Annotated in this window: 405 protein-coding genes, 9 tRNA genes and 8 pseudogenes (1 of these 422 running past the window's edge); 197 read left to right on the top strand and 225 right to left on the bottom strand. The window is 64.4% G+C overall.

Annotation, left to right across the window (positions count from 1 at the left end; translation table 11 throughout):
• The first annotated feature begins 182 nt into the window (after positions 1-182).
• Entirely contained in the window at positions 183-554 is a 372-nt protein-coding gene (locus tag ROV93_RS02405; RefSeq protein ID WP_072166733.1) for a hypothetical protein, read from the top strand.
• Positions 555-596: 42 nt separating this feature from the next.
• Here the strand turns inward: ROV93_RS02405 and ROV93_RS02400 are convergent.
• From ROV93_RS02400 to ROV93_RS02320, 17 genes are all read right to left on the bottom strand, one after another.
• Positions 597-672 (bottom strand) — tRNA-Gly (locus ROV93_RS02400).
• A 114-nt stretch (positions 673-786) separates the two neighbouring features.
• Positions 787-2,070, bottom strand: a complete 1,284-nt coding sequence (locus tag ROV93_RS02395) for a type II toxin-antitoxin system HipA family toxin (protein WP_072166735.1) — start codon at positions 2,068-2,070, stop codon at positions 787-789.
• A complete protein-coding gene (locus tag ROV93_RS02390; RefSeq protein ID WP_053501247.1) occupies positions 2,063-2,380 on the bottom strand; it encodes a helix-turn-helix transcriptional regulator in 318 nt (105 codons plus the stop codon). The genes ROV93_RS02395 and ROV93_RS02390 overlap by 8 nt, the downstream gene beginning before the upstream one ends.
• 155 nt (positions 2,381-2,535) lie before the next feature.
• Positions 2,536-3,642, bottom strand: coding sequence for an NAD(P)/FAD-dependent oxidoreductase (locus ROV93_RS02385; protein ID WP_312538519.1), 1,107 nt, complete (start codon positions 3,640-3,642; stop codon positions 2,536-2,538).
• Positions 3,643-3,869: 227 nt separating this feature from the next.
• Positions 3,870-3,945 (bottom strand) — tRNA-Gly (locus ROV93_RS02380).
• Between the two features lie 235 nt (positions 3,946-4,180).
• Positions 4,181-4,807: a CDP-diacylglycerol--glycerol-3-phosphate 3-phosphatidyltransferase gene (pgsA, locus tag ROV93_RS02375; RefSeq protein ID WP_005412825.1), complete on the bottom strand. Its 627-nt coding sequence runs from the start codon at positions 4,805-4,807 to the stop codon at positions 4,181-4,183.
• A gap of 18 nt (positions 4,808-4,825) precedes the next feature.
• On the bottom strand, positions 4,826-6,670 hold the full coding sequence (gene uvrC / locus ROV93_RS02370) for an excinuclease ABC subunit UvrC (protein ID WP_053500510.1): 1,845 nt from the start codon (positions 6,668-6,670) through the stop codon (positions 4,826-4,828).
• The gene (locus ROV93_RS02365; protein ID WP_053500512.1) at positions 6,667-8,079 is read right to left on the bottom strand and encodes a hypothetical protein; all 1,413 of its coding nucleotides are present in this window, start codon (positions 8,077-8,079) and stop codon (positions 6,667-6,669) included. Before ROV93_RS02365 ends, uvrC begins: the two co-directional genes overlap by 4 nt.
• Positions 8,076-8,564 carry a low molecular weight protein-tyrosine-phosphatase gene (locus ROV93_RS02360; RefSeq protein WP_072166737.1) on the bottom strand — a complete coding sequence of 163 codons (489 nt, stop codon included), beginning with the start codon at positions 8,562-8,564 and terminating at the stop codon, positions 8,076-8,078. Before ROV93_RS02360 ends, ROV93_RS02365 begins: the two co-directional genes overlap by 4 nt.
• Positions 8,561-9,334 (bottom strand): 3-deoxy-manno-octulosonate cytidylyltransferase, encoded by a 774-nt coding sequence (gene kdsB / locus ROV93_RS02355; protein WP_053500516.1) that lies wholly within the window; start codon positions 9,332-9,334, stop codon positions 8,561-8,563. The genes ROV93_RS02360 and kdsB overlap by 4 nt, the downstream gene beginning before the upstream one ends.
• Positions 9,335-9,409: 75 nt before the next feature.
• Positions 9,410-10,429 (bottom strand): tetraacyldisaccharide 4'-kinase, encoded by a 1,020-nt coding sequence (lpxK, locus tag ROV93_RS02350; RefSeq protein WP_072166738.1) that lies wholly within the window; start codon positions 10,427-10,429, stop codon positions 9,410-9,412.
• Positions 10,429-12,177 carry a lipid A export permease/ATP-binding protein MsbA gene (msbA, locus tag ROV93_RS02345; protein WP_061478481.1) on the bottom strand — a complete coding sequence of 583 codons (1,749 nt, stop codon included), beginning with the start codon at positions 12,175-12,177 and terminating at the stop codon, positions 10,429-10,431. The genes lpxK and msbA overlap by 1 nt, the downstream gene beginning before the upstream one ends.
• On the bottom strand, positions 12,174-12,596 hold the full coding sequence (locus tag ROV93_RS02340; protein WP_005415977.1) for a biopolymer transporter ExbD: 423 nt from the start codon (positions 12,594-12,596) through the stop codon (positions 12,174-12,176). The genes msbA and ROV93_RS02340 overlap by 4 nt, the downstream gene beginning before the upstream one ends.
• Positions 12,597-12,599: 3 nt before the next feature.
• Entirely contained in the window at positions 12,600-13,262 is a 663-nt protein-coding gene (locus ROV93_RS02335) for a MotA/TolQ/ExbB proton channel family protein (RefSeq protein WP_061478482.1), read from the bottom strand.
• Positions 13,263-13,265: 3 nt separating this feature from the next.
• Entirely contained in the window at positions 13,266-15,665 is a 2,400-nt protein-coding gene (locus ROV93_RS02330) for a DNA internalization-related competence protein ComEC/Rec2 (protein ID WP_180890294.1), read from the bottom strand.
• A 59-nt stretch (positions 15,666-15,724) separates the two neighbouring features.
• Positions 15,725-17,068: a HAMP domain-containing sensor histidine kinase gene (locus ROV93_RS02325; protein ID WP_072166740.1), complete on the bottom strand. Its 1,344-nt coding sequence runs from the start codon at positions 17,066-17,068 to the stop codon at positions 15,725-15,727.
• A 1-nt stretch (position 17,069) separates the two neighbouring features.
• A complete protein-coding gene (locus ROV93_RS02320) occupies positions 17,070-17,741 on the bottom strand; it encodes a response regulator transcription factor (RefSeq protein WP_072166741.1) in 672 nt (223 codons plus the stop codon).
• A 176-nt stretch (positions 17,742-17,917) separates the two neighbouring features.
• Between ROV93_RS02320 and ROV93_RS02315 the strand changes: the two genes are divergently transcribed.
• Entirely contained in the window at positions 17,918-18,202 is a 285-nt protein-coding gene (locus tag ROV93_RS02315; protein ID WP_053500526.1) for a hypothetical protein, read from the top strand.
• 96 nt (positions 18,203-18,298) lie between these two features.
• Here the strand turns inward: ROV93_RS02315 and ROV93_RS02310 are convergent, their stop codons facing one another.
• On the bottom strand, positions 18,299-18,439 hold the full coding sequence (locus ROV93_RS02310) for a hypothetical protein (RefSeq protein ID WP_176698758.1): 141 nt from the start codon (positions 18,437-18,439) through the stop codon (positions 18,299-18,301).
• Positions 18,440-18,621: 182 nt separating this feature from the next.
• Here ROV93_RS02310 and ROV93_RS02305 point away from each other — a divergent pair, with 182 nt between their 5' ends.
• Positions 18,622-18,924: a hypothetical protein gene (locus ROV93_RS02305; RefSeq protein WP_072166742.1), complete on the top strand. Its 303-nt coding sequence runs from the start codon at positions 18,622-18,624 to the stop codon at positions 18,922-18,924.
• 126 nt (positions 18,925-19,050) lie between these two features.
• Here ROV93_RS02305 and ROV93_RS02300 read toward each other — a convergent pair.
• The 3 genes from ROV93_RS02300 to uvrB form a co-directional block, all read right to left on the bottom strand.
• Positions 19,051-19,125, bottom strand: a tRNA-Val gene (locus ROV93_RS02300).
• Between the two features lie 98 nt (positions 19,126-19,223).
• Positions 19,224-19,298, bottom strand: a tRNA-Val gene (locus ROV93_RS02295).
• 106 nt (positions 19,299-19,404) lie between these two features.
• The gene (gene uvrB, locus ROV93_RS02290; protein WP_072166743.1) at positions 19,405-21,429 is read right to left on the bottom strand and encodes an excinuclease ABC subunit UvrB; all 2,025 of its coding nucleotides are present in this window, start codon (positions 21,427-21,429) and stop codon (positions 19,405-19,407) included.
• A gap of 92 nt (positions 21,430-21,521) precedes the next feature.
• Between uvrB and ROV93_RS02285 the strand changes: the two are divergent.
• Positions 21,522-21,992 (top strand): annotated as a pseudogene (locus ROV93_RS02285) (GspH/FimT family pseudopilin); the annotation flags it as partial.
• Here ROV93_RS02285 and ROV93_RS02280 read toward each other — a convergent pair.
• Positions 21,953-23,002: a bifunctional DNA primase/polymerase gene (locus tag ROV93_RS02280; protein WP_312538517.1), complete on the bottom strand. Its 1,050-nt coding sequence runs from the start codon at positions 23,000-23,002 to the stop codon at positions 21,953-21,955. The pseudogene ROV93_RS02285 and the gene ROV93_RS02280 sit on opposite strands and share 40 nt — an antisense overlap.
• Between ROV93_RS02280 and ROV93_RS02275 the strand changes: the two genes are divergently transcribed.
• From ROV93_RS02275 to ROV93_RS02260, 4 genes and pseudogenes are all read left to right on the top strand, one after another.
• Entirely contained in the window at positions 22,993-23,775 is a 783-nt protein-coding gene (locus tag ROV93_RS02275; RefSeq protein ID WP_312538516.1) for an AAA family ATPase, read from the top strand. The genes ROV93_RS02280 and ROV93_RS02275 overlap by 10 nt on opposite strands.
• Positions 23,776-24,225: 450 nt before the next feature.
• The gene (locus ROV93_RS02270; protein ID WP_312538515.1) at positions 24,226-24,726 is read left to right on the top strand and encodes a hypothetical protein; all 501 of its coding nucleotides are present in this window, start codon (positions 24,226-24,228) and stop codon (positions 24,724-24,726) included.
• On the top strand, positions 24,719-24,964 hold the full coding sequence (locus tag ROV93_RS02265; RefSeq protein ID WP_312538514.1) for a hypothetical protein: 246 nt from the start codon (positions 24,719-24,721) through the stop codon (positions 24,962-24,964). The genes ROV93_RS02270 and ROV93_RS02265 overlap by 8 nt, the downstream gene beginning before the upstream one ends.
• Before the next feature lie 102 nt (positions 24,965-25,066).
• Positions 25,067-25,426 (top strand): annotated as a pseudogene (locus ROV93_RS02260) (hypothetical protein); the annotation flags it as partial.
• Between the two features lie 99 nt (positions 25,427-25,525).
• Here ROV93_RS02260 and ROV93_RS02255 read toward each other — a convergent pair.
• Entirely contained in the window at positions 25,526-26,095 is a 570-nt protein-coding gene (locus ROV93_RS02255) for a DUF4468 domain-containing protein (RefSeq protein WP_312538513.1), read from the bottom strand.
• Between the two features lie 193 nt (positions 26,096-26,288).
• On the opposite strand from ROV93_RS02255, the gene ROV93_RS02250 reads away from it, so the two are divergent.
• Positions 26,289-26,771 (top strand): hypothetical protein, encoded by a 483-nt coding sequence (locus ROV93_RS02250; protein ID WP_312538512.1) that lies wholly within the window; start codon positions 26,289-26,291, stop codon positions 26,769-26,771.
• Between the two features lie 12 nt (positions 26,772-26,783).
• Positions 26,784-27,296 (top strand): hypothetical protein, encoded by a 513-nt coding sequence (locus tag ROV93_RS02245; protein WP_312538511.1) that lies wholly within the window; start codon positions 26,784-26,786, stop codon positions 27,294-27,296.
• Positions 27,297-27,436: 140 nt separating this feature from the next.
• Here ROV93_RS02245 and ROV93_RS02240 read toward each other — a convergent pair.
• The 11 genes from ROV93_RS02240 to grxD all read right to left on the bottom strand — a co-directional run bounded on the left by ROV93_RS02240 (position 27,437) and on the right by grxD (position 40,830).
• Positions 27,437-27,513 (bottom strand) — tRNA-Asn (locus ROV93_RS02240).
• Between the two features lie 80 nt (positions 27,514-27,593).
• Positions 27,594-28,016 carry a type IV pilin protein gene (locus ROV93_RS02235; protein WP_061478489.1) on the bottom strand — a complete coding sequence of 141 codons (423 nt, stop codon included), beginning with the start codon at positions 28,014-28,016 and terminating at the stop codon, positions 27,594-27,596.
• Positions 28,017-28,054: 38 nt separating this feature from the next.
• Positions 28,055-31,801 carry a PilC/PilY family type IV pilus protein gene (locus ROV93_RS02230; protein WP_312538510.1) on the bottom strand — a complete coding sequence of 1,249 codons (3,747 nt, stop codon included), beginning with the start codon at positions 31,799-31,801 and terminating at the stop codon, positions 28,055-28,057.
• Positions 31,802-31,812: 11 nt separating this feature from the next.
• Positions 31,813-32,328: a PilX N-terminal domain-containing pilus assembly protein gene (locus ROV93_RS02225; protein WP_072166745.1), complete on the bottom strand. Its 516-nt coding sequence runs from the start codon at positions 32,326-32,328 to the stop codon at positions 31,813-31,815.
• 2 nt (positions 32,329-32,330) lie between these two features.
• On the bottom strand, positions 32,331-33,491 hold the full coding sequence (locus ROV93_RS02220; RefSeq protein ID WP_061478492.1) for a PilW family protein: 1,161 nt from the start codon (positions 33,489-33,491) through the stop codon (positions 32,331-32,333).
• A gap of 2 nt (positions 33,492-33,493) precedes the next feature.
• A complete protein-coding gene (gene pilV / locus ROV93_RS02215) occupies positions 33,494-33,967 on the bottom strand; it encodes a type IV pilus modification protein PilV (RefSeq protein WP_049416379.1) in 474 nt (157 codons plus the stop codon).
• The gene (locus ROV93_RS02210; protein ID WP_061478494.1) at positions 33,964-34,479 is read right to left on the bottom strand and encodes a GspH/FimT family pseudopilin; all 516 of its coding nucleotides are present in this window, start codon (positions 34,477-34,479) and stop codon (positions 33,964-33,966) included. The genes pilV and ROV93_RS02210 overlap by 4 nt, the downstream gene beginning before the upstream one ends.
• Positions 34,480-34,640: 161 nt before the next feature.
• A complete protein-coding gene (gene ppnN, locus ROV93_RS02205) occupies positions 34,641-36,029 on the bottom strand; it encodes a nucleotide 5'-monophosphate nucleosidase PpnN (RefSeq protein ID WP_019659018.1) in 1,389 nt (462 codons plus the stop codon).
• Positions 36,030-36,282: 253 nt separating this feature from the next.
• Positions 36,283-39,504, bottom strand: coding sequence for a carboxypeptidase regulatory-like domain-containing protein (locus ROV93_RS02200; protein WP_072166746.1), 3,222 nt, complete (start codon positions 39,502-39,504; stop codon positions 36,283-36,285).
• A 232-nt stretch (positions 39,505-39,736) separates the two neighbouring features.
• Positions 39,737-40,513, bottom strand: a complete 777-nt coding sequence (locus tag ROV93_RS02195) for an SDR family NAD(P)-dependent oxidoreductase (protein WP_072166747.1) — start codon at positions 40,511-40,513, stop codon at positions 39,737-39,739.
• The gene (gene grxD / locus ROV93_RS02190) at positions 40,510-40,830 is read right to left on the bottom strand and encodes a Grx4 family monothiol glutaredoxin (RefSeq protein WP_005415957.1); all 321 of its coding nucleotides are present in this window, start codon (positions 40,828-40,830) and stop codon (positions 40,510-40,512) included. Before grxD ends, ROV93_RS02195 begins: the two co-directional genes overlap by 4 nt.
• A gap of 121 nt (positions 40,831-40,951) precedes the next feature.
• On the opposite strand from grxD, the gene ROV93_RS02185 reads away from it, so the two are divergent.
• Positions 40,952-41,530, top strand: coding sequence for a superoxide dismutase (locus ROV93_RS02185; RefSeq protein WP_032954072.1), 579 nt, complete (start codon positions 40,952-40,954; stop codon positions 41,528-41,530).
• 75 nt (positions 41,531-41,605) lie between these two features.
• Here the strand turns inward: ROV93_RS02185 and ROV93_RS02180 are convergent, their stop codons facing one another.
• The 3 genes from ROV93_RS02180 to purE form a co-directional block, all read right to left on the bottom strand.
• Positions 41,606-41,947: a carboxymuconolactone decarboxylase family protein gene (locus ROV93_RS02180; RefSeq protein ID WP_072166748.1), complete on the bottom strand. Its 342-nt coding sequence runs from the start codon at positions 41,945-41,947 to the stop codon at positions 41,606-41,608.
• Between the two features lie 131 nt (positions 41,948-42,078).
• Positions 42,079-43,227 (bottom strand): 5-(carboxyamino)imidazole ribonucleotide synthase, encoded by a 1,149-nt coding sequence (locus ROV93_RS02175; protein ID WP_072166749.1) that lies wholly within the window; start codon positions 43,225-43,227, stop codon positions 42,079-42,081.
• On the bottom strand, positions 43,224-43,727 hold the full coding sequence (gene purE / locus ROV93_RS02170; protein ID WP_005412808.1) for a 5-(carboxyamino)imidazole ribonucleotide mutase: 504 nt from the start codon (positions 43,725-43,727) through the stop codon (positions 43,224-43,226). Before purE ends, ROV93_RS02175 begins: the two co-directional genes overlap by 4 nt.
• Before the next feature lie 58 nt (positions 43,728-43,785).
• On the opposite strand from purE, the gene ROV93_RS02165 reads away from it, so the two are divergent.
• From ROV93_RS02165 to ROV93_RS02150, 4 genes are all read left to right on the top strand, one after another.
• The gene (locus ROV93_RS02165; RefSeq protein WP_072166750.1) at positions 43,786-44,055 is read left to right on the top strand and encodes a Trm112 family protein; all 270 of its coding nucleotides are present in this window, start codon (positions 43,786-43,788) and stop codon (positions 44,053-44,055) included.
• On the top strand, positions 44,052-44,903 hold the full coding sequence (nadC, locus tag ROV93_RS02160) for a carboxylating nicotinate-nucleotide diphosphorylase (RefSeq protein WP_005415952.1): 852 nt from the start codon (positions 44,052-44,054) through the stop codon (positions 44,901-44,903). The genes ROV93_RS02165 and nadC overlap by 4 nt, the downstream gene beginning before the upstream one ends.
• A 117-nt stretch (positions 44,904-45,020) precedes the next feature.
• Positions 45,021-46,010: a DUF2272 domain-containing protein gene (locus ROV93_RS02155; protein ID WP_072166751.1), complete on the top strand. Its 990-nt coding sequence runs from the start codon at positions 45,021-45,023 to the stop codon at positions 46,008-46,010.
• Between the two features lie 67 nt (positions 46,011-46,077).
• Complete coding sequence (locus tag ROV93_RS02150; RefSeq protein WP_072166752.1) at positions 46,078-46,428, top strand: DUF3301 domain-containing protein; 351 nt, start codon at positions 46,078-46,080, stop codon at positions 46,426-46,428.
• Between the two features lie 85 nt (positions 46,429-46,513).
• Here ROV93_RS02150 and ROV93_RS02145 read toward each other — a convergent pair whose 3' ends face one another.
• From ROV93_RS02145 to ROV93_RS02115, 7 genes are all read right to left on the bottom strand, one after another.
• A complete protein-coding gene (locus tag ROV93_RS02145; protein ID WP_005412806.1) occupies positions 46,514-46,966 on the bottom strand; it encodes a ClpXP protease specificity-enhancing factor in 453 nt (150 codons plus the stop codon).
• A gap of 84 nt (positions 46,967-47,050) precedes the next feature.
• Positions 47,051-47,686 (bottom strand): glutathione S-transferase N-terminal domain-containing protein, encoded by a 636-nt coding sequence (locus tag ROV93_RS02140; protein ID WP_005415948.1) that lies wholly within the window; start codon positions 47,684-47,686, stop codon positions 47,051-47,053.
• Positions 47,687-47,820: 134 nt separating this feature from the next.
• Entirely contained in the window at positions 47,821-48,570 is a 750-nt protein-coding gene (locus ROV93_RS02135) for a cytochrome c1 (RefSeq protein ID WP_072166753.1), read from the bottom strand.
• Complete coding sequence (locus ROV93_RS02130) at positions 48,563-49,822, bottom strand: cytochrome bc complex cytochrome b subunit (protein WP_005408840.1); 1,260 nt, start codon at positions 49,820-49,822, stop codon at positions 48,563-48,565. The genes ROV93_RS02135 and ROV93_RS02130 overlap by 8 nt, the downstream gene beginning before the upstream one ends.
• Positions 49,822-50,442, bottom strand: coding sequence for a ubiquinol-cytochrome c reductase iron-sulfur subunit (gene petA / locus ROV93_RS02125; RefSeq protein ID WP_004151998.1), 621 nt, complete (start codon positions 50,440-50,442; stop codon positions 49,822-49,824). The genes ROV93_RS02130 and petA overlap by 1 nt, the downstream gene beginning before the upstream one ends.
• A gap of 194 nt (positions 50,443-50,636) precedes the next feature.
• Positions 50,637-51,557, bottom strand: a complete 921-nt coding sequence (locus tag ROV93_RS02120; protein WP_072166754.1) for a lytic transglycosylase domain-containing protein — start codon at positions 51,555-51,557, stop codon at positions 50,637-50,639.
• A 45-nt stretch (positions 51,558-51,602) separates the two neighbouring features.
• Positions 51,603-52,571, bottom strand: a complete 969-nt coding sequence (locus ROV93_RS02115; RefSeq protein WP_312538507.1) for a WYL domain-containing protein — start codon at positions 52,569-52,571, stop codon at positions 51,603-51,605.
• An 80-nt stretch (positions 52,572-52,651) separates the two neighbouring features.
• On the opposite strand from ROV93_RS02115, the gene ROV93_RS02110 reads away from it, so the two are divergent.
• The gene (locus tag ROV93_RS02110; protein WP_072166756.1) at positions 52,652-53,272 is read left to right on the top strand and encodes a glutathione S-transferase; all 621 of its coding nucleotides are present in this window, start codon (positions 52,652-52,654) and stop codon (positions 53,270-53,272) included.
• A gap of 195 nt (positions 53,273-53,467) precedes the next feature.
• Positions 53,468-54,886 carry a tRNA (N6-isopentenyl adenosine(37)-C2)-methylthiotransferase MiaB gene (gene miaB / locus ROV93_RS02105; RefSeq protein WP_072166757.1) on the top strand — a complete coding sequence of 473 codons (1,419 nt, stop codon included), beginning with the start codon at positions 53,468-53,470 and terminating at the stop codon, positions 54,884-54,886.
• A gap of 79 nt (positions 54,887-54,965) precedes the next feature.
• Here the strand turns inward: miaB and ROV93_RS02100 are convergent, their stop codons facing one another.
• From ROV93_RS02100 to ROV93_RS02090, 3 genes are read right to left on the bottom strand one after another with little or no spacing between them, the layout of a single operon-like run.
• Entirely contained in the window at positions 54,966-56,078 is a 1,113-nt protein-coding gene (locus tag ROV93_RS02100) for an ABC transporter permease (protein ID WP_072166758.1), read from the bottom strand.
• A complete protein-coding gene (locus tag ROV93_RS02095; protein ID WP_065177389.1) occupies positions 56,075-56,998 on the bottom strand; it encodes an ABC transporter ATP-binding protein in 924 nt (307 codons plus the stop codon). Before ROV93_RS02095 ends, ROV93_RS02100 begins: the two co-directional genes overlap by 4 nt.
• 20 nt (positions 56,999-57,018) lie before the next feature.
• Positions 57,019-57,975 (bottom strand): HlyD family efflux transporter periplasmic adaptor subunit, encoded by a 957-nt coding sequence (locus ROV93_RS02090; protein ID WP_072166759.1) that lies wholly within the window; start codon positions 57,973-57,975, stop codon positions 57,019-57,021.
• 441 nt (positions 57,976-58,416) lie between these two features.
• On the opposite strand from ROV93_RS02090, the gene ROV93_RS02085 reads away from it, so the two are divergent.
• The 6 genes from ROV93_RS02085 (at position 58,417) to ROV93_RS02060 (ending at position 63,787) form a co-directional block, all read left to right on the top strand.
• A complete protein-coding gene (locus tag ROV93_RS02085) occupies positions 58,417-59,403 on the top strand; it encodes a PhoH family protein (protein ID WP_005415936.1) in 987 nt (328 codons plus the stop codon).
• Positions 59,400-59,885: an rRNA maturation RNase YbeY gene (ybeY, locus tag ROV93_RS02080; RefSeq protein WP_072166760.1), complete on the top strand. Its 486-nt coding sequence runs from the start codon at positions 59,400-59,402 to the stop codon at positions 59,883-59,885. The genes ROV93_RS02085 and ybeY overlap by 4 nt, the downstream gene beginning before the upstream one ends.
• Before the next feature lie 104 nt (positions 59,886-59,989).
• On the top strand, positions 59,990-60,559 hold the full coding sequence (locus tag ROV93_RS02075) for a hypothetical protein (RefSeq protein ID WP_072166761.1): 570 nt from the start codon (positions 59,990-59,992) through the stop codon (positions 60,557-60,559).
• 64 nt (positions 60,560-60,623) lie between these two features.
• Complete coding sequence (locus tag ROV93_RS02070) at positions 60,624-61,505, top strand: transporter associated domain-containing protein (RefSeq protein WP_005408827.1); 882 nt, start codon at positions 60,624-60,626, stop codon at positions 61,503-61,505.
• Positions 61,502-62,758 carry a DUF4105 domain-containing protein gene (locus ROV93_RS02065; protein WP_072166762.1) on the top strand — a complete coding sequence of 419 codons (1,257 nt, stop codon included), beginning with the start codon at positions 61,502-61,504 and terminating at the stop codon, positions 62,756-62,758. Before ROV93_RS02070 ends, ROV93_RS02065 begins: the two co-directional genes overlap by 4 nt.
• Positions 62,759-62,764: 6 nt before the next feature.
• Positions 62,765-63,787 carry a magnesium and cobalt transport protein CorA gene (locus ROV93_RS02060; protein ID WP_065195776.1) on the top strand — a complete coding sequence of 341 codons (1,023 nt, stop codon included), beginning with the start codon at positions 62,765-62,767 and terminating at the stop codon, positions 63,785-63,787.
• A 75-nt stretch (positions 63,788-63,862) separates the two neighbouring features.
• Here the strand turns inward: ROV93_RS02060 and ROV93_RS02055 are convergent, their stop codons facing one another.
• From ROV93_RS02055 to potA, 4 genes are all read right to left on the bottom strand, one after another.
• Complete coding sequence (locus ROV93_RS02055; RefSeq protein WP_072166763.1) at positions 63,863-65,227, bottom strand: NAD-dependent succinate-semialdehyde dehydrogenase; 1,365 nt, start codon at positions 65,225-65,227, stop codon at positions 63,863-63,865.
• Between the two features lie 83 nt (positions 65,228-65,310).
• Positions 65,311-66,153: an ABC transporter permease subunit gene (locus ROV93_RS02050; protein ID WP_005415928.1), complete on the bottom strand. Its 843-nt coding sequence runs from the start codon at positions 66,151-66,153 to the stop codon at positions 65,311-65,313.
• Positions 66,150-67,082, bottom strand: a complete 933-nt coding sequence (locus ROV93_RS02045; protein WP_072166764.1) for an ABC transporter permease subunit — start codon at positions 67,080-67,082, stop codon at positions 66,150-66,152. The genes ROV93_RS02050 and ROV93_RS02045 overlap by 4 nt, the downstream gene beginning before the upstream one ends.
• Positions 67,079-68,215 (bottom strand): polyamine ABC transporter ATP-binding protein, encoded by a 1,137-nt coding sequence (potA, locus tag ROV93_RS02040; RefSeq protein ID WP_072166765.1) that lies wholly within the window; start codon positions 68,213-68,215, stop codon positions 67,079-67,081. Before potA ends, ROV93_RS02045 begins: the two co-directional genes overlap by 4 nt.
• Before the next feature lie 291 nt (positions 68,216-68,506).
• Between potA and ROV93_RS02035 the strand changes: the two genes are divergently transcribed.
• A complete protein-coding gene (locus ROV93_RS02035; protein ID WP_242015857.1) occupies positions 68,507-69,895 on the top strand; it encodes an NAD(P)-binding domain-containing protein in 1,389 nt (462 codons plus the stop codon).
• 43 nt (positions 69,896-69,938) lie between these two features.
• On the opposite strand, the gene ROV93_RS02030 is transcribed toward ROV93_RS02035, so the two are convergent.
• The 3 genes from ROV93_RS02030 to ROV93_RS02020 form a co-directional block, all read right to left on the bottom strand.
• Entirely contained in the window at positions 69,939-71,048 is a 1,110-nt protein-coding gene (locus ROV93_RS02030; RefSeq protein ID WP_072166766.1) for a polyamine ABC transporter substrate-binding protein, read from the bottom strand.
• A gap of 91 nt (positions 71,049-71,139) precedes the next feature.
• Positions 71,140-72,537: a glutamine synthetase family protein gene (locus ROV93_RS02025; RefSeq protein WP_049416306.1), complete on the bottom strand. Its 1,398-nt coding sequence runs from the start codon at positions 72,535-72,537 to the stop codon at positions 71,140-71,142.
• Positions 72,534-73,295 carry a gamma-glutamyl-gamma-aminobutyrate hydrolase family protein gene (locus ROV93_RS02020; RefSeq protein ID WP_072166767.1) on the bottom strand — a complete coding sequence of 254 codons (762 nt, stop codon included), beginning with the start codon at positions 73,293-73,295 and terminating at the stop codon, positions 72,534-72,536. Before ROV93_RS02020 ends, ROV93_RS02025 begins: the two co-directional genes overlap by 4 nt.
• A gap of 200 nt (positions 73,296-73,495) precedes the next feature.
• Here ROV93_RS02020 and ROV93_RS02015 point away from each other — a divergent pair, with 200 nt between their 5' ends.
• Both ROV93_RS02015 and ROV93_RS02010 read left to right on the top strand, forming a co-directional pair.
• Positions 73,496-74,734, top strand: a complete 1,239-nt coding sequence (locus ROV93_RS02015; RefSeq protein WP_219629188.1) for an FAD-binding oxidoreductase — start codon at positions 73,496-73,498, stop codon at positions 74,732-74,734.
• A 222-nt stretch (positions 74,735-74,956) separates the two neighbouring features.
• Positions 74,957-76,549, top strand: a complete 1,593-nt coding sequence (locus ROV93_RS02010) for an MASE1 domain-containing protein (RefSeq protein ID WP_072166938.1) — start codon at positions 74,957-74,959, stop codon at positions 76,547-76,549.
• A 160-nt stretch (positions 76,550-76,709) separates the two neighbouring features.
• Here ROV93_RS02010 and ROV93_RS02005 read toward each other — a convergent pair whose 3' ends face one another.
• The gene (locus tag ROV93_RS02005; RefSeq protein ID WP_229766026.1) at positions 76,710-77,168 is read right to left on the bottom strand and encodes a hypothetical protein; all 459 of its coding nucleotides are present in this window, start codon (positions 77,166-77,168) and stop codon (positions 76,710-76,712) included.
• Between the two features lie 489 nt (positions 77,169-77,657).
• Here ROV93_RS02005 and ROV93_RS02000 point away from each other — a divergent pair, with 489 nt between their 5' ends.
• The 3 genes from ROV93_RS02000 to ROV93_RS01990 all read left to right on the top strand — a co-directional run bounded on the left by ROV93_RS02000 (position 77,658) and on the right by ROV93_RS01990 (position 81,206).
• Positions 77,658-79,220, top strand: coding sequence for an MASE1 domain-containing protein (locus tag ROV93_RS02000; protein WP_312538496.1), 1,563 nt, complete (start codon positions 77,658-77,660; stop codon positions 79,218-79,220).
• Positions 79,221-79,315: 95 nt separating this feature from the next.
• Positions 79,316-80,659 carry a diguanylate cyclase gene (locus ROV93_RS01995; RefSeq protein ID WP_049416322.1) on the top strand — a complete coding sequence of 448 codons (1,344 nt, stop codon included), beginning with the start codon at positions 79,316-79,318 and terminating at the stop codon, positions 80,657-80,659.
• A gap of 85 nt (positions 80,660-80,744) precedes the next feature.
• A complete protein-coding gene (locus ROV93_RS01990) occupies positions 80,745-81,206 on the top strand; it encodes a bacteriohemerythrin (protein ID WP_049416324.1) in 462 nt (153 codons plus the stop codon).
• On the opposite strand, the gene ROV93_RS01985 is transcribed toward ROV93_RS01990, so the two are convergent.
• Together ROV93_RS01985 and ROV93_RS01980 are read right to left on the bottom strand one after the other, a co-directional pair.
• Positions 81,187-82,488 carry an MFS transporter gene (locus ROV93_RS01985; protein ID WP_072166939.1) on the bottom strand — a complete coding sequence of 434 codons (1,302 nt, stop codon included), beginning with the start codon at positions 82,486-82,488 and terminating at the stop codon, positions 81,187-81,189. The genes ROV93_RS01990 and ROV93_RS01985 overlap by 20 nt on opposite strands.
• 243 nt (positions 82,489-82,731) lie before the next feature.
• Complete coding sequence (locus tag ROV93_RS01980; RefSeq protein ID WP_072166770.1) at positions 82,732-84,228, bottom strand: aldehyde dehydrogenase; 1,497 nt, start codon at positions 84,226-84,228, stop codon at positions 82,732-82,734.
• A 104-nt stretch (positions 84,229-84,332) separates the two neighbouring features.
• Between ROV93_RS01980 and ROV93_RS01975 the strand changes: the two genes are divergently transcribed.
• From ROV93_RS01975 to ROV93_RS01945, 7 genes are all read left to right on the top strand, one after another.
• A complete protein-coding gene (locus tag ROV93_RS01975; RefSeq protein ID WP_072166771.1) occupies positions 84,333-85,685 on the top strand; it encodes an aspartate aminotransferase family protein in 1,353 nt (450 codons plus the stop codon).
• Between the two features lie 63 nt (positions 85,686-85,748).
• Positions 85,749-86,627, top strand: coding sequence for a plasmid replication/partition related protein (locus ROV93_RS01970; protein ID WP_072166772.1), 879 nt, complete (start codon positions 85,749-85,751; stop codon positions 86,625-86,627).
• 124 nt (positions 86,628-86,751) lie between these two features.
• Positions 86,752-88,038, top strand: a complete 1,287-nt coding sequence (locus ROV93_RS01965) for a DUF445 family protein (RefSeq protein ID WP_072166773.1) — start codon at positions 86,752-86,754, stop codon at positions 88,036-88,038.
• Between the two features lie 245 nt (positions 88,039-88,283).
• Positions 88,284-88,598 carry a DUF3649 domain-containing protein gene (locus ROV93_RS01960; protein ID WP_053498676.1) on the top strand — a complete coding sequence of 105 codons (315 nt, stop codon included), beginning with the start codon at positions 88,284-88,286 and terminating at the stop codon, positions 88,596-88,598.
• Positions 88,595-90,232, top strand: coding sequence for a PepSY-associated TM helix domain-containing protein (locus ROV93_RS01955; RefSeq protein ID WP_072166774.1), 1,638 nt, complete (start codon positions 88,595-88,597; stop codon positions 90,230-90,232). The genes ROV93_RS01960 and ROV93_RS01955 overlap by 4 nt, the downstream gene beginning before the upstream one ends.
• Entirely contained in the window at positions 90,229-90,558 is a 330-nt protein-coding gene (locus ROV93_RS01950; protein WP_005415908.1) for a DUF3325 domain-containing protein, read from the top strand. The genes ROV93_RS01955 and ROV93_RS01950 overlap by 4 nt, the downstream gene beginning before the upstream one ends.
• 29 nt (positions 90,559-90,587) lie before the next feature.
• Positions 90,588-91,061, top strand: coding sequence for a hypothetical protein (locus tag ROV93_RS01945; protein WP_061478529.1), 474 nt, complete (start codon positions 90,588-90,590; stop codon positions 91,059-91,061).
• 121 nt (positions 91,062-91,182) lie between these two features.
• Here ROV93_RS01945 and rlmKL read toward each other — a convergent pair whose 3' ends face one another.
• A complete protein-coding gene (rlmKL, locus tag ROV93_RS01940) occupies positions 91,183-93,321 on the bottom strand; it encodes a bifunctional 23S rRNA (guanine(2069)-N(7))-methyltransferase RlmK/23S rRNA (guanine(2445)-N(2))-methyltransferase RlmL (protein ID WP_072166775.1) in 2,139 nt (712 codons plus the stop codon).
• A 145-nt stretch (positions 93,322-93,466) separates the two neighbouring features.
• The gene (locus ROV93_RS01935) at positions 93,467-93,994 is read right to left on the bottom strand and encodes an alpha/beta hydrolase (RefSeq protein WP_024958728.1); all 528 of its coding nucleotides are present in this window, start codon (positions 93,992-93,994) and stop codon (positions 93,467-93,469) included.
• A gap of 72 nt (positions 93,995-94,066) precedes the next feature.
• On the opposite strand from ROV93_RS01935, the gene ROV93_RS01930 reads away from it, so the two are divergent.
• Positions 94,067-94,633: an N-acetylmuramoyl-L-alanine amidase gene (locus ROV93_RS01930; protein WP_111007601.1), complete on the top strand. Its 567-nt coding sequence runs from the start codon at positions 94,067-94,069 to the stop codon at positions 94,631-94,633.
• 303 nt (positions 94,634-94,936) lie between these two features.
• Here ROV93_RS01930 and ROV93_RS01925 read toward each other — a convergent pair whose 3' ends face one another.
• The 3 genes from ROV93_RS01925 to ROV93_RS01915 form a co-directional block, all read right to left on the bottom strand.
• Positions 94,937-95,839: a sulfurtransferase gene (locus ROV93_RS01925; protein WP_312538495.1), complete on the bottom strand. Its 903-nt coding sequence runs from the start codon at positions 95,837-95,839 to the stop codon at positions 94,937-94,939.
• Entirely contained in the window at positions 95,836-96,639 is an 804-nt protein-coding gene (locus ROV93_RS01920; RefSeq protein WP_072166778.1) for a CoA pyrophosphatase, read from the bottom strand. Before ROV93_RS01920 ends, ROV93_RS01925 begins: the two co-directional genes overlap by 4 nt.
• A gap of 143 nt (positions 96,640-96,782) precedes the next feature.
• The gene (locus ROV93_RS01915) at positions 96,783-97,484 is read right to left on the bottom strand and encodes an FKBP-type peptidyl-prolyl cis-trans isomerase N-terminal domain-containing protein (protein ID WP_005408797.1); all 702 of its coding nucleotides are present in this window, start codon (positions 97,482-97,484) and stop codon (positions 96,783-96,785) included.
• Positions 97,485-97,651: 167 nt separating this feature from the next.
• Here ROV93_RS01915 and ROV93_RS01910 point away from each other — a divergent pair, with 167 nt between their 5' ends.
• From ROV93_RS01910 to rnt, 15 genes are all read left to right on the top strand, one after another.
• Positions 97,652-98,434 carry an enoyl-CoA hydratase-related protein gene (locus tag ROV93_RS01910; protein ID WP_049411256.1) on the top strand — a complete coding sequence of 261 codons (783 nt, stop codon included), beginning with the start codon at positions 97,652-97,654 and terminating at the stop codon, positions 98,432-98,434.
• Between the two features lie 4 nt (positions 98,435-98,438).
• Positions 98,439-98,792: a hypothetical protein gene (locus ROV93_RS01905; protein ID WP_005415900.1), complete on the top strand. Its 354-nt coding sequence runs from the start codon at positions 98,439-98,441 to the stop codon at positions 98,790-98,792.
• Complete coding sequence (gene nth, locus ROV93_RS01900; protein ID WP_053501078.1) at positions 98,792-99,481, top strand: endonuclease III; 690 nt, start codon at positions 98,792-98,794, stop codon at positions 99,479-99,481. Before ROV93_RS01905 ends, nth begins: the two co-directional genes overlap by 1 nt.
• A 196-nt stretch (positions 99,482-99,677) precedes the next feature.
• The gene (locus ROV93_RS01895) at positions 99,678-100,889 is read left to right on the top strand and encodes an OprO/OprP family phosphate-selective porin (RefSeq protein WP_049411264.1); all 1,212 of its coding nucleotides are present in this window, start codon (positions 99,678-99,680) and stop codon (positions 100,887-100,889) included.
• Between the two features lie 222 nt (positions 100,890-101,111).
• Positions 101,112-102,128 carry a phosphate ABC transporter substrate-binding protein PstS gene (gene pstS / locus ROV93_RS01890; protein WP_072166779.1) on the top strand — a complete coding sequence of 339 codons (1,017 nt, stop codon included), beginning with the start codon at positions 101,112-101,114 and terminating at the stop codon, positions 102,126-102,128.
• A gap of 408 nt (positions 102,129-102,536) precedes the next feature.
• Positions 102,537-103,625 carry a phosphate ABC transporter substrate-binding protein PstS gene (gene pstS / locus ROV93_RS01885; RefSeq protein WP_072166780.1) on the top strand — a complete coding sequence of 363 codons (1,089 nt, stop codon included), beginning with the start codon at positions 102,537-102,539 and terminating at the stop codon, positions 103,623-103,625.
• Positions 103,626-103,707: 82 nt separating this feature from the next.
• The gene (gene pstC / locus ROV93_RS01880; RefSeq protein WP_012479635.1) at positions 103,708-104,676 is read left to right on the top strand and encodes a phosphate ABC transporter permease subunit PstC; all 969 of its coding nucleotides are present in this window, start codon (positions 103,708-103,710) and stop codon (positions 104,674-104,676) included.
• On the top strand, positions 104,676-105,539 hold the full coding sequence (gene pstA / locus ROV93_RS01875; RefSeq protein ID WP_005415894.1) for a phosphate ABC transporter permease PstA: 864 nt from the start codon (positions 104,676-104,678) through the stop codon (positions 105,537-105,539). Before pstC ends, pstA begins: the two co-directional genes overlap by 1 nt.
• Positions 105,540-105,558: 19 nt before the next feature.
• Positions 105,559-106,389, top strand: coding sequence for a phosphate ABC transporter ATP-binding protein PstB (gene pstB / locus ROV93_RS01870; protein ID WP_049411272.1), 831 nt, complete (start codon positions 105,559-105,561; stop codon positions 106,387-106,389).
• Positions 106,390-106,465: 76 nt separating this feature from the next.
• The gene (gene phoU / locus ROV93_RS01865) at positions 106,466-107,173 is read left to right on the top strand and encodes a phosphate signaling complex protein PhoU (protein WP_005415893.1); all 708 of its coding nucleotides are present in this window, start codon (positions 106,466-106,468) and stop codon (positions 107,171-107,173) included.
• A 237-nt stretch (positions 107,174-107,410) separates the two neighbouring features.
• Complete coding sequence (locus ROV93_RS01860; RefSeq protein WP_069137970.1) at positions 107,411-107,764, top strand: hypothetical protein; 354 nt, start codon at positions 107,411-107,413, stop codon at positions 107,762-107,764.
• Positions 107,751-108,626 (top strand): DUF692 domain-containing protein, encoded by an 876-nt coding sequence (locus ROV93_RS01855; RefSeq protein ID WP_072166781.1) that lies wholly within the window; start codon positions 107,751-107,753, stop codon positions 108,624-108,626. Before ROV93_RS01860 ends, ROV93_RS01855 begins: the two co-directional genes overlap by 14 nt.
• A complete protein-coding gene (locus tag ROV93_RS01850; RefSeq protein ID WP_072166782.1) occupies positions 108,619-109,374 on the top strand; it encodes a putative DNA-binding domain-containing protein in 756 nt (251 codons plus the stop codon). Before ROV93_RS01855 ends, ROV93_RS01850 begins: the two co-directional genes overlap by 8 nt.
• Positions 109,375-109,399: 25 nt before the next feature.
• Complete coding sequence (locus ROV93_RS01845) at positions 109,400-109,921, top strand: DoxX family protein (RefSeq protein ID WP_072166783.1); 522 nt, start codon at positions 109,400-109,402, stop codon at positions 109,919-109,921.
• 230 nt (positions 109,922-110,151) lie between these two features.
• On the top strand, positions 110,152-110,736 hold the full coding sequence (gene rnt, locus ROV93_RS01840; RefSeq protein ID WP_005408782.1) for a ribonuclease T: 585 nt from the start codon (positions 110,152-110,154) through the stop codon (positions 110,734-110,736).
• Positions 110,737-111,068: 332 nt separating this feature from the next.
• On the opposite strand, the gene ROV93_RS01835 is transcribed toward rnt, so the two are convergent.
• The 3 genes from ROV93_RS01835 to ROV93_RS01825 all read right to left on the bottom strand — a co-directional run bounded on the left by ROV93_RS01835 (position 111,069) and on the right by ROV93_RS01825 (position 116,416).
• On the bottom strand, positions 111,069-114,095 hold the full coding sequence (locus ROV93_RS01835; RefSeq protein WP_180890284.1) for a ligand-binding sensor domain-containing diguanylate cyclase: 3,027 nt from the start codon (positions 114,093-114,095) through the stop codon (positions 111,069-111,071).
• Between the two features lie 176 nt (positions 114,096-114,271).
• Entirely contained in the window at positions 114,272-115,681 is a 1,410-nt protein-coding gene (locus ROV93_RS01830) for an ATP-binding protein (RefSeq protein WP_072166784.1), read from the bottom strand.
• Positions 115,682-115,687: 6 nt separating this feature from the next.
• Positions 115,688-116,416, bottom strand: a complete 729-nt coding sequence (locus ROV93_RS01825; protein WP_005415886.1) for a response regulator — start codon at positions 116,414-116,416, stop codon at positions 115,688-115,690.
• A gap of 204 nt (positions 116,417-116,620) precedes the next feature.
• Here ROV93_RS01825 and ROV93_RS01820 point away from each other — a divergent pair, with 204 nt between their 5' ends.
• From ROV93_RS01820 to ROV93_RS01810, 3 genes are read left to right on the top strand one after another with little or no spacing between them, the layout of a single operon-like run.
• Positions 116,621-117,874, top strand: a complete 1,254-nt coding sequence (locus tag ROV93_RS01820; RefSeq protein WP_072166785.1) for an efflux RND transporter periplasmic adaptor subunit — start codon at positions 116,621-116,623, stop codon at positions 117,872-117,874.
• Positions 117,871-119,829: a MacB family efflux pump subunit gene (locus ROV93_RS01815; RefSeq protein ID WP_072166786.1), complete on the top strand. Its 1,959-nt coding sequence runs from the start codon at positions 117,871-117,873 to the stop codon at positions 119,827-119,829. The genes ROV93_RS01820 and ROV93_RS01815 overlap by 4 nt, the downstream gene beginning before the upstream one ends.
• On the top strand, positions 119,826-121,265 hold the full coding sequence (locus ROV93_RS01810; RefSeq protein WP_072166787.1) for a TolC family protein: 1,440 nt from the start codon (positions 119,826-119,828) through the stop codon (positions 121,263-121,265). The genes ROV93_RS01815 and ROV93_RS01810 overlap by 4 nt, the downstream gene beginning before the upstream one ends.
• Positions 121,266-121,346: 81 nt before the next feature.
• Here the strand turns inward: ROV93_RS01810 and rlmB are convergent, their stop codons facing one another.
• The 3 genes from rlmB to rnr all read right to left on the bottom strand — a co-directional run bounded on the left by rlmB (position 121,347) and on the right by rnr (position 125,256).
• Positions 121,347-122,090: a 23S rRNA (guanosine(2251)-2'-O)-methyltransferase RlmB gene (gene rlmB / locus ROV93_RS01805; protein WP_072166788.1), complete on the bottom strand. Its 744-nt coding sequence runs from the start codon at positions 122,088-122,090 to the stop codon at positions 121,347-121,349.
• A gap of 94 nt (positions 122,091-122,184) precedes the next feature.
• Positions 122,185-122,667, bottom strand: coding sequence for a GFA family protein (locus ROV93_RS01800; RefSeq protein ID WP_072166789.1), 483 nt, complete (start codon positions 122,665-122,667; stop codon positions 122,185-122,187).
• Positions 122,668-122,790: 123 nt separating this feature from the next.
• The gene (rnr, locus tag ROV93_RS01795; RefSeq protein WP_072166790.1) at positions 122,791-125,256 is read right to left on the bottom strand and encodes a ribonuclease R; all 2,466 of its coding nucleotides are present in this window, start codon (positions 125,254-125,256) and stop codon (positions 122,791-122,793) included.
• A gap of 128 nt (positions 125,257-125,384) precedes the next feature.
• Here rnr and ROV93_RS01790 point away from each other — a divergent pair.
• Both ROV93_RS01790 and ROV93_RS01785 read left to right on the top strand, forming a co-directional pair.
• Positions 125,385-125,469: transfer RNA gene (locus tag ROV93_RS01790), tRNA-Leu, on the top strand.
• Positions 125,470-125,675: 206 nt separating this feature from the next.
• Positions 125,676-125,760: transfer RNA gene (locus ROV93_RS01785), tRNA-Leu, on the top strand.
• Between the two features lie 56 nt (positions 125,761-125,816).
• Here ROV93_RS01785 and ROV93_RS01780 read toward each other — a convergent pair.
• Positions 125,817-126,563 (bottom strand): sulfite exporter TauE/SafE family protein, encoded by a 747-nt coding sequence (locus ROV93_RS01780; RefSeq protein WP_072166791.1) that lies wholly within the window; start codon positions 126,561-126,563, stop codon positions 125,817-125,819.
• Between the two features lie 99 nt (positions 126,564-126,662).
• On the opposite strand from ROV93_RS01780, the gene ROV93_RS01775 reads away from it, so the two are divergent.
• Complete coding sequence (locus ROV93_RS01775; protein WP_072166792.1) at positions 126,663-127,562, top strand: LysR family transcriptional regulator; 900 nt, start codon at positions 126,663-126,665, stop codon at positions 127,560-127,562.
• 50 nt (positions 127,563-127,612) lie between these two features.
• A tRNA-Leu gene (locus ROV93_RS01770) sits at positions 127,613-127,697 on the top strand.
• A gap of 157 nt (positions 127,698-127,854) precedes the next feature.
• Here ROV93_RS01770 and emrB read toward each other — a convergent pair.
• The 4 genes from emrB to emrR are packed head-to-tail and all read right to left on the bottom strand — an operon-like array spanning position 127,855 to position 132,578.
• Positions 127,855-129,444 (bottom strand): multidrug efflux MFS transporter permease subunit EmrB, encoded by a 1,590-nt coding sequence (gene emrB, locus ROV93_RS01765; protein WP_312538490.1) that lies wholly within the window; start codon positions 129,442-129,444, stop codon positions 127,855-127,857.
• A 7-nt stretch (positions 129,445-129,451) separates the two neighbouring features.
• Entirely contained in the window at positions 129,452-130,633 is a 1,182-nt protein-coding gene (emrA, locus tag ROV93_RS01760) for a multidrug efflux MFS transporter periplasmic adaptor subunit EmrA (protein ID WP_061480663.1), read from the bottom strand.
• Positions 130,634-130,644: 11 nt separating this feature from the next.
• Positions 130,645-132,138 (bottom strand): multidrug efflux transporter outer membrane subunit EmrC, encoded by a 1,494-nt coding sequence (gene emrC, locus ROV93_RS01755; RefSeq protein WP_072166795.1) that lies wholly within the window; start codon positions 132,136-132,138, stop codon positions 130,645-130,647.
• Complete coding sequence (gene emrR, locus ROV93_RS01750; protein WP_005415875.1) at positions 132,135-132,578, bottom strand: multidrug efflux system transcriptional regulator EmrR; 444 nt, start codon at positions 132,576-132,578, stop codon at positions 132,135-132,137. Before emrR ends, emrC begins: the two co-directional genes overlap by 4 nt.
• Before the next feature lie 172 nt (positions 132,579-132,750).
• Between emrR and ROV93_RS01745 the strand changes: the two genes are divergently transcribed.
• Together ROV93_RS01745 and parC are read left to right on the top strand one after the other, a co-directional pair.
• Positions 132,751-133,632, top strand: coding sequence for a helix-turn-helix transcriptional regulator (locus tag ROV93_RS01745; RefSeq protein WP_180890278.1), 882 nt, complete (start codon positions 132,751-132,753; stop codon positions 133,630-133,632).
• A 59-nt stretch (positions 133,633-133,691) separates the two neighbouring features.
• Complete coding sequence (parC, locus tag ROV93_RS01740) at positions 133,692-135,935, top strand: DNA topoisomerase IV subunit A (protein ID WP_072166797.1); 2,244 nt, start codon at positions 133,692-133,694, stop codon at positions 135,933-135,935.
• A 252-nt stretch (positions 135,936-136,187) separates the two neighbouring features.
• Here the strand turns inward: parC and bfr are convergent, their stop codons facing one another.
• A complete protein-coding gene (gene bfr, locus ROV93_RS01735) occupies positions 136,188-136,676 on the bottom strand; it encodes a bacterioferritin (RefSeq protein WP_072166798.1) in 489 nt (162 codons plus the stop codon).
• A 123-nt stretch (positions 136,677-136,799) separates the two neighbouring features.
• On the opposite strand from bfr, the gene ROV93_RS01730 reads away from it, so the two are divergent.
• Positions 136,800-139,127: a penicillin acylase family protein gene (locus ROV93_RS01730; RefSeq protein WP_072166799.1), complete on the top strand. Its 2,328-nt coding sequence runs from the start codon at positions 136,800-136,802 to the stop codon at positions 139,125-139,127.
• An 82-nt stretch (positions 139,128-139,209) separates the two neighbouring features.
• Here ROV93_RS01730 and ROV93_RS01725 read toward each other — a convergent pair whose 3' ends face one another.
• The 8 genes from ROV93_RS01725 to map (ROV93_RS01690) form a co-directional block, all read right to left on the bottom strand.
• Positions 139,210-140,598, bottom strand: a complete 1,389-nt coding sequence (locus tag ROV93_RS01725; protein ID WP_312538488.1) for a cation:proton antiporter — start codon at positions 140,596-140,598, stop codon at positions 139,210-139,212.
• 101 nt (positions 140,599-140,699) lie between these two features.
• Positions 140,700-142,391 carry an asparagine synthase B gene (gene asnB, locus ROV93_RS01720; protein ID WP_072166802.1) on the bottom strand — a complete coding sequence of 564 codons (1,692 nt, stop codon included), beginning with the start codon at positions 142,389-142,391 and terminating at the stop codon, positions 140,700-140,702.
• A 377-nt stretch (positions 142,392-142,768) separates the two neighbouring features.
• Entirely contained in the window at positions 142,769-143,896 is a 1,128-nt protein-coding gene (dapE, locus tag ROV93_RS01715) for a succinyl-diaminopimelate desuccinylase (protein ID WP_072166803.1), read from the bottom strand.
• Positions 143,893-144,264: an arsenate reductase gene (locus tag ROV93_RS01710; RefSeq protein ID WP_172412123.1), complete on the bottom strand. Its 372-nt coding sequence runs from the start codon at positions 144,262-144,264 to the stop codon at positions 143,893-143,895. Before ROV93_RS01710 ends, dapE begins: the two co-directional genes overlap by 4 nt.
• 31 nt (positions 144,265-144,295) lie before the next feature.
• A complete protein-coding gene (locus tag ROV93_RS01705) occupies positions 144,296-145,162 on the bottom strand; it encodes a hypothetical protein (protein ID WP_072166804.1) in 867 nt (288 codons plus the stop codon).
• 2 nt (positions 145,163-145,164) lie between these two features.
• Positions 145,165-146,244, bottom strand: a complete 1,080-nt coding sequence (gene dapD, locus ROV93_RS01700) for a 2,3,4,5-tetrahydropyridine-2,6-dicarboxylate N-succinyltransferase (protein ID WP_072166805.1) — start codon at positions 146,242-146,244, stop codon at positions 145,165-145,167.
• On the bottom strand, positions 146,244-148,871 hold the full coding sequence (locus ROV93_RS01695) for a [protein-PII] uridylyltransferase (RefSeq protein WP_111007616.1): 2,628 nt from the start codon (positions 148,869-148,871) through the stop codon (positions 146,244-146,246). Before ROV93_RS01695 ends, dapD begins: the two co-directional genes overlap by 1 nt.
• A gap of 2 nt (positions 148,872-148,873) precedes the next feature.
• Positions 148,874-149,659: a type I methionyl aminopeptidase gene (map, locus tag ROV93_RS01690; protein ID WP_032955117.1), complete on the bottom strand. Its 786-nt coding sequence runs from the start codon at positions 149,657-149,659 to the stop codon at positions 148,874-148,876.
• 230 nt (positions 149,660-149,889) lie between these two features.
• Between map (ROV93_RS01690) and ROV93_RS01685 the strand changes: the two genes are divergently transcribed.
• The 16 genes from ROV93_RS01685 to bamA all read left to right on the top strand — a co-directional run bounded on the left by ROV93_RS01685 (position 149,890) and on the right by bamA (position 167,626).
• The gene (locus ROV93_RS01685; RefSeq protein WP_072166807.1) at positions 149,890-150,420 is read left to right on the top strand and encodes a spore coat U domain-containing protein; all 531 of its coding nucleotides are present in this window, start codon (positions 149,890-149,892) and stop codon (positions 150,418-150,420) included.
• Entirely contained in the window at positions 150,420-151,169 is a 750-nt protein-coding gene (locus ROV93_RS01680) for a molecular chaperone (RefSeq protein ID WP_072166808.1), read from the top strand. The genes ROV93_RS01685 and ROV93_RS01680 overlap by 1 nt, the downstream gene beginning before the upstream one ends.
• A 7-nt stretch (positions 151,170-151,176) precedes the next feature.
• On the top strand, positions 151,177-153,549 hold the full coding sequence (locus tag ROV93_RS01675) for a fimbria/pilus outer membrane usher protein (protein ID WP_312538487.1): 2,373 nt from the start codon (positions 151,177-151,179) through the stop codon (positions 153,547-153,549).
• Positions 153,546-154,583, top strand: coding sequence for a spore coat U domain-containing protein (locus ROV93_RS01670; protein WP_072166810.1), 1,038 nt, complete (start codon positions 153,546-153,548; stop codon positions 154,581-154,583). Before ROV93_RS01675 ends, ROV93_RS01670 begins: the two co-directional genes overlap by 4 nt.
• Before the next feature lie 153 nt (positions 154,584-154,736).
• On the top strand, positions 154,737-154,955 hold the full coding sequence (locus ROV93_RS01665; RefSeq protein ID WP_072166940.1) for a hypothetical protein: 219 nt from the start codon (positions 154,737-154,739) through the stop codon (positions 154,953-154,955).
• Positions 154,955-155,653, top strand: coding sequence for a molecular chaperone (locus tag ROV93_RS01660; protein ID WP_072166811.1), 699 nt, complete (start codon positions 154,955-154,957; stop codon positions 155,651-155,653). The genes ROV93_RS01665 and ROV93_RS01660 overlap by 1 nt, the downstream gene beginning before the upstream one ends.
• Before the next feature lie 219 nt (positions 155,654-155,872).
• Entirely contained in the window at positions 155,873-156,679 is an 807-nt protein-coding gene (gene rpsB / locus ROV93_RS01655; RefSeq protein WP_005408748.1) for a 30S ribosomal protein S2, read from the top strand.
• Positions 156,680-156,804: 125 nt separating this feature from the next.
• Positions 156,805-157,680 carry a translation elongation factor Ts gene (gene tsf / locus ROV93_RS01650; RefSeq protein WP_005415856.1) on the top strand — a complete coding sequence of 292 codons (876 nt, stop codon included), beginning with the start codon at positions 156,805-156,807 and terminating at the stop codon, positions 157,678-157,680.
• Between the two features lie 259 nt (positions 157,681-157,939).
• Positions 157,940-159,475 (top strand): GGDEF domain-containing protein, encoded by a 1,536-nt coding sequence (locus ROV93_RS01645; RefSeq protein WP_005415855.1) that lies wholly within the window; start codon positions 157,940-157,942, stop codon positions 159,473-159,475.
• Positions 159,476-159,595: 120 nt separating this feature from the next.
• A complete protein-coding gene (gene pyrH / locus ROV93_RS01640; protein ID WP_005415854.1) occupies positions 159,596-160,324 on the top strand; it encodes a UMP kinase in 729 nt (242 codons plus the stop codon).
• A 96-nt stretch (positions 160,325-160,420) separates the two neighbouring features.
• The gene (gene frr, locus ROV93_RS01635; RefSeq protein ID WP_005415853.1) at positions 160,421-160,975 is read left to right on the top strand and encodes a ribosome recycling factor; all 555 of its coding nucleotides are present in this window, start codon (positions 160,421-160,423) and stop codon (positions 160,973-160,975) included.
• A gap of 5 nt (positions 160,976-160,980) precedes the next feature.
• Entirely contained in the window at positions 160,981-161,748 is a 768-nt protein-coding gene (gene uppS / locus ROV93_RS01630) for a polyprenyl diphosphate synthase (RefSeq protein ID WP_049412139.1), read from the top strand.
• Positions 161,745-162,581 (top strand): phosphatidate cytidylyltransferase, encoded by an 837-nt coding sequence (locus tag ROV93_RS01625; RefSeq protein ID WP_061480179.1) that lies wholly within the window; start codon positions 161,745-161,747, stop codon positions 162,579-162,581. Before uppS ends, ROV93_RS01625 begins: the two co-directional genes overlap by 4 nt.
• A 2-nt stretch (positions 162,582-162,583) precedes the next feature.
• A complete protein-coding gene (locus ROV93_RS01620) occupies positions 162,584-163,774 on the top strand; it encodes a 1-deoxy-D-xylulose-5-phosphate reductoisomerase (protein ID WP_072166812.1) in 1,191 nt (396 codons plus the stop codon).
• A 55-nt stretch (positions 163,775-163,829) separates the two neighbouring features.
• Entirely contained in the window at positions 163,830-165,188 is a 1,359-nt protein-coding gene (gene rseP, locus ROV93_RS01615) for an RIP metalloprotease RseP (RefSeq protein WP_061480177.1), read from the top strand.
• A 74-nt stretch (positions 165,189-165,262) separates the two neighbouring features.
• Complete coding sequence (bamA, locus tag ROV93_RS01610; RefSeq protein ID WP_053497093.1) at positions 165,263-167,626, top strand: outer membrane protein assembly factor BamA; 2,364 nt, start codon at positions 165,263-165,265, stop codon at positions 167,624-167,626.
• Positions 167,627-167,979: 353 nt separating this feature from the next.
• Here bamA and ROV93_RS01605 read toward each other — a convergent pair.
• Positions 167,980-169,331, bottom strand: a protein-coding gene (locus ROV93_RS01605; RefSeq protein WP_312538352.1) for an IS3 family transposase whose coding sequence is annotated in 2 segments (ribosomal slippage) — positions 167,980-168,884 and positions 168,884-169,331 — 1,353 coding nt in all. Because the reading frame shifts where the segments join, the coding sequence is not laid out codon by codon here.
• Between the two features lie 164 nt (positions 169,332-169,495).
• Between ROV93_RS01605 and lpxD the strand changes: the two genes are divergently transcribed.
• The 8 genes and pseudogenes from lpxD (at position 169,496) to ROV93_RS01565 (ending at position 179,516) form a co-directional block, all read left to right on the top strand.
• Positions 169,496-170,518, top strand: coding sequence for a UDP-3-O-(3-hydroxymyristoyl)glucosamine N-acyltransferase (gene lpxD, locus ROV93_RS01600; protein WP_072166813.1), 1,023 nt, complete (start codon positions 169,496-169,498; stop codon positions 170,516-170,518).
• On the top strand, positions 170,515-170,973 hold the full coding sequence (gene fabZ / locus ROV93_RS01595) for a 3-hydroxyacyl-ACP dehydratase FabZ (RefSeq protein WP_312538481.1): 459 nt from the start codon (positions 170,515-170,517) through the stop codon (positions 170,971-170,973). The genes lpxD and fabZ overlap by 4 nt, the downstream gene beginning before the upstream one ends.
• A 16-nt stretch (positions 170,974-170,989) precedes the next feature.
• A complete protein-coding gene (lpxA, locus tag ROV93_RS01590) occupies positions 170,990-171,781 on the top strand; it encodes an acyl-ACP--UDP-N-acetylglucosamine O-acyltransferase (RefSeq protein ID WP_014036498.1) in 792 nt (263 codons plus the stop codon).
• A 92-nt stretch (positions 171,782-171,873) separates the two neighbouring features.
• A pseudogene (gene lpxB / locus ROV93_RS01585) lies at positions 171,874-173,037 on the top strand (lipid-A-disaccharide synthase); the annotation flags it as partial.
• Positions 173,034-173,693 (top strand): ribonuclease HII, encoded by a 660-nt coding sequence (locus ROV93_RS01580; RefSeq protein ID WP_049416727.1) that lies wholly within the window; start codon positions 173,034-173,036, stop codon positions 173,691-173,693. The pseudogene lpxB and the gene ROV93_RS01580, both read left to right, overlap by 4 nt.
• Positions 173,694-173,930: 237 nt before the next feature.
• Positions 173,931-177,518 (top strand): DNA polymerase III subunit alpha, encoded by a 3,588-nt coding sequence (gene dnaE, locus ROV93_RS01575; protein WP_072166815.1) that lies wholly within the window; start codon positions 173,931-173,933, stop codon positions 177,516-177,518.
• A 55-nt stretch (positions 177,519-177,573) separates the two neighbouring features.
• A complete protein-coding gene (locus tag ROV93_RS01570) occupies positions 177,574-178,443 on the top strand; it encodes a hypothetical protein (protein ID WP_072166816.1) in 870 nt (289 codons plus the stop codon).
• 113 nt (positions 178,444-178,556) lie between these two features.
• Entirely contained in the window at positions 178,557-179,516 is a 960-nt protein-coding gene (locus tag ROV93_RS01565; protein ID WP_072166817.1) for an acetyl-CoA carboxylase carboxyltransferase subunit alpha, read from the top strand.
• Between the two features lie 275 nt (positions 179,517-179,791).
• Here the strand turns inward: ROV93_RS01565 and ROV93_RS01560 are convergent, their stop codons facing one another.
• On the bottom strand, positions 179,792-180,247 hold the full coding sequence (locus tag ROV93_RS01560; protein ID WP_053497082.1) for a CopD family protein: 456 nt from the start codon (positions 180,245-180,247) through the stop codon (positions 179,792-179,794).
• A gap of 187 nt (positions 180,248-180,434) precedes the next feature.
• Here ROV93_RS01560 and ROV93_RS01555 point away from each other — a divergent pair, with 187 nt between their 5' ends.
• Positions 180,435-181,025: a class I SAM-dependent methyltransferase gene (locus ROV93_RS01555; RefSeq protein ID WP_072166818.1), complete on the top strand. Its 591-nt coding sequence runs from the start codon at positions 180,435-180,437 to the stop codon at positions 181,023-181,025.
• A gap of 93 nt (positions 181,026-181,118) precedes the next feature.
• Positions 181,119-182,426: a polyhydroxyalkanoate depolymerase gene (phaZ, locus tag ROV93_RS01550; protein ID WP_061480170.1), complete on the top strand. Its 1,308-nt coding sequence runs from the start codon at positions 181,119-181,121 to the stop codon at positions 182,424-182,426.
• Positions 182,427-182,536: 110 nt separating this feature from the next.
• On the opposite strand, the gene ROV93_RS01545 is transcribed toward phaZ, so the two are convergent.
• Both ROV93_RS01545 and ROV93_RS01540 read right to left on the bottom strand, forming a co-directional pair.
• Entirely contained in the window at positions 182,537-183,526 is a 990-nt protein-coding gene (locus ROV93_RS01545) for a sensor domain-containing protein (RefSeq protein ID WP_061480675.1), read from the bottom strand.
• Entirely contained in the window at positions 183,523-183,888 is a 366-nt protein-coding gene (locus tag ROV93_RS01540; protein WP_072166819.1) for a PadR family transcriptional regulator, read from the bottom strand. The genes ROV93_RS01545 and ROV93_RS01540 overlap by 4 nt, the downstream gene beginning before the upstream one ends.
• A 220-nt stretch (positions 183,889-184,108) precedes the next feature.
• On the opposite strand from ROV93_RS01540, the gene ROV93_RS01535 reads away from it, so the two are divergent.
• Positions 184,109-184,582 (top strand): hypothetical protein, encoded by a 474-nt coding sequence (locus ROV93_RS01535; protein WP_072166820.1) that lies wholly within the window; start codon positions 184,109-184,111, stop codon positions 184,580-184,582.
• A gap of 130 nt (positions 184,583-184,712) precedes the next feature.
• Positions 184,713-185,615 carry a peptidylprolyl isomerase gene (locus tag ROV93_RS01530; RefSeq protein ID WP_072166821.1) on the top strand — a complete coding sequence of 301 codons (903 nt, stop codon included), beginning with the start codon at positions 184,713-184,715 and terminating at the stop codon, positions 185,613-185,615.
• Between the two features lie 565 nt (positions 185,616-186,180).
• On the opposite strand, the gene ROV93_RS01525 is transcribed toward ROV93_RS01530, so the two are convergent.
• On the bottom strand, positions 186,181-187,053 hold the full coding sequence (locus ROV93_RS01525) for a DMT family transporter (protein ID WP_072166822.1): 873 nt from the start codon (positions 187,051-187,053) through the stop codon (positions 186,181-186,183).
• Between the two features lie 115 nt (positions 187,054-187,168).
• Between ROV93_RS01525 and ROV93_RS01520 the strand changes: the two genes are divergently transcribed.
• Both ROV93_RS01520 and ROV93_RS01515 read left to right on the top strand, forming a co-directional pair.
• The gene (locus ROV93_RS01520) at positions 187,169-188,113 is read left to right on the top strand and encodes a LysR substrate-binding domain-containing protein (protein ID WP_072166823.1); all 945 of its coding nucleotides are present in this window, start codon (positions 187,169-187,171) and stop codon (positions 188,111-188,113) included.
• Between the two features lie 68 nt (positions 188,114-188,181).
• Entirely contained in the window at positions 188,182-188,475 is a 294-nt protein-coding gene (locus ROV93_RS01515) for a hypothetical protein (RefSeq protein WP_005415831.1), read from the top strand.
• A 31-nt stretch (positions 188,476-188,506) separates the two neighbouring features.
• Here the strand turns inward: ROV93_RS01515 and ROV93_RS01510 are convergent, their stop codons facing one another.
• Together ROV93_RS01510 and ROV93_RS01505 are read right to left on the bottom strand one after the other, a co-directional pair.
• Positions 188,507-189,319 carry a DUF4349 domain-containing protein gene (locus ROV93_RS01510; RefSeq protein ID WP_072166824.1) on the bottom strand — a complete coding sequence of 271 codons (813 nt, stop codon included), beginning with the start codon at positions 189,317-189,319 and terminating at the stop codon, positions 188,507-188,509.
• Positions 189,316-189,672: a GFA family protein gene (locus tag ROV93_RS01505; protein ID WP_072166825.1), complete on the bottom strand. Its 357-nt coding sequence runs from the start codon at positions 189,670-189,672 to the stop codon at positions 189,316-189,318. Before ROV93_RS01505 ends, ROV93_RS01510 begins: the two co-directional genes overlap by 4 nt.
• A 112-nt stretch (positions 189,673-189,784) precedes the next feature.
• Here ROV93_RS01505 and ROV93_RS01500 point away from each other — a divergent pair, with 112 nt between their 5' ends.
• Entirely contained in the window at positions 189,785-191,593 is a 1,809-nt protein-coding gene (locus tag ROV93_RS01500) for a DUF885 domain-containing protein (RefSeq protein WP_072166826.1), read from the top strand.
• A gap of 84 nt (positions 191,594-191,677) precedes the next feature.
• Here the strand turns inward: ROV93_RS01500 and ROV93_RS01495 are convergent, their stop codons facing one another.
• The 3 genes from ROV93_RS01495 to ROV93_RS01485 form a co-directional block, all read right to left on the bottom strand.
• On the bottom strand, positions 191,678-191,914 hold the full coding sequence (locus ROV93_RS01495; protein ID WP_072166827.1) for a hypothetical protein: 237 nt from the start codon (positions 191,912-191,914) through the stop codon (positions 191,678-191,680).
• Positions 191,915-192,094: 180 nt separating this feature from the next.
• Positions 192,095-193,927 carry a multidrug efflux ABC transporter SmrA gene (gene smrA / locus ROV93_RS01490; RefSeq protein ID WP_312538470.1) on the bottom strand — a complete coding sequence of 611 codons (1,833 nt, stop codon included), beginning with the start codon at positions 193,925-193,927 and terminating at the stop codon, positions 192,095-192,097.
• A gap of 155 nt (positions 193,928-194,082) precedes the next feature.
• Positions 194,083-195,645 carry a serine hydrolase gene (locus tag ROV93_RS01485; protein WP_072166829.1) on the bottom strand — a complete coding sequence of 521 codons (1,563 nt, stop codon included), beginning with the start codon at positions 195,643-195,645 and terminating at the stop codon, positions 194,083-194,085.
• 110 nt (positions 195,646-195,755) lie between these two features.
• Here ROV93_RS01485 and ROV93_RS01480 point away from each other — a divergent pair, with 110 nt between their 5' ends.
• Complete coding sequence (locus tag ROV93_RS01480) at positions 195,756-196,199, top strand: VOC family protein (RefSeq protein ID WP_072166830.1); 444 nt, start codon at positions 195,756-195,758, stop codon at positions 196,197-196,199.
• Complete coding sequence (locus ROV93_RS01475) at positions 196,196-197,068, top strand: DUF72 domain-containing protein (RefSeq protein WP_111008399.1); 873 nt, start codon at positions 196,196-196,198, stop codon at positions 197,066-197,068. Before ROV93_RS01480 ends, ROV93_RS01475 begins: the two co-directional genes overlap by 4 nt.
• Here the strand turns inward: ROV93_RS01475 and ROV93_RS01470 are convergent.
• Complete coding sequence (locus ROV93_RS01470; protein ID WP_072166832.1) at positions 196,989-197,603, bottom strand: Pr6Pr family membrane protein; 615 nt, start codon at positions 197,601-197,603, stop codon at positions 196,989-196,991. The genes ROV93_RS01475 and ROV93_RS01470 overlap by 80 nt on opposite strands.
• A gap of 79 nt (positions 197,604-197,682) precedes the next feature.
• Here ROV93_RS01470 and ROV93_RS01465 point away from each other — a divergent pair, with 79 nt between their 5' ends.
• On the top strand, positions 197,683-198,630 hold the full coding sequence (locus tag ROV93_RS01465; protein WP_005415820.1) for a DMT family transporter: 948 nt from the start codon (positions 197,683-197,685) through the stop codon (positions 198,628-198,630).
• A gap of 30 nt (positions 198,631-198,660) precedes the next feature.
• Here ROV93_RS01465 and ROV93_RS01460 read toward each other — a convergent pair whose 3' ends face one another.
• The 6 genes from ROV93_RS01460 to ROV93_RS01435 form a co-directional block, all read right to left on the bottom strand.
• Complete coding sequence (locus ROV93_RS01460; RefSeq protein ID WP_072166833.1) at positions 198,661-199,821, bottom strand: AAA family ATPase; 1,161 nt, start codon at positions 199,819-199,821, stop codon at positions 198,661-198,663.
• A 117-nt stretch (positions 199,822-199,938) separates the two neighbouring features.
• Positions 199,939-201,009 carry a sensor domain-containing diguanylate cyclase gene (locus ROV93_RS01455; protein WP_005415818.1) on the bottom strand — a complete coding sequence of 357 codons (1,071 nt, stop codon included), beginning with the start codon at positions 201,007-201,009 and terminating at the stop codon, positions 199,939-199,941.
• A 134-nt stretch (positions 201,010-201,143) separates the two neighbouring features.
• Positions 201,144-201,866: a pseudouridine synthase gene (locus tag ROV93_RS01450; protein WP_019659152.1), complete on the bottom strand. Its 723-nt coding sequence runs from the start codon at positions 201,864-201,866 to the stop codon at positions 201,144-201,146.
• A gap of 34 nt (positions 201,867-201,900) precedes the next feature.
• Entirely contained in the window at positions 201,901-203,565 is a 1,665-nt protein-coding gene (locus ROV93_RS01445; RefSeq protein ID WP_072166835.1) for a GGDEF domain-containing protein, read from the bottom strand.
• Between the two features lie 108 nt (positions 203,566-203,673).
• Positions 203,674-206,097: an EAL domain-containing protein gene (locus ROV93_RS01440; RefSeq protein WP_072166836.1), complete on the bottom strand. Its 2,424-nt coding sequence runs from the start codon at positions 206,095-206,097 to the stop codon at positions 203,674-203,676.
• Positions 206,098-206,315: 218 nt separating this feature from the next.
• Positions 206,316-208,262, bottom strand: coding sequence for a DEAD/DEAH box helicase (locus ROV93_RS01435; protein ID WP_053497041.1), 1,947 nt, complete (start codon positions 208,260-208,262; stop codon positions 206,316-206,318).
• 268 nt (positions 208,263-208,530) lie between these two features.
• On the opposite strand from ROV93_RS01435, the gene ROV93_RS01430 reads away from it, so the two are divergent.
• Complete coding sequence (locus ROV93_RS01430) at positions 208,531-208,752, top strand: RNA-binding S4 domain-containing protein (protein WP_014036469.1); 222 nt, start codon at positions 208,531-208,533, stop codon at positions 208,750-208,752.
• Positions 208,753-208,763: 11 nt separating this feature from the next.
• Here the strand turns inward: ROV93_RS01430 and ubiM are convergent, their stop codons facing one another.
• From ubiM to ROV93_RS01410, 4 genes are all read right to left on the bottom strand, one after another.
• Positions 208,764-209,942 (bottom strand): 5-demethoxyubiquinol-8 5-hydroxylase UbiM, encoded by a 1,179-nt coding sequence (ubiM, locus tag ROV93_RS01425; protein WP_072166837.1) that lies wholly within the window; start codon positions 209,940-209,942, stop codon positions 208,764-208,766.
• A 79-nt stretch (positions 209,943-210,021) separates the two neighbouring features.
• The gene (locus tag ROV93_RS01420) at positions 210,022-210,411 is read right to left on the bottom strand and encodes an MAPEG family protein (protein ID WP_072166838.1); all 390 of its coding nucleotides are present in this window, start codon (positions 210,409-210,411) and stop codon (positions 210,022-210,024) included.
• Between the two features lie 11 nt (positions 210,412-210,422).
• On the bottom strand, positions 210,423-210,968 hold the full coding sequence (locus tag ROV93_RS01415) for a DUF4019 domain-containing protein (protein WP_072166839.1): 546 nt from the start codon (positions 210,966-210,968) through the stop codon (positions 210,423-210,425).
• 59 nt (positions 210,969-211,027) lie between these two features.
• A complete protein-coding gene (locus ROV93_RS01410; RefSeq protein WP_061479514.1) occupies positions 211,028-212,191 on the bottom strand; it encodes a hypothetical protein in 1,164 nt (387 codons plus the stop codon).
• A gap of 534 nt (positions 212,192-212,725) precedes the next feature.
• Here ROV93_RS01410 and ROV93_RS01405 point away from each other — a divergent pair.
• The 3 genes from ROV93_RS01405 (at position 212,726) to ROV93_RS01395 (ending at position 216,192) form a co-directional block, all read left to right on the top strand.
• Complete coding sequence (locus tag ROV93_RS01405) at positions 212,726-214,204, top strand: DNA-3-methyladenine glycosylase 2 (RefSeq protein WP_072166840.1); 1,479 nt, start codon at positions 212,726-212,728, stop codon at positions 214,202-214,204.
• Positions 214,201-214,692, top strand: coding sequence for a methylated-DNA--[protein]-cysteine S-methyltransferase (locus ROV93_RS01400; protein WP_072166841.1), 492 nt, complete (start codon positions 214,201-214,203; stop codon positions 214,690-214,692). Before ROV93_RS01405 ends, ROV93_RS01400 begins: the two co-directional genes overlap by 4 nt.
• A gap of 249 nt (positions 214,693-214,941) precedes the next feature.
• On the top strand, positions 214,942-216,192 hold the full coding sequence (locus tag ROV93_RS01395; RefSeq protein ID WP_072166842.1) for an ectonucleotide pyrophosphatase/phosphodiesterase: 1,251 nt from the start codon (positions 214,942-214,944) through the stop codon (positions 216,190-216,192).
• 99 nt (positions 216,193-216,291) lie between these two features.
• On the opposite strand, the gene ROV93_RS01390 is transcribed toward ROV93_RS01395, so the two are convergent.
• The gene (locus ROV93_RS01390; protein WP_004150462.1) at positions 216,292-216,471 is read right to left on the bottom strand and encodes a 30S ribosomal protein THX; all 180 of its coding nucleotides are present in this window, start codon (positions 216,469-216,471) and stop codon (positions 216,292-216,294) included.
• Positions 216,472-216,581: 110 nt separating this feature from the next.
• Positions 216,582-216,995 carry a MerC domain-containing protein gene (locus ROV93_RS01385; RefSeq protein WP_005415804.1) on the bottom strand — a complete coding sequence of 138 codons (414 nt, stop codon included), beginning with the start codon at positions 216,993-216,995 and terminating at the stop codon, positions 216,582-216,584.
• Positions 216,996-217,130: 135 nt separating this feature from the next.
• Between ROV93_RS01385 and ROV93_RS01380 the strand changes: the two genes are divergently transcribed.
• From ROV93_RS01380 to ROV93_RS01365, 4 genes are all read left to right on the top strand, one after another.
• Complete coding sequence (locus ROV93_RS01380) at positions 217,131-219,338, top strand: TonB-dependent receptor (protein WP_072166843.1); 2,208 nt, start codon at positions 217,131-217,133, stop codon at positions 219,336-219,338.
• 258 nt (positions 219,339-219,596) lie between these two features.
• Entirely contained in the window at positions 219,597-220,163 is a 567-nt protein-coding gene (locus tag ROV93_RS01375) for a TetR/AcrR family transcriptional regulator (protein WP_005415802.1), read from the top strand.
• Positions 220,163-221,836, top strand: coding sequence for an MFS transporter (locus tag ROV93_RS01370; protein ID WP_312538462.1), 1,674 nt, complete (start codon positions 220,163-220,165; stop codon positions 221,834-221,836). The genes ROV93_RS01375 and ROV93_RS01370 overlap by 1 nt, the downstream gene beginning before the upstream one ends.
• A 10-nt stretch (positions 221,837-221,846) precedes the next feature.
• Positions 221,847-223,001, top strand: a complete 1,155-nt coding sequence (locus tag ROV93_RS01365; protein ID WP_072166845.1) for an HlyD family secretion protein — start codon at positions 221,847-221,849, stop codon at positions 222,999-223,001.
• Positions 223,002-223,095: 94 nt separating this feature from the next.
• On the opposite strand, the gene ROV93_RS01360 is transcribed toward ROV93_RS01365, so the two are convergent.
• The 7 genes from ROV93_RS01360 to creB form a co-directional block, all read right to left on the bottom strand.
• Positions 223,096-223,587: a Fur family transcriptional regulator gene (locus ROV93_RS01360; RefSeq protein WP_005415799.1), complete on the bottom strand. Its 492-nt coding sequence runs from the start codon at positions 223,585-223,587 to the stop codon at positions 223,096-223,098.
• Positions 223,588-223,621: 34 nt separating this feature from the next.
• A complete protein-coding gene (gltX, locus tag ROV93_RS01355) occupies positions 223,622-225,025 on the bottom strand; it encodes a glutamate--tRNA ligase (protein WP_072166846.1) in 1,404 nt (467 codons plus the stop codon).
• 200 nt (positions 225,026-225,225) lie between these two features.
• Positions 225,226-226,818, bottom strand: a complete 1,593-nt coding sequence (locus tag ROV93_RS01350) for a M20/M25/M40 family metallo-hydrolase (RefSeq protein WP_072166847.1) — start codon at positions 226,816-226,818, stop codon at positions 225,226-225,228.
• A 155-nt stretch (positions 226,819-226,973) separates the two neighbouring features.
• The gene (locus ROV93_RS01345) at positions 226,974-227,384 is read right to left on the bottom strand and encodes a hypothetical protein (protein WP_072166848.1); all 411 of its coding nucleotides are present in this window, start codon (positions 227,382-227,384) and stop codon (positions 226,974-226,976) included.
• A gap of 10 nt (positions 227,385-227,394) precedes the next feature.
• On the bottom strand, positions 227,395-228,714 hold the full coding sequence (creD, locus tag ROV93_RS01340) for a cell envelope integrity protein CreD (protein WP_072166849.1): 1,320 nt from the start codon (positions 228,712-228,714) through the stop codon (positions 227,395-227,397).
• 81 nt (positions 228,715-228,795) lie between these two features.
• Positions 228,796-230,256, bottom strand: coding sequence for a two-component system sensor histidine kinase CreC (creC, locus tag ROV93_RS01335; RefSeq protein ID WP_005415794.1), 1,461 nt, complete (start codon positions 230,254-230,256; stop codon positions 228,796-228,798).
• Between the two features lie 3 nt (positions 230,257-230,259).
• Complete coding sequence (gene creB, locus ROV93_RS01330) at positions 230,260-230,985, bottom strand: two-component system response regulator CreB (protein ID WP_072166850.1); 726 nt, start codon at positions 230,983-230,985, stop codon at positions 230,260-230,262.
• A 35-nt stretch (positions 230,986-231,020) separates the two neighbouring features.
• Here creB and rlmJ point away from each other — a divergent pair, with 35 nt between their 5' ends.
• From rlmJ to ROV93_RS01310, 4 genes are all read left to right on the top strand, one after another.
• On the top strand, positions 231,021-231,878 hold the full coding sequence (gene rlmJ, locus ROV93_RS01325; RefSeq protein WP_072166851.1) for a 23S rRNA (adenine(2030)-N(6))-methyltransferase RlmJ: 858 nt from the start codon (positions 231,021-231,023) through the stop codon (positions 231,876-231,878).
• 95 nt (positions 231,879-231,973) lie between these two features.
• On the top strand, positions 231,974-232,519 hold the full coding sequence (locus ROV93_RS01320; protein ID WP_004150340.1) for a GNAT family N-acetyltransferase: 546 nt from the start codon (positions 231,974-231,976) through the stop codon (positions 232,517-232,519).
• Between the two features lie 149 nt (positions 232,520-232,668).
• Positions 232,669-236,133: a transcription-repair coupling factor gene (mfd, locus tag ROV93_RS01315; RefSeq protein ID WP_072166852.1), complete on the top strand. Its 3,465-nt coding sequence runs from the start codon at positions 232,669-232,671 to the stop codon at positions 236,131-236,133.
• A gap of 45 nt (positions 236,134-236,178) precedes the next feature.
• Positions 236,179-236,796, top strand: a complete 618-nt coding sequence (locus ROV93_RS01310; protein WP_061479525.1) for an HD domain-containing phosphohydrolase — start codon at positions 236,179-236,181, stop codon at positions 236,794-236,796.
• A 69-nt stretch (positions 236,797-236,865) separates the two neighbouring features.
• Here ROV93_RS01310 and ROV93_RS01305 read toward each other — a convergent pair whose 3' ends face one another.
• The gene (locus tag ROV93_RS01305; protein WP_180890270.1) at positions 236,866-238,959 is read right to left on the bottom strand and encodes a M13 family metallopeptidase; all 2,094 of its coding nucleotides are present in this window, start codon (positions 238,957-238,959) and stop codon (positions 236,866-236,868) included.
• A gap of 209 nt (positions 238,960-239,168) precedes the next feature.
• Complete coding sequence (gene gpmA / locus ROV93_RS01300) at positions 239,169-239,918, bottom strand: 2,3-diphosphoglycerate-dependent phosphoglycerate mutase (protein WP_005415787.1); 750 nt, start codon at positions 239,916-239,918, stop codon at positions 239,169-239,171.
• Positions 239,919-240,012: 94 nt separating this feature from the next.
• Here gpmA and nfi point away from each other — a divergent pair, with 94 nt between their 5' ends.
• Positions 240,013-240,687 carry a deoxyribonuclease V gene (gene nfi, locus ROV93_RS01295; protein ID WP_065179783.1) on the top strand — a complete coding sequence of 225 codons (675 nt, stop codon included), beginning with the start codon at positions 240,013-240,015 and terminating at the stop codon, positions 240,685-240,687.
• A 38-nt stretch (positions 240,688-240,725) separates the two neighbouring features.
• Here nfi and ROV93_RS01290 read toward each other — a convergent pair whose 3' ends face one another.
• Positions 240,726-241,706, bottom strand: a complete 981-nt coding sequence (locus tag ROV93_RS01290; protein WP_065179784.1) for a cation diffusion facilitator family transporter — start codon at positions 241,704-241,706, stop codon at positions 240,726-240,728.
• A 140-nt stretch (positions 241,707-241,846) separates the two neighbouring features.
• Positions 241,847-244,096: a TonB-dependent siderophore receptor gene (locus ROV93_RS01285; RefSeq protein WP_072166941.1), complete on the bottom strand. Its 2,250-nt coding sequence runs from the start codon at positions 244,094-244,096 to the stop codon at positions 241,847-241,849.
• 286 nt (positions 244,097-244,382) lie between these two features.
• On the opposite strand from ROV93_RS01285, the gene ROV93_RS01280 reads away from it, so the two are divergent.
• Positions 244,383-245,798 (top strand): GGDEF domain-containing protein, encoded by a 1,416-nt coding sequence (locus ROV93_RS01280; RefSeq protein WP_072166854.1) that lies wholly within the window; start codon positions 244,383-244,385, stop codon positions 245,796-245,798.
• Between the two features lie 101 nt (positions 245,799-245,899).
• Here the strand turns inward: ROV93_RS01280 and ROV93_RS01275 are convergent, their stop codons facing one another.
• Positions 245,900-247,105, bottom strand: a complete 1,206-nt coding sequence (locus ROV93_RS01275; protein WP_255299096.1) for an MFS transporter — start codon at positions 247,103-247,105, stop codon at positions 245,900-245,902.
• Positions 247,106-247,192: 87 nt separating this feature from the next.
• Here ROV93_RS01275 and ROV93_RS01270 point away from each other — a divergent pair, with 87 nt between their 5' ends.
• The 15 genes from ROV93_RS01270 to map (ROV93_RS01200) all read left to right on the top strand — a co-directional run bounded on the left by ROV93_RS01270 (position 247,193) and on the right by map (ROV93_RS01200) (position 259,827).
• Positions 247,193-247,642: a helix-turn-helix domain-containing protein gene (locus ROV93_RS01270; protein WP_072166856.1), complete on the top strand. Its 450-nt coding sequence runs from the start codon at positions 247,193-247,195 to the stop codon at positions 247,640-247,642.
• A 73-nt stretch (positions 247,643-247,715) separates the two neighbouring features.
• Entirely contained in the window at positions 247,716-248,843 is a 1,128-nt protein-coding gene (locus ROV93_RS01265; protein WP_072166857.1) for a metallophosphoesterase, read from the top strand.
• A gap of 131 nt (positions 248,844-248,974) precedes the next feature.
• Entirely contained in the window at positions 248,975-249,658 is a 684-nt protein-coding gene (locus ROV93_RS01260) for a response regulator (protein ID WP_008265770.1), read from the top strand.
• On the top strand, positions 249,655-251,034 hold the full coding sequence (locus tag ROV93_RS01255) for an ATP-binding protein (protein ID WP_072166858.1): 1,380 nt from the start codon (positions 249,655-249,657) through the stop codon (positions 251,032-251,034). The genes ROV93_RS01260 and ROV93_RS01255 overlap by 4 nt, the downstream gene beginning before the upstream one ends.
• An 80-nt stretch (positions 251,035-251,114) precedes the next feature.
• Complete coding sequence (locus tag ROV93_RS01250) at positions 251,115-251,951, top strand: alpha/beta fold hydrolase (protein ID WP_005415777.1); 837 nt, start codon at positions 251,115-251,117, stop codon at positions 251,949-251,951.
• A 1-nt stretch (position 251,952) separates the two neighbouring features.
• Positions 251,953-252,312, top strand: a complete 360-nt coding sequence (locus ROV93_RS01245) for an EamA family transporter (RefSeq protein ID WP_021202495.1) — start codon at positions 251,953-251,955, stop codon at positions 252,310-252,312.
• Positions 252,309-252,707: a DMT family transporter gene (locus ROV93_RS01240; protein ID WP_069139135.1), complete on the top strand. Its 399-nt coding sequence runs from the start codon at positions 252,309-252,311 to the stop codon at positions 252,705-252,707. Before ROV93_RS01245 ends, ROV93_RS01240 begins: the two co-directional genes overlap by 4 nt.
• Positions 252,708-252,717: 10 nt before the next feature.
• Positions 252,718-253,920, top strand: coding sequence for a DegT/DnrJ/EryC1/StrS family aminotransferase (locus tag ROV93_RS01235; protein WP_072166859.1), 1,203 nt, complete (start codon positions 252,718-252,720; stop codon positions 253,918-253,920).
• Between the two features lie 174 nt (positions 253,921-254,094).
• Positions 254,095-254,811: an MtnX-like HAD-IB family phosphatase gene (locus ROV93_RS01230; protein ID WP_312538451.1), complete on the top strand. Its 717-nt coding sequence runs from the start codon at positions 254,095-254,097 to the stop codon at positions 254,809-254,811.
• A gap of 64 nt (positions 254,812-254,875) precedes the next feature.
• The gene (locus tag ROV93_RS01225) at positions 254,876-256,276 is read left to right on the top strand and encodes an aminotransferase class III-fold pyridoxal phosphate-dependent enzyme (protein ID WP_061479537.1); all 1,401 of its coding nucleotides are present in this window, start codon (positions 254,876-254,878) and stop codon (positions 256,274-256,276) included.
• 28 nt (positions 256,277-256,304) lie between these two features.
• The gene (locus ROV93_RS01220; RefSeq protein ID WP_072166860.1) at positions 256,305-257,369 is read left to right on the top strand and encodes a GNAT family N-acetyltransferase; all 1,065 of its coding nucleotides are present in this window, start codon (positions 256,305-256,307) and stop codon (positions 257,367-257,369) included.
• 3 nt (positions 257,370-257,372) lie between these two features.
• Entirely contained in the window at positions 257,373-258,257 is an 885-nt protein-coding gene (locus ROV93_RS01215) for a hypothetical protein (protein ID WP_072166861.1), read from the top strand.
• Positions 258,258-258,397: 140 nt separating this feature from the next.
• Positions 258,398-258,757: a VOC family protein gene (locus ROV93_RS01210; protein ID WP_072166862.1), complete on the top strand. Its 360-nt coding sequence runs from the start codon at positions 258,398-258,400 to the stop codon at positions 258,755-258,757.
• A gap of 67 nt (positions 258,758-258,824) precedes the next feature.
• Positions 258,825-259,037, top strand: coding sequence for a ParD-like family protein (locus ROV93_RS01205; protein ID WP_006425741.1), 213 nt, complete (start codon positions 258,825-258,827; stop codon positions 259,035-259,037).
• A gap of 7 nt (positions 259,038-259,044) precedes the next feature.
• On the top strand, positions 259,045-259,827 hold the full coding sequence (gene map / locus ROV93_RS01200) for a type I methionyl aminopeptidase (RefSeq protein ID WP_072166942.1): 783 nt from the start codon (positions 259,045-259,047) through the stop codon (positions 259,825-259,827).
• On the opposite strand, the gene ROV93_RS01195 is transcribed toward map (ROV93_RS01200), so the two are convergent.
• Positions 259,824-260,438, bottom strand: coding sequence for a LysE/ArgO family amino acid transporter (locus tag ROV93_RS01195; protein ID WP_072166863.1), 615 nt, complete (start codon positions 260,436-260,438; stop codon positions 259,824-259,826). The two genes, map (ROV93_RS01200) and ROV93_RS01195, sit on opposite strands and share 4 nt — an antisense overlap.
• 105 nt (positions 260,439-260,543) lie before the next feature.
• On the opposite strand from ROV93_RS01195, the pseudogene ROV93_RS01190 reads away from it, so the two are divergent.
• The 5 genes and pseudogenes from ROV93_RS01190 (at position 260,544) to ROV93_RS01170 (ending at position 266,220) form a co-directional block, all read left to right on the top strand.
• Positions 260,544-261,438: pseudogene (locus ROV93_RS01190) on the top strand (LysR family transcriptional regulator ArgP).
• Between the two features lie 78 nt (positions 261,439-261,516).
• Positions 261,517-262,924: pseudogene (locus tag ROV93_RS01185) on the top strand (TolC family protein).
• Positions 262,917-263,930 carry an efflux RND transporter periplasmic adaptor subunit gene (locus tag ROV93_RS01180; RefSeq protein ID WP_072166865.1) on the top strand — a complete coding sequence of 338 codons (1,014 nt, stop codon included), beginning with the start codon at positions 262,917-262,919 and terminating at the stop codon, positions 263,928-263,930. Before ROV93_RS01185 ends, ROV93_RS01180 begins: the two are co-directional and overlap by 8 nt.
• On the top strand, positions 263,915-265,102 hold the full coding sequence (locus ROV93_RS01175; protein ID WP_072166866.1) for an ABC transporter permease: 1,188 nt from the start codon (positions 263,915-263,917) through the stop codon (positions 265,100-265,102). Before ROV93_RS01180 ends, ROV93_RS01175 begins: the two co-directional genes overlap by 16 nt.
• Positions 265,099-266,220, top strand: a complete 1,122-nt coding sequence (locus ROV93_RS01170; RefSeq protein WP_072166867.1) for an ABC transporter permease — start codon at positions 265,099-265,101, stop codon at positions 266,218-266,220. Before ROV93_RS01175 ends, ROV93_RS01170 begins: the two co-directional genes overlap by 4 nt.
• 50 nt (positions 266,221-266,270) lie before the next feature.
• Here ROV93_RS01170 and ROV93_RS01165 read toward each other — a convergent pair whose 3' ends face one another.
• From ROV93_RS01165 to ROV93_RS01125, 9 genes are all read right to left on the bottom strand, one after another.
• Positions 266,271-267,785, bottom strand: coding sequence for a hypothetical protein (locus ROV93_RS01165; RefSeq protein WP_180890263.1), 1,515 nt, complete (start codon positions 267,783-267,785; stop codon positions 266,271-266,273).
• 4 nt (positions 267,786-267,789) lie between these two features.
• Positions 267,790-268,158: a glycine zipper 2TM domain-containing protein gene (locus ROV93_RS01160; protein WP_005415760.1), complete on the bottom strand. Its 369-nt coding sequence runs from the start codon at positions 268,156-268,158 to the stop codon at positions 267,790-267,792.
• A gap of 164 nt (positions 268,159-268,322) precedes the next feature.
• Positions 268,323-270,545 carry a methyl-accepting chemotaxis protein gene (locus tag ROV93_RS01155; protein WP_072166870.1) on the bottom strand — a complete coding sequence of 741 codons (2,223 nt, stop codon included), beginning with the start codon at positions 270,543-270,545 and terminating at the stop codon, positions 268,323-268,325.
• Positions 270,546-270,755: 210 nt separating this feature from the next.
• Positions 270,756-271,148 carry a hypothetical protein gene (locus tag ROV93_RS01150; RefSeq protein WP_072166871.1) on the bottom strand — a complete coding sequence of 131 codons (393 nt, stop codon included), beginning with the start codon at positions 271,146-271,148 and terminating at the stop codon, positions 270,756-270,758.
• Positions 271,148-272,035 carry a DUF2628 domain-containing protein gene (locus tag ROV93_RS01145; protein ID WP_072166872.1) on the bottom strand — a complete coding sequence of 296 codons (888 nt, stop codon included), beginning with the start codon at positions 272,033-272,035 and terminating at the stop codon, positions 271,148-271,150. The genes ROV93_RS01150 and ROV93_RS01145 overlap by 1 nt, the downstream gene beginning before the upstream one ends.
• Positions 272,036-272,165: 130 nt before the next feature.
• Complete coding sequence (locus ROV93_RS01140; RefSeq protein ID WP_227836636.1) at positions 272,166-272,573, bottom strand: hypothetical protein; 408 nt, start codon at positions 272,571-272,573, stop codon at positions 272,166-272,168.
• 232 nt (positions 272,574-272,805) lie between these two features.
• Positions 272,806-273,099, bottom strand: a complete 294-nt coding sequence (locus ROV93_RS01135; protein WP_141653540.1) for a hypothetical protein — start codon at positions 273,097-273,099, stop codon at positions 272,806-272,808.
• 635 nt (positions 273,100-273,734) lie between these two features.
• Positions 273,735-286,016 (bottom strand): hemagglutinin repeat-containing protein, encoded by a 12,282-nt coding sequence (locus tag ROV93_RS01130; protein WP_180890262.1) that lies wholly within the window; start codon positions 286,014-286,016, stop codon positions 273,735-273,737.
• Positions 286,017-286,037: 21 nt separating this feature from the next.
• Entirely contained in the window at positions 286,038-287,792 is a 1,755-nt protein-coding gene (locus tag ROV93_RS01125; protein WP_072166877.1) for a ShlB/FhaC/HecB family hemolysin secretion/activation protein, read from the bottom strand.
• Between the two features lie 370 nt (positions 287,793-288,162).
• Here ROV93_RS01125 and ROV93_RS01120 point away from each other — a divergent pair, with 370 nt between their 5' ends.
• From ROV93_RS01120 to ROV93_RS01095, 6 genes are all read left to right on the top strand, one after another.
• Positions 288,163-288,555: a barstar family protein gene (locus tag ROV93_RS01120; RefSeq protein ID WP_072166878.1), complete on the top strand. Its 393-nt coding sequence runs from the start codon at positions 288,163-288,165 to the stop codon at positions 288,553-288,555.
• A gap of 823 nt (positions 288,556-289,378) precedes the next feature.
• Positions 289,379-289,681: a helix-turn-helix transcriptional regulator gene (locus tag ROV93_RS01115; RefSeq protein ID WP_074900852.1), complete on the top strand. Its 303-nt coding sequence runs from the start codon at positions 289,379-289,381 to the stop codon at positions 289,679-289,681.
• Complete coding sequence (locus tag ROV93_RS01110; RefSeq protein ID WP_312538448.1) at positions 289,656-290,660, top strand: reverse transcriptase family protein; 1,005 nt, start codon at positions 289,656-289,658, stop codon at positions 290,658-290,660. Before ROV93_RS01115 ends, ROV93_RS01110 begins: the two co-directional genes overlap by 26 nt.
• 200 nt (positions 290,661-290,860) lie before the next feature.
• Positions 290,861-292,429: a recombinase family protein gene (locus tag ROV93_RS01105; RefSeq protein ID WP_312538447.1), complete on the top strand. Its 1,569-nt coding sequence runs from the start codon at positions 290,861-290,863 to the stop codon at positions 292,427-292,429.
• Positions 292,426-293,322, top strand: coding sequence for a plasmid partitioning protein RepB C-terminal domain-containing protein (locus tag ROV93_RS01100; RefSeq protein WP_312538446.1), 897 nt, complete (start codon positions 292,426-292,428; stop codon positions 293,320-293,322). The genes ROV93_RS01105 and ROV93_RS01100 overlap by 4 nt, the downstream gene beginning before the upstream one ends.
• Positions 293,319-294,221 carry a plasmid partitioning protein RepB C-terminal domain-containing protein gene (locus tag ROV93_RS01095; RefSeq protein WP_312538445.1) on the top strand — a complete coding sequence of 301 codons (903 nt, stop codon included), beginning with the start codon at positions 293,319-293,321 and terminating at the stop codon, positions 294,219-294,221. Before ROV93_RS01100 ends, ROV93_RS01095 begins: the two co-directional genes overlap by 4 nt.
• A 782-nt stretch (positions 294,222-295,003) precedes the next feature.
• Here ROV93_RS01095 and mobQ read toward each other — a convergent pair.
• Complete coding sequence (mobQ, locus tag ROV93_RS01090) at positions 295,004-296,527, bottom strand: MobQ family relaxase (protein ID WP_312538443.1); 1,524 nt, start codon at positions 296,525-296,527, stop codon at positions 295,004-295,006.
• 259 nt (positions 296,528-296,786) lie between these two features.
• Here mobQ and ROV93_RS01085 point away from each other — a divergent pair, with 259 nt between their 5' ends.
• From ROV93_RS01085 to ROV93_RS01065, 5 genes are all read left to right on the top strand, one after another.
• Entirely contained in the window at positions 296,787-297,053 is a 267-nt protein-coding gene (locus ROV93_RS01085) for a hypothetical protein (RefSeq protein WP_164125397.1), read from the top strand.
• 189 nt (positions 297,054-297,242) lie between these two features.
• On the top strand, positions 297,243-300,206 hold the full coding sequence (locus ROV93_RS01080) for a TerB N-terminal domain-containing protein (protein WP_312538442.1): 2,964 nt from the start codon (positions 297,243-297,245) through the stop codon (positions 300,204-300,206).
• Positions 300,203-301,501, top strand: coding sequence for an ATP-binding protein (locus ROV93_RS01075; protein ID WP_312538441.1), 1,299 nt, complete (start codon positions 300,203-300,205; stop codon positions 301,499-301,501). The genes ROV93_RS01080 and ROV93_RS01075 overlap by 4 nt, the downstream gene beginning before the upstream one ends.
• A gap of 2 nt (positions 301,502-301,503) precedes the next feature.
• Positions 301,504-303,684, top strand: a complete 2,181-nt coding sequence (locus ROV93_RS01070) for a DEAD/DEAH box helicase (RefSeq protein WP_312538440.1) — start codon at positions 301,504-301,506, stop codon at positions 303,682-303,684.
• 182 nt (positions 303,685-303,866) lie between these two features.
• Positions 303,867-304,427 carry a hypothetical protein gene (locus ROV93_RS01065; RefSeq protein ID WP_312538438.1) on the top strand — a complete coding sequence of 187 codons (561 nt, stop codon included), beginning with the start codon at positions 303,867-303,869 and terminating at the stop codon, positions 304,425-304,427.
• Positions 304,428-305,368: 941 nt separating this feature from the next.
• Here ROV93_RS01065 and ROV93_RS01060 read toward each other — a convergent pair.
• A complete protein-coding gene (locus ROV93_RS01060) occupies positions 305,369-305,749 on the bottom strand; it encodes a DUF6624 domain-containing protein (RefSeq protein WP_312539395.1) in 381 nt (126 codons plus the stop codon).
• 438 nt (positions 305,750-306,187) lie between these two features.
• On the opposite strand from ROV93_RS01060, the gene ROV93_RS01055 reads away from it, so the two are divergent.
• From ROV93_RS01055 to ROV93_RS01040, 4 genes are all read left to right on the top strand, one after another.
• Positions 306,188-307,585, top strand: coding sequence for a site-specific integrase (locus tag ROV93_RS01055; RefSeq protein WP_312538437.1), 1,398 nt, complete (start codon positions 306,188-306,190; stop codon positions 307,583-307,585).
• 121 nt (positions 307,586-307,706) lie between these two features.
• Positions 307,707-308,075 (top strand): H-NS histone family protein, encoded by a 369-nt coding sequence (locus tag ROV93_RS01050; RefSeq protein WP_312538435.1) that lies wholly within the window; start codon positions 307,707-307,709, stop codon positions 308,073-308,075.
• Positions 308,076-308,233: 158 nt separating this feature from the next.
• Positions 308,234-309,190 (top strand): hypothetical protein, encoded by a 957-nt coding sequence (locus ROV93_RS01045; protein WP_312538434.1) that lies wholly within the window; start codon positions 308,234-308,236, stop codon positions 309,188-309,190.
• Positions 309,191-309,275: 85 nt separating this feature from the next.
• Entirely contained in the window at positions 309,276-310,049 is a 774-nt protein-coding gene (locus ROV93_RS01040) for a hypothetical protein (protein ID WP_312538433.1), read from the top strand.
• 126 nt (positions 310,050-310,175) lie between these two features.
• Here the strand turns inward: ROV93_RS01040 and ROV93_RS01035 are convergent, their stop codons facing one another.
• Positions 310,176-310,790 carry a hypothetical protein gene (locus ROV93_RS01035; protein ID WP_312538432.1) on the bottom strand — a complete coding sequence of 205 codons (615 nt, stop codon included), beginning with the start codon at positions 310,788-310,790 and terminating at the stop codon, positions 310,176-310,178.
• A gap of 1,097 nt (positions 310,791-311,887) precedes the next feature.
• On the opposite strand from ROV93_RS01035, the gene ROV93_RS01030 reads away from it, so the two are divergent.
• From ROV93_RS01030 to ROV93_RS01000, 7 genes are all read left to right on the top strand, one after another.
• Positions 311,888-314,959, top strand: a complete 3,072-nt coding sequence (locus tag ROV93_RS01030) for a UvrD-helicase domain-containing protein (RefSeq protein ID WP_312538429.1) — start codon at positions 311,888-311,890, stop codon at positions 314,957-314,959.
• Positions 314,956-315,774 carry a GIY-YIG nuclease family protein gene (locus ROV93_RS01025; RefSeq protein WP_312538428.1) on the top strand — a complete coding sequence of 273 codons (819 nt, stop codon included), beginning with the start codon at positions 314,956-314,958 and terminating at the stop codon, positions 315,772-315,774. The genes ROV93_RS01030 and ROV93_RS01025 overlap by 4 nt, the downstream gene beginning before the upstream one ends.
• 103 nt (positions 315,775-315,877) lie before the next feature.
• Positions 315,878-316,402, top strand: a complete 525-nt coding sequence (locus ROV93_RS01020) for a GNAT family N-acetyltransferase (RefSeq protein ID WP_152906208.1) — start codon at positions 315,878-315,880, stop codon at positions 316,400-316,402.
• Entirely contained in the window at positions 316,371-317,345 is a 975-nt protein-coding gene (locus ROV93_RS01015) for a hypothetical protein (protein WP_312538426.1), read from the top strand. Before ROV93_RS01020 ends, ROV93_RS01015 begins: the two co-directional genes overlap by 32 nt.
• Positions 317,317-317,679, top strand: a complete 363-nt coding sequence (locus ROV93_RS01010) for a hypothetical protein (protein ID WP_312538425.1) — start codon at positions 317,317-317,319, stop codon at positions 317,677-317,679. The genes ROV93_RS01015 and ROV93_RS01010 overlap by 29 nt, the downstream gene beginning before the upstream one ends.
• Positions 317,680-317,717: 38 nt before the next feature.
• The gene (locus ROV93_RS01005; protein WP_312538424.1) at positions 317,718-318,518 is read left to right on the top strand and encodes a hypothetical protein; all 801 of its coding nucleotides are present in this window, start codon (positions 317,718-317,720) and stop codon (positions 318,516-318,518) included.
• Between the two features lie 600 nt (positions 318,519-319,118).
• Positions 319,119-319,322 carry a hypothetical protein gene (locus ROV93_RS01000; protein WP_312538423.1) on the top strand — a complete coding sequence of 68 codons (204 nt, stop codon included), beginning with the start codon at positions 319,119-319,121 and terminating at the stop codon, positions 319,320-319,322.
• Between the two features lie 86 nt (positions 319,323-319,408).
• Here the strand turns inward: ROV93_RS01000 and ROV93_RS00995 are convergent, their stop codons facing one another.
• Genes ROV93_RS00995 through ROV93_RS00985 form a run of 3 tightly spaced genes read right to left on the bottom strand, consistent with a single transcriptional unit; the run spans position 319,409 to position 321,171 of the window.
• A complete protein-coding gene (locus ROV93_RS00995) occupies positions 319,409-319,903 on the bottom strand; it encodes an ABC transporter permease (RefSeq protein WP_312538422.1) in 495 nt (164 codons plus the stop codon).
• A gap of 45 nt (positions 319,904-319,948) precedes the next feature.
• Positions 319,949-320,311, bottom strand: a complete 363-nt coding sequence (locus ROV93_RS00990) for a hypothetical protein (protein WP_312538421.1) — start codon at positions 320,309-320,311, stop codon at positions 319,949-319,951.
• On the bottom strand, positions 320,308-321,171 hold the full coding sequence (locus tag ROV93_RS00985; RefSeq protein WP_312538420.1) for a hypothetical protein: 864 nt from the start codon (positions 321,169-321,171) through the stop codon (positions 320,308-320,310). The genes ROV93_RS00990 and ROV93_RS00985 overlap by 4 nt, the downstream gene beginning before the upstream one ends.
• An 87-nt stretch (positions 321,172-321,258) precedes the next feature.
• Between ROV93_RS00985 and ROV93_RS00980 the strand changes: the two genes are divergently transcribed.
• Entirely contained in the window at positions 321,259-321,672 is a 414-nt protein-coding gene (locus ROV93_RS00980; RefSeq protein WP_312538419.1) for a helix-turn-helix transcriptional regulator, read from the top strand.
• A gap of 86 nt (positions 321,673-321,758) precedes the next feature.
• Positions 321,759-322,526, top strand: coding sequence for a hypothetical protein (locus ROV93_RS00975; RefSeq protein WP_143568479.1), 768 nt, complete (start codon positions 321,759-321,761; stop codon positions 322,524-322,526).
• Between the two features lie 116 nt (positions 322,527-322,642).
• Here the strand turns inward: ROV93_RS00975 and ROV93_RS00970 are convergent, their stop codons facing one another.
• The 3 genes from ROV93_RS00970 to ROV93_RS00960 all read right to left on the bottom strand — a co-directional run bounded on the left by ROV93_RS00970 (position 322,643) and on the right by ROV93_RS00960 (position 327,527).
• Positions 322,643-325,096 (bottom strand): KAP family NTPase, encoded by a 2,454-nt coding sequence (locus ROV93_RS00970; protein ID WP_312538417.1) that lies wholly within the window; start codon positions 325,094-325,096, stop codon positions 322,643-322,645.
• 275 nt (positions 325,097-325,371) lie between these two features.
• Complete coding sequence (locus ROV93_RS00965) at positions 325,372-326,595, bottom strand: hypothetical protein (RefSeq protein WP_312538415.1); 1,224 nt, start codon at positions 326,593-326,595, stop codon at positions 325,372-325,374.
• 224 nt (positions 326,596-326,819) lie between these two features.
• Positions 326,820-327,527: an HNH endonuclease signature motif containing protein gene (locus tag ROV93_RS00960; protein ID WP_312538414.1), complete on the bottom strand. Its 708-nt coding sequence runs from the start codon at positions 327,525-327,527 to the stop codon at positions 326,820-326,822.
• A gap of 364 nt (positions 327,528-327,891) precedes the next feature.
• On the opposite strand from ROV93_RS00960, the gene ROV93_RS00955 reads away from it, so the two are divergent.
• The gene (locus ROV93_RS00955) at positions 327,892-329,121 is read left to right on the top strand and encodes an HNH endonuclease signature motif containing protein (RefSeq protein ID WP_312538412.1); all 1,230 of its coding nucleotides are present in this window, start codon (positions 327,892-327,894) and stop codon (positions 329,119-329,121) included.
• Between the two features lie 238 nt (positions 329,122-329,359).
• On the opposite strand, the gene ROV93_RS00950 is transcribed toward ROV93_RS00955, so the two are convergent.
• The 4 genes and pseudogenes from ROV93_RS00950 to ROV93_RS00935 all read right to left on the bottom strand — a co-directional run bounded on the left by ROV93_RS00950 (position 329,360) and on the right by ROV93_RS00935 (position 331,937).
• The gene (locus ROV93_RS00950) at positions 329,360-329,767 is read right to left on the bottom strand and encodes a hypothetical protein (protein WP_057502566.1); all 408 of its coding nucleotides are present in this window, start codon (positions 329,765-329,767) and stop codon (positions 329,360-329,362) included.
• 248 nt (positions 329,768-330,015) lie between these two features.
• Positions 330,016-330,288: pseudogene (locus ROV93_RS00945) on the bottom strand (histone-like nucleoid-structuring protein); the annotation flags it as partial.
• A gap of 77 nt (positions 330,289-330,365) precedes the next feature.
• A complete protein-coding gene (locus ROV93_RS00940; protein ID WP_197656421.1) occupies positions 330,366-330,623 on the bottom strand; it encodes a WYL domain-containing protein in 258 nt (85 codons plus the stop codon).
• 369 nt (positions 330,624-330,992) lie between these two features.
• A complete protein-coding gene (locus ROV93_RS00935) occupies positions 330,993-331,937 on the bottom strand; it encodes a hypothetical protein (protein WP_312538411.1) in 945 nt (314 codons plus the stop codon).
• Positions 331,938-332,329: 392 nt separating this feature from the next.
• Here ROV93_RS00935 and ROV93_RS00930 point away from each other — a divergent pair, with 392 nt between their 5' ends.
• The 3 genes from ROV93_RS00930 to ROV93_RS00920 all read left to right on the top strand — a co-directional run bounded on the left by ROV93_RS00930 (position 332,330) and on the right by ROV93_RS00920 (position 333,740).
• Positions 332,330-332,704, top strand: coding sequence for an HNH endonuclease (locus ROV93_RS00930; RefSeq protein WP_312538408.1), 375 nt, complete (start codon positions 332,330-332,332; stop codon positions 332,702-332,704).
• A gap of 127 nt (positions 332,705-332,831) precedes the next feature.
• Positions 332,832-333,215: an ankyrin repeat domain-containing protein gene (locus ROV93_RS00925; RefSeq protein ID WP_312538407.1), complete on the top strand. Its 384-nt coding sequence runs from the start codon at positions 332,832-332,834 to the stop codon at positions 333,213-333,215.
• Positions 333,216-333,239: 24 nt separating this feature from the next.
• Complete coding sequence (locus tag ROV93_RS00920) at positions 333,240-333,740, top strand: hypothetical protein (RefSeq protein WP_312538405.1); 501 nt, start codon at positions 333,240-333,242, stop codon at positions 333,738-333,740.
• Positions 333,741-333,839: 99 nt separating this feature from the next.
• On the opposite strand, the gene ROV93_RS00915 is transcribed toward ROV93_RS00920, so the two are convergent.
• Positions 333,840-334,076 carry a hypothetical protein gene (locus ROV93_RS00915; RefSeq protein WP_312538403.1) on the bottom strand — a complete coding sequence of 79 codons (237 nt, stop codon included), beginning with the start codon at positions 334,074-334,076 and terminating at the stop codon, positions 333,840-333,842.
• Between ROV93_RS00915 and ROV93_RS00910 the strand changes: the two genes are divergently transcribed.
• The 4 genes from ROV93_RS00910 (at position 334,060) to ROV93_RS00895 (ending at position 337,637) form a co-directional block, all read left to right on the top strand.
• On the top strand, positions 334,060-334,983 hold the full coding sequence (locus tag ROV93_RS00910; protein ID WP_312538402.1) for a DUF4113 domain-containing protein: 924 nt from the start codon (positions 334,060-334,062) through the stop codon (positions 334,981-334,983). The two genes, ROV93_RS00915 and ROV93_RS00910, sit on opposite strands and share 17 nt — an antisense overlap.
• A 60-nt stretch (positions 334,984-335,043) precedes the next feature.
• Entirely contained in the window at positions 335,044-336,456 is a 1,413-nt protein-coding gene (locus tag ROV93_RS00905; protein WP_312538401.1) for a hypothetical protein, read from the top strand.
• Positions 336,457-336,511: 55 nt separating this feature from the next.
• On the top strand, positions 336,512-336,751 hold the full coding sequence (locus ROV93_RS00900) for a hypothetical protein (RefSeq protein WP_312538400.1): 240 nt from the start codon (positions 336,512-336,514) through the stop codon (positions 336,749-336,751).
• Between the two features lie 112 nt (positions 336,752-336,863).
• Positions 336,864-337,637: a hypothetical protein gene (locus tag ROV93_RS00895; protein WP_312538399.1), complete on the top strand. Its 774-nt coding sequence runs from the start codon at positions 336,864-336,866 to the stop codon at positions 337,635-337,637.
• A gap of 395 nt (positions 337,638-338,032) precedes the next feature.
• Here ROV93_RS00895 and ROV93_RS00890 read toward each other — a convergent pair whose 3' ends face one another.
• The 4 genes from ROV93_RS00890 to ROV93_RS00875 form a co-directional block, all read right to left on the bottom strand.
• Positions 338,033-339,760, bottom strand: coding sequence for a patatin-like phospholipase family protein (locus tag ROV93_RS00890; protein WP_312538398.1), 1,728 nt, complete (start codon positions 339,758-339,760; stop codon positions 338,033-338,035).
• 342 nt (positions 339,761-340,102) lie between these two features.
• Positions 340,103-340,546: a hypothetical protein gene (locus ROV93_RS00885; RefSeq protein WP_312538396.1), complete on the bottom strand. Its 444-nt coding sequence runs from the start codon at positions 340,544-340,546 to the stop codon at positions 340,103-340,105.
• A 134-nt stretch (positions 340,547-340,680) separates the two neighbouring features.
• Entirely contained in the window at positions 340,681-341,454 is a 774-nt protein-coding gene (locus ROV93_RS00880; RefSeq protein WP_312538394.1) for a nucleotide-binding protein, read from the bottom strand.
• An 11-nt stretch (positions 341,455-341,465) separates the two neighbouring features.
• Entirely contained in the window at positions 341,466-343,361 is a 1,896-nt protein-coding gene (locus ROV93_RS00875) for an integrase (RefSeq protein ID WP_312538393.1), read from the bottom strand.
• 202 nt (positions 343,362-343,563) lie between these two features.
• Between ROV93_RS00875 and mutS the strand changes: the two genes are divergently transcribed.
• From mutS to katG, 3 genes are all read left to right on the top strand, one after another.
• Complete coding sequence (gene mutS / locus ROV93_RS00870) at positions 343,564-346,119, top strand: DNA mismatch repair protein MutS (protein WP_172412125.1); 2,556 nt, start codon at positions 343,564-343,566, stop codon at positions 346,117-346,119.
• A 206-nt stretch (positions 346,120-346,325) separates the two neighbouring features.
• Positions 346,326-346,925, top strand: coding sequence for a DUF937 domain-containing protein (locus ROV93_RS00865; RefSeq protein WP_061479156.1), 600 nt, complete (start codon positions 346,326-346,328; stop codon positions 346,923-346,925).
• A gap of 147 nt (positions 346,926-347,072) precedes the next feature.
• Entirely contained in the window at positions 347,073-349,310 is a 2,238-nt protein-coding gene (gene katG / locus ROV93_RS00860; RefSeq protein ID WP_072166880.1) for a catalase/peroxidase HPI, read from the top strand.
• Between the two features lie 219 nt (positions 349,311-349,529).
• On the opposite strand, the gene ROV93_RS00855 is transcribed toward katG, so the two are convergent.
• Positions 349,530-349,937 (bottom strand): RNA-binding S4 domain-containing protein, encoded by a 408-nt coding sequence (locus tag ROV93_RS00855; protein WP_005415742.1) that lies wholly within the window; start codon positions 349,935-349,937, stop codon positions 349,530-349,532.
• A 9-nt stretch (positions 349,938-349,946) separates the two neighbouring features.
• Positions 349,947-350,186 (bottom strand): hypothetical protein, encoded by a 240-nt coding sequence (locus tag ROV93_RS00850; RefSeq protein ID WP_061479154.1) that lies wholly within the window; start codon positions 350,184-350,186, stop codon positions 349,947-349,949.
• 62 nt (positions 350,187-350,248) lie between these two features.
• On the opposite strand from ROV93_RS00850, the gene ROV93_RS00845 reads away from it, so the two are divergent.
• The gene (locus ROV93_RS00845) at positions 350,249-351,721 is read left to right on the top strand and encodes an MATE family efflux transporter (protein ID WP_072166881.1); all 1,473 of its coding nucleotides are present in this window, start codon (positions 350,249-350,251) and stop codon (positions 351,719-351,721) included.
• A gap of 68 nt (positions 351,722-351,789) precedes the next feature.
• On the opposite strand, the gene ROV93_RS00840 is transcribed toward ROV93_RS00845, so the two are convergent.
• The 10 genes from ROV93_RS00840 to ffh form a co-directional block, all read right to left on the bottom strand.
• Entirely contained in the window at positions 351,790-352,197 is a 408-nt protein-coding gene (locus ROV93_RS00840; RefSeq protein ID WP_072166882.1) for a DUF1801 domain-containing protein, read from the bottom strand.
• Positions 352,198-352,235: 38 nt separating this feature from the next.
• The gene (locus ROV93_RS00835) at positions 352,236-352,670 is read right to left on the bottom strand and encodes a DUF1801 domain-containing protein (protein WP_072166883.1); all 435 of its coding nucleotides are present in this window, start codon (positions 352,668-352,670) and stop codon (positions 352,236-352,238) included.
• 78 nt (positions 352,671-352,748) lie between these two features.
• Positions 352,749-353,129 carry a DUF6404 family protein gene (locus tag ROV93_RS00830; RefSeq protein ID WP_072166884.1) on the bottom strand — a complete coding sequence of 127 codons (381 nt, stop codon included), beginning with the start codon at positions 353,127-353,129 and terminating at the stop codon, positions 352,749-352,751.
• Between the two features lie 82 nt (positions 353,130-353,211).
• Positions 353,212-353,613, bottom strand: coding sequence for a 50S ribosomal protein L19 (rplS, locus tag ROV93_RS00825; protein ID WP_005415736.1), 402 nt, complete (start codon positions 353,611-353,613; stop codon positions 353,212-353,214).
• Positions 353,614-353,767: 154 nt separating this feature from the next.
• Positions 353,768-354,526, bottom strand: coding sequence for a tRNA (guanosine(37)-N1)-methyltransferase TrmD (trmD, locus tag ROV93_RS00820; protein ID WP_005415735.1), 759 nt, complete (start codon positions 354,524-354,526; stop codon positions 353,768-353,770).
• A gap of 8 nt (positions 354,527-354,534) precedes the next feature.
• Positions 354,535-355,047: a ribosome maturation factor RimM gene (rimM, locus tag ROV93_RS00815; RefSeq protein ID WP_005415734.1), complete on the bottom strand. Its 513-nt coding sequence runs from the start codon at positions 355,045-355,047 to the stop codon at positions 354,535-354,537.
• A gap of 44 nt (positions 355,048-355,091) precedes the next feature.
• Positions 355,092-355,352, bottom strand: coding sequence for a 30S ribosomal protein S16 (gene rpsP, locus ROV93_RS00810; RefSeq protein WP_005415733.1), 261 nt, complete (start codon positions 355,350-355,352; stop codon positions 355,092-355,094).
• Positions 355,353-355,439: 87 nt separating this feature from the next.
• The gene (locus ROV93_RS00805) at positions 355,440-356,252 is read right to left on the bottom strand and encodes an aminotransferase class IV family protein (protein WP_072166885.1); all 813 of its coding nucleotides are present in this window, start codon (positions 356,250-356,252) and stop codon (positions 355,440-355,442) included.
• Positions 356,249-357,325 carry a nitronate monooxygenase gene (locus tag ROV93_RS00800; protein WP_072166886.1) on the bottom strand — a complete coding sequence of 359 codons (1,077 nt, stop codon included), beginning with the start codon at positions 357,323-357,325 and terminating at the stop codon, positions 356,249-356,251. The genes ROV93_RS00805 and ROV93_RS00800 overlap by 4 nt, the downstream gene beginning before the upstream one ends.
• A 148-nt stretch (positions 357,326-357,473) precedes the next feature.
• Positions 357,474-358,850 carry a signal recognition particle protein gene (gene ffh, locus ROV93_RS00795; RefSeq protein WP_005408591.1) on the bottom strand — a complete coding sequence of 459 codons (1,377 nt, stop codon included), beginning with the start codon at positions 358,848-358,850 and terminating at the stop codon, positions 357,474-357,476.
• Positions 358,851-358,972: 122 nt separating this feature from the next.
• Here ffh and ccsA point away from each other — a divergent pair, with 122 nt between their 5' ends.
• Entirely contained in the window at positions 358,973-359,767 is a 795-nt protein-coding gene (gene ccsA, locus ROV93_RS00790; protein ID WP_072166887.1) for a cytochrome c biogenesis protein CcsA, read from the top strand.
• Between the two features lie 41 nt (positions 359,768-359,808).
• Here ccsA and ROV93_RS00785 read toward each other — a convergent pair whose 3' ends face one another.
• The 4 genes from ROV93_RS00785 to radA all read right to left on the bottom strand — a co-directional run bounded on the left by ROV93_RS00785 (position 359,809) and on the right by radA (position 366,151).
• On the bottom strand, positions 359,809-360,267 hold the full coding sequence (locus tag ROV93_RS00785; protein ID WP_072166888.1) for a hypothetical protein: 459 nt from the start codon (positions 360,265-360,267) through the stop codon (positions 359,809-359,811).
• A 92-nt stretch (positions 360,268-360,359) separates the two neighbouring features.
• A complete protein-coding gene (locus ROV93_RS00780) occupies positions 360,360-362,666 on the bottom strand; it encodes a tetratricopeptide repeat protein (RefSeq protein ID WP_072166889.1) in 2,307 nt (768 codons plus the stop codon).
• A 49-nt stretch (positions 362,667-362,715) separates the two neighbouring features.
• The gene (locus ROV93_RS00775; protein ID WP_072166890.1) at positions 362,716-364,572 is read right to left on the bottom strand and encodes an ATP-binding protein; all 1,857 of its coding nucleotides are present in this window, start codon (positions 364,570-364,572) and stop codon (positions 362,716-362,718) included.
• Positions 364,573-364,774: 202 nt separating this feature from the next.
• A complete protein-coding gene (gene radA, locus ROV93_RS00770) occupies positions 364,775-366,151 on the bottom strand; it encodes a DNA repair protein RadA (RefSeq protein ID WP_005408586.1) in 1,377 nt (458 codons plus the stop codon).
• A gap of 151 nt (positions 366,152-366,302) precedes the next feature.
• Here radA and ROV93_RS00765 point away from each other — a divergent pair, with 151 nt between their 5' ends.
• Complete coding sequence (locus ROV93_RS00765) at positions 366,303-368,360, top strand: bifunctional diguanylate cyclase/phosphodiesterase (protein ID WP_072166891.1); 2,058 nt, start codon at positions 366,303-366,305, stop codon at positions 368,358-368,360.
• A 158-nt stretch (positions 368,361-368,518) separates the two neighbouring features.
• Here the strand turns inward: ROV93_RS00765 and cyoD are convergent, their stop codons facing one another.
• Genes cyoD through cyoA form a run of 4 tightly spaced genes read right to left on the bottom strand, consistent with a single transcriptional unit; the run spans position 368,519 to position 372,535 of the window.
• Positions 368,519-368,860, bottom strand: coding sequence for a cytochrome o ubiquinol oxidase subunit IV (gene cyoD, locus ROV93_RS00760; RefSeq protein WP_005415725.1), 342 nt, complete (start codon positions 368,858-368,860; stop codon positions 368,519-368,521).
• Positions 368,860-369,498 carry a cytochrome o ubiquinol oxidase subunit III gene (gene cyoC, locus ROV93_RS00755; RefSeq protein WP_005408583.1) on the bottom strand — a complete coding sequence of 213 codons (639 nt, stop codon included), beginning with the start codon at positions 369,496-369,498 and terminating at the stop codon, positions 368,860-368,862. The genes cyoD and cyoC overlap by 1 nt, the downstream gene beginning before the upstream one ends.
• Complete coding sequence (gene cyoB / locus ROV93_RS00750; RefSeq protein WP_061479143.1) at positions 369,495-371,492, bottom strand: cytochrome o ubiquinol oxidase subunit I; 1,998 nt, start codon at positions 371,490-371,492, stop codon at positions 369,495-369,497. Before cyoB ends, cyoC begins: the two co-directional genes overlap by 4 nt.
• A gap of 2 nt (positions 371,493-371,494) precedes the next feature.
• The gene (gene cyoA / locus ROV93_RS00745) at positions 371,495-372,535 is read right to left on the bottom strand and encodes a ubiquinol oxidase subunit II (protein ID WP_005415723.1); all 1,041 of its coding nucleotides are present in this window, start codon (positions 372,533-372,535) and stop codon (positions 371,495-371,497) included.
• A 353-nt stretch (positions 372,536-372,888) separates the two neighbouring features.
• Here cyoA and ROV93_RS00740 point away from each other — a divergent pair, with 353 nt between their 5' ends.
• Positions 372,889-373,524, top strand: coding sequence for a GyrI-like domain-containing protein (locus tag ROV93_RS00740; RefSeq protein WP_072166893.1), 636 nt, complete (start codon positions 372,889-372,891; stop codon positions 373,522-373,524).
• 20 nt (positions 373,525-373,544) lie between these two features.
• Positions 373,545-373,739, top strand: a pseudogene (locus ROV93_RS00735) (hypothetical protein); the annotation flags it as partial.
• Positions 373,740-373,784: 45 nt separating this feature from the next.
• Here the strand turns inward: ROV93_RS00735 and ROV93_RS00730 are convergent.
• A pseudogene (locus ROV93_RS00730) lies at positions 373,785-374,261 on the bottom strand (bifunctional DNA primase/polymerase); the annotation flags it as partial.
• A 63-nt stretch (positions 374,262-374,324) separates the two neighbouring features.
• Positions 374,325-374,621: a helix-turn-helix domain-containing protein gene (locus ROV93_RS00725; RefSeq protein WP_072166903.1), complete on the bottom strand. Its 297-nt coding sequence runs from the start codon at positions 374,619-374,621 to the stop codon at positions 374,325-374,327.
• A 633-nt stretch (positions 374,622-375,254) separates the two neighbouring features.
• Here ROV93_RS00725 and ROV93_RS00720 point away from each other — a divergent pair.
• The 3 genes from ROV93_RS00720 to ROV93_RS00710 all read left to right on the top strand — a co-directional run bounded on the left by ROV93_RS00720 (position 375,255) and on the right by ROV93_RS00710 (position 376,710).
• Positions 375,255-375,386: a hypothetical protein gene (locus tag ROV93_RS00720; protein ID WP_255299097.1), complete on the top strand. Its 132-nt coding sequence runs from the start codon at positions 375,255-375,257 to the stop codon at positions 375,384-375,386.
• A gap of 93 nt (positions 375,387-375,479) precedes the next feature.
• Entirely contained in the window at positions 375,480-375,800 is a 321-nt protein-coding gene (locus tag ROV93_RS00715) for a helix-turn-helix transcriptional regulator (protein ID WP_072166904.1), read from the top strand.
• A gap of 34 nt (positions 375,801-375,834) precedes the next feature.
• Positions 375,835-376,710: a reverse transcriptase family protein gene (locus ROV93_RS00710; protein WP_072166905.1), complete on the top strand. Its 876-nt coding sequence runs from the start codon at positions 375,835-375,837 to the stop codon at positions 376,708-376,710.
• Here the strand turns inward: ROV93_RS00710 and ROV93_RS00705 are convergent.
• A complete protein-coding gene (locus tag ROV93_RS00705; RefSeq protein ID WP_134972496.1) occupies positions 376,707-377,162 on the bottom strand; it encodes a hypothetical protein in 456 nt (151 codons plus the stop codon). The genes ROV93_RS00710 and ROV93_RS00705 overlap by 4 nt on opposite strands.
• Before the next feature lie 89 nt (positions 377,163-377,251).
• On the opposite strand from ROV93_RS00705, the gene ROV93_RS00700 reads away from it, so the two are divergent.
• From ROV93_RS00700 to ROV93_RS00685, 4 genes are all read left to right on the top strand, one after another.
• The gene (locus ROV93_RS00700) at positions 377,252-377,542 is read left to right on the top strand and encodes a helix-turn-helix transcriptional regulator (RefSeq protein WP_072166907.1); all 291 of its coding nucleotides are present in this window, start codon (positions 377,252-377,254) and stop codon (positions 377,540-377,542) included.
• Positions 377,543-377,708: 166 nt separating this feature from the next.
• Complete coding sequence (locus ROV93_RS00695) at positions 377,709-379,166, top strand: site-specific integrase (protein ID WP_312538386.1); 1,458 nt, start codon at positions 377,709-377,711, stop codon at positions 379,164-379,166.
• Positions 379,167-379,213: 47 nt separating this feature from the next.
• Positions 379,214-379,507: a hypothetical protein gene (locus tag ROV93_RS00690; protein ID WP_140222701.1), complete on the top strand. Its 294-nt coding sequence runs from the start codon at positions 379,214-379,216 to the stop codon at positions 379,505-379,507.
• Between the two features lie 133 nt (positions 379,508-379,640).
• Positions 379,641-380,117, top strand: a complete 477-nt coding sequence (locus ROV93_RS00685) for a GIY-YIG nuclease family protein (RefSeq protein ID WP_140222702.1) — start codon at positions 379,641-379,643, stop codon at positions 380,115-380,117.
• Here ROV93_RS00685 and mobF read toward each other — a convergent pair.
• The 21 genes from mobF to ROV93_RS00580 form a co-directional block, all read right to left on the bottom strand.
• The gene (gene mobF, locus ROV93_RS00680) at positions 380,107-383,004 is read right to left on the bottom strand and encodes a MobF family relaxase (RefSeq protein WP_312538385.1); all 2,898 of its coding nucleotides are present in this window, start codon (positions 383,002-383,004) and stop codon (positions 380,107-380,109) included. The two genes, ROV93_RS00685 and mobF, sit on opposite strands and share 11 nt — an antisense overlap.
• Before the next feature lie 63 nt (positions 383,005-383,067).
• Positions 383,068-385,035: a type IV secretion system DNA-binding domain-containing protein gene (locus ROV93_RS00675; RefSeq protein WP_140222704.1), complete on the bottom strand. Its 1,968-nt coding sequence runs from the start codon at positions 385,033-385,035 to the stop codon at positions 383,068-383,070.
• Between the two features lie 915 nt (positions 385,036-385,950).
• Positions 385,951-386,460: a hypothetical protein gene (locus tag ROV93_RS00670; RefSeq protein ID WP_279735627.1), complete on the bottom strand. Its 510-nt coding sequence runs from the start codon at positions 386,458-386,460 to the stop codon at positions 385,951-385,953.
• Positions 386,460-388,298 carry a TraM recognition domain-containing protein gene (locus ROV93_RS00665; protein ID WP_111205806.1) on the bottom strand — a complete coding sequence of 613 codons (1,839 nt, stop codon included), beginning with the start codon at positions 388,296-388,298 and terminating at the stop codon, positions 386,460-386,462. The genes ROV93_RS00670 and ROV93_RS00665 overlap by 1 nt, the downstream gene beginning before the upstream one ends.
• Positions 388,295-389,533: a DUF5710 domain-containing protein gene (locus tag ROV93_RS00660; RefSeq protein ID WP_312538383.1), complete on the bottom strand. Its 1,239-nt coding sequence runs from the start codon at positions 389,531-389,533 to the stop codon at positions 388,295-388,297. Before ROV93_RS00660 ends, ROV93_RS00665 begins: the two co-directional genes overlap by 4 nt.
• 16 nt (positions 389,534-389,549) lie before the next feature.
• Entirely contained in the window at positions 389,550-389,993 is a 444-nt protein-coding gene (locus tag ROV93_RS00655) for a hypothetical protein (protein ID WP_279735630.1), read from the bottom strand.
• 83 nt (positions 389,994-390,076) lie between these two features.
• Entirely contained in the window at positions 390,077-390,937 is an 861-nt protein-coding gene (locus ROV93_RS00650) for a hypothetical protein (RefSeq protein WP_279735631.1), read from the bottom strand.
• A complete protein-coding gene (locus tag ROV93_RS00645) occupies positions 390,934-391,347 on the bottom strand; it encodes a hypothetical protein (RefSeq protein ID WP_279735632.1) in 414 nt (137 codons plus the stop codon). The genes ROV93_RS00650 and ROV93_RS00645 overlap by 4 nt, the downstream gene beginning before the upstream one ends.
• A 62-nt stretch (positions 391,348-391,409) precedes the next feature.
• On the bottom strand, positions 391,410-392,081 hold the full coding sequence (locus ROV93_RS00640; RefSeq protein WP_279735633.1) for a hypothetical protein: 672 nt from the start codon (positions 392,079-392,081) through the stop codon (positions 391,410-391,412).
• A gap of 38 nt (positions 392,082-392,119) precedes the next feature.
• Complete coding sequence (locus ROV93_RS00635) at positions 392,120-392,497, bottom strand: hypothetical protein (RefSeq protein ID WP_279735634.1); 378 nt, start codon at positions 392,495-392,497, stop codon at positions 392,120-392,122.
• An 864-nt stretch (positions 392,498-393,361) separates the two neighbouring features.
• On the bottom strand, positions 393,362-393,805 hold the full coding sequence (locus tag ROV93_RS00630) for a hypothetical protein (protein ID WP_140222714.1): 444 nt from the start codon (positions 393,803-393,805) through the stop codon (positions 393,362-393,364).
• Positions 393,802-394,188: a hypothetical protein gene (locus tag ROV93_RS00625; protein ID WP_140222715.1), complete on the bottom strand. Its 387-nt coding sequence runs from the start codon at positions 394,186-394,188 to the stop codon at positions 393,802-393,804. The genes ROV93_RS00630 and ROV93_RS00625 overlap by 4 nt, the downstream gene beginning before the upstream one ends.
• 21 nt (positions 394,189-394,209) lie before the next feature.
• Complete coding sequence (locus ROV93_RS00620) at positions 394,210-395,046, bottom strand: hypothetical protein (protein ID WP_140222716.1); 837 nt, start codon at positions 395,044-395,046, stop codon at positions 394,210-394,212.
• A 186-nt stretch (positions 395,047-395,232) separates the two neighbouring features.
• Positions 395,233-396,066 carry a hypothetical protein gene (locus ROV93_RS00615; protein ID WP_140222717.1) on the bottom strand — a complete coding sequence of 278 codons (834 nt, stop codon included), beginning with the start codon at positions 396,064-396,066 and terminating at the stop codon, positions 395,233-395,235.
• A gap of 104 nt (positions 396,067-396,170) precedes the next feature.
• The gene (locus ROV93_RS00610; RefSeq protein ID WP_312538382.1) at positions 396,171-396,548 is read right to left on the bottom strand and encodes a hypothetical protein; all 378 of its coding nucleotides are present in this window, start codon (positions 396,546-396,548) and stop codon (positions 396,171-396,173) included.
• A gap of 1 nt (position 396,549) precedes the next feature.
• Entirely contained in the window at positions 396,550-396,954 is a 405-nt protein-coding gene (locus ROV93_RS00605) for a hypothetical protein (protein WP_140222719.1), read from the bottom strand.
• Between the two features lie 276 nt (positions 396,955-397,230).
• On the bottom strand, positions 397,231-397,371 hold the full coding sequence (locus ROV93_RS00600) for a hypothetical protein (protein ID WP_172617716.1): 141 nt from the start codon (positions 397,369-397,371) through the stop codon (positions 397,231-397,233).
• Positions 397,372-397,428: 57 nt separating this feature from the next.
• Positions 397,429-397,797, bottom strand: coding sequence for a hypothetical protein (locus ROV93_RS00595; RefSeq protein ID WP_140222720.1), 369 nt, complete (start codon positions 397,795-397,797; stop codon positions 397,429-397,431).
• Positions 397,794-398,243: a hypothetical protein gene (locus ROV93_RS00590; RefSeq protein WP_140222721.1), complete on the bottom strand. Its 450-nt coding sequence runs from the start codon at positions 398,241-398,243 to the stop codon at positions 397,794-397,796. The genes ROV93_RS00595 and ROV93_RS00590 overlap by 4 nt, the downstream gene beginning before the upstream one ends.
• A gap of 243 nt (positions 398,244-398,486) precedes the next feature.
• Positions 398,487-398,972 (bottom strand): hypothetical protein, encoded by a 486-nt coding sequence (locus ROV93_RS00585; protein ID WP_140222722.1) that lies wholly within the window; start codon positions 398,970-398,972, stop codon positions 398,487-398,489.
• 18 nt (positions 398,973-398,990) lie between these two features.
• A complete protein-coding gene (locus tag ROV93_RS00580; protein ID WP_140222723.1) occupies positions 398,991-399,392 on the bottom strand; it encodes a hypothetical protein in 402 nt (133 codons plus the stop codon).
• Positions 399,393-400,572: 1,180 nt separating this feature from the next.
• Between ROV93_RS00580 and ROV93_RS00575 the strand changes: the two genes are divergently transcribed.
• The gene (locus ROV93_RS00575; protein ID WP_140222724.1) at positions 400,573-400,860 is read left to right on the top strand and encodes a hypothetical protein; all 288 of its coding nucleotides are present in this window, start codon (positions 400,573-400,575) and stop codon (positions 400,858-400,860) included.
• A gap of 57 nt (positions 400,861-400,917) precedes the next feature.
• On the opposite strand, the gene ROV93_RS00570 is transcribed toward ROV93_RS00575, so the two are convergent.
• From ROV93_RS00570 to ROV93_RS00525, 10 genes are all read right to left on the bottom strand, one after another.
• On the bottom strand, positions 400,918-401,289 hold the full coding sequence (locus tag ROV93_RS00570; RefSeq protein WP_140222725.1) for a hypothetical protein: 372 nt from the start codon (positions 401,287-401,289) through the stop codon (positions 400,918-400,920).
• Complete coding sequence (locus ROV93_RS00565; protein ID WP_140222726.1) at positions 401,286-401,672, bottom strand: hypothetical protein; 387 nt, start codon at positions 401,670-401,672, stop codon at positions 401,286-401,288. The genes ROV93_RS00570 and ROV93_RS00565 overlap by 4 nt, the downstream gene beginning before the upstream one ends.
• 203 nt (positions 401,673-401,875) lie before the next feature.
• On the bottom strand, positions 401,876-402,070 hold the full coding sequence (locus ROV93_RS00560) for a hypothetical protein (RefSeq protein WP_140222727.1): 195 nt from the start codon (positions 402,068-402,070) through the stop codon (positions 401,876-401,878).
• 191 nt (positions 402,071-402,261) lie between these two features.
• Positions 402,262-402,600, bottom strand: a complete 339-nt coding sequence (locus ROV93_RS00555) for a hypothetical protein (protein ID WP_109336934.1) — start codon at positions 402,598-402,600, stop codon at positions 402,262-402,264.
• A 275-nt stretch (positions 402,601-402,875) separates the two neighbouring features.
• The gene (locus ROV93_RS00550; protein ID WP_109336935.1) at positions 402,876-403,277 is read right to left on the bottom strand and encodes an H-NS family nucleoid-associated regulatory protein; all 402 of its coding nucleotides are present in this window, start codon (positions 403,275-403,277) and stop codon (positions 402,876-402,878) included.
• A gap of 98 nt (positions 403,278-403,375) precedes the next feature.
• Positions 403,376-403,891 (bottom strand): hypothetical protein, encoded by a 516-nt coding sequence (locus tag ROV93_RS00545; RefSeq protein ID WP_140222728.1) that lies wholly within the window; start codon positions 403,889-403,891, stop codon positions 403,376-403,378.
• Complete coding sequence (locus ROV93_RS00540) at positions 403,888-404,466, bottom strand: ParA family protein (protein ID WP_140222729.1); 579 nt, start codon at positions 404,464-404,466, stop codon at positions 403,888-403,890. Before ROV93_RS00540 ends, ROV93_RS00545 begins: the two co-directional genes overlap by 4 nt.
• Positions 404,463-404,747, bottom strand: a complete 285-nt coding sequence (locus ROV93_RS00535; RefSeq protein ID WP_140222730.1) for a hypothetical protein — start codon at positions 404,745-404,747, stop codon at positions 404,463-404,465. Before ROV93_RS00535 ends, ROV93_RS00540 begins: the two co-directional genes overlap by 4 nt.
• 91 nt (positions 404,748-404,838) lie before the next feature.
• Positions 404,839-405,282, bottom strand: coding sequence for a hypothetical protein (locus ROV93_RS00530; RefSeq protein WP_140222731.1), 444 nt, complete (start codon positions 405,280-405,282; stop codon positions 404,839-404,841).
• Complete coding sequence (locus ROV93_RS00525) at positions 405,279-405,461, bottom strand: hypothetical protein (RefSeq protein ID WP_140222732.1); 183 nt, start codon at positions 405,459-405,461, stop codon at positions 405,279-405,281. The genes ROV93_RS00530 and ROV93_RS00525 overlap by 4 nt, the downstream gene beginning before the upstream one ends.
• Before the next feature lie 85 nt (positions 405,462-405,546).
• Between ROV93_RS00525 and ROV93_RS00520 the strand changes: the two genes are divergently transcribed.
• The 3 genes from ROV93_RS00520 (at position 405,547) to ROV93_RS00510 (ending at position 409,939) form a co-directional block, all read left to right on the top strand.
• Complete coding sequence (locus tag ROV93_RS00520) at positions 405,547-407,259, top strand: type 4 pilus major pilin (protein ID WP_140222733.1); 1,713 nt, start codon at positions 405,547-405,549, stop codon at positions 407,257-407,259.
• A gap of 96 nt (positions 407,260-407,355) precedes the next feature.
• Complete coding sequence (locus ROV93_RS00515; protein ID WP_140222734.1) at positions 407,356-409,152, top strand: YadA-like family protein; 1,797 nt, start codon at positions 407,356-407,358, stop codon at positions 409,150-409,152.
• A gap of 118 nt (positions 409,153-409,270) precedes the next feature.
• Entirely contained in the window at positions 409,271-409,939 is a 669-nt protein-coding gene (locus tag ROV93_RS00510) for a hypothetical protein (RefSeq protein ID WP_140222735.1), read from the top strand.
• A 25-nt stretch (positions 409,940-409,964) separates the two neighbouring features.
• On the opposite strand, the gene ROV93_RS00505 is transcribed toward ROV93_RS00510, so the two are convergent.
• A complete protein-coding gene (locus ROV93_RS00505; protein WP_109336943.1) occupies positions 409,965-410,207 on the bottom strand; it encodes a hypothetical protein in 243 nt (80 codons plus the stop codon).
• Between the two features lie 121 nt (positions 410,208-410,328).
• The gene (locus tag ROV93_RS00500; protein ID WP_109336944.1) at positions 410,329-410,802 is read right to left on the bottom strand and encodes a hypothetical protein; all 474 of its coding nucleotides are present in this window, start codon (positions 410,800-410,802) and stop codon (positions 410,329-410,331) included.
• A gap of 159 nt (positions 410,803-410,961) precedes the next feature.
• Here ROV93_RS00500 and ROV93_RS00495 point away from each other — a divergent pair.
• Together ROV93_RS00495 and ROV93_RS00490 are read left to right on the top strand one after the other, a co-directional pair.
• Positions 410,962-412,313, top strand: a protein-coding gene (locus ROV93_RS00495; protein WP_312538352.1) for an IS3 family transposase whose coding sequence is annotated in 2 segments (ribosomal slippage) — positions 410,962-411,409 and positions 411,409-412,313 — 1,353 coding nt in all. Because the reading frame shifts where the segments join, the coding sequence is not laid out codon by codon here.
• Between the two features lie 99 nt (positions 412,314-412,412).
• Positions 412,413-413,279, top strand: a complete 867-nt coding sequence (locus tag ROV93_RS00490) for a hypothetical protein (protein WP_140222738.1) — start codon at positions 412,413-412,415, stop codon at positions 413,277-413,279.
• Positions 413,280-413,321: 42 nt separating this feature from the next.
• On the opposite strand, the gene ROV93_RS00485 is transcribed toward ROV93_RS00490, so the two are convergent.
• The 5 genes from ROV93_RS00485 to ROV93_RS00465 form a co-directional block, all read right to left on the bottom strand.
• On the bottom strand, positions 413,322-414,308 hold the full coding sequence (locus ROV93_RS00485; RefSeq protein ID WP_109336946.1) for a zincin-like metallopeptidase domain-containing protein: 987 nt from the start codon (positions 414,306-414,308) through the stop codon (positions 413,322-413,324).
• Complete coding sequence (locus ROV93_RS00480; protein ID WP_140222739.1) at positions 414,305-414,565, bottom strand: hypothetical protein; 261 nt, start codon at positions 414,563-414,565, stop codon at positions 414,305-414,307. The genes ROV93_RS00485 and ROV93_RS00480 overlap by 4 nt, the downstream gene beginning before the upstream one ends.
• Positions 414,566-414,697: 132 nt before the next feature.
• Complete coding sequence (locus tag ROV93_RS00475; protein ID WP_140222740.1) at positions 414,698-416,347, bottom strand: DUF5906 domain-containing protein; 1,650 nt, start codon at positions 416,345-416,347, stop codon at positions 414,698-414,700.
• 53 nt (positions 416,348-416,400) lie between these two features.
• Positions 416,401-416,559 carry a ribbon-helix-helix protein, CopG family gene (locus ROV93_RS00470; protein WP_140222741.1) on the bottom strand — a complete coding sequence of 53 codons (159 nt, stop codon included), beginning with the start codon at positions 416,557-416,559 and terminating at the stop codon, positions 416,401-416,403.
• Between the two features lie 326 nt (positions 416,560-416,885).
• The gene (locus tag ROV93_RS00465; protein WP_172617717.1) at positions 416,886-417,041 is read right to left on the bottom strand and encodes a hypothetical protein; all 156 of its coding nucleotides are present in this window, start codon (positions 417,039-417,041) and stop codon (positions 416,886-416,888) included.
• Positions 417,042-417,096: 55 nt separating this feature from the next.
• Between ROV93_RS00465 and ROV93_RS00460 the strand changes: the two genes are divergently transcribed.
• Together ROV93_RS00460 and ROV93_RS00455 are read left to right on the top strand one after the other, a co-directional pair.
• On the top strand, positions 417,097-417,534 hold the full coding sequence (locus ROV93_RS00460; protein WP_140222742.1) for a hypothetical protein: 438 nt from the start codon (positions 417,097-417,099) through the stop codon (positions 417,532-417,534).
• 433 nt (positions 417,535-417,967) lie between these two features.
• On the top strand, positions 417,968-418,138 hold the full coding sequence (locus tag ROV93_RS00455) for a hypothetical protein (protein WP_172617718.1): 171 nt from the start codon (positions 417,968-417,970) through the stop codon (positions 418,136-418,138).
• 33 nt (positions 418,139-418,171) lie between these two features.
• Here the strand turns inward: ROV93_RS00455 and ROV93_RS00450 are convergent, their stop codons facing one another.
• The 4 genes from ROV93_RS00450 to ROV93_RS00435 all read right to left on the bottom strand — a co-directional run bounded on the left by ROV93_RS00450 (position 418,172) and on the right by ROV93_RS00435 (position 421,517).
• A complete protein-coding gene (locus ROV93_RS00450; RefSeq protein WP_180846394.1) occupies positions 418,172-419,821 on the bottom strand; it encodes a hypothetical protein in 1,650 nt (549 codons plus the stop codon).
• A 19-nt stretch (positions 419,822-419,840) separates the two neighbouring features.
• Positions 419,841-420,365: a hypothetical protein gene (locus ROV93_RS00445; protein ID WP_140222743.1), complete on the bottom strand. Its 525-nt coding sequence runs from the start codon at positions 420,363-420,365 to the stop codon at positions 419,841-419,843.
• A complete protein-coding gene (locus ROV93_RS00440) occupies positions 420,365-421,348 on the bottom strand; it encodes a hypothetical protein (RefSeq protein ID WP_109336951.1) in 984 nt (327 codons plus the stop codon). The genes ROV93_RS00445 and ROV93_RS00440 overlap by 1 nt, the downstream gene beginning before the upstream one ends.
• Before the next feature lie 93 nt (positions 421,349-421,441).
• Positions 421,442-421,517, bottom strand: a tRNA-Thr gene (locus ROV93_RS00435).
• Between the two features lie 200 nt (positions 421,518-421,717).
• On the opposite strand from ROV93_RS00435, the gene ROV93_RS00430 reads away from it, so the two are divergent.
• The gene (locus ROV93_RS00430; protein WP_109336952.1) at positions 421,718-422,506 is read left to right on the top strand and encodes a hypothetical protein; all 789 of its coding nucleotides are present in this window, start codon (positions 421,718-421,720) and stop codon (positions 422,504-422,506) included.
• 214 nt (positions 422,507-422,720) lie between these two features.
• Positions 422,721-423,920, top strand: a complete 1,200-nt coding sequence (locus ROV93_RS00425; protein WP_140222744.1) for a hypothetical protein — start codon at positions 422,721-422,723, stop codon at positions 423,918-423,920.
• Between the two features lie 90 nt (positions 423,921-424,010).
• On the opposite strand, the gene ROV93_RS00420 is transcribed toward ROV93_RS00425, so the two are convergent.
• The 3 genes from ROV93_RS00420 to ROV93_RS00410 all read right to left on the bottom strand — a co-directional run bounded on the left by ROV93_RS00420 (position 424,011) and on the right by ROV93_RS00410 (position 428,848).
• Positions 424,011-424,553 carry a DNA N-6-adenine-methyltransferase gene (locus tag ROV93_RS00420; protein ID WP_140222745.1) on the bottom strand — a complete coding sequence of 181 codons (543 nt, stop codon included), beginning with the start codon at positions 424,551-424,553 and terminating at the stop codon, positions 424,011-424,013.
• A gap of 319 nt (positions 424,554-424,872) precedes the next feature.
• Positions 424,873-425,877, bottom strand: coding sequence for a 2-hydroxyacid dehydrogenase (locus tag ROV93_RS00415; RefSeq protein ID WP_072166908.1), 1,005 nt, complete (start codon positions 425,875-425,877; stop codon positions 424,873-424,875).
• Between the two features lie 97 nt (positions 425,878-425,974).
• The gene (locus ROV93_RS00410) at positions 425,975-428,848 is read right to left on the bottom strand and encodes an autotransporter outer membrane beta-barrel domain-containing protein (RefSeq protein ID WP_072166909.1); all 2,874 of its coding nucleotides are present in this window, start codon (positions 428,846-428,848) and stop codon (positions 425,975-425,977) included.
• Positions 428,849-429,084: 236 nt separating this feature from the next.
• On the opposite strand from ROV93_RS00410, the gene ROV93_RS00405 reads away from it, so the two are divergent.
• The 5 genes from ROV93_RS00405 to ROV93_RS00385 are packed head-to-tail and all read left to right on the top strand — an operon-like array spanning position 429,085 to position 435,094.
• Positions 429,085-429,612 (top strand): sigma-70 family RNA polymerase sigma factor, encoded by a 528-nt coding sequence (locus ROV93_RS00405; RefSeq protein WP_072166910.1) that lies wholly within the window; start codon positions 429,085-429,087, stop codon positions 429,610-429,612.
• Complete coding sequence (locus ROV93_RS00400) at positions 429,609-430,577, top strand: FecR domain-containing protein (protein WP_072166911.1); 969 nt, start codon at positions 429,609-429,611, stop codon at positions 430,575-430,577. Before ROV93_RS00405 ends, ROV93_RS00400 begins: the two co-directional genes overlap by 4 nt.
• An 11-nt stretch (positions 430,578-430,588) precedes the next feature.
• Entirely contained in the window at positions 430,589-433,387 is a 2,799-nt protein-coding gene (locus ROV93_RS00395) for a TonB-dependent receptor (protein WP_072166912.1), read from the top strand.
• Positions 433,388-433,433: 46 nt separating this feature from the next.
• Complete coding sequence (locus ROV93_RS00390) at positions 433,434-434,390, top strand: hypothetical protein (RefSeq protein WP_072166913.1); 957 nt, start codon at positions 433,434-433,436, stop codon at positions 434,388-434,390.
• Positions 434,387-435,094 carry a hypothetical protein gene (locus ROV93_RS00385; protein ID WP_072166914.1) on the top strand — a complete coding sequence of 236 codons (708 nt, stop codon included), beginning with the start codon at positions 434,387-434,389 and terminating at the stop codon, positions 435,092-435,094. Before ROV93_RS00390 ends, ROV93_RS00385 begins: the two co-directional genes overlap by 4 nt.
• A 59-nt stretch (positions 435,095-435,153) precedes the next feature.
• Here ROV93_RS00385 and ROV93_RS00380 read toward each other — a convergent pair whose 3' ends face one another.
• From ROV93_RS00380 to murJ, 7 genes are all read right to left on the bottom strand, one after another.
• Positions 435,154-435,843, bottom strand: coding sequence for a lysoplasmalogenase (locus tag ROV93_RS00380; RefSeq protein ID WP_072166915.1), 690 nt, complete (start codon positions 435,841-435,843; stop codon positions 435,154-435,156).
• Entirely contained in the window at positions 435,840-437,723 is a 1,884-nt protein-coding gene (locus ROV93_RS00375) for a M61 family metallopeptidase (protein ID WP_072166916.1), read from the bottom strand. Before ROV93_RS00375 ends, ROV93_RS00380 begins: the two co-directional genes overlap by 4 nt.
• 200 nt (positions 437,724-437,923) lie before the next feature.
• Entirely contained in the window at positions 437,924-438,874 is a 951-nt protein-coding gene (gene ispH, locus ROV93_RS00370) for a 4-hydroxy-3-methylbut-2-enyl diphosphate reductase (RefSeq protein WP_072166917.1), read from the bottom strand.
• A 27-nt stretch (positions 438,875-438,901) separates the two neighbouring features.
• Positions 438,902-439,426 carry a signal peptidase II gene (lspA, locus tag ROV93_RS00365; RefSeq protein WP_005408564.1) on the bottom strand — a complete coding sequence of 175 codons (525 nt, stop codon included), beginning with the start codon at positions 439,424-439,426 and terminating at the stop codon, positions 438,902-438,904.
• Entirely contained in the window at positions 439,426-442,257 is a 2,832-nt protein-coding gene (gene ileS / locus ROV93_RS00360) for an isoleucine--tRNA ligase (RefSeq protein ID WP_072166918.1), read from the bottom strand. The genes lspA and ileS overlap by 1 nt, the downstream gene beginning before the upstream one ends.
• Positions 442,254-443,201: a bifunctional riboflavin kinase/FAD synthetase gene (locus ROV93_RS00355; protein WP_069139084.1), complete on the bottom strand. Its 948-nt coding sequence runs from the start codon at positions 443,199-443,201 to the stop codon at positions 442,254-442,256. The genes ileS and ROV93_RS00355 overlap by 4 nt, the downstream gene beginning before the upstream one ends.
• Positions 443,202-443,276: 75 nt before the next feature.
• Positions 443,277-444,881, bottom strand: a complete 1,605-nt coding sequence (gene murJ, locus ROV93_RS00350) for a murein biosynthesis integral membrane protein MurJ (RefSeq protein ID WP_111201651.1) — start codon at positions 444,879-444,881, stop codon at positions 443,277-443,279.
• Between the two features lie 117 nt (positions 444,882-444,998).
• On the opposite strand from murJ, the gene rpsT reads away from it, so the two are divergent.
• Complete coding sequence (gene rpsT / locus ROV93_RS00345) at positions 444,999-445,268, top strand: 30S ribosomal protein S20 (protein ID WP_005408560.1); 270 nt, start codon at positions 444,999-445,001, stop codon at positions 445,266-445,268.
• Positions 445,269-445,482: 214 nt separating this feature from the next.
• Here rpsT and cgtA read toward each other — a convergent pair whose 3' ends face one another.
• The 3 genes from cgtA to rplU all read right to left on the bottom strand — a co-directional run bounded on the left by cgtA (position 445,483) and on the right by rplU (position 447,303).
• Positions 445,483-446,535 carry an Obg family GTPase CgtA gene (gene cgtA, locus ROV93_RS00340; protein ID WP_065196548.1) on the bottom strand — a complete coding sequence of 351 codons (1,053 nt, stop codon included), beginning with the start codon at positions 446,533-446,535 and terminating at the stop codon, positions 445,483-445,485.
• Between the two features lie 177 nt (positions 446,536-446,712).
• On the bottom strand, positions 446,713-446,976 hold the full coding sequence (rpmA, locus tag ROV93_RS00335) for a 50S ribosomal protein L27 (protein ID WP_005415704.1): 264 nt from the start codon (positions 446,974-446,976) through the stop codon (positions 446,713-446,715).
• Positions 446,977-446,994: 18 nt separating this feature from the next.
• Positions 446,995-447,303: a 50S ribosomal protein L21 gene (gene rplU / locus ROV93_RS00330; protein ID WP_312538363.1), complete on the bottom strand. Its 309-nt coding sequence runs from the start codon at positions 447,301-447,303 to the stop codon at positions 446,995-446,997.
• Between the two features lie 339 nt (positions 447,304-447,642).
• On the opposite strand from rplU, the gene uvrA reads away from it, so the two are divergent.
• The 3 genes from uvrA to ROV93_RS00315 all read left to right on the top strand — a co-directional run bounded on the left by uvrA (position 447,643) and on the right by ROV93_RS00315 (position 451,859).
• Entirely contained in the window at positions 447,643-450,636 is a 2,994-nt protein-coding gene (gene uvrA / locus ROV93_RS00325) for an excinuclease ABC subunit UvrA (RefSeq protein WP_061480766.1), read from the top strand.
• Positions 450,636-451,043 carry a thioesterase family protein gene (locus ROV93_RS00320; protein ID WP_061480767.1) on the top strand — a complete coding sequence of 136 codons (408 nt, stop codon included), beginning with the start codon at positions 450,636-450,638 and terminating at the stop codon, positions 451,041-451,043. The genes uvrA and ROV93_RS00320 overlap by 1 nt, the downstream gene beginning before the upstream one ends.
• Before the next feature lie 90 nt (positions 451,044-451,133).
• Positions 451,134-451,859 carry an enolase gene (locus ROV93_RS00315; RefSeq protein WP_088496139.1) on the top strand — a complete coding sequence of 242 codons (726 nt, stop codon included), beginning with the start codon at positions 451,134-451,136 and terminating at the stop codon, positions 451,857-451,859.
• A gap of 45 nt (positions 451,860-451,904) precedes the next feature.
• Here ROV93_RS00315 and ROV93_RS00310 read toward each other — a convergent pair whose 3' ends face one another.
• Positions 451,905-452,798: a mechanosensitive ion channel domain-containing protein gene (locus ROV93_RS00310; RefSeq protein WP_072168080.1), complete on the bottom strand. Its 894-nt coding sequence runs from the start codon at positions 452,796-452,798 to the stop codon at positions 451,905-451,907.
• A gap of 145 nt (positions 452,799-452,943) precedes the next feature.
• Positions 452,944-455,322: a phosphoenolpyruvate synthase gene (gene ppsA, locus ROV93_RS00305; RefSeq protein ID WP_053499806.1), complete on the bottom strand. Its 2,379-nt coding sequence runs from the start codon at positions 455,320-455,322 to the stop codon at positions 452,944-452,946.
• A 144-nt stretch (positions 455,323-455,466) separates the two neighbouring features.
• Between ppsA and ROV93_RS00300 the strand changes: the two genes are divergently transcribed.
• Positions 455,467-455,725, top strand: partial view of a pyruvate, water dikinase regulatory protein gene (locus ROV93_RS00300; protein WP_005417170.1) — the 5' end (the start) only. Its footprint extends 563 nt past the window's final position; the window shows 259 of its 822 coding nt (coding positions 1-259); its start codon is at positions 455,467-455,469; the stop codon falls past the right edge of the window.

The raw sequence follows: 455,725 nt of genomic DNA, 5'->3' as shown, positions 1-455,725 counted from the left end.
CCGTGCGATTGTGGAGCGAACATGGAGAATTGGTCCGAAAACGGTCACAACACGCGTGCGGTTCAGGCAACGCCGACCCAGCCTTTCACTACGCTTTCAATGCGTTCCCGGCACGGAACACTGGACCACTTTCACGGCGTATTGCACATTGCGGCAATTCCTTGCTTCGATGCTGCACGAGCATGAAACACCCTCGCCGTTGGCTGCTGATTGGCTCGATCACGACAGCGACTGTCGGTGTGATCGTGCTCGTCCTGACCACCCCACTGGTCTCGAACGCCCTGCTGCTACTGATGGAGCGCAGCAACTTCATTCCCGCCGAATCCTCGATCCTCACCTTCGAGCCGTATGCGATCAACGACGGTTCGTCGAACTACTGGTTGTATGGGAAGGACCGCACCTACTACTACCACTTCACCTACGAGATGACGTTCCCTACGTCTACATCCCGCAGGACAACAGCTCCCCCGGTTTCGACCGGCAGAATGCCCGGACCTGGTGCAGCGCCCTGCCCGGCAAGGCACGCTGGCGCGGTGGTGGTGCAACCGGTGTGACAAACGAAAAACGCTCCCTTTCGGGAGCGTTCTTCTTGAATCTGGAGCGGGAAACGAGACTCGAACTCGCGACCTCAACCTTGGCAAGGTTGCGCTCTACCAACTGAGCTATTCCCGCAGATTTCGTTCGACCTGCGTCGAAGGAGCGCTATTGTGTCGATATTGCTGCACGGCGTCAACAGGAATTTTCGGCCGCATTGTGGGGCGGCGTTCAGGCCCTTGGACCCGGCCCTCAGGGCCGCAGGCCACGCCGGACTTCCCGCAACAGAGCTACGTTCTCGTTGATGCGCCCCTGGATCATGATCAAGGTGTCTTGAGCAATAACGTTTGAGTACATGCTGTTGGCGATTTCCGTGAATTGGCTGGCCACGTCGCAAATGCTGCCAATCGCCAGACTGGCGTCCGCGTGCTGCACTTCTGCCTCTTCGGCAAGGCGAAGCAGGTCAGCACGGGAAATCTCCAGTGCCTCCCCCATGACGTCCATCTGGTGATATCCGTTGGGTCCTTCGCAGAAGGTCACGTCGTAGGCCGGAGCCAAACGCCATTGCCCATCCGGCGACATGATGTAGGCAAAGTTTTTCGGATGATCGTCCCGGTTGTTGAACGCAACGTTGAAGACCGCACGTTCAAAGGCCACGGCCATTTGCCGCACGTCATTGGTGCACAACCGGGTCGCGCGCAGGAAGTTGACATAGTCCAACGACCCCGCCGTCTGGTAGCTGGCGCCCGTGAATGCAGCAAGACTCTGCATCGGCACACGCAACCCATCGTGGCGATCAAAGCGCTTGCTGGCAAACGCGGCCAGCCCGTTGGGCAGGCTGAAGTACTGCGTGTCCGGGGTCTCGATGCCACACCTGCGCAGGCACTCGGCGTAGACCATTTCGATGGCGCACACCTCGGCATGCTCTTCTCTGGCGGGGAACTTGATCAACCAGGCTTCGAAGCCGGGCGTGACGGCCGTGGTGAACGCGCCCGATCGCGGATCGCGATAGACCAGGGCCTTGGGCCTTGCACCTTGGGGCGAACCACCCACCAGCAGCAAGGTCTGCAGGAATTCACCACCTTCTCCGTGGAGCACCTGCTGCACTTCCGCGGAAAGCTGCTCGAGCGGTATATGGACCTTCGGCGCCTCACCTTCGGGCGCCACGGGCTCAAACGTCATGGCCCCCATCGCGTTGCCACCGATATAGGCCAGCCGCTGGAGCGGGCCAATGCGTGCTGCGTTGATTCCGCGGCGCCTGAACATGCGGTCCATCAGCAGCATGCCCCAGCCGTCTGGCAACGCGTCATACACAGGCCCGGGCAGTTGCAGCTGATGGTCCGGAAAATCCCGCCGCAACGGAGGGCCGGCCAGCGGCAGCTTGTACGAAGACAGTTCCAGTCCCCTTCGCCGGGCCTCGTTGCTGTACTCGAACGCGATCAGCGGCCGACCGGTCAGGGCGATGCTGGAGATCAGCGTTCCCCAGTGCCATCGCTCTCCCCACCCTTCGTAGAAGACCTTCACCTGTTCAGGCATTACGGGGCTTCCTCTTCGTCCGGAGGCGGTTCGCAGCCTCTTCGTAGCGCCGAATGTCTTCGATGCTGTCCAACTTTGGCTGGAACAGGCCTTCGAGCTCGTTGATCCGACCAAGGACCATCGCCACGCGGACCACCGCCTCGAAGCCAACATTGCGCCCGGCCTCCAGGTTGGACACGGTGTTGGTACCAATGCCGGCACGCCCGGCCAGATCCGACTGTGTCATGCCCAACGCCATGCGCTCTGTGCGCAAGCGCCCGCAGAGTCGCTTGACGACCTCGCTGGGCTTGCTGAAGCTTAAATCCAACATAGCGCGTATCATCCCCTCTCTATGCCGTTTAACACCCAAAATTATAGAATTAATCCCAATTCCATTCAATTGATTTAATTCCCGAATTCTGTGTTTTATTTGGGAATTCAGTTATATAAATACAGAATTCTGGAATTACATTGGCAAAGCGCACGTCACGTGCGCAGGCCGCGGCGGTGGAAGTAGACCTGCTCGGCAATGCGCCGCGTGGCCGCCGTGTGCAGCGGTGCGTTGAACGGCCATTCGGCCTGCAGATGATCCATCGCCCAGCGCAGCAGGCGCTTGCCATGGAATGCCGGCGCCACCTGCCGCGCCACCCGTTCCGCTTCCGGCCCCTGCCCACGCAGATGGCGGGCCATCGCCTCGCCGACCGCCCAGCCGTGCCGCCACGAGGAGTGGATGCCCCCTGCGGAGAGCGGCGAGACGATGCCCGCCGCGTCGCCGGTCAGGATCACGCGTTGGCCGGTGATCGGCCCATCCGGTCGGCCGCAGGGCACCAGGCCAGCGCGGGTGGCCGAGGGACGCGCAGATGGCGGGATGCCGACCACATCGCGCACATGCTCAAGGAAACCATCAATATCCAGCGGCCGCGCCTGTCGCGGATCATGACGAAGGGCCAGCCCGACCTGCAGGCCGGTCGGATTCTGCGCGACCCAGCCGATGTAGCCCGGTGCAAAGCGCTTGCTGAGGAAGCAATGCAACGCGTCGCCCTCTGTCACCTGCAGGCCGGCGAACTCACGCTCGACGCCGTAGAGGTTGTCACGCACCTGACCAAGCCCGGTGCGCTGGGCAACGCGTGAGCGTGCGCCATCTGCGCCGACCAGATAGGCGCAGCGCCCTGTCCCTTCGACCTGCCAGCCGTCACCACAGCGGCGAGCGTCGGTGAAGGACTGCTGCAGGCGCAGGTCGACACCGTTCGCGCGCAGTTCGCTGGCCAGCCAACGCATCAGGTTCGGCGTATCGGTGGTGAGGAAGTAATAGCCCGGTGCGGCCAGCAATACGCTGCGCAGGTTCGGCGCATAGAGGCGCACGTTGGCGACCCGCTGCACCAGATGTTCGGGCATGCGCCCCAGCCAGGTCTGCTCCACCGCTTCCTTCACCACGATGCCCGTTGTGTGCAGGCGTTCGCCGGGGTCGGTCTTGCGTTCCAGCACGCAGACGCGCAGGCCGTATTGAGCAGCAGCCAACGCGCAGGCGGCACCGGCGAAGCTGGCGCCGACGATGACCACATCGTGGTCGTAGGCGGAGGGAGTTTGGGGCATGGCTGCATCGCCGTGGAGAATCGGAGATGCAGGTTCGCCAGCGCGGATGGTAGGGCGATGGGGTGTGGGTGAAGTGGGGATGAAGCGGTGGACTGTTGGCGAGGGATGGCGGATTTCAGACATCACCGGCATGCGTTCGCGTGCATCGGCGCAGGACGAAGACTGATTGCCGGCGGGACGACCGCAGAACGAAAAACGCCCCCTTCCGGGAGCGTTTTTCTTGAATCTGGAGCGGGAAACGAGACTCGAACTCGCGACCTCAACCTTGGCAAGGTTGCGCTCTACCAACTGAGCTATTCCCGCTTGGGAGGCGAAATTCTACCTGTTCTGGGAATGGCGTCAAGCGGTTTTTTCGAGGCCTGCGAGGCGCCTTGCACCGCGTATCCACGCATGGCGTGGATCTACTACAGCATCCCCGCAAACCGATAGATTCGCATCCTTCGTGGATGCAGCATTTCCAGTAGATCCACGCCATGCGTGGATGGGCGCATCAATGGGGTCAGAGCCCTTTCCTTCGGAAAGGGATACGACCCCGGGCTCAGTTGCCCAGCTTCTTCTGCCGTGCACGCTCGCGCGCGGCACGCTCGTCATCGCGCAGGCTCGGCCAGGCCGCGTGCAGGTACTGCAGGCCCGACCACAGGGTCAGCACGGCGGCAATCGCCAGGGTCCAGTCGCCGATGTGGAACACCGGCCAGCCCATCCAGATGTCTTCCACCGGCACGTTCGGTGCCACCGAATACAGCAGGCACAGCAGCGCGACCATCTGCGCGGTGGTCTTGATCTTGCCGATCATCGCCACGCGCACCTTGGCGCGCTGGCCCAGCTCGGCCATCCATTCGCGCAGCGCCGATACCGCGATCTCGCGGCCGACGATCACCGCCGCCCAGAATGCCATCCACGGCGTCGGATGGCCCTGCACGATCAGGAACAGCGCTACTGCCACCATCAGCTTGTCCGCAACCGGGTCGAGGAACGCGCCGAAGGCCGACTCCAGCTGGTAACGGCGTGCGATCCAGCCGTCGAGCCAGTCGGTGATCGCGGCCAGGCCGAAGATCGCCGCCGAAGCGAAGTTGGTCCAGGTGTAGGGCAGGTAGAACACCAGCACCAGCACCGGGATCATCACGATCCGCAACAACGTCAGCCAGGTGGGCAGGGTCAACTTCATGCTTGCGTGCTTCTCTCTCTACTCGGCCGCATCGGGCGTGGCCAACCCGTGCAGGTTAGCGTAGATACGTGCCGCGAGGGCGTCATTGATGCCTTCCACCTTGGCGATTTCCGCTTCACCAGCGGCTTTCAGGCCCACCAGGCCGCCGAAATGCTTGAGCAGGCTGGCGCGGCGGCGCGGCCCGATGCCGGGGATATCCTCCAGCTTGCTGGTCATCCGTGCCTTCTGGCGGCGCCCACGGTGGCCGGTGATGGCGAAGCGATGCGCCTCGTCGCGCACCTGCTGGATGAACTGCAGCGCCGGGTTGGCCGCGCCCGGGCGCAGCTCGCGGCCATCGGGCATCACCAGCGCTTCGTGGCCGGCGCGGCGCTCCACGCCCTTGGCCACGCCCACCAGCAGCACGCCTTCCACGCCCAGGTCGGCCAGCGCGGCCTGCGCCTGCGCCAACTGGCCGGCGCCACCGTCGATCAGCAGCACATCCGGCAGCACGCCCTGCTCTTCCACCGCGCGGCGGAAACGGCGGTCGATGGCCTGGCGCATGGCGGCATAGTCGTCGCCCGGCTCAATGCCGCTGATGTTGAAACGGCGGTACTGCGCGCGCACCGGACCGGCGGCGTCGAACACCACGCACGAGGCCACGGTGGCCTCGCCCAGCGTATGGCTGATATCGAAGCACTCGACCCGCTTGACCGGCTCGGCCAAGCCCAGCATCTCGCGCAGTGCGTCGCTGCGCGCGTGCTGCGCGTTGCGGCTGTTGAGCTCGGTGGCCAGGGTCAGCTGCGCGTTGCGACTGGCCAGCTCCACGTAGCCGGCACGCTCGCCGCGCACGTTCCACTTCAACTGCACCTTGCGCTCGGCCGAGGCGGACAGCGCGGCGACCAGCAGGTCGGCATCGGGAATCTCGCGATCCAGCAGGATCTCGCGCGGTGGCTCGAATTCGATGTAGTACTGCGAGACGAACGCGGCCAGCACTTCCTCCGGACTCTCCTCGCCGTTGGTGCGCGGGAAGAATGGGCGGGTGCCGAGGTTGCGGCCATCGCGGAAGGCCAGCAGCAGCACGCAGGCCTGCGAACCCTGCATGGCCACCGCCAGCACGTCCAGGTCGGCGGCGCGGCCGTCCACGTACTGGCGGGTCTGCATGCTGCGCAGCGAGGAGATCAGGTCGCGCAGGCGCGCGGCCTGCTCGAACTCCAGCGCCTCGCTGGCGGCCTGCATCTGCTCGCCCAGCTCGCGGGTCAGTTCGTCGCTCTTGCCTTCCAGGAACAGCGCAGCGCGGCGCACCGACTCGGCGTAGTCCGCGGCCGGCACCAGTTCCACGCAGGGCGCGCTGCAGCGGCCGATCTGGTATTGCAGGCACGGCCGCGAGCGGTTGCGGAACACGCTGTCCTCGCAACTGCGCAGCTTGAACAGCTTGTGCATCAGGTTCAGCGTTTCGCGCACTGCGGTCACGCCCGGATACGGCCCGAAATAGCGGCCGGGAATGGCGCGCGGGCCACGATGCAGGGCGATGCGCGGCCAGTCCTCGCGGGTCAGCAGCACATGCGGGTAGGTCTTGTCGTCGCGCAGCGAGACGTTGTAGCGCGGCGACAGCGACTTGATCAGCTGATTCTCCAGCAGCAACGCCTCGGCTTCCGAGCGCGTCACGGTCACGTCCATGCGCGTGATCTGCGAGATCATCGACATGATCCGCGCGTTCTTCGGACTGCCGTTGAAATAGCTGCCGACGCGGTTGCGCAGCGCGCGCGCCTTGCCCACGTACAGCAGGGTGTCGTCGGCCGCGTACATGCGGTACACGCCGGGGGCAGTGCTGAGCTGGGCCGCGAAGGCCTTGCCGTCGAAGGCCGGGGCGGGAACGTCGGTCATTCGCTGATCGGGACTTCGCTGAGCACGCCGCTGTCGGGGTCGAATCGCAGCACGGCATGGGCGTCGGTCTCGGCGATCCACACCGCACCTGCGCCCACGGCCAGGCCAGCCGGGCCGTGCAGGCGGCGCGGCAGCGGCTGGGTGGTCAGTTCACCGCCGCCCAGGCGCAGCGTGCGCAGGCGACCGTTGCCGGTGTCGGCGATCCACAGCAGCGGGGCGTCCGCGCCCAGTGCGATCGCCTGCGGGAACTGCAGGCTGGCCTGCGCGCGCGGGCCGTCTTCACTGCCGAAGCGCCACGGCCCCTGCCCGACCAGTGTCTGCACCAGGTCACCACGCAGTTGCAGTGCACGGATCGAGGATCCCAACGCATCGGCGACGTACAGCACCTGCTGCACCACGGCCAGCGCGGTCGGTTGCGCGAAGGCAGCCAGATGGCCACTGCCATCACGCTCGTCGATGGAACCACTGCCGGCGCGCCATTGCAGGCTGCGCTGACCCAGGTGATAGCTCCAGATGCGGTTGTCGCCGGCCATCGCGATGTGCAGCTGATTGTCGGCGATGGCCAGGCCAACCGGATGGTCCAGCGAGACCTGCCGCGCCTGCGCGACCGGGCCTTCCACCGGCGCACCGGGTCGCCCGTTGCCGCACAACGTGTCGACGATGCCGGTCAGCAGGTTGATACGGCGCACCGCGTGGTTGCCGGTGTCGGCGACGTACAGCGAATCGCGCTCCAGCACCAACGCCTGCGGGCGGTGGAATGCCGCTTCGGCGAGGTTGCCGTCCATGAAATCGGCGGTGCCGAGGCCAAACTGGCGCAGGATGCGGCCGCCATGGCTGCATTCGAGAATGCGGTGATGGCCGCTGTCGGCGATGTACAGGCGTTCGGTGCTGACCGCCAGGCCCTGCGGGAAGCGCAGGGCCTGGCGCGGTTCCGGATGCAGTTCGCTGCCGCCACGCGGCGGCGCCGAAGGTGCACCCTGGCACAGCGCGTTCAAGGCGCGCTCCAGTTCACCGGGCGCGCCCTGCCCGACCAGCCGTTGCTGTTCGCGGCCCTGCGCGTCCAGCAGCACCATCGTCGGCCAGGCGGTAACGCCGAAGCGGCGCCAGCCATCCCAGTCGGCATCGAGCAGCACGGGCATGCTCAGGCCCTGACGGCGCAGCAGCTTCAGTGCGGCCGTGGCATCGCGTTCGAAATCAAAACGCGGCACCTGCAGCACCAGCGGCTGCAGCTTGCCCGGGTGGCGCGACATCCATTGACCGAACTCGGCCAGGCGTTGCGCACTCCAGGCGGAGGCCGCATTGACGAACAGCAGCGCGACCGGTCGGCCGCGCAGTTCGGTCAGGGTGCAGGGGGTGGCATTGAGCCAGGTGGCGAATTCGGGCAGGTCCGGGACGGGCTGGACGTTCATGACCTGATTATGCCGGAGTCGGCGCCATGCAACAGTCGTGCCACCGCACGTTTTGCAGCATCGTCGACCAGCGACCAGACCTGTTCGAAATGATCGCTGCCGCCGGTGTAGGGGTCAGGGATGGCTACCCGCCCCTGCCCGCCGGACCAGGGCAGGTACAACGCCAGCCGTTCACGCTGGGTCGCCGACGCCAGGCGCCCGGCATCACGCAGGTTGGTCTCGTCGGCACACAGGATCCAGTCGAAACGGTCGAAATCCACCGCCTGCAGCTGACGTGCGCGCAGGCCGCCAATGTCCACGCCGTGTCCGGCCGCGCAGGCGATCGCGCGGCGGTCCGGCGGCTCGCCCACGTGCCAGTCGCCCGTACCGGCCGAATCGACCTGCACCCGCCCGGCCAGCGGCGAGGCATCCAGGCGTGCGCGCAGCGCCCCTTCGGCCATCGGCGAACGGCAGATGTTGCCGAGGCAGACGACCAGCAGCCTCATCGCGCGGCCATCGCCTGCAGCAGCCCCTCGGCGCGCTCCAGGTCCTCGGGCGTATCGATGCCCGGCGGGAACGGCTCGGGCGAGATCGCCACGCTGATCGGGTAGCCCGCTTCCAGCACGCGCAGCTGCTCCAGCGATTCGACCTGCTCCAGCTGGCCCGGCGGCATCGCCGCGAACTGCTGCAGGAAGCCGGCGCGATAGCCATAGATGCCGATGTGGCGCAGCCAGTGGTGGCCGTCCGGCAGCGTGTCGCGGCTGCGTGCGAAGCCGTCGCGGTGCCAGGCGATCGGCGCGCGGCTGAAGTACATCGCCTCGTTGCGCACGTTGCGCACCAGCTTCACGACGTTCGGGTCGAACAGGGTGTGTGCGTCCTCGACGGTCGTGGCAAGAGTCGACATCGGCGCAGTGCCAGCGACCAACGCATCTGCCACCGCGCGGATGCCGGTCGCCGGCGCGAACGGTTCGTCGCCCTGCAGGTTGACCACCACCGTGTCATCGGCCCAGCCGGCAATGCGTGCGCACTCGGCCAGGCGATCGGTGCCCGAGGCATGCGTGGTCGCGGTCATCGCCACCTTCACCTCGGCCAACCCGGACAGTGCATCGGAAATGCGTTGGTCGTCGGTCGCCACCCAGACCTCGCGGGCACCGGCCTGCAGCGCGCGGCGCGCCACATGCAGCACCAGCGGCTCACCGCCCAGCGGGCGCAACGGCTTGCCCGGCAGCCGCGAGGCGGCAAAGCGGGCCGGAATGGCGACGACGAATTCGGTCATGCGGGCGGTTCTCGGCAGGCTCGTTACAACGGGAATGCGGCCAGCGGCGCGTGAATGCAAGCGCCGCGGCGCCGCTCAGTTCGGTCGCAGCTTGTCCAGGCGATCGGTCAGCGCCACCCAGAACGCGGCGGGCAACTCGGCGCGCAGCGGAACCGCGTAGTGCCAGTCGTTGCCGAACGCCCGGCATTTCACCGCATCCTTTTCGGTCATCAGTACCGGCAGCTGGCTGCCGAAGGACAAGTCCTGCGGCTGGTAGGCCTGGTGGTCGGCGAATGCATGCGGCACCACGCCGATCCCGCGCGCGCGCAGCATGTCGAAGAAGCGCTGTGGATGGGCGATGCCGGCCACCGCGTGCACGCGCTGGCCCTTGAAGTACGCCAGCGGGCGCGCGCGGCCACCGGCCAGCGGCTGCGCACTGTCGATGTGCAGGGCCATTGGCCACTGGCCGAAGCCACAGGCCTGCGCCGCAGTCTCCTCATCGGCCTGGCCGAGGTTCACCACGCGGAAATCGCACTCGCTGGCGCGGCTGACCGGCTCGCGCAACGGCCCGGCCGGAATCATCCGGCCATTGCCATAGCGACGCTGGGCATCGACCACTTCGATCTCGATGTCGCGCGCCAGCCGGTAGTGCTGCAAACCGTCGTCGCAGACGATCACATCGCAGCCGGCCTCGATCAGCGCCTTGCCCGCAGCAACCCGATCACTGTCCACGCGCACCGGCACGCCGGTCTTCCACGCGATCAGCACCGGTTCGTCACCGCCCTTCGCGGTTGGCGTATCGGCCTGCACCCACAGCGGCTTGTCGGCGTCTTCGCGACCATAGCCGCGGCTGGCCACGCCCGGCTTCCAGCCGGCCGCACGCAGGCGTTCGACCAGCGCAATGGTCAGCGGCGTCTTGCCGGTACCGCCAGCCGTGATATTGCCGACCACGATGACCGGCACCGGCAGCGAATGGCGCTTGCGCCAGCCACGGCGATAGGCGCGCCGGCGCAGCGCGGTGACACCTGCGTACAGCGGCGCCAGCAGGCGCATCGCCCACGGAACCGGGGTGCCGTCGTACCAGTACGGCGGGGTCTGGGTGCCCTTGCCGGCCATCAGTCCTGCCTTTCGCGGAACTGCATGCTGTGCAGATGCTGGTACAGACCGCCCAGTTCGAGCAGCTCCTTGTGCGTGCCGCGTTCAACGATGCGGCCATGATCCATGACCAGTACCTGGTCGGCATGCTCGATGGTCGACAGCCGGTGCGCGATGACCAGCGTGGTGCGTTCGGGCATCAGGCGCTGCAGCGCGTCCTGCACCAGGCGCTCGGATTCGTTGTCCAGCGCCGCAGTGGCTTCGTCGAGGATCAGGATCGGGGCGTCGCGCAGGATCGCGCGGGCAATGGCCAGGCGCTGGCGCTGGCCACCGGACAGCAGCGCGCCGTTCTCGCCCACCGGGGTCTGCAGCTGCTGCGGCATGCGTGCGATGAACTCCCACGCGTTGGCGGCCTCGGCCGCCGCGCGGATCTGCTCGTCGGTCGCTTCCATGCCATAGGCGATGTTGGCGGCGATGGTGTCATCGAACAGCATGACCTTCTGCCCGACCATTGCCACCTGCCGGCGCAGGTCGGCCAGCGGGTAGTCGTCCAGTGCCACGCCGTCGAGGGTGATGACACCGCCGCTGGGCTCGTAGAAGCGTGGCACCAGCCGGATCAGGCTGGTCTTGCCACTGCCGGAACGGCCGACAATGGCCGTCACCGTGCCTGGCCTGGCAACGAAGCTGATGTCGTCCAGGGCGATGCCGCTGTCCTCGCGGTAACGCAGCATGACGTGGTCGAACGCCAGTTCGCCCCGCACGCGCTGCACGCGTCGCTGCCCCTGGTCGCGCTCCACTGGCATGTCGAGGATGCCGAACAGGCGCTCGGCAGCGGACACACCGCGCGAAATCGAGGTCTGTACGCTGGTCAGGCGGCGCAGCGATGGAATGATGGCCATCATCGATGTCATCAGGCCCATGAACTGGCCGGCATTGAGCCGGCCGGCCAGGGCTTCGCGGGTCGACACCCAGACGATCACCGCCAGCGCCAGTGCGGCCAGGAACTGCACCACGCTGGAGGCGGCGGCGCGGGTGACCTCGACCTTCATGTTCAGCGCCAGCATGCGGTTGGCCAGGCGCGAGTAGCGCGAGATCTCATGCTGCTGGGTGCCGTGCACCTTCACTTCCTGCTGCGCGGCCAGCGACTGCTCGGCAGTCTGCGCCATGGTGCCCATGCCGTCCTGGATGCCACGGCTGATGCGCCGGTAGCGCTTGCCCACGTAGGACACGATGCCACCGATCAGCGGCACCACCAGCAGCATCGCCAGGGTGACCTTGACACTCATCTGCAGCATCACCGCCAGCATCGCGATGATGGTGAGGGTGTCGGCCACCACGGTCTTCAGCGCGTCGGCGCTGGCCTGGGTGACCTGCTCGGTATCGAAGTTCAGGCGGCTGACCATCACCGGCGTCGCTTCGGTATCGAAGTGCGACGACGGCAGGTGCAGGTACTTCTGCAGCACCTGCTCGCGCAGGTCGCGGACCACGCTGCGACCGGTCTTGGCCAGCGTGTAGTCACTGACCCAGGTGGCCACGCTGCGCATCAGGAACAGGCCGAGGATGGTGAGCGGCAGCACCACGGCCGCGCGCGGCTGCGGGTCGACGAAACCTTCGTTGACCAGCGGCTCCATCAGCTTGGTGAAGTGGTAGCCGGCCAGGGCCTCGACCACCATGGCGATGACCGCGCCCACCATGAACACCCAGTAGGTGCGGGTGTAGCCCAGCAGACGTTTGTAGATCGGCCACACCGGCGCGTGATGGGAACTCATGGACGCACCTCTGGCGCAGTTGCAATGGCGATACGACGGAAACCGAGTTGACCGAGCGCGTCCTGCGCAGTCACCACGGCCTGGTAGGGAGTGCGTGCGTCGGCGCGCAGCAGTACGGGCTGGCTGCGGTCACTGCCGGCCACGGACGCGATGGTCTGCTTGACCGACTCGACGTCGCTGCGCAGCACTTCCTGGTCATTGATGAAATAACGGCCTTCGGCGTTGATCAGCACGCTGAGCGAACGCGGCGGCTCGTTGTTGGGCTGCTGGCTGGCGGTAGGCAGCTGCACCTGCAGCGTCGAGCGCGCATCGAAAGTGGTGGTGACCACGAAGAAGATGATCAGCACCAGGATGACGTCGATCAGCGGGACCAGATCGATATGCGGTTCATCCTGGGAGCGGTCATTGCCGATACGCATCGATCAGGCCTTCGCCGCAGCGGCGTTGGCCGGTCGCGCCGGCGCGACCGGGTTCATCACCCCGGGGCGACCGTCGAGTGTGTCCAGCAGGGCACTGGCTTCCTGCTCCATTTCCACCACGTAGCCGTGGATGCGGCCCTTGAAGTAGCGATGGAACATCAGTGCCGGAATGGCCACGATCATGCCCGTGGCGGTGCACACCAGCGCCTTGCCGATACCGCCGGCCAGCTGGTTCACGTCGCCCACCCCATGGTCGAGGATGCCCAGGAACATCTGGATCATGCCGATCACGGTGCCCAGCAGGCCCAGCAGCGGGCCGGCCGAGGCAATGGTGCCCAGCGCGTTGAGGAAACGTTCCATGCGGTGCACCAGGTGGCGGCCGGTGTCCTCGATGCGCTCGCGGATCTGGTCGCGCGGACGATTCCGGGCTTCCAGCGCGGCCGCGAGCAATGCCCCCAGCGGCGAGTTGGCACGCAGGGTCTGCAGGTGCGCCGGGTCAAGCTTGCCGCGTGCGGCCCAGTTGCGCACTTCCTGGCCGAGGCCGGGCGGCAGCACTTCAGTCCGCCGCAGGGACCAGAAACGCTCCAGGATGATCGCCAAAGCCAGTACGCCCAACAGCAGCAGCGGCACCATCGGCCAGCCACCGGCCTTGACCAGTTCCCACACGTTTCAACCCTCCGGCCCAACGGCCGCTTGTTTGATCGGCGATAGGATAACAGCCGACCGCGCCCGCCCAGCGGCATCCCACCACCGGGATGCATGGATACGCTGTTCACGCAGCTGCAGCCCTTGTGCGCCAAGCCATACGCGGATCGCCCCGGACTCCGCAGTGGACACCACCTCGGCTCCCTGCGCCTGCCAGCGCCGGACCACGTCCCGGCGCGGGTGGCCGAAGCGGTTCTGGTGCCCTGCCGAAACCAGCGCCAGCCGGGCTGACACCGCCGCCACCCAGGGCGCGCTGGAGCTGCCGCCGCTGCCATGGTGCGGCACCAGCACCACATCCGCCTTCAGCGCCGCCGGAGACGCCCGCAGCAGCGCCTGTTCGGCCGGGCGGCCGATGTCCCCGGGCAACAGGACCCCACCATGCGCGCTGGCCACGCGCAGCACGCAGCTGTCCTCGTTTCCAGCCCGCTGGCTGCCGGCATCGGGGTGCAGCACCTGGAAGTCGACGCCGTCCCAGCGCCAGCGCAGGCCGCGCTGGCAGCGCCCGGCCCCGGCGATCGCGCTGCCCGGCGGCGCCAACAGGGGCAGCTCCGGCAACTGAAGGCGCAGGCTCGGCAGGTTGCCGGCATGATCGAGATCGTCGTGACTGATCAGCACGCGGTCGGGCCGTGCCTGCCCCAGCGCGCGCAATGACGGAACCAGGACCCGCTCACTGCCCTCACCCCCGATCGGCGGTCCCACGTCGTACCAGAGCGCATGCCGCGCGGTGCGCAGCAACACCGCCGTGCCCTGCCCGACGTCGTGTACCAGCAGCTCCAGCTCCCCCTCGGCCGGCCGCTCGCGCAATGGCCACAGCAGCGGCAGGCACAGCAGGAGGCCAGCCAGCCCGCCCCCGGCACCACGTGGCAGCAGCCACCAGAACACGCCCAGCAGCGCCGCCGGCACTGCCCAGGCCGGTGCCTCGGCCAACCACCACATCGCCTGTGGATGCGCCGCCAGTGGCTGCAGGGCCTGCCAGCTGGTTTCGAACAACCACGCCGCTGCACGCCACGCCCAGCACCCGGCGCCGTCATGCAGCACCTGCAGGGCGGTGCCCAGCAGTGACAAGGGCACCACCAGCAATGTCCACCACGGGATGACCGGGAGGTTCACCAGCGGCCCCAGCCAGGCGGTGCCACCGAACAAGGCGATGCCCAGCGGCAACAGGCCGACGCTGGCCACCCCTTGTGCGGCCAGGAACCCGCGCAGGTTGGCGACCACCCCACGCGGACGTCCCTGCGGCAGGCACCAGACCAGCCACAGGACGCCGCCGAAGCTGAGCCAGAAGCCCGCGGACAGCACTGACAGGGGCGCCGGCAGCAGCAGCGCCAGCGCCGCCAGGGCAAGCCCCTGCACGAGACCCAGTGGGCGCCGCCCGCTACGCGCCAGCGCCACCAGCCCGATCATCAGTGCGGTGCGCACGGTCGGCAATTCACCGCCAGCCAGCACCGCATAGCCCGCTGCGGACAGGGCCGCAGCGCAGGCCGCCGCCTGGGGGCGTGGCCAATGCCGGGCCAGCAGCGTACACAGCCACCACAGCCCTCGGCACAGCAACGCCCCCAGTCCCGCCACCACCCCGACATGGAACCCGGAAATGGCCACCAGATGGGTCAGGCCCAGCGCCCGCAACTGATCCCAATCGGCGTCGGACAGGCCACGCGTATCGCCCAGGGCAAGCGCCTGCACGAAGCGCGCAGCTGGATGGGCCACCTGCACGGCGATGGCGGCGCTGGTGCGTTCACGCCATGCCGGCAGGCCATGCGCGGCTTGAAGCTCGCACGCGCTGGCCGGCGCCCGCACCGTGCCGTTGCCGGACACGCCGCGCAGCAGCGCATGGCGTTCACCGTCGAAACCACCGGGATTGATCCGCGAACGCGGCGCCCACACGCGCAGGGCCAGATGCCACTGCGCGCCGGCCAGGACCTGATGGCGCCCACGCCCGGCGTCGGTGCCATCAGCGGCACGCCAGGCATCGTTCCACGTGACCTGCAGGCGCTTGCCGCGCAGCGATGGCAGTTCGCTGCTCTCGCTGACCTGCAGCAGGAAGCGGGTGTGCGCGGCTCCATGGTCCGGCAGGTCGATGACCCGTCCACTGACCACCACATCCCGTGCTGGCTGGCCTGGCGGCAGCTGTTCCTGCATTGCCCAGTGCCCGTGCATCGCCGTCCATCCGGCGCCCAGCAGCACGACCGCGGGCAGGCGCCCCCGCCAACGCAGGCCCCACCCCGCCATGCCAAGCACGATCATCACCATGCAGCCCCACAGCGGCGGCAGCTGTGGCAGCTGCACGCAGGCCAGCGCCCCCAGTGTCAGCGCCGCAGCGGCGCCACTGCCCAGCAAGGGAGAAGGGGAACGCTCGACGGCCATGGGTCCAGCCTGCCGCTACCGGCGGCAGGTTGCCTATCGGGACTTGCCCCGCAAACGCGTCAGCGCCGGACGCTGCCGCGATGGAAATTGACCCGGAAGCTTGCGCCGCCTCCCGCAGCCTCACCGACACTGACCGAGCCACCGTGGTGCTGCACGATCTCCTTCACCAGGTGCAGGCCCAGGCCACTGCCGCTGCCCGCCGCGCGCAGGCGATGGAACGGCTCGAAGATCGCCTCGCGGTCGCCCACTGGAATGCCCGCGCCCTGATCGCTGACCTCCAGCAAGCCGCGCGCATCCAACCGCACGCAGATGGTGCCACGGCCACCACCATGCACGATCGCGTTGTGCACCAGGTTGGCAATCACCCGCCCCAGCGCCAGACTGTCGCCGTGGATCCACACCGGCGATTCCGGCGCGTCCACTTCGAATCCATAGCCGGCGCCGACCACCAACGGCGCCAGGTCCGCGGCGGCCTCACGCACCAGCAGCGCCAGGTCCAGCTGCTGCAATGCGCCGACATTGCGGTCAAGGCGCTGCAGATCGAGCAGGTGCTCGGCAACATTGCCCAGCCGCGCCACGTCGGTCAGCAACTGCGATTTCAACTCACCCTGTGGCAGCTGCGCCAGGCGCGCCTGCACCACGGCGATCGGCACGCGCAGCTCGTGCGCCGCGTCGGCGAGGAACTTGTCGCGCGCGGCGTAGCCCTGCTGCACCTTGTCGATGGCATCGTTGAACGCTTCCACCAGCGGCGCCACTTCCGTGGAGACCAGCCGCGCATCCAGCCGAGCACCGGGCTGGCCGATGTCCAGTTCCTTGGCCTGCTGCGCAGAACGGCGCACACCGCGCATGGCACGGTGGATCACAGTCGGCATCACCAGCAGGGTGACCACGATCAGTGGCAGGAAGAACCACAGGCCGATCAGGCGCAGCACCATCAGCGCGCCATCCAGCAGCCCGCCCTTGGGCGCGCCACCGACCATCACGGTGATGCGGCGCCCGTCCTCGTTGCGGATCATCACCCGCGCCACGTCCAGGTAAGGGGGCACCAGCGAGCCCAGTTCCGTGGCGCCCACGGTCGGCAGCCGCGCCAGCATCGGCGCGTGGATCGCTGGGATGGTGCCGCGCTCCAGCCACATGCCCTTGTCATCCACCGCGGCGAACCAGAGATTTCCCCCGGCGTTGGCATCGAGCTTGTCCCAGCGCGCCTGGTCCAGCACCAGGCGGCCGCCTTCGCTGTGCACCGCCTTGGCCACCGCCTCGGCAACGAACATGTCCATGCCCCAGGAGTCCTTGTCACCCCAGGTCAGGATCAACGCGACCACCGCGAACAGTACGGTGAAGGCCTGTGCCAGGAACAGGCGCCAAGCCAGGCCAAGGGTGATCGAACGGATCGGACGGGCCATCTCAGGCCTCCGCCAGCAGGTAGCCGACGCCGCGGATCACGTGGATCTCCACCCCCGCCCCGGCCTGCTGCAGCGCTTTGCGCAGCTTGGAGATATGCGCATCGAGCGCATTGGACTGGATCTCATCATCGAACCCGTACACTGCAGCCTCCAGGGCACTGCGGGTCACCGTGCGGCCCTGCCGCATCGCCAACGCCTGCAGCACCAGCACCTGCCGACGTGGCAATGCCAGGGGCTGGCCCTCCACCTGTGCCTGCAGCGATTCGAAATCGAACTCGAGCCGCCCCAGCCGCAGGCTCGGCGTCACCATCGCCGAAGGCCTGCGCGATACCGCGCGGATGCGTGCCATCAGTTCCTCGATCGCCACCGGCTTGACCAGATAGTCATCGGCGCCGACGTCCAGGCCTTCGACCTTGTCCGACAGCGTCCCCTTGGCGGTGAGCATGATCACCGACAGGTTCGGCCGCAGCGCACGCGCCGACGCGACGAATCCAGCACCATCGCCATCGGGCAACTGTCGATCGAGCAGCAGCAGCTGGTGCACCGGTTCGCGCAACGCAAGCGCGGCCTCGGCCAGGCTGCCGACCACGTCGGCGACCACGCCCTGCCGCTCCAGGCCCGATTGCAGGGCGCGGGACAGATCAGGATCGTCTTCGACCAGGAGGATGCGCATCAGGGACTCGTCAACCGGAAACGCTGCCGATCATAGTGCCTGGGGCCATGGTTTTGCGCCCATGCATGCCAGCGGTTGCAGGCGCAATGTTCTGACAATGTTGCCCCTTCAGCATGCGCAGCCATCACCCGCAATGTGGCCGAACGATGCTGTCGCTGCCCCTGACAAGGACCCCCATGGCCTCCGTCTCCCCCACCGCAGAAGCTCATGCGATCCTGCGTGCACCGGACCTGGACAGCGCAGAACGCGCCTATCTGGGACTGATGCCCGACCTTGAACATGTGAATGCACTGGCCCGCCGTGCAGTGGGCCTGTCACGCGTTGCCGACGCGGCACGCGGCTATGCGTTGTCGATGACTCTGGTCGGACTGCGCCTGCAGGAGCTGGAGATGGGCGAGCCAACGGCCAGGGAACATCGCCAGGCCACCCTGCGCAGCCTGCGCCAGGCCTTCAGCGCCTGACAGCACCCGCACAGGCACTGCCGCCGCACCGGTGGCAGCGGGAGTGATCGGGTCAGCAGGTCCCGCCACCCGGCAGGCCCGGCGCGGCAGCGTCATTCAGCGCAGCGTGGTCCACGCCAGCAGCGCGCTCAGGATTGCGCCCCAGATCACTGCCTTGAACGTGCCTTCCAGCATGTTGCCGCCGAACAGGCGTTCCATGAGCGGATTGGGCCTGGACACCGGGACGTGATCACTCATGCGGCAGTTCCTTGCAGTAATTGCGCAGTTGCGCAGTAGCGCCGAGTCTACGCCTGCGCGGCCCGGATTCATCGCCATCTGCCTGCCTTTGGCGGCCCAATCCCCGCCTTCGTCGCAGGCCGGCTGCGGTGCCCGGCCGACCATGCCAGCCTGCACGCACTTTCCCGCTGGAGCACCGTGCCATGCCGATGCTTGCCCTGATCCTGCTGTTCTCCAGCCTGTTCGGCGACGGCTGCGGGCCCACCGAGGATGCCCTGCGCAGCCAGATCCTGCGCACCGAGGATCCGCAGGCCATGCATGAAGCGCAGCCCCTTCAGCTCTATCACCTGCGCCAGGACCGCGTGCTGCGGCTGGGCAGCCAGCAATCGCCAGACGACACTGGCGCCAGCCCTCATCCGGCACGGGCCCCGGTACGTGTGGCGCAGCTGTGGGAACGCGTCGACGGCCAGTGGCGCATCCAGCGTTCGATCAGCATTACCCACTGATTTCATGCCAATGAACCGGCACGGATGCAGCTTCGCGGGAACGCCAGGCTCGCCGGAACGAAAAAAGCCGGCCCCGGGGCCGGCTTTCATCGTTTCCACCGCTTCACCGGCAACGCCGGGAGCAGGTGGTGGGCGGTACAGGGTTCGAACCTGTGACCCCTACCATGTCAAGGTAGTGCTCTACCGCTGAGCTAACCGCCCATCTTGTTCTTGCCGCCCGAAGGCTGGCCTTGCTACGTAAAAACCCGGCGCCAGGGCCGGGCTTTGCAGTTCACGACAACCCTCTTCCGAGGGTTTCGTGGTGGGCGGTACAGGGTTCGAACCTGTGACCCCTACCATGTCAAGGTAGTGCTCTACCGCTGAGCTAACCGCCCGTTTTGCTTCTGCATTTCCGCGATTGCGTCGGTGCAGGCCGCGTATATTACGGATGCGGGCCGTGAAGCGCAATACTTTTGTGAAGATGATGCTGCACTGCCACGTTCAGCCCAGGCTGGCTTCCTTCAGCTGCCGGATCTGGTCACGCACCCGTGCGGCATCCTCGAATTCCAGGTCCTTGGCGTGCTGGTACATCTGCTGTTCCAGCGCCTTGAGACGGGTCGCCAGCTGCGCCGGAGACAGCGAACGATAGTCGGCCGCTTCTTCGGCCACACCCGCCCGGCCCTTGCCCTTACCCTTCTTGGCTTCCTTCTCGGCGGCATCCGAACGCGCGCCTTCAAGGACATCGACGATCGGGCGCGCCACCGAGCGCGGCACGATGCCATGTTCTTCGTTGTACTCGACCTGCTTGGCACGGCGCCGGTCGGTCTCATCGATCGCCGCCTGCATCGAGCGGGTGATCTTGTCGGCGTACAGGATCGCCTTGCCGCGCACGTTGCGTGCGGCGCGGCCGATGGTCTGGATCAGCGAGCCGGTGGAGCGCAGGAAGCCTTCCTTGTCGGCATCGAGGATCGCCACCAGCGATACCTCGGGCATGTCCAGGCCCTCGCGCAGCAGGTTGATGCCGACCAGCACGTCGAACTTGCCCAGGCGCAGGTCGCGGATGATCTCCACGCGCTCGACCGTATCCACGTCCGAGTGCAGGTAGCGCACGCGGATACCGTGTTCGGTGAGGTACTCGGTGAGGTTTTCAGCCATGCGCTTGGTCAGCGTGGTGACCAGCACGCGGTCGCCCGCCTTGATGCGCGCGTTGGCCTCGCTCATCAGGTCGTCGACCTGGGTGCCGACCGGCCGGATCTCCACCACCGGGTCGATCAGGCCAGTCGGGCGCACCACCAGTTCGGTGATCTCGTCACCGGCTTCACGCAGTTCATAGGGCCCGGGCGTGGCCGACACGTAGATGCTGCGCGGGCACCGCTCCTCCCATTCCTCGAAGCGCAGCGGGCGGTTGTCCAGCGCCGACGGCAGGCGGAAACCGAACTCAACCAGGGTTTCCTTGCGCGAGCGGTCACCCTTGAACATGGCGCCGATCTGCGGAATGGTCACATGCGATTCGTCGATCACCAGCAGCGCATCCGGCGGCAGGTAGTCGAACAGGGTCGGTGGCGGCTCGCCGGCATTCTTGCCGGTCAGGTGCCGGGAGTAGTTCTCGATGCCGTTGCAGTAACCGACCTCGGCCATCATCTCCAGGTCGAACTGCGTGCGCTGCGCCAGGCGCTGCGCCTCCACCAGCTTGTTCTGCGCGTAGAGCTGCTCCAGCCGCTCCTTCAGCTCTACCTTGATCGTCTCGATCGCCGCCAGCACGCGCTCGCGCGTGGTCGCATAGTGGGTCTTCGGGTAGACCGTGAAGCGCTGCATGTTGCGCAGCGTCTCGCCGGTCAGCGGGTCGAACAGGGTGATCTTCTCGACCTCGCCATCGAACAGTTCAAGGCGCAGTGCTTCGCTGTCCGACTCGGCCGGGAACACGTCGATCACTTCGCCGCGCACGCGGAAGGTACCGCGCTGCAGCTCGTACTCATTGCGCGTGTACTGCAGCTGGGTCAGGTGGTTGATCAGGTCGCGCTGGTCGATGCGCTCGCCCTTGGACAGGATCAGGCGCAGTGAAAGGTAGTCTTCCGGCGCACCCAGGCCATAGATCGCGGACACCGTGGCCACCACGATCGCGTCCGGGCGCGACAGCAGGGTCTTGGTCGCGGCCAGCCGCATCTGCTCGATGTGTTCGTTGATCGAACTGTCCTTCTCGATGAAGGTGTCCGACGACGGCACGTAGGCTTCGGGCTGGTAGTAGTCGTAATAGCTGACGAAATACTCCACCGCGTTGTGCGGGAAGAACGCCTTGAATTCGCCATACAGCTGCGCCGCCAGCGTCTTGTTCGGCGCCATGATCAGCGTCGGCTTCTGAATGTTCTGGATGACGTTGGCGATGGTGTAGGTCTTGCCCGAGCCGGTCACGCCCAGCAGGGTCTGCTTGGCGATGCCGGCCTCGAAGTTGCTGGTCAGCTTCGCGATGGCGTTGGGCTGGTCGCCCGCCGGCGAATACGGCGAGACAAGTTCAAAACTGTCGCTCATGGTGTTGCCAGTTCCCGGGAAGGGTGAGTATACGGGGCGAGGAGTGACGGCCGGCTGAGGGGTTGCCGGGCAGACCGCTACGGGGATTCCCGATGGCGGCCGCACAGCCGGGCGCGGAGGCTGGATGCATGCGCACTCACCGCTCTTCCGGTTGCGCCGCGTCGCGCGGCATGCACCTGATCGAAATCCTGGTCGTCACGGCGGTACTGGCCGTGCTGCTGGCCGCCGGCTGGCCCTCGCTGCAGGCGCTGCTGCTGCACCAGCGCGCGGAAGCCACCCGGTTCAGCCTGCAGGCCGCCCTGGCAACGGCACGCACCCAGGCCATCATGCGTCGCGAACTGATCGGCCTCTGCGCCAGCGCGGACGGCCAGCGCTGCGGGGACGACTGGAGCCAGGGCTGGATTGCCTACCGGGCCGCAGGCGCATGGCAGCCCCCATCCACGGCCGATGCCATTGTCCTGCATCAGGGCGGCCGTCCGGACGTCACGATCAATGCCGCCAGCAACAGCGGGCGACCGCAACTCTATTTCCAGCCGGATGGCCGCAGCCCCGGCAGCAACCTGACGCTGCGCGTCTGCGTGAGGGGGCGCGAGCACGCGCGGATCATTGTCAGCAACAGTGGGCGGATGTCGGAACCGGCCTCGTTGAGGCGCCTGCGCAGCGTCGCAATGGTCACGGCGCCGTCGCAGTCGGCGTGCAGCGAGTCCCACCGGCGGCCGACGATCCAATCGTGGTCCGCGAACTTCGGGTCAGACGTGCTCCAGTCGATGAACTCCTGCCGCCCCGCGCCGTCGGTGGCGTGGTGGCAGGCCATCATCAGCTCGCGCCATGCGTCGTGCTCGCGGAAGTCCGTCGGGTCCAGATGCTCCAGCGATGCGGCCAACTGCTCGGCGGTGATCTCGCCTGCGCCCGTGGCCCGCTTCCTCTCCGGCCTGCGCGCCACCTCGATCAGCCTCGCGGGCAGTTCCGGCATGTCTGGTAGCTGCGGCGAATCAGGTGCCCAACGGTACAGGCCGCCGGTCGGATGCACGGAACCCGCCGCGACGACCTGGCGGCCGAGCGACTTCAGCTCCACACCCTCGAAGCCGTCCACGCTCTCCAGCAGCACGGCGCCCGCGGGCTTGTGGAAGTAGAAGTGGTGGCCGGGGTGGGACAGGTTGCCGGTGAGGACGTGCGGTGCAGACGCGAGCGGCAGGTCGAACGCCGCGGCCAGTTCGGCCAGGCTGTCGCGCCCCGCGGGGAAGTTGCGCGGGTCCACGTCCACGACGACCACGTCGGCGGGCAGGCGCACGCCTAGGTTCAGGCCGTCACGCTTCGCGCGCTCCAGCACCTCGCCCCGGTCGTAGTTGCGTTCCTGCCAGCGCTTGTCGGCGGGCACCTTGTCGCGGCGGCGCAGGGGGATCAGGTCGAGCCGGGCGCGGCGGTACTCGGACGCGGCCTCAAATGATGGCGTCGCGGCGGCGTGCCCCGCGGCATCATTGATCCCGTGAGTCTTGGACAGCTCACTCTCCTGGTCGGTCGTACCCTTGCGCCCACGGTCTCGCACGCCGTGGGCGTTTTCATTTGCGGCCATCGGTCAGCCCTCCATGGTGGCGCCGCGGCGCTTCATGTGGGTCCGTAGGTCGCCCATGCGGTATCGAATCGTCCGCGAACCTCGCGGCCGAGAAGGACGGCGGTGCACGCGCTTTCGCCCAGGCCGTCGCCGACGAGCTGGGGCCGCTGCGCCTGATCGTCATCGACACCCTGAACCAGACGGCCGCGGGCGCCGACGAGAACTCGGCGAAGGACATGGGCCGCTACATCGCGAGCATGAAGCTGCTGCGCAACGCCACGGGCGCGGCGGTCGTCGTGGTGCACCACTCGGGCAAGGACCTAGGCAAGGGGATGCGCGGCAGCTCGGCGCTGCTGGGCGCGATGGACACCACTGTCGAGGTGGAACGCGCCAGCGACGGCCGATCGATCAAGGTCGCGGTGAAGAAGCAGAAGGACGCCGAGCGCGAGTCCCCGATGCGATTCAACCTGGAGAAGGTCGGCGACTCCCTGGTGCTGCGCCCCACCGTGATGGACGTTCCGGAGGGTGAGTTCGCCGGGGGCATGGACCCGATCCTGGAGCTGGCTCGACAGGAGGCGAGCGAGCGCGGCGGCAGCATCCCGCTGAAGGAGCTGGCCGCGATCGTCTGCGAGCGGGACGGCGTCTCGGACAAGACGGCGAGGCGCAAGATCGAGCAGGCCGTGCCCGACGGACGCAGCAACGCCAGGGCGTCGATCGACGGGTTCCTGGTGTGGCTGGAGCCGATGGACGAGCGCAACCCGAGGCTCGGAATCCTGGTCAGGACGGAGGGGTGAACGCGCGATTTCGATTGTCACGGGGCGCGACTTTCGGAGCTCGATTGTCGCGCCCAGTGACAATCAGATCGTCGCCGAAAGTCAGTTTCGATTGTCAGCGCGACAATCTAAGCGCGGCAAGCACTTAGGCCACTTTCGGCCACCCGATTGTCAAAGCGAAAGTCACTGGCGGATTCGATTGTCACGGCGTTCGTCAGTCTATAGACGACGAACGTGACAATCAGGCCGACAATCGAAAAGCGATCCCCTCCACGTCATCGAAAGCGCGTGGACGGATGCGTCCAACCGCGCGCCGAACCTCTCCCTCACGCGCGAGGAAGCTGGCCGCCTAATCAGGGATTCGAGGGCCGCAGAATCCCAAGCGGCTGATCTGAAAGCACAAGTGCTGGCGTGCCTCGCGCGCATGACACGGCACGATCAAGTTCAACACCACCTTTCGGGAGTCGGGCCGTGGCCACGAAGAAGTTCACCCCCGAGGTGCAGGAGCTGTTCCTTCAGATTCTGGAGGACACCGCGTCGCCTAAGCAGGCGGCCCAGGTGTGCGGCATCTCCAGGCGCCTCGCGTTCGAGTACAAGCAGAACGACCTGGACTTCAGGCGCCGCTGGGAACAGTCCATCCAGATCGCGATGGACGCCCTGCTGGAGGAGGCGTACAGGCGCGCGGTGGTCGGCGTGGACGAGCCCGTCATCTACCAGGGGCAGGTCTCGACGGCGCGCGACCCCAATACGGGCGAGGAGCGCGCGCTCACGGTGAAGAAGCACAGCGACCGCCTGCTGGAGGTGATGCTTAAGTTCCACTATGGGGACGAGATGGCGGAGCGCCTGCGGGTGAAGGTCGAGGATACCGGCCTGTCGTCCGAGGGGCTGCTGCGCATGCCCGCCGCCGAGCGCGCGCAGCTCGTCGCCCTGCTGGGCAAGTACAACGCGAACAAGGAGCAGGACGATGAGTGAGAACCTGACGGTGGCCGAGGCGCTCCAGCAGGCCGCGCAGATAGAGGGCATGCTCGACGCCATCGAGGGGACCGCGCCCGAGACCGTGGCATCCCTAGGCGGTCGCGACGCACTGACCGTGAGCTGCGAGATGACATGCATCGGCCCGGTCCCTCGGCTCGACGCCGCCACCTGGGAGCGCATGAGCGCCGAGTACGAGGGCGCCCGTGAGCATGGCAGCACCAACCGCGGCGAGTAGCGGCCTCAACGGGCGCGCAGTCCCCGTCCGCATCGACGGGCAGGTTTACCCCTCCGCCAGGCAGGCGGCGCTTGCCGTCGGCCTCAGCTCCAACACCGTCGTCGGCCGCTGCCACAGCCCAAGGCGACCGCGAAGCGCGCAGAGCCGAAGGCCGAGGCCGCCGAGTCGCCCGAAGCCACCGAGAAGAAGCCGCGCGGTCTCGGCGTCGGCCGACTCGCCCGCGAGCTGCTCCTCTACGAGACCGGCTACCCGCACGCCGTCATCGCGGACGTCATCAACGACCGGATACCCGGCGCGAGGGCGACGTCCAAGTCTGTGCGCTGGTATGCCAACGCCATGCGCAAGAGCGGCGTCCACGTCCCGGAACGCCGGAAGCACCACCCGGCGTACATGGACGAGGAGCAGTCGGCCGAGGCGCTGTCCACGGTCCGGGTGGTCGAGCCCGCGCCATCCGACGACTGACGCCGTTCTCCCGTCGTGTACGAAAAAGGGCCACCGTCGCGGTGGCCCTTTCTTTTCATGCGCTTGTGCGCGATCGCGTCCCGACCGTGGATTAGGCGGCTACCAATCGTCTGAGGTCGCGGCCTTGCCCATGCTCGCTTGGATTCGCTCGCCGAGCTTCAGGAGTTCTGGCCTGATCTTCTCCATGTCCGACCGCTGGTTCACGGGGCCATCGTGCGCTGGCGTCACTATGCCTGACCCGTAGCTCGCGGGCCACGCGAGATGGACGTTGGTGAACGTCAGCCGGAACCTGCCGTCCTTCGACTCCACGCGCATGGTGAAGGGAACGGTCCAGTCCGCCTTGGCCATGCAGGAGAACGCGCCTCCGCAGGGGTAGTTGATGATTCCGTTTCCGATGATCGTCCCCTCGTCCCTGTTCTCGTACTCGATGACGGCCTTCGCGGACTTGAAGTTCTCCGCGATCCACATCCTCGCCGAGCTATACACCTGATCCTTCGTGTAGCCGGGCACCTCGAACACCTGCACGATCGTGCGGTCCTCCTCCGTGAGCGGCACCCTCTTCGCCGACGCCAGCCCCGATGTGGTCGTCAAGAGCAACGCCGCTATTAACGCCCCAAACCACTTCATAGGCTCCCCCTCTGTGAATGTGACCCCGCGCAGATATGCCATGTCCCCGACGACCTGTCAGTAGCCCCCTGCGATGTCAATCATTATTCCCGAGATTTGCTGGGCAAACGACAGTTTCAACAAATCATGGGTTACTGCCATTGACGGGCTTCCGATACTGCATCCCATCGCGATGACATCGGGTCAGCCGGGGACGCCCGGCTCCCATCACCTCACGAATCAAGGAGCAGTACCTATGAATACCAACAACGAGACGGACACCACGAAGATCCCGGTCGTCCACGAAATGGTCCGCCCAATGCTGTTCGCCGCGATGTTCGACCTGCTGGACTGGCGTGGTTCGCCCGAGCGCATCGTGTCGGCGTGGCAGACGCTGGGCGAGAGCCTGGACGATTACGAGCCAGGGGAGCGCGAGTTCGCCGACAACCTGGGCAGCTCGGTGTGGAGCGACCTGGACCACGCGACTGCAGTGCATGGACTGGAGGATCGCAGCGAAATCGAGTGGTACGACCGCTACATCCGGCTGGCTTACGCATACGGCGCCGAGGAGTGGCCCGCGGCTGCACTCGTGGATTACCTGCGGCTCTTTGAGGGACTCGACCGCGAAAGTGCCGAAACGATGGCAAGGCGTTCGTGGGAGAGCGCACGACTCCGCTACGCGACGTTCAAGTCTTCGCAGTTCGCGAAGGCTGCCTGCACCACCGAAACCAACATCTAGGAGAAAGACATCATGGCCAACGCCAACAACATCACCAAGCTGGTTTACGAGAACGTCATCAAGTCACACCTGGGCCAGATCGAGCTGGTCGGACTGGAGCTGGAGCACGCATCCGGCGTCCGTGCGATCGCGGCCGACACGGCCATGCGGGAGCGCGGCGGCCGCGAGCACTTCGACGCTGACCTCCTGTTCGACGCCGTCGACAAGCTGGTGGGCAACGACCGCTTGTTCGAGTCGTACAACGACCCGTGCAACCCGAACGCCGAGAAAGAGGAACTCGAACTGGGCCAGGGCTGCCCGTTCACATCGCTCGACGCCTACCTCGACCTGCGCGAGCTGTTCGGCGCGGAGTGGCTCACGCTGACGATGTTCGAGTACGCCAAGCGGCTGGCGGAGGGAGAGCTGCGCGGCGCCGGAATGGTGCAGGCGACGGAGCCGGTGAGGCGCGCCCGCGAGGAGTACGCCAAGGCGAGCGCCGCCGACTTCGAGCGCTTCTTCGGACATACGAAAAAGCGGGCGGCATAACAGTCTGTGAAAGCAGGAAGGGCAGCCCACAAGGCTGCCCTTCTTTTGCACGGGCGCGCGTCTTGTGTTGCTTTCGTGTTTTCACGAGCCCACAAAAGACGAAGGCCGCGACGATGCGCGGCCTAAGTACATGATGCATATGGCGCCCGAAGTTGGACTCGAACCAACGACCCCCTGATTAACAGTCAAGTGCTCTAACCGGCTGAGCTATTCGGGCGGGGACGCGCATTGTAATCACGTCGAACAGGGAGTGCAACACTCCCGTTCACATGCTTGCATTCTCTGTTTGCGGCAGTGTCACCAGCACTCGGACAGCGTGGTCTTGGCGGTCTTCACGTTGGCCTGGTTGAGCGTCAGGTTTCCACACTTGTCCTTCGCCTGCGCGTTGACCGCGGTGGCGGTGAAGGTGAATGTCGACTGCGCGGTCTGCATGGACAGAGTGTAGGCCGCCGTGCCGCCCTCGCGCGGGGAGTTGATCGAATCGGCGTTGCCCGGGAACTTGAAACCGACATAGGTGTTGTTGACCGTGTGGAAGCGCTCGGCCAACTGTGCGTATTCGACCAGGTCGGCCTTAGCCTGGGCCCGTCGCGACTTGCGCACATGTTCGCTGTAGTTCGGGTAGGCGATCGCGGCGAGGATTGCCACGACCGCCACCACGATCATCAGCTCGATCAGGGTGAAACCGCGGGCCAGGCGACCCGCCGCGAAAGATTGGCGCATTGCACGGGCTCCTGCTGCCGGGGAAGGATGGACGCCGGTCACTGGATCTGCCTCCAGGACTGGCGGCCACAGGGGTATGGCAGGTACATCGGATCAGCACCGGCCACCGAGATCTGCATCAGGCACGCCTCACCGGGCGGCTGCGGCGGCGGATTGCCGGGAGTGCTGTCCGGCGGCGCCAAGCGCGGCACCACCGACGTCGTCACGTCCCTCACCGGCGCGTTGCCGCCCGTGTTGAGAGCAACGCCGGCCGTACCCGCCCCCGGCGATCGGCCGTCGGGGGCTCCGAAGCGCACCTGCGACATCGCGGCCTGGCCGGTGCTGGCCTGCAGGCCGAGCAGCCAGTTCGCACCGTCCACCGAGCAACCCTGAGCGTCGGACGGAATATAGGTCGGGAAGAACACCACGCCGGACACGATCCTCGGATTACCGACCGCACGCTCCTTGTTGGCCAGCACCACGGTCCAGCCGCGGCTGACCGTAGGCACGGTCCCGCCACGCAATGTCCGCACGCCGGAACCAATCTCGGCCGTATACGAGCTCAGGTTTGCCGAGGTCAGCGTCGTCGTCGGCTGGCCCGCTGCGGTGTCGTTGATACCGTACAACGCCTGCACCGCCGTATCGTTCTCGTCACCGTAGTAGGAGAAGCTGCCGGTGCCGAAGATCAGCATCACGCCACCGGACGGCCCGGTGGTCACCGTCATGCCACCGGTGATCGGCTGGCGGTATGTCCGGCGGTCGGCGGGATCGACATGGGTATTGGTGGTGAACAACGGTACGGTTGGCGCGGTAGTCCCGCGCAGGTCGAACTTCCAGATAACGCCACGCTTGTCGGCGCCATAGACCGTATCGGCCAGGCCATCGCGCACCCGCGCGTTCTGCCCGGTTCCACCCCAGCGATCAACCACCACGATGTTGCCCAGCCCGTTGCTGCCCGACGGCAGGTTGGTACCCGACTCGATCGCCTCGATCATGCGGATGGTCGGCGTGCGGCCTGCCACCATGTCAACCACGAACAGTACCGCCTTGCCACTCCTACTCTCGTAGCCGTTACCGAAGATCGCCTTGAAGCCCACCGAACCGTCGGCGTTCTTCACCGGCACGATCACCGGCTTGCCCAGCACATGGCCGATGTTGGCGCGCACAGCATCGTCAAGCGAAGCGTCGAGGTCACTGATCTCCCACAGCAGGGAGCCGGTGGCGCCGAAGTTGCCCGGATCGGACACATTCAGCGCGAACACACTGCGGCCGCCGGCACCGGCCGTGCCCACCAGTGACGTGGTCCACCCGTTGCTGCCGTAGGTGTCGCTGATCGTCACCGGGCCATCGACGTAGTAACGGTGCTGGAAACGCTGGGCGTTCTGGTTGGTGGGGTCGTTAGGCAGCAACAGGTTGCCCATGTGGCCCAACGCGGTCGAGGGAATGTAGGCGAACCGCTCCTTGCCACCGTCGGCGTCCATCTGGCCGTCGGCGCCCATGCCACCATCGAAGGCATGCAACATGCCGTCGTTGGCGCCGGCGTAGACCATGTAGCGGCGGCCATTGCGCTTGGTGGTCATGTAGGCGGCGTAACTGCTGCCCATCGTGCCCGGAAGGCGGCCAAACCCATAGTCATCCAGAGGCGAACTCAGCACCGGGGTGGAGGTGATGATGTCGCCAAGTACCGTGCTGCGATCACGCAGCTTGCCGCCGTTGCGCTTCTCGCTGGAGGTTTCACCACGCAGGTAGGCCACGGCCGTGGCGGAATCGGTGGCTAGGCCAGCCAGCTCGGACGCGCTGCAGATCAGGATGCCCGGATACAGCGTCGACGACTTGGTGCACAGATTGGCCAGGCTGACATTGCTGCCGGTGAAGTCTTCCAGCGCGCCGTTGCGCCAGAACCGGATGCGGCGTGATGCAGGCGCCGGCATCTTCGCAGATGCTTCCCAGGCCTCTTCCGAAACGATCTTGCGGGTGGACGGCTCGACGCTCAGCTTGAAGGCGCGCAACTTGCTGTACCAGTCGGTGCCGTTGTTGGTGGCCTCGTAGAACGGCTCCACCGACAACGAGCCGACGCCGATGCGTGCGCCGGTCAGCGAACGCGAGCCGGACGGCGTGGCGCCCTGGGCGACGTTGCTGATGATACGGCGCATGGCTGCGGTGATTTCGGCCGGGCGCGTGGCGTTGACCATTTCGCCACGGGTGTCATAGACCGCGTTCCACAGCTCATCAACGGCCTCGGGCTTGAGGTCCTGCGTCGTCGTCGGGAAGTTGGGCTTGACGACGTACGGGTCCGGGCTGAGCACCCACGGGCGCAGTGGATCCGGCAGGTACCGGACGCCGAACTCCTTGCCCTGCGTGCCCAGCGTCACGCCGTAGAAATTCATATGCAGGTGGGTCTTGCAATCCAGCGACGGATTTGGATTCGGCCCCTTGCACTCGGCCGGCACCGGCACGGAATTGGTCTCCTTGCCCGGCACGAGAGAACTGTTGTAGTACGGCGCTACGAGATCCTTCATCAGCGTCGTGTTGCCGGACTCATTGATATAGCCATCGGTGAACAGCATGCCCGCATTCTTCTGGCATGACAGGAGCACCGGCGCGTTCTGATCCGTGCGCTGGAATTGTTCGCCAAGGTACTGTGCGGCGGAACGATTGGGCGTACTGCTGCTGGCACGCATTTCGCCGATGATCTGGCTGAGCAGCTGCTGCTTCTCCGGCTCGTTGGTCATGTTGAACATGGTCACCGCGCGGGGGCCATTGATACGGAACCAGCCCACGCGCAGATTAGTCGTGTCGTACAGCGCATTCGTAGCCGCACCGATCAGCGCTTCGCGTCGCGTCCGGTACAGGCTGAACCAGTTGGCGAAGCTCTGCATGGCAGCGTTGTACTTCGCTTGATTGTTGCCGAAGTTCGCAAGCTTGATTTCGTACTTGTACAACGTACCCGGCCGGCCGCCCGGAGGATTTGCAACGGCAACAGGAGCCGCGGTGTACCCATATTCCGCCGGCAGCGTAGACGGATCTGCCAGGAAGAACGTAGCCGGATAGAAGCCGACGGCAGCATCGCAGCTTGAGCTGCTGATGGTAGTCTGGCGCGTCACGTTGTCGAACGAGCCTTCCTGCCGGACAGCCCCCCCGCTCAGGTTGCATCGCCCACGCTCAATACGGGTTCCGACCGGCAGCGTCATGCCGGAACGGAAGCGGAAGCGCCAGTTCGCGCCGGTCCGCCCGCCGGTGTCCATGCTGGTCAGCAGCGAGTCCACAGTCAGGTCCAGCGCGCCAGCGATCTTGTTCGGTGCATTGCCCGGACGCGGGTCCAGCGGCGCGCTGGACGCCCTGATGTCCAGATAGTTGGCAAGGGCTGTATCGGACAAGCCGGTCTTCCAGCCAGGATAGATCTCACGCGGGTCGTAGTAGGACGGGTTGACGTCCGGTGATCGGGCGAAACCGAAGCTGTCGAGCGGCGGGATGGCCGCCTGGTCGTCGCGTCCATAGCTGGGGAAGACGTACAGGTAGCGCTGCCCAGACCCATCGTAGCCGTTGACGGCACCCTGGTTGTAGAAGCCACTGCCATCCCAGCGGTACACGCCATCGCGCGTGTTGTTCAATGTTTCCCACAGCATCGAGCCGGAATCATCCAGCGCCATCAGGAAGGCCGGCGGCGTCTGCACCTGGATGTTCAGCGGCGCCTGCGCCAGCGTGCCCTGGGCCTGGGCCGCCATCAGGCTGTAGATGACATAGCCGCCCCCGAGCGCCAGTGCGGCGCCGCCTGCGGCCATGAAACGGAATTTGCGCGAAGCCATGGCCTGCGTCCTCAGAGTTTGAATACGGTATCGATGACCACCGACGACGAGCTCGCATCGGCATCGTCGGTCGCGAAGCCGGTGATCTGGTAGATCGGCGTGACGTCTTCCAGCGGACGGCCCATGTCGAGCGACGATTCGCCCATCACACAGCTGTCAATCTGGCGGACATTGACCGCAGGACGCGTCTGGTTGCGGCGGCTTTCGGCCCAGATGGCCGGATCGAAGCCGTCATCGCAGACCCGCGACAGAGTGCTGGACTGCACCAGGCTGTCGTTCCCCACATCCTGACGGTTGGCGATTTTCTCCACCGAGCGTTCGGCCGCACGCACCACGCCCTCCGAGTTCTGGAAGGCCCGGTTGGCGGCGCGGTAGTTCGCTGCCATCTTCTCCTGCATGCCGGCCACCTGCATGCCCGCAATGCCGAGCAGCGCCAGCAGGATGAGCATGATCAACGCGACATAGAGCACGGCGCCGCGCTGGGTGCGAGCGGAGGCGGGCCTGAACGAACGTGAGAAGGTCGTCATGATCAGTTCCCGAACAGGCGATTGCGCAGTGCAATCGAGACTTCATAGCTGGAGCGGTAGCGGCCGTCAGGCTTGTCACTGCTGGCAAAGCCAACGCCGAGTACCGACAGCGGGTTGGCCGGCGTGCTCGAAGACGACGGCGTCGGGCTGCGTGCCAGCAGCCCCACCTGCACCTGCCCCACCCGCAGCCACTGCGCGGCACCGGCAGCGTTAGCGTTGCTGCTGACGCCAGTCGCGGCGGCCAGGCGGGTGATGTTGCCGGCCGGCGGCGTGCCCAGGCTGATGTTGGCGGTACTGTCCAGGCCATACAGCAGCTGCAGACTTTCGATGCCTTCCACAAGTTCTTCATTGACCGCATAGGCGCCAGCACTGTTGGCGCGCGCACGACGCAGGCCCGGCTGACCGGTCTCCGGATTGATGCCGACGTAATAGACCATCGACTCGGCGCGATAGAGCATCGTCTGCCCGGTCGGCTGCGCGGCATAGCGCGACAGGTCCAGCGAGGGCGCGGTCACACGTGCCGCACTCAACGTACCGGCGAAGATGTCCGCATGGGCACAGTCGGCGATGCCGAACAAGGTCGGTGCCGCCACGCCCCCCGAGGTGAGCCTGGCCACCCGGGTGCTGTCCATGTCCAGTAGCGCATTGCCGCCGCTGGACGAAATGCCGGTCACCGGCACCCCCTCAGGGGCCAGGTAGCGCAGTACCAGCACATCGCTTCCGCCTGCCGGCGCAGGGCTGAGCCGGGTGATCGCTGCCGGCAACGCTGACGGTGCGGACCATGTCGCCCCGAGTGCGAGCCTCCCGCCCGGCGCGGTTCCCGGTGCATCGAAGCCCTGGATGGAAACGCTGAAATCAAGCGGGCTGCCATCGCCCGAGGATGCACCCAGATGCGATACCGGATCGCCTTGGTTCTTCACCACGTGGGCCTGGTCGTTCACGCAGCCCATGTGCCCGGCCATGCGGATGTCTCGCTCAAGGAAATCCAGCGCGAAACGGGCGTTCTCCTGCACGCGCGAGGCCCCCTCGGACAGGCGCGAGGCAGCCTGCGAGGCCATGAAGACCTGCACCACCCCCAGCATCAGCACCAGGCTGATTACCAGGGCGATCATCAGTTCCACCAGCGACAGGCCGGCCATGGTGGCACGTCGGTTCAGGCGCATGCTCACAGCTCCGTAGCCAATGCAAAGGTGGTGGCCTTGTCCGGGTCATCCGGATCCCAGCGCTGGTCGCCCCAGGTGATCGCCACATTGACCACGCCGCCATTGAAGGTGACATCGGCGCCTGCATCGTCGCCCAGCGCCTTCACCACCTGGCATTGCCAGCGCGCGATCTTCTTTTCAATGGAGACGTCGCCGGTATCGCTGGTGCACGCGGTGGCGGCGGTCTTGCTGCCTGCCGCGAACGACGCGCCGGTGTACCAGGCCGCCTGGAAGCGGTTGCTGCGCATCTGCTCGGTCAGGTCGTACGCAAGGTTGGTGGCCTGGGTTCGATAATTGGCGCTCTGCACGAATCGGACGTTCATGGTCTGCAAGAGAGCAAAACCCAGCAGGCCGAACGCCAACACGATGATGGCGATCAGTACTTCAAGCAGGGTGAAGCCCCCGGCCTGGCGCGCACGGAAGGTACGGGTGGTCATGGACAGGCTTCCTTAGTGCTGCGGATCTGCCCGGAGGCGTTCACCGTCAGTGTGCGCTTGTGCAGTGCGCCCTTGCTGCAGACGTCCGGCTCCAGCCGTACATCCTGCTCGGCGCTGGCGCGGCGACGGCCGCGCCCGTCAAAGGCGATCTCCGTGGCCGGCCCAGTGATCTTCAGCTTGGGATTGCCACTGACGAAGCGCAGGACGGTTTCACCTGCCGACAGCGCACCGTCGCCATTGGCATCGGCAAAGGCCAGCATGCCGCCCGACCAGCCACCATCACAGCTGGCACCGTCGCTGCTTCCACAGACGCCGCCACCGCGGTTGCTGCGGATCGCCTCGCTGCGGGCAAGACTGAGCAGGCCCAGGACCTCGTTGTTGGTCGAGCTCACCCGGCTCGAACGGATCGTGCTCTGGAAACTTGGAAAGGCGATCGCAGCCAGGATCGCCACCACGGCGATGGTGATCATCAGTTCAACCAGCGTGAAGCCGTTTTGCCGGCGCAAAGACATTGGACGCTCCCCAGCGTGTTGGTGGCCACGATGGGCCATCGCCCCGCCACCGGCAAGCGGCGGCAGGACGAACGGTCAATCCGGGGCGACGGGCGTCAAAGGCTTGACGACCCGTCCTCCCCTGCCATTGCCGGCGCGATCCCCATCACGCCGGCCCGGGTTCAGGCCAGCACCTGGTAGCAGGGCTGGTACTCGCCGGAGATCTTCATCCGGCGCTGCTCGACGAAGGCGCGAAGCAGCGCATCCAGCGCCTGCATCATGTCCGGGTCACCGTGGATCTGGAACGGCCCGAACTGCTCGATGCGGCGCATGCCGTCTTCCTTCACGTTGCCGGCGACGATGCCCGAGAACGCGCGGCGCAGGTCGGCCGCCAGCGCGTGCGGGGCACGCCCGTGGTGCAGGTCCAGCGCCGCCATCGCTTCGTGGGTGGGTACGAACGGCTGCTGGTACTCCCACGGAATCTCGATCGACCAGTTGAAGAAGAACGAGTCCTTCTGCGCCAGGCGGTGCTCGCGCACGCGCTTGATGCCGGTGGCCATCTTCTTCGCAACCGCCACCGGGTCGCCGATGATGATCTCGTAGCGCTCGGCAGCCGCATCGCCCAGGGTCAGGCGGATGAAGCGATCAATCTGCTCGAAGTACGGTGCCGCTACCGTCGGGCCGGTCAGGATCAGCGGGAACGGCAGGTCCTTGTTCTCCTCGCGCAGCAGGATGCCGAGCAGGTACAGGATCTCTTCGGCGGTACCGACGCCACCGGCGAACACGATGATGCCGTGGCCGATGCGGACGAAGGCCTCAAGGCGCTTCTCGATGTCCGGCATGATCACCAGGTGGTTGACGATCGGGTTCGGCGACTCGGCGGCGATGATGCCCGGCTCGGTCAGGCCGATGTAACGCGTCACGGTACGGCGCTGCTTGGCGTGGGCGATGGTGGCACCCTTCATCGGGCCCTTCATCGCACCCGGGCCACAGCCGGTGCAGATGTCCAGGCCGCGCAGGCCCAGTTCATAGCCCACCTGCTTGGTGTACAGGTATTCGTCGCGCGAGATCGAGTGTCCGCCCCAGCACACCACCAGGTTCGGATCCCCCGGATTGAGGATGCGCGCGTTGCGCAGCAGGCCGAACACCGCGTTGGTGATGCCCTCGGATGACTCCAGCTCGGCCGCGTAGGCCGGGCCCATTTCGATGGCCATGTAGGCCAGGTCGCGCACGACGGCGAACAGCAGTTCGGCGACACCGCGGATGATCTCGCCGTCGACGAAGGCCATCGCCGGTGCGTTGACCAGATCGATGCGCACGCCACGATCCTGCTGCGCCACCTGGATGTCGAAATCAGGGTAGAGATCGCGCGCGGCGCGCGGATCGTCCGAGGCGCTGCCGCTGGTCAGCACGGCCAGCGCGCAGCGGCGCAGCAGCTCATGCATGCCGCCGGCGGAGGCATCGCGCAGGCGTGCCACCTCGGCCCGCGACAGCACATCCAGCCCACCGCGCGGGTAGATCCGGGCATCCTGCACCGGCAGTGCACGGGCCGATTTTTCGTTCGTGGTCATATCCAATTTTTTCGCTTCCTTCAAGGTTTCCGACTGTACTGCCGCCCCCTTAAAAAGCAAAACGGCCGGGAAACCCGACCGTTGGATGTGTGCCACCCGCGTCCGCCATTCCGGGACCGCATCGGCGGCGTTGGCACCGCGCACATTTCCGGATGCTACGCCGTTGCCCCACGCCCTGCAAGGACTTTCGCCTGAACGGGAAACGGCCGGGTTTCCCCGGCCGTTTCCACTTACCGCTTCAAGCGCTGATGGATCAGAACTTGTACTTCAGGGTCAGCTGCATCGACCAACGCGACACGGCGGTGTTGCCCTTGTCGTTGTTGTTTTCCTGCACCGACGGGTTGTCGGTCGAACCAGTGAAGGAGTACACGTACTTGCCGGTGGCCGGATCGATACCTGCGTAGTTGGCAACGCGACGGGTCGAGTAGAAGCCGTAGTCGTCGATCAGGCCCCACTTCTTGTTCAGCAGGTTGCCGACATTCATGATGTCCAGGGCGACTTCACCCTTGTGCCCCTTCATGAAGCCCGGGAATTCCTGGCTGACGCGGACGTCGAAGCTGTTGACCCACGAGGCGCGGTGGCGGTTGGCCGGGACCACGCTGCCACGGTAGGCATCGAGTTCCGGGTTCTGCGCCAGCCAGTCGAAGAACTGCTTCTCCATCGCGGCACCGCCGGTGAACAGCACGTCGCCCGGACCCTTCGGCACGTAGAACAGGTCGTTGGTGGCAGCACCGTCGCCGTTGGCATCGTTGTAGAAGATGTAGCTGTACGGACGGCCCGAACGGCCTTCGTAGAACAGGCCGACGCGGGTGGCGTTGTCACCGAAGAAGTTGTGCTTCCACTCCAGGGTGCCGGTGACGCGGTCCTTCATCGCATAACGCGAGTTGTAGGCCACGTTCTCGTTGGCATTGAAGATCAGCGTGTTGTTCCAGTTCGAGGTGTTCTGCGAGCTGGACAGCGGGCTGACTTCGGTGGACTTGGTGTAGGTGTAACCCAGCGACCAGCCCCAGTTCTCGGTCAACGGCTTGGCCAGCGAGAAGGTGGCCTGGGTGCCGCGGCCCTTGTCGGTGTTGCGCAGGACCAGAACGTCGCCGATGTCGGACGGACGGTTGGCGCGGTCAACCGCACCCTTGGTACCGGTCGACATGCCGTAGTCGACACCCTTGTCGATACGGGTATTGGCCTGGTTGCGGCCAGCGGCGTTCCAGTAGATCGCGCGGCCATCCTGACCGAAGGCGGTCGGCGCCGACACGTCCAGACGGTCGAAGTAGATGCCGTCCTTGACCTTGGTGAACAGCACTTCGGCCGACGCGACGATGCCGTACCACGGCAGCTCATGGTCGAACGCCAGGTTGGCCTTCCACACCGACGGCAGGCGGGTGCCCGGCGCGATGATGTCGACGTTCTGACGGGCCGAAGCCGGGCCACCGGCCGGGATGTACGGGTTGTTGCCGTCCGGAGTGAAGGCACCGGCCGGGATGCTGCGCTCGTCGTACTCGATGTAGTTCAGGCCGGTGTTCTGGTAGGCACCTGCCAGCCACACGTTCGGGGCGGCGCCGCCGAACAGGCCCACGCCACCGCGCAGCTGGGTCGGGCGATCGCTGTCGAAGGTGTAGTTGAAGCCGACGCGCGGCTGCACCAGGTTCTTGTCGACCAGCTTGGTGTTGTTGAAGCCGTACAGCTGCTCGATGCGCGGGTTGTACAGGCGCTGGGTGCTGAAGTCAGGCATGTCGATGCGCACGCCGAACATCAGGTTCAGGTTGTAGTTGATCGCCCAGGTGTCCTGCACGAACACGCCGGTGTTCTTCAGGGTGAAGTCGGCCGGGATGTCGCTGCGGCTGCCATCGGCGCGCGGAGCACGCAGCTGGTAGCGCGAAGCCTTGCCCGCCAGGAAATCGTTGACGCTGTTGAATTCGTACACGCCGTTGAGGTTGCGGCCGTAGAAGTTCATCAGGTCATTCTTCGAGTAATCGAAGCCGAACTTGACGGTGTGGTCACCGATGTACCAGGTACCGGCACCAAAGGCGCTCAGTTCCTTCGACTCGACGATGTTGACGTGGGTGTTCTGTTCGGTACCGACGTACAGCGAATCGTTGCCCGACTTGATGCGGATCTGCGGCATGTCCACCAGCGGGACGCGGTTGGCCGAGTAATCCTTGTGCGAGACCTTGAACTCGGTCGAGAAGTTCTCGGACCAGTCACTGAACAGTTCGCCCATCCAGGTTTCGTACTGGGTCGGCTGCTGGTACCAGAAGTTGCTCAGCGAGATGGCGCTGCTGCTGACCTGCGGGAAGCGAACGACGTTCTGCTCCATCTTGTTGTAGCGCAGGGCCGCACGGTGGTTCTCGTTGATGTTCCAGTCCAGCTTGACCGCATACTCTTCGATCTCGGTCTTGCTGTTCGGCGCCGCCAGGCTGCCCGGGTCGTAGCCCAGCTTGCCCAGGAAGTTCTGGACGTCGGTGATCTGCTGCTGGGTGATGGTGCCACGGCCGATCGGCGTGTCGCTCAGGGCGACGCCGGCAGCCGAGCGCTCGTACTTTTCATAGTTGGTGAAGAAGAACAGCTTGTCCTTGACGATCGGACCGCCGAAGGTCATGCCGTAGGTCTTCTCGTCCTCGAAGCCGTTGAAGTCCTGCTTGTCACCTTCCAGGCGCGAGCGGACCATGTCCTTGTCGCGGTACGAACCGTACACGGTGCCGTGGAATTCATTGGTACCCGACTTGGTCACGGCGTTGATCACCGCGCCGGTGCCACCGGCGATGGTGGTGTCGTAGTTGGCCAGGTCGATGTTGATTTCCTGGATGGCGTCCATCGACACCGGCTGACGCTCGGTCGGCAGGTTGTTGGAACCCAGGCCGAACGGATCGGAGGCGCTGATGCCGTCGATGCGGATGGCGTTGTAACGGGTATTCTGGCCGCCGGCCGAGATCGCGCCGTCCGCCTTGCTGACCTGCGAGATGCGCGGGTCGAGACGCACGTAGTCCTGGATGTTGCGGCTGGCCGACGGCAGCGCATCCATCGTTTCGCGGGTCACGTTGGTGCCGGTGCCCATCTTGTTGGCACTGAACAGGTCCAGGCCGCCGGCGGTGGCAACAACGTTCACCGCGTCCAGGTTGGTTGCAGCCAGGTCACCGCCCAGGTTGGCGTTGACGGTGTTGACCTGGTTCAGGTTCAGGTAGACACCTTCCTCGGTCTTGGTGCCTTCACCGGACTTGGTGATGGTGATGGTGTACGGACCACCCACGCGCAGGCCGCGCGCGTTGTATCGGCCCGACGCATCGGTGGTGGCACGCGAAACAGTGCCCGACTCGGTGTGCGTGATGGTGACTTCAGCGCCGGCGACAGGCTGGCCTGCAGCGGACATCACCTGGCCGCCGACACCGGCGGAGGTGCTGCTCTGGGCGAAGGCGGGAGCGGCAGCAAGTGCAGCCACGAGACCAAGGGTAAGCTTGGACATCCGGAGTGGGTGGGTCATTTTTCGGTAGCCTCGATGCGAGTTGGCGATGGCGGAAAAAAAGCGCATCCAAGCAGCCCTGCGGGTGGCTGATCGGAGAGTTATCTGGGGTTCCCTACCGCTCGGCTGAAGGCAGCCCTAACGGTTAACACTAGATTAACACGCTACGCCATCAATGTGACGGTTGTGCGACAAACGGCACCGGTTCGCAACGCAATCGTGACGGGTTCTTCACTCCGTCTTTCCACAGGGCTCACCTTTCCCGGGGCGTCTCACTGGCATCGAGAATCTGCCCGCGCCAGGTGCTCCCAGCGGCGGACAGCAGGGTCACCGCGGCGGCCGCCGCGGCTTCCGGGCCTTGCGCAGCCGGGTCCTGGTCCACGGAATAGGCGCGGGCCCGAAGCGCCGTGCGCAGGGGGCCGGGGTACAGGCCGCTGACCCGGATGGGACTGCGGCGCAGTTCATCGTGCAGGCTGGCGATCAGGCCACGCAGGCCGTGCTGGGCCACGCCATACCCCCCCCAGTAGGCCTGTCCGACCCGTTCGGGAGCATCGACCGCGAACACCAGAGCGGCATCCTCGCGTTGCCGCAGCAGCGGCAGGCAGGCCTGGGCCAGCCAGGCCGGCGCGGTCAGGGTGACATGGACCGCACGGGCGAAACTGGCCGGGTCAGCCAGTTCAAACGGAGTCAGCCCGGGGAAATGCGCGGCGCAGACCAGCAGTCCATCCAGCCGCCCCAGCTCGCGCTGCAGGGCCTGGGCCAGTTCGGCATAGTCATCGGGACTGGCGCCTTCCAGGTCCAGCGGGTACAGAAGCGGTTCCGGACCGACCGCCTGGACCTGGGCATAGACCCGGTCCAGCCGGCGCGGCTTGCGTCCCAGCAGGACCACGGTGGCACCGGCTGCGGCTGCGGCGACCGCCGCGGCACTGCCCAGCCCTCCCCCGGCGCCGGCGACCAGTACGACGCGATCCTGCAACGGGCGGCCATCGATCGCCCCGTCAGTCGGTGACGTCGACGGCCAGGCACTCATCCCTGGGTCGCCTCTTCGACGATGCGCTTGAGCTCGCCGGATTCAAACAGTTCCATGACGATGTCGCAGCCGCCGATCAACTCACCGTTGATGAACAGCTGCGGGAAGGTCGGCAGATTGGAAAAGCGCGGCAGGTTGGCGCGGATCTCCGGCTCTTCGAGCACGTTGACAGTGCGCAGGGTGACGGCGCCGGCTGCCATCAACGCCTGCACGGCGCGACTGGAAAAGCCGCACATCGGGTATTGCGGGGTGCCCTTCATGAACAGCACGAGCGGGTAACGATCGACCTCGGCCTGGATTTGCTGCATTACCGCCACAACCACACTCCTTGCTTCGCCGGACAAACCGACCGTGATGGTCGGCTAGACTGCCCACGGTAGCCGCCATTGTAAGCGGATGGAACAGGCTACCGCCGTCCCCCTGGCCACGAACCTGTCCATGCCCGTCGAATTGCCTGCCCTGCCCTACCTCCCCGGCTCCCTGCAGCCCCACCTGTCCGCGCAGACCGTTGAGTTGCATCACGGCCGCCACCACCGCGCCTACGTTGACGCGGTCAACGCCGGCACTCTCGGCACCGAGTGGGAGGAGGCGTCACTGGAAGAGATCGTGCGCCATGCCCAGGGCACGCTGTTCGATGCGGCCGCCCAGGCCTGGAACCACGGCTTCTATTGGCAGTGCCTGCGCCCGCGCGGCGGCGGCGAGCCGCAGGGCCGGCTGGGCGAGCTGGTCAAGCGCCAGTTCGGTGATGCGCAGCGCCTGCGTGAGGAATTCAACCGCACCGCGCTGGGCCTGTTCGGCTCGGGCTGGGTGTGGCTGGTGCAGCACCCCGGTGGCCAGCTCGGCATCCAGGCCACCCGCAACGCCGGCACGCCACTGACCGGCGAAAGCACCCCGCTGCTGTGCTGCGATGTCTGGGAGCACGCCTACTACACCGATTACCAGAATGATCGCGCGCGTTACCTGGATGCCTTCTGGCAGATGGTCAACTGGGAATTCGCCGAAAGCCAGCTGCGCTGACCGCCTGTAGGGCCGAGCCCATGCTCGGCTGGCCGGACAGCAGCCGAGCATGGGCTCGGCCCTACAGATGAAGCTTCACGCGTTCTCGTGCGCAGCCACCGCGTCCATCACCCGCGCCGAGTACACCAGCGCCGCGCCGGCATTGAGCGACACCGCCACGCCCAGTGCTTCGGCGATTTCCTCGCGACTGGCGCCCTGCTTCAGCGCAGCGTCCACGTGCACGGTGATGCAGCCGTCGCAGCGGGTGGTCACCGCCACCGCCAATGCGATCAGCTCACGGGTCTTGGCATCCAGGTGGTTGGTCTGGGCACCGGCATTGGCCAGGGTGGCGTAGCCCTTGACCGTGTCCGGCGAGAGCTTGCCGATCTCGCCGATGCGGCCCGTCAGTTCCTTGCGGTAGGCATTCCAGTCAAGCATGGTCGTGACTCCTGTGAAAGGAGCTCCACGCTACCACCGGCAATGGTGCGCCGATGCCTGCACCGGCGCGCCACACCGTTGCAGGCATACAGGGTTGGGGGGGGGGGGGGGGGGGGCCGGCACGCCCGGGCTCAGCGGTTGCGCAGCGCGTGCACTGCCGGCGCCACCTGGGCCTGGCGGTCCAGCTCCAGGCCGACCTGGTCCAGCGCATCGGCCAATGCAGCGGCATCATCGTCGCGCAACGTGGCGTGGCCGACCTTGCGACCTTCGCGCGGCTCCTTGCCGTAATCGTGCCAATGGCCACTGGACTGACCCAGCACCGGCGCCGGATCGGGCATCGCGCCCAGCCAGTTCAGCATGCAGGCATGGCCGAGCATGCGGGTGCTGCCCAGTGGCAGGCCCAGCACGGCACGCAGGTGATTCTCGAACTGCGAGGTCTCGCTGCCTTCGATGGTCCAGTGCCCGGAGTTGTGCACGCGCGGTGCCATCTCGTTGGCCAGCAGTTCGCCGTCGCGACAGAACAGCTCCAGTGCGAACACGCCCACATACTGCAGGTGCTCGGCGACGCGGCGGGCATAGCCGATCGCTGCCTGCCGCTCGGCGTCGGACAGCACCGCTGGTGCCACGCTGGCCGACAGCACGCCGTCGACATGCCAGTTGCCGGTGACCGGCCAGGCTTCGAAGCTGCCATCGCGGCCACGCACGGCCACCACGCTGACCTCGCGTTGGAAGGCCACGAAGCCCTCCAGGATCAGTCCGGTGCGCTCCACCTGGGCACCGAGCGCATCCCATGCGGCGTCGATGTCGGCTTCGCTGCGCAGGCGGAACTGACCCTTGCCGTCGTAGCCGAGGCGGCGGGTCTTGAGGATGCACGGCAGGCCGAACTCAGCCGCCTTCGCCGCCAGCTCGTCGCGGTTACGGATGTCGGCGAAGGCCGGCAGCGGAATACCCAGCTGCTGGAACAGGGTCTTCTCGCTCAACCGGTCCTGGGCCACCGCCAGCGCGGCCGGCGGCGGATAGACCGGCACGCGGTCGGCCAGGAACTGTGCACTGTCGGCAGGTACGTTCTCGAAATCGAAGGTGACCACATCGACCTTGGCGGCGAAGTCCGCCAGGGCCTGGCGGTCATCGAAGGCGCCCACGGTGAGCGGCGCCAGCGGGCCGCTGCAGGCGTCGGCGGCCGGGTCGTACAGTTCGAAGCGAAGCCCCAGCGGCGCACCGGCCAGGACCATCATGCGGGCGAGCTGGCCGCCGCCCAGGATGCCGACGGTCAGGCTCATTGGCGCGGATCGTCGTGGGCCATCACGTCTTCGGTCTGGCGTGCACGGAAGGCATCGAGCGCCTGGCCGATCGCCGGCTGGTCGCTGGCCAGCATCGCCGCCGCGAACAGCGCGGCGTTGGAGGCGCCGGCGTTGCCGATGGCGAAGGTGGCGACCGGGATGCCGGCCGGCATCTGCACGATCGACAGCAGGGAATCCATGCCGTTGAGGGCCTTGGACTGCACCGGCACACCCAGCACCGGCACGGCGGTCTTGGCCGCGATCATGCCTGGCAGGTGCGCGGCCCCGCCGGCACCGGCGATGATCGCGCGCAGGCCACGCGGGCCCGCCTGCTCGGCGTAACTGAACAACACATCCGGCGTCCGATGCGCGGACACCACCTTCACTTCGAACGGAACACCCAGGGCTTCAAGCTTCTGGGCGGCGTGCTGCATGGTTTCCCAGTCGGAACGGGAACCCATGACGATGCCGACAAGCGGCGCGATCGGGTTGGGGGTCATTGGCCGTCACCTGCCTTAAAGACGTATTCTAGCCGTCTTCCACGCAAGACGAAGAACCATGGATCGCAAGCTGCTCGACCTGCTGGTGTCCCCGGACACCCGCCAGCCCCTGTCCCTGCTGGATGGCAAGGGCCTGGAAGCCCTCAACAAGGCCATTTCCGCCGGTACGTTGACCAAGGCCGATGGCAACCCGCTGGCGCAGCCGCTGCGCGAGGCGCTGGTCACCCGTGACCGCAAGCAGGTGTTCCGCGTCGACGACGGCATCCCGGTGCTGCTGGCCGAGGAAGCCATTCCGACCGCCCAGATCGCCGACTTCCCGACCGCATGAGCACGCTGCCGACGCCGGATGCGGCCGTTGTCGCCGCCGATGTCGCGCGCGCGCTGGCCGAGGACCTGGGCAGCGGTGACGTCACCGCCGCCCTGCTCCCCGACCAGGCCGACAGCGCCTACCTGCTGTGCAAGCAGGATGCGGTGATCGCCGGGCGCCCCTGGTTCGACGCCACCCATCGCGCGCTCGACCCTGACGTGCGCATTGAATGGCACATCGCCGAAGGCGATGCCGTCACCGCCGGCACCGTGCTGGCCCTGCTGCACGGGCGCAGCCGCAGCCTGGTCAGTGCCGAGCGCACGTCGCTGAACTTCCTGCAGACGCTGTCCGGCACCGCGACCACCACTGCCCGCTACGTGGCCGCGGTGGCCGGTACCGGTACCCGCATCCTCGACACCCGCAAGACCCTGCCCGGCCTGCGCCTGGCGCAGAAGTACGCGGTGCGCTGCGGCGGCGGCGAGAACCACCGCTTCGGCCTGTACGACACGGTGATGCTGAAGGAGAACCACATCCGTGCCGCCGGTTCGCTGGCCGCGGCGGTGGCCGCCGCACGCCGGCAGTGGCCTGCGCTGCCACTGGTGGTCGAGGTCGAAGACCTGGCACAGCTGCGCCAGGCGCTCGAAGCCGGTTGCGAACGCATCCTGCTGGATGACTTCAGTCCCGACCTGCGCCGCGAGGCGGTGCGCATCACGGCCGGGCGCATTCCGCTGGAAGTCTCCGGCAGCGTCGGCCTGGGCGGCCTGCGTTCGATCGCCGAGGATGGCGTCGATTGCATCTCCATCGGCGGGCTGACCAAGCATGTGCAGGCCATCGATCTGTCGTTGAAGCTGGGCCCGCCGCCGGCTTGAGGCCTACGCGACCTTGTGGAGCCGAGCGTAGGCTCGCCTCTACACGACCCGGGCGCCTTCACGGCTCGGCTACGCCAGCCTCTGCGACGCTGCGGGCATCCCCCACAGGAGCCGCGCATGCGCCGGATGCTCTTGCCTGCCTGTCTGCTGCTCGCGGCAGCCCCCTTGTCCGCCGCAGCCGCTGAAGCCTGCGATGTCCCTCCCCGCTTCGGCCTGAGCCCATTGGCGGTGGCCATCCGCAATACCGCCTGCAATGAACACCGGCTCTGGTTCCGGCCCTTCATCGATCGCGATGGCCGCGCGGCGAGTCTGAGTGTCACCGAGGCCGAGAACGAACACCTGGCCGACAACGGGCTGATTGCCTGGCAGCGCGTGGCCGGCTACTGGCGCAACAGCGGCACGCTCAACGCGATGGGCAGCATCGCCGGTGCCAGCAGCTGCGTGGCACCGCTGGGTACGCGCTACACCGACAGCGACTGCCGCGCCTTCCTGATCGACAATCCGTGGTCGGCCGCTTTCATTTCCTGGGTGATGGTGCAGGCCGGCGTTCCCGGCTTCAACACGTCGCCGCGCCACATCGACTACATCCGTGCCGCGTACCAGGGCGGCCCCTCGGGCGTGCCGTACCGGCTGGTCGACCCGGCCACGGCCAAGCCCGCACCGGGCGATCTGTTGTGCTTCCTGCGCGACCGCAGCACGACGCTCAGCTACAGCGGGCTGGTGCAGGCGCTGGGCAACGGTTCGGTGGGCCACTGGAAATCGCATTGCGAAGTGGTGGTGGCTGCCAACCTGGGGGGCGACCAGACCCTGTACCTGGTCGGTGGCAACGTGATGAACACCGTGGCAATGCGCCTGCTGCCGCTGGACCGTACCGGATTGATCAAGCTGCCCCCGGCACGCGAACGCAACAGCACCGGCATCGACCCCAGCTGCACGCCGGGCCGCGAGGACGAATGCAGCTTCAACCGCCAGGACTGGGCGGCCCTGCTGCAGTTGACCGCGACCGCGCCATTGGTGATGCCGTCACCCTCCGCAGCGCCGATGCAGGCCGTACCGGCCAACGCGCCCGCAGCACCGATGACGGGCCAGCCACCGCCGAGCCGGTGATACCCGTGCTTGATCCAGCGCGCGTTCGCCGCCATCTTTGCCGGATCGACCTCTGACGGCTGACGCCATGCCTACCCTGCTGCTGTTGCTGATTGCCGGCGGAATCATCTACTTCTTCTGGAACGCCGCACGCTCGGCCGCCGAGCGCGCGGTCGAGCTGGGACGCAATGCCTGCCGCGCCGCCGACGTGCAGTGGCTGGACCAGGCGGTGCACGCCACCGGCCTGCGACTGTCGCGTGGCGAGGATGGCCGGCTCGGTTTCGAGCGCACCTTCAAGTTCGAGTATTCCTACGATGGCATCGATCGCCACGTGGGCCGCATGGTGCTGCGTGGCGACCAGCTGATTTCGTTCACCGGCCCCGGTGCCGCGCGGATCAGCCAGATCCGGCCGGATGCGGAGGATGCCGAGGATGCCTAGGGTTTGAAGATGTGCCGGCCAACGGTCGGCACCCACCGCCAAACGGGCAAAGAAAAACGCCGCCCATCGGGCGGCGTCAGAATGGTTACTTGACCACGCGCAGGTTCGGGCGGCCCTTCGGTGGCGGACTGGCCGGCGGCGTGTCGTCCGGCGGCGTGCCTTCCTCGTGCAGCAGCTCATCGCTGGTCGGTGCGGTTTCGTTGCCCGGAATGTCATCCGGCAATGCCATGCCCTGCCCGGTCTCGCGGGCGTAGACCGCCAGCACGGCGCTGATCGGCACCTGCACCGGGTAGCTGGTTCCGGAGAAGCGGGCCGAGAAGCTCACCATTTCGTTGTCGATCATCAGCCGCACGACAGCACGTTCGGCGATGTTGAGCACGACCCGGCCATCCTTGACCGCCGAAGGCGGGACCTGCACGCCGGGGACGCCGGCGTCGACCAGGATGTGCGGGGTCAGCTGGTTGTCGTTGATCCATTCCACCAGCGCCCGCAGCAGGTACGGGCGGTGGCTGGTCATGTGGAAGAAGTCTTCGGTCATGCGTGAAGTGTACGCGCCCGGCGCCCCGCCGGGGCGGATCGTCTGCACGCCGGTCGGCCTGCAGACGGGTAACGCGGGGACGGATCAGACCGGCAGATCGCGCAGTTTCTTTTCCTGCTCGGTCAGGCTGCGGACAAATCCGGGATGGCGGAAGATGCGGTTGCCGTAGTCCTCGATCGCCTTGCCATCCTTCGGCAGCGGCACATCCAGCGACTGCAGGCGCCAGATGATCGGCGCCATCGCGCAGTCGGCCAGGCTCATTTCCGGATTGAGGAAGAATTTGCTGGCCTTGAACAGCGGCAGCGAGGCGGTCAGCAGTTCCTTCAGGCGCTTGCGCCCGGCCTCGGCCTGGGTCTTGTTGCCCAGCTGGATGGCCTGCACCTGCGGCACCCAGTCGTGCTCGATGCGCAGCATGGCCAGGCGGATGCGCGCACGCGACAGCGGGTCGACCGGCATCAGTGGCGGATGCGGGTAGCGCTCATCCAGGTATTCGCTGACCACCGATGCGGCGTACAGCACCAGCTCGCGTTCGACCAGGGTCGGCACCGAGTGGTACGGATTGAGGTCGATCAGGTCTTCAGGCGGGTTCTGCGGATCGACCGGAACGAAGTCGAAGGTGACGCCCTTGGCCGCCAGGACCAGGCGTACACGGTGGCACAGTACGTCGTCGTTCGAGGAAAACAGCGTCAGTGTATTGCGCATGCGTACGCTCGCCGCCATCAAAGGCTCTCCCACGACAGGAGACCGCCTGCCGCATCGGCGCCGCCGGCACCGTGCCAGCGGTCGACTCCTCCCCGAGTGTGCAACCGACCATCACAAAAGCCAATAGGCCCACGCGATGGCCGGCGCCAGAATCAGTGAACGTCCTTCCAGTATTCCTTCTTCAGCAGATACAGCAGGAAGGTCAGCAGGGCCAGGAACAGGATCACCCACACGCCCAGCTGCTGGCGCTTGAGTGCGGCCGGTTCGCCGGCGTATTCGAGGAAGTTGGTGATGTCCCGCACGGCCTGGTCGTACTGCCCGGCATCGACCGATCCCGGCGTTTCAATCTTCAGGCCGGTCACCGGCGGGTCCATGCCGGGCGCTTCCGCCTTGCCGTGCACCGCATGCTGCAGCCCCTGCATCTCCCACAGCGGGTTGGGCATGGAGGCGTTGGCGAACAGCGCGTTGTTCCAGCCCAGCGGGCGGCTGCTGTCCAGATAGAACGACTTGAGATAGGTGTAAACCCAGTCACTGCCCCGCACGCGCGAGATCAGGCTGAGATCGGGCGGCATCTTGCCGAACCACTTCTCCGCGTTTTCCTTGGGCATCGCCACCGGGATCGGGTCGCCGATCGCCGAGCCGGTGAAGTTGAGGTTGTTCATCACCTCTTCTTCGGTCAGGCCCAGGTCCTGCGCCATCCGCGAGTAGCGCAGGTACTTCAGCGCATGGCAGCCGGAGCAGTAGTTCATGTACAGCTGCGCACCCCGCTGCAGCGAGGCGCGGTCACCGAGGTCGTTGCCGGCCTGCAGCAGCGTGGTGCCGCCCTCGGCGGCGGAGGCCAGGAAACTGCCCAGCATCAGGGTGGCCGTCAGGGCCAGCCGGACCATCCAGCGCTCAGTCATGCGTGGTCACCCTCTCCGGTACCGGCTTGGTCTTGTCCAACCTTGTCCATAGCGGCATGGTGATGAAGAACGCGAAGTACAGGAAGGTCAGCACCCGCCCGATGTAGGTTTCATGCACGTCGGTGCCCGGGCCGGAGCCGATCACGCCCAGCCACACGAAGCACACCGCCAGCACGCCCAGCATCACCTTCGAGATCCAGCCGCGGTAGCGCACCGACTTTACCCTGGCCTTGTCCAGCCACGGCACCAGGAACAGGATCGCAATGGCCGAGAACATGACCAGCACGCCACCGAGCTTGTTCGGTACCACGCGCAACATCGCGTAGTACGGCGTGTAGTACCAGACCGGCTTGATGTGTTCGGGGGTCACCAGGCGGTTGGCCTCGGTGAAGTTGTCGTGTTCCAGGAACAGGCCGCCGAAGCCCGGTGCGAAGAAGATGATGAAGGCGGCGATGATCAGCAGGAAGCCGGCGCCGACACCATCCTTGAGCGTGTAGTACGGGTGGAACGGAATACCGTCGGCCGGCGCATTCGGCGACCAGCGGTTGCCCTTCGGTCCTTTCTTGATCTCCACGCCATCGGGGTTGTTCGACCCCACTTCGTGCAGCGCGCCCAGATGCAGCACCACCAGCAACAGCAGCACCAGCGGCAGTGCGATGACGTGCAATGCGAAGAAGCGGTTGAGCGTGGCGTCACTGGGCAGGTAGTCGCCCATGATCCATTCGGTCAGGCCGTTGCCGATCACCGGTATCGCGCCGAACAGCGAGATGATCACCTTGGCGCCCCAGAACGACATCTGGCCCCACGGCAGCACATAGCCCATGAAGGCTTCGGCCATCAGCACCAGGTAGATCAGCATGCCCAGGATCCACACCAGCTCGCGCGGCTTCTGGTAGCTGCCGTACAGCAGGCCACGGAACATGTGCAGGTAGACCACGATGAAGAACAGCGAGGCGCCGGTGGAGTGCATGTAGCGGATCAGCCAGCCCCACTCCACATCACGCATGATGTATTCGATGGAGCCGAACGCCTCCGCGGCGCTGGTCTTGTAGTGCATCGTCAGGAAGATGCCGGTGACGATCTGGTTGACCAGCACCAGCAGTGCCAGCGAGCCGAAGTAGTACCAGATGTTGAAGTTCTTCGGCGCGTAGTACTCGCTGACGTGCTTGCGATAGACCGGCATCAGGCCCGGCGCGCGGGCATTGACCCAGTCGGCGACGCCGCTGGCGGTACGGCTGAGGATATTGGCCATCAGGCAGCCCCCTGCGGATCGACACCGATGATGATGGTGTTGTCGTCCTGGTAGTGGTGCGCGGGCACCTTCAGGTTGATCGGCGCCGGCACATCCTTGAAGACGCGGCCGGACATGTCGAAGCGCGACTTGTGGCACGGGCAGAAGTAACCGCCCTTCCACTGCGGGTCATAGGGCTCGGGCCGGATCTCGGCGACCATTTCCGGCGAGCAGCCCAGGTGCGTGCACAGGCCGACCAGCACGGAGATGTCCGGCTTGATCGAGCGCAGCTCGGGGTTCTGCTTCAGCACGTAGTCCGGCTGCTGGTCCTTCTCGCCGGACTCGGGGTCCTTGAGGCGGCCATCCAGCCCGTGCAGTGCATCCAGGATCGCCTTGGACCGCTTGACGATCCAGATCGGCTGGCCACGCCACTCCACGATCAGGCGTTGGCCTTCCTGCAGGGCGCTGATGTCGGCCACGACCGGTGCACCGGCAAGCTTGGCACGGGCACTGGGATTCCAGGATTTGATGAAAGGAACGGCGGTGAATCCGACGCCGACGGCGCCAACCACAGCAGTGGTGGCAGAAAGAAAACGCCGACGTCCGGTGTTGACTGGATCGTGTACCCCATCGTTGGCCATCCGGCACTCCGATATTGATTAGGTAGCTTTAAGGCTGCCAGCGGATCCGGTGGGGGCCAGAGCCGCATTGAATCATGGGCGAGTGTAGCGGAACCGTCGCGCGCCACACAACGCATTGCAACAACATTGATTACGGGGTTGCCGGCCAGCGGCCTGCACTACCTTTCAAAGGAGTGCCGACCAACGGTCGGCACCTACTGGTGACTCAGGGCGGTGCGGTAACGCTCGGCCAGCTGCCCAACCCGGCGCACGTAGTACTGGGTCTCGCTGTAGGGCGGCACGCCACCGTGGCGGTCGACCGCGCCTTCGCCGGCGTTGTAGCCGGCCGCAGCCAGGGTCAGGTCGCCATTGAAGCGCTTCAGCAACCACGCAAGATACTGCACGCCACCACGGATGTTCTGCGCGGCATCGTAGGAATCGCTGACCCCGAAGCGGGCCGCGGTCGGCGGCATCAGCTGCATCAGGCCCTGCGCGCCGGCGCGGCTGAGCGCGGTCGGGTTGTAGGCCGACTCGGCGTGGATGATGGCGCGCACCACGGCTTCTTCGACGCCGAACTCGCGTGCGGCCGAGGTGATCTCGGTCTGGAACGCGGTGGTGTTCAAGCGCACCGAACCGAAGTCCACGCGTGGGTTGACGCCACAGGCATAACAGCGCTCCATGAAACTGTAGCGGATGGTACGCACCGGGCCGAGGTTGGCGACCTGGGTCGGCCGCGCACTGGTGTAGTGGCGCACCCCATCCTTCATGAAGGAATAGACCTGGCCGCTGACCATCCGCCCGGCCCGCGAGGCCGTCGGTGCCGCGGCAGGCGCGGGTGCAGCAGGCGTCGGCGCGACCGCAGCGGGCGCAGCAGCGCTGGCCGCCATAGCGACCGGATTGCGTTCGATGCTGGCCACCGAGGTCGGCGCAGGCTTCGGTGCGGCCACCACGGGGCGCGGTGCCGGGCGGGTATCGCGGCTGTAGCTGATGCTGCTGCAGCGCGCGCCGGCCACTCGCTTGCTCACGTAGCTGGTGACCCCGTCGGCGCCCTGGCACTTGTACAGGGTGCCGGCGCTGGCCGGCGCAGCGGTCAGCGCAGCGATGATGATCGCCGTTGTCCCCAGTATCCCCTTCATGCCGCGAGTGTCCCAGCTTCGCCGGGGCTTGCCAAGCGACGCGGCTCAGCCTGTGACCGGCGGCACAGCCAGCACCTGGCCCAATCCGGCCAAACGCTGTGCCAGCTCATCGCGCAGGCCCGGCGGTGTGGTCCACAACGCCACCGGCACCCGGTCCAGGCTGAGGATCTGCGCCAGCATCATGCCGCCGCTCTCGGCGCCCATGCGCAACAGGCAATGGTCGGCGCCATCAGCCTCCAGCACGCCACACCACGGCGGGATGCGCCCTTCCAGCTCGGTGCGGCTGCCGGCCAGGCGGACGATGGCCTGCAGCGCGAAGGGCGCCTGGCTGACCGCCTGCCGCACCATCACGTCCGGGGGCGCGGGCGTGCGTCGATGCATGCCCGGCCCGGCGCATTCGCGCACCGCGCCCATCCGGTCCACGCGCAGGGTGCGCCAGTCCTGCCGGCCCAGATCCCAGGCCAGCAGGTACCAGCGCCGCCCATAGTTGACCAGGTGCTGCGCCTCGACCTCGCGCTGGGTCACCGCCTCCCGCGCACTGCGGTACTCGAAGGCCAGCCGTGACGCCTGCCGGCAATGCTGGGCCAGCCGTCCCAGCAGGCGTGCGTCGGTGGAGGGAAGGTCGGACAGGGTGGCCGTCGCCGCATGCACCTCGCCGGCCTGCTGGCGGCGACGGGTCGGCACCAGCGGGTCGAGCTTGGACAACAGGCCCCGGGCGGTGTCGTCGATGCCAGCGACGGTCGCGGACGCGGCCCGCAGCGCGATCGCCAGGGTGGTCGCCTCTTCCTCGTCCAGCAGCATCGGCAGTACCGGTGCCCCGGCCCCCAGCTGATAGCCGCCACCGACCCCCGACGAGGCCCGGACCGGATAGCCCAGTTCGCGCAGCCGCTCGATATCACGCCGGATGCTGCGCCGGTCCACGCCCATGCGCTCGGCCAGCTCAGCCCCGGACCACTGGCGGCGGGCCTGCAGCAGGGCGATCAGGCGCAGCAGTCGATGGGCGGTATGGCGCATGAAGAATCGAGGACAGAAGTCGTCCGCAATGGTGCCCCAGGATGGCTTCCAGTTCACCACCCACCGCAAGGAGCAATGCCATGACCTCACGCCAGATCACCCTTTACCACGCCGCCCGATCCCGCTCGAGCGGCGCCGTGGCCCTGCTCGAAGCGCTGGGTGCCGACTACCGCATGCAGGTGCTGGACCTGAAGGCCGGCGCCAACCTGGCCCCGGCCTATCTGGCCATCAACCCGATGGGCAAGGTGCCGGCCATCGTCCACAACGGCGCGCTGGTGACCGAACAGGTGGCCATTTATCTGTACCTGGCCGACCTGTATCCGGAAGCCGGGCTGGCGCCGCCGATCGGCGATGCCCTGCGCGGGCCCTACCTGCGCTGGATGGCCTTCTACGGTGCCTGTTTGGAGCCGGCGATGATCGACAAGGCGATGCACCGCGAGCCGCCGCCGCGCATGATGTCGCCGTACAACGACGCCGAGACCGTGCTGCAGGTGGTCGAGGCCCAGCTGGCACAGGGTCGCTACCTGCTCGGCGAGACGATGAGTGCCGCCGACGTGCTGTGGGGCAATGCGCTGGCCTGGACCACGGCCTTCGGTCTGGTGCAGCCTGCGCCGGCCACGGCTGATTACATCGCACGGATGAGCGCGATGACCGCCTTCGACCGTTCGCGGCAGATCGATGCGGAGCTGGCGGCGGCATAAGCAGCGCCGGCTGGCTTTCCTTGTAGAGCCGAGCCCACGCTCGGCTGGCTTCAGTAGAGCCAGGCCATGCCAGGCTGCCCCATGGGAAGCGGGAAGAGCAGCCGAGCGTGGGCTCGGCTCTACAAGGGCGCGGCGGCTGGCGCGGGATGCGGGTAGAATTGCCCGCTTTCCCGCCACCCGAATGGATTAAGCGCCATGACCGGGACGCCAGACGTCTTTCCGCCCGCCACCCCGGGCGGTACCCCGCTCGTTGCCCTGCCCGCTGGTCCGCGCAAGCCCGACCAGGTCAAGGGCAAGCTGTACATCAAGACCCACGGTTGCCAGATGAACGAGTACGACTCGGCCAAGATGGCTGACGTGCTTGCCGCCAGCGATGGCCTGGAACTGACCGACAGCCCGGACGACGCCGACGTCATCCTGGTCAACACCTGCTCCATCCGCGAGAAGGCGCAGGAGAAGGTGTTCAGCCAACTCGGCGTGTGGAAGGGCCTGAAGAACAAGGGCCGCGAGGTCATCATCGGCGTGGGCGGCTGCGTTGCCTCGCAGGAAGGCGAAGCGATCATCAAGCGCGCCCCGTTCGTGGACCTTGTGTTCGGCCCGCAGACCCTGCATCGCCTGCCGGAACTGATCCGCGCGCGGCGCGAGCAGAAGCGCCCGCAGGTGGACATCAGCTTCCCCGAGATCGAGAAGTTCGACCGCCTGCCCGAGCCACGCGCCGAAGGTGCCTCGGCGTTCGTGTCGATCATGGAAGGCTGTTCCAAGTACTGCTCGTTCTGCGTGGTGCCCTACACCCGCGGCACCGAAGTCAGCCGCCCGTTCGAGGACGTGGTGGTGGAAGTGGCGCAGCTCGCCGCGCAGGGCGTGCGCGAGATCAACCTGCTCGGCCAGAACGTCAACGCCTATCGCGGCCCATATGGAGACGGTGAGTTTGCCGACCTCGGCCTGCTGATCCGCACCATCGCCGAGATCGATGGGGTCGGCCGCATCCGCTTCACCACCTCGCACCCGCTCGAGTTCAGCGATTCGCTGATCGACGCGTTCCGCGACGTTCCGCAGCTGGCCAACTTCCTGCACCTGCCGGTGCAGGCCGGCAGCGACCGCGTGCTGTCGGCGATGAAGCGCGGCTACACCGCGCTGGAATTCAAGTCGAAGATCCGCAAGCTGCGCGCGGTGCGCCCGGACATTTCCATCAGCTCGGACTTCATCGTCGGCTTCCCCGGCGAGACCGATGCCGACTTCGAGAAGACCATGAAGCTGATCGAGGACATCGGCTTCGACCACAGTTTCTCCTTCATCTATTCGCGTCGACCGGGTACACCGGCGGCCGATCTGGAGGACACGATCAGCGATGCCGAGAAGCACGCTCGCCTGTCGCGCCTGCAGGAGCGCATCAATGCGCACGCCGCCAGCATCTCGCAGAAGATGGTCGGTACCGTGCAGACCGTGCTGGTGGAAGGGCCGTCGCGCAAGAACCCGAACGAACTGACCGGCAAGACCGAGAACATGCGGTCGGTGAATTTCCCGGCGCCTGCGCGGTTGATCGGCCAGTTCGTGGATGTGCTGATCACCGAAGCGCTTACCAACTCGCTGCGTGGGCGCGTGGTGGCGGAATAAGGCTAGGGTGTGCCGACCAACGGTCGGCACCCACCGGAAATGATGCCGGCCAGCGGCCGGCACTACCGAATGACAGGCCTCAATCCAGGCGCTTGCGGAAACGCAGGATCGTCAGGGTCATCATCACCACGATGAAGGCCAGCAGCGCCAGTGCGTCGTGCCACAGCTCCCATAGCGAGGCGCCGCGCAGCATGATGCCGCGCACCAGGCGCAGGAAGTGGGTCAACGGCAGCACTTCGGCCAGCCACTGCACCGGCCGCGGCATGCCGGCGAACGGGAACATGAAGCCCGACAGCAGGATCGACGGCAGGAACAGGAACAGGGTCATCTGCATCGCCTGGAACTGCGAACGCGCGCGCGTGGAGATCAGCAGGCCCAGCGCCAGGTTGGCCAGCACCAGCAGCACTGCGGCCAGGTAGATGTCGAGCAGGCTGCCGCGGATCGGCACCTGGAACAGCCAGGTGCCCAGCACCAGCACCAGCGTGGTCTGCAGCATACCGATCGCTGCATAGGGCAGCACCTTGCCGACCATCAGTTCGCTGCGTGATACCGGCGTGGCGATCAGCAGTTCCATGTTGCCGCGCTCGCGTTCGCGCACCACCGCCACCGCCGTGAACATCACCAGGGTCATGGTCAGGATCACCCCGATCAGGCCGGGCACGATGTTCACCGCCGAGCGCCGTTGCGGGTTGTAGAAACTGGTCACGCTGACCTGGCCACCGGCAATGCTGCCTTCGCGCAGCGGCCGCGTATTGCTGGTCGGGCGCGTATCCAGTGGCACCTGCGCCAGCTGGATCGCCGCACTCTGCACCACGGTGTCGCTGCCATCGACCAGCACCTGTACCGCTTCGCGTCCATCGAAGCGGCGACGCTCGAAGTCCGCCGGCACCACGATGCCGACGCTGATCTCGCCGCGGCGCAGCGCCTGCATCAGCTGGTCCGGCGTGTAGGCCTCGCTGCGTGGCGTGATCACGCCGGTGGCGACCATGTCCTGCACCAGCGCGCGTGAGGCGGCGCTGTTGGCCTGGTCGGCGATACCCGCATCGAGGTGGCGCAGGTTGAGGTTGATCGCATACCCGAACAGCAGCAGCTGCATCACCGGAATGCCGACGATCATCGCCAGCGTGATGCGGTCGCGGCGCAGCTGCCGCAGCTCCTTGAGCATGATCGCCCACAGCCTGCGCAGGTTCATGCCGCTGGCTCCCTGCCACGGCCACGGGTGGCGGCCACGAACACGTCCTCCAGGTTCGGCGCCACGATTTCGATATGCGCTTGCGGGTCGGCGCTGGCCAGCGCGCGCCGCAGCGCCGCGACATCCGCTGCGCCTTCGTTGCACAGCACGCGCAGATGGGTGCCGATCTGCGCCACGCTCAGCACGCCGGGCAGCTCGGCCAGCACGCGGCTGGCCTGGCGTGGCTGCGATGACGTGACCTGCAGCGTTCGTCCTTGCAGCCGAGAGCAAAGCTCGGCCGGCGTGCCGTCGGCCACCAGTGCGCCGCGATCAAGGATCGCCAGGCGATGGCAGCGCTCGGCTTCGTCCATGTAATGGGTCGACACCAGCACCGTGGTTCCCGCGTCGGCCAGTTCAAACAGGGCCTCCCAGAAATCGCGGCGCGACTCGGGATCGACCGCGCTGGTCGGCTCGTCCAGGAACAGCAGTTCGGGCGAATGCACCACGGCGCCGGCCAGGGCCAGGCGCTGCTTCTGCCCGCCGCTGAGCGTACCGGCCAGCTGCGGCTGCCGGTCCTGCAACCGGTACTGCTGCAGCAGCGCATCGACCCGTTGCCGGGCCTGGTTGCGCGGCAGGTCCTGGATGGCGGCGAGGAATTCCAGGTTCTCGCGTACCGACAGGTCTTCGTACAGCGAGAAGCGCTGGGTCATGTAGCCGATGCGCCGGCGCAGTGCTTCGGCCTGCTCGGGAACCGCCAGGCCCAGCACCTCGATCTGCCCCGCACTGGGTTCCAGCAGGCCGCACAGCATGCGGATGGTGGTCGACTTGCCTGACCCGTTCGGGCCCAGGAAGCCGTACACCTGCCCGCGCGGGACGGTCAGGTCGACCTTGTCCACGGCCAGCAGTTCACCGAAGCGGCGGGTCAGGCCCTGCGCATGCACCGCGATGTCCGCACCGGTGTTCAGAAGCGCACCTGCACCGGCAGTCCGGCCGGAAGCTTCTGCATGTCGCTGGCTGCATCCACGTCGATCTCGGCGAGGTAGCTCAGGCGCTCGACGTCATCGCCGGTCAGTGCGTAGTACGGGGTGAATGAAGGCTCGCTGCGGATCGCGCGCACATGGCCCTTCAGTACGGTGCTTCCTCCCTCCAGCTGTATCTGCGCCGGCTGACCGACCTTGACCTGCAGGCGCAGCGGCTGCGGCAGGTAGACGCGCGCATAGGGGCGCTCGCCGACCAGCATCACCGCCAGCGGCGCCCCGATCGGTGCCTGGTCACCCTGCCGGTAGGGCAAGGCATCGATCACGCCATCGCGCGGTGCGCGCAGCTGCAGCTTCTGCAGGTTGACGCCCTGCACCACCTGCTGCGCCTGTGCGGCGTCGGCGGCCGCCTGGCCCTGGGCGATGTCCTGCGCGCGACTGCCGTGCACCCGTTCCAGCCAGGCCTGCTCGGCGGCACGCACGCTGGCCGCGGCATTGCCGGCGGCCGCTCGTGCACGGTCCAGCTCGGCGGCGGCGATCAGGCGCTGGCGTGCCAATGGTTGCACCCGACGATAGTAGGCAGTGGCCTCAGCAGACTGCGCGCGCAACGCGGCCAGTTGTGCCTGGGCCTGTGCGATCTGTTCCTGGCGCGGGCCAAGCTTCAGCTCTTCCAGCTGGGCCTGCGCGCGCGCCGTGTCGGCCTGCGCCGCCGCGAACTGCGCGTCGCCGCGGGCGGGGTCGAGCTGCATCAGCACGGCCCCGGCCTTGACCCGCTGGCCCTCGCGCACCTCCACCGTGGCGATCACCTCGGCCGCCGGCGCCGGCACCGTGATCCGGTCCCACTCCAGCGTGCCCAGCGCCGTTGGCGTTGACTGCCCACAGCCCGCCAGCAGGCCGATGCCCACCAGCCCGAGTCCACGCATCCCGTTGCCGATGCCCATGCCATTCCCTCCTGCGACGGCGACACGGTGCCACCTGCCCCGTGCACCCTCAATGATTCCGATCAGCCCTGACGGTTTTTTCGCCACGCGCGGACAGGCCTTTTGCTGCAAGGTTCCTCGCCACCTATCCACAGCTTGATTCAGCATCATTCCACAGCCGGTGTGGAGAACCGGACGGGGGCAGCCGTACTGGGTGCCTGGCAGCGGAAGATGCGCTGCCGTCACAGGCGCCGGCCGACCGTGACGGTTTTTTCACCACCACCTCATCCGCCTTGTGGCACAAGCACTGCGAAGGCCTATCCACAGCTTTTCGCGCCCCCCGTCCACACCGGGTGTGGAAAACCGCGTATCGGCCCGCCGCTGGCCGCATGCCCGGTACGCGCGTAACCTTGTCACCCCGAGTCCATCGCGGTGGACGGCGACCCCGCCCCACCCCAAGCAATGAAAAGCATCGATCATCGAGACTTCACCCTGTCGCCGGAAGACAACGAGCGACTGGCCAACCTGTGCGGCCCCTTCGATGGGCACCTGCGCCAGATCGAGCTGAAGCTCGGCGTGGAGATCGCCAATCGTGGCTTCGTGTTCCGCATCAGCGGGCCCAACGAAGCCATCGTGGAGGCGCAGAAGCTGGTTGAAGCGCTGTACGCCGAAGCCGGCGAAACCACCTTCGACAACCACGCCATCCACCTGCGCCTGGCGCAGGCCAACGTCGAGCAGATCGCCGAGCGCTCCTACGAAGCGCAGGACGTGGCGATCAAGGTCAAGCGTGGCACGGTACGCGGCCGCGGCGCCAACCAGGGCCGCTACCTGCACCAGATCGCCACGCATGACATCAACTTCGGCATCGGCCCGGCGGGAACCGGCAAGACCTTCCTGGCCGTGGCCAGCGCGGTCGAAGCACTGAACGAGTCGCGGGTGCAGCGCCTGATCCTGGTGCGCCCGGCGGTGGAAGCCGGCGAGAAGCTGGGCTTCCTGCCCGGCGACCTGAGCCAGAAGGTCGACCCCTATCTGCGACCGCTGTACGACGCCCTGTACGAGATGATGGGCGTGGAAAAGGTGGTCAAGCTGCTGGAGAAGAACGTCATCGAGATCGCGCCGCTGGCCTACATGCGCGGCCGCACGCTCAACGATGCGTTCGTGATCCTGGACGAGGCGCAGAACACCACCATCGAGCAGATGAAGATGTTCCTGACCCGCCTGGGCTACGGCTCCACCGCGGTGGTCACCGGTGACCTGACCCAGACCGACCTGCCCAAGCACGTGAAGTCCGGCCTGCGCGACGCCATCGATGTGCTGCGCGAGGTCGAGGGCGTCAGCTTCACCTTCTTCGAATCCCGCGACGTGGTCCGGCATCCGCTGGTGGCGCGCATCGTCAGCGCCTACGACCGCCGCGACCTGCATCAGATCCAGCCTGGAGCGACGCCATGACCCGTGGTCCCGTGCGACTGGACGTCGCCGTCAGTTATGCCCTGCCGCGTACCGGGCTGCCGGCGGCAGTGAGCTTCCGCAAGTGGGTGGCCGCTGCGTTGAAGGGCCGCATCCGCGAGGCCGACCTGGCCATCCGCGTGGTCGATGCCAAGGAAGGCCAGTCGCTGAACCGCCATTACCGTGGCAAGGACTACGCCACCAACGTGCTCAGCTTCCCGGCCGAAGTGCCCGAAGGTCTGCCCAAGGGCGTCAAGTTCCCGCTGCTGGGTGACCTGGTGATCTGCGCACCGGTGGTGGCGCGTGAAGCCGACGAACAGGGCAAGGCGCTCAATGCCCACTACGCGCACCTGACCGTGCACGGCGTGCTGCACCTGCTTGGCTGGGACCACGAGGACGACAAGGAGGCCGAGGCGATGGAACAGCTGGAGCGCGAGATCCTGGCCGAGCTGGGCATTGACGACCCGTACGCGGGCGAGCGCTAAGGCCTATACAGCCGCGCCTACGCTCGGCTCCAACGCATCGCCCCCCGCAAACCTGACCGAAATGCAGCCGAGCATGGGCTCGGCTCTACAACGGGAATTTCTTTGTGCTGCTGCGTATTGCCCTGCCCCTGCTGCTCGTCGCGTCCGCCCCGGCCGCTGCCTTGGATCTGCCGGCGCTGATCGAATGCCGCCAGGGCGTGGCCGAGCAGACAGCGCTGGCGCCGCTGCTGGCCGACCCGCTGAAGGCCGTGGCCCGGGGCCTGCAGCCGCTGCCGCAGGGCAACCAGTTCATGAGCGAGTACCGGCTGGCCAGCCCGATCACCGTCTTCGGCCAACAGACCGAGCGGGTAGCGGTGGCCGGCGCCAGCATCATGGCCGTCCTCGACCAGGCCGACCCTCGGCCTCTGGCCAAGCGGCTGGCGCTGGAGACCGGCTACGACCAGAACGGCAAGTTCATGGCCGGCCGCGAGCTGGTCAGCCGCGACGTTACCGACCCGCAGAGCGGCGAGGCCCAGATCGAGTCGATCATCCTCAGCGTCTCCACCGTGGCCTCCCATCCGGGGAAAACGCTGGCCGGCTGTACCTACAGCCTGGACCTGCCTGAAGAAGAAGCCCCTGCCCGGCCTGAACTGGCCCCGCCGCCGATCACCGGACCGGGCAGCGACGGTCACTGACAGGCCGCCACATCCTGCTAGACTTGGGCCAACGCCCGGCCTGCCGGGTGCCTTTTTTCCAGAGATGTCAGAAGACGACAGTAGTAGCTCCCCTGCGGAGCACAGTGAAAAGAAGCGCGGTTGGCTTGAACGCCTGACCTCGGCCTTCTCCGGCGAACCCCACACCCGCGACGAGCTGGTCGCTGTCCTGCACACCGCGCAGGAAGAGGGTCTGATCGCCGCCGATACCCTGAAGATGATGGAAGGCGCCATTTCGGTGGCCGAGCTGACCGTGGGCGACGTGATGATCTCGCGCTCGCAGATGGTCTCGCTGCCGGTCGAAGCGCCCTTCCTGGAACTGATGAAGCAGGTGGTCGAATCGGGCCATTCGCGCTTCCCGGTGCACGGCGAGAACAAGGACGACATCCTTGGCATCCTGCTGGCCAAGGACCTGCTGCGCGGCGTGGTCGCCGACAACGGCCCGGCCAACGTGCGCGAGCTGCTGCGCCCGGCGGTGCTGATCCCGGAGGCGAAGAAGCTGAACGTGCTGCTGAAGGAGTTCCGCCTGTCGCGCAACCACATGGCCATCGTGGTCGACGAGTACGGCGGTGTCGCCGGCCTGGTCACCATCGAGGACGTGCTGGAGCAGATCGTCGGCGAGATCGACGACGAGCACGACGAGGCCGAGGATCCGTCCGCGCAGATCGCCATCCAGTCCGACGGCCAGTACGTGGTCGACGCGCTGACCCCGATCGGCGACTTCAACGAGCGCTTCGGCGCGACGTTCTCCGACGAGGACTACGACACCATCGGTGGCTTGGTCACCGAGGCCGTGGGCCATCTGCCGGAAGTCGGCGATGAGCTGGCGCTGGACCGCTTCATGTTCCGCGTGGCCCGCGCCGATGCGCGCCGGGTGCAGGCCTTCCACGTGACCGTGCTGCCGCCGGACGCGCAGGACGACGCTTGAAGCGCCGCGGTCTGATCCTGACGGCGTGGCTGGCACTGTGTGTGCTGGCCATGACCATGGCCCTGCCACTGGCCGCCTTCGCGCAGCCGGCGGCAGCCGTGCCCGCACCTGCCACCGCCAACGCCGAGGCCCCGGTCCCGCGTATCGGCGTGGTGACCATGCAGCCGGGCACCGTGTTCTTCGAACGCTTCGGGCATGATGCCATCGTGGTGATCGATCCGCTCAGCGGCCAAGCGACCTCATACAACTTCGGCTACTTCGATCCGTCCGAGGACGATTTCATCAGCCGCTTCGTGCGCGGCGACATGATGTATTACCTGGTGGCGCTACCGCTGCAGCAGGACCTGTCGTACTACGACGAGACCGGCCGCGGTGCCAGCGTGCAGTGGCTGGACCTGCGCCCCGACCAGGCGCGTGCCCTGGCCGCTGACCTGGCCGAGCGGGCCAAGCCGGAAAACGCGCGCTACCACTACGACTACTACACCGCCAACTGCGCCACGATGGTACGCGACACGGTGGACAAGGCGCTGGGCGGTGGCCTGCAGTCGCAGTTGTCGGGGCGTTCGCGCGGCAACACCTACCGCAGCGAGTCGGTGCGCTTGGCCTCGCCCGCCCCGTGGATGTGGCTGGGCTTCGATGTCGGCCTGGGGCCGTTTGCCGACCAGCCGCTGTCGCGCTGGCAGGAAGCGTTCGTGCCGATGCGCCTGGCCGATGCGCTGCGCCAGGCACGCAACAGTGATGGCCGGCCGCTGGTGCAGTCCGAACAGGAACTGCTGCCACACCGCATCGATCCGGAGCCGAAGGAATTCGCGCGTCGCTGGTGGCCGTGGCTGCTGCTTGGTCTGGCCGTGGCCGGCGGCGTGCTGGTGCTGCGCAACCGCCCGCGCCTGCTGGCCGGGCTGGCCCTGCCGTTCTGGCTGCTGTGCGCCATCGCCGGCAGCCTGCTGGTGTTCCTGTGGGGCTTCAGCATCCACTACGCCGCCTGGGCCAACCGCAACCTGCTGCTGCTTTCGCCGGTGGCCGTGCTGCTGCTGCCCGGAGCAATCAGCCTGCTGCGCCGGCGCGTGCCGGGCCGCATGTTCAGGGTCGTGCTGTGGCTGCTGGCAGTGCAGGCCGTGGCGGCGCTGGTGCTGCACTGGCTGAGCCTGCAGGCGCAGTACAACGTGCAGTGGATCGTGCTGCTGCTGCCCGTCCACGTCGCGCTGGCGTGGGTACTGGGGCGCCATCCTCACTTGTCCGAAACACGGCGCTGACGCACGATGGCGGGCATGTCATTGCCCGCCTCCGCTTCCGCCCCGGCTTCAGCCAACCCCGCCTGCGTCATCAACTGCGTCCACTACGATGACGAGGGCAAACGCCACGACATCACCCTGGACGCCATCAGCGATGTCATTGCCAGTGGCAATGGCTTTGTCTGGGTTGGCCTGTACGACCCCAACGACGATGTGCTGCTGAAACTGCAGGAGGAGTTCTGCCTGCACGACCTGGCCATCGAGGATGCGCGCAACGCCCACCAGCGGCCCAAGGTCGAGACCTACGGCAATTCAATGTTCGTGGTGGTGACCACCGCGCAGATGGTCGACGAGCGCATCCAGTATGGCGAAACCCATGCCTTCCTCGGCCCGCGCTTCCTGGTAACGGTGCGCCACGGCGCCTCGCTGTCCTACGCGCCGGTACGTGCTCGGGTCGAGCGTGAGCCGCAGCTGCTGAAGATGGGCCCGTCGTACTGCCTGTACGCGGTGACCGACTTCGTGGTCGACAATTACCTGCCGATCGTGCACCGCTTCCGCGACACCCTGGACCTGCTGGAAAAGGACATCTTCGCCGAGAACTACAAGCGCAGCACCGTGGTGCGCCTGTACGAGCTCAAGCGCGAACTGAACAAGATGCGGATGGCGGTGGCGCCGCTGCAGGATGTGCTGGCCCAGCTGCGCCGCTACCAGGGCGAGCTGGTTCCGGACGAAGTGAAGCTGTACATCCGTGACGTGCACGACCACGCGGTACGCATCAGTGATGTGATCGACACCCTGCGCGAGATGCTGGGCACCGCGCTCAGCGTGAACCTGTCGCTGGTGACGCTGGCGCAGGGCGAGACGGTCAAGCGCCTCGGTGCGTGGGCCGCGCTGCTGGCGGCACCGACGCTGATCACCAGCTGGTACGGGATGAACTTCAGCCACATGCCGGAGCTGAGCCAACCGTGGGCCTACCCACTGATGATCGTTGGTGTGGGCGGCGTCTGCGTGGGCCTGTACCGGTTGTTCAAGCGCGCGAAGTGGTTGTGACCCGCTGGTGGTAGTGCCGGCCGCTGGCCGGCAAGCAGGGCAACGCCGGCCGCTGGCCGCCCCCCCCCTTCGACATCAAGCCACGTAAACGGTCTTGATGTTCATGAACTCATGGATGCCGTGGTCGGCCAGTTCCCGGCCAAAGCCAGATTGCTTGCTGCCGCCGAACGGCAGTCGCGCATCGCTTTTGACGATGGCATTGACGAAGGCCGCACCGCATTCCATGCGTTGCGCGAAGGCTTCGCCGCGCACCGGATCGCGCGTCCACACGCTGCCGCCGAGGCCGAAGCGGGTGTCGTTGGCCACGCGCAGTGCCTCGCTCTCATCAGCGACCCGGATCACCGCAGCCACCGGACCGAACAGTTCCTCGTCGTAGGCCGGCATGCCCGGGCCGACCTGGTCGAGCACCGTGGCCGGATAGCCGGCATGGGTGCCGGCAATCGGCTCGCCGCCTATCAGCACACGCGCCCCCTTGGCCACGCTGGCCTGTACCTGCTCGTGCAGTTCATCGCGCAGATCGGCACGGGCCATCGGCGCCAGCGTGGTGCCCCGCTCATCGGGGTCGCCGTACTGGCGCTCGGCCGCAGCTTCAACGAAGCGACGGGTGAATTCATCGGCTACCGCCTCGACCACGATGAACCGCTTGGCCGCGATGCAGGTCTGCCCGCTGTTGTCGAAGCGCGACTTCACCGCTGCCGCAACCGTCTTGTCGAGGTCGGCATCGTCGAGCACCACGAAGGCATCGCTGCCACCCAGCTCCATCACCGACTTCTTCAACTGGCTGCCGGCGTTGGAGGCGATCGAGCGCCCTGCCCGCTCGCTGCCGGTCAGCGTCACCGCCTTCACCCGTGCGTCGCGCAGCACGTCGGCGGCCTGGTCGTTGTCGATGTGCAGCACGTCGAACACGCCGTCCGGCAGGCCGCCATCACGGCACACCGCCAGGATCAGGTCGGCACACTGCGGCACGTTGCTGGCGTGCTTGAGCAGGGCCACGTTGCCGGCCATGAACGCCGGTGCGAGGAAGCGGAACACCTGCCAGATCGGAAAATTCCACGGCATCACCGCGAACACGCAGCCGATCGGCTCGTAGCGCACATAGCTGCGCTGCGCTTCGGTGTCGATCAGCTGCGGCTTGAGATAGTCGGCCGCATGGTCGGCGTAGTACTCGCAGGCCGCCGCGCACTTGTCGACCTCGGCCAGCGCTTCGACCTTGAGCTTGCCCATCTCGTGGGTCATCGCCTGCTGCAGGTCGTCGCGGCGCGTGCGCAGCTGCGCCGCGATCTGGCGCAGGATCGCGCCGCGTTCCTGCAGCGAACGCTCGGCCCAGCCGGGGAACGCATCGGCGGCGGCCTGCAGGCGCTGCTCGATGTCGGCAGCGCCCATCAGTACATGGCGGTAGGTCACCTGGCCGGTGGCCGGGTCGACGATCTCGACGGTCATGGGGGATCTCCATCTGGAAGACCCCCATTGTGCGCCGCCGGCCGTGAGCCGGGTGTTGCCGGCACAGTCGACGGATCGTGTACTCAGCCGTTGTCCTGCCGCGCCAGCTGCAGGTCGCGCTGGCGCCGCTTCTCGGCACGGGCATTGATGTACCAGCCGATCACCGCGGCGATCGATACCGCCGACACCAGCAGCGTGGCCAGTGCATTGATCTTCGGGCTGATGCCCATGCGCACCGACGCAAACACCTTCATCGGCAGCGTGGTCGAGCCCGGCGTGGCGACGAAGCTGGCCACCACCACGTCATCCAGCGACAGGGTGAACGCCAACAGCCAGCCCGCCACCAGCGCCGGCGCGATGATCGGCAGGGTGATGCGGGTGAACACGGTCAGCCGGCTGGCCCCCAGGTCCATCGCCGCTTCTTCCAGCGACAGATCCATTTCCTGCAGCCGCGAAGACACCACCACGGTGACGAAGCACAGGGTGAAGGTGACGTGCGCGATCCAGATGGTGGCCAGGCCGCGCGCCGGGAAGCCCGGAATCGCGCCCATCGAGGCCAGCAGCGCCATCAGCGAGAAGCCCAGGATCACATCCGGCATCACCAGCGGCGCGGTGACCAGCGCACCGAACAGCGGCTTGCCACGGAAGCGCTTGAAGCGGGTCATCACCATCGCCGCCAGCGTGCCCAGCACGGTGGCGGTACAGGCGGTCCAGAACGCCACCACCAGGCTGGTCCACATCGCATCCATCAGCGCGCGGTCGGCGAACAGGTCACTGTAGGCGCGGGTGGAGAACCCGGCCCAGACCATCGCCAGCCGCGAGCTGTTGAACGAATAGAACATCAACAGCAGGATCGGCAGGTACAGGAAGGCGAAGCCGAGCAGCAGCACGCCCAGCCCCAGGCCCTTGGCGGTACGCGGGCTCATGCCTGCTTCCCTTCCAGCAGGCGCTGCTGGGATCGGTTGAACAGCAGGATCGGCACCAGCAGCAACAGGATCATCGCCACCGCCATCGCCGAGGCACCCGGCCAGTTGCGGTTGTTGAAGAACTCGTTCCACAGCTGGCGGCCGACCATCAGCGTCTCCGAGCCACCCAGCATTTCCGGAATCACGAATTCACCCACTGCCGGGATCATCACCAGCATGCAGCCGGCGATGATGCCGGCCTTCGACAGCGGCAGCGTGATGCGGAGGAAGGCCTGCCATGGCCTGGCACCCAGGTCGTAGGCCGCTTCCAGCAGGCGGTGGTCATGCTTGACCAGGTTGGCGTACAGCGGCAGCACCATGAACGGCAGGTAGCAGTAGACGATGCCGATGTAGGCGGCGGTCGGCGTATCGATCAACTGCAGTTTCGGCAGGCCCATCGACGTCATCAGCGTCTGCAGGCCGGTGAACTGCAGGAACTGGTCAAGCAGGCCGTTGCGGTCCAGGATCGCCTTCCACGCATACACGCGGATCAGGAACGAGGTCCACGACGGCAGCACCACCAGCATCATCGCCACGTTGCGTGCGGCCGGCGACAGGCGGGCGATGGCGTAGGCCATCGGGTAGCCGATCAGCAGGGTCAGGAAGGTGGCGATGGCCGCGATCCTGATCGAGCTCAGGAAGGCCTGCGCATAGATCGAATCGCGGAACAGCGCCAGGTAATTCTCCAGGTTCAGCTTCAGCGAGAACCCGCCGTCCCCGTACTGCAGCAGCCAGGTATACGGCGGCGAGCCGACCCGGCTGAGCGAGAAACTGATCATCAGCACGATCAGGAACGGCACTGCGAAGAACAGCAGCAGCCACAGGTACGGAATGCCGATCACCGTGGCACGCAGCCCCGGCAGCCAGCGCTTCAGGCCGGCGACGCTCATGAGGTGAGCACCACGCCGTCGTTGTCGCGCCAGTGCACCCACACCTCGTCGCCCCAGGTGAAGCCATCACTGGCCCAGCGCTGCGAGTTGGCGAAGTTGGCCAGCACCTTGGCGCCGCTGGGCAGGCGCACGTGATACACCGAGTGGCTGCCGAAGTAGGCGATGTCCTCGATCACGCCCTGCGCCTTGTTGGTGTGCCCTTCCGGCTCGTCCTTGCCGATCATCACCTTCTCCGGGCGCAGCGCGAATGCGACCGGCTGCCCTTCGTAACAGGTGATGCCATGGGCGATGTAGATCGGCGCCGGGAACAGCGGCGAGCGCACGGTCACGTACTCGGGCAGGTCCTCGTCGATCACCCCATCGAACAGGTTGACCGAACCGATGAACTCGGCGACGAAGCGGTTGGCCGGCTGCTCGTAGACCTCGTCCGGCTTGCCGACCTGCTGGATCCAGCCGGCATCCATCACCGCGATGCGGGTGGCCATGGTCATCGCTTCTTCCTGGTCGTGGGTGACCATCACGCAGGTCACGCCCGACGATTCGATAATGCTGACCAGTTCCAGCTGCATCTGCGAGCGCAGCTTCTTGTCCAGCGCGCCCATCGGTTCGTCCAGCAGCAGCAGCTTCGGCCCCTTGGCCAGCGACCGCGCCAGCGCCACGCGCTGCTGCTGGCCACCGGACAGCTGGTGCGGCTTGCGTTTGCCCAGGTGGCCCATCTGCACCAGGTCGAGCATTTCGCCGACGCGCTTGCTGATCGCGTCCTTGCCCAGGCCATCCTGCTTCAGGCCGAAGCCGATGTTCTGCTCGACCGTCATGTGCGGGAACAGGGCGTAGGACTGGAACATCATGTTGACCGGCCGCTGGTACGGCGGCAGCGCGTCCAGGCGCTGGCCATCGACGGTGATGCTGCCCTTGGTGGGCGTCTCGAAGCCGCCCAGGCAGCGCAGCAGGGTCGACTTCCCACTGCCGGAGCCACCGAGCAGGGCAAAGATCTCGCCCTTGCGCACGTCCAGGTTGACGTCGTCGACGGCGACGAAACCGTCGAATTCCTTGCGCAGATCACGAATGGAGAGATAGCCGGGCGCACCGGTCGTGTCGACGACGGCGGCTACCGGCTGGGCTTCAACGGGCATGGGGGCTCCGGGAGCGGGCGGTGGACAGCGGCGGCCATTCTAACGGCCGGGGGCCGAAGGGGATATGACGGGAGTGGGTGGAAGCGGCCGCTGGCCCGCCCAGGGCCCCCGAGGGCGTGTCAGTTTTCCCCGCGATGGTGGCCTGTCCGCCCCAAGGCCCGGGCTCCCCTGGACGACCCTGCAGCCGTCCCGGCCAGACACTGCGGGCGGCAGCCCGATCTGCAACATTTTTCAGAACGGGATCCATTGAAAGCCCCGGACATTCCCCGCGCAATGTCCCGCATCTAGGCCTTGCATGGACCGCCCCTGGTGATTTCCCCGGACAGCCCCTCCCCTTTCCCGCCCCGCCTGCCGGGCTGCCTGCCTGCACGGCTGCCGCTGGTCATCATCGGCGCCGGCCAGGCCGGGTTGTCGCTCAGCGCGCTCCTGCAGGAGGCCCGCGTCGAGCATCGCGTGCTGGAGGCCGAAACCGTGGGCGCCAGTTGGCGGCGGCGCTGGGATTCGTTCCAGACCAACACCGCCAACGCGACGATGGCCCTGCATGGCCATGCCTATGCGGGGGATGACCCGGAAGGGTTCATGGGGGCCCCGGAAGTGATCCGACGGCTGCGCGACTATGCCGACGAGCGCGCGTTGCCGATCAGCGAGGGGTGCGTGGTCCATCGGGTCGGGCCGGAGTCCGGTGGCTATGCCATCGACAGCAGCCGGGGGCTGATCCATGCCCAGGCGGTGGTGGTCGCCACCGGTGAATACCGCCGGGCGCGGTTGCCCCGGGCCCCTTTCGCGCCCGCAGCAGGCCTCACCGTGCTGCACTCCAGCGACTACCGCAGTCCCGGCCAGCTACCCGCGGGCGCGGTGCTGGTCATCGGCGGCGGCCAGTCCGGCGCACAGATTGCCCAGGACCTGTGCGACGCTGGTCGCAGCGTGTACTGGTCATTGGCCGATCGTCATTCGCACACCCGTCGGCTGCGCGGCAAGGACTCGATGACCTGGTGGGACATGGCCGGGCGCATCCATCAACACGTAAGCCAATCGGCGGCCGTACTGGCAGGCGAGCCGGACGCGCTGCGCAAGGCCCGCACCGCAGAGTTCCCCCTGATTTCCGGCAAAGGAAGTGCCGGCCTGGGCAGTTCGATCAGCCTGCTGGCGATGCACCGCGCAGGGATCAGGTTGCTGGGACGGTTGCAGGAATTCAATGGAAACACCGCCCGCTTCGCCGATGTCCGCCCGCAACTTCGCACCGCGATCGAAGCGACGCGGGCCGAGTACGCCTATCTCGATTCGCTGGCCAGCGCGTACTACGCCACGCGGCCCGAACCGCGCACCGACGATGCCCGCTACATTCCCGAAGAGGTCTATCTGCACTGGGAGCCGGACATAGCCCCGGATGAACTGGATCTGCAGGCGGCAGGCATCCGCTCGGTGGTGCTGGCCACCGGTTTCGTCGCCGAGTGGCCCTGGCTCGATGTGCAGGGCGCGCTGGATGCCCACGGCTATCCGCTGGGCGAGTTTGGCGTTTCCCCGCAACCGGGCTTGTTCTTCATCGGCATGCACAACCTGCAGCGGATGAGTTCGTCGTTCCTATGCAACGGCGGCCGCGATGCACGCGACCTGCTGCCGGCCATCCTGAGGCACCTTGGCCAGGCCGACGGTACCGATTCCGGCACGGTGAAGCGGTGAAGCAAGGCGGCCGCCGGGCAAGGCCCGGCGGCGCCAGACCGGCTTAACGGCCGGTCTTCACCTCGGTCCACAGCCGGGTGTAGAGCTTGTCGGTCTCCGGCGTGTTGATCGAGTAGGTGAACATCTTCTCGGCCACGTCGGCCGGCGGGTAGATCGTCGGGTCGGTGCGGATCGCCTCGTCCACCAGCGGTGTCGCGGCCGGGATCGGGTTGGCGTAGTGGATGAAGTTGGTGTTGGCCGCGGCGACCTTCGGTTCCAGCAGATAGTTGATGAACCTGTACGCCGCTTCCGGGTGCTTGGCGTCCTTCGGGATCGCCAGCATGTCGAACCACTGCGGCGCACCTTCCTTCGGGATCGAATAAGCCACGTGCACGCCATTGCTGGCTTCCTCGGCGCGGTCGCGGGCCTGGATGATGTCACCCGACCAGCCGACCACCAGGCAGGTGCCGCCATTGGCCAGCGAACCGACGTACTGCGAGGAGTGGAAGTTCTGCACGTACGGGCGGATCGACTTCAGCAGGTCGGCCGCCTTCTGCAGCTCGGCCGGGTCGCCGCTGTGCGGATCCAGGCCCAGGTAATGCAGCGCGATCGGGATCATGTCGGCCGGCGTGTCCAGGATGGTCACGCCGCAGTCCTTCATCTTGCTGATGTTCTCCGGTTTGAACACCAGGTCCCAGCTGTTGGCGATATCGGTGCTGCCGCCGAAGCGCTGCTTCAGCATGTCCACGTTGTAGCCGATGCCGGTGGTGCCGATCATGTACGGCACGCCGTACTGGTTGCCCGGATCCTGGGTGGCGATGCGCTTCATCACCGCCGGATCGAGGTTGGCCAGGTTCGGGATCTTGCTCTTGTCCAGCGGCAGGAACACGCCGGCCTGGATCTGGCGGCCGAAGAAGTTCAGGGTCGGCACCACCACGTCGTAGCCGCTGTTGCCAGCCAGCAGCTTGGTCTCGACCATCTCATCGCTGTCGAACACATCGTAGGTCACCTTGATGCCGCTCTCCTTCTCGAAGGTCGGAATGGTGTCCTCGGCGATGTAATCGCTGTAGTTGTAGACGTTCAGGACCTGGCTGTCCTGCGCGCCGTCGTTGCCACCGCCACAGGCGGCAAGCATGGCGGAGGCCAGGCCGAGCGTGAGGATACGCAGCTTCATCGGGTGCTCCAGAATGCGGGAAGGGGGGCCGGCGGGGCCGGCGACGGGTGCCAGCCTACCCCCCGGCGGCGGATTTTTCTATTCCAGATGCTCAGACGTTCAGCAGCAGGAACTCGCGCTCCCACGAGCTGATGACGCGGAAAAAGGTCTCGTATTCCTTGCGCTTGACCGAGATGTAGGCGCGGCAGAAACGCTCGCCCAGCAGGGCCTGGAGCTCGCTGCACTGCTCCAGCCCGTCCAGTGCCTCGCCCAGCGAGCGCGGCAGGTTGTAGCCCAGTTCCTTCGCGCTGCCGGTCACCGGCGCGTCCGGCGCCAGCCGCTCGCGGATGCCGAGCAGGCCGCAGGCCAGGGTCGCGGCCATCGCCAGGTAGGGGTTGGCGTCGGAGCCGGCGAAACGGCTCTCCACGCGCATGTTTTCCGGCGTATCCAGCGGCACGCGCAGGCCGCAGGTGCGGTTGTCGAAGCCCCAGTGCACGTTGCTCGGCGAGACTTCGCCGAACACCAGGCGCCGGTAGGAATTCACGTTCGGCGCGAAGAACGCCATCGCCTGCGGCGCGTACTTCTGCAGGCCGCCCAGGTAGTGGCCGAACACCGGGCTGAACTCGCCCTCAGCATCGGTCTCGCCAGCGAACACATTGCTGCCATCGCTCACCCGCACCAGGCTCTGGTGGATGTGCATGGCACTACCGGGCTCGTTCTCCATCGGCTTGGCCAGGAACGTGGCGTACACCCCGTGGCGCATCGCCGCCTCGCGCATGGTGCGCTTGAACAGGAACACCTGGTCGGCCAGGTCCATCGCATCGGCATGGGTGAAATTGACCTCCAGCTGTGCTGCGCCGGATTCGTGGATCAGCGTGTCCACGTCCAGCTTCATCGCATCGGCGTAGTCGTACATCAGGTCGAGGATCGGGTCGAACTCGTTGACCGCGTCGATCGAGTACGACTGCCGCGCGGTCTCCGGGCGCCCCGAGCGACCGGCCGGTGGCAGCAGCGGGAAGTCCGGGTCGGTGTTCTTCTGCACCAGGAAGAACTCCAGCTCCGGCGCCACCACCGGGCGCAGGCCCAGTTCCGCATAAGCCGCCAGTACGCGGCGCAGCACGTTGCGCGGCGCAAGCTCGTGCGGTTCGCCGCTCTTGGTGTAGCAATCGTGGATGACCTGTGCGGTGGCATCGGCTGCCCACGGCACCATGCGCACCGTATCCGGGTCAGGGCGCAGCATCATGTCCGAGTCCGACGGCGAGGTCAGCTCGTAGTAGTCGTCAGGGAACTCGCCGGTGACGGTGGTGGCGAAGATGCCTTCCGGCAGGCGCGTGCCGTAGTCGTGCGAGAACTTGTCGGCAGGAATGATCTTGCCGCGGGCGTTGCCGGTGATGTCCGGCACCAGGCATTCCACCTCGGTGATGCGCCGCTCCTTCAGCCAGCGCAGCAGGCTGCTTTCCTGCGGTGCGGGGGGCGTGGCCGTCTTGCGCGGGCGCGTTCGGGAACTCATCGGGAATCCAGTCGGTTCTGTTGGTGCTGCCGGCAAGCTTGGCCGAACGCACGGAAAATAGCGTGATAGAACGGCGTCTGCGTGACACGCCACTCCGGATGCCACTGTACGCCGAGCACAAATCCATGGTGCAGGGTGCGCGCCGCCTCGACCAGTCCGTCATCGGCCATGGCCTCGACCTGCAGGCCCTGCGCGAGGCGGGCGATGCCCTGTCCGTGCACCGAATTGATCTGCGCGCGGCCACTGCCGTGCCACTGCGCCAGCCAGCCGTCGGCGGCCAGGGTCACCGCATGGGCCGGCCCATACTGCACGTCCACCGGCGCCCGCGGGTCTTCGCGATGGTCGGCCAGGCCGGGCACCGCATGCACCTGCGGATGCAGGCTGCCGCCCAGTGCGACGTTCAGCTCCTGGAAGCCCCGGCAGATCGCCAGCACTGGCAGGTCCAGCGCCAGCGCCTCGTGCAGCAGCGCGAAGGCATTGGCATCGCGGGCAGGGTCATGCGGATTGCCTGGCCAGCTGCGGCCGCCTTCGTAGTGCTGCGGTTCGATGTTGCTGACCGCGCCGGTCAACAGCAGGCCATCGAGCCCAAGCAGCCAGTCGCTGGCCGGCAACGGTGGCTGCAGGCTCGGCAACACCACCGGGGTCACCTCGGCCGCCTCGGCCAGCGCGCGCACATACTTCTCGCCGGCCACCGCGAAACGGTGGTGGCCGAGCACGGTGCTGTCGGTGGGCAGGCCCACCCAGGGCAGGCGGCGCATGGGAAGACTCCTTGGCGTGCCGACACGTTACCCGTCGCCTGGCAACGGCGGCAAGTCGCTGCCGTCACACCACAGCTGCCATGCATCGGCGAAACTACCGGGGTGAACGCTGATCGACCTGCCCTGCTCCGCCCTCCCGCACTGCACCCGCGAGGCCTGCAGTGAGCGCCGCCTTTCCGCCCAGCTGGTATGCCTCCAGCCTGCCCGAACCGCCCGCACTGCCCGCGTTGCAGGGGCAGGTGCAGGCCGACGTTGCGGTGCTGGGCGCCGGCTATACCGGCCTGACCGCCGCACTGGAGCTGGCCGCGCGTGGCCAGCGTGTGGTGGTGCTGGACGCACAGCGGATCGGCTGGGGCGCGTCCGGCCGCAATGGTGGCCAGGCGCTGGTCGGCTATGGCTGCGAGGTGGACGAACTGGAGCGTCAGCTTGGCCGTAACGATGCGCGCCATCTGTTCGACTGGTCGCGCGACGCAGTACAGGCGATGCGCAGGCGCATCGATCGCCATGGTATCGACTGCCATTGGGTGGAGGGCCACGCCAGCGTCGCCATCCGCGAGCGCCATGAGCGCGACCTGCGCGCCAACTGCGAGCATCTTCAGCGCCACTACGACTACCCGATGCAGTGGTGGGACCGTGATGCGCTGCGCGCACAGCTGGACAGCCCGCGCTACCGCGCCGCGATGTTCGATCCGCACAGCGCGCACCTGCACCCGCTGGCCTATGCGCGTGGCCTGGCCGATGCGGCACGTGCGGCCGGCGTGGTGATCCACGAGAACTCCGCAGTGACCCGCGTGCAGCGCGGACCGCAGCCCACCCTGCATACCGCGCAGGGAAGCGTGCGCGCTGCGCATCTGGTGGTGGCCGGCAATGCCTGGCTGCAGGGCCTGCTGCCCGACCTGGAACGGCGGATCATGCCGGTCGGCACCTATATCGGCGCCAGCGCGCCGCTGGGGGCCGAGCGCGCCCGCGCCCTGATCGGCAACAACATGGCCGTGGCCGACACCGCGTGGGCACTGGACTATTTCCGCCTCAGCCACGACCACCGGCTGCTGTTCGGCGGCCGCGCCAGTTACTCGGCGTTGCCCCCACCCGGCCTGCACAGGGTGATGCAGCGGCGCATGCACCAGGTGTTTCCACAACTGGCCGACGTGCCGCTGGAGCAGGTCTGGGGCGGTTACGTGGACATCACCCGCAACCGCGCTCCGCATTGGGGCCGGCTGGACGGCAACCTGTACTTCGCGCAGGGGTTCTCCGGCCATGGGGTGGCCGCCGCCGGGCTGGCCGGCGAGGTCATCGCCGCCGCGATTGCCGGCCAGAGCGAGCGCCTGGACGTGTTCCAGCGCCTGCGGCATGCGCCTTTCCCCGGCGGCCGGCTGCTGCGCACGCCGCTGCTGGTGGCGGCGATGTCCTGGTACAAGCTGCGGGATGCGTTGTGGTGAAGATTCCGCATCTCCTGGATTGAACGCTCTGACAGGCGCACCGCAGCGCTGATCGTGCTGCACACGTCACAGATTTTCACGCAACATCTGTGATGGATGGTTGGTCAACTCCCTAAATGCGCCGCGGTGCAATTGCATAATCGTTCGCAGACCGATAACGTCCTGAGAAACCGGGCCTCGCGGCGAATGGAAGCTGACAGGGGACACGTAGGAGAGGGGGACGTGCGATTGGACTGGTGGAAAGAAGGATTGTTGCTGAAGGTGCGCATTCGTCCGGCTGGCCTGATGCTTGCCTTGCTTTATGCAGTTGCCTATTGGGCAACCCGACAGCTGTCGCTGGATCAGTTCTATTTGCCAGCCGGCATCCGGGTGGCGGCCGTACTGTTGTGCCCGCCGCGCCTGTGGCCGTATCTGCTGCTGGGCGAATATGCGTACTTTGCACAGTCCCGCGTGCCAATGATCGAGAAGTACGGCCTGACATGGGTCATTGTTGCCTCCGCGTTCCTCATGCCCGCAGTGATGTTGATTGTGAAGCTGCAACGGCGACTGATGGCGGAGTCGCAGACGATCGGCCTTTTGTTGATTGCCGCCGCTTCCAGCGTCGTAGTTACGCTGCTGAACCTCAGCTTTTCCCATCTGCTCTGGCCAACACCCCCTTCCACGCCCTTCCTGACCAGTGCGGCGCGTTACAGCGTGGGCGACTTCATCGGCATTCTGACGGTGGCCCCCATCGCCATGCTGTGGGCGCGACAGGACCTGGGGCAGGAGTGGAACGCTGGACGAAAGACCCCGATGCTGGCGGCACTTTCATCGATGCTCCTGATCGGGATAGCAGCAACTCAACTGCCCGCAGACTGGGTTGCGCTGAAGGCAACGCTCCTGCTGCTGCTGGCACTCCCCGCGGCCGCACTTACCTGCCTGTATGGCTGGAAGGGTGCCGCCCTTGCAGTACCGGTGCTCAACATGGTCATCGGCCTGACCACGCCCAACACCCATCCCACCGCATTCGATCCCGCGGCCTTCATCACCCAGCAGATCATGGCGATCAGCGGCATCGTATTGCTGTTGCTCGGATCACGCATCACCCACTTCTACCATCGTTACAGGCTGCGCGAGATGGGGGAAAGGGACGCCATCCATCTTGCGAGGAGCTCGCAATTGGCCAGCGAGATGGAGCTGCGTGAGCGTGCCCTGCACCTTCGCAAGCTCGGCGACGGCATTGATACCTCACTGGTGGAGCTGGCCGACTGGCTCAAGGCCCAGGGACATCACGCAGTGGCCAGCAGCCTTCTGCATACTTCGAATGTACATTCGCGGCTCCTTCGCGAACAGACAAGCATGGTCTATCCCTCGGGTCTGGAGCATCTTGGGCTTTACGTGGCTTTGCAGGCTGGTGGCATCCGTGAGTCGTGGACGCTGACGGAGCGCGTTCTCCGCCCTGATCTGAAAGGCGACCCCTGCAACCTGAGCGTGGAACTGCAGTTGGCCGCTTACCGGACACTGATTGATGCAGTCTCCATTCTTCTCAAGCATGAAGGTGGACAGATTCGCATTCGTGCAAGATGCGGCGGAATGGGCTCCAGGCGCGGAATCCTCATGGTCGTGTCGCTGCTGGAGTCGCGTCGGCGCCTTTCCCAGCAGACAACCATGGCAGCGTTCGAGCGGCTGACCGGGCGAACCCTGCCCTATGACGGGACCGTTGACTGCTATCGCAACCGGGTCAGGATCCTGTTCCTCGACCGTGAAACAAAACTTGAGACACAGCCCAGTGCTCCATCACGGTACAGCTGCCCTGCACCCTCTGCGCTGCAGTAGCGCATTTCACAGTCAAGCGATCGGATCGAACCAAGGCAGCGGTATCGCATGAACGTCCCGCTCATCCCGCTGGCCAAAGGCGTCATGGGCACCCGGCGAACATCCGGGTGCCCATGCAGTCTGACACTGAAGCTCTCCGATATCCCGGCAACAGGCGGTATCAGGGTGCCTCTACCGCCCACAAGACATCAGCTCCGCTTGCATATCTGACCAGCGTGAATGCGGGGGACCGATAGACAACCGTCCTGGTGGCTTTGGCGGGAACAGGCAGGCGCTGCTCAGGCAACGACACCTTCGCAGATGGGTCACCTGCCGGCAGTACCCAGAACGTGCCCGCAGCATTGCCGATCACGATGTGCACGTGGCCCGCGAGATCGTTTACCTGGAAATAATCCATACCATCGCGCTCGAACCCATAGACCAACCAGCCGGGATCCACGCTCAGGTCCTGTGCCTGCGGAATCGACTGGCCGAGTCCTTGGCCGGCCATCTTGATTCCATGGTCGTCACTCGGGGCAAAAGCAAGAACGGATACCGGCACCAACATCAACGCACCAGCAAATGCATGAATTCGGAAATTTCCCACACTAACCTCCAGGTTGGATGCAATACGGATCAAGCAGGATGCTACCCCCAATCGCATCAGCATATACCGGGCGGACTCCGTAAAGCCCATGGGACATAATCGACTGGATCGATGCAAACCCATGCCACGCCGATGCAGCGTCCGAAATCGCCAATACCCGTAGCGAAACCCGCCCACGGTGCGGGTCAGCTGCATCTGCGACAAATGACCTAGACAGGCGCGTGTAACAGCAGGACATTGTCGATTGCGCGATAGTGAACACAGTGGACAGCATCAACTGCCGAATGTAGCGGGTGCAACGGCTGCAACGTGATCGAACCGAGGACGCGCTGATTGTGGATGATTCACCGTCCGCTGGTGGCTATGCCGACGCACTGCTGACCGTGTAGGGCCACGAAGCGCAGGAAGCCGGCAATTGCAGCGCAAAGGGAGGCCAGACACCTCGATTGCGCCCTTCTCCGACTGTCGATAATGTCTACGGACGTGGCCAGTCATCATTGGCCGGGAGGCAAGAGGCGGGGCTTGGACCGATTCAAAGAAGCAATTGAACTGAGCTTCCGGATCCGACCCGTCGGAATCGCACTCGCGGCCGTCTACGCTTTGAGCTGCCTTGTCTCGCGTCAGTTCTCGCTGGATCAGTTCTTCCTGCCAGCGGGCATCCGGGCAGCGGCACTCCTGATCGTCCCGACCCGCCTGTGGCCCTACCTGCTGCTTGGCGAGTACGCCTACTTCGCAACCCTGCGCATCCCCATGATCGACAGCTACGGCCTGGCCTGGGTCATCCTGGCCTCGACGCTGCTGATGCCGATGGCGATGCTGGTGGTCCACCTGCACCGCATGAGAATGCCATCGGAGTCCGCCGCCGGCCTCTGGCTGCTGTCGCTGACCTTCTGCACGGCGTTGTTCGTCCCGGTTCTCAATATGGGCATTTCATTCGCCCTGTGGTCGAACCCGCCGCCGAGCAACCTGCTTAGCGCAGTTGATCGCACGATCTTTGGCCACTTCGCCGCCATCATTACCCTCGTGCCACTGGCATTCCTCTGGTTGCGACGAGACGCGGCCCCCAATTGGACGCGCCGCTTTGCTGCACCTACGGTCACGGCCATCCTGGTGATGCTGGTCCTGGCCCTGTGCATGCAGCTTACGGCCATCAGCGCCCACACCACACGCACCCACCTGGTGCTGCTGTCCTCCCTACCGGCGATCGCCCTGACCTTCATGCATGGGTGGCGTGGCGCTGCCATCGCGATTCCGCTGTTGAACCTTCCACTCCATTTCGCCACTCCCAGCACCGGCCTACCGTCCTCGTTCGACCTGGGCACCTTCGCCACCCAGCAGAACATGGCCGTGATGAGTGTCGCACTGCTCGCCCTGGGATCCAGCATCAGCTATCACCACGAACGTGCACGGTCCCGTGGACTGGCTGAGGAAACCACATTGTGCTTGGCACGTAGTTCGCATCAGATCCGTGAGCGTGAACTTCGCGAGCGCGCCTCCCATCTCAGGCAACTCGGCGAAGGCATGGACAGCTCGCTCGGCGAGATGGTCAGCTGGCTGAAGGCGCAGGGGCATCATGCGGTGGCCAACAGCCTGCAGCACGCCTCATCCGTGCACACGCGGCTGTTCCGTGAACAGGCCAGTCTGGTCTACCCCACGGGGCTGGAGCAGGTTGGGCTGTATATCGCGCTACGCGTTGGCGGCGCGTGCGAGAACTGGGACAACTCCCATCGCGTGATACCGCCCCGGCTGGAGGGGAACCCCTGCATGCTGACTGTTGACCTGCAGCTCGCCATCTATCGCTCGCTGATCGAGGCGGTGTCGCTGCTGCTGGAGCTGGAGTCGGGACAGGTCAGCGTGCGCGCCCGGAGCGGCCAGGCTGGCGACCGCCGCGGCATTGTGGTGGTCGTGGGCCTGCTTGACCGCAGCTGCACGCTGTCGAGTGGGACCGTTCAGCAGGCCACGGAGCGTCTGGCCGGCCGGATAATGGCCTACGGCGGTACGGTGCATTGCCGTGGCAACCGGCTCCGGTTCGTCCTGCACGAATCCATTGCGGGCACAGCGGCGTCATTCACATCGCCCGCCTGATCGCCGAACGACACGCAGGGCATACTGCCCCGCTAAAGTTACACCCGAAACCGCCGCTATCCGTGCCGAGCCCCTCCCTCGTGAGCCACCGCATCATGCCCGTGCTGCCGCAGGCCGCCGTCGATGGCGACCTGGCCGATCCGCTGCCGCAGCGGATCCTGCTGGTCGAAAACTCCCGTGCGTTCACCGGCATGCTGCGCGAAGCCATCGAGCAGCGCCTGGAACTGCCGGTGGTGATTGCCTCCACCCTGGCCGAGGCCGACCGGCTGCTCAGCGAAGGCGGGGGCTGGTTCCTGGTGCTGACCGGACTGGTGCTGGCCGACGGCGACCGCGATGCAGTGGTCGAGTTCTTCCTCAAGCGCGACCTGCCGACGGTGGTGGTCAGCGGCGTTTACGACGAGGACCTGCGCAAGCGCGTACTACAGCAGCAGATCATCGACTACGTGCTGAAGAATACCCCGGGCAGCATCGACTACCTGGTGTGGCTGGTGCAGCGGCTGGAACGCAACCGGCGCATCGCCGCGCTGGTGGTGGACGATTCGCCGTCCGCACGTGGCTATGCCGCCGCCCTGCTGCGGATGTATGGGCATGAGGTGCACGAAGCCGCCGACGGCAACGAGGGCCTGGCTGCTATCGAGGCGCATCCGGCGATCCGCCTGGCGGTGGTCGACCAGGAAATGCCCGGCATGCAAGGCGTGGAATTCACCCGTCGCCTGCGCACCCTGCGCTCGCGCGACAAGGTGGCGGTGATCGGCATCTCCGGCAATACCGACGCCTCATTGATCCCGCGCTTCCTGAAGAACGGCGCCAACGATTTCCTGCGCAAGCCGTTCTCGCGCGAGGAGTTCTTCTGCCGCGTCTCGCAGAACGTGGACCAGCTGGAACTGATCGGCACCCTGCAGGACCTGGCCACCCGCGACTTCCTCACCGGCCTGCCCAACCGGCGCTTCTTCCTGGAGCAGAGCCAGCGCCAGCTGCCGCAGCTGCAGCTGCACGGCCAATGCGTGGCGGTGGCGATGATCGACATCGACCACTTCAAGCACATCAACGACACCCATGGCCACGAAGCAGGCGACGACGCGCTGCGCGCGGTGGCCGGCGCGGTGACCGCGCATGCACGCAGCCACGACCTGATCGCGCGCTTCGGCGGCGAGGAGTTCTGCCTGCTGGTGCCAGACATGGAACAGGACGAGGCGCTGCTGTACTTCGAGGAGCTGCGCCAGCGCATCGCCGCACTGGAGGTGGACATCGGCACCGCTACCCTGCGCATGACGGTCAGCATCGGCCTGTGCTGCCTGCGCCCGCAGCGCGATGCGCTGCACCGGCTGATCTCCGAGGCCGACCGCCAGCTGTACCTGGCCAAGGCCGGTGGCCGCAACCGGGTCAGCTGCACCACGGTGGCCAGCCCGCTGCGTCCACGCGAGCCTGCGCTGACCTGACCGGCTCGCTTTGATCCAGATCAACGCCGTTCCCGCACGGCAGCTCTACAGTCGGCCCCGACATACGCATGAAGGGGAGCCGGGGATGGCACTACTGGTCTGGCAGGACGATCTGAACATCGGCATCGATGTGATCGACCAACAACACCGCCGCATCATCGAGATGCTCAACCACCTGCACGTGGCGCAGACCAGCCTGCAGCGTGCAGCGGTGGGTGAAGTGATCGACGAAGTCGTCGACTACACCATGTCGCACTTCGCGTTCGAGGAAGAGCTCATGGAGGAGGCGGGCTACCCGTTCTGTGCAGCGCACAAGCGCGTGCATGAGATCTTCATCAAGCGCGTGGCCGAGTACCGGTTGCGCTTCCAGGCCGGCGAGGACATCAGCGACGAACTGCGCACCATGCTCTCGCGCTGGTTGTTCAACCACATCCGCGGCGATGATCAGGCCTATGCCGAACAGGTCAAGGCGCACCTGAACCAGTTCACCCGCGAGCACCAAGGCGGTGGCTGGCTGGGACGCACGCTCAAGCGCTTCTTTGGCTGAACCGCAGCGCGCGCCGGTGCAGTGCCACCAGCGCGCACAGCGTCGCTGCCGCAGTCAGGCACAGGTAGTAGCCGACCGCGACCAGGCCGAAGCGTTCGGCCAGCCAGGTGGCCAGGTACGGCGCCGGTGCCGCACCCAGAATGCCGGCCAGGTTGAATGACAGCGATGCGCCGGTGTAGCGCACCTCCACCGGGTAGATCTCGGCCAGGAAGGTACCGCAGGGGCCATAGGTCAGGCCCATCAGGAACAGGCCCAGGCACAGGAAGGCGGTGACCATCCACGGGCTGTGCGGCTGGAACAGCGGCGCGAACAGCACGCCAAAACCGATGATCAGCACGCTGGCCACGATCATCGTGCGGCGCGTCCCCCAACGGTCGCCATAGCGCGCCGACAGCGGGATGCCCAGCGCGAAGAACAGCATGCCGGCCATCTGCATCAGCAGGAACTGCTCGCGGCTGTAACCCAGCACGGCCGTGCCGTGGCCGAGGCTGAACACGGTCATCAGGTAGAACAGCACGAAGGTGGCGAACGCGCCCAGGGTACCCAGCAGCATCGGCACCGGGTGGTCACGCAGCACCGTCCACATCGGCAGCCGCACCGGCGCCTTGCGCTCCAGCGCCTGCTTGAAGTCGGGGGTCTCGTGGATGTTCAACCGCACCCACAGGCCGAGGCCGACCAGCAGCGCGCTGGCCACGAAAGGAATGCGCCAGCCCCATTGCAGGAAGTCGGCCTGGCTCAGGCAACGGCCAAGCACCAGGAAGATGCCGGCCGACAGCAGGAAGCCGAGCGGTGCACCCAGCTGCGGGAACATGCCGTACCAGGCACGCTTGCCCGGCGGTGCGTTCTCGGTGGCCAGCAGCACTGCCCCGCCCCACTCCCCGCCCAGACCCAGGCCCTGGCCGAAACGGCACAGCGCCAGCAGCGCCGGCGCCCACAGCCCGATCTGTGCGTGCGTCGGCAGCAGGCCGATCAGCACCGTGGACAGCCCCATGGTCAGCAGCGCAGCCACCAGGGTGGCCTTGCGGCCGATGCGATCGCCGAAATGGCCGAACACTGCCGAGCCAACCGGGCGTGCGATGAAGGCCACCGCGAAGGTTGCCAGCGACTGCAGCAAGGCTGCCTGTTCGCTGCTGTCCGGGAAGAACAGGTGCGGGAACACCAGCACCGCGGCCGTGGCGTAGATGTAGAAGTCGAAGAACTCGATCGTGGTACCGATCAGGCTGGCCAGCAGAACACGACGGGGGGAATTCACGGGCGGCGCGGCAGCGGTGATCGTCGACATCGGCAACATGGGAAATGGCAGATCGCCCGATTCTGCCACGGGCAGGCGGCGGTACGGCACGATGGTTTCAGCCGACACCGATGCCAACGAGGGGCCAGGCGCCTCTGTAACGTCGAGCCATGCTCGACGGTTCTTCTCTTCGCGAGATGCAGCCGAGCATGGCTCGGCTCTACAGAAGAACGAACGGCAGTCGAGCATCCCTCGACTCTACAGAGAGCGAACAGCCGTCCAGCAGTCGCGTCGTTACAACTGGATCCAGGTGGCCTTGATCTCGCTGTACTTGTCGAACGCATGCAGCGATTTGTCGCGCCCGTTGCCGGACTGCTTGTAGCCACCGAACGGAGCGGTCATGTCGCCGCCATCCCAGCCGTTCACCCATATGCTGCCGGCGCGCAGCTGGCGCGCGACGCGGTGGGCCCGCCCCAGGTCCCGTGTCCACAGGCCGGCGGCCAGGCCGTAGCGGCTGTCATTGGCCACGCGCACCGCTTCGGCCTCGTCTTCGAACCCCAGCACGGCCAGCACCGGCCCGAACACTTCCTCGCGCGCCAGTGCCTGCTCCGGACGCACCTGGTCGAACACGGTGGGCTGGACGTAGCTGCCGCCGGCTTCCACTTCGGCGCGCCGCCCACCCAGCAGCAACCGGGCGCCCTCGCCTTCGGCGCGCGCGATATCGTCCATCACCTTGTCCAGGTGCGCGGCATCCACCAGCGCACCCATCGGCGCATCGGGGTCCAATGGATGGCGGGGGTGCATGTGCTGGCCATAGGCAACCACCTGATGCACGAAATCCTCGCGGATCGAACGCTGTACCAGAAGCCGCGAACCTGCGGTACAGACCTCGCCCTGGTTGAAGAAGATACCCTGTGCCACCGCCTTCGCGGCGGCGTCCAGATCAGGGGCGTCGGCGAACACCACATGCGGGCTCTTGCCGCCACACTCCAGCCAGACCCGCTTGAGGTTGGATCGCCCGGAACACTGCAGCAGCTTCGCGCCCGTGGCGGTGGAGCCGGTGAAGGCGAGCACGTCCACATCCATGTGCAGGGCCAACGGCTCACCGACGCGCGCACCGTACCCCGGCAGCACGTTCAGCACGCCCTCTGGCAGGCCCGCTTCGGCGGCCAGCGCCGCCAGCCGCAACGCACTCAAGGGCGAGCGCTCGGACGGCTTGAGCACCACCGAGTTGCCCATGGCCAATGCAGGCGCGATCTTCCAGCAGGCCATCAGCAGCGGAAAGTTCCACGGAACGATCGCGGCCACGACCCCGGCGGCCTCGCGCGTGACCAGTCCCAGTTCGTGCGGGCCGGTCGGCGCGATCTCGCCGTACAGCTTGTCCACGGCCTCGGCGGTCCAGCGCAGGCAGCGCACCGCGCCTGGCAGGTCGATGCGGCGCGCATCACGCACCGGCTTGCCCATGTCCAGGGTTTCCAGCAGGGCCAGCTCGTCGGCGTGCTTTTCCACCAACGCCGCCAAGGCCAGCAGCACGCGCTTGCGATGGGACGGGCTTGCCTGCGACCAGTGCCCCGCCTCGAAGCTGCGCCGCGCGGCCAGTACCGCGCGCTCCACGTCCTGCGCGTCGCAGTCGGCGACCGCCCCCAGTACGCGACCGTCGATCGGGCTGACGCAGTCGAAACGGGCGCCGCTGGCTGCATCGACATAGCGGCCATCGATGAAGGCCTGGCCTGGCATCGACAGCTGGAGGGCCAGCGCCTGCCAATGGCTGCGGTCGGGAAAATCGGCCATGGGAAGCTCCAGCATTCAACGAGCCTTGGTTATACTGGGGTCACCGCGACTCCGCCGTGACGTGGCTGCGCTACATTCGTCGCATCGGACCCGACGGAGCTGGCATGAAGCGTCCCGGAAGCGACCTGCACGACCTGACCACACAGCGCCCCGAGTCACTGGACGCTTACTGGATGCCATTCACCGCCAACCGCCAGTACAAGGCGGCACCACGCATGCTGGTCCGCGCCGAAGGCATGCACTACGAAGACATCGATGGCCGACAGATCCTTGACGGCACCGCCGGCCTGTGGTGCTGCAACGCCGGCCACGCGCGACCGCGCATCGTCGAGGCCATCGCCGGGCAGGCACGCACGCTCGACTACTCGCCCGCTTTCCAGATGGGCTCGCCGCCGGCCTTCGCGCTTGCACAGCGGCTGGCCGCACTGGCTCCGGCCCCGCTCAACCATGTGTTCTTCACCAGCTCCGGCTCGGAGGCGGTGGATACCGCGATGAAGATCGTGCTGGCTTACCACCGCCAGCGTGGCGAGGGCCAGCGCACGCGCTTCATCAGCCGCGAGAAGGCGTATCACGGCGTCGGTTTCGGTGGCATGGCACTGGGCGGTCTGCCCAACAACCGCAGGGCGTTCGGCCTGCAGCTGGGGGGCGTGGACTATCTGCGCCACACCCTGGACCTGCAGCGCAACGCGTTCAGCAGGGGCCTGCCGCGCCAGGGCGCGGAGCTGGCCGACGACCTGGAACGGCTGATCGCGCTGCATGACGCCTCGACGATTGCCGCCGTCTTCGTCGAGCCCATCGCCGGCTCCGCCGGGGTGATCCTGCCCGCGCCCGGATACCTGCAGCGCCTGCGCGAATTGTGCGACCACCACGGCATCCTGCTGGTGTTCGATGAGGTCATCACCGGTTTCGGCCGGGTCGGCATGCCCTTCGCCGCACAGCGCTTCGGGGTCACCCCGGACCTGCTGACCTTTGCCAAGGCGGTCAGCAACGGCGCGGTTCCGCTGGGCGGCGTGCTGGCCAGCGACGCCGTGCATGCCACGCTGATGCAGGCCCCGCCACAGGCCATTGAGCTGTTCCACGGCTATACCTACTCGGGACACCCGCTGGCCTGCGCCGCAGCGCTGGCAACACTGGACGTCTACGCCGAGGAGCGCCTGTTCGAGCGCGCCATCGAACTGGGCGAGTACTGGCAGGAACGGCTGCACGCGCTGCAGGGCCTGCCCAACGTGATCGACATCCGCAACTTCGGCCTGGTCGGCGCGGTCGAGCTGGCACCGCGCCGCGATGCACCTGGCAGCCGCGGCTACGAGGTGTTCCGGCGCTGCTTCCACGATGGCCGGCTGCTGGTGCGCTGTACCGGTGACATCATCGCGCTGTCGCCGCCGCTGATCGTGGACAAGGCACAGATCGACCAGATCACCGGCACGCTGGGCGAGATGATCGGGGCCACCGCCTGAGCCCGGGCCGGTGGTGGCGAGCGGGTACAATGGGCGGTTCCGCTCCTGCTCGCTGCCGTGCCCATGGATATCGTCGTCAAAGAAGAACTCAAGGCCTACATCGACCCGCTGACCGCGGACGAACATGACGCGCTGGAGCGCAGCATCCTGGCCGAAGGCTGCCGCGATGCGCTGGTGCTGTGGGGTAATGTGCTGGTCGATGGTCACAACCGTTTCGGCATCTGCCAGAAGCATGGCCTGCCCTTCAACACCGTGCAGAACACGCGCTTCCAGAGCATGGAAGACGTGCACCTGTGGATGATCGAACAGCATCTGGGCCGTCGCAGCGTGTCCGATTTCCAGCGCGGCGTGCTGGCGCTGCGCAAGCGCGACATCCTGGCCGCCCGCAAGCAGGTCGAGCAGGCGCAGCTGCAGCGCGAGAGCGACGGTACCGCCGAAATCGCCGATGAGGCGGGCGAAGACAGCCCGCCGTGGGAGCCGGCACCGAAGCTCAGCCGCGCCGAGCTGGCCCGCGAAGCCAAGCTGAGTACCAGCCAGGTCGGCATGATCGAGCGGATCCACGCCCAGGCTGCACCCGAAGTGGTGGAGGCAGTGAAGGCCGGCGTGATCTCGATCAGCGCCGCTGCAGCCGTGGCCGACCTGCCCGAAGAGGAGCAGCGCGCCGCCGCCGCCGGTGGCAAGGACGAGCTGAAGCAGGCGGCCAAGCGCGTGCGCGAATCCAAGCGCAAGCCGCGCGCGCCGAAGCCGGACGCGGCCGAGATGGACTTCGAGGAGCCCAGCGAGGACGAGATCGTCAGCCGCGACGCCGAAGTGCTGTTGGCGCTGGAACAGCTGGGCGAGGATGCCCCGGCCCTGCGCCGCCGCGTGGTCGCGTTGACCCGCGAGAACGACACCCTGCGCGCGCAGCTGGCCGCGCTGCGCAAGCAACTGGAAGCGCTTTAAAAACGCGCGGATCTCTCATGTAGAGCCGAGCCCATGCCCGGCTGCGGTTTGCCGCGCGCAAGGCAGCCGAGCATGGGCTCGGCTCTACAGGCAGGCATCACCAGGCTGCGGTTAGACTCGTGCAATGACGCCTGCCCACGATCCGCGCCGCGCCCAGCTGCGGCGCCTGAAAGCCCTCGCACTGGGCCTGCTGCTGTTGATGCTGGCCGGATTCGCGGTCAGCCATTGGTACGGCGAACGCGGCATCTGGGCCTGGGTTTCGGCCTTCTGCGAGGCCGCTGCGGTCGGCGCGCTGGCCGACTGGTTCGCGGTCGTTGCGCTGTTCCGGCGGCCAATGGGCCTGCCGATTCCGCACACCGCGATCATCCCGCGCAGCAAGGAGCGCATCGGCGACAGCCTGGCGCTGTTCGTGCGCGACCAGTTCCTGGAACCCGGTGTGCTGCTGGCCAAGCTGCAGGTGTTCGATCCGGCCAGCCGTCTCGGCAGCTGGCTGTCCGACCCGGCACGCTCGCGGATGCTGGCCGACATAGCCCGCAGCTGGGCGCTGCAGGCACTGGATTTCTTCGACGAAACCGCGGTACGCCGGCAACTGCACGCCTTCGTGGTGCAGCAGCTGCGGCAGTGGAATGCCGCTGCCACCGCCGGTGAACTGCTGGCCCTGCTGACCGCCGATGGACGCCACCAGCGCGTGCTGGACGAGGGCCTGCAGCGGCTGGGGCGCTGGCTGGAGCAGCCGGAGGTGAAGGAACGCGCCTCGCAGCTGATCGTGCGCTACATCCAGCGCGAATGGCCGACGCTGTCGAGCACGGTGAACTGGGTCAAGCCGATCGACGAGATCGGCGACAGCCTGGCCGAGCGCCTGGCGCGGGCGGTACTGGAAGAACTGCAACAGGTGCTGGCCGAGCCGCAGCATCCGCTGCGCCAGGACTATGAGACCTGGCTGCAGAACTACGTGCAGCGCCTGCGCGAAGACCCGGCGCTGGCCGAGCGCATCGAACAGCTCAAGCAGGACATGATCGACCACCCCGCCCTGCAGGACTACGTGCAGGGGCTGTGGGCGCGCATCCATGCCAGCCTGCGCGCCGACCTGCAACGCGAGGACTCGGCACTGGTCGGCCACCTGCAGCGCAGCCTGGCGTCGCTGGGCAGCAGCCTGCAGGCCGACCCGGCCCTGCGCGAGGCCCTCAACCAGCACCTGCTGGAAGGTGCGCAGCGCCTGACCGGGCGCCTGCGCGAGGGCGTGACCACGCATATCGCGCAGACCGTGAAGGGCTGGGACGAGCGGCACCTGGTCGAGCAACTGGAACTGAGCGTGGGTCGCGACCTGCAGTTCATCCGCTTCAACGGCACCCTGGTGGGCGGGTTGATCGGCCTGCTGCTGCATGCGGCAACCGCGGTGTTCAGGTTCTAGCCCCGGCCAACGCCCACGATCAGCACGCTTGATTCATGAAATGCGAATACATATCATTTACTGATCGGTTGTACGCTTAGCCAAACGGGTACGAAAAACGTGCCCATCGCCCGTGTACTGCCCCGACTTCTGGGCTGCCCGTCTGCGCGGGCAGTGCTTCGTCGATGGGACACGCTGGGCGACATGCGCAGGGCGCAAGGGGGCCGCGGACGCGTTCCATCCCTTCTCCAACCTGCAGGAACGCCGTGGACCGCTCGCCCACCCCCGCCAGCCCCCGCACCTTGTTCTCCAACCCGCGCTGGGGCGTGCTGTCACGCGCTTTGGCCGCGATTTTCGGCGGCTATGCGCTGGCCTCGATGACCAGCGTGTTCTGCGCGGTGGCGTTGCCCGGCGCGCGCGGCCAGACCGTGCTGACCGGCATGCTGCTGGCCATTGTGGTGGCTGCCTGCGCGGCGCTGTGGGCCTTCGCCACCCGCAGCGCGCTGCGGGCCTGGGTCGGCATCCTCGCCCCCGCCCTGCTGATGGCGGCGGTCGCACGCCTGTTGGGAGCCTGGGCATGAAGAACGGATTCCGCCAGTCGATGGCCTGGCTGCATACCTGGACGGGCCTGCTGGTCGGCTGGTTGCTGCTGCTGATCTTCATGGCCGGCACGGCCAGCTACTACCGCGAGGAAATCAGTCGCTGGATGCGCCCGGAGCTGCCGTCCAGCAACGTCAGCATCGACGTGGCCGCGCAGCGCGCGGTGGACTACCTGCAGGCCAATGCGAGCCACGCCGAGAACTGGTTCGTCACCCTGCCGCAGCCGCGCAACCCGGCCATGCAGCTGTTCTGGCGGCTGCCACCGGAACTGGCTGACCCCAGTCGTGGCCGTCGCGGTGGCTTCGGCGACGCCACGCTCGACCCGAACACCGGCCAGGCATTGAAGGCGCGCGAGACCCGTGGCGGCGACTTCTTCTACCGCCTGCACTTCGACCTGCACTACATCCCGGTGTACTGGGCGCGCTACCTGGTCGGGTTCTGCGCGATGTTCATGCTGGTGGCGATCATCACCGGCGTCATCACCCACAAGAAAATCTTCAAGGACTTCTTCACCTTCCGCAAGGACAAGGGCCTGCGGTCCTGGCTGGATTTCCACAACGTCAGCGCGGTGATGGCCCTGCCGTACCACGCGATGATCACCTACACCGGCATCGTCACTCTGATGATCATGTACCTGCCGTGGGGGGTGAAAGTTGCCTACCCGCAGGACGAGGACAAGTTCTTCAGCGAAGCCTTCGGCGGCATGCCAGAGGTGACCGCGCCGGCACAAGGCCGCGCCACGCCGCTGCCGATCGCACAGCTGCTGGACAGCGCGCGTGCACACTGGCACGGCGTGGAAGTAGCCGGCTTCACCGTGTCCAACCCGGGCGCTGCCAATGCGGTGATCGACATCCGCCAACGCGACGGCAGGCGTTTGTCCACCGACACCCCGGCGCTGCGCTACAACATGGTCAACGGTGCGCTGCTGGAAGAGACGCCGCCGTCCGGCGGCGCCACCGCCACCCGTGGCGTGCTGTATGGCCTGCACCTGGCGCGCTTCGCCGACTGGGGCCTGCGCGCACTGTTCTTCCTGTCCGGCCTGGTCGGCTGCCTGATGGTCGCCAGCGGCGTGGTGCTGTGGGCGGTGAAGGAGCGTCCCAGGCACGCCAAGAACGGGCGTACCGGATTCGGCCTGCGCCTGGTCGATGCGCTGAACATCGGCACCGTGGCCGGCCTGCCGATCGCCTTCGCGGCGTACTTCTGGGGCAACCGCCTGCTGCCGCTGCAGATCGCCGAGCGCTCCAGTGCCGAGGCCAACGTGTTCTTCTACGCCTGGGGCGGCGCGCTGCTGGCCGCCTTCATCTGGCCGAAGCGGATGATGTGGGCGTGGCAGCTCTATCTGGGTGCGGCCGCGTTCGCGCTGGTGCCGGTGGTCAATGCGCTGACCACGCACGCGCATCTGGGCATCACACTGCGCAGCGGCGACTGGGTACTGGCCGGCGTCGATCTTTCGATGATCGCGTTCGGCGCGATGCTGGCGCTGTGCGGCTGGCGCATGCAGCGCTGGACGCCACCGCTGAGTGCGGCCGAGAAGAAGAAACGTGCGGCCGCTGCGGCTGCACCGAAGGCATCGGTGAACACTGCGGAAGCGGCCGAAGCGGAGGCCAGCGCATGATGCTGCTGGCACTGGCGCTGTCGTTCTCTGCGTTCACCGCGCTGTCGCTGTCGATGGAAAAGCACCAGCACGACCTGCATGGCAAGGCCGCGGCCGCACCCGCACGGCGGATGCAGTGGCGGGTGCTGGGCTGGGCGCTGCTGGCGGCGGCGTTCGCACTGTGCGTGGCCGACCACGGCTGGGCGATGGGCCCGGTGCTGTGGCTGGGGGCAATGACCCTGGCCGGCGTGACGCTGTCGTTCGGGTTGTACCCGTATCGTCCAACATGGATTGCGCCGCTGGCGATCGCGCTGCCGGTGCTGGGGTTGGTGCTGGAATTGCTGTAGCCGCAGGACGGGGACAGCGGCATCCACGCATGGCGTGGATCTACAATGCCCGTATGGATAGCATGCTGCAGCGGATGTCTGGAATCGGCTTTTTTTCCCGGTTGGGTGAAACACTGCCCATAACGGCCGGCGTCGTCGCCGTTCGGTCGCTGGCCGAAGCACTGCGGACCATCGATACCGATGGTTTCGAATGGATGCCCACCACACTGGGCGATTCGGATCCGTTTCACGGCGCCCTGCCCCATCCCGCCGAACTCGCCGACGCCCGACGCGAACTCAACCGCACGTTGATGCGCGCGCTTTCGGCACTGGATCTGCCGGCACTGCGCTGTGGTGCACATGACCTGCAGCTGGTGGCGCGCGATGGGGCGATGTTCGCCTTCCGGCAACGCCTGCTGGAGATGCATCTCGGCCTGCCGGCACACTGGGAGCCTGTGCTTGCGCTGTACGAACAGGGCCATTGGCCCCTGGCCCATGCGCCGGGGCGATTGTTGGTGCTTTAGGCCGATCCACGCATGGCGTGGATCTACGGACCAGACGCGGTAATGCCGGCCGCTGGCCGGCATCCCGCGGACCTTCCACGGTTCTGACGCAGTTGCCGGCCAGCGGCCGGCACTACCGGGCTTACCCCAACCGCTTCAGTTCCCACGCGCGGTGGATGCGCGCGTTGCGCTCGAAATCCGGACCAATCGTGCGTGCGGTGATCTCGCGGCACTGGGCGAACTCGGCGATGGCGTTCTCTTCCAGCTTGAAGCGGCGGAAGTTGTTGGAGAAGTACAGCACGCCACCCGGTGCCAGCCGCGCCACCGCCGCACGCAGCAGCTTCAGTTGTTCGCGCTGCACGTCGAAGTCATCGGCGCGTGCGGAGTTGGAGAAAGTCGGCGGGTCACAGAAGATCACGTCGTACTGGCCACGGTCGCCTTCCAGCCACGCCATCGCGTCGGCCTGGACCAGCAGGTGCTGGTTGCCCCCCTGTCCGTTCAACGCCAGGTTGTCGTAGCACCATTGCAGGTAGGTAGCCGACAGGTCGACGCTGGTCGTGCTGGCGGCACCCGCCACGGCGGCCTGCACGCTGGCCACGCCGGTGTAGCAGAACAGGTTCAGGAAACGCTTGCCACGCACCTGCTCGGCCATCATCCGGCGCAGCGGGCGGTGGTCAAGGAACAGGCCGGTATCGAGGTAGTCGAACAGGTTCACCTGCAGCAGCGCGTTGTTCTCTCGCACCACGATGAACTCGTCGCGCTGCTCGAAGCGGCCGTACTTGCTGCCGCCCTTGCCGCGCTCGCGCGATTTCATCGACACCTGCTCCGGCGGCACGCCGAATACTTCGCGCGAGGCGGCCAGCAGCTCATTGCGGCGGCGGCGCACGTCGTTCTCGGGAATCGCCGCCGGTGCCGCATATTCCTGCACATGCAGGAAGGTACGCCGCCTGCCACCCTCTTCCTCGTAGACGTCGATGGCCGCCGCGTACTCCGGCAGGTCGGCGTCGTAGGCGCGGAAGCAGGTGATGTCCTCGCGGGCACGCCAGCTCTTGAACTTCTTCAGGTTCTTGCGCAGGCGGTTGGCCACCATCTGCGCGCCTTCGCTCAGCTCGCGGGGCTGTGCCGGATCACGGCCCGGAACAGCGATCGGATCGCAGACGATCAGCGCGCATTCCAGCGCACCGTTGAACATCTGGTACTTCTTGCTGGCGCGCAGGCCGGTGGCAAAGGCCAGTTCGTCATTGCCACACAGCAGGCTGGCGCGCCACTGCGGCACCGCCTTCTGCAAGGCATTGCCCAGTGCACGATACAACGCTGGATCGGCGGCCAGGCGCTCGTCGTACGGCGGGTTGCAGACCACCGCACCGATCTCCTGTTCCGGCGCGGCCAGGTCGGCGACATCGGCGCGGGTGAAACGGATCGCGTGGGCGACGCCGGCGACCTCGGCATTCTCGCGGGCCGCCTGGATCGCAGCCGGGTCGATGTCGCTGCCGTGGATGACCGGCTTCAGCGCGGCCAGGCCGGCCGCTTCGCGCTCACGTGCTTCGCTCTGGATGGACTTCCAGGCCGCCTTGTCGAAGCCCAGCCAACGGCTCGGCGGCAGGCTGCCATGCCGCATCAGGCCTGGGGCAACGTCTGCGGCCATCAGCGCGCCTTCGATCAGCAGCGTGCCGCTGCCACACATCGGGTCCAGCAGCCCACCGCCGGCGGCATGCAGGCGCGGCCATTGCGCGCGCAGCAGCAGCGCGGCGGCCAGGTTTTCCTTCAGCGGCGCCTCGTGGGCGGCACCGCGCCAGCCGCGGCGATGCAGCGGGCCACCGCCGAGGTCGATCGACAGCGAGGCGCGGCCCTTGCGCAGCGAGAGGTTGACGCGCACGTCGGGCAGATCGGTATTGACCGAGGGCCGCTCCAGGCCTTCGTCGCGCATGCGGTCGACGATCGCATCCTTGATCCGCTGCGCGGCAAAGCGTGCATGGGTGATCTTGTCGCCGGACACGTGCGCATCCACCGCCAGGGTCATCTCCGGCGAGATGTGCTCGTGCCACGGCAGTGCACGCACGCCGTCATACAGGGCCTGCTCGTCCGGGCAGTCGAACTCGTCGATCGGCCACAGCACCCGGCTGGCCAGGCGCGACCACATCACGATCCGCAGCGCCTGCGCCAGTTCGCCGTCGGCGTTGACGCCGGCAATGGTGGCGGTGGCCTTGCCAAGGCCCAGGGCCGACAGTTCATCGGCAAGCAGGTATTCCAGGCCCTTGGCGCAGGAGACGAAGAATTTCACGGGATCGGTTCGCAGGTGGTCGGGCGCGGCACAGGGGCCGGGCCGGTCGGAAAGGAGGGCCGTAGGCACGGCCGGCAGGCCCGCGCCGGGGGCGGCGGGGCTGCCATTGTAGTCAATGCGGGCGGGCGCGCCGTGCGCCCTGGCTTCACAGTTGCCGCAGCAGGCGCTCGAAGGCCTGCGCGGAGGCCTCCACGTGGCGCTCCAGGCGGTGACCGTCGTCAACCAGCAGCAACTGCGCCGAACGCGCCTGCGCCCAGGCAATCACGCCGGCAGCCGGTACCACATCGTCATGCCAGGCCTGCACCACCGTGGTCGGCACCGCAGCGGCGTCCAGCGCCGGCATCGGGCCCATGGTGGTCGGTGGCACCATCAGGAACAGGCCGGCTACCGGCACCTGCAGCGAGGCGATGGCGGAGATGTAGGCGCCCAGGCTGGAGCCGGCCAGCACCACCGGCCCCTGACGGGCCGCGATGGCGGCGCGTTCAACCAGACGGCGCAGGCGGGTCGGCACGTCGCCCACCCGGCTGACCTCGCTCATCGCGTCCAGGTCGGTGTAGTCGGGGCGCTCGTGGGTCCAGCCCAGGCGTTGCGCCACCTCGGCCAGCGCGGTGACCTTGGTCGCCTCCGGGCCGCTCTCGAAGCCATGGGAGAGGATGCAGTGGCCGCGGCTCATGCGCGTGCTCCGTCGGCGCGGGCCGGCGAGGAAAGGGAAGGCAGGTTCATGCCGCAATGCTAGCATCGCCGGATGCCCAACCCGCTCCTGCCCGGCCTGCAGCTGCAGCCCCTGCCCTATCACGACCGACTGCCGCTGCGGGATCCCGCCTCGCTGGAAATGGTAGTGATCCACTGCACCGAGCTGCCCGATCTGGCGATGGCCCGCGAGTACGGCGAGCGCGTGCTGTACGACAGCGGCGCCGGCAACAGCGGGCACTTCTACATCGACCGCGATGGCAGCGTGGTGCAGTACGTGGCGCCGGAACGCGTGGCCCATCACGTGCGCGGCATGAACGCGCATACGCTGGGCATCGAGCTGGTCAACCGCGGGCGCTATCCGGACTGGTTCGACAGCCGCCACCAGGCGATGGACGAGGCCTACACCGAGCCACAGCTGGAAGCGCTGGAGCGGCTGCTGCTGGCGCTGGTGGCGCGCTATCCGTCGCTGCGGCGGATTGCCGGGCACGACCAGCTGGATCTGGAGCAGGTGCCGGCCAGCGATGATCCGACGCTGAGGGTGGCACGCAAGCGCGATCCGGGGCCCTTGTTCCCGTGGGCACGGGTGCTGGCGAAGGTGCCGCTGCAGGGGTTGGAGTAAGCAGCAGGGCTGCGCCCTGCACCTGCAGAGGCAACGTCAACGTCAAGAGCTGGCATTCCGGGGTATGGCGGGGTGGATCCGATTGGGGGGGACGCCGTAAAGCCATCCATGGCGGCTTGGCCGCGGCATCCATGCCGCGGACACCCCCGCAACCGGACCCACCCCGCCTTCGACAGTTCTCCGCGATCCTTCGAATCGACACGGGGGCGGCTCCCGTTGCTACGCAACGGGCTCTGACCCCGATTTTCGGTTGATGGGGTCAGAGCCGTTCTCCGTTGGAAAACGGATCCGACCCCGCGCGGCTCAGGCGCCGGTCGCCACCGGGCGGCTGCTGTCGCTCACCCAACCACTCCAGGAATCGGCATAGATGCGTGCGCCGCTCAGGCCGGCCGTTTCCATCGCCAGCAGCAGGTGGCAGGCGGTCACGCCGGAACCGCACATCAGCACCACCTGCTGCGGATCGCGGTTGCCGATCACGCCCTGCAGTTCGGCGCGCAACTCCTGTGCGTCGCGCAGGCGGCCGTCGAGCACGTTCAATGCGAACGGGCGGTTGACCGCGCCCGGCACATGCCCGGCCACCGGGTCCAGCGGCTCCACTTCACCACGGAAGCGTTCACCCGCGCGCGCGTCGACCAGCCAGCCCGGCGCATGCTTCAGCCGCGCGGTGATTTCATCGGCGTTGGCGATCTGGGTGGTGTCGAAACGGCCTGGGTAATCAGGCAGCGCGTTCACCCCAGCCTGTCCGCTTTCCAACGCGTGGCCGGCGGCCTGCCACGCGGCGATGCCGCCGTCGAGTACGGCCACCCGGGTGTGACCGATCAGGCGCAGCAGCCACCACAGGCGCGAGGCGGTCATGCTGCCGTCGCTGCCATCGTAGACCACGACCTGGGTGTCGGGGCCGATGCCCCACTGCCCCAGCTTCGCAGCAAAGGCATCGCTGTCCGGCAATGGGTGGCGACCATGGCCGACGCGGCTGAGATCGGACAGATCACGGTTGAGATCGGCATGCACCGCAGTCGGTATGTGCCCTGCCAGGTACTGGCCGCCCGCAGCCTGCGGGTCGGCCAGCGAAGCACGCGCATCGACCACGCGCACGGCGGTACTGGCGGTGGCGCGCGCGTCGACCACCCGCACGCCGTCGCCCAGCGCAGCGGCAAGGGTGGCGACATCGACCAGGGTGGTCCACGGCGGATCGATCGGCTTCATTGCACTTGCTCCAGGCGGCGACGCAGGTTGTAGAGAATGGCGGCGGTCGCCCCCCAGATGCGCTGGCCCGGCCAGCCATACTCAAGGACGTGTCGAACCCGGCCGCGATGATTGATTTCGACCTGGCGCAGGCTGTCGGGCGCCATCAGGTAATCCAGTGGCACCTCGAATACCTCGGCCACTTCACTGGGCTGCGGGACCGGCACGAACTCCGGATCGACCACCGCCACCACCGGCGTGACCCGGTAGCCGGTGATCGTCACGAAGGGATCGAGATAGCCCAGCGCCTGCACCTGGCCGGGCGCCAATGCGATTTCTTCCTGGCTCTCGCGCAGCGCGGCCGCCAGCGCGTCGCGGTCATCGGGTTCGGTGCGGCCACCGGGGAATCCGACCTGGCCACCATGGGTGCGCAGTGTTTCGGTGCGACGGGTGAGGATCACCTGTGCGCCGTTGGCGCGCGGCACGATGCCGGCCAGCACCGCCGCCTCCACCGGAGGCCCGGGCGGTAGCAGGTCGACCAGCTCACTGCGGTTCCAGCCGTCGCCCGCAGGTGGTTGGGCCAAGGGGTGCAGCGCCCGCATCAGTCGCTCGTGGTCGGCCAGCGAGCCACGCAGCGATTGCTGCAGTTGTTCGCGCAGGGGCTGCACGCGATGCAGGATGCGGCTGCGTTCCTCGTTGCTCATCGACGACCACCGCGCGATCTCATCGATATGCCGCCCGCAGTCGGTGCATTGCCGGTGCGGATCCAGCGTGCACACTCCGATGCAGGGACTTGCGACAACACGCGCCGTTTCTTCCATTGTTTGCACCCGCCAACAGTAGCGCGATCGGGCTGAATTTGCGCGGGACGATACGACGCCCGTGGCGCAGCGCTACAGGTCGCGCACTGCGCAAACAAAACGCGCCGGTGGGGTCACCGGCGCGTTTGGTTTGCTGCTTCGATTTACTTGACGCTGACCAGCTTGATCTCGAACTGCACAGCCACGTTCGGCGGGAACGGGGTGCGCGGATCGGCACCGTAGGCCTGGTCCGGCGGCAGGGTGACTTCCCACTTCGAGCCTGCCGGCATCTGCAGCAGGGTCTCGCGCATGGCCTTCATTTCGACTTCGCTGACCTTGATCGACGGGATCTGCTGGGCCGGGCGGGCTTCGGTCGGGCGCTGGCCGTACGGGAACGGGCCGGCCACTTCCAGCTGCACGGTGCTGGCCTGGGTCGGCTTGGCGCCCTTGCCGGCCTCGATCACGCGGTACTGGACGCCGCTCGGCAGGGACTGCACGCCGGCCTTGGCCTTGTTCGCCGCGATGAACTGGTCGCTCTTGGTCTTGTTTTCGGCAGCCGCCTTTTCGTACTCGGCCTTGGCGGCCTGGGCACGGCCCTGCTCGCGCTTCTGGAACGCTTCAACGGCCGGCTTCAGCTGCTCGGCGGTGATCGCCGGCTGCTTCTTGGCGTAGGCATCCTGCAGGCCCTTCACCACCGAGTTGATGTCCAGCTGCTCACCACGACCGGTCAGCTCCGCCAGGTTGTTGCCGTAGTCGTAACCGAAGTAGTAGCTCAGCTTGCCCTTTTCGGACGAGACGTCCTGGGCGAAGGCATTGCCCGTCAGGGCCAGGGCCGCGACGGCGACCGCGATAGAACGCAACTTCATCAAACAGTTCTCCAGGGGTGGTAACTCAGGGACGTTCTGCGCCGCCCTGAGGCGACGGGTTAGGATAACGGGCGCAACGTGTAACCGCTACTCACGATGCAGGCTATGACCCGTCTGCGTTTGCAGAGTTCAATATCACTTCTTTTTAACGTTCCAGGAGTTTCCCCGTGGCCGATGCCCTGATCGCTGTCGCTGACGACGGCGCCATCCGCACCGTGACCGTCCAGCGCCCGGACAAGCTCAATGCCCTCAACGCCGCGACCCTGCAGGCCCTGGCCGATGCCTTCAGGGACGCCGCCGCCGATCCGGAGGTGCGCGTCGTGGTATTGACCGGGGCGGGCCCCAAGGCGTTCGTGGCCGGTGCCGACATCGCGGAAATGAACACTCTCAGCGCCGTTCAGGGACGTGATTTCTCGCTGCTGGGCCAGGCCCTGATGCGCCAGATCGAACGCATGCCCAAACCGGTCATCGCACGCGTGAATGGTTTCGCACTGGGCGGTGGCCTGGAACTGGCGATGGCCTGCCACCTGCGCATCGCCGCAGATACCGCCAAGGTCGGCCAACCGGAAATCAACCTCGGCCTGATCCCCGGCTTCGGCGGCAGCCAGCGCCTGCTGCGCCTGTGCGGCCGCGCCGCCACCCTGGAGCTGTGCCTGCTGGGGGCGCCGATCAACGCCGCGCGTGCGCTGGAACTGGGCATCGTCAACGAAGTCGTGCCGGCCGACGCGCTGGACAACCGGGTGCAGGACGTCGCCCGCCAGCTGGCACGCTCGGCCCCGCTGGCCCTGCGTGGCCTGCTCGACGCGGTGCACGTGGGCGGCGAATGCAGCCTGGAGGCCGGGCTGGAATACGAAAGTGCGCAGTTCGGCCTGCTGTTCGCCACCGAGGACATGCGCGAAGGCACCAGCGCCTTCCTGCAACGCCGCGCGCCGGCCTTCCAGAACCGCTGACGCCATGGCATCCCGACCCAACCCCGCGCAGTTGTTCGCCCGGGTCCAGGCAGACGATCTCGATGGTGCCCTGCAGGCCGGGCTGATGGACTACATCGTCCGTGCCGGCGACGACCGGTTGCTGCCTGACCACCCCGACCTTCCGCAACGCCTGTGCCAGGCCCAGCAGCAACTGCGCGCGGCCTGGGCTGCACGCGAACGCTACCGCGCCCGTGCGGTGCGCCTGGCCCGCCGCGAGGCCGAGCGCGATGCACGCCGCACCCCGGCACCAGCCCCGGACGTGAAGCCTGCCCTGCCCGCTGCGGCAGCCGCGATTCTGGCCCGGGCCAAGGCCCGCGCCAGTGGCAAGGAACAGTAATGGCCACCACGAAAAAGACCGCACGCGCCCCGGCGCGGCGTGGCGGCACGATGCCACGCGCCGACGTGGTGGAGATGTTCACCCGCCTGCGCGAACTCAACCCGCACCCGAAGACCGAACTGGAGTACAGCTCGCCGTTCGAGCTGCTGGTGGCGGTGGCGTTGTCGGCGCAGGCCACCGACGTCGGCGTCAACAAGGCCACGCGCCGCCTGTTCCCGGTCGCCAACACGCCGGCGAAGATCCTTGCGCTCGGCGAGGATGGCTTGAAGCAGTACATCGCCACCATCGGGCTGTTCAACGCCAAGGCAAAGAACGTGATCGCAACCTGCGCGATCCTGCTGGAGAAGCATGGCGGTGAAGTGCCGCGTGATCGCGAAGCGCTGGAAGCGCTGCCGGGTGTCGGGCGCAAGACCGCCAACGTGGTGCTCAACACCGCGTTCGGCGAGCCGGTGATGGCGGTGGACACGCATATCTTCCGCGTCGCCAACCGCACAGGACTGGCGCCGGGCAGGAACGTGCGCGAAGTGGAAGACAAGCTGGTGAAGGTGATCCCGGCCGAGTTCCTGCTCGACGCGCATCACTGGCTGATCCTGCACGGGCGTTATGTGTGCAAGGCGCGCAAGCCGGATTGCCCGGGCTGCGTGATCGCCGACCTGTGCCGGTTCAAGGAAAAGACCACGGCCGAGTGACGGCAGCATCCACGCAGGGCGTGGCTCTACTGCAACCGGGTCGCAATCCGGGCGTCATACGCAAGCGGTTTCAATGGCAGGCCCTGCCGTGACGGGGCCTGCGGCGGATGTCTGCCGCGCGTGAACTGTCACATTTACGCAATCTTTACCTTCTAGCCTGCGCGCATCTTCCCACCTGCCTGCAAGGCTCCTCTCCATGAAACTGCATCACCAACTCCTGACGGTGGCCGTGGCTGCTGCGCTGTATGTGCCGGCTGCACACGCCGAAGTCGCCATCGACGTGATCGGCGGTTCGGAAATCACCTTCGAAGGCCTGGTCCAGGCCGACGGCAACTGGTTCCACAACGATGTGGTCGACCTCAACGGTGGCGACGCCGGCAACGGCAAGAACAGCGAATTCGAACTGCGTCGCGCCGAGCTGGTGCTGAAGGGAAAGGGCCCGGGCAACGTGGAGTGGGTGGTCGGCTATGACGCCAAGGCCGACAAGTTCCTCGACACCAACGTGAAGTACAAGCTGCTGGGCAACGCCAACCACTTCCTGCAGCTGGGCCAGTTCAAGCAGCCCAACAGCCTGGAAGAACTGTCCAGCACCAAGAACAACGATTTCATTTCCAAGGCAGCGGTCACCAATACCTATGCCATCGCCCGCCGCCTGGGCGGCGCGTACAGCTACGGCCAGGACAACTGGTCGGTGACCGCCAGCGCCTTCGGCCGCGAGCTGACCCGCAACCTGGCCCACGGCAGCGGCTACGGCGCGCGTGGCACCTGGGCCCCGATCAATGAAAAGGGCCAGGTCCTGCACTTCGGTCTGAGCTACGTCAACTACGACGCCGACGCCGACACCCTGCGCGTGCGTGCGCGTCCGAATGCCGACCTCGCCACTGCCCGCCTGGTTGACAGCGGCAACCTGACCGACACCGACCGCGTCAGCACCATCGGTGCCGAAGCGATGTACTTCCAGGGCCCGTTCAAGGCCCAGGCCGAGTACTACACCAGCAAGGCCAAGCGCTACGACCACGACAACTACACCAGCGACGGCTACTACATCAGCGGCGTGTGGAACGTCACCGGCGAGACCTGGAGCTACAAGGGCGGCACTCCGGGCACCGGCCTGCCGAACAACCCGGCCGGCGGCCAGTGGCAGCTGGGCGTGCGCTACGACCACATGGACCTCAATGACGGCAACCTCGCCGCCAATCCGGTCGCCGGTCGCCCGCCGATCGTCGATGGCGTGCTGGGTGGCAAGATGGACATCTGGACCGTGGGCGCCAACTGGTACCTGCGTTCCAACTTCAAGCTGATGCTCAACTACGTGATGGTCGACAGCAAGAAGTACAGCTCCACGGCGCGCGGTTTCGTCAACGACGATCCCAACATCCTGGAAGCCCGCGCGCAGTTCTTCTGGTAAGTCCAGCCACCTGCATTGAACCGCGAAGGCACGGCCCCGGCCGTGCCTTCGTCGTTGCAGCGGTACCCGTGCCGCCCTGCCGGCGCAGCGGACGTGACATCCCTCATGACGCGTGTCACGCCCGCGTCATATGACAGACGCGGACGTGTCACGCAACCGTTATGGAATGTGCACCGAAACGTCGGGCAACCGCCCTTCGACCACCACCCCAGGAGTCTCCCCGTGATCCACGCCTTCAAATCGCGCGCCGCTGTCGCCATCCTGGCTGCATCGTCCGTGTTCGCCGCCAACGCCGCCGACATCACCGGCGCGGGCGCATCGTTCATCTACCCGGTCATGTCCAAGTGGTCGGCCGACTACAGCGCCGCAACCGGCAACAAGGTCAACTACCAGTCCATCGGTTCCGGCGGCGGTATTGCCCAGATCAAGGCCAAGACCGTTGATTTCGGCTCTTCCGATGCGCCGCTGAAGCCGGAAGACCTGGCTGCTGCAGGCCTGGCGCAGTTCCCGTCGGTGATCGGCGGCGTGGTGCCGGTAGTCAACGTGGCCGGCATCGCGCCGGGCGCGCTGAAGCTGGACGGCGCCGTGCTGGCCAACATCTTCCTGGGCAAGATCAAGAGCTGGAACGACCCGGCCATCGCCGCACTGAACCCGGGCGTGACCCTGCCCAACGCCAAGGTCACCGTCGTGCATCGTTCGGACGGCTCGGGCACCACCTTCAACTTCGTCAACTACCTGTCCAAGGTCAGCCCGGAGTGGAAGAGCTCGGTCGGTGAAGGCACCTCGGTGCAGTGGCCGGCCGGCATCGGCGGCAAGGGCAACGAAGGTGTTGCCGCCTATGTGAAGCAGATCAAGGGCGGCATCGGCTATGTCGAACTGTCCTACGCGCTTCAGAACAAGCTCTCCTACACCGCGATGAAGAATGCCGCCGGCAAGTTCGTGCAGCCGAGCGACACCTCGTTCGCTGCCGCCGCTGCCAGCGCCGACTGGGCCAACGCCCGCGACTTCTACCTGGTGATGACCAATGCGCCGGGCGCCGAGTCCTGGCCGATCACCGCCACCAACTTCATCCTGGTGCAGAAGACGCCGAAGAATGCTGCCAATGGCAAGGCGACCCAGGAGTTCTTCCGCTGGGTCTACAAGAACGGCGACGCCCAGGCCCGCCAGCTGGACTACGTGCCGCTGCCGGACAGCCTGGTCCGCCAGATCGAGACCTACTGGTCGCAGAACCTGAAGTAAGCGCGTTCCCCTGCAGGAACGGGGGCGGCGGGTCCTCTCTCCCCCGCCGCTCCCACCCGGGCGCGAGATCCTCGAGATCTCGCGCTCTTCTTGTTTTCGGGGATGCACCTGCCTCTGTAGAGCCGAGCCGACGCTCGGCTGCGCTCTGGAGCGTGCGGACCAACGGTCCGCACCTACCGTGGGCAGGGAGCTGTCGCGCATTGACGCTGCAAGGGCCAAGCCGCCGTCATATCGGTGCGCAGATCCGGGGTTTCCGGGTCCCGGCCGGATCGGCGCCAGCCCTGTGAAACCCTTGTCAGAACGTGATCCAGTACACCTCTGTCATGGTCGTAATACGGCTGTAACAAAAACATCATTTCATAGCCGCATCCGCCGACCACGTCGGCTCTTTCCCGCTATGGAGTGACCATGAAACTGCACTCGGCCGGCCTTGCCGCCCTTTCCCTGGCCATCGCCCTGGGCCTGTCGGCCTGCGGTGGCGACAAGCAGGCCGCGCAGCAGCCGGCTGCCGACGGTAACGCCGCTCCGGCCGCCGCCGGTGCCAAGGTGACCGCCGAAGTGTCCGGCGCGGGCGCGTCCTTCATCTTCCCGCTGGTCTCCAAGTGGTCGGCTGACTACAACGCCAGCACCGGCGCCAAGATCAACTACCAGTCGATCGGCTCCGGCGGCGGCATCGCCCAGATCAAGGCCGGGACCGTCGACTTCGGTTCGTCCGACAAGCCGCTGAGCAGCGAGGAGCTGGCCCAGGCCGGCCTGGCGCAGTTCCCGTCGGCCATCGGCGGCGTGGTGCCGGTGGTCAACATCGAAGGCCTGGAAGCCGGCAAGCTGCGCCTGAGCGGCGCCCTGCTGGCCGACATCTTCCTGGGCAAGGTCAAGACCTGGAACGACCCGGCGATCGTCGCCGCCAACCCGGGCGTGAAGCTGCCGGACGGCAAGATCACCCTGGTCCACCGTTCGGACGGTTCGGGCACCACCTTCAACTTCTCCAACTACCTGTCCAAGGTCAGCCCGGAGTGGAAGAGCAAGGTCGGCGAAGGCACCTCGGTGCAGTGGCCGGACGGCGTCGGTGGCAAGGGCAATGAAGGCGTTGCGTCCTACGTGAAGCAGATCAAGGGCTCGATCGGCTACGTCGAACTGGCCTATGCCCTGCAGAACGGCATGCCGTACACCGCCATGCAGAACGCCGCCGGCAACTGGGTCGAGCCGAGCGCGGAAACCTTCGCCGCTGCGGCCGCCAGCGCCGACTGGGCCAGCGCCAAGGACTTCAACCTGGTCATCACCAACGCCCCGGGCGAGCAGGCGTGGCCGATCACCGCCACCAACTTCATGCTGATGCAGAAGCAGCCGAAGGACGCCAAGCGCAACCAGGACACCCTGGCCTTCTTCAAGTGGGCCTTCGAGAACGGCCAGGCCCAGGCCAACGAGCTTCACTACGTGCCGCTGCCGGCCGAACTGGTCAAGCAGATCGAGGCCTACTGGGCGACCGACCTGAAGTGATGGACTCGACGGTGCCCGCCCCGCGCGGGCACCGCTTGTTCCACGCCGTGCCGCCCCGCCCCTTCCTGGCCCAGCCGTCCCCATGAATGCCATCGCCCAGCCTGTAGCCGCCCCGTCCACGCGTGATGCGCGTGATGCCCGCAACGACAAACTGTTCCGATGGGTGCTGGTCGGCACCGTCATCTTCGTACTGATCGCCCTGGCCTGCGCCGCGCTGTCGATGCTGTGGGGCGGTCGCCATGCCCTGCAGATGCAGGGGCTGAGCTTCTTCTTCTCCGCCGACTGGAATCCGGTCGAAAACAAGTTCGGCGCCCTGGCTCCGATCTACGGCACCCTGGTCACCGCCGTCATCGCGATGGTCATCGCCGTGCCGGTCAGCTTCGGCATCGCCTTCTTCCTCACCGAGGTCGCGCCGCGCTGGCTGCGTGGCCCGGTCGGTACCGCCATCGAACTGCTGGCCGGCATTCCCTCGATCATCTACGGCATGTGGGGCCTGTTCGTGCTGGTGCCGGTGATGACCGAGTACGTCACCCCGTTCCTCAACGAGACCCTGGGCGAATGGCCGGTCATCGGCCCGATGTTCCAGGGCCCGCCGCTGGGCATCGGCATGCTCACCGCCGGTTTCGTGCTGGCCATCATGGTCATTCCGTTCATTTCCTCGGTGATGCGCGAGGTGTTCCTGACCGTGCCCACCCGCCTGAAGGAATCGGCCTACGCGTTGGGCTCCACCAAGTGGGAAGTGAGCTGGGACATCGTCCTGCCCTACACCCGTTCGGCGGTCATCGGCGGCATCTTCCTCGGCCTGGGCCGCGCGCTGGGCGAAACGATGGCGGTGGCCTTCGTGATCGGCAACAGCGTGCGCCTGTCGCCGTCGCTGCTGGAACCGGGCACCACCATCGCCGCGCTGATCGCCAATGATTTCGGCGAAGCCACTGAAACCTACCGTTCGGCCCTGCTGCTGCTCGGCTTCGTCCTCTTCATCGTCACTTTCGTGGTGCTGGCCATCGCCCGCCTGATGCTGATGCGCCTGTCCCGCAAGGAGGGCAACTGATGTCCACCACCGCTGATTCGCTGTACCTGCGCCGCCGCATCGGCAACGTCGTTGCGATCACTGCGTCCTGCGCCACCGCCCTGTTCGGCCTGTTCTTTCTGGGCTGGATCCTGTTCACCCTGGCTGCCAAGGGCCTGGCCGGCATCAACTGGGATCTGTTCACCAAGATGACCCCGCCGCCGATGCAGGACGGCGGCCTCGCCAACGCCTTCTTCGGCAGTGCCGTGATGTGTGCACTGGCCATCGGCATCGGCACCCCGCTGGGCGTGCTGGCCGGTACCTGGCTGGCCGAGTATGGCAACGCCCGCAAGGCCGGCACCGTGGTCCGCTTCGTCAACGACATCCTGCTGTCGGCGCCGTCCATCGTGCTGGGCCTGTTCGTCTACACGCTGTACGTGATGCAGACCGGGGGCAACTTCTCGGCGTTCGCCGGCGCCCTGTCGCTGGCCTTCATCGTGCTGCCGGTGGTGGTACGCACCACCGACGAAATGCTGCGCCTGGTGCCCTCGCAGATGCGCGAAGCGGCCCTGTCGCTGGGCATCCCGCAGTGGAAGGTGATCGTGCAGGTGCTGTACCGCAGTGCCTCGGCCGGCATCATCACCGGCATCCTGCTGGCGCTGGCCCGCATTTCCGGCGAGACCGCTCCGCTGCTGTTCACCGCCTTCGGCAACCAGTACTGGAACAACAACATCTTCCAGCCGATGGCTTCGGTGCCGGTGGTGATGAACCAGTTCGCCGGCAGCCCGTATGAATCCTGGCAGGTACTGGCCTGGGCCGGTGCCCTGGTGCTGACTGTCTTCGTGTTGCTGGTCAGCCTTGCCGCCCGCGGCATCCTGCTGCGCAACCGTATCTCCCATGACTGACCTTTCCGTGGATAACGCCATGAACGACCTTTCCAACGCCGTGCCGATGCAGCGCATCGCCGTGCCGTCCTCGCACGAGAGCCTGCACACCCCGGCTCCGGTCAAGCTTGCCGCGCGCGGACTGGACTTCTACTACGACAAGTTCCACGCCCTGAAGGGCATCAACCTGGAAATCCCAGAGAAGCGCGTGACCGCGCTGATCGGTCCTTCCGGTTGCGGCAAATCGACCCTGCTGCGCATCTTCAACCGCATCTACGCGCTGTACCCGAAGCTGGAAGCGCGCGGTGAAGTGCTGCTGGACGGCGAGAACATCCTGTCGCCGAAGTACCCGATGAACCGCCTGCGCAGCAAGGTCGGCATGGTGTTCCAGAAGCCGGTGCCGTTCCCGATGACCATTTTCGAGAACGTGGCCTACGGCATCCGCCACCACGAGAAGCTGAGCAAGGCCGATATGGCCGACCGCGTCGAGCAGGCGCTGCGCCAGGGCGCACTGTGGGACGAAGTGAAGGACAAGCTGGGGCAGAGCGCACTGGGCCTGTCCGGTGGCCAGCAGCAGCGCCTGTGCATCGCCCGTGCCGTGGCCCTGCGCCCGTCGGTGCTGCTGCTGGACGAGCCGACCTCGGCGCTGGACCCGATCTCGACCAGCCGCATCGAGCAGCTGGTGGAAGAACTCAAGCACGAGTACACGATCGTGATCGTCACCCACAACATGCAGCAGGCTGCGCGCGTGTCCGACTACACCGCCTTCATGTACCTGGGCGACCTGATCGAGCACGACCGCACCGAAGTGATCTTCTCGCAGCCGTCGCAGCGGCAGACCGAGGACTACATCACCGGTCGCTTCGGCTGAAACCTCAGTCGAGCGTGGCTCGACTCTCCAGACAACGTCTGTCGAGCATGGCTCGACTCTACAGAGCGGAACAACCATGAACCTTCCCAACGACCACATCGTCAAGAGCTACGACGAGGAGCAGCAGCGCCTGGTGGCCGAAATCGTGCGCATGGGCGAGATGGCCGTCGCCCAGCTCGAAGCGGCGATGGACGTGATCGAGAAACGCGATGAGAACGCCGCCCATCGCATCATCGCCAACGACGAAGCGATCGACGCGCTTGAGCAGCAGATCAGCCACGACGTGATGCGCCTGGCGCTGCGTGGGCCGATGGCGCGCGACCTGCGCGAGATCCTCGCTGGCCTGCGCATCCCGGCCGACATCGAGCGCATCGGCGACTATGCAGCGAACGTGGCCAAGCGCTCGATCGCGCTGGGCAAGGTGCCGCCGCTGCCGCAGATCCAGGGCCTGCGCGCGCTGGGCCGCCTGGCCGCGCAGCAGGTGCGCCGTGCCATCGCCGCCTACCGCGACAACGATGCCGAGGCCGCACTGGCACTGCGCGAGGACGACGCCCGCCTGGACGCCCAGTACACGGCGCTGTTCCGCGAGCTGCTCACGTACATGATGGAAGACCCGCGCAACATCACCCCGTGCACCCACCTGCTGTTCATGGCCAAGAACCTGGAGCGCGTGGGCGACCACGCGACCAACATCGCCGAGAACGTGTGGTTCCTGGTGCACGGCGAGCAGCCGCTGCCACCGCGTGAGAAGCGTGACGAGACCTCCAGCACCGGCCAGCCCTGACGCTGCACTGCAACACCGGAGTCGACTCCAAGGTGGCCGCTGTCCTGTGACAGCGGCCTTCCTTTTTTGCGGTGTTCCGCCCGCGTTGTGGGCGCCGTGCTTGCCCGGCGCAGACCTTCCGGATGCTTCTGTAACAAATCTCACGAAAATTTGAGTTCTTGGCGAGGATTCGTTGAGTAGGATCGCTGCACCATCGTTTCACCCCGGGCACCTGCCCACCACCCAGGAGTAAGACCGATGAGCAGTTCCAACAAGACCCTGTCCCTGCTGACCGCTACCGCCCTGGCCGCCGGCCTGGGCATGACCGCCAGCGCCTCGGCGCTGAGCATGAGCGACCTCGCCCAGGGCTACCTTGTGGCCGGCCAGGCAGCCAAGGCCAGCACCGATGCCAAGGCCGCCGACACCAAGATGGCCGCTGACGCGACCAAGCACGCCGAAGGCAAGTGTGGTGCCGATGGCAAGAGCGGCGAAGGCAAGTGCGGTGCCGACAAGGGCAAGGCTGCCGGCGCAGCGGGCGCCAAGGCCAAGGCCGGCGACACGAAGTCGGCTGAAGGCAAGTGCGGCGAAGGCAAGTGCGGTGGCAAGCACTGACGTCCGCGCCAGCCTCGTCCACCCGCGGTCGCCGCTTCGTGCGGCGGCCGCCGGGTTGGGCCTGCGCCGGGCGCTGCTGCAGGACCTGCGTGACGCCCCGGAAGGCGACTTCGACTTCCTCGAATGCGCACCGGAGAACTGGATCCATGTCGGCGGCCCGGCCGGTGATGCCCTGGCCGAACTGGCGCAGCGCCATCCGCTGAGCTGCCACGGCCTGTCGCTGTCGCTGGGCGGCAGTGCACCGCTGGATACCCAGCTGCTGGAACAGGTCGGCCGGTTCCTGGAGAAGCACCGCGTGCCGCTGTACAGCGAGCACCTGAGCTACTGCAGCGACGACGGCCACCTGTACGACCTGCTGCCGATTCCCTTTACCGACGAAGCCGTGCGCCATACCGCCGCGCGCATCCGCACGGTGCAGGACCTGCTGGGCCGCCGTATCGCGGTGGAGAACGTGTCCTACTACCTGGCACCGGAACCGGCGATGGACGAGCTGGCGTTCACCAATGCGGTGCTCGCCGAAGCCGACTGCGACCTGCTGCTGGACGTCAACAACGTCTACGTCAACGCCTGCAACCACGGCTACGATGCCGATGCCTTCATCGCCGGCCTGCCTGCGCAGCGCATCGTCTGCCTGCATGTGGCCGGTCATCTGGATGAAGCCCCGGACCTGAAAATCGATACCCACGGCAGCGCGGTGATCGATCCGGTCTGGGCGCTGCTGGCACGTACCTATGCACGCATCGGCCCGCGCCCCACCCTGCTCGAACGCGATTTCAATTTCCCGCCTTATGCAGAACTGCAGGGCGAACTGCAGACCATCCGCCGCCTGCAGGCCACGCACGCCGGGATGGCACATGATTGATTCCGCCGACACCCTGCGCGCGCAGCAGCACGCGTTCACCGCACACCTGCGCGACCCGCAGGCGGTACCTGCGCCGGCCGGCCTGGATCCACGCCGGGTCGCGGTATACCGGCACCTGCTGTTCAACAACCTGCTCGGCCTGTTGAGCAACGGTTTCCCGGTCTGCGTGCGCCTGCTTGGCGAACCGGCCTGGAGCGCCCTGGTGCGCCACTACTTCGCCACGCATCGCTGCCAGACACCGCTGTTCACCGAATTGGCCGCTGAATTTGTGCAGTGGCTGCAGGCGCAGCCACAGCTGCCGCACCCGGCATTGGCCGAACTGGCGCACTACGAGTGGGTGGAAACCGCGCTGTACCAGCTGCAGGCCGAACCGCTTCCTGCGCCTGGCGATACTGATCCACTTCGGGTGCCGCTGCGGCGTTCGCCGCTGGCATGGCCGCTGCTGTACCAATGGCCGGTGCACCGTCTCGGTGCAGAGGATGCGCCGACCCAGCCCCTTCCAGAACCCACCGGCCTGCTGGTCCGCCGCGAAGCCGACGGTGAAGTGCGATTCGCCGCGCTCAGCCCGCTGGCGGTACACCTGCTGGCCAGCATCGGCGAACGGCCCGGCCTGGAAGGACAGACGTACCTGCAGCAGCTGGCCACCTCGCACGGCCTGGCCGAAGACGCACTGGCCGAGCCCGGTGCTGCACTGCTGCTGCAGTTCCTGCAGGCCGGCGTGATCGGCCCGCTCGCACCCCCGCCCTGACGCCTCTTCCACTGGAGATCCAACGATGAACCTGCCGCTCCTGGCCGCCGCGCGCGGCCGGCTGGACCGTCTCGCCCCCTGGGTGGCGCCGCTGGGCCTGCGCCTGCTGCTGGCCTGGGAATACTTCGAATCCGGCCGTGAGAAGCTGCACGGCCAGAACTGGTTCGCCGACCTGCAGGACGCCTTCCCGTTCCCGTTCAACCAACTGCCTGCTGCCCTGAACTGGCAGCTGGCCACCTGGTTCGAACTGGTTGGCGCGGCCTGCCTGCTGTTTGGTTTCGGTACCCGCTTCGCCGCCGCCAGCCTGCTGGTGCTGACCGTGGTGGCGACCTATGCGGTGCATTGGCCGATGCAATGGAATTCGCTGGGTGACCTCGCGATGGGGTATGCCATCAGCGACCAGGGCTACGGCAACTTCAAGCTGCCGGTGCTGTTCATGGCCATGCTGCTGCCGCTGATCTTCACTGGCGCCGGCAAGCTGAGCGTGGACGCCTGGTTGGCCCGGTGGCAGCTATCGGTCACGACGGCACGGCCTGCGGTGCGCTAGATGCCGGCCATGATCGGTGCGCCGTGTGCCAACCAAGGTTGGCACCGGAATCCTGAGCGTGCGATGCCCGGTAGGTGTCGACCTTGGTCGACACACGCCCACGCAGGGAACCCATGCGCAGAAGGCTGGCCGGGCGCTCAGGGTCGCTCTGCTAGAATTCACGCATGACTGACTCCCCCTCCGCACCTGCCGCCGCTCCCGATTCCGCAGTACCCCAGGCGCAGCGCGCGATGTCACAACGCTTCCGCGGCTTCCTGCCGGTGGTGGTGGATGTGGAAACCGGTGGCTTCGACAGCCAGCGCAATGCGCTGCTGGAAATCGCTGCGGTGCCGATCGAGATGGACGAGAACGGCCTGCTCTACCCCGGCCAGACCGCCAGTGCCCACGTGGTCCCAGCCGAGGGCCTGGAAATCGATCCGAAGTCGCTGGAAGTGACCGGCATCATCCTCGACCACCCGTTCCGGCTGGCCAAGGAAGAAAAAGCGGCGTTGGACCACATCTTCACTCCGGTGCGTGCGGCGATGAAGAAGTACGGCTGCCAGCGCGCGATCCTGGTGGGCCACAACGCGCATTTCGACCTCGGCTTCGTCAACGCGGCCGTGGCCCGCACCGGCCACAAGCGCAACCCGTTCCATCCGTTCAGCGTGTTCGACACGGTCACCCTGGCCGGTATCGCCTACGGCCAGACCGTGCTGGCGCGTGCGGCCACCGCCGCCGGGCTGGGTTGGGATGCCAACGAGGCACACAGCGCGGTGTATGACACCGAGCAGACCGCGCGGCTGTTCTGCACCATCGCCAACGCCTGGCCGCGGTGAAGCGGCCAACGGCGGAGCCCCTCGTGGCGTGAAGCGAATCATCAGTTGGGCCGGGCGGGTGGACTGCGCAGGGGACGCTGCAAGTACGTCCATGTAAGCTCGGTCGCCGCATCCATGCGGCTCACGCCCCTGCGCAGCCCACCCGTCCGGCCACGGACACGTTGCTGGGTGCCACGGAAAGATCAGAAAAGCAGGAGCAACAGCGGATCGCTGCGCTCGTTGGGGCTGCCGACGACCTCTGTGGTGGGTACTCCTTTGGTGGGTGCCGACCATTGGTCGGCACCGCCGCTTGGTGCGGCACTCCAGTAGATCCACGCCATGCGTGGATGTGATCAACCGATGCTCGTGCGATCGCGGCCGTCGCTCTTGGCACGGTACAGCGCGCGGTCGGCGCGCTGGTACAGCAGTGCCGGGGTGCGGTCGTCGGCATCCAGCTCTACCAGGCCCGCGCTGAAGGTGACACGCAGGCCCGCCACGCCGCCCCAATCGGGATGATCATGGAACAGGCCACGCAGGCGCGCGCACAGCTGTGCGGCTTCCTCCAGGCGGGTGTCGTTGAGCAGCAGCGCGAACTCTTCGCCGCCGGTGCGCGCCGGCAGGTCGGAGTCGCGGCAGGCCGCTGCGATCAATGACGCCACCTGCACCAGCACGGCATCGCCGATGCTGTGGCTGTGGCGGTCGTTGACCTCCTTGAAGTGATCGATGTCGAGCACCACCAGGCACAACGGATGACCACTGCGCTGTGACCGGGCGAAGTCACGCGCCAGCGTTTCGTCGAAGGCACGGCGATTGGCCAGGCCGGTCAGGGCATCCTCGCGGGCCTGCCGCTCGAAGGCTTCGGCCTGGCGCGCCAGGCGCTCGGCCAGTTCGGTCTTTTCCTGGTTCAGCGCCTGCAGGTGCACCGTCTTGGCCTGCAGGTCGAAGGTCGCTTCGTCCACCCGCCGTGCCAGGCGCAGGTTGCTGGCCTTCAGCTGCTGCAGCAGCAGCCGGTACAGCAGCACCAGGCCAGCCAGCAGCAGCATCCCCGCCAGCACCTGCACGCTGCGGCGCTGCCACCAGAACGGCTCCACGGTGAAGCTCCACACCGCCTCCTGTTGGCCCCAGCTGCCGCCGGGATGGGCGGCCGCCACATGCAGGGTGTAGTCGCCCGGCGGCAGGCCGACGAACTCAACGCTGCGCTGTGGGCCGCGCTCGACCCAGCCGGCATCCAGCCCGTCCAGCCGCGTGCGGTAGCGGATCCGGTCAGACATCAGGTAGCTCAGGCCGACATAACTCACCGCCAACCGGCGCCCCCCTGGAATATGGTTGCGATCCGGCCCTTCCCAATGCACCGGCGCGCCATCCACCTGCACGCTCTCGATCGCGGCCGGCGGCGATGGCCGCTCGCGGAAACGCTGCAGGCGCTGCGGGTCGACCGTGCTCAGGCCGCCTGCGGTGACCACCCAGAACGTGCCGTCCTGGCGCAGGATCGCCGATGGGCTGGAGCTGCCGTTGGCCTGTGCATTGGCCATGCCGTCGATCTCGTTGTAACGCTCCACCGCCACCCGCGGCGTGCGGCCATCGGCCACGGCGTTGAGGGTGGCCATATCGGTGCGCAACACGCCGCGATTGCTGCTGATCCACACATTGCCAAGGCGATCCGGCACCAGCTGGAACACCGCATCCACCGGCATGCCCTGCTCCAGGCCGACCCGTGCCAGCCTGCCATTGCGCCAGCGGTAAAGGCCGCGATCACTGCTGATCCACATCGCGTCGCCCAGCTGGTGGAAGCCGAACACGCTGCGGCCACCGCCCAGCGGCGCCAGATCGATCGACTGCACGTGGTCGCCGCGCAGCACGCGGATGCCTTCGATGGTGCCGATCCACAGGTTGCCCTGATGGTCATGCTCAAGCGCGGTGATCAGGCCGCCGGGCATGCCCGGCACGTTCGAGACCTGCACATGGTCGCCGTCGATGCGCACCACGCCCTTCTGCGTGCCGGCCCAGACCACGCCCTGGGAATCAACGCTGATCGCACGGATGTTGCCACCCGGCATGCCGTCGGCTGCGGCGTAGTTGTGGCGCAGGTGGCCGTCGCGGCCGAGCCGGTAGACCCCATCGCCGAAGGTGCCCACCCACAGATCACCATCCGGCCCCTGCGCCAGGCTCAGGACGGACGGTGCCTTGCCACCGCGGTTGTGCAGCGGCACGGCACGGAACCGGCCATCCGGCGTCTGCAGGTCCAAGCCACTGGCGCTGCCGACCCACAGCTGGCGATCTCGATCCTCGAATACCGTGCGCACGTAGTCGCCACTGAGCCCATCGCGCTCGGTGTAGCTGCTGAACAGCGTTTCGCGCAGGCGATAGAGCCCGCCGTTGGCGCCCACCCAGATGCTGCCTTCGGCATCCTCGCGCAGGCTGACCACGCGTCCGCCCGGCAGGTTCAGGCCGGCCGGCAGTCGCTCCAGGCCATGTGCGGAGATGCGCAGCAGGCCCTGGTTCTCGGTTCCCAGCCACAGGTCACCGTGCCGGTCCTGCAGCATCGAGGTCATGTGCAGCTGGCCCGGCAGGCGGTGCACCAGCACCAGCTGGTCGTCCTCCACCCGGTACAGGCGCTCACCGGCGACGATCCACAACGCGCCATCCGGCGCACGGTAGGGCCACGACAGGCCACTGCCGGCACCCAGCCCCCATGCGGCGGGGGCGCGCTTGAGCACGCCATCGTTGTCGCGCAGCACCAGCCCGTCCAGCGTACCGACCCAGACCCGGTCCTGCGCGTCGACCACCAGCCTGGTGAAGCTCATCGCCATCGGCAGGTCCGCCGCCGGCGCCTGGTAGACAATGCCGCTGTCCGGCGTCAGGTAGCCGATGCCCTTGCCTTCGTACAGCAGCCACAGCCGGCCCTGGCTGTCCATCTGCATGGACTGGATCAACACCTGCGGCGTATCGGCCTGGTGCTCCCAGACCCGCCATTGGCCATCACTGCCACGGTGGCTGACGTTGCCGCGTGAATCGCTGATCCACAGTCCGCCCTGGCGGTCGACGAACAGAGCACCGATGCCGTTGTCGCGCAGGCCCGGGCGCGTGCTGCGGTCGAACACGGTGAAATCCAGGCCGTTGTAGCGCACCAGCCCTTCCCAGGTGGCGAACCACAGATGGCCTTCCGGTGTCTGCGCAATGTCGCGCAGCGAGTTGTGCGGCAGGCCATTGCGCGAGGTCCATACATCAATGGCGTAGTCGCGCAGCGGGGGCGCGCCTTCCTGCGCAGCCAACGGCAGCGCGAGGGCCAGCAGCAGCCACAACAGGCCCTGCCGCAGTGCCCGCCTGAATCCTGATGCGCGGCGCTCCACCCAGCGCCTCTTGTCCCCCTGCCCGCCCATCACCGCAGCGGCGGCGGCCAGGTGCGGCTGCAGGACGCGGCAGCGTGCGGGAACGGCCGGGCAGCGTGCAATGGCATGCCGGCAGGAACGGGCTGGCTCATCGGGGGGAGACTGGGGAGATGCGCAGATGATAGGCCAAACCCCGGCCCCGGCGTCACCGTCCGCAGCGCGCCGACTCAGCCGGCGCGGCCGGGCGCCACCACCTGGGCACTGGCCGGCCACTGCACCACCGCCTCCAGGCCACCTTCGGCCCGGTTGCGCAGCCACAGCCGGGCGCCGTCCTTCTCGGCCAGGGCGCGCGCGATGGTCAGGCCCAGGCCGGCCCCGCCGGTTTCGCGCGAACGCGAGGTCTCCACCCGCACGAACGGATCGAACACCGCCTCCAGCTGCTCTTCGGCCAGGCCCGGGCCGTCATCGGCCACCACCACGGTAATTGCACCGCCGCTCCGCTCAACCCGCACCCGTGCCCGCTGCGCGTACATCACCGCGTTGTCCACCAGGTTGGAGAACAGCCGGTGCATGGCCAACGGACGCAACATCAGCACCGAACCACTGCCCCCTTCGAAGACCACATCACCGCCGCCTTCGGCGGCGTCCTCAACAATGCTCTCCAGCAGCGAATCCAGGTCCAGTGCGGCGCGCTGCTCGGCACTCTCGGCGCTGCGCGCCAGTTCCAGGCCCTCGCGCACCAGCGCCTGCATCGCCGCCAGGTCGCCGATCAGGCGCTCACGCAGGGCCTCGTCGCTGACATTCTCCAGGCGCAGGCGCAGCCGCGTCAGCGGCGTCTGCAGGTCGTGGGTGATCGCCGCCAGCATCTGCGTGCGTTCGGCCAGGTGCCGCTGCAGGCGGTGCTGCATGGCGTTGAAGGCTTCGGCGGCACGCTGCACTTCGCGCGGCCCGCGCAGTGGCAACGGGTCGCGCTGCAGGTCATCGCCAAGGTCTTCTGCGGCTGCGGCCAGTTCCTGCAGCGGCGCGCTGGCCATGCGCGCGACGATATAGGCCAGCACGGCAATCGCCAGCACCAGCAGGGTCAGGAACCATGGGTCCACGGCGAGGATGCCGTTGTGCGCCACCGCCGGCGAGTCCAGTGCCAGCTTCAGCAGCGTGCCGTCGTTGAGGGTCACGTCCACTGCACGGCATCTGGGCGGGATGAACGCGGGGTCGCGTTCGCGCGGCGGCCGCCGGTGGCCCGGCGGCGGCGGCGGCAGCAGCTCCTGCAGTTTGGGAATGCAGGAGCGGAACGAAGCGAAGTGCACGTGCGCGCGCGACACCGGCCCGGGGCGGTCTTCCAGTACTTCCATCAGCGCCGTGTCGGCACGCCCCAGGCGTGCGCCCGGCTGCAGCGCGCGCACGCTCGGCCCGCCGATCGCCAGCAGGCGCTCGCGCAGCTCCGGATTGCCGTCCAGCAGGTTGACGTAGCCCTGCAGGCGGTCGGCGATGCGGTTCAGGTTCTGCCGCTCGAACTCCTGCTGGCGCTTGGAGGTGGCCAGCATGGTCGCGCCGATCGCAGCCACCGCCATGCCCAGCAGCAGGATCACGAACAACCGCCCGACCATCGAGGACAGGAAATGGCGCAGGCGCTTCATCGCGGTTTATTCCAGGTTGACCGACGAGGCCAGCACGTAGCCTTCGTTGCGCACGGTCTTGATCAGTCCATCCGGGCCACCATCGTCGCCCAGCTTGTTGCGCAGGCGGCTGACCTGCAGGTCGATCGCGCGGTCCTGAGCCTCGTAGTTGCGGCCACTGCTGAGCGCGACCAGCTGCTCGCGCGACAGCACCTTGTTGGCGTGGGCGATGAACACCCGCAGCAGGCGGAACTCGGCGCCGGACAGCACCACCACGCGGCCATCCGGATCGACCAGGTGGCGATGCTCCAGGTCGAATACCCAGCGCGAGAAACGCGCGCGGCGTACCGCCAGTGGTTCCAGGTTGGCCGGCAGCGCCTCGGTCCGGCGCAGCACGTTGCGGATGCGCGCCAGCAGCTCGCGCGGCTCGAACGGCTTGGCCAGGTAGTCGTCGGCGCCCATTTCCAGGCCCAGCACGCGGTCGATCGGCTCGGCGCGCGCGGTCAGCATGATCACCGGCGTGTTCGAACGCGCACGCAGGTCACGGCACAGGGTCAGACCATCCTCGCGCGGCAGGTTGAGGTCCAGCACGATCAGGTCCACGTGCTCGCGGTCCAGCAGCTGGCGCATGGCGGTGCCATCGGCCGCAGTGCTCACCTGGTAGCCGGCGCGGCCGAGCTGCTCGGCCAGCAGCGTGCGGATGTCGTTGTCGTCGTCGACGATCAGCAGTCGATGCATCGGGTTTTCAGTCTCCATGTCGCGATCATCCCGTGTCGGCAGCTGAACCGCATCCGGGGCAATGCGTACCAGTGTATCCACCCGCGGGCGGGATACCTGTGGTTACGCCTGTTCACCGACAGTGTTACATACAGACATACCCCGAGGATTGAGCCGTCCATCGCCCGGTCTTCACAATGCCCACCAACGCCGCCTTCGCGGCCTCGAGAGTGAAGCCACGACGTGACGTTCCGCCTGCTGCCAGCGACCCGCCGGAGTCGCCTGATGCTGATCGCCCTGCTCGCCCTGATCGTCGCCGCGACCGCCTGGTGGCTGCTGCGCAAGCCCGCCGCCCCGGCGGTGGCAACCTCGCCGGTCAGCCGCGGTGACATTGAACAAACGGTGGATGCCACCGGCGTGATCGACGCCTACAAGCTGGTCAGCGTCGGCGCGCAGGCCTCGGGCCAGATCAAATCGCTGAAGGTACAGCTGGGCGACACCGTGAAGGAAGGCGACCTGATCGCCGAGATCGATGCCACCACCCAGCAGAACCAGGTGCTCAACGCGCAGGCCTCGCTGGACCAGGTCACTGCCCAGCGCGCGGTGCAGCAAGCCACCCTGCGCCAGGCCGAACTGGAGTTCGCGCGCCAGCAGCAGATGCTGGCCGCCGAGGCCACCTCGCGCCAGGAATACGATGCCGCCGAAGCACAGCTGAAGACCGCCCGCGCCCAGCTGCAGTCCTACGAGGCGCAGATCAAGGGCCGCGAAACCGAGCTGGGCACCGCCCGCGCCAACCTGGCCTACACCCGCATCACCGCGCCGATGGACGGCACCGTGGTCGCGGTGGTGGCCGAGGAAGGCCGTACCGTGAACGCCAACCAGACCGCACCGACCATCGTCATGCTGGCGCGGCTGGACGTGGTCACCGTCAATGCCGAGATCTCCGAGGCCGACGTGGTCAAGATCAAGCCCGGCATGCCGGTGTACTTCACCACCCTGGGCGACCCGGACCGCAAGTACCACGCCACGCTGCGCCAGATCAATCCGGCGCCGGCCTCGATCGCCAACGAGAATTCGTCCAGCTCCAGCAGCTCCTCCAGCTCCAGCTCCAGCAGCGCGGTCTACTACAACGCGCTGTTTGATGTGGAAAACCCGGACGGCACGCTGCGCATCGACATGACCGCGCAGGTCTCGGTACTGCTCAAGCAGGCCAAGGGCGTGCTGATGGTGCCGGCGGTGGCACTGGGACCGAAGCGCCGTGGCGATGAGCGGATGGTGCGGGTGCTGGACGACGAGGGCCAACCGCAGCCGCGCAAGGTCACCGTGGGCATCAACAACGGCGCCTCGGCCGAGATCCTGTCCGGCTTGAAGGAAGGCGAGCGCGTGGTGGTCGGCGAAGCCGGTGCGGCCGGTGCCAGCGCCGGTGCCAGCGCCGGCGGCGGCAACCGCGGCGGCATGCAGATGCGGGTCGGCGGCCCGGGCATGGGGCGCCGATGAGCACGACGGCGCCGCTGCTGCGCCTGCGCGACCTGCGACGTGAATTCCCGGCCGGCGACGATGTGATCGCCGTACTGCGCGACGTGAACCTCGACATCCACGCCGGCGAGATGGTCGCCATCGTCGGCCAGTCCGGCTCGGGCAAGTCGACGCTGATGAACATCCTCGGCTGCCTTGACCGTCCCACTCGCGGCAGCTACCAAGTGGCCGGCCGCGAAACCGGAAAGATGGAGCCGGACGAACTGGCCGAACTGCGCCGCGAGCATTTTGGTTTCATCTTCCAGCGCTACCACCTGCTCGGCGACCTCGACGCGCGCGGCAATGTGGAAGTGCCGGCCGTTTACGCCGGCAGTCCCGGGCCGGTGCGCAACGCGCGTGCCGAGCAACTGCTGCGGCGGCTGGGGCTGGGCGACCGCATGCATCACAAGCCAGGCCAGCTTTCCGGTGGCCAGCAGCAGCGCGTGTCGATCGCACGCGCCCTGATGAACGGCGGCGAGGTGATCCTGGCCGACGAACCAACAGGCGCGCTCGATACGAAATCCGGTGAGGAAGTGATGGCGATCCTCGGCGAACTGCATGCCGAAGGCCACACCATCATCATCGTCACCCACGACATGAGCGTGGCCCAGCACGCGCAGCGCATCATCGAGATCCGCGATGGCGAGATCATTGCCGACCGCGCCAATCCGGATGCGCCGAGTTACCGCGCCCAGCGCGAAGCCAGTACCGGCGTCGCCCACGGCAACAGCTGGCGGGCGGCCCGCGACCGCTTCACCGAAGCGTTCCGCATGGCGCTGCTGGCGATGAACGCCCATCGCCTGCGCACCTTCCTGACCATGCTCGGCATCATCATCGGCATCGCCTCGGTGGTCTCGGTGGTGGCCCTGGGCAACGGCTCTCAGCAGCAGATCCTGCAGAACATCAGCGCGCTCGGCACCAATACCATCGACGTCTACCCCGGCCGCGGTTTTGGCGACATGCGCTCGGCGCGGGTGCAGACGCTCAAGGCCAGCGATGCCGATGCACTGGCAAAGCAGAGCTATGTGGACAGCGCCACCCCCAGCGTATCGACCTCGGTCACCGCGCGTTATCGCAACCAGTCTTCCACTGCGCAGGTCAGCGGCGTCGGCGAGCAGTTCTTCCGGGTCAAGGGCGTGACTCTGCTCAGTGGCAGCTTCTTCGATGCCGATGCAGTCAAGGGCCTGGGCCAGGTGGCGGTGATCGACGAGAACACCCAGACCCAGTTCTTCCCCGATGTCGACCCGGTCGGACAGGTGATCCTGCTCGGCAACGTGCCGGCACGCGTGGTCGGCGTGGCCAAGCGCCAGAGTTTCGGCTTCGGTGGCAGCACCAGCCTCAGCGTGTGGGTGCCCTACACCACGGTGATGTCGCGCATGCTCGGCCAGAGCCATGTCTCCAGCATCACCGTGCGCGTGGACGACAACACACCGATGGATGCCGCTCAGGAAGCGATCACCCGCCTGCTGACGATGCGCCACGGCACCGAGGATTTCTTCCTCAGCAACAGCGCGGAGATCCGCGACACCATCGAACAGACCACGCGCACGATGACCCTGCTGATCGGCGCCATCGCCGCCATCGCGCTGCTGGTCGGCGGCATCGGCGTGATGAACATCATGCTGGTGTCGGTGACCGAGCGCACCCGAGAGATCGGGGTGCGCATGGCCGTCGGTGCACGACAAAGTGATATCCGCCAGCAGTTCCTGATCGAAGCGGTGCTGGTGTGCCTGCTCGGTGGCGTGCTCGGCATCGGCCTGGCCCTGCTGCTGGGCTCGATGATCGGCCGCTTCGCCAGCGACTTCCAGGTGCTGTTCTCCACCGCCTCGATTGTTGCCGCCTTCGCCTGCTCGACCCTGATCGGCGTGGCGTTCGGCTTCCTGCCCGCGCGCAATGCCGCGCAGCTTGACCCGGTAGAGGCCCTGGCACGCGAATGAAGATGATGACCCGACTGCCGTTCCCTGCCCCCTCGCGCCGGCTGCTGGCGGGTGCCGTTCTGCTCGCCCTGTCTGGCTGCGCCTCTGTCGGCCGCTATCCGGTGGCCGATCCCGACGTGGCGGCCCAGTATGGGCGTGGCGATGCCACCCTCAACGCACCGGCCGGCGACCCGCGCAGCAGCCTGGACACACCGGGCCACGACGTCCGCCAGGACACCTGGTGGAGCGGCTTCGGCGACGAGCGCCTGGACCGCCTGGTGGCGCAGGCGCTGGCCGCCAACAGCGACCTGGCCGCCGCCGGCCTGGCCGTGCAGCGTTCACGCCTGCAGGCCGGCTTGGCTAGCAACGCGCTGTGGCCGCAGCCTTCGTCATCGGGCGTCAGCGCCAATGCCAGCCGCGCCACCGACCAGGCCGACGAATGGCGCCGCAGCTACTCCACCGGCGTATCGCTGGGCTGGGAGGTGGATCTGTGGGGACGCCTGCGCACCCAGCGCGACATCGCCCGCTGGGAAGCCGAAGCCAGCGAGGAAGACCGGCAGAATACCGCCCTGCTGGTGATCAGCGACACCATCACCCAGTACTGGAACCTGGCCTACCTGAACCAGTCGATCGCCACCGGCCAGGCCAACCTGGAGCGGCTGGAGCGCACCCGCGAACTGGTACAGGCCCGCTTCGACGCCGGTGCGGTATCGCGCCTGGAAGTGCGCCAGGCGCTGCAGAACCTGCAATCGCAGCGCGCCTCGCAGAGCGCGCTGGAACAGCAGCGGGTGGAGGTGCGCAACGCACTGACCGTGCTGCTGGACGGCACGCCCTGGCCCCAGCAGGACGAACCGCAGGACCTGCTGGGCGCACACAGCCCGCGCATTGTCGAGGGGCTGCCGGCCGATCTGCTCGGCCGCCGCCCCGACCTGCGTGCGGCAGAACTCCGCCTGCGCAACAGCCTGAAGACCATCAGGGTCACCGCCACCCAGTACTACCCGGCGCTGAGCCTGACCGGCAGCCTCGGTTCCAGTGCGGCCTCGCTGGGCGATGTACTGCGCAATCCGGTGGCCACGCTGGGTGCCGGCCTTTCGCTGCCATTCCTCAACCTGCAGCGCGCGCAGCTGGATACCGATATCGCCGGCACCAGCTATCAGATCGCCGCGACCAATTTCCGCAAGACGCTGTACACCGCGCTTTCGGAAGTGGACAACGCCCTGTCCGCGCGCGAGCAGCTGGCGCGCCAGGTCGCTGCCTCGCAGGCTTCGTACGAGGAAGCGGTGGAAGTGGAGCGCGCGCAGGAAGTGCGTTATCGCGTGGGTGCTACCGATCTGCGCACCTGGCTGGAAGCGCAGCAGACCCGGCGCGATGCCGAGCTGTCGCTGGCGCGCGTGCGCCAGGGCCAGCTGAACAACGACGTGACCCTGTTCAAGGCACTGGGTGGCAGCGCGGGGTAGCGGCTTCTTAGAGCCGAGCCCATGCTCGGCTGCTTTCCTGATCGGGTATGCGATAGCCGAGCGTGGGCTCGGCTCAACAGATCAACCGCGCTGGCGCACGGCCTCGAACAGGCTGACGCCGGCCGCGACGGAAACATTCAGACTCTCGATCTCGCCCGGCATCGGGATCTTGACCAGGCCATCGCAGTTCTCGCGGGTCAGGCGGCGCAGGCCATCGGCCTCGCCGCCCAGCACCAGCGCTATGTTGCCCTTCAGGTCCAGCTGGTACAGCGACGCGGTGGCCTCACCGGCCAGACCGTAGATCCACACGCCCTGCTTCTGCAGGTCCTTCAGGCAGCGCGACAGGTTGGTTACCGCCACCACCGGGATGAGGTCGGCGGCACCGGCCGAGGTCTTGCGCACGGTCGCGTTGACCGTGGCCGACTTGTCCTTGGGGATGATCACTGCAGTCGCACCGGCCGCAGCGGCCGAGCGCAGGCAGGCGCCCAGGTTGTGCGGGTCCTGCACCTCGTCCAGCACCAGCAGCAGCGCCCTGCCCTCGGCCGCAGTGACCAGGCCTTCCAGCTCGTTCTCGCTGTAGGTGCGGGCGGCGGCATAGCGCGCGGCCACGCCCTGGTGGCGCACCGAGCCGCCCACACCGTCCAGCGCCTGGCTGTTCACCTTGCGCACGTCGATGCCCTTGCGGCGGGCGTTTTCCTCGATCTCGGTCAGGCGCGGGTTCTTCGCTCCGGCCTCGACCAGCACTTCGCGGACGTTCTCGGCGTCGTTCTCGATGGAGGAGGCGACGGCGTTGACGCCGACGATCCACTGGCTGTTCTTGCTCATGCGGGCGGGGACCGGAAAGGGGGTGGCTATGGTAGAGCATCGGCGGCGGCCGCGCTTCAAGGCCGCCGAGCATGGGCTCGGCTCTACACAAACCTCACCGGCTGCGCGGTGGCCAGTGCGGCGTGTCGTGGTCGGGGTGCTGGTGGGACACGATCGTGGCCAGGAAGTCCAGGGCCGCGATGTCCTGCTCGGTACGCCGTACCGGCAGGCTGGCCAGGCTGTCGACGAAGGGCAGCTTGCGTTCGACCCCGTACTGGATCGTCGGTGGCAGGCGTTCGGGTTCGTCGAACGCGCCGGCAGCCACCGCCACGCCATCGGGCGCTTCGTAGGTCAATGGCGTGCCGCAGTCGGCGCAGAAGCCACGCCGCACCACGTTGGACGACTGGAAATAGCGCGGCTGGCCACGGGTCCAGCTGAACTGCACGCCGCGCACCGACACCAAGGGCGCGTAGAAGGCACCAAAGGCCTTCTGGCACATCCGGCAATGGCAGATCGAGCTGTCGGTCAGCGCGCCACGCACGTGGAAGCGGATCGCGCCGCACTGGCAACCGCCGCTGTATTCGGGTTGGCCTTGCATTGCTGCTTTCCTCCGGAAGATCGTGTCGACCAAGGTCGACACCTACCTGACGAGCGGTGCGTGCCAACCAACGGTTGGCACCTACCGGGTGAGGTGGGTGCCGACCGTTGGTCGGCACGCCTTTCAATATTGCTTCTTGGTCCGCTTGGCCGGCTTGCCCCGCTCAGGCAGCGGCGGTAGGCCATCGCCCTCGTCCTCACCCTTGTGTTCCACCAGGCGGAAGTCGATCTTGCGTTCTTCCATGCTGGCCTTCAGCACCAGGATGCGCACGCGGTCACCCAGCCGGTAGCTGCCGCCGCGGCGCTCGCCGGTCAACGTCTTGCGGGTCGCGTCGAACTTGTAATAGTCCTGCGGCAGCTGGGTCACGTGGACCAGACCCTGCACCTTCGACTCGTCCAGTTCCACGAACAGGCCGAAGCTGGTCACGCCGCTGATCACGCCGTCGAACTGGCCGCCCACGTGCTTTTCCATCCACGCCGCGCGGTAACGCTCGTCGACCTCGCGCTCGGCCTCGTCGGCACGGCGCTCACGCTCGGAACACTGCAGCGCCAGCGCGGCCATCTCGCGGGCGTTGTAGGTGAACTTGTCCAGCGGCTTGCCGGACAGCGCATGCTTGATCGCGCGGTGCACCAGCAGGTCGGGATAGCGACGGATCGGCGAGGTGAAGTGCGCGTAGGCCTCCAGCGCCAGGCCGAAGTGGCCGTGGTTCTCCGGGCTGTAGATCGCCAGGCTCTGGCTGCGCAGCAACACCGACTCCAGCAGCGTCGCATCGGGGCGGTCGCGGATCTTCTTCAGCAGCTTGGTGTAGTCACCCGGGCGCACCTTCGACCACGGCGGCAGGCTCAGCTTGAACTCCTTGAGGAATTCCAGCAGGTCGGCGTACTTGGTTTCCGGCGGCTTCTCGTGGATGCGGTACGGGGCCGGCACATGGCGCGACAGCAGGTACTTCGCCGCCTCCACATTGGCCGCGATCATGCATTCCTCGATCAGCTTGTGCGCGTCGTTGCGCACCAGCATGCCGGCCTGGGTCACTTCACCACGGTTGTCCAGCACGAAGCGTACCTCGCTGCTTTCGAACTCGATGGCACCGCGCTTGGCACGTGCCTTGGACAGCACCTTGTACAGCTGGTGCAGGCGCTGCACCTGCGGCAGCAGGTCACCCATCCAGGCCTTGGTATCGGCATCGTCCTCGCCCACCGCCTTCCACACCTGGGTGTAGGTCAGGCGCGCGTGCGAATTCATCACGGCCTCGTAGAAGCGCGAATGCGTGACCAGGCCGTCACGATCGATCTGCATGTCGCAGACGAAGCACATGCGGTCGACCTTGGGCATCAGCGAGCAGATGCCGTTGGACAACGTCTCCGGCAGCATCGGCACCACGAAGCCCGGGAAGTACACCGAGGTGGCACGCTTCTGCGCTTCTTCGTCCAGCGGTGTGCCGGGGCGGACGTAGTTCGAAACATCGGCAATGGCCACCACCAGGCGGAAGCCATCGGCATTCGGCTCGCAGTGCACCGCGTCGTCGAAGTCCTTGGCATCCTCGCCATCGATGGTAACCAGCGGCGTGCTGCGCAGATCGACACGATCGCCGATCATTGTCGGCTCGACCACCAGCGGCACCGAGGCGGCTTCGTCCAGCACCTCCTGCGGAAACTCGAACGGCAGTTCATGGCCGTGGATGGCGGTCTCCACCACCAGCGATGCGGTCAGCTTGTCGCCCAGCACGGCGATGATGCGGCCGATCGGCGGGCGGCGGCTGTCCGGGGCCTGGGTCAGTTCGCAGACCACCAGCTGGCCATCACGCGCGCCCCCGGTCTGGTCCGGCGGTACCTGCACGTTGCGCTGCACGCGCTTGTCGTCAGGTACCACGTAATTGATCCCCATCTCGACGCTGAAGCGGCCGATCAGGCGGGTCATGCCGCGTTCGAGCACGCGCGCAATGCTGCCTTCGCGACGGCCACGGTGGTCGATGCCGGTCACGCGGGCCAGCACCTTGTCGCCGTGCATGACCTTGCGCATTTCATACGGCGGCAGGAACAGGTCGTCGCCGCCCTCGACCGGGCGCAGGAAGCCGAACCCCTCCGGGTTGGCGATCACCACGCCGGTGACCAGGTTCAGGGTCTGGATCGGGGCGAAGCCGCCGCGGCGGTTCTGCACCAGTTGGCCATCACGGACCATGGCACCAAGCCGGCGCGACAGCGCCTCGGCCCGATCCGGTGCGGTCAGGCCCAGGCGTGCCCCCAGTTCCTCGGCGGTCTGCGGCCCTTCGCAACGCTCCAGCAGGGCCAGGATGGCCTCGCGGCTGGCGATGGGCTGTTCGTATTTCTCTGCTTCGCGGGCGGCATAGGGATCGTCGATCACCTTGCCGGTCGGCGGCAGCTTGCGGCCCGGGGCCGGGCCGGGTGCTGCCGCATCAGCGGTGCGGACCTTGCGGCCGCGTGGCGGCGCACCGCCTTCATTCAATTCGGGGAACCAGCCCGGCAACGGCTTGCCCGGCTTGGTGGTGCGGGCTGCGCCCGCCTTCGGGCCCTTCTTCGGGCCTTGGCTGCGGGACTTGCTCCCGCCCTTGCTTGGTTTTTTGGTAGTCATCGCCCTACATGGTAGCCGTTGACGGCGTGCAGAACGGGTCAGCGCCCGCCTTGGAGGCGTTGGATGAAATAATTTCAGGAAGTCGTTGACAGCTCCCGGATTCATCTTCACAATTGCGCCTCTGGAACGCCCAGGTGGCGGAATTGGTAGACGCACTAGTTTCAGGTACTAGCGGGTAAAACCGTGGAGGTTCGAGTCCTCTCCTGGGCACCAACGAAAAAACTCCTCGCTTCGGCGGGGATTTTTTTTGCCTGCGATCCGGTAGCGGGGTCGGATCCCTTTCCGAAGGAAAGGGCTCTGACCCCAAGCGAGTGAGATGGGGTCGTAGCCCATCTCGCAGGCGAAACCGGATCCACCCCCCAGGCCCACAAAAATTGTTGACACCCCCGTAACAACACCCCATAATCTCGCTCCTCGACGCCCAGGTGGCGGAATTGGTAGACGCACTAGTTTCAGGTACTAGCGGGTAAAACCGTGGAGGTTCGAGTCCTCTCCTGGGCACCACGTCGAGAATGAGAAAGACCCGCGAAAGCGGGTTTTTTCATGCCCGGGATTTGGCATCAGAACAACGGCCGCAGCACCAGCTCCAGGCCGAGCAGCAGCAGGAAACCCAGAAAGCAGGCGCGGAACAGCCGCGCACTGATGCGCTGCCGGATCACCTGCCCCAGCCACATGCCCAGCAGTGCCGGCACCACCGCCAGTGCACTCAAGCCCAGCTGCTGGATGCCGAACGCACCGTGCAGCACCAGGCCCGTGGTCAGTGCAATCGTCGATACGGTGAACGCCAGCCCGAGCGCCTGCACCAGTTCTTCGCGCTGCAACCCCAGTGATTGCAGGTACGGCACCGCCGGCATCACGAACACGCCGGTGGCGCCGGTCACTACGCCGGACAGCGCGCCCACCAGCGGCCCCAGCCAGCGCTCGCGCCGCTGCGGCACGCGGAACACCGGCGCAAGCAACGCATAGGCGGCATAGACCATCAGGGCCACGCCCAGCGCAACGCGCGACCCGCTGCGATCGACCCGTACCAGCCACGCTGCCGAACCTAGGGTCACCACCACCACGGCCAGCATCATCGGCCACAGGCGCCGCACGATGTGGCCCAGTGACGGCCCGGACAGCAGCTGCCACGCATTGGTGACGAAGGTCGGGATGAACAGCATCGACGCCGCCGCCACCGGCGACAGCGCGCCACCGAGCAGGCCCATCGCCACCGTCGGCAGCCCCATGCCCGTCACGCCCTTGACCACGCCGGCCAGCACGAACACCACCACCAGCAGCCCATAGAAGTACATCGATTCATTCATGCCTTCATTGGATCGGGCCGTCGCCCGGCGCACAATGCGGTCTTCCCGGCCCTGCCTTCGGCTGATCCGAAGGCTCAGCCGTTGCGACGAGGGCATCACATGCGGATGGACATCGCCGACCTGCGCCTGTTCCTGGCAATCGCCGAGGCGGGCAGCATCACTGCCGGCGCAACGCAGGCGAACCTGGCCCTGGGTTCGGCCAGCGAGCGGCTGCGCACGATCGAAGCCGATGCCGGCACCCCGCTGCTGAACCGGCATCCACGTGGCGTCAGCCTGACTGAAGCCGGCGCCGCCCTCGCCCACCATGCACGCCTGATCCTGCAACAGCAGGCGCAGCTGCGCGGCGAACTGCAGGCATTCGCGCAGGGGGCGCGCGGCACCCTGCATCTGTATGCCAACACCGCAGCACTGACCAGCTACCTGCCCTCGCGGCTCGCACCGTGGTTGGCCGAACGCCCCCGCCTGCACGTCGAACTGCTGGAACGCACCAGCCCCGAAGTCGTGCGTGCAATCAGCGCTGGCCAGGCCGAGGCCGGCATCATCAGTGATGCGGTCGACGCCACCGGCCTGCAGCAGCATGTGGTGGCCGAAGATCCGCTGGTGATGCTGCTGCCTGCCGATCACCGGTTTGCATCACTGCGCAGCGTGACCTTCGCCGATGCCGCCGGCGAGACCTTCGTTGCCCTCGCCGATGGCAATGCGCTTCAGTTCTACATCGAAGACCAGGCCCGCGACATCGGGCGCCGCCTGGATGTGCGCATCCGCATGAAGACCTTCGAGGGCGTCTGCATCATGGTCGGCCACGGCATCGGTGTCGGCATCGTGCCGCGGAGCATCGCGCGCCAGCATCGACGCAGTACGCATACCGTTGCGGTGCCGCTTGCCGATGCGTGGGCACAACGCCGCCTGTGCGCCTGTTTCGCCGGGTGGGCGCAGCTGTCACCGGCGATGCGCAGCCTGCTGCACCACCTGGGCGTGCAAGCGCAGAAAAAAGTGTGAAATGTTGTTGACACACTCTCTGCCGTGCCGCACAATTCTTCTCCTGAGTCGCCCAGGTGGCGGAATTGGTAGACGCACTAGTTTCAGGTACTAGCGGGTAAAACCGTGGAGGTTCGAGTCCTCTCCTGGGCACCACGACTCAAGATGATCAAACCCGCGAAAGCGGGTTTTTTCGTTTCTGGGATTCGGGAACCCACACGACCCCGGGATCCATCCACGCATGGCGTGGATCTACCAAAAGAAAAACCCCGCCTTGCGGCGGGGTTTTCTGCGTTTCAACGCCAATGGTCGATCAATGCCCACCGCCCGCGGACGCCGCACCCGCGCCTGCGCCGAACGGCGGCTTGGCCAGCCACAGGAAGGTGATGATCGCCAGGAAGATCCAACCCAGCAGGAAGAAGATGTCGTTGAAACCCATCTGCGATGCCTGGTGGTTGATCATGTTGTTCAGTACCGCTGCGCCGTGCTGCAGGTCGCCCTGCCCCATCGCCGCCACTTGGTCCTGCATGCCCGGCTGATAGGCCGAGATATGCTCGGTCAGGTCGGCATGGTGCACCTGGGTACGCCGCGCCCACAGCCACGTCGTCAGCGAGGCCGCGAAGCTGCCGCCCAGCGTGCGCAGGAACGTCGCCAGGCCAGAGCCCGCCGCGATCTCGCGCCCATCCAGGTCCGACAGCAGGATCTGCAGCACCGGCATGAAGAACAGCGCCACGCCAATGCCCATGATCAGCTGCACGCCGGCCACGTGCATGTAGTCCACCTGCAGGTTGAAGTTCGAGCGCAGGAAGCTGGTCATCGACAGCACGATGAAGGCCACGGTGGCCAGCATCCGCATGTCGAAGCGCGACGCATACTTGCCCACGAACGGCGTCATGATCACCGGCAGGATGCCGATCGGTGCGGTCGCCAGGCCTGCCCAGATCGCGGTGTAGCCCATGTCACGCTGCAGCCACTGCGGAATCAGCAGCGCCACGCTGAAGAACGCCGCGTAGGCCACCACCATCGCCAACGTGCCGGCACGGAAGTTGCGGTGCCGGAACAGCTTCAGGTCGACGATCGGATCCTTGTCGGTCAGCTCCCAGATCAGGAACACCGTCAGCGTCACCACCGCCACGCAGGCCAGCACCACGATCTTCATCGACGAGAACCAGTCCTCGTCGTTGCCCAGGTCGAGCACCAGCTGCAGCGCGCCGACACCAATCACCAGCGTGATCAGGCCGACGTAGTCCATCTTCGGCTTCTCGATCTGCTCCGGGCGTCCCTTCAGCTGGCTGCCCACCACCAGCGCGGCGAAGATGCCCAGTGGCACGTTGATCAGGAAGATCCATTCCCAGCTGTAGTTGTCGGTGATCCAGCCACCGAGGATCGGGCCGCAGATCGGCGCCACCACCGTGATCATCGCCAGCAGTGCCAATGCCTGCCCGCGCTTCTCACGTGGATAGATCGAGACCAGCAGCGACTGCGTGATCGGGTACATCGGGCCGGCCACGAAGCCCTGCAGCGCACGCGACACCACCAGCATGCCCATGCTCTGCGCAAGGCCGCACAGCAGCGAGGTGATGACGAAGGCCAGGGTCGCCCAGAAGAACAGTTTGCGTTCGCCGAAGCGGCGGCTGAGCCAGCCGGTCAGCGGCAGCGCGATGGCCGTGCTGACCGCGAACGAAGTGATGACCCAGGTCGCCTGCTGCGAACTGGCACCAAGGTTACCGGCGATGGTCGGCAGCGAGACGTTGGCGATGGTGGTGTCGAGCACCTGCATGAACGACGCCATCGCCAGGCCTACGGTGCACAGGGCGACGCTGGGCGGCAGGAACCCGGAGGCCGCAGCCGGCGCCGCCGGTGCGCCCGGAGCGCCGGGCGCGGCTGGAGCTTGTGCGGACATGGCGACCTCAGCCCACCTTCGCCTGCTGCTGCGGCAGGTTGCCCTGGATGATCGTGTGGATCACCTCGTCGGCATCATGCAGCTGCTTGGCATACACGTCGGTGTCGAACACCGTGCCCTTGGCCGGGGTGCTCGGCAGCACTTCGCCCTTCTGGTCGCGCAGGCTCACTTCGGCCTTCATCGACAGGCCGATGCGCAGCGGGTGCTCGGCCAGCTGCTTGGCATCGATGGCGATGCGCACCGGTACGCGCTGCACGATCTTGATCCAGTTGCCGCTGGCGTTCTGTGCCGGCAGCAGCGAGAACGCCGAGCCGGTGCCCAGGCCCAGGCTCTGGATGCGCCCCTTGTACTTCACGTCGCCGGCGTACAGGTCCGACTTCAGCTCCACTTCCTGGCCCAGGCGCATGTGGCGCAGCTGGGTTTCCTTGAAGTTGGCCTCGACCCACATCTGCTCGGTCGGCACCACGGCCATCAGGGCATTGCCCGGCTGCACGCGCTGGCCGACCTGCACCGAACGACGGGCGACGTAGCCGGAGACCGGTGCAACGATGCCGGCGCGGGCGTTGTTGAGGAAGGCCTGGCGCAGCTGCGCAGCGGCGGCCTGCACATCCGGCTGGGTGGCGATCACGGTGTCGTCGACCAGCGCGCGGTTGCGCTCGACGGTCTCGCGCGAACCGGCCACGGCCGCTTCGGCCGCGGCCAGCTCGTCGCGGGCGTGGGCCAGTTCTTCGTTGGAGATGGCGCCGGTGGCGGCCAGGTCCTTGCGGCGGGCGTAGTCTTCGCGCACGCGCTTCAGGGTCACCTGGCGGGCGTTCAGGTCCGCCTGCGCGCCTTCTACGCTGCGGTACAGGCCGCGGGTCTGGCGCACGGTCTTGGCCAGGTTGGCTTCGGCCTGCTGCAGCGCCACTGCGGTGTCGGACGGGTCCAGCTGCACCAGCAGCTGGCCGCGCTCCACGCGCATGCCGTCATCGGCATTGATGGCGACCACGGTGCCGGCCACCAGCGGGGTGATCTGCACCTGGTTGCCCTGCACGTAGGCATCGTCGGTCTCTTCGAACCAACGGCCGAACATGAAGTACCACAGCGCCAAAGCGGCAAGCAGCAGCACGACGATCACGAACAGGCCGCGCAGCAGGTGGCCGCGGCGGTTGGGGGCGGCCGGGGCCGCGGTGTCTTGGGTCTGGCTCATGTCGGAGATCTTCAGGAATGCGAGGAATCGGAATGGGAGGCGATCGGTGCGCGGTCGGCGTCAGTGGGCTGGAAACCACCGCCCAGCGCCTTGCTCAGGCGCACCGAGGACTGCACCTGCTGCGACTGCAGGCCGGCCAGCTGCTGCTGCGACTGCAGCAGGGTGGACTGCGCGGTCAGCACGTCCAGGTAGCTGCCGATGCCGGCGCGGTAGCGCTGCTGGGCCAGGTCGAAGGCAGCGCGTGCGGTGTCCACCGCCTGCTGCTGCGACTGCGCCTGCTGTGCCAGCGAGCGCACCGCGTTGACCTGGTCGGCCACATCACGCAGCGCATCGAGCACGGTCTGGTTGTAGTTGGCCACCGCCAGGTCGTACTGCGCATCGGTATTGGCCAGGTTGGCGCGCAGCTTCCCGCCCTCGAAGATCGGCAGGCTCAGCGCGGGGCCGATATAGGCAAAGGTGGAGCTGCTCTTCAGCAGGTCGCCCACGTTCGGGGCGACCACGCCGGCCAGCGCGGTCAGGTTGAAGCTCGGGTAGAACTTGGTCTTGGCAACCTTGATCTGCTTGTCGGCCGCTTCAACGCGCCAGCGTGCGGCGACGATGTCGGGGCGGCGGCCAAGCAGCTCGCTGGGCAGCACGCCCGGCAGCTGCAGTGCCACCGGATTCAGCGGCCGCGGGCGCTGGATCGACAGGCCACGGTCCGGGCCCTTGCCGACCAGCGCGGCCAGCGCGGTGCGGGCGGCGTCGATACGCTGCTGGGCGGCCTGCACCTGCTGCTGCGCGGCCGGCACACGGGCCTCGGCCTGGCGCACCTGCAGATCACTGTCGATGCCGGCGCTGCGGCGCTGGCGGGTCAGTTCAAGTGACTTCTGCGAACGGGTCAGCTCTTCCTCGGCCACGTCGTTGAGCTGCCACGCGTAGGCCAGGTCGGCATAGGCCTGGGTGATGCCAGTGGACAGGTTCAGGCGTGCAGCCTGCGCTTCAACGGTGGCGGCGTGCGCACCGTCCACGGCGGCTTCCCAGGCGGCGCGCTTGCCGCCCCACAGGTCCACGCCGTAGCTGAAGTCGAAGGCGACCTGGCTGCTGCCGCCGTAACGGCCACCCATCTCGCTGCCGACCATCGATTCGGGCAGGCGCAGGCCGGTGTAGCCACCGGACACCGACAGGCTCGGCAGTTCGTCGGCACGTGCGGTGCCGACCTGGGCCTGGGCCTGGCGCAGGCGGGCATCGGCGGCGTCGAGGCTCGGGTGGCCGGCCAGGCCCTCTGCGACCAGCGCGTCCAGCTGCGCATCACCCAGTGCCTTCCACCAGTCCTGCGCCGGGAAGCCAGTGGCGCTCAGGTCGGTGTCGGCCAGGGTGCGTTCGCTGTGCAGGCTGTCCACGTCAAGCACGTGGCCCTGCGGGTTGAGGCCACGACTGCTGGCACAGGCGGCCAGGGCCAGGGCCAGCGCTGACACCAGCAGCGCGCGCCCGGACCGGCGGAAAGTGGAATGCGGGATCGGGTTCATGGGGTCGTCAGTGAATCGCGGATTCGGGTAAGGAGGGACAGCAGCAGCGTGCGCTCGTCGGCGGAAAGATCACGCAGGGCGTAATCCATCACCGCGTCGCCACGCAGCTTCAAGCGCGCCCACAGCGCGCGGCCTTCGTCGGTCAGCACGATCTGCAATGCCCGCCGGTCCTGCGCATGCGGTTCGCGGCGGACGCAGCCCAGCGCTTCGAGCTTGTCCAGCAGCCGGGTCACCGCGCTGGGCACCTGATCGATGGCCTGGGCCAGTTCGTTGGCGGTGCACGGCGCCATGTTCGAAAGCACCTTCAACCCGATGTAGTGGGTGAAGCCGATGCCCAGATCTTCTTCAGCCATGGAAGCGTCGAGTTGGCGGACCAGGCCGTCGCGCACCTGGCGCAGCAGCAGGCCGAAGCTGGGGGGAGTGGTTGCAGGACAGATCATGGGGGAGCATTCTCTTCCAAAAAAAATATTTCTCAATGGAAATATTCGATCTGACATCGAATGCTGTGTTGCAGCAGTGGGCTGGATCGGTGAAGGCGCCTACCTTAATGACCCGGTCAGGTGGCCCGGTAGTACAATCCAGCCAATGGATGACACATTTCAGCCAGCAGACATGATGAACAAGGCAGAAATCCCTACTCCCAAACGCCTGCTCAGGGACGAAGCGCTGGACTGGTTCGAGCGCAACGACGGTCCCCCGGTGGTCGGTTTCCGCTTCGACAGCCCGCAAGGGCTGGTCCGTGAAGTGGATTGGCATCATCACCAGCGCGCGCAGCTGATCTGCGTCGAGCGCGGCCTGCTGACCACCCGTACCTCGCACGGCACCTGGTCGCTGGCGCCGGGCTCGGCCGGCTGGATGCCGCCGCTGGAGCCGCACACGGTCACCCTCGACGGACCCCTGCGTGGCTGGGGCATGGCGCTGGCGGCTCCGGTCTGTGCCACCCTGCCCTCCGATCCCTGCGTGCTGGGCCTGTCCAAGCTGGCGCAGGCGCTCGCCGAGCGCATCTGTGACTGGCCACCGGGCTACGACACCACCTCCGAACGCCAGCACATCATCGAGGTGCTGGCGGACGAGATCCGCACAGCGCCACGCCAGCGCATGCACTTGCCGATGCCGCATGACCGGCGCCTGCTGAAGATCGCCTCGCAGCTGCTGGCCGACCCGTCCGACGAACGCAGCCTGGCGGAATGGGCGCACTGGGCCGGCCTGTCACCGCGCAGCCTGACCCGCCACTTCCGCGACGAGACCACGCTCAGCTTCGCTCAGTGGCGGCAGCAGGCCCGGCTCTCCGAAGCCCTGCGCCAGTTGACCGATGGCCGCAGCGTCGCCGACATCGCCCATGCACTGGGCTTCAGCAGCGCCAGCGCCTTCGTCACCGTGTTCCGCCGCCACTTCGGGCTGCCACCGGGGCGCTACCTGGCGCGGGCCGGCCACGGCCTGGAAACCGGGCTGGACCCTGCACGCGGCTTGGCATCCCCCGCCGCATCCGGATAATCACAGGATTGCGAGCGGCGACCGCCGTCGCCGCCTCCCGACATAGGTAACAACGCCGCATGACCGAACTTGCCCGCCCCGTGTTCCACGGATTCGAACAACTGCCGCTGCGCGAGTACGCCGAACGCGCCTACCTCGACTACTCGATGTACGTGGTCCTGGACCGTGCCCTGCCTTTCATCGGCGACGGCCTGAAGCCGGTGCAGCGCCGCATCATCTATTCGATGAGCGAGCTGGGCCTGAATGCCGCGTCCAAGCCGAAGAAGTCCGCGCGCACCGTCGGTGACGTCATCGGTAAGTACCACCCGCACGGCGACAGTGCATGCTACGAAGCACTCGTGCTGATGGCGCAGCCGTTCTCGTACCGCTACCCGCTGATCGAGGGCCAGGGCAACTTCGGCTCCAGTGACGACCCGAAGTCGTTCGCGGCGATGCGTTACACCGAATCCAAGCTGACCCCGATCGCCGAAGTGCTGCTGGGCGAACTGGGCCAGGGCACCACCGACTGGGCACCGAACTTCGACGGCACCCTGCAGGAGCCGACCTGGATGCCGGCGCGGCTGCCGCACCTGCTGCTCAACGGCACCACCGGCATCGCCGTGGGCATGGCCACCGACGTGCCGCCGCACAATCTCAACGAGATCGTCAGCGCGCTGCTGCACCTGCTGGACAATCCCGACGCCAGCGTGCGCGACCTGTGCGAACACGTGCAGGGCCCGGACTACCCGTCCAGCGCCGAGATCATCACTGCGGCCAATGACCTGCGCAACATCTACGAGACTGGCAACGGCAGCGTGCGTGCACGCGCGACCTTCACCAAGGAAGCCAGCAACATCGTGATCACGGCGCTGCCGTTCCAGGTGTCGCCGTCGAAGGTGATCGAGCAGATCGCCGCACAGATGCGCGCCAAGAAGCTGCCGTGGCTGGAAGACATCCGCGATGAATCCGACCACGCCAACCCGGTGCGCGTGGTGCTGGTGCCGCGTTCGAACCGCGTCGACGCCGACCAACTGATGGGCCACCTGTTCGCCACCACGGACCTGGAGCGCAGCTACCGCGTCAACCTCAACGTGATCGGGCTGGACGGCCGTCCTCAGGTGAAGAACCTGAAGATGCTGCTCAGCGAATGGCTGACCTTCCGCAGCAACACCGTCACCCGCCGCCTGCAGCACCGCCTGCAGAAGGTCGAGCGCCGCCTGCACCTGCTGGAAGGCCTGCTGGTCGCCTTCCTCAACCTGGACGAGGTGATCCACATCATCCGTACCGAGGACGAACCGAAGGCGGCGCTGATCGCGCGCTTCGGCCTGTCCGAGGAACAGGCCGAGTACATCCTGGAAACCAAGCTGAAGCAGCTGGCCCGCCTGGAAGAGATGAAGATCCGCGGCGAGCAGGACGAGCTGGCCAAGGAACGCGAGAAGATCCTCGGCATCCTCGACAGCAAGGCCAAGCTGAAGAAGCTGATCCGCGACGAACTGACTGCCGACGCCAGGAAGTTCGGCGACGCACGCCGTTCGCCGCTGGTGCAGCGTCAGGCGGCGCAGGCCATCGACGAGACCGAGCTGGTGCCGAGCGAGCCGATGACCGTGGTGCTGTCGGAGAAGGGCTGGATCCGTGCCGCCAAGGGCCACGACGTCGATGCATCTGCCCTGTCCTACCGTGAAGGCGACGGACTGCAGGGCGCGGTGCGCGCACGCAGCACCCAGCAGGTCGCGTTCCTCGACAGCGAGGGCCGCGCCTACTCGACGCCGGTGCACACCTTGCCCTCCGCGCGTGGCAATGGTGAACCGCTGACCGGCCGCTTCTCGCCGGCACCGGGCACCAGCTTCGTGACCCTGGCCAGCGCCGAGCCGGACACCCGCTTCGTGCTGGCCTCCAGCCACGGTTATGGCTTCGTCACCCGCTTCGAGAACCTGATCGGCCGCAACAAGGCCGGCAAGGCGATGCTGAACCTGTCGGCCGGTTCGTCGGTGCTGACCCCGTCGGCAGTGGCCAACGTCGCCACCGACCGCATCGTGGCAGTGACCAGCTCCGGCAACCTGCTGGCGATCGCCGCCAACGACCTGCCGGAACTGGACAAGGGTAAGGGCAACAAGATCATCGAGATCCCGAAGGCCAAGCTCGCCACCGAACGCGTGGTCGCCATCGTGGCGATCAGCCCGGGGCAGACCCTGCAGGTGCGCAGCGGTCAGCGCACGATGGGGCTGAAGTTCAACGAGCTCGACGCCTACCTCGGCGCCCGCGCCACCCGCGGCCACCTGCTGCCGCGCGGCTGGCAGAAGGTGGAAGGGTTGTCGGTGGAGTGAGGAGCACGGGGGTCGGATCCCTTTCCACCGGAAAGGGCTCTGACCCCGGACACGAAAAAGCCGGGGCATTCCCCGGCTTTTTCGTTGTCGGCTGGCAGGCGGTGGAGCGGCTGGCGGGCGAAGGCTGGCTGGCGGTGCTCCGGTGCTGGCGGGCGACAGAACGCTGTACTTCTTCTGGTAGAGCCGACCGCTGGTCGGCTCTACCGGAACGCAGCCGAGCATTGGCTCGGCTCTACAAAAAGCGGTGCCGGCTCAGTGCGCCGGGGCGCCGGTGCCGTCGATCTTGCTCAGCTGGTACAGCTCCAGGCCGATGCGCTTGATCAGGCCCAGCTGCTGTTCCAGCCACCAGGCGTGGTCTTCCTCAGTGTCCTTCAGCTGCGCCAGCAGGATGTCGCGGCTCACGTAGTCGCCCTTCTCCTCGCACAGCTTCATGCCGGCGGCCAGATTGTTCCGAACGGCGTATTCAGTGTCGAGATCCTTCTGCAGCATCTCTTCCACGGTCTTGCCCGGCTCGGTGGCGTGCGGGCGCATGTCCGGGTCCCCGCCCAGGAACAGGATCCGGCGCAGCAGCGCATCGGCGTGCTGGGTTTCCTCTTCCATCTCGTGGTTCAGGCGTTCGTACAGTGCGAACAGGCCCTGATCCTCGTAGCGGCGGGAATGGATGAAGTACTGGTCGCGGGCAGCGAGCTCGCCGCGCAGCAGTTCCTTCAGGCAGGCGATGACGTCCGGGTTGCCTTTCATGGGGGGCTCCTGTGAATCGATGCGGCATAGGGTGCCGCATTTCAAAGTACGGTGGTCTAATCGGAATCAGTCGCAGTTGCGCCTGCGGCTACAATCGGCCCACGAGTTCGGAAAGGACGTGCGATGCGACGTACATGGCGTTGGGTGCTGGGCGTGTTGATCGCCATCGTGCTGGTCAGCGCCCTGGTGCTGTGGCTGCTGCTGCGCGGCAGCCTGGCCGACCTGGAGGGCGAGCATGCGCTGCCCGGGCTGGCGAAGCCGGTCACCCTCGAACGCGATGCGCTGGGCGTGGTCACCATCACGGCCGGCAGCCAGGCCGACGCGATGCGTGCACTCGGCCGCGTACACGCGCAGGAACGCTACTTCGAGATGGACCTGATGCGCCGCAGCGCCGCCGGCGAACTGTCCGCACTGTTCGGACCGAAGGCCATCGACGCCGACAAGCGCATGCGCGTGCACCGTTTGCGCGCACGCACCGAGGCACACATGGACGCTGCATTGGGCGACAACGGCGATGCGGTGCGCGCCTACGTGGACGGCGTCAACGAAGGCCTTGCCGACCTCTCCGTGCGGCCGTGGGCGTACCTGCTGCTGCGGCAGTCACCGCAGCCTTGGCAGGCCAGCGACAGCGTGCTGACCGGGCTGGCCATGTACGCCGACCTGCAGGATCCCGGCAACCAGACCGAGCTTGCGCTGAGCCGCATCCGCGCGGTGGTGCCGCCGGCGCTGTATGCGCTGATTGCCCACGATGGCACCGAATGGGATGCCCCGCTGTTCGGCGAACCCACCGGCAATGCCACGCTGCCCGATGCCAGCCAGCTGGACCTGCGCGCGCTGAAGGGAAAGCCGGGCACCGGGCAGGAAGAAGCCGACGCCGTCGGCAGCAACAACTTCGCGGTGGGCGGTGCGCTCACCGCCGACGGCCGCGCCATTGTTGCCGACGACATGCACCTGGGCCTGCGCGCACCCGGCCTGTGGTTCCGCGTGCGCCTGCGCTACCCCGACCCGCAGGCCGCTGGCGGCCAGGTCGACGTCACCGGCTTCTCGCTGCCGGGCCTTCCGGCGGTGATCGTCGGCAGCAACGGCCACGTCGCCTGGGGCTTCACCAACAGTTACATAGACACTGCCGATTACCGCACTGAACCAGCCAACGCCACAGTGACCGTGCATGAAGAGCGGATTGCGGTGGCCGGCCAGGCCGACGTGCTGTTCCCGGTGCGCGAATCCGCCTGGGGGCCGATCCTGCACACGCATGCCGATGGCAGCGGCGACGCGCTGCGCTGGGTCGCCCACCTGCCCGGCGCCGTGCGCCTGGACTTCGGTGACCTGGCCCGCGCCGGTGACCTGGACGCGGCCCTGCAGTTCGCCGACCACGCCGGCATTCCCGCACAGAACCTGGTGGTCGGCGACCGCAGCGGACGCATCGCCTGGCGCCTGATCGGCGCCCGCCCCGACCGCGGTCCGGGCTGCGCGCCGGCCGGCTTCAACGCCGCCCACAACCAGGACTGCGCCCCCTGGCCGATCCGCAGCGACGCCTCGCCGGCATTGATCGACCCACCGAACCATCGCCTGTGGACCGCCAACGGCCGCGTCCTCGACGGCGAGGCACTGGCCAATGTCGGCAACGGTGGTTATGACCTTGGCGCCCGTGCGCGGCAGATCCGCGACCTGCTGGCGATCCAGGAGCGCTTCGACGAACACGACCTGCTGGCGATCCAGCTCGACGATCGCGCGGTGTTCCTGCAGCGCTGGTGGGCGCTGCTGCACGACGTCATCGAACGCAGTGACGACCCTGCACTGAAGCGCATGAAGGAGGCCAGCCATCAATGGGACGGCCGTGCCTCGGCCAGCTCGGTCAGCTACCGGGTGGTGCGTGAGTTCCGTACGCAGGTGATGAAGACACTGTCCGATGCACTGCTGGCACCGGCCAATGCGCAGCTGGGCGATGACTATCTGGAGCCGCGCCTGGCGCAGCTGGAAGGGGTGGCCTGGCCGATGCTGCAGCAGCGGCCGGCCAATCTTCTGCCACCGGCCTTCGACAGCTGGGATGCACTGCTGATCGACGCCGCACGCCGTACCGAGAGCGAGCTGACCAGGCAGGGACCGCTGGCCAAACGCAGCTGGGGCGAACGCAATACCGCGGCGATCTGCCATCCCATCGCACGGGCGCTGCCGGACATCGCCAAACGCTGGCTGTGCATGCCGGCCGACCACCTGCCCGGCGACCGCGACATGCCGCGCGTGCAGACGCCGAACTTCGGCGCTTCCGAGCGCATGGTGGTTTCGCCGGGCCACGAGGCCGACGGCATCGTGCACATGCCCGGCGGCCAGAGTGGGCATCCACTGTCGCCCTACTGGGGTGCCGGCCACGAAGACTGGGTGCATGGCCGGCCGACGCCGTTCCTGCCGGGCAAGGCGCAGCACACCATGACGCTGGTGCCAGCGCGGTAGTGCCGGCCGCTGGCCGGCATCCATGCAGGTGCATCCAGCATCATGAGGTTGCCGGCCAGCGGCCGGCACTACCGTTCAACGCTCAGCCCCTGCGCCGCTCGATCAGGTTCAACAGTGGCCCGGTCATCGCCGTTGTCACCAGCGCCATGATCACCAGCACCGCGAACAGCCGGTCACCGAGCAGGCCAAGTTCGTAACCCAGGTTGAGCACGATCAGCTCCATCAGGCCACGGGTGTTCATCAGTGCACCCAGCCGCCACGCCTCACGGGTGGGCATGCCGGCACTGCGTGCGGCACTGAAGGTGCCCAGCAGCTTGCCGGTCGTCGCTACCGCGATCACCACCACGCACAACAGGACATCGCTGGCCTGCAGCGTATCGGCGCGCATGCGCAGCCCGGTCATGGCGAAGAACAGCGGCAGCAGCAGCGTCACCGCGAACGGTTCGACGCGCGCCATCAGCAGCTCGCGCAACTGCACATTTGACGACACCGCCACGCCAGCCGCGAACGCACCGAACAGCGCATGGATGCCGAGCATCTCGGTGACCAGGGCACTGGCCAGCGACAGCAGCAGGATGCCGAGCAGCCAGCGTCCCTCACGACCCGGCGCGATCTGCTGGCGGGCGAACCACGGCTTCACCAGCCCCAGCATCAGCGCCACGAAGGCGACTATGCACAGCAGGTTGAGGCTGGCCGGCAGCCATCCGCTGGCCTGTGCAGCCGCCACGATCAGCGCCAGCAGGCACCACGCGGTGGCATCACCCAATGCAGCGCAGGCAATCGCGGTCTGCCCCAGTGGCGCCTGCGTGATACCGCGGTCGGCAAGGATACGCAGCAACACAGGGAAGGCCGTGATGCTCATCGATATGCCAACGAAAAGTGCGAATGCGGTGAAGCCCACGCCCTGCGGACCGTGCTGCGGGTACAGCCAGATCGCCAGGGCGACGCCAAGCACAAACGGCACCGCAATGCCGGCATGGCTGACCGTAAAGGCAAAACGCCGGCGTCCACGCAGCGCCGCCAGGTCCAGCTCGGCACCGGCCACCAGCAGGAACATCAGCACACCCAACTGGCTGAGCATGCCCAGCGGGCCCAGCGAGCTGGGCGGGAACAGGGCTCCATGCAGCGGCGGCAACAGGCTGCCGAGCATCAATGGGCCCATCATCAGGCCGGCGGCCATCTCGCCGATCACCGCCGGTTGTCCAAAGTGCTTGAGCAGCGCGCCTGCGCCCTTGGCCACCAGCAACAGCACCAGCAGCTGCAGCAGGAACAGGCCCAGCGGCGACGCCAGATGCTGCACCCAGGTGGCTTCGGCCGTGGCCGTGGCGCGGGCAACAGCCTCGGGCGCCGCCGGCCCGGCATAACGGGCCAGCAGCACGCCAGCCAGCAGCGGGACCCCGGCCCAGGCCAGGTAGCGCCATCCCCACTTCGTCGGTGGCGCCGGGCCCCCGCTGTGTACGTCCATGAACATTCCCCAATGTGCAGGGGGGCGATCATACAAAAAGGGGACGGAGGGGATTAAGTCGTTAGTGGCACAAGCGCCCCGGTCCCGCTCCGTCCCTTTTTCGGGGCTTACGCCAGTGCCTGCTCGTGCACGCCCGCGATCGCGCGCCCCGACGGATCTGCAGCTGCGGCGAAGCTGGCATCCCACGCGATCGCCGCCGGCGACGAGCAGGCAATGGACTTGCCACCCGGCACGGTCTCGGCGGCCGCACGGCTCGGGAAGAACTGCTCGAACAGATGACGATAGTAGTAGGCCTCCTTGGTCTGCGGCGGGTTGTGCGGGAAGCGCTTGTCGGCCGCTGCCAGCACACGGTCGCTCACCTGAGCTTCGGCATGCGCCTTCAGCCCGTCGATCCAGCCATAGCCAACGCCATCGCTGAACTGCTCCTTCTGCCGCCACAGGATGCTGTCCGGCAGGTAGCCTTCGAACGCCTCGCGCAACACCGCCTTCTCGATGCGGCGGCCACCAAAGCCCGCACCGACCATCTTGTGCGCGGCGTCGAAGCGCATCGCCACATCGAGAAATTCGCGATCCAGGAACGGCACACGCGGCTCCACGCCCCAGGCCATCATCGACTTGTTGGCGCGCAGGCAGTCGTAGTTGTGCAGCGCGTCGAGCTTGCGTACCAGTTCGTCGTGGAATTCACGCGCATCCGGCGCCTTGTGGAAATACAGGTAGCCACCAAAGATCTCGTCGCTGCCCTCGCCGGAAAGCACCATCTTCACCCCCATGGCCTTGATCCGCCGTGCCAGCAGGAACATCGGCGTCGATGCGCGGATGGTGGTGACGTCGTAGGTTTCGATATGGCGGATCACTTCCGGCAGTGCATCAAGGCCCTCCTCGAACGTGTACTCGAAGCCGTGATGCACGGTGCCCAGCGCTTCGGCGGCGATTGCAGCGGCGGCCAGATCGGGAGAGCCCTTCAAGCCGATTGCGAACGAGTGCAGGCGCGGCCACCAGGCTTCGGTCTGCCCCCCATCCTCGATGCGACGGCGTGCATAGCGCGCGGCCACCGCCGCCACCAGCGACGAGTCCAGGCCACCAGACAGCAGCACGCCGTACGGCACATCGCTCATCAGCTGGCGTTCCACCGCATGCTCGAAGGCCTGGCGCAGCTCGGCCAGATCGGCCTGGCGACCCTGCACGTCAGCGTAGTCGCGCCACGGCTGCTGGTAGTAGCGCACCAGCTCACCGCTGGCACTGTCGAAATAGTGGCCCGGCGGGAACTGCGCGACGTCGGCACAGGTATCGACCAGTGCCTTCATTTCCGAGGCCACTCGCAGACGTCCCTGGGCATCGTGGCCCCAGTACAGCGGCACCACGCCGACCGGGTCGCGCGCCACCAGCACACGACCGGCACCACGGTCCCACAGCGCGAACGCGAAGATGCCATTGAGCTGCTCCAGCCACTGCGCCGGCGAAGCGCCCTGGCGGTACAGCGCATTGATTACTTCACAGTCCGAACCGGTCTGGAAGTCATAGGCGGTGGTCAGTGCGGCCTTCAGTTGCTGGTGGTTGTAGATCTCGCCGTTGACCGCCAGCGCCAGCTGGCCGTCGGCCGACAGCAGCGGTTGCGAGCCGCCGGCCGGGTCGACGATGGCCAGCCGCTCGTGGACCAGCAGCGCACCTTCGTCAAGATACACGCCGCTCCAGTCCGGGCCGCGGTGGCGCTGGCGCTGCGACAGTTCCAGCGCATGGCGGCGCAGGGCCGGAAGATCGTCACCGGCCTGCAGGCCGAAGATTCCGAAGATCGAACACATGGGGGAGCTCCTGTTGGGGGAATTTCACGGGTGGGAGGGTGTTCGACCGGCCATCCAGGCCCGGGTGGGGCTGCGCCCGGGCACAAAAAAAACCCGCATCGACCGATGCGGGTTTTCTGGTGTCCGGGCGTGTGTTGCTGTCTATCTACCCAGGGCGCAGTCCCGCATCGGCCGCGCACGATTATTCGCGCGCAGATTATTGCGGTTGTTGTTATTGACGGCGGTGGCCAGGCGGATCGACATGGCATCGACCCTACCCCGGTTTCCGGCACGGCGCAACCGTTGCGTTGGCAACCAGGTGAAGGTGTGCCGACCAACGGTCGGCACCCAGCAGTCGGCCCACAGGGGTAGCGCCGGGCCGTGCCCGGTGCCATGCCTCACACCAGCAGCCGCTCCACCAGCCGCTGGTACAGCCCGGGCAGCGCTTCCAGTTCGTCCACGCGCACGTTCTCGTCCACCTGGTGGATGCTGGCGTTGACCGGCCCCACTTCGATGCACTGCGCGCCCAATGGCGCGATGAAGCGCGCATCGGAGGTGCCGCCACCAGTGCTTTCCTCAGGGGCACGACCGATGTGCTCGGCCAGCACCGCGCGCGCGGTGGCGCGCAGCGTGCCTTCCGGGGTGTAGAACGGTTCGCCGCTGCGATGCCACTTCAGCGTGTACTGCAGGGCATGCCGATCCAGCAGCGCGGTGATCTCCGCTTCCAGTTTCGGCGCATCCCAGTGCGGGTTGTAGCGGATGTTGAAATCCACTTCGAGCTCGCCGGGAATCACATTGTTGGCGCCCGTACCGGCATGGATGTTGGAGACCTGCAGGCTGGTCGGCGGGAAACTCTCGTAGCCGTCATCCCAGCGCCGTGCGCTCAACTCGGCCAGGGCGGGCGCCGCCTGGTGGATCGGGTTGCGCGCCTTCTCCGGGTACGCCACATGGCCCTGTACGCCCTGCACCCGCAGCTTGGCCGACAGGCTGCCACGACGACCCACGCGCAGCAGGTCACCGAGCGTCGCGGTCGACGACGGCTCGCCGGTGATGCACCAGTCGATGCGTTGGCCGCGCTCGGCGAACAGCCGTGCGACGTGGCGCACGCCATCGATGGCATCGCCCTCCTCGTCGCTGGTCAGCAGCACCGCCAGCGTGCCGGGGTGATCGGGATGCGCGGCAACGAACTGCTCGGCCGCCACCACGAACGCCGCCACGCTGCCCTTCATGTCGGCGGTGCCGCGACCATACAGCACGCCATCACGGATCGTCGGCGTGAAAGGATCACTGGTCCAGGCCTCGCGCGGCCCCGTCGGCACCACGTCGGTATGGCCCAGCAGCACCAGTACCGGCGCGCCCTGGCCATGGGTCGCCCACAGGTTGTCGACCTCGCCCAGCCGCAGGTGATCGCACTGGAACCCGGCCTGCTTCAAGCGTGCCGCCAGCAGTGCCTGGCAGCCGGCATCATCGGGCGTCACCGAGGGCCGTGCGATCAGCTCGCAGGTCAGGTCGAGGACCGCGCTCACGCGTCACCCACGCCGAAGCGGGCCTTGAAGCCATTGTCACTGAAACCCTGGCTGACCGTGCCGTCGGCGGTGACCACCAGCGGGCGCTTGATCAGCTGCGGGTACTCGCGCAGCAGCAGCTTCCATTCGGCCTCGGAATCGGCGGCCTTGCGGTTGTCCGGCAGCTGCCGCCAGGTGGTGGAGGACCTGTTGACCATCGCGGCCAGGCCACCCAGCTGCTCAGCCCACGCCAGCAGTGTTTCCGGGCTCGGCTTGTTGTCGCGGTAGTCAACGAAGGTGTACGGCACGCCGAAGCGGTCCAGCCACTTGGTCGCCTTCTTGCAGGTATCGCAGTTCTTCAAACCGTAGACAGTGGTGCTCATGGCCATCTGTGATGCTGGAAAACAGAGGCCCAGAATCTCACAACAGGCGCTCGGACACGACCCGGAACGGTACCCTTGGCAGCCGGAAGGCCAGCCCCTCGTGCAGCGCCACGTCCATCGCCTGCAGGCGCGGGCACTGCAGTTCGCCTTCCAGCTGCAGCGGCTGCAGGCTGTCGACATCCACCGGCAGCGCGATGCGGGTGCTGGCCCAGTGCCGGTCACAGGTGCGCGCAACGGCCTCATCCTGGCAGGTCAGGAAGCGCAGCAGGGCCTGATGGCCACCGAAGGCCCCCCGCCACGCCCCGTCCTCCCAGCCCGCAGCGGCCCGCCACTGCAGGTGCAGGGCAGGCGCACTGCCCTGCCCGCCTTCGATCAGGGTGTGCCCATCGCCATCGGCGCGCACCACATGCTCGAAGCGCGTGGACAGGTGGGGCTGCATGGCATCGCTGAAAGCGCGCGCGCCGGCGACGAAGGCCAGCTGGTCCATCACGTTGCGATCGAACAGCACCACCGGGGCCCCGCCTGGATCATGGTCACGGCGCAGGTACCAGCGCCAGTTGCTCTGCCCTGGCGACGGCATCAAGCAGCGCAACGGTCCCGCCAGCACCGGCCCGAAATGGCCATGGCGATAGCTGAGAACGGTATAAGGCGTGCGTCCAGCATGGACCACGTAGTGGTGGCCAGGTGGCGCTGGCGGGGCATGGCGCACATCGACCCACCAGCTCGCGTAGACCACGTCGCGCACGTCGCTGGCCAGCACCGGCATCGGCCAGCGCCGCGACAGTGCCCGGCGCAACCGGGTCCAGCGCGGAGCGTGCAGCAGGCGCGGCAGCATCCGTCCGAACGCGTTGTCGGACGGATGCCGGTAGATCGCGGACTGCGCCAGGTCCTCCGGCGCACTCACCTTCAGTCGGCCAGGCCGCGCAGCAGGTCGTTGACGCTGGTCTTGCTGCGGGTCCTGGCATCAACCTGCTTGACGATCACCGCGCAGTACAGCGAGTGGGTACCGTCCTTGCTCGGCAGCGAGCCGGACACCACCACGCTGTACGGCGGGATGTAGCCGTAGCTGATCTCGCCGGTGGCGCGGTTGTAGATGCGGGTGCTCTGGCTGAGGAACACACCCATGCCGATCACGCTGTGGTGACCGACCACCACGCCTTCCACCACTTCCGAACGCGCACCGATGAAACAGTGGTCCTCGATGATGGTCGGGCTGGCCTGCAGCGGCTCCAGTACGCCGCCGATGCCGGCACCGCCGGACAGGTGGCAGTGCTTGCCGATCTGCGCGCACGAACCCACCGTGGCCCAGGTGTCGACCATGGTGCCTTCGCCGACGTAGGCTCCGATGTTGGTGAAGCTCGGCATCAACACCACGTCCTTGCCGAAGTACGAGCCGCGGCGGGCAATCGCGCCCGGCACCACGCGCACGCCGCTCCGGCGGAACTTCGCTTCGTCGTAGCCGGCGAAGCGCGATTCGACCTTGTCCCAGAACGGTGCCGGTCGTGCATCGACCACCGCCATGTCGTTGACGCGGAAATACAGCAGCACGGCCTTCTTCAGCCACTCGTTGACCTTCCAGCCGCCCTGGCCGTCCGGCTCGGCGACGCGGAATTCACCGCTCTCGAGACCGTCGATCACGCGGTTGACCAGCGGCCTGGTCGAGCCTTCCAGCTCATGCAGGGTCAAGGTGGCGCGGCGCTCGAAGGCGCTCTCGATGCCGAACCTGAGTTCTTCCACGCCGGGTGCCGACGGCTTGCGCAGCGACTTGCGGGCGATGGTTTCGGCGCGGACGGCTTCGGCGCTCTTGGCCGGGGCCGGCTTCTTCACAGCACGCTTGACCGCAGCCGTTTTCTTCGCCGGGGCCTTCACCGCGGCGGCCTTCTTCGGCGCAGTGGCCTTCTTTGCGGCCGGTGGGGCTGCAGCAGGTTTCCGGGCCGCTGCGCTCTTGGGGGTCGCGGCGGTCTTCTTGGCGGGCTTGGTGGCCATCAGGCGGGGTCTCCGGCGTTTCGATCAGGGTCCAGGCAGGCCAGCATTGCGTCATGCAGCTGCTGCCGGGCAGGTTCAGTCAGGGGGAGGTCGTGTTCGTCACTGATCACGAAGGTGTCTTCGGCGCGCTCGCCGAACGTGGCAATGCGCGCATCATGCACGCGCAGGCCCTGGTTGCGCAGCACGAACGCCACATCGGCCAGCAGGCCGGGACGGTCGGGAGCGACCAGGGCAAAACGGGTTGCGCCCGGTTCATCGCGGAACTCGATGCGCGGGGCGAAGCGGAAGTGCCGCAGTTGCCGAGGTACCACACGGCGCGACGGCCGCAGGCGCGACAGGTCACCACTGAGTGCCTCGCGCAGCGCCGCCTCCAGGTTGGCACTGCTGCCATCGGCAAACGTGTCGGCCGGGTTCACTTCGAAGGTATCGAAGATGGTATCGGCCGGACCGTCCAGCACGCGTGCGCGGTGAATGCCATAGCCCTTGCGGTCCAGGGTCATCACGATCGCGGCGAACAGGCCGTCGCGGTCGGGCGAGTGCACGAACACTTCCAGCGCCGGGTCATCCACACTGATCCGGCGCACCTTCACCAGCACCTGGCCCTGCTTCACCGGCACCAGCGCGGCTGCCTGCCAGGCCAGCTGCTCGGGGCGCAGACGAATGAAGCCCTCATCCGGCATCACCGCGAACTGGCGATCGATGGTGGCGTCGTCGTAACCCTGCTCGCGCACCAGTGCGCGCACGCTGTCACGTGCCTCGGCCACGCGTTCGGCGGCCGGTACCGGATGCTCCAGCCCCTCGCGCAGCGCGCGCCGGGTGGCGAAGTACAGGTCGGCCAGCAGGCGGTCCTTCCAGGCATTCCACAGCTTCGGGCTGGTGCCGGCGATGTCTGCACAGGTCAGCAGGTACAGGTAGTCCAGGCGGTCGCGGCTGCCGACCAGGGTGGCGAAGCGATGGATCACTACCGGATCGGCGATGTCCTGCTTCTGCGCGGTCACCGACATGCGCAGATGCTGTTCGACCAGCCATGCCACCAGCTCGGTATCGGTGCCACTGAGCGCATGCGCCTGGCAGAACGCACGCGCGTCCACCGCACCCAGCTCCGAGTGGTCGCCGCCGCGGCCCTTGGCGATGTCATGGAACAGGCCGGCCAGCAGCAGCAGTTCCGGCTTGCGCAGGCGGGGCCACACTTCGTGCGCGATCGAGAAGCGTTCGTCGGCACGGCTGCTGGCGAACTGGCCGATGTTGCGCAGGACCATCAGCGTGTGCTGGTCGACCGTATAGACATGGAACAGGTCGAACTGCATGCGCCCGCTGACCTGGGCAAACGCGGGGATCCACTGGCCAAGCACACCCAGCCGCGCCATGCGCGAAAGCGTGTCGACCGGACGCTGGCCGCGCAGCAGGGACAGGAACTGCTCGCGTGCATCGGCATCGGCCTGGTCGTAGGCCGGCAACAACGGCAGCGCTTCGGCCAGCGCGCGCGCGGTCAGCGAATGCAGGCCTCGCACCTGTGGATTGTTGGCCCAGCTGGAAAACAGGGCGAACACCTGGCCGATGTCACCGCGCGGCCAGTCGGCCTCGTTGGCGGCCAGGTAGCCGCGGCGCAGGGAGAAGCCCACGGTCAGCGGTTCCGGCTGGGCCTCGCCATCGAACTGTTCCTCGAAGCGCTGCAGCAGGCGGTCGCTGATCCGGCGCACCACCAGCGCGGCGCGGTAGAAGCCCTGCATCATTTTCTCGACACCGAGATTCTCGGCATCGTCTTCGAAGCCCAGGCGCGCGGCCAGGGTCTTCTGGTAATCGAAGCGCAACCGTTCTTCCGGGCGGCGCGCGACCAGGTGCAGGCCGAAGCGCAGCCGCGCCAGCACCGCACGCTCGCGCTTCAGCGCAGCCGCTTCGTCGGCACCCAGGTGGCCCAGGCCGACCAGCGCTTCCAGGTCGCGTACGCCGAAGGCGCGCAGCGCCATCCAGCCCAGCGTGTTGAGATCGCGCAGGCCGCCGGGACCATCCTTGAGATCCGGCTCCAGGTTGTCGGCAGTGTCGCCGAAGCGCTGGTGGCGGTTGCGCAGCTCTTCCAGCTTGGCCAGGAAGAAGGCACGCGCCGGCCACAGCTCACGGTCGTCGATGGCCTCGCGCAGCGCACGGCGCGCCGCATCATCGGCCAGGATCGGACGCGCCTCGATCAGCGCGGTCAGCACGGTCTGGTCAGCCGCCGCCTCGCGGCACTGCAATGCAGAACGCACCGCATGGCTGACCGCCAATCCGCAGTCCCACAGCAGCGCGAACAGGCGTGCCAATGCCGCTTCATGCGCCCGTTGTGCGGGCGGGTCGCCGAACACCAGCAGGTCGATGTCCGAACGCGGAAACAGTTCACCCCGGCCATAGCCACCGACCGCGAACAGCGACAGGCCGCTGTCGGCCGGCAGGCAACGCTGCCAGGCCAAGCGGATCAGATGGTCGGCCGCGCGCGCCCGCAGCGCCAGCAGGCGCTCGATGTTGTCGCCCTGGTCGAAGCGGCGATACAGGCGCGCGTCGGCCTGCTGCAGCGCCTGGCGCGCGGCAGCAGCCCAATCCGGGTCGTTGAGCGACGCGGCCGGCGTGTCCAGCAGCGAACTCGCCGGCAGCATCGTCAGGAGACCTGCGACTCGCCCGGCGACAGCGTCAGCACGTCGACGCCGGTCTCGGTGACCGCGACCATGTGCTCCCACTGCGCCGACAGCTTGCGGTCCTTGGTCACCACGGTCCAGCCATCCGGCAGCACCTTGTTGTAGCGGGTACCCTCGTTGATCATCGGCTCGATGGTGAAGGTCATGCCCGGCTGCAGCACCAGGCCCTGGCCCGGGCGGCCGTAGTGCACCACCTGCGGCTCGTCGTGGTAGACCTTGCCGATGCCGTGGCCGCAGTACTCGCGCACCACGCTGAAACGCTCGCCTTCGGCATAGCTTTGGATGGCATGGCCGATGTCGCCCAGGGTGGCGCCCGGGCGCACCGCGCGGATGCCGCGCCACATGGCTTCGTACGTGGTTTCCACCAGGCGGCGCGCCATCACCGACGGGGTGCCGACGAAGTACATGCGGCTGGTGTCGCCGTGCCAGCCGTCCTTGATGACGGTGACGTCGATATTGATGATGTCGCCATCCTTGAGCACCTTCCCTTCGCTGGGGATGCCGTGGCAGATGACATTGTTGACCGAGGTGCACACGGTCTTCGGGAAGCCGCGGTAGCCGACGTTGGCCGGAATCGCGCCCTGCACGTTCACGATGTGGTCGTGGCAGATGCGGTCCAGTTCCTCGGTGGTGACACCGGGCTTGACGTGGGGGGTGACGATGTCGAGCACTTCGCTGGCCAGGCGGCCGGCGATGCGCATCATCTCGATTTCCTGCGGGGTTTTCAGATTCACGCTCATGGCACCCATTATCGCCGATCCGGCCGCAATCTGAACGAACGCCACCCAACTGCCGATCCGGGTGATGCACGGTTCCGGCAAGGAAAGTGAAAGCGTGATGGTCTCCGCTCTTTCGTCTGCCTAATTATCACGGATTACAGACACTTACGCCTCCTAAGCTGGATCCACCGTCGTCAAAGCGGCACCGAACGTGCCGTCTTCGCCTTGTTCAACGGACCTTCGGGTCAGGGAGGTTGTTCATGCGATCCCCAGTTCGATCCCCGCTGGCATGGGCCGTGGCCGGGTTCCTGCTGTCCAGCCCGGCACTGGCCGCCGACACCACCACCTTCAATGTCACCCTGGTGGTCACCAAGGCCTGCACCATCACGGCGGCGGCCGCCACCAACGTGGACTTCGGCACCGCGGCATCAACCACCACCACGCCCACCCTGGGCCAGGGCACGGTGACCGCCCAGTGCTCGGCACTGACGCCCTACACGATTGCACTGAATGCGGGCGCCAATGCCAGCACCGCCAACGACGTCACCACCCGGCGGATGAAGAACACCAATGCGGCGGTGACCGCCAACAACTATGTCGGCTACCAGCTCTACCAGGATGCCGCACATACCCTGGTCTGGGGCGCCACAACCGGCACCAACACCCAGGCCGGCATCGGCACCGGCCTGGCCGTGCCCTACATCGTCTACGGCCAGATCCTGAACCTGAGCACCAACAACCCGGCCGCCGGTAGCTACCTGGATACGGTTACCGCCACGATCACCTATTGATGGAGCACGCCCGCATGGCCGGATCCCGCCCGTGGCGCGCCACCGGCGTGGCGCTGCTCGCCCTGTACCTGCTTGCCATCGCGGCCGCCGGCGCCACCAGCCTGCAGGTGGCCCCGACCAGCCTGCAGCTGGAAGCCCGCCAGCGTGCCGGCGAATTGTGGCTGACCAACAGCGGCACCTCGCCGGTGAAGCTGCAGGTACGCGTGTTCCGCTGGGTGCAGCAGGACGGCCAGGAACAGCTGCTGCCCACCGATGCGTTGATGGCCACCCCGCCGATGCAGGAACTGGCCGCCGGACAGCAGCAGCTGGTGCGGGTCATGCGTGCGGACAAGGAACCGCCAGCGGCACAGCAACATTACCGCCTGATCGTTGACGAGGTGCCCGACCTGGCCATCCGCGCGGGTGGCATGCAGTTCGTCCTGCGCTATTCGATCCCGGTGTTCGTGCAGCCCTCGGCCGGCACGCTGGCGCCGCAGCTGCAGGCCCGGCTGGTAAAGCTGGCGGACGGCCGCAACGGCGTCGAAGTAGCCAATTCGGGCAACAGTTACGCTCAGATCGCCGATCTCGCGCTGGGCAGCGCCACGCGCCCACGCATCGTCCATCCCGGGCTGCTGGGCTACGTACTGCCCGGCCAGGTGATGCGCTGGCCGATCGAACGCACGGCGATCGACCGCGACAACGACCAGATCACGGCCAAGCTCAATGGCGAGTCGGAACAGACGCCACTGTCGCCCCCACCGGCTCGCTGAGGCCATGATGGGCGCGTTGCTGGCTGCCCTGGTTCCCGCGGCGACCGAGGCCGCCGATGTGTCCGGCGTGGCCACGGCGGCTGATGTATCCGGCGTGTCGGCCGATGCGATCCTGCCCCCCCCCACCCCGCTGACCGCCAGCCAGACGCTGTACCTGGATGTGTCGCTCAACAGCACGCCGCGCGGCCTGCTGCCGTTCATCGAGAACCGTGGCCGGCTGCAGGCCAGCCCCGAAGTGCTGCGCCAGCTCGGCTTCAACGCCAGCGGCGATGCACCGGTCTACCTGGACCAGATCAGCGGTGCGGTGGTGCGCTACGACGCCCACATGCAGACCCTGGCGCTGGACGTGCCGCTGGACCAGCTGACACTGCCCACCACCGTGCTCAGCCGCCCGCAGACGCGCGCCCCCACCGGCAGCGCCTCGCCCGGCGTGCTGCTCAACTACAACGTCTACGGCAGCCGGGTGGACACGCTCGGCAACCTCAGCCTGAGCTCGGAGCTGCGCGTATTCGGTATCGGCAATGGCACTTTCGAGAACACCGCCATCAGCCGCCGCTACCAGCAACCCGGCGACCGCCATTGGCGCGGCGAGAGCGTGCGCCTGGACACGCGCTGGAGCCTGGATTTCCCCGATAGCGCAACGACCCTGGAGATCGGCGATTTCTACAGCGGGTTCGTCGACTGGACCCGCCCCGTGCGCCTGGGTGGCCTGCAGATCGGCCGCAACTATGGCCTGCAGCCCTACCGCGTGCTGACGCCCACGCCGAGTTTCCTCGGCCAGGCCGTGGTGCCCTCCACGGTCGAGCTGTATGTCGATGGCCTGCGCCAGTACAGCGGGCAGGTGCCGGTCGGTCCCTTCCAGCTCGCAGCACAGCCCGGCATCAGCGGCACCGGCAACGCGCAGGTGGTGGTGACCGACGCATTCGGCCGCATGCAGACGCTGGACTTCAGTTTCTACGGCACCCAGCAGCTGCTGGCCAAGGGCCTGTCGGACTGGTCGGTCGGCGTCGGCCACCTGCGCCGGGATTTCGGCGAGCGCTCCTTCGCCTATGACGATCGCACGGTGGCCAGCGCCAGCTGGCGCGGCGGTGTCACCGACACGTTCACCGGCGAGGCGCATGCCGAAGGCGGCGGCGGCCTGGCCCAGGGCGGCATTGGCGGCTGGTGGTTGCTCGGCGCCGCCGGCGTGTTCAATGCCGCCTATGCGCACAGTGACTACCACGGCCTGCAGGGTGGGCAATGGGCGCTGGGCTACAGCTGGAACCACCGTCGCTTCAACGTCAATCTGCGCAGCGTGCGCAGCCACGGCGACTACCGCGACCTGGGCGCGCTGCAGGGCAACCTGCCACCAAGCATCAGCGAGCAGGCCACGGTCGGCCTGGACCTGCTGCGGCTGGGCACGCTCAGCGCCAGCTATCTGCGCCTGCGCTACCCCGACGGCGACGACAACCGCTATGCCAGCCTGTTCTGGTCGCGCGCCTGGAGCCAACGCTGGTCGGCCTACCTGTCGGTGAACCAGAACCTGGACCGTAGCGATGACCGCAGCATCTACCTGTCGATGACTGCCAGCCTGGGCAACAATCGCCAGGCCAGCCTCTCCAGCCAGCGCAACGGCGACAGCCAGAGCTGGGTCGCGGACGTGACCCAGCCGGTGCCCGGCGATGGCAGCGCCGGCGGCGTCGGCTGGCGCGCGCAGCTGCGCCACGGCGAGGACGGCAACGGCGGCCTGGCCGAGGTCGGCATCCTCAACGATGTCGGCCGCTATTCTTTCGGTGCCTCGCGCCAGGGCGGGCTCAACTATGCCTACGCCAGTGCCAGCGGCAGCCTGGTGTGGATGGGCGGGCACGCCTTCGCCACGCGCGAGGTATCCGATGCGTTCGCGGTGATCAGCACCAATGGCGTCGGCGGCGTCCCGGTGCGGCTGGAGAACCGCTTGATCGGTGTCACCGACGATCGCGGCCTGTTGCTGGTCAGTCCGTTGCTGTCCTGGCAGCGCAACCGGGTCTCGATCGACACCCTGGACCTGCCCGAAGACATGCGTGCCGACCGCATCGAGGACTGGGTCACGCCGCGCCAGCGCGCCGGCACCCGCGTGACCTTCCAGCTGCGTTCGCGGTCGTCACTGAGCCTGACCCTGCTGGCGATGGACGGCCAGCCTCTGGAGGCGGGCAGCGAGGTGCAGCTGCCTGACGGTCGCCAGGCCACGGTCGGCTACGACGGCCTGCTCTATCTGGAAGACGTCGCCGCCGGCAGCGTGCTGTACGTCACCACCAGCCATGGCCCGTGCCGGGTGAAGGTACCGGACCTGCCCAAGGTGGTGGCGTCCGGTGCCCGCCCGAAGCCGGCACCGCAGCAGTGCATTCCGGAGGTGGCGCCATGAAGGTGCTGCTGCTCGTCCTGCTGCTGTGGGCCGGCCTGCTGGCAGCGGCGCCGGCCGGTGCCACCGCGGTCTGCACGGCGGTCGCCGATCCGACCCTGCCGTTCGGCAACATCAACAGCAATGCACCCGGCCCGAGCACGGCCAACCTCAACATCACGGTGACCTGCACCACCGCCGCGCTGAGCCTGTTGGCCACCACCGGCGTGCGCGTCTGCGTGGGCATCGGCGCAGGCAGTGGCGGCGGCAGCAGTTCCACGTCCCGCACGATGGCCACCTCCACCAGCGACACGATGAATTTCCAGCTATATAACAACGCCAGCTTCGGCCAGGTCACTGGCCTGGTCCCGCGCGGCACGCCGCCAGCGCAGGAGCTGACCATGAGCTACAACGTACCGCTGCTGACCGGCGGCAGTGGTGCGCAGACTGTGCAGCTGTTCGGTCAGATTCCGGCCAACCAGGTCCTGGCCTCCGGCGCGTACAGCAGCACCTTCAGCGGCGCCAGCGTGGTGCTGACCTGGGCCTGGAACGAAGTCCTGCTCGGCACCGCCACCGTTCCCGCCACCTGCAACGGCGGCGCCACCGGTACCAACAGCGCGAGCGCGGCCTTCAGTTTCACCGCCACCGCCAACGTGCTGCCGCAATGCGGCAGCTACGTCACCACCAACATGAATTTCGGCAACGTCACCGGCGGCATCCCGGCCAACATCGACCAGACCGCCACCCTGACCCTGACCTGCCTGAAGAACACCGCCTTCCAGGTCGGCCTGAACAACGGCCAGAACAATCCCGCCGCCACCACCACCCGGCGCATGGCCACCACCATCGGCAACAGCACCTATTACCTCCCCTACGAGCTGTACCGGGATCCGGCACGAAGCCAGCGCTGGGGCAACACCCTGACGGTCGACACGGCCAGCAGCACCGGCACCGGAAGCGCACAGCAGCTGACCATCTACGGCCGGGTACCGCCGGTCACCGGCCAGCCCCCGGCCGGCACCTACAACGACCTGGTGACGGTGACGATCACCTACTGACCTGCGTGCCGACCAACAGTCGGCACCCACCGGACGAAGGCCGTGCCGAGCGCGGGCTCGGCGCTACAGTTGCGGCGCATCCGGCCGATACCGCGCAGCAAGATCTTTCAGCACGGTGGGTGGCAGGTGATTCGCGCATTTCTGATCGGGGCGATGCTGGTCGCCAGCACGCCGGCCCGCGCCGAACCGCGCAGCACCACGCTGCAGATCCGGCTGACCGTGGTCGAATCCTGCAGCGACGATGCCGGCGCTCCCCGTTGCGCGGCGCCACACCAGCGCAGTGACGACGCCAAGGTGCCGCCCCAGGTCCGCGACCTCGCACCACCGACGACAGACGACAGCGCAATGCCCTCCGTGACCCTCATCTACTGATGCGCGCGCTGCTGATCCAGCTTGGACTGCTGCTGGCGCAGCCCTCGGCGGCGCTGGAGCTGTTGCCGACCACCCTGCAGCTACCCGCCGAAGGCGGCCGCGCCGAACTGTGGCTGCGTAATCCGGGGCCCGGCCGCTGGCAGGGCCAGGTGCAGGTGCTGGCCTGGGAGCAGCAACTGGACGCCGAACGACTGCAGCCCAGCGACCGGATCCGGGTCAGCCCTGCGCGGCTGGACCTGCCCCCTGGCAGCACCCAGCGCGTCTGGCTGCTGCCAGGCGGTCCGCCAGCATCCGTGGGTGAACAGGCCTATCGGATCGTACTGGCGCCGGCCTTGCCGGGATTGCCCCGCTACTCGCTGCCGTTGTTCCGCGGCCCAGCGGCGCCAGCGCTGCATGCCCGGCTGCAGGCCCGCGTCGAGGCACATGGGCCTCAGGCCATGCTGCGACTCAGCAATTCCAGTACGCTGCATGGCCGCCTGCACGATCTGCGATTCATAGCGGCCGACGGCCAATCGTCGCTGCTGGTGGCCGGGCTGGCCGGCTATATCCTCGCAGGCCATGAACGCCGCTGGCCCCTGCCTGCCCGCACCGATGGCTATGTGGGCGGCCACTTCCGGGCCCGCCTGCAGGACGGCCGCGAGGTCAATCTGGCCGCATCTGACCCTGCAATTGCAGCGGACGCCCCCAGCGGGCTATAATCGACCGGATTCCTGCCGCCTGCGTGCGCGGGAGCCCGTCCACACCGGACGTCACCGGTGAATCCACACCTGCTGCCCCCATCCGTGCCGGGGTGCTCCGCGAGGAGTTCGGCCACGGAGGCAACAGGGAAGCCCAACCCCGGAACCGATCGCGCTTCCACGCGTCCCGCATACCTATCCCGCGGGCGGAATCGCTGGTTCCATATCAGGAGTATTGCAATGCCCCAGGTCACCATGCGTCAGATGCTGGAAGCCGGCGTCCACTTCGGCCACCAGACCCGCTACTGGAACCCGAAGATGGCTCCGTACATCTTCGGCGCCCGCGGCAAGATCCACATCATCAACCTGGAAAAGACCGTCCCGCTGTTCAACGATGCGATGAACTTCATCTCGTCGGTTGCCCAGAAGCGCGGCACCGTCCTGTTCCTGGGCACCAAGCGCAGCGCCCGCGAAACCATCAAGGAAGAAGCCGAGCGTTGCGGCATGCCGTTCATGAACCAGCGTTGGCTGGGCGGCACCCTGACCAACTTCCGTACCGTCAAGCAGTCGGTTGCCCGCCTGAAGGAACTGGAAGCCGGTGAAACCGACGGCACCTTCGAGAAGCTGGTCAAGCACGAAGTGCTGGGCCTGCGTCGCGAGCGCGACAAGCTGGAAGCCTCGCTGGGCGGCATCAAGGACATGAACCGCCTGCCGGACGCCATCTTCGTGATCGACATCGGCCACGAAGACATCGCGATCAAGGAAGCCAAGAAGCTGGGCATTCCGGTCATCGCCGTGGTCGACACCAACTACAACCCGGAACTGGTGGACTACGCCATCCCGGGCAACGACGACGCCATCCGCGCTGTGCAGCTGTACGCCCGCGCCGCTGCCGACGCCGTGCTGGAAGGCAAGGCCGCTGCGCCGCACGCCGCTTCGGTGCGCGAGGAAGAGTTCGCGGAAGCCGCTGCTGAAGGCGAAGAGAAGCCGGCCCGCCGCGCTCCGGCCAAGAAGGCTGCCAAGAAGGGCGACGACGCCCAGGCCTGATCCAGGCCCCGGGTGGACGCCCGGCGTCCACCCTCCCTGCACGCAGCCCCTGGCGCGTGACAGGACCGTGTCACACGGGCCGGCCACCATGCCGGCCCAACCCCTTTCTTTCGTGAGGTAATCCCGTGGAAATCACTGCTTCCCTGGTCAAGGAACTGCGCGAGCGCACCGGCGCCGGCATGATGGAATGCAAGAAGGCGCTTACCGAAGCCAACGGCGACATCAACGCCGCTGCTGAAGCCATGCGCAAGTCCGGCGCTGCCAAGGCCGACAAGAAGGCTGACCGCGTGGCCGCCGAAGGCCGTCTGGGCCTGGCCCAGGACGGCGGCAAGGCCGTGCTGGTCGAAGTCAACTCGGAAACCGACTTCGTCGCCAACGATGACAACTTCAAGTCCTTCGTCAACGCCGTCGCTGCCGCTGCCCTGGCATCGGGCGCCACCGACGTCGAAGCCGTGAAGGCCGCCACGCTGGCCGACGGCCGCACCGTTGAAGAAGCCCGCGCCACCGCCGTGCAGACCCTGGGTGAGAACATCCAGATCCGCCGCATGGTCAAGGTCGACACCACCGGCAACATCGGTGCCTACGTCCACACCAACGGCAAGGTTGGCGTGCTGGTCGACCTGATCGGCGGCGACGTCGAGCTGGCCCGTGGCCTAGCGATGCACGTGGCCGCGCTGAAGCCGCCGCACAACAAGGCTGCGGACGTTCCGGCCGAGTTCGTCGAAAAGGAAAAGGAAATCGAGCTGGCCAAGATGACCGAGAAGGACAAGGCCAAGCCGGCCGACATCCTGGAAAAGATCATCAGCGGCAAGATCAACAAGATCGTCAGCGACGTGACCCTGTACGGCCAGACCTACGTGCTGGGCGACACCACCGTCGAGCAGGTGGTCAAGGCCGCTGGTGCGGACGTGGCAGGTTTCAAGCTGCTGATCGTCGGCGAAGGCATCGAAAAGGTGGTGGAAGACTACGCCGCCGAAGTTGCCAAGGCGATGCAGGTCTGATTCCAGCCCTCCGGCTGTGAAGCGACCAGAAGGAGCCGCGGGAAACCGCGGCTCTTTTTTTATGCATGGGCCCAGGGATTAACCCATGGCCCATCGGTGGGTGCGCACCGTTGGTGCGCACAACCGGCACCTTTGCGTTGCGCTCGAATCAAGCCGATACTCAGTCGCAGGGAATCCTCAGTCACTTAGCAGGAACGAAAATCGCGGACTGTGATGCATTCCTAGGTATTCTTGTCCCAATGGAATTGAACGACCCGACATGCCTCCCGAGCTGACAGCTGCCCTGGCGCTCTGCCGCAACCTGCCTTCGCCACCCGGTATTGCCCTGCGCATCATCGAACTGGCTCAGGACCCGGAAGCGGACATCGCCACCGCCGCCGACATCATCGCCATCGACATGGCGCTGAGCGCTCGCATGCTGCGCATCGCCAATTCGCCGCTGTATGCCAGCCGCCGCCGCATCGAGAACCTCGGCCAGGCGCTGACCATGCTGGGCCTGAACGCCACGATCAGCCTCGCCCTCGGCTTCACCGTCACCCAGGGCCTGACCGGCGGTGGCGCCGATCATGACCTGCGCCAGCGCGCGTGGAAGCGCAGCATCCTCAGTGCCCTGGCCGCCAGCCAGCTGGGCCAGGCGCGCGGCCTGCGCCGGCTGGAGGAGCTGATGCTGGCCGGACTGCTGCAGGACCTGGGCGTGCTGTGCCTGGCCCAGGCCGAGTCGGAGCGCTACCTGCCACTGCTGCGCGAGGCACGCGACAACATCGACCTGGTTTCCCGCGAGCGCGAGGCGCTGGGCTGCAGCCACGCCGACGTCGGCGCCTGGGTGGCCGAGCAATGGGGCCTGCCACGTTACCTGGTGGAGAGCATCAGCCACAGCGAGGACGAGGACGCCGCCGAATCGCCATTCCAGGCCTGCGTGCAACTGTCCGGCGCAGTGGCCGACATCTGGCTGGATAACGATGCCGATGCCGCGCGCGAGCGCGCCCTGCAGCAGGTGCACGACCGCTTGGAGCTGGACAGCGCGCGCTTCGACCAGGTGCTGGCCCGCATCAGCGAGGCCCTGCCCGACATCGCCAGCCTGTTCGATGCCGGCCTCAATTCGCCGGCGCGGGTGCGCGAGCTGATCGATCACGCGCAGGAACTGGCCACGCTGCGCAACCTGCGCGAACTGCAGGATGCCGACCAGGCACGCCGCCGTGCCGACGAATTCGAGGCGCGCGCCAAGCGCCTGGCCGACCAGGCCCATCGTGATGCATTGACAGGCGTGCTCAACCGCCGCCAGCTGGAAGCGGTGCTGGAGCAGGAATTCCTGCGTGCCGGCCGCCAGGGCTGGCCACTGTCGGTGGCCTTCATCGACCTGGACGACTTCAAGAAGATCAACGACGCCCACGGCCACCTGACCGGCGACGAGGTGCTGCGCGCCTTCGCCGGCAAGCTGCAGGGCCAGTTGCGCAACAGCGACACCGTGGCCCGCTTCGGCGGCGAGGAGTTCGTCGCGCTGCTGCCCAACACCAGCGAAAGCGTGGCCCTGGACGTGATCCGCCGGGTGCTGGCCAACATCGTCGCCACGCCGATGGCCGAGCTGGAGGGTGGTCCGCTGTTCGTCACCTTCTCCGCCGGCGTGGCCACCCAGGGCGGCTACGAGCGCTTCGCCGACGTCCAGGACCTGCTGCGCGCCGCCGACGACGTGCTGTACCGCTCCAAGAACCTGGGCCGCAACCGGGTGATCGCCCGCTCGCCGGGGGCGCTGGGCCATGACGAGCTGTCGGCCACGGCCAGCGCCGAACTGGGCTGAACGGGACGCCCCGGCTGATCGGGCGAACCACCGGATTCTGCGCCGCAGTGCACAAAACACTTTGGCACAACGCCGCATGCGCGTAGAATCGCCCGCGATTTCCACGCACCCGAGGTCCCCATGTCCAAGCTCGCCTATCGCCGCATCCTTCTGAAACTGTCCGGGGAGGCGCTGATGGGAGACGAGGACTACGGCATCGACCCCAAGATCATCAATCGCCTCGCCCGTGAGGTCATCGAAGCCCAGCAGGCCGGTGCCGAGGTCGCGCTGGTGATCGGAGGTGGCAACATCTTCCGCGGCGCCGGTCTGGCCGCCGGCGGCATGGACCGCGTAACCGGCGACCAGATGGGCATGCTGGCCACCGTCATCAACGCCCTGGCCATGCAGGACGCCCTCGAGAAGCTGGGCGCCAAGGCCCGGGTGATGAGCGCGATCAAGATCAACGACGTGTGCGAGGACTACATCCGCCGCCGCGCCATCCGCCACCTGGAAAAGGGCCGCCTGGTGATCTTCGCTGCCGGCGTCGGCAGCCCGTTCTTCACCACCGACTCCGGCGCCGCCCTGCGCGCGATCGAGATCGGCGCCGACCTGCTGCTGAAGGCCACCAAGGTCGATGGCGTGTACGACAAGGACCCGAACAAGCACAGCGATGCGGTCCGCTTCGACAGCCTGAGCTACGACGAAGTGATCCGCCGCGGCCTGGAAGTGATGGACACGGCGGCCTTCGCTCTGGCCCGCGACAGCGACCTGCCGATGCGCGTGTTCGACATGGGCCAGCCGGGCGAACTGCTGAAGATCCTCAACGGCGCGAACATCGGCACCCTGGTCCAGGGCCGCGACCCGGCCTGACCCTGAGCGCAAAGCGACAACCGGGCCGATTCAGGCCCGGCAGCGTCCCGTATTCGCCTATAATCGCCCGATTCCAGATACATCCAGGACCGGGCGATGCTCAACGACATCAAGAACAACGCGCAGACGCGCATGGCCAAGAGCATTGACGCTCTGAAGCACACCCTCACCTCCATCCGGACCGGCCGCGCCACCCCGGCCCTGCTGGACCGCGTGACGGTCAGCGCCTATGGCAACGCCAGCACCCCGCTGAACCAGGTCGCGTCGATCTCCAACGCCGACGCGCACTCGCTGCTGGTCACCCCGTTCGACAAAGGCATGATCAAGGAGATCGAAAAGGGTCTCTACAACGCCGAGTTCACTCCGAACACGCTGGGCACTGCGATCCGCATCAACATGCCGCCGCCGACCGAAGAGCGCCGCAAGGAGCTGGTCAAGCAGGTGCAGAAGGAAGGGGAAGGCGCCAAGATCGCGATCCGCAACATCCGTCAGGACGCGAACAAGGAAATCGCCAAGCTGGTCAAGGACAAGGCGATCAGCGAAGACGAGAAGAAGCGCGGCGAAGACGACATCCAGAAGCTGACCGACGCCAACATCAAGGACGTCGACAAGGTCGTTGCCGACAAGGAAAAAGAACTGCTGTCGGTCTGAAGTCGATGCCTTCAGTCCCGCCTCCGTTGCCTGCCTCCCTGCCCCGCCACATTGCCATCATCATGGATGGCAATGGGCGTTGGGCACAGCAGCGCCGTCGCCCCCGCGTGATCGGCCACCGTGCCGGCGCCCGCGCGGTCAACCGCACCATCGAGCGCTGCCTTGAACTGGGCATCCCGGCACTGACCCTGTTCGCCTTCTCCAGCGAGAACTGGGGCCGGCCGCAGGAGGAAGTGGACGCGCTGATGAAGCTGTTCCTCGGTGCACTCGACCGCGAAGTGGACGAGCTGCACCGGCGTGGCGTGCGCGTGCGCTTCATCGGCGAACGCGAGCGCTTCGGCGCCGGGCTGGTCAGCCGCATGCAGCTGGCCGAGCAGCGCACCGCCGACAACACCACCCTGACCCTGTCGATCGCCGCCAGCTACGGTGGCCGCCAGGACATCGCCCGCGCCGCGCGCGCCCTGGCCGTCGAAGTGGCGGCCGGTCGCCTTCTGCCCGAGCAGATCGATGAATCGCTGCTGGGCAGCCAGGTGGCCCTGGCCGACCTGCCGCCGCCGGACCTGTTCATCCGCACCGGCGGCGACACCCGCATCAGCAACTTCCTGCTGTGGCAGCTCGCCTATACCGAACTGTGGTTCACCGAGGCCCTGTGGCCGGACTTCGACGCCGGGCAGCTGCAGCAGGCGCTCGACGCCTATGCCGGTCGCGAGCGTCGTTTCGGCCTGACCAGCGCCCAGATTGCCGCACTGGCCACCGAGACTTCCAGCCCATGACCAAGACCCGAGTCCTTGCCGCGCTGATCATGGCGCCGCTAGCCATTGCGGCGATCCTGCTGCTGCCCACGCAATGGCTGGCCGCCGCCGCCGCCGCCGTGCTGCTGATCGGCCTGTGGGAATGGCTGAAGCTGGCCGGTATCGAAGACACCCTGGCGCGCACCGTGCTGCTGGTGCTGAACCTGCTGCTGATGGTGCTGCTGGTCTGGGCCGATGGCAGCACCCTGGTCCTGTTCCAGATAACCACGCTGGCCGGCGTTGCCTGGTGGCTGGCCGCGCTGGTCTGGTTGCGCTTCTTCAACTTCGGCGCGCAGCCGTCGGCACCCTCGCGGATCCTGAAGATGCTGGCCGGTACCCTGGCCATCGTGCCGGCGTGGGCCGCGCTGGTGCTGATCCATGCCGGCGGCGATCCGCCGGGCCAGCAGGGCCACCTGTGGCTGCTGGCTGCGCTGGCGCTGGTGTGGGCGGCCGACTCGGGCGCCTATTTCGCTGGCCGCCATTTCGGCAAGCACAAGCTGGCGCCGCGGATCAGCCCCAACAAGACCTGGGAAGGCCTGTTCGGCGGCCTGCTGGCCGGTGTCGCCGTGGCCCTCGGCCTGGGCTGGCTGGCTGGCATCGATGCCGCACACCTGCCCGGCCTGTTGATCACCGCGGTGGTGGCGGTGTTCGCCTCGGTCCTGGGCGACCTGTTCGAGAGCCTGATCAAGCGCCATGCCGGCGCCAAGGACTCGGGCCACCTGATCCCGGGCCACGGTGGCGTGCTCGACCGGGTCGACGGCGTCCTCGCCGCCGTGCCGGTGTTCGCGCTGGGCAAGGAAATCTTCGGGTTCTGACCATGAATGCTGCTGCAGACCTGCGCCGGGTCGCCGTGTTCGGCGCTACCGGCTCGATCGGCGCCTCCACGCTGGACGTGATCGCCCGCCACCCGCACCGCTACCAGGCCACGGTGCTCGCTGCCGGCCGCCAGGTGCAGGCGCTGCTGGCGCTGTGCCGCCAGCACAGACCCGCGCACGCGGTGATCGCCGACGCATCGCTGTTCGCCGAGCTGCGTGACGGCCTGCGCGAGGCCGGACTCACCACCGAGGCCCATGCCGGCCAGGCCGCGCTGGACCAGCTGGCCGCCAGCGATGCCTGCGATACCGTGGTCGCGGCCATCGTCGGCGCGGCCGGCCTGTCCTCGACCCTGGCTGCCGCCGCCGCCGGCAAGCGCATCCTGCTGGCCAACAAGGAATCGCTGGTGCTGGCCGGCGAACTGCTGACCCGGACGGCCGAACGTGCCGGTGCCGAAATCATCCCGATCGACAGCGAGCACAGCGCGATCTTCCAGTGCCTGCGCTCGCGCGATGCCAGTGTCGACGGCGCCGGCGTGCGCCGGATCCTGCTGACCGCCTCCGGCGGCCCGTTCCGTGGCCGCAGTCGCGCCGAACTGGCCCAGGTCACCCCCGCCCAAGCAGTTGCCCACCCCAAGTGGTCGATGGGGCCGAAGATCTCGGTCGATTCGGCGACGTTGATGAACAAGGGCCTGGAAGTCATCGAGGCCCACCACCTGTTCGGCGTGCCCGGCGAGCGCATCGAGGTGCTGGTGCACCCGCAGAGCCTGGTCCATTCGCTGGTCGAGTTCGTCGATGGCTCGACCCTGGCCCAGATGGGCCTGCCGGACATGCGCACCACCCTCGCCGTTGGCTTGGGCTGGCCGCAGCGCATCGAATCGGGCGTGGCCGGGCTGGACCTGCTGGCCCAGGGCCGCCTGGATTTCGAGGCCCCGGATACCGACGCCTTCCCCTGCCTGGCGCTGGCCTGGCAGGCGATGCAGGCCGGCGGCACCGCGCCGGCGGTGCTGAACGCTGCCAATGAAGAGGCTGTTTCAGCGTTTCTTCAGGGCCGGATCGGTTTCCTGACGATCCCGGAGCTGGTTGCTAACGCTCTTTCAACACTGCCGACCCAGCCAGCCGATACACTGGAGGTCCTGTTGTCCGCCGACCAGCGGGCACGCCAGCTCACCCTGAACGCCATCGACGCCGCCTGAACGACCGCCTCGCCCAGCATGACGCCGCCGCCCTTGCCCACCACTGTGAGCCTGCATGACTGACTTCATCGGATCGGTCTGGTGGATGATCGTCAGCCTCGGGCTGCTGGTCACCTTTCACGAGTTCGGGCATTACTGGGTCGGGCGCCTGTGCGGGGTCAAGATCCTGCGTTTCTCGGTCGGCTTCGGCCGGCCGCTGTGGTCGCGCCGCGACCGGCACGGCACCGAGTTCGCCATCGCCGCCATCCCGCTGGGCGGTTACGTGAAGTTCCTCGACGAACGCGAGGTCGAAGTGCACCCGCACGAGCGCGGCCAGGCCTTCAACCACAAGACCGTCTGGCAGCGCATCGCGATCGTTGCCGCCGGCCCGATCGCCAATCTGCTGCTGTGCATCCTGCTGCTGTGGGCGATGTTCGTGATCGGCAAGCAGGATTACTCGCCCACCATCGGCCGTGTCAGCGGCATCGCCGCCAGTGCCGGCCTGGCCAGCGGCGACCGCGTGCTGCGCGTGGACGACCGCCAGGTGGTCACCCTCGGCGAGGCCAGCATGGCGCTGACCGCAGCCGCGATGGACCGCCGCGACGTGAAGCTGGAAGTGCTGGATACGGCCGACCAGGTACGCACGCGCACCCTGCCGCTGTCGCAGCTGCCGGCGGGTTTCGATGAGCGGCGGGTGCCGATCCTGGCTGGCCTGCACTGGCAGTCGTGGCTGCAGCCGGCGCAAGTGGAGTCGCTGACTGCGGACTCCGTGGTGGCAGGGCAACTGCAGCCAGGCGACCTGATCGTGGCCATCGACGGCCAGCGCATCGACAGCGTCGACCAGGTGATCGGCGAGATCCAGGCCCTGGGCCGTGCCGGCGGGCCGGGAATGATCGAGGTCCTGCGTGGCGGCGAGCGCCTGGCGCTGGAAGTCACCCCGCGCCAGGGCAAGGACGGCAAGGGCAATCCGGTCTGGCAGATCGGCGTCGGCTTCCCCACCAGCTACAGCCCCGCCTATGACACCCTGCTGCGCTATGGCCCGCTGGATGCGGTGACCGTGGCGGTGCGCGAGACCGGCCGCCTGGCCGCCGACTCGCTGGGCATGATGGGTCGCATCGTGACCGGCAAGGCCTCGCTGCAGAACGTTTCCGGGCCGGTCACCATCGCCCGCGTGGCCAATGTCTCGGCCAAGCGCGGCCTCGACTGGTTCCTGCAGTTCCTTGCCCTGCTGTCGCTCAGCCTGTGCATCATCAACCTGCTGCCGATCCCGATCTTGGACGGCGGCCACCTGCTGTATTACCTTATCGAGTTGGTCAAGGGCAGCCCGCTGAGCGAGCGTGCCATCGCCGCCGGCCAATACATCGGCCTGGCGTTGCTGGCCGGGCTGATGGGGTTGGCGTTCTACAACGACATCCTCGGCCTGGTCCCGCGATGAACTTTTCCACGTTGTTGCCGTCTACAGCGTCGGCATCCCGCACCAATGAAATCGACCTTCCTACCGGACGTGACATGACGCGACTCCCCAATCGCCGCCTGCTGGCCCTCGCCCTCGCCGCCGTCACCGGCGCTCCCGCCCTGGCCCAGGCAGCCGAGCCCTTCACTGTCAGCGACATCCGCGTCGATGGCCTGCAGCGCATCAGCTCGGGCACGGTGTTCACCTACCTGCCGGTGGAACGCGGCGAGACGATCACCGACAACAAGGTCGGCGAGACGATCCGCGCCCTGTACAAGACCGGCTTCTTCGAAGACGTGCAGCTGGACCGCCAGGGCACGATCCTGGTGGTGACCGTCAAGGAACGCCCGGCGATCAACAAACTGACCGTGACCGGCAACAAGGACATCAAGTCCGACCAGCTGCTCAAGGGCCTGTCCGACATCGGCCTGACCGAGGGCGGCACCTTCGATCGCCTGAGCCTGGACCGCGTGACCCAGGAACTGCGCCGCCAGTACAACGACCGTGGCAAGTACAACGTCGACATCACCCCGACGGTGAGCCCGCTGGACCGCAACCGCGTGGACATCGCCATCGCCATCAAGGAAGGCAAGGCCGCCAAGATCCGCCACGTCAACCTGGTGGGCACCGAAAAGTTCGAGAGCAAGGACATCCTGGAGACCTGGGAGTCCAAGGAGCACAACTGGGCGTCGTGGTACCGCCGTGACGACCAGTACTCCAAGGAAAAGCTGTCCGGCGACCTGGAAAAGCTCAATTCCTGGTACCTGGATCGCGGCTACGTCGATTTCAGCATCGATTCCACCCAGGTCTCGATCAGCCCCGACAAGCGCGACATGTTCCTGACCGCGGGCGTGACCGAGGGCGCGCAGTACAAGATCTCCGAGATCAAGGTCAGCGGCGACACCATCCTCCCGCAGGAGGACGTCGAGCGCATGGTGATCCAGAAGTCCGGCGACACGTTCTCGCGTGCCCTGCTGGAATTCAGCTCGGACACCATCACCAATTCGCTGTCCAACATCGGCTACGCGTTCGCCAAGGTGAATCCGATCCCGACCACCAACCGCGCCGAGCAGACCGTGGCCATCAACATGCAGGTCGTGCCCGGCCCGCGCGTGTCGGTGCGCCGCATCCTGTTCCGCGGCAACACCCGCACGTCCGATGAAGTGATGCGTCGCGAAATGCGCCAGTTCGAGAACAGCTGGTACTCGCAGGCCGCGATCGACCGCTCCAAGATCCGCCTGCAGCGCCTGGGCTACTTCGAATCGGTGGAAGTGGAGACCCCGGCCGTCAGCGGCAGCAACGACCAGGTCGACGTCGTCTACAACGTCAAGGAAACCACCTCGGGCAGCTTCGTGTTCGGCTTGGGCTACTCGCAGTCCTACGGCATGACCACCTCAGTGCAGCTGTCGCAGAACAACTTCCTCGGCGGCGGCAACCGCGTGTCGGTCGAAGCCTCGCGCAGCAGCTACCTGCAGCGCTACGGCTTCAGCTACACCAACCCGTACTTCACCGATGACGGCGTGTCACTGGGCTACAACCTGTCCTGGCGCGAACTGGATTACTCCGACTTCAACACCGCGCAGTACAACAGCACCAACGGTGCCGCGCAGGTGGTGTTCGGCGTGCCGCTGACCGAGACCGACACCGTCTCGCTGATGTTCGGCATCGACAGCAACCAGATCACCACCTACCAGGGCTCCACCCCGCAGTCGATCATCGACTACATCAACGCCGTCGGTAAGCGCACCTTCCATGCCTGGCGCACCGAGCTGGGCTGGGCGCGCGACTCGCGCAACGACTACTTCATGCCGACCCGCGGTACCTACCAGCGTGTGGGCCTGGAAACCACGCTGCCGGGTTCGACCATCGAGTACTACAAGCTGAACTACCAGATCAGCAAGTACTGGCCGATCATGCCGTCGCTGGTGATCAACACCCGCGCCGAAATCGGCTACGGCGATGCCTACGGCAAGGACTACACCCGTACGCTGACCAATCCGGATGGCACCACCCGCACCGTCACCGCCAGCGGCCTGCCGTTCTTCGAGAACTTCTACGCCGGTGGTACCAACTCGGTACGCGGCTTCGAGGACAACACCCTCGGCCCGCGCGAAGTCACCACTGGTTATCCGGAAGGCCAGCCGCTGGGTGGTTCGCTGAAGACCGTCGGTTCGGTGGAAGCCTACTTCCCGCGCCTGTTCGACAGCCCGTCGGCGCGCGTGTCGGCCTTCGTCGACTTCGGCAACGTGTATACCGGCGTGGACAACTTCAAGGCCAACGAGCTGCGCGTATCCACCGGTGTGGCCCTGCTGTGGCGCGCCCCGGTCGGCCCGATCTCGATCAGCTATGCCTTCCCGTTGAAGAAGGAAGACGATGACAAGATCGAGCGCCTGCAATTCACGTTCGGTGGGCAGTTCTGACGAACCGCGGGGCGGTTCGCCAGAACTGCCCCCGCATTCCACCTATCCCCCGCGCCGCTACGCATGCCATCCATGGCATGCGCCCTTCGGGCCGTTGCATAGCAACGTTGGGAATCGCTCCTGCGATTCCCAGGGGCGCGCCCCCCTTAACAAAGGGGGGCTCTCCACCAGACGGGGCGCGAAGCGCCGGGCATTGCCCGGCGTTTCCGTTTTACTTGCTCGCCGCCGTTACTTCCCGCGCTCGCGTGAAATCATCTGGTGATGGCGCAGGGGGCTGACCAGGACCGTTGGCGCCATGGATGGCGCCATCGAGCCCCCAGGGTGAAGTGACCCCCGAGACTTGGACGGTGGGGTCAGGCGGCTGCTTGGGCCTGTTCCCGGTACTTTACCGGGCTTAGCCCCTTCAATTTCAATCTGATTCGCTCTTGGTTGTAGTACTTGATGTACTCCACCAGCCCGGCCTCCAGGCTTTCGATGCTGTCAAAGCTGTTCAGGTAGAAGAACTCCGACTTCAGCGTCCCGAAGAAGCTTTCCATTGCCGCATTGTCCAAGCAGTTGCCACGTCGGGACATGCTTTGCTTCAACGAGTGCTTTTCCAGCATGTGCCGGTAGTTCTCATGCTGGTACTGCCAGCCCTGGTCGGAGTGGATCATTGGCCGCTCATCCGGCGAAAGCTTCTTGATGGCCTCCTCCAGCATCTGACCTACCAGATCGAACACAGGCTGGCGCTTGATCTGATAAGCCACGATTTCACCGTTGTAGAGGTCCATGATCGGCGACAGGTACAGCTTCATGCCTTGCACCTTGAACTCGGTGACGTCAGTCACCCACTTCTGGTTGGGCCGCTCGGCATGGAACTGGCGATTGAGGTCATTGCCAACCACAACATTGGCGGCCCCTTTGAAGGACCGGTAGCGCTTCACGCGTACCCGTGATTTCAGGCCCATCTCCCCCATCAGGCGCTGTACCCGCTTGTGATTGGTCCGATGGCCCTGATTGGCCAGTTCCAGCGTCACCGTGCGATACCCATAGCGCCCTTGGCTTTGATCGTAGATTGCCCGGATGCGCTCGCACAGGGCTGCCTCATCCTGATCCGGATGGGCCAGGACATGGTTCTGGTAATAGAACGTACTGCGTGACAGCTCTGCCGCTTCGAGCAGAAGCGACAGCGGATGAACCTGCCTCAATCCTTGGATGGCTTGCGCTTTGCGTCCTGCGCCGCCTGCTCTTCCCGGATCAAGGCATCGAGTTTTTTTAGGTAGTCGGTCTCCGCACGCAGATAGGCAACTTCCTTGAGCAGCTCATCGCGGCTCATTTCCTCAGGTGGCTTGGACGAACGGGTCTTTTTCATCGGCTTTCGGGGCGGCGGCGGAGGTGGTGCCAGCGCTTGGGCACCGCCTTGAGCATACAGGCGACGCCACCGACCCACCGCGCCGGCATCGCCAATTTGAAAGTAAGTGGTGGCCTCCCGCCCGGACATGCCGTCCTGGCCCATCTTCTTCAGGACAGCCAGCTTGAATGCGAGGTCATAGGACTGGGACTGGCGATGAAATCCCCGCCAACCATGCAGCCGATAGGTCGCCACCCAGCGCCTGACCGTGGAGAACTCCAGGCCGTAGCGACGAGCAACGGCTTTGACCGATGTGGAGGTCTTGCAGGCCTGTTTGGCGACCTGCAGTTTGAAACGCGCGTCGTATCTGTTCATGTATCCCTCGGGGTCGGATCTGATGTCCAACTCCCGGGGGTCACTTCAGGGATGGGTTTACGGCGTGTCCTGGGCAGCCCCCTGCGCCATCGCCCCGGGACATCAGGCAGGCGCCGCTTTTGACCCTGCATGACCGCAATGGCGTCACACGTTAAACTCCCGCCGTGAATACTCCCACCTACACCGCCCAGCAACTCGCCGAGCAGTTCGGCCTGCAGGTCCATGGCGATCCCGCTACCGCCATCCATGGCGTGGCCACCCTCGCCCATGCCGGTCCTGGCCAGCTGACCTTCCTTGCCAACCCGCGCTACCGCGCCCAGCTGGCCGACAGCCAGGCCTCGCTGGTGGTGCTGCGTGCCGACGACGCCGAGTCCGCTCCCGGCGCCGCGCTCGTCGCCAAGGACCCGTACACCGCATTCGCCAAGATTGCCGCACTGTTCGACATCGCGCCGACCCGCCCGCCGGGCATCCATCCCAGCGCAGTGATCGATCCCAGCGCCCAGGTCGCGGCCAGCGCCCATATCGGCCCGTTCGTCTCGGTGGGTGCGCGCAGCGTCGTCGGCGAGAACTGCATCATCGGCACCGGCAGCGTGATCGGCGAGGACTGCAGCCTGGATTCCGGCTGTGAGCTGATCGCACGGGTCACCCTGGTCACCCGGGTCAGGCTGGGCAAGCGCGTGCGCGTGCATCCCGGTGCCGTACTCGGCGCCGATGGCTTCGGCCTGGCGATGGACGCCGGCAAGTGGATCAAGGTGCCGCAGCTCGGCGGCGTCCGCATCGGCGACGATTGCGAGATCGGCGCCAATACCTGTGTTGATCGTGGCGCGCTGGAAGACACCGTCCTTGCCGAGGACGTTCGCCTGGACAACCTGGTGCAGATTGCCCACAACGTGCAGATCGGCGCGCACTCGGCCATTGCCGGCTGCACCGGCATCGCCGGCAGCGCCAAGATCGGCCGCTACTGCCTGCTCGGCGGCCACGTTGGCGTGGTCGGCCACCTCGAGATCTGCGACAAGGTCGTGATCACTGGCAAGTCGGTGGTCCGCAACTCCATCCATGAGCCGGGCGAGTACTCGTCCGGCACCCCATTGACCGACAACCGCACGTGGCGCAAGAACGCCGCGCGCTTCAAGCAGCTGGACGCATTGGCTCGCCGCGTTCTGGCTGCTGGCAAGGAGAAAGAATGAACGATTCGCTGCAGCTTCCGATCGACGTCTGCCAGATCCAGGAACTGCTTCCACATCGCTACCCGTTCCTGCTGGTGGACCGGGTGCTCGAACTCGACGTCGAGGCCAAGCGGATCCTGGCGCAGAAGAACGTGAGCATCAACGAGCCGTTCTTCCAGGGCCACTTCCCGGGCCGCCCGATCATGCCCGGGGTGCTGATCATCGAAGCGCTGGCGCAGGCTGGCGGTGTCATGACCCAGCTCACGCTCGGCCGCGATGCGCAGTCCAAGCTGTTCTACATGGTCAAGGTGGAAAACGCCCGCTTCAACAAGCAGGTCGCGCCCGGTGACGTGCTGATGCTGGACGTGCAGATGAAGCGCCTGATCCGCAACATGGGCTGGTACTACGGCGAAGCCAAGGTCAACGGCGAAGTCGTCGCGTCGGCCGAGGTCATGTGTGCCGGCGCCAAGGGCTGATCCACTGGAGGCAGCAATGACTGACAACGCACCGCGGATCCACCCCACCGCCGTCATCGACCCGGCCGCACGCCTGGCCGACGATGTCCAGGTGGGCGCCTTCACCCTGATCGGCCCCGACGTTGAAATCGGTGCCGGCACGGTGGTGGGCCCCCATTGCAGCATCCACGGCCCGACCCGGATCGGCCGCGACAACCGCTTCGTCGGCCATGCCGCGATCGGTGGCGAGCCGCAGGACAAGAAGTTCGCCGGCGAGCGTACCGAACTGGTGATCGGCGATCGCAACGTGTTCCGCGAGTTCGTCACGCTCAACCGTGGCACCGGCGGCGGCGGCGGCATCACCACCATCGGCAACGACAACTGGATGCTGGCCTACACGCACGTGGCACACGACTGCCATGTCGGCAACTTCTGCGTGTTCTCCAACAACACCACTCTGGCTGGCCACGTGACCGTGGGCGACTACGTGATCATCAGCGGCTTCGCCGGTGCCCACCAGTTCTGCCGCATCGGCGCGCATGCCTTCCTCGGCATGGGCGCGCTGACCAATGGTGATGTACCGCCGTTCACCATGGTCGGCACCGATTCGCTGGGACGCCCGCGTGGCATCAACAGCGAAGGCCTGAAGCGGCGCGGCTTCGACGCTGACCGCATTTCGGCCATCAAGCGTGCGTACCGCACGCTGTACGTCGCGGGCCTGCCGCTGGCAGAGGCCAAGGTGCAGCTGACCGAACAGGCGCGTGACAGCGACGACGTGAAGGCGATGCTGGACTTCATCGAGCACGCCGAGAGGCCCCTGCTGCGATGAGCAGCTCGACCGGCCAGGCGCCGGCCGGCGCCGCGGTGATCCCGCTGGCCTCGATGGCCGGCAGCGTTCCCGCACAGCGGGTGCTCAGCGAGCGCCCGTTGCGGATCGCGCTGGTTGCCGGTGAAGCCTCCGGCGACCTGCTCGGTGCGGGCCTGGTGCGTGAACTGAAGGCGCGCTTCCCGAATGCCGAGTTCGCCGGTATCGGCGGCGATGCCATGCGCAGCGCCGGCTGCCAGACCTGGCACGATGCCAGCGAGCTGGCGGTGATGGGCCTGACCGAAGTGCTGCGCCACCTGCCACGCCTGCTCAAGCTGCGCTCGGCGTTCCGCCAGCGTGCGCTGGACTGGCAGCCGGACGTGTTCATCGGCATCGACGCCCCCGACTTCAACCTGGGCATCGAGCGCTGGTTGAAACAGCGCGGCGTGCGCACCGTGCATTACGTCAGCCCGTCAGTCTGGGCCTGGCGCGAAAAGCGCGCCGAGAAGATCGGCAGCAGCGCCGACCTGGTGCTGTGCCTGTTCCCGATGGAGCCGCCGATCTATGCCCGGCACGGCATCGACGCGCGCTTCGTCGGCCACCCGATGGCCGATGACATTCCGCTGCAGGGCAACCGCGAGGAAGCACGCGCCGCGCTCGGCCTGCCGGCCTCGGCCAAGGTGCTGGCGGTGTTGCCGGGCAGCCGCCTCGGCGAGATCTCGCGCCTGGGCGAGCCGTTCTTCGAAGCGGCCTGGCAGGTCTCCGAACGCATTCCGGGCCTGCATGTGGTGGTGCCTGCCGCCAACCCGGCCTGCAGGCAGCTGATCGAAGAACAGCTGTCGCGCTCGGCGCTGCCGGTGGCCTACTCGCACGTGCTGGACGGCCAGGCGCGCAACGCGATGATCGCCGCCGACGTGGTGGTGCTGGCCTCCGGTACCGCGACCCTGGAGGCCATGCTGGTGAAGCGGCCGATGGTGGTCGGTTACCGTGTCAACGAACTGACCTATCGACTGGTGAAGGCGCTTGGCCTGATCAAGGTCGACCGCTTCGCCCTGCCCAACATCCTGGCCGGGCAGGACCTGGCACCGGAACTGATGCAGCACGACTGCACGCCGGACAGGCTGGCCGCGGCCATCCAGCAGTGGTTCGACCACCCGCAGCGGGTGAGCGACCTGCAGGACACTTACGTGCGCCTGCACGAACGCCTGCGACGCAACGCCTCGGCGCGTGCCGCCGATGCCGTCGGCGAGCTGCTGATGCGCGACCAGGCCCAGGCATGAGCCGCCGTCACGCCGCCGCAGCCAGCCTGACCCTGTTCGACGGCGTGGCCGTGGTCGAGCCGGAGCGTCTTGTGGCCGGCGTCGACGAGGCCGGGCGTGGCCCGCTGGCCGGGCCGGTGGCGGTGGCGGCGGTGGTGTTCGACCCGGCGCGGCCACGAATCAACGGCCTGGATGATTCCAAGCAGTTGACCGCTGCCCGCCGCGAGCAGCTGCATGACCGCATCATCGAGCGCGCCCTGGCCTGGCACGTGGTGCTGGTGGACGTGGACACCATCGACCGCCTGAACATCTACCAGGCCACCCTGCAGGGCATGCGTGACGTCGTTGCAGCGGTCGCCCATGTGGCCGGCTTCGCCCGCATCGACGGCAATGTGGTGCCCAAGGGCCTGGTGCTGCCGGCGCAGGCGCTGGTCGGCGGCGATGGCATCGACCGCGCAATCATGGCCGCATCGATCCTGGCCAAGGTCTCGCGCGACCGCTACATGCAGGATGTGCATGCCCGCCACCCGCAATACGGCTTCGAGCAGCACAAGGGCTACGGCACTCCGGCCCACCTCGCCGCCCTGCGCGAGCACGGCCCCTGCGTGGAGCATCGGCGCAGCTTCGCACCGGTGCGTGAGTGCCTGGACCTGGCGCAGGCGGCGGCCATCGCCTGAGCCAGCTGGAGTTGTAGGGCCGAGCCCATGCTCGGCTGCTGTGGACAGCCGAGCATGGGCTCGGCTCTACAGAAGGCGGCCTCCCGCACGCCTGAATCCGGCGCCACGCCGTGCCCCTGTCAAGCCTTGTGGCAACCCCCTGCCCTCGCTACCCTGACCGGGCATTCCAGCGCTTCCCGACCCCGGCGACGAACCTCCGTCAGCACCCGGGGCCCGCGCGCTCCAACCTGGTCCGGCATGTCCAACTCCCGCTTCGTACATCTCCACGTCCACACCGAGTTCTCGCTGGCAGACTCCACCATCCGTGTGCCGGCCAAGCCGGACCAGGCGGACCCGAAGAAGGCCAAGCAGGCCAACCTGCTGTCGCGCTCGGTGGAGCTCGGCCTGCCCGCGCTGGCGGTGACCGATCTCAACAACCTGTTCGCCCTGGTCAAGTTCTACAAGGCCGCCGAAGGCGTCGGCATCAAGCCGATCGCCGGTGCCGACGTGCTGATCGCAGAGGAAGGCCAGGACCCGTGGCGGATGACCCTGCTGTGCCGCGACCGCGAGGGCTACCTGAGCCTGTCGCGGCTGCTGACCCGCGCCTGGATGGAAGGCCATCGCCCGGAAGGCGGCGTGGCCATCCACCCGGACTGGCTGAAGGCCGGCAATGCCAACCTGTTCGCGCTGGCCGGCCGGCAGAGCCTGGCCGGGCGCCTGGCACTGGACGGCAAGCATGAACTGGCCGAGCAGCAGCTGGCCGACTGGCAGCGCGTATTCGGCGATGGCCTGCACCTGGAGCTGACCCGTACCGGCCGCGAGGGCGAGGAAACCTTCAACCAGTTCGCGCTGATGGCCGCTGGCCAGCGCGGCCTGCCGGTGGTCGCCAGCAATGACGTGCGCTTCCTGTCGCCGTCAGATTTCAGCGCGCACGAAGCGCGCGTGTGCATTTCCACCGGCCGCGTGCTGGACGATCCCAAGCGTCCGCGCGAGTACAGCGACCAGCAGTACCTGAAGTCGGCCGAGGAGATGTGCGCGCTGTTCGCCGACATCCCCGATGCGATCGACAACACGCTGGCGCTGGCCGAGCGCTGCAACATCGAGATGCGGCTGGGCACCTACTTCCTGCCCAACTACCCGGTGCCCGACGACGAGACCCTGGACACCTGGATCCAGAAGATGTCGCGCGACGGCCTGGAAGAGCGCCTGGAGAAGAATCCGCTGGCGCCGGGCAAGACCCGTGAGGAGTACTTCGAGCGCCTGGAGTTCGAGCTCAACACCATCATCAAGATGGGCTTCCCCGGCTACTTCCTGATCGTGGCCGACTTCATCCAGTGGGGCAAGAACCAGGGCATCCCGATCGGTCCCGGCCGCGGCTCGGGTGCCGGCTCGCTGGTGGCCTGGGCGCTGAAGATTACCGACCTGGACCCGCTGCCGTACAACCTGCTGTTCGAGCGGTTCCTGAACCCGGAACGCGTGTCGATGCCCGACTTCGACATCGACTTCTGCATGGACCGCCGCGACGAGGTGATCGACTACGTCGCCCGCAAGTACGGGCGCGAGCGCGTCAGCCAGATCATCACCTACGGCACCATGGCCGCCAAGGCGGTGGTGCGCGACTCCGGCCGCGTGCTCGGCTTCCCGTACGGCCTGGTCGACGGTGTTTCCAAGCTGATCCCGAACATCCTGGGCATCCACCTGAAGGATGCGCTGGGCAAGGGCAAGGAAGGCCCGAGCTCGGAAATGGCCTCGGCCGAACTGATCCAGCGCTATGAGACCGAGGACGATGTCCGCGACCTGATCGATCTGGCGCTGCAGCTGGAAGACCTGACCCGCAACGCCGGCAAGCACGCCGGTGGCGTGGTGATCGGGCCCGAGCCGCTGAGCGAGTTCTGCCCGCTGTACGCCGAACACGACGAAAATGGGCTCGGCAAGAACCCGGTCACCCAGTTCGACAAGAACGACGTTGAAGAAGTGGGCCTGGTGAAGTTCGACTTCCTCGGCCTGCGCACGCTGACCATCATCGACTGGGCAGTGAAGGCGATCAACAAGCGCCACGAACGCGCGGGCATTCCGCCGGTCGACATTGCCGCGATCCCGCTCGACGATGCGCCCACCTACAAGGACATCTTCGCCAACGGCAACACCGGCGCGGTGTTCCAGTTCGAGTCCTCGGGCATGCGCCGCCTGCTGAAGGACGCGCGCCCCGACCGCTTCGAAGACCTGATCGCGCTGGTGTCGCTGTATCGCCCCGGCCCGATGGATCTGATTCCCTCCTTCAACGCGCGCAAGCACGGCCAGGAAGAGATCATCTATCCCGATCCGCGCACCGAAGCGATCCTGAAGGACACCTACGGCATCATGGTGTACCAGGAGCAGGTGATGCAGATGGCGCAGATCGTCGGCGGCTACTCGTTGGGCGGCGCTGACCTGCTGCGACGCGCGATGGGCAAGAAGGTGCCGGCGGAAATGGCCAAGCATCGCGAGATCTTCCGCGAAGGTGCAGCCAAGGGCGGCGTCGACGGCCCCAAGGCCGACGAAATCTTCGACCTGATGGAGAAGTTCGCCGGCTATGGCTTCAACAAATCGCACGCCGCTGCATACGCACTGGTCAGCTACCAGACCGCCTGGCTGAAGCGGCATTACCCGGCAGAGTTCATGGCGGCCACGCTGTCTTCTGACCTGGACAACACCGACAAGGTGGTTGGCTTCCTCGACGAGGTGCGCAACCTCGGCCTGACCGTGCTGCCGCCGAAGGTGAACCAGTCGGCCTTCATGTTCGAAGCGGTCACGCCGGACACGATCCAGTACGGTCTGGGCGCGATCAAGGGCGTCGGCCAGGGCGCCTGCGAAGCGGTGGTCGAGGAACGACTGAAGGGCGGACCGTTCAAGGATCTGCTGGACTTCTGCACCCGCGTCGGCTCGGCCAAGCTCAACCGGCGCACGCTGGAAGCGATGATCAACTGTGGCGCGCTCGATGAACTCGGCCGCAACCGTGCCTCGCTGATGCTGCAGCTGCCGGAAGTGATCAAGGCCACCGACCAGATGGCACGCGAGCGTGCGTCCGGGCAGAATTCGCTGTTTGGCGGGCCCGATCCGAGCACCGTTTCGATCCAGCTGGACCTGCCGGAAGCCGAAGAATGGCCGCTGCTGCAGCGCCTCAACGGCGAGCGCGATACGCTGGGCTTCTACCTCAGCGGCCACCCGTTCGATCCCTGGCGCGACGATGTGCGCGATCTGGTAGGCAACGACCTGGGTTCGGTGGAGAAAATCTGGAGCGCCAACAGCGGCGGCGGTGGCGGCGAGAAGCGCTGGCGCCCGGAAGTGCAGACCGTGCTGGCCGGCCAGGTGGTCGGCGTGCGCCGCAAGGGCGAAAGCCAGATTTTCATCCAGCTGGAGGACGGTCGCGGCCGGGTGGAGTGCAGCGCGTTCTCCGATGCGATGGCCGAGTTCGGCCACCTGATGACCAAGGACCGCATCCTGGTGGTGAAGGGTGGCCTGCGTGAGGACGAATTCAACGGCGGCTTCGCGTTGCGCATCCGCCAGTGCTGGGACTTCGACGAAGTGTGCGCCAACTACGCCACGCGGCTGTCGCTGCGCCTGGACCTGCGCCAGCAGCGCCCGGTCTGGGAGCGCATCAATGCCCTGCTCGACCGCCATCGCCCGGGGCGCACGCCGCTGCGCCTGGACCTGCTGCTGAAGGGCCCGCACGGCGGTGTCGCCGGCATGCTGGATGTCTCCGGGCAGAGCGCAGTGCGCATCGATTCGAAGCTGATGGAGGCGCTGCGCGCCGACCCGGCCGTACGTACGCTGAAGGTGCGCTACAGCCCGCCGTGGGCCAGCTGAGGCTGGCTGCTTCGTGTTCCTGTTTTTCCGTTCCAGTCATCAAGGACGATTGCCGATGAAGACCCTGCTGTTCCCGTTCGCTGCCGCTCTGGCCTTGGTCGCCTGCTCGCCGTCGAAGATCGAGTTCCAGATCGACAACCCGACCGATGCGCCGCTGGCGCTGAGCATCGACGGCCAGGACCTGCCAGTGGCCGCGCACGGCTCGCGCCCGGTCTCGCTGGCCATTGGCGAGCATCGCCTGCACACCGACGCGCTCGGCGATGTGCGCTTCATCGTCTACGTCGATGGCCGCGGCGGCCTGATCAACCCGACCCTGAGCGAGTACGTGATCGCTCGCGAGGTCTATGTCACCGACGAGAGCAAGCTGAAGAACTTCGGCACCGGCAAGGCCGGCATCGAGCTGGGCGGCGTCGACTTCGAGGGCCCGTTCGAGAAGAGCCACGAACTGTTCATCGACAAGACCTGGACCTACGGCGTGCGCGAACCCTTCCCGAAGGAAAAGGTGGTCGCCCACGTCGATTCCAGTGGTGGCCAGATCGTCGCCAAGGTGTTCACGGCACCGGATTTCATCGCCTACGTCGAGGAAGGCATGGGCGAGCCAGGTGCGTTCAAGCGCGAACAGCCGGCCGGCTACGTGGCCCCGGCGTTCAGCCTGGAACCGGCCCCGGCCAGCCTGCCGGCACTCGACCCCGCCTTCGAGGCGCATGCCGCGCCGCTGCGCGAGGTCTATGCCCGCTGGCTGAAGGCCACCACCGCCGATGAACAGAAGGCCCTGCGCAAGCAGGACTTCGACGCGCAGATGGCCTTCACCTCGGCTACCGCCGCCCTGGGCAGCGGCCTGGGCCGGGAGGCCAACGAGGCCTACAACGACTTCGTTTCCCGGCGCAGCCAGTTGATGGGCCGCAGCGCCCTGGTGGTGCCCTGAGCTGACTGGCGCCGCCTGCCCGGCTGCGCTACCGTCGCCTTCCAGACGAAGGCGTACGGGTGGTTTGCACGCATTCGGCTAGAATTGCCCCCTTCTTTACACGACGGCTTCCGATGAATCCGAACTACCTCGACTTCGAGCAACCCATCGCCGACCTGGAAGCCAAGATCCAGGAACTGCGCAACGCCAGTGCCGGGCCGGCGGTCAATGTCGAGGCGGAAGTGCACGCGCTGCAGGACAAGCTGCGCATGCGCACCGCGCAGATCTTCCGCAACCTGACCTCGTGGCAGGTGCTGCAGCTGGCCCGGCACCCGTCGCGTCCGTATACCGCCGACTACATCCGCGTCATGTTCGATGAGTTCCAGGAGCTGGCCGGTGACCGCGCCTTCGCCGACGACAAGGCGATCATGGGCGGCCTGGCCCGCATCAATGGCCGCGCGGTAATGGTGATCGGCCACCAGAAGGGCCGCGATACCAAGGAAAAGATCAAGCGCAACTTCGGCATGCCCAAGCCGGAGGGTTACCGCAAGGCGCTGCGCCTGATGAAGATGGCCGAGCGCTTCGGCCTGCCGGTGCTGACCCTGATCGACACCGCCGGCGCCTGGCCGGGTATTGACGCCGAATCGCGCGGGCAGTCCGAGGCCATCGCGCGCAACCTGATCGAGATGGCCGAGCTGAAGGTGCCGATCATCTGCACCGTGATCGGTGAAGGCGGCTCCGGCGGCGCGCTGGCGCTGGGCGTGGGCGACCGCACCGTGATGCTGGAATACGCGGTGTACTCGACCATCACCCCGGAAGGCTGCGCCTCGATCCTGTGGAAGGACGCGGGCAAGGCCAAGGAAGCGGCCGAACAACTGGGCCTGACCGCCCCGCGCCTGAAGAGCCTGGGCCTGGTCGATAAGGTCGTGCGCGAGCCGACCGGTGGCGCCCACCGCAACCCGACGCAGATGGCCAAGCGCCTGAAGGCCGTGCTGCTGAACGAGCTGGACGCGCTGGAGAAGCTGTCCACCGAACAGCTGCTGGAGCAGCGCTACGCGCGCCTGCGCAGTTACGGTACGTACGAAGCGGCCTGATTCATCGGCTTGTTACTTTCTTGCTCGTGCAAGAAAGTAACCAAAGAACACGCCGCCGAACGCGAGCCGGTGCCACGCACCGGTTCCCTGCGCTTCTCGGTGAATCAGGGGACGGCGCCGAACTCGCTGCGCTCAGACATCGGCGCCTCTTCGCCCCTGTTTCACCTGCGATGCTCGGCTCGCTCATGGCGGACCTGAACATCAAAAGCCACAGCTGCACCCAGTAGATCCACGCCATGCGTGGATGCATCTGTGCGATGCGCTGCGCGCCCCGTTCAGAACGGCTTGGCCAGCACCAGCCACACGATCGGAATGAACGCCAGCAGCGGGATCTCGTTGATCCAGCGCAGCGCGCGCGACGACGGCAGCGCCCTGCCCTTGGCCACGCCCTTCAACAGACGGCCGATCCAGCTGAAATACACCAGCAGCACCACCACCAGGCCCAGCTTGGCGTGCAGCCAGCCAGCGCCGCCCGGCGCGACCATGGTCGGGAAATCCGGGATGACCTTGTAGCCCAGCCACAGCACCAGGCCCAGCACAAAGGCCAGGCCGAACATCGAGTGGCCGAAACGGTACAGGCGCAGGCCCATCAGCTGCAGGCGCTCGGTCACCGCCGGCTGGCCTGCGGTCTCGGCCAGGTTGACCAGGATGCGCGGCAGGTAGAACACCGTGGCCATCCACGCCACCACGAATACGATGTGGAAGGTCTTGACCCAGTAGTAGCTCTGCATGCGCTCGCTCCGGCGGCTGGCGTAGATGGGCGCCCATTGTCGCAGTAGAGCCACCTCCTGGGTGGCTGCCGCGTCCAATCGCCGCATCAGGACAGCCACGCATGGCGTGGCTCTACTGCGGGTCCGCCACACCCGGGGGCGCAACACCGTACGATAGGCGCCGTTTTCCCCGAACGCGCACCGCCCCATGGACAAGACCTACGACGCCGCCTACTTCCAACGCTGGTACCGCCGCGCCGACATCGGCGGCAGCGCCCGCCTGGCGCGCAAGGTGGCCCTGGCGGTGGCCAGTGCCGAGTACTACCTGGAACGACCGATCCGCAGTGTGCTGGACATCGGCTGCGGCGAAGGCGCCTGGCGTGCGCCGCTGCTGAAGCTGCGTCCGAAGGTCGAATACCTGGGCTTCGACAGCAGCGAGTACGCTGTGCGCCGCTACGGCCGCACCCGCAACCTGCACCTGGCCCGCTTCGGCGACTTCGCCTGGCTGCGGCCCTGCGCGCCGGTCGACCTGCTGGTGTGTTCGGACGTGATGCACTACGTGCCCGACCGCGAGCTGCGCGCCGGCCTGTCCGGCGTGGCCGAGCTGACCGGCGGTGTGGCCTTCCTGGAGACCTTCGCCGCCGAGGACGCGTTCGAAGGCGACCACGACGGCTTCCAGGCCCGCCCAGCACGCTGGTATCGGCGGACGCTGGCCCGGCACGGCCTGCAGCCGGTCGGGTCGCACTGCTGGCTCGGCCCCGCCCTGGCAGGCGATGCCGCCGCGCTGGAACGGATGTGAATCCAGATTCATTATTTTCAGCCAACTTAACCTGCGGGACACCCGGATGGGATATGCTGCGCGGCAACATATGACCATACATATTCGGTCGTCATGCTCTATCAACTGCACGAACTGACCCGCAACCTGCTCGCCCCCTGGGTGCACCAGGCCCAGGCCAACGCCAGATTCTTCGCCAACCCGGGCCACTGGTGGTCGCAGATGCCCGGCGCCGATCGCCTGGCGGCGGTCAATGAGCTGTTCCACCGCATCGGCAAGGATTACGAGAAGCCCGAGTGGGGCATCAACGAAATCGAGGTCGACGGCGAGCGCGTGCCGATCGTCGTGCACGAGGAAGTGAGCAAGCCGTTCTGCAAGCTGCTGCGCTTCAAGCGCCACAGCAATGAAGCCGAACAGCTGCACACCATGCTCAACCAGCCGTTCGTGCTGGTCGTGGCACCGCTGTCCGGGCACCACGCCACGTTGCTGCGCGATACCGTGCGCACGCTGCTGCGCGACCACCGTGTGTACGTCACCGACTGGGTGGACGCGCGCATGGTGCCGGCCAACGAAGGCGAGTTTGGCCTGGACGATTACATCGCCTACATCCAGGAGTTCATCCGCCATCTGGGCGTCGAACGCCTGCACGTGGTCAGCGTGTGCCAGCCGACGGTACCGGTGCTGGCCGCGGTTTCACTGATGGCCAGCCGTGGCGAGCCGACACCGCGCACCCTGGTGATGATGGGCGGCCCGATCGATGCACGCTGCAGCCCGACCGCAGTGAACAACCTGGCCACGCAGAACCCGCTGTCGTGGTTCGAGAACAACGTCATCCACACCGTGCCGGCCAGCTATCCCGGCGCCGGCCGCCGCGTGTATCCGGGCTTCCTGCAGCACGCCGGCTTCCTGTCGATGAACCCCAGCCGCCACTTCAGTTCGCACTGGGATTTCTACACCGACCTGGTCAAGGGCGACCTGGAAGACGCCGACGCGCACCGTCGCTTCTACGACGAGTACAACGCGGTGCTGGACATGCCGGCCAAGTACTACCTGGATACCATCCGCGTGGTGTTCCAGGACTTCCTGCTGCCGCGTGGCGAGTGGGTGGTCAATGGCGAGAAGGTCGATCCGTCGGCGATCCGCGATACCGCGCTGCTGAGCATCGAGGGCGAACTGGACGACATCGCCGGCCTCGGCCAGACCGAAGCAGCGCAGGCGCTGTGCACCGGCATTGCTGCTGACCGCCGCGAGCATTTCATCGTCGAAGGCGCCGGCCACTACGGCATCTTCAGCGGCCGTCGCTGGCGCGAAGTGGTGTACCCGAAGGTCCGCGACTTCTTCGCTGCGCATGCCGAGGCACCGGCGGCAAAGGCCACGAAGAAGAAGAGCAACGTCACTCCGTTGCGGCGAAAGGCGGGGTAACTCGCCGCGGTGGGGTCGGATCCCTTTCCAACGGAAAGAGCTCTGACCCAGCATGATGGGATCCGGGGTCAGAGCCCTGTTCTGCGAACAGGGATCCGACCCCTGGCCTGTTACAACCGCACCAGCAGGTTCTTGGCAATCAGCCCGTGCAGCTTGCCGATGCCCCGTGCCAGGTGCATCGTCAACAGCAGCAGCAGCACGCCCACGGCTGCGATCACGATGCCCACCAGCGGCGAGGCGGCCATCGGCAGCACGTTCACGCCATCGACGTAGACACCCGGAATGTCACCGCTGAACAGCGCGGCCACCGGCGCCCAGATGAACCCCAGTGACAGCGACAGCAGCGTCACCGCGATGGTGAAGTAGACCACGCCCAACGGCAGCATCAGCACGAAGTACAGCAGGGTCAGCCAGGTACGGCCATCGGTGAACATGTCGCCGATGCGCTGCAGCCACGTGCGGCTACGGTCGGTGTAGCGCGGACGGCGCGGCATGCGCTCGCCCAGCAATGCTTCCACCAGCCGCCCTTCCAGCAGCGCCAGCCCGCGCACCGAGCCGAAGAACAGCACGGTCAGCGGAATCCCGACGATCAGGATCAACAGGCCGAGCGAGAGCGACAGGCCGGTCACCACCCAGGTGAAGAAGAAGATGCCGGTGGCCAGCGACAGCAGCATGTAGAACAGCGCGCCATAGGTATGCGGATCGGCCACCACGCCGAAGAAGCGCGCCAGCAGTGAGCGTTGCACTGGCGCCGGCGGCGGCGCAGCCGGTTCGACGCCGCTGGCTTCGGCGGCGGCACGCAGTACCGGCGCGGTATCCGCACGCGGCGTACGCAGCGCGCGGTTCACCGTCACTTCGGTCTCGCGGTAGATGTCGGCCACTTCGTCCGGCGCGCCATAGCTGCCGGCAACATCGGCGATCACCTCGGCCTCGCTGCGGCCGGGCTGTGCTGCCAGCTCCGAACGCAGGTATTCCTCGGCGTCGTACAGCGCGTCCTGCACCATCGCCGGATCGGCGCCCTCCAGCGCCGCGCGCAGCTGCGCCAGGTACTGCGGAATGGTGGTGGGCAGGGCACGGCCTGCCAGGCTCGGGTCGTTCATTGCGGTACCCCCTCCAACACGGAATCGACGGAATCACGGGTGGCCTGCCACGCTTGGCGCCACTGCGCCAGCACCTCGCGGCCACGTTCATTGATGCGGTAGTAGCGTCGCGGCGGCCCGCTGCTGGACGGCTCCACATGGCTTTCCAGCAGGCCGGCGCCCTCCAGGTTGCGCAGCACCGGGTACAGCGCACTCTGCTTGCCGCTCAGCACGCCCTCGCCCACCCGCTCCAGCTCCTTGGCAATGAGGTAGCCGTACAGCGGCTCCCCGGCCCGGGCCAGCACCGCCAGCAGGGCCAGCGACACCGTTCCGGCGCTGAGCTCCTTCTGGAACTTCTTCAGGTGGACATGGTCCTCGGACATGACCGGCCCTCCACTACGTTGAAGTCCACAGTAGTGCGAAGTTCGGTATAGCGAATGTGTCGTTAGTCACTCTGCCGGTTGGCGAGGGTCGGGTGACCACTTGGCCGGCAGGGCATTGGCTTGCTTGTCTCTCTGCGAGTCGCGGCATACCGTCGCTTTTCCAACAGCGTAGCGGCTGATCCAGCTCCTGCGAGCACGACGATCCCGGGACTATCCACTTATGACTGAGTTTTATTATTGCGACTTCTGGTTTGGCGCAAAGAAGTCCGCCCGAAACATAATCAGTGAATCCGAGGCCGAAGCGAGACATGAGAGCCAGGCCCGCTACACGGTTCTCGTTGGCTCCCCCACCGCGCCATCAGCGATTATCGATGTGCTGTTGGACAAAGACATGATTGGCGTCGACTTTCTGGATGAACATCTAAGGGAGCGCCTGACGTATCAGTTCCAGCAGGTAGCACCGGGAAATCTGTTCCTGAGCATGGCGGTACATAGAACGTTCGATGAGAAGAGTGACAGCATTGCCGAAGGGACCAGCTACCTTTTCAATGAAGATGGTCGGCTTACGATAACCAGGGAGAATTTCTCGCCTCATCATCTGGAAGAGTCTTCAACTACGCACGATCCGACAGGCAACTATGAACCTGTTCCTGTCTTCGGCCATTACTCCGGTCTAATTGCAGAAGAAAGATAGGCGTTGATGCCAGGCCGATTGGATCGGCCAAGAGGCGGCGCGCAGGCTGACGCAAATGCCCCGCATGTCACTTGGCGATACGGTATCTCGTCGCGCAGAATCGAAGCCTCGTTCATGTTCCGGGGTTCCCATGCCGCACCGTCGTCGCCTTGCCCTGACCGCCCTTGCCCTCGCCTGCCTGCTGCCCGCCATGGCCAGCGCGGCCACGCCCTACCGCAGCCCGCAGCAGATTCTCGACGCCTCGGCGGCCAGCGACTGGCGCACCCCGGACCCGGCCAATCTGCTGTACATGGACCTGCCGGCCGGTCGGGTCATCATCGAGCTGGCACCGCAGTTCGCCCCGCACCATGTCGCCAACATCCAGACCTTCGCCCACGAGCATTTCTGGGACGGCACCAGCATCTACCGTTCGCAGGACAACTTCGTGGTGCAGTTCGGCGATGCCGACGCCGATGACGCAGCCAAGGCCAAGCCGTTCGGCAGTGCCGCGCGCAAGCTGCCGGCCGAGTTCGAGCGCGCCAGCGCCGGCCTGAAGGTCAGCGTGCTGCCGGACCGCGATGGCTGGGCCGCGCAGACCGGATTCGTCGACGGCTTCCCGGTCGGCCAGGACCCGCAGGCCGGCAAGACCTGGCTGGCGCACTGCTACGGCATGCTCGGTGCCGGCCGCAGCAACGAGGAAGACAGCAGCATCGGCGCCGAACTGTACGTGGTGACCGGGCAGTCACCGCGCCAGCTCGACCGCAACATCACGCTGGTTGGTCGCGTGCTGAAGGGCATGGAGCTGCTCAGCGCAACGCCGCGCGGACCGGCGCCGATGGGCTTCTACACCGACCCGAAGCTGCGTACGCCGATCATGTCGATCCGCCGCGCCAGCGATGTGCCGGCGGCCGAGCGCACGCCGATCCAGGTACTGCGTACCGACTCGAAGACCTTTGCCGATACGGTGGAGGCGCGGCGCAACCGCGTGGATGATTTCTACAAGCGCCCGGCGGGGCATATCGACCTCTGCAATATTCCGGTGCCGGTGAAGTAACGCCGTCGCGGATTCTGCGCGAGGCGCGTGCTGAAGGGGCTTCATTGTTCATGGGCGTCACTTTTCTTTTCGCGCGAAAAGAAAAGTAACCAAAAGAAACGCGCCGCCGGGTCGCGAGCCGCCGTGCTTCGCACGCCGGTCCCCTGCGCTTCTCGGTGAATCAGGGGACGGTGCCGAACTCGCTGCGCTCAGACATCGGCACCTCTTCGCCCCTGATTCCCCTGCGATGCTCGGCTCGCTCAAGGCGGACCCAGTTCAAAGGCCACAGCTGCACCCAGTAGATCCACGCCATGCGTGGATGCTCTTGCTGTTGATCTTGACCTTCCAGTCCGCCTTGAGCGAGCCGAGCACCGCAGGTCCGGCGAGGGCGAAGAGGCGCGGGTGTCTGAGCGCAGCGAGTTCCCGCGCCGTCCCTCGACGGGCGGAGGAGCGCAGGGCACCGGTGCGCAGCACCGGCTCGCGGCCGGCGGAACGTTTCTTTTGGTTACTTTTCTTTGCGTACAAAGAAAAGTAACGCCCATGAACAGTGAAGCACCTTCAGCACGTGCCACGTGCAAAAAACGTCTCAGCCCTTCTGACTCACCGCCACGCTACCCAGAATCAACACACCCGCAATCAACATCTGCACCGTCACCGCCTCCCCCAGGAACAACCACGCAAACGCCGCGCCGAACAGCGGAATCAGGTAGGTCACCGTCGACGCACGCGACGGGCCGATACGGCCGATCAGGCGATAGAACATCAGGAACGCCAGCCCGGTGCAGGCCACGCCGAGGGCGATCGCCGCGCCCCAGGCCTTGGCCGGAATCGCCGCCTGCGGCCAGTGGCTGACCGCCATCGGCAGCATCCACAGCGAGGCGCACGACAGCGTTGCCGCCGCGGCGGCGGCCGACGGCAACCCGGTCATGTGCCGCTTCACCAGGTTCACGCCCAGGCCGTACAGCAGCGATGCCGCCGCACCGGCCAGCACTGCGGTGCCGATGCTCAGGCCGGAAACCTTGGCCGTGGCCAGCACCACCACGCCGGCGAAGCCGACCAGCAGCGCCCCGGCACGGCGCATGCCGATCTTCTCGCCGAAGAACAGGAACGCGATCAGCGCGGCGAACAGCACCGTCATCGCATTGCAGATCGCACCGATCGCAGCCGGCGCCTGCTCGGCGGCATAGGCAAACAGCACGAACGGCAGCGCCGAATTGATCAGGCCGATCGGCGCCAGCCACAGCCAGCGGCGCGGCGGGAACTGCGCGCGGGCGCGCCACAGGAACGGCAGCAGCACCAGCGCGCCCAGCGCCAGCCGCACCTCGACCAGCGCGAATGGGCCGAACGACGGCACCGCCACCCGCATGAACAGGAACGAGCAGCCCCAGATGGCGCCCAGCAGGGTCAATTCCAGCGGCGTGCGCCAGTCGCGCTCGGCCGCCTGTGGGATCGCATTCATGTCCTGCCTCCGTCCATCGTCTGTTCCTCGCCAAGGCAGACAGGATCAGGCGCAGACGCCCGCCGCACAAGCGCGTAGTATCGCTGTCAGCCACAAATATGGTTTGAGGCTCGACATGCTGCTCCGTCCTTCCCTGCTCCCCGCACTGGCCGTGTTCGCGGTCGCCGCACGCCACCAGAATTTCGCCCAGGCCGCGCAGGAGCTGCACCTGACCGCCAGCGCGGTCAGTCACCACGTGCGCCGCCTGGAAGAAGTACTTGAAGTTCGCCTGTTCCTGCGCCACGCCCGCGGCGTGCGCCTGACCGCCGAGGGCCGGCAGCTGGCCGACGCCGCCAGCGCCGCGTTCACCGATGTCGCGGCGGTGGCCCATCACCTGCAACCGGATGCCGACAGCGTGCCGCTGCGGATCACCACGCTGCGCTCGCTCTCGTACTGCTGGCTGCTGCCGCGACTGCCACGCTTCACCCAGGCCTATCCACACATCCGCATCGAGCTGCACACCGGCAGCGGGCTGGACCGCTACGACGACAACGGACCGGAAGTCGGCATCCGCTACGGGCTGGGCCAATGGCCGGGCCTGCGTGCACAGCACCTGATGGATGACTTCCTGTTCCCGGTGGCCTCACCGGCGCTGGCCGGGGTCGAAGCACTGGTTGATCCGGCGCGCATCGCCGGCCTGCCGCTGCTGACCGACCTGTCTCCTCAGGGCTGGCGTGACTGGTTCCGCCACGCCGGTGTGCGCCCACCGTCGCCCCTGCCGCCGATGCACACGTTCGCCGACAGCACCGACGCGATGCGTGCGGCGGTGTATGGCATGGGCGCGGTGCTGGCGCGCACCCACATCGCCCAGCCCTACCTGCAGCGCTACGAGGTGGTGCGCCTGCCCGGTCCGGCATTGAAGGCACGCTATGCCTACCACGTGGTGCACGCAGAAGGGCAACCGCCGAGCCCGGCCGCGCGCCTGTTCATCGACTGGTTGCTGGAACAGGCGCAGGACGAGCGCACGCCGATCCCGGCATTGCCGGACAGCCTGCTCGGGCGGCCGGCGACGCACGCCTGACTGCGCCCTCACCCGTTCTTTGCCTCACGCTGGCTAGGCTGCTGGCGAACCCACAACGTACCTATGCCATGGCCATGCTGCGACTGCGCATCACCGGAACCGAAGACGACGCCCGCGCCATCAGCGACCTGCTGCTCGGCCTGGACGGCATCGAACATGTCGAGGAAACCGACGACCTGATGCCGCATATGGACGACGACGATTCCAGTTCGGCCGGGCTGTCCGATGACATCGGCCCGGGCATCCACGAGTTGGAAGTGGAAGTCGGCAATGAAAGCACCGCGCAGAAGGTGCGCGATGCGGTGCAGGAACTGGCGCTGGAGCTGGATGTGTTCGTCGAGTACGAGACCGACGAGGGCTGATGCCGGCTGACGGCCGGCATCAGCCTTCACCTCAGCGGTTGGGCGGTAGCTTGCGGCGGCGACGCCACCATGCCCGCACACCCCAGGCCGCGATCAAGGCCAGCACCGCCACCGGCAGCAGTGCGGCCGCAGCGCGGATCAGGAACGAGATGCTGGTGCTGAGGATGCCGCCCGACTCGCTCAGCGCCTCACCGATCTCGCTGCGGCTGCGCTGGCCAGAGGTGGTGTCGAAGTGGATCGCCACCAGCTGGGTATCGATGCGCCGGCGCTGCTGCGCAGCATCCTTGTTGGCCTGCTCGACACCCGCCTCGATCTCCGACAGGCGCGTGGTGATCGCCATCAGGTCTTCGATCTTCAGGTCCTTGCGGTCCTGGTAGGACAGCAGGCGGGCGTGCTCCTTTTCAAGCCGTGCCTTGGTCAATGCCGTGTCGGCCACCGCCTGCGCGAGATCCTCGGCGCGCGTATTGCGCGACTGCAGCTTGCCGCCTTCACCAGCCATCGCGATCAGCGGCTCGGTACCCTTCGGCGCGACGCGCACCTTGACCTCGCCGCTGGGCTGCTCGCCGCCGTGCTGCTCGACCTGCAACACTGCACAGTCGCCGAACTTCGCGCTCTGGCAGGCCTGAGCGATCTGCTGGATGCGCGGTGCTATCTGCGCCGCTTCCAGCTGCACCTGCACGTCATGTTCGTAGGCCAGGAAGGCGCCTTCCGGCGAAGCGATGGCAGCCTCGGCGGCCGTGGCGCCCGCATCCCCCACCATGTCGCCCTGCTTGGCGCAGGCGCCCAGCGCCAGCAGCAGTACCGGCAGCGCCGCCCTGCGCGTCCACGCTCGCACCGGCCTCACAGTGCCGCTCCGTCGTAGGAGGTCACCGAAAGGCCCGCCAGATCGACCTGCGGCACGCAGCGCACGTTCACCGCCACCATCGGTGTGCCGGTACGCGGATCGACCGCTTCGCTGTAGGGCGCGATACCGCATTCGCGGCAGTGGTGGTGGTCGATGTGGGCCTTGTTGAAGTGGTAGGTGGCCACGTCAGCCGGATCGGTGGCCAGCTGGAACGCCGCACGCGGGGCGAACCACAGCAGGCTGCCGCGACGCCGGCACATCGAACAGTTGCAGTCGATGACGTCGCTGATCGGCGCCTCGGCCTGCACGGTGAATGCGATCCTGCCGCAATGGCAGCTTCCCTGGTATTCCATGTCCTGCGCTCCTTTGGAGGGTCCTTGAATCGGCCCATGGTAATCCTATGGCACGGGGACAAAGCAGCAACGGGGCCCTATGCTCAGGGTTTGACCCCGTACAGGAATGCCGATGCGCCCGCATCTTCTTGCCCTCGCCCTGGTCGCCGCGCTGGCCGGTTGCCAGCCGGCCGACGCCCCGACCAACGCTTCCACCCCGGCCGCCAGCCAGCAGGCCGGTGACGCGGCGGTCGATGCCGCCTTCGCCGATCTGTCCAAGCGCGCCATGGACACCTGGATGCAGCTGTCGCCGGTCAGCGCCACCCAGATCGGTGACCACCGCTACGACAGCGAGCTGGACGACCTGAGCGCCGCCGGCCAGCAGAAGACCGTGGCCGCCTACAAGGCGCTGCTGGGCGAGCTGGACAAGATCGAAGTGGCCAAGCTGGGCCGCGAGAACCAGGTGGACGCGGCGATCCTGCGCAACCAGCTGCAGTCGGAAATCTGGAACGCTGAAGTGCTGCAGTCCGGCAAGTGGGACCCGCAGCTGTACAACGGCATCGCCGGCAGCGCGATCTACGGCCTGATGGCGCGCGAGTTCGCACCGCTGCCGGAGCGCCTGAAGGCGGCCACCGCGCGCATGGAAAAGCTGCCGGCGATCTTCGCCCAGGCGCGCGAGAACCTGGATCCGGCCCGCGTGCCGAAGATCCATGCCGAGACCGTTGCCAAGCAGAACAAGGGCATCCTCAGCATCGTCGATACCTTCATCACCCCGCACATCGGCGAACTGCCGCAGGCCGACCAGCAGCGCCTGCAGGCGGCCATCGACGGCCTGAAGAAGGCCGTGGACGAGCAGCAGACCTGGCTGGACAAGACCCTGGTGCCGAACGCCAAGGGCGACTTCCGCATCGGTGCGGAGAAGTACGACCAGAAGCTGAAATTCGCGCTGAGCTCCTCGCTGTCTCGCCAGGAGATCGGTGAGCGTGCGCGCGCCGAACTCAAGCGCGTGCGCGAGGACATGTACGGTATCGCGCAGACCGTGCTGAAGGACAAGCCGGGTGCGCCGGAGATGCCGGCCCAGCCGACCGACGAGCAGCAGCAGAAGGCGATCGAGGCCGCGCTGGAACTGGCCTACGCCGACAAGCCGGCACGCGACAAGGTTGTTGACGATGCCAAGGCCGCGCTGGAGCAGTCCACCGCGTTCGTGCGCGAGCACGATCTGATGACGCTGCCCGATGCGCCGGTGGACATCATCCTGATGCCGGAATTCCAGCGTGGCGTGGCCGTGGCCTACTGCGATTCGCCGGGCCCGCTGGACAAGAACCTGAAGACCTTCTACGCCGTGTCGCCGATTCCGGACGACTGGAGCGAGAAGCAGGTCGACTCGTTCCTGCGTGAGTACAACTCGCGCATGATCCACCTGCTCAGCATCCATGAAGGTACTCCGGGCCATTACCTGGAAGGCTGGCACTCGGCCAAGTTCCCCTCGACCCTGCGTGCGGTGCTGCGTTCGGGCCTGTTCGCCGAAGGCTGGGCGGTCTACACCGAGCGCATGATGCAGGAGCAGGGTTACCTCAACAATGATCCGCTGTTCCACCTGGTGCAGCTGAAGTTCTACCTGCGCACCATCTCCAACGCGATCCTCGACCAGGGCGTGCACGTGGACAACTGGGATCGCGAAAAGGCGATGCACCTGATGACCCACGACGCGTTCCAGCAGGAAAGCGAAGCGGCCGGCAAGTGGGTGCGCGCGCAGCTGACGTCGGCACAGCTGCCGACCTACTTCGTCGGTGCGCAGGAACACTTCGACACCCGCAAGGCAGTGCAGGAGAAGCTGGGCGACAAGTTCAACCTGAAGGCGTACCACGACCAGGTGCTGTCCTACGGCGCGCCGCCGGTGCGTTTCGCCCGCCAGCTGATGCTGGACCAGCCAATCGAGTGATCGGGACGGTGTGAGACGAAGCGGAGCGGCCCGGGGAAACCCGGGCCGCTTTCTTTGTTCGCCCCGGCTTGGGCTGCTGCCGGATCAGAGCAGATGGATGTACATTTTCTTTGAGCCCAGCCGCAGATCCACAAAGTACTCGGCACCACAACCACGACAGGCTGCAGGGCAATCCTCATCGCTGCCCCGCTCGTTTTCCAATGAGCCAGCCACGACCGGGTATCCGCACTCGAAACAGTTGAAAGCCACATGGTTGCCATGCGGATCAGCAGGGATCTGGTCACCCTCACCGTCCATCACCAGGAAATCCGTGATTCTCATTTCCACTCCCTCCCGCTGAATTGAGGACGAAAGACGAGCCGAACATCTAGCGTCAGTTGTGCAAAAGCAACGCGCGGATTGCACCACAGCGTGGCGCTTTACGTCCGCATCAGATCTCGATGCGTCGAAGCAGTTCCCTGGGCTCCGCCTCCGTGCCCCGTTCAAAAAGCCTTGAAGCAATCACTGCTCCGCAGCCACGAAACCACCGGTCTGTCGCGCCCACAAGCGCGCGTACAGGCCACCGGCCGCAATCAGTTCGGCATGGCTGCCGGTCTCGACGATGCGGCCCTGGTCCATCACCACCAGCCGGTCCATGCGCGCGATGGTCGACAACCGGTGCGCGATTGCGATCACCGTCTTGCCGCCCATCAGCTCATCCAGGCTGTCCTGGATCGCCGCTTCGACTTCCGAGTCCAGTGCCGAGGTCGCTTCGTCCAGCACCAGGATCGGCGCATCCTTCAGCAGCACGCGGGCAATGGCGATGCGCTGGCGCTGGCCACCGGACAGCTTCACGCCGCGCTCGCCGACATGCGCGTCGTAGCCACGGCGCCCCTGCCCGTCCACCAGCGTATCGATGAAGGCCTCGGCACGCGCCTTGGCTACGGCAGCACGCAGCTGCTCCTCGGTCGCATCGGGGCGGCCGTACAGCAGGTTGTCGCGGATCGAGCGATGCAGCAGCGAAGTGTCCTGGGTGACCACGCCGATCTGCTGGCGCAGGCTTTCCTGGGTGACGTAGGCGATGTCCTGGCCGTCGATCAGGATGCGGCCGCTTTCCAGGTCGTACAGGCGCAGCAGCACGTTCACCAGGGTCGACTTGCCGGCACCGGAAGGACCGACCAGGCCGATCTTCTCGCCCGGCTTCACCACCAGGTCGAGGCCGGCGATCACGCCGCCCTTCTTGCCGTAATGGAAGTGGATGTCCTGGAACTGCACGCCACCGCGGGTCACCTGCAGCGGCACCGCGTCCCTGCGGTCCTGCACGGTCAGCGGCTGGGCGATGGTGGTGATGCCATCCTGCACCGTGCCGATGTCCTCGAAAATGCCGTTGATGGTCCACATGATCCAGCCGGACATGTTGTGGATGCGGATCACCAGGCCGGTCGCCAGGGTGATCGCGCCCACGGTGATATGGCCACCATTCCACAGCCACAGCGCGAGCCCACAGGTACCGGCAATCAGGAAACCGTTGACGATGGCGATGGTCAGGTCCATGCCGGTGGTCACCCGGGTCTGCGCGCGGTGCTTGACCGCCAGTTCCTGGATCGACTCGGCCACGTAGGCCTGCTCGCGCCCGCCATGGGCGAACAGCTTCAGCGTGGGAATGTTGGTGTAGCCATCGACGATGCGGCCCATTGCCTTGGAGCGCGCTTCGGACGCAATCCAGGCCCGTTCCTTCCCGCGCGGCACGAAGTAGACCATGATCACCGCATAGGCGAGCAGCCACAGGACCAGCGGCACCATCAACCGCCAGTCCGCCTGCGCGAACAGGTACAGCGCCGTGCCGGTATAGACCACGATGTACCAGAGCGAATCGACCATCTGTACCGCCGACTCGCGCAGCGAGGTACCGGTCTGCATGACCCGGTTGGCGACACTGCCGGCGAAGTCGTTCTGGAAGAAGCTCAGGCTCTGCCGAACCACGTAGTTGTGCATCAGCCAGCGCGAGCGGTTGCTCAGGCCGGGCACGATCGCCTGGTTGACCAGCAGGTTGTGCAGGCCCACCAGGATCGGCCGCGCGATGACCGTGATGAACAGCATCCAGCCCAGTTCATTGGCGTGGCGCTTGAAGAAATCGGCACCGGGCTGCTCGGCGACCATGTCGACGATGCGGCCCAGGTAGTCGAACATGGCCACTTCCACCAGCGCCAGCAGCAGACCGGCAATCAGGGTCGCCAGCAGCACCGGCCAGACCGGGCGCAGGTAGTGCAGGTAGAACGGCAGCACCTTGCGCGGTGGCATGCGCCCATCCACGGGCGGGAAAACCGGGATCAGGGATTCAAACCAACGGAACATCGCATTCCCTCGCCATCAATAGCCGGCGGAGTATCCCACGCCGGATGTGTACGCCGGCCGACGATGCCGTGGCGCCGGTAGTGCCGGCCGCCGGCCGGCAACCTCGCGACGTTTCCAGGGATCATGAGGTTGCCGGCCAGCGGCCGGCGCTACCCTCATTCTTTGACCGGGGTGAACAGCAGGTCCTGGAAATCGAAACTGAAATCGGTCAGGTCGGAAATCGGCTGCATGCGCACCTCGCGTACCTTGCCGTCCGGGTCCAGGCTGAAGTTCACGAAGGCGTCGGCGTTGAGCGAACGGTCGTCCCAGCGCACGATGAAGGTGTCGTGCTGCCAGTGCTCCAGGCGCCCGCTCAGCTGCGCGGTCTTCGCAAAGCGCAGGCGCAGACCCTTGCCTTCGGCGCTGATCTGCATGTCGCCATACCAGCGGTCACGGAAGCTGCCGGTGTAGCCGGCCAGCGCCAGCGATGGCCTGCTGCCCTTGTCGCGTGCGCTCTGGTGCTTGGCCCAGGCCTCGTCGGCCTTGTCCTGACCCTTGGCCACGGCCTTGGCATAGGCGTCCACCCAATCGTGCTTTTCTCCGCCCAGGTAAGCGTCAAGCACGCTCAGGGTGATCGCATTGAACGCCGCACCCACTTCCTGGTTGGTCAGCACCACCACGCCCAGCTTCTCGCCTGGCACCAGGGTCAACCGCGAGACCATGCCCGGCCAGCCACCGGTGTGCCAGACCAGCTTCTGCCCGCGGTAGTCGCTCAGGCTCCAGCCTTCGCCATAGCCGGCGAAGTTGGCCCGCGCCGGTGCCAGCTCCGGCACGCTCGGCGCCGGGATCGACTGCGGGGTGATCATCCGCCACATCTGCTGCTGGCTCTTCTCGCTGAACAACGGCGTGCCGTCAGCCAGCTTGCCTTCTGCCAGCTGCACCTGCATCCAGCGCGCCATGTCGTGCGCGCTGGAATAGATGCCACCGGCGCCGGCATTGTTCGACCAGGTCAGCGGTGCAACGGTGCGCAGGTCCTTGAAATCGTACTTGGCGTGGCCGACCGCCGCCTTGTCACCTGGCTTCAGGTGGTCGGCGTTGTAGCGCGTGCCGGCCATCCCCACCTTGTCGAAGATGCGCGTCTGCAGGAACTGCTGGTAGCTCATGCCGGACACGCGCTCGATCACCTGTTGGGCGACCGCGTACAGGATATTGTCGTAGGCATAGCTTTCGCGGAAGCCGCCCTTCAGCGGCACCCTGCCCAGTCGCTCCACCACTTCGGCGTTGCTGTAGGAGGTAGCCGGCCAGAACAGCAGGTCACCGGCGCCCAGGCTCAGCCCGCTGCGATGCGACAGCAGGTCGCGGATCGTCATCTGCCCGGTCACGAACGGATCGGACATGCGGAACGACGGCAGGTGGTCGATCACCTTGTCATCCATCTTCAGCTTGCCGTCCTCGGCCAGCAGGTTCAGCGAGGTGGCGGTGAACGCCTTGGTATTGGAAGCGATGGCAAACAGGGTGTCGGCCTGCACCGGTTCCGGCTTGCCCTGCTCGCGCACGCCCCAGCCACGTTCCAGCACCACCTGGCCGTCCTTGACCACGGCCACGGCGATGCCGGGCACGTCGAACTGCGTGCGCACGCGCTCGACGGTCGCATCCAGGTCCTGCAGCTGCTGCGGGGTCGCCGCATTGGCCATGGTCGTGCACGCCAGCAGCACGGCTCCTCCGATCCAGGGTTTCATCGAGCACCATCTCCGAACAGGGGTCGCGGCCATGTGCAGGCCGTCACCGGGGTTTCGCAGGATGGTAACGGTCGCCGATGCACCCTGCCCCGTGCCATAGGAGGGGTGTCATGGGCGGGAACGGCCAACCAAGCAACGGCTCCACCATCATTCCGTGCCTGCGCTACCGCGACGCGCTGGCCGCCATCGACTGGCTGCAACGGGCCTTCGGCTTCCATGCCCAGGCCGTGCATGCCGATGGCGATACGGTTTTCCATGCCCAGCTCACCTTCGGCAACGGCATGATCATGCTCGGCTCGGCCAACAACCAGAGCGCGTGGAGCGAACACGCGGTCCTGCCCGGAGAAGTCGGCGGCCGCCAGACCCAGAGTGCCTGCGTGATCGTCACCGATGTCGATGCGCACTATGCGCGGGCCAAGGCGGCTGGAGCGCGCATCGTCATCGACATTGCCGACCAGGACTACGGCGGCCGCGGCTATGCCTGTGCCGATCCTGAAGGCTACCTGTGGTGGTTCGGCAGCTACGACCCCTGGCGCGAGGACCACAGCCAGTGACCGCTGCCGGCCAGATGGCGATCCGCTGCGGTATTGGCGGCTGGGTGTTTCCCGAGTGGCGCGGCGGCATGTTCTATCCGGTGGGACTGCCGCAGCGCGAGGAACTGGCCCATGCCAGCCGCGCCCTGCGCTGCATCGAGATCAACGGCACCTTCTACCGCACGCCGACTGCGGCCCAGTGCGCGCAGTGGGCCGCGCAGACGCCGGAAGGCTTCCGTTTCTCGATGAAGGCGCCACGCTACCTGGTGCAGCGCCGCGACCTGGCCAGCACCGTGGAAGCGGCCACGCCGTTCCTGCAGGCGGCACTTGCGCTCGGTGACCGGCTCGGCCCGCTGCTGTGGCAGTTCGATCCGTACCATCCGGCCGACGCCGATGCATTGGAAGCGCTCATGGCGCAGCTGCCGAAGCAGCTCGAGGGCGTGCCGTTGCAGCACGCTCTGGAAGTGCGCAACGCCGAGGCACATGGACCGGCTCTGGTCGCCGCCGCGCGCCGCCACGGCGTGGCGCTGGTGATCGAGGACAGCGACGAGGCGCCATTGCATGGCGATGTCAGTGCGGGCTTCGTCTACGCGCGGATCAAGCGCAGCCAGGCCCGCTTGAACGAGGGCCTGCCTGCGTCCGTGCAGCAGCGTTGGGCTGAACGCGCACGACGCTGGTCACGCGGCGAGCCGGTGGACGACCTGCCCTGCCTGGCCGCGCCCGCCCCGGAAACCCCGCGCGAGGTCTACCTGCTGTGCATCGGTGCCGGCAAGGCCCGCAACCCGGCCGCAGCGATGGCCCTGCAGCGCCTCATCGACGGCGCCAGCGGTCCAGCCCCCACAGCAGGGTCCACCCCACCACGAACACGCCCGCAACGCGCAGCACGTTGAGCAGGAAGGCCGCCAGCCCCAGGCGTTGCAGTTCGAGGAACGGATACGGCGCCTGTCCGGTCATTGCAGCGACCAGCATCGCCCAGCCGAGGTAGACCAGTGGTACCAGCAGCACACCGCCCAGCGCGCGCCAGCGCAGCGCCCCATGCGGCAGCAGCCACCACCACCCCAGCAGATACAGCGCCGGCACAGCGTAGTGCAGGCCGGCATCGACCCACCATTGCAGCCCGGTGGGCTGCCACAGCCCCTGCAACGCCAGCACGTAGATGCACGCGGTCACCCCGATGCACAACGCGATCACCGCGGCGACAGTCGTGTCCAGCACACCCGCACGGATCAGCCTGACGCATCCCAGGCACACCGCCAGGTTACTGAGAATCGTGAAGTAACCAACGAAGCGCAGTGTCGCCATGCCGACCCCGGCAGCCGCCCCGGGGCCGCGTAGCAGCAACAGGTATTGCAGCAGCAACGCGGTGGCGGCCACCAGTGCAGTCAGTGCTGCCCATGCACGCAGGGCGGAGCGGTTGGCAGCCATTGCAGGGTTCCCCTGAGGAGTTTCCGCGAGCATGCCACAGGCGTCGCCGGCGACCATACGATTGCCTCACAATAGGCCGATGAGCACACCCGACACCCGCAAAGCGCTGTGGCAGATCCATTTCTGTGTCCTGCTGTGGGGCATCACGGCCATCCTCGGCAAGCTGATCACCCTGCCCGCACTGCCGCTGGTGTGGTGGCGCATGCTGCTGGTGACGGCGATGCTGGCCCTGCTGCCGCGGGTCTGGCGCGGGTTGCGCACCCTGCCCCCGCGGCTGGTCGCCGGCTACGCCGGTATCGGCGCGCTGGTCGCCCTGCACTGGCTGACGTTCTACGGCGCGGTGAAGCTGGCCAATGCCTCGGTGGCTGCCACCTGCATCGCACTGGCACCGGTGTTCACCTCGATCATCGAGCCGTGGGTGGCCAAGCGGCCGTTCCAGCTGCGTGAGCTGGCGTTTGGCCTGGCGGTGCTGCCGGGTGTTGCGCTGGTGGTCGGTGGCGTGCCCGATGGCATGCGCCTGGGTGTGTTGATCGGCGCGATCTCGGCGCTGCTGGTGGCGGTGTTCGGTTCGCTCAACAAGCGCATGGTCAGCCATGCCGATCCGCTCACGGTCACCGCGCTGGAGCTGGGTGCCGGCACCCTCACCCTGACCCTGCTGGCGCCGCTGATGCCCTATCTGCTGCCGGCGCTGGCCAGCCCGCTGTGGGTGGTCCCGAATCTGCACGACGGGATCCTGCTGCTGGTGCTGGCCGGGTTCTGCACGCTGCTGCCGTTCGCCCTGGCCCTGGTCGCGCTGCGCCACCTGAGTGCCTACACGGTGCAGCTGGTGACCAACCTGGAGCCGGTCTATGCGGTGGTACTGGCGGTGGTGCTGCTGCGCGAGCAGCACGAAGTCACCCCGTGGTTCTACCTGGGCGTGGCGATCATCGTCGGCGCGGTGTTCCTGCATCCGCTGCTGAACCGCCGCAAGCCGGTGCAGCATCCGGAAATCCTCGGCACGGCCGAAGCGCGCAACATCGCCGATTGAGTGCATCCACGCATGGCGTGGATGGCCGCATCAGCGCTGCGGCCAATGCCAGGCCGGCGCATCCAGCAGGCCCTGCCCGCTCAACAGCGTGCGGCCCTGTTCCTTGTACAGATGCAGCGAATGGCACCCTGGCGCCTGTTCCAACGCCGCGATCAGCCGGCTGGCGTGCGACACCACCCATACCTGGCTGCGCGCACTGGCTGCGATGATGAGCCGCGCCAGCGCCGGCAGCAGGTCCGGGTGCAGGCTGGTCTCCGGTTCGTTGAGCACCATCAGCGGCGGTGGGCGTGGTGTGTGCAGCGCCGCCGCCAGCAGCAGGAAGCGCAGCGTGCCGTCGGAGAGCTCGGCCATCGACAATGGCCGCAGCAACCCAGGTTGGTGGAAGCGCAGCGCCAGGCGTCCATCCAGCGCCTCAAAATCGACCGTGGCGCCCGGGAACGCGTCGTCGACGCTGCGTGCCAACGCAACCGGGTCGCCGATCTCGAGGATGGTCACCCAGGCCGCCGCCAGGTCCCGGCCATCGTGATGCAGCACCGGCGTGCGCGTGGCCATCGCCGGTTGCCGCGCCGGGGCATCGCCATCGCTGCGGAAATGGTCATAGAAGCGCCAGCAACGGATGTACTCACGCAGGGTGATCGTTTCGGGCATGCGCTGCGGATCGCCGACCTGGGTGAACAGGCTGTCGAACAGCGACAACCGGTCATCCACCAGATCCCAACCGCGCGCATGGCGCTGCCGCACCATCGCCCCGCGACGATCGACCAGCTGGTTGGCGCTGCGCAGGAACGGCCCCGCCCAGATCGCCTCGGCCTTGATCTGCGGGTCCAGCGCAAACGCCGAACGGCTGGGCGGCGGGTAGCCGAGATCGATGGCGTAGCCGAATTCGTCGGTGGTGAAGCCGAGCTTCAATCCCACCGATTCCTGGCGTGGGCCACCCTGCAAGGGGATTTCGCCGGCAGCAACCCGACGGTCTATTTTTTCCGGGCCCGCCCACAGCGCCGAGCCCAGCCCACCTTCGCGGGCCAGCACCGCCGCGACGCCGCCCTGCGCGGTCTCGGCCAGCAGGCGCAGCGCGCGGTAGAGGCTGGACTTGCCAGTGCCATTGTCGCCGGTCACCACATTCAACTGCTGCAGCGGCAATACCAACCCGTGCAGCGAGCGATAGTGGGCGATGGCCAGGGTCTGCAACATGGTCGGCTTCCGGGAAAACAGGGCGTCATGCTGCCCGCTCTTGATCGCAGGCGCTGCGACGCGATGTGAATCGGGAAGAGCATCCACGCATGGCGTGGATCTACCGGACGGGGCGCTTCAGCCCGCCACTTCCACCCGGTTGCGGCCATTGCCCTTGGCCCGGTACAGCGCCTTGTCGGCACGTGCCAGCGTGTCGTCCACGCTTTCACCGGGCTGGTGCTGGGCGATGCCGATACTGATCGTGACCGGGAAGCCCAGTGGCAGGTCGGCCACGGCCAGGCGCAGGAACTCGCACTGAAGTTCGGCGGTGCGCAGGTCGGTTGCGGGCATCACTGCCACGAACTCCTCGCCGCCATAGCGCGCCGCCATGCCACGGCCGGCAAAGTGCGACCGCAGCAGCGCGCCCAGTTCGGCCAGCACGCGGTCGCCGGTGGCGTGGCCCTGGAAGTCGTTGATGTGCTTGAAATGATCGATGTCCAGCAGCGCAACGCAGGCCTCAGCGGGCTGCTCCCCGGTCATCGCCACGGCCTCGTCCAGCGCCGCTGCCATCGCGCGGCGGTTCGGCAGGCCGGTCAGCGCATCAGTGCGGCTCTGCTCGGCCAGGTCGGCGTTCTGCGCCAGCAGCACGTCGTGGTACTCCGACAGCAGGCGCTCATAATCATCGCGTTCCAGCATGTGGTTCTGGATGTCGAGCGCGAAACGGCGCAACTCCATCACCAGCATCACCTGCCGCGACAGTGCGGCCAGCGCCTCGGCCTTGTCGCTGGCCAGGTGTTGCGGCTGTGCGTCGAACACGCACAGCGTACCCAGCGGCAAGCCGTCGGAGCTGATCAGCGGCGCGCCGGCATAGAAGCGGATGTGCGGATCGCCGACCACCACCGGATTGTCGTGGAAGCGCACATCCTGCAGCGCATCCTCGACCACCATGATCTGCTGCGGCTGCAGGATGGCATGGCCACACATCGATTCGCTGCGCAGGTTTTCCGCCGCATCGATGCCCTGGATCGACTTGAACCATTGCCGTTCGACATCGATCAGGGTCACCGCCGCCATCGAGGTGCCGCAGACCGCCTTGGCGATCACCACTAGGTCGTCGAAGGATTTTTCACGCTCCGAATCGAGGATGCGGTAGCGGTACAGCGCCTCGAGCCGAAGGGCTTCGTTGGCGGGCTTGTCGGGCTTGATCATGCAACGTCACGTTCCGGCAGGTCACCGCGAAGTCTAGCGGAAGCCGGTGCGCAATCCGCATGGCAGGTCGTGCCGGCCGTTGGCCGGCATCCCGGATACCTCGCGCGCCCATTGCAGCCGGCCAGCGGCGGGCACTACCAGTCCAGCTGCTTCGGCAGCAGGCCCTGCAGCTCCTGCTCGGTCAGGTTGCGCCACTGGCCCGGCTTCAGCGCGCCAATCTTGATGTTGTCGATGCGCACGCGGCGCAGCTGGGTCACGCGATAGCCGAACTCGGCGGCCATCAGGCGGATCTGCCGGTTCAGGCCCTGCTGCAGGGTGATGCGGAAACCGAACTTGGCGATGCGCGAAGTCTTGCATGGCAGCGTCATCTGGTCGTGGATGCGCACACCACGCGCCATGCCGCGCAGGAACTCATCGGTGACCGGCTTGTTGACCGCCACCAGGTACTCCTTCTGGTGGCCATTCTCGGCACGCAGGATCTGGTTGACGATGTCGCCGTTGCTGGTCATCAGGATCAGGCCTTCGGAGTCCTTGTCGAGGCGGCCGATCGGGAAGATGCGCTGTTCATGGCCGACGAAGTCGACGATGTTGCCCTTGACCGACGTCTCGGTGGTGCAGGTGACGCCGACCGGCTTGTTCAGCGCGATGTAGACGTGGCGGCGGGCGCCGGGCTTGCGGGCCACGCGCGCGCGCAGTGGCTGGCCATCCACCAGCACCTGGTCTTCCTCGCCCACCACCGCGCCGGTGCCGGCCGGATGGCCGTTGACGGTGACCCGGCGGGCGGCGATCAGGCGATCGGCCTCGCGGCGGGAGCAGAAGCCGGTGTCGGCGATGTGTTTGTTGAGTCGGGTGGTCATCGCCCTATTATCCGGCATCGCCGCCCGCCGCGCTTCATGCCAGGCCGGGTGGATCGAGTTCTTCGCCGTCGAACACCCGGTTGCGGCCGGCACGCTTGGCCACGTACATGGCATGGTCGGCCCGGCGCAGCAGCGCGGCGAGATCGTCCTCGCCCGGCCGCCACTGCGCCAGGCCGATGCTGGCGGTGACCTCCAGGCCGGGCACCTGCAGCGCCCGGGCCGCCTCCGTGATGTGCCGGCGCAGGCGATCCAGGCGCGCCGACGCCGCCTCCCGCGGCATGCCCGGCATCAGCAGCAGGAACTCTTCGCCCCCCATCCGCACTACCTGGTCCTGGCTGCGTACCGCGGCACGCAATGCACGCGCCACCGCCACCAGCACCTGGTCCCCCACGGCGTGGCCATGGCGGTCATTGATGTCCTTGAACAGATCGATATCGAGGAAGCCGATCACCAGCGGGCCACGTTCGCGGTCAACCCGCTCCAGGTGGCGGGCCAGCTGCTGCAGGCCCGCACGGCGGTTGGGCAGGCCGGTCAGGCCATCGGTCTCGGCCAGCTGGCGCAGTTCATCGCGCTGCTGGCGCAGGCGACCCAGCCGCTGGTTCAGTGCGTAGGCGGCCATCATCAGCAGCCAGGTCACCGCCAGCTGCAGGGCCTCCACGCGGTATTCCAGCAACCACGCCGCGCGGCAGGCGTCGGCCAGGATCAACACCAGCATCGGCGCCAGCGCCGCCAGCCCCGCCTGCGCCCAGCGGTCACCGCGCAGCCGTGCCCACACCCCTGCCATCAACGCCAGGCCACAGCCCAGCAGATAGGACACCTGCAGGCCCTGCGCCACCCAGGCCAGGCTGTCCCATGGCAGCCAGGGCACCAGTGCAGCCAACACCAGCAATCCCCAAAGCGCCAGCAGCTGGAACGGACGCGAACGCGGCAACAGGCGATCACCGCCATTCAGCCGCCACAGCGCCGGCAGCACCAGGGCCTGCGTGGCCGCAGTCAACACCAGCAGCCACCAGGCACCGCGCTCGCCCACCGGCAACCAGGGTTCCGGATAGCCGCTGAGGCCACCGAGGATGGCCTGCCAAAGCACCAGCACGGTGGTACCGGCGATGTAGACCAGGAAACTGCGGTCGCGGGTGGTGAGGAAGGCCATCAGTGCCGACAACGCCAGTGCGATCGCCACGGCGATGCAGGCCGCGCGCACCAGCAGGCGGGCGGTATCGTTCTGCTGCACGGGACTGGGCGCGCCCAGCCGAAGGGTGGGTACCCAACGCGCCTTCAACGGCGTCTGCCACGACACCAGGAATGGATCGTGACTGCCCGCTTGCGGCACCGCCACCAGCCCGATGCCTGCGCGGAAGCGTGAGTCTCGGGTACGGGCATCGTGCATGTTGCCGCAGATCTCGCGATCGCCATACTGCACGCGGACTTCGCCAGCGAACACATTGAACACGTCCAGGGCCTGCGGTTGCCCCGACCAGCCGCCCGGCGGCGCAGGCACCTGCACCTGCTGCCGGTGACCGGCCAGCATGTCCGGCGTGCATGCGCGATGTGGAGTGGGTTCATCGGTGGCTGCGCCGACCAGCAGGTAATCGCGGCCGGCTTCGACGGCAGCGGCCCACAGTGGCCACGGCGTCGCCAACCACACCAGCAGCACGACCAGCACCGCCCCTGTTCCGTACTGCCACTGCCTGCCGCCCACGCCACGTCCTGTTCCTGCTTACGCCCGCGCCCACTGCGCGTCGCCCCTGGCGGGCATTATCGCAGCCGCGGCTGCAACGCATGTGTAGACCAAAGTCGCCGACGGCGTTCAACCTGCGGCGGGAGGACCTTTCACGGCCACCAGACGCACCGGCCGCAGGTCGGTCAGGGTCATCCGTTCCAGTGGCTGCGGCCGCTCGACCGCATAGCCCTGCAGGCCCTGCACCCCAAGCCGGGTCAGCGCGGCGGCGACTTCGGCGGTCTCTACCCATTCGGCCACCACCTCCATCTGCAGCTCGCGCCCCAGTTCACTGATCGCGCGCACGGTGGCGTGGCTGACCGGATCGGTATCCATGTCGCGCACGAAGGCCCCGTCTATCTTCAGGATGTCGGCCGGCAGCTGGCGCAGGTAGCCGAACGAGGACAGCCCGGAGCCGAAATCGTCCAGCGCCATCCGGCAGCCGCGCGCCTTCACCGCATCGATGAACGCGCGCGCCTGGCTGAGGTTGCTGATTGCGGCGGTCTCGGTGATTTCGAAGCACAGCTTGGAGGCCAGCGCGCGATTGCGCTCCAGCAGGTCGCAGACGAAGGCGAGGAAGCCGGGTTCGGCGATCGACTGCGCCGACACGTTGACGTTGCACAGTCCCAGCTGCCGCACATGCGCCGGGCACACCTGCAGGTGCCGGAACAACAAGCCGAGCACGTGCCGGTCCAGCGCCACGGCCATGCCATAGCGCTCCACCGCCGGCATGAACTGGCCCGGCAGGTGCAGGCTGCCATCGCTGCCGCGCATGCGTACCAGCACCTCGTAGTGCAGGTAGGTGGGATCGCCGACGCGGGCGATGCGCTGCGCATACAGCACCATGCGGTTCTCGGCCATGGCCAGGCTGACGCCCTGCAGCCGCTCGGCTTCCCGGCGCCGTTCCTCCAACGCCATGCGGTTCTCGTTGAAGCAGTGCACGCGGTTGCGCCCGGCCTGCTTGGCCGCATAGCAGGCACTGTCGGCGGCGCTCATCAACCAGTTCACATCCGGTGCGTCGGCGCTGACCTCGACCACGCCGATGCTGCAGCTCAACTGCGGGCTGCCCTCGCTGACCGGGAACGTCGCCTGCCCCAGATTGCGGATCACCCGCTGCAGCACGCGCTTGGCCTCGTCCTGCCCGGCATGGGCGAGGAACACCGCGAACTCGTCCGCACCCAGCCGGCCCACCCAGTCACCATCGCGCACCGCCGCCACCAGGTAATCGGCGAAGCTGCGCAGCATCTGGTCGCCGGCGGCATGGCCGAAGCTGTCATTGACCAGCTTGAAATGGTCCAGGTTGATGTAGCACAGCGCGTGCGTGCCACCTTCGCTGCGCACCTGCAGCAGTGCGCGTTCCAGCAGGCGCTCGATCTCGCGCCGGTTGATCAGGCCGGTTAGCGGGTCATGGCTGGCGTGGTGCTCGATCTCGCGCGCCAGTGCATGGTTCTGGCTGACGTCTTCGATGATCGCGAACACTGACAGGCCGCCGCCGGCGCTGCGCACACCGGTGCCGCTCCAGCGGCCCCAGACCAGGCTGCCATCACGACGGCGGAAGCGCAGTTCGCTCGGGCGCAGCTGGCGGTCCCAATCGATGCGCCCCACCCCATCAATGACCAGCTCGCCGTCCATCAGCAGGTCAGCCAGCGACAGCTGCAGCAGCATGTCACGACGATGGTCGAGGATATCGGCCATCGCCTGGTTGGCCTCGATCACCTTGCCTTCGGTATCGAGCTTGAGCATGCCGACGTTGGCCTGGTAGAACGCTGCGCGGAAGCGGCTCTCGTGTTCGGTCAGGTCCTTGCCGACGCGGCGCGCCAGGGCCACCGCCATCAGGCTGATCGCCAGCACCGACAGGCCCGCGACCATCAGCGTGGCCAGCCTCACCAGCGTCGCCATCCGCAGCAGCGCCTGCGAGAACGCCTGGCTCTGCACCTGCATCCGGCGGTCGAGATCACGCAGTTGCTGCAGGTACTGGTCACGCGTGGCTGCCAGTAAGGGGCCACCCTCGTGCCGCCGCTGCAACTCATCGACCAGGCGCTGCAGCGCCATCAGGTCCCCGTCGGTCTGCCGCCATAACGCGGTCGCTTCGCGGAAGGCACCGATATCGCGCGCGTAGCGGAACGAAAACACCAGGCGCGGAATGTCGGCGTGCGCGTTGCCCCCCTGCAGGAAGCCCTGCCGGGCCTTCTCTTCGTCAGGCTCCGCCTGTTCCAGCGCCAAGCGCGCCTGCAGATCGCCCAACGGCACCTGCAGGGCCTGGCGTGCATCGTCCAGGTCCTGGGCATCACCGCGCGCCAGGTAGCGACTGAGCGCGGCGGTCGCATCCTGCTGACCGCGCGACCAGTATCCCTGGCCGGCGATCCAGGCGGTGGAGGCCGCCTGCAGTTCCTGGATCAACGCCGACAATGCGACCAGTCCGATCGCCATGCCGGTCAACAACGCAAATCGCAGTCCCAGCCCCCGGGTCATCGGCACCCGCCGGCTCTGTTGGTCCGTGCCACTCCTACCCATCCCGGATCCCCCCGAATGTGCTGCGGTGACAACCTCCTTTGGAAGCGGACCAGCCTATGACCGGCAATGTGCTGACCGTGCGAAAAAGGGGACGGAGGGGATTAAGTCATTTTCGGCATAAGCGCATGGCCTGCCATAGACGACTTAATCCCCTCCGTCCCCTTTTCCTGTACGCCGGCCCGGGGGCCGGCGTCGCTCTGGACGGCTGTGGGTGCGGCTTAGAAGCTGCGCGGGCCGCGCGGCTTGAAGCCATCACGACGTGGCGGGCGGCTGTCGCGGTCACCGCCGCGGTCGCCCCCATGGCCACCCGGACCACCCGGACCACCACGACGCGGGCCACCGGGGCCGCCCGGACCACGCTTGTCGAAGCGCGGCTTGAACGGACGCGGGGCCGGGTTGATCTCTTCACCGGCCGCCAGCGGACGCATCTGCAACTGTTGGCCGGACACCCACACCTTCTGCAGGTGCGACAGCACGTCCGGCGGCATCTGTGCCGGCAGGTCCAGCAGCGAGAAGTCGTCGTGGATGTCGATGCGGCCGATGAAGCGGCTTTCCAGGCCGGCTTCGTTGGCGATGGCGCCGACGATGTTGGCCGGCTTCACGCCGTGCTGGTGGCCCACCGAAATGCGGTAGGTCTCCATGCCCTGCTCCGGCGCACCACGCGGCGGAACCTCGCGGCGCGGACGCGGCTCGAAACCACCTTCGGCGTCGTCGCGACGCGGGCCACGCTCGAAGCGCGGCCCCCGCTCGTTGCGGTCGAAGCGATCGCCACGCTCCGGGCGGTCGCCACGGTCGAAGCGCTCGCGCGGCGCGCGCTCTTCACGCGGGGCACGCACCGGCGGCTGCAGCAGGAACGGGGTATCGCCCTGCAGCATCCTGGCCAGCGCGGCGGCGATCTCGATGGCCGGCACGTTCTGCTCGTTCTCGAAGCGCTCCAGCAGCTGGCGGTAGAAGTCCAGGCCGCCGGCGCCGAGCGTTTCGCTGATACGCGAGGTGAACTTGTTGATGCGGGTGTCGTTGACCGCTTCCACGCTCGGCAGCTGCATCTCTTCGATCGGCTGGCGGGTGGCACGCTCGATCTGGCGCAGCATGCCCTTCTCGCGCGGGGTGGCGAACAGGATCGCCTCGCCGCTGCGGCCGGCACGGCCGGTACGGCCGATGCGGTGCACGTAGCTCTCGGTGTCGTACGGGATGTCGTAGTTCAGCACGTGGCTGATGCGCTCCACGTCCAGGCCGCGGGCGGCCACGTCGGTGGCGACCAGGATGTCCAGCTTGCCTTCCTTCAGCATGGCAATGGTGCGCTCGCGCTGGGCCTGCTGCATGTCACCGTTGATGGCGGCAGCGGCCAGGCCACGCGCCTGCAGCTTGCTGGCCAGTTCTTCGGTGCCGGCCTTGGTGCGCGCGAAGATTATCATCGCGTCGAACGGCTCGACTTCCAGGATGCGGGTCAGCGCGTCCAGCTTGTGCATGCCGCTCACCCACCAGTAGCGCTGGCGGATGTTGGCCGAGGTGGTGGTCTTGGCCGCGATGGTCACTTCCACCGGGTCCTGCAGGTAGGTCTGCGCGATGCGGCGGATCTGCGGCGGCATGGTGGCCGAGAACAGGGCCACCTGGCGCTGCTCCGGCAGCTTCTTCAGCACGGCTTCGACATCGTCGATGAAGCCCATGCGCAGCATTTCATCGGCTTCGTCCAGCACCAGGGTCTTCAGCTCGGACAGGTCCAGGGTGCTGCGGTCCAGGTGATCGATCACGCGGCCGGGAGTACCGACCACGATGTGCACGCCACGGCGCAGGGCCGACAGCTGCTGGCCGTACGGCTGGCCGCCGTACACTGGCAGCACGCGGAAGCCCGGGATCTTCGACGAATAGGACTGGAATGCCTCGGCAACCTGAATGGCCAGTTCGCGGGTCGGCGCCAGGATCAGGGCCTGGGGCTTGATCTGCTGCAGGTCGATGTTGGACAGTACCGGCAGTGCGAACGCAGCGGTCTTGCCGGTACCGGTCTGGGCCTGGCCCAGCACATCGCGGCCTTCCAGCATCGCCGGGATGGTGGCGGCCTGGATCGGCGACGGGGTTTCGTAGCCGATGGCGGTGACCGCCTGCATCACGGGCTCGGACAGGCCGAGCTGCGCGAACTGCAGCGGCGCTTGGGAATCTTGGGACATGGGGAACTCCGAAGGCACTGCCGTCTTCCTGGCAGTGCGATAAAAAGGGTGATGGTCCGCGCTTTGGGCGCCCTTCTTATCGCGTGCCCTGGCGCTGCTCGGTCGGAGGAGATTTCACTCGCTCAGAGCGGAATGATACCGCATTGATCCTGAACGAGGCGTACAGCTTTCCATGTGCGTGCCGTCGTGCCCCGTGCTGGCGCACAATACGCGCCCTCTCCCCGGCCCGGCCGCTGGCCTGCGCCCTCTTTCCAGGACCCCTCGCTCCATGCAGATTCTCGAATTCGACCTCGACGGCGACTACGTCGAACTCAAGCAGCTGCTGAAGCTGGCCGACCTGGTCACCAGCGGCGGCGAGGCCAAGATGGTCATCAGCGAGGGCCAGGTGCGGGTCGACGGTGAGGTCGAACTGCGCAAGGCCTGCAAGATCCGCGCAGGCCAGGTGGTCGAGTTCGCCGACAGCCAGATCCGCGTGCTGGCCGCTGGCTGATCCGAGGGTGTTCAGGCCACGCGCTGGGTCAGGTGCGAGGCGATCAGCTGCCTGAACGGCGCCACGCCCTGCGCCAGGCGCAGGCCCGCGGCCCGCAGCAGGCGTGCCGGGCGACGATCGTCGGTGTACAGGCTGGCGATCGCGTTGGTGGCCTCGTACAGCGGCCGCGACGCCAACCGATGACCGCGTTGGTAGCTGGCCAGCATGCCGGCGGCGGCAATGTCGGCACCGCGCCGCTGCTGCGCGACGATGCCCTGTGCCAGCCGCTGTGCGCTGGCCAGTCCCAGATTGAAGCCGTGCGCGGTGACCGGGTGCATGCCCACCGCGGCATCGCCGATCAGCGCGGAACGCTCGCCGACGAAACGGTGCGCGTACACCCCCACCAGCGGATACGCCTGCGGTGTGGCCACCGGCTGCATGCGGCCCAGCCGATGCTCGAAGCAGGCACTGATGGCCTCACCGAAAGCCACCTCGTCCATCGCCAGCAGTTCTTCGATCTGCCGCGGCGGCAGCGTGATCACCGCCGATGCCTGGCCCTCGTTGAGCGGCAGCAGCGCCATGGTGCGGCCGTAGGCGAACCACTCCCAGGCCGTATGGTGATGGTCGCGCTCGACCTGCATGCGGCATACCAGCATCGACTTGCCGAAGTCGCGCATCTGCGCACCGATGCCAAGCATGCGGCGGGTGGCGGAGAAGCGGCTGTCAGCCGCGACCAGCAGGCGCGCGTGCAGTTGACTGCCGTCATCGAGTCTGACCACCTGGCCCTGCGCATCGGCCTGCACGCCCAGCACCTTGCGCCCGTCGAACAGCTCCAGCCCATCCTGGCCCTGCACGGCGTCCCAGGCGGCGCGGCGGATCAGGTGGTTGGGCACCAGCCAGCCCAGCGGCTGGCCATCAACCTGGCTGCTGGCGAAGGTCAACGCGAACGGCGAGCCGCCGTTCATCACCCTGGCATCGCGCAGCTCGGCGACTTCGGCCTGCGGCAGCCGCTGCCACAGCCCCAGTTGCTCCATGCTCTGCCGCGAGGCATGGGTCAGCGCGATCTCGCGGCCATCGAAGGCGGCGTCGGCCAGGGCCTGGCGCGGCTGCACTTCGACCAGCCCGACCTGCAGGCCACTGCCGGCCAGCGCGCGCGCGAAGCACAGGCCCGCCGGTCCGGCGCCGACCACCACCACGTCCATCCTGCGCATGCGCGCCTCCTGCCGTTGATTCAGTCCGGGCCAGCATAGCGCCGCGCGCCTGAGCGGCCTTGATCTGGATCAGGCCGACTTACAGAAGTGCGAACACGAGCGCCAGGATCGACAGCAGCGATACGAGCCAGACCAGGCTGCGCACGTAGGGCACGCCCGCGGCATACAGCGGCAGGTAGACCACACGCGCCCAGACGTAGGCCTGCGCAGCCAGCGCCGTGGTGTCGTTGCTGCGCCCGGCCACGACCACTGCGATGGCGGCAGCGGCGAAGAACGGGAAGGTTTCCAGGAAGTTGGACTGCGCACGCTGCAGGCGGCCGGCCAGCGGGCTGAGCGGCTTTGAATTGCCATCCCGTGCCGAGGCATTCCACTTCATCCCGCGCTCGCGGGTGACCACGGTGGAGGTGGCGAAGATGTAGACGAAGCCCAGCAGCACCGACCAGGCCAGCATCGTCAGCTCAGTTGCCATCGTTCATCTCCTCAGGGCGCCGACGCGCGCAGGCTGTAACCGGCCAGGCGCCAGACCTGGTCCTCGTCGAAACGGAACGAGACCAGCTCGCGCACCGGCTGCACGCTGTTAGCGAAACGGGTCGGGAAGCTGACGTTGATGTACAACCCTTCCGGCACTGCGGCGCCGGGGCTGTACTTGACCCGGGTGATGGTCGGCTGGCCACGCCCGGCCAGCGCACCCAGGCGCGTGCGCTCGGCGGCCAACTGGCTGACGAAGGTGGCCTTCGGCACCGCACGGCGCGCGACGGCCGAAGCACCATCCCACAATTCGCCGGCGCGGTTGGCATCGACCAGCTGTGCCGCCTTCAACGCAGCCGCGCCCATTTCCGCGTCCTGCTTCTGCACCTGGGCCTGATGCGCAGCGGTCAACGCCGGGGCACCGGCAGTGGCGGGCTTCGCGGCCGCCGGCGATGTCGGGGCCGGGCGTGCCGGAGCCGGTGCAGGCGTGGCCGGTGCAGGTGCCTGCGCCAACGCAGTCAGGGGCAGCAGGGACAGCAGCAGGAGCACGCGCTTCATGGACACCGCCGGTTCTGGAGGAAAGGACCGCAGTCTACGCCAGCGCAGTGAGCGGTTCGTCAGCGCGCGTGGGCGTTGCCTTCCACCGCCGCCGCATCGGCCTGAGCGGCCGGCGTGCCGGTCTCTGCTGGCGCCTGTTCGGCCACCGGCGGCGGCTCCGGCGGCGCTGGTGGCAGCGTCGCCACATCGATCTCCGACAGCGGGCTTTCGTCGGGGCAGACCGCGTCCGGGAAGCCGAAGCGCTGCTTCAACGCCTGGCCGCAGCTGTTGATCGACTCCATGTCGGCGCCTTCGCGCTTGCACTGCTGGTCGAAGGCGACCAGGAACGCGTCCTTGCGCTGCACGAAATCGTCGCCGCAGGCACGCATCTGCTTGATCCGTTCCAGATCGTCCTGCACCGCATTGGTGCCATCCAGGCCGTACTGGCGCAGTTCGTCCGGAGTCAGCAGCCGCAGGCTGCGGTTGGGCACGGTCATCATCAGATCGGCCACACCGACCGCCACGCCGTTGCGTTGCAGGTAGTCCTTCACGTTGTCGTAGACCTCGTGCAGCTCGCGGTTGAGCTCGGCGCGCGAGGTGGCCTTGGAACTGATGCGCATCATGCGGTGGATGCCGACCTTGCCCGACAGCAGGCGGTTGTCGCCGGCGGCCAGCACGAACACGCAGGCGCTATGGCAGATCGAGCCTTCGCGCACCCAGATGGTCCAGCCCGATTCACCGATGCTGTCACCGGCGACAATCGCCGACTCCACCTGCCCCCCGCTGGAATCCAGATCGAGGATGCGCTTGTGGATCTTCTGCTCGTCAGCAACCACGGCCAGTCGCCACATCATCTCGGCGAAGCCCGGATTGATCTTGCCGGCGTAACGCACGCGCATCAGGCCGCGCTCGGCGCACGGGGCCAGCGCCTGGGTGATCTGCTCGCGCTGCAGGCCTTCCAGCTCGACACCGTCGCCGGCATCGCCAGCATATTCCGTGCTGCAGCTGACCCAGGCACGGCCATTCTCAAGCTGCGCCTGCGGCCACGGCCGATCCGCCTGGCTGCGCGGCGGCGCTGGCGGTGGCGGTGCATCGGCCGCATTGATCGACACCATGTTCTCGCCATCGCTGGCCGGCGCCCGCGCAGCCTTGTCAGCAGCGGTCACATTGCCTGGATTTTCCAGCTGGCTGCAGCCCGCCAAGGCCAGGCACAACAGGGGCAACCAGCGGCGTTTGGCGGACATCGGGCAACCAGTCTTCACGTGAGCAGGAGCCACAGTCTACCCGTCCGGGGGACGCATTCAGCGCGTGGCACTGAACCCCTTCTGACCCCCTGGTTCCATCCATTTCATTACAGCGTCTTCCACCACCCCATCCACGCATGGCGTGGATCTACCGTGTCGACCAAGGTCGACACCTACCAGAGCGGGATGCCCTTCCGGCAGGCCGCGGGAAACTGTCGAAGGCGGGGTGGATCCGGTGGCAGGGGCGTGAGCGCCATGGATGGCGCGACCGAGCTTCCATGGGTGAGGGCGCTTTGTTTGCGAAGCACTGCTTCGCAAGCGCCCGAACGCCCAGCCGCCAGCGGCTGGGCCGGGCCCCGGAGGGGGACTTGCAGCGTCCCCTGCCACCGGACCCACCCCGCCCTCCCCCAGGAAGCCCGCTGTTGTTGTTGCTCTGGCCTCCGCGGGTGCAGGGCGCAGCCCAGCCCAACCCCCTTCAGCATCCATGTCCGAATGTGGCGAGTATCGCCGCCCGCACGGGCCTAGACTGGCGCCATGGACACCGCCCTCGCCCTCGACACCGCCGCCTGCGACCGCGCCCGCCTGGCCCGCGACGCACGCTTCGACGGCGTGTTCTTCACCGCCGTGCGCAGCACCGGCATCTATTGCCGCCCGGTGTGCCCGGCACCGCCGCCGAAGCCGCGCAACATCACCTACTTTCCGACCGCCGCGGCCGCTGCGGCCGCCGGGTACCGCCCCTGCCTGCGCTGCCGCCCGGAATTGGCACCGCAGGCCCAGCAGGCCCTGGCCGGACAGACCGTGCAGCGGGCACTGGCGCTGATCCACGGCGGCTTCCTGCAGGAGCAGCCGGTGGCCGATCTTGCAACGAAGCTCGGCCTCAGCGCGCGCCAACTGCAGCGCCTGTTCGTCGAACATCTCGGCGCGACGCCCGGGCAGATCCACGCAACCCATCGCCTGTTGCTGGCCAAACAGTTGCTGACCGAAACCACGCTGGCGGTGACCGACGTCGCGCTGGCTGCCGGCTACAACAGCCTGCGCCGCTTCAATACCGCGTTCCTGCAGGGCTGTGGGATGGCGCCGACCGCCCTGCGTCGCCAGCATCAACCGTTGGCTGCAGATGATGGCGGCCTGGTGCTGCGCCTGGGCTACCGTCCACCACTGGACTTCCCACGCATGCTGGCCTTCCTGCGCAAACGCAGCCTGCCCGGCATCGAACTGATCGGCGAAGACAGCTACCAGCGCGTACTGGGCACGCCCGAGCGCCCCACCCTGCTGCGCGTCACCGCCGATTCGAAGCGGCCGGAACTGCGCCTGCAATTGGGCGCGGTGGATCCGCGCCTGATCCCCGACATCGTGCGCCGCGTGCGTCGGGTGTTTGATCTGGATGCCGACCTGCAGCAGGTCCATGCCGCGCTGGGCGAAGAACCGCTGCTCGCGCGTGGCATCGCCGAACGCCCCGGACTGCGCGTACCCGGCGGCTGGGATGGCTTCGAGGTAGGCGTACGCGCGGTACTCGGGCAGCAGGTCAGCGTGGCCGCGGCCACCACCTTCGCGCGGCGCCTGGTCGATGCCTACGGCGCACACCTGCCGGGCATGCCATCGGAATTCGATCGCCAGTTCCCCGCGCCCGAGGTACTGGCCGAGGCACCATTGGAATCCATTGGCCTGCCGCGCAGCCGCGCGGCCACCGTGCGCGCCCTGGCCGCCGCCTGCGCCAGCGGCCGGCTCGACTTCGGGCCCGGCCAGGCCTTGGAGGAATTCGTGGCCCGCTGCGTTGCACTGCCCGGCATCGGCCCCTGGACCGCTCAGTACATTGCCCTGCGCGGACTCGGCCAGCCCGATGCCTTCCCGGCCGGCGATCTTGTACTGCAGCAGGTGCTCGGCCACGCCCAGGGCCAGCGCCTGAGCGAACGTGCGACCGAAGCGCGCTCGCAACCGTGGCGCCCGTGGCGCGCCTACGCGGTGCTGCACCTGTGGCACCTGTCCGGCACGTTCGTTGGAGAACCGACATGACCCTGTTGTTCGATCGTTTCGACAGCCCGATCGGCGTATTGACCATCGCCGGTGACGAGCGTGGTCTTGCGCACGTGCTGTTCCCCGAGAACCGCCACCCCGCACGCGGGCGCGACGGCTGGCAGCATGCACCAGGTGCATTGCCGGAAGCGCGCGAACAGCTGCTGCAGTTCCTGCACGGTGAACGCAGCCGGTTCGACCTGCAGCTGGCACCACGAGGCACGCCTTTCCAGCTGCGCGTGTGGCAGGCGCTGGCGTTGATTCCGTTCGGCCAGACCTGGAGCTATCTGCAGTTGGCGCAGCACCTGGGCCAGCCCAGCGCGACCCGCGCGGTGGGCGCGGCCAATGGCCGCAATCCATTGCCGATCATCCTGCCCTGCCACCGCGTGATCGGCAGCAACGGTGCACTGACCGGCTTCGGCGGCGGCCTGGAAACCAAGGCCGCGCTGCTGCGGCTGGAACAGCGCCAGGCACCGCTGTTCGCCTGAGAGGGCTGGCCGGGCTGCGCCCGGCACCCGCAGAGGCTAGAGCAACAGCAACAGCGGGCTTCCTGCGGGGAGCCAGGGTGGGTCCGCGCCATGCGTGGATGGAAGCATCAGGAATACGTCTGGAGAAAAGCCCCCTGCTTGTTGAAGGGGGGCGCCGACAGGCGCGGGGATAAGGAAAAATGCGCGGAGACGGCGCGCAATAGTGAGCCGTGTCTTGGGCGCGTCATTACCTCGCACTATCATGCGCGGATGACTTCCGTACGCCTGACCTGCGCGCTGGCGCTGCTGCTGCCCTTGGCCGCCTGCACCACCGCGCCTGCCCCTTCCGCCTCCGTTCCCACACCCGTCGCTGCGGCGGCACCGCCCAAGCTGCTGCTGATCTCCATCGATGGCCTGCGTGCCGACGCGCTGGATCGCGGCCTGACCCCGAACCTGCAGCGACTGATCGACGGCGGCGTGCGTGCACGCTGGATGACCCCGTCCTATCCGTCACTGACCTTCCCCAACCACTACACCCTCGTTACCGGCCTGCGCCCGGACCACCACGGCATCGTCAACAACAGCATGGACGATGAAGCACTGGGCCGGTTCGAGCTGAGCAATCGCGAAGCGGTGACCACCAGTGGCTGGTGGGGCGGCGAACCGATCTGGGTCGGCGCCGAGAATGCTGGCGTGCGTTCGGCCACCACCTCATGGCCGGGCAGTGAATCGGAGATCCGTGGCGTACGCCCCAGCCAGTGGCGCATCTACGACGGCAAGGAACCGCTGGAACAGCGCGCTGGCATCGTGCTCGATTGGCTGTCACAGACCGACGCCGATGCCCCCCGCCTGACCACGCTGTACATGGAACACGTGGACAAAGCAGGTCACAACTACGGCCCCGAGTCGAAGCAGTACGCCGACGCCATCGTGCGCGCCGACCAGATCGTCGGCCAGGTGCTCGACGGACTCCAGCAACGTGGGCTGGCCGCAACCACCAATGTGATCGTGGTCTCCGACCATGGCATGGCCAGTGTCCTCGCTGGCCAGGTCATCGCCACCGAATCGATGGTCGACCCGGCGATTGCGCGCAATGTCAGCCAGGGCCAGTCGGTCGGCTTCGCACCAGTGGTCGGCCATGAAGCCGCCGCCGAACGCGCTCTGCTCGGCCGCCACGCGCACTACGAATGCTGGAAGAAAGAAAAACTGCCGGCGCGCCTGCACTACGGCACCCATCCGCGCATTCCCGCCATTGTCTGCATGATGGATGAAGGCTGGGATGCCCTGCATCAGGAAAAGATCGCCAAGCGCGAACAGCAGGACCGCGGCTCGCACGGCTACGACAACGCGCTGCCGTCCATGCGTGCAGTGTTCGTGGCCAGCGGTCCGTCGTTCCGCCAGGGCCTGGTGATCGATGGCTTCGACAATGTCGATGTCTATCCACTGCTGGCGCACCTGCTGCAGGTGCCGGCCGCGCCGAACGACGGCAACCCGGAAACGCTGAAGAAGACCCTGCGCTGATCCGGTTGTAGCGCCGAGCCCACGCTCGGCTCACCGGACAGGCATAAAAAAACGCGGCGCCAGGCGCCGCGTTTTCTTTAGACCGGTCGTTCGGCCGGATCAGGCCTTGGCGACGGCCTTCTTCGCCACGGCCTTCTTCGCCGGAGCCTTGGCCACGGTCTTCTTGGCAACCGGGGCGGCGGCGCCTACGGCGACCTTGCTCGCGGTATGCGAACGGGCGTTGCCGTAGCTGGCGTTGTAGCGCTTGCCCTTGGCGGTCTTGCGGTCACCCTTACCCATGTCTTCAACTCCTCAAGTGTGAAATCTGGTTACCCCGTACTGACACGGGTTCGGCGGGGCCGCCTTGCTGGGCGCCCCCGCGCACGATCGAAAATCCTATCACGGAGCGCCTAGTGCGCGCAGCTGGCGTCGTGTACGTGGCCGTGGTTCAGGCGCAGGTTGACCAGATGGGCAACGCCCACCAGCAGGCCACCGATGGTCATCACCACCGCATGCGGCACGGCGTTGTGATGCAGCGGCTCGTACAGCACGCCGGCCCACAGCGCGACCAGGCCGGGGATCAGGAAGCCCAGCGCACGCAGCGCGCCGTGGCGGCGGTAACCCCAGACCAGGCTGAACAGCCCAAGCAGGGTCACGAACAGCACCAGCGCCTGTTCGACGCCGTCGCTCAGCCAGAACGACAGGCCCAGCGAGGGCGCTGCCGCCAGCAGCACCGGGATGACTGCGCAATGCACCGCGCACAGCATCGAACCGGTGGCACCGAAACGGTCGAGCAGGTGGCGCAGGCGTGAGGACAAGGACATGACTTCCAGCAGGGTCGGCGAATCGTTATGGAATAATATAACATCCCTCTCCGACCCGCACGCTTTCCCTCCCCCTGTCCCATCGACGGGATTCGTGCGCCCCGCGATTGATACAGTGTAACAAAGGACCCATCCATGCCCGCCCACACCGCACGGCTCAAGCCGCATTCCCTGGCCCTGGCCCTCGCCGCCCTGCTGCCGTCCGTCGCCTTTGCAGCCGGTCAGGACACCGCCCATCGTGACCGCCACCTGACCGAGCTGTCCTCGGTGCAGGTCACCGCGTCGCCGCTGCAGGGCGATGCCGAATCCCTTGCGCGCCCGGTGGAGGTGCTGGCCGGTGAGCGCCTGGACGAACAGAAGGCCGGCACCCTCGGCGATACCGTGGCCAAGCTGCCCGGCGTGCAGAGCACCTTCTTCGGCCCCGGCGTCGGCCGCCCGATCATCCGTGGCCAGGAAGGCCCGCGCGTGGCCGTGCTGTCCAACGGCATGGGCAACATGGATGCGTCCACGGTCAGCGCCGACCACGCCACCAGCATCGAACCGTTCCTGGCCGACCAGATCGAAGTGCTGAAGGGCCCGGCCACGCTGCTGTTCGGCAGCGGTGCCATCGGTGGCGCGGTCAACGTGGTCGATGGCCGCATCGCGCGCGAGCTGCCCGAGCGCCCGCTCAGCGGCCGCGCCGAGCTGCGTGGCAATTCGGTGAACAACGAGCGCAGCGGCATGTTCCGCCTCGATGGCGTCAGCGGCAATGTCGTGCTTCATGTGGACGGCCTGGTGCGCAATGGCGACGACTACCGCATTCCCGGCTATGCGGTGGTCGACAGCCTGGAAGACCACCACGACGACCACGACCATGATCACGCGGGCGAGGAAGGCGAAGAGCCGCGTCGCGGCCGCCTCGAGAACAGCTCCATCCGCACCCGCGCCGGCGGCGTCGGCGCAACCTGGCTGGGTGACGGCGGCTACTTCGGCGTGTCGGCCAGCACCTACCGCACCAACTATGGCATTCCCAACGGCGCGCACGTGCACGCCGACGGTGATGATCATGGCCATGACCATGGTCACGACCATGGTGATGAAGAGGAAGGCGGTGACGAGCACGACGTGCGCATCGACATGGTGCAGAACCGCTTCGAGACCAAGGCCGGCATCTACAACCCGGTCTCGTTCCTGAAGAACATCAACGCGCGCGTGGCCTACACCGACTACGAGCACGTGGAGCTGGAGGCCGGCACGCCGTCGACCCGCTTCACCAACCGGGGCATCGAGGCACGCCTGGAAGCCGTGCAGCAGCAGATCGGCGGCTGGGATGGTGCCTTCGGCCTGCAGTTCGGCAACAGTGATTTCGGCGCCAAGGGCGAAGAGGCGTTCGTTCCGGATACCGGCACGAAGAACATCGGCCTGTTCGTGCTGCAGGAAAAGCAGTTCGGCCCGTTCAAGCTGGAACTGGGCGGCCGCCATGATCAGGTCAAGCTGGACCCGAGCGGTGACTATCGCCGCCGCACGTTCGGCGCCACCAACCTGTCTGCCGCTGGCATCTGGAAGCTCAACGATGCGGTTGACCTGCGCATCGGCGTGGACAGCTCCGAACGTGCACCGACCAACGAGGAGCTGTATGCCGCCGGCGCGCACATCGCCACCCGCTCGCTGGAAATCGGCGATGCCAACCTGAAGACCGAGCGCGGCCAGCGCGTGGAACTGGGTATCCACACCCACAGCGAACGCCTGGACTTCTCCGCCTCGGTCTACCAGACGAAGTTCAAGGACTTCATCTACCTGGCCGACACCGGCGTTACCGAGGGGCTGCCGGTGCGCGCCTGGACCCAGCAGGACGCGGTGTTCCGCGGCGCCGAGGCCGAAGCGCTGGTGCACCTGTTCGAGGGCGGCGCCGGTGACTGGGACCTGCGCGTGTTCGGTGACTACGTGAAAGCCAAGCTGGATGGCAGCGGCAGCCGCAACCTGGACATCGCCGTGCCGCACGGCGACCACAACCACAACTACAGCGTGGAACTTGCCAACACCGGCTACCTGCCGCGCATCGCCCCGGCCCGCGTCGGTGCCGACCTGCGCTGGTCGAAGGACGGCTGGCGCGCCTCGGTCGGTGCGGTGCGTTACAGCCGCCAGAAGGACGTGGCGCAGAACGAGGAGCCGAGCGATGGCTACACCCTGGTCGATGCGCACCTGGCCTATCGTTGGGACCGCAACGCCAGCAACAGCTACGAAGTCTTCCTGGATGGCAGCAACCTGACCAACCGCGAAGTGCGCCCGCATACCTCGCTGCTGCGCGACTACTCGCCGCTGCCGGGCCGTGGGGTCGCATTCGGCATCCGCGCGTTCTTCTGATCGGATGCAGGGGGGCGGATCCCTTTCCGCGGGAAAGGGCTCTGCCCCCACTCGCCCTTTCAACGCATGGCGGGGCCGCACCACGAATACCATTCTCTCTCCCGGGGGGCCGTCTGGCCCCCCGTTCCTTTATGCGTGAGCGAGGTCGCGGCGCCCCCCGCTCACACACCCGTCACAAAGATGTGCGTACCACAACAAGCGGACAATCCCGTCACCCAATGTCTCGCCAATCGGACACTTTTGTCCGAAAATAATTCCATGACTGCCCAACGTGCCGATGCTGCTGCCCGCCGTGCCCTCATCCTCGACGCCGCCGATCATGTGTTCGGCCAACACGGTGTCACTGCCCCACTGGACCTGGTGGTCGAACGCGCCCAGGTGGGCCGCGCCACCCTGTACCGCAACTTCCCCGACCGCACTGCGCTGATCCAGGCGCTGCTGCAGCGTACGGTCGACCGCATCCGGCGCCAGGTCGAACAGCTCGGCGACCGCGACGACGCCCTGTTCGAGGTGTTCGAGGGCATGGCCCAGCGCATCATCGATTCGCCCGCACTGGCCGATTACTGGCGCGCGGTCGATTCGGACGTGCCGGCCATGCGCGCGGCGCGCGAGACCGTGCGCGACCTGCTGGAGGAACCGATCGCCCGCGCCAAGGCCGCCGGACTGTGCCGTGCCGACCTGGAAAAGACGGATATTTCACTGATCTCGGGCATGCTGGGTGCGGCCCTGCGCGGCAAGACCCGCGACGAGCGCGCCCACCTCGCCGGGCGCGCCCTGCAGCTGCTGCGCGGGGGTCTCCAGGGAGCAACCAGCGAGGCGCGCTGATGGTCCAGCCGTATCTGAAGCCGGTTCCGGATTGGGAGGAGCACGAGAAGCCGACCATGCCCGGCTCGGCGTCGATGCCCTGGCACCCGCCGTACCGGCGTGCGGCCTATGCGCTGGTATCGTTGCTGGTAGCGATCACCGGCGGCCTCGGCAATGCGCTGGTCACCGCCAACCTGCCGTTCCTGCAGGGCCAGCTGGCGCTGACCCCGACCCAGGGCAGCTGGCTGGTGGCGGCCTATGCCATGGTCAACGTCACCGCCAACCTGCTGGCCTTCAAGTTCCGCCAGCAGTACGGCATCCGCCTGTTCGCCGAGATCGGGCTGGGCCTGTATGCGGCGCTGGCGGTGCTGCACCTGTTCGTCGGCAGCTTCGAGACCACGATGCTAACCCGTGCCGCCAGCGGCTTCGCCGGCGCGGCCTGTTCGACACTGGGCACGCTGTACATGCTGCAGGCGCTGCCGCGGCGCTTCACCGGCAATCTGCTGGTGGTCGGCGTCGGCCTTTCGCAGCTGGCGGTGCCGATCGCCTGGATCGTTTCACCAGGCTTGGTGGATACCGGCCAATGGCACCAGCTCTATTCGTTTGAAGCCGGGCTGGCGCTGTGTGCGTTCGCCGGCGTGGTGGTGTTGAAGCTGCCGCCGGGCATCCAGGTGAAGGCGTTCGAGCCACTGGACTTCCTCACGTTCGCGCTGCTCGCCCCGGCCGTCGCCCTGCTGGTGATCGTGCTGGCGCAGGGCTACACGCGCTGGTGGCTCAACACAGCGTGGCTGGGCTGGGCGCTGATCGCCTCGATCGTGCTGTCCACCACCGCCTTGATCATCGAGCACTACCGGCGCAATCCACTGCTGCAGATCCGCTGGCTGTCGACGCTGCCGGTGCTGCATTTCATCGTCGGCGCCTTCCTGATCCGCTTCCTGACCACCGAGCAGTCCTATGGCGTGGTCAACCTGATGCGCACGCTCGGCATGGGGCCTGACCAGATGCGGCCGCTGTTCGTGGTGATCCTGGCCGGGGTGATCGTGGGCATCGCCGGTGCCTCGCTGACCTTCGGCCCGAAGCGGCTGATCGCCCAGCTGCTGATGGCGATCCTGCTGCTGGGCGCTGCCGCCTTCTTCGACCAGCACCGCACCAGCATGGATCGGCCGCACGACTTCTACGCCAGCCAGTTCCTGGCCTCGGTCGGCGCCGGCATGTTCATGGGCCCGTTGATCATGCTCGGCATTTCGGCGGCGTTGAAGCAGGGGGTGGACCACATCGTCACCTTCCTGGTGACGCTGTCGATCACGCAGACGCTGGGCGGCCTGGCCGGCTCGGCGGTGCTGGGCACCTTCCAGCTGCATCGCGAGCAACTGTACTCCAGCGCGCTGACCAGCCAGCTCGACCCCGCCGATCCGGTGGTGGCACAACGCCTGCGCATCCAGCAACAGCTGTACAGCGCACAGATCACCGACCCGGTGCTGCGCAGCGCGCAGGGCAGCGCGCAGCTGGCGCAGACCACGCGCCGCGAAGCCAATGTGCGCGGCTTCAATGATGTGTTCACCCTGAGCGGTTGGCTGGCGATCGGTTTCCTGTGCTGGTTGCTGCTGCTGTCGCTGCGCACCGCCGTGCTCAAGCAATGGCGCAAGCGCCACCCCACTTCACCCGTTGCGGCCACCCCGGCCGCACACCGCTGAGTCCTCCGCCATGCCCCCAGTTCCGCCCCGATCCGACGACGCCGACAATGTGACGCCACCGCCGCCGACCGACGCGGCACCTGCGCCCACGCCCGTTGAACCGGCAGTCGCGCCGAAGTATCTCAAGCCCAGCGCGCGCAGCGTGGTGGTGATGGTGGTGGTGGCCCTGCTGGGCATTGCGCTGATCCTGCGCGCCTGGCATCTGTGGCCGTTCACCAGCAGCGTGATGGTGACCGACAACGCCTATGTGCGCGGCCAGATCACCGTGATGGCGCCACAGGTCAACGGCTATGTGACCGAAGTGCTGGTGAAGGATTTCCAGCATGTGAGGCAGGGCGAGCCGCTGCTGCGCATCGATGACCGCATCTATGCCCAACGCGTCGCCCAGGCGCAGGCGACGCTCGACAGTGCGCGCGCGGCGCTGGCCAACTCCGACCAGTCGCAGGCGCAGAACCGTGCGCAGATCGCCTCCGCGCGCGCCACGCTCTCGGCCGGGCAGGCCGAACTGCAGCGCTCGCGCAACGAGCTGAAGCGCTACGAGGAACTGGCCGCGCAGCAGCTGGTGTCGATCAATGACCGCGACAAGTTCCGCACCAGCCAAGCCTCGGCGCAGGCCAGCGTGCAGCAGTCGCAGGCGCAGATCCGCATCGCCGAGGAAACACTGGTGTCGACCCAGGTCGCGCGCAAGAGCCTGGAGGCCCAGGTGGAAAGCGCACAGGCGCAGCTGGAACTGGCCCGCATCGACCTGGCCAACACGGTGATCCACGCACCGCGCGACGGCCAGATCAGTGAAGCCAGCGTGCGCGTGGGCCAGTATGTCGCCGCCGGTTCGCAGCTGCTGTTCCTGGTACCTGACACACTGTGGGTGGTGGCCAACTACAAGGAAGGCCAGACCTGGGGAATGGCGATCGGCCAGCCGGCCACGTTCTCGGTCGACGCGTTCCAGGGCCAGGTGCTGAGGGGCCGCGTGCAGGAGATCGCGCCCGCCACCGGATCGGAGTTCAGCGTGTTGCGCCCGGACAATGCCAGCGGCAACTTCACCAAGGTGGTGCAGCGGCTGCCGGTGCGGATATCGATCGATGAAGGCCAGAAGCTGGCCGCGCAGCTGCGGCCCGGCATGTCGGTGATCGTGCGGGTGGATACCGCAAGCAAACCGAAGGACTAGCCCTTGTCATGAAACGGGGTCAGATCCCTTTGCCAATGGCAAAGGGATCTGACCCCACTCAGGATGCCGGCCAGCGGCCGGCACTACCATTGCGTTACCCCGCGCAGCGCGCGCAGAGACCGTGGACTTCCAGCGTCTGCGCCTGCGGCTGGAAACCCAGCTCCTTGGCGCGCTTCTCCAGCTGGCTGACGATCTCGCGGTCTTCCAGTTCCACTGCGCTGTGGCAGCTGTTGCAGATCAGGAATGGCACCGAATGCGCAGCGCTGCTTGGATGATGGCAGGCCACGAAGGCATTCACCGACTCCAGCTTGTGCACGAAGCCATTGGCCATCAGGAAGTCCAGCGCGCGGTACACGGTGGGCGGGGCATCAGCGCCCACGCCCTTGCCGTTACGCACCCATTCCAGCAGCTCGTAGGCCTTGACCGGCTTGCCGGCCTCGGCGATCAGCTTCAGCACATTGGCGCGGATCGGGGTCAGGCGCAGCCCGCGTTCGCGCGAGACACGCTCGACCACCGCCACGAAATCCGATGCGTCGTGGACATGGTGGTGCGGGGCGGTACAGGCAGTGGCGGTCTTGGCGGGCATGCGTGTTCTCCGGTTCGGGCCTGGCAAGGATGCCTCAGGCCGTTGCTACCTTGGTGATGGCCACATCAATGCGTTTCAAGGCCTGCTCGCGGCCGGCCAGGTAAACGGTATGGGAAATGTCAGGGCTGACCTGGGTGCCGGTGATGGCCACGCGCAGCGGCTGGGCGACCTTGCCCATGCCGATTCCCAGCGCTGCGGCCGCGTCGTGCAGGGCGACGCCCACCGACTCGGCGGTCCATTCCGGCAGCGCGGCCAGCAGCTCGCGGGCCTTGCCCAGCGCCACCTCGGCACCGGCCTTGAAGTGCTTGGCCACCGCCGCTTCATCGTATTCGGTCAGCGGCTGGTACCAGACCACGGCCTTCTCGGCCATCTCCTTCAGGGTCTGCACGCGTTCACGCAGGGCGATCACGACATCCTCCGGAGCCGGGCCGGCGGCCACGTCCAGCCCCAGCTTCTGCAGCTGGTAGACCAGGTGCGGCACGATCGCGGCCACCTCCTCGGTCTTCAGGAAGTGCTGGTTGACCCAGCCCAGCTTGGCCATGTCCAGGCGCGAGGCCTTGGAATTGCAGTCCTTCACGTCAAACAGGTCGATCAGTTCCTGGCGGCTGAACAGCTCCTGGTCACCATGCGACCAGCCCAGGCGGGCCAGGTAGCTCAGCAGCGCATCGGGCAGGTAGCCGGCGTCCTTGTACTGCATCACGTCAGCCGCACCGGTGCGCTTGGACAGCTTGGCGCCCTGCTCGTCCAGGATCATCGGCATGTGGCCGAACTTGGGCACCGGCGCGCCGATGCCTTCATACAGGTTGATCTGGCGCGGGGTGTTGTTGATGTGGTCGTCGCCGCGGATGACCTCGGTGATGCCCATGTCCCAGTCGTCCACCACCACCGCGAAGTTGTAGGTGGGGTAGCCGTCCGGGCGGAAGATGACCATGTCATCCAGCTCGCTGTTGGCGATCTCGATGCGGCCCTTGATCAGGTCATCGAACACCACCGTGCCTTCCAGCGGGTTCTTGAAGCGGATGACGCGGTTCGGGTCGTCCCGGTAGGGCAGGCCCAGATCGCGCGCAGCGCCGTTGTAGCGCGGCTTTTCCTGCCTGGCCATGGCGGCCTCGCGCATGGCATCCAGCTCCTCGCGGGTCTCGTAGGCGTAGTACGCCTTGCCCTCGGCGATCAGTTGCTCGGCCACTTCCCGGTAACGGGCGACGCGGTCGGTCTGGTAGATCGGGCCTTCGTCGTAGTCCAGGCCCAGCCACTCCATCGCCTCCAGGATGGCGTCGATTGCGCCCTGGGTGCTGCGTTCGCGGTCGGTGTCCTCGATGCGCAGCACGAACTCGCCGCCGCGGTGACGGGCCTCCAGCCAGCAGTACAGCGCGGTGCGGGCACCACCGATGTGCAGGTAGCCAGTGGGACTGGGGGCGAAGCGGGTGCGGCAGGTCATGGACGGCTCGAGGAACGGGAATCCCCCGATTTTACCAGCCCACCGCCCCCGACGGAAAAAGGGGACGGAGGGGATTAAGTCGCGATTGCCCAGCCCTGGGAAAAAGGGGACGGAGGGGATTAAGTCGCGATTGCCCAGCCCTGGGGTGCTGTAACCGGGAAGCGGAGGGGCAGATACGACTTAATCCCCTCCGTCCCCTTTTACGGTTCTGCCTTTCGCGGGAAGGACGGCTCGCGCATTGCGGCGTTGTAGGCGAACGAAGCGACGATGGCCGCGGCCTGCTTCAGGTCTTCCGGTTCGGCGTGGTCCCAGGTGTCCAGGTGGCTGTGGTGGACGTTGGTGAAGTAGTCCAGCCGGTCCTGGATGAACTGGAAGCCCGGCAGGCCGATGCGATCGAAGCTGATGTGGTCGGTGCTGCCGGTGTTGCGGGTGGCCACGGTGGTGGCGCCCACGTCATGGAACGGCGCCAGCCAGGCTTCGAAGATCGGCATCGCCGCCAGGTTTTCCTGCGCGTAGATGCCACGGAAGCGGCCCGAGCCGTTGTCCATGTTGAAGTAGACCTGGAACTTGCTGTAATCGCGGGTCTTCTGCAGTGCACCGGTCGGCTCGCGCAGCGACGCCGGCAGCGCTTTCTGGGCCGCGTCAGTGGGGTCGGGGAAGCGACCGAAATGCTTGGCCACATAGGCCTGCGAGCCGATCAGGCCCTGCTCCTCGCCGCTCCACAGCGCCACGCGGATGGTGCGCCTGGGCTTGGCACCGGTGGCCTTGAGGATGCGCATCGCCTCCATCATCACCGCCACGCCAGCGGCGTTGTCGGCCGCACCGGTGCCGCTGTGCCACGAATCCAGGTGCGCACCGATCATCACCACTTCATCGGGCTTGCTGCTGCCGCGGATCTCGGCCAGCGTGTTGTAGCCGGGCTGGTCGGCCTCGTCGGTGAAGCGCGCCGCCACATCCACGCGCAGGCGCACCGTCTGCTTGGCCTGAAGCGCGCGCACCAGCGGATTGAAGTGTTCGCTGATCATCGCCAGTTCGGGGATGCCCACCGGCTCACCGGCCTTGCGCGAACCGCCGCCGGCAACGCGGATGATGCCGTTGTCCCAGCTGCTGATGCTGATCGAGGCCAGCGCGCCCTCTTCGACGAAGAACGCATTGACCTTGGCCGCCAGCTGCTGGCGTTCCTGGTACTCCTTGACCCGCTTGGCGCGCTCGGCGGTAGCGTCCTTGTCCTTGGGCAGGGTGAACTCCTGCAGGCCCTCCAGCGAGGTCGCGTCGTGGCGGTGCGAATCGGGCTCGGTGCCCCGCTTGTATTCGCGTGCCTCGCCCAGCAGGAGGATCTTGCCGCGCAGCTTGCCGCGGTACTTCTCGATGTCTTCGGGCTTCTTGATCTCGACCTGCACCAGCTCGCCTTCGACCGGGCCCTTCGTACCGGGCGTCCAGGCCTTGGGCAGCGCATGCAGCGGCTGCACGCGGTCACCCAGCATTTCCACGCTCGCCGAGGTGAATTCCCAGCCACGGCCGAAATCATCGAAGGCTTCGTCGTGGACGTTGTCCAGCTTCCATTCGTTGAACTTGCCGCGGGTCCACGCATTGGCGAGGCCCATCGCCGGCGAATTGCTCAGGCGCGGGCCGATGCGCTCGGTGAGATAGCTGAAGGTGTCCATCACCTGCGAACGGTGGAACGCCTCCTGGCGGATGCGGCTGACCATGTCCAGGTCCACCGTCTCGCGCTGCTGCGCCCCTGCATTGCCACCCATCACCAGCGCTGCGGCCAGCACGCCCCACTTCAACACATCGCACCCCTGCCCTTCGGCTCGATCATCAACCCATCGAGTCTAGCCAGCCGGGGCGCGGCGATACCGTCCCATCGGTCATGGGCGGCGCGGAAGCGTGCGAACCAAGGTTCGCACCCACAGGAGAGTGATTGGGTCGTACCCACAAAGCCGAATCACCCGCTCCATCCCAGCCACAACTGCGCCCGCTCCGGCAGCAACAGCAACCAGTGCCGCCGGTCGATGCTGCTGCAGCCGTACACCGCCGCGTGTGCCGGCCAGTCATCCGGAAGGCCGCCGATGCCGATCTCGGCCAATGCCTCTGCGCCGGCTTTCCATGGCCGGTAGCGCGGCACCCGGCCGGCCACCACGCCGCGTCCCTGCCGCGCACCCTGCAGCCAACGCAATCCCTGCCCCTGCAATCCTTCGCAGGTCACCGCCGCCAGCTGGAAGCGGACCAGGCCGGGGGCGATCCGCGCCCCCGGCAGGGCCGCCAGCACGCCATGTGCCTGCAGCAGTGCATCCACTTCCAGCAGGGCCGGAATGCCCTGCTGTGCCCGTTGCCGCAATCCCTGGCGCCAGCCCATGGCGTGCTCCTTACTTCAGGTCCGCGCCGAGCGCGTACCAGTCGACCCGGCGGGTCACCCACATTGCCAGCGCCAGGATCACGAACAGCAGCAGCGACCCCATCAGCAGTGCGTTGTTCTCCGACACCAGCAGGCCATACAACGCGCCGTACAGCACGGTCAGCAGGGCCGCGAAGCCGAGGCCGCGCTTCCAATGGCCGAGCACGTTGGCCAGGTACACCGCCTGCAGGCCGATACAGGCCACCGCCGAAACCAGGTAGGCCTTCCAGAACGCGATGTGTTCGGACAGGCTGATCAGCAGCAGGAAGAAGATTGCCAGCGCCAGACCGACCATCAGGTACTGCAGCGGGTGGATGCGCAGCGACTTGATCAGCTCGAACAGGATGAAGCCGACGAAGGTCAGCAGCACGAACAGCACGCCGTACTTGGACGCACGGTCGGCCTGGGTGTAGGTATCGACCGGATCGACCAGCGACACCGTAACCGCCTGCGAGTCGACCGAACCTTCATTGCGCAGCTGCCGCTGTGCGTCGGAGGCCAGCGAGGACACCGCCCAGCGCGCGTCGAATCCCTGTGCATCAACGCGCCGCTCGTTGGGCAGGAACGCACCGCTGAACGACGGATGCGGCCAGCTCGAACGCAGCGCGATGTGGGTGTCATCGCCTACCGGCACCACCGACAGCATGCGGCTGCCATCCAGGCGCAGCTCCAGTTCAACGGTGCTGGCCGCCAGCGTGCCGCCCTGATCCGCAGCGAAACCGGCCACCGGCGCATGCAGGCCACGGCCGACTTCGCTGGCCACGCCGACGCCCGGCAGCAGGCGCAGCTGCTTGCCATCCACGCGCAGGTTCGGTGTACCGACCAGGCCGCGCACATCGGAAATTCCCACCGCCACATACGGCTGGCCATACGTGCGCCCTGCCTTCACCGGATAATCGTCAGCGGCGAAGCTCGCCTTCATCTGGCCGTTCCAGCTGTACACCGGCACCTTGAACAGGCCGACTTCGCGCTGGCTCGGCAGCATCTCACCGCCCACGTCCAGCGACGCCGGCATCTGCAGCCAGTGCCCCTCGGTGACCTGCACCTCGGTCTTCTTGACGCCCAGCGGGTCAACCAGTTCAACCTGCTTGCGTTCCACCCACGGCACCACCCGCACCGGGCCCACCAGCTGCTGCGTGCCGGCACGGCTGTCGGCCACCCGCGCAAAGGCCTCGTCGCGGTACTGGCTGCGTTCGGTGATCACCCCGCGGATCATCATCAGCGGCACCAGCAACAACAGGATCAGCCCGCCGACAATGGCGAACCGCAGCAGCATCTTCAGGGATTTCATGGTCCATCCTCGTTGGAGAGGGCTGCAGGATGGACCGCTGCGGTGAGCAGGGTTTGTGGCGAATTTGAAGCGAGTGTGAAGTCAGCGGCGCGGGCGCTGGCCCGCTGCACCCAACGGCAGCCACAGGCTTGCCACCGTGCCACCGCCATCGCGGGCGTCGAGGCTGGCGCGTCCGTCATGCAGGCGAGCCACTTCCTGCACGAACGGCAGGCCCAGGCCGGAACTGCGCCGACCGCTGCCGGGGCGGGCCAGCGAATAGAAGCGTTCGAACACCCGTTCGCGCGCGTAGTCGGGAATGCCGGCACCGCGATCCGCTACCTGCAGGCGCACGCCCGGCCCGTCCACCTCGGCCTGCAGCGCGATGTCCGCGCCGGGCGGTGAGAAGGCAATGGCGTTGTCGATCAGGTTGTGCAACGCCTGCCGCAGCAGATAGGCATCACCCTGCACGCGCATGTCGGGCACGCTGCCGATGCGCACCTGCACGCCGGCCGCCTGCGCGCGCACCTGCGCGGCCGCCGCTGCGTCGGCCAGCAAGGTTGGCAGCGCGATCGGATCGCGGGTCTGCAGCCAGCCGTGCTGTTCCACTTCGGCCAGCGCCAGCAGCTTGTCGATCGTCTCGGTCAGCCGCTCCTGCTGATCGACGATGCTGCGTGCGAAATGCACGCGGTCGGCCTCCGGCAGCGGCTCCTGCAGCAGCTCGGCGGCACCGCGGATCGCCGCCAACGGACTCTTCATTTCATGCGTCAGCGACTGGACGTACTGCTCGACGTAGGCCTTGCCCTCCAGCTTGCGGCGCATCGTTTCCAGGGCCTGGCCCAGGTCGCCGATCTCGTCGCGGCGCCGCCGCGGCGGTGGCACCGGTTCGCCGGCGCTGACCGCCCGTGCATAGCGGCTGAGCTGGCCAAGGCCCGTGGTGAGCCACATCGTCACCAGCACGCCGACCAGCGCCGACAATCCGATCAGCCAGGCGCCGCGCTCGATGATGGCGCGCTGGCTGGCCGCAATGAACGGATCGATGCTGCGGTTGGGCTGGGCCAGGCTGAGCACGCCGATCAGGGTGCGGCCATCGGCCGGGTCGTATACCGGCGCCGCCACATGCATCACCGTATCGCCCTCTTCGCCTGGCACTTCCGGGCTGGAGCGGGCACCGTACTCGCCACGCAGGGTGCGGTAGACATCGTTCCAGCGCGAATTGTCACGCCCCAGGTCGCGGCCCAGCGAGTCGTAAATGACGATGCCCTTGGCATCGGTGATGGTCACCCGGTAGTCCAGTGAGCGCTTGGGAAAGCGCCAGACCATCGCCTTCAGGTCACGCTGCCGCGCCTTGGCCAGGTTGCGGGTGAAGCTGCCGCTGCGGATGGTGCCGTCCTTGACATCGGCCGCCGCCATCTCGGCCAGCACGTTGGCGGCATCGACCAGGGTCGATTCCATCGCCTGGCGCACACCCGGCTTCACTTCGTTGACGAACACGCGCATCACGAAGAACGCGGCGATGCCGGTGATCAGGAAGAAGCCGAGGAACAGCTTCAGGACCAGGCGCATCGGCTAGACCTCCAGCGCGTAGCCGAGGCCACGGTGGGTGCGGATCGGGTCGTCGCTGGCACCGGCTGCGCGCAGCTTGGCGCGCAACGTCTTTACATGGGTGTCGACGGTGCGGTCGGCACTGTCGGCGCTGCTGTCCCAGCCCCGATCCATCAACTGGGCACGACTGAGAATGGCGCCCGGCCGCTGCAGCAGCGCCTCCAGCAACGCGTACTCGTAGCGGGTCAGGTCCAGCGCGTGGCCGCGGAAGCGGATGCGCCGGCCTTCGCGGTCGATGGCGAAGGCGCCATGTTCCTGCCAGCCCGCATCGGCGCCGGGGGCTGCCGCGACCGGTGCGGCGCGACGCAGGCGCGCACGCACCCGCGCCACCAGCTCACGCGGCGAGAACGGCTTGGTCATGTAATCGTCGGCGCCCAGTTCCAGGCCCAGCACGCGGTCCACTTCATCGTTGCGGGCGGTCAGGAAGATCACCGGCAGCTGGGCCGCCGGCCCGGGCTGCGCGCGCAGCCGCCGGCACACCTCGAAACCGCCCAGGTCGGGCAGGCCCACGTCCAGCACCACCACGTCGATATCCCCGGCCTGCAGGCGCTTCAGGGCCTCGCCACCGAGCAGGCAGTGGCTGGCGGCATAGCCCTCGCTGCGAAGCGCATAAAGCACGGTTTCGGCGATGGCGGCTTCGTCCTCGACGACCAGGACATGGGCAACAGGAGCTGTCATGGCGCGCAGCATAGCCGCTGCGGCCGCCGCCCCGTACACTGCCGCCCATGAACTATCGCCACGCCTTCCATGCCGGCAACCACGCCGATGTGCTCAAGCACATCGTGCAGCTGGCCCTGATCGACAGCTTCAAGCGCAAGGACAGCCCGTTCTTCGTGCTCGACACCCACGGCGGTGCCGGCCGCTACCTGCTGGCCAGCGAAGAGAGCCGCAAGACCCTGGAGGCCGAGTCCGGGATCATGCGGCTGATGGCCCAGCCCAAGCTGCCGGAGGTGGTCGAGCGCTACCTGAAGGCGGTGCAGGCCGACAATCCGGTGGGCGCGTTGACCAACTACCCGGGCTCGCCGCTGCTGAGCGCACAGGCCATGCGTGCGCAGGACCGCATGGCGGTCTGTGAGCTGCAGGAAGCCGAAACGGCCACGCTGAAGGCCCTGTTCGCCCATGACAGCCGCGTCGATGTGCGCCCCGGCGATGGCTATGCCCTGCTGCGTTCGCTGCTGCCGCCGAAGTTCAACGGCAGCAAGATCGGCCGTGGCCTGGTCCTGATCGACCCGCCGTACGAGGCCCAGGACGCCGAATACCAGAACATCCTGGCCGCCCTGGCCGAGACCCTGGCACGCTGGCCGCAGGCCACCTGTGCGGTCTGGTTCCCGATCAAGCAGCGCCGCACCATCCTGCACTTCCTGCGCAAGGCCACCGCCCTGCCGGTGAAATCGGCGATGACGATCGAGTTCCTGGTGCGCCCGGACGACTCGCCGCTGCGCCTCAACGGCAGCGGCATGCTGCTGCTCAACCCGCCGTGGCAGTTCGACCGCGTGGTCGGTCCGGCCCTGCCGGCGCTGCGCCAGCACCTGGGCGAACCCGGGGCCAGCACCCGCCTGGACTGGCTCAAAGCCCCCGAATAACGGCCTTCACGAGGCTGTACCGCCGTGAGCCTTTCGTTCACGGAACGCAGCCCCGGTGATGCCACAATCGATGGACCACCAAGGAATCACCCGGTATGGCCACTCGCAACCGCATGCCGCCCTGGCATGAGATCTTCAAGGCTCCCAGCGGCCACGAGCTGCTGATCCGCCCCATCCGCCCGGAAGATGGCGCACCGCTGCAAGCGGCATTCAGCCTGTTCGGGCCAGAAGAAATCCGTGATCGTTTCCTGCAGGCGGTGACCGAGCTGTCGCCGGAAACCACCCAGCGCCTGACCCACCCCAACCCCAAGACCGAGATCACCCTGGTCGCAGCCGAGTCCCTGCCCGCTGGCGAAGCGGTGGTCGGCGCGGTCGCCCGGGCCTCGATCATCCCCGGCACCCGTGAAGCCGAGTACGCGATCCTGATCAGCCGCTTCCTGATCGGGCAAGGCCTGGGACGGCAGCTGATGCGCAAGCTGGTGAAGTGGGGCCGTGGCAAGTACCTGGACCGCCTGTACGGCGACGTTGCCGCCGAGAACGAACCGATGAAGCAGCTGGCCGCGTCGCTGGGCTTCAAGCCGGTACCGCACCCGACCGGCGCCGAAGGCCTGGTCCGGATGGTGCTGGAGCTGGACAACTGACGGATGCGCCGGGTCCTGCCCGGCCACGTCTCCCGGTAGTGCCAGCCGCTGGCCGGCATTCCGCTCCGCCAACGGCACATGAGGCTGCCGGCAACCGGCCGGCACGACGCACAGGAGCCGGATCGGGCTTCTGCTAAAATCCGGGGTCCATGTCGCGTACCTCATACCCCGCCCCGCCGCTACCGCGCGCCGGCCAGCTCCGCGCCTGGTGGCGCGCCCCCGCCTCGCCCACCGCACTGGCCTGGTACCTGGCCCAGGCAGCGCGCGTGCACGACGCTCCGCTGCTGGTGATCGCCCGTGACAACCACGGCGCCAACCAGCTCGAAGCCGACCTGCAGACCCTGCTCGGTGGCGACCCGGCCCTGCCGGTGGTCGCATTCCCGGACTGGGAAACCCTGCCCTACGACCGCTTCAGCCCGCATCCGGACATCATCTCGCAGCGCCTGGCTGCCCTGCACCGCCTGCCCACGCTGAAGCGTGGCCTGGTGATCGTGCCGGTGCAGACCCTGCTGCAGCAGCTGGCCCCGCGCAGCTACGTCATTGGTGGCAGCTTCGACCTGAAGGTCGGCCAGCGCCTGGATCTGGAAGCCGAGAAGCGCCGCCTGGAAAGCGCCGGCTACCGCAACGTGCCGCAGGTGATGGACCCGGGTGACTTCGCCGTGCGCGGCGGCCTGCTCGACGTGTTCCCGATGGGCGCCGACGAGCCGCTGCGGGTGGAACTGCTGGACGAGGACATCGATTCGATCCGTGCCTTCGATCCGGAAAGCCAGCGTTCGCTGGACAGGGTCGAGGCCGTGCACATGCTGCCGGGCCGCGAAGTGCCCATGGACGAGGCCAGCATCGCCCGCGTGCTGGCCACGCTGCGCGAGCGCTTCGATGTCGATACCCGGCGCAGCGCGCTGTACCAGGATCTGAAATCCGGGCTGGCGCCGGCCGGCGTCGAGTACTACCTGCCGCTGTTCTTCGAGCGCACCGCAACCCTGTTCGACTACCTGCCCAGCGGCAGCCTGCCGGTGGTCTGTGCCGGTGCCGGCGAAGCCGCCGAGGCGTTCTGGGCGCAGACCGGCGAGCGTTATGAGCAGCGCCGCCACGATGTGGAACGGCCGCTGCTGCCGCCGTCGGCGCTGTACCTGTCGCCGGAGCTGCTGCGCGAGCGCCTGAATGATGCCCCGCGCATCGAGGTATGGGCCGCCGACCACGCACGCATCGCCGACGCGCACGCGCTGGGCGACCAGCCGCTGCCCCCGCTGCCGGTGGCCGCACGCGAAGCCCCCGCCGGCGATGCGCTGAAATCCTTCCTCGGCCATTATCCGGGCCGGGTACTGATCGCCGCCGATTCGCCCGGCCGCCGCGAGGCACTGCTGGAAGTGCTGCAGGCCGCCGAGCTGAAGCCGCCGGTGGTGGCCGACCTGCCCGGTTTCCTCGCTAGCGATGCGCGCTTCGCGATCGCGGTGGCGCCGCTGGAAGATGGCTTCGCGCTGGACGATCCGCGCATCGCGGTGCTGACCGAGCGCCAGCTGTTCCCCGAGCGCGCCGGCAGCACCCGCCGCACGCGCCGTGCCGGTCGCGAGCCGGAGGCGATCATCCGCGACCTCGGCGAGCTGACCGAGGGTGCGCCGATCGTGCACGAGGACCATGGCGTCGGCCGCTACCGTGGCCTGATCGCGATGGACGTCGGCGGCATGCCGGGCGAGTTCCTCGAGATCGAATATGCCAAGGGCGACCGCCTGTATGTACCGGTCGCCCAGCTGCACCTGATCAGCCGCTACTCCGGTGCTTCGGCGGAAACCGCACCGCTGCATTCGCTCGGTGGCGAGCAGTGGAGCAAGGCCAAGCGCAAGGCCGCCGAGAAGGTGCGCGATGTGGCCGCCGAACTGCTGGAGATCCAGGCCCGCCGCCAGGCGCGTGCCGGCCTGGCACTGCAGGTGGACCGCGCGATGTACGAGCCGTTCGCCGCCGGTTTCCCGTTCGAGGAAACCCCCGACCAGCTGGCCGCGATCGATGCCACCCTGCGCGACCTGGCCAGCAGCCAGCCGATGGACCGCGTGGTCTGCGGCGACGTCGGCTTCGGCAAGACCGAGGTGGCGGTGCGCGCTGCATTTGCTGCGGCCAGTGCCGGCAAGCAGGTGGCGGTGCTGGTGCCGACCACGCTGCTGGCCGAGCAGCATTACCGCAACTTCCGCGACCGTTTCGCCGATTACCCGCTGAAGGTCGAAGTGCTGTCGCGCTTCAAGACCAGCAAGGAAATCAAGGCCGAACTGGAGAAGGTGGCCGCTGGCACCATCGACGTCATCGTCGGCACCCATCGCCTGCTGCAGCCGGACGTGAAGTTCAAGGACCTGGGCATGGTCATCGTCGACGAGGAGCAGCGATTCGGCGTGCGCCAGAAGGAGGCGCTGAAGGCGCTGCGCGCCAATGTGCACCTGCTGACCCTGACCGCCACGCCGATCCCGCGCACCTTGAACATGGCCATGGCCGGCCTGCGTGACCTGTCGATCATCGCCACGCCACCGCCGAACCGGCTGGCGGTGCAGACGTTCATCACCCAGTGGGACAACGCGCTGCTGCGCGAAGCCTTCCAGCGCGAACTGGCGCGCGGTGGCCAGCTGTACTTCCTGCACAACGACGTGGAGAGCATCGGCCGCATGCAGCGCGAGCTGTCCGAGCTGGTGCCGGAGGCACGCATCGGCATCGCCCACGGGCAGATGCCCGAGCGCGAACTGGAAAAGGTGATGCTGGATTTCCAGAAGCAGCGTTTCAACGTGCTGCTGTCGACCACGATCATCGAATCGGGCATCGACATCCCCAACGCCAACACCATCATCATCAACCGTGCCGACCGCTTCGGCCTGGCCCAGCTGCACCAGCTGCGTGGCCGCGTGGGCCGTTCGCACCACCGTGCCTACGCCTACCTGATCACCCCCGACCGTCGCGCGATCACCCCCGACGCCGAGAAGCGCCTGGAAGCGATCGCCTCGATGGACGAGCTGGGCGCCGGCTTCACCCTGGCCACGCACGATCTGGAAATCCGCGGCGCCGGTGAACTGCTTGGCGAGGACCAGAGCGGGCAGATGGCCGAGGTCGGCTTCAGCCTGTATACGGAGCTGCTGGAACGCGCGGTACGCAGCATCAAGCAGGGCAAGCTGCCCGACCTGGATGCCGGTGAGGAAGTGCGCGGCGCCGAGGTCGAGCTGCATGTGCCGGCACTGATCCCGGAAGACTACCTGCCGGACGTGCACACCCGCCTGACCCTGTACAAGCGCATTTCAAGCGCGCGCGACAGCGATGCACTGCGCGAACTGCAGGTGGAGATGATCGACCGCTTCGGCCTGCTGCCGGATGCAGCCAAGCACCTGTTCGCCATCGCCGAGCTGAAGCTGAAAGCCAATACGCTGGGCATCCGCAAGCTCGACCTGGGCGAGAACGGCGGCCGCATCGTGTTCGAGTCCAAGCCGAACATCGATCCGATGGCGGTGATCCAGCTGATCCAGAAACAACCGAACCTCTATGCCATGGAAGGGCCCGACAAGCTGCGCATCAAGCACCCGCTGCCGTTGCCGGAAGACCGCTTCAATGCGGCCCGCGCCCTTCTGACCACACTTGCCCCGGGTTGATCGCCCCCCGAACACCCCGCACCGGTCCCCACCCGGTGCGGGCGGATGACCATGTTCCCTGACGCCGTACCCGCCCCCGACCTGCTGCACGCGCAGGCCTGCCTGATCGATGCCCTCTCGATGTCGCTGCAGATGCGCGACGCCTACACCCGCCACCACTGCGACCGCGTTGGCCTGCTCGCGCAGCGCCTGGCCACGCACTGCGATCTTGATGATGAGGCTCGTGCGCAGATCGGCCTGGCCGCGCGCTTCCATGACATCGGCAAGATCGGCATACCCGATGACGTGCTGCTGGCACCCCGCCGGCATACCGACGAGGAGCGCGCGATCATGCGCGAGCATCCGGTACGCGGCGAACACATCTTCCTGGCCACCGGCCGCAGCGACGCCTTGCCGGTGGCGCGGCTGATCCGCGCCCATCACGAGGCCTTCGATGGCAGCGGCTACCCCGATGGGCTGCGCGGCGAATCCATCCCGCTGGGTGCGCGCATCGTCACCATCGCCGATGCCTACGATGCGATGACCAGCGTGCGCCCGTATCGCGACGCGATGGAGCATGAGGCCGCATTGCGGATCATCGACGAGCAGGCCGGCGGGCTGGTGGATCCGTACGTGCTGCAACGCTTCCATCGCATGCTGGAGCGGGAACCGGCGCTGGCCTGAGATCGGCCGGGCAAACGAAAGGCCCGGCGTTCGCCGGGCCTTTCCGCTTCTCGCATCACGGGTAATCGATCACCAGATCACCACACGCTTGTCGTCGGCGCGCACCATCGCATCACCCGCCTTGCACTGGAATGCAGCGGCGAACGAGGGCATGTTCGACGGCGCACCGTTGGCACGGAAGTTGGCCGGCGCGTGCGGATCGGTGTTCAGGCGCACGCGCAGCTCACCATCGGTGAAGTTGCGGCGCCACACGGTGGCCCAGTTCATGAAGAAACGCTGGTCCTGGCTGTGGCCGTCAACCTCGACGTTCGCCTTCGGGTCTTCCTTCAGCGCCATCTGCAGCGCGTCATAGGCCACGGTCAGGCCGCCCAGGTCGCCGATGTTCTCGCCCAGGGTCAGCTTGCCCTTCACGAACACGCCCGGCACCGACTCGTAGCCGTCGAACTGGGCGACCAGCTGGTCGGTACGTTCGGTGAAGGCCTTGCGGTCGGCGTCCGTCCACCAGTTGTCGAAGTTGCCGTTGGCGGCGAACTGGCTGCCCGAGTCGTCGTAGCCGTGCATCATTTCGTGGCCGATGACCGCACCGATGCCGCCGTAGTTCAGCGCCGGATCGGCCTTGGCGTCGAAGAACGGCGCCTGCAGGATCGCCGCTGGGAATACGATCTCGTTCTTGGTGGCGTTGTAGTACGCATTGACGGTCTGCGGGGTCATGCCCCACTCGATCTTGTCCACCGGCTTGCCGATCTTGTCCAGCATGTAGCGGTAGTTGAACGCGCGTGCTGCCTGCATGTTGCCCAGGTAGCTGTCGCCGTTGGTCTGCAGGCCCGACCAGTCACGCCACTTGTCCGGGTAGCCGATCTTCGGGGTGAAGCTGGCCCATTTTTCCAGTGCCTTCTTCTTCGTTTCCTCGCCCATCCACGGCAGCTGCTCCAGGCGCGCCTTCAGCGCCTGCGACAGGTTCTCCACCAGGTGCTGCATGGCCACCTTCGACTCGGCCGGGAACACGGCGTCGACGTACAGCTGGCCCAGGGCTTCACCCATGCCACCATTGACCGACTCCAGCACGCGCTTCCAGCGCGGCTGCATTTCCTTCTGGCCACGCAGGGTGGTGCCGTAGAAATCGAAGTTGGCCTTCTCGAACTGGCTGCTCAGGTACGGCGCGGCATCATCGATGGTGTGGAAGCGCAGGTAGGCCTGCCAGGTGCTGGCGGGCACATCGGCCAGCATCTTGTCCATTTCACCGAAGAAGCCCGGCTGCGCCAGCGAGAACTTCTGCGCGGCCGGTACCTTCAGGGTGTCGAACAGCGCGGTCCAGCTGAAGTTCGGGGTCAGCCTGTCGGCGTCGGCGGCGCTGAGCGGGTTGTAGCGCTTGGCCGGGTCACGCATTTCGATGCGCGACATCGAGGCCTTGGCCAGGCGGGTTTCGAAGGCCATCACGGCCTTGGCCTGCTCGGCGGCCTGCGCCGCGTCCACACCGGACAGGGTCAGCACCTGTGCGATGTAGGCCACGTAGGCGTCGCGGATCTTGGCCTGCGCATCGTCGAAGTAATAGCCCTTCTCCGGCAGGCCCAGGCCGCCCTGGCCGACATAGGCGATGACGTTGGCCGAATCCTTGTAGTCGGCATTGGCGAACAGCGAGAACAACACGCCCTTGCCTTCGGCCTGGCTGTCGCGCAGGTACTGGGTGATGGCGGCGGTGTCGTTCAGCGCGGTGATCTTGTCCAGCTGCGGCTGCAGCGGCGCCAGGCCGGCGGCTTCGATCTTGGCCTCGTCGTTGCCGGTCTTCCAGATGTCACCGATCTTGGCTTCCACCGAGCCGGCCTTGGCCTGGCTGGCGGCGGCCTGCTGCACCAGCGCGTGCTGCACTTCCAGCGAGCGCTCGCGCAGGATCTCGAAGCTGCCCCAGGTGGTCTGGTCGCCCGGCACCGGGTTGGCCTTCAGCCACTTGCTGTTGACGAAGCCATTGAGGTCGGTACAGGCCGAAATGGCCGGATCGAGGTCGGCGCTGTTGAGCGAGATCAGCGGCGTCTTGATCTGCGACAGGTCGAAGGCCGGCTTGGCGTCGGCACTGGCCGCCGGCGCGGTTTCGTTCTTGCCACAGGCGGCCAGCGAGGCAGCGATGGCGATGGTCAGGCCCAGCGGGACCAGGTTGCGGACGTTCATGAGGCTCTCCTGCGGGTAATTTCACAGGGTAGCCGGGGGCGTGAGGTTGGGGACCGGCCAAAGGTCACAGAGCGTCCTTCTGTAGAGTCGAGCCATGCTCGACTGCTCTCCGTTCCGGGTTCATGCTTCCTGCGGCAAAGGCCCAAAGCAGCCGAGCGTGGGCTCGGCTCTACAAAAAGAAGGGCCGGCTTGCGCCGGCCTTCTGTTTCTTATTTCGCCTTGCCCTGGTTGGCTACGGCTTCGGCGGCCTTGCGCGCCGCTTCCGGGTCGCCCAGGTAGCGGAACGACTGCACGGTCAGGTCATCGTTCAGTTCGAACAGCAGCGGGATGCCGGTCGGGATGTTCAGCTCGAGGATTTCCTCGCGCGAGACGTTGTTGAGGTACTTGTACAACGCACGCAGCGAGTTGCCGTGGGCGGTGACCAGCACGGTCTTGCCGTCCTTCAGCTGCGGCGCGATGGCGTCGTGCCAGTACGGCAGCACGCGGTCCAGGGTGGTGGCCAGCGATTCGGTGCCCGGCAGCGCGTTGCGGTCCAGGCCGGCGTAACGGCGGTCATGGATCGGGTGGCCCGGATCTTCCAGGTCCATCGGCGGCGGCGGGATGTCGTACGAACGACGCCACACCTTGACCTGCTCTTCGCCGTGCTTGGCAGCGGTCTCGGCCTTGTCCAGGCCCTGCAGGCCGCCGTAGTGGCGCTCGTTGAGGCGCCAGGACTTGTTCACCGGCAGCCAGTCCTGCTCCAGCTCGGCCAGCGCACCCTGCAGGGTGTGGATGGCGCGCTTCAGCACGGAGGTATGGGCGACGTCGAACTGCAGGCCTTCCTCGCGCATCAGGCGGCCGGCGGCGGCCGCTTCCCGGCGCCCCTGCTCGGTCAGGTCGACATCGACCCAGCCGGTGAAGCGGTTGTCCAGGTTCCACTGGCTCTGGCCATGGCGCAACAGTACGAGTCTACGGGTCACTGCAGGGTCTCCAACGCGAGGAAAGGCAGGCCGCCATTGTAGCCCCGGCGGCCGCTCACCGTGCCGTGGCGCCACGCATGCGATGCTGCAGCCAATGAATACGGTGATCGACCCCGGGCGCTGGGAAGGCAGCGTCACCGCCGCTCGAGCGCAACAGCTGCAGCTGGCCGGCCGCGTGGAACGCCAGGACCGCCTGCCACGCAAGGTGCGCTGGCTGGCCGGGCTGGATGTCGGATTCGAGGACAACGGTGCCATTACCCGCGCCGCGGCGGTGCTGCTGGATGCAAGGACGCTGCAGCCCGTGGCGCAGGAGATCGCGCGGATTCCTACACTCATGCCCTATATCCCGGGCCTGCTCAGCTTCCGCGAGCTGCCGGCACTGCTGGCCGCACTGGCACTGCTGCCACGAACGCCGGACCTGGTGTTCGTCGATGGCCACGGCATCAGCCATCCACGCCGGCTGGGCGTCGCCGCGCATCTGGGCGTGGTCACCGATCTGCCGAGCATCGGCGTGGCGAAATCGAAACTGGTGGGAAGGTTCGTCGAACCGGGGGCCGAAGCTGGTGCGCATACACCGCTGCTGGATGGCGACGAGCAACTGGGCTGGGTGCTGCGCAGCAAGGTGCGCTGCAAGCCGCTGTTCGTGGCCGGTGGCCATCGGGTCAGTGCCGATACCGCGCTGGGCTGGGTGCAGCACACCCTGCGTGGCTATCGGCTGCCGGAGCCAACCCGGCTGGCGGATCGGCTGGCCTCGCGGCGGGACGAATAGCTGCGCCGGGCGTCTCCCGGCGCGCGCGTCATCTTCGATCAACGATGCACATGGCCACGATGGCCCTGCGCGTCCTCGCCGTGGTCGTGGCCCTCATGGCCCTCGTGTCCGCCGCCCTTGGCCGGCGCCGGCCCGCCACAGGCTTCGCCGCAGTGGTCCGCTTCGATCTGCAGTGTCACGTGCTCGATACCGAAGTCATCATGCAGGCGTCCGCCCAGCTCACGGCGCAGCGCATCGGCATCGGTGCCCTCGCGCATCACGATGTGCGCGGTCAGCGCCGGGGTGCTGGAAGCCAGCGCCCACACGTGCAGGTCATGCACGTCCAGGACTGCGGCGTGGCCGGACAGGCTGTCGCGCACCCTGTCCACGTCCATGCCCTTGGGCACGCCTTCCAGCAGTACGTTGATCGCCTCACGCATCAGTACGTAGGTACGCGGCAGCACCCACAGGCCGATCAGCACGGCCAGGATCGGGTCGATCGGTTTCCATCCGGTCCACTTGATCAACAATGCGCCCGCAATCACTGCCACCGAGCCGAGCATGTCGGCCCACACTTCCAGGTAGGCGCCCTTCACGTTGAGGCTCTCGCCACTGCCCGCCTGCAGCAGGCGCATCGAGATCAGGTTGATGACCAGGCCCGCAGCCGCGATCACCAGCATGCCGGAGGAGGCGATCTCCTGCGGCTGGCGGAAGCGGCCGACCGCCTCCCACAGGATGTAGGCGGCGACCACGAACAGCATGGCACCGTTGATCATCGCGCCCAACGCTTCCAGCCGTGCATAGCCGTAGGTGCGGCGCGCATCCGGCGGGCGCCGGCTCAACCGTACCGCGACCAGCGCGATCATCAGCGCCAGCGCATCGGTGGCCATGTGTGCGGCGTCGGACAACAGCGCCAGGCTGTTGGTCCAGAACGCGCCCACCACTTCGACGACGAGGAAGGTGGTGGTCAGGCCGAGTGCCCACCACAAGGGCTTCTCGTGGCGGATCTGGGATGGCAGGTGATCGTGGTCGTGGCCCATGGCAACAGCTCCTTTGCGATGCGGTGCAGGCTACGCGGTGCCGGCGGAGGAGACTATTACGATGTTTATAACATTGCAGGCCACACGAGCCCTCGTCGGGCATGGCCCGGCGAGGGCTGCAGATCGACGCCGGCCTGCGGTCAGAAGCCGAAGCGCAGGCTGGCCCAGTACGCGCGGCCCGGCTCGTTGTAGGTCGCCGCCCCGGCATCACTGCTGTTGGCCTCGCGGAACAGGCGCTTGTCGGCCAGGTTGTTCACGCCGAAGCCGAAGCTAACCGTCTCGGTCACCTTGTAGCGCGCGCTCACGCCCCAGATGTTGTACGCGCCACGATCCTGCAGCGCGATCGATGCATCGCAGCTGCCGGTGCAGCGCGGGTCGTTGTTGATGTTGGTCGTGGCCGGTTCCTGCTTGCCGTAGAAGGTGCCGGTCAGCAGCACGGACAGCCTGTCGGTGGCCTGCCAGTCCAGCATGGTGTTGATCGTGTACTTCGGGATCACCGACAACGGCTGGTGCGTGGTCTTGTTCTCGTTTTCCACCATGTAGGTGAAGTTGTTGCTCCACTTCAGGCGGTTGCCCTGCTCGCCCAGCAGCGGAATGACCAGGTTGCCTTCCAGCCCCTGCACGATCGCCTTCGGCGCGTTCTCCCAGCGGAAGATGCGGCCCTTGGTGTCGGCGGTCAGCCCGATCTGGGTGTAGCCGGCCTGGATCTTGTCCTTGTAATCGTTGTGGAAGTAGGTCAACGACGCCTGCCAGCCGCTCTGCGGTGCCCACTCGATGCCCAGTTCCTTGTTCAGGCTGGTTTCCGCCTTCAGGTCTGCGTTGCCGCGCATGTAGCAACCGGCGCCCAGGCTCGGCAGCGCATTCGGGCAGCCGTTGCCACGGGTGTAGTACAGATAGTCCGGATTCGACTGGTACAGGTTCGGCGCCTTGAACGCGCGGGCGATGCCGCCCTTCACCACCCAGTCGCTGTTGATGCGGAACTGCGCATTGAGGCTGGGGCTGGTGTTGTTGCCGAACTGGCTGTGGTGGTCAAAGCGCAGGCCCGGGGTAACGATCCAGCGCTCACCCAGGTAGATGTTGTCTTCCACGAACACCGCCGTGGTCTGCGCATCGGCCTTGCCGCGCGCACGATCGGCCGACAGCCCCGGGATGCCACCGCCGCTGCTGCTGGACTGGCTCATCGAATAAGGGTCGGTCAGCCGGCTGTCCAGGTATTCAAAGCCCAACGTCCAGATGTTCTCGGCGCCGCCCAGCGTGGTCGGGAAGCTCACTTCGCCATCCAGCTGGTAGTTGCGCAGGCGCGAGGTCGACCAGTCGGTGCCGTTGAAGCTGCCCTCCGGGCCACCGGCCAGGCCTTCATTGATGCGTGAGTTGTTCACCGCCTCCACCGCCGCGGTCACCCGCGAGGTCACATCGCCCCAACGGCCACGATGGGTGACCGCGCCGGTGTTGCGGTACATGCGGTTGGTTTCCGCCTTGCCGTCGGCCAGCGCAGCCAGATCGATGCCGGTCGAAGTACCCGTGGTGCTGACCGCGCGGTCGCCGGCATAGATGTTGCCCTGGCGGCTGGTGCCGGCCTCGAACTCGACCACCTGGTCGGCGGTCACGTCCCAGCGCAGCAGCGCGTTGATGTCGCGGTTCTTGACGCCCTCGCGGCCAGCCGGTGGCACTGCGTTCGGCTGGGCGGCGTACTGGCGGTTGAGATCGAGTGAATCGGCGTCGGTCTTGTTGAGGTTGCCGTACAGGCGGAACGACAGCGTGTCGGTCATCGGCCCACTCAGCTGCAGGCCGACGCGCTCGCTGCCACCTTCGGCGCTGTGTTCGGGCACCAGCCCGTACAGGTCGACCGCACCGGTCAGGTCGCCGGTCGGGCGCTTGGTGATGATGTTGACCACGCCACCGGAAGCACCGGAGCCATAGCGTGCCGCCGCCGGTCCGCGCAGCACTTCGATGCGCTCGATCATCTCCGCCGGCACCCAGTTGGTGTCGCCGCGCGTGTTGCGCTCGCCACTGCGGCCCATGCGCACGGCATCGCGCGCACCGATGCGCTTGCCGTCGACCAGGATCAGGGTGTTTTCCGGGCCCATGCCGCGCAGGTCGATCTGGCGGTTGTTGCCGTACTGGCCCGAGGCGCTGTTGCCGGTGAGGTTGACGCCCGGCATGGTGCGCAGCAGTTCGGCGATGTCGTTGGCCGGTGGGCGCCTGGCGATGTCCTCGGCGGTGATGGTCGAGGTACCCAACGCCTGGCGGGCAATCTGCGAGGCGGTGACGTGCACCGTGTCGATATCGGTGGCGTCGGCTTCAGCCTGGGCGGTCAGGGCGCTGCCCGCCAGCAGGGCGGCAACGGCGAGCGCCAGCGGGCGCGGCGAGAGGACAACGGCAGGAGACATGATCTGGACCTTCTGGCAGGGCAACGGGGCCTCTGGCAAAGGGCTTGAGGCAACGACGAGGCGGAGGCGGAGCGTCGCTGCAGTCGCCTGCGGCCCGATCCGTGCGCGCATTCTCCCATCAATGCGAGTGATTCTCAAATGCGTTCGCTCATTGCTACCGCAGGCGTGATGTGGCCTGCGTGCCGGACGACCCTGCATCGCGCTTAAACTGGCCGGCTTGCCCACCATCAACCGCACGCCACCGCGGCCGATACCCGTGGTTTGCCGTACGCAGTCAGAGATCGACGTGGAACCACCCCAACTGGACGATGCCAGCCAGCCGCTGGCCGAGGCCTGGCAGCACTGCCTGCAACAGGCCGGCCCTGCCGCCACCGCGCTGCTGCACGCCGCCGCAACCGATGCCCCGCCGGCGCTGGCCCAACGCTTCTACGAAGTGCTGTTGCAGGACGGGCGTGCACGCCGCTTCCTGTCCCACGATCAGGTCAAGCAACGCCTGCAACCGGCCATGCAGCGCTGGCTGGTGCAGCTGCTGACCACCGATGCCGACGGCATTGCCGCCACCGTTGCCTCGCAACGGGTGATCGGCGATGTGCATGCCCGGGTCGGCATTCCGGTCGACCTGGTCACCCGCGGCGCGCGCGTACTCAAGCACGAGCTGTTCGTGCGCCTGCGCGACGACGCGCCCGACAGCGCCACCGCGTTCGCCGCCATCGACTGCCTCAGCGCGATCATGGACATCGCCATGGAAGGCATGACCCTGGCCTACACCCATGCACGTGAGCGTTCCACCCGCGCCGATGCTGCCTACCGGTTGTTCTCGCTGGTGCAGAATGTCGGTACTGAACGCGAGCGCCAGCGTGCACTGCTGCTGGACTGGGAGAACGCCCTGCTCTACGCACTCGCCGGCCACGTGCAGGCCAGCGAAAGCGCCAGCCTGGCGACCTCGGAATTCGGCCTGTGGTTCACCCACAAGGGCATCCCCAGCTTCGGCGAGAGCAGCGAAACCCAGCAGGTCGGCCAACTGATGGCCCGCATCGACGGCAACCTGCAGCGGGCAAACCATGACACCCCGGCGCAACGACTGGCGGTGCTGCCGGCCATTCGCGAGGACCTGGCCGCCATCCGTACCCTGATGACGCTGTTGTTCGAACGCATCGGTGAACTGGATGCCGGCAGCGATGCCCTGACCAACCTGCTCAACCGCCGCTTCCTGCCTACCGTGCTGCGCAGGGAGATCGAGCTGGCCACGCGCAACCGCACGCCGTTCTCGCTGCTGCTGCTCGACCTGGATCACTTCAAGGCGATCAACGACGGCCACGGCCACGATGCCGGCGACCGCGCGTTGCAGCACGTGGCCGGCCTGCTCGGCCAGCTGACCCGCGGCAGCGACTACCTGTTTCGCTACGGCGGCGAGGAGTTCGTGGTGGTGCTGGTTGCCGCCAGTGAGTCACAGGCCACGGTGATCGCCGAGAGCCTGCGCCGGCAGATCGCGCAGTCGCCAGTGGCACTGGCCAACGGCCAGGCTCTGTCGCTGACTGCCAGCATCGGCGTGGCTGGCCATGATGGCCACCCGGACTACGAACGCTTGATGGCACGTGCCGACGCGGCGATGTACGAGGCCAAGCGCAGCGGCCGCAACCGCGTGGTGGTGGCCAGCGCCGACCTGCAGGAAGCGCCGGGGCGGCGCGCGTTGCAGCGCTGAACTGGCGGAAATGAAAAATCCCGGTGGCGCGTAGAGTCGATTGTTAGTCGACTACCGCGCGCAGCGCGGAGCTTTTCGCCGTCGGAACGAGGAGCAGTCGACTAACAGTCGACTCTACCGATTCGCGCGCCAGCCGCTGCTTTCACCGCCCGCCTCCGCCACGCCGCCCACCACAGCAGCGCCAGCAGCGCGATGCCGACGCCCAGCAGGCACACGGCAGGCCAGCCGTGCCGGGCGTGCACCCAGGGCCCGGCAGCCGCACCGGCACCACTACCCACCGCATAGAAGAGCATGTAAAGCGCCACCAGGCGTCCATGCTGCTCGCCCGGCGCGCGCAGCAGCAGCGCCTGGTTCGAGACATGCAGCGCCTGCCCACCCAGATCGAGCACGATCACGCCCAGCAGCAGCAACGACAGCGACTGCGGTAGGCCCAGCAGCGGCCACCACGCGACCAGCATCAACAGCAGCGCGCCAAGACTGACCCGATCGGCAAAACCGCGGTCCATCCAGTGCCCGACCCGCGACGCCATCAATGCACCTGCCACCCCAGCCAGGCCGAGCGCACCGATGGCCGCAGTGGACCACTGCAGCGGTGGGGCCGACAGCGGCAAGGGGGCCGCCGCCCAGAACACGTTGAGTCCGGCATACAGCAGCAACGCCAGTGGACCGCGCTCGCGCAGCGTTCGATCCCGGCGCAGCATGCCCAGCATCGAGCCGATCAGGTCGCGCCAACGCGGCGGCACCACGGGTATCGGCACCGCCGGCAGGCGCCGCCACAGCAGTGCGGCCAGGGTCGCCATCAGCGCTGCCGACAGCAGATAGACTGCTTGCCAGCCGGCAATGGCCGCCACCGTGCCGGACAGCACGCGCGCCAGCAGCAACCCGATGAACACCCCGCCCTGCACCACCCCCACCACGCGCCCGCGCTGCGCGGCCGGAGCCATCGCTGCCGTGTAGGCGATCAAGCCTTGGGTCAGCGCGGTGCCCAACAGCCCGGCCAGCAGCAGGCCCGACAACAGCCAACCGGCCGTGCGTGCCGCTGCCAGCCACAGCAGGGCCGCGACCAGTGCCGCCAGCTGCAGCCGCAGCAGGTGCCGCCGGTCACCGCGATCAGCCAGCGGCAGCAACCCGAGCAATGCCAGCACGCTGCCGGCCTGGGTCGCGGCCAGCACCGCGCCGGCAACCGCCCGCTCCAGCGCGAAGGCGTGTGCAAGCTGATCCAGCAGCGGCTGCGCGTAATAGACGTTGGCAACGCTGGCGCCGGCGGCAACCGCAAGCAGCACCAGCAGGGGGCGTGGAATCGGCATGGCATTCGTCATCTGGTTTCATATTGAAACCAGATGCAGGCTAGCTACTTTGGTTTTAAACTGCAACCACATAGGACGGAGACCGCCATGCACGCAGACAGCCCCTGCCCCGTTGCCCGCAGCGCCGACCTGCTCGGTGATCGCTGGGCACTGCTGGTGATCCGCGATGCCTTCGACGGCGTCAGCCGCTTCGGCGACTTCCAGCGCAGCCTGGGCGCCGCCCGCAACATCCTCAGCGATCGCCTGCGCAGGCTGGTCGAGGCCGGCATCCTGCAACTGCAACCGGCCTCCGACGGCTCGGCCTACCAGGAATACGTGCTCACCGCCGCGGGCCAGGCGCTGTTCCCGGTGCTGGTCGCGCTGCGCCAATGGGGTGAACGCCATCGCTTCGGTGCAGACGAAGCTCATTCGCAGCTGATCGAATCCAGCACGCGGCGACCGCTGCCGTACATGCAGCCGCGCGGGCGCGACGGTCGGCCCCTGCAGGCCGCCGCCACCCGTGTGCGCAAGCTCAGGGACGACGGGCACAGCGCCTGACCCGCCCATTCGCGCACACCGCGACCCGGTCGCGCCGGTTAGCATCGGATGTTTCCGCCGCCGGACAACGACGATGTCGCGCTATCGCTCTTCCCTGATGACCGCCCTGCTGCTGCCGTTGCTGGCCTGCAGCGCCGGAACCACGCAGGCCCGCGAGGTTGCCGCGCCCGCCGACCACGTGCAGGCCGATGGCCCCTATGTGTTCCGCCAGGGCGACCGGGTGCAGGCCAAGTGGATCTGCGCCGACAAGGTCGAATCGCGCACGCTTGCCTCCGGGGCAACAGGGACCGATATCGCACCGCGCTGCGGCTACGAACACACCGTGCATGTGGCTGCGCCGAATGCAGCCTCGGTCTCGGTGCTGCCGGCCACACCGCGCATCGTCGCGCTGTCCGACATTCACGGCCAGTACGGGTTGCTGGTGCGCCTGCTGCGTGCCCATCACGTGATCGACGCGCAGGATCGCTGGGCGCTGGGCAAGGACACGCTGGTCATCGCCGGCGACGTGTTCGACCGCGGCCCGCAGGTGACCGAGGCGTTCTGGCTGCTCTACGGCCTGCAGCAGCAGGCGGCCGCCGCCGGTGGCGCCGTGCACTTCGTGCTCGGCAACCACGAAACCATGGTGCTGTACGACGACCTGCGCTACGTCAACCCCAAGTACCTGCGCAGCGCCCAGCTGCTGGGCCGCAGCTACCCGCAGCTGTATGGCGCCGACTCGGTGATCGGGCAGTGGCTGCGCACCCGACCGGTACTGCTGAAGATCGGCGATACCCTGTTCCTGCACGGCGGCATCTCGCCCGAGGCGGTGCAGCTGGCGCTGGACCCGGCACGCACCAACGCGGCCTACCAGGCCTCGCTGGGCCTGCCCAAGGCCGAAGTGAAGGCCGACCCGGCCACCGCACCGCTGTATGACGGCAAGACCAGCCCGATCTGGTACCGCGGCTATTTCGATGGCCGCCTTGACACCGCGGGTGTGCAGGCCGTGCTCGACCGCCTGCAGCTCAAGCGCATCGTGGTCGGCCATACGTCGATGCCACACGTCAGCAGCTTCCACGGCGACCGCGTGATCGCCATCGACAGCAGCATCAAGAACGGCGAGAACGGCGAACTACTGTTCATCGAGGAGGGCAAGCTCAGCCGTGGCCTGCTGGATGGCTCCCGGATGCCGCTGGCGCTGGGTGAGCCGGGGCTGCAGGACTGAATGGAGGGACAGCGTGACGGCGCCGGGAGGTGCCGGCGCGCTCCACCTTCACCCGGTTTGCGGCTACCCTTCGGCAGCCGAGAGGCCCGCCCGTCCAGCCGGTGGGCCTGACTGTTACAGGAGCCCCGCGCATGCGCGTTCTGATTGCTGAAGACGACCCGGACATCGCCTCCGGCCTGTGCGCCTCGCTGCGCCGGCAGGGGCACGTGGTCGACCACGTCGACAACGGTGCGCACGCCGATGCAGCACTGGGCTCGACCCAGTACGCACTGCTGGTGCTGGACCTGGGGCTGCCGCAACTGGATGGCCGCGACGTGCTGCAACGACTGCGCCAGCGTGGCGATGGCCTGGCGGTGCTGGTGGTGACCGCGCGTGACGGCCTGGCCGAGCGGGTGCGCGTGCTCGACCTCGGTGCCGACGACTACCTGGTCAAGCCGTTCGCACTGGATGAATTCGAAGCCCGCGTGCGTGCACAGCTGCGGCGGGTCACCAGCAATGGCAATCCGGACCTGCGCATCGGCCGCTTGCGCCTGGACCTGGCCGGGCACCGCGTATGGATCGACGACCAATCACTTGAACTGACCGCACGCGAGTTCGGCCTGCTGTCGGCGCTGGCGGTGCGTGCAGAGCGCATCGTGTCACGCGCGCAACTGGTGGAAGCGCTGTGCGACTGGGGCCAGGACCTGACCGACAACGGCCTGGACATCGCCCTGCACCGCCTGCGCCGCAAGCTGCAGCCGGGCGGCATGGGCATCCGCACCGTGCGCGGGCTGGGCTACATGCTGGAAGATGCGCAGGACGACAGCGCCCCGTGATCAGTGGACCGCCCAGCCTGCGCCGGCGCCTGCTCGCCTTCCTGGCGTTGCCGATGCTGGGCCTTCTCACCTTCAATACGATCCTGGCCTATTACGTTGCGCTGGACTATTCCAACCGCATCCACGACCGCAACCTGATCGACGACACGCACTCGTTCGCGCAGATGCTGAGCACCATGCCGGTGACCAGCGACCTGTCTCCGCAGGCGCGCTTCCTGATCGAGTACGAACCCGACGGCCATCGCTATTTCAACGTCGACAGCAGCCGCCAGGGGACGCTCAGCGGCAATGCAGATTTCAGTGCCTACGCGCCTTCGCAGGAATGCACCGGCGTGGACCCCACCCTGTACGATGGCATTCTCAACGGCCAGCCGGTGCGCATGGCCACCGTCTGCACGCTTGCGATGAACGATCCGCAGGACCAGCTGGCGGTGACCGTGGCCGAAAGCATGGCCGAACGACGCCAGCGCGCGCGCGAGATCCTGATGATCATCATCCCGCTGATGACCATGCTGGCGCTGGGCACTGCCGCGCTGGTCTGGTTCGGGGTGACCCATGGCCTGCGCATCCTGACCCCGCTGAGGACCCGCCTGGCACAGCGCCGCGGCGAACTGGCGCCGATCTCCGACGCCGACGTGCCGGAGGAAATCCAGCCACTGATCAGCACCATCGACGATCTGTTTGCCCGCCAGGCGGAAATGATCACCCTGCAGAACCGTTTCATCGCCGACGCCGCGCACCAGCTGCGCTCGCCGTTGGCCGGCATGGCCCTGCACGTGGACCAGGCACTGGCGCATGGTGACCCGGACACGGTGCGCGAGGCACTGCAGCACATCCGCCGGCTCAACCAGCGCACCGCGCGGGTCAGCACCCAGCTGCTGGCGCTGAGCCGGGCCCAGACCGTGCCGGAGACGGTGGAGGCACTGGACCTGTGCGAACGGGTGCCGCAGTGGGTCGGTACACGCGTGCCTGAAGCGATCCGCGATGGCATCGATCTGGGTTACCGCGGCAGCCCCCAGCCGCTGCGCGTGCTCGGCAACGGTGCCCAGCTGCAGGAAGCACTGGACAACCTGATCGACAATGCGCTGCGCTATGCCGGCCGCGATGCGACCGTCACCGTCGGCGTGCACGCGCTGGATGACAATGACGTCGAACTGTACGTGGAGGACAACGGGCCCGGCGTACCCGAGGACGTGATGCCGCGGCTGGGTGAGCGCTTCTTCCGCGCCCCCGGCACCACCGCCAGCGGCACCGGCCTGGGCCTGGCCATCGCCCACGAGGCGGTGGAGCACTTCGGCGGGCGCCTGACCTTCCTCAACCGCCCCGGCGGCGGACTCAAGGTCGCCATCACACTGCCGCTGCTGAAGGCCCCCTGACCCGGACCGGGGCGCTGAAAGGCTGGCGAAAATCGCGGTTGCGATCCTGACCCTCCCCACTGCCGTCCCGGAGCCGCCAGGTGACCGACTCGCACGACTTCTTCCTCCCCGGTGGCCCGCAGGGCGTGCTGCTGGTTCACGGCCTGACCGGTACCCCGGCGGAAATGCGCATGCTGGGCAAAGGGCTGAACAACGCCGGCTTCACCGTACACGGCGTGCAGCTGCCCGGCCATTGTGGCACCGTGGATGACCTGCTGGCGACCACCTGGGAACAGTGGTACCAGGGCGTGGAAGATGCGGCGGCAAGCCTGCGCGGCAAGGTCGACCAGCTGTTCGTCGGTGGCCTGTCGATGGGCGCGGTGCTGTCGCTGGCACTTGCTGCTCGACGACCGGACTGGGTGTCCGGCGTCGGCGTGTATGGCGCCACGTTCCGCTACGACGGCTGGAACATACCCGCTGTCGCCCGCCTCTCGTTCCTGCTGCCGTGGTTCAAGCGCTTCAACATCGGCCGCGACCGCATGTTCATGGAAGAACCGCCGTACGGCCTGCGCGACGAGCGCCTGCGTGCGCAGGTCAGCGCCGCCATGCTGTCCGGCGACAGCGCGGCGGCAGGCCTTCCGGGCAATCCCTGGCACGCGCTGGCCGAGATGCGTGCGCTGAGCAACTGGACCCGCCGCCACCTGCACCAGGTCACCGCCCCGTGCCTGGTGATGCACGCGCGCGAAGACGACGTGGCCAGCATGGGCAATGCCGAACTGGTGATGTCGCGGGTCAGTGGCCCGAAGGAACTGGTGGTGCTGGAGGACAGCTACCACATGATCACGATCGACCGCGAACGCCGCGAGGTGATCCGCCGCAGCGCGCGCTTCTTCACCGGGATCGGTGAACGCAGCGGCGTCCTCAAGGCGGTGGCCTGAGATGGGGGCACTTGCCACGCTGCTGTGGCTGGCCAATGTCGTGCTCGATACCGGTGGCCAGCTCGCCTTCAAGGCCGCCGCCAGCGACCCGCAGGAGGGCGAGGGACTGCAGCGCTGGAAGCACATGCTCAGCCGCCCCTGGCTGTGGATCGGCATCGCCTGTTACGTGCTTGAGTTCGTCGCCTGGATCGCCTTCCTGTCACTGGTTCCGCTGTCCAAGGGCGTGCTGCTGGGCTCGATCAACATCGTGGCGCTGATGATCGCCGGCCGCATCCTGTTCCGCGAGAAGCTCACGCCATTGCGGGTGACCGGGATGCTGCTGGTCACAGCCGGCGTGGCGGTGGTGGGGGCCGGCTCATGAGGCGCCTGTATGTGATCGGTTTTCCGCTGCTGATGGCCTTCGACACGCTGGCCCAGCTGTGCTTCAAGTACGCCGGTGAGGCGGCCCTGCCGGTCGAGGCCAACACCGCCTGGCTGCTGCGCGTGCTGTCGCAACCATGGGTGTACGGCGCCATCCTGGGCTACGTGGGTGCGTTCTTCACCTGGATGAGCCTGCTGCGGCATGCGCCGATCGGCCCCGCATTCGCTGCCTCGCACCTGGAAGTGATCAGCGTGCTGCTGCTGTCGGCGTGGCTGTTGAACGAGCCACTGACCCTGCACCACCTGGTAGGTGCGGTCCTGATCGTGGCCGGCATCGTCTGCCTCGGTCGCGCGGAAGCGGACGACCCGCACAGCCCCGCCGAAAGCACCTCGTGAGCGGGCTGCGATGAGCCTGTTCGCGCGCGAACTGCCACCGACCGCCGGCCTGCCGATGCAGGCCACCGACTTCCTTCCCGGTGGTGGTGACCTGCGCGGGATCCTGGCCAACCAGCTGGGCACGCCGCCGCTGCAGCTGACCTGTTCCGGCACGCACGCGCTGCTGATCGCCCTGCGCACCCTGCGCAAGCGCGCGCCCAGGCGCGACACGGTGATCATGCCGGCCTACACCTGTCCGCTGGTGCCGATCGCGGTGCACAGCCTCGGCCTGCGCGTGCAGCTGTGCGATACCCGGCGCGGCCACTTCGACTTCGATCCCGGCCAGCTCGAACGGTTGGCCGATGCGCGTACGTTGGCCATCCTGCCAACCCACCTCGGCGGTCGCATCGCCGATGTCGAACGGGCCTGCGACATCGCCAGCAGCGCCGGCGCCTGGGTCATCGAAGATGCCGCACAGGCGCTGGGCGCACGGGTGGGCAACAGCAGTGTCGGCCTGCGTGGCGACATCGGATTCTTCAGCCTGGCCGCCGGCAAGGGGCTGAGCCTGCACGAAGGCGGCCTGCTGGTCAGCCGCGATGACGAACTGCGCGCCGAACTGGCCGAGCATGCCGCCGAACAGGTGCGCTTCAACCTGCGCTGGGAGCTGCTTCGCAGTGTGCAGCTGCTTGGCCTTGCCGCCTGCTATCGCCCCTCGCTGCTGTCGCTGGTGTACGGCAATCCGCTGCGCAGCGCACTGCAGCGTGGCGATCTGGAAGACGCGGTCGGTGACATTTTCCCGCTGGACATACCGCAGCACCGGGTCAGTCGATGGCGACAGAACATCGGTGCCCATGCCGCGCGGCGATTGCCGGCGTTCCTGCAGGCCGGGCGCCTGCGCGCACTGCAGTTGCGCGTGCAGCTGGCACAACTGCCGGCGGTGGAGGTGGTCGATGGCCTGGCCGGCACCGGCGGCACCTGGCCGATGCTGATGCTGCTGCTGCCCAGCCAGCGCGCGCGCGATGCCGCGCTGGACGACCTGTGGCCGCGGGGCCTCGGTGCCAGCCGCATGTTCATCCATGCCCTGCCCGACTACGCCTACCTGCGTGGCATCGTGCCGCAGGAGGACGTGCCCAATGCACGTGACTTCGCCGCACGCATGCTCACCCTTGGCAACAGCGCCTGGCAGACCCGCGAGGAGACGGCCGAAATACTGCAGGTCCTGGCGCGCGCCTGACCCGCACGTGCATGCGTGGCCTGCGCTCCGCGCATTCATCCATGCATCTTCCTGAACGCTTTCCCAGCCCGTAAAAAAAGCCTTTCAACAGGAAAGGAACGAGAAAGGCGGCCTGCCTACATTGAGCCTGCCCCGGCATCGTGCCGGACGCTTCTTTCATCGACGGACCTGCCCATGCGCTGGAGCATCCTGTGTGACTTCGACGGCACCATCAGCCTCGAAGATGTCATCGACTCGCTGCTGGAAAAGTACGGCCAGCCGGGCTGGCAGGAACTGGAAGACCAGTGGAAGGCGGGAAAGATCGGTTCGCGTGAATGCATGCAGGGCCAGGTGCGGCTGCTGAAGCTGGACCCGGCCACGCTCGATGCCCATCTGGACCAGGTGCAGATCGATCCAGGTTTCGTCGCCTTCGTCGCTCGCACCGAGCAGCTGGGCCTGCCACTGCGCATCGTCAGCGACGGCCTGGACTATGCGATCCATCGCATTCTCGCCAACCACGGCCTGGCGCAGCTGCCGGTGGTGGCCAACCACCTGCGCTGGTGCGATGACCACTGGGAACTGGAATCGCCCTACCAGGCCGAAGGCTGCCGCAGTGGCACCTGCAAATGCGCCTGCGCCGCGCAGGCGCGCGCCAACGAAGCGCCGCGCGTGCTGATGATCGGCGACGGCAGTTCGGATTTCTGCGTATCCGAAGATGCCGACTTCGTGTTCGCCAAGCGCCGCCTGATCACCCATTGCACCCATGCCGGCATCGAGCATGCCGCCATCGACACCTTCCACGACGCAATCGCACTGCTGCCGCGCTTGCTCGATGGCAGCCTGCTGCAGCCATGTCGTCTCGACGCCAGCCCGCAGCCCGCCGCACTGCCCCTGCTGCTGGCCACCGCCTGAGCACTCCCTTGCAGGCGCGCTCCCCTGTTACCCCTTTCGAACGTCCTTCACGGAACCGAACTGCATGAACATTTTTGACAAGAACGCCGCCGCCGCTGCCTCCGATGCGCAGCTGCTGGCCGACGAAGCCCGCTACAGCTCCTTCGGCGATACCGTCCACTACGTCGATCCGCCTAAGATCTTCCAGCGCGGCGAAGGCAGCTACATGTTCGACGGCGCGGGCGTGCCCTACCTCGACCTGCAGATGTGGTACTCGGCGTGCAACTTCGGCTACAGCAACAAGCGCCTGAACGATGCACTGAAGGACCAGATCGACACCCTGCCGCAGGTCGCCAGCCAGTACCTGCACCCGACCCGCGTGCAGCTGGCCAAGACCATTGCCGTGGACATGCACGAGAAGTTCGGCCTCGACGGCCGCGTGCACTTCAACGTTGGCGGTGCGCAGGCCATTGAAGACTCGCTGAAGATCGTGCGCAACGCGCGCGGCGGCAAGAGCCTGATGTTCGCCTTCGAGGGCGGCTACCACGGCCGCACCCTGGGTGCGTCGTCGATCACCTCCAGCTACCGCTACCGCCGCCGCTACGGCCACTTCGGCGAGCGCGCGATGTTCATCCCGTTCCCGTACCCCTTCCGTCGCCCGAAGGGCATGACCCCGGACGAGTACTCCGACCACTGCGTGTGGCAGTTCGAGCGCCTGTTCGAAAGCGAGTACAACGGCGTGTGGGATCCCAAGGTCGGCCAGGCCGAGTACGCCGCGTTCTACGTCGAGCCGATCCAGGGCACCGGTGGCTACGTCATCCCGCCGCGCAACTTCTTCACCGGCCTCAAGCGCGTGCTGGACAAGTACGGCATCCTGATGGTCGTCGATGAAATCCAGATGGGCTTCTGGCGCACCGGCAAGCTGTGGTCGATCGAGCACTTCGGCGTGACCCCGGACGTGCTGGTGTTCGGCAAGGCGCTGACCAACGGCCTGAACCCGCTGTCGGGCCTGTGGGCGCGCGAAGAGCTGATCAACCCGACCGTGTTCCCGCCGGGCTCCACCCACTCCACCTTCAACTCCAACCCACTGGGCACCCGCCTGGGCCTGGAAGTGCTGAAGCTGGGCAAGGAAATGGATTACGAGCGCACCGTGCCGGAAAAGGGCGCGTACTTCCTCGACGGCCTGCGCGGCCTGCAGAAGCGCCACCCGGAAATCGGCGACGTCGACGGCCTGGGCCTGGCACTGCGTGCGGAAATCTGCCAGGCCGACGGCTATACCCCGAACAAGGAGCTGCTGGACCGCATGGTCGACATCGGCCTGGCCGGTGACCTGCTGCACGACGGCAAGCGCATGGGCCTCGTGCTCGACGTGGGTGGCTGGTACAAGAACGTGATCACCTTCGCGCCGTCGCTGGACATCAGCTACGAAGAAATCGACCTGGCGATCACCCTGCTCGACCAGGCGCTGACCAAGGCCAAGGGCTGAGGCCGATGCGCTGCCGGTTCCCGTGCCGATGGAAATGACGTCACGCGCATCCAGCACCGCGCTGGAACCGGCCGCGCTGCTGGAGGGCTTCCTGGCCAACCCGCCGCTCGGATTCGAGGCAGGCCGCCTTCCCAGCGGCCTGCCGACCTTCCGTGCGCCGCTGGACCTGACCACCACCATGGATGACGACCTGCGCGGCAGGCTGCTCGGCCTGCCGCTGTCGCGCCTGTGGCGGCCTTGGATTACCTGGAAGACGCGCTTCGTCGGTGCCACCAGCACCGAGTACACCCCGTTGCCGGCGCACGTGGCGCCGGAGGCGCTGGCCGAGGACGTGACGCGTCACGCGATCGGCGATACCCGGCTGCTGGTGGTGAAGGACCTGGCGATCGATTCACCGCTGCTGGACGACGCCGCCAACGCACACAGCGGCGCCTTCCTGCAGGCGCTGCTGACACGCGGCTTCGTCGAACTGGAAGGCATGCCGCTGGCCTGGGTGGCGATCGATTTCGATTCGCTCGACGAGTATCTCGGCCGCCTGTCATCGTCGCGCCGCAAGAACATCCGTCGCAAGCTCCGTTCGCGCGATGACCTGCAGATCGACTGCATCGCCACCGGCAACCCGGCCCTGGCCGACCCGCAGCTGCAGGCCGAACTGTACGCGCTGTACCTGGGCGTATACGCGCAGAGCGCGGTGCATTTCGACCAGCTCGACCTACCCTATTTCCAGTACCTGCTGGCCGACAGCCAGGGCCAGGGACGGATGTTCCTGTACCGCCACCAGGGCCGGTTGATCGGCTGGAACCTGTGCTACGTGCATGCCAGCAAGCTGGTCGACAAGTACATCGGCCTGGCGTACCCGCAGTCGCGCGAGCACAACCTGTACGCGGTCAGCTGGATGCATAACCTCGAGTACGCGCTGCAGCACGGCCTGAGCCACTACGTGGCCGGCTGGACCGACTCGCGGATCAAGGCCGAGCTGGGCGCCCGCTTCACCTCCACCCGGCACGCGATCCACGCACGCTCCCCGCTGCTGCGCGCCGCCCTGCGCAAGCTGGCCCCGCACCTGCAGGGCGAACCTGATGGAGGCGGTTGAACGATGCCGTTGCGTTCCCCGCTGATCCTGGACCTGGACGGTGGCGTGCTGCCGCTGCCACAGGCGCAGACCCTGGCTCTGCCGCAGTGGCACGATCCGCTGCGCTTCGCCTGCAGCACTGCCACCCTCGACCGTTTCGCCGCTGACGTGCTGGCACCGCTGCCGGCCCAGCTCGGAACCGTCATGCTCGGCAGCGGCGACTTCCACCACCTGAGCCTGCCACTGCTGCGCCGCATGCATGGGCAGGCCCCGTTCCAGCTGGTGGTGCTGGACAACCATCCGGACAACATGCGGTTCCCGCTCGGCATGCACTGCGGCTCGTGGGTGAACGCCGCCAGCAAGCTGCCGCAGATCTCGCACATCCATGTGCTCGGCATCACTTCCAGCGACATCGGCCTCGGTCATGCCTGGGAGAACCACTGGCGACCGCTGATGGGTGGACGCCTGACGTACTGGTGCATGGACGTGGACGTGGGCTGGGGCCACCGCCTCGGCATGGGCCGTGCGTTCCGACGCTTCGAGCACCCGGAGGCACTGGTCGCCGCGTTCGCCGCCGAGCAGGCCGCATCCCCGCAGCCGACCTACCTGTCGATCGACAAGGATGTATTCGCCGAGGACGTTGCGCGCAGCAACTGGGACCAGGGCCGCTTCCAGCTGGAACACGCACTGGTGGTGATCGAAGCACTGCGCGCCGGTGGCCTGGTCGGCAGTGACATCACCGGCGAAGTCTCGCTGGCGAACTACCAGAGCCGCTTCAAGCGCTGGCTGTCGTCGCTGGATGGCCAACCGGACATCAGGGCCGATGATCTTCCCGTCTGGCAGGCGCGTCACCAGCAGGTGAACCGCGAACTGCTGGCGGCAATCGCCGCCGCACCGACGGCCTGCTGACCGCGTCGGCAATGCCGGCCGTTGGCCGGCGTGGCTTCGGTAGTGCCGGCCGCTGGCCGGCAACCCCGTTGTTCCCGGGCTCACAGGAATGCCGGCCAGCGGCCGGCACTACACTGGGTTCCCACCTCGGAGCCGCCGCCATGCCCCAGACCGTCATCCCGCAACTGCGCATGCGCCACGCAGACACCACCCTGCCGTTCTACGTGCAGGGGCTGGGTTTCGTGGTCGACTGGGAACACCGCTTCGAGTCCGGCTTCCCGCTGTTCGCCCAGCTCACCCGGGACGGCCAGACGATCTTCCTCACCGAGCACAGCGGTGACTGCGAGGTAGGCGGCGCGGTGTACTTCATCGTCGACGACGTCGACAGCCTGTACCGCGCCTTCAGCGCCGCCAATGTGCCGATCGAGCAGCCACCGCATGACACCGACTGGGGCAGCCGCGAAATGCTGCTGCGCGACCCCGACGGCAACCGCCTGCGCTTTGCCACCCACCTGGACTGAACAACGCGGGCTTGAGGCGGATATACGAAACATATACGCTTCGTATATTACCACTCTAGGACCGCCGATGGGCATCGTCAACATCGATGACACCCTGCACGACCAGTTGCGCCGTGCCTGCACCGTCTCCAGCCGCTCGATCAACGCCCAGGCCAACTTCTGGATCCGGGTCGGCATGCTGTGCGAAATGAACCCCACGCTGAGTTTCCAGGACATCGTCGCCAGCGAACTGCGCGCAGCCGGCGTGCAGCCACAGGCGCTGGCACCCGGGCGGGCCTGACGTGGCGGTGATCAAGCAGCCACACGAAATCGCGCTGATGGCCGAATCCGGGCGCCTGCTGGCGCAGGTGTTCGCCGCGCTCGACCAGCTGCCGCTGCAGGGCCGCAGCACGATGGAGATCAACGAGTTCGTCGAACGCATGATCGTCGATGAACTGCAGGCGCGGCCGGCCAGCAAGGGCCAGTACGGCTTCCCGTATGTGCTCAACACCTCGATCGACAACGTGGTCTGCCACGGCGTACCCAGCACCACCGACGTGCTGCGCAATGGCCAGATCGTCAACCTCGACATCACCCTGGAGAAGAACGGCTACATCGCCGACTCCAGCACCACCTACCTGATCGGTGAGGTCGACTACGCCGCGCGCAGGCTGGTGCAGACCGCCTACCAGGCGATGTGGAAAGGCATCGCTGCGGTGCGCCCCGGTGCACGCCTGGGCGACATCGGCCACGCCATCGCCCGCCACGCGCGCAGTCACGGCTACAGCGTGGTGAAGGAATACTGCGGCCATGGCATCGGCCAGGAAATGCACGAAGAACCGCAGATCCTGCACTACGGCCATCCCAAAACCGGCAGGGTGCTGGAGGAGGGCATGGTGTTCACCATCGAGCCGATGCTCAACCAAGGCAAGCCGGCCATCCGCCAGCAGCCGGACGAATGGCCGGTCTACACCCGCGACGGCAAGCTGTCGGCGCAGTTCGAGCACACGGTGGCGGTCACCCGCCACGGTGTGCGCGTACTGACCCTGCGCCCCGGCGAAGCGCCACTGTGCACGGTGGACGCGGCCTAGAGCGGACGCAACAGCAGTAGCGTGGCCAGGCAGAGCATGAACATCGCCACGCCTGCATCCAGCACCCGCCAGGCACTCGGCCTGCGGAACACCGGCTGCAACAGGCGCGCCCCATAGCCGAGCGAGCAGAACCAGGCCACGCTGGCCACGCAGGCCCCGGCGGCGAAGGCCCAGCGCAGATTGCCCGGGTAGCGCGTGGACAGGCTGCCCAGCAGCACCACCGTATCCAGATAGACGTGCGGGTTGAGCAGGGTGAACGCCAGGCAGGTCAGCAGCACCTGGCGCCCACTAGCGGCCTGCGCCTCGGCGGCTGCCAATACGCTGCCACCGCGCCACGCGCGCAGTCCCGCCTGCAGGCCATACCAGAGCAGGAACGCCGCACCACCGAAACGCAGCCCCTGCAGCAGCAGCGGCCACTGCAGCACCAGCGCGCCCATGCCACCGACGCCGGCCAGGATCAACGCGATGTCCGCGCCGGCGCAGGCCAGCACCACCCCGCCCACATGCCGCTGCTGCAGGCCCTGGCGCAGCACGAAGGCATTCTGCGCGCCGATGGCGATGATCAGGCCGACACCTGCGAACAGGCCGGCGGCGGTAGCGGCGATCCACATCAGGACAGGCCAGGCAGCGAGGGGACGCGCAGGGTGCGGCACCGCCCATGTTTAGACAATCTGATTTTTCTTTATCCTGTGCAGGAAAACTGAAGAGGCACCGGCATGGATCTGGTACATCCACAATTGGCCGCATTCGCTGCGGTGCTGGAAGAAGGCAGCTTCGAGGCCGCGGCACGCCGCCTGTCGATCAGCCCATCAGCACTGTCGCAACGGATCAAGGCGCTGGAAGACAGGCTCGGGCAGGTCCTGGTGGTGCGCCAGGCACCCTGCCGACCGACCGCAGCGGGGGAAGCGCTGCTGCGCCGGGTACGCCCGATGCAGGCACTGGAAGCCGAGGCGCTGGCCGAGCTGCTACCCGAGCGTGGCAACGACGCTGCCCGTACGCCCATCCCCCTGGCGGTCAACGACGACTCGCTTGATACCTGGTTCGTGCCCGCCATCGCCGACCTGCACCAGCGCCATGGCTACCTGTTCGACCTGCGCATGGACGACCAGGACCACACCCTGCAGTTGCTGCGCGATGGCAGCGTGCTCGGCGCAGTGACCGCCGAAAGCCAGCCGGTGAAGGGCTGCAACGTGCACCCGCTCGGCGCCATGCGTTACCACGCGATCGCTTCGCCCGGCTTCGCCCGTCAGTACTTCAACGATGGCATGCAGGCCGCGGCCCCTGGCGCGCGCACCGATGCTGGTGTTCAACCGCAAGGATGAACTGCAATGGCGCTTCGTGCGGCGCCTGACCCGCGCGCGACTGCAGCCGCCGCTACACTACCTGCCCTCTTCCACCGGTTTCGTCGAAGCCGCCGCGTGCGGACTCGGTTGGGGCATGGCCCCGGAAACCCTGGTCGCGCCCGCCGTGCGCGCCGGCCGCGTGGTGGTACTGGAACCCCGCCGCTGGCTGGATGTGCCGCTGTACTGGCAACATGCCGCCGTGCGCTCAAGCACGCTGCAGCACATCACCCAGGCGCTGCGCACTGCAGCCAGCGGCACCCTTCGTTGAGGACAATCGGATGACCGCAGACTCGGGCTTCACGCCGCGCGCACTACCGTTTGCGCACTTCTTTACCACTGGGACGGCATGGGCGTGATCGGCCGACGTACAAGGATGCACCGCGCGAAGGCCGCGCTGGCGCTGGTGCTGGCGACCTGCCTGCCAACCGCTGCGTCCGCGCAGAACAGCAACGACGCCCCCCGCATTGGACTGGGAACAGGCACGCCAACGCCTGGAGCAGGTCTCCGATGCGCTGGCGGCCGCTGATGCAGCGGTACGCAACAAGCAGGACCTGCAGGACGCCACGCGCCTGCTGCGCCTGCCGGAGATCACCGGCGAAGTGCGCCGCCTGCAGTTCCAGAAGACCCTGACCCTGCCACTGGGTTCGCTGGCGCCCGTGGCTGAAGCCTTCGGTATCGATTCGCCGCTGTCGTTCACCGAGCGCGACTGGCGTACACGCCCGGTAGTGACCGCGGTGCTGCCGCTGTACACCGGCGGCGTGATCCCGGCCGCGCAACGTGCGGCCAGCGCCGCCCATGAGCAGGCCAACGCCGAGCGCGAGGCGCAGCGCCAATCATTGACCGTGCAGCTGGCTCAGGCCTACTTCGGCCAGCGCCTGGCCGAGCAGGCGGTGGACGTGCGCCGCGACGTGCGCGACGGCCTCAACCGCCACCTGTCCGATGCAGAAAAGCTGGAACGCGAGGGCTTTGCCACCCGCGCCCAGCGCCTGCAGGCCACCGTGGCCCGCGACAAGGCCGAGCGCGAATACCAGAAGACGGTGAACGATCTGGCTACGCTGAAGGCCGCGCTGGCCACGCTGCTGCGCAGTGGTGGCGAGGTGCAGCCGGTGTCGCCGCTGTTCGTGCAGCGCGTGCCGCTGGAACCGGTGACCAGCTTCGAGCGCACCGCGCAGGCGCGCCAGCCGCAGATCGCGCGCTTGCGCGCGATGGTTGCGCAGGCCGAACAGGGCGTGCGCGTGCAGCAGGCCAAGCTGAAGCCGCAGATCTTCGCCTTCGGCCAGTACGACTTCCGCCGCCGCGACGAAATGCTGACCGACCCGGACTGGGCGTTCGGCATCGGGCTGAAGTACACCTTCCTGTCACCGAACTCGCGGCCGGCGCAGATCAGCGCCGCGCGTGCGCAGCAGGAGCAGGCCGAAGCGGGCCTGCGCGAGGCCGAGAACCAGGTCGCACTGGGCGTGCGCAAGGCCTGGAACGAACTTGAGACCGCGCGCCAGCAGTTCGTGCTGCTCGACAGCAGCATCGCCCAGGCACAGGAAAACCTGCGCCTGCAGGAGCTGGCATTCCGCGAAGGCCAGGCCACCTCGCTGGATGTGATCGATGCGCGGCTCGGCCTGGGCGGCGCCCGTGTCGAGCGCGCACAGGCCGCCTACCAATACGACATTGCGCTGGCACAGTTGCTGGAGATCAGTGGACAGATGGACCGTTTCGAAGAATTCCGGCGGCGTGCGGACGAGGTGATCGACCATGAGTGATGTGCTGCACGACGATGCGACGACGCCCCCCGGCAAGCGGCGGCTGGGACCGATCCTGCTGGTGGTCCTGCTGGTCGCGGTGGTGCTCGGCCTGTGGCTGGCCTGGCGCAGCCCGGCCGACCAGATCCAGGGCATGGCCGATGCGGACACGATCAACGTGGCCGCCAAGATCACCGCACGCGTGGCCGAGCTGAAGGTGCGCGAGGGCGATCGCGTGCAGCCCGGGCAGGTGCTGTTCCTGCTCGACAGCCCCGAAGTGGCTGCCAAGGAACAGCAGGCGCACGGCGCATTGGCGGCTGCGCAGGCGGTGGCCGACAAGGCCGACGAAGGCGCGCGCAGCGAAGACATCCGCGCCGCCGAAGCGAACTGGAAGCGCGCCGAAGCCGGCGCGACACTGGCCGAAGCCACCTACCGGCGCGTGCAGAACCTGTTCAACGAAGGGGTGATGACCCGGCAGAAGCGCGATGAAGCGCATGCCCAGGCCACCAGTTCGCGCGAACTGGCCCGCGCCGCCCGCGCGCAGTACGACATGGCATTGGCCGGCGCCCGCGAGCAGGACAAGCGTGCCGCGCAGGGCCAGGTACAGCAGGCGCAGGGCGCGGTGGCCGAGGTCAACGCCGCGCGAGCCGAAGTGGAAGGACGCGCGCCGGTGGCGGGCGAGATCAACAAGCGCATGGCCGACCCGGGCGAGCTGGTGCCAGCCGGCTATCCCGTGTTCACCCTGGTCGACATCGACCGCATGTGGGTGGCGATGAACCTGCGCGAATCGCAGATGCAGGGCCTGAAGGTCGGCAGCAAGCTGCAGGGCAGCGTGCCGGCGCTGGGCCTGGATGGCGAGTTCGAGGTCTACTTCATCAATCCGGCCGGCGACTACGCAACCTGGCGTACCACCCGCCAGTCGTCCGGCTATGACGTCCGCAGCTTCGAGGTGCGGGTGCGCCCGGTACGCCGCATCGAGGGCTTCCGCCCCGGCATGAGCGTGCTGTTCGCATGGCCCCAGCACTGAGCCCGGACCGCAACGGCTTCGCCGCTTCGTGGCGGCGCGAGCTGCAGTCGCTGCGCGGCAACCGTGCCGACCTGCTGCTGGTCACCGTGCTGCCACTGCTGATGCTGGTCGTGATGGCATGGATGTTCACGCCGTCGGTGATGCGCGATATCCCGATTGCTGTGGTCGACCTTGACCACAGCAGTGACAGCCGCCTGCTGCTGCGCATGCTCGACGCCAGTCCCGGCGTACGCGTCGCCAGCCAACCAGCGGACCTGGAGGAGGCACGATCGCAGCTGCGCAGCCTGGACGTGTTCGCCATCGTGCTGGTGCCGCGCGATGTCACCCGGCAGGCGCTGCGTGGGCGCCAGGGCACGGTGTTCGCCTATTACAACGCCACCTACATGACCACCGGCCAGTCGGCGTCGCGCGACATCGGCGACGCGGTTTCCGCATGGAACGCACGCCTGCTGCGCGAGCGCATCGGCCTGCAGGTCGGCCCGGGCAAGCTGCGCGCGGCGCCGATCGCGGTGCAGTCGGACATCCTCTACAACCCGGCGCGCAGCTACGAACTGTTCCTGCTGCCACTGATCTTCCCGGCGGTGCTGTCACTGGTACTGGCACTTGCCGTGGCCGGCAGCCTCGGCCGCGAGATCCGCGATGGCACCCTGCCCGCCTGGCTGGCTCGCACGCCGTGGTCGGCGATTGCCGGCAAGGTCGCGCCGTACCTCCTGCTGTTCTCGCTGTATGGCGCGCTCGGCATCGGCTACCTGGCGTGGCTGCGCGGCGATGGTGTGGCCGGCAGCGTGCTTCTGCTGCTGCTCGCGCAGCCGTTGTTCTACCTGGCCACGGCCGCCTACGCGCTGTTCTTCGTCGGCGTCACCCGCGACATGGGCACCGCGTTGTCTGCGGTCGGTCTGAGCATCGGCACCGCACTGGCGTTCTCCAGCGCTACCTTCCCGGTGCTGGACGGGCCGTTGTTTACCCGCGTCTGGCACCAGCTGCTGCCGTTGAGCGCCTACATCAAGCTGCAGACCCAGCAGCAGTTCATCGGCTCGCCGCTGCAGGTTTCGGCATGGCCGCTGGCTACGCTGCTGTTGATGACGGTGGTGGCCGGTGGCATCGGCGGCCTGCGCCTGATCGCCTTTGCACGCACGCCTGCCGCCGCACAATCCGCAGGGGCTGACGCATGAGCATGCTCTGGCGCAGCCTGCGGCAGACCCTGATGGCGGTGCTGTGCGACCGCTACGCGATCGTGGTGATGGTCGGTGCGGTGATCCTGTATTCGTTCTTCTATCCAGCCGCCTACCGGCACCAGGTGGCCGGCAACCTGCCGGTGCTGGTGGTGGACGAAGACCACAGCGCGACCAGCCGCGAGCTGCTGCGCAAGCTCGACGCACTGCGCGTTGCGCGCGTGGTCGGGCAACCGGCGGACGTCGACAGCGCACGCCAGCAGCTCGAAGCCGGCCACGCCGAAGGCATCGTCGTGATCCCGGCCAACCTGGAGCGCGACATCCTGCGCGGCCATCCGGCCAAGCTGGTATTGCTTGGCAACGGTGCCTACCTGGGCCGCGCCAGTTGGGTGCTGGGCAGCGTAGCTGATGCGCTGGGTGCGTTCGGGCGTGATGCGGTGGTCGGCCAGGCCGCCTTCATGGGTGCGCCGCAGGCACCGCCGGTCACCCTGGTGCAGCGCCCGCTGTACAACACGCAGGAAGGCTATGGCAGCGCCATCGTGCCCGGCGTGGCCGAACTGATCGTGCACCAGACGCTGTTGATGGGCATCGGCGTTCTGCTCGGCGGCCGCCGCCTCGCACTGGGCCGGCGCCTGCGCTTCGACCTGCCGACGCTGGCCGGGATGGCGTTGGGCTTCGGCCTGATCGGCCTGTTCGGCCTGTTCTGGTACGCCGGGTTCACCGCCTGGGTGCAGGACTATCCACGAGGAGGCAACCCGCTGGGCCAGCTGCTGGGTGGCACCTTGTTCATCGCCGCGACGGTGGCGTTCGGCCTGTTCATCGGCAGCTTCTTCCGTACCCGCGAACGCGCGTTCCAGTACATCATCGCCACCTCGATCCCGCTGTTTTTCCTCGCCAACCTGTCGTGGCCGGCGGTGATGACGCCGCAACCGCTGGTCTGGCTGGCACAGCTGCTGCCGACCACCTCGGGCATCAACCTGATGGTGCGCCTGAACCAGATGGACGCCCGCCTGGCCGACATCAGCCACGAACTGATCACCCTCACCGTCCTGCTGCTGCTCTACGGTAGCCTCGCCACCTGGCGCCTCCTCGCCAAAAAAGGGGACGGAGGGAATTAAGTCGTAAGCGGCCTGTTCAAGCCGCGCGGCATGGCCGCTTTGGCCCACGTTTATGGATCCGGGGCATACCAGAACGGGATGCGGAACGCGCGGCGCCGTCCGCCCCCCCGCTCGCCGCCTGCAGCATTCCACACCAGTTCCAGGTTATGGCGTCCGGGTGCGAGCCCCCGGGTAGGCAGGTACCCCACCAGGCCGCGCATATCCAGGTCACGCCGCTCCATGGGCACGAAGCCATGCAGGTCGACCGGGGTGCCGTCCAGCTTGACCTGCCAGAGCCGGGAAAGGCACTCCACTGCGGCATTGGCGGCCTGTTGCCCGGTGGCCTCATTGCGCGCGTCCGGAAGTGCGGTGCAATGCTGGCGCGCCAGCGGATTGTCGCGTTGCGGGCGATGCGGAATGAACAAACGAAGCTGCGCACCGCTGATCGTGTCCGACGGGATCATCGGGTACGGCAGCAGCTGGTCATGCGCCGAACGCATCGATTCGTAATGCGCACTCAGCATGCCGTGCTCAACCGCCGCTTCCGTGACGATCTGGTAACGGTTGAACAGCGAGAACTTCAACGACGCCATCACCTGCACGGCCGCCAGCAGCATCGCTACCAGCACCGCGAACAGGTAGGCCGCCATGAACGAACGCGAGCGCAGGTTGCTCTGCATGGTCAGCTGCATGGTCTGCATCAGGCGCAACAGCGGAACCCGTTGCAGTGCCGCCAGCATGCCCTGCAGCAGTCGCTGCGGTCGCTCATGGGGCTGCCCGCGCGCCTGCCGCCGCGCCACGATCTTCTCCAAAATCCCGGGGGTAACAGCCAGCGCCAACATTGCGGCCAGCACGGTGCACAGGGCGAGCATGGCGACATGATCGGCGCCGCCGGACAGCGCGCCGATCACCATCGACACACCAAGCGTCAGGACGGCCAATACCAGAGTGCCCGCCAATGTCTGTACGGCAAGCAGGGTGGTCGAGAACAGCATCGTCGCCAGCCGGTCGGCACGTTCGATGCTGCCATCGAGGCCTCCGTCCCGGGCCTGCAGGAAGGCGCGCGTGACCGCCCCCATTCTTGGCAGGCGGTCCCAGTCAATGCCATCGGGGAAATGCGACCTGAGGCCGATCAGCCCGATCCAGTAGCCGCGCACCGTGAGGTGGATGATCAAGGCCACTGCCAGCACATAGCACATGCCGACACTGATGCTGAAACCGAACCAGAGCATCTGGAAGTACATGCCTTCGGTGTGCAGGCTGCTGCGCGCCCAGGCGTCGAACAGATAACCCGGCACGGCCAGCAGCGCAAACGCCAGCAGGCCCGAAATGAAGAGCTCGAGTTCATCGGTGCGATCACGCACCCGATGGGGATGGGCAGTCGCTTCCGGTATCGGGTCATGCCTTGCGAGCGGTGCCGGTTGGGGAGCTGGAGCCGATTCGTTCACTGGACATTCATCCGTTGAGTCGGCGCAGTATAGGCACGACGCCGGAGTCAGCGATACAGGTCCGGAACGAAGAACGCCGGCGCGGGGCCGGCGTTCGAGTACTGCGATGTGCAAGGGGGGAACGGGCGCTGTCGGCAACCGATCAACGATAGACGCGCTCGCAACGGCGCTCGACCACGCGGTCGCCGTTCTTCTGCTGGCTGTTGCCCTGGATCTGGCGACCGGCCGCACCACCGGCCACAGCACCGGCCACGGTAGCGAGCTTCTTGCCATTGCCGCCGCCCACCTGGTTGCCCAGCAGGCCGCCGATCACTGCACCCGTGGCCGTACCCGCAATGCGGTTCGGATCGCGCGAGTTGCGCTGCACTTCCACGTTCTTGCAGACCACGCGGCTGCCGTCATTGAACTTGCGTCCCTCATCGCGCGGGCCATAGGTCTGCGCGCCGGCCACCGACGAAGCCGCCAGCAGGGTGCCCAGCACAAGCAATCGGGTCGAGGTCTTCATGGCCATCTCCTGAGTTCCGGTATGACGCAAGTTTCCTCCTGCGGTTGGCAACCGGAAGTGAAATGCGCGTGTCCGCCACCTCATCGGCCATCGCGCGTTCAGGAAGAAAGCTGCGCCCATCGCGATCAGCCATCGCAATGGGCGCCGTCTCCCTACCGGCATGCCACGTTCTAGAACTCTTCCCAACCACCGGCGTTGGCCGCCAGTGTCGGCTCGATGCGCGGCGACAGTGCCGCCGGCCTGCGCACCGGAGTAACCGTCGCGGCCACCGCAGCCAGGGCCGGACGCACGGCTGCAGCCGCGGTTGCCGCACCGGTGCGGAACACCGAAACCGCCTCGGCCAGCAAGTTGGCCTGCTCCGCCATGGAGCGTGCCGCCGCGCTGGCTTCTTCTACCAGCGCCGCATTCTGCTGCGTGGTTTCGTCCATCTGCACCACCGCCTGGTTGACCTGTTCGATGCCCGAGCTCTGCTCCTGCGACGCGGCAGAGATCTCGGCCATGATGTCGGTCACGCGCTGCACCGACGCCACGATCTCGCCCATTGTGGTGCCTGCCTGGCGGACCAGCGCCGATCCATCGGCGACCTTGCCGACCGAATCCTCGATCAGGCCCTTGATCTCCTTGGCCGCACCGGCCGAGCGCTGTGCCAGTGTGCGCACCTCACTGGCCACCACCGCAAAGCCCCTGCCCTGCTCGCCGGCACGCGCGGCTTCCACCGCCGCGTTCAAGGCCAGGATGTTGGTCTGGAAGGCGATGCCGTCGATGACGCTGATGATCTCGGCGATCTTCTTCGACGAGGCTTCGATGGCCGACATCGTGGTGACCACCTGGCCGACCACCTCGCCGCCCTGCGAGGCGACACCGTGCGCGCCGATCGCGAGCTGGTTGGCCTGGCGTGCATGCTCGGCGTTCTGCTTCACGGTGGAGGTCAGTTCCTCCATCGACGCCGCCGTCTCTTCCAGGTTCGCCGCCTGCTGCTCGGTACGCCGCGACAGATCGGTGTTGCCCGAGGCAATCTCGCCCGCTGCCAGGTTGATGCTGGACGCACTGGACTGGATGCGGCCGACAATCTGCTTGAGCTGATCGACGGTGGCATTGCAGTCATCGCGCATGCGGGCGAACACGCCGTGGAAATCACCTTGCATGCGTACGGTGAGATCACCGCGCGAGATCGCCTGCAGCAGCGTCGACACCTGCACCAGGTTCTCGTCGGTGGTCTGCATCAGGCGATTGAGTCCAGCCACCATGTCGCGGAAATCATAGGCGAAGCGATCTTCATCGCCGCGCAGGCTGAAGTCGCCCGCCGCCGCGGCCGTCGCCAGCCGGCGGATCTCGCCGTTGATCGCCGACAGGCTGGTCTTGGTCTCGTCCATTGCCTGGGTGATCGCCGCCTTCTCGCCCGGCAGCGGATCCATGTCCACCGACAGGTCGCCACGGGCGTAATGCTTCATCACTTCGATCAGCCGGTTCTGCACTTGCACGTGCGAGCCGACCAGCGCATTGGTCTCGTGCACCATGCGCCCGTAGTCGCCGGGGAAGGCAGCCTCGTCCATGCGATAGCTGAGGCTGCCGGCATCGTGCTGGCGGGCCAGCTCGCCCTGCGCCGCCATCACCGACTGCAACTGCGCCTGCATGCGCTGCATCGACCTGAGCAGCTGCGTCACCTCATCGTTGCCGGACGCGTCGATGCTGTTGTCCAGCCGCCCGTTGGCGATGCCGTCGGCCAGCTTCACCGCACCTTCCAGCGGGCGGGTCAGGCTGCGAGTGATGGCCCACGCGGCCAGCGAGCCCAGTATCAGGCTCAGCACGCCGAACACGATCGACAGCGTGCCGGTCCAGGATTCGGTTGAACGGTATTCCTCGCGGCTGCGCGCGGTCAGTGTCTCCTGATGCCGCAGCAGGGTCGAGATCGTCTCATTCCATGCGGTCGCCAGGCCGTGCTCGGCGAGCAGTTCCTTGGCCGCACCGTCGAAATCACCGGCCTTCATGCGCTCGTGCAGATGCTGGGTGGAGGCGTCGGTGGCCTCGCGTGCCGCGTCGATTTTCGCAACCAGGCTATCGCCGGTGGCGTCGCGCGGAATCTTGATGTACTTGGCCCAGATACCGTCGTAGGTCTGCGACAGCTCCTGCGCCTTCTGATAATCCTTGTCGAAATCCTCGCCGCGCTTGATCACCATCAGCCGGCGATGCATCAGCACCGCGTTGTTGGTATCCAGCATCTCATTCAACAGCCGCATCTTCACCATGTTGACGTCCACCACTTTCGAGAACTGGGCAGACTTCAGATGGTTTCCGTACAGCGCCAGGCCGACGATGGCCACGATGAACAGCAGCAGCAAACCGAACCCGGCCCCCAGCCGGGATCCCACACGGAGGTTGCGTAAGGCGAGCATCTCAATTCCCTTGATCATGGCCGTACGATCGATGGCGGCGCGGGCAGGGGAAACTTTATGGGCCGGTATTATTATATCGATCTAAAACTCTGGAACTGTGCAGACAGGTGTGAAATCAGACAACCCACGAAGGCGCTGTATCCATAAGGTATATCGCCACGGGTAGCGAGAATGGGATCAGACAGGGACCTGCCAGCCCGTTGCGCGGCATTACGGGGCAGCTGGCCCCGGGAAGACCAGATCCTTCCCGAGCCTTGCCGCATAGATGCTCTCGAACTGGAAAGAGAGCACAAACCGGAACCCGCACGCCGCGGCGTAACGCTTGATGAAGTTGCAGATTTCCTCCCAGGCGCTTTTAAACCCGCTCGCGCGGAAATGAAACGAACCGAGCAGGCCCACTTGCCACTCGGCTTCAATCCCTGCCGCAACGACAGCTTCCGGCGGGTCGACGATGCTGAATCCGAAGCCTGTATTGGAGGCTGGAAGATACCCATGCAGACCGTCAGTACCGTCGGCGTACTCGGCCTGGATCGAATCCAGAGCGTGCAGCACGGCAGCCAGGTCGGCACCGGCTTCGACCTCGAGAAACAGCGAAATGCTCATTACCTGCGCAGGCCGATGAGGGTATGCCTGTTGAAGAACCGCATCTTCCCCTCGATCGTGAAGTCCGTGCGCCTGATCTCGCCCAGCATCATCTCGCGCTGCTCCTCGCTCAACGTGCAGGGCTCCAGAACATTGGCCTCCAGCACTCGCCCCGGGGGCGCCAGTCGCAGCTCGACAATGCAGGCATTGCCCTCGATGGGAACACCTGCTGGCCACGCCGTCATTGCGATCGCACGCATTTGCTCCTGGTACTCCACCTGCTCCGCTTCCTCTATCTGCGGGTCCGGCAGATCCGGCGGGTTCGCCGCCACGTGCAGAGCAGACTGCGTGGGCGTTGGCTCTGATATCGAACCAACGATCAGTTTGATCAGGGTGTTCTGTGAGGCCGTTACCGCCAAGGCGATCACCAGAGCGGTGTAGCTGACACCACCAGCCTTCTGCAGCTCAAGGTGCCGCCGATGTGCCCCGCGATGCTCAGCATCAACCTTGCGGACAATCCTTCGGCAATGCGCTAGGTACAGCGGATTCGCCAGGATTCCTGCAAGTACGCGAAACACCACGAAGGAGAGCAAGGACAACCATGGCAGCCCCAGCAGCACGAAGGTGGTCATCAGCAACGGCGAAAGGATGAACCAGATCGCGCCCCACGCATGCATGCGCCGGAAGAAGAACCAGAGTGACGAGAACAGGAATGCCGGCCAGTTCCAGCGCCTTGGCGCCCCGCCGCTTGCGTCGTACAGCCTCCAGTAGTGGAGGTAGGTGGAGAACCGGTCTCCTACCACGATCGCCAGTGCGTCCTTCTCGCTCGGCCCATCAGAGGTTGCATCTGTGCTCTGCACCGCTTCACCGACGACGCTGCCGAAGGTGGGTTCAATCCTTGCTCTCATTAGTTTTCATCCAAACTCGACACGAAATCACTCACGACCGCTTACCACGTAGCATCTCGGCTATTGAGTCCCACCCCGCCTGTACTCAGCGCGGCCTTACTCGAACTCAATGCAACGACCATAAACACTCTCAAGCCACGACGCAGATTGCAGTCACGACCTGCTCCGGCTCATCCTCAAGCGGCACACCCCAACCGGAAATTTCGAGGGCAGCGTACTGACCTCCGCTACAGAACCACTCCTCTGCTTCATCGAAATGCAACTCGGTGAAGCCAAGAAAATCTGAAACCAGACTTCCAATGCCAACTGAACCTGCTGCAAGTCCACGATAGGACTTACGTGCAACGACATCCCACGGCATCCCCAATGCGTAAACCTTGATCGCCCGCACACCCCAGTCGCCGATCGTAATAGAGAGCGCAGCCATATCACCAGTGCGATCACCGCCAGGCAGGGAGAACAGGAGCCCGCCGTTTCCATGCTCGTCAGGACCATACCTTTCCAGACGAAGATCAGGCCCGTCCTTAAACCTGTACAACTGAGCATCCGCGTCGATCAGAAATGCAGCAATGCCGCGTCCAGATCACCGTATGACGCATGCAGAGGTATGGCTGCCATGGATACGCCAGGAACAATCGGCGCATCCCAATCAATTGCACACAAAACCCCAGACCATACCATTTATTCCCACACCCACATTTCGCTCAAAAGATAACGAATAAATCTCAATGAAAGCTAAACTCTAAGTGTGCGAAACAACACCGTACTACTCATGCACTCAGCGCCACCTTTACTGGCTCCAAGTCGCGCAAGAAATCTACGAGCTCGGCTCCATTCAACGCCTGAGAGGCATTACCGACGCTGTCGTCCGCGCAACTTCCTGCAAACTTAAATGGAATCTCATCCTCAACCTCACAAAGCGACAAAGCCCCCCTATCCAATATGCAAGCAAGAAGCGCAGTTAGCGCAAAAATCTCCTCCTCGGGAAAATTCTCCAACTTCAACTCGAGAGAAGAATATGCAAATAGAATAGCTTGGCCGAAGTCATAGCCCAACTTACCCATGCCCTCTTCCACATCAGAGCTTACCGACCTCACGTAATCACTATAACCCCAACGCCTCATCATCACTTCCTGCTATAAACATATAGCTGCCGTCGGCCTTGCTTGCACTGGTGTGACCGTCGGCTTTCCACGCGGTGCCGGACGACACCTGTACATACGGATCGTCCCCGCCCCCCCGCCCGATAGCAAAGCAATCGGGCCGAGCGCCAGCAGTTCGGAAACCAGAAGGCGAGTGCTGTTCATGGGCAGATTGCCACCATGGACCATTGCCACCATTCGACACCGCTTTTAACACGACGCCTCCGGTCCGCCCGATGCGTCGACGCGCGGCGGAAGCACAGATCAACAGACCATTTTCTGAGAAGCGCCGAGGCGGCAGACCAGTCAGAGGCAATGACTCCTAAGAATCAGCCCAGAAAGAAAGACTAAGGAAATACCTAGCACTAAGCGTCATCACCGAAATAGAACAGCACGCACTTCCCTCCATCTTTCCCAACCAAGCTTATCGGCCGAACGGTATCACCACCATCAACTGAAATCTCTACATACATGCCTTGATCCTCAAAAGTCATAAGCTCCTCAATTAAATCCTTGATCGTCTTACCACGAACCACCCAAGAAGACCCACTCAAAGTTCACCCCCCTATCCTTTTCAAACTAGAATCAAACGTACCAAGCCGGGTATCTCGGCTACCTAGCGCCTTCACCGATTTCGCTGCCTTCCAAGCACCACCATTATGGCCATCCACATCCCTTGAAATAAATATCTTTCCATTAGTAAAGACAAGCTCACCATCGTGAGCAGTCTCCTTTACACGCCTAAAGCCCAAAGCCGTGGCAGCAGCAGTCGCCTCCTTATTCGTTGCATAGACTGGCCCAGACGTCGCTCGCTGCAGTGCTTCGGAGCTGCCCGCTTTCGCCCCCTTCCCGAAGCCTCCGCTCCCTTCGATTATGGTAACAGCGCCATATTTTCGAAGCAGTACCTTCGCAAGTCCAAGCCCCAGCTCAGCTGACGATTCCTTCGAGAAGAGGCCGTACTGATCGATCGTCCTGTCAAGATTTCCGGTCCACTCCGCCAGTGCAGCTACAGTGTGTTCCTGAGGCAGGATATAGACCGGCTGGATCCCCCCGTTCTCAAATATCAGCTCACGATAGGCACGTCCATTCATGGAGTGGGCGAACGAAGAAAGCGCCTCGCTGCTACGGCCGAGATCATCGAACAGTCCAAGCTCTCCGGGCCACGAGCCATACTTGTAGGAAACGGCCGCATTCACAAACGCCTGACACGCAGGGCTCGCTGAGTTCGCAGTGCACACTGAGAGCAGCTCGTAATCCATTCTCTCCGACAATTGCTTGGCAACGTCGCGCACCGTCTTCTGGCATGACGTGTCGCCGCCGCACTCGTCGAGCTGCTGCTTCAGTACACGAGCCTGATCCTCTGAAAGGAAGTTGTTCTCAACCGAATTCTTGGCAATCCCCGCATTCAACGCGATCCCAGCCAGATCCTGCCCTGACAACCCACCCGCCAGTGCTCCCACCGCCTGCGACAACGCCAGCACCATCTCCTTCTGCTCCGGGCTCAGCCTGGAAGGATCTCCTCCGGTCAATGTACTGGTCAGCACCTTCGCGGCCAACTCGCCGCCAGCCGCAGAGACCGCTCCGGTTCCCGCATTGCCACCATTGGCTTCCGCCAGCAGTGCACCCAATACCGCGTGCGACAGCAATTGCAGAGTCGCATTGGGATCGCTGCCGTGGTTCGAGTCAAGCTTGCTGCCGATGAAGTAAGCGGCATAGGGCGCCAGCGCATTGGACGCGACCTGACCGGCGCCCTGGCCGGCTACGCCCCCTACCACAGCCGTCGTCACTGCGCTCAGGGCACGGCTGTACTCACCGCCATCACCCCACTTCTTCGCATCGTTATAAGCTTGGCTGTTTGCCGTCAGCACCGCATCGCGCTGCTCCGCGCTAAGCGCGTTGAACGCCCTCTTATCATCGCTTGATAGGCCATCATAGTACGCCTGGGTTGCCTTCTTGCTCTGATAGGCTTGAACGTCCCATGCAATCTGCTGGCTGGTGGCCATCACCGTCCCCGCCGCAGCCGCCATCGCCTGCTGGTCCGCCAGCAACTTGCTCGCATCCGGCAATGCATCCAGCGCACGATGTGCCCCACTGGCATCGGTGTTGATGCCCAGCTCAGCCGCCGACGTCTGCTTGCCACCGATGGTGATGTTGCCCTCGGTCAAGGTGGCAAGGGTGGAGCTGCTGTCGCTGCCCTTTTCCATCATCGGCAGGCCCGGACCACCTCGGGGTGCGGCCGTTCCCGGCTTGGGCGCCCAGCCATCCATCTGCCCGCCCGCACCACCACTGATGCTGCCGGAGCTGGCCGTGTAGTCCATGTGGTTCTGCAGGTCAGTGAACGTCAGCGAGCCCGCAGTCAGTTCACTGTTGCCCGCATGAGTGCTGGCAATCGCGCCGCCCACCAGGTTCACGTGGCCGGCATCGACGTGGTAGCCGCCATTGCCGGCAAACAGGCCACTCTGCTGGCCGACACCCTGATAGCTGCCGCTGGCCTTGCCTGCGCTGGCATACCCGTCGGCATTCCACGCGGTACCGAACGACACCTGCACGCGGCCACCCACCTGGCTGTTCCTGGACATGCTCTCGGCGATGTCCTGCAGCGACTCGATCGTCAGCGTGCCGCCGGTCTTGACGTCGATGCGATCAGCGGTCGCCGTGGCACCACGCAGCGTGGTATCGCCCTCGGCCTTCATCGAAATATTCTTGCCGGTCAGCGTGGTGTTCTGCCAGGTGCTGCTCTCGGCATTGGCCTTGCTGCTGCCAACACTGGCTTCGGCGTACACGTACACGCCGGTCTGCGCCCCTACCGAGACCCCCACGCCGACTTCGGCGCCGGCATTGCTGCTCTTGCTGCGGTCGGCCACATGCGCCTTGCCTGCTTCCAGCAGGATGTCGCCGGCCGAATCCAGGCTGAGGGTGTTGCCTGCACTCAGATTGCCCTGCACCACGTGGATGTCGCCCGTCGTGCTGGTGAGGTTGACGTTGCCGCCGCCCTGGATGGTGGAGCCACGCGACACCCTGCTGCTGCCATCGGCACTGCTGTTGGCGGTCTTGAAGCCGATGCCTGCTTCAGCACGGAACAGTTCGCCACTGCCGCCACGGCCGGACAGTGCCGAGATCGCACTGGCTGCCTGGTACGCGTTGGCGCCCGCCGCCATGCCCTGCATCTTCTGCAGGCGATCATCCGACTGACGGGCCGCGTCCACGTTGTTGATCAGATCGATCAACGGCGACTTCACCCGCGCGAACACGCCGATCTTCAGGTCCTTGTCGCTCTGCGAGTAGTGGCCGATTTCGTCGGCGGTCAACAGCTCGATCTCGGCGGCGGTGATGTTCACGTCCTTGGCGGCCACCACGTTGCTGGCCGTCTGCGTGTACTTGCCTCCGGCGGTCAGGTTCGCGCTGCCGCCCAGACTGCCGATGCTGCTGGCCACCTGTGACACCTGCGCGCTGTCGTCCTGGTGCTGCTCGCGGTGCCAGCCAGAGAACTTCTCGGCATCCGATATCTGTACCGTGCCGATCGCCTTGCTGTCGGACGTATTGGCGTTGCTGACCGTATCCTGCCCGCTGCGCACCAGCAGATCACCGGCGGCACGGATGCTGACGTCCTTCTCGGCGGCGATATTGGCTGCGGTCAGGCTGATGTTGCCCTCGGTGGTGGCCATGCGCACGCCGCCGCCGACCGACAGCTGCGTGCCGGTGATGGTGTCACTGCTGCCGCTGCCCTGGCTCTGCGAGTTGTTGGTACCGAACGGCAGGCCGCTGGTGTTGTTGGCAAAGCCCCAGCCCTTGCCGCGGCTGCTGCTGTCGCTGCGCTCGGTGTTGTGGGCCACGTCGAACACGATGTCCTGGGTGGCCAGCAGCACAGCGTTGCCCTCGGCCGACATCTGTGTGCCCTGGCTGAGGATCGAGCCGCCGTTGGCAATCAACGTGAGATCGCCGCCTGCAGCCAACTGGCTGACGCGGGCATCACTGGTCGAATGGCTCTGTTCGCTGTTGGTGCGCTGGCTGCCGGCAGTCACCACGGTCGACGTGGTGGCCGCACGCAGGCCAGAGGCGGCGCCTTCAGCGGTGCGGGTGATCCGCCCCATCGCCGAGCCACTGTCGGCCATGCCGTCGGTGGTCGAATCGCGGGCGCTGCGGTAGGCCTTGGTCGGGTCGTAAGTCACGCCCACGGAGAAGCCGCTGGACTTGCTGGCCTGACTGGATTGGCTGTCCGTGGTGTCCTGTCGCGCCAGCAACGCAATGTCCTTGCCCACCAATGTCAGGCTCTCGCCTGCGGCGACGTCCGAGGCCTCGATCGTCAGCGTGTTGCCAGCATTGATCAGCACATTGCCGTCGCGCGAGGCGATCGCCGATCCCACCTGGATGGTGGACTGCTCGGCGTGGGTGCTGCTGTTCTTCGCGCTGCTATAGCCCACCGATGCCACGCCGTTGCCGAAGCCCCCGGTAACGCCGGATTTCTTTTTGCTTTCGTTGGACTCACTGCTGTGATGGTCCTCGGCGGCAGTGATCAGCACATTGTTGCCAGCCCCCAGAATGACGTTGCCGGTGGCATCGACCACCGCACCTACCGCAGTCAGATCGCGGCCAGCCGTGATGTTGATGCGCTCGCCCTGGATCGCCGTGCCGATGGCATAGCTGTCGCTGGCGTCGACGCTGCGCGTGGTGGTGGTGCTGGAGAGCGTCTTCTTTTTCTTGTCGTAGCTGTCCAGACTGTAGTCGTGCGTCTCGTTGGCCGAGAGCAGGTTGACGTCGCGGCCTGCGGCCACGCTTACCGCGCCGTCATTGCTGTCGACCAACGCGGCTGTAAGGCTCACGTCCCGGCCCGCGTTCAGCAGCAGATTGTCTCCGGCCTGCAACGTACTGCCGCGCACTGTTTCATCGCTCTGACTGATCTGCAGCGAACTGCGCTTGCCTGCGCTGGCAAAATCCCGGCTCTCACTGTCCACCAGCGCCTGGCTGTTGATGTCCCCACCGGCCTGCAATGCCAGACCGCCCGCCGCCTTGATCTGCGCGGCGGCCAGGTTGATGTCCTTGCCGGCCGCCAGCACCACATCGCCAGCGCCCTGCACTGACGTGGCAGCGTGTGTCGTCCTGCTGCTGCGCTGATGGTTGCGTTCATCGAAGGTGGCGTCGCGGCGTTCCTCCAGCGCAATCGCGCCAACATCCAGAGTGCCGCCTGCGGCCAGCTGGGTCAGGCCGTCGGCGCCGGCGTTGCGGATCTGTGCGGCCTGCAGGCTGATGTCACCACCGGCCACCACCGACAGCATGCCGTCGCCACTGGGATTGGTTACATACAGACCGGCGACCCGATCGATGCGGTTGGTCTCGTACTGGTAGGTGCCACCGCCCTGCTGTGTCTCCACCGTGGAGGCCACCGTGACATTGCCCGCAGCCTTGACCGACAGCGCATCGCTAGCCGTCACGGCGGCACCGACAACGCGGATGTCCTTGTCCGACGACAGCCCGACGTACTGGCCGGAAATGCTGCCGCCCAGATGCTCGATGTTGCCGGCATCGATGGTCACCAGCTTGCGCCCGGCGATGTTGCCGGTGTTGACCAGGCCATTGCCCAGTTTGATATCGACATTGGCGCCGGCCAGCAGTGCACCGTTGCCGTCCAGGTCGCCCGGACGCAGGCGCAGGTAGACCTGCGGTACCAGCGCGGTGGTGGTGCTGCCATCGGCCAGGGTGACGGTCTGCTCGACCAGCCAGACGATGTCACTGGTCAGCTGTGCCATCTGCGCTTCGGTCAGCGCCACGCCGGGGCGAAGGCCCCATTCGCTGGCCACCGTGGCACCGGCCTCCAGCAGCGCGCGGTACTGCGCCTCGTCACTGGCGTAGCCGTCGAGGAAGCGGCGACCGGTCAGCTGGCCGATCTGCTCGCGCACCAGCTTCTGCTCGTAGTACCCATCACCCAGCCGCTTCTGCACGGTATCGGGCGAGTAGCCCATCTGGCCCAGCAGGTGGTCCGAACTCAGCCAGGTCTTGTGGTCGGTGAAGCGCGGATCGGTCTCGACCAGATAGTGGCCGCCGTTGGGATTGACGTTGAACAGGCTGGCGCTCGGCGCGCGCGTGTCCGGTGCACCCATCGCGATGCGATCCGGCGATCCTCCACTGGCTGCGACCACGCGCGGCCCGGACGTACCGGTGTTGCCGCTCACGCCGCCGACGCTGCTCCCTTGCTGGGTACTGGCACCATCGGCCGCCTGTGCCAGCGCGCGTTCGGCACCGGTGCCGGCGGACTGGCCCGGCCCCTGCGCACCGCCATGGCCCGGCCCATCCGGCAGCGCCTTGGGCCCCTGCACGTTGAGGTTGGCCATGGCCGAACCGTTCTGCACGTTCGGCGCGTTTCGCCCCTGGTTGAGGTTGCTCAGGTCACCGACGTCGATGCTCAACGAGCCGCCGCTGACAATGCTGCCGCCAATCTTACCGGTCACCTCGGAAATGGCCGGAGCACTCCAGGTCATCACATCCCCGCCGAACGTGTGGCTGACGTTGGAGAACTGGTGCGTGCGATACAGCGTGGCCGCCAGGTTCTCCACCTTTGCCGCGCCGGTCAGGCCGATGATGTCCAGATCGCCGCCGGCGGCAATGCTGCCGTAGTGGTTGCGCAGGTCATCGCTGCGGATGCGCATCGCACCGCCTGACCGGATGACCGCATCGGCACCGACGCTCGGCTGCAACACATCTTCGGTCACGGTGCGCGTGGCCAGGCGATACTGCTCGTTGGCACTGGTGGAGTTGCCGCCCGCAAACTGTGGGCTGGTCAGAATGCGGTCGGGATCGTAGTCCTTGTAGGTCCACAACTGCACGCAGTTGGTCGTACAGGTGCCATACGCTGACGAGTAGGTGAGTTTGTCATCGACGTAGCGGAATGCCGGCGAATCGGGATGCAGGGTGGCCAGCTCGGCAAACGGATCGTCGGCACCAGCGGCAACCTGGTCCGGATTGACCTGGTTGTCCTGGCGGCCGACGTAGTACATCACCACCGTGCCGTCCTGCACGTTCAGCCGCGCACGCTCACCCAGCGCGGCATACAGCCCACCGCGCCCGAAGAAGTAGGCACTGGTCTGCGCGGTCAGTCGTACCACCGCACGGTGCACGGTGAAGCCATCCGGCGTGATATGCGGCGTGTCTTCCAGGATATCGGTCGGATTGAGGTAGTACACCTCGTGCGCCGAATAGTGACTGGTGCTGCGAATGTCCTCGGTGCCATTCTTGCCGTTGCGCCACCAGGCGGGTCGATCCATGCGCACCGGAGCGTTCACGGCGGTGGTCTGTGTGATGACCACGTTCTCGCGGATGTTGTTGACCACCTGCGCATCGATGGACAGGTTGCCGGTGACATCGATGACCGAGCTGATGTTGTCGATCCGCCCGGCAATGCCGCTGGCGATGCGATCGGCACTCAGCGTGCCGCCGATGGCAGCATCACCGCCGCTGTAGATCAGGCCCTTGCCGGTGTTCTGCAGCTCGCGCACGCCCAGGTCCAGGCGCTCGCGTGCAGCCACGGTGCCGACGCGGGTGGCACCACCGGCCTCTTCGGCGCGATTCTTCAGCACGCCGGTGGAGATCGCCACGCGATCACCATAGATGCGCCCGGTGCCAAGATTGTCGATTTCGCCGGCCTCCAGGTGGGTCAGCGCGCCATCGATCAGGCCCCGGTTGGTCAGCTGGCCACGGGCATTGAGGTGGGTCGTGCCCTGGCTGGATATCTCACCCGAGGCCGCATTGGTGATGTTCTGGGCGTTGAGGTCGAGGTTGCCACCGCGCACCACACCCTGGTTGTCGAGGTCGCCGGACAGGTTCAGCGACAGGGTGCCGTTGGCGATCCATTCGCCACGTTGGCGCATGCCCTGCTGCAGGGTGAGGCCGAGGTCACGCTGCGCATGCACCTGGCCGTCTTCGCTGAGCGCACGTGCGACCAGGGTCTGGCTGCCATCGGCGCGCAGCAGGCCGCCGCTGTTGGCGACGTTGTCCGCCTGGCTGTCCAGGTTGCCGCCGGTGCTGATCACGCCGCCGGTGTTCTGCAGCTGGCCGTTGATCTGCAGCCGCGCACCGCCATCAGTGACGACCTGGCCCTGGCTGTTGTCCAGCCACTGTGCACCGAACTGCAGCTGGCCCGCCTGCAAGCCACGCGTGCCGTCGCCGCCACGGGTGTTGCGGTTGTCCACGCTGGCGGCCGTGAGGGTCAGCAGCTGGCCAGCCGCGATCGCGCCGTCGGCGTTGTCCAGGTGCCCGTCCAGGGTCAGGTCGAGGTTGCGCCCGGCCTGCACGCGACCACTGGCATTGGCCAGGCTCGCCGTCTGCAGCGACAGATTCGCGGCGCTGGCAAGTGTTCCACCGGAACTGTTGTCGACGCGGGCCAGCAGCAAGCGCGCATCGCCTTGTGCATTGACTGCGCCGCCACGGTTGTCCAGCACGCCACCATCCAGCTGCAGCTTTCCGGCCGCCAGCAATCCACCGCTGCCGGCGGTGGCGCGGTTGTCGATGTCCTGCCCGGCCGTGTTGATGGCCAGGTCGGCCGCCGACTGCACGCGACCGCCCTGGTTGTCCATCGCGCCACTGCGAACGCTCAGATCGCCCTTCTGCGTGCCCAGCGTGCCGGCGCGGTTGTCCAGCCGCTGGCCGCGGGTATCGATGTCCAGCTGGCCGCCCAGCAGCGTGCCGCGCTGGTTGAGCAGGCCGTTGCCCTGCAACTGCAGCCGTTCGCCGGCCTGCATCGCGCCGTCGCTGTTGTCCACGCGTGCCGCCGTGGTCGCGCTCAGGTCCTTGCCAGCGACCAGGGTGCCGTGGCGGTTGTCGAGACTGCCGGCGCCCAGGGTCATCGTGCCGGTGCTGGACAGCAGCCCCTGCTCGCCATTGTCGAGACGACCCTCAACGCCCAGCACCAGCGCGCTGCCGCCCGCATGCACGGTACCGCCCAGGTTGCTCAGGCTGGCTGCGGTGACCGTGCCGGCACCGCCCAGCAGGATGCGGCCCTTCTGGTTGTCCAGCGCCTGGCCGATCGCCAGCGTGGAGTGACCGCTGCCTGCACCCTGCAGCGTGCCCTGTGCATTGATCAGCTGCTGCGCGGTGAGATCCAGCACGCCATTGCCCGCCAGCGTGCCACCACGATTGTCCAGCACACCCTGTACGCGCAGGCGCAGCGCGTCTTCACCGGTTGCGGTGAGCGTGCCACCGGCGGTGGTCAGGGTATCGGCGGTGATGTCGACGCGGCGCGCCGAGGTGGTTGCCGCGGTCAGATCGAGGTTGGCGCCATCCAGCGCGAAGCTGCCATTGCTGAGCACGCTGCCGCCGTTGCCCAGCAGGGTCTTCGCCGAGACCTGCAGCTGGCCGCTGCCGGCGTGCTGGATCCTGCCTGCACTGTTGTCGAGCGTCTGTGCCAGCAGGGCCAGGTCGCCATTGCTGGCCAGCGTGCCACCGGCATTGCCCAGCGTCGTGGCCTTGATGCGACTGGCGCCTTCGCCGCTGGCGATGATGCGGCCACCGGCGTTGTCGAGCGTAGTGGCCTCAAGGTCGAGGCGATCGGCGCCCAGCGTCGCGTCACGATGATCCACGTCGCCAGCACGCAGGGTCAGCGTGGCCGAGGAGACCAGCGTGCCCTTGCTGCCGTCCAGGCGGCCGGTGGTGATGTCCAGGCCCTGGTTGCCGGCCTGGCGGATGCTGCCGCCACTGTTGTCCAGCCGTGCGGAAGTGACCGTCAGGCGATTGGCATTGCTGGCGATCGTGCCTTCGTGGTTGTCCAGCGCAGCGACGATCTGCAGCGTGCTGTCAGCCGTTCCGGCACCGCTGAGCGTGCCCTTGCGGTTGATCAGTTCACCGGCCTGAACATCCAGCGCGCCGTTGCCGGCGATCGTGCCGCCGCTGTTGTCCACGCCCTGCGCCACGTGCAGCCGCAGCGCGTCGCTGCCGGTCGCGCTGAGGTTGCCACCGGTGTTGTCCAAGCGCTGCGCATCGATGGCAATGCGCTCTGCCTGGGTAGTGCTGCCGGCCCCCAGCAGCAGGTCGCCGCCCTCAAGTTCCAGCGCCGACTGGCTGAGGATGCGGCCGCCCGCACCCTGCAGGCTGTCGGAGCGGATCTGCAACGTACCGCCGCCGGCGTGTTCGATTGCACCGCTGCGGTTGTCCAGGCTTGCCGCCTGCAGCCGCAGATCACCGGTACCGGCCAGGCGGCCGCCGTTGCTGTTGTCCAAGCGCTCTCGGGCCTGCACCTGCAGCGCGCCGCTGCCTGCCGCCAGCACCTTGCCGCCCTGGTTGACCAGGCTGCCAACCTGCAGCTGCACCTGGCCATTGCCGGAGATGCCGCCGCCGCTGTTATCCAGCGTGTCGCGCACCGTCAGCGCCACGCCCTGCGTGCCGGCCGACTGCAGCGTGCCCTTCTGGTTGTCGATGCGACCGGCGTCGATGCGCAGGCCGCCGTTGCCGACGATCTGGCCGCCCTGATTGTCGAACGCATGGCGCACGTCCAGCGCCAGCGCCGAGACACCCTGCGAGACGATCTGGCCCTGGCGGTTGCGCAGTGCCCCTGCGTGGATCTGCACGCTCTGCGCCGATGTCGTACCACCACTCACGTCCAGCTCGCCGCCGGACAGCACCAGCGCGCCGTTGCTGAGCAGGCGCCCTTCGCTGCCACGCAACGTATCGGCCTGCACGCTCAGGGTGCCGGTGCCAGCCTGCTGAACCAGGCCGTTGCTGTTGTCCAGCGTGGTCGCGACCAGTGCCAGATCGCCGTTGCCGGCCAACGTGCCGCGGGCACTGTTGTCCAGCGTCGTGGCCTTCACCGAACTGGCCCCGCTACCCAGCGACAGCAGGCTGCCGCCCCGGTTGTCCAGCGTCGCGGCCAGGATCTCGAACCCGGCCGCACTGAGCGAACCGTTGCGCAGATCGGCGTTGCCGGCCGACCATTGCAGGCGGCCCAGGGTACTCAGTCGCCCACCGCTGCCGGCCCAGTCGCCCGTACCCAACGCGAGACCATCGCCACCGGCATGTTCGATACGGCCACCGGCATTGCCGACCTGGCCTGCGCGCAAGGCCAGCTGCGTGGCATTGGTGGCCAGCAGGCCACCGTCGTTGTTGAACAGGCCCTGCACCGTCCACGACGATGCCGCTTTGCCGGCGTGGCGCAGTTCACCACCGCGGTTGTCGAGCGACTGCGCATCCAGCCACAGGTCGCCGGCCACGCTCAGCGCACCCTTCTGGTTCGACAACAGGCCCACCTGCAGCGCGGCATCGCCATGCACCTGCAGCGTGCCGCCGTCATTGCGCAGCTCCCCCCCAGCCTGCAGCGCGCTCACGCCCAGGCGACCGCCGCTGTTGTCGAGACCGTTGCGTGCGGCCAGTGACACCGAGCCGCCGTTGCTGATGCTGCCGCCGTCGTTGTCCAGCGTACCGGCGATGGCGATCAGGCCCTCGGCCAGGGGCAGCTCCGGCGACGTCGGCGTGCCCGCCGAGCCCCCATTGCCGCCTCCGGTTCCCGGCGTTCCCGGCGTGCCGGTTCCGGGTGTTCCACCGCCATTGCCGGGCGACGCGCCGCTGCCAGCGCTGCTCCCGTTACCACTTGATGCCATGGCATCCAGTGCACCCAACAGGCCATTGCTACGGTTGCTGGCTGCGTCGGCCTTGAGTGCCAGCGCTTGCACACCGGTCTGTTCAATGGCGCCGCCATGGTTGCGCAACCCCTGCGCCTGCAGCTGCAGGCGCTGTGCATTGAGCGTGCCGTTGCTGTTGTCCAGCGTGCCACCGGCGGTGATCGCAACTTCGCGCGTGGCGGCGATGGTGCCGCCATTGGCAAGATCGCCACCGGCCTGCACGCGCACGTTCTGCCGCGACTGCAGGGCGCCGATGTTTTCCAGCCGGCCATCCACCGTCACCACCAGCTCGCCGGCCTGTGCGCCAATGCTGCCGGCATTGCGCACGCCCACGCCGTGCTCATTGCCGACCAGCCAGATCTTGTTGGCGAACATGCCGCCCAGCGCACCAACGTCCAGCGCGAAGGCCGGCGCCTCGCCGCTGGCCGCGGTCGCACTGGCCTGGCTGTGGTCGGCACTGACCACGTTGTTGCCCAGCGTCGCCTGCAGCTGGTTGGCCCAGATGCCGGCGTTGACCTGCAACGAACGGGTGATCAGGTCGGTGTAATCGGCACGGCTGGTGTCCAGGCCATCGCCATCGATCTGGATCGCGCCACCGGTGACCCGATAGCCCTCAAGTGCGCCTGCACCCGTGAACATCGGCGTGCCGGTGGTCAGGGTCACCCGGCTGGCATTGAGGAAACCGCCGCCATTGACCTGGATCCCGGCCGGGTTGGCAATGATCACTTCGGCGCGCTGCCCGGCCACTTCCACATAGCCGTTGAGCCGGCTGGCCGGACCATTCACTTCATTGAGGATCACCCGTGCACTGCCGGTGGCGAGCCACGGGTTGCCCTGTACCCAGCCGCCCAGCTGCGTCTGCACCTGGCCGCGGGCGTTGTTGAGGATGACGCCATCGCGGCCCACGTCGAACTGCGAATAGCGGTTGCGCGACACACCCGCCGCCGACGGCGTGGTGATGTTCACCATCGGCACGCCATTGGGTGCGGTCACCATCGTCGGCCGTTCACGGCCCGGCGCATTCGGATCGGAAATGATGCGCGCATCGGACTGCGCCAGCGCAGGCGTTCCCAGGCTGACCCAGCCCAGTGAGCACATCAGTGCGAAGCCCAGCGGCGACAGCGCGGCGCTCTGCCGGCCCGGCACATGGCCGACCAGGCCACCGCCGCCCTTCACCAGCTCCGAAGCCACCTGCCAGACGCGCAGCGCGCGGTTGAAAACCAGACGATAGATAGTGTTCATGTCACGTGTCCTTGTGGCGGATCAGTAGCGCCAGGCCAGGCTGAAGCCGAATGTGGTGTAGTCGGTGGGGAAATGGGCGGGTTTGTGCAGCGCCGAACCCACGAAGCCATCCCAGGAAAGCTGCTGCCAGCCGCCGCGCAGGCCCAGTGCCATGCCGGCCAGGTCATGGCCGGACTGCCACTGCGCGGATGGGCCGCCAATGCGGCCGTAGTCGGCAGCCACGTAGAACTCCTGGCCGCCCCCGATACCGAGCGAAAGATCGTTGCGCAGCGACCAGCCACGCTCGCCACTGAGCGAACTTTCACCGTCGAAACCGCGCACGGTATAGCGGCCACCGATGGCGAAGCCATCCTGTGGCGAGAGCGGTGTGCGGTTCCACTGCGCCCGCCATGCGGCGGTGTAGCGCAGGCGCTGCCTGCCCAGCTGGAACGGCACGCTGAACTGCGCGTCGGCGGTGATCAGCTTCATCCGCGAGGTGCCTTCCAGCGGCAACGTCGGGTCCCACAACTGCGCCATCTCTTCCGGCGAACGCAGTGCGTGGAAGGCGCCCGTGCCACGCCGGTAGGCCACGCTGGCATCGAGCGTGGCAGTGCCGATGAACTGCTTGTGGGTCAGGCCCAGTTCCCAGCCAGCGGTGCGGCGGCGCTGCACTTCGATCTCGGTATCGTCGATGTAGTTCTTCGACTCGCGCTGCCAGCCGCGCGCGTAGGCGCTGAACTTGACCTTGGCATTGCGCAGCAGCAGCCGGTCCACCCGCGCTTCGGCGTTGCGGCTGCGGCCGCTGTACTCATAGCGTTCAAAGGCGCCGACCACGTTCTGGCTGTAGTCGTAGGCGCTGGCAGTAGCACCGAACAGCCAGTAGCCGTAGGGCACGTCGTAGTGCGCGGTCCAGCTCTCGGTGTCCTTGCCGCGGCCGTTGAACACGCCACGGCCCGCACTGACGTAGAACAGCTCGTTCAGGCCCAGCGGATTGTCCAGCGACAGCGTCGCGTTGGCCTGCAGCTTGCCGGTGCCGCGGCTGCCGGCATCGTCCAGGGTGACGCTGGCGCGCACCGGCGAGCGCTGCGTCCAGTCGATCTGCAGGTCGCTCTGGCCCGGCGCCGCGCCCTCGCCGTCGGCCGGCGCGATCTTGATGTCGGCGCTGACGGTGGGCACGCGCTGCAGGTTCTCCAGGCCCTGCTCGATGTCACGCAGGTTGAGCAGGCCGCCGCTGCGGATCGGCAGTGCATTGGCGAGGGCCGGATGCCGTCCCTGCGGATCGGAGAACACGGCCTCGCGGAACCGGCCCGGCACCACCGACAACGCCAGCGTGCCCTGGTTGAGGTCCTGCGGTGCCGACAGCACGCGCGTGGTGACATAGCCACGGGCGATGATCGCGTTCTGCACACGCTTCATCACCACGTTGATGCCTTCGGTTCCCAGGCAACGGCCAGTGGCCGGATCGTCCGTCGGGTCGGCCGCCGCCAGTGCCCAGCCGAAGCGCTGGCTGCCTTCGCCTTCCAGCACGATGCGATCGATGCGTACGCACGGGTGCTCCCGCGCCGGCAGGCGGTCGCCCTCCTTCTGCGCGTCCCGCTCCAGGCGGACGTCGGGGCGTTGTTCCTGCTGCTCGCGCAGCACGCGTTCGCGCTCCTGCTGCCGCAGCAGTTCCTGCGCGGCGGGATCACCGGCCTGCTGGGCGGTCGCCGGCCATGCGGCAACGGCAAGCATCAATGACCAACCACGATGGAGCCTCGGCCCCGGGTGCTTCTTCCCTGTTTCCACTCTACGTTCCATTCGAAATCGTCCTGCCAGCGCCCGCGGTGCCAGCCGCGGTGCTGCAGGAGCGTGAACCGAGGCTGCGCCACCATGGACAGCCACGGCATCGCGCGACAGGCGCAATGCCGGAGTACAGATCGGCCGGCGCGGGAGTTTCTGAAGGATGAATTTCCGGAGGGCGCGCGTCAGCCTGTGCAAAGGCTCGCGGCAAAGCGCTGGCAGGTTGCGGAACGAGCGTTCGCCTCGTGCCTGCAAAGCGGCGCATGCTGCTGCACGACAGCCGTGCAGCGAAGTGCAGCCGCGAAGTATGCGGTGCACGGCCCACGCCCGCAAAGCGATTCCGTTCAGCCGCACACGCCCTGCGCGCGGGTCACGCTACAGTCGGCGCATGACCATCGTCCTACAGATTGAAGGCGCCGCCATCGATGACATCGCCAGCCTGTACGCGGAGATCAACCGCGTGTTCATGGCTGGCGAGGCGTGGCAGCTCGGGCCGAGCCTGGATGCGCTGGACGACCTGCTGCATGGCAGTTATGGCGCGTTGGCCGGCCAGGCGCAGGCCACGCTGATCTGGCGCGATATCGCCCACAGCCGCACGGCCCTGGGCATGGAGACCACCCGCCAATGGCTGCAGGCAAAGCTGGACACACCGGGCAGTTTCAATACGCACGCCATTGCCCTCCAGCTGCAGGACCTGCAACGGGGCGAAGGCCCGACCTACTTCGAGATCGTCATGCAGATCATCGACGGCCACCAGCAGATCACGTTGGTCCCGGCCTGACCCCCCTTTCCGTGCCGTACCGGCCTGCCACCGGTGGCGGCAGCCCTGCGCCCCAGCAGTTACCATGGACGGCCCTGTACCCGCTCCGCTGCCGCTGCCCTCCGGCGCGGCCGGATGCCCTGATCCACGAGTCCCATGTCCAAAGACAAGTCCGCCGAACACACCCCGCTGATGAAGCAAAACGACTAAAAGAAGATCCTAGTCACCAAGAGCCTTGTGCCGCAAGGATCTTTGGCGCCACCCGCGAGACCCGCGCTCCAACGCAACATCGCCGCAACAGGTCTATGACCAATAGCTGAACGACAAGAAGCGAAATGATGTCGCTCTGAGCGACATAACGGGTGCTTAGCTGTTAGGCTGATGTCGTCATCGCGGGGAGCAACAATCCGTGCCATGGTGTGAGTAGGCGACTACTCGAGGGCGAATAGCCCAAAACACCCCGAGCGACGCGTCAGCGGCCGGCAACGGCCGGGACCATCGGGAAGGGTCAGGTGGCTGCGGCAACGGCTCGCAGCCATAGATTGGAGGAGGGTAGTAACTGGCGTTTCCCCATTCTCGATGTAGCAACGGAGCCTTTCCAATCCCGGAGAGGTGCATCGAGGACACCAACATGGTCTCACCTGTTGACAGGAAAGATGACAAGCGCCAGCTGCTGCTGAAATGGTTCAAACGAGTTTTTGGTGGTCCTTGGTTGTTCCGTTTCTTGATGATCGTGTGGAAGTTGTATGACCACTTTGATCGCTAAGCACGGCGCAGGACATTCGGACTCTAAGACTCATCAGTAGCACCCTCCTTTTTATCTACACATGCAGGAAGAGAGGAAATGCTTTACAAGGCTTTAAAGACGGTCCGCGAGGTTCACCGAATGCAACAAGGTGAGCTGGCGGAGCGCCTGGGCATATCACGCTCTCATCTATCTGAGATCGAGTCAGGAAAGAAGGCTGCGTCAGTCGAGCTTCTACACAAGTTCGCAGAAGTATTCGATGTGCCGCCTTCAACATTCCTAAGCTTCGCCGAAGCCCTTGAAGGCTCCTCGGAGCGGCGTCAGAAGAACGCCAAGAGGCTGATGAAAATTCTGGAATGGACACTGGATTCTAACGATGACGCTCCCCCGGAAAAGCGCTAACCGCTATGACATCACGTCGTCCGCGTTCTTTCGGCTACCGACCTTAAAAGCACTCGCGCGAGTGCTTCAATGGGATGGAACCCCAAGCGCCCTGCGAGCACTGTGCAAACGGCCCGACAACTTCAGCGAGTTCTACCAAACTCATCGTCGGACCGGGAAAGAACGTCTAATTCAAGCTCCAAACGCGGTCGTTAAGCCGCTTCAGAAGAGACTTAACGTGCTGCTCAAGCAGATCTGCGTCCCGGACTATCTGCACTCTGGCATCCCGAAGCGCTCTCACCTCACCAACTCCGAACGCCACATGCTTGCGGAAGGCGCAACGGTGACGGTGGATGTCTCCGATTTCTACCCTAGCATCACGCGTCAACGCGTCTTCAAGCTTTTCAGAAACGTATTCCAATGCCCTGGGGATGTTGCTGATGCGATGGCTGACTTGGTCTGCTACAACGGAAAACTAGCGACCGGCTCCCCTGCCAGTGTACTTCTGTCATTTTGGGCCTGCCGTGACATGTTCGACCTGATCGCTAAGCGTGTTGCGGACCAGGGAGGCACGTTTTCGCTCTACGTGGATGACGTTGCAATCACAGGCAACACCATCGGACACGGTGACGTTCGGTGGCTGGATCGTGTCCTAAGAAGGTTCGGCTTTGCCTCGAAAGTGGAGAAAGCAAAGGTCTTTAGGAAGGCGAACGCCAAAGTTGTTACTGGACGAGCCTTTCGCGATGGGATCAGCAGGGCGCCCAACAGGAAACACAAGGAGATGCACGAGTCTCGAACTCTGGTTAAAGGCACCAGTGCCAATACCAAGGTCAAACGCGGGTTGGTTGGCCAACTTGAGAACATCGGCAATCTGGACCAGCAGCGCGGGAAGGCCCTAAAAGCAGAAGCTCAGAAGCTACGAAGCACGCTGCCTCCCGCACGACGCCGTCGCCGATCCGCCTCTCTCTCGACCGCTATTTCAGGGGTAGAGAGCACATAGAGGAAAGGAAAGTGGCACTGGTTTACGTGCTTGAAGCGTCCACTTTGTAGCCAATGGGCCTTCAGGTGCCCGCGGCCTCCTCTCCACACCCGTGCGTCACGAACTTGATTGGTTCAGTCAACAAGTCAAAGCGTCACAAGACCGTCAATCTACCCGCCTACGTTTGCTGAATACATAGTCTTAGATGGGAAGCGCTGGCCGTGTCCTCGCACCACGCAGTGACCGATGCTATTCAGCCTCCCGATCGGCACATTCCGGTTGCCCAGTATGTGCGCATGTCGACCGAGCATCAGCGCTACTCCACGGAGAACCAGGCTGCGGCAATTGCCGAGTATGCCAAGGCGCACGGCATGGAGATCGTCCAGACCTACGAGGACTCCGGCAAGAGTGGACTAAACCTCAAAGGTCGAAGCGCTCTTCAAGCCCTTCTCCGGGATGTGAAGCTCCCCTCCCCTGGCTTCAACGCTATTTTGGTCTACGACGTGAGCCGTTGGGGGCGCTTCCCCGACCCCGACGAGGCCGCCGCTTACGTTCACGCCTGTAAGAGCCATGGTGTGCCGGTCATCTATTGCGCGGAAGCGTTCAAGAACGATGGCTCGTTGCCATCCACCATCATGATTGGCCTCAAGCGCAGCATGGCCGCCGAATACAGCCGTGAGCTATCTGACAAGGTGTTCAAAGGGGCCTGCAACATCGTGCGGCACGGGTTCCGACAAGGAGGCACACCGGGATACGGCTTGCGCCGCCAACTTGTCGACGAGTACCTCCAGCCCAAGGCTGTGCTCGCTCGAGGAGAGCAAAAGAGCATCCAGACCGATCGTGTAATCCTGGTGCCCGGGCCTTCGCAAGAAGTCGCAACCGTCTTGCGCATCTATCGGCTCTTCCTGCAGGACGGCATGCCCGAGCGAGTCATTGCCTCCGTCCTGAACCGAGAAGGCATCCCCAATGAAGTGGGTGGCCTATGGAGCAGAGGAAGAATCCATCAAATACTAACCAATGAGAAATACGTCGGCCACAACGTCTACAACCGGACCTCGTTCAAGCTGAAGCTGCAACACGTTCAGAACCCGCCAGAGGCGTGGGTGCGAAAGGAACATGCGTTTGAAGCCATTGTTCCGTTTGATCTGTTCGAGCGCGTTCAAGCAATCATCGCGGCACGTTCGGTCCACATGGACGACCGCCAGATGCTGGAAGCCCTGCGCTCGCTGCTCGAGCGGCATGGCGCGCTGTCAGGGATGCTGATCGACGAAGAAGAAGGCGTTCCCTCCAGCAGCGCCTTTCGCCATCGGTTTGGTAGCCTGCTCCGGGCCTATAGCTTGGTTGGCTACTCCCCCAAACGCGACTACGCCTACTTGGAGATCAACCGCGCCCTACGGCAGCGGCATCCCGAGATGGTCCAGCTGGTGGTGGATGGCATCGCCCAACACGGTGGGTGGGTCGAGCCATGCCGGGATACTGATCTGCTGCGGGTGAACGGTGAGCTCCTCACGTCCGTCGTCATCGCGCGGTGCAAGCCCACACCCGCTGGCTCCAACCGCTGGCGCATCCGACTGGATGCAAGCCTGACGCCGCATTTGACCGTAGTGATCCGGATGGATCCCGGTAACCGTCATGCCCATGACTTCTACGTGCTTCCCTCCATCGACTTCACCCCCGATGGCAGGCCCTCCATGGAGGACAACGGCTTCTCCTTGGACGCCTACCGGATGGACACACTGGAGGAGTTCTTCGCCTTGGCCGGTCGGGCCGCATTGCTGGAGGCCGCATGACGAACAAAAGCACAAGCGTTCAGATGATCCCCATTGCCGAAATCCACGTCGCCAATCCGCGTGTCAGAAACCAACGAATCCACCGTGGCATCACCCGAAGCATCGAAACGGTGGGACTTAAACGCCCGGTTAGCGTTCGTAAGGCATCTCCTGATGAAACGTCGCTCCCCTATGCACTGATCTGCGGCCAAGGTCGCCTTGAGGCCTGCAAGCTGCTGGGTCACCGCGAGATCCCCGCTCTGGTCTTGGACGTGGATGAGCACACCGGTCACGTCATGAGCATCGTGGAGAACGTCGCTCGCCGCACGCCCAGGGCGGCCGAGACCATGGAACAGGTCCAGGTGCTCAGAGAGCGCGGTTACTCGGACCCGGAGATAGCTATCAAGCTGGGCTGCACTCCGTCCTGGGTGAACAGCGTTGCCAACCTCATGGAGCGCGGCGAGCGACGTCTGCTCGCCGCCGCCGAAGCGGGCCACATTTCCTTGGCGCTTGCCGTGAACATCTCCCGGGCAAATGATCGCGATGCGCAACAGTTGCTGATGGACGCCTATGAGGCCGGTGAACTCAAGGGAAAGAAGGTGACCGTCGTCCGAAATATCTTGGCTCATCGAGCTAGAAGCGGAAAGAAGGGAACGAACTCCTATGCTCACGGCACACCACGAAAGAAGCTGACTCCCGAGGATCTTGCCAAGCTCTACAAGCGCGACGTGGAGATGCACCAACGAATCCAGAAGAAGGCCGAGTTCACGCAGCAATCGCTCCTCCTGGCCCGGCAGATCTTCAAAGAGCTGTTTGCCTCGAAAGAGTTCTGCGGACTTCTCCAATCGGAGGGGCTGACCAGCGTCCCGCAACCACTGGCTGACCTGCTGCCGCGCAGAGGGTTGGCCCGATGAGCAAGAAGCAAACTTCGGGCGTACGCCTGGGCTTTGAAAAGGATTGCGTGGATATCCAGCTGGCGCAGCTTCATTACAGCATTGCCATGCCCACGGGGACGAAGACTTCCGTCAAGTATCAGCAGATCGTGAGCTCGGTCAGGACGGTGGGATTGGTCGAACCCATCGTGGTTACCCTCGACCGGGGCACCGCCGGACGATTCTTGGTCTTGGATGGACGAATGCGCTTGGAGGCCCTGAAGGAGCTGGGAGCCTCCGCGGCCCCCTGCCTCATCTCAACCGACGACGAAGGCTACACTTACAACAAGCAGGTGAACCGCCTTTCGGTTGTCCAAGAGCACCGAATGATCCTCAGGGCAGCAGAGCGCGGGGTTTCCGTGGAACAGCTGTCGCAGGTGCTTAACATCTCGGCCAGCTCCATCCGGGACAAATTCCGGCTTTTGGATGGCGTTTGCGACGAAGCGACCGCCATCCTGGCCGACAAACCCGCCGCCGCAGGAGTCTTTCGGTTGCTGCGGAAAATGAAGCCGTTCCGGCAGATCGATGCTGCCCAGACCATGGTCAACTTGGGGGATTACTCGATCAAGCTTGCAACCGCGCTTCTCCAAAACACGCCGGTCGAACAGTTGATAGATCCATTGGCAGCAAAGACGGTCAACGGTGCCCCTATCGAGGCGCTCCAACGCTTGGAACGGGAGCTGGCAGCGCTGCAAGCCGATACGAAGCTGCTGGAGGAGAATTATGGCCCAGCCAGCCTCCAGCTCGAAATCGTCAAAACCCACATTGGGTCGACCCTCTTGGACAACGCTGCGGTTGTGAGATGGCTTGCCAAGAACAAGCCGGATCATCTTCAACAGCTTCAGCGCATAGCCGACATTAAGCTGCTTAGAGCGGGGTAGCCACCTTCTTCCCTCAGCTGCAAGCTCCCAAGCTATTAGACCGCCACGTTGCCGCGCGGGTTGCCTTTGAAGGAAAAGCACCGCGACAGCAGAGCTGTTCCGACTAACTAGCAATTTTGTGCGCAATTCCCTGCTAAGTGGCCTTGCTAATTTTCACTTAGCTGGTTGGCTACGAGCACACACCAACCGAGGACGCACATTGCTAGACCCACGAACCCAAATCGCCGCACTACTTCTGAGCGGCACCCTCAATCCCACCGCCCATCGCACTCGCGAGGAGCGCTTAAGGGATGTTCAAGACGCCCTTGATCTCGCGGAGCGCATTCTGGGCAGATCCGAAGGGAGAAGCCCGATCGGACCGGTCCACATTGCAGCTCAGTCGACTGACGACGGGCACGCATCGACAGCGGAGGAGCCATGACTGATCCACAAACCCGAATCGCCGCGCTCGTTTTAAGCGGCACCATCGAACGAGCGGCTCAGCGTTCCCAACGAGAGCGCTCAGAAGATGTTCGAGTGGCCCTGGAGGTCGCCGCCGAGGTTCTACGCCAGCGCGCGGGTGGAAGCCCGCTAAACCTCACCCACGACGGACCACGAGCGCAGGAACGGCCCGCGCCCACAACGAAGGAGCGCGTGGAGGTCAAAGAGGAGCTGGCGTCTTTGGACCAACTGCTTGCCGATCGGCGAGGAATCAGGCCCCCGGCCAAGCCGCCGACGACCAAGCGGCCAACGCTTCATTGAAGGTTTAAAGCCCCCGCCACGGCGGGGGCTCTTCATTCCTGTCAGTGAAGCCTTGGCCGAGGCGCGGCCTGCTGCGCGAATGGGGCCGGCTCCGTGAACTCTCCCGCCTCACTTGATGAATCCTCAACGCGATCCAAGACCGACTTGCTGACGGCTTCCAGATCTGCAACGGCGGCCGACAGCTGATTCGCACAGGCCTCTTCCTGGCCGTCCTCAATCTTCGCACGGGCTTTCCTCAGGGCATCCAAGCGCTGCTCGACAGCTGCCAAACGATGTCCGCGGCGCCGGACCCAGGCCACCAGTGCAGGGCCTGTCGGTCGGGGCTGTTGTTCGACGAAATCCTCCAAGGACCGCTCCGCGCGCGTCAAAAGCGATGCTGCCCGCCGTTCAGCCTCCACCCGTCGCAGCCACTCCGTCGCTCGTCGCCTCACGGCGGCCAAGCCCCGTAGCGCTCGCTGGATATCCTTGCGCACCCTTTTCCCCACGCCCCCATTGCGAACGGTCAAATCCAGGCGACGTAGAAGCAAGCGCGTGGACCGAAGCGCGCCCTCAAGCCCGGCCGCTACCACGTCACGCCAAAGTCCATATGCGCTATCCATCAGGGATTGCAGCGATGGTTGGGGTGCATCGGGAAGAGTACGAGTGGCCAGAATTCCTCGCCGACCGAATCCCTTTACGTCCTCGATGTAGCTTTGGCCCGATTTCGGCCCCAGTTCGACACGGTTCGGCGGCATCGACGCATGTCCGTGGGCATGATCTGTGTCCGTCGCTGCTCTCTCAAACCGTATCGCTGTCTGATGCACAGCCCTCTGATTGTCCGCTACGATGCTGGCCAAGGCGTTTCCGACATCGGTCTCCACTCCCCGCCGTTCCAATGCTGAGGCCTTCTGACCCAGGTGGATCGTTGGGCGCCGTCCCAGAATTGCTGCTGCGACGATATCTCCGCGTTCAAGCGCGTCCCCCGCTTGCGCTTCCAAACTTCGATGATCGACGGACACTGGGATCTCGGCGGCGGCCAGGTGCTGGTTTGTCAGCCGGGCCACCATCGCCCGCAGCCACTCCACTTCGCTGCGCCCCGAGGGTCCACCGTCGAGCTCGCGCGTTTTGTCGGCAAGCCCTTCGGCGTCCAAGCGGCGGGTGGTAGCGAGGATGTGGACGTGCCAATTGAGTCCGTCGTTGCTGCCCGGCGAGTGGATGCTCGCTTGAGCTGCGAAGCCGTAGCGATCAACCAACGCCCGCACAATGTCCGCCGTCAGGGCCGAGCGCTGCGGCCCGTCGAGCTCGTGCGGCAGCGCGATCTCAAACTCGCGGGCCACGGTCGCGTCTTTTCGCTTCTCTGCCGCTTCGGCCGCTTGCCAGAGCTTGGCGGCGTCGAGCGACCAGTCGGGCGCCTTCAAGGGCACCACCCAGCGGCTCTCGACCACGCCCCCTCTGCGGGAGTAGTCGTGCCGCGCTCCCGTACGCTCGTCGACGAGCGAGAGGCCGGCCCGGTAGGCCGCGGCGGCAACGGCCGAATGGCCTTTGGCACGGGAGAAGGTTTTGACGCGGGTGTGGTAGATCGCCATGCGTAGAGCTCCAGTTCTTTGAGCTCTTTATGCCTTTGAATTTGCCGTTGGCAAGTCGCAAAGCGACTTGGGGTTCAAGGGGCGAAGCCCTTTGCGCACGCATCACTTGTGATGCCTAAGTGCGCTTTTCGCTCTTTGCTTTTGCATCTTCCTTTTCTGATTTTCTGAATTGCTTCAAGTGCGAAAGCGGTGTCGCCATCAAAAGTTGACGGATGAGAAATCATTGCTTCACTGAGACAGACTTCACTAGGAGAAGATCATGTCATCCACCAATCACTACCGCGATCAGATCCAACGGGCCACCCATCGTTTGGCCCAGCTTCAAGCCAGGGAGCTTCTGGCGCATCAGCGGCAGGATGCCAAGGAGAAGGCCATCAAGCGCCGCGACGACGCCAAGCGCAGACGACAAGTGGCCGAACTCGTTTTCCTAGCCGGAGCCCAGAACCTGCCAGACAACGAGATCGTCGCAGCCCTGCAGCGGCACATGCTTGCAGTGAAAGAAACACGCCTCTCACCGCCCCACTGATCATCCCAGCTCACTCGTACGGCCATCAGCGTCAAGGCCTGGGGCATGCACTCCAGTGCCCTGAACGCCAATGCTGAATGGGCGAAACCCTGGACATCTCAGAGCCTCGCCCCGTCCTCGCTATGCGCGTCTCACGTGGGGTTGGCGAGCTACAATGCCCCAAAGGAAGCGCCAAAGGCAGGGGGCCACATGGCGAGAAGGAAGCAAACCGCAGGCGGCTGGATCGTCGCAATCCTCGTCGTCATAGCATTGGTACCAAAGGAAGTCTGGATCGGATTGGGGATCGTCCTTGCGGTGGCCACCGCCGTTTGGCTCTGGGCGAAGTGGCAGGCAATGCGCCCGAGAAGGACACCCTCTTCCGCCAAGCCGGTCCCCGCTCCAGAGCCGACCTTGGCCGAGTTGATCAAGGCATCCGCTCTTCCATCTGAACAGGCGGCACAGAGACAGCCCCGCCCAGAAGCTGCCCAGCCCGCGAGACCCGTGAATATTGAATCGGGCACGTCCTCGGGATCGGTCGGCGCTGCCGTGCCAGAAGATGCGCGCCCGGTCGGCTCTGAGGGTCGCTCGGCGCTGCCTGCGGCGCAGGCCCCGAGCAGAGCGCCCCCAGAGACTCTTTCGCCGCCCCGTCCTGGCAATTTGGAAGAGGCCAAAGCCGCGGTGAGCATGCGCCTTGCCATCGAGTCCGCCGCACGGGTGCTGACAGCTGTGGGCTCCGCAAACCCTTCTACCCCCTACCCCTACCAACCTCACGAGGAACGCATTGAGCGCGCGCGCCCGGGCAACCTCTCTGCGGCGAAACTTGCCGTGACCCAGCGCTTGACCGCGACTTCGCAAGATGAGCTGGTCGAGCCTCTGATCCAGTCCGCCACAAACGCGGATACAGCCTCGGGAGAAACCTTGACGGGCACCACAGATGGGCGAGCGCACTCGGACTCAAGAGCCGCGGAGCAGACTAACCCTCCCCACACGAACGGAACCCGCGACGCAGGTGCAATGACGCCGCCGCCCCCGCTTCCATCGCGGGCTTCGCCTCCCTCCCTGCCCGATGAGCTCCGGCAGGTGACCATGGACTCCGAAAAGCCGGCAAAGCAGTACACAGTGCCCCGACCGCCCGAGGGCTGGGACAAAACCCGCTGGCTCGGCGCTCAGGACGAGATCGAGATCGGGGGCATCGTTATCCGGGGCGGCCTGTTCTACACAGGCCCGCGGCTGACCACCCCTGGCACGCGTGAGAACGAGCCCAGCTTGGTCAATGGCGTTCTTGCCGTTGGGCGATACGGGGATTACCGGTCCACGACGCGCTACTGGGGAGGCTACGCAGACTTTGAACCCGCTGAACGCCACGCCTATCTGAAGTGGCTCGCTTCGGACCGTACCGATCCCGGCTGCGCAATCCAGTATGTTCGATTGTTCCTGTTTGGATTGGAGCGTCGCATCTTGCTGGATTCGGTGAACGATCCGGATTCCAAGCAAGACTGGCCCGCTATCAAGGCGATGCTCCGCCGTTTGTCGTCTGCTTATGCTGCCGTGCTTCCGAACGTCCACGGTCATGTCAACAGCCTGCTCGACTGGATGGCTCTGACCGAAGCAGGCGAACAGCTTTACAACGCGCCTCTTCCAGCGTTCGAGCGAACTTACGAACTGCCTTTCTACATCCGCTTGGCCCTGGGGCAATGCTCCTTGGATCGAGTCCCCGTGCCCGCCGCGCTGGCCACGGCGTGGGTGCGCCTCAATCCAGAGATTCCGCTGCGAACCGCCGCAACGCGTTGCGCGGAAGAGTTCGATCGCCTTTTCGCTCTGCGGTATCAAGAGACGTTCGGCCCTGGAATGGTGCTGCCAAAAAACCGCACCAAGCTGAAGTTCACACGCCGCCCCTTTAACCCGGCCCTGGACCGAATCGACGCTGGCACCAAGACTTTCGGTGATATTCCCGATGTCACCGCATTGCGAGCGCCCCTAAAGGCGCTGCAGGAACTTGTTTCTCAGTGCTCGGAGGACCTCGGAGCCTTCAGCCGGCTCGTGGGCAAGAACCCCGAGGCCCGCCAATCCATTGAGGGCACCTTGCTGCTTCCGTCAGAGATTTGGCCGCTGGCCACGCGGACAGCATTGGCCGAAGTCGCTTCGGATGTTCAAACCGCCAATTTGTCGATCAAGCTGACTGACCTATTGGGAAGGCTTGGGGCAGTCGGAACCACCTTGGGCAAGGACAAAATTCGGGAACTCGCACGAGCACTGGAGCAGTCTAAGGTCGGCATCGAACCCAATGTGCTCGAAGGCGCGCGGGTGCCTGGCGATAACGACCCGATCGTTCTCTTCCCCCTGCTTCCCGACCAAACCCATCGAACCGACGCTCAGGCCTATCAAACGGCCCAGTTGACCCTGCAACTCGCCTCGACGGTCGCTCAGTCTGATGGCACGTTCAGCGCCCACGAACTTGAGCACCTTTCACGCGAAATCGAAAGCTGGACCCATCTGAGCGAGGGTGACCGACGGCGTCTGCGCGCGCACCTTGATCTCTTGGCAAGGGCACCGCTTTCCTTGCCTACGTTGCGCAAGAAGCTGGATCCGCTCAGCGGGGACATAAAGGACGCCATCGCCGGGTCCATGGCCACGCTCGCCCAAGTCGACGGGATGGTCTCCCCAGAGGAGGTCCGGTTCTTGGAGCGCGTCTACAAAGCGCTGGGCGTGGATCCCGCTCGTGTGTTCAGCGACGTCCATGCCCCACGCCCGTCCAAAGCCCCCAGCGCATTGCCCAAGGCTGCGTCTGGCGCATTCCAACTCGATCCCGACCGGATCGCTGCTCTTCAGCGGGACACGGCCCAAGTCTCCGCGTTGCTCGCCAACATTTTCACCGACGAGGAAGCGACTCCCCCTGATCTTGCGCCGGCGGAAGCGGTGAGTGCCGAGGTGGAGAGTGCTGGTCAGTTGCTCGGGCTTGATCAGGCACACAGCGCGTTGCTGAGGCTAATGCTGTCGCGCCCCGTCTGGACCCGTGCGGAACTGGAAGATGGCGCGGCAGACATGGAGCTGATGCTCGACGGCGCGCTTGAACAAATCAACGATGCGTCGTTCGACGCTTACGACATCCCATTTTCCGACGGCGACGACCCGTTGGAGATCAACCCCGAATTCATTGAGAAGATCGAGCAATGAGCAGCCCAATCCGTTCCAGGGACCGCGACGCGGTGATCCAGTCGCTGCGCGCCGGCGTCGTTCCACGCGCAGGTCAGCATTTGATCCAGGTCGGGCGCGCCCGTGAAGTGCAAACCCTGGTCAGTGACATCGATCGGCTCGCCGATGGCGGCTCGTCCTTCCGCTTGGTGGTGGGTGAGTACGGGGCAGGCAAGACCTTTTTCTTGAACCTCGTTCGCGCCATTGCAATGGAGCGGAAGCTCGTCGTGGCCAGCGCGGATCTGAATCCCGACAGGCGGTTGCATGCCTCAGGGGGGCAGGCCCGGTCGCTCTACGCGGAGCTCATGCGGAACTTGGCCACACGGACCAAGCCCGACGGAGGGGCCCTGCCCGGCGTGGTCGAGAAGTTCATTTCGACCGCAGTGACCGAGTCCAAGTCGCAAGGCGTATCCACGGAGCAGGTCATTCACGCGAAGCTCGAGCAGCTGAGCGAACTGGTGAACGGCTATGACTTCGCCGACGTGATCACTGCTTATTGGAGAGGGTTCGAGCAAGGCAACGAGCAGCTCAAGTCCGATGCCATTCGTTGGTTGCGTGGCGAATTTGCCACCCGGACAGACGCGCGTGCAGCGCTGGGCGTCCGAACCATCGTGGACGACGCATCGGTCTACGACCAGCTCAAGCTCATGGGCCGCTTTGTTCGGCTGGCGGGCTACAGCGGCCTGCTGGTGTGCCTGGACGAACTGGTCAACCTCTACAAGTTGGCCAACGCCCAGGCCCGGAATGCAAACTACGAGCAGCTCCTGCGCATGCTCAACGACTCCCTGCAGGGCACTGCGGTTGGCCTTGGTTTTGTTCTGGGCGGCACCCCGGATTTCCTGATGGATACCCGCCGCGGCGTCTACAGCTACGAGGCCCTGCAGAGCCGCCTGGCTCAGAATACCTTTGCCACCAACGGACTGGTGGATTTCAGTGGCCCTGTGGTTCGACTGTCGAGCCTGACAGCCGAAGATTTTTACGTCCTGCTCACCAAGATTCGCCATGTCTATGCTGCCGGCGACACGGGCAAGTATCTCTTGCCCGACGATGCCATTCACCAGTTCATGACCCACTGCGCCAATCGAATCGGCGATAGCTTCTTCCGCACCCCGCGCACGACGATCACCGCCTTTATCAACCTCTTGGCCGTCTTGGAGCAGAACCGGGGCGTGGGCTGGCAGGATCTGATTGGATCGGTCGAAGTGGCAACTGACCACGGGGGTGACGGCGAATTGGTCGTTCAAGAGGACGACGAGCTGGCGTCGTTCAGGCTCTAACGATGACTGCCTCCAGCGCCTTCCAATCGCTGCACCCTCGAATCCAGCGCTACCTCTGGACCAAACAATGGGAGGCGCTGCGTGAGGTCCAGGAATTGGCGATCCCCCTCGTCCTGAGCGCCGACCGGGACGTGATCATCGCCGCCAGCACCGCCTCGGGAAAAACCGAGGCCGCTTTTCTTCCTGCGCTCACGCACCTTCTGAGCACCGACGAAGAGGGCCTGATTGTCTACATCAGCCCTCTAAAGGCGCTCATCAACGACCAGTTTGAACGGCTGCAGCGGCTTTGCGAGGACCTTGAAGTCCCCGTGTGGCCTTGGCACGGAGACATATCGGGCTCGACGAAGCAGCGATTCTTTAAGCACCCCCGTGGCGTGCTCCTGATCACGCCGGAGTCCTTGGAGGCGATGCTCTGCAACCGCGGGACATCCGTTGCGGCAGCGTTCTCAAAGCTCCTGTACGTTGTCGTGGACGAACTCCATGCGTTCATTGGAAGCGAGCGCGGAAAGCAGCTTCAATCGTTGATGCACCGGATCGACGTGCTATTACGGCGGCGAACTCCCCGCCTGGGCCTGTCGGCAACCTTGGGTGACTTTTCGAGCGCCGGGGCCTTCCTACGCCCGGGTGTTGGGGCTGCCCCTGCGTTGGTCAACGCCTCATCAGCCGGAAATGATCTCCAACTGATCATCAAGGGCTACGAACAACCCGCACCTGACGCCGGGTCCGACGAGAATCCGGCTGCTCCCGCTGCGCTGGCCGAGCACCTCTACCGGGTCCTTTCAGGGACGAACAATCTGATCTTCCCCAATAGCCGAAGGGAGGTTGAACGCTACACCCACCTCCTCAACCTGCTGAGCGAACAGGACGGCCGGCCGAGAGAGTTCTGGCCACACCATGGGAGTCTGTCCAAGGAAATACGCACGGACACGGAAGCGGCTCTGAAGCAAAAGGGTCGTCCAGCAAGCGCAGTTTGCACGAACACCCTGGAACTGGGCATCGATATCGGAGCGGTGAAAAGCATCGCGCAGATTGGCCCACCACCTTCCGTGGCCAGCCTTCGCCAACGCCTTGGTCGCTCCGGGCGCCGCCCTGGAGAGCCAGCAGTGTTGCGCGGCTACGTTATCGAGGATGCAATCGACGCTGAGTCGACGTTGAAGACAAGGCTTCGACTGGACACAGTTCAGTCCACTGCGAGCGTCATGCTGCTGCTGGAGAGGTGGTTTGAACCGCCTTCGGTCAACGGGCTACACCTCTCGACGCTGATTCAGCAGTTGCTCTCCTCCATTGCCCAGTACGGCGGACTCAAGGCAGCCCAAGCCTATCAGCTGCTCTGCGCAAATCAGGGACCGTTCCACGGGCTGTCCCAAGACGCGTTTGCAGAGCTGCTTCGCCACCTTGGCCAAGAACAGGTTCTGATTCAAGACGGCTCCGGCTTGCTGCTCCACGGCCCGGTCGGCGACAAGTTGGTCAACCATTACACCTTCTACGCCGCTTTCAACGTCGACGAAGAGTTCCGGATCGTGGCCGCCGGCAAGGCACTAGGCACGCTCCCCGTGTCCCAACTGGTGACCGTCGGCCAGCGTATCTTGTTTGGCGGTCGCACTTGGCTCGTCGAGCAGATCGATGACGCCCAAAAAACGATCTACGTGGCCGCGGCGAAAGGCGGCACCCCGCCTCTTTTCAATGGAACGGGCGGGCAGGTCCACACCCAGGTCCGTCAAAAGATGCGTGGACTGTATCAGCAGGAGATAAAGCCAGACTTCCTGGACCCCACTGCTTCTCGCTTCCTGCAGGAGGCGCAAAGCGCCTACCGTCAATTGCGCCTGGACGGCAAGGTTCTCCTCGACCAAGGCAGCGATGCCTTGCTGCTGACATGGCTGGGAGACTCCGCAAATGAAGCCATCGCCTGCCTCCTGAACGCCCAGGGATTCACTTCTCAGGCCGGTAGGCTGGGCGTGGAAATTTCCAAGGGAGCAAGGAGTCTCGATGATGTGATAAAGGTACTCGGGCGGGTGGCGAAGATGCCATTGCCCTCCCCGGAGACCCTTCTCCAATCTGCGAACAACTTGATCACACAAAAATGGGATAGCTTCCTTCCCTCGCACCTTCTCAGACGCTCCTACGCGTCAATGAAGCTAGACTTGGAAGGGGCTACCGATTGGCTCGTGGGCGCGTTCGGGTAGTCCACCATGTTGTGACCAGTCCAGGGCTGATGCCATCTCCGAGTGAGGCTGTAGCCTCGTTGTCTCATTCGAATTAACCGGATTACTGAAGATGGCCGGCATCGGCTATCGCCCCTTGCTTTGTATATTATTTATTGAACCCCACACACCAATACAGAGTTTCCTTTAAAAGGACGAGCAAAATGGCGAAAGAAGGCCAAAATAGATCTTCGAGCAACAAGACCTCCGCGAAGAAGCAGACTAAGAAGCCAGCCGAAGCAACCGGCAGCGAGTCCCCAGCCAATGCAGCTCAGACACGAAAAGCCTGGGCAAAGAAAGTTCTGGAGAAAGCTATAATCGACGTCGTCGGAGGCCTTCTGGCGACGGGCGCAGTCGCTGGAGGGGGATGGCTCATTGACCACATCAGCAAAGTCATCAATGGCGGTGGCCTCTTCTGGGGCGAGGCGACCACGCCGAAGTCCGCCATTAAGGCAGCAGCAACGCAAGACCGATTGATCTATCTGCAACAGCTATACCTTGATATAGCAGTGTTGCTCGCTACTCATCAAAAACAGCTCAGCAAGCATGCGTCACGGCTGCCTGAGCTGGAACAGCAACTTAGCGCCAACCTAGACATCAGCGTCAAGGTTCGCTCCCCCGGCGAATCCGAGAGGCTTAACCATAAAGTTCTTGCTGCGCTCATTTTCGACAGGTGGGTTGAAGGACTCAAGCCTATGACACCATCTCGTCTGCGCAGGATGTAAGTAGTCGTTTACGCAGGCTGCTCAACCCCGTCGGCAAGACCTCTTTTCCGCCAATGGGGTTGAGCGTTCGCTGAGCGCGCAGTATGCCGCCCTTCACTTTCCAACAGACTCCCCACACACCAGGGCACGCCGCCCTGGTGTCTGGAACTCCGGGATCGTCTTGGCTATCCAATACGCCGAGCATTCCAACCAGAAACCAGCAGTCTTTTGTCAGGATTTCGGCGATTTCATCCTCACCGTAACAGTCGGCTGTGCACTCTCAGGGCAGGTGAAGACATCGCCCCTCCGCTTGCCGCCACACGACAAGAGTGCCAATTGCTTCCGCGCATATCCAAACCGATTACTTCAGCAACAGGCAACAGCGACGAAGGCCGGCGCCATAGTGGTGTCGGCCAGTGTCGCACTTCTGCTCTTTTGATCCCTGCCGCCGACAACCAATCCGCTTTAAGTCACTTGCCGGGCTTATGCTTGTGAGGCTTCAAGCCAGGGGTATTCCCGGGGGTATCCTTGTTATCCCGCCGACGCTTATCCGGCTCGCCGGTGGATGGAGCTATAGGCTTCGGTCCAGGCTTAATCGACATAACTTGACTCCTTCATTGAGAAGGAACGGCCATACAAAGCTGCAACATCGCGCCACGACTGTCAATACAGCCTAACGAGATAAAATAATTCGCTCGCGATTGCCGTTGCCTGCCCTCTCCCATTCTGCCCAGGGAGGCCCGACAGCCTCAGTTCTGTTTCGCAAGTGAGATGAGGTGGCGCAGCGCACGCGCCCGATCCTGGCACGTGTCTACGTTCCACGATGGATGGTAGACCCAAGTCATCAGGGCGGATCCTCCCGCGAAGTCCAGGGACCAGACTTCTCGGGGTTCGATGAATAGTCGCTTGCCCTCTCCTCGATTCACCTGTTGGGAGATGAAGAGCTTTAGCCCTCTACCACCTCACCATGCCCGAAGAGCCGCCAAGCAGTACCCCCAATGCCCCATATCCGCACAACGCCCCTGCGTTCCATAGCGTTGGGGGTCGTTGGTGTGGTCCCAAAGGTAGGCGTAACTGGACGCTTTGACCTGCCCGGTCGCTACCAAGGGCTCCATGGCTTCCGCAAGAGAGCGCTGGAGCGCCGGGGCCTTGTCGGAATGCTGGGCCAGCAGACAGGCCGCGTCCGCCCCGTCTTGGCCCACTTGCGCCCCGGTCGGCCAGCCACGGGCCGCAACGGTGGACTTCAGCCGAGCGGTGTGCACCGCATCGACGGCACTGTGCCCCCTCTCCTCGCCCTCGGCAGTCAGTGAGAGGTCCCGCACCGCCTGACCGGCATCCTTCATCCGCAGGAGCTCACCGCGCAGCTCGGGCTCAGTGGGCGTCGCACCGCTGGCTCCCAGCGGCGCGAAGAGGATCGCAATTACTAACAATGGACAGACCCGTTGCGCCACAGCTCCGCCTCCAAAGTGAGTTCTCAGCCCTCAATTCTCCGCAACGTTTATCAGCCGTACAGAACTAACATAACAACCCAAAGGGCGCTGTTAGCTTATAGAAATTAAACAGTACCGTAATGACTGCGATTCGACATAATTCTTATCTAGGCAAGCCATTGATTTTCAAGGATTGAATCCCTCCAATTCCTGCGTAATTTTTTTCCCTGAAGAAGCAGCAATGGGCACTCACAATAGATGCCTACGGTCGGTACACGGATGACCCAATCCTATTGACGATTACTGAGGCTGGTTTATCCGTACTTCCATCGAAAACGATGGAAGCTCGCAATGCCCCTGACTCACCCCTCAAGTCCGCTCCAATCTTACCTGGACGACCCCAACGGCTCGCTGGAGATGTCCGATATCCGGATCGGCAGGCTCAGCATCGGAAAATTGGTGATCACCAGCCGAGAGGCCGCGATCCAGGCCCAAGAGATTCTCAATGCCGCCTATGAGCGCAGCCGGCGCGCACGCTCGACGAAGAACGGCACACGGTATCCCGAGCCGCTGCCCGTGGGCACACCGGGGCGATCGCTCTCCGTAGAGATTGACGACTACATCCGCAATCGCGGCGACTACAGCTGCCTGGCCAGAGAGACAGTCGAGGCAACTTCTCGCACCCTACGGCTGCTTCTAATGACCTGCGGGGACATACCAGTCACCCGCATCGACCACGCTCATATCTACAAGCTGTGGGACCTCATTCGCTGGGCCCCAGACCGTCTGCTGTCCGATCCTGAGTACTGCAGGTTTACCTACGATCAGGCGGTCGCGCGCGGAAAGCAACTCAACGTGACCCCACCGGCCCCCGCCACACTTGAGAAACACCGGCGCTTCCTATCGACCTTCTTCAAGAAGCTTGAGAAATCCAAGGCCATCGGTGCCTCACCGATGGTCGCCTTCGACGAGATCAAGAAGGACTTGGTCGTAGATCCGAACAAGCCCGAGCGCCTGTTTGACGATGCAGAACTCAAGCGCATCTTCGACCATGGGACATATGTCCCATGGGCTAGCAAGTACCCCCACCGCTGGTGGCTCCCCATCCTCGGTCTCTGCACAGGCGCGCGCATCAACGAGATCGCCCAGCTCAAACTGGCGGACGTGGTGCAAGAGTCCGGCGTATGGTGCATCCGGATCCAGAAGACCGTCGATCCCGACCTGGCGCACAAGACCCGCAACCGAAGCCGTCAGCGCCTGAAAGGGAAGTCAGCCATTCGAACCCTCCCCATACCTTCCCAAGTGCTTGATGCGGGCTTTCTGGATTTCGTGGAGGATATCCGCGCGTGTGGCCATCCTCGATTGTTCCCCCACCTGACCGCCGGCGTGAATCGCAAGACAGGCGAATCCAACCAGCGCTACAGCCAAGCGGTGCTCAACCAGTTCAGCACCTACTTGAAGAGCCTGGGCTTTGGGAAGGGTATTGGCCTGCATGCCTTCCGGCACACCATCGCCACGGAGCTCCATCACGAGGGTGTGCCCGACGAAGACATTGCCTTGCTGACCGGCCACAGCATCAGCAAGAAGGTCCCGGTGCTGCATGAGGCTTACTTCCACAAGAAGCCCCAGCTCGCGCGAAGGAAACAGATCGACCTTCTGAACCGCTACGCGCCACCAGTGCAGTTGCCGATCTACCAGCGGGGACAGTTTGCGAAACAACTAAGCGACCCAGGCAAGTTCTACCCGTAAGATCGACAGCTGTTGCCTGGGCCTTACCGAATTTTGAAGGAGGGCTTGGGCTCACCAGCGAGCGTTCGCATCGCATTCCATTTGGAATTACCCTAAAGCCCTCACCGCTCGGACCTAACAGATGACCATCGATGTCAGCGGCCTGTCGGCCGAAGAACTCAAAGCCCTAATCGCTCAGGCAGAAACGCAACAAACCAAGGTGCTGACACGGCCCAAGGCTGCCGCCATGCGAGCCAAGATCAATCAATACGTCAAAGACCACGGTTACACGATTGAGGAGCTCTACGGAGCCGTTTCAACGGCCTCTTCCGAGGGCTCCAAGAAGCGCACCGGCCGCAAACCCGTGAAGTCCGCCGGCAGCAAGGTCGCCCCTAAGTACCGCAATCCGGCCAACCCCAGCGAAACGTGGTCCGGCCGTGGCCGCCAACCAAGGTGGCTGGCTGCGCTGGTCCAGAAGGGGAAAGAGCCCAGCGAGTTCTTGATCAAGTAGTCCAAAGTGCAGGTCGAAGGTCGAAGGCGAATCAACGCCCAAGACCTTTGTCGGCACGTACGCGGGCGCATGGGAAGGTCTGAGACCGGTTGCCATGAACGGCGGATACGCTCGAGCGAAGGCACCGATCGGTTCCACCCAACATTTCAGGACAGGACATGCGCCCATTCGCAGGCGTGCTCAAGGTAGAGTTCCTCGATAGGGTGGGCCAACGGTGGACCAAGCCTCCGCTGCGGCGACGCTTGGAAGTGCTTCAGACGCTGTCAAAACTGTTTGACCAGTTTCACCAGATGGGGTTGGCCGACCCTCATTTCTCCAGACTTCTGGCTCGGGGTTCTCACGCGGAACACCACCAAAGGCTCGCGGAGATGCTCTTGGCAAAGTACCTTTGGGATGATGGCTTCTCGTTGACCAGCGCCCCTGCTGGACCGGACTTCAACGCAGCGAAGAACGGTCATTCGGTGTGGATCGAGCTGGTTACTCCCGAGCCCAAGGGGATCGACCCTCACTGGCTGAACGTCTCCCACCAAGAAGGCGTGTGGACCTATCCCCACGAAGCGATCGCACTGCGCTATACCAGCGCGCTGAAGGAAAAGCACCAGAAACTTGTGGGAGATCCAGGGAAGAGCGCCGGCTATTTGGCCAAAGGCATCGTGTTGCCGGGCGAGAGCTACGTTGTCGCAATTAACCAGCATCTCCTGCAGGGCGCCTTTCGTTCGCTAAGCGGCATCAGCCAAGCGCCTGTGGCTGGTGAAGTGGTCTATGCGATTGGACCGCAGCAGCTGCATCTAAGCCGCTCCACCGGACAGGCGCTCCATTCAGACCATGCCCACCGACCTTCGCTGAGCAAAGCCGGCCAAGCCGGCGGAAGGGTGGGCGTGCCTGCGGACAGCTTTCTCAATTCGGCATACGATCCCGTTTCAGCAGTTTGGGCGCTTGACCTTCAGGAGGCAGCCCTGATCTCCAGCACCGCGCCGCACTTTCCCGCTGTTCATTTGTCCGCAATGATCCACAACGAAAGGGCCACCTCGAGAGTGCCGCCCCACTTGCTGCCTGCGCAGGAGGACTGGATCGGAAGGACGACGGCCTCTTCCATAGAGTTGTGTCGACTCTAGCAATCGAGAACCGGCTTGTTGTGCTCGGAAATGAAAAGAATGGCTCGGCGAAACGAATCACTCTCTGCTTGCTGAAGGAACCAGGATGTTCGACATCCCGCGCAACATGAAACTGCTTCATCAAGGCGAAGAGGAACTTCATGAGCGCTCCGTTGCTCTGATCGCATCCCATCGAGATCTTTCAGATCACTTGGCCTTGGTAGAGCGGGCCATGGACGTTCTGGACGTGCTCCGCCAGCACCACCAAGCCAATGATGACGAGCGTACCGTGAGCCACCTCGCGATACGCTGTTTCAATCACTTTGCTGGGTCATGGAAGTTGACGGCCTCGGGCTACTACCAAGCGGCTGCGCTCCTTCTCCGAGACGTTGTTGAAACCACCTACTTGATCAACGCCTTCCACATCGACCCTCCCCACATTGCCATGTGGCGTACGGCTGACCGCAAGACGAAGAAGGCACTCTTCGCTCCCGCAGCGGTTAGGAAGCGTTTGGACGCGGACATGGGAGTCGCACGCAGTCGGCGGGAACAGATCTATGCCACGTTTTCCAGCCTGGCTGGACACCCCTCGGTCGAAGGGTTTGCGATGCTTCGGCCCATGGGCATGGACGCGCACAACGGCCCATTTCTCGACCCGACGGCGCTGCGCGCACTTTTGGAAGAGCTAGGTAAGCTAGCGGCCCAAACCGGACATGCATTTTGTGCCTTCCTTGACTTGTCTAAACCGGCCGCCGCGCAAGTTGCACACCGATTCATCGCACTTGCCATGGACTATTCAGGACTCTATCTAGGCCACTCTTACACTGACGAAGAACGCGCAGAGGTCGATCGACTGTACTCAGAAATCGATCAGAGCTGACCACGCCGCTCAAACCTGCCCGGACACGAAGTCCCCGACCATTAGGTCCCGCCGTGCCCTCCAGCGGCCTGGTCCGGCCGACCCACGAATCCTTGGCTTTTCCAGCCAAGAAACGATGATCCAGTTTTAAAGAGCGCCGAGGTCTTTCACGACAGCTTGGCCCGGCTGAAGGAACCCCAGTAACAACCGCCCTCCGGCCACTCGCCTGCCCGCCCTTTCGTTGAGCCACTGCGCCTGCCGCCGGCCCGCCTCGAACAGGGCCGGCGTTGCCATTGAGGGCGGCCAATCCTGCAAGGGCTCACCAGGCGACGAGAGCTGCCCCGTGATCGGCTGGACCACCGCAGGCACCTCCGCGTCGTGTTTGGCATAGGCGGTGGCCATCATGCGTCCGCTTCTGGGGGACCATCCGCCCAGCACCAGCTCCGTGGTGCAGTATTCTGCCGGCAAGCCCGCTTCAGCCACCGCTTTAGCGTAGTTCGGCCAAAGCTGGTCAATGACCCGCCCCAACTCCGCCGTCAGCTGCTCCAGGGTGAAGTCCGCTCGAAAACTGGCTTCCAACGAGAGCTGGTAGATGCGCAGGAAGAACTGGGCCGACCCTCGGGTCGCCAGCAAGATCTGGTGCTGAGGAATGAGCAGCACCTTCGCACCTGCCGAAGCTTGGCCGCTTAGGGCGTCTTCCGCCCAGGTATCTACCGTCACGACCAACTGGTCAGCGCTCAGCAAAACGGTAAGGATGCTCATGGGAAAAGTCTGGCGGCCTATGCCCCACTATCCAACCTTCCCCCCGCACCTGTCGAGCCTTCCTATGGAGCACCATGGGTAATTTCCTAACCCCTCGGTAGAGATGGTGATGCTGGGAAGCGGCGGGGGCTATATTGATGAAGCGATGAAGGCCGGTGCCTACATTCGACGCAAGGAACTGGGTACCACCCTTTACATCAACTGCGACTCCGCGTGCCCCTTGGTCTTCATGGCAGGGGTTGAACGGCTGAACTGGTCGCCCTACCCCAAGTTGGGATTCCATCAGATCTACACACCCGATGGCCAAGCCGCACGCTTGGCAGCCAACCCTACTGCCAAGTGTTTAGCTACCTGACCCGCATGGGCATTGAACCTCGTTACGTGCTGCAGAACATGTGGTCGGCGCCACCGGCGGGCAGGATCAGCGTGGATGAACATGACGAGGATCCCTGCCAGGTCAACATCACGACCTGGATTCAGCGGCGTTGCTCCAACCGAGACTACGAGCATCCGTGAGTGCCAGCCCCTTGTTCCGGCCCGTGGCACGTCATATAAAGCACCTGCCGGTCGCTAAAGCGTCGGTGTTGTGCCCGCATAGCCAATAGGCTCCGGGTGCCCGAGGTCCACCCAATAGGGGGCGCGGGAATCCTTTTCGATTCCGGAGCCCGCCGTTGAGCACGAAGACCCTCAAAGCCCTGCGCACCCGTTCTTTCCACGCCCAGCAAGGCCGTTGCTACTACTGCAGCAGTCCAATGTGGCTGTGCTCGCCCGAGGAGTTGGGCCTGCGCCCCCGTTCTGCCGCCCCTTTCCGATGCACGGCAGAACACCTACTGGCCCGCCGGGACGGTGGGAGGGACGTGGCGGGCAATGTCGTAGCCTCGTGCCACCTGTGTAACCTCCGGCGCCACAAGCGCCCCACTCCGGCTCCCTCGCCAGAGGTGTATCGCGACCGGGTCCAACGGCGCGTGGCCCAAGGAAAGTGGCACGTGCCCTGCCCCAGATTGGCCGTCTCCAGCCATGCGCAACCGATTACCATGGAACCGTCGGTGCGGTGACGCCTCCTCACCGGCGTTTCCAGGGGACATATGGGACAGGGAATGGCAAAGGAATGGGCCCCGTCATGGGTGGGCCAGCACGTAACGGGATCGTCGGACTGGCGCTTGCGCTTGGAGGGCCTGGAGCTCGCCTTGGCGCTGAACGGGCGCACCCACCGGGTCAATGTCGAAGACGAGGCCACTTACCGCGTCAATGCCGGCACCTTCTGGACCGATATCACGTTCCATCCGGAGCGGCACGGGGAAGTGAAGGCCGACGGTTTGCCCAACGCCCAGGGCGCCGCCTTGGTTCAAGCGTTGAACTTGGCGTTGAGGGAGAAGCGCCTGCGGGATGACGTGACGTTCCTCCAAGGCGCGCAGCGCGCAATCGACGCGTGGCTGGATCACAAGGCAGAACAAGAGCGGGCCTGCTTCGAGCAGCGCCGCTGGTTCACCCACGAGCAGCAGGAGGACGTTCTCGCTGCCCGCCCCACGGTTGACCCAGCCGCCCTCCGATCGCGCCTGAAGAAACCGGGCGTGGCGGTCCGGCTGGGACCAGCTGCCCAGGCGATCCAACGCTCGCTGGTGGCGTGGGAAGCCGACCACCGCCCGGCTTGGGCCGCGCTCAACGCCGCCCACGTGGAACGCGAATTGGTGGCCTGCAAAGACTTGCTGGGCCGGGTGGAAAGCAAACCGCTCACCCCGGAACAGGCAAGGGCCGTCGTGTGCTTCGACAACCGCGTGCAGGTGGTGGCCTCGGCCGGCTCGGGCAAGACTTCGACCATGGTGGCCAAGGCGGCCTACGCCACCCACCGCGGGTTCGTGGATCCCAAGCGAATCGTCCTGCTGGCGTTCAACACGGACGCCGCCGAAGAGCTCAAGAAGCGCGCGGTCTTGGCGTTTGAGCGCTTGGGCATGGGGGACGTAACTGTAGAGGCGTCCACCTTCCATGCTCTGGGCTTGCGCCTCATCGGCAAGGCCACCAGGGAGAAGCCCGACGTTTCCGACTGGGCCACCGACGCGGCTGGTGCCGTGCGAAAACTCACCGACCTCGTGGACCAGCTCAAAGACCGGTCGCCCACGTTCCGCCGCCAGTGGGACCTGTTTCGCTTCGTCTTTGGAAAGGACCTTCCAGCGTTTGGTGCACCGGAGCCGTCAGATGCGTGGGACGCCCAGGGCAAGGGCGCGCTGGTCACCAACCGCGGCGAGCGGGTGAAGAGCGTGGAAGAGGTGATGATCGCCAACCTGCTCTTCTTGAACGGAGTCGATTACCGCTACGAGTCCCCCTACCCCCACCGCACCGCCGACGAAACGCATCGGCAGTACAAGCCCGATTTCTACTACCCCGACTTGAACCTGTTCCACGAGCACTTCGCGCTCGACGCCGACGGCGTGCCGCCAGCGCACTTCGAAGGATACCTGGAAGGAGTGATCTGGAAGCGACAGCTTCACGCTGAGAAAGGCACGGAGCTGTTTGAAACCACCAGCCACGGGTTGCGCCACGGCGACGATTTTGATCGGCTGGAGCGCGAACTGACCGCCCGTGGGTTGGTGCTCGATCCCAATCCAGACCGGGAGATTCCCAAGGAGGGCCAGCAGCCCATGGCATCGGTCGAGCTCATTAAGTTGCTGCGCCCGTTCATGAGCCATGCCAAGAGCAACGGTCTGAGCGCCTCGGATCTGCGGCAGCGGCTGGCCGTGATGCCCGCCGACACCTTCAAGCTGCGCTACCAGATGTTCCTGGACATTGCCATTCCGGTGATGGCGGCGTGGGACGAAGCCTTGGCAGCAGAGGATGGCATCGACTTTGAGGACATGCTCAACCTCGCCGCCGGCCATTTGGAAGGCGGGCGCGTGGAATCGCCTTACGACCTGGTGATGGCCGACGAGTTCCAAGACGCCTCGCGCGCCCGGGCCCGGTTGTGCCGTGCACTGGTCCAAGGCAAAGGCCGCTTCCTCTTCGCTGTGGGCGACGATTGGCAGTCGATCAACCGCTTTGCCGGCGCGGACGTGTCGGTGATGACCGGCTTTCGCCAGTGGTTTGGGCATGGCCAAGTGCTCAAGCTGGAGCAAACGTTCCGGTGCCCCCAGGCGCTGTGCGACGTCTCCAGCGCGTTTGTCTCCAAGAACCCGGGGCAGATCGCCAAGCGCGTGCATTCGGCCACCCCTGCCCATGGCCCAGTGCTCCAAGCGTTCCAGGTGGAAACCAAGGACCAGCTGGCCGATGCAATCGACCGCTTCGTGGTGAACTTGGCCGAGGGGGTGCGCAATGGCACGATCCCGCCGGGGCGTAACGGCAAGGTGTCGGTTTACATCTTGGGCCGCTACAACGCTGATCGGCAGTATGTGCCCACGAAGCAGAGCCGGTTCAACCGCTGGGTGGAGGTTTCGTTCCTGACCATCCACCGCTCTAAAGGTAGCGAAGCAGACTACGTGATTTTACCGGAGATGCTCAGTCTGTTGAGGGGGCGCAGCTTCCCGAACACCCGCACCGATGATCCAGTGTTAGCCTTGGCTATGCCCGAAGGAGACACGTTCCCGCTGGGCGAAGAGCGCAGGCTGTTCTACGTGGCCCTGACCCGGGCCCGGCGCACCGTAGCGATGTTTACCTCCCGGGGCCAACGCTCCAAGTTCATCGATGAACTCATCGAGGAGGGTGTCCTCTCCCTCACGAGCGTGGACGGCGAAGAGATTCAAGAACGCTCATGCCCCGCCTGCAAACAAGGCGTCATCCTCGTCAAGAGTAGCAAGAACGGTTTGTTCGAGGCTTGCTCCAACTTTCCGATTTGCCGATTCAAGCCCGTCAAACAACGAAGTGGCCCAGCCCGCGCCACAAGAACAAGCGCAGGTCGTTCTGTAGCTCAAGTGCTAAGGCAAAACGCGAATGTGGATCCTACAGTCCTTCAATCGCTTATGAACATGCGCGGCGAGATAGCACGAAGAGCCAACGTTCCCCCTTACATCATTTTTCACGACTCGACTCTTCGAACCATCGCTGTGCACCGCCCGACTTCGCTGAATCAATTGCGGCTGCTGCCCGGCTTGACGAGCGCAAAGGTCGATCGCTACGGCGCGGAGCTGCTTCGGGCTGTTCGTCAACCACACAACAACAACCAAAAGAATTCTCCAACGTGAAACTCTTTGACCTCCTGAAGCTGCAAGAGCCGGCCTTCGACCCTCAACAGGCGAAAGTCCATTTGGCGCGCTACAACCGACGGGAGCAACCTATCGACGTGTACCGACATGGTGGATTCGAAGAGTGGCAGCGCTGGCAAAACGGCAACAACTTCACGCTGCCCCAGGTCGTCAGCCTGATCGACGATTGCCAAGGGCGGTGGATGTTTGCCGGATTGTTTCTGCAACAGGGGTTCATCATCGATCCTGACCCCACGCCCCATCACTACTACTCACTTAAGCGCATGCCAGGCACGGAAGACCTAGAGGGGCGCCTGTTCTGTGTGAGCAGCTACAAATCCAGGCAATCCTACGTTCACTGCGCCACCGTGGCAGACATGGCCGTGGTGGAACTGCTACCCGAAAAAATCACTGTGGGTCCCTTCCCCGGCTACAAGCAGGTCAACCTCAGCAAGGACGAACTGGATCTGCTAGTTAGGCACAGCACCCAATCATGGCGCACAGCCTTGTCGAGCGTGAAAGGGATCTACCTCATCACCGACAAGGCCACCGGCAAACTCTACGTGGGCAAGGCCGATGGGGAGAATGGAATTTGGGGCCGCTGGTGCCAGTATTCGAGCACCGGCCACGGCCACAACAGAGGCTTGGTGCAGGAGCTGGGACTGACCGCAAGCGAGCGGCAACGGGATTTGCATTTCTCTCTCTTGGAAATTGCCGATCTTCAATCCACCCGCCAGGAGATATTGGACCGGGAGGGGCACTGGAAAGACATCCTGATGAGCCGTTCGCTGGATCGCGGCTACAACCGCAACTGAGGCCCTCAGAAAACTAGGACCGAACGAGCGACTTGAAGGAACGAACTGAACCAGTGACGATGGACGCCCCGCATACTCATGGACACCTGTCACGATGCAAGGAATGTCAGATCCCAGCGATGCATTGAAGATATTTCAGAAAGCCATTCTTGAAGGTCCGGTCGATCTAGAAAAGGGTCAAGTGGATCCGACGGTATACGTTCACCTTCACCGGGGACAGGCTATACCACAATACACATACGTCCTGCTGGAAGGGAAAACGGTGCGATCGTTTGCAACGTTTGCCCTGAACGGCACCTACAAGGGCTGTCCCAACCTTGCGGTGGGCTACGCAGTGCCCAAGGCCTACCGCAACAAGGGACTGGCCAAGGCCATCCTTCGCGCTGGCATCGCCGAAATGCGGAACGGCTTTAAGGGCATGTCGCCGTTCTACGTCGAGGCTGTTGTGAGCGAAAAGAACACGTCATCTCTGAAAGTAGCCGAGGCCGTGCTCGGTAAAGCGCTTGAACGATTCAACGATGGTCACTCGGGTGAGCCCGCGGTTCGATTCGCGTGCAAGTTCGAAACCGCCCCTTCCCACACTCGGGATTTCAACAATGGATCTCAAAAGCCTGGCCACGCTGGGTGACCTGTCCGGCCCACTGGAACTCCTGTCGAAGGGACCGAAGGCCCTAGCGGCGTGGATGGAGAAGCGCACAGAGCAGCGATACGAGGAATTCATCCGAGCAGCCCTTGAGAGCGATGTGTTCCCTGAAAACGCGGAGGCCATGACTTCGGAAGATTTCCTCGCCATGCTCAGGGCGCTGGAAGTGGACATCGAGGCCGAGAAGGCCACCGTCTATGGTCGCCTTGCCTGTTCAATCGCCACCGGCAAAACAGCAGGCCATCTCAAACGCCAGTTCATCAAAGCGCTGAGCGATCTATCGTTTGGCCAGGTCGATCTTCTGCGCCGCGCTTGGATCGCCGAGCGCCACCACGTGTTTCCCGGCGCCGGCGGGGGTGACCTGGACCCAAAGGAATTCCTTGGGCTGCGATCGAAAAGCAGCATCAACCGTCAGACCTTTGAACGCTGGGGGCTGATCGAAGAGAAAGGACTGAGCCTCGCCGGCCGCCGGTTCGTGGAAGCTTGTTTTACTAGCGAGGAGCTAGTGCCGTCCTCAGTGGGCTTTCAAGAATGGGCCAAGGGTCACATCCACATCGTTTGCAACGAAATGGATACGCCAAGTTGCCACGACTTCCTGCTGAAGTTGGAGGCGGAAGGCCATAGAGAGGCTATCCATGTCCACAACAGCGCCGCATTTCGGGGACGTCCCAACCGTCTGCTGGCATCCGGATCCGTCATGGTAGTCCTCCTCACAGACAAACCCCTGCGTCTCTCAGACGAATGGGCCACGGTGGAAGACGCCATCCGAGGACAGGCACTCGTTGTGGTGGTCACTACCGATCCGACTGCGTCGCTGCCCGCCGTCTTGGAGGATCTGGAATGCATAGAGGCGTCACCGGAGCGTGCTGGAGAAGCTGTGAAAACGATCCTGGAACGCTTTGAAGAAAAAGGGTTCCGGGGCACCTAAGCCAATGGTTCCAGAACGTGACCTCGCCAACCATTGGCCGCTTGAGAGCTTCCATCGGAACGGCGACGATGAGATAGCGGCCGGCTTCACTGTTCCCGAGGGTTACCGAAACCGGATTCGCACCAAGGCCATTCTTGCCGCGGGCATTGCAGAGCTCCAAAACGGCTTTCGCGGACATCCGCCCTTCTACATCGAAGCGCTGGTGAGCGTGGACAATCCCGCTTCACAGAACGTGGCCCAGGAGGTTCTGGACGACGAACCTGCGCCAATCGTCGATGACCACTCGCACAAGCCCGCCCTTCGATACGCAAAACTGTTCCCAACCGGCAGCTAAAGCCCTACTTTGGGCCCTACAGACAGCAAGGAAAGCACATGAGCACCTTCTCAGAACGCCACAACTACAGCGTTACTCCTGCAGAAGTAACGATCCGTGAGAGTGCTCCAAGAGAGCTTAGAGAACATGTAGTTCTTGGCGCATTGCTGAACGGCATGAGCGAAGATCACTTGCAGCGAATCGTGTGCGAAACCCTTGGCGAGCTACCCAAGGGCTCGGAAGACGGGCTCGCAGAGGTGAGTAGACTGCTCGAGGCAGCTGAGTGGTTTGAGATCTATGACATGATCGAGCGCATTGCATCGTCGCTTCCTGAGCGCTCCATCGCGTTCATGAAGCCCATCAGGCCACGCGACAATTTCTCGTCCTACATCAACAAGGTCTTTCGCAAGAATGGTATCGGGTGGCAGCTGCTGGACAACCGTATTGAATTCCGGGGTGCAGAGGCCTTTGAAGTCGCCACAAAGAAGGGCGCCAGCGAGTTGCGAAGCGCCGGAAAGAACACGACGGCCAACGAACTCCATGAAGCATTGCGCGACCTGTCTCGCCGCCCCAACCCGGAGCTCACCGGTGCCATTCAACATGGGATGGCAGCATTGGAATGCTTGGCTAAAGATTTGACGGGTGGTGACAAGGAGACGCTGGGGGCTTTGGTGAAGAACAATCCTGGCCTGTTCCCCTCACCTCTTGGCGAAGCAATCTCAAAGGTATACGGTTTTGCTTCAAACAACGGTCGGCACCTTAAGGAAGGCGGCGATCCGTCGTTGGATGAGGCCGAACTGATCGTGGGCTTGTCCGGCGTGCTTTGCCGCTACTTGGCGCACAAAATTCCCCGACCTTAAGTCAACCCATCCGCTGCCTTGGGGCGTCCTTGGGAGCCTCTAGGGGAATCGCAACAACGTCGTCTGCTGCACGCCACACTCTCCCGCCGCGCACCATGGAAGGGCCACTGGAACGTGGGTTGCGCTCACCCAATGACGCTCTTTTCGTTCGCCTATAACGTCCGGCGGGTGTTTGCAAGCCTAGGGATGTGGTGAAGCTCAATATCTGCAGCAGAAGGTGGCGATCCGCTACGCTGATCATGCGCGTCCAGGCAGCGCTCTTTCCAAGGGCTACGATCCAGGTGCCATCGACGGGTCCCTTACTTCTGAGAGCCAATCGGCGCTGCGAATGTTCCAATTGGCCCACGGCATCCGGGCAACCGGAACGATGACGACTCCCACCCTGGACGCGCTTGGCGTGCGCATCTAGCGCTCAACACCTTTAATCCCGCGGCTCCGAGAGGCCAAAAAGCGACCGGCCTCCAGAAGAGTGAGACACCCGTGGCACTTAAGGACCGAATCGCAAACAGCTCGACACATCTGCAGATCCGCTCCTATGTAGACCTTGCGCAGCTTTGCGCACATGGTTAGATGCCTCCATCTTTAAAGGGAGCAGAGACGATGAACCACAATTGCAAAAACAAGGACTACAGTGGCTTGGGGCACGACTGGCAACAAGCAATGGACGCCCTTCCAACCTTGATCATCGAACGGAACGAAGCTTCCGTCATGGGCACCGATGCGTTAATCGCTGCGGCTAAAACGGGCCTCAGGGACGCCTGCGAGAACTACCGGACGGCATTGATCGAGCATCGAAGGGCGTAGGCGGCCATCGTCGCCGGCATCTTTCGCGAACCGCTGAAAGGGGGCATTTGCCCCCTTTGATGGTTGTCAGAAGCCCCCGGCCCGCCCTACAGACTGGTGGCGCGCCACGCGCGCCCGATCAACCCGCCCACCAGTGGCGCAATCGGGAAGACGGTGTAGAGGGCGGCCAACGCCAGCGGCGGGACGGAAACAAAGAAATTGCGTTCCGATTCAATCAGACCGGGGTAGAAGATCCCCACCCCGATGCTTCCGATCTGCACGGCCACCACAACCAACGTGCCCATCAATGCCCCCTTCCAAAAGCCCCCGCGCTTCAGTTCCAGGAAGTGGTTGGCCGCCCTGGCTGCCCGAACGCGCGCCGCCCGCCAGTTCAGCACGTAAAGCAGCAGGAGGAGCGTCAGCACGCCGACACCGGCCGAGAACGCCGCCACAGCCTGCCAGGCAAGCCCCAGCTCTCCACAAATTTCTGCACCGCCTGCGAAGGCGAGCAGGCCAGCACCGCCCAGGAGGACCGTTGCGGGTGCGAGCAGGCCCCACTGCATATGGGATGCGGTCGAGTGAGAGCGGACATGGGCGTTCATGGATCCTCCAAATGAGCGGGATAAAGGACGAGTTACTGGCGCCGGTCAGGGCTTCTTCTGTGCGTCGATGAGCACCCACTGCCCCGCCCGCTTTTCAAACACCAGGTCTGCCCTCGCCGGCACGGGCGCAGGATCCTCCTTGAGCTGACGCCCACCCTGGAAACCGATCACATCGAGGGTGCCGCCCGTGACGCACGTCGTTCGTTCGGGCCCGCTCGGATTGCAGTCGGCGTTCAAATCCTCCCAGCCACGCACTTCCACGCGCTGCCCCAGTTCGGCCACCAGGTTCGCGTTCAAATACTGCTCGTACCCCTTTGCAACCTGCTCTACCGACGGTCCCTGTTCCGCCTTACCGCAGGCGATCAAGGCAACAGCTGCTACCGCGACCACCACCATTCCACGCTTCATGCACCTTCTCCTTGGTTCGTGGTGACGTCCACTTCGATCGTTTCGTTCCGATAGCCCAGGCTCACCTTCTCGACGGTCACGTCCATCTTGGGCTCCGTGCCGTCGATCCAAACGCGATTGACTGAGAAGACCACGCGGTCTTCTTGAAACGAGCGGCCTTGCCGCGCGAGGTTGGCCGCCTCAGCGGGGTCCATCCGGATCAGCAACCGATAGCGCCCCGCGTTCGGAGGGCTGGACACGCCCGTCGGCGTCTTGCGGATCCAAGGGACGAAGTTCTTTCCCGTGACACTCAAGCCAGCAACCGAGATCTGCGGCATCGGCACGAACACTTCCATGACGCCCCGATCCGGGTTGTAGCTGACCCCACCCAGCGCTTTGAAGTTCGGGCGAACGGCATACCGCCGAATCCCTTTGAACCGCTCCAGCCGGGCGTCGAAAGCAGGCCCGAAGCGCTGCTCGATCGCCGCCGCAGACGGCTCCGGCTCTCGGCTGTCCGTCGTCCTCTTGGCAGCCACCCACGCCTGCCGCAAGCACCACTGCCGTTTGTCAGGCCGCAACTGGTAGGCGGAATGGGCCATGGCCAACAGGCCCATGTCGCACATGTCGGTCCCTTGCGCGCCGGTGGAGGAGAGCCCTTCGCGCAGGTGCTGAGCACCCTCAAGGATGTCCTCGTCCAGGTCCCAGTACATCCCTGCAGGTTCGGCGTATAGGGGGTGGGACACCTTGGCCTGCGAGCCGGACTTCCCAGAAATGGCCCCACCGATCTGCCGAAGCAGGCCTGAAGCGGTAGTGGATTGGGCGCTGGCACCCGTCGATACGGCCAGCGCAAGCGCGCCGGCCAGAACTGCCCCGTTCTTCATACAGCCCCTCGTTCCTTTGGACGGACTTGCCACGGACTTACGTGACACGTAGCGTCTACCCCTGACGTAGGGCTTGGGTCATCATCGGTGCATGCCTGCACTGCATCCGTTCAGCCTGTGACTACGCCGACAACTCCGCGAGCGATCGTGGCCGCGCGCTTGCGTCAAGCCCGCGAATGGCGGGGCCTGAGCCAACGGGAAGTGGGGATGCGAATGGGGCTGGACAAAGACACGGCGTCGGCACGAATCTCCCGCTACGAGTCGGGGGCGATGTCTATCAGCCTCGAAGCACTGTTTGAGCTCGCGCAGGCACTGGACGTGCCGCCGGCCTACCTGCTGGCGACGACGCCGGCGATGGCCGACGCGATTTTGGCGTTGGGCGTTCAAAGCGAGGCCCAGCAGGTCAAGCTGTCTCAAGCCCTAGAAGAGCTGACCGCACTTCCCCCAGGAAAGCGAAAGCAAGCCATTGACCGCCTCTTGGCGGACTCTGAAAAGGCCTGACCGCCGCCTTGATGCATCAGTAGTCTCATCCACTGCGACGGCAGCACGAGACCATCTCCTTTCATTCGAGAGGGCGGGGAATGTGGATGTCCGATGCTGCGGAACGCCTTAATTGTTATCAGCGTTTTTCTGCTTGGTGGGAGAACCAATCGCTAGCAATCAAAGTCTACTTGGTAGGTTTAGCGCTTCTGCTGATGGCCATCGCCTCCTTTCACGCCTCCCCGCGCGGACTGCCAACCAGCTGCCTGGCCTACGCCTCTAGCGGCCTTCTCGCTTTTGGTTTTCTGCGCGAGACATACCTGTGGGTCACACCCAAGCTCCAGCTTCCTCTCGTGAAGCTGTTGGTGACCGGCGCGAGCGTGATGGCACTGGCAGCTGCAACGGGCATCAGCAAAATGGCAGTGAACGAGGCGACCGGCCAAGACCCGACGCACTTTCCGACCACAATTGCGCTACTGCTACCGCTGTCCGTGCTTCGGGTCGTGTCAGTGGTGGCGATTGTCGTCAGCACACTTTCCACCGCAGGACTAATGCTCTGGGCTGGAGCGAGAATATTCCTGACTTGGGGCCCGCTGGAGGACAAAGACGTCTTGCTCCTCGTGGCACGAGTCCTTGCAGGTCTTTCGATCGCACTCATCATCTCGAATACGAGCGGCCCCGCGATCGTGCCTTCTTGGATGCAAGCTCTGGCCCGGAAGTCAGCACTCTTCTTGGACCTCCACGATGACGCCGCCTGCACCACAAAACCTGACGAAAGAACGCATCGCATCAACGACAATGTAGTCATAGTCGGCGCCACTTCTGGCACCTATCCCACGTACGTTCGACGCTTGTGTGCCATCGCACCCGAATGAGCGCGATGGAATCCGTGAGCAATCTCAGCACCATGGGCAAATCAATCTTTTAACCTGGATCGAATGCTGCGGGGCTGCCGTCCATGGCCATGTGCCCCTGCCATGACTCGAACAAACTACTTCATGGATTCTTCGCTTGTATGAGTTGCGTCGCTGCCGCTCGACGAGCCTTTTTCCTGAGTAACGAAGATATGTACGTTCATGAACTGATGCGCGACTCGGCGGGGTTGATCCATTCCCTCAGCAGGGTATTCCTCAGGACTATCCAATTCAGCCCCATACCGCTCCTTGAGCTTGGCAGCAATGTAGTCCGCGCCAACAAGCTTGGAAACAGAGTCGTATTGGCGCCTATCAAAGTCCCCCGGCCTGGGGATCCCACTCTCAACTCCCCAAGACTCTCCCACGAAACACGCCAAAAATGCATCCACTCGGTCCGTCGACGTATCCAACTGCGCACGGAGCGCGTGTTGCACATGTGCATCCGATGTCTCTTGGCACCATAGCCAATAGAGCGTGGGGGCGTCCTTGGGTTCGGTAAGGAAGAATGGCGCTTCGGCGCTTTCAGCCTCGATTCGTTCTACGGCCAACTTTGCGAGAGCCTTATCACCCTCGTCGGAAAGCACTCGGCGGTCTTCGGGCTTGTCGTCGTAATGATGGATCCAACGCAAGCAATCGGAGACAAACCCAACCGACGATGCCTCCCGAATGACCTGTTCAGCCACTCCTTGCCTTTCGCTGCCCGCGGGCAGCCTTCTTAGCAGGTCCGCGATGAGAATGGCCGCCGAACCGCGCGTATCCAGTGGCATTAGCATGCCCCGCTCCCGCGGCAGGAGATCTCCGTTCCTTGCAAAGGCGAGTGCTATCGCCCTAGCTTCCGTAGCGTTGATAGCCTCTTTTCTCTGGCGAAGCCTTGTAACCAAGCGAGGCATGCCCTGCCTCTCTGCAAACCGTTCCAGCGCTTCCCTTGCTTCGGGGGGTGACAGCGCCTGCGCGCTTTCTATGAACTCTGCAATCAGGCGATCAGGCACGTCGCCCAATGGCACTCCGTAGGCAAAGTATCGCTGGAAGTACTCCCCCGCGCAGATCTTTTGCTCCGCAGCCCAAGTCGAATCCCACTCCCCGCCATACATCGAATTTCCCAGCCTGGGGAACAGCGGCTCCAGCAGCCGACGACGGATCCAGCCGCGCTCTTCGACCGAGATGTGAGGAAGCGATTTCTCCAGCAAAGCGGAGATTTCATCTTCTTTCTTCTGATTATCGTCGCGCCCGCCTGCGCGCCCGCCCTTAAGAAAAAGGTCGCGGTTGGATCGGATTGCAGCGTACAGGCCTGGATAAATCACCCGAACCCCCTCGATGAGCATCAGATCGACGGTGTTCACCTCACCCTTAAGAATCGGGAGGGCAAACAGGAGAGCGTTTGATAGAAGCTTTGCTTTTCGCGGCGTGCCGAGTGCCGGTGCAATAACGTCATCAAAGTGCCGAATGAACGCGTCCACCTGACTCTGGGTGAGCACAATCCCTGTTTGATCCACCGCCCTCTGAACCCCCTCCAAAGCGATCAATCGCAAGCTGTTGGTATCTGCCGGGGGAAGGTTGAGCGGCACTTGGACGATCTTCTCAAGAAACGCCCGGCCTCCCTTGGCCCCGCCCTCTCCGTAGCGTTCACCCAACGCCGCCGCAACCACGTCATCGTCGAAGGCCAGAACGTACGACGTGTGCTTGAAGCTAGCGGACAGCTTGACCAGCTTAAAGATGGCGTGGGTTTCCTCGCGATCCAGCCTATCGATGTCGTCAACGAGAACCACCAAGCGGCGATTCGATTGGCCCAGCATTCGATCTATTCGCGAACGCAACTCTTCCAGACTCACAGTGGACAACGACTCGCCCACACTCTTTGCGGCCTCCCCAGGGGAAATCTGAACCGCACCTGCGAAGGTCACGCTCGCAAGAGACAAGAGCCCTCCGTACTGCTTCAGAAGCTCACCCACCCTCTCCATTTTATTGGGCAAGGATTCGTCCATCGCCTCAGCAAGTGTCGCGAAGAACCCTCGCAGCAGGGCGTCTTGGCTTTGGAAATGCCACGGATTGAAGCGCACAAGAATGACCCGCGGATACTCCTTCAATGCCTCCCCCATCATTTCAAGGACAGATGTTTTCCCATCTCCCCAAGGGCCATATAGGCCAACGACGATGCTGGACGGATCGGCGCGCTGGGCTAGCGTATGAGCCAACCGGGACGCGAACGGCGCCCGATTGAATCGATCAGACAATCGACCGGTGATGGGCTGATCATCCAGGAACTGATCACCGGAAGGTGCTCCCTCTTCCTCCGTGTCCGAACCGGTGTCCAGTTCTGAATGAAACGGCTCCTCGGCTTTGGTCTTCGATCCGGCGGAACCATCATTGTTTGGACCCCACCACTTCCTTAGCCATGCCAGCATTTCTTGATCCCCTGTAACCGTATTCAACTGCAATAGTGAACTGGGCCAATCGGGCACCCAACTGATCGATTCCCATGTGCACTGCTGGCCCGCTCCGCTGGTAGATGGCCACTCCAGCGCATCTGCCATTCTTCCTGATAAAAAGACCTACAACGCCGCCTTTGAAGCCAAATAGGCCGCGAACTGGCGATCATCCTTCACACGTTTCCAGAAGCGTTGAAGTGGGGCTTACCGGCCTCCCCGTCAACCCAAATCGCCTGTAGTGCCAATTCGCCCCTGACATCACACACGTCGCCACGTTCTAACGCCCCCGAGCACCTGCTCGCTCACTAGCGAGACATGGTCGGCTAGAAAGGCGGCTGGAGAGCAGGAAAGAGACACACTGACACCCCAGCAGCTGCTTGTCAGCTCGCCACGGAAGGACAGAATCGAACGGTGCTCTTGGGGATCGGGGGATCGTCCTCGAACAGTTGCTCCAGAAGCTCATTCCACTCCGCTCTGTCTTCCACATAGCTTGGCACGCCGTGATCGTGATACCACTTGATGGGCCTGGGGAAATTCACCAAGCGCACGCGCGAAGCTTCGCCCGGCTGATCAAACACTTTTCGAAGCTCCCGACATGTCTTTTGCTGGCGAAGCGGCATACACGTATTGCCGGTCCGCCAAGTGCCACAGTGCAGAATAAATTTTGACGTGGCGATATCCCCCTCACTGGTTCCAACTACGATACGGGAAGGGATCACGCCCTGCTGCATCCCCTCCGTAACCAATGAAAAGTCATTGAATGCAGTCGGAGGCTGAGCCGGAACCAACATGGCCACCCTCAGGTCCGTCAGGTTCCGGGGGATGCGCCATTCCCCATCCATCGCTCCAGCTCTTTCTTTAACAACCGCATTCCAGCTCTGACTGAATCCGTTGTAGGCCCCGCCCCCGTTGCCCAATGCATTGGCGACCACGGAGCCACCCAGACTGTGCGTAAAGATGCGCAGTTTCGTTCCTGAATCCACCTGATTGAGGATGCGGCGAAGACTCTGTCCCACCCGCGGCGAATTGAACTGAGCCTCGCCCCAAATGCCTATGCCCATTGCATTCCCACGAAGTCCATCCCAATACATGCGCACCACTTGCGCACCTGGCCGGCGCCTCTTCACCTCGGAATCGAACCCACTCATCCAGGTGTTTGCTGTTCCGTGATCATTGTTGAACCCGTGGATAACGAGCACCACCTCCTGGCCGACGGGAACCTTGAAGCAATCAATAACACGCTTCCTTAGGGCGACCTGGATGCGATCCCAGTCCTGATCAAAGACGCCACTGGGATCGACTCCTGTTGCGTCGAGCAACGCCGTCCAGGATTCATCCCCTTTTTCGAAGTGCCGTTGGTAGTAGGCCCGAAGCGTGGCCTTTGTCGAACTACGCCCTCTCACCCCATCGCTGCTGCTAATAAACTCATTGCGATCGACATCGACTTTGATATCAAAGGGTGGGTAGAGGTCCCCTTGGCGATCCATGAAGAAGGCCGGAGCGGTCAAAACCGCCTTGCGTTCGCCCTTGAGATAGACAATGTTACTTTTAGAGCTGCCACATCCGGAACAAACCATCAAAGCAAAAACCAGCACAACAAGCATTGGCAATCGCATGACATACCCCCCCTGGTATATTTATCGGATAACAGCCAGAACATCCCCCAGCAGCCACCGAGCAGGCGGCCGTCTTTCGAATAGTCACACATACGAAGGCAATATCAACCGTTTCGCCAAGAACCGACAACATCAAGGCCGACGGTGCATGCCCCCCCCACCTCAGCTTGACCACCTCGATTCAACGCCGGCAAGAGGACCGCAACCAATGGTCAATCGTCGCCAGCATCCACCACTACCTCAACCACCAAGCGACAGGCATGCGCTGCTCGGTTCCGGTGGATACGCAGCAATTGACGGCGTCTCGCCAGCGTTGCTTGCTCGAGCGCCTCCCGAACGAAATCGTCCCCATGCAGATCCGATTTGCGCGAGTTGCAACTCACACATGCCAACACGATGTTGGAGATGAAGTGGCTCCCCCCGTGATGCAGGGACACGTAGTGATCCTCGTGGCAACTGGTGGGCTCGCCTGGGCCGTTTACAGCACCACCCGGTCCCTCGAGGGATCTGTAGCAGTAGTAGCAGCGACGCTCCTGGAGTGCCAGCAGCGTCCTAATCTGCTCAGCGGTGCGCGAGCCCGGCGCCGCCTTCGACTTCAGGGCCCGGTGAAACGACGTTCGTCGACGTGTCTCTCGGACGCGGACTTGCCAATGTACATGAAAGGTATCCAAGGGCAAGAGCACCTCCAGATCGGAGGACTGGAAGAAACGGCGAGCACCTGCCTTGCACGCCTCGTGAATGCTCCAATCCTCCAGCGTTCCGTTGCAGCGTGCGCATCGCCCATGTTGGGTAAAAAACTGCCTCAGCTCGTCGCTGATCCCAAAACGTGCATTGAGGTCCACACGCTGAAACCGGCAACCGATCATGCCGTCGGAAAAGACCTGATCTCCCAGGCGTTCATAGGGATAACGACGGACCATGCCCCACCCCGCCTTTGTCAGACACCCGAGAATGGTGCCCGCTTTCCCTACCGGCTGCCAGCAGAGGTCGCCCGTGGCTGGTCCAGACCTTCTCGCAGCAACAGCCGCACCAACTCGCTGGCATGCAGCCCCTCCCGGGCTGCCGCCTGTTCCAGCCGGTCTTTCAGCTCCCGAGGCACGCGAACCGCCATCTGCACGTAAGGTGGCCGGCTCACGTGGACAGCCTCGCCAGGGTGAGCACCCACGCCAACGCCGAACCGGCCAGGATTTGGGCACGCAAGCGGTAATGCATCGGTAAGCCCGGCGTCGCCGCTGGAAGACGCTACGGCACATTGCGATACTTGCGTCACATAAGGGGGAGCACATGGGTATCGAACGGGAGTTTCAGAGCTACGGCGCCCAGCTGGTCAATCGTGCGTGGGCGGTTTCCGCGGTCACCGCTGATCCACGGGAGGTGGTGGTGAGCCTCTGGCAACACAAAATCGCCACGCGCGACGGACGGTGGTTCTACGATGATTCGCTCGCGCGGTGGAATGGCGCGGGCAAGAACTTGCTCAAGGAGCACCTGGGCGTGGCCTACCGCGAAGGGTTGCGCTTGCGGGCCGTGGTCGCGACCCAACACAACCGCGCCGAGCGCGAACGGAATCCAGACAAGGCCCCGCGCAACACGTTCAAGGCGCGCCCCGAGTGGGTGGGCCATGTGGAGCTGCTGGACGGTGACCATTTCGTGCTAGCGTTCGACCACGTCGACGAGACGGCCACTCCCCCCGCAGGAGCGAAGTATTGGCGGGTTGCCGAAGCGGTGGAAGCGATGGGGGGCGGAACGCTGGCTGAGGTGGGCGAATGGATCGAGACTCACTTCCCCTCGGACCCCCTCGCCGACTTGCGGGCCAACCTGGAGCACCTGACGGTCAACTCCCCGAGCCGCCCCCACTACAACCGCGACCGATCCGACTGGCGCACCGACTCGGGCCACCCCCACGACCGGTTGTTCAAGATCGTGGACGCCGGTCCTCCCGAGCGGGCCCGCTATGTGCGGTTCAACCCAGCCGTCCACGGCCATCTGGATCTCCGGAAAGGCGACGATGGGAAATGGGTGGCCGTGCCCTTGCTCCAGGACGAGCAAACGCGTGCGGAAGCGCAAGGCCAGGCCGACGCGTTCGAGCATGCACCTCCGATCGACAATGAGCGCGACGCCCGGGTGTGGTCCATGCGCGGCGTTGCGCAACGCCGCGGCCAACCCTTGTTTCGCGCCCGCCTGCTTGACGCCTACGATCGCCAGTGCGCCATCACGGGGTGCTCTGCCTTGGAGGTGCTGGAAGCGGCGCACGTGCTGCCCTACAGGGGCGAACACACCAACCGCATGGACAACGGCCTACTCCTTCGTGCCGATCTCCACACCCTGTTCGATTGCCAACTGCTTTGGATCACGGCCGAGAACACGGTGGCTCTCGCTCCGGCTCTCCTGGCCACCGACTACGCTTCTCTTCAAGGCCTGCAGCTTCGTCTGCCGGTGTCCAAAGGAGATCACCCCAACCCGGCTCACCTGGCCGAGCACGCGACGGCATGCAAGACCCGCCACTCGCTGCAATAGGTCCAGGGCTCAGCGAAGCATGATCCGAAGACGCCGACGCGACCTGGGCACTGCAGTACCTCCCAAACGAACCGGCCGACACACCGGTGAAACAAAGCCCCTTGTGGGGGCTCCGGTGGTCGGCGCTTGAGTGGGGATCCTCGCCCCCGTCTCCCGTTTCCGGCTGAGATAGCCTAGACGGCACCCCATGGTTACGAAAGCCTTACGGACCGCCATCAGAGGCCATGAGTGTCGGATGTCAGACTTCTTCCCGGACCGCGTCGGATTTCTCAGCCAGCCACTGCTCAACGGTTTTGCCTTTGAGCTCGTGAGCAAAGTCACTGGCGCACAGCATTCTCTCGTCTTGCCTTATGTTTGCGACGGCATGGGCGGCCAGGATGGAAGCGGCTTGGAGGTGCTGCTTGGTGCGACCGCGCTCCGACCAATCGTTGGGCAGCGCCTTTAGCGCGCCAAGGGCTTCCTTTCCAGAGAGGTATTGAAGGCAGGTCAGCATGGACCACTGAAGCCCGACTTCTTCTCGCAACCAGCGCCCAGCCGCCTTCTCGTCAAGGCGGCCCTCCATGGTGTCCAGGAGTGCGTGGGCCGCTGCAATGGCCTTGCCTTGGGGCGAGAGCCGGCTCTTCTTCTTGGGGAACAGGCCGCGCATGATCAGACCTTCTTGCTGGCCTTCTTGGCGACGGCTTTCTTCGCAAGTTTCTTGACGGCCTTCTGGGCGGCCTTCTTCACCGGCTTGCCCGCCTTCTTGGCAACCTTAGCGCGCGCCTTCTTCACCGTACCTCCGGCCGGGGGGAACTTCGCTCCGGGGTTGGCCTGAGCCCACGCCTTGCCCTCGGCGGACTTGGCCCACGCGGTGAAGGCCTTGGGGGCCAACCCCCGACCAGCCCACGTCTCACCGCTTGGGAGGCGATACTTCGGCGCCACCTTGCCCAGCTTGCGGCCCTTGAGGGGACCCGCGGCAGCCTTGGCGGGACGCGCCGGCTTGGCGTCGATCGTTTCCCCGATGAGCTTGGCCACCTGCCGCCGCTGGGCCGGACTGAGGACCTTCGCATACTTCTGGAGGACCGCCAGGGCTTTGGGCACCTCACCGTCGCGCTTCTCGACCAGCTTCTTCTGGGCTTCGAGCTGTTTGATTTCGGCGTTGAGGGATTTCAGGGTGGTTAGGGCCAAGGGGCACCTCCGTTCAAGGGGGCCATGGGTTATAGCCCATAGGCTGGGTAGAGGCCAAATAGTGGCCGGAAGTTAGATTACGGGCGCATAGCCGCCACGCGACTCATCTGCTCGATACGGGACAGGACGAAGTGACGCTTGGCTTGCCTCAGATGGCAGTAGGCCAATACGCACCGGGACGCATGGCTGGCGCGGTGCAGGTGCGTCAACTCCAAGGGAGTCACGGTGCGCCACTGCGGCACCTGCCCTTCCTTCGTGTAGAGGAAGCGAACATCGCTGCCTTCCTCCATCACTTGGCGAATCTCCATCGACACCGGATCGATGAACGCGGCCATGGGGTCATGCCTCTGGCGCCGAAACGCCCCGTTGCGCCAAGCCGGCACCAGGAAAATCGCCAAGCCAGCCGCGATGGGAAGCGCGCGTTTCCACCATGGGGTGGGGTCGCGCCCAGGCAAAACGCCACCGTGGTGTGAACACGCACCGGTTTCCCCGATAGAGGGCGAGTGCCAACCGTCGGCACACCGCGACGGTAAGTTGGGTTCGTCAAGCAATGCGAACAGCAGACCGCCCACTGCGAGGGCCAACACCAACGCGCCGATCTCACGCTCGCTGAAACGCATCAGGCTGTGGCCTTGACGAGCTCGTAATACGGCGCGCGCCTATCGTGAAAAGCCCTCGCTTCGTCTTCGTCAGAGTGGCACATGTCAAAGCCCTCTCGCCGCAATACGGGCGCTCAGGTCATCTGCGAAGGCCAGCACGGCGTCCGCCAGGGCCTCCACCTCGGCGGTGGTCGCATAGACGGCCTCGGTGCGATCCTTGTTCTGCCCGAACCGATGAACGATGTCATGTCGTTTCGACGCGGCTGCAGTGAAGCCATACGTGTCATGGCTAGGCATCTCTACGTCCAGCAGAGCCGCGAGGAACGGCCAGTTGCTGCGCCAGCGATGCCAGACCATGTCTTTCATGCCGTTGTGGATCCGCTGTCGTCGCCCTTCCATTTCCATCTGTTCTCCGCCCACCATGTCTTTCAACCGACGATCACTCGAGAAGGATGCCCGTGCGGCCACCAGACGGTCGACGCTGCCAGCTTCGTTGGCCAGCCACCACACAGCCGTTTCCCACAGGAAAGTTTCCAGTGCGGTGATCAGAGCGGCGTAAACCAAGTTCCTTGCCTGAAACTTGCCGGGCTCGGGCCCTTCCATCTGCAGCACCAAAATCAGATCGCCCGACCGTTTCCGGAGATCTTGGATGGGGCTGTCGGCGGTTTCGACCTCAACATCCCAGTCTTCCTCGGCGGTGAGCGCTGTCGGTGCCAACTCATCACCTATCTCGGTGAAGATGTCGGCCACCAGCTGCTCGATCGTGTCGAAGTCGGCAACCCCTTCAAAGCGCTCCATGAGCACGTCGCGGGGATGCCAGGGACCACCGCGGGTGTAGATGTAGCCCACTTCGGAGTTATAGGGGGTTTCGTTAGCCGGATCGCAGTAACGGGCCATCAGCCAGTGCCGCATCGCGACCGATTGCTGCTCGGGATCGGCTGCGCGCAACCAGTCGTCATCGATCTCGCAGGTGTCCAGGTCGCTGAAAGCCTCCGAATCAACCTCCGGCAATTCGTCGTCCAACCCCATCATTCGCTTAGAAAGACTCACTGCCCCTCCTCAATGCCACCAAGTTGCACCCGTGCCGGCGCAACATAATGTTGATCCAACGGTTCACGGGATCGATGTGGTCACCCGCCTCGTTTTCAATCACATCGGCGTCTCCGACCAACGCCATCCAAAATTATCCGTCCGTAAGAAAACGAAGTTAGCAGCTCCTGAAACCGGGCTTCCAAGGAGTAGAGCTGGCCATCAATTGGTCAAGGGCAGTCCAAGGGCACTTATGGCACATCTTGACACCCACCGCCTTGGAGAGCGATAACTCCGTTGCCGCGAGGGGAAATACCCCCGGCGTATTGCCTGCTTAGCTCAAGGCAACAGGTTCCCGAACCGATCGCACAAGCGACGACGGGATGGTTTTTCCTGTCTTTTGAGATCTAAGCATGCCCAAACTCCAACGCTTGAGAACCGCCGCTTTCCACACCCAGAAGGGCCGCTGCTGCTATTGCAGCTTGCCAATGTGGAACGTCTCTCCCGATGAACTAAAGCCGTTCGGCCTGCGCGCTAAAACGGCCACGCCGCTCCGTTGCACCGCCGAACACCTGCTGGCCCAGCAAGAGGGCGGCAAGGACGTGGCCGGCAACATCGCTGCCGCCTGCTGGCTTTGCAACACACGCCGGCACAAACGCAAATCGCCGCCCTCCCCCGAGGCTTACCGCGCCTTCGTGCAGAAACGTCTAGCTAAGGGCAAGTGGCACCCGCCGGTGGTGGCCAGACTACGTGTCAAAGCACCTGGAACGCCACCACCCGCCGGATGAGCTCCGCTACGCTCACGCTCTGGCGCTGCGCCTCGCGGCGGACGCGGTCGTGCAGGTCTCGGGAAGCCCGGATGGGCGGCAAGCGGTCGTCCCTAGGGCCGGCGAGTGGAGAGTGCAACAGCTGGGGATGCGCCAGGTAGGCGGTGAGCCATTGGCGCACGACGCCCGTGGCTACACGCCGGTCCACGTCGCCCTGCTCACCGCCGACACACCGACCGTTCGCGCGTTGCTGGACAACGGTGCTGATCCGTTGGTGACCACGAAGCTGGCCCAGGCCCGGAACATGGGCGCCAAGACTCTGGTTGCATATCGCCACGGTCGGGCGCACGCGCAGCCACCGGGCAGCCGAGAGCGTGACGCCGAGTTCGCCGTGTGCAAAGCAGTGGACCGCCTGCGGGATGAGCGCGGCGCGCCGGCTACCGAGGACGACACCCACTGGTGGATGAAAGGGGTCGAGGACGCGGCGGACATAGCTGCCCTACAGGGGCGTCCGTGGAAGGCTGCGGGGTAGCAGAGGCTGGTCTACGATATGGCCATGCCCGTCTCCGACCACCTCGCCATCCCTCTGTTTCGAGCATTTGCCCTGCTCGAATACCAGCTCAAGCGCCGCCAGGCATTTCTGAGGGCGGATCGGCATGGCAATGCAATGGTGGACTGGTCCGAAGTGAAGGCAGCAGTGGACGGTTTTCCAGCCGCTGACTTCGTCTTGCAGCTCGACGCCTTCACCCGACAGAAGGTGCTCGAGAGGGCACGTGAGCGACCAAGAGTTCAAGTGGTCGTCAATGCGGGGGGCCGGCGGCAGGCAACCTTCGAACCACGCCCACTGCAGCCACCGAACGAAGCTCGATCCGACGCTCGCGCCTTAGTGGAAGCGGCCAAGCGCGTGCGCAACAACCTATTCCACGGCGGCAAAGAAGATCCGGGCGAGCAACCTTTCGACGGCGACGACGATGAGTGGGGCGACGCCGCACTCGACGTCGCACGGACGCTGCTCACGCTCGTGGACCGAGGAGCGTTCGGGCCACCCGATCCCTAAACGTTTGCGCGTGGAACCGTCCCGACCAGCGCCCCATCGGTTTCACGGCCCACGCCTCCCATAATGGGGCAAGGGGTTGGGCGGCTGTCCAGCCAGCAGTTACATGAGGGGCCGCCCACGGGTAGGCGCGGCCTTCAGCTCGTCAGCCACTTCCCTTTGCAGCGCTTTCCGCTCCCTCCTTGCCTTGCGACGCATGTTCCGTTGCTCCTCGGCTTCCTGTTTCGCTTTTTGTTGCTCAAGGCAGTTTTTCAATCGTTCTGCGCGATGATTTTTTACCCACGGGTCGTTTTGGTGCTCGATCAGCCACTCGCATGACTCCATGTCCAAGTTCGCCATACCACCTACTCCCATATTTGGCCTCGTTGACGGAAACAATTTCTACGCCAGTTGCGAGCGGGTTTTCAACCCGTCGCTGCGCGGCCAGCCGGTGTGCATGTTGTCTAACAACGACGGATGCGCGATCGCCCGCAGCAAGGAGTGCAAGAACCTGGGCGTGAAGATTGGCCAGCCCATCCACGAAGTGCCGTCTCACATCCGCCGACAGCTTCGAATCTTCTCGGCGAACTTCGGCCTCTACGGGGACCTGTCAAGCCGAGGCGTGTCGGTGCTGCGGGAGTGGTTCCCGCGCGTGGAGGTCTACTCCATTGACGAATCGTTCGTGACCTTCGACGGCGTGCCGGCGGAGCAATGCGAGGCGATGGCCCGCCAGGCCCGTGCCCAAATCCTCCAGTGGGTGGGCATTCCGTGTTGGGTGGGCATCGGTCCCACGAAGACCTTGGCCAAGCTGGCCAACAAGCTGGCCAAGAAGACACCACACGGGGTGGTCACGGCTCTGCCCGGTTCGCCCGAGCTGGAAACCTATCCGGTCGAGGACGTGTGGGGCGTGGGGCGCAAGCTCACGGCCAAGCTGGGCGCTGAAGGCATCTTCACCGCGGCAGACCTGGCCCGTGCCGATCCCGACAAGGCCATGTGGAAGACCGGCTACCGCTACAAGAAAGCCGGGGTGGGGTTGCTCGACCTCACCCACGACGACGTCCACCAAGGCGATCTGTTCGCCGGCATAGATCCCCGATCGCAAGCGCTCATGAAGGTGATGGACCAAGCCAACGCTAAGTTCGGCCGAGGCACCATGGGCATGGCGTCCTCGGCCTGGCGACCAAAGGGACCGGCGCTGGCCAAGCCGGTGTGGGCGTTGAACCAGAAAAACTTGTCGCCGGCTTATACGACCGGTGAGATCAGCTGATCAAGGTGCGTTGAGCCGTGCCGATAAGGTAGATTTCCTAGGATTGAAACAGGGGGAAGGATGGACGCACAGACGATTTTCAGCATGCTCGCGGCAGCCGCCGCCGGCGCCGCCGTTGCATGGGTAATCAGCAGCAGGCGCCGCCCGCCCACCACCGCATCGGCAGTCGTCAATCCTGAGGCAGGCACGTCCGAATCAACCCGCCCCACTGGAGCGACTGGGCTGCCGTTGCCAGCGCCAATGGCATCCTCCTTGATCGTTCAGAACCTCGCCGGCGAGAACGCCCTTGCGGTGACGGAGGTTCCGACGGACTTGTTCGAAAAGGTGTCGGGAAAGGGCCGCAAACCGCCCAAGGCCGTGGGTCGGCTGAACGCGTTGCTCCAAGCAGCCCCCACTGCCGCATTGGCAGCCCAAGGCGTGCCCGAGAACGTGTTCGAAGTGGCGATCAACGGTCCCCTGCTGAACGCCAAAGACGCAGCGGGCAATGTCATCGAAGGAACCTATCGGGCGATGACAAACGGCGGAAGCGGTGGCATCAAGGAGCACGGGCTGCTGACCAAGCCCGAGAACCTGAGCAACGCCATGAACGCAGCCGCGGTCTGGCAGGTTGCCTCAGTTGTGGTTGCCCAAAAGCACCTGGCTGACATCAGCGAGAAGCTGGATGGGATCGTGACCACGATCAATCGCGTGGAGGGGAAACTGGACGCTCAGCGTCGCGGCGCCTTAATGGGGGCAATGGACACGCTCAAAGAGGTTTCCGTGCCCATTCTTCAAGGCGAGCACACCACTCACAATCGGCAGACGCTCGAAGATCAGTATCAGAAGATGATGGATAAAAAGCACGAGATCCATCAGCTTCTCAGAGACCGCATCGATGCCCTATCCGACCTTCAGGACACCCAAACGTTTGGTGCCTCGGGATTTCCAGACAAGATCCGAGAGGAAATTGGCAAGATCGAAACCTTGTTCCAGGAGACTTTGCTCTGCTCACGAGTGCGATTCCAAGCGTGGTCCCTTCTTACCGTTTTGCAAGGAGAGCCACTGCTGAAAAAGCAGCGCTATCGGACCATCCAACACGATTTCGATCAGATCTTTTCTCCGGATGGACTGCGCTCGGTGTTCGAACAGAATGTCACCGATCTGATCCTGCGCGTTGATTCCAAGATGGTTCTCAAGTCAACGCTTGCTAACCACCGAACTGAGCTGACAAAAGAGCTGCGCTCGACCCTGTCCGCACTTGATCAAGACATTCGGGCAGAGCGCTCTATCATTGCTCATGGAGAAGCGCTCTTGAGCGACGCCACACAACCCACCCGAGTCCTCGTCAGAACCAAGGGCAATCAGGTGATTGAATTCAAGCATCTTCCCGCCAACGTCACACCCGAGCTGCTGGAGCACGACATGCAGCCGACGGTGTTCCCGGCACATCTACTCCAGGCAGTCTCCGAACCAGCATTGGCTCGAAGGCATTGATCACCGCCCGCTAGGGTCAGGCTTCGCTTTTAGCTGCCGAGCACGGTAGGTTTCGGTGACGAAATCAACAAAAGCCACGGCGGAGGCGAAGGGCTTCTTCTTGACCTGGACGATCGTGGTGGCTGCCCATCTGACTTCTTTTCTGGGCCTGGGCTTCGCTGACCTGCTGCCGCATCCTGAGCAAGTCCGGGCGATCTTCAGCTTGCTCGTCCTAGCGCTCGTGCCGGCGCACGTGGTGGTGCCCGGTCTGGTGGCAATTGTCTACAGCATGATGCGCCGGACCTCATCCAGGTAGGCGCTTCCTGATGTTCCCATCAAGAGGCCCCGCTTCGGCGGGGCCTTTGCGTTGCGTCCGTCCATTAAATCTGGCACAAGGATTTTAGGACGTATATCAGCGAGGAAAGGGAATGGCGGACACTGGAGCGGACGGGGAGCAGACGAAGAAGGAGGCAAGCAATCCGGGCGCGAAGTCGCCTTCGCACATCGCTTCTGCGCTAACAACGATGGCGGGCGGCATCTTGGCCGTGGCCACCCTGATCGGGTTCTTCCTTCATTTGGCCGGTGATGTCGCGCATTCGACCTACTTGACGGAGATGGGTGTTCCTGCGGGCCTCTTCCCCCAGGCCACCGATGCAAAAATCATCCATGGTTACTACGTGGTCATCATCCAAGGCATTCGGCTGATCAGCGACATTCCTTGGGGCATCGTGTTTACCATGATCGGAATGTCCACGCTGTCCATTGTCATCGCCCGTGCGCCCGTCAAGGAGAACACAGCGATGCGAGGGTGGCTTGAGCGGCGATCCTATTGGATCAGACAACCTATCGTTGCGCTCCTGGGATCAGCGGTGTTCCTCTCTGCCGCAGCGAGCGTCGGTTGCTTTGTCCTGCTGCTGGCCATCGTGCCGGGCCTTGTAGGGGAGAAGTTTGGCAAAAGCAAAGCCGACGAAACAAAGGAGCTGCTTCTTGAGGAAGCCTCGGCAAAGGCCTCAGAACTCTGGAAGGATTCTGAGCGCCTCGCCGGAGGCCGCGTTGTTGAGGCGAGCGACAGCTGGATCGCAATCTACGACAGCGAGCTAAAGATGGTGCGAATTCTCAAAAACGATGGCGTTGAAATAAGAACTCACCTATCAACTGCAAAGGCGTCTTATCAGGCTAGTCCACCCATGCAATCGCAATAACTCCACCTGCTCAGGAGAACGTTGTGCCCACTGTGTTCTTTTCCTACTCCTACGCCGACGATGGCTTTCGGGAACAGCTCGAGAAGCAGTTGACCATGCACAAGCAAGAAAGCGGGCCGCGAACGGCCCGCTTTCATTCTTTCAAGTAATGACTGATCACCATTTCTTAACCCGGAAGGAAGAAAATAGCTTCCCAAACCTGCTCGGCTGGCCAACTTTGCCTGACTCAGGAGGGTTGCTTTTCACAGTAACCGGATTGAAGTTCCACTGGTGTACAGTTTTGGCCAAAGAGCGTTCATCAGCAGACTGTGGCCTGACCTTTACGACCACGGTCTTTTTTTTCTCGGGCTTCGCGACCGAGACGGGGCCGATAGTTGTGCCGTTGGAATCAAGTTTTATTTCCATAGCTGCGCACCTCTGACGCTATCGATCAGCTTCGAATCCTTATCCACAGCTAACAAAATCTGCTTGACGGAATCGATCACTGAGGTGAACGAACTTTTCAAATCACCCGCCCCGTATATAGCGCAAATTCTATCCAGAGTCAATGACGATGACTCAATCACCAGTACAGGCGGATCCGGCTGTGTGGTATCCCCTGCCAGCACAAGAGGCATGGCCAGGCACCAGAGGCTGTCAGCCAGTGGCCAAACTGAAGTATCTGTGAACAGATCATCATCCGCCTGCTCGCCCAGTCTCTCAGCCTGCCGGACGAACACCTTGTCCTGTCGCAGCACAGTCCTAGCAATAGGACGCCGACGCTCCGCCGCTTCTTCTGGGCCGTATCCCACCTCAAACCTAGGCCAAAGCTTGAGGATTTCGTCACCTCGCCTCGTGGCAATTGCCGCCTTCAGCGTAAAGTCATGCGGCAAGTCCGCCTCAATCAAAGCGCTACGTATTGTGTCTTCAAGTGAGCCTACAAAACGCTGCACTACTAACTCAATAAATGGGGTTGCAACTGCCTTGTAAAGCTCAATAGTCGATTCATTTACAACATTAACCGCCTCATCAACATAGCACTTCTGGCTTTTGTCGAAATCCAATAGATGCAGCCTTGTCTTCGCGGGGACAATCACCAGCCCTGGGATATTCCGAGCATGAATCTCCGGAGGACCGGACACAACGGCATCGATGATCGCCCCTAACCAATGCCCGGAAGCAGCACTGGATGAATCCGCAGACCGTAGTGAAATCCCAACCGTCCAACAATCTGGCTGGAACATTCGCTCATCATCAAAAGCCCACAGAGGCAGATTGGAGACAACCCCGCCATCCGCAAACTCATTTATGCTCCCATCCGGCATCCTTATAGGATACGGTTTAAATATTAAAGGAAGACAAATGGAAGCACACACTGCGCTGGCAACTGAAATCCCCGGAGTAGTATCCACAGAGAACAACTGCAACGTCTTCTTTGTCAAATTTGTGGCGACAATCCGGAGGGGCTTACCACCAGCATTTTTAAGCTCTTCGAACGTAATATCCTTCCCACCGGAAATACCGTCCTTTATTGGTGAATTTGCCAACACCTCATCAATGACATCACGAACTTGATCAAGGGGAGCAAGCCCCTCTCTCAGCAACTTGCACAACTTAAAAAATGAAACCAACCCAGCAACTAAGAGCACAACAATCACACTAAATACAACCAGAAACCCAGTAGCCCTCAATGAAAGCGCGAATAGTGTAGGGGCCGCAAATAAGGCAAAGACCAATCCAGCCAGCAAGTCCACCGCCATAAACTTAAGAATGGCGGTATTTTCTGCAATCCACCTAGCCTTCTTTATCCTAGCCCATCCACGCTCCGTGAAGAGCCCGGCAAGTGAGCCAGAAGAAAATCCTTCCAGCCCTTTCAAGACGTGATGATCACTCTTTCCGCTCAAATCTAGGATCTGATCAGATTCATAGCCCGCAGACACTAATGCGGCCATAATTGATCCGGCCGAGGTACCAGCCACTCCTACTATCTCAGGTCTCGTTGCTGGCTTTGATAGATCTTTCGGCGGAAATTCTGCTAGCTCTAGTGCTTTCAAGGCACCAACGTGGACTGCCCCGCGGGCGCCTCCGCCTTGGAACACAACGTAAACCTTTCTCGCCTCCATGCCCTTCCTCTCGGTACTCATAACGCAGCTCACTCCATCTAAATACACCCACCTCACCGCGCCGGTGACAATATCTCGCTTTACATCCCAAAGATTGAGCTATGACTTTACATTTTGCGCCCGGCAAGTACTCTTTAATTTGCGATATCCAATGCCAGCAAGGGGAGCCCGCTCTACTCGCCAGCCCAACTGACAGAGCGATTGAGCGTCTGTAACTGAGAGATACAAGATAGGACACACACATCCGGCCTCAACACTGAAGCAAAACAATGAATTGGCCGTGGGCCGCTCGACCATTATCTCTTCTCCGCTAGGGTTTCAGTGACCTTGAATGGCACAAGTGGAAATGCGGGTGACTATGTATCAGCACACCGCGCCAGAGCGACTCTTGGCATGCAAAAAATTGGCGAAATCGTCGTCCCCAACGTCCTTAGCCTCCTCTTCTGGATCCCCCTCTTCCACGCTTGCTCCCGCCGCAAGCAGTGCCTCGGCGATCTGACGCTTCACCTCGAAACCGGGCTCGATGTCACGGGCGAGCCAGACCAAGGGAGGCAGATCGTCATCGTCGTCTGTGTAGGTATACGCATCTGGGTCCAAGCCGGTGGCTAAGAGCGCTGTCACCAGTTCGACATCTCCCATCACGCAAGCGTTGTGCAGCTGGGGATACATCAGTGACCGCCCACGCTCGTGAAGGCCTTCTGGCAGCGCCTTCACTGCGTCTAGCATCTCATCGAAGCGTTCGCGGAAAGCCTCACTGCCCCCGTAGAGGTCGTCGAAGCCCATGGCGGCTGCAATGCTTGCGTTCATATCTTTTCCTCTCTGAAGTTGAGGGACCATCACCTATACAAGTGGGTGCCACGCGCTACGGCATCGGCCTTGGCCAATTGCGCGCTGTCTATAAAACATGCCCTTAGTCGCCTCCCCCGGGCCCGTCTGCCGCGTCACGACACTTCTTTGCCTCGGGCGAAAGGCCGCACGGACACACCAGACACTGCCCCCGGCGCCCAACGCGCCTCCAAATCGCTTGCCTGCTGCGCAGCCTTGGCTTCGCGGAGTTCTTGCATCACCGTCTGAAGCACGTTTGCGCAAGCGCAGTGGTAGGGCTCACGCGTCTCACCGTCGACCCAAAGCGCCTGCAGGGCCACCTCGACTGTGGCATCCCACACGTCGCCACGTTCTAGCGCACCGCTGAGCACTTGGTCGTCCACCACCAAGACATGCCCAGCCACCTGGCCATCCACCAATGCCCACTCATGGGGAACCACGGCAATGTCATCGAGCGTGGCCAGCGATGCGATGCGGCCCAACTTCTTCTGCAGCCGGCTTGCGTCGTCCCGCGCCTGCCGCAGGGCCAACTCGATTTCGAGCTCGCGGACCCGTTGCTGAGCTGCGTCCAGTTCGTCGATCAGGCGACGCTCTTTGACACTGCGCCCCACGCGCGAGGCCTGCCAAGCAACGAGTTCGATGTAAGGGTAACGAACGTGCTCGTTGGCCCCTCCAGCAGCGCGGCCGGCACCTTTGACGAAAGGCGGCCCTGCAGGAGGCGTTCGGCGGCGCCACTCGCCAAGCGTGTCGAAGTGGACCCCGAGGTAACGCGCCGCTGCTTTGGTGCTGATCGTAGGAGGCGGCAAGCCTGCGGCGGCTTTGGTAAGCTCAGCATCCAGTGCCGCAGAGCGCTGCTCCAGGTAGTCCTCTTCTTTACGCTGGCATTCCATTGGGTCGCTCCTTACTTATCGTCGCGCCGGTTTCTTGCTGAGAATATGGAGACTGGGGCATCGCCGGACTCGTCCAGCCGGGGCTTGTCGGTTCCCTTCAAGCGGTTCCAAACACGGGGACTCGTGGCCACCATGTGCTCTTCCACCCGTCCCATTGCCTCGCGGAGCTTGGACCACTCCTGCTCGGTGTAGCGCTCCGAGACAGCGGCCATGCGATCTTCGCCGCGGCCCAACGTGCGATGGTGGAGCAGCTGGGACACGATTCGACTCTCGCCAAACAGGAGGGCCGCGTAGCGACCAAGCGTCCGGCGCAGATCGTGCAGGGTCAGACCAATGTCCACCTCTGCCCGCAGATCGAGCAACCCCGCGTCCCGCCGCACGTTTGCCACGATGCTCTTACTGTCCGAGTAATGCCCCGTCGTACTTCGGTCCGATCGGGCGGGAAACACAAACATCGTTTTGGCCAGCGCGCGGCGTGCCCTCTCCACCTCTTTTTCCAGCCGGTCCAGCAGATCCCGACGTGCACGCCTGGCTCGAGCGGCGTCCAACACTTCTTGCGCGTCCGCCAAGTCTTGCTTGAGCTTGGTTTCGTCCGTGCGTTCGTCGTAACGCCGCTGCAAAATCTTTTCAGCAAAGTAGGCCACCGGCAGGTAGCGCTCCTCGCCATTCTTGGTGTCAAACAGGTAGACCTGAGAGCCTGCCCGCCTCGTGTAAGGGTTGACCTCATCCGGTGCTGCCAACCAGACCCAGGACACCTCCGACTGGCGCAGCTCGCCCGGGGAGCACCGGTCAAACCAGCGCAGGGGAGCGGCCTCGCCGCGGCGGGTGCCCCAGAGCAAGGTCAGCAGCAAGTAGTCCGCGCCGGTGGCGTTCAAGCCGCCTTGCTCGTCCCGCCTGGCCAAGATCACCTTGAGGACCGTGGGAAGCGTCTCGTCCCCCAACGGGTTGCGCACCTCGGCACGCTCGTAGTGGCGGCGCAGCGTTTGCGAGTCCCGCAACATGTCGTCGTCGTGGATGACCTGGAACGGGTTGTAACGCAGCACCGGCTCCCGCTGCTGCTGAGCCGCCGCTTTGCGTTCCCGCTTCAGCATCAGGTCGACCGCCCTCTTCGCGTCTGTGAACGCGTGCTCGGTCGACGCCAAACCGGCCGCTTTGACTCGCTGGATGTACTTCCCGGTCACGCCCAACGCTTCGAGCTGTTGCGTGGAAAGCGCGGCCCAATCCGGCTGATCAGCCAGCGCTTGGCGCATCGGGGTGGGGATCCGGTTGGAGCGCACCATGGACGATCGCCGCAGGCCGTCGAACGCACGGTGGATGTCCTTGTCCAAAAGCTGAAGAATCGGCTTGTCCGCCAGCCCGACTTCCGGGCGAGCAAACCGCGCCAAGCTGTCTTGGATGGCCCGGATGCTGGCGGGCTTGGCTTTCTTGTTGCGAACGCGCTTCTGCAGGTCTTCAACGTAAGCCGTGAAGCAGTCCGCCAGCGTGAGCCCCTTCAGCTCCACCAGCTGCTCGGCTCGGGCCTCTTCCTTCGAAGGATGCTCGCCCGTTTCTCGAACCACCGCCAACTTCCGTCGCGCCAGTTCGTAAGCTTGCTCCGGTCCGATGTCGGTGACGCTGCCCAGGGAGAACCGACGAACCCCCGCAGGGCCTCGGACCACAACTTCATAGGTGGTGCGGGTGGTGCCCACGTAGAAGCCAAAGCCCGTTGGCGCCCCCTGATTGCCGTCCAAGACGCGGTAAGGCTTCCCGGCGTCTGCCGACGGACGTTGGGCGATGACCACCCTGCCCTGCTTGCCTTCGACCGGGCCCTTAGCCACGCTCAGTTCGCAGATTTGCCGGTAGGTCAGCTTAAACTTGGTGCCTCGGCGGCGCGGGGCCTCTGCCTGCGCCGCAACAACCGTATCCATGGTCGATCCGCTGTCTGTCCGTCGCAACATCGATTTGATCCTCTTTGATTGATCAGCGCAACAGCGGCGCAACGAAGAACCCCGTTACTCGCCGTCAGCTGCCGGGATCGACCGCTACAAACCGTAGGAAGTTCTCTTGCAAACCACTGATTCAAAAGCGAAACCGTCTGCATCGAAGGCCAGTGCAGAGCACACGCCCCTCATGAAGCAATTCTTCGCAGCCAAGTCCGAGTACCCGGACCTGCTGCTGTTCTTCCGCATGGGCGACTTCTACGAGCTGTTCTACGACGATGCGCGCAAGGCCGCGCGCCTGCTCGACATCACCCTGACCCAGCGTGGCAGCTCCGGCGGCGCACCGATTCCGATGGCCGGCGTGCCGGTGCATGCCTACGAGGGCTACCTGGCAAGGCTGGTGGCGCTGGGCGAGTCAGTGGCGATCTGCGAGCAGATCGGTGACCCGGCGCTGGCCAAGGGCCTGGTCGAACGCAAGGTGGTGCGCATCGTCACCCCCGGAACCGTCACCGACGAAGCGCTGCTGGACGAGCGCCGTGACACCCTGCTGATGGCGCTGTCGCGCACGAAGCAGGGCTACGGCCTGGCCTGGGCCGACCTGGCCGGTGGCCGCTTCCTGGTCAACGAAGTGGAAACCGACGACGCCCTGGAAGCCGAACTGGCCCGACTGGAGCCGGCCGAGCTGCTGGTGCCCGACGAAGAAAACTGGCCGGAATTCCTGCGCCAGCGCACCGGCGTGCGCCGTCGCGCCCCCTGGTTGTTCGACGCCGACAGCGGCCGCCGCCAGCTGCTGAACTTCTTCAAGCTGCATGACCTGAGCGGCTTCGGCATCGATGACAAGCCGCGCGCGACCGCTGCCGCAGGTGCCCTGCTCGGCTATGTCGAGGAGACCCAGAAGCAGCGCCTGCCGCACCTGACCTCGATCGCGATGGAAACCGCTGGCGAGGCGATCGCGATGAACGCCGCCACCCGTCGCCACCTGGAACTGGACACGCGCGTCGACGGTGATACCCGTAATACCCTGCTGGGCGTGCTCGACAGCACGGTGACGCCGATGGGCGGCCGCCTGCTGCGGCGCTGGCTGCACCGCCCGCTGCGCCTGCGCGAGGTCCTGGTACAGCGTCACCATGCGGTGGAAACCCTGATCGACCGCGGCAGCGACGCCGATATCCGCGAACAGTTCCGCCGCCTGGGCGACCTGGAACGCATCCTCACCCGCGTCGCGCTGCGCTCGGCGCGCCCGCGCGATTTCTCCACCCTGCGCGATGGCCTGGGCTTGCTGCCCGCCGTGCGCGAGGTGCTGGCGCCGCTGGATTCGCCGCGCCTGCAGGCCCTGCACGCCGCGCTGGGCGAGCATGACGCGTGCGCGCAGCTGCTGGCCAGCGCCATTGCCGAAATGCCGCCACTGAAGCTGAGCGACGGCGGCGTGCTGGCCGACGGCTTCGATGAAGAGCTGGACGAGCTGCGCCGCCTGTCCACCCATGCCGACCAGTTCCTGGTGGACCTGGAACAGCGCGAACGCGAAAGCAGCGGCATTCCCACCCTGAAGGTGGGCTACAACCGCGTGCACGGCTACTACATCGAGATCAGCAAGGGCCAGTCCGACCGTGCGCCGGTGCACTACACCCGCCGCCAGACGCTGACCAATGCCGAGCGCTACATCACCGAAGAACTGAAGGCGTTCGAAGACAAGGTGCTGTCCGCGCGCGACCGTTCGTTGTCGCGCGAGAAATACCTGTACGAGCAGCTGCTGGACACCCTCGGCGAACAGCTGGAACCGTTGAAGCAGTGCGCCGCTGCGCTGAGCGAACTGGACGTGCTGGCCGCCTTCGCCGAGCGCGCGCAGGCGCTGGACTGGTCGCGGCCGGAACTGGAAACGGCACCGTGCCTGAAGATCGAGCGTGGCCGCCACCCGGTGGTCGAAGCGGTGCGTGAGCAGCCGTTCGAACCGAACGACCTGGACCTGCATCCCGACCGTCGCATGCTGGTCATCACCGGCCCGAACATGGGCGGTAAATCGACCTACATGCGGCAGAACGCGCTGATCGTGCTGCTGGCCCATATCGGCAGTTTCGTGCCGGCCAGCCGCGCTGTGATCGGCCCGATCGACCGCATCCTGACCCGCATCGGCGCCGGCGACGACCTGGCGCGCGGGCAATCCACCTTCATGGTCGAGATGGCCGAGACCAGCTACATCCTGCATCACGCCACCGCCCATTCGCTGGTGCTGATGGATGAGATCGGCCGCGGCACCTCCACCTACGACGGCCTGGCGCTGGCCGACGCGGTCGCACGTCACCTGGCCTACCAGAACCGCTGCTATACGCTGTTCGCGACCCACTACTTCGAGCTGACCGCGCTGGCCGACGAACAACACGAGGGCGGCCGCAGCGGCATTGCCAACGTGCACCTGGATGCAGTCGAGCACGGTGAAGCGCTGGTGTTCATGCACGCGGTGAAGGATGGCCCGGCCAACCGCAGCTTCGGCCTGCAGGTGGCGGCACTGGCCGGCCTGCCGCGGGCTACTGTGGCGCAGGCGCGTCGCCGCCTGGCCGAGCTGGAACAGCGCGGCGGTGAAAGCCACGCGGCCGAACTGGCACCGCAGGCACTGGATGCACCGCAGCAGTTCGGCCTGTTCAGCGCGCCGTCCAGCAAGGCGCAGGAAGCGCTGGCGGCGATCGATCCGGACGAGTTGACGCCGAAGCAGGCGCTTGAGGCGCTGTACCGGTTGAAGACGCTGCTGTAACCGCGCCCGCTGGCAGGCCTGGGCCGAGCGCGGGCAGGGCTCTACAACTCACGCCCTGCCTGTAGAGCCGAGCCCATGCTCGGCTCCACAACGACCCCGTCGCGCTCTGTCTGTAGAGCCGGGCCCATGCTCGGCTGCCTTCGCATTCCCGTAGTGCACGCAGCGTTATGCTCGGGCCGTCCTTCCTTCACAGAACAGAGACTGCCATGAACACCGAATCGCTCGCTGCATCCCTCTTCCAGCAGCTGCAGCAGGGCCAGGGCCTGCAGCAGGTGTCCCAGCAACTCGGCCTGGACAGCAGCCAGACCGCCCAGGCCGTCGGCAGCGCCCTGCCTCTGCTGCTCGGCGCGATGGGGCAGAACGCCAGTGAGCCTCAGGGCGCGCAGTCGCTGCTCAACGCGTTGCAGCGCGACCACAGCGGTGGCGGCGGTTTCGACCTGGGCGGGATCCTGGGCGCGGTGATGGGCGGGGGCGGCAGCGGCGCCACCGATGGCGCCGGCATCCTCGGCCACGTATTCGGTGGCCAGCAACCGCAGGCGGCACAACTGCTCGGGCAGAAGACCGGTCTCGACAGCGGCACTTCGGGCAAGCTGCTGGCAATCCTCGCCCCCATCGTCATGTCCTTCCTGGCCCAGCGCTTCGCCCAGGGTGGCAACGCAGGCCAGCTGAGCCAGGCATTGGGCCAGGAAACGCAGCAGTCCGGCGGCATCGGCAACCTGCTCGGCGGCGTCCTGGACCAGGACGGCGACGGCCAGTTCGGAGCCAGTGACTTGATGAAGCTGGGCGCGGGTCTGCTGAAGCGTTGATCGGACACGACCGTCCTAGTCAGACGGCTCCATAGTTCGCCACTATCGCATCGGTTGAATCAATCGAATTTACCCATTGGTAGGCGCCACCTATCGTGGTCAGGCCTCCCCCGATTCCACCTTTCGCCAGTCCACAGGTAGAGACCCATGAAAAGCGAAGCGAAGTGCCCGTTCAACCATGCCGTCGTCGGCGACGCGACGACCAACCGCGACTGGTGGCCGAACCAGTTGCGCGTGGACCTGCTCAACCAGCATTCGGCGCGCTCCAATCCGCTCGATGCCGGCTTCGATTACGCCAAGGCCTTCAAGGGGCTGGACTACGCCGCGCTGAAGGCGGACCTGAAGGCGCTGATGACCGATTCGCAGGACTGGTGGCCGGCCGACTTCGGGCACTACGGTGGCCTGTTCATCCGCATGGCCTGGCACAGTGCCGGCACCTATCGCATCGGCGACGGCCGCGGCGGCGGCGGTCGTGGCCAGCAGCGCTTCGCACCGCTCAACAGCTGGCCGGACAATGTCAGCCTGGACAAGGCCCGGCGCCTGCTGTGGCCGATCAAGCAGAAGTACGGCCAGGCCATTTCCTGGGCCGACCTGCTCATCCTCACCGGTAACGTCGCGCTGGAATCGATGGGGTTCAAGACCCTGGGCTTTGCCGGCGGCCGCCCCGATACCTGGGAGCCGGACCAGGATGTGTACTGGGGCCGCGAGACCACCTGGCTGGGCGGTGACGTGCGCTACAAGCATGGCTCGGAAGGCGTTGAAGAGAACCATGGCGTGCTCGTATCCGATGACGATGCCGACGGCGACGTGCACTCGCGCACGCTGGAAAACCCGCTGGCCGCAGTGCAGATGGGCCTGATCTACGTCAATCCGGAGGGGCCGGATGGCAACCCGGATCCGGTGCTGGCCGCGCATGACATCCGCGATACGTTCGGCCGCATGGCCATGGACGACGAGGAAACCGTCGCGCTTATCGCCGGCGGCCACAGCTTCGGCAAAACCCACGGTGCCGGCCCGGCCGACAACGTCGGCAAGGAACCGGAAGCCGCCGGGCTGGAAAACCAGGGCCTGGGCTGGGCCAGCAGCTTCCGCAGCGGCAAGGGCGGCGACGCCATCACCAGCGGCCTGGAAGTGACCTGGACGCGCACCCCGGCGCAGTGGAGCCACGATTTCTTCGAAATCCTGTTCGGCAACGAATGGGAGCTGAGCAAGAGCCCGGCCGGTGCCCACCAGTGGGTGGCCAAGAACGCCGAAGCGGTGATTCCCGACGCGCACGACCCGTCGAAGAAGCACCGCCCCACCATGCTCACCACCGACCTGTCGCTGCGCATGGATCCGGCCTACGAAAAGATCTCGCGCCGGTTCCTCGCCGAGCCGCAGGCCTTCGCCGATGCCTTCGCCCGCGCCTGGTTCAAGCTGACCCACCGCGACATGGGCCCGCGCGCACGTTACCTCGGCCCGGAAATTCCGGCCGAACAGTTCATCTGGCAGGACCCGCTGCCGGAAGCACAGCACCCGCTGATCGACGCCAAGGACATCGCCGCGCTGAAGCAGCAGATCGCCGCAGCGGGCCTGAGCGTCGCCGAGCTGGTGTCCACCGCATGGGCGTCGGCTTCGACCTTCCGTGGTTCGGACAAGCGCGGCGGCGCCAACGGTGCGCGCATCCGCCTGGCGCCGCAGAAGGACTGGGAGGTGAACCAGCCGCAGCAGCTGGCCAAGGTGCTGGCCGCGCTGGAAAAGGTGCAGGCCAGCTTCAATGCCGGCGGCAAGCACGTGTCACTGGCCGACCTGATCGTGCTGGCCGGTGGCGTAGGTGTCGAACAGGCGGCCAAGGCCGGTGGCCATGAGGTCAGCGTGCCGTTCACCCCGGGCCGCACCGACGCCAGCCAGGAACAGACCGACGTCGAATCGTTCGCGGTGCTCGAGCCGGTCGCCGATGGCTTCCGCAATTACCTGAAGGGCGCCTACAGCGTGCCCGGGGAGGCGCTGCTGATCGACAAGGCGCAGCTGCTTACGCTGACCGCGCCGGAGATGACCGTGCTGGTCGGCGGCCTGCGCGTGCTCGGTGCCAATGCCGATGGTGGCAAGCACGGCGTGTTCACCACGCGCCCAGGCACGCTCAGCAACGACTTCTTCGTCAACCTGCTGGACATGGGTACGCAGTGGAAGGCCACCGGCCGCGAAAGCTACGAAGGCCGTGGCCGCACCGACGGCGCTGTGCGCTGGACCGGTACCCGCACCGACCTGGTGTTCGGCTCAAACGCGGTGCTGCGCGCATTGGCCGAGGTCTATGCCAGCGCCGATGGCGAGAAGAAGTTCGTGCAGGATTTCATCGCCGCCTGGACGCGGGTGATGGAACTGGACCGCTACGACCTGCACGGTTGAGGCGTTCGGGGTAGTCGCCGGGCATGGCCCGGCGCTACCGGCGCGCTCAACCGGGTGCGAAGCGTCGGTTCGCATGCTCTCCGCAGCAGTACGCCATTTCGGCTGGCGTCCCGCAGCGCCTGGACGCAGGCACGGTCCGGCGAGCTCTCGTTGAAGCCGCTGCCACCGCGCTGCGGCGTATCCCGGAAGGTGATGTCGCCGGCGAACGCCGGGGCTGCGTCACAGCGCGTCGATGTCCCCCAGCGCGCGGATCAACCGGCGTGCGCGCTTGTCCGGCTTGTGCTCCGGCGGCTGGAACCCGTCACGCGCGGCGATGCGCAGCGCACGCTGTTCGGCACGACGTGCCTTGGAGGCCTCGCTCTCGGCATACAGCTGCTGCGCCGTCGCTGCGGGCCCGCGCTGATCGCTCAGGCCGAGCACCTGGACCTCGAAATGCTCTTCACCACGGTCGACCTGAAGCTGCTCGCCCACGCGCACCGCGCGTGAGGATTTCGGACGCTGCCCGGCAACGCTGACCTTGCCGGTCTCGATCGCCTGCTTGGCCAGGCTGCGGGTCTTGAAGAAACGGGCCGCCCACAACCAGATGTCCAGGCGGACACTGGGTGACAGCGGGGAAAGCTCGGGCATGGGGGCAGGCTACTCCAGTGGCTTGTTGAGGGGACGCGGGTTGTCCGGGTCGGCCCGGCAGCCGGTGCCGCCGATCAATGGCCGCACCCCGGAGGCCAGGTCCTGGCGCTGGCTGCCGACCAGGCACTCGGGACGGTCGGTTGGCCGGATCTGGGTATCACCCAGCCGGTCGTCCATCGAACATGCGGCCAATACAGCGCTGATCAAGGCCAGCGCCAACCTCCGCTCCACCTGCAGTCGTTGATGCATTGCCACATCCCGCAAACCGGCTTGGTGCTAGTGTGCGCCTCCCGGGATTCGATCACCACTCCATGGCCAAGGCACCGCTTGACCTGACCTCCGGCCCGATCGGGCGCAATCTCCTGTTGTTCTCCCTGCCGATCCTGGCGGGCAACATCGCGCAGTCGCTGAACGGCTCGGTGAACGCGGTCTGGGTCGGGCGCTTCCTCGGCGAGGCGGCGCTGACCGCCACCGCGAACGCCAACAACATCATGTTCTTCCTGATCGGCTCGGTGTTCGGTTTCGGCATGGCCTCCACCATCCTGATCGGCCAGGCGATCGGCGCGCGCGACATCGCGCAGGCGCGGCGCGTGGTCGGCACCAGCGCCACCTTCTTCATCGGCCTGTCGGTGATCATCGCCCTCGCCGGCTGGTTCATGGCCCATCCGCTGCTGGCGGCGATGGGCACGCCGGCTGCTTCGCTGCCATTGGCGGAGGCCTACCTGCAGATCATCTTCCTGGCGATGCCGACGCTGTACGCGTTCGCCTTCCTCACCGCCGCGCTGCGCGGTGCCGGTGATTCGCGCACGCCATTCCGTTTCCTGATGGTGTCGGTGGCGCTGGACATCGTGCTGAACCCGGTACTGATCTTCGGCATGGGGCCGTTCCCTGCGCTGGGTATCGCCGGCTCGGCGTGGGCCACGCTGGTCGCGCAGACGCTGTCGCTGGCCGGCCTGCTGCTGTACATGCGGCACAAGCGCCACACCCTGTGGCTGGGCCGCGCCGACATGCGCCTGTTCAAGCTCGACATGACCATCCTCAAGGCGCTGGTGGTCAAGGGCGTGCCGATGGGCCTGCAGATGGTGCTGATCTCGCTGTCGGTGATCCTGCTGATGACCATGGTCAACCAGTACGGGACCGACACCGGCGCGGGCTACGGCGCTGCCCTGCAACTGTGGAACTACCTGCAGATGCCAGCGATGGCGATCGGTGCAGCGTGCTCTTCGATGGCCGCACAGAACGTGGGGGCGCAGCGCTGGGACCGCGTGCGCGGCACCGCGCGCCAAGGCGTGCTGTTCAACTTCCTGCTGACCGGCGCGTTGATCCTGCCGCTGGTGGTGTTCGATCGCCAGCTGCTGGCGCTGTTCCTGCCACCGGCCAGCCAGGCGCTGGAGATCGCGCGCCACCTCAACCACGTAGTGATCGGCTCGTTCCTGTTCTTCGGCGTCAGCTTCGTGATCTCCGGCGTGGTGCGCTCCACCGGCGCGGTGATTCCGCCGCTGCTGATCCTGGCCGGCTCGCTGTGGGGCGTGCGCGTGCCGTTCGCCGACCTGCTGCAGCCTTACTGGGGCGCCGATGCGATCTGGTGGAGCTTCCCGGTCAGCTCGCTGGTGTCGATGCTGCTGTCGCTGGCGTATTACCGCTGGGGTGGCTGGCGCAAGGCGAAGATGATGGGCAAGCCCTCGCATGCCGAAGCGCTGGCCACGCCCTCGGAGATTCCCGCCTGCCCACCCTCGCCGGTGGCCGACCCGGATGCGGCACTGGAGCCAGCGCCGCCACGTTGAGGTGGGTGCGGACCGTTGGTCCGCACAGGCCTGTCAGCCGAGCATGGGCTCGGCTCTACAGAAGACGGTCAGCGCTTCTTCTTCGCCGCGTTGAACGTCGCCGCCGCGCGCAGCAGCGCCTTGAACGTAGCGGCATCCGGCATCGCGCCTTGATGGATATCGATCGCACGCCGCGTGTTGCCGTCCAGGCTGGCATTGAACAGGCCCTTCGGGTCCGGCAGCGCCGCGCCGTGGGCGAAGGTCAGTTTCACCGCCTGCCTGTAGGTTTCGCCGGTGCACAGGATGCCGTCCTGCTCCCACACCGGCGTGCCGCGCCACTTCCAGGTTTCCTGCACGTCGGGCAGGGCTTCATGGATCAAGGCGCGCACGCGTGCCAGCGTTTCGCCGCGCCAGTCACCCAGTTCGGCGATGCGCGCGTCGATCAGTTCAGCGGCCGGTGTTCCGGCATCGGCAGGGTTCGGTGCATGCGTGACCATCAGCGGCTCTCGTCGGGAAGGGAATCGGAACGTCGGGGTTACATGCGCTCGCCGGGCAACGCGGCGACCTGGCGCACCCAGTCGCGGAACTGCGTTTCATCCAACGGGGCATCTTCGAAGATGTGCAGGTAACGCGTATTGGCGCTCCTGGACGGCTCGGGCGGCACTGGCGCCAGTGCCGCGCCGCGGGAGAACGCCACCTTGATGTAGCGGGTGAAGCAATGGAAGCTGAGAAACCACCCTTCGCCCGGCGCAACCGCATACATCGGCGAGTTCCACTTCACCGCCTTGTGCACGCCAGGTACGGCCTGCTCGATCAATGCATCCAGTCGCGCGCCGATCGCACGTTTCCAGTCCGGCATGGCGGCGATGTATGCCTGCACCGGCGCATCGCCCTCGCCCTTGGCGATCTGCGGGTTGCCACCGGACAGCAGCGTGGGCGCAGTGGAAGGTGCGGTTCGCTTGGCAGGCATCGCACGGCACGGGCATCGGGATGAAGCTGCAGCCTAGCGCGGGCCCGCCGTGTGGTCACGGCGCAGTGCGCCATCGGCTCAGTCTGCCTGCCGTGCGCGGAACCGTCGCCAGTCCGGCAGCTTGCGGTGGCGGCGCAGCGAGCGCATCAGCGCCGCCATCACCATGCCGAACAGCACGCCAGCCGACAGGCCGGCCACCAGCAACAGCGCCAGCGGGCGCTCGCTGCCCTGCCACAGCATCAGCCACATCAGCGCGGTCCAGAACAGCCCGAACAGCAGGCCCTGCACCAACGCGTTGGTAGCAAATCCGGCCAGGATCGGCGGCGGCAGTGCAATGCCCAGGCGCCACAGCAGGCGATGCAGCAGCGGTGCCGACTGCACGCGCGCCAGCCCCTGGCCGTCCAGGAAGCGCAGCGCCGACTGGATCACGGCAGGATAGCGCGGGTTGATGTCGCTCATCACCTGATCGTGGCCGATGCGATGCCGGAAACGCAAACGGCCACCCGAAGGTGGCCGTCGCGGCAACAACCGAAGTTGTTTATCAGGCCTTGTCGGCCAGACGGGCAGCCTTGGCGGCAGCAGCGGCAGCCAGGTCTTCCTTGATGCGGGCAGCCTTGCCTTCCAGGCCACGCAGGTAGTACAGCTTGCCGGCGCGGACCTTACCACGACGCTTCACTTCGACCGAGTCGATGATGGCGCTGTGGGTCTGGAAAACGCGCTCGACGCCGTAGCCGTGCGAGATCTTGCGGACGGTGAACGAGGAGTTCAGGCCGGCATTCTTGGTGGCGATGACGACGCCTTCGTAGGCCTGCACGCGCTCGCGGCTGCCTTCCTTCACCTTCACGTTGACGACAACGGTGTCGCCCTGGCTGAACTTCGGCAGTTCACGGGTGATCTGGGCGGATTCGAATTCCGCGACGATGGACTTGTTCAGCTTGCTCATGGGTTACACCGATTCTTGTTCGGGTGGGCGTGTCATATCGACAACGTGGGCTCATGCAGTCACCGGACTGTGCTGCACGTTTGTTTTGGGTACTGCGCGCGCCAACCGGGGCTGGCGGGAATTGGCCATGATAGCCGATAAAGCCAGCCCTGCGCTAGGGGCTGGCCTTCTGGTTCCGGGCCTGGCGGCCCTGCTCCAGCAGTTTGCGGTCGGCCTTGCCCAGTGCCTGTTCATCCAGCAGGTCCGGGCGCCGCTGGGCGGTCCGGAGCAGCGACTGCTGGCGGCGCCAGGCGGCGATGGCAGCGTGGTTGCCCGAGCGCAGCACCTCCGGCACGTCCCCCAGCGGGTGCTGGGCCGGCTGGCTGTAATGCGGGCAGTCGAGCAGACCGAGGTCGCCCTCGAAGCTGTCCTGCGCCGCCGACTCCGCATCGTTCAGGGCACCGTCCTGCAGGCGGGCCACGGCGTCGATGATCACCGCCGCGCCCAGCTCGCCGCCGGACAGCACGTAGTCGCCGAGGGAGATTTCCTCGTCGACATTGGCCTCCAGGAAACGCTCGTCGATGCCCTCGTAGCGGCCACAGAGCAGGACCATGCGCGGCAGCGCCGCCAGTTCCCGCACCTTGGCCTGGGTCAACGGCGCGCCCTGCGGGCTGAGGTAGATCACCCGCGCCGGGGTTGGATCGGCCTCGCGGATCGCCTGCAGGCAGGCCTGCAGCGGCTCGATCAGCATCACCATGCCCGGGCCACCGCCGAACGGACGGTCGTCCACCCGGCGGTAGTTGCCTTCGGCGTAATCACGGGGGTTCCAGCCATGCAGGCTGAACAGTCCCTTCTCCTGCGCGCGCCCGACCACGCCCAGTCCAGCGGACTGGGCGAGGAACTCGGGAAACAGGGTGATGACGTCGAAACGCATGCTCGCACTCAGAACTCGGGGTCCCAGTCGACCACGATCAGGTTGGCCTCGAAATCGACCGATTTGACGAAGTCCGGCTGCACGAATGGAATCATCCGCTCGCGGTCACCCCGGACCACCACCACGTCATTGGCGCCGGTGCTGAACAGGTGCGAGACCTGGCCCAGGGCGACGCCCTCGGTGGTCTTCACATCCAGGCCTTCCAGGTCCACCCAGTAATACTCATCGGGCTTCGGCGGCGGCAGGGCACTGCGGGCCACGTAGATCTCGGTGCCGCGCATCGCTTCGACCACATCGCGATCCTCGACCCCGGGAAAACGGGCCACCAGGTGCTTGCCGCTGTCGCGGCCGCGTACACCCTCAACCGTGGTTTCCACGCCGGACGGGCTGCGCACGATCCACGGCTGGTAACGGAAAATGGCGGAACGAGGCTCGGTCCAGGACTCGAGCTTGATTTCGCCGCGCACACCAAAAGCGCCGACAACCCTGCCCAGCAGGATGCGGCGCTCGATATCTTTCATCTGCTTCAACCAAGAGGGCCACGCCGAAGCGTGGCCCGTCAGGATCAGGCCGCAGCGGCCTGGGACTTGGTCGCTTCCTTGATCAGGTTGCGGACCTTGTCGGTCGGCTGGGCGCCGTTCTTGACCCAATGGTCAACGCGGGCCAGGTCCAGCTCGATGCGCTTCTCGGCGCCCTGGGCGACCGGATTGTAGAAGCCAACGCGCTCGATGTTGCGGCCGTCGCGCGCGCTGCGCACGTCGGTGACGATGATGTGGTAGAACGGACGCTTCTTGGCGCCGCCGCGGGTCAGTCGGATCTTGACCATGGTGTTTTTCCTATTGCCCAGTCGCCAGGATGGCGAGGTAAGCGGGCGATTATAGCGGCAGATCGCGGCCGGGCCAACCCCGGGGGGTCAGATCGCTTTTGTGCCGCAAAAGCGGGCTGACCCCAAACCCTGCCAGGCCACCGCCGCCAGCACCACCCTGCCCTGTTCAGCCAGCGCCTGCGAGCCGGGCAGGACATGCCCGTCAATGGCCTCCAGCGCCCACAGGCCGCTGGCGTTGCAGGCAAAAGCCGCCTTCACGCCGGCCAGATCGGCCAGCGGCAGCGGCTGAGTGACCTGAGGTCCCGGCCAATGCTGCTTCAGCAGTGCCTCGGCAGTCCCGCGCAGGGCCGGCGCCTGTGGCCAGAGCAGCCGCTCACCATCGTGCACGGCCAGGTTCCAGGTGCTGCCTTCACTCACGTCGCCATCGGCGGTGACAAACAGCGCATCGTCGAATCCGGCCGCCAGCGCCGCGCGGCGTTCGGCGAACAAACCAAACGTGCCGACGTGCTTGATCTGCGGCAGTTCACGCTGCCAGGCCACGCTGCGCACGCGCTTGGCGACGGTCAGCGTCACCGGCGCTGACACCGCCACCAGCACGTCCACCGGCACCGCCGCCAGCGGATTGCGGAAATCGAAGCGGCGCGAGTACACCGTCACCCGCAGCGAGGCATCGACCTGCCCTGACTGCTGCAATGCCTGCGCCATCCATGCCTGTACCTGCACCGTGTCCAGTTCGCTGCCGAACAGTTCGCGCGTAGCCTGTGACAGCCGCGCCAGATGCAGGTCCAGCCCCTGCACTGCACCACCACGCACCTGCAGCGAGGTGAAGTGGCCGTAATTCACCAGCGCCGGCAGGAGATCCTTCACCTGCGCCGCCCGGCCGTTGCAGCTCACCATCATGGCAGCAGTGCCTGCGCCTGTTCCCACATGCCGCGCAGCACGTCGGCGGCCGGCTGCGCCGGTGCCATCCACGCCGACTGCCCGGCCCAGGCCTGCATCGCTGCGAGACGATTGTCCTGCGCCGCCTGCCTGCGCATCGGGGCGGTCAGGCCGCGCTGCACCGGGTATGGACGCGGCGCGGGGGCGCCTTCTGCGGCAGCGGCGCGCACATAGGGCGTCGCCAGGCCACGGCCCAGGCGACCACTGAAGGCGCGGGTCGGCCAGGTATCTTCCGGTTCGCTGGCGGCCAGCCCATCGGCCCACGCCGAAGCGATCGCCGCTTCCGGCGTGCGCAGGAAGGCGGTGCCGATCTGCACCGCACTGGCACCCAAGGTGAGTGCGGCAGCGATGCCACGGCCATCGGCGATGCCGCCGGCGGCAATCACCGGAATCTGCAGCTGATCGGCCAGGCGCGGCAGCAGCGCAAACAGTCCCACCAGCTGGCGCTCGGCCATCGCCGGATCAAAGGAACCACGATGGCCGCCGGCCTCCGCGCCCTGCGCCACCACCGCGTCGGCGCCGGCGTCCTGTGCCGCGCGCGCTTCGGACAAGGTGGTGGCACAGGCGATCCAGGCGATGCCGGCGTCCTTCAACTGCTGCACGTGGCGCGGCAGCAGCACGCCCATGATGGTCGAGGCCACCGCAGGACGCGCCGCCAGCAGTGCGGCGAACTGTTCTTCGAAGTCGGCCGGCGTGGCGTCGGCGGCGCTGGCCGGCACCTCCGGGCCCCATTGCGCGAGGAAGGCGCGGCTGGCGGCCTCGGCGGCAACGTCACGGGCAGGTACAGGGTCCGGCATCCACAGGTTCACCTGCGCCGGACCGCTGGAGGCTGCGCGGAAGTCATCCATCCAGCGACCGATATCGGCCGAAGAGGACAACACCGCGCCCATTGCGCCCATGCTGCCGGCGTTGGCCAGCGCAGCCGACAACGGTACCGGGCAGGCACCGGCCATCGGTGCCAGCAGGATCGGAACGGAAACGCCAAAGCGCCGGCAGAACGCCTCGGCGCGGGAAGCTACAGCGGAACTCTGCATGACGGCCCATCGTTTCGGACAGGCCCCCATGGTGCGCGCAGGACAGGGGAAGAGTCGAGCCTGCTGCCCGACGGCCTGCTGCGGCGCTTGTGCGCCGCCGCCCGAGCGTGGGCCCGGGCGCTACATCAGATTGCGGACGGGGCCGTCATCAACGGAACGGCATGCCGCGGCCGCCCATGGCGCCCATCATGCCCTTCATGCTGCGCAACATGCCCTTCATGCCACCGCCGGCCATCTTGCTCATCATCTTTTCCATCTGCATGTACTGCTTCATCAGCTTGTTGACGTCGGCCGGCGTCACGCCCGAGCCCTTGGCGATGCGCGCGCGGCGCGAGCCGTTGAGCAGGTTCGGATTGCGCCGTTCCTTCTTGGTCATCGAGCTGATGATGGCGATCATGCGCGGCACTTCCTTGCCCTGGCTGACCTGCTGCTTCAGATGGTCGGGGATGTTGCCCAGGCCCGGCAGCTTGTCCATCAGGCCGCCGATGCCGCCCATGTTCTGCATCTGCTCCAGCTGGTCACGCATGTCGTTCAGGTCGAATTTCTTGCCCTTGGCGACCTTCTCGGCCAGCTTGGCGGCCTTGTCCTTGTCGACCTGCTGCTCGACCTGCTCGACCAGCGACAGCACGTCGCCCATGTCGAGGATGCGGCTGGCGATACGGTCCGGGTGGAACACGTCCAGGCCTTCCGGCTTTTCACTGACACCGACGAACTTGATCGGCTTGCCGGTGATGTAGCGCACGCTCAGCGCGGCGCCGCCGCGGGCGTCACCGTCGGTCTTGGTCAGCACCACGCCGGTCAGCGGCAGGGCATCGCCGAAGGCCTTGGCGGTATTGGCCGCGTCCTGGCCGGTCATGGCGTCGACCACGAACAGCGTTTCGGCCGGATTCACCGCAGCGTGCAGGGCCTTGATCTCGGCCATCATCGCTTCGTCGATGGCCAGGCGGCCGGCGGTATCGACCAGCAGCACGTCGACGAACGACTTGCGTGCATCGTCGATGGCGGCGCGGACAATGGCTTCCGGCTTCTGGTCGGCACTGGACGGGAAGAACAGCACGCCGACCTGCTCGGCCAGGGTCTTCAGCTGTTCGATCGCGGCCGGACGGTAGACGTCGGCCGAGACCACCATCACCTTCTTCTTGCGCTTTTCCTTCAGGTGCTTGGCCAGCTTGCCCACGGTGGTGGTCTTGCCGGCGCCCTGCAGGCCCGCCATCAGGATGATGGCCGGAGCGGGCACATTGAGGTTCAGGTCGCTGGCTTCGGCGCCCATCACCGCTGTCAGCTCGTCGCGCACGACCTTGATCAGCGCCTGGCCCGGGGTCAGCGACTTCAGCACTTCCTGGCCGACCGCGCGCACCTTGATTCGCTCGATCAGGGCCTGCACCACCGGCAGCGCAACGTCGGCCTCGAGCAGCGCGATGCGCACTTCGCGGGTCGCCTCGCGGATGTTCTCCTCGGTCAGGCGGCCACGGCCACGCAGGCGCTCGATGGTGCCGGAAAGGCGCTGGGTCAGGGACTCGAACATGCGGCGCAACCTGTCTGAAAGCGGGGGACAATAAGGCAGACAGTATAACGGGTCCGGCTGTCTCCCCGGACTGCGGCCACGGGGCCGTCGCCAGCATCACGGGGGTATGCGAAACTGCAACGATGACAATCGTTCTCATCGCCGTCCTGCTCTACCTGGTTGCCAGTGCCCTGCTGGTGCGCGCGCTTGGCCGCGATGAGACGACCGGCTCCCCCATCTGGCTGTGGCCGGCCCTGCCCGCCATGCTGCTGCACGGCGGCTACCACGTGATGGTGGCGATGCGCACCAACGGCGGGCCGGACATGCACTTCTTCGCCGCACTGTCGCTGGTCGGCCTGGGCATGGCCTGGCTGACGTCGCTGGTCGGCGCGCGCGGGCGGATGTCGGCGCTGGGCGTGGTGGTGTTCCCGCTGGCCGCCGTGCTGCTGCTGGCCTACCACGGTTACGGCCACGAACCGAGCAAGGTACTGGGCTGGCGCCTGGCCAGCCACGCCTGGCTGGCCCTGCTGGCCTACGCCACGCTGAGCATCGCCGCGCTGCTGGCGATCATGCTGTGGCTGCAGGAACGCGCGCTGCGCCGCCGCGAGTTCCGGCCTTGGCTGCGGGCGCTGCCGCCGCTGGCCGACCTGGAATCACTGCTGTTCCGGGTGATCACCGTCGGCTTCGCGCTGCTGACCCTGACCCTGGTCACCGGGGTGCTGTTCGTCGACGACCTGCTGGCGCAGAAGCTGGTGCACAAGACCGTGCTGAGCGTGCTGTCGTGGATCGTGTTCGGCGTGCTGCTGATCGGCCGCCGGCGCTACGGCTGGCGCGGCATGAAGGCGGTGCACTGGACGCTGGCGGCGATGCTGTTGCTGCTGCTGGCCTTCTTCGGCAGCCAGTTCGTGATCGAACTGGTGTTCGGGCATTCGCGATAGGCGGTGTGCCGACCAACGGTCGGCACCCACCGGCGCTACCGTCAAGGCTGGGCCAGGATCTTCCGCACCGAACGACCACTGTTGGTGACGATGTCATCAACCTGCCAGCACCCCTGCCCGCGGCGCACCATCGGCAGGCGGGTCAGGTAGGCCTTCTTCCACACCGAATAGCGCATCTCGACCTGGCCGGCGGAGGCCGAAGCCTCCTTCCAGCTGTAGCGCACCGGGGTTTCGATGTCACCGTCCTGCGCATCCAGCCACGGATCCGAATCGATGGTGCAGATGCCCTCTTCGCGCTGCTGGCAGGCGCGCTCTCCACGCAGTGCCTTGCCGAAGGCAGGGCTGACCAGCGCCGGGGGTGGCTCCAGCAGATCACCATCGCCCGTCGTTGCCTCGTAGAAGGCGCGGGCCACCGCCTCTGGTTCCTGGCAGGCGGGTGACGCCTGCACGGCAGGGGCCAGCAGCAGCCCGGCGATCATCAACATCCCTGTCTTTCGCATGTATTTTTCCCTGAGGTAGTGCCGGCCGCGGGCCGGCAATACAGGATCTCCCGGTGCTGCCGGCCAGCGGCCGGCACTACCCGATATCCGGCCTACAACCCGTAACGCTCGATCACGTCCAGATGCGGCTGGCGATCCTGGTCACAGGCTTCAGCCAGGCGCAGCCAGCAATGCGGATGCGGCCAAGTCGCGGTGTGCTGCTGCAGGAAGCGGTGCAGTGCCAGCGGTGCGTGGTCCTGCGGCTGGGCCACGGTGAACAGCAGGCCGGGCAGCGTACCCTCTTCCACATCGGGGTCGGTGACGGTGTAGTCCGGCCGGCTGTGTGACCACACCTTCCAGCCCTGTGCTTCGGCCGCCTCGACGAAGGCATTCCAGGCCTCTTCGCCCGGGTGCGCGCCATCGATCATCCAGCTGCGGGCGAAGCCGCCGCGCTCCAGCACATGCACCTGCGCATAGGTCGGGATGAAATGCTCGCGTGCTTCCTCCTCCTCTGGTGCCGGATGCACCAGCGCGGCATCGAACACCACCCAGTCGCCCACCTGCTGGGCGCGGTTGGACGGCGCGTTCTCGACGATGCGCGCGGTCACCGGACCGCTGCGACGGGCGTAGTACTCCATCGGCTCGCCGTTTTCTTCACTGCGGATGATCACCCAGCCCCACGGCTCCTCTACCACGCCGTCCTGGCTGGACAATTCCATGCCAAGCGCCGCCGCCGAGCGGCGCACGGCGTCCCAGTCGCGCGCGGCGCTGGCTGCGCTCATGTGGTCCCAATGCGCGGCATTGGGCTCGTCCAGCAGCTCCACCAGCTGTGCATAACAGGCCTGGGCCTCGCTGAAACGGCCGGTTTCCATGTACATGCGCGCCAGCGTGCCGCGCGCGCCGTGCGAGCCCGGAGACAGCTCCAGAAGCGATCGGGCCGCCTGCTCCAGCGCCGGCCAGTCGGACACGCGGCGTGCACGCTGCACCTCGCACCAGTGCGCGAACACCGGCACGCTGCCGCGATACAGATCGGCCAGCTGGCGCAGTCCGTCGTCGTCGCCCTGTTCGGCCAGCCAGCGCATCAGCGTGTAGGCCGCGGGGCCATCGTGCTGCACATGGCCGCGTACGAACCGCCACAGCAGCGACCGCGCCTCGGCCTGCGCGCCGCAGGCATTCAGTGCCGAGGCGGCCATGTCGGCCAGCGCCTCGTCATCGGGTAGCTCGGCATGCGCCTGCAGCAACCACTGCGCTTCGCGCTCGGGATCGCGCGACTGGTTCTGTTCGCCCTGCGCGTCCAGCCATGCCAGCAGCTCGCCCGCCGGCACCGGCAGCGGCGCGACGTCCGGCAATGCCTCGATGCGCGCGGCCAGGCCTGCCACCAGCGCCGCAGCACCCCGATCCTGGCGCAGCTGCGCCAGATGGGTGCGGGCCAGTTCCAGCTGCCGCAGTGCGACCCAGCGCGCGCCACGCTGCAGCGCCAGCTCCAGGCTCAGCGCCGCGACTTCGATCAGCAGGCGGTGCGAACCGACCCGTGCGAAGTGCTCGATGATGGTGTTGAAGCGCGTGCCCAGATCCCACGTATTGCGCGCGGGATCACGCTGGCACAGTGCTGCGGCGGTGTTTGCCCACAGCCGCCAGTAGTTCGGGGTCAGCTCGCTCCACGGCACCAGCTGCTGCAGCGCCTCTTCGTCGCGGCCCAGCTGGGCCAGCGCCCAGGCCTTGGACAAGCGACGCGGCACCGTGCAGTTGGCCGGTTCGTACTCCCCGGAGGCTGCCACTTCGGCCTCGCGCTTCTCGATCAGCGCCAGTGCCTCGTCGGCGCGGCCGACAGCGAGCAGGATCTTGATCTGCATCTCGGGGAAGCTGTCGAACACTTCCTTGCCACAGGCTTCCACGGCATCGGCTTGCACCTGCAGGTAATCCAGCGCCTCCTGGCCACGGCCATCATCGAGCAGCGCATCGGCCTTCTCGCAGCTCAGGCACTGGAAACAGGCCCAGCTCGGATCGATGCGGCCAAGGGTTTCGTCGCAGACCTCGATGCGCTCGGGCACCCAGCCCGGGCCATCGATGTTGCCGTAGCAGGCGGCCAAGTCCTGGGTCACGCAGATCGACTGCGGGCATTCCAGGGTGTCCTCGCGGTGCGCGCGCTCGAACAGCGCTACGGCTTCGCCGAGTGCGCTCTCGCCTTCCACGCGGTTGCCGACGCGGTTGCGCAGCGCCCAGTGGCCGACATAGACGTCAACCCAAGGGTTGTCCAGCGCCTTGCCCAGGGCGCGTGCTTCGGGCAGCAGCGCATCGACGCGGTCGATCTGCAGTTCACTGACCTCATCGGCGAGACGGTTCAGCAGGTGCGCGTTCTGCGCCTGGCCGGCCTGGCGCAGGTCACCCTGCAGCTTTTCGACCCAGTTCCAGATGTCCATGGGGGTAATTGCTCCTGTCTAGCGAAGGCTGGATGAGAGGGTGCGGTGCTCAGCGCAGCATCTGCTGCAGGGCACCGGCGATGTCGGTGAAGGCGCCGTTGAGATCCGGGCCGGGCGTAGCGTTCGTGCGTGCCAGCGGGCGGCCCTGCGCGGCGACGATGATTTTCAGCGAGCGCAGCAGGCGCGCCGCAGCCTCGGCCTGTGGGTGGCCCTCGCGCTGGGCGCGCAGCAGTGCCTGCACCGCCGGGTTGTCGAGATTGAGATACAGCCGCGACGGTGCGCGCGATTCGATGCGCGCGGTGAACTGGCGCGCCAGGCGCAGCGCGGCCATCGAGACGCGCTTGTCGTTCTCGTCGTCTTCCAGCCGCTGCTTCAGCTCGGCCTCGCGGTCGGGCACCACCACCACCGGCAGCGCCTCCGGGCTGAAACGCGCGGGCAGCAGCTGCTCGCCGTCGCCCAGTTGTTCGCGCAGCCACGCCAGCTGCGCCTCGTCGAGGCTGTCATCACTGCGGAACAGTGCGCGGTTGCCCTGTTCAGTACCCAGCTCGACCAGGCGCAGGCCCTTGGCCTGGGCCCAGCGCCGCAGGAACGGCACCACCGCGTAGCGATGGCCATGCGCGACCGGTACGCCCATCGCGCGGAACAGCATCTCTTCAAAGCCACCGCCGTTGTCGAGGATGACATGCACGGCACCGCGCGCCGGCAGCGCACTGGCCGGCAGGTCGCCCTGCGAAGTCGGCACCCGCACATGCTCCATCAGCAGTTCGAACAGGCGCTCATCGCACAGTGCCGCACCCAGCAGCGCCTCGTTGTGGCGGGTCAGCACGCGCCGCCAGGCTTCCGGTTGCTGCTTCGCAACGTCGGCCAGGCCGTCGATCAGCGCCTCCAGCAGTGCATGCTGCACCGCGCGGTACTGGTCATCGCGCTGCAGGTCTTCGCGGCTGGCGGTGGGCGTCAACCGCGAGGATTCGATCACCCCGCCGATGAAACCGGCCCACGGCGGCAGCAGGTCGCGCGCGTCGTCATCCAGCAGCATCCCACGCACGAACACCGACAGGTTGCGGTTGTCGCTGGTGCCATAGGTGGCGCCGTCCTGCACCCACAGCAGGCCAGTGGCATCGCTGTTGCCATCGGCACGCAACGGCACGGTCACAATCGGCTCGAAATCGTGCTCGAACCGCGCGGCGAACTGCAGCGCCTGCCGGCGGGCCTGCACCGGATGCACGGCGACCTCCCCCTGGCCGCGCCACGGCGGCGGCTCGGGATTGAGCGCCTCGCCCGCAGCACCGATGAAGATCGGCTCGGACAGCAACGCGCAGTAGCGGCCCAGCACCTCATGCAGGCGCGCCTCGTTGGCCAGCGGCAGGAAGTCCGGATGCAGCTCCAGCTCCACCTCAGTGCCCACCGCGCGTGCAGGCACTTCGCTGACGGTGTATTGCTCGGCGTTGCTGGACACGTACAGATGGCCCAGATCCGGCGTCTGGTAAGAGGTGGTGCGCACGCTGACCCGGCGGGCCAGCACGAAGGCCGACAGGAAGCCGAGGCCGAACATGCCGATCAGCCCTTCATCGTCCTCTCCGCCCTGGCGCAGGCCACGGGTGTAGCCGACGCCGACGGTGGCCAGGTAATCGTGGATCTCCTGGCGGGTCAGGCCAGCACCGGTATCAGTGATGCGCAGTACGCCGGCACCGGCATCAACCTGCACCGAAATGCGCGAAGGCACGTCAACACCGGGCTGCTCGATGCGGCGGCGGATGATCGAGTCATGCGCGTTCTGTACCAGCTCACGCAGCGCCACCACCGGGGTGGAATACAGGTGCTTGCCCAGCACCGTCATCAATCCATTGAGATCGACCCCGGCGCGACGGATCTCGGCGTTGGGGGCGGTGAGTGCGGTGTCCTGCATGTAATCGTTTACTCCTGGGCACGGAAAGACGCGAGAGGGCGTCTTCGTCGAGCGGGAAAAACTAGCACAGTGAAGCTGACCGTTACTGCATTGGACACTTGTAGAGCCGAGCCCATGCTCGGCTGCTGTTCGACCACCAGTCGAGCATGGCTCGACTCCACAGAAAGCAGCCGAGCGTGGGCTCGGCTCTACAGGGCTGGCCTCACGCCGCGTCGATGGCCTCGGACAGGCGTTCCACCGCGATCACCTCCATGCCTTTGACCGAACCGCCCTTGGGCGCATTGGCCTTGGGCACGATGGCGCGCTTGAAGCCATGGGTGGCGGCCTCGCGCAGGCGGTCTTCGCCATTGGGCACCGGGCGGATCTCGCCGGACAGGCCCACCTCGCCGAAGGCGATGGTCTTCTCCGCCAGCGGCCGATCCTGCAGCGACGACAACACCGCCAGCAGCACCGGCAGATCGGCGGCGGTCTCCTGGACGCGGATGCCACCGACCACATTGACGAACACGTCCTGGTCGCCGACCAGTACACCGCCATGGCGATGCAGCACTGCCAGCAGCATTGCCAGGCGATTCTGCTCCAGGCCGACCGCGACACGGCGCGGGTTCGACAGCGGCGATGCGTCGACCAGCGCCTGTACCTCCACCAGCAGCGGCCGCGTGCCCTCGCGGGTGACCATCACGCAGCTGCCCGGCTGATGGGTGCTGCCGCCGGACAGGAAGATCGCCGAGGGGTTGGAGACCTCCTTCAGGCCCTTGTCGCCCATCGCGAACACACCCAGCTCGTTGACCGCACCGAAGCGGTTCTTGAACGCGCGCAACAGGCGGAAGCGGCTGCCGCTCTCGCCTTCGAAGTACAGCACCGCGTCCACCATGTGTTCCAGCACGCGCGGGCCGGCGATGCCGCCTTCCTTGGTCACATGGCCGACCAGGAACACGGCGGTGCCGGTTTCCTTGGCGAACCGCACCAGCCGCGCCGCGCTCTCGCGCACCTGGCTGACCGAACCGGGCGCAGCGGTCAGGCTCTCGGTCCACAGGGTCTGCACCGAATCGGCCACGATCAGCCGCGGCCCAGCCCTGGAGGCATGCTGCAGGATCGACTCGACCCCGGTCTCGGCCAGCGCATTGACGCCGTCCAGCGGCAGCTCCAGGCGATGCGCACGGCCAGCCACCTGCGCCAGTGACTCCTCGCCGGTGACGTAGAGCACAGGCAGTTCAGCGGCCATCTTCGCCACCGCCTGCAGCAGCAGCGTCGACTTGCCGATGCCCGGGTCGCCGCCCACCAGCACCACCGCGCCTTCGACCAGGCCGCCGCCCAGCACACGGTCGAACTCGCCGATGCCGGTGGAGACCCGGCGATGCTCGGTCTGCTCCACATCCTTCAGCGCAGTGATCTTCGGCGGATCGATCTTGCCGGCCCAGCCCGCCCGGCGCGAGGCCGGCGCCTTGGCCGCCGCCGCGCTCTCCAGCACGATTTCCGACAACGAGTTCCAGGCGTTGCACTCGGTGCACTGGCCCTGCCACTTGCTGAATTCGGCGCCGCATTCATTGCAGACGTAGGCGGTGCGGGCTTTGGCCATCGGATGATTTCCAGCAACGGGAACAGGCGTGGCAGGATAGCCGAGCCGGGTCGCAGCTGCTGCGACCGCTCAAGTCCTGCCCACCCGCGCCGATAGGGGTCGCGGGCGTGCGCCTTGCGGGCGCCCCCCTTCCTCCCCCACTGGATTCAACATGACTGGCAGTTACAGTCAGAGCCTGGTCATCATCTCCCTGCTGGTGGCCATTCTTGCTTCGTACACGGCGCTGGACATGGCCGGGCGCCTGGCCACCGCCGAGGGGCGCGTGGCGCGCTGGTGGCTGGCCGGAGGCGCGGCGGCCATGGGCCTGGGCATCTGGTCCATGCACTTCATCGGCATGCTCGCCTTCGACCTTCCGATCCCGGTGGGCTATGACCTCGGCATCACCCTGTACTCGCTGGCGGTCTCGATCGGTGCCTCGGCCTATGCGCTGTGGCTGGTATCGCGCCCCAGCCTGCCGTGGCGCCGGCTGCTGGCCGGGGCCGTGCTGATGGGCCTGGGCATCGCTACCATGCACTACCTGGGCATGGCTGCGATGCGCATGCAGCCCGGCATCGACTACCACCCGGGCTGGTTTGCCGCCTCCATCGCGGTGGCCATCGGTGCCGCTGGCGCCGCCCTGTGGATCGCCTTCCGCCTGCGCGCAGAGCAGCGCCACACCCTGCGCCTGCGCGCGCTCGCATCGCTGGTGATGGGCCTGGCCATCGTGGGCATGCATTACACCGGCATGGCGGCGGCGCGCTTCCCCGAAGGCAGCCTCTGTGGCGCCGTCGGCAGTGGCGGCATCGACACGCGCTGGCTGGCGGTGCTGGTGATCGTCACCACCGTGGCCACGCTGGGCATCGCCCTGGTGGCCTCGCTGTTCGACCGGCAGATGCGCGTGCGCACCGGGCTGCTGGCCGATTCGCTGGCGCACGCCAACGACAAGCTGATCCAGGCCGCGCTGCACGATCCCTTGACCCAGCTGCCCAACCGCATGCTGCTGCAGGACCGCATCGAGCAGGCCATCGAGAAGGCGCGGCGCCGCAATCATGCGGTGGCGGTGATGTTCTGCGACCTGGATGGCTTCAAGGCGGTCAATGATGCCTATGGTCATCAGCTTGGCGACCGCCTGCTGGTGGCGGTGGCACAGCGCATCGGCGGCCTGCTGCGCCCGCAGGACACGTTCGCCCGCCTCGGCGGCGACGAGTTCGTGATCGTGCTGGCCATCGACATTCCCGACGATGCGGTCGTGGTGGCCGAGCGCATCATTGCCGCCGCCGGTGAGCCGTTCACGCTGGATGCGGCCGAACTGCAGGTCAGCGCGAGCCTGGGCATCGCCCTGTACCCGGATGATGCCAGCAACGAGCGCGAGCTGATGGCGCACGCCGATGCGGCGATGTACCACACCAAGGAAACCGGGCGGAACGGCTATACCTTCTTCACGCCCTCGATGCAGCTCAGTGCCAATCGCCAGTTGCGCCTGCTGCAGGACCTGCGCAAGGCCATCGCCCGCAACGAACTGATCCTGCATTACCAGCCCAAATTTCCGGCCGCGGGCGCACCGGCCACCGGCGCCGAGGCGCTGCTGCGCTGGCAGCACCCGGAGCTGGGGCTGCTGGCGCCGGATGTGTTCATTCCGATCGCCGAACGCAGCGGCCTGATCCTGCCGATCGGTGACTGGGTACTGGACCAGGCCTGCGCGCAACTGCGGGAATGGCACGATGCCGGGCATGCGGAATGGACAATGGCGGTGAACCTGTCGCCGCTGCAGTTCGCCTCGCCGGCACTGCTGGACAGCGTGCGCGAGGTGCTGGAGCGGCACCGGATCGAACCGGCACGGCTGACCCTGGAGATCACCGAGACCACGGCGATGAAGGACGTCGATGCCAGCTTGGCGATCCTCAGCGACCTGACCGCAATGGGCGTGCACATCGCCATCGATGATTTCGGTACCGGCTACTCCAGCCTGCTGTACCTCAAGCGGATGCCAGCCACCGAACTGAAGATCGACCGTGCGTTCGTGCACGACCTGGAACGCAATGACGAGGACGCCGCCATCGTCTCATCGATCATCGCGCTGGGCCGCACCCTGCAGCTGCAGGTGGTGGCCGAAGGCGTGGAGACCCAGGCGCAGCGCGAGTACCTGAGCGAGCTCGGCTGCGACCAGCTGCAGGGCTACCATCTGGGCCGGCCGATGGAGGCCGAAGAGTTCCTGCGCCGGGTGGGATGAGGCGAGCGTCTCCTCCACGCACGGGATGGAACCACGGGTAGAGCCGGCCGCTGGCCGGCGTCCCGCAATTGCCGGCCAGCGGCCGGCACTACCGGACAACGGAAAACCAGAAAGGCCGCCCGGGGGCGGCCTTTCTGCGTGGCAACGTCGCGAGGACGTCAGTGCATCATGTGCACGTTCATGTTGTGCATGACCCACAGGGTGCCGATCACGATGATGCCGATCACCACGACGGTGAAGGCCGCAGCGTTGACGTTCCAGCGGCTTTCCGAAGAGCGGTCCAAGTGCAGGAAGAACACCAGGTGGACCAGCATCTGCAGCACCGCGGTGACCGCGATCACCACACCGTTGACGGTGCGCGAGAAATCGCCCGACATCACCATCCAGAACGGGATGACGGTCAGCACCACCGCCAGCACGAAGCCGATCAGGTACGACTTCACGCTGCCGTGGCTTTCGCCGCCGGTGCCGTGGTCGTGTGCATGGTTGTCATGTGCCATTACAGCGCTCCATTGAGGTAGACGACGGAGAACACGCCGATCCAGATCAGGTCCAGGAAGTGCCAGAACAGGCTCAGGCACGCCATGCGGGTCTTGTTGGTCGGGGTCAGGCCGTACTTCTTCAGCTGCACGAACATCACCAGCAGCCACAACAGGCCGGCGCTGACGTGCAGGCCGTGGGTACCGACCAGGGCGAAGAACGCCGACAGGAAGGCACTGCGGTCCGGACCGTAGCCCTGATGGATCAGGTGCTGGAACTCCCACACTTCCATGCACATGAAGCCGAAGCCCAGCAGCCAGGTGATGCCCAGCCACAGGTACATCTGGCCCATCTGCTTGCGGTGCATGGCAATCATGCCCAGGCCGAAGGTCAGCGACGAGGTCAGCAGCAGCGCGGTTTCCCACGCCACGAACGGCAGCTCGAACAGGTCCTTCGCGGTGGGACCGCCATCGGTACCGCCTGCCAGCACCACGTAGGTGGCGAACAGCGAGGCGAAGATGAGGCAGTCGCTCATCAGGTACACCCAGAAACCGAAGACGGTGTTGCCGCCGGTATCGTGGTGCTCGTGGTCGTCATGGCCATGGGCCGCCGCATGCGCGGCGTGCCCGTGGCTCAGGGTCGAGGTATTGGTGCTCATGCCTTCAGCTCCGACTTCACCAGGCCCTGGGCTTCCAGGTGCTTGCGGTGTTCGTTCTCGATGCGTTCCACCTCGGCGGCCGGGACCCAGTAGTCCACGTCCTGGTCGAAGGTGCGGTAGATGAACGTGGCGATCATGCCGACGAAGCCGACGATGGCCAGCCACCAGATGTGCCAGATCATCGCGAAGCCGAACACCAGGCTGAAGGCACCGATGACAACGCCCGTGCCGGTGTTGCGCGGCATGTGGATGTCGGTGTACTTGGCCGGCTTCGGCCAGGCTTCACCCCGCTGCTTGCGCTCCCAGAAATCGTCCAGCTCGGTGACTTCCGGCAGCGTCGCGAAGTTGTAGAAGGCCGGCGGCGAGGAGGTTTCCCACTCCAGCGTACGGGCATCCCACGGGTCGCCGGTCAGGTCGACGGTCTTCTTGCGGTCGCGGATCGACACGGCCACCTGGATGATCTGGCACAGGATGCCGGCGCCGACGATGAACGCGCCGCAGGCAGCAACCAGCAGCAGCGGCTCGTAGGCCGGGTTCACCGTGCTCTGCAGGCGACGGGTCATGCCCATGAAGCCCAGCACGTACATCGGCATGAAGGTCACGTAGAAGCCGATGAACCAGCACCAGAACGCGCACTTGCCCCAGAACTCATTGAGGCGGAAGCCGAACATCTTCGGCCACCAGTAGGTGATGCCGGCGAACATGCCGAACACTACGCCGCCGATGATGACGTTGTGGAAGTGGGCGATCAGGAACAGGCTGTTGTGCAGCACGAAGTCGATGGCCGGAATCGCCAGCATCACGCCGGTCATGCCGCCGATGACGAAGGTGACCATGAAGCCGATGGTCCACAGCACCGGGGTGGTGAAGTGCACGCGGCCACGGAACATGGTGAACAGCCAGTTGAAGATCTTCACGCCGGTCGGGATCGAGATGATCATCGTCGTGATGCCGAAGAAGGCATTGACGTTGGCACCCGAACCCATGGTGAAGAAGTGGTGCAGCCACACGATGAACGACAGCACGCCGATGCAGGCGGTGGCGTAGACCATGCCCTTGTAGCCGAACAGCGCCTTGCGCGAGAAGGTCGCGATGACTTCGGAGAACACACCGAACGCCGGCAGGACCAGGATGTACACCTCCGGGTGACCCCAGATCCAGATCAGGTTGATGTACAGCATGGCGTTGCCGCCACCGTCATTGGTGAAGAAGTGCGTACCCAGGTAACGGTCCAGGGTCAGCAGCACCAGGGTGATAGTCAGCACCGGGAAGGCCGCGACGATCAGCACGTTGGTCACCAGGGCGGTCCAGGTGAACACCGGCATCTGCATCAGCTTCATGCTCGGGGTGCGCATCTTGAGGATGGTGATGAAGAAGTTGATACCACTGAGCGTGGTACCCAGGCCCGCCACCTGTAGACCCCAGATGTAGTAGTCCATGCCGACGCTTGGACTGTATTCGATGCCCGACAACGGCGGGAACGCCAGCCAGCCGGTGGCAGCGAACTCACCGATCCACAGCGACAGCATGATCAGCACCGCACCGGACACGAACAGCCAGAAGCTGAGCGAGTTGACGAACGGGAACGCGACGTCGCGCGCACCGATCTGCAGCGGCACGGCCAAGTTCATCAGGCCGGTGATCAGCGGCATCGCCACGAAGAAGATCATGATCACGCCGTGGGCGGTGAAGATCTGGTCGTAGTGGTGCGGCGGCAGGTAACCCTCGGAACCACCGACGGCGATGGCCTGCTGGGTACGCATCATGATGGCGTCGGAGAAACCGCGCAGCAGCATGACGAAGGCGACGATGAGGTACATCACGCCGATCTTCTTGTGATCCACCGAAGTGAACCACTCCTTCCACAGATAGCCCCACAGCTTGAACTTGGTGATCAGGGCGACGACGCCCAGGCCACCAAGAACCGCGCCGACCAGGGTGGTCAGCACGATCGGATCGTGGGGGATCGACTCAAGAGAGAGTTTTCCCAACATGTTCATTCTCCCGAACCCGCGTGGCCGGCATGGCCTGCGTGTTCGTGTTCGGTGGCATCCAGGTTTTCACCCGATTCCTTGGAATCATGCGCGTCACTCGGGGCGTGGCCCTCGTGCGCTTCATGGGTGGCGGCATCGGCAGCGGCGGCACCGGCATGCGAGTGCTTCATGCCGTAATGCTTGTTGTCGCCCATGTGCTTGGCGATGACCCAGTCGAACAGGCCTTCTTCGGTCTTGCCGAAGTAAGTGACCGGATACCACTCGGCGTTGCGTGCTTCACCCAGGGCCTTGAACGAGGCCTTGTCCAGGGTCTGCTCGCCGGCGCGGACCTGGTCCAGCCACTGGCGGTACTCGGCATCGGTGACCGAGTAGGCGGTGAAGTGCATCTTGGCGAAGCCCGCGCCGCTGTAGTGCGAGGACATGCCCGGGAATTCACCGGTCTCGTTGGCGATCAGGTGGAGCTTGGTCTCCATCGCAGCCATCGAGTAGATCATGCTGCCCAGGTGCGGGATGAAGAATGCATTCATCACCGAATCGGACGTGATCTTGAAGTTCAGCGGCGTGTTGACCGGGAACTTGATTTCGTTGACGACCGCCACCTTCTCTTCCGGATAGATGAACAGCCACTTCCAGTCCAGCGAGATCGCCTCGATGGTGACCGGCTTGACGTCCGAATCCAGCGGACGGTACGGGTCCAGTGCGTGCGACGAACGCCAGGTCAGGACCGCCAGCACCAGCACGATCATGCAGGGAATGGACCACACCACCACCTCGATCGCCGTCGAGTGGGACCACTTCGGCTCGTAACGGGCCTTGGTGTTGGAGGCGCGATACTTCCACGCGAACGTCAGGGTCATGATGATGACCGGGATGACGACCAGCAGCATGAGCACGGTGGCCGTGATCAGCAGGGTCTTCTCATCCTGGCCGATCTGGCCCTTCGGACTGAGGATGGCCACGGCATCGCAGCCGGTGAGCATCACCAGCAACGACAGCAGCAGGCCCGGGCGCAACCAGCGCCCAAGGGTTTTCAACGGAATCATCGGTCGATCCAATTGCGAGGGAATGCCGTTCCCCGTCCCTGCCTGTTCCAGCCAAAGCCGGTCCCACCGGTCCGGAAGACAGGCAGGGAGGTGGGGGCGAGTCAGCCTTTCAATTTTAGGCCGTCACCCACCATTTAAGAAAGGCATTGACAATGATCGAGCGCAGTAAAGGCCCGATTCTGGCTGCGACACGTTGTCGCACCGCGCAGGCGCGGCGGGCAAAACAGCCGGGGGCGGCATCCTAGCATCGAGTGGTGGCCGGCGCTCCGCCCTCGTTCGGCAAAGTCATCTGAACCTGTTCAGGCGTGCTGGCAGGTGCCTGGCGTGGGATGCTCGGCGCAGGAGGAAGGCCCGTGGACAAGATCGACTTCAGGAAGCGCGACCGGGCGCTCTATCAGGCCCCGATGGGCCGGTTCGTGACCGTGGACGTACCGCCCCTGCCCTACGTGATGGTCGATGGTCGCGGCGACCCGAACACGGCCCCCGCCTACCTGCAGGCCGTGCAGTGGCTGTATTCGGTGAGCTATGCACTGAAGTTCGCGCTGAAGGCCGAAGGGCGCGACTACGTGGTGCCACCGCTGGAAGCGCTGTGGAGCGCCGAGGACCCGGCCAGCTTCGCCGCGCGGCGCAAGGATGAGTGGGCCTGGACCGTAATGATCCGCACGCCCGAGGGCATCGGCCCTGCACAGTGGCAGTCCGCGATCAGCAAGGCGCGCACGAAGCTGGGAGAGGCTCCGCCCAGCCTTCGCCATGAACTCCTTGCCGAGGGCCCCAGCCTGCAGACCTTGCACGTGGGCGCCTACGACGACGAAGGCCCCATCCTGGCGCAGCTGCATGACGAAGTGATGCCCGCACTGGGATACACCTTTGCCGGGCCCCATCATGAGATCTACCTCAGCGACCCACGCAGGACCGCGGCGGCGCGGTTGAAAACCGTGCTGCGGCAGCCGGTGCGGCCGATCGGGCCTGATGAGGATTCCCGCAGATGACACAAGGCACAAGGAATGCCATGCGCCTGATCAGCCGACTGCTGCACTGGACCACCGTGCCCGCCGGGCGCCGCCTGATGGCCGTGCTGGGTGCTGCGCTGGTGATCGTGCTGGCCTGCAATCCGGATCTGCTGCCGTTGCTGCCGGTGGTGGATGCGCTGGGGCTGGACGTGCTGATGCTGTTGCTGGGTGCGCAGGTGGTGGCGGTACTGCCTCGGGTGGCCGCACGGGTGCACGGAGCCTGCGGCGACCACCTGGCGGCCGTGGCTCTTGAACTCCACGCCCGGGTAGTCCTCCAGGCTGTCCAGGAGCTGCACGTCGGTCGGCTTGGTGAACCAGTAGTGGTGTCCGCCCGAGCCCGTGACCGTGTGCGGGGCCTGCGACAGGTCGAGGCTCAGGTCCCGCACCAGCTCGGCCAGCGGGTCGCGGCCCTCGGGAAAGTTGCGGGGGTCCACGTCGAGCACCAGCCACCCCGGCGACAGGCGCACGCCGACGTTCGTCCCGTCTCGGGCCGCCCGCTCGACTACGGCGCGGGAGTCGTAGTCCTTCGCCTGCCAGGCGCCGTCGCGCGGGGACTTCCCGCGCTGCCTGCCCCTCGCGTCGGTGGCGTCGTGCCTGTGCAGCGGGATCAGCGTCAAGCCAGAGCGGATGTACGGTCCGACGTTGTACTCGAACGATGGCTTATCGGCGGGGCGACGGGCGGCATCATTGATCCCGTGAGCTTCGGCAAGCTCCATCTCCTGGTCAGTTGTAACCTTGCGCCCGCCTTGCACGCGGGCGTTTTCTTTTGCGGCCATCGGTCAGCCCTCCGCGTTGGCGGTGCGGGCGGCGAGCATCGCCGTCGCGGCGCGCCGGACGCCGTCGCCCATCGGCTGGCCCTTTGCGTAGTTGCGCAGGTCGCCCAGCTTGTAGCGGATCAGCTTCGGCCCGACGCGGGTGAACGCCGGGCCACCGCCTTGGCAGCGATACCACGCTAGCGTGCCGTACTTCAGGCGCAGGAAGGCCGCCGCCTCCTGGGCGGTGAGCAGCGAGTCGTCGGGGAGTGCGTGGAGCTCGGCGAGCTCCACGGGGGAGAACTTCTTCGGTTCGTAGGCCATCTTCTGGACTCCGTGCAGGTGCGATCCCCACGCGGCGACGTGCCGTGCGGGGACTGCCTGCTGTGCGTCGCAGAGATGAACCCGTTTGCTCCCCTCAGTCGGCGGGGCGGGCCTCGGTCTTATAGGCCACCGAAAGCCTGGCGTCGGCGGCTGGTGGCGCCGACGAATCAAATAATGCCCGAGGTGTTCTCGCGCTGATACCAACATTGCGCCCGGACTCCCCGGTGAGTCCATGTCGTCCGATTCGGTCCGGGCTGCTCGGTATCAGGCCGCGCAGCCTCGGACGCGGCACGGGCTACCTGGTGAGGCCGTGCGGTCGCCTGAAATACATAAATGCATACTGAACACGAGTTCGCTAACAGCATGACTCCGTCATGCAGTTCTGGCAGTCTGTAACTGTCGTGACGGGGATCATCCTTGCACGTTGTGGGCCGAAAGGCTCGAGGGGCGAAAGCCCCACAGGCTCCTGCGGCGACGTCGGTCCGAGGTCGATGGTCCAAGGGTCGAGGGTCGTGGGATTCAGGTGGCGTCGGCAAGGTGCGACGCCAGTGGGCTACTGGAGGGCAAAAACTGACGCTTCCCCGTCTCAGGTGTCGTAAGGGGTGCAATTAGGCACCACACCGAGATAAGACCATGCGTAAGAAGAACGGTCGGAAGCACGACAGGCGTCAGCAGTTGATTGGCCGCTTTAAGGATCTTTTGAGGCAGCCTTGGTTCATGCGTTTGGTAATCGGCGTGATCTGGAAGTTGATGGATCGCGATTAGTGATTTTCGGCCGACTACCAGCAAGCACGATACGACAAAATCAACACCCTCCCTTAGAACAACACAGACACCCCTTCGCTATCTGGAATAACCATGTTGAATAAGGCCCTAAGGATTGTCCGGGAAGTGCACCGGATGAAACAGGGCGAATTAGCTGACGCACTAGGAATATCGAAATCCTATTTGTCAGAACTTGAGAGAGGCGAAAAGAAAGTAAGCCTCGACGTCTTAAATAAATACGCGAATACATTTGATGTACCAGCCTCTACTTTCCTCAGCTTCATGGAGGCACTAGAAGGCGAGTCGGATGCACGGCGCGCTCGCGCCCGCAAACTGCTGAGCGTTCTCTCATGGACTGTCGGGAATGAACACACCGAGGACGAAGAAGACGACATCCACGCGAAAGCGAACTGAGCGCTACGCGATCGATTCGTCCCCGCTGTACGGAATGACGAGCCATACCCGGCTCGCCGCGATTTTGCGGTGGGCCGGGACAACCGGCCAGCTGAGAGAGTTCTGCCGCAGACCCACCAACTTCAGCCGTTACATCGACAGGTCGAAGCCTGGCAAGGAGCGGCTGATCGAAGCTCCTGCGAAAAGTGCCAAGGCGTTCCAGACTCGCTTCCTGGAGCTCCTCCGTCGCATTGAGCTTCCGGACTACCTGCATTCCGCGCGATCTGGCCGTTCCTACCTGAGCAACTCTGCGACTCATTGCGAGGCGGATGGATGCACGATCACGATGGACATCGACTCGTTCTATCAGTCGGCGACCCGCGAGCGCGTCATCCATTTCTTCGAGGTCCACTTGAAGCAGCCGAGGGACGTAGCTGAGACGTTGGCCAGCCTACTCTGCTGCGATGGGCACCTAGCCACTGGCAGCCCCGCAAGTCCTCTCGTGTCCTTCTGGGCGTACCGCAAGGTATTCGACACCATTGATGAGCGCGTCCGCTCTCGCGACGGGGTGTTTACGCTCTACATCGACGACATGGGGATAACCGGGAAAGGATTCGGGCATACCGACGTCCGCTGGATTAGTCGACTATTGCGCAAAGCGGGTCTGACCGTGAAGGAAACCAAGACCCGCGTGTTCCATGCAGATGCACCCAAGCTCGTGACAGGCAGGGCGTGCAGGAATGGAGTGAGCCGCGCCCCGAACAAGCAGCACCGAAAGATGCGGGCTGCGCAGACGCAGCTTGAGCTGAATCCCCACGACCCCAGCCTCAGGGCCAGCGTCGCGGGGCAAAAGCGCCATCTCGCACTGTTGGACGACGCGAAGCGTGACAGGCACCGCGCCGAAGCCGCGCGGTTGTCGAAAGGGAACTAGAGACACGCCTCCGCCCAAGCATCGGCGACATTGTCCCGTCCTTCAAGGATCACTCGTCCATCGCCGAACACGAAGCGCCGGAAGCCGGTGTATCCGCCGAGTTCGTTCTTGGCGTTGACCCGGCCGCAGGCGACCACGCCGAAATCCTCGGTGTAGTTGGCGCGCACGTCCTTGAACTGCGCGGCGTCCGGGTCCTTCAGTGCGCCCCTCACCGCGCGCTGGGCAGCTACGATCGTCTCGGCGCCGAACCACTTCTCCTGCTGCGCCTTCTTCTCCGCGGCCGTCATGGGTCGTTCCGGCTCGGGCTTCGTTGCCTCGGGCTGCTGGACCTGCGGTGCTTCGGCCACTGTTGCGGGCACGGCGGCGACAGCTGGTTCGCTGCGCGGCACCAGCTTCGACCCGATCCAGGCCAGACCCACCAAGACGACCAGAAGAATCCCTATCCGCTTCATGCAATCCCCTGAGCAACGTAAGTTAATAGTCTATTTTGGACAATTCCAATACGGACTCTAGCGTGCGGTGACCAGCCTGTCACCGCGCGATGACCCAATCGACTCACAACCCCGACTACAAGCTACTGCTGACCGTCCTGAAGGCGGCCCGCAAGCGGGCTGGCGTGTCGCAGGTCGATCTGGCCGAGCGGCTTGGGAACACGCAGACCTTTGTGTCGAAGTGCGAGCGCGGGGAGCGGCGCATCGACGCTGTGGAGCTCGTCGAGTTCGCCGAGGCGCTTGGTGTGCCGCCGCTCGGACTGTTGACGGAGTACCTGGAGCGGCGCGGAAGCATATCGGCAACCAAGGCGCGCAAAGGCAAGAAGTCGCACGGGAACTGAGCATTCGTGCTCAAACCGTGTTCGCGCACATCCCTGAAAAGCACTTAGGCCGCCCAAAGGCGGCCTAAGTGCTTGATGTACATGGTGCCGGAAACAGGAGTCGAACCTGCGACCTACGCATTACGAATGCGAGAACACTTGTTTGCCATCAATCACTTAGATAGGCTTGGGACATCTCTGGGACACGACCCGCCAAACGGGCTTTCTGAAAAGGAACACTGGCACAACAAAGCGAGAGAAGACGCAAACCAAGTCGCCGGGTGTCTATGAGCGAGGCATTGGAAGCAGCAGCCCTTATTTCCAAGTCAAGCTGCGGTCTAAGGGTCAGAGCGAGACGTTCCGCTTTCCTTACGTCCCAGGCCTTCCGGCAATTCATGAGAAGAGCCGTCTGAAAGCACTGAAAGATGCCAAGGCTTGCAAGGCCCGTTTCGAGTCGCTGTCTCATTTTTACGACAAGCCGGTGGGTGAAATATACAGCGAACACCGGCTCAGAGATTGGATTGAAGCCTGGATTCGCGAATCCTGTGAGCGCATTGGCTTAGACGGTCACCCCCTTCCAGGAATGATTGAACGGAAGGGGGCGAAAGAAGATTCCAAGCAAATCCGGCGATTGGTCTTTATTGCTGATGCCTACGCGGAAGAGCACGGAACGGCGTCGATCATGGAGAAGTCCATTCGTTCCTTGAAGAAATCCGACTTCGTGGGAAAAGAGGGCTTGCTCAGCATGCTGACCGGGCGAGCACCGAAAAGGGCCAATCCCAAAGTTCCGGAAAAGAAGCCCGAAGCCTCTGCTGCCACAAAGCGCCGAGCCTTAGCGCTCCTGGGAATGGTCTGGAAACACGCTAACGATTTCTGGAAGGCAGACGATGCTCCTGATTACCCGAAGCCCTGGGCGGGCTTTGAAATCGTGTCCAGTCACCATGCGAACAACACTCGCGCTCTGTCCGTTCAAGAGTTCCATCGGGTCGAAGAAGCGATGAAAGCGCTTCACCCGACCACCTTGGCGGCTATCCACTTCTTGCGCTGGACTGCAGCGCGTGCCGGTGAAATGAAAAAGCTCGAATGGCAACACGTGTTCTTGCCGACGCGCCCAGGCGAACTGGGGGAAGTTCTTTTCGTGGGAACCAAGACCCCTAGGCGCGGAGCTTACCGCGAACGCCGTATTCCGCTCCCCGAAGGCGCAGAGGACGCATTGCGGACCCTCTTTACGGGAACGAAGCCGGAAAAAGGATTGGTTTTCCAATCGCCGACTGACCCGACCAAGAGCATTTCCCGCGATTCTGTCTACCAAGCATTTGTCAGGGCGGTGAACCGCGCGGGAGTGCCGCATGCTCGTCTGCACGACTTGCGTCACACACGAACCACCGAACTCTCCAAATCCATTCAGCCCGCCCAGGCAATGGCGGTGACGGGTCATTCTGACCCGCGAACCTTCATGCGCTATACGCACGTGTCTAGCGAAGTCGCGAAGCAGATTTCCGCAGCCGACAGGCAACGCCAGAAGATTGGTGGCCCCAAAGCTGAGGCCCCAGATTCGCTGGAATCGCAGCTGAAATCGCTTTCACCCAAAGAGCGGAAGAAATTGGCACTGCAAATGCTCTCGGATGATCTTGACAACGACTGAAAGTCGATCAACGATCCAAAAATATCCACACGAAAAAGGGGGGCGACATGTATTACATCGCAAAGCCGAAGTCGTTCGCATTGACGATGCTGACGGCTCTTGTCTCCTTCTCCATTTTGCCAATTGTGGGAGCAATGATTTCGCTTTCGATTCTGTTCGTCTACTTCTTCTTCTCGAACCCGCGCCATATGCGTGAAGTTCCGCCGCACGCGAAGTTCTTGCGTAAGCAGCACTGGAAGACGGTCGGCATTTGGTCGGCGATTCTGTTCGCCGTTTTCTACGTCTTCCTGCTCGGCATTCCGCAGATGCTTTTGATTCACGGCTGGCCACCCTTCTTCTAATCCCTTTGCATCATCGCCCTGATGTCCTTGCCCTGCCCTCCGGCGGGGCTTTTTTATGCCTAATGATCTTGCGCAATTCGCATTTTGCGTTACTCCTTAAAAGATGCTTTTAAACTTTTAAAGGAGAACACGAATGCAGAAAAAGAAATGGGGCCGCAGCCAAAAATACCACAAGCGCACTCGCTATCTTTACGCGCTCTTCTTCGACCAAGAAAGAGCCGTCTACATTGGGCAGTCAGTCGATTTAAAGAAGCGCTGGCAACAGCATCGTTCTGCCGCAGGGAAATGGAACCGGCCCTTTCGACCGGTTGAACTGGCTTCATATGAGATGACTCAGCACGAAGCCGAACGCATGGAAGAATTGTGGCGCTGTAAAGCGCACAGCCAGGGCTGGCGGGTCTATGGCCTGCCTCCGGGCATCGTTATCAACCCTTACCGCAGAGCGGGTCTGTGGAAGCGCTGGAAGGCCAGGAAGCTGGAATGGAAGACAGGGATGACGCCAATGGCCCCTGCCCGCTTTCCATGGAAGGGATTGGGGATGAGCGTTGGGGTGCTGCTGTTCTTCACGACGGTCCTTCCCTGGACCATGGCACTCCTCCTTAGCGGCTGAATGACCGCGTTTGGGATTGACGACTATGGGTGAGCTGCGGTTGCTCTCTCTCGCCTTCCAATACGGGCATCGCCTCCTCCCTCGCCTTTTCGCGCATTAAACGAGCCTTCTCTTTTAGCTCGAAGAAAGGCGACATGGCCTTTGCTTGCTCACTTTCCGCTTGAAGCAACCCTGTCTCAAAGACGTTCTCTTTCAAGCGCTCATTGGCGAACCGCTGAGAGAGCGATGACAATTCGTTTGCAGTCACGTAGATTTTGTAGGTTCCGGAAGTCATTCGCGTGAAAGAGACAAGCGTGCTGTGATTGTCGAACATCCCAACGTCGGCTCGCTGATAGATTTCCTGCTTTCCCATTCCTTGGCTCTTATGCACAGTGACTGCATAAGAGTGGTCAATATCTCGATAGAACTTTTGGTTGAAGTTGAGCACTTCGCCGTCTTCTGTTCTGACCTTGAACTGAATGCTTCCATCGGTCCTGGACTCCGACATCTTCTCAATCACACCCTCGGTTCCGTTGTTCACTCCCATTTTTCTATTGTTTTTTTTGAACATGATGCGATCACCGACTGCAAAGATGCGCTCTTCGATCCGACCGCTGTTCACGATTTCAATGGCTCGGCCCTTAGTCTTGATCACGCCTTCTTTCGTCAGATGGTTTCTGGCTTCTTCGTTGAGCGACTGAATGACATCACGCTTGCTCGCCAACATCAATTTCTCATTCGCCACGGTCTTGCTTTTAGCGTAGTCCCTGGTCATCGCATCAATGCATTGTTCAGCAGTCTCGTAAATCTCGAAGCAATTCCTACCTAACAATCCCTCGAATATTTCAGCGCCCTTTCTTCGTGTTTCAGCGTTAGAACGCATGCCGATTTCCAGACGTTGCTTGCCATTTTTCTCGTAAAACGAGTAAGCGATTTCACGATCCTTGTCATGCTTCTGCCGCCGAATCTCAGTCAGCTTGCGGGACCCTATCACCTCTCTCATCAGCTGCATTCCTGATCCGGCAGCGATAGGTTGAATCTGTTCCGCGTCCCCTTGCGCGAGAAGTTTGGCTCCGCTCGTCTCAGCGATCTGCATCAATTTGAGCATGTCGCGTGTGCTAACCATGCCCGCTTCATCAACCAGGATCACGTCTTTGTCAGTGAAAGCGACAGTCCCTTTCTCGTAGTCATAGATCAGCTTCGTGATCGACGTGCACTTGATGCCACACTCATCTCCCAGTTTCTTTGCTGCTTTGTTAGAGAACGCGACACCAAACAGTTGCTTACCCTCGCGGTCCAGAACATCCCGAATAATTTGGGTCGTCGTGGTCTTTCCTGTGCCTGCCAAACCTTCTAGAAGCGCCATGCCTTTTTCGTTAAGCATGTGACGAACCGCTTCGCGTTGCTCTTCTGATGGCTTAAAGCCGCGCTTTTCTTCAAATTCCTTTTCAGCCAGTCGAATATTGGAGAGCGACGCGGCATGATGAGTCTCTTTCGCGCGACGCTGAGCGCCTTCCAAAACCCTTACTTCTTCTGCCGCCATTGATTTGGACGTATACCTGGTCTCAGTGTATCGAATCGACAAGGAATTTCCTTTATCCGCCTTTGCAAGTCTCTTCGCCCCAACGTCAAGTATTTCAGGGTTCGATAGAAAGCTAGACACCTCCTCTTCCATTTCAGCGACAGACTTCAATCCGCAATACTCCATAAAGACTTCCCGCTCCACGTCTTTTCGCGTAAATACGGATGTGCTTTGATGCAGCCGCTCCACGATTTCCTCAAAGCTTTTGGCTTGGACCATATCTTGTTGCGGGACTGCTTTGAGTTCAGCCGCCGTTCGCAACATTGACCCTTCTCTGTTGTCGATCCACTTTTCCCAACGGTCGAACAGCTCATCAATGCTTGGCTCTTCTTTTTTGTTACGCGTTGCAAAGTTGGCTTCTTGCGCTGTCACGCCGTTTTCTTTTTGATACGCGAGTATCTGCTTACGTCGCTCGCTGCTTTCATCAACAAGATCTTGCTCAACTCCTGCGATGCGCGTAATGACTTTTCCGGTCTTTGTCCCAAGGGCATTGACCTCTTCTATGCGTTCGAGTGCGTAACCCTCGGCTTGCATCTTCTCGTAGATCGTTGCTTTGTAGAACTCGTCTGCGGTTCGCGCATTTGCGAACAGATTGTTATTATCCCATGTGCTCCATTTGTCATCACATCCCTTGGTGATGCCAGGAATAAAAATGTGGTTGTGCATGTTGGGATCGATCCACATGATTTTTTCGCCGGACGGCAGAATTTTCTCAGTAGGGCGAGAGGTGAAGTGAAGGAACGAAGCATAGACACACCCTTGGGTTTCAATGACATCGATGCCTGCATCTCCGCGCCGCGCTTCTATGAAAGGCTCGTAGAACCGTCGCATCGTCTCGGCGCACGCTTCGTTCTGAATTTCAATGATTCGCTGACGCTCTTCGAGTGTTCGAGCCATGACCATTGCCAAAGTCACATCTTTCGGAGCAGACATGGTGATCTCGGTTCCCATCACATGACCGCCAACCGCGATGTCAATTTGCTTTCCGTTTTTGTCGAGAATTGGGTTTCCTGCCGAATCCTTTTTGATCTCCTTCTTGGGTTTTTTCCCGGCATTCATGCACAACGCTTCACCTGTCGCAGGAGAGTATCCTTCCGCGAGTGCCGTCAGCGCTTCGGCGGTAACCTCTTTGTCTTTGAGCTGCATCATCTCGTCTTCCATCAGATTTCCACCCCAGCGAGAGAGCTTCAAGCCATCGAGGATTTGCATTTGGTTGTCGTGGTAATAGTTGACGACAGCGGAGACCTGGCTGTTCTCCTGCATCAAATAGTTGATGAGATCCTGAGCGCCATTTGCCGTCATTTTCAAAACGTTGATGTTCTGCATGCGTCACTCCTATTTTTTAATTTGCACATCAAATAGAAGTAGCACGAGTTGGAAAAAACGCAATCAATCGAACCCGAATGGATTCTCGTCCCCGACTGGTGGCTTATCAATCTTGACTCGCACAACGTCTCTCGCGCCGTTCCTTTTTAAGTGTTTTTCAAGAATAGAAGCCACTGAGAACGGTGGCCCTTCTTGCGGGGTATCTGCTTCTTTTATCGTCTCGACGCTATACCCTTCACCGTTGTCCCCGGCTATCACTTCGATCTTGGGTGCTGGAACGTTTGGCTTCGCGACTTCTCGCATCCACTTTGCTTCCACTTGCCCTTCTCGACGTTTCGGGTATTTGCGGCCAGGAAAGAGAAGTAGCATCGGGTCCCAGCCTGAAATCGAGACAATAGCTCTGACGCCAAACCCATCGGGCTTGATCTTCTTGTTCTTCACCGGCCCGAGTTCTGCGGTCAGTTCATGGGGAGACACGACGTTTCGGCTCTCTTCGTGCACGACAGCCTTATCTTGATGGCTATACCAAGAGACCTTCTTCTTCCCGAATCGTTGCGATATCAAATCCCGCGTTTCAGACGGCTGAATTTGGCAAGCGATGTGGGTTCCGATCATCGATTGCAACGTTGCCGCTTCTTTGTCGCCGTAAACGCGCTGAACTTGCATGAAGTCTTGGAAGCCGATGTAGGCAACCACGCCTTTCGACCGGCCCATCTCGAACAGGCCGTCGATGTTGAGACGCGCAATGGAGGTCAGCTCATCGAAGAAGAACCCTAAAAAGCGCCCCTCTTCGTTGTCAGGGAGGCTGGGAGAGAGAATTTCAGGGACTGCGCAGTTGATGAGCGCGCCGATATACGCTGCCGTAAGCCCCGCGTCCGGGCCAGCTTGCACGATGACTTGCTTACGTCCTTGGTAGTCGTCTTTGACCCATTCCGACATCGCAAAACGGCGCTTGCCCACGGTTGGCCAAGCGGTTGCCAAGTCGTTGATCATGCGGCTGAGCCCCGCTAAGGTGGCTTGGATGGATTGGACGGTCTCTCCGCCTCCGGCAACCAGATTCGTCGCTTGCTTGTGCCACGTCATCATCGTCACCACCCATTCCTCTTGGCTTCGATTGATCGATGCGGCGAGGTCTGCAAAGCCCCAGCCTAAGGGCTTTGTGGCTTGCAGCTCTTTAATTGCGCCAACCAGCAGCGAGCGTGCCGCAAGAATCCAGAAGTTGCCCTTGTCGCTCCCTGGATCGTTGATGATCGAGGCAGCAAATACCTCGGCTTTGATCGGCGTATCCACATCTTTCGCCACGTCCCAAACGTATGACCTTGCATCAAACGGACAGACGATGATCGGCTGCCGGAAGATTGCCGTGTAAGTGCCTTTTACATCGTAAATAAAGCACTTTTCGTTCTTCTTGATCGCGTGCCGAATGGTCTGACTCATGATGACCGACTTGCCGGAGCCTGGGCTTCCGACGACCAGCACGTGGCGGCTGGCTTGCTTCTTCGAGATGACCAGCTCTGGGTGAATCAGCACCGAGTGTGGGTCTGCCTGCTGTTCTTTGAGAGACAGACAGCGATAGTGCATCTCGCTGACGGCTTCCTTATCTTTCAGCAGTCTGGGCCCTGAAATGTCGCGCTCGTTGTTGCGAGGCTTGAACGCAGAGCGAGACGCAAACCAGCTCAGAGAGAGCGCTAATGTCCATGCCAAACTGATTTGGAGATAGATGAGCGCGGGATAGACTGTCTCGGTTCGGACTACTCGCAGAAATTCAGACAAGGCAGGGCTTTGGTAGCCGCCCAAAGCAAACACGTCAAATGTGGCAAGGAGGCTTCCAGGAAGAAGCATGCCAAAAGGCAAAGGACTGGGGTTCGGAATGAACTGGGTTGCGAAGAGCGATAAGGGGTAGGCAGCGCAAAGGATGGCGAGGAAGACCAGGAGGCCTTCGTTCCAATAGCGAACAGGCGTAGATGGTTCAACTGTGCCCGGGACCGAGCCCCAAAAGTGTTGATAGACTCTTCTTTTATTTCTTGCCATAAAAAATACCCCTTTTCTAATTCGCTAGAAAAAGGGTATTTCAGAATCGGCATTCGTCAATTGTTCGCGAACCATTTCTGCTGATTAGAAGAAGAACTTGAAGGCCATTTCAGGTTATTGACCAAGCACCTGTTTTCTTTGACGCGTCGATTCCAAATCAGAGGCAAGGGGTTGCCGGTGGAACACGTCTCCACTGCTTTTCCGCCGTCAATCCAGAGAACCGCATCAGAGAGGCCCTGCTTTTCCAGGCTTACGAGAACTTCGTTTCTGACCGCTGGACAGCCTTCGGAGCGCCCTACTTTGCCGGGGCGAACGTAAGTCGCTGGGTGCATCACGACTGCTCTCTGCCGTGCGTTCGTGTTCCATCCCGACGTCAGGCCGTCCAAGCGACGGGACCACCCGGAGACTCCCTGGTAACGCTCTGAGATGCGATACAAGCCGAGGCTTGTCGCAAGGCTCCCCTCGACGTTGGAGAAGCGCCGAGGCACGTCTGTGCCGCTGCCAACCCCATGAGCAACATAGTCAGTGAGGATGGTTTTCCCAGTGTCCAGATCTAAGACCCGAAGGCGCGGTGAGTCCTTGGGCTTTGTCATATCTGCGATAAGCAGAAGTCTTGGGGCTAGACCAGCGCACTGGATGGCCTCCAAGGCTCTACGAGCTGGCGCATCTAAGCCCGTTGTGAGCACAGAAGCGTTGCCGGGAATCGGCAGAAGAGCGAGGGAAGTTAGTAATAGCGTCTTTTTCATTGTCATGTTCTCCTTATTTCAATAGTTGTTTATGGGTAGTCAGACTACTCATAAATTAATTGAAACAGAGAACAGAAAATGGACAAGTATTGATGAATGACTAAAACCCGTAAATGTGAAAAAGGGCCGATTTTTCAATCGACCCTTTTACTCAAACCGCGCTTCAATTTTAGGAGAACGATGGACCTTTGTCGCCGCTCCCTGGGCCGTCGTATTTCTTGTCCAATGCCTTCTGTTCTTTCTGACGCTCTTCATAACGCTCAATCTCAGCCTCCTGGAACGCGGCCCAACGATTGCTGGTAACCTGTTTCGGCGCTCTTTCATCGATTGCAATGCCCTTCCGTATGCGGCGTTCTTTCAGCTTTTGCAGAACGTCGGTCTCTACGAGATCGATTTTGCGAGGTTCAGTGCGACCGAACTCTTGTCTCATGGCTTGCTCAACTTGCTGCGGGGTTTGAAACGATGACACTTCCTTTTCATACCTCCGCTGACTTTCGACTTGCTTTGTATGCACCGACTTCAAGGCCTCCTCTTGTTTCGCCCGCTCGGAAGGAATCACGGACGGCTTCCCGCGCAACAGATTCACTTCTTGTTCGAGAAGCTGTCTCCGTCTGCCCGCTTCCTCGGCCAGAGCGTTTGCTCTATCTAAGCCATCTTGTTGTCTTTCAATGTCATCCATTAGATACCTCCAAATTCAAGTAAACAGTCTTTTAAATATTGCACAGTTTCAGGTTTTGACAAGTCGTCAATGTCTTTCGATTGCACGAAATCAGTAGTGATGTAGTCAATCGATTTGACACCAGCACGATAGAGACCCACGAACGGCTCGCCGACTCCTACATGTGCTGCAAATTGATCTTGTTTGACGATTTCCTGTTCTTTATGCTGCACACGAGCCGAGTTCTTTCTCATCAGCGCAACTTCTTCGTAGTTGATTTTGTCCGGATTTCTATCCAATTTATCCGCTGCCGAGTTTCGATTCATCAACACTTCGTATTTGCGCATCTCACGCAGATTCGAGTAATTAGGGTGATTCACGTCATTCATAATCGAAGTTGACAAATCATCGTAACTTGACGAATAGTCAACGCCTTGGACTTGATGGACAGAAGAAGTCAGCTTTGCTTTTCCGTATTTCTTTTGAATATAAGCCAGGGTCTCGGCAGACACGTTGAATGCCACGTCGCTTGTCATTTGAAGCAAAAAGGCGTCGGCGGCGTTGTTGCTACCCAAAGCGATTCTAAGTGATTCGACCCCTTGGGTTCCCGCAAAGATGGTCATTCCGAGACTTCGGCAAATCGAGAAGAACTCCGCGTCTTTGAGCCCGCAAATCAAGTGAACTTCATCAATGATGCAGACGACCTTTGTTTCCGTTTTCGACCACTGCGGCCTTTCTCCTCGTGATTTGATTAGGCGAAAAACCCGTTGTTTTACGAGTGAATTGATGATCGTTGATGCCGCTCCGTAGACAGCTTCGTTGAGGTCAATGGTGACGCTTTTTCCTCTGATCACTTCCTCCGGATGGAAGTCTCCCTTCTCATGAAGCATCCAGGGTACATTTTCAGAGCAAACAAGCTTAGTGCCCTGTGCGAGCTGATCGAACTTGTTTTGCAGCGACAATGTGAAACTCGTCTGTTGTTCCGCACTCAATTTTTGAAACTCGCTAGTGTAGTGCCCGATTGCACGAGTCAAAAGAGAACCAGGGCGAGCCAGCTCAGGATGAATGAGACCCCCTGCTTTTCTTTCTTCAAAGTCGGAAATCGACAGATTCTCGTCTTGATAGCCGATGAAGTCGAATAGTCTAACGAGGTCTGAGGAGTAGTGAGTTTTAGTAACACCATTTTTATCGGTGCTCGACTGAACCCCTGAACGTAGAATTTGATAGATAGAGATTAGACCTTGTGCCGAATCTCGATAGGGTTCTGCAAGAAGAAGTTCGGTGATTGTCTGCACTTCTTCGTGAAGATCAACAATGCGTTCGTCGTATATGCTCTCTTCTCCCTTTAAATAGGCCTGGTGAGATTTAAGCTGCAAGAACGCCAATTCTTCGTCGTGTTCAATCAGCTTGTCGCAGTAATAGTTGCGCATCTTTGATTCCATATCTCTTGACGCAGCAGACCAGATGTGAATGGCATACCTGCACAGCGTTCTTGAACCGTCATCCCAGAGTTTGGATCTTGCATCAACTTCCGAACCCCCAACGTCGAACAACCCAGCTTCGATTTGCTCGATGTCTAAACCCTCGAACATGCCGAACCGAATGCCTTTTCGAAGAACTTGATCGAAAGCATTCGCATACTCAGCGCCAAGCGCCCCTTTCCCGCATAAGACGAGAAGGCCAAGCTTCTGTCTTCCAGATTTGGTTCTAAGCAATTGACTGACGACCTTTTTCTTAATATCTCTATCGTTCTTGTTCGCCAACCCGAGTTTCAGCACTTGGCTTAGCCGCAAAGACGACTCATCGTCCGTTCCAGCAAGAGTGGTTGGTTTAAAATTTGTGCTTTCTAGTAAAGTCATTGTTCACCTCCCCTGTTATGAGAATTTGGTTTTCCTTGATGGGTTAAATCGTATGCAATATTGTTTGCAAGCACACAGTAAGTAATGTTGTTGATAACGACTGTCTTACCGGAGCCGGTCGGACCCATCGTGATAGCTCCTCTCCCTGCATCGTTGATACTGAAATTGATGCCTGCGCCGGAGGCCGGGGAATTGGCATATCCTTTTCGAGATACGATGCCTTTGCTTTGACCGATTTGAATACGCAACGACTGGTCTTCCACCGAAGCTTTCGCTTGTCGAGCTTTTTGGATTTGGAACGCCTCTCGCTCCGATCCCAACCTGCTCATTGAATTGTCGTTGCTGAAATTCGCCAAATTCACGGCACGCACGTTGGCTTGCTGCTTGCAATAGTAGAGCGCGTAGAGAGATGTTAGACCGAAGATGAAAGACGAAAGCACGGAGCCTAGAAATCCGCTGATTGCGAACGCAGAAGCCGATACCACGGCAGTCAGCGTAATCAACACACTAACGCTGACCGCCATCCAAAGTCGTCGAACTCTCAGAAAAGCCATGTCGTTCTGCTTTCCAAAAACGAACGGCAAAACACTTACAAAAACCCATGCCAAACACGCAGTCGATAAGAATCCAATCATTGAAAGAGACGCTGAGCTACCCATTGCGGATGATGCGGCAACGGAATAAGGAAGAAGCAGCAGAAGAAGGGCTGACTTCATCATTTCAACCTGCCCGTTCCAGGCTCTTTGATAGATCGTCAGCAGATATGGGGCCGACAGAAACAAAAGCGGGATACTCAGGAGAAGAGACCCGGTGACTTGGAATCCAAAGAAAGCCAGTGCTGCAATGGCAGGCAAAGCGGCATACATGAGAGGCATTGCGAGCGATGTAACGCCTGTTGATGAGTCTTGCGGAAGTCGATACGACTCCAAAGGCTTCCCGCTTCTCGTCAAGTAGTTTTTCGTGTCCTTGGGCGGTATGAGGTCCGCTTCGACTCTTGGGAACCAGCGTTTGAACGCTTGCAAATCGAGATTCTCTGGAACGACAAAACAACGAATGTCGGAATCGTAATTAGCTCCCGCCAGGATTGCGGCTTCTTCTTCTTCAAGAGGGACATCCAAGTATTTGGACTCGACAATGTGAATCGAGTTGGGGTCAATCGTTACATCTTCATATCGATCTACCGCTCTCTGCAAAATTCTTACATCTGTATTTCTTGTAAATTTTCCAACTAACATAAGCACCTCCTTTTTATTAATATCTGGACATTGGATCTGGATGCGACGGGGCTTTCTCTTGTTCCTGGGTTTTGGAAGACACCATTGCTTTTTGCACCAGGGATTGAATGAAAGACTCAGAACCTGTTGCTACGGAGACGGCTTTCTTAGTGAAAGCTCCTGCTGTCCCAAGTGCTAAGGAAAACAGGAGAACGAGAGCTACCGCTCGAATGCCAACCACGCTTCTGAACTCCTCAACAACTTGGGTAGCCAGCAATTGATCTTGCTCCCAAGTCTCAGCACTCTTTTTATCAGTGGGCAGGTAGCGGTCTTGCTGCAAGTAGTAGAACGATTGCGCCACCGACCCTTCCATATTTTTTCGTTTACCCAAAAATTCTGTTGGGCTTGCAATAAGCAGCCGCCCGTGGAGCGCAAGGAACTTCGAACCGAAGTGAATTTTCTTTTTAGACTTCTCAATCATTGATTTCTCCTGTTTCAATTAAGCATTATTTATGTATACAACGAATTCTGTGGGTGGCAACCCCTACCCACGAAAATTCAAGACTAAAACTGATAGCCTTCGAGCTTTTGAGCCGCGTCTTTCTGCCATTCGCTTTTCGCAGGCTCTTTTGCAGACTCTTCTTTCTTCTCGGTCGCTTTCGCAACTCGCTCTTTTTTTGCCGTTGGACGTGCGAGCACCGGTCCCTTCTGAGCAACGGAAGGGACTGGTGCTTCCAAGATCAATTGTTCTGCACGTGGTTCCTGCGGTCCCTGGGGAAGTGGCGGCAATGCCTTCGGTGGGGCTTCTATCGTCGGCACGACCACCTCAACAGGTTTGATCACTTGCATTGTTGCTGGCTCGTCAGTCTTTACCTGCTTCACAGTTGCGGGCTCGACTCCTTCTCTATCGGTGCTATTGGTTTTGAACAACCAGGCTGCGGTCAATGCAATGCTGAGAGTCACTGGAATACTGCACAGCATCCAAAACTTCATTCGTGTCTGACGTTGCGCACTGTTGCTTACTACTGATGACTCTCGACTGCCTTTGATTGCCAGGGGTTCAACGCTTGGCTCCTTAATCGCCTCTTGCTCTTCGCGTTTCAGTCGTCTCTTCTCTTTCTTTTCTTGAATTTTTGCTTGCGCCTTTTCTTTGAACGCCTGCAAGGATTTGATTGCACTCTTCGCACCTTTTTCTGCCAGTTGGGTTGCTGCTTTTGCTTGGGCGGCAGCCAACTCGGCATTCTTCTTGATGCGCTCTCGATTCTTTGCAGAAACGATGCGAGCTTCTTCTTCCCAATCGTGCTCCTGGGCGGGCTCAACCGGGCTTTCTTCAATTTGGGCGGGCGTAGGTTTCTCACTCAGCGTTCCTTCTTCCCGCTCTCTCATCAGTCGCTTGATGCGTTCTTCTCTTGTTTCTGTATTCATGAGATCACCGAACCATCATTCGCAATATTCCTGATAAAAATCCCTTCGGTAATCTCTTTCCTTGGTTGGTCCGTATCGCAAAAAGGCAGACTGCTATATCGATAGTCAGGTTCAGAAGTGGTTGTTGTATCCTTTGGTCCAAGACCAATTTGGCATTGCGCAGTTGATGAGACAGCAATCACCAGACCATCGCTGGCTAGTTCTTGATCGTGAGCAGCGTTCGTCTCACACAAAGGCAGTCGGTCATAACTTTCGCGGGAAGTAACGTCTACGTCTGAGCCCAAAATAATCTGGCACTTCGCAGTTGATGAGACGGCGGCCGCAACAGGCTGAATCTGGATTTGCTCGGCATGCACAATCGCCGATGCAACCAGTAGTAGAAGGGCAATGGCTAATATTGATTTCTTCATTTCATTTCTCCTCATATATAGGGGAAGCGATCAGGACACGGCTGACCGCTTCTATGGTTCTCTTACAAGCTGGTGATTGGGCTGATGACAATCTCGTGCACTCCTGTGCAGTTCGCCGAAACGCTGGCATGAGGCATCTGTGCGTCACCGACAACGGCCCCTGGAACTGTCGCTTTTGGCGGGGTGGCGTAAGCGCCCACGTCTAATAGACCGATACCCCTGTTTCTCAAAAGCTCAGCGGGCTTCAAGCACATGGCTTTGTCTGCTCCCCTTAGCTCAACCTCTAATTTCGAGTCGGGCTTCTTGTTCTTGATCAAGCTCGCAAGCTTGTCGAAGACTGCATTCGTCTCAGCGGATGGGTTGCGAAGATCATTTGGGTCGTATTGCAAGCGAAGCTCTTTCAACTCGCTCTTCCGTTCAGTGCCTTGGACGACTTCCTCTGTCTTGACTTGCGCTTGCAAGCCTGCGCGCCGAGCGGCTTCTTCAACAGCTTTTGCTTCCTTGACCTGGGCCGAGTAGGACGCGACACCAGCGCCTACTGCGCCTCCTACGCAAGCTCTCAATGCGTTGTCACTGTTGCCAGTAAACTTCGCTAACAGAGCGCCTCCGGCGCAGCCGACGATGGAAGCTTTTGCTACACGACCCTTATCGGCTTGGAAGCCACCTGGGACGGTCGCGCATGCGCTTAACGTCAAGGCAGTAATGATGGATGTGACTAATAATTTTGATTTCATAGATGATTCTCCTGTGTTGTTAATGATGATTTGACGGGTTATTGATCAGCCAAGCTCTTTCCCGTCTGATGCTTAGGAACCGGCTGTTTCTGGATGTGAGGAGACGCCAAAAGGATCTCGCTCATCGCGTCGATGAAATGGCTCATCTGCTCTTTCATTTGGCTAATTGATTCGTCATGCGAACGTCGCATGAGTTGAACCGCGTCGTAGATTTTGATTTGGCTTTCAATCGAATCGCGCTCGATCTTCTTAGCGAGATCTGTCAGCTCTTTCTTGGTCTGGTCATCCGAAGAAGAGAGGCCTCGTTCAAAAAAGAGGCGTGCCAACGCGTTTTCTGGAATCCTCAATTGCTTGGCTCTTTCACTCATTCGACTGAGCGTTGTCGCTTCGATGTTGTATGTTTTTCGCTTCTTCAAATCGGTCTCCTTTTGATTTTTTCAAACCCATGATTTAGGTATAGATCGGATTTCAGATTCGTCAATACCATTGCACTCACCTTTTCTTTCAGACACAGCAAGGCTCTGACTGCTTTTCAGCGTCAGATTGAGTGCAATGCGTTGGATTCAGTTCTTAATGCTTACGGCTCTAAGAGTTCTGCGGAAAAATCCACGCAGAATTGAACGCAAGACGAAAACACCACGGTGCGTCTTGTGTATATATGTTGAACCCCTTAGATCCATCAAGGGGACGCCAATCAGGTTTTTCTCGTGAAGGCTGCAAACGATGGCGCAAGACTTTTGAAAAAAGTCGCCGCTAGCCGTCGCCAGCCGCTAACCTCCAAGCCATGTTCACAGGATTGGACACGGGATGTTTGGCTTTTGATTTTTGCTTCTATGCTTCTTCTCTTCGCTCTACCGCGTTTCGCCTTACCTACCTGTCAACCTCCGAATCCTGCACCCGCTTATTAAACTTTTTCCGTCCTCCTCTCCACCGCCCACGTCCTCCTTTTGCCCAACTCCACTCACCTACCCAACACCCCTCACTCCCCCACCACCGCCTCATCACCATCCACGCCCACCCTGGACAATTGTTACTCACCCAGGCTCACTTACGTCCGCCACTCCCCTACTTCCGGCCAACTTCAATGACAACCTGGGCCCACCGAAATCCACATGCCCGGCCCGCGTTTTAGTCAAGTGAGATAGCAAAGATGGATGGGGTGTGGATTGGGAAGACGGGACGGAAAAAGTTTAATAAGCGCCTGCCGGAAATCGACCACAAAAAAAGCCTCCGACGATGGGAGGCTTTCTCAGGTCAAGCAAAGCGAAGTCCGCTTTTAGTCAATCGTTGTCGTCTGGCAGTTCTTTCAACTTGTCGTCCAGCGCTGCATCAAACGCGCGACGGAAAAACTCAGAGATGTTGATCTTCTTGTCTTTGCAGTAGACCTTCACTGCGTTGACGTAAGACCCTTCCTGCTGGGCAATGAGACCGAACTGAGCGGTCACTTCATCGGCAAGGGGCAGAGCCGTTTTCGCGTAGTAGTCGAGTGAAGCGGAGAAGGCCGCGTATTCGTTTGCGCCCCTCTTCAACCACTCTTTCCGCACGCCATCGGTCAGATGCTTGGCCGACGCCTCGGGGATTGCACGAGCCAGAATCTTGATGTTCTCTTCGTCGTTCTTACTCTTGCCTGCGGTCAGAGCTGCGCAAGACAGCGGGTCAGGCTCTGCCGAATGCGCGGCCAAAGGTGCAACGACAAGCGCGGCCATCAACATCCACTTGCTCACGATTCGTTCTCCTGATTTCGACCAGCGATCACCCACTTACACGTCTTGACGATTGCCAAAATCAACAGATACGCGAAAGCGTAAGCCAATGCGTAGAGAATCATCCAACCGGGTAATTGTTCTTTGAAGACATACGCAAGATCATCGTCTTGCTGCTTCGCGTTCTCATCGAGACAGGTGCGTATCGCTTCCGAATGACTGCTTTCCCCTGAACCAATCAGCCGCTCTTTGCAGCGCTGCATGTCTGAGGTTCGGTATTCCGCAAGCTTCGACTCGGACATGAAGGCAAGAGCAACCGGCCAAGCAAAAATCGCCAGGAACGCCCCCACGATTGCGAGACGGTTCCACATGCCTAACCGCTTTTTCTTCTTGGTCTTTTCCACGTTATCCCCTGTGTATTACTGTCAAAACTTGCGCTGATAAAGGATGCGCTTCGTTTGATCGTCGGTGTAGCAAACGAGCGAAACCACCTTTCCGTAAACGCCAATTTGGTCTACATACCACTCGTTCCGATACTCCGGATACGTGTGCAGATCCATCGTCGCCTTGGCGAAATCCGGCGTAGTGAACATGACGCCATAAGCGATGGCCACCGGCCCGATTTGCCTCGCCTCCTCGACCGGGACCGGGCACTTACCCGGCAATTCATAGCTCGCGTATTGAGACGTGCGCGCGGCAAATTTGCGAACCTGGGCGACGGGCATGAGGATCGAATACTGCGTGTCGGTTCGCTTCTCGAAGAGCTGAACTTGACCGTAAACATCTCTCTTGTTCACCAGTGGCTTGCCCTCGACTTCCCTGAGGCGACACGCCAGAACGTTCTTCAGATCCGAAAATTCGTAGTCCGTGCAGAACGTCTTCTCGGAGACATACGCGCCCTGGTCGGCGTCATACTTGACGCGATTGGGAGACTCGAAGAGGTAGACCGCATCGCCGCTGATGCCTGTGGGTAGAGCCAACTCTGCCTTACGCTTCTCGTATGCAGCGGTCGTCTCGAACTCGTTCTTGCTCACCCCGTTGCGGACACTGATGATCTCTTGATAGAAGCGTTCTGGCGTGTTGAGTCGAACCTCTTTGCCGTCGAACGCCTTCCCTGCCCAAGCCTCCTGGGTGAGCACGATGGGTGGCTGAGTGGGCTTGGCTGTTGTGCCTTGCGGCGCGGAGCGCGGAGACGCCTCCTCCTGCTGACAACCAGCCAGCGCTAGTGCCAGGCCTACGGCCCCGAAGATGATAGAGCGCACGAACTTCCCCTGTTCTCACTGATGACCACTTCATTGTAAGCGTTGTGTGAAGCGAGTCACATGTCAGAAAAACCCTACTCAGCCTGCCTACTAGGGCACCCTTTTTCCTTGCACCCACCATCACCTGGGTCAATGGATTCTGAGCACAAACCTCCATTGAAGGAGGCTTACTGTCGGCCAATGTCTTTACTGGGGCTGGTGCCAGATGGTCACTATGTCATCGCTGTTTGTGCGTTTACCTGTTACGTTGAAGGCTGATGCAGAGTCAAGGGCTAGCATGCTGTTTTCGTCGCCGCACTCAGGCCATCGTTGCGATGGCATTCTGAACAACTGAAAATGCATCAGCGCTTCGTCATCGACGCCCAGGCTTGCATACTCATCAAAATTGCGAACATCCGCGTCGTCCAAAAATGATTTTCCACCACCAATAGCTATTGCGAATGCGACAGGATAGGCTTTCAGGATGAAAATGTTGGAGAGATTCTTTGAGAAGAAATCGAACACCCGATAGTCACGGACGATGGTCATTGGAGAATGGAGATAAGGCCAGTAGTAGATCTTTACGTCATCCAACAATGACTGATTAATACCTAAAACATAGCTGGATAGGTGCTCACTATATCTATCAAGACCCACCGAACACAGATGAGCGAGAACTCCAAGCGCAACACGCCTAGGCCTTACGAGTGCCGAACCATAAAACGGAATCCCCTCTCTTTTCTGACCAATTGCCTTAGCAAGCTGATTGGTCAGAGAAGCAAGTTCTCTGTCGTAAGGTTGAAGAATATTTCCGTTGCAATCGGCACACAGCGTTCGAAAAGGAACCCCATAGGACCGCTTTTCGAACTCCCCAGGCCCGTCTTGTGCAACCGAATCCAAAATACTCCAAATCCGAACCGCTCTACCTGGACTCCAAGACTTGGGCGGAACATGGTTCTCCGTCAAGTCTCGTTGCTGCCCACATATATTGCATCGACCATGAGCCGGCCCAACTGGGAAGCGGAAGGTGCGGTCAGCCATTGGTCGCGTTCAAGCTATTGAGAGTTGCTTGTCCATATAGCATGAACGCGCTGCCAGCGGCATACATCACCCACGCATAGATTGTCCGTCTGAACATCCCACTATCAATCTGCTTCGAGAAGTCCTTTGATGATGTTGTTGACGTTGGAAGCATTGTCTTTCGCCACATTGAAAAGGCTGTTGATCTTGTTATCCGCGTCTTCCGATTCATAAATCACGCGACCCCCGTTATCGAGCATCAGGAAAACATTCATGCTTGTCCAGAACCATTCGTCCACATCTGTGAAATGCTTGAATCGGCGCTCATAGACTGCAATTTTTTGCTTATCCTTATACTTACATGTGACGTAAGACGGGATAAGGAAATCAGTCCCCTCAGTAAGAACTCTTGGCGGCTCTGAGAAATGCCAATCGACCTTGCCTTCTGCGGTCTCCCAGATCATGTTGTCAATCAGCCGTTCAACATCTTTTGAAAGATTCACGTCAGTTCACCCATTTATTTTCATTTTTGATGTGTTCCAAAGTCTTGATGACACCTTGGAGTTCATCCCAGATATGTCTCGCGTATGCTCTATCAATGGGTGCGCCCGACCGTATCGATGTCAGCTTTCGTCTGAGACGCCAGACATCCACTTTCTGCCACAAACCGACCTTCCCAGATACGCTTTCCAGAGAGGAGTTGAGCTGGGACGCAATGGCTCCTACGTCTTCCAAGCTGTTCGCCTGGACGGCAGTGAGAAGCTTCTTGTCCAGGGCGGTCAAGTCTCGAAGCAGTTCAGGAATGCGGGCAATTTTTAAAAATCTTTGGTTCAGAGCACGGGTAGTGAACCAAACCTTGATGCCTATGGCGAAGCCTGCAATTCCTGCCCAGTCGGCAAGGGCGGACACATCCCAAGCGATTGCCCAGGCACCACCGTCTTGCGTCTGACAACTCCCAAGTAGTCCGATGCTGGCTACTGCTGCTATCCATGCTTTCCACCGCACGAGCGCCCCCTGTCCTAGCTCAATAGGAAGGATTGTAAACGAGAAGTGAAAGCGAGATGGTGTCAGAAAAATCTGACAGATGGGCCAGTCAAAAGTGCGAAGCGCCCAGGGCGTCGCCCAAAGAAAAAGCCTCCCAAATTGGGAGGCTTTGCTTGGAGCTAAACATGGCTGCTCCTCGTATTACATTTTACGACCCGTGGGTTTTTCGATCTTCCCTTGCGGAATAGAGAGCCTGATCCTTTCATGCTCTTCCCAAATGCGGGCTTCCTTCCAGATCTCACTTCCAATTTCCAGTGTCGCTGAGGGCGGATACTTCTTCATTATTACTCCTTACGTTTGGGTGAGACTCTATTATATATTAGCTCGACTGCAAAAGCTCTATTCCCAAACGTTTTTGTAATCTCCGTTCATAATCTGGAAAGCAAAATTGACCACCGTCTCAATCTCTTTCCGACCGAATTTTTGGCTGTAATCAGCAAACGCATCGAACGCTTCTAAGAGTTCCTCGTCGGTTACCAGGTGGTCGCCTGTATTGCGTTCGACCAGAACTGCTACTTTTGACTGGCTCGTCTGAATGACGCGCTTTGTCTCTTCATAGACCATCTCTTCAACTGCTTCGCTCACACTGTCGTATTCCTTAAAGACGACGCCTTGGTGTGGAAGATAGCTGAGAACAAAGGTCTGAGCTGAGAATTCGGGATGCGCGATGACCAGCTCTTTGACGATGCTGAGTGAGTGCCTTTTCATAAGTGACCCCTCATGCTTTCAGACGCCAGTTTTTTAAAAGCGCCTTTCTTTAACAACAGCACCACCATATCAGCCACACTCAATCTCCTATACGCCAATTGTGAATCGTATCCACTGCGTTGACCGAATTTTTTCAGTTCGTGGTTCTCCCTAGCCTGCATTGAGATGATCTCTTCAAGCTGAGCCTCCATCTCAGCGAGTTTTTCATTGTATTCGCTTCCAGGGCCGACCTTTTCCAAGTCGAAGCAGAACGAGTCAATTTCAAGGCAGTGCGGATTACCGATAATCTTTTCCACCTCATACAAGTTGTCGATGCCTTCTTGATCAGTGACCAGGAGCTTGACAGCCCCTCGCCTGCCCGCCCATCGATTCTTCTTTAAAACCATCTCAACGATAACGATTGTTTGGGATTCTGTTAATTTTTGGGATGCAATGATATTTCTCATGATGTTGTTCCTTTTTTCAGTGGATTGAACGAGACTCAATTGACACGAGACTCTTAATTAAAAGTTATTAGAAAAAGTGGAAATGGCAAGACGGAAGAAATGACTAACCATCAGAAGTGGGAATAATTCACAGATTTGAGTGAAGAAGTGCTTATTAAACTTTTCCAAACCACTTCCCTTCACCCAATAAAAAAGCCCCTAATGCGGGGCTTCTCAGTCAAGGCATTTCATGCCTTCTCCTTTCTACTGGGCTAGCCGCTGACGGATGTATCGCAGCTCCGTTTCCAGCTGACTTTGACGCTCAGACAGCAACATACACTCTTTCTTAGTCAGCCTTTTTCGCTCAAACATTCGAATGTCCGCCGCCAAATCGGGCGCAAAGATTCTGAGCTTGGAGAACATCAGGTAAAGAACAATTTCTTCAACGCCTGATACTCTTGTCTTATCGGCATAAATGGAGCACGCATCGCGAACGAAGTAGCTGCCTTCGTTCTCTTTCGCGATGACGATTGGCTCTTGCTTGATTGCGAAGCGTTCAGAGCTATCGAGTTGCACCGATTCGAGCCCAAGGCTGGAATCGAGTTGGTTGAGCGCGTCTTTGACAGCAATCTCGACTCGGTTTTGTTCTTCGTTCAGGATTCGAACGAGAGCAAGCGGCAGACAGACGGAAAGGCGGCGTTTGATTTCGGCCATGACTGGGGGTTTAGGGCGTTTGGTAATGTCTCTCATGTCATTCTCCTATTGTTGTCAAAAAATTGAGCTGCTCTCGCTCTGCTCTTTCCAACGCTTGACGGCGGCTTGCATCATCAGCCGAACCATATTGGTTCTCGAAAGATCAAGCGCATCCGCGCGCAAGCGAATTGCAGCCTGGTCTTCTTTCGAGATCCGCGTCATTTGCAACCATGCGCCAGTCTGATTCTGGTCATCTTCGTAAGACTCTTTCGATTCAGCCAAATGCAATTCAAGCCGAAGTTCTTCGTCATCGAAGTTGTTCAAATAGTGCTGAATGATTTGTCGTTGCAGCTTTGCTTTGCGGCACTCGGCTTCTGCGCTCCAATCGCGAAGATCTTCGTTGAGTTGAAAGCTGACGCGAGGATTTGGAGCCACGCGGTTTAATTTCTCATCTTTGGGTTGTATATTTCTTTCCATAACTCTCCTTGTGTTTTAGGTTGTGGCTCAAATGAGTCGTGTTCTTTGAGAGTAGATCGGATTTGAGAGTTGACAAGAGCAAAAGGACACGAGAATTCAAAAGCGGAAATAATTCACGCTTTTGAGTTCGGGTAAAAGAGTGCTAGCGATAAGCATGGGTTGGACTGAAAAAGTTTAATAAGCTCGTAAAAGCGCGAAGCCGCGCCGCAGGCGCAACGTAGCGCAAGCTCCCAGCCTTTTGCTTTTAGCCGCTTTTTCTGTCTTTTGCTCTTGTCAGAATAGACTTACGTGCTACCAATTAATTAATAGAACAGATTAATTGGAGAAGCGCGATGGCAAAGACCTGGATTAGACGAAGTTTAAGAGAGCAACAAAGAGGCTTGTGTGCGTATTGCGATGAGCCGCTTCCTGGAAGAGCGAAAAGCTCTCTGCTCATCCCTGTGCAGGTTGGCGGGTCAAAGGACGCGGGCATTGTTCTCGCGTGTAACGAGTGCCTCGGAAGCAAGAGTCAGTCAGACCTGATGGGCTGGCTCGCTACGCCCTTTCATCGAGTAGTTCCGAAGAACTTGCCTGCGTTGCTGGTGAAGCGCCTGGAAGCCGCTGAGCAAGCCCAGAACCATCAACTGCCGGTGGCTTACTCAGCGCACAGAAAGGCGGTCAGAAAGGCGCTGGAAGAGCGTTGGAAGAGCCCGCGAGTGAGAGTGAGGGTCGAAGAGGGAACCTTGATCTTCGATAGGGAACAACACGGGCGCGGAGCCACCTTGGCTGTCTTGCGAAGCCAGTTCGCAGGGGTCGTTGAGGAACGGGCTGGTGAAGTGAGGGTGCGTGTGCCGGTGCAACACCTGGAAAGAGCAAAGGGCGTGCTTGCGAGCCTGAATTGTTGGGTAGTTGGACTACCCACAAGTAGCTCCTTGGCTGGGTTGAAGCGCGCTAAGAAGAAGACGCCAATGCGGGGAATTAGCAAGCGCCAGCGGCAACAGATGCTGATGCTTAGGGATGCAGATCAGCTGACGACGCTGGGGCGGGTGGATGTAGAACTGGCGTTGCTAAGACATCGACTGAGGAGTCGGTAAGTAAACGGTTCAACACCGCCCCTTGAATTTGTGCGTTCCGCCCCAATATCAACGAAGCCGTCCGGCAAATTCAACCACCCACACGATCAACCTATAACGGGGGATTTATGTCTGATAAGGAATACGTCAAGACTTACTTGAATGCAGCAAAATCTGTCCTTTCTTCACCCAACGGGACTGCTCGTCTCGTGTCTGGATTCAGCACGTTGAAAAATGGTGCTGATGCAGGAGTGACCCCTAGCCAGATGCGCGCGATGTTTCCGGATCTGAGGAAGTATAGCGACCCGGTCATTGAGGGCTTTATCGAGATCGGTAGCGATCTGGTCGAAGGCAAAACCATCATACCGAGTGCGGTCTTTGAAGATCCCGAACCCAACGTCGCTGTTGCTCAGTGATGACACCTAAGAGAGCACCGCAAGGTGCTCTCATTCTTTTGGCGCTTTGCATGGTCTTCATAGCGTTCGCTTCCACCGCTCCACCCCGGCTTCAAAAATCATTCGTAGCATTGTTGTCTGTGGAAGGTAGAGAACCTGGGCACGCTGAATAAAAGCGCCTTTGACTTCCTTTGTCACGCTAACCTTCTGGCTCATCACCTGGTCAGTCTTGGCAGAGTGTCGAACGGGAGCATCTTCGATTTCCAATCGCATCAATTCTTCCTCCACCTGCAAGTAGTGATAGAGAATGTTGCGCATGACTTGAACCAATGGCTTCTGTTGAAGCGCTGCCAGTGCCCTCAGCTCGGCGTCCAGGTCGGCGTGTAGTCGGACACTAGGGAGCGAGCAACTCAGTCGCTGGATTGGCATTTCTTGGAAAAGAGCGGTCATGCGGCACGCTCTTCGAGGAAGTAGTGGTTGTTCAGCGCTCTTTCCTCACGCATGAGTTCTTGAAAGAACTTGTCGTGAGCAGAGTAGAAGCCATAGACCGCGTTGCTGTCTCGTGAGACGTAGAAGAATCGGTATTTACCCATTTGCAAGCCTTTGAAGATCTGCACGCCTTCCAGCTCTTGACTGTAAACGGCTTGATGCATGTCTCCGAATGCGCGGTAGTCGAAGAAGTCTGCGAAGGCTTCTGCGCTGTATACCACTGCCTTGTCTGAAACTCGTGCGCCTCCCGCTGATGAAGCGTTGAACAACACGTGCAAATCGCTGATAATTTTTCTTTCGCTGACGTAGTGCTTGGAAGATGTTTGTTGTGCAATCGCGTTCATGTGTTCTGCTCCGTGTTTTTTTTGTAAGATTGAAGGAGGAAGCGTTAAAATGACTTCCTTGTAATTAATTTAAATCAGAAGGTCGATTTGGCAATAGCGATGGCGCGACCGAATTTGACTAAAACGTAAAACCGGGAATAGTTCACAATATTCCTGCCGCAAAAAAAGCCCCAACGTGGGGCTCGCTTCTGGCGCTTCATTTCTTAGCTCTCCGCTCCTCTCCTTCTTTGTTTTGCGGCTGCTTCCAGGATGTTGCGCCATAGAGCTAGTCTTTCTACGCCTAATTCGTCTGCTCTCTGATCGAAAGAACCTTTTGCATCGGCAGTGATGTAGATAGGTGGCAATGTGGCGGCATGGGTCAATCCGCGAACTTCCACGTCTTCCAGTTCCAACATCATTTCCTAAGCATCTAAGTCGAGGTATCGAATCATGATGCGCCGCAGAAGCGTCGTGACCCTCACCCCTCTACCAATCGCCCACTCCCTTAGCTCTCTATTCAGAGCTGGGTGCACTCTGACTGAGCCCAAGATCTCGGTGAACTCTTGGGCCGACGCATCTGACCGTGAATATGCGTTCTCCTTTACTTGCTTCATAAGAAGAACCTCTCGCCTGCGTAAAAACGAGCAAGGCGGTCAAAGTCGCATAGGAATTCAGCGTGCTTAGTGACCACTAAAAACGGCCTTCGGCGGTCTGTTGCGATGTAGTGCACGCTATGGTCAGTGCCTTCGTAACGTTGTCCAGGACGAATCATGGAGGACACTTCGCGGGCTTTTAGGAAGCCCTGAGAGAGCCTCTTATGGGAGCCGTCTTTGTAGAGCACGATGAGCAGCGTGAGGGCTGAAATCGCTATAAAAGCGAACATCAGAGCGTCTGCAAAATGGGGCCAAAAGTTATCGGCAACGTTGAGTGCGAAAGTAGTGGTGTTCATAGTGTTCTCCGGTTTTTAAGGGTAGAGATGAAAATTCATCTCATACCTAGACCTTAAAACGCGAAGAAGAAGCCGCAAGAGGCACTTTTCGACTAAAAAGAAAATCCGTGAAATAGTTCCGTTATGGGTAGGTAGACTACCCACGATTAAGGCCGGAGCCGCGCCGCAGGCGCAATCGGAGCAGCGGTCCAGGCCTTTGCTCTTAGCGCTCCTTTTGATGCACAAAAAAAGCCCACCTTTCGGTGGGCTTACCATGGCTAAGCTGCTTTTCCAGCTTATGCAGCCGGCCACTTCTGCTCCGGGTTCGCTTCGCGCCACTTCTTCGCCGCGTCAGACTTTTCCCATTCTACGAATGCCGTGGGAGTGCGACCGCGCCCGCTCCAAGTCTCGCCATTCGGCAGCTTGAACTTTGCAGCCACAGGACCCTTGCTGCCCTGATTGCTGACGGACTTACGACCACGAGTGGAACCGGATACCACGTAACGCGCGATTTCAGCGCGCTGACGCGAATCGAAGAACTCAGCGAAATCTTCCAACAGGCTCACGATGTTGCTGTGGGCGCTTTCGGCCTCTGCTTGACGTTCCTTGTTTTCCTGTTCCTCGATCTTGCGCAGTTCTTCCAGAAGCTTCTGCTTCTGAGCTGCGAGATTGTCGAGATTGGTCTTCTTTTCTGCCATTTCTATTGCTCCAATTTCAGCGGTTGATGGTGTGGAATCGATCCTAAAAGGACCCGCAATTTTTAGCAAGCCCTTTTCCATAAGAATTAGATCCTTCATCAATTTCGTCCATTCCGCTTCTTCACGACTCGCCTATAAAGCTGCCTTTGGCTCTTCCTTTCGTCCTCCCAAGCCTTTACCGTCAAGCACTTGCGTTCATCCATAAGCCGTTGAGCGGCATAAGACGCAAGAGCAATGATCGAAGTTGCAATGGGCACCTCGTAGTCGAACTCAGCGCCGGTCAGCTTTCGGAACTGTTCCCTCAACTTTGGGGGCACCGTCATCATCATCCGATTGGCACGCTTGCCTTCATCTGTTCGGTAATCATGCAGAGAGGGTTTTGAGGCCAAATCCCCTGGCATCCCCAGAAGTAGATGGACCCTACGGCCCGTCTGTTTGTTCCTACGAGACAGAGCGCCCTCTTCGAACTGGAAATACGTCTCCCGCCCTGGTTCGTCCCCTGCCCCAACCTTGTCGCTAGGCAACACGTCTTCCAGGCTTTCATGAATCACTGCTTCATGTCTGCTTTGATGCACGACGTTGAGCGCGGCAGACAGGTCTTTCATTTTTTTCATAAGTTCACCTCCGATTTGATTTTTTTGACGATAGAGAGCGTGTCGAACTGAACATGCCGAACACCCCTCCCTTTGATCTGATAGATCGTTTTTCCTTCGGCATACGCGCGGGAAAACCCGGCTCTGTCCGGGATGACAACAGCGCCTTTCAACTCGGTGCTGGACAGCCGTTCCCTATGCTCTGCTCTCGCTTTGTTGACCCTGTTCGCAACGACGATGAAGCGCTTCTTTTTCCTCTTTAAGAGGTCAATCGTGCGCAAGAACACAACATAAGAGACGGCATCCAAGGCGGTGGGGACGATGTAGAGATCAGCTTCTGGGAGGACTTCGTTGTCATTGAGGCGCGGGGGTGTGTCGATGATTTCCACTGCGAAGCCTTTGCTTCGAGAGCGAGCGACAGTAAATGGCGTTTCGTCAGCCAAGGCTGACCAAGCCAAGGCGCTGCCTTGGGAATCTCGGTCGATTAGGAGAACGCGCTTCTTCTCGATTCCAGCGAAGTAACTTGAAAGAGCCAGGCTAAGGGTAGTGCGCCCTACCCCACCCTTGCCCGACAGGAGGCATAAGCGAACGGTCATGAGTCACCTCCTTTATTTTCATTCTCCTTTTTAGAGGCACTCAGAACTGAATGAAACACAAAAACGAAGAATGCTAACAACCCAAGGGCAAGACCAACCATCAAACCCATCCTTAAAACTTCCTGGTGCCAAATCAGGACGTATCGACACAGAACGACCAACACCGCCATTGAAAACATGGCAAGGGGGACGCCGATCACAAATGCGACAAAGAGAATAAGACCTATCGCAATAGATGCCGCCTGAGTGAGAATCTCGACAAGCTTTTCTTTGAATTTCATCATTGTTTATCCTTATTTTTGTTGTTGGTGAATTGAATAGAGCCGAGCAATAGCGCTGCAATGACAGCGAAGACGTAGAGGACTAAGAACATCACGCTGCCTCCTTTTGCTCTTCATTGATGCGTTTACCTGGGACCGGAACGCGCTCCGCGTCGGCTCTAATGTGTGCCTTCAATGAGGGAGGAACTTTGCCGCAGCACAGTTCAGCGATGGTCTTTCCTGAGCGTCTTTCGAACTCTTTTCGTCCGGTCCACGCGTGGTAGCGTCTGACTAGGGTCACGCCGACCTCTTGAAACGGGTTCGCTTTAAAGTCCAACAAGAACGCCGCAATGGCATCCAGTTCTTGGCGTGTCTCTGCATCCGACTCTTGGCTCCATAACAGGCTTGCAAGCGCCAGGGCGGTGATGCCTCGTGAGTCGGCGTCGTTGATGAAGTCGTGCTTGGGCTGGTGGAAAACGGCAGTTCCAATCGCTGCTTTCACCACGTCTAACTTTTTGGCCTGCACAGCAGGCAGTAGCAGATATGAGTAGTTCATTCCCATACCCCCTGCACCAGTGCATCCAAAGGGTTTTCCCTAGGCGCTTTTCGGTCATAGCGCTGCTTCAAGCTCCTACGTTCATCGCGCTTCGACTTCTGCGATTGCTTGAAGAACGCAAAAGCGTTGTCTTCGAGAGAGAATGCGGCTTCGTTTCTGTATAAATGTTCCAACTTCATAAATCGTCTCCTGTTTTAATATTTGTTTATGAGTAGTCGCACTACCCATAAATTCAGTTAAACAGACGACTGAAATCTGTCTAGCTTGAAAAACGAGAGATATTTCTCAATTTTTCTGTTTAGTCAAAACATTCTCCTTGCGCTCTTGCCTGAATCGCTTTCAATCAAAGAAAGCCAAGAGAAAAGGAGCGCGCGAATGAAAAGACAAGAAGGGTATTCACTGACGGAACTGCTCATTGCAGCAGGTATCGTTAGTGCCATGGGCGCTGTCGCATTCGTGCTCTACCAGCCGGTTAAAGCGCGCGCACAGACGCGCGCGGAGAGCGAGCGACTCAACAATCTGTCTAGCGAAATCCAGCAAGCCTTTGGCGTTATTGGAAGCTACGAAGGCGTTAGCAGCGAGCGTCTAATAGAAGAGCGCTTCATCAAGTCGGAGCAAATCCAGGACGGCAAAATCAGAAATGCGTGGGGAGGCGTGGTTGATGCACAGCCTTTCGGCATCCGCCATTTCGGAGACGCTTTTACCCTCGACTACACGAGCGTCAGCGCTGCGAGCTGCTCAGATTTCGTCTCTGCCAACGCGAGCAATACTTACGATGTCGTGATCGACGGCACAAGCATCGTCAAGAACAACAACGATCGGTTGGATGTTCCTGCATTGACGAAAGCATGTGCGAGCGCTCGCGTTGTGAGCTTTGTCTATCACAATGAGAATATCGGGCAGTTCATCGCATCGCCGCTCAATCTTCCGCAAGCTGATCAGACAGAGAAGAACCCACCTCAGGGCCCCGGCCTCGCTGCTCCTGGGGCAACGGCGGGTGGACAGGAAGCCACACCGGTTCACCCTTACGTTCCAAGCTGCGGCCCCAAGCCAGCCCTGCCGTCGTGCCCAGGCGTTAGCAACCAAGTCTGGGAAGCCACTGTCTTTCCCCAATGTTGGTCTCTGATTGGCTCTTGCGCCCTACCCGTCGCTCCAAGCCCGACTCCGGTTGTGCCAACACTTCCCATAGTGGTTCCTCTTCCCGACGTTCCTCCTGCGCCCCCAGCGCTTTGCAGCGCTTCGTTTGAGTCTCAGTCAGCGGCCTGCCTTAGTGGCAGCTATGGAAAGGCAACCGCTACGCGTCAGAAAACCTGTCCCGAGGCATGGGGCCAACCCGTGTGGACCAGCTGGGAAGCGGACAGAAGCAGCTGTCAAAGCTGCCCAGGAAGCGCCCAGGAAGAGTCATATCAGACGGTGAACAGAAGCGGCTCATGCCCGCCCGGCATGACCGGTTCGATGACGTATCAGACGCGGCTGAAAGGAACACGGAACGTCTCCTATGACTGCCCAGCAGGCCAGACCACTCTACCCTCGCCTTCCTACACCGAGTGGGTTTGGGTCGAGACCGGCGAAGTGCTCTCAAAAGATGAGAGCGCGTGCCGCGCGGAAGGCCTGACCGTTGCCAACGGCAAGCTCTTCATTTCGAACACAAACACGACTCGAACCATCCAGGAAGGCTTGGTTTTGGCTCAGAACGCGGATTGGACAACGCTGGCGAGTGTGTCGAGCGACTGGCCCCAAAGCTATGGTCCCGTGCGTGCATGGGCAAACGTGAGCTTCACTTTCAACGGGGTCACCCAGGGCTTCTACCAAGCCGCAAACGGGAATACGCCGAGCCCAGGCAACTCCATCAACTATTCGGAAATCCGAACGCTGAACTTCAACGGAAAACTGGTGGACATCGATTTCCGAACCTTCGGAACCTCAGACGGCACTGTGATCAACGGCGGAATTCGCCTTCTTTACCGTGTTCGCTGATCGGTGCGCAGCACGCCAAACCGCCCTTTAATCACTTACCGCCAAACCGGCTTTGAGTGCTCTTGCCAAATTGGAATTCAGTGCTAGAAATAAAGAATGTCCATCAAAAAACAGGAGCAATCAATGAAAAACAAATTAGCGTTGTCTGGCATCGCTTTGGCGATCCTTTTGTCCATGTCTGCGGCGAACGCAGCAGAGCCCATCGAAATTGGTGAAGACGTGCGAGCGTGCCAGGACGGTATCTCTATCGGAACAAATGCCAAGAGCGATATCATTTGCGCGCAGAATGGCGGTATAGCCATCGGAAAAAACGTCAAGTCGAATAATGGCGTCGTTATTGGGACGAATTCTAGCCAGAGCTACGGCAGTAATGGCAACATCATCGGAACACAATCTGTTGGTCTAGCAGATAACGTCAACATTCTTGGAAACGAGAACAATGCGACGGGGGCAAACGTGCTCGGCAATCGAAACAGGGATGTGCGGGGAAATATCGTCGGTAACGACAATAAGACGATCATGACGAATAGCTTGATGGATGATCCAAATATTTACGGAAATCGCAACGTCATCACATCCGACAATGATGGAGCAGCCACAAGCGTTTCAACCGCAATGCTAGGCAACGACAACAGCGTCAAGGGAAGCAACAACGTTGTGGTGGGCAACAAGAATATAATCGATGCCAACGGCGTTTCTGCGTCGGATTCCGTCTTCGTCGGAAGCAGCATTTACACGAACAATGCGAGCGGTCAGATCAAAAACGGCGTCGCCATTGGCTACAACGCTGGCATTCAAGGGAACCGCAGTATAGCGTTGGGTTCAGGCGCAACCGCTACTGCTGACGACTGCACTGCCATCGGTTCCGGTGCGATGTGCGTGGAGTCGAAGACCACCGCGTTTGGCGACACTCGACTGACGAACATTGCGAACGGCATCAGAGACACCGACGCCGCAGCCATGGGTCAGCTCACGGGGGTGGCGCGAATCATTGGTGGCGGAACACGCTTTGAGAACGGAAACCTGGTCACACCCACGTGGTATTTCAGAGACAACAGCACACACACAACGATCAGCAGTGCACTGGACAACCTGGACGAACGAATCGAGAGAGCAGGTAACGGTGGTGCCGGACAAGACGGCTACTCAGCGTATGAGCTTGCGCAGCAATACGGCTATGAAGGCACCGAACGCGAATGGCTCGCCAGCTTAAAGGGTGACAAAGGAGACAAGGGAGATCCTGGCGTTGCCGGTGCTGCTGGTGAGAACGGTCAACCAGGAAAAGACGGTCAAGACGGCATGAGCGGTGGTGCCGGAAGCAAGGTGACTGCCGGAAACAACGTTGAAGTCACTGAGAGCGAAGACGGAACTCAGTCTGTCGCACTGACTGACAACGTGGAGCTGTCGGAACAAGGCAGCGTAAAAGTGGGCGCTACCACCGTTTCCAACGGCGGTGTGACGGTTAAAGATGGTCCATCGTTGACAGCTAACGGCATCGATGCGGGCAATCAACGAGTGTCAAACGTGGCGGCTGGCCGCATCGAACAAGGTTCGCAAGATGCAGTCAACGGCGGACAGATCTACGATCTCAGAAACGAACTGAACGACAAATGGGAAGCGACGAATCGCCGCTTTGACGGCATCGAAAAGAGGTTGAACGGCTTGGGTGCTCAGACTGCCGCAATGAGCATGATGGCTGCTTCTGGTGCAGGCTTGCCGGTCGGCAAGGTAGCCATCCAAGCCGGAGTGGGCTTTAACGGTGGAGCGTCGGCGATGGCGGTAGGCTACCGCGTTCGCACAAGCGAAAAAGTGAGCTTCTCAGCGGGGCTTAGCTTCGGCGGCAACGGAACCAAGCCTATGGGTGGGGTGGGCATGAGCATCATTCTTGACTGAGGAAATGGCATGGAAATGCAACCCAAAGGGAGCTTCGGCTCCCTTTTTTGTGGCTTGCTATCCCGAAGCCCCTGGTGTGAAATGCGTTCTATCTAACGGCATCGTAATGGACTACACAGTGAAAAGACTCTCCCCACTCTTTCTGGCTCTCGCTCTCTGTGCGTGCAATCAGCAGAACGAAACAACCACTGATGCTTCGCAGCAACCTCAGCCGACTCCGGTTAAAGAGCTTCCTTCGAAGCAAATTGGCGGCATCGAGCTTGGACAAGCTGCGAACCTTCAAGAGTGCGAGAAAGAGCGAGCGTTTGGTTCGATTCGATACAAGTATGAGCCGACCAACACCCCGTGCTGGCAAGCCAGCATCTTCGACCAGGGCGGCAAGTTGAAGCTTGACCTTGGCGAGATGCCGCAAAACACGTCGGTTGAGGTCAATTTCGGCCGGAAAGCCATTCCGGACGGCATCTACCACGTGGGCAAAGTCACAACGATGGTTGGTAAGATCGAAGACGTGACGCTTGAAACGCAGGGCGTTGACCGTCAGCAAGAGATCTATGAACTGTTGGCTGCGAAGTGGGGTCAGCCCACGTCTACCAACGTTGAGAGGTTGCAGAACGGGTTTGGCGCTCGCTACGACAGTGTTGAAGCATTTTGGGCGCTTCAAGGCATCTCGATCCAATACGTCGGCATGCTCAACCATGAGCAAGGACTGATCATCTTCCGCTCTGACGCGTCAAACGCTCAGATGCGCGAGCGGGACAAGAAGTTGAGAGGAGCGGAATCGTTCTGATCAGGAAGGGGCTTCGGCCCCTTTTTCATTGCGTCTCGTATGCTCTGCCCGAAATCATGGCTTCGTAGAAGTCTTCGCCCGCATCGGCAGCAGCTTTGACTCTTTTGTAGGAAGTGGGCGACCTGACTTGTTGACCAGTGATCTCAGCGATGCTGATCGCTATCGTGTCGAGTGCCTGGAAGGCTCGGTCTTTGAACGCAAGTTTGGGATGATAGAGAACGAATAAAAGAGTGGCGCAGCACGCGGCTGCGCGAATTAAACTGAACATGAGTGACTCCTTTTGTGTGGGATGGAAGAAGGAAGCGGAAAATTCGCTTCCTTCTTTGAACTTAAAACAGAAAGGACGGGCGTCAACCCGTCTTTCTGCAAAAGTGTGAAATTATTCCGCTTTAAAGAACGCGGGTGAGCTTGGAGATCTCTTGGTGAACTCGCGAAGCGCTTTGCTCCAATGAAACATTCAAGAGTGATGCGATGAGTTGAATGGCTCTCACATCGATGACGGAGCTTTGATAGCGCAGCGCGCAGTGATGAATCGACAAGCAAGAGTAAAAATAGGCCTTAGGGGTGTCGAGCGTGGGAGCCGTGAGCGACAATCGTTCCTCTTCACTCATTTCAGCCGAGTCTGGAATCCATATACCTTCTTCGTTGATCTCGCCTTTCGGGCGGTCGTCAGGGTATTCCTCTGGCTTCTGTCTTGCTTCGAACAACACGGCTGCACGAATCGATGGCAGACGGTCTTCTTTCTCGATCAAGTCCCAAGCCCTGATCGCAGCGGATTTCGTCTTGAATTCCGAGATTCGGGATTTGTCCAACAAGGGCGGAGCGGTCTTTCGATGTTCTTTTTGGGTAGTCGCACTACTCATAAATGCCTCCATATTTTAAAGGTTGAACTTTAAATATAGATCGGAAGTGCAATCACGCAACCCAGGCGCTCATTAAACTTTTTCGAGACGACAAAGCAGGCCACCTCCTTTTGAAGTGACCCCCGGGAGTTGGACATCAGATCCGACCCCGAGGGATACATGAACAGATACGACGCGCGTTTCAAACTGCAGGTCGCCAAACAGGCCTGCAAGACCTCCACATCGGTCAAAGCCGTTGCTCGTCGCTACGGCCTGGAGTTCTCCACGGTCAGGCGCTGGGTGGCGACCTATCGGCTGCATGGTTGGCGGGGATTTCATCGCCAGTCCCAGTCCTATGACCTCGCATTCAAGCTGGCTGTCCTGAAGAAGATGGGCCAGGACGGCATGTCCGGGCGGGAGGCCACCACTTACTTTCAAATTGGCGATGCCGGCGCGGTGGGTCGGTGGCGTCGCCTGTATGCTCAAGGCGGTGCCCAAGCGCTGGCACCACCTCCGCCGCCGCCCCGAAAGCCGATGAAAAAGACCCGTTCGTCCAAGCCACCTGAGGAAATGAGCCGCGATGAGCTGCTCAAGGAAGTTGCCTATCTGCGTGCGGAGACCGACTACCTAAAAAAACTCGATGCCTTGATCCGGGAAGAGCAGGCGGCGCAGGACGCAAAGCGCAAGCCATCCAAGGATTGAGGCAGGTTCATCCGCTGTCGCTTCTGCTCGAAGCGGCAGAGCTGTCACGCAGTACGTTCTATTACCAGAACCATGTCCTGGCCCATCCGGATCAGGATGAGGCAGCCCTGTGCGAGCGCATCCGGGCAATCTACGATCAAAGCCAAGGGCGCTATGGGTATCGCACGGTGACGCTGGAACTGGCCAATCAGGGCCATCGGACCAATCACAAGCGGGTACAGCGCCTGATGGGGGAGATGGGCCTGAAATCACGGGTACGCGTGAAGCGCTACCGGTCCTTCAAAGGGGCCGCCAATGTTGTGGTTGGCAATGACCTCAATCGCCAGTTCCATGCCGAGCGGCCCAACCAGAAGTGGGTGACTGACGTCACCGAGTTCAAGGTGCAAGGCATGAAGCTGTACCTGTCGCCGATCATGGACCTCTACAACGGTGAAATCGTGGCTTATCAGATCAAGCGCCAGCCTGTGTTCGATCTGGTAGGTCAGATGCTGGAGGAGGCCATCAAGAAGCTTTCGCCGGATGAGCGGCCAATGATCCACTCCGACCAGGGCTGGCAGTACCAGCATGAGAACTACCGGCACATGCTGGAAAAGCACTCGTTGAAGCAAAGCATGTCCCGACGTGGCAACTGCTTGGACAATGCGGCAATGGAAAGCTTCTTCGGGACGCTGAAGTCGGAGTTCTTCTACCTGAACAGCTTTGACAGCATCGAAAGCCTGGAGGCCGGGCTGGTGGAGTACATCAAGTACTACAACCAAGAGCGAATCAGATTGAAATTGAAGGGGCTAAGCCCGGTAAAGTACCGGGAACAGGCCCAAGCAGCCGCCTGACCCCACCGTCCAAGTCTCGGGGGTCACTTCACTTTTTAGGGGCGTGCTACCATGCAACAGGGAAGGCCGAACTCCGGCCTATTGCTATGGGGAACCAGCGTGAGCATAAAAATCAGCCGAGCCGCCTTTCATGCGGCGATTATGACGTGCCTCTTGACCACCGCGCCGACTCATGTCACTGCGCAGCCTGCTCCGGTCCGCCTGCCAGCTTTGATGTTCTGGACGACGATGATGAAGGCCGATAGCAACATCAGCAATCAAGTTCATCATTACGCAGAACAAAACGGATTGAAGTCCCTTCCGGCAAGTTACGCCCTGCTTCTTTCAAAACAGACAACGATAGGCAGCAATCCTGTCTATACGGCTAGTCCGGACGACGTTCTTTGCGGGGCTCCGGCTGGGGCAGTCGCCATGGTTAGCGTCTACGTTTTTGGCCAGGAGGATGATCTCGAAGCGCTTCCTGAGTTCTCCGCACACATGGCGCGATTGGAGGGCTTGAAGAGGAACGCGCAAGGCGTGGCAGCACATTCCACACAACAACAAGAAAAGCTTCTGAGGGATAGCCAAGGCGGGCACGTTGATGAAGCACAGAAAAAGCTGATTCGCGCGTATCAGAGACAGCTGACTGCATCGATATCGCAGAGCGAGCTTCAAAAATCTTCGGCACCGCTCATTGCTCAATACGCTGCGACAGTGAACACCGGCTTTTCAAAAATGACGACGCAAGAACGTTGCGTGTGGGCAATGGGTGCATTCATAGCGAAGAATGCCAAACAGTTGGAAGCAAGCTTGGCTTCGGCGCAGCGTCGCGATGCTGCTCAGAAGCAGTCCAGCGCGCTGGGGTTCGGTCCCACTGGCACCGCACCGTCCGGCGCTGGATTTGACATGGATATCGCGGTCAACACTGCGAAATCTGCCAAAGAGTTGGAGCACAAGGCCTTCCAGCTGGGCTTGAAGTCTCAATAGGTAAAGGGTTGAAGAGAGGCAAACAAATCTGTCTCTGTTCAACTACATCGCCATTCCCCGACTCTTCCGCTTCACTGCCTTGGGTGCAGGGAACTCAATCACGTTGCTCTTCTCTTCGACCTGAAACGCCTCTCGCTTCGCCACGGCTTGCTCAACGCCCAGGAATTTACAGATGCGCTCGGCGTCGGCACACGCTTTGAAGATCGCTCGCGGGTCGTCTTGAACGACCTTGATCCACGACTTGACGTAGCCCGCATGGCGCTCCGGTTCGTGCGGAAGGTCAAGCCGCTGACTGGACATGTAGGAAAAGATCTCCGCTCGCAATTCCTCCTGGGCGTATCGCTCATCGCCAAACGTGCCGAAGGTTCGATTGAGCCTCGAAGGATGCCCGGTCCAGTGCCCTAGTTCGTGCAGCGCTGTCGCGTAGTAAAGGTCAGCGCTTTTGAACTGCTGGATCTGCGGCAAATGGATGGAGTCTGTCATCGGTCGATAGAACGCCTGATTCCCACCGTCATGCTTGATCGAGGCCCCGGATTCGCGCAGCACGCGTTCTGCTTCTTCATGCCTCCATTGCTCAGGCATCACCGCAGGCGGGGCGTAGAAGCGCTCTGGAAGGCCGGAGATTTGGGAGGCGTTGAACACGTTCGCGTAGAACACGCGAGGGCCTTTGCGGCCTTGGGTAGCTTCTTCCTCCGCGTCCCCTTCTTGCTCGTTCTTCTTGTCGGGCCAGTCCCAGAACTCAACCTGTGTGGCTTTCTGTCCTTTGTTGACCTTCCCGCCCAGGTCGGAAGCTTGCTTAAACGTCATCCAGGCATTCGACTCGTAGCCCTGGAAGAGCTGTTGCATGTGCAGGTAGAGCGCGTTGACGCCATGGTAGTTCCGGCCCGAAGTGCCGTTGACCGGCGCGAGGTTCGCAGTGTGACGGGGCTGTCCAGGCGACCAGGGGCGTTGGAACGGGGCCAAGTCTTTCTGCATCAACTCGATGAAGAGCTGGGCGACTTTCTCTGTGTGATCGGTCATCTGGCTCATCGAATGTCTCCTTCTCTCAGCAAGATGATCTGTTGGCCGGAGCGGAGATGGGACAGTAAAAGTTTAATGAACTCTTCTTCTTCTAGCTCCGCAACCATTTGTTCTTGGTTCCAGAAGTGGGAAAAGTCACCATTGAGGAAATGCACTCCGTCACGTTCCATTTTTGCGATGTATGATCTTCCAACCTCCAATGATTCCAATGCGTCTTCCAAGGACATTGCGCGCTCTTCAAACGCGCCGTTCTTTTCGTTAAACATAAAGCACCTCAAAAAAATGTGGACAGTGCTTAACAACTAACAGAAGAACAGGGTTTGGCAAGCAGGCATGAAAAAAGCCCCTTGTTTAGAGGGGCTTTTCTATTGGCTGCTCATCGCTGAATTCTCAATTGGTTAGAACGGGACGTTATTGGGATCATCGTCATTCGACGAAAACTCCACTTCCTCAACATATTCTTTCGTGCACCATTTCACGTTCGCAACGTAAGTTGGCCTACTTACACCACCTACCTTCATCCGAACTCGCTTCTGCTCAAAGCCTGGGATGTAGCTACTGATGTTGCGCCAGAATATTGAGGTATCCAGCGGCTCAGACTGGAAGAGTCGGCAGAAATTGAGGTAGCGCTGATAGATCATCGCTTTATCTTCAAATCCCTCGCTCTTCTCAACCTTTTCCTCTTGCATCCACATCTTGATGTTGTTCGCAACGACTTTGACCTCATCTTTCATCGCCCTTGCTTCCTCCGGCCATTCTTTTTCAGGCAGGAATCGCCCTCTTTTGATCAGTCGCTGCGCGCCCTCCAAAATCCAGGACAGGATTGCATCTCCTTCTTCTCTGAAAAGTTCTTCATGGTAGTCGAGTTTCTTCTTACTATCGTCAACGACGTTGCTCCACTTCACTACGCTCATTCGACGCCAAACACCGTTGCTCTTATCAACGACAAAAGGCGCGTCGTTGGAGCAGATGAGCCACTTCGCGCGATTCTTATAGGCACCGATGATGCTGACGCCCTTTCGTTCAACACTCACAGCGCCTTGCGTCACGATTTTTTTCCACGTTTCCTCGCACCATTTGCCACTCGACACTTCGTCGGTCATCAGCAACGATGCACCTAAAATAACTTCTAGTCCAAAACGCTGATCAAGGTTGTGCAGAATCGGTCTAACAGGATTAGATTGATAGAGACACATCAATTCAGCTAACGTCGATTTACCCGTTCCACCCTCACCCCACCACCACACGGCGAGCTGATAGTTGTGCGGAAGCAAAAGCATCGCGCACTGCTCTTGAATGAAGTCGCGCATCGCAGAAGATGTGACTGCACCATCTAAGAATGCTTTGAACTTGGAATTCTGTGGCAAAGGTCTGTGCTGATACGGTTGTCCGGGTTCTCCAAAAGTGATGTTGAGCGAATGAGTCAAACCGAATGCAGGGTCTGGTGCTCGCACTGTGATTTCACCTTGGTCGTCTAGGTGAATGTAAGCATTTCGACAAGGGATGATGACGTTCTTCGGATCAGGCGTAGCAATCGGAGCACGCCAACGAAGATGGCTTTCCAAGAATTTCCAGGTGTGTTCCTCCGCTCTTCGAGTCGCCGATTCTGGCACGTGTAAAGACAACCATCGATTGACCATCATCATGCCGTCTTCCGCAGGCACGAAGGAGAAGTGGCTTCCGTTCCATTTGTGAATCAGTGTGCCGCCCTCTTCCACGCGCCCGCCCCATAATTCGTTTTTCTGGGAAAGAATGTGGTTGGCGAAACGAAGTGAAACACTGTCCGGCTTATCTTTTTTGGATTTCTTCGGAGCCTTTCCTGTGGACTGCGCCAGTGTCTTCGCGTCATCAGCGCTAGTCTTCTCTTCGACAGACACAGAGACAGCATTTTCTTCGGCAGACATAGAGACAGTGAGCGCAACCTCTGCTCTCGCAGCACTCGCCTCTGTGGCGAGACGCTCTGACTCATACTGCTCGTAAAGCGGATCTCCTACATTGAAGAAGTTGACATTATTAAAATCGATGCTACTTTTATTCTGTAAGTTCATAGTTTTTCCTTTTCAATACGTGGTATTTAGACCCCCTTTGCAGAGGGGGTTTTTTATGCTTGCGATTTGGCTGCGCGCTCTTCAAGAAGCTGCCGCGCCAGTTCGGAGAGAGTGATGTTTTCACGCCTGGCTTGCTCATTGAAACGCTCCAAATCGTTCAGCGATAAACGGAACTGAAAGGTGACCCTCTTTAAATCTGATTGCTCATTCATTATTTAACCCCATTATTTGTTAGCCATGTATTGACAATACAATTTTAAATTAATAAGTCAACTCCATTATCATCAGTCTCCTGCGCCTTATGCTGTATTTGAGAAGTACCTCTCACTTATATCACCGAACCTCAATTGATTAGGCAATAAATAATTCGGGTGATCCGGGTGATCCGGGTTAAATTAGAGATACCCAGATCGGGGCAAAGCCTTATGATGCAAGGCTCTTTAAAGAAGTGATCTGGGTGATCCGGGTCAAATACTAATTATCGAATATAAATTGCCATATTAAAACCCGAAGCAAAGGGCCAAATACTGCATTATTGTTATAGAGAAAGGTGAAATGCTTTCTTCACCCAGATCACCCAGATCAAGACACCGAAGATGCCTGCCTGGCAAAGCTTGCGGGTTGTTCTGGGGGCTTGTTTTTCATCCCAGATCACCGGGATCACCCAGATCACTCCGTCCTTAAACGGCTTCATTGCCTGAAACTGCCTGGCATGGGAGAATCCTCTAAACCCACGGAAGGCATCTCCAATGTTCGGATGGTTCAAGAAGAAAGACCCGTTCCAAATCAACGATTCGAGAGCGGGAGATGTTGCGAAGGATGCAGCAACGCTGCTCTACATGCCTCTCATGATGTGTAAGAGCTACGACAACTTTCATGAGCGCCTGCAAGATCCAGAGGTAAGAGGGTATATGGTTGGCTTCTTTGACGCCGCCTCCCAGGCAACTCAGCTTCAATTGCCGGATGACTCGCAGTTCATCACGTTCATTGCTCTGTGCCACCGAATTCTGCTGGAAGGTCTAGTCACTGACCCAGGCTCTTACGCTTTGGACTCTGCCATGCTTCAAGGAACCCCTGCTTTTGAGAGGGGTCAGAAGCTCGGCGGTAGCGAATATTTCGAGTTCATCCGATCCAGACGGCCTCAAATGGGCCTTGGACGACTGATTGGTCAACACGACCAGGAATAAAAAAAGCCCCGATTTGGGGGCTTTGTCTTTTTTAAAACGCATAGTCCATCACCTCAGGGGAGTCACCCGCATCTGATTACCTCTTCCTGAAACAAAGACATGATCCCCTGGTCGAATCACTTGGTCATCGTCTTGGACGACTGAAAAGATATCGCTCTTCCCTTCTAAGCGAATGTAGATTTCCACGGCTCTGCGCTTCGTCACTTGTCGCTGCACCGCAGTGCCTATGGCACCTCCTGCAAGCCCAGCTATCGTCCTCTCGGTCCCACTGCGGTTCTTGCTGAGCAAATAACCCGTGGACGCCCCTACCGCAGAGCCGGTGTTGAGGCGGTAGCTCTGGTCTTGAATGCGAACTTCTTGAACGTGGAGAACCTCTCCCAGCCTGACGTTCTGCTGCGAGAGCGCTTGTTGCTTCCCGTAGACCCGAGCGGACGTGTTGGAAGCCTGGGCGAAGCTGGGACCGGTTAAAGCAAGGGCTAAGAATAGTGCGCTGATTGATTTCATTGATATACAACCTCCAATCTTAAAGTGGGTTATTCCACTCTTTAAAGCTATTTCAGACCAGGGATTTGTCAACGAACAGGCAATAAAAAAGCCCCAATGAAGGGGCTTTTAGGAACGCGCAAGTGCAGGTGTCTCATCTCAAATGAATCACACGATCCTGCGGCGTGGCAGTTCTAAGCAAAGCGAACTGGGTGAGTGTAATTGTGCGGTTGACCTGATCGAACTCACAGACTTCCGGAAGCGCTGACAGCGCAAGCACGGGGGACAGCCGGTGCCACGCCAGGAAATTCTGCGTCAGCCACCCTCTGACCGCTAGGAACAGCACTCGGGAATGAGGAGCATGGAGCTTTCCGGAACTATCGACCGCGATTCCTGTGAGGCAGAAGCGCACCACGTTCGCCACCCCCATCCCAGCTAGTCCTCCATCGACTTGAAGCATGTCGAAGAGGCGGCGGCGAACCCGTTGCAGAACCGTCTTACCTGCCCAACTGTCAAATTGAGGAGAGGTAAACGTGCGTTGAGTGACGATCTGTGTCAAATCCAAAGCTGTCCAGTAATCGACTCGAAGCGCCGCCACGTTTAACACCTGGACGACGATCAGGTTCACCCAATCGTCCAGCATGTCTAGCGACGCGGCCGCATCGGTTTCCGACACACCGTGCCAGCGAAGTGCTGCAACGCCGCTCTCCACAAATTGCATGACGACCCGTAGTTTTTCAACGCTCTCATGGCTAAGAACATCATCGCTTCCTGTGACAGATATCAGGCCCTCGGCTGCATCACCCATGATAGAGAAGACAGGGGCGAGGGCGGTAGGGCGCTCGTTCAACCTCATCATCGAGAACCCGTTGTAAGCAGTGATAGCCAGCGCTGCATACAATCGCAGTTCTTTTGAAGACCAAGTTCTCGTAGCTTCAAAATCGACACGAAGGAGATCGGGCTGCGCTTTCAGAAGTGAGTAATCGCTGAGCATCGTTCGAATGATTGAACGCTCGAACACGATAAAACCTCCTGCCCTGGTGCGATTTTCCGTGTAGAAAACGGATTCTTTGTCTGCAATTCCTTCTTCTATCAAGCAACGCCCAAGTGTTCCAATGGGAACCTGATAGCGCCACGTTGATCTCACCGCTTCAAACAGATCGACGGCTGCGCCAGGGCAACTTCTCACGATGACTCTACACAGCCGTCGATCAGAAAGGATGCCGTAAATGTCGTTGGCGCTCGATTCCAGCTGAGGCAAGCGGCGTCGTTCTTCTGGCGTTCTCGCAAAGTAAGCCTCGTCTAGTCTTGTGGCCTGCTGAGCGAGCGTTTTCGCATACCTCCGAACTTCGTCGGCCACAATCGCGAGTTCTTGGGGTGAGCCGTTTGAGATCGTTTCAAAGAGTTGGTGGTGAATCTTCTTTCCCGTTCGAGAAGTGAGCGCTGGTGGCGAAATGACCGCATACCAGACCCATACGAAGAAGCTCAGAAGGAACAATGCCGCGAGCACAAATTGCCAGGAAGAGGCCGTTAAAGGTCCGCCACCTGGGACCAACCAACCTTCTGCTCTCCATAGATCAGTGAGAAGTGCCAGGACTGAGACGCTGAGCACAACTACCGATGAAAGACGAACGACAGGAATCGGCGCTGTGGCAATGCGGAACTTGAAGCGGAAGTCGGCAATTGTCCAAGCGACGACGATCAGAGCCAGGCCCGCCAACAGTTCTGCAAATCCGAAGATCTTCGGTGAAGCCGGGTCCAGGTGGAAGAAGCACACCGGCCCCATGCAATGTTCAAGCGCCATCCCTTGCACCCCCGAGTTTTTAGAAGCGTTCCGTTTTTACAGGGCTCTGCGAGCTTGTCGCCGAGATCTTGGTGATGGTGGAATCGAGGTGCTGAGACAACGCGAACTGCTCTCTCAACTGAGACAGCACATCATACTTCTCCCATACCTTCCCCCAGACTTCTTGGGACTGCAATGCAAGAATCCCTGGGCGATGCCCAATGCGGCCTCTCGAACGTCCTTGTTTCAAATGAGTCCCCGAACGCATGGGAATGAAGACAGGACCTTGATTGTTCCTGCCCTCTTCTATGACTGATACCGGCTTTTCCAGCGCTTCCAAGCTCGCGACAAGCGAAGCCACAGGGATAAGCCAGCGCCCTCCGCTCTTCTTCAACCCCGGCAACAGACTGCCTTTATCCAAACGCTCTCGGACGCGCTGTGCGCCGCTCTTGTCGCCGATACCGAAGAGCACCAGGGCGACCTCTGCGGGCGTCAAAGTGGCGCGACCAGGGAACGTCGTTTGGACGATCTCGGCAGTGGAGAGAGCAAGGATCTGGAAGTTCATCATGCACCTGGCTTTACAAGCGCGTCGCCGACTTCGGACTGAATGCGGTTAGCAATCACGTAAACGTCAATTGACAGCTTTCCAATCGCTTTCTGCGTGACTGCATGCTCGCCTCCACCGACGATACGTCCGCTGCGGTGAACAATATCGTGCCGAATCTTCAAAGCATCATCCAGAATGCTGGCGTCCGGCATTTTAAACGAGAACGCTTTTTCATACAGCTCTGCAACCTTATCTCGCTGATGCCAGATCACGCGCTGCAAGTAAGACTTGATTAGGAGACGACCGGCTTCCATTGGGTCTGAAACATCCAAGAGCTTATGATAGGGCATCGCCGCACTTTTAAAGTCTGGATGTCGAGACAGGAGACGCTGCACTGTGCGCGAGTCGTTGTTTACCCAGAACAACAGCGTTTCCCACAAAAATGATTCGTAAGCGGAGATGATGGAAGCGTAGACCAAATTGCGCGCCGCAATTTCGGTTACGCCGTCCCCTTTCATCTGCGCAATTTTCTGCAAACGCCCTACTCGTCTGTCTAGAACAGACAACATGTCTGCTTCCATACCCACCTCCGCATCATTTTCAGCGATGTAGAGCGCCAGCGGTGTCTTCACCCATAGCACACCCCAATCGTCAGTGATGTCCTCGGCAACACTATCGATGAGAACAGAGTCTACTAAACCATCAAAACGCTCACGAAGAACTTTGTGAGCGTCCTGCGGACCTCCGTCCGGGACAACGGCACCCTTTCCGTCAGTCGATTCGATTCCAGCCTGAGCGGGGAGACGGAAGCGGGCCATGAACCATCGGTCCATGGCGTTCTTTCGGTGAGCGTCCGTCGTGCTGCTGTCCTTCAGCCAGTCATCGTCCACTTCATGGGTGTCCAAGCTGACGAACGCTTCATCGGGAGCAACTCGAAGCTGTCTCTCTGCTTCAATCTGCGCCATCACTTCTTTGAAGTATTTCTGAGAGCTTGTGACCATGCGAAACTTCCTTGTGCAGTTGATTCAATACTATCGGCTACAATCGGCCAAAAAAAAGCCCCAGGCTTTCGCCTGAGGCTACACACATTTTCTTGGTGCCGGTGATAGGAATTGAACCTACGGCCTATCCCTTACGAGGGGATTGCTCTACCAGCTGAGCTACACCGGCCAAGCGCCTAGTGTAGTCCAAGGCGGCCTTTGCTGCAAGGGGGACAATGCCCGGTGACTGGAACTGGCTTCGCGGCGTGTCGAGCGTTACAGAGCCTTCTAGGCTGTTAGCTTATTTCAGGATTTGTCGAAGTAACGCCCTCAACGCAGCTAAACTTGGCGGACAACTGTTCCGCGAGTTCATCAGCAAAGGACGCATCGATGACTATGCAAGTGCTGGACACTTTGATCTTGAACGGTCAGCCCAAGGGCATGTTGACCTCTCCACCGCTCCCCTTCGACAGACCCCATGCTTTGGAAGAGGTTGCAGCAGACGCCGTTGAGGAAGGCATCTGGAACAGCACCGCCTGTTGGAGAGGCTACGTCGCAACCTGGGAGCTGGACGGCGACGAACTCTACTTGAAGCACGTCCAAGGCAAGTATCGTGCAGTTGGGCCAGGGTTGATCCTAGCCCACTGGTTCACGGGCACAGTCGTTGTCAACGATGGTGAGGTGCTTCGAAACGCGGGCTTTGCGATGGTCTACGAGCGAGAGATTCACCTGTCTTTCGAGCAAGGCTTCTTGATAGACACACGAATTGTGGACAATCGAGAGAAGAATCAGCTTCCTCTCGGTCAGCCTATCGCTGCTGAGCCTCCCTCAACGACACGCCCTGGTTGGCAGTGGGCGGCAGGGACAGCAACCGTGATGCTTCTGGGTCCGGCATTGTTCTTTGCCTGGATGCCCTGGACGTGGTGGGGAATCGCTCTTAAAGCCGTAGCAGCAATCTTTTGGCTCTCAGCCTGCGCCAATATGCTCCGTTCAACACCCACAAAGTTCCGGATTTATGGCAACTCGGGGCCTGGATTCGTTCTCACATCCTTTTTTACCTGCGTCGCGTTCTCCGTGGGGAGCGGGGCTTGGCGAACGTCTCTTCTTGTTGCTGCTGGCTTTCTGTATCTGTCTGCTCTAATGCTGATTCGAAAGCCTGAGCCTATTGACAATCACTGAACCTGATCTAGATTGAAAGAGTCAACGGTTTTTTATCTCCTATTTTCCCGTTGACGCCGCCCCATTCGTGGGGATGTGGTCTTTTAAAGAGGAACCACAACTGCCCCCGACAAGGGGGCTTTTTTATGGGCGACAGAAAAACCATTGACAAAAACGGATTCGCGTTCAATGTGAAAAGAGGCAATCCGCCTTTTCTTGAAACGGAGAACAAACGATGAGTAAAAGTATAGACAGCTTCTTTAACGATGAAGAGAATTCAGCGTCAGCGAAAGAACGCGCCGTCGCACTGGGCAATTTAAGGTTGAACTCCTCAGCCGGTGAAATAAGCCTCGACGACAAGATGAAAAGCTTTGAAGTGCTTGAAAGACAGCTTCGACAGCAGCATATGGATTCTGGAAATCCCTTACCCCTCGACCGCTCGGCTTACTCGCCGGAAATGAACGACCTACGCAACAGCATCATTGAGCGTCAGATCAAAGCACTTCATGTTGACAGAGACTTTCTCACCCACATGATTGCCGCCAAATCAATCGATCCCAATGGCGAGAACGGCGAATACCTACGAGATGCAGAAGTCAATCCTGACGCTCGAAAAATCTTGATCGAATTTGGGGCTGACGCAGAGAGAGCTAAAAGACTCGATCAGAATCATCTGACGTATCAGCTCAACAATCACGTTCAAGAAGTCAATGATCTAAGAGAAAGCGGAAAGGCGGCTGATTACAATGTGAAGCTTATCGACTCGCTCATCAGAAGAGGAGCCGACGTGAACGGCAAATACCATCTTGACGGCGACTACATTCACGACTATGACAACCTTTATGATATCAATTATAGATTGCTGGAAAAAGAGCGCAGATATCCAATCGCCTGCCAAATCCAGGATCGAGATGTGTTTGAGCACTTGATCGAAAACCATGTGACTGACTTGGACTTTGAAAACGAGCAATCACCGCTGGTCCAAGCTGTCGCGCACAATGACCTTTCAAAAGTTCAATATTTGATCGATCAAGGAAGCAGTATCGATTCAGGCCCTCAGTTCCACGGGCGCGGATTGGATTTCTGGTGCAGCAGTTCGGAAATGACAGAGTTGTTGGGAGAGCACGGGTTCGACTTCAATCACAGCACAGGAGAGTTCAGTGCCCCTCCCCTTGTAACAGTCGTGGAAAGAATTGAGCGCAACTTAAAAGAAGACAACCATGAAAAGGCAAATACAAATATTGCGATTGCTGAAAAGATGATTGAGTTTGGCGCTGATATCAACGCCACCAACCGCCATCATCACGAATCGCCCGCTCAGATGATTGAAAAGCTAGGCTTGAATGATCACTTCAAAGAACATCTTAAAGCGCCAACTCTTGAAGCGGCCAGTCCTCAAAGAAAGCAAGAATTCAAGCGAGGCTTTGCCTTATAAATCTGCAACATCGGAAAAGAAAAAGGCCCCAGCGATGGGGCCTTTTTAGTTAAACTGGCTCATCGCCAATTCCTTGTTTTCAGTAAAGCGTTAAAGATCCAAGTCAAGTCGCATCTGACTCATTCGGTTGAGGGACAAGAAATGCCCGTCAATGTCGCCATTGAGCCAGGCCTTTTTCAATCGCTTCTCCGCCTCTTTTCCGTATGCAATAAAAACGGAACCAGCGGGAGAGGCTTGCCCTTCAATTCCCTTCGAATTGCAGAACTTCAAACGGCCTTCCGTAAAAAGGACGGCTCGGCACTTCCAATGGTTGAAGACAAAGCGGTGCATCCATTGGGTGTCAGTGCGGGCGAAGACCAGGGTGATGTTGTTGCCATGGGTGGACGCCTTTTCCATCCAGGCTTCCTGGCCCCTTCCGTAAGGCGGGTTGTGCCAGATGAACTTATCCTTCGGCCAGGGCGTTTCCAGACCGTCTTCTACCGGCGTCCACATCTCTTCTGCCGTCGCCCAGGGCATCCCTTCTGCGGGAGTGCAGGGATCAAGATCAAAAGGCCCCAGAGCATCAATGATGCGCTTAGGGGTCAACCAAGTCGTGGTCGTTTCAATTGCATTTGCATAATTCGCTTTATTCATAAGTCTCCTCGTTTTGCGCAACCGAAATTGATTGCGGTGAGGAAATTAAAAGCGAATCACAGAGAGCGGTCCACCGGAACTTGCGCCAGGAAGGCTGGGACAAAGCTGGGACAATCTTTGCCGTTTTTTTGCCGTTTTGCCCCGTCCCAGGAAAGGTCGCTGGAACAAAGAATCAAGGACTTAGGCCGTATTTTGCTGAATCGATGGTGAACAAAACAGGTCGTCTTGTCATTACGAATGCGCCGCTCTACCAACTGAGCTATTCCGGCGGAGCACGCGATTTTACGGGCTGCGCGCCCCGACGGTCAATCCATCTGGCTCAGCCCGCCTCCACTCGGTTCGCACACACCCGCCCCTCGGCGAAATCCCGCAGGTTCCCCAGCGTGATTGCCGATATCTCCTGCAGCGCCTCTACGGTGAAGAAGCCCTGGTGGCCGGTCACCAGCACGTTGGGGAAGGTCATCAGGCGCTGGAAGACTTCGTCGTCGATGATCTCGCCGGAGAGGTCCTGGAAGAACAGCGCGCTTTCCTGCTCGTAGACGTCGATGGCCAGGTGACCCAGCCGCCGCGACTTCAGCGCGCGGATCACCGCATGGGTATCGACCAGCCCGCCGCGCGAGGTGTTGACCAGCATCGCGCCGGTCTTCATCCGCGCCAGCGAGGCGTCGTTGATCAGGTGCTGGGTATCGGGCGTCAGCGGGCAATGCAGCGACACGATATCGGCGCGCGCCAGCAGTTCATCCAGCCCAACCATGTCGCCCACGCCGGCGAAGGCCGGCGATGGATACGGGTCATGCCCCAGCACGGTGCAGCCCATGCCGCGGAAGATGCGCGCGGTAGCCAGGCCGATCTTGCCGGTGCCGACGATGCCGACCGTGCGCCCATGCAGGGTGCGGCCGAGCAGGCCATCGAGCATGAAGTTGCCCTCGCGCACGCGATTGTAGGCGCGATGGGTCTGCCGGTTGAGCGTCATCACCAGCGCCAGCGCGTGCTCGGCCACGGCTTCGGGGGAATAGGCCGGCACCCGCGCGACGAACAGGCCCAGCGCTTTGGCAGCTGCCAGGTCCACATTGTTGAAGCCGGCGCAGCGCAGCAGCACGGCGCGCACGCCCAAGGCATGCAGCGCGTGCAGTACCGGCGCGTCGAGGCGGTCATTGACGAACACGCATACCGCGGCGCAGTCCTGTGCCAACGCAGCGGTATGCACGTCCAGCGCGGCATCGAAGTACACGAATGCAAAGCCCTGCCCGGCCGCATCGCGCTGGTTGGCCTCATCGAGGAAACGACGATCGTAGGGGCGGGCACTGAAAACGGCGATCTGCATGGGCGGGCCTGGCGGGAATTCCCTGCCGACCATACCGCAGCACCTGCCCTGATGGGATGGCCCCGGCGATACGGATATCGCCGGGGCCGAGTGCCCTTTAGAACCGGTAGCCCAGGCCCAGCATCACGCCGTTCTGGATCTGCCCATCGCGGCGTTCGCCCACGTAGTCGGCCATGATCGACAGGCGCTCGCTGGCACGGCTGGTCACGCCCAGGTTCCAGGCCAGCACCTGCTCGCCCACGGCTTGGCTGCTGGCACCGAACAGCAGGTCCGGAGCTGCGGCGAAGCCGGTGCTGTAGCGGGCCTGGGTGTCACCCAGTTCCTTCTGCCAGACCACGCGCGCGCGCGGGGTGATGCGCTCGCCGTTGTTGCCTTCGAAGGTCTTGAACAGCTGCAGGCCCGCACCCACGCGAATGCTCTCCAGGCTGCCACTGCGGCCGACCAGCGCACCGGCGCCCTGCCCTTCATTGAAACGGGTGGCCGAGGTCCTTGCGTAGTCCACCACCGGCAGCAGCGGCTGGATCACCAGTCCCTTGCCGGCGGTGAAGGAGAACGCGTGTTCGACTCGCGCCGAGATCGCATCGTTGCTGTATCGGGCGCGCAGCGGCTGTTGCAGGCCATCGATGGCCGAAAGGCTGCGGCGGGTGTCATGCCGCAGATCGGTGTAGCGCACGGCCGCCGACAGATAGCCGCGCGCGTACGTGGCATCCAGGTAACCGCCCACGTCCAGCGCGCGCACATCACCGGTGAAACCGGAGCCATCGCTGGCCTTGGTCGACATGTCGGCCGCTGCCACGCTGACGCCAAGGGTGACGCGGTCATCGGCCACGCGGGTGTCGGCACCGACCACGATGCCACCGATGTTGTGGCTCAGGCCGGCCACGCCGCCGTCGGCATCGATGCGGCCATGGCTGGCGAAACCGCGCGCCCACAGGCCACGGCTGCGACCCGCTACGCCGCTGTCGCCGGCACCCTCGCCCGCCGGCTCGACCAGATGCATGGCCAGCTGGTTGAACAGGCTGCCATGGCGCATGCCCGGCTGCGCCGACACCGACTGCGCCGCCTGCGAAGCCAACCCGTCTGCATCCCCGCCACTGCGCATCGCTGCCTGGTGCTGCTGCACGACGTTGCCGATGCTGCCGATCAGTGCATTGTCGGCCAGGCGCAGGCTGGCGTGCGCGTCACCGCGCAGGGCGCCAGCCTGCTGTGCGATCACATCACGGTCAGCGAACTGCAGCGCGCCGAGCAACGACTTCAGGCCGCTGTCCTGGCGGGCCGATGCAGCGGCCAGCGCGCGCCCCAGGCCGTCGCCGGAGGTGCCATTGGTGAACAGGCCCAGCTGATCGAAGCCTGGATTGGCGGTCAACCACAGGCCATCGGCGGTCTGGTTGACGTTGAAGCTGAGCAGCGAATTGTGGCGCGGGCGGAACACTTCACCGGCCGTGATGCTGGCGCTGTAACCGGCATCGCCCAGCCGCACGGCATCCTGGAAGCCCCCCTGGTAGATCGGTCCTTCCACCAGGTCGCGACGGTAGGTGCCGGCATAGAAGCCCTGGGCGACGTTCAACGCCAGGTGTGCGCCCTGCGCGATCACCAGCGCGCCCTCCTCGGAGCCGCCATCGTAGAAGCTGCCCACGCGCAGGCGGCCACTGCCGGTACCACCGGTTTCGGTAACGTCGAACAGCACCTGCCCGCCGGGCATGATGTTGACGTAGCCGTGGGTCACCAGATCACCACCACGCGGCATCAGCGTGCCGAACACGCGCAGGCGGTTGAAGCCGTCTTCGCGGTAGGACGGGCCGGTGCCATCCAGCAACGCATCGCTGTCGGTGCCGACCGATGCGATATCACCGTGGCCGACCACGATGCTGCCCGGCATCACCCGCAGTTCGGGGGTGCGCAGCGCACCACCCTCCAGTGCGATGGTGCCGTTGTCCACCAGAATGAAATCGGCGCCGGTGGTTTCGGCGGTGCGCCAGGTGGCGCCGTTGCTGACACGGATCACGCCCGCCGAACTGCCCAGGGTGGACGCATCCAGATCGGCCAGCCGCAACTGGCCGCGCAGCTCTTCCTGGAGGTCGGGATCGGCGAGCAGCTGCTGCAGCGACTGCGTGCCGATGCCGTTCGGCCCCCGCGTGGAGACGTTGTACAGGCTCACCGCGTAGTTGATGTAGGTGCTGGCCCAGTCGGTGTTCCAGCGCGCGAAATCGTCGTCGACGAAGGCCTGCAGCTGGCGCGCGGTGCGCAGGTAGCCCGGGTTGATGTCGCCGCTGACGTTGCTGGTGACATGCAGGGTGTCGCCCGGATCGCGATAGCCTGCCGTGTTGATGATGTTGTTGCCGCGGATGTCCTGGCCCGGGAACGACTCCAGCTTGCTGCCGCTGCCATCCGGATCGAAGGTGACCGACGTACCCGTGGTGCGCGCCGGGTCGCGGAATACCAGCAGGCCATTGGGTTGAACCACTTCATACAGCGCCTTGTGCAACAGGCCCGCATCCATCCCGCCGCCGTAGTTGCCTGTGTAGATCTGGGTCATGCGCGCTGACGGCGCATAGGTGATCTTGCCGCCACTGCTGGCGGCATGGATCTGCACCGAGTCGACCAGTGGCAGATCGCCGCCGAGGTAACGGTTGACGCCACCGGACTGCATGATCGAGCAGGACGAGATGCAGTGGCCGGACACGATGGTGTCCAGGCCCTGGGTGCGGATCACCGCCTGCAGCCACTCGCCGGCGATCAGCGCGCCACCATTGGATGTGCGCAGCACGACCTCGCGGATCGGACGGCCTTCAGCCTGTGCCTTGGCCAGCAGCGCGGGCAGCGCCACCACATCGGCAACGGTGACGCCGCCGCTGAGGAAGACGCGATCGTCCCGCACGTGATAATTCATTGCCATGACGTCATCAACCGCCGCCATGGCGGTGATGCCCATCAGCCCGGCCAAGGCCAGGCTCAACTTCGAATGCTTCATGTGTTCTCTCTCCACCCGCAACACACGGGTCAGGAGTTCAACGTCCGGGCGGCGCAAACTCCCCCAGCGCACCAGGCCCCGAAACATGAATGCATTCACAATGGAATCAGGGGCCATGCACACTCTTCCCCATCCGGTCATCGTCGCGTAAAACTCGAAGACGCACCCGCCACCGACGCCCGAGGCCAGCCCTGTCCGCCCCCTCTCCTCTGATCCATCGCGCGCCGGACCTGTCCGTGCCGGCGGACGCGTTCATTGCGTTCGTACGGGAAGAGCGCGCGCCGTTGTGCGCTTTCCTGCGCACGCGCGGCGTTGGGCCGGAGGATGCCGAGGACATCGCGCAGGACTGCATGGAGCGGCTGATCCGCTATCGCGCGCACAGTGCCGACGAGCTGCGGTTGCTGCTGTATCGTATCGCCCGCAACCGCCTGGCAGACCGCGGCCGCTCGTCGCAGTCGCGGCCACACCTGTCCCTCGCCGAACACGATGGCGGCGACGAGCCCTCCAGCATGTCGCCCGATCCATTGCGCCAGGCCGAGTCCGGGCAGATGCTGTCCCTGCTGCGGCAGGCCCTGTTCAAGCTGCCCGAGCGCGCGCGCGAGGTGTACCTGCTCAACCGGATCACCGGCATGAGCTATACGCAGATCGCGCGGCACTGTGGAATCACCGCCAAGACCGTGGAAAAACATATCGCCCGCGCCCTGCAGGGCCTGCGCCAGGAACTCGGATCGGATCCGCTGCACAACGACAGGGACAACGGATGAGTCACGCCAGACCCAGGGAAGACACCCTGCTGTTTGAACGCGCCAGCGCCTGGGTGGCGCGGCTGGAGGCTCCGGACTGCACGGCGGGCGAGCGCGAGGCGTTCGAGGACTGGCTGGCCGAGGACCCGGCCCATGTCAGCGCCTGGATCCAGGCCGAGACCCTGTTCCAGCGGGGCGAAGAACTGGCCGCCGACCCGTGGCTGCGCACCGCCGCAGCACGTGCGGCACGGCCGGCGCAGCGTCGCTGGCTGCCGGCAGTGGCCGCCGCCGCAGGCGTCTGCCTGGCCATCGGGATCGGCTGGATGGTCGCCATCGACGGCAACCCCACAGCGCTGCGCTATGCCAACGATTCCCACCAGCCCCGGCAGCAGACGCTGGCCGATGGCAGCGTGGCCACGCTGGATGCGGGCACCACGCTGCACGCCCGATTCGGTTGGCGCCATCGCAACCTGGTGCTGGAACGGGGCCGCCTGCAGCTGCAGGTCGCACCGTCGAGCAAGGCGCTGCAGCTGCGCGCCGGCGACAGCACCATCCGCGACATCGGCACCACCTTCCAGGTGGAGCGCCTGAACGACGGCCTGGTCGAAGTCGCGCTACTGGAAGGTGCGGTGGAAGTCAGCAATGGCGGGGCCCAGCACACCCTGGCACCCGGCCAGCAGCTGCAGGTGCTGCCCTCGGGCCGCTTCCAGCCCGGCCCGGCGCTGTCGTCCAATGCCGCTGCCGAAGGCTGGCTGCAAGGGCAGCTGGTGTTCGATGCCACGCCGCTGTCGATCGTGGTCGAGCGCATGAACCGCTACGGTCGCACGCCGCTGGTGATCGCCGATCCCGAGATCGCCAGCCTGGCCGTGAGTGGCACCTTCCGTGCCGGCGATGCGCAGGAACTGCTGTCGGCGCTGGAACTGGGCTGGTCGGTGGCTGGCCAGACGCGACCGGATGGCGCGCTGGAACTGCGCCGCACGTACTGAGGAGGCCTGCAGTGAAGGCAGTACCGGGCGCGCTGCGGGAGGGGCTGCTCCGCACCCTGTTCTGCTTCGCGCTGAGCTTTGCCGCGCTGCCCTCTGCCGATGCAGCCGAACAGGCCGGCACCCTGGAGGTCGATGTGGGTTCAGGCCCGCTCGCACCTGCCCTGCAGCAATGGGCGCGCCAGAGTGGCATCGCCCTGCTGTTCGATGCGCGTGAACTGGATGGCCTGCGTACGGCCGGCACCCATGGCCAACGCGATGCGGCCGCGGCCCTGAAGGAACTGGTCGCCGGCATGCCGGTGACCATCCTGCGCACGCCTGCCGGCGGATTCGTCGTCCGCCGCACCCGGCCAGCACCGCCATCGCCCCCGCCGGTCGCGACGCGTGCGATGCCCGCGGCACCGTCGCCGGGCAGGGTGCCCGAGACGCCACCGCAGGTCGAGCTGGCGCCGATCCATGTCACCGGCAGCCGGCTGCCGCGCACCTCCGTGCAGACCACGCTGCCGGTGACCATCATCGACCGCGATGACATCCTGCGCAGCGGTTACGGCAGCCTGTTCGACCTGCTGCGGCACTTGCCGGGCATGAACGGCCACCCGGCAATGAGCACCTCGCGCAGTGGCGATTCGCAATACCTGCCGGTGGGTGCGGCCACCACCACCAGCCTGGACGGCATGGGACCGCGTGCGACCTTGTTCCTGGTCAATGGCCGGCGCCTGCCACGCTATCCGATGGTGTCGCTGGAACAGGGCGGACTCACCGACCTGGGGGGCATCCCGCTCAGCTTCGTCGAGCGCATCGAACTGGTGCGTGGCGGTGCGTCGGCCATCTATGGTGCCGACGCGATGTCTGGCGTGGTCAACATCATCCTGCGTGACCAGGCCGATGGCCCTGAAGCCATGCTGCAGACCGGCCTGAGCGGGCGCGGCGACGCCGGCCAGTATCGCCTGCAGGCGGCCACCGGTGGCGTGCGCGACGGAGGGGACCGCTGGTTCGCTGGCATCGACCTGCATCGCATCGACCACGTGGCCGGCGATCGCCGCGAATGGCATGCGGAAACCTCGCAGTACCTGATCGGCGCGTTCCGCGATGGACGCTACTGGCCGGCAACGCGCTGCGAAGGGCCATTGAAACGGCGCGATGGTGCCTGCTGGTTCGACAGCGCACGCCCGCGTTCGCTGCAACCGGCCTCGGACACCGCCTCGGCCTACCTGCGCTATCGGCATGAGCGCGGCGAGGGTCGCTATGCCTACGCCGAGGCGCGGGCCAGCCACAACCGGCAGCGCTTCGACCTCGGCCCGACCGCCGTAGCCATCGGACTTTATGGGTTCACCTTCAACAGCGTGCTGCGCGAAGCCGGCAACGTGCGTCCGCATGTACGTGCCACCGATGCCGACGTCACCTTCGGCATCGGCCACGACCAGGGCCGCCGCAGCTGGGATGCCGGCATCAGCGCACAGCGCAGCGATGTCACTCTGACGACGTCCGGCACCGTGCGCGCCCAACCACTGCTGCGCGCGGCCGAGACGCTGGATTTCCTGCCCGGCTTCACCTCATTGCCGGCAGAGACCGCCGCGCAGTTGTTCCCGTCGATCCGCAACCGCGGGCGCACCGAGCAGTGGCAGGGCTGGTGGGGCATGCAGCGCGAGTTGATGCCATTGGCCGGCGGTGCTGCACAAGTGGCCACCGGCATCGACCTGCGCCAGGAACGCTGGACGTCGCATCCCGACGCGCTGCTGAGCCAGGGCGACCTGGCGCTGGGCCTGCCACAGGAACAACGCCACCTGTCACGCCGCAGTGGCGGTGCCTACGCCGAACTCGGCCTGCCATTGGCGCGCACGCTGCGTATGGACCTGGCAGCACGCTGGGACCGCGATGGCGGTTACCAGGCTTTCTCGCCCCGCGTGGGCGTACGCTGGAGCCCGACACCGCAGTGGTCATTCCTGCTTGCCACCGGGCGCGGCTACCGGGCCCCCAGCCTGTTCGAGCAACGGCGGCCGCCGGGCTATTTCAGCGCGATCGAACTACCCGCCTCCAGTGCACTGCCCGACTGCGCGCAGAGCAACGGCAACGGACGCTGCAGCGTAACCGTGGACGTGGTGGAGAACGATGCGCTGAAAGCGGAGCGGTCGCGCAGTCATTCCCTGGGTGCGACCTGGACACCGACCGATGCGTTTTCACTGTCGCTGACCCACAACATCGTCGAACTGCGCAATGAAATCCTGGCCCTGCAACCGGCCGATGCGGTGTGGAACCGCAGCACCTGGGAGCTGGACGAGGATGGACGCCTGTACAACCTGCGCCTGTCCTTCGACAACATCGGCCGCACCACGTCGCGCAACCTTGTTCTGCGCGGGGAGTACCACATCGACACCGGCAGCACCGGCCAGTGGCTGTTCTCCGTCGATGCATTGAAACAGCAGGAACTACGCCGCGAGCGTGGCCACGAAGCGACGGTGGACCTGCGTGGCCATGTCACGCCAGCGATGGCCGCCGTGCTCAATGTGCAGTGGCAGAACAGCAACTGGGACATCGCCCTGCGCGGCAACCAGGTGGGACGCACGCGTGCCTGGCTGCCCGGTGCGGAGTGCCCGGAAGAACAGCGCGAGCAGAACCATTGCATGAATCCGCGGCAGCTGCGCTGGAACCTGCATCTGGCAAGGCGGCTGGGGCCGCGCGTGGTCGCCGCGCTGGACGTGCACAACGTGCTCGACACGCAACCGGTGAACTACCTGGTCGGCAATGGCGGCCAGATGCCTGGGCTGGACGATCCACTTGGCCGCTATTTCCTGCTGACCCTGCAGATCCGCTGAGCGTAGTACCCTACGCGCCCTGTTCCATCGGTCCCCCCACCACCCCATGAAGGCCTATCTCTGGTTCTGGGGCGCGTTCCTGCTGTTCTTCGCGTTGCCCTTCCCCTGCATCCTCTACTTCGGCACGTCGTGGCCGGTGCCACTGGCCGACCGCAGCGCGCCATGGCTGGCCCTGCTGCTGCTCGCGCTGTCGCTGGCCCTGTGGCTCGCGTTGCTGCTCGCCTTCCTGCACTACCTGCTGCTGGGCCCACCGCGCGCGCTGCATCGGGTGCGCACCATCCTGGCCGACGGTGAGCCACGTGAGGCGTTGATCGAACAGGCCGAGCAGACCGGCGTGCACGTGCGCGGCTTCGCGCAGTGGAAGCTGCAACTGGGCTTCCAGAACCTGTCCGGCACGCCGATCAACGAGCAGATGCTGGTGGTGGACAGCAAACCGCAGCTGCAGCGTTTCGTGGCCGGCCAGCGCATCGAGGTTCGCCTGAGCCGGATGCCGGGTGCGTTCCCCAATGTGGTGCTGGACGGTGCCCAGCCCGAACTGGATGTCGCCAGCCTCTGGCGCCGCGGCGCCGGCGCGGTCATCGGCATCGTCGTGGTTGCCAGCGCCTACGTGCTCGCCTATCGGCTGCAGAGCGAGGGCCTGGGCTGGACGTTCCTGTCCTTCGGCCACCCACTGCTGGTGTGCCCGCTGGTGTTGTGCGGCTACGCCCTGGGCCTGCGCGTCCTGGGGCGCCTGCTGCAGGCTGATGCGCGCGGCGACGCGCTGAAGTACCGCGGCATCGGCGTGGATGCGAAGGTGCTGAAGCTGCGCCAGACCGGCACCTACCTCAACGAGCAGCCGCAGGTGGAGTTCCAGCTGGAGTACACCGACCGCGAAGGTGGCATACAGCAGGTGAGCGTGCGCCGCTTCATCCCGTTGATCGAGCTGGCCAACCTTCCACGCGAGCAGGTCACGCTGCTGTACGACCCGGAAGATCGCGGCAACGTTCGCCTGGAGGGTTTATGAAGCAGCCCCCCTCGACGCGACTGGTATTTTCGATGGTGCTGCTGTTGCTGGCCGGCGTCGCCGTTGCCGGCGGGGCACTGCAGACCCTTGCCGAAACGATGGGTCATTCGGTGCAGGATGACCGCGCAACCACGCCGATCACCACGCCTCCACCGCGCGAGCGGCCTGCTTCGCTCGCACCGATTCCCGAACCGCGGCCGATGCCGATGCCCGAACGCAGCAACCGCTTGTTCGATGCGGACTACCTGCTGGCCGCCCGCCAGGCACTGGAACAGATGCCAGCCCTGGCCGGGCACCGGTTGATGGTGTTCCACAGCATCCACTTCTACGATGATGGCCGCATCAATCTGGACCTGGTCGATCCGCAGCAACCTACGCACGTGGACAGCTACCACTTCGAGCACGGCCAGTGGCGCAAGGGCGACCCGGTCGATCCGCAGCGCTTCGCGCCCACCATCACCCTGCGCCGCAGCAGCACGGCGCTGGCCAACATCGATTTCGAGGCGGTGCCACGCGTCGCCCAGGCGCTGCAGGCGCAGCGCAACGCGCTGATGGCCACGCCGGGTGACGTCGGCCACGTCTATGTGATCGTGCGCAAGGGTGGCAGGCTGGTGTGGCTGCCGGACGAGGTCGCCGGCGATCGCCAGTCCGCACGACTCTCGTTCGACGCACAGGGCCGTTCCGGCAACGCGAACCGACGATAGTCAACGCAAAAAGGGGACGGAGGGGATTAAGTCGTTTACGCCTTGGTGCCGTCTGCGACTTAATCCCCTCCGTCCCCTTTTTGCTGTTTCACCGAGCGGGCGATGGCGTACTGTGCGCCGTAGTAGGTGGACAGCACCAGCAGGCTGGCCAGTGGCAGGCCGCCGGCGAAGCGGTCCCAGGCCAGCAGCGAATCGCTGGCGACGAACAGCAGCGCACCGACGGCAGCCCAGCGTGCACTGCTGGCTTCCACGGCAGCGGGCTGTGGCCGGCGCCATTGCCGTGCCAAGGCCAACACCGCCATCGAGGCCAGCACCATCACGTACGCCAGCACCGGCATACGCATCGGTGCAGGCAGGTGCGGCCACAGCCCAAGCACATTGAGTACAGCGAACGCACCGAGCAGGATGCTGGCGGCGAGCAGGCCACGCCCGGCACGCAGGCCCTCACGGAAGGCCACGATGTAGCAGAGGTGCGCCAGCAGGAACGCCACCAGCCCCGGTACGAACGCGTCCATCGGCAACATCAGCGCGATGTCACCCACGCACGACAGCAGCATGCCGGCCAGCACCGCGCGCCGGTAGGACGGCCGCGCAGGATCACGCACCCGCCACGCGATGGCAGCGATCAGCAGCGTGGTCGCCGGCTTCGCCAGCCAATGCAGCCAGCGCCCGTCACCGTGCAGGAACGCGCCGATGATGGCGAGGACCGCCATCAGAAGGATCCCGACGTCGCGCACGCGCGCTGTCATCGCGCCTTCCACAGATCCGCCAGACGGTCAGGCTTGCCGGCAATGCGCTCCAGCACCGGATACTGCAGGCCACCGTGGTAGTCGATGTTCATCGTCTCGATGCGGTCGAACTGCTTCACCAGCAGCACGATCGGCGCCTTGTCCTTGGCCGCCGTCGCCACCGCATCCTTCAAGCGCTGGCTGCTGTACTCGCGCCCGCCAACCGCGATCACCTTCATGCCGGGTGCAAGACCGGCGTTGAAGGCCGCGCTGTCCCAGATCACGTCACCGACCGTGCCGCTGTCGAGCACGGTCGCGCCCAGCGAGTACGCCAGCAACGCCGCCTTGGCGCGTTTCTCCTGTGCCTTGTAGGCGTCGTTCGGGGTATCGCGGTAGACCAGCTTCCAGCCCGCCAGTTCCAGCCCCCCGGTCAACGAACCGTGGCCGTCCAGGCGCCCGCGCAGGAACGTCGCCCAGTCGTAGGGCGCGATGCCGTTCAAGGTCGCCACCACGTCGTCGAAGGTGTACGGGTTGACGTCCCAGTCGCCGTTGCCGACGCCGAAGAACGCACGCGCGAAGTCATCCAGGCTGCGACGGTTGCCGCTCAGCGCGCGCAGCTTGCCCTCCACTTCCAGCCACAGCATCTGGCCACCGGAGTAATAGTCTTCGCTCATCTGGTAGTTGCGGTACGGCAACGTCCGGCGCTGGGCGATGGTCGGGTCGTTGGTGGTGTCCTGCAACGGCCGCCAGGCCAGGCCCGGGCGGCCGCGATCATAGGTCGCGGCCACATTGGCCAGCATGTCGCGTGCCTGCGCGACCGACCACAGCCCCGAGCGTGCCGCCAACACCTGCCCCCAGAACTGGGTCTGGCCTTCGTACACCCACAGCAGGCTGTCGCCCATCGGCGAGTTGAAGTTGGCGGTGGCCAGGTCAGCGCCACGGCGGTACTTGCCGTTCCAGGAATGGGTGTACTCGTGCGGCAGCAGATCGCGCATCCAGGCGTTGTCGTCCCACTCGGTGAAGTAACCCGGGTCGGCGCTGTTCTCGCTGGAACGGTGATGCTCCAGGCCGATGCCACCAAGACGGTCGGTCAACGCCAGCAGGAATTCATAGTGGTTGTAGTGACGCGCACCGTAGAGCTTGTCGGCCTGCTGCACCAGCGCGCGGTGCAGGGTGATCTGTGCCTCGCTCGGCTTCAGCGACTTGGCCTCGTCGGCAAACACATTGAGGTGCACCGGCACCTTTGCACCCGGATCGAGATCGATGCGCTTGTAGTGCTCGCCGGCAAACAACGGCGAATCGACCAGATGGTCATACGAGATCGGCTTGAACACCACGGTATCGCCGTCGCGTCGCGCGGTTTCCAGCGCAGTGGCAAACGACCAGCCCTTGGGCAGGGTCACGCTGGCCTGCGCCTGCAGGTCGCGTGCATCGACGCCGGCCGGATACAGCGAGTTGGCATTCCACTGCAGGTTGAGCATCTCCGGGGTCATCACCACCCGCCCCTGGCTGCCCCCCTGCGAGGACAGGAAATCGAAGTGGGCGACGATCTCGCTGACGCCCTCGGGCACGTCCACCTTGAACGCATAGACGTTGTACTGGTCGCGCTGCCAGGCCAACGGCTTGCCGTTGGCGGTCACGCGCAGGCCGGCCAGCTTGTCGATCGGGCCGGTGGGCGAATGGTTGCCGGGAATCCACTGCGGGTACAGCAGGGTCATCGGACCGGGTTTGACCGGTACGGTGGCGGTCACCTTGAAGATGCGCCGGGCCAGGTCACGCGCGTCGACATCGATGCGCAGCAGGCCGGCGGCTGCGGCATCCCCCGGCGGCGAGGCCTGCGCCAGCGCGGGCGTGGCCGCCAGCGCGAACAGCACGGACATCACCAGGGCTCGGGTCTTCATCGGCAACTTCCAGCAGCGGAGAATCCTCCGATGCTAGGCCTGTGCGGTGCCCTGCCCCATGGCCAAAGGTCATGGGCGGTGCGCCCATCAGTGCATGCCAAAGGCGTGCGAACCAAGGTTCGCACCCACCTTGTGCTGGTTCGCACCCACCAGAGCGGTTTCGGTAGATCCACGCCATGCGTGGATGACGCGCTTCCCGGTCAGTCGACCAACCGCAGCCGCAGTTCCTTCGGCAGCGCGAACACCATCGATTCCGGCTCGCCGTCCAGCTCGCCCACGCCGGTGGCACCCAGCTCGGCCAGGCGTGCCAGCACGCCATCGACCAGTACCTGCGGCGCCGAGGCGCCGGCGGTCACGCCGATGTGCTGCTTGCCCACCACCCACACCGGGTCGATCTCGTGTGCACCGTCGATCAGGTACGACTCCACGCCTTCACGGCGGGCCAGCTCGCTCAAGCGGTTGGAGTTGGAGCTGTTCGGCGAACCGACCACCAGCACCAGGTCGCAGCGCTTGGCCAGATCGCGTACGGCGTCCTGGCGGTTCTGCGTGGCGTAGCAGATGTCGTCGTTCTTCGGGCCCTGCATCGCCGGGAAACGCTCGCGCAGCGCATCGATGATGCCGCGCGTATCGTCCACCGACAGCGTCGTCTGGGTGGTGTAGGCGAAGTTGTCCGGTTGGTTGATCTGCAGCGTGGCGACCTGCTCGACATCCTCGACCAGGTAGATCTGGCCGGTTCCGGCTTCGCGGTTCCACTGGCCCATGGTGCCTTCCACTTCCGGGTGACCGGCATGGCCGATCAGCACCACGTCACGGCCGGCACGGCAGTGGCGGGCGACTTCGAAGTGGACCTTGGTCACCAGCGGGCAGGTCGCATCGAACACCTTCAGGCCACGACGCTCGGCCTCCTGGCGCACGGCCTGGGACACGCCATGCGCGCTGAAGATCACCGTGTTGTTGTCCGGCACTTCATCGAGCTCCTCGACGAAGATCGCGCCGCGCTGCTTCAGGTCGTCGACCACGAAGCGGTTGTGCACCACTTCATGGCGGACGTAGATGGGCGCGCCCAGCGTTTCGATCGCGCGCTTGACGATCTCGATCGCACGATCGACACCGGCACAGAAACCACGCGGGTTGGCGAGCAGCACATCCATCAGTTCAATCTCCCGGCAGCGGCCGGCTTACGGTTTCGGATTGGCATTATCCGCCTTTTTGGCGGACTTGCCGTCGAACAGGCCAAACAGGGCGATGCCGATGGCACCCACCACGATGGCCGAGTCGGCGATGTTGAACGAGGGCCAGGTGTAGCTGCCCACGTACCACTGGATGAAATCGACCACGTGGCCGTGCACCTGGCGGTCGATCACGTTGCCGATGGCGCCGCCGATGATCAGTGCATACGGCACCGCAGCCTTCCAGTTGCCACGGGCGGTGCCGCGCAGCCACCAGGCCATCAGGCCGCTGATGGCGATCGCCAGCGCTGTGAAGAAGTACTTCTGCCAACCACCGGCGTCGCTCAGGAAACTGAATGCCGCGCCGGTGTTGTAGGTGCGGTACCAGTTCCAGAAGCCGTCGATGACCACCACCGGCTGGAACTCCGGCAGGCTCGACAGCACCCAGGCCTTGGACCACTGGTCCAGGCCGATGATGGCCGCCGACAGCAGCAGCCAGACCAGGGCGTTCGGATGCGGACGGGGCGCGGCCATCAGAACCAGCTCCGCACTTCGCCGGCGCCGGTCACGTTGCTCACGCAACGGCCGCACAGCTCAGGATGGTCGGCGTTGCTGCCGACGTCGGCGCGGTGGTGCCAGCAGCGCACGCACTTGGCCTTGGTGGTCGGCTGGGCGCTGACGAACACCTCGTCGGTGGTCGCCGGGCGCACCTGCACGTCGCCACTGATGAACAGGAAACGCAGTTCATCGGCCAGCGGCTGCCAGCGCGCGGCCTGCTCTTCGCTGGCGGCGACGGTGATCTCCGCTTCCAGCGCGGCACCGATCGCGCCGTTGGCACGCATCGGCTCGAGCACCTTGGCCACCTGCTCGCGCACGGCCAGCAGCTGGTCGAAATCGGCGGCATTGAGCTGGGCTTCCGCCGGCAGCGGCGCCAGGCCGTCGTACCAGGTGGTGAACAGCACATGGCCGGCATGTTCGCCCGGCAGGTAACCCCACAGCTCGTCGGCGGTGAAGGTCAGGATCGGCGCCACCCAGCGGGTGAACGCTTCAGCGATGTGGTACATCGCGCTCTGCGCCGAACGGCGACCGTGTGAATCGGTCGGCATGGTGTACAGGCGGTCCTTGGTCACGTCCAGGTACAGCGAGCCCAGGTCCACGCTGCAGAAGTTCAGCAGCAGCTGCACGATCTCGGCCATGTTGTAGCCGTCGTAAGCCGCCTTGATCTTCTCCTGCAGCTCCCAGGCGCGATGCACGATCCAGCGGTCCAGCGCGACCATCTGCTCGAGCGGTTGCAGGTGCCGGGCCGGATCGAAACCGTCCAGGTTGCCGAGCAGGAAGCGTGCGGTGTTGCGCAGGCGGCGGTAGGCGTCAGCATTGCGCTTCAGGATTTCCTGCGACAGCGACATCTCGTTGCTGTAGTCGGCCGAGGCGATCCACAGGCGCAGGATGTCCGCGCCCAGCTTGTTCATGATGTCCTGCGGCTCGATGCCGTTGCCCAGCGACTTGGACATCTTGCGGCCGTGCTCGTCCACGGTGAAGCCGTGGGTGAGGCACTGCTTGTACGGCGCGCGCTTGTCGATCGCCACGCCGGTCAGCAGCGAGGACTGGAACCAGCCGCGGTGCTGGTCGGAGCCTTCCAGGTACAGGTCGGCCGGCTTGCCGAAGCCACGCGCGGCGAGCACGCCTTCATGGGTCACGCCCGAATCGAACCAGACGTCGAGGATGTCGGTGACCTTCTCGTAGTCGGCCGCTTCGGCGCCGAGCAGCTCGGCGGCGTCCAGCGAGTACCACACATCGATGCCCTCGGCTTCGACGCGGTCGGCAACCTGCTGCATCAGCTCCACCGAGCGCGGGTGGATCTCGCCGGTCTGGCGATGGGTGAACAGTGCGATCGGTACGCCCCAGGTGCGCTGGCGCGAGATGGTCCAGTCCGGGCGACCGTCGACCATGCTCTGGATGCGCGCCTTGCCCCAGGTCGGGAACCAGCCGACAGTGTCGATCGCAGCCAGCGCATCGCTACGCAGGTTGGCCTTGTCCATCGAAATGAACCACTGCGGGGTGGCGCGGAACACCACTGGCGTCTTGTGGCGCCAGCAATGCGGGTAGCTGTGGCGGATCGGGTGGAAGGCCAGCAGCGCACCGTTGTCGCGCAGCACGCCGACGATGGCCTCCTGCGCCCTCCACAGATGCTGGCCGGCCAGCACCACCTCACCGGCCGGCGGGGTCGATTCCAGATACACGCCACGGCCGTCGATCGGGGTCACCTGCCCGGCGTTGTACTTGTCCAGCAGGCCGTACTTCTGGCTGACCACGAAGTCTTCCTGGCCGTGACCGGGGGCGGTGTGCACCGCACCGGTACCGTCCTCGTCGGAGACGTGGTCGCCGTTGAGCAGCGGGATGTCGCGCTGCGGATAGAACGGATGCGCCAGCAGCTGGTTCTCCAGTGCCGCACCGGTGGTTTCACCGTGCAGCACCACGCTCTCGACGCCGTAGCGCTGCAGCGCGCGCTCGGCCAGGGCCGCGGCCAGCACCAGCCAACGGCGCTTGCCGTTGTGGGCCGGGCCCTCGGCCAGCACGTAGTTGATTTCCGCACCCAGCGACACCGCCAGCGAGGCCGGCAGCGTCCACGGCGTGGTGGTCCAGATCGGTACAGCCACTTCGACGTCGGCCGGCACGCCCACGCCGAACGCTTGGCCGATGGCCTGCGCGTCACGCGCGGCGTAGGCCACGTCGATCGCCGGCGATTCCTTTTCCTGGTACTCGATCTCGGCCTCGGCCAGCGCCGAACCGCAGTCGAAGCACCAGTACACCGGCTTGGCGCCGCGCACCAGATGACCGTTGGCCACGACCTTGGACAGCGCACGGATCTCGTTGGCTTCGAAGTCGAAGCTCAGGGTCTTGTACGGGTTGTCCCAGTCACCGGTCACGCCCAGGCGCTTGAAGTCCACGCGCTGGATGTTGATCTGCTCTTCGGCGAACTCGCGGCACTTCTGGCGGAATTCGACGGCGTCGAGCTTGGTGCCGACCTTGCCCCACTTCTTTTCGACCGCGATCTCGATCGGCAGGCCATGGCAGTCCCAGCCCGGCACATAGGGCGCATCGAAGCCGGCCAGGTAGCGCGACTTGACGATGATGTCCTTCAGGATCTTGTTGACCGCGTGACCCAGGTGGATGCGGCCGTTGGCGTACGGCGGGCCGTCATGCAGCACGAACAGCGGGCGGCCGGCGGCGTTGTCACGCAGCTGCTGGTAGAGCCCCTGCGCTTCCCACCGCGCCAGAATGCCCGGCTCGCGCTTGGGCAGGTCGCCGCGCATCGGGAATTCGGTGGCTGGCAGGTTCAGGGTGGTCTTGTAGTCCTGGCTCACGCAGTGGCTCGCAATCTATGTTCGGAAAGGAGGGCGCGCGCCTGTTCGGCGTCGCGGTGCATCTGGTCGGTCAGTGCCGCCAGATCATTGAATTTCTCTTCGTCGCGCAGCTTGGCGACAAACTCCACGTCGATGTGGCGCCCGTACAGGTCGCCCTGGAAATCGAACAGGTGGGCCTCCAGCAGCGGCTCCACGCCGTCCACTGTCGGCCGGGTGCCGAAGCTGGACACCGACGGCCACGGCTGGTCGAACACGCCGTGCACCCAGGTTGCGTAGATGCCCGACAGTGCCGGGGTCTTCGGGAAGCGCAGGTTGGCGGTGGGGAAGCCCAGCGTACGGCCAAGCTGGCGACCGCGCACCACGCGCCCGCTGATCGCATACGGGCGACCGAGCAGATCGTTGGCGCGGGCGAAATCGCCCCCCTGCAGCAGCTGGCGGATGCGGGTGCTGGAGATGCGCTCGCCATGCAGGTCCACCGCTTCAATCTCGCCGGCGCTGAAGCCCAATTCGGCGCCCATCTCCTGCAGCAGCGCCAGATCACCGCGGCGGCGGTTGCCGAAGCAGAACTCCGGCCCGATCCAGACTTCGCGGGCGCCCAGCCGGTGCACCAGCAACTGGCGCACGAAGGTCTCGGCCGGCATCGCCGCCATCGCGGCATCGAAACGCAGCAGGCCGATCGCATCGACGCCGAGCTCGCGCAGGATCTCGACCTTGCTGCGCGCCAGGGTCAGCCGCGGCGGCGGCGTGCCTTGCGCGAAGAACTCACGCGGCAGCGGTTCGAATGCCACGGCCACTGCGGCCACGCCCAAGGCGCGCGCGCGGGCGACCGCGTGGCGGACCAGCGCACGATGGCCCAGGTGGAGGCCGTCGAATGCACCGATACAGACCACGCTTCCGTTGGGGAACAGCTCCCCGCCCTCGACGCTTCTGAACAGCCTGCTCATCAACTCTCGTTCCGGCCCGACCGGGGCCGCCGCTTCAATGGTGTAACCCTGAAGTATAGCCGCCACGGGCTGCGATCAATGCCCGCGCAGGTCGCGCGGGCGGAAGCCCATCGCCAGCATGGCCACCGCATAGGTCGCGCCGCCGCCGCCGACCAGCAACGCCAGGGCACCGATCCGCTCCCACACACGCATCGCGGAGAAACCCGGCAGCCAGTGCAGCAGGGCCAACAGCACGCCAACCATGGCCGCGCAGGCCAGCACCAGGCGCAGCAGATAGCCGCCCCAGCCTGGCCGGCGCTGGTAGACATCGGTCTTGCCCAGCCAGTACCAGAGCAGGCCCAGGTTCAGGTAACTGGACAGCGCGCTGGCGATGCCCAGTGCCAGGTGCAGGCCCGGCTGCTTGCCGATCGCCGCCATCACGCCCTGCACCTTCAGCGCGTCGGGCACCATCACCTGGTACAGCACGGCCAGGAGGGCGAAGTTGAACACCATGTTGGCCACCAGCGCCGCCACCCCGGCGCGCACCGGGGTCTTGGTGTCCTGGCGGGCGTAGAAGGCCGGCAGCACCACCTTCAGCAGGGCGAATGCCGGCAGGCCGAAGCTCAGGCCGTACACCGACAGCGCGGTCATGCGGGTGTCGAAGGCGCTGAACTGGCCGTGCTGGAAGATGGTCGCGATCAGCGGCTCGGCCAGCAGCAGCAGGCCCAGCATGGCCGGCACCGAGATCAGCAGGGTCATGCGCAGGCCCCAGTCCAGCGAACGCGAGAAGCCCTCGCGGTCGGTGCTGACATGGTGGCGGGCCAGCGCCGGCAGGATCACCGTGCCCAGGGCCACGCCGAACACGCCCAGCGGCAGCTCCAGGAAGCGGTCGGCCAGCGACAGCCAGGACTGCGAGCCGTCGGTCAGCTTGGCCGCGATCACCGTATCCAGCAGCAGGTTGATCTGCGCCACCGAGGAACCAAACAGGGTCGGCACCATCAGCGTCATGACCTTGCGCACGCCCGGGTGGCGCCAGCCCCAGCGCGGCAGGGTCAGCAGGTTGATGCCCTTCAGCGAGGGCAGCTGGAACAGCAACTGCAGGATGCCGGCGGCCAGCACTGCCCAGCCCAGCGCAAGGATCTGCTTTTCCGGCGTGCCGCCCAGCCGCGGTGCCAGCCACAGCGCGCCGGCGATCATGCACAGGTTGAGAATGACCGGGGTCAGCGCCGGCATGGCAAAGCGCTGGAAGCTGTTCAGCGCACCACCGGCCAGTGCGGTCAGCGAGACGAACAGCAGGAACGGGAAGGTCAGGCGGAACAGGTCGACCAGCAGGCCCTGCTTGACCGGGTCGGTATCAACGCCACTGGAGAAGACCGAGGCCAGCTGCGGCGCGAAGATCAGCGCCAGTGCGGTGACCAGCATCAGCACCCCGCCCAGGGTACCGGCGGTGCGGGACATCAGTTCGCGCAGCTCGGCGTGGCTGCGGGTTTCCTTCACTTCCGTGAACACCGGCACGAAAGCGGTGGCAAAAGACCCTTCGGCGAACAACCGGCGCAGGAAATTGGGTACCCTGAAGGCGACCCAGAAAGCATCAGTGATGGCGTTGGTGCCGAACGTGGTGGTCACCACGAAGTCCCGGACAAGTCCGAGAACGCGCGAGACCATGGTCATGCTGCTGAACGACAGCAGGCCCCGCAACAACTTGGGTGAACTCACTCAGCGTCCCTCTTGACAATCGACTTGACGTGCATTTCTTACGCCATCATACTAGCTAGCTTGCTGTTCCCATAACACCGATTTTTTCAGGAAACCACCACCGTGGCCAATATCAAGTCCGCCAAGAAGCGCGCCAAGCAGACCGTCGTGCGCAACGCGCGCAACGTGGCTCAGCGCTCGATGCTGCGCACCGCTGTCAAGAAAGTGATCAAGGCGCTGGACGCCAACGATGCCGCCGGCGCCGAAGCCGCCTTCGCCGTTGCCCAGCCGATCCTGGATCGCTTCAGCGCGCGTGGCCTGATCCACAAGAACAAGGCTGCTCGCCACAAGAGCCGCCTGAACGACCGCATCAAGGCCCTCAAGGCCGCCTGATCCGGCGTTGCCGCCCTACCCTTCGGGGTTGGGCTGCAGACAAAAGCCCGGCCCCGGCCGGGTTTTTTGTTGCCAGCGATCCACGGGGTCCGCGCGATCCGGCAGTGCCGGCCGCTGGCCGGCAACCCCGAGGAATGCCGGCCAGCGGTCGGCACTACCGGGGAACAAAAAAACCCGGCCGAAGCCGGGTTTTTCGCATGGAACCACAACAGCATTACTGCGCGTCGCGGGCTTCCTGCTCTTCTTCCTTCTGGCGATCGAAGAAGGCCATGATCCGGCTCATGATCGGGAAAGTGCCTTCGCGCCCCAGTGCGGAGACCAGGAACCACGGCTCCTTCCAGCCCAGCTCGGCAACGATCTGCTCGGCCGCGGCCTGCGCCTCGTCTTCGAACATCAGGTCGGCCTTGTTCAGCACCAGCCAGCGCGGCTTTTTCAGCAGTTCCGGGTCGTGCTTCTCCAGCTCGCGCTCGATCGCACGCACCTGCTCCACCGGCGAGATGCCGTCCACGCCACCTTCCATCGGCGAGATGTCCACCAGGTGCAGCAGCAGGCGGGTGCGCTGCAGATGGCGCAGGAACTGCGCGCCCAGGCCGGCGCCATCGGCCGCGCCTTCGATCAGGCCCGGAATGTCGGCGATCACGAAGCTGCGGTGGTTCTCCACCTTCACCACGCCCAGGTTCGGGTACAGCGTGGTGAACGGGTAATCAGCCACCTTTGGCGTCGCCGCCGAAACGGCGCGGATCAGGGTGCTCTTGCCGGCGTTGGGGAAGCCCAGCAGGCCGACATCGGCCAGCAGCTTCAGCTCCAGCTTCAGCGTGCGCTCCTCGCCCGGCTCGCCCGGCAACGCCTGGCGCGGCGAGCGGTTGGTCGAGCTCTTGAAGTGCATGTTGCCCAGGCCGCCACGACCGCCCTTGGCCACCAGCAGGCGATCGCCGTGCTGGGTCAGGTCGCCGATGACTTCATCGGTGGCGACGTTGATCACCACGGTGCCGACCGGCACGGTGATGGTCAGATCTTCGCCCCCCTTGCCATAGGCCTGGCGGCCCATGCCGTTCTCGCCGCGCTGCGCCTTGAAGATGCGCTCATGGCGGAAGTCCACCAGGGTGTTCAGGTTTTCGTCGGCGCGGATGTACACGCTGCCGCCCGCACCGCCGTCGCCGCCGTCCGGGCCGCCGAGCGGAATGAACTTCTCGCGACGGAAGCCAATGCAGCCGTTGCCGCCGTTGCCGGCGAACACTTCGATTTCTGCTTCGTCTACCAGTTTCATTGTTTCGATGCCTGCGATGGGCGCGGCCTGCTGGCCGCCACCTTGAATGTCATGCCGGCCGTGGGCCGGCAACCCGGCCCAGCCGGTCTTGCTTCAACTCTAACGAAAAGCCCCGCCGAAGCGGGGCTCTTCATGCAGCACTCCCATGCCGGGGCACGGGTGCCGGCGATGCCTGGATCAGGCGTCGGCCGAGACGATGCTGACGGTGCGACGCTTCTTGGCGCCCTTGACCGAGAACTCCACCTTGCCGTCCACGAGGGCGAACAGGGTGTGGTCACGGCCCAGGCCAACGCCCGAACCCGGGTGGAACTGGGTGCCGCGCTGACGCACGATGATGTTGCCGGCTTCGATGGCCTGGCCGCCGAAGATCTTGACGCCCAGGTACTTCGGGTTGGAGTCGCGACCGTTGCGCGAGGAGCCTACGCCCTTTTTATGTGCCATGACTGCTTCTCCTGATGCTTAGCCGGCGATGCCGGTGATCTCGATTTCGGTGTAGTACTGACGGTGACCCTGACGCTTCATGTGGTGCTTGCGGCGACGGAACTTGATGATCCGGACCTTGTCAGCACGACCCTGGGACAGGACCTTGGCGGTGACGGCAGCGCCCTTCAGCGCATCGCCCAGCTTCACGCCGTCGCTGCCACCCAGCATCAGGATGTTGTCAAACTTGATCTCGCTGCCGACTTCGACTTCGAGCTTTTCAATGCGGAGCTTTTCGCCCTGCGCCACGCGGTATTGCTTACCGCCGGTGACCAGTACTGCGTACATGACCAGGCCTTCCTCTGTAGTTATTGTGGTCTGAGCTGCCGCCATCGAGGGCGGACAGGAGCGGGATTGTACGCAGATCATCGGGCGCGGGTCAAGTCAACCCCTGGAGGGCCTGGAGGCCGGGCCCTGCCGGGCCGCGCCATGCCCGGCTGAACGGTCCGGGGTCCAGGCAGCCGAGCATGGCTCGGCTCTACACAAAGCTGTCGGCCCGTCTCACAAGGTGAGACACCGGGCTGGCATTGTCGCCCATTGCCCCCATCTGGTCACCTCGGTAGGCTGACCGATTGCCGTTCCCTGCTGGCCCGGCACCCAGCCAACGCCCCCACAACCGGATCCCCCATGGCGATGGATTTCATCCGCATCCGCGGCGCGCGGACGCACAACCTGAAGAACCTCGACCTCGACCTGCCCCGCGACAAGCTGATCGTGATCACCGGCCTGTCCGGCTCGGGCAAGTCCTCGCTGGCGTTCGACACCATCTATGCAGAAGGTCAGCGCCGCTATGTCGAGTCGTTGTCGGCCTATGCGCGCCAGTTCCTGAGCGTGATGGAGAAGCCGGACCTGGACCACATCGAGGGCCTGTCCCCGGCGATCTCGATCGAGCAGAAGTCGACCTCGCACAACCCGCGTTCGACGGTCGGCACGATCACCGAGATCTACGACTACCTGCGCCTGCTGTACGCCCGCGTCGGCACCCCGCGCTGCCCGGACCACGGCTACCCGCTGGAAGCGCAGACGGTCAGCCAGATGGTCGACCAGGTGCTGACCCTGGACCCGGAACAGCGCTACATGCTGCTGGCCCCGGTCATCCGCGACCGCAAGGGCGAGCACGCGCAGGTATTCGACCAGCTGCGTGCGCAGGGCTTCGTGCGCGTGCGCGTGGACGGCGAGCTGCATGAGATCGACGCGGTGCCGCCACTGGCGCTGCGCCAGAAGCACACCATCGAGGCGGTGATCGACCGCTTCCGCCCGCGCGAGGACATCAAGCAGCGCCTGGCCGAGAGCTTCGAGACCGCGCTGAAGCTGGGCGACGGCATGGCGTCGGTGCAGAGCCTGGACAACACGGAAACCGCGCCGACCCTGTTCTCCTCCAAATACTCCTGCCCGGTCTGCGATTACTCGCTGCCGGAACTGGAGCCGCGCCTGTTCTCGTTCAACGCACCGATGGGCGCCTGCCCCGGCTGCGATGGCCTGGGCATGGCCGAGTTCTTCGATCCTTCGCGCGTGGTGGTGCACCCCGAGCTGTCGCTGGCCGCCGGTGCGGTGCGCGGCTGGGACCGCCGCAATGCCTACTACTTCCAGCTGATCGCTTCGCTGGCCAAGCACTACCGGTTCGATGTCGACGCGGCCTGGAACTCGCTGCCGGACAAGGTGCAGCAGGCCGTGCTGTACGGCAGCGGCGACGAAGCGATCACCTTCACCTACTTCACCGAAGCCGGTGGCCGCACCCAGCGCAAGCATCGCTTCGAGGGCATCATTCCCAACCTCGAGCGCCGCTACAAGGAAACCGAATCGCCGGCGGTGCGCGAAGAGCTGTCCAAGTACATCAGCGAACAACCCTGCCCGGAATGCCATGGCGCGCGCCTGAACAAGGCTGCACGCAATGTGTTCGTGGCCGACCGCCCGCTGCCGGAGCTGGTGGTGCTGCCGATCGACGAGGCGCTGAAGTTCTTCAGCGAGCTGAGCCTGCCGGGCTGGCGCGGCGAGATCGCCGCGAAGATCGTCAAGGAAATCGGCGAACGCCTCGGCTTCCTGGTCGACGTGGGCCTGGATTACCTGACCCTCGAGCGCAAGGCCGACACCCTGTCCGGTGGCGAGGCGCAGCGCATCCGCCTGGCCAGCCAGATCGGCGCCGGCCTGGTCGGCGTGATGTACGTGCTCGACGAACCATCGATCGGCCTGCACCAGCGCGACAACGAACGCCTGCTTGGCACCCTCACCCGCCTGCGCGACCTCGGCAACACGGTGATCGTGGTCGAGCATGACGAGGACGCGATCCGCCTGGCCGACTACGTGCTGGACATCGGCCCGGGCGCGGGCGTGCATGGCGGCGAGATCGTCGGCCAGGGCACCCTGCAGGACATCCTGGAGGCACCGCGCTCGCTGACCGGCCAGTACCTGTCGGGCAAGCGCGCGATCGAGATCCCGGCGCGCCGGCACAAGCCGAACCCGAAGATGACCCTGCACCTGCGCGGGGCCAGCGGCAACAACCTCAAGGGCGTGGACCTGGCGATTCCGTCGGGCCTGCTGACCTGCGTGACCGGTGTATCCGGCTCCGGCAAGTCGACCCTGATCAACGACACCCTGTTCTCGCTGGCTGCCAACGAGATCAACGGCGCCTCGCACCCGATCGCCCCGTACAAGGAGATCGATGGCCTGGACCTGTTCGACAAGGTGGTGGACATCGACCAGTCGCCGATCGGCCGCACCCCGCGTTCGAACCCGGCCACCTACACCGGCCTGTTCACTCCCCTGCGCGAACTGTTCGCACAGGTGCCCGAAGCGCGTGCACGCGGCTACTCGCCGGGCCGCTTCAGCTTCAACGTGCGTGGTGGCCGCTGCGAGGCCTGCCAGGGCGATGGCCTGATCAAGGTCGAGATGCACTTCCTGCCGGACGTGTACGTGCCGTGCGATGTCTGCCACGGCAAGCGCTACAACCGGGAGACGCTGGAGATCCTGTACAAGGGTTTCAACATCAACGACGTGCTGGAAATGACCGTCGAGGATGCGCTGAAGCTGTTCGAGCCGGTGCCGTCGATCGCACGCAAGCTGGAAACGCTGGTCGACGTCGGCCTGAGCTACATCAAGCTGGGCCAGAGCGCGACCACGCTGTCCGGTGGCGAAGCGCAGCGCGTGAAGCTGTCCAAGGAGCTGTCGCGCCGCGATACCGGCCGCACCCTGTACATCCTCGACGAGCCGACCACCGGCCTGCACTTCCACGACATCGAAGCGCTGCTGGGCGTGCTGCACAAGCTGCGCGACGAAGGCAACACGGTGGTGGTGATCGAGCACAACCTGGACGTGATCAAGACCGCCGACTGGATCGTCGATCTGGGTCCGGAGGGTGGCCACCGCGGCGGCACCATCCTGGTCACCGGCACGCCGGAAGACGTGGCGGCCTGCCCGCAGTCGTATACCGGTCAGTTCCTGGCCCGCATGCTGCCCTCCACCAGCGCGCGCCCCGAGCAGCCGGCCGCCGTGGCCAACAAGCCCGACGCCCGCCCGCCGCGCAAGGTGAAGCCCGAGAAGCCGGCCAAGGTGGCGAAGAAGGCCGTGGCCGCCAAGAGCACCGGCAAGGCCAGCAAGAGCACGTCGAAGAAGAAGGACGCCTGATGAGCAGCGAACACAAGATCCTGGCCCGCATCCCGATCAGCGTGCGCTGGCGTGACATGGACAGCATGGGCCACGTCAACAACGCCAAGTACATTTCCTACCTGGAAGAAGCGCGCGTGCGCTGGATGCTGGGCGTGGACGGCGTGTCGATGACCGACCGCATCGCCCCGGTCGTGGCCGCGACCAACGTCAATTACCGGCTGCCGATCGTGTGGCCCAACGACATCGTGGTCGAATTGTTCGTCGAGCGCCTGGGCAACAGCAGCGTGACCATCGGCCACCGCATCGTCGACCAGCAGGACGCGTCGAAGCTGTATTCCGACGGCAACGTGGTGGTGGTCTGGATGGATACGCAGACCGGCAGGAGCGCGCCGCTGCCTGAGGCGATCCGCAGCGCTTCCACCTGAAGGTAGTGCCGGCCGCTGGCCGGCAACCTCCAGACGCTTCGCGCATGCCGGCCAGCGGCCGGCACTACCGATCCAATTCAAAGGACTGAGATGATCCACCAGACTGAACTGAGCGACCTGCTGCCCGGCATGGTCCCCTTCCCCACCGACGTCTTCCCCGCCGACCAGGCCTGGCTCGGCCAGCACCTGCTGCCGCTGCTGAAGATCGACCTCGGTGTGCTGCGCCCGGAACTGGCCGGCCAGGTGGCGACGATGCTGTGCCCGATCGAGCCGTACGACGGCTGCATCGGCGAAACCACCGAAGAACACCACAACGATTTCACCGGCACCAACTGGATCGCCTTCGAGCTGACCACCGGCAACCAGATGCGCTTCCTCGGCAACGAGGGCTATTTCATCGGCGACGCAGTACAGGACAAGGACGCGCAGGAACACATTGCGCAGATGCGCGACAGCTACGCCAAGGCCCGCCACTACCACGCCACGCATGGCCGCCTCGCCTGCTACTCGCGCTACGGCAAGGGTGAGGCCAGCGAGCGCGATTATCTGGATACGCTGGGGGGACAGATTTCCTGTGGCAACTGGATTGAAACGGCCGATATTCCGGCCGCCTTCACCCTGGAATTCACCGACGCCGCCAACGACCGGCATGCTCCAGATGATGCCGAACTGGCGATCATCCGCCGCGATGGCCACAAGTTCTTCGCCGTCGCCGAAGTCGCCGGCTACAACTGGTGCGCCACCGGCGCCGACGCGATCGTGATGCTGTATGAGCCGGTGAGCCGCACGGTGCTGTTCTCGTACGACTGGTCGTAAGACCCTGCGGTAGCGCCGGCCGCTGGCCGGCATTTCTGTTTGGGATCAGGGCTTGTCGCGCACCAGCGCCTCCGCCTCGACCACACCGCCATCCTTTCCATGCAGGTACAGGTGCATGTCCTGCTGCGGGTACGGGATGTTGATGCCGGCCCTGTCGAAGCCCAGCTTGAGCTGTTCCAGCAGCGTGACCTTGGTGCCGAACCAGTCGGCCGACTTCACGTAGCAGCGGATGCCCAAGTTGATCGCGTGCGCCCCCAACTCGTACACCACCACGTCCGGTGCCGGCGTCTGCAGCACGCGCGGGTCCGCCTTCATCAGCGCCAGCGCGGTGTCGCGTGCCAGCTGGATGCTGTCCTCGTAGCCGATGCCGATCACCAGTTCGACGCGGCGGGTCGGCTCGGCGGTCAGGTTGATGATCGGTGCGGCGGTGATCAGCGTGTTCGGAATGGTGGTGTGCTGGTTGTCGGCACCGGTGATGACGGTCTGGAAAATGCGCACTTCGCGCACCGTGCCGGTCTGTCCGGCAACGGTGACCACGTCGCCGACGCGGAACGGCCGCAGTGTCACCAGCATCACGCCCGAGGCGATGTTGGACAGCGAATCCTTCAGGGCAAGGCCAACGGCCAGGCCGGCGGTGCCGAGCACGGCCAGCAGCGGAGTGATCTGCACGCCCAACGTGCCGATGGCCAGCACCACCACGATCACCAGCGACGCGGCGTACACCACGTTGCGCAGGAAACTGCCCAGCATGGGGTCCACGCCCATGCGCGCTGTGGCGCGCGGCATCGCGTTGGACAGGCGACGCGCCACCCACAGGCCCACCAGCAGCACCACGATGGCGGCCAGTAACGGCACACCGTAGGTTTCCAGCAGGCGCTCCCAGTTGAGCGAGTGGAACCAGGGCGTTGCGGCGGGGGCGGGAGGTGCGGCGGCGATCATGCGGAAGTCCTTTGCTGCGTAGCGATGTCTGCGTGGGGCCGGGCGTGCGTGGACGCCAGAAACAGCAAGCCCCGCAGAGGCGGGGCTTGCGTGCAGCAGCAGTATGGGCGGACGTCGATGAAAGCGACGTCAGCCCATCACGGCATCAGCCGTTGGCCTTCAGCTTGGCCAGGCGCAGCCAGGTGTCGACCACGGTGTCCGGGTTCAGCGACACCGACTCGATGCCTTCCTGCATCAGCCATTCGGCCAGATCCGGGTGATCGGACGGGCCCTGGCCGCAGATGCCAACGTACTTGCCCTTGGCACGTGCCGACTTGATCGCCATCGACAGCAGTTTTTTCACCGCCGGGTTACGTTCGTCGAACAGGTGCGCGACGATCGACGAGTCGCGGTCCAGGCCCAGGCTCAGCTGGGTCAGGTCGTTGGAGCCGATCGAGAAGCCGTCGAAGATTTCCAGGAATTCATCGGCGAGCAGTGCGTTGGACGGCACTTCGCACATCATGATGATCTTCAGGCCGTTCTCGCCCTGCTTCAGGCCGTTCTGTTCCAGCACCTCGATGACCTTGCGGCCTTCTTCCAGGGTGCGCACGAACGGAATCATGACCCACAGGTTGTCCAGGCCCATTTCGTTGCGCACGCGCAGCACGGCCTTGCACTCCAGCGCGAAGGCGGCCGAGAAGCTCGGATCGACGTAACGGCTGGCGCCGCGGAAGCCGATCATCGGGTTCTCTTCGTGCGGCTCGTAGTTGCTGCCGCCGATCAGGTTGGCGTACTCGTTGGACTTGAAGTCCGACAGGCGCACGATCACGGCGTTCGGGGCGACCGAGGCGGTGAGGGTGGCGATGCCTTCGGCCAGGCGGTCGACGTAGAAGCTGACCGGATCACCGTAGCCGGCGATCTTCTCGTCGATCTTCTTCTTGGTAGCGGCGTCCTGGCGGTCGTATTCCAGCAGCGCATTCGGATGGATGCCGATGTGGCTGGCGATGATCATTTCCAGGCGGGCCAGGCCGATGCCGGCGTTCGGCAGCTGGCCGAAGTCGAAGGCACGTTCCGGGTTGGCCACGTTCATCATGATCTTCAGCGGCGCCGGCGGCATGTTGCCCAGATCGGTCGTGGTGCGTTCGAAGCCGAGCTTGCCTTCGTAGATGAAGCCGGTATCGCCTTCAGCGCAGCTGACGGTGACCAGCTGGCCATCCTCGATGACCTGGGTGGCGTTGCCCGAACCGACCACGGCTGGCACGCCCAGCTCGCGCGCGATGATCGCGGCGTGGCAGGTGCGGCCACCGCGGTTGGTGACGATGGCCGAGGCGCGCTTCATCACCGGTTCCCAATCGGGATCGGTCATGTCGGCGATCAGCACGTCGCCCGGCTGCACGCGGTTCATGTCGTCCAGCGTCTTCACCACGCGGGCCACGCCCGAACCGATCTTGGCGCCGACGGCACGGCCCTCGGCCAGCACCTTGCCGCCCTTCTCGGTCAGCGCGAAGCGCTCGATCTGGGTGGCGTGGCTGCGCGACTTCACCGTTTCCGGGCGCGCCTGCACGATGAACAGCTTGCCGCTGACACCGTCCTTGGCCCACTCGATGTCCATCGGGCGGCCGTAGTGCTTTTCGATGACCAGCGCCTGCTTGGCCAGTTCCTGCACGTCCTCGTCGCTGATCGAGAAGGTGGTGCGCAGTTCGGCCGGCGTGTCTTCGATACGGACGCGTTCACCGGGGACATCCGAATACACCATGCGGATCGCCTTGCTGCCGAGCGAGCGGCGCAGGATCGCCGGCTTGCCGGCCTGCAGGGTGGGCTTGTAGACGTAGTATTCGTCCGGATTGACCGCGCCCTGCACGACCATCTCGCCCAGGCCGAACGAGGAGGTGACGAACACCACGTCGCGGAAGCCGGACTCGGTGTCCAGGGTGAACAGCACGCCGGAGGAACCGACGCCCGAACGCACCATCAGCTGCACGCCGGCGGACAGGAACACGTCCTCATGCTTGAAGCCGTGGTGCACGCGGTAGGCGATGGCGCGGTCGTTGTACAGCGAGGCGAACACTTCCTTGACCTTGTGCACGACGTCGTCGGCACCGGTCACGTTGAGGAAGGTTTCCTGCTGTCCGGCGAAGGACGCATCCGGCAGATCCTCGGCGGTGGCAGACGAACGCACGGCCACAGCAACGTCGCCGCCGCCATTCTCGGCGCTCAGCTTGGCGTAGGCGGTGCGGATGTCCTGGTCCAGCTGCGGCTGCAGCGGGGCGTCGATTACCCAGCCGCGGATTTCCTTGCCGGCGGCGGTCAGCGCATTGACGTCCTCGACGTCCAGCGTGGCCAGCCTGTCGAAGATGCGCTTGGACAGGTCGTTGTGCGCGATGAAGTCCTTGAAGGCTTCAGCGGTGGTGGCATAACCGCCCGGCACCGAAACGCCCAGACCGGCCAGGTTGCCGATCATCTCGCCCAGGGACGAATTCTTGCCGCCTACGCGGGCCAGATCGGCCAGACGCAGTTCGTGCAACCACAGGATGTTCTCGTTCAAGCGCGATGCTCCGTTTGGCCATCGCCCGAGGCGGGCTGAGTGGCCGCGTCCGTAGGAAGAAGCCGATATGATGCCGGGCAGAGCACCGTCGGCACAAGCTTGTGCTGGCGGCCTTTTTAAGCTTCGTAGGGGGTAAAAGCGCGCATGTCGACCATCCGTCCGGTGTTCTACGTTTCCGATGGAACCGGTATCACCGCTGAAACCATTGGGCATAGCCTGCTGACCCAGTTCTCCGGATTCAGCTTCATTACCGACCGAATGTCGTTTGTCGACGACCCCGAAAAAGCGCGTGAAGCCTGCGCCCGGATCCAGGCGGCAGGTGAGCGCTACCAGGTCCGGCCGATCGTGGTGAACTCCTGCGTGGACCAGAGCCTGAGCCTGATCCTGGCCGACAGCGGGGCGC

The sequence above is a fragment of the Stenotrophomonas maltophilia group sp. msm4 genome (assembly GCF_032025605.1).
In the GTDB taxonomy this organism is placed as follows: domain Bacteria; phylum Pseudomonadota; class Gammaproteobacteria; order Xanthomonadales; family Xanthomonadaceae; genus Stenotrophomonas; species Stenotrophomonas sepilia.
Note: the sequence above shows the minus strand (reverse complement) of the source record. Positions and strands in the feature narration are given on the sequence as shown.

What these genes read in the sequence shown, in the direction of transcription:
- ROV93_RS02405 (WP_072166733.1), top strand. Translation starts at nt 183, where the DNA reads ATGAAACACCCTCGCCGTTGGCTGCTGATTGGCTCGATCACGACAGCG.
- ROV93_RS02395 (WP_072166735.1), bottom strand. Translation starts at nt 2,070, where the DNA reads ATGCCTGAACAGGTGAAGGTCTTCTACGAAGGGTGGGGAGAGCGATGG.
- ROV93_RS02390 (WP_053501247.1), bottom strand. Translation starts at nt 2,380, where the DNA reads ATGTTGGATTTAAGCTTCAGCAAGCCCAGCGAGGTCGTCAAGCGACTC.
- ROV93_RS02385 (WP_312538519.1), bottom strand. Translation starts at nt 3,642, where the DNA reads ATGCCCCAAACTCCCTCCGCCTACGACCACGATGTGGTCATCGTCGGC.
- pgsA (WP_005412825.1), bottom strand. Translation starts at nt 4,807, where the DNA reads ATGAAGTTGACCCTGCCCACCTGGCTGACGTTGTTGCGGATCGTGATG.
- uvrC (WP_053500510.1), bottom strand. Translation starts at nt 6,670, where the DNA reads ATGACCGACGTTCCCGCCCCGGCCTTCGACGGCAAGGCCTTCGCGGCC.
- ROV93_RS02365 (WP_053500512.1), bottom strand. Translation starts at nt 8,079, where the DNA reads ATGAACGTCCAGCCCGTCCCGGACCTGCCCGAATTCGCCACCTGGCTC.
- ROV93_RS02360 (WP_072166737.1), bottom strand. Translation starts at nt 8,564, where the DNA reads ATGAGGCTGCTGGTCGTCTGCCTCGGCAACATCTGCCGTTCGCCGATG.
- kdsB (WP_053500516.1), bottom strand. Translation starts at nt 9,334, where the DNA reads ATGACCGAATTCGTCGTCGCCATTCCGGCCCGCTTTGCCGCCTCGCGG.
- lpxK (WP_072166738.1), bottom strand. Translation starts at nt 10,429, where the DNA reads ATGGCCGGCAAGGGCACCCAGACCCCGCCGTACTGGTACGACGGCACC.
- msbA (WP_061478481.1), bottom strand. Translation starts at nt 12,177, where the DNA reads ATGAGTTCCCATCACGCGCCGGTGTGGCCGATCTACAAACGTCTGCTG.
- ROV93_RS02340 (WP_005415977.1), bottom strand. Translation starts at nt 12,596, where the DNA reads ATGCGTATCGGCAATGACCGCTCCCAGGATGAACCGCATATCGATCTG.
- ROV93_RS02330 (WP_180890294.1), bottom strand. Translation starts at nt 15,665, where the DNA reads ATGGCCGTCGAGCGTTCCCCTTCTCCCTTGCTGGGCAGTGGCGCCGCT.
- ROV93_RS02325 (WP_072166740.1), bottom strand. Translation starts at nt 17,068, where the DNA reads ATGGCCCGTCCGATCCGTTCGATCACCCTTGGCCTGGCTTGGCGCCTG.
- ROV93_RS02320 (WP_072166741.1), bottom strand. Translation starts at nt 17,741, where the DNA reads ATGCGCATCCTCCTGGTCGAAGACGATCCTGATCTGTCCCGCGCCCTG.
- ROV93_RS02315 (WP_053500526.1), top strand. Translation starts at nt 17,918, where the DNA reads ATGGCCTCCGTCTCCCCCACCGCAGAAGCTCATGCGATCCTGCGTGCA.
- ROV93_RS02310 (WP_176698758.1), bottom strand. Translation starts at nt 18,439, where the DNA reads ATGAGTGATCACGTCCCGGTGTCCAGGCCCAATCCGCTCATGGAACGC.
- ROV93_RS02305 (WP_072166742.1), top strand. Translation starts at nt 18,622, where the DNA reads ATGCCGATGCTTGCCCTGATCCTGCTGTTCTCCAGCCTGTTCGGCGAC.
- uvrB (WP_072166743.1), bottom strand. Translation starts at nt 21,429, where the DNA reads ATGAGCGACAGTTTTGAACTTGTCTCGCCGTATTCGCCGGCGGGCGAC.
- ROV93_RS02280 (WP_312538517.1), bottom strand. Translation starts at nt 23,002, where the DNA reads ATGGCCGCAAATGAAAACGCCCACGGCGTGCGAGACCGTGGGCGCAAG.
- ROV93_RS02265 (WP_312538514.1), top strand. Translation starts at nt 24,719, where the DNA reads ATGAGTGAGAACCTGACGGTGGCCGAGGCGCTCCAGCAGGCCGCGCAG.
- ROV93_RS02255 (WP_312538513.1), bottom strand. Translation starts at nt 26,095, where the DNA reads ATGGCATATCTGCGCGGGGTCACATTCACAGAGGGGGAGCCTATGAAG.
- ROV93_RS02250 (WP_312538512.1), top strand. Translation starts at nt 26,289, where the DNA reads ATGAATACCAACAACGAGACGGACACCACGAAGATCCCGGTCGTCCAC.
- ROV93_RS02245 (WP_312538511.1), top strand. Translation starts at nt 26,784, where the DNA reads ATGGCCAACGCCAACAACATCACCAAGCTGGTTTACGAGAACGTCATC.
- ROV93_RS02235 (WP_061478489.1), bottom strand. Translation starts at nt 28,016, where the DNA reads ATGCGCCAATCTTTCGCGGCGGGTCGCCTGGCCCGCGGTTTCACCCTG.
- ROV93_RS02230 (WP_312538510.1), bottom strand. Translation starts at nt 31,801, where the DNA reads ATGGCTTCGCGCAAATTCCGTTTCATGGCCGCAGGCGGCGCCGCACTG.
- ROV93_RS02225 (WP_072166745.1), bottom strand. Translation starts at nt 32,328, where the DNA reads ATGACGACCTTCTCACGTTCGTTCAGGCCCGCCTCCGCTCGCACCCAG.
- ROV93_RS02220 (WP_061478492.1), bottom strand. Translation starts at nt 33,491, where the DNA reads ATGCGCCTGAACCGACGTGCCACCATGGCCGGCCTGTCGCTGGTGGAA.
- pilV (WP_049416379.1), bottom strand. Translation starts at nt 33,967, where the DNA reads ATGACCACCCGTACCTTCCGTGCGCGCCAGGCCGGGGGCTTCACCCTG.
- ROV93_RS02210 (WP_061478494.1), bottom strand. Translation starts at nt 34,479, where the DNA reads ATGTCTTTGCGCCGGCAAAACGGCTTCACGCTGGTTGAACTGATGATC.
- ppnN (WP_019659018.1), bottom strand. Translation starts at nt 36,029, where the DNA reads ATGACCACGAACGAAAAATCGGCCCGTGCACTGCCGGTGCAGGATGCC.
- ROV93_RS02200 (WP_072166746.1), bottom strand. Translation starts at nt 39,504, where the DNA reads ATGACCCACCCACTCCGGATGTCCAAGCTTACCCTTGGTCTCGTGGCT.
- ROV93_RS02195 (WP_072166747.1), bottom strand. Translation starts at nt 40,513, where the DNA reads ATGAGTGCCTGGCCGTCGACGTCACCGACTGACGGGGCGATCGATGGC.
- ROV93_RS02185 (WP_032954072.1), top strand. Translation starts at nt 40,952, where the DNA reads ATGCCCGTCGAATTGCCTGCCCTGCCCTACCTCCCCGGCTCCCTGCAG.
- ROV93_RS02180 (WP_072166748.1), bottom strand. Translation starts at nt 41,947, where the DNA reads ATGCTTGACTGGAATGCCTACCGCAAGGAACTGACGGGCCGCATCGGC.
- ROV93_RS02175 (WP_072166749.1), bottom strand. Translation starts at nt 43,227, where the DNA reads ATGAGCCTGACCGTCGGCATCCTGGGCGGCGGCCAGCTCGCCCGCATG.
- purE (WP_005412808.1), bottom strand. Translation starts at nt 43,727, where the DNA reads ATGACCCCCAACCCGATCGCGCCGCTTGTCGGCATCGTCATGGGTTCC.
- ROV93_RS02165 (WP_072166750.1), top strand. Translation starts at nt 43,786, where the DNA reads ATGGATCGCAAGCTGCTCGACCTGCTGGTGTCCCCGGACACCCGCCAG.
- nadC (WP_005415952.1), top strand. Translation starts at nt 44,052, where the DNA reads ATGAGCACGCTGCCGACGCCGGATGCGGCCGTTGTCGCCGCCGATGTC.
- ROV93_RS02155 (WP_072166751.1), top strand. Translation starts at nt 45,021, where the DNA reads ATGCGCCGGATGCTCTTGCCTGCCTGTCTGCTGCTCGCGGCAGCCCCC.
- ROV93_RS02150 (WP_072166752.1), top strand. Translation starts at nt 46,078, where the DNA reads ATGCCTACCCTGCTGCTGTTGCTGATTGCCGGCGGAATCATCTACTTC.
- ROV93_RS02145 (WP_005412806.1), bottom strand. Translation starts at nt 46,966, where the DNA reads ATGACCGAAGACTTCTTCCACATGACCAGCCACCGCCCGTACCTGCTG.
- ROV93_RS02140 (WP_005415948.1), bottom strand. Translation starts at nt 47,686, where the DNA reads ATGGCGGCGAGCGTACGCATGCGCAATACACTGACGCTGTTTTCCTCG.
- ROV93_RS02135 (WP_072166753.1), bottom strand. Translation starts at nt 48,570, where the DNA reads ATGACTGAGCGCTGGATGGTCCGGCTGGCCCTGACGGCCACCCTGATG.
- ROV93_RS02130 (WP_005408840.1), bottom strand. Translation starts at nt 49,822, where the DNA reads ATGGCCAATATCCTCAGCCGTACCGCCAGCGGCGTCGCCGACTGGGTC.
- petA (WP_004151998.1), bottom strand. Translation starts at nt 50,442, where the DNA reads ATGGCCAACGATGGGGTACACGATCCAGTCAACACCGGACGTCGGCGT.
- ROV93_RS02120 (WP_072166754.1), bottom strand. Translation starts at nt 51,557, where the DNA reads ATGAAGGGGATACTGGGGACAACGGCGATCATCATCGCTGCGCTGACC.
- ROV93_RS02115 (WP_312538507.1), bottom strand. Translation starts at nt 52,571, where the DNA reads ATGCGCCATACCGCCCATCGACTGCTGCGCCTGATCGCCCTGCTGCAG.
- ROV93_RS02110 (WP_072166756.1), top strand. Translation starts at nt 52,652, where the DNA reads ATGACCTCACGCCAGATCACCCTTTACCACGCCGCCCGATCCCGCTCG.
- miaB (WP_072166757.1), top strand. Translation starts at nt 53,468, where the DNA reads ATGACCGGGACGCCAGACGTCTTTCCGCCCGCCACCCCGGGCGGTACC.
- ROV93_RS02100 (WP_072166758.1), bottom strand. Translation starts at nt 56,078, where the DNA reads ATGAACCTGCGCAGGCTGTGGGCGATCATGCTCAAGGAGCTGCGGCAG.
- ROV93_RS02090 (WP_072166759.1), bottom strand. Translation starts at nt 57,975, where the DNA reads ATGGGCATCGGCAACGGGATGCGTGGACTCGGGCTGGTGGGCATCGGC.
- ROV93_RS02085 (WP_005415936.1), top strand. Translation starts at nt 58,417, where the DNA reads ATGAAAAGCATCGATCATCGAGACTTCACCCTGTCGCCGGAAGACAAC.
- ybeY (WP_072166760.1), top strand. Translation starts at nt 59,400, where the DNA reads ATGACCCGTGGTCCCGTGCGACTGGACGTCGCCGTCAGTTATGCCCTG.
- ROV93_RS02070 (WP_005408827.1), top strand. Translation starts at nt 60,624, where the DNA reads ATGTCAGAAGACGACAGTAGTAGCTCCCCTGCGGAGCACAGTGAAAAG.
- ROV93_RS02060 (WP_065195776.1), top strand. Translation starts at nt 62,765, where the DNA reads ATGGCGGGCATGTCATTGCCCGCCTCCGCTTCCGCCCCGGCTTCAGCC.
- ROV93_RS02055 (WP_072166763.1), bottom strand. Translation starts at nt 65,227, where the DNA reads ATGACCGTCGAGATCGTCGACCCGGCCACCGGCCAGGTGACCTACCGC.
- ROV93_RS02050 (WP_005415928.1), bottom strand. Translation starts at nt 66,153, where the DNA reads ATGAGCCCGCGTACCGCCAAGGGCCTGGGGCTGGGCGTGCTGCTGCTC.
- ROV93_RS02045 (WP_072166764.1), bottom strand. Translation starts at nt 67,082, where the DNA reads ATGAGCGTCGCCGGCCTGAAGCGCTGGCTGCCGGGGCTGCGTGCCACG.
- potA (WP_072166765.1), bottom strand. Translation starts at nt 68,215, where the DNA reads ATGCCCGTTGAAGCCCAGCCGGTAGCCGCCGTCGTCGACACGACCGGT.
- ROV93_RS02030 (WP_072166766.1), bottom strand. Translation starts at nt 71,048, where the DNA reads ATGAAGCTGCGTATCCTCACGCTCGGCCTGGCCTCCGCCATGCTTGCC.
- ROV93_RS02025 (WP_049416306.1), bottom strand. Translation starts at nt 72,537, where the DNA reads ATGAGTTCCCGAACGCGCCCGCGCAAGACGGCCACGCCCCCCGCACCG.
- ROV93_RS02020 (WP_072166767.1), bottom strand. Translation starts at nt 73,295, where the DNA reads ATGCGCCGCCTGCCCTGGGTGGGCCTGCCCACCGACAGCACCGTGCTC.
- ROV93_RS01995 (WP_049416322.1), top strand. Translation starts at nt 79,316, where the DNA reads ATGCCCGTGCTGCCGCAGGCCGCCGTCGATGGCGACCTGGCCGATCCG.
- ROV93_RS01990 (WP_049416324.1), top strand. Translation starts at nt 80,745, where the DNA reads ATGGCACTACTGGTCTGGCAGGACGATCTGAACATCGGCATCGATGTG.
- ROV93_RS01985 (WP_072166939.1), bottom strand. Translation starts at nt 82,488, where the DNA reads ATGTCGACGATCACCGCTGCCGCGCCGCCCGTGAATTCCCCCCGTCGT.
- ROV93_RS01980 (WP_072166770.1), bottom strand. Translation starts at nt 84,228, where the DNA reads ATGGCCGATTTTCCCGACCGCAGCCATTGGCAGGCGCTGGCCCTCCAG.
- ROV93_RS01975 (WP_072166771.1), top strand. Translation starts at nt 84,333, where the DNA reads ATGAAGCGTCCCGGAAGCGACCTGCACGACCTGACCACACAGCGCCCC.
- ROV93_RS01970 (WP_072166772.1), top strand. Translation starts at nt 85,749, where the DNA reads ATGGATATCGTCGTCAAAGAAGAACTCAAGGCCTACATCGACCCGCTG.
- ROV93_RS01965 (WP_072166773.1), top strand. Translation starts at nt 86,752, where the DNA reads ATGACGCCTGCCCACGATCCGCGCCGCGCCCAGCTGCGGCGCCTGAAA.
- ROV93_RS01955 (WP_072166774.1), top strand. Translation starts at nt 88,595, where the DNA reads ATGAAGAACGGATTCCGCCAGTCGATGGCCTGGCTGCATACCTGGACG.
- ROV93_RS01950 (WP_005415908.1), top strand. Translation starts at nt 90,229, where the DNA reads ATGATGCTGCTGGCACTGGCGCTGTCGTTCTCTGCGTTCACCGCGCTG.
- ROV93_RS01945 (WP_061478529.1), top strand. Translation starts at nt 90,588, where the DNA reads ATGGCGTGGATCTACAATGCCCGTATGGATAGCATGCTGCAGCGGATG.
- ROV93_RS01935 (WP_024958728.1), bottom strand. Translation starts at nt 93,994, where the DNA reads ATGAGCCGCGGCCACTGCATCCTCTCCCATGGCTTCGAGAGCGGCCCG.
- ROV93_RS01930 (WP_111007601.1), top strand. Translation starts at nt 94,067, where the DNA reads ATGCCCAACCCGCTCCTGCCCGGCCTGCAGCTGCAGCCCCTGCCCTAT.
- ROV93_RS01925 (WP_312538495.1), bottom strand. Translation starts at nt 95,839, where the DNA reads ATGAAGCCGATCGATCCGCCGTGGACCACCCTGGTCGATGTCGCCACC.
- ROV93_RS01920 (WP_072166778.1), bottom strand. Translation starts at nt 96,639, where the DNA reads ATGGAAGAAACGGCGCGTGTTGTCGCAAGTCCCTGCATCGGAGTGTGC.
- ROV93_RS01915 (WP_005408797.1), bottom strand. Translation starts at nt 97,484, where the DNA reads ATGAAGTTGCGTTCTATCGCGGTCGCCGTCGCGGCCCTGGCCCTGACG.
- ROV93_RS01905 (WP_005415900.1), top strand. Translation starts at nt 98,439, where the DNA reads ATGGCATCCCGACCCAACCCCGCGCAGTTGTTCGCCCGGGTCCAGGCA.
- nth (WP_053501078.1), top strand. Translation starts at nt 98,792, where the DNA reads ATGGCCACCACGAAAAAGACCGCACGCGCCCCGGCGCGGCGTGGCGGC.
- ROV93_RS01895 (WP_049411264.1), top strand. Translation starts at nt 99,678, where the DNA reads ATGAAACTGCATCACCAACTCCTGACGGTGGCCGTGGCTGCTGCGCTG.
- pstS (WP_072166780.1), top strand. Translation starts at nt 102,537, where the DNA reads ATGAAACTGCACTCGGCCGGCCTTGCCGCCCTTTCCCTGGCCATCGCC.
- pstC (WP_012479635.1), top strand. Translation starts at nt 103,708, where the DNA reads ATGAATGCCATCGCCCAGCCTGTAGCCGCCCCGTCCACGCGTGATGCG.
- pstA (WP_005415894.1), top strand. Translation starts at nt 104,676, where the DNA reads ATGTCCACCACCGCTGATTCGCTGTACCTGCGCCGCCGCATCGGCAAC.
- pstB (WP_049411272.1), top strand. Translation starts at nt 105,559, where the DNA reads ATGAACGACCTTTCCAACGCCGTGCCGATGCAGCGCATCGCCGTGCCG.
- phoU (WP_005415893.1), top strand. Translation starts at nt 106,466, where the DNA reads ATGAACCTTCCCAACGACCACATCGTCAAGAGCTACGACGAGGAGCAG.
- ROV93_RS01860 (WP_069137970.1), top strand. Translation starts at nt 107,411, where the DNA reads ATGAGCAGTTCCAACAAGACCCTGTCCCTGCTGACCGCTACCGCCCTG.
- ROV93_RS01850 (WP_072166782.1), top strand. Translation starts at nt 108,619, where the DNA reads ATGATTGATTCCGCCGACACCCTGCGCGCGCAGCAGCACGCGTTCACC.
- ROV93_RS01845 (WP_072166783.1), top strand. Translation starts at nt 109,400, where the DNA reads ATGAACCTGCCGCTCCTGGCCGCCGCGCGCGGCCGGCTGGACCGTCTC.
- rnt (WP_005408782.1), top strand. Translation starts at nt 110,152, where the DNA reads ATGTCACAACGCTTCCGCGGCTTCCTGCCGGTGGTGGTGGATGTGGAA.
- ROV93_RS01835 (WP_180890284.1), bottom strand. Translation starts at nt 114,095, where the DNA reads ATGGGCGGGCAGGGGGACAAGAGGCGCTGGGTGGAGCGCCGCGCATCA.
- ROV93_RS01830 (WP_072166784.1), bottom strand. Translation starts at nt 115,681, where the DNA reads ATGAAGCGCCTGCGCCATTTCCTGTCCTCGATGGTCGGGCGGTTGTTC.
- ROV93_RS01825 (WP_005415886.1), bottom strand. Translation starts at nt 116,416, where the DNA reads ATGGAGACTGAAAACCCGATGCATCGACTGCTGATCGTCGACGACGAC.
- ROV93_RS01815 (WP_072166786.1), top strand. Translation starts at nt 117,871, where the DNA reads ATGAGCACGACGGCGCCGCTGCTGCGCCTGCGCGACCTGCGACGTGAA.
- ROV93_RS01810 (WP_072166787.1), top strand. Translation starts at nt 119,826, where the DNA reads ATGAAGATGATGACCCGACTGCCGTTCCCTGCCCCCTCGCGCCGGCTG.
- rlmB (WP_072166788.1), bottom strand. Translation starts at nt 122,090, where the DNA reads ATGAGCAAGAACAGCCAGTGGATCGTCGGCGTCAACGCCGTCGCCTCC.
- ROV93_RS01800 (WP_072166789.1), bottom strand. Translation starts at nt 122,667, where the DNA reads ATGCAAGGCCAACCCGAATACAGCGGCGGTTGCCAGTGCGGCGCGATC.
- rnr (WP_072166790.1), bottom strand. Translation starts at nt 125,256, where the DNA reads ATGACTACCAAAAAACCAAGCAAGGGCGGGAGCAAGTCCCGCAGCCAA.
- ROV93_RS01780 (WP_072166791.1), bottom strand. Translation starts at nt 126,563, where the DNA reads ATGAATGAATCGATGTACTTCTATGGGCTGCTGGTGGTGGTGTTCGTG.
- ROV93_RS01775 (WP_072166792.1), top strand. Translation starts at nt 126,663, where the DNA reads ATGCGGATGGACATCGCCGACCTGCGCCTGTTCCTGGCAATCGCCGAG.
- emrB (WP_312538490.1), bottom strand. Translation starts at nt 129,444, where the DNA reads ATGTCCGCACAAGCTCCAGCCGCGCCCGGCGCTCCGGGCGCACCGGCG.
- emrA (WP_061480663.1), bottom strand. Translation starts at nt 130,633, where the DNA reads ATGAGCCAGACCCAAGACACCGCGGCCCCGGCCGCCCCCAACCGCCGC.
- emrC (WP_072166795.1), bottom strand. Translation starts at nt 132,138, where the DNA reads ATGAACCCGATCCCGCATTCCACTTTCCGCCGGTCCGGGCGCGCGCTG.
- emrR (WP_005415875.1), bottom strand. Translation starts at nt 132,578, where the DNA reads ATGATCTGTCCTGCAACCACTCCCCCCAGCTTCGGCCTGCTGCTGCGC.
- ROV93_RS01745 (WP_180890278.1), top strand. Translation starts at nt 132,751, where the DNA reads ATGATGAACAAGGCAGAAATCCCTACTCCCAAACGCCTGCTCAGGGAC.
- parC (WP_072166797.1), top strand. Translation starts at nt 133,692, where the DNA reads ATGACCGAACTTGCCCGCCCCGTGTTCCACGGATTCGAACAACTGCCG.
- bfr (WP_072166798.1), bottom strand. Translation starts at nt 136,676, where the DNA reads ATGAAAGGCAACCCGGACGTCATCGCCTGCCTGAAGGAACTGCTGCGC.
- ROV93_RS01730 (WP_072166799.1), top strand. Translation starts at nt 136,800, where the DNA reads ATGCGACGTACATGGCGTTGGGTGCTGGGCGTGTTGATCGCCATCGTG.
- ROV93_RS01725 (WP_312538488.1), bottom strand. Translation starts at nt 140,598, where the DNA reads ATGTTCATGGACGTACACAGCGGGGGCCCGGCGCCACCGACGAAGTGG.
- asnB (WP_072166802.1), bottom strand. Translation starts at nt 142,391, where the DNA reads ATGTGTTCGATCTTCGGAATCTTCGGCCTGCAGGCCGGTGACGATCTT.
- ROV93_RS01710 (WP_172412123.1), bottom strand. Translation starts at nt 144,264, where the DNA reads ATGGCCATGAGCACCACTGTCTACGGTTTGAAGAACTGCGATACCTGC.
- dapD (WP_072166805.1), bottom strand. Translation starts at nt 146,244, where the DNA reads ATGGCCACCAAGCCCGCCAAGAAGACCGCCGCGACCCCCAAGAGCGCA.
- ROV93_RS01695 (WP_111007616.1), bottom strand. Translation starts at nt 148,871, where the DNA reads ATGCTGCCGGCGAGTTCGCTGCTGGACACGCCGGCCGCGTCGCTCAAC.
- map (WP_032955117.1), bottom strand. Translation starts at nt 149,659, where the DNA reads ATGGGTGCCATGAGCGTGAATCTGAAAACCCCGCAGGAAATCGAGATG.
- ROV93_RS01685 (WP_072166807.1), top strand. Translation starts at nt 149,890, where the DNA reads ATGCGATCCCCAGTTCGATCCCCGCTGGCATGGGCCGTGGCCGGGTTC.
- ROV93_RS01680 (WP_072166808.1), top strand. Translation starts at nt 150,420, where the DNA reads ATGGAGCACGCCCGCATGGCCGGATCCCGCCCGTGGCGCGCCACCGGC.
- ROV93_RS01675 (WP_312538487.1), top strand. Translation starts at nt 151,177, where the DNA reads ATGGGCGCGTTGCTGGCTGCCCTGGTTCCCGCGGCGACCGAGGCCGCC.
- ROV93_RS01670 (WP_072166810.1), top strand. Translation starts at nt 153,546, where the DNA reads ATGAAGGTGCTGCTGCTCGTCCTGCTGCTGTGGGCCGGCCTGCTGGCA.
- ROV93_RS01665 (WP_072166940.1), top strand. Translation starts at nt 154,737, where the DNA reads ATGCTGGTCGCCAGCACGCCGGCCCGCGCCGAACCGCGCAGCACCACG.
- ROV93_RS01660 (WP_072166811.1), top strand. Translation starts at nt 154,955, where the DNA reads ATGCGCGCGCTGCTGATCCAGCTTGGACTGCTGCTGGCGCAGCCCTCG.
- rpsB (WP_005408748.1), top strand. Translation starts at nt 155,873, where the DNA reads ATGCCCCAGGTCACCATGCGTCAGATGCTGGAAGCCGGCGTCCACTTC.
- ROV93_RS01645 (WP_005415855.1), top strand. Translation starts at nt 157,940, where the DNA reads ATGCCTCCCGAGCTGACAGCTGCCCTGGCGCTCTGCCGCAACCTGCCT.
- pyrH (WP_005415854.1), top strand. Translation starts at nt 159,596, where the DNA reads ATGTCCAAGCTCGCCTATCGCCGCATCCTTCTGAAACTGTCCGGGGAG.
- frr (WP_005415853.1), top strand. Translation starts at nt 160,421, where the DNA reads ATGCTCAACGACATCAAGAACAACGCGCAGACGCGCATGGCCAAGAGC.
- uppS (WP_049412139.1), top strand. Translation starts at nt 160,981, where the DNA reads ATGCCTTCAGTCCCGCCTCCGTTGCCTGCCTCCCTGCCCCGCCACATT.
- ROV93_RS01625 (WP_061480179.1), top strand. Translation starts at nt 161,745, where the DNA reads ATGACCAAGACCCGAGTCCTTGCCGCGCTGATCATGGCGCCGCTAGCC.
- ROV93_RS01620 (WP_072166812.1), top strand. Translation starts at nt 162,584, where the DNA reads ATGAATGCTGCTGCAGACCTGCGCCGGGTCGCCGTGTTCGGCGCTACC.
- rseP (WP_061480177.1), top strand. Translation starts at nt 163,830, where the DNA reads ATGACTGACTTCATCGGATCGGTCTGGTGGATGATCGTCAGCCTCGGG.
- bamA (WP_053497093.1), top strand. Translation starts at nt 165,263, where the DNA reads ATGACGCGACTCCCCAATCGCCGCCTGCTGGCCCTCGCCCTCGCCGCC.
- fabZ (WP_312538481.1), top strand. Translation starts at nt 170,515, where the DNA reads ATGAACGATTCGCTGCAGCTTCCGATCGACGTCTGCCAGATCCAGGAA.
- lpxA (WP_014036498.1), top strand. Translation starts at nt 170,990, where the DNA reads ATGACTGACAACGCACCGCGGATCCACCCCACCGCCGTCATCGACCCG.
- ROV93_RS01580 (WP_049416727.1), top strand. Translation starts at nt 173,034, where the DNA reads ATGAGCCGCCGTCACGCCGCCGCAGCCAGCCTGACCCTGTTCGACGGC.
- dnaE (WP_072166815.1), top strand. Translation starts at nt 173,931, where the DNA reads ATGTCCAACTCCCGCTTCGTACATCTCCACGTCCACACCGAGTTCTCG.
- ROV93_RS01570 (WP_072166816.1), top strand. Translation starts at nt 177,574, where the DNA reads ATGAAGACCCTGCTGTTCCCGTTCGCTGCCGCTCTGGCCTTGGTCGCC.
- ROV93_RS01565 (WP_072166817.1), top strand. Translation starts at nt 178,557, where the DNA reads ATGAATCCGAACTACCTCGACTTCGAGCAACCCATCGCCGACCTGGAA.
- ROV93_RS01560 (WP_053497082.1), bottom strand. Translation starts at nt 180,247, where the DNA reads ATGCAGAGCTACTACTGGGTCAAGACCTTCCACATCGTATTCGTGGTG.
- ROV93_RS01555 (WP_072166818.1), top strand. Translation starts at nt 180,435, where the DNA reads ATGGACAAGACCTACGACGCCGCCTACTTCCAACGCTGGTACCGCCGC.
- phaZ (WP_061480170.1), top strand. Translation starts at nt 181,119, where the DNA reads ATGCTCTATCAACTGCACGAACTGACCCGCAACCTGCTCGCCCCCTGG.
- ROV93_RS01545 (WP_061480675.1), bottom strand. Translation starts at nt 183,526, where the DNA reads ATGAACGACCCGAGCCTGGCAGGCCGTGCCCTGCCCACCACCATTCCG.
- ROV93_RS01540 (WP_072166819.1), bottom strand. Translation starts at nt 183,888, where the DNA reads ATGTCCGAGGACCATGTCCACCTGAAGAAGTTCCAGAAGGAGCTCAGC.
- ROV93_RS01535 (WP_072166820.1), top strand. Translation starts at nt 184,109, where the DNA reads ATGACTGAGTTTTATTATTGCGACTTCTGGTTTGGCGCAAAGAAGTCC.
- ROV93_RS01530 (WP_072166821.1), top strand. Translation starts at nt 184,713, where the DNA reads ATGCCGCACCGTCGTCGCCTTGCCCTGACCGCCCTTGCCCTCGCCTGC.
- ROV93_RS01525 (WP_072166822.1), bottom strand. Translation starts at nt 187,053, where the DNA reads ATGAATGCGATCCCACAGGCGGCCGAGCGCGACTGGCGCACGCCGCTG.
- ROV93_RS01520 (WP_072166823.1), top strand. Translation starts at nt 187,169, where the DNA reads ATGCTGCTCCGTCCTTCCCTGCTCCCCGCACTGGCCGTGTTCGCGGTC.
- ROV93_RS01515 (WP_005415831.1), top strand. Translation starts at nt 188,182, where the DNA reads ATGGCCATGCTGCGACTGCGCATCACCGGAACCGAAGACGACGCCCGC.
- ROV93_RS01505 (WP_072166825.1), bottom strand. Translation starts at nt 189,672, where the DNA reads ATGGAATACCAGGGAAGCTGCCATTGCGGCAGGATCGCATTCACCGTG.
- ROV93_RS01500 (WP_072166826.1), top strand. Translation starts at nt 189,785, where the DNA reads ATGCGCCCGCATCTTCTTGCCCTCGCCCTGGTCGCCGCGCTGGCCGGT.
- ROV93_RS01495 (WP_072166827.1), bottom strand. Translation starts at nt 191,914, where the DNA reads ATGAGAATCACGGATTTCCTGGTGATGGACGGTGAGGGTGACCAGATC.
- smrA (WP_312538470.1), bottom strand. Translation starts at nt 193,927, where the DNA reads ATGTTCCGTTGGTTTGAATCCCTGATCCCGGTTTTCCCGCCCGTGGAT.
- ROV93_RS01485 (WP_072166829.1), bottom strand. Translation starts at nt 195,645, where the DNA reads ATGAAACCCTGGATCGGAGGAGCCGTGCTGCTGGCGTGCACGACCATG.
- ROV93_RS01480 (WP_072166830.1), top strand. Translation starts at nt 195,756, where the DNA reads ATGGGCGGGAACGGCCAACCAAGCAACGGCTCCACCATCATTCCGTGC.
- ROV93_RS01470 (WP_072166832.1), bottom strand. Translation starts at nt 197,603, where the DNA reads ATGGCTGCCAACCGCTCCGCCCTGCGTGCATGGGCAGCACTGACTGCA.
- ROV93_RS01465 (WP_005415820.1), top strand. Translation starts at nt 197,683, where the DNA reads ATGAGCACACCCGACACCCGCAAAGCGCTGTGGCAGATCCATTTCTGT.
- ROV93_RS01460 (WP_072166833.1), bottom strand. Translation starts at nt 199,821, where the DNA reads ATGTTGCAGACCCTGGCCATCGCCCACTATCGCTCGCTGCACGGGTTG.
- ROV93_RS01455 (WP_005415818.1), bottom strand. Translation starts at nt 201,009, where the DNA reads ATGATCAAGCCCGACAAGCCCGCCAACGAAGCCCTTCGGCTCGAGGCG.
- ROV93_RS01450 (WP_019659152.1), bottom strand. Translation starts at nt 201,866, where the DNA reads ATGACCACCCGACTCAACAAACACATCGCCGACACCGGCTTCTGCTCC.
- ROV93_RS01440 (WP_072166836.1), bottom strand. Translation starts at nt 206,097, where the DNA reads ATGGGTAGGAGTGGCACGGACCAACAGAGCCGGCGGGTGCCGATGACC.
- ROV93_RS01435 (WP_053497041.1), bottom strand. Translation starts at nt 208,262, where the DNA reads ATGTCCCAAGATTCCCAAGCGCCGCTGCAGTTCGCGCAGCTCGGCCTG.
- ROV93_RS01430 (WP_014036469.1), top strand. Translation starts at nt 208,531, where the DNA reads ATGCAGATTCTCGAATTCGACCTCGACGGCGACTACGTCGAACTCAAG.
- ubiM (WP_072166837.1), bottom strand. Translation starts at nt 209,942, where the DNA reads ATGCGCAGGATGGACGTGGTGGTGGTCGGCGCCGGACCGGCGGGCCTG.
- ROV93_RS01420 (WP_072166838.1), bottom strand. Translation starts at nt 210,411, where the DNA reads ATGGCAACTGAGCTGACGATGCTGGCCTGGTCGGTGCTGCTGGGCTTC.
- ROV93_RS01415 (WP_072166839.1), bottom strand. Translation starts at nt 210,968, where the DNA reads ATGAAGCGCGTGCTCCTGCTGCTGTCCCTGCTGCCCCTGACTGCGTTG.
- ROV93_RS01410 (WP_061479514.1), bottom strand. Translation starts at nt 212,191, where the DNA reads ATGTCCGCCAAACGCCGCTGGTTGCCCCTGTTGTGCCTGGCCTTGGCG.
- ROV93_RS01405 (WP_072166840.1), top strand. Translation starts at nt 212,726, where the DNA reads ATGGACACCGCCCTCGCCCTCGACACCGCCGCCTGCGACCGCGCCCGC.
- ROV93_RS01400 (WP_072166841.1), top strand. Translation starts at nt 214,201, where the DNA reads ATGACCCTGTTGTTCGATCGTTTCGACAGCCCGATCGGCGTATTGACC.
- ROV93_RS01395 (WP_072166842.1), top strand. Translation starts at nt 214,942, where the DNA reads ATGACTTCCGTACGCCTGACCTGCGCGCTGGCGCTGCTGCTGCCCTTG.
- ROV93_RS01390 (WP_004150462.1), bottom strand. Translation starts at nt 216,471, where the DNA reads ATGGGTAAGGGTGACCGCAAGACCGCCAAGGGCAAGCGCTACAACGCC.
- ROV93_RS01385 (WP_005415804.1), bottom strand. Translation starts at nt 216,995, where the DNA reads ATGTCCTTGTCCTCACGCCTGCGCCACCTGCTCGACCGTTTCGGTGCC.
- ROV93_RS01380 (WP_072166843.1), top strand. Translation starts at nt 217,131, where the DNA reads ATGCCCGCCCACACCGCACGGCTCAAGCCGCATTCCCTGGCCCTGGCC.
- ROV93_RS01375 (WP_005415802.1), top strand. Translation starts at nt 219,597, where the DNA reads ATGACTGCCCAACGTGCCGATGCTGCTGCCCGCCGTGCCCTCATCCTC.
- ROV93_RS01370 (WP_312538462.1), top strand. Translation starts at nt 220,163, where the DNA reads ATGGTCCAGCCGTATCTGAAGCCGGTTCCGGATTGGGAGGAGCACGAG.
- ROV93_RS01365 (WP_072166845.1), top strand. Translation starts at nt 221,847, where the DNA reads ATGCCCCCAGTTCCGCCCCGATCCGACGACGCCGACAATGTGACGCCA.
- ROV93_RS01360 (WP_005415799.1), bottom strand. Translation starts at nt 223,587, where the DNA reads ATGCCCGCCAAGACCGCCACTGCCTGTACCGCCCCGCACCACCATGTC.
- gltX (WP_072166846.1), bottom strand. Translation starts at nt 225,025, where the DNA reads ATGACCTGCCGCACCCGCTTCGCCCCCAGTCCCACTGGCTACCTGCAC.
- ROV93_RS01345 (WP_072166848.1), bottom strand. Translation starts at nt 227,384, where the DNA reads ATGGGCTGGCGCCAGGGATTGCGGCAACGGGCACAGCAGGGCATTCCG.
- creD (WP_072166849.1), bottom strand. Translation starts at nt 228,714, where the DNA reads ATGAAATCCCTGAAGATGCTGCTGCGGTTCGCCATTGTCGGCGGGCTG.
- creC (WP_005415794.1), bottom strand. Translation starts at nt 230,256, where the DNA reads ATGCGCCTGGTCCTGAAGCTGTTCCTCGGCTTCTTCCTGATCACCGGC.
- creB (WP_072166850.1), bottom strand. Translation starts at nt 230,985, where the DNA reads ATGCTGCGCGCCATGACAGCTCCTGTTGCCCATGTCCTGGTCGTCGAG.
- rlmJ (WP_072166851.1), top strand. Translation starts at nt 231,021, where the DNA reads ATGAACTATCGCCACGCCTTCCATGCCGGCAACCACGCCGATGTGCTC.
- ROV93_RS01320 (WP_004150340.1), top strand. Translation starts at nt 231,974, where the DNA reads ATGGCCACTCGCAACCGCATGCCGCCCTGGCATGAGATCTTCAAGGCT.
- mfd (WP_072166852.1), top strand. Translation starts at nt 232,669, where the DNA reads ATGTCGCGTACCTCATACCCCGCCCCGCCGCTACCGCGCGCCGGCCAG.
- ROV93_RS01310 (WP_061479525.1), top strand. Translation starts at nt 236,179, where the DNA reads ATGACCATGTTCCCTGACGCCGTACCCGCCCCCGACCTGCTGCACGCG.
- ROV93_RS01305 (WP_180890270.1), bottom strand. Translation starts at nt 238,959, where the DNA reads ATGAACGTCCGCAACCTGGTCCCGCTGGGCCTGACCATCGCCATCGCT.
- nfi (WP_065179783.1), top strand. Translation starts at nt 240,013, where the DNA reads ATGAATACGGTGATCGACCCCGGGCGCTGGGAAGGCAGCGTCACCGCC.
- ROV93_RS01290 (WP_065179784.1), bottom strand. Translation starts at nt 241,706, where the DNA reads ATGGGCCACGACCACGATCACCTGCCATCCCAGATCCGCCACGAGAAG.
- ROV93_RS01285 (WP_072166941.1), bottom strand. Translation starts at nt 244,096, where the DNA reads ATGTCTCCTGCCGTTGTCCTCTCGCCGCGCCCGCTGGCGCTCGCCGTT.
- ROV93_RS01275 (WP_255299096.1), bottom strand. Translation starts at nt 247,105, where the DNA reads ATGCCGATTCCACGCCCCCTGCTGGTGCTGCTTGCGGTTGCCGCCGGC.
- ROV93_RS01270 (WP_072166856.1), top strand. Translation starts at nt 247,193, where the DNA reads ATGCACGCAGACAGCCCCTGCCCCGTTGCCCGCAGCGCCGACCTGCTC.
- ROV93_RS01265 (WP_072166857.1), top strand. Translation starts at nt 247,716, where the DNA reads ATGTCGCGCTATCGCTCTTCCCTGATGACCGCCCTGCTGCTGCCGTTG.
- ROV93_RS01260 (WP_008265770.1), top strand. Translation starts at nt 248,975, where the DNA reads ATGCGCGTTCTGATTGCTGAAGACGACCCGGACATCGCCTCCGGCCTG.
- ROV93_RS01245 (WP_021202495.1), top strand. Translation starts at nt 251,953, where the DNA reads ATGGGGGCACTTGCCACGCTGCTGTGGCTGGCCAATGTCGTGCTCGAT.
- ROV93_RS01240 (WP_069139135.1), top strand. Translation starts at nt 252,309, where the DNA reads ATGAGGCGCCTGTATGTGATCGGTTTTCCGCTGCTGATGGCCTTCGAC.
- ROV93_RS01235 (WP_072166859.1), top strand. Translation starts at nt 252,718, where the DNA reads ATGAGCCTGTTCGCGCGCGAACTGCCACCGACCGCCGGCCTGCCGATG.
- ROV93_RS01230 (WP_312538451.1), top strand. Translation starts at nt 254,095, where the DNA reads ATGCGCTGGAGCATCCTGTGTGACTTCGACGGCACCATCAGCCTCGAA.
- ROV93_RS01225 (WP_061479537.1), top strand. Translation starts at nt 254,876, where the DNA reads ATGAACATTTTTGACAAGAACGCCGCCGCCGCTGCCTCCGATGCGCAG.
- ROV93_RS01220 (WP_072166860.1), top strand. Translation starts at nt 256,305, where the DNA reads ATGGAAATGACGTCACGCGCATCCAGCACCGCGCTGGAACCGGCCGCG.
- ROV93_RS01215 (WP_072166861.1), top strand. Translation starts at nt 257,373, where the DNA reads ATGCCGTTGCGTTCCCCGCTGATCCTGGACCTGGACGGTGGCGTGCTG.
- ROV93_RS01210 (WP_072166862.1), top strand. Translation starts at nt 258,398, where the DNA reads ATGCCCCAGACCGTCATCCCGCAACTGCGCATGCGCCACGCAGACACC.
- ROV93_RS01205 (WP_006425741.1), top strand. Translation starts at nt 258,825, where the DNA reads ATGGGCATCGTCAACATCGATGACACCCTGCACGACCAGTTGCGCCGT.
- ROV93_RS01195 (WP_072166863.1), bottom strand. Translation starts at nt 260,438, where the DNA reads ATGTGGATCGCCGCTACCGCCGCCGGCCTGTTCGCAGGTGTCGGCCTG.
- ROV93_RS01180 (WP_072166865.1), top strand. Translation starts at nt 262,917, where the DNA reads ATGAGTGATGTGCTGCACGACGATGCGACGACGCCCCCCGGCAAGCGG.
- ROV93_RS01175 (WP_072166866.1), top strand. Translation starts at nt 263,915, where the DNA reads ATGGCCCCAGCACTGAGCCCGGACCGCAACGGCTTCGCCGCTTCGTGG.
- ROV93_RS01170 (WP_072166867.1), top strand. Translation starts at nt 265,099, where the DNA reads ATGAGCATGCTCTGGCGCAGCCTGCGGCAGACCCTGATGGCGGTGCTG.
- ROV93_RS01160 (WP_005415760.1), bottom strand. Translation starts at nt 268,158, where the DNA reads ATGGCCATGAAGACCTCGACCCGATTGCTTGTGCTGGGCACCCTGCTG.
- ROV93_RS01155 (WP_072166870.1), bottom strand. Translation starts at nt 270,545, where the DNA reads ATGCTCGCCTTACGCAACCTCCGTGTGGGATCCCGGCTGGGGGCCGGG.
- ROV93_RS01150 (WP_072166871.1), bottom strand. Translation starts at nt 271,148, where the DNA reads ATGAGCATTTCGCTGTTTCTCGAGGTCGAAGCCGGTGCCGACCTGGCT.
- ROV93_RS01145 (WP_072166872.1), bottom strand. Translation starts at nt 272,035, where the DNA reads ATGAGAGCAAGGATTGAACCCACCTTCGGCAGCGTCGTCGGTGAAGCG.
- ROV93_RS01135 (WP_141653540.1), bottom strand. Translation starts at nt 273,099, where the DNA reads ATGGGTAAGTTGGGCTATGACTTCGGCCAAGCTATTCTATTTGCATAT.
- ROV93_RS01130 (WP_180890262.1), bottom strand. Translation starts at nt 286,016, where the DNA reads ATGAACACTATCTATCGTCTGGTTTTCAACCGCGCGCTGCGCGTCTGG.
- ROV93_RS01125 (WP_072166877.1), bottom strand. Translation starts at nt 287,792, where the DNA reads ATGGAACGTAGAGTGGAAACAGGGAAGAAGCACCCGGGGCCGAGGCTC.
- ROV93_RS01120 (WP_072166878.1), top strand. Translation starts at nt 288,163, where the DNA reads ATGACCATCGTCCTACAGATTGAAGGCGCCGCCATCGATGACATCGCC.
- ROV93_RS01115 (WP_074900852.1), top strand. Translation starts at nt 289,379, where the DNA reads ATGCTTTACAAGGCTTTAAAGACGGTCCGCGAGGTTCACCGAATGCAA.
- ROV93_RS01110 (WP_312538448.1), top strand. Translation starts at nt 289,656, where the DNA reads ATGACGCTCCCCCGGAAAAGCGCTAACCGCTATGACATCACGTCGTCC.
- ROV93_RS01100 (WP_312538446.1), top strand. Translation starts at nt 292,426, where the DNA reads ATGACGAACAAAAGCACAAGCGTTCAGATGATCCCCATTGCCGAAATC.
- ROV93_RS01095 (WP_312538445.1), top strand. Translation starts at nt 293,319, where the DNA reads ATGAGCAAGAAGCAAACTTCGGGCGTACGCCTGGGCTTTGAAAAGGAT.
- mobQ (WP_312538443.1), bottom strand. Translation starts at nt 296,527, where the DNA reads ATGGCGATCTACCACACCCGCGTCAAAACCTTCTCCCGTGCCAAAGGC.
- ROV93_RS01085 (WP_164125397.1), top strand. Translation starts at nt 296,787, where the DNA reads ATGTCATCCACCAATCACTACCGCGATCAGATCCAACGGGCCACCCAT.
- ROV93_RS01080 (WP_312538442.1), top strand. Translation starts at nt 297,243, where the DNA reads ATGGCGAGAAGGAAGCAAACCGCAGGCGGCTGGATCGTCGCAATCCTC.
- ROV93_RS01075 (WP_312538441.1), top strand. Translation starts at nt 300,203, where the DNA reads ATGAGCAGCCCAATCCGTTCCAGGGACCGCGACGCGGTGATCCAGTCG.
- ROV93_RS01070 (WP_312538440.1), top strand. Translation starts at nt 301,504, where the DNA reads ATGACTGCCTCCAGCGCCTTCCAATCGCTGCACCCTCGAATCCAGCGC.
- ROV93_RS01065 (WP_312538438.1), top strand. Translation starts at nt 303,867, where the DNA reads ATGGCGAAAGAAGGCCAAAATAGATCTTCGAGCAACAAGACCTCCGCG.
- ROV93_RS01060 (WP_312539395.1), bottom strand. Translation starts at nt 305,749, where the DNA reads ATGAAGGATGCCGGTCAGGCGGTGCGGGACCTCTCACTGACTGCCGAG.
- ROV93_RS01055 (WP_312538437.1), top strand. Translation starts at nt 306,188, where the DNA reads ATGCCCCTGACTCACCCCTCAAGTCCGCTCCAATCTTACCTGGACGAC.
- ROV93_RS01050 (WP_312538435.1), top strand. Translation starts at nt 307,707, where the DNA reads ATGACCATCGATGTCAGCGGCCTGTCGGCCGAAGAACTCAAAGCCCTA.
- ROV93_RS01045 (WP_312538434.1), top strand. Translation starts at nt 308,234, where the DNA reads ATGCGCCCATTCGCAGGCGTGCTCAAGGTAGAGTTCCTCGATAGGGTG.
- ROV93_RS01040 (WP_312538433.1), top strand. Translation starts at nt 309,276, where the DNA reads ATGTTCGACATCCCGCGCAACATGAAACTGCTTCATCAAGGCGAAGAG.
- ROV93_RS01035 (WP_312538432.1), bottom strand. Translation starts at nt 310,790, where the DNA reads ATGAGCATCCTTACCGTTTTGCTGAGCGCTGACCAGTTGGTCGTGACG.
- ROV93_RS01030 (WP_312538429.1), top strand. Translation starts at nt 311,888, where the DNA reads ATGGCAAAGGAATGGGCCCCGTCATGGGTGGGCCAGCACGTAACGGGA.
- ROV93_RS01020 (WP_152906208.1), top strand. Translation starts at nt 315,878, where the DNA reads ATGTCAGATCCCAGCGATGCATTGAAGATATTTCAGAAAGCCATTCTT.
- ROV93_RS01015 (WP_312538426.1), top strand. Translation starts at nt 316,371, where the DNA reads ATGGATCTCAAAAGCCTGGCCACGCTGGGTGACCTGTCCGGCCCACTG.
- ROV93_RS01005 (WP_312538424.1), top strand. Translation starts at nt 317,718, where the DNA reads ATGAGCACCTTCTCAGAACGCCACAACTACAGCGTTACTCCTGCAGAA.
- ROV93_RS01000 (WP_312538423.1), top strand. Translation starts at nt 319,119, where the DNA reads ATGAACCACAATTGCAAAAACAAGGACTACAGTGGCTTGGGGCACGAC.
- ROV93_RS00995 (WP_312538422.1), bottom strand. Translation starts at nt 319,903, where the DNA reads ATGAACGCCCATGTCCGCTCTCACTCGACCGCATCCCATATGCAGTGG.
- ROV93_RS00990 (WP_312538421.1), bottom strand. Translation starts at nt 320,311, where the DNA reads ATGAAGCGTGGAATGGTGGTGGTCGCGGTAGCAGCTGTTGCCTTGATC.
- ROV93_RS00985 (WP_312538420.1), bottom strand. Translation starts at nt 321,171, where the DNA reads ATGAAGAACGGGGCAGTTCTGGCCGGCGCGCTTGCGCTGGCCGTATCG.
- ROV93_RS00975 (WP_143568479.1), top strand. Translation starts at nt 321,759, where the DNA reads ATGTCCGATGCTGCGGAACGCCTTAATTGTTATCAGCGTTTTTCTGCT.
- ROV93_RS00970 (WP_312538417.1), bottom strand. Translation starts at nt 325,096, where the DNA reads ATGGCAGATGCGCTGGAGTGGCCATCTACCAGCGGAGCGGGCCAGCAG.
- ROV93_RS00965 (WP_312538415.1), bottom strand. Translation starts at nt 326,595, where the DNA reads ATGCTTGTTGTGCTGGTTTTTGCTTTGATGGTTTGTTCCGGATGTGGC.
- ROV93_RS00960 (WP_312538414.1), bottom strand. Translation starts at nt 327,527, where the DNA reads ATGGTCCGTCGTTATCCCTATGAACGCCTGGGAGATCAGGTCTTTTCC.
- ROV93_RS00955 (WP_312538412.1), top strand. Translation starts at nt 327,892, where the DNA reads ATGGGTATCGAACGGGAGTTTCAGAGCTACGGCGCCCAGCTGGTCAAT.
- ROV93_RS00950 (WP_057502566.1), bottom strand. Translation starts at nt 329,767, where the DNA reads ATGCGCGGCCTGTTCCCCAAGAAGAAGAGCCGGCTCTCGCCCCAAGGC.
- ROV93_RS00940 (WP_197656421.1), bottom strand. Translation starts at nt 330,623, where the DNA reads ATGGCCGCGTTCATCGATCCGGTGTCGATGGAGATTCGCCAAGTGATG.
- ROV93_RS00930 (WP_312538408.1), top strand. Translation starts at nt 332,330, where the DNA reads ATGCCCAAACTCCAACGCTTGAGAACCGCCGCTTTCCACACCCAGAAG.
- ROV93_RS00925 (WP_312538407.1), top strand. Translation starts at nt 332,832, where the DNA reads ATGCGCCAGGTAGGCGGTGAGCCATTGGCGCACGACGCCCGTGGCTAC.
- ROV93_RS00920 (WP_312538405.1), top strand. Translation starts at nt 333,240, where the DNA reads ATGCCCGTCTCCGACCACCTCGCCATCCCTCTGTTTCGAGCATTTGCC.
- ROV93_RS00910 (WP_312538402.1), top strand. Translation starts at nt 334,060, where the DNA reads ATGTCCAAGTTCGCCATACCACCTACTCCCATATTTGGCCTCGTTGAC.
- ROV93_RS00915 (WP_312538403.1), bottom strand. Translation starts at nt 334,076, where the DNA reads ATGGCGAACTTGGACATGGAGTCATGCGAGTGGCTGATCGAGCACCAA.
- ROV93_RS00905 (WP_312538401.1), top strand. Translation starts at nt 335,044, where the DNA reads ATGGACGCACAGACGATTTTCAGCATGCTCGCGGCAGCCGCCGCCGGC.
- ROV93_RS00895 (WP_312538399.1), top strand. Translation starts at nt 336,864, where the DNA reads ATGGCGGACACTGGAGCGGACGGGGAGCAGACGAAGAAGGAGGCAAGC.
- ROV93_RS00890 (WP_312538398.1), bottom strand. Translation starts at nt 339,760, where the DNA reads ATGAGTACCGAGAGGAAGGGCATGGAGGCGAGAAAGGTTTACGTTGTG.
- ROV93_RS00885 (WP_312538396.1), bottom strand. Translation starts at nt 340,546, where the DNA reads ATGAACGCAAGCATTGCAGCCGCCATGGGCTTCGACGACCTCTACGGG.
- ROV93_RS00880 (WP_312538394.1), bottom strand. Translation starts at nt 341,454, where the DNA reads ATGGAATGCCAGCGTAAAGAAGAGGACTACCTGGAGCAGCGCTCTGCG.
- ROV93_RS00875 (WP_312538393.1), bottom strand. Translation starts at nt 343,361, where the DNA reads ATGGATACGGTTGTTGCGGCGCAGGCAGAGGCCCCGCGCCGCCGAGGC.
- mutS (WP_172412125.1), top strand. Translation starts at nt 343,564, where the DNA reads ATGAAGCAATTCTTCGCAGCCAAGTCCGAGTACCCGGACCTGCTGCTG.
- ROV93_RS00865 (WP_061479156.1), top strand. Translation starts at nt 346,326, where the DNA reads ATGAACACCGAATCGCTCGCTGCATCCCTCTTCCAGCAGCTGCAGCAG.
- katG (WP_072166880.1), top strand. Translation starts at nt 347,073, where the DNA reads ATGAAAAGCGAAGCGAAGTGCCCGTTCAACCATGCCGTCGTCGGCGAC.
- ROV93_RS00855 (WP_005415742.1), bottom strand. Translation starts at nt 349,937, where the DNA reads ATGCCCGAGCTTTCCCCGCTGTCACCCAGTGTCCGCCTGGACATCTGG.
- ROV93_RS00850 (WP_061479154.1), bottom strand. Translation starts at nt 350,186, where the DNA reads ATGCATCAACGACTGCAGGTGGAGCGGAGGTTGGCGCTGGCCTTGATC.
- ROV93_RS00845 (WP_072166881.1), top strand. Translation starts at nt 350,249, where the DNA reads ATGGCCAAGGCACCGCTTGACCTGACCTCCGGCCCGATCGGGCGCAAT.
- ROV93_RS00840 (WP_072166882.1), bottom strand. Translation starts at nt 352,197, where the DNA reads ATGGTCACGCATGCACCGAACCCTGCCGATGCCGGAACACCGGCCGCT.
- ROV93_RS00835 (WP_072166883.1), bottom strand. Translation starts at nt 352,670, where the DNA reads ATGCCTGCCAAGCGAACCGCACCTTCCACTGCGCCCACGCTGCTGTCC.
- ROV93_RS00830 (WP_072166884.1), bottom strand. Translation starts at nt 353,129, where the DNA reads ATGAGCGACATCAACCCGCGCTATCCTGCCGTGATCCAGTCGGCGCTG.
- rplS (WP_005415736.1), bottom strand. Translation starts at nt 353,613, where the DNA reads ATGAGCAAGCTGAACAAGTCCATCGTCGCGGAATTCGAATCCGCCCAG.
- trmD (WP_005415735.1), bottom strand. Translation starts at nt 354,526, where the DNA reads ATGCGTTTCGACGTCATCACCCTGTTTCCCGAGTTCCTCGCCCAGTCC.
- rimM (WP_005415734.1), bottom strand. Translation starts at nt 355,047, where the DNA reads ATGAAAGATATCGAGCGCCGCATCCTGCTGGGCAGGGTTGTCGGCGCT.
- rpsP (WP_005415733.1), bottom strand. Translation starts at nt 355,352, where the DNA reads ATGGTCAAGATCCGACTGACCCGCGGCGGCGCCAAGAAGCGTCCGTTC.
- ROV93_RS00805 (WP_072166885.1), bottom strand. Translation starts at nt 356,252, where the DNA reads ATGATGGTGAGCTGCAACGGCCGGGCGGCGCAGGTGAAGGATCTCCTG.
- ROV93_RS00800 (WP_072166886.1), bottom strand. Translation starts at nt 357,325, where the DNA reads ATGCAGAGTTCCGCTGTAGCTTCCCGCGCCGAGGCGTTCTGCCGGCGC.
- ffh (WP_005408591.1), bottom strand. Translation starts at nt 358,850, where the DNA reads ATGTTCGAGTCCCTGACCCAGCGCCTTTCCGGCACCATCGAGCGCCTG.
- ccsA (WP_072166887.1), top strand. Translation starts at nt 358,973, where the DNA reads ATGACAATCGTTCTCATCGCCGTCCTGCTCTACCTGGTTGCCAGTGCC.
- ROV93_RS00785 (WP_072166888.1), bottom strand. Translation starts at nt 360,267, where the DNA reads ATGCGAAAGACAGGGATGTTGATGATCGCCGGGCTGCTGCTGGCCCCT.
- ROV93_RS00780 (WP_072166889.1), bottom strand. Translation starts at nt 362,666, where the DNA reads ATGGACATCTGGAACTGGGTCGAAAAGCTGCAGGGTGACCTGCGCCAG.
- ROV93_RS00775 (WP_072166890.1), bottom strand. Translation starts at nt 364,572, where the DNA reads ATGCAGGACACCGCACTCACCGCCCCCAACGCCGAGATCCGTCGCGCC.
- radA (WP_005408586.1), bottom strand. Translation starts at nt 366,151, where the DNA reads ATGGCCAAAGCCCGCACCGCCTACGTCTGCAATGAATGCGGCGCCGAA.
- ROV93_RS00765 (WP_072166891.1), top strand. Translation starts at nt 366,303, where the DNA reads ATGACTGGCAGTTACAGTCAGAGCCTGGTCATCATCTCCCTGCTGGTG.
- cyoD (WP_005415725.1), bottom strand. Translation starts at nt 368,860, where the DNA reads ATGGCACATGACAACCATGCACACGACCACGGCACCGGCGGCGAAAGC.
- cyoC (WP_005408583.1), bottom strand. Translation starts at nt 369,498, where the DNA reads ATGAGCACCAATACCTCGACCCTGAGCCACGGGCACGCCGCGCATGCG.
- cyoB (WP_061479143.1), bottom strand. Translation starts at nt 371,492, where the DNA reads ATGTTGGGAAAACTCTCTCTTGAGTCGATCCCCCACGATCCGATCGTG.
- cyoA (WP_005415723.1), bottom strand. Translation starts at nt 372,535, where the DNA reads ATGATTCCGTTGAAAACCCTTGGGCGCTGGTTGCGCCCGGGCCTGCTG.
- ROV93_RS00725 (WP_072166903.1), bottom strand. Translation starts at nt 374,621, where the DNA reads ATGGCCTACGAACCGAAGAAGTTCTCCCCCGTGGAGCTCGCCGAGCTC.
- ROV93_RS00720 (WP_255299097.1), top strand. Translation starts at nt 375,255, where the DNA reads ATGCGTAAGAAGAACGGTCGGAAGCACGACAGGCGTCAGCAGTTGATT.
- ROV93_RS00715 (WP_072166904.1), top strand. Translation starts at nt 375,480, where the DNA reads ATGTTGAATAAGGCCCTAAGGATTGTCCGGGAAGTGCACCGGATGAAA.
- ROV93_RS00710 (WP_072166905.1), top strand. Translation starts at nt 375,835, where the DNA reads ATGACGAGCCATACCCGGCTCGCCGCGATTTTGCGGTGGGCCGGGACA.
- ROV93_RS00705 (WP_134972496.1), bottom strand. Translation starts at nt 377,162, where the DNA reads ATGAAGCGGATAGGGATTCTTCTGGTCGTCTTGGTGGGTCTGGCCTGG.
- ROV93_RS00700 (WP_072166907.1), top strand. Translation starts at nt 377,252, where the DNA reads ATGACCCAATCGACTCACAACCCCGACTACAAGCTACTGCTGACCGTC.
- ROV93_RS00690 (WP_140222701.1), top strand. Translation starts at nt 379,214, where the DNA reads ATGTATTACATCGCAAAGCCGAAGTCGTTCGCATTGACGATGCTGACG.
- ROV93_RS00685 (WP_140222702.1), top strand. Translation starts at nt 379,641, where the DNA reads ATGCAGAAAAAGAAATGGGGCCGCAGCCAAAAATACCACAAGCGCACT.
- mobF (WP_312538385.1), bottom strand. Translation starts at nt 383,004, where the DNA reads ATGCAGAACATCAACGTTTTGAAAATGACGGCAAATGGCGCTCAGGAT.
- ROV93_RS00675 (WP_140222704.1), bottom strand. Translation starts at nt 385,035, where the DNA reads ATGGCAAGAAATAAAAGAAGAGTCTATCAACACTTTTGGGGCTCGGTC.
- ROV93_RS00670 (WP_279735627.1), bottom strand. Translation starts at nt 386,460, where the DNA reads ATGGATGACATTGAAAGACAACAAGATGGCTTAGATAGAGCAAACGCT.
- ROV93_RS00665 (WP_111205806.1), bottom strand. Translation starts at nt 388,298, where the DNA reads ATGACTTTACTAGAAAGCACAAATTTTAAACCAACCACTCTTGCTGGA.
- ROV93_RS00660 (WP_312538383.1), bottom strand. Translation starts at nt 389,533, where the DNA reads ATGTTAGTTGGAAAATTTACAAGAAATACAGATGTAAGAATTTTGCAG.
- ROV93_RS00655 (WP_279735630.1), bottom strand. Translation starts at nt 389,993, where the DNA reads ATGATTGAGAAGTCTAAAAAGAAAATTCACTTCGGTTCGAAGTTCCTT.
- ROV93_RS00650 (WP_279735631.1), bottom strand. Translation starts at nt 390,937, where the DNA reads ATGAATACAGAAACAAGAGAAGAACGCATCAAGCGACTGATGAGAGAG.
- ROV93_RS00645 (WP_279735632.1), bottom strand. Translation starts at nt 391,347, where the DNA reads ATGAAGAAATCAATATTAGCCATTGCCCTTCTACTACTGGTTGCATCG.
- ROV93_RS00640 (WP_279735633.1), bottom strand. Translation starts at nt 392,081, where the DNA reads ATGAAATCAAAATTATTAGTCACATCCATCATTACTGCCTTGACGTTA.
- ROV93_RS00615 (WP_140222717.1), bottom strand. Translation starts at nt 396,066, where the DNA reads ATGGCTGACCGCACCTTCCGCTTCCCAGTTGGGCCGGCTCATGGTCGA.
- ROV93_RS00600 (WP_172617716.1), bottom strand. Translation starts at nt 397,371, where the DNA reads ATGAAGAAGTATCCGCCCTCAGCGACACTGGAAATTGGAAGTGAGATC.
- ROV93_RS00595 (WP_140222720.1), bottom strand. Translation starts at nt 397,797, where the DNA reads ATGAAAAGGCACTCACTCAGCATCGTCAAAGAGCTGGTCATCGCGCAT.
- ROV93_RS00590 (WP_140222721.1), bottom strand. Translation starts at nt 398,243, where the DNA reads ATGAGAAATATCATTGCATCCCAAAAATTAACAGAATCCCAAACAATC.
- ROV93_RS00585 (WP_140222722.1), bottom strand. Translation starts at nt 398,972, where the DNA reads ATGAGAGACATTACCAAACGCCCTAAACCCCCAGTCATGGCCGAAATC.
- ROV93_RS00580 (WP_140222723.1), bottom strand. Translation starts at nt 399,392, where the DNA reads ATGGAAAGAAATATACAACCCAAAGATGAGAAATTAAACCGCGTGGCT.
- ROV93_RS00575 (WP_140222724.1), top strand. Translation starts at nt 400,573, where the DNA reads ATGTCTGATAAGGAATACGTCAAGACTTACTTGAATGCAGCAAAATCT.
- ROV93_RS00570 (WP_140222725.1), bottom strand. Translation starts at nt 401,289, where the DNA reads ATGACCGCTCTTTTCCAAGAAATGCCAATCCAGCGACTGAGTTGCTCG.
- ROV93_RS00565 (WP_140222726.1), bottom strand. Translation starts at nt 401,672, where the DNA reads ATGAACGCGATTGCACAACAAACATCTTCCAAGCACTACGTCAGCGAA.
- ROV93_RS00560 (WP_140222727.1), bottom strand. Translation starts at nt 402,070, where the DNA reads ATGATGTTGGAACTGGAAGACGTGGAAGTTCGCGGATTGACCCATGCC.
- ROV93_RS00555 (WP_109336934.1), bottom strand. Translation starts at nt 402,600, where the DNA reads ATGAACACCACTACTTTCGCACTCAACGTTGCCGATAACTTTTGGCCC.
- ROV93_RS00550 (WP_109336935.1), bottom strand. Translation starts at nt 403,277, where the DNA reads ATGGCAGAAAAGAAGACCAATCTCGACAATCTCGCAGCTCAGAAGCAG.
- ROV93_RS00545 (WP_140222728.1), bottom strand. Translation starts at nt 403,891, where the DNA reads ATGAAAAAAATGAAAGACCTGTCTGCCGCGCTCAACGTCGTGCATCAA.
- ROV93_RS00540 (WP_140222729.1), bottom strand. Translation starts at nt 404,466, where the DNA reads ATGACCGTTCGCTTATGCCTCCTGTCGGGCAAGGGTGGGGTAGGGCGC.
- ROV93_RS00535 (WP_140222730.1), bottom strand. Translation starts at nt 404,747, where the DNA reads ATGAAATTCAAAGAAAAGCTTGTCGAGATTCTCACTCAGGCGGCATCT.
- ROV93_RS00530 (WP_140222731.1), bottom strand. Translation starts at nt 405,282, where the DNA reads ATGAACTACTCATATCTGCTACTGCCTGCTGTGCAGGCCAAAAAGTTA.
- ROV93_RS00525 (WP_140222732.1), bottom strand. Translation starts at nt 405,461, where the DNA reads ATGAAGTTGGAACATTTATACAGAAACGAAGCCGCATTCTCTCTCGAA.
- ROV93_RS00515 (WP_140222734.1), top strand. Translation starts at nt 407,356, where the DNA reads ATGTCCATCAAAAAACAGGAGCAATCAATGAAAAACAAATTAGCGTTG.
- ROV93_RS00505 (WP_109336943.1), bottom strand. Translation starts at nt 410,207, where the DNA reads ATGTTCAGTTTAATTCGCGCAGCCGCGTGCTGCGCCACTCTTTTATTC.
- ROV93_RS00500 (WP_109336944.1), bottom strand. Translation starts at nt 410,802, where the DNA reads ATGAGTAGTGCGACTACCCAAAAAGAACATCGAAAGACCGCTCCGCCC.
- ROV93_RS00485 (WP_109336946.1), bottom strand. Translation starts at nt 414,308, where the DNA reads ATGAGCCAGATGACCGATCACACAGAGAAAGTCGCCCAGCTCTTCATC.
- ROV93_RS00480 (WP_140222739.1), bottom strand. Translation starts at nt 414,565, where the DNA reads ATGTTTAACGAAAAGAACGGCGCGTTTGAAGAGCGCGCAATGTCCTTG.
- ROV93_RS00475 (WP_140222740.1), bottom strand. Translation starts at nt 416,347, where the DNA reads ATGAACTTACAGAATAAAAGTAGCATCGATTTTAATAATGTCAACTTC.
- ROV93_RS00470 (WP_140222741.1), bottom strand. Translation starts at nt 416,559, where the DNA reads ATGAATGAGCAATCAGATTTAAAGAGGGTCACCTTTCAGTTCCGTTTA.
- ROV93_RS00465 (WP_172617717.1), bottom strand. Translation starts at nt 417,041, where the DNA reads ATGAAGCCGTTTAAGGACGGAGTGATCTGGGTGATCCCGGTGATCTGG.
- ROV93_RS00460 (WP_140222742.1), top strand. Translation starts at nt 417,097, where the DNA reads ATGTTCGGATGGTTCAAGAAGAAAGACCCGTTCCAAATCAACGATTCG.
- ROV93_RS00450 (WP_180846394.1), bottom strand. Translation starts at nt 419,821, where the DNA reads ATGGCGCTTGAACATTGCATGGGGCCGGTGTGCTTCTTCCACCTGGAC.
- ROV93_RS00445 (WP_140222743.1), bottom strand. Translation starts at nt 420,365, where the DNA reads ATGAACTTCCAGATCCTTGCTCTCTCCACTGCCGAGATCGTCCAAACG.
- ROV93_RS00440 (WP_109336951.1), bottom strand. Translation starts at nt 421,348, where the DNA reads ATGGTCACAAGCTCTCAGAAATACTTCAAAGAAGTGATGGCGCAGATT.
- ROV93_RS00430 (WP_109336952.1), top strand. Translation starts at nt 421,718, where the DNA reads ATGACTATGCAAGTGCTGGACACTTTGATCTTGAACGGTCAGCCCAAG.
- ROV93_RS00425 (WP_140222744.1), top strand. Translation starts at nt 422,721, where the DNA reads ATGAGTAAAAGTATAGACAGCTTCTTTAACGATGAAGAGAATTCAGCG.
- ROV93_RS00420 (WP_140222745.1), bottom strand. Translation starts at nt 424,553, where the DNA reads ATGAATAAAGCGAATTATGCAAATGCAATTGAAACGACCACGACTTGG.
- ROV93_RS00415 (WP_072166908.1), bottom strand. Translation starts at nt 425,877, where the DNA reads ATGCAGATCGCCGTTTTCAGTGCCCGCCCCTACGATCGTCGTTTCCTC.
- ROV93_RS00410 (WP_072166909.1), bottom strand. Translation starts at nt 428,848, where the DNA reads ATGAAGCATTCGAAGTTGAGCCTGGCCTTGGCCGGGCTGATGGGCATC.
- ROV93_RS00400 (WP_072166911.1), top strand. Translation starts at nt 429,609, where the DNA reads ATGAGTCACGCCAGACCCAGGGAAGACACCCTGCTGTTTGAACGCGCC.
- ROV93_RS00390 (WP_072166913.1), top strand. Translation starts at nt 433,434, where the DNA reads ATGAAGGCCTATCTCTGGTTCTGGGGCGCGTTCCTGCTGTTCTTCGCG.
- ROV93_RS00385 (WP_072166914.1), top strand. Translation starts at nt 434,387, where the DNA reads ATGAAGCAGCCCCCCTCGACGCGACTGGTATTTTCGATGGTGCTGCTG.
- ROV93_RS00380 (WP_072166915.1), bottom strand. Translation starts at nt 435,843, where the DNA reads ATGACAGCGCGCGTGCGCGACGTCGGGATCCTTCTGATGGCGGTCCTC.
- ROV93_RS00375 (WP_072166916.1), bottom strand. Translation starts at nt 437,723, where the DNA reads ATGAAGACCCGAGCCCTGGTGATGTCCGTGCTGTTCGCGCTGGCGGCC.
- ispH (WP_072166917.1), bottom strand. Translation starts at nt 438,874, where the DNA reads ATGGATGTGCTGCTCGCCAACCCGCGTGGTTTCTGTGCCGGTGTCGAT.
- lspA (WP_005408564.1), bottom strand. Translation starts at nt 439,426, where the DNA reads ATGGCCGCGCCCCGTCCGCATCCGAACGCCCTGGTCTGGCTGCTGCTG.
- ROV93_RS00355 (WP_069139084.1), bottom strand. Translation starts at nt 443,201, where the DNA reads ATGAGCAGGCTGTTCAGAAGCGTCGAGGGCGGGGAGCTGTTCCCCAAC.
- cgtA (WP_065196548.1), bottom strand. Translation starts at nt 446,535, where the DNA reads ATGAAACTGGTAGACGAAGCAGAAATCGAAGTGTTCGCCGGCAACGGC.
- rpmA (WP_005415704.1), bottom strand. Translation starts at nt 446,976, where the DNA reads ATGGCACATAAAAAGGGCGTAGGCTCCTCGCGCAACGGTCGCGACTCC.
- rplU (WP_312538363.1), bottom strand. Translation starts at nt 447,303, where the DNA reads ATGTACGCAGTACTGGTCACCGGCGGTAAGCAATACCGCGTGGCGCAG.
- uvrA (WP_061480766.1), top strand. Translation starts at nt 447,643, where the DNA reads ATGGCGATGGATTTCATCCGCATCCGCGGCGCGCGGACGCACAACCTG.
- ROV93_RS00320 (WP_061480767.1), top strand. Translation starts at nt 450,636, where the DNA reads ATGAGCAGCGAACACAAGATCCTGGCCCGCATCCCGATCAGCGTGCGC.
- ROV93_RS00315 (WP_088496139.1), top strand. Translation starts at nt 451,134, where the DNA reads ATGATCCACCAGACTGAACTGAGCGACCTGCTGCCCGGCATGGTCCCC.
- ROV93_RS00310 (WP_072168080.1), bottom strand. Translation starts at nt 452,798, where the DNA reads ATGATCGCCGCCGCACCTCCCGCCCCCGCCGCAACGCCCTGGTTCCAC.